The organism is Emticicia sp. BO119 (genome assembly GCF_013912375.1).
Classification (GTDB): domain Bacteria; phylum Bacteroidota; class Bacteroidia; order Cytophagales; family Spirosomataceae; genus Emticicia.
Genome location: NZ_JACETV010000001.1, coordinates 1,211,100 through 1,652,216, shown reverse-complemented (window position 1 = coordinate 1,652,216; position 441,117 = coordinate 1,211,100). Strand labels below are relative to the sequence as shown.

370 protein-coding genes, 1 other RNA gene and 1 riboswitch (1 of these 372 cut by a window edge) are annotated in these 441,117 nt (G+C 36.1%); of the genes, 215 read left to right on the top strand and 156 right to left on the bottom strand.

Annotated features, from left to right (window positions below):
• Window positions 1-188 precede the first annotated feature (188 nt).
• The 6 genes from H1R81_RS07095 to H1R81_RS07070 form a co-directional block, all read right to left on the bottom strand.
• Window positions 189-980 carry an alpha/beta hydrolase gene (locus H1R81_RS07095; protein ID WP_181839962.1) on the bottom strand — a complete coding sequence of 264 codons (792 nt, stop codon included), beginning with the start codon at window positions 978-980 and terminating at the stop codon, window positions 189-191.
• 226 nt (window positions 981-1,206) lie between these two features.
• A complete protein-coding gene (locus H1R81_RS07090) occupies window positions 1,207-1,794 on the bottom strand; it encodes a Crp/Fnr family transcriptional regulator (protein WP_181839961.1) in 588 nt (195 codons plus the stop codon).
• A 121-nt stretch (window positions 1,795-1,915) separates the two neighbouring features.
• The gene (gene sufB / locus H1R81_RS07085; protein WP_181839960.1) at window positions 1,916-3,385 is read right to left on the bottom strand and encodes a Fe-S cluster assembly protein SufB; all 1,470 of its coding nucleotides are present in this window, start codon (window positions 3,383-3,385) and stop codon (window positions 1,916-1,918) included.
• A gap of 192 nt (window positions 3,386-3,577) precedes the next feature.
• A complete protein-coding gene (locus H1R81_RS07080; protein ID WP_181839959.1) occupies window positions 3,578-4,066 on the bottom strand; it encodes a hypothetical protein in 489 nt (162 codons plus the stop codon).
• Window positions 4,067-4,088: 22 nt separating this feature from the next.
• Window positions 4,089-5,213, bottom strand: a complete 1,125-nt coding sequence (gene lpxB / locus H1R81_RS07075) for a lipid-A-disaccharide synthase (protein ID WP_181839958.1) — start codon at window positions 5,211-5,213, stop codon at window positions 4,089-4,091.
• Between the two features lie 96 nt (window positions 5,214-5,309).
• On the bottom strand, window positions 5,310-5,720 hold the full coding sequence (locus H1R81_RS07070; RefSeq protein WP_181839957.1) for a 6-carboxytetrahydropterin synthase: 411 nt from the start codon (window positions 5,718-5,720) through the stop codon (window positions 5,310-5,312).
• A 205-nt stretch (window positions 5,721-5,925) separates the two neighbouring features.
• Here H1R81_RS07070 and rfaD point away from each other — a divergent pair, with 205 nt between their 5' ends.
• From rfaD to H1R81_RS07040, 6 genes are all read left to right on the top strand, one after another.
• Window positions 5,926-6,891 (top strand): ADP-glyceromanno-heptose 6-epimerase, encoded by a 966-nt coding sequence (gene rfaD / locus H1R81_RS07065; protein WP_181839956.1) that lies wholly within the window; start codon window positions 5,926-5,928, stop codon window positions 6,889-6,891.
• 166 nt (window positions 6,892-7,057) lie between these two features.
• Window positions 7,058-8,845, top strand: coding sequence for a translation elongation factor 4 (lepA, locus tag H1R81_RS07060; RefSeq protein WP_181839955.1), 1,788 nt, complete (start codon window positions 7,058-7,060; stop codon window positions 8,843-8,845).
• A gap of 267 nt (window positions 8,846-9,112) precedes the next feature.
• Window positions 9,113-10,729 (top strand): pyruvate dehydrogenase complex dihydrolipoamide acetyltransferase, encoded by a 1,617-nt coding sequence (locus H1R81_RS07055; protein WP_181839954.1) that lies wholly within the window; start codon window positions 9,113-9,115, stop codon window positions 10,727-10,729.
• Window positions 10,730-11,287 (top strand): hypothetical protein, encoded by a 558-nt coding sequence (locus H1R81_RS07050; RefSeq protein ID WP_181839953.1) that lies wholly within the window; start codon window positions 10,730-10,732, stop codon window positions 11,285-11,287.
• Window position 11,288: 1 nt separating this feature from the next.
• On the top strand, window positions 11,289-11,825 hold the full coding sequence (gene hslV / locus H1R81_RS07045; protein ID WP_181839952.1) for an ATP-dependent protease subunit HslV: 537 nt from the start codon (window positions 11,289-11,291) through the stop codon (window positions 11,823-11,825).
• 165 nt (window positions 11,826-11,990) lie between these two features.
• Complete coding sequence (locus tag H1R81_RS07040) at window positions 11,991-13,019, top strand: phytanoyl-CoA dioxygenase family protein (RefSeq protein ID WP_181839951.1); 1,029 nt, start codon at window positions 11,991-11,993, stop codon at window positions 13,017-13,019.
• A 131-nt stretch (window positions 13,020-13,150) separates the two neighbouring features.
• On the opposite strand, the gene H1R81_RS07035 is transcribed toward H1R81_RS07040, so the two are convergent.
• From H1R81_RS07035 to H1R81_RS07025, 3 genes are all read right to left on the bottom strand, one after another.
• Window positions 13,151-13,540 carry an FdtA/QdtA family cupin domain-containing protein gene (locus H1R81_RS07035; RefSeq protein WP_181839950.1) on the bottom strand — a complete coding sequence of 130 codons (390 nt, stop codon included), beginning with the start codon at window positions 13,538-13,540 and terminating at the stop codon, window positions 13,151-13,153.
• Between the two features lie 121 nt (window positions 13,541-13,661).
• Entirely contained in the window at window positions 13,662-15,533 is a 1,872-nt protein-coding gene (locus H1R81_RS07030; RefSeq protein ID WP_181839949.1) for a hypothetical protein, read from the bottom strand.
• Between the two features lie 122 nt (window positions 15,534-15,655).
• Window positions 15,656-16,120: an Lrp/AsnC ligand binding domain-containing protein gene (locus H1R81_RS07025; protein WP_181839948.1), complete on the bottom strand. Its 465-nt coding sequence runs from the start codon at window positions 16,118-16,120 to the stop codon at window positions 15,656-15,658.
• Between the two features lie 580 nt (window positions 16,121-16,700).
• Here H1R81_RS07025 and H1R81_RS07020 point away from each other — a divergent pair.
• From H1R81_RS07020 to H1R81_RS07010, 3 genes are all read left to right on the top strand, one after another.
• Window positions 16,701-17,939 (top strand): DUF819 domain-containing protein, encoded by a 1,239-nt coding sequence (locus tag H1R81_RS07020; protein ID WP_181839947.1) that lies wholly within the window; start codon window positions 16,701-16,703, stop codon window positions 17,937-17,939.
• Window positions 17,940-17,992: 53 nt separating this feature from the next.
• Entirely contained in the window at window positions 17,993-19,465 is a 1,473-nt protein-coding gene (locus H1R81_RS07015) for a capsule assembly Wzi family protein (RefSeq protein WP_181839946.1), read from the top strand.
• A gap of 84 nt (window positions 19,466-19,549) precedes the next feature.
• Window positions 19,550-20,410, top strand: coding sequence for a DUF5694 domain-containing protein (locus tag H1R81_RS07010; protein ID WP_181839945.1), 861 nt, complete (start codon window positions 19,550-19,552; stop codon window positions 20,408-20,410).
• Here the strand turns inward: H1R81_RS07010 and H1R81_RS07005 are convergent.
• Both H1R81_RS07005 and H1R81_RS07000 read right to left on the bottom strand, forming a co-directional pair.
• On the bottom strand, window positions 20,399-21,118 hold the full coding sequence (locus tag H1R81_RS07005) for a 6-phosphogluconolactonase (RefSeq protein WP_181839944.1): 720 nt from the start codon (window positions 21,116-21,118) through the stop codon (window positions 20,399-20,401). The genes H1R81_RS07010 and H1R81_RS07005 overlap by 12 nt on opposite strands.
• 69 nt (window positions 21,119-21,187) lie before the next feature.
• On the bottom strand, window positions 21,188-22,072 hold the full coding sequence (locus H1R81_RS07000) for a 1-aminocyclopropane-1-carboxylate deaminase/D-cysteine desulfhydrase (RefSeq protein WP_181839943.1): 885 nt from the start codon (window positions 22,070-22,072) through the stop codon (window positions 21,188-21,190).
• A gap of 100 nt (window positions 22,073-22,172) precedes the next feature.
• Between H1R81_RS07000 and H1R81_RS06995 the strand changes: the two genes are divergently transcribed.
• From H1R81_RS06995 to H1R81_RS06980, 3 genes are all read left to right on the top strand, one after another.
• On the top strand, window positions 22,173-23,204 hold the full coding sequence (locus H1R81_RS06995; protein ID WP_181839942.1) for an RluA family pseudouridine synthase: 1,032 nt from the start codon (window positions 22,173-22,175) through the stop codon (window positions 23,202-23,204).
• Window positions 23,205-23,277: 73 nt separating this feature from the next.
• Window positions 23,278-23,730, top strand: a complete 453-nt coding sequence (locus tag H1R81_RS06990) for a GNAT family N-acetyltransferase (RefSeq protein WP_181839941.1) — start codon at window positions 23,278-23,280, stop codon at window positions 23,728-23,730.
• 448 nt (window positions 23,731-24,178) lie between these two features.
• Window positions 24,179-24,436: a hypothetical protein gene (locus H1R81_RS06980; RefSeq protein WP_181839939.1), complete on the top strand. Its 258-nt coding sequence runs from the start codon at window positions 24,179-24,181 to the stop codon at window positions 24,434-24,436.
• Window positions 24,437-25,190: 754 nt separating this feature from the next.
• Here H1R81_RS06980 and H1R81_RS06975 read toward each other — a convergent pair.
• Window positions 25,191-26,222, bottom strand: coding sequence for a hypothetical protein (locus tag H1R81_RS06975; RefSeq protein ID WP_181839938.1), 1,032 nt, complete (start codon window positions 26,220-26,222; stop codon window positions 25,191-25,193).
• A 395-nt stretch (window positions 26,223-26,617) separates the two neighbouring features.
• Between H1R81_RS06975 and H1R81_RS06970 the strand changes: the two genes are divergently transcribed.
• The gene (locus H1R81_RS06970; RefSeq protein WP_181839937.1) at window positions 26,618-27,157 is read left to right on the top strand and encodes a ferritin-like domain-containing protein; all 540 of its coding nucleotides are present in this window, start codon (window positions 26,618-26,620) and stop codon (window positions 27,155-27,157) included.
• 87 nt (window positions 27,158-27,244) lie between these two features.
• Here H1R81_RS06970 and H1R81_RS06965 read toward each other — a convergent pair whose 3' ends face one another.
• The 3 genes from H1R81_RS06965 to H1R81_RS06955 all read right to left on the bottom strand — a co-directional run bounded on the left by H1R81_RS06965 (window position 27,245) and on the right by H1R81_RS06955 (window position 29,875).
• Window positions 27,245-28,093 carry an SDR family oxidoreductase gene (locus tag H1R81_RS06965; RefSeq protein WP_181839936.1) on the bottom strand — a complete coding sequence of 283 codons (849 nt, stop codon included), beginning with the start codon at window positions 28,091-28,093 and terminating at the stop codon, window positions 27,245-27,247.
• Between the two features lie 78 nt (window positions 28,094-28,171).
• Window positions 28,172-29,341, bottom strand: coding sequence for an FAD-binding oxidoreductase (locus H1R81_RS06960; protein WP_220275176.1), 1,170 nt, complete (start codon window positions 29,339-29,341; stop codon window positions 28,172-28,174).
• Window positions 29,342-29,407: 66 nt separating this feature from the next.
• Window positions 29,408-29,875 carry a hypothetical protein gene (locus H1R81_RS06955; protein WP_181839934.1) on the bottom strand — a complete coding sequence of 156 codons (468 nt, stop codon included), beginning with the start codon at window positions 29,873-29,875 and terminating at the stop codon, window positions 29,408-29,410.
• Window positions 29,876-30,108: 233 nt separating this feature from the next.
• On the opposite strand from H1R81_RS06955, the gene H1R81_RS06950 reads away from it, so the two are divergent.
• The gene (locus H1R81_RS06950; protein WP_229251059.1) at window positions 30,109-30,606 is read left to right on the top strand and encodes a pyridoxamine 5'-phosphate oxidase family protein; all 498 of its coding nucleotides are present in this window, start codon (window positions 30,109-30,111) and stop codon (window positions 30,604-30,606) included.
• A gap of 70 nt (window positions 30,607-30,676) precedes the next feature.
• Here H1R81_RS06950 and H1R81_RS06945 read toward each other — a convergent pair whose 3' ends face one another.
• The 5 genes from H1R81_RS06945 to H1R81_RS06925 all read right to left on the bottom strand — a co-directional run bounded on the left by H1R81_RS06945 (window position 30,677) and on the right by H1R81_RS06925 (window position 36,111).
• Window positions 30,677-31,672, bottom strand: coding sequence for a polysaccharide deacetylase family protein (locus tag H1R81_RS06945; RefSeq protein WP_181839933.1), 996 nt, complete (start codon window positions 31,670-31,672; stop codon window positions 30,677-30,679).
• A 4-nt stretch (window positions 31,673-31,676) separates the two neighbouring features.
• On the bottom strand, window positions 31,677-32,435 hold the full coding sequence (locus tag H1R81_RS06940) for an NIPSNAP family protein (RefSeq protein ID WP_181839932.1): 759 nt from the start codon (window positions 32,433-32,435) through the stop codon (window positions 31,677-31,679).
• A 27-nt stretch (window positions 32,436-32,462) separates the two neighbouring features.
• Window positions 32,463-33,680 (bottom strand): serine hydrolase, encoded by a 1,218-nt coding sequence (locus tag H1R81_RS06935; RefSeq protein WP_181839931.1) that lies wholly within the window; start codon window positions 33,678-33,680, stop codon window positions 32,463-32,465.
• Window positions 33,681-33,747: 67 nt separating this feature from the next.
• On the bottom strand, window positions 33,748-35,070 hold the full coding sequence (locus H1R81_RS06930; protein ID WP_181839930.1) for a right-handed parallel beta-helix repeat-containing protein: 1,323 nt from the start codon (window positions 35,068-35,070) through the stop codon (window positions 33,748-33,750).
• 6 nt (window positions 35,071-35,076) lie between these two features.
• Complete coding sequence (locus H1R81_RS06925; protein ID WP_229251058.1) at window positions 35,077-36,111, bottom strand: DUF3500 domain-containing protein; 1,035 nt, start codon at window positions 36,109-36,111, stop codon at window positions 35,077-35,079.
• Between the two features lie 91 nt (window positions 36,112-36,202).
• Here H1R81_RS06925 and H1R81_RS06920 point away from each other — a divergent pair, with 91 nt between their 5' ends.
• Complete coding sequence (locus tag H1R81_RS06920) at window positions 36,203-36,559, top strand: MauE/DoxX family redox-associated membrane protein (protein WP_181839929.1); 357 nt, start codon at window positions 36,203-36,205, stop codon at window positions 36,557-36,559.
• Between the two features lie 5 nt (window positions 36,560-36,564).
• On the opposite strand, the gene treF is transcribed toward H1R81_RS06920, so the two are convergent.
• Both treF and H1R81_RS06910 read right to left on the bottom strand, forming a co-directional pair.
• Entirely contained in the window at window positions 36,565-38,073 is a 1,509-nt protein-coding gene (treF, locus tag H1R81_RS06915) for an alpha,alpha-trehalase TreF (protein ID WP_181839928.1), read from the bottom strand.
• Between the two features lie 17 nt (window positions 38,074-38,090).
• On the bottom strand, window positions 38,091-39,344 hold the full coding sequence (locus H1R81_RS06910; RefSeq protein WP_181839927.1) for a sugar MFS transporter: 1,254 nt from the start codon (window positions 39,342-39,344) through the stop codon (window positions 38,091-38,093).
• Between the two features lie 319 nt (window positions 39,345-39,663).
• Here H1R81_RS06910 and H1R81_RS06905 point away from each other — a divergent pair, with 319 nt between their 5' ends.
• Window positions 39,664-40,521, top strand: a complete 858-nt coding sequence (locus H1R81_RS06905; protein ID WP_181839926.1) for an AraC family transcriptional regulator — start codon at window positions 39,664-39,666, stop codon at window positions 40,519-40,521.
• Between the two features lie 15 nt (window positions 40,522-40,536).
• On the opposite strand, the gene H1R81_RS06900 is transcribed toward H1R81_RS06905, so the two are convergent.
• Entirely contained in the window at window positions 40,537-41,610 is a 1,074-nt protein-coding gene (locus tag H1R81_RS06900) for an asparaginase (protein WP_181839925.1), read from the bottom strand.
• 277 nt (window positions 41,611-41,887) lie between these two features.
• Here H1R81_RS06900 and H1R81_RS06895 point away from each other — a divergent pair, with 277 nt between their 5' ends.
• On the top strand, window positions 41,888-42,274 hold the full coding sequence (locus H1R81_RS06895; RefSeq protein WP_181839924.1) for a hypothetical protein: 387 nt from the start codon (window positions 41,888-41,890) through the stop codon (window positions 42,272-42,274).
• A gap of 2 nt (window positions 42,275-42,276) precedes the next feature.
• On the opposite strand, the gene H1R81_RS06890 is transcribed toward H1R81_RS06895, so the two are convergent.
• Window positions 42,277-42,600 (bottom strand): lipopolysaccharide assembly protein LapB, encoded by a 324-nt coding sequence (locus H1R81_RS06890; protein WP_181839923.1) that lies wholly within the window; start codon window positions 42,598-42,600, stop codon window positions 42,277-42,279.
• A gap of 189 nt (window positions 42,601-42,789) precedes the next feature.
• On the opposite strand from H1R81_RS06890, the gene H1R81_RS06885 reads away from it, so the two are divergent.
• The 11 genes from H1R81_RS06885 to H1R81_RS06835 all read left to right on the top strand — a co-directional run bounded on the left by H1R81_RS06885 (window position 42,790) and on the right by H1R81_RS06835 (window position 51,575).
• A complete protein-coding gene (locus H1R81_RS06885) occupies window positions 42,790-43,524 on the top strand; it encodes an electron transfer flavoprotein subunit beta/FixA family protein (protein ID WP_181839922.1) in 735 nt (244 codons plus the stop codon).
• Window positions 43,525-43,558: 34 nt separating this feature from the next.
• Entirely contained in the window at window positions 43,559-44,524 is a 966-nt protein-coding gene (locus H1R81_RS06880) for an electron transfer flavoprotein subunit alpha/FixB family protein (RefSeq protein ID WP_181839921.1), read from the top strand.
• A gap of 290 nt (window positions 44,525-44,814) precedes the next feature.
• Window positions 44,815-45,408, top strand: a complete 594-nt coding sequence (locus tag H1R81_RS06875) for a bifunctional nuclease family protein (protein ID WP_181840013.1) — start codon at window positions 44,815-44,817, stop codon at window positions 45,406-45,408.
• 235 nt (window positions 45,409-45,643) lie between these two features.
• The gene (locus tag H1R81_RS06870; RefSeq protein WP_181839920.1) at window positions 45,644-46,468 is read left to right on the top strand and encodes an FkbM family methyltransferase; all 825 of its coding nucleotides are present in this window, start codon (window positions 45,644-45,646) and stop codon (window positions 46,466-46,468) included.
• A gap of 90 nt (window positions 46,469-46,558) precedes the next feature.
• Complete coding sequence (locus H1R81_RS06865) at window positions 46,559-47,419, top strand: 1-acyl-sn-glycerol-3-phosphate acyltransferase (protein ID WP_181839919.1); 861 nt, start codon at window positions 46,559-46,561, stop codon at window positions 47,417-47,419.
• 80 nt (window positions 47,420-47,499) lie between these two features.
• On the top strand, window positions 47,500-48,375 hold the full coding sequence (locus H1R81_RS06860) for an ABC transporter permease (RefSeq protein WP_181839918.1): 876 nt from the start codon (window positions 47,500-47,502) through the stop codon (window positions 48,373-48,375).
• 134 nt (window positions 48,376-48,509) lie between these two features.
• Window positions 48,510-48,761 (top strand): DUF3098 domain-containing protein, encoded by a 252-nt coding sequence (locus H1R81_RS06855; RefSeq protein ID WP_181839917.1) that lies wholly within the window; start codon window positions 48,510-48,512, stop codon window positions 48,759-48,761.
• Window positions 48,762-48,863: 102 nt separating this feature from the next.
• Window positions 48,864-49,655, top strand: coding sequence for an undecaprenyl-diphosphate phosphatase (locus tag H1R81_RS06850; RefSeq protein WP_181839916.1), 792 nt, complete (start codon window positions 48,864-48,866; stop codon window positions 49,653-49,655).
• A 23-nt stretch (window positions 49,656-49,678) separates the two neighbouring features.
• Complete coding sequence (gene truB / locus H1R81_RS06845) at window positions 49,679-50,368, top strand: tRNA pseudouridine(55) synthase TruB (protein ID WP_181839915.1); 690 nt, start codon at window positions 49,679-49,681, stop codon at window positions 50,366-50,368.
• Window positions 50,369-50,418: 50 nt separating this feature from the next.
• Window positions 50,419-51,342 (top strand): bifunctional riboflavin kinase/FAD synthetase, encoded by a 924-nt coding sequence (locus H1R81_RS06840; protein WP_181839914.1) that lies wholly within the window; start codon window positions 50,419-50,421, stop codon window positions 51,340-51,342.
• Window positions 51,339-51,575: a CBU_0592 family membrane protein gene (locus H1R81_RS06835; RefSeq protein ID WP_181839913.1), complete on the top strand. Its 237-nt coding sequence runs from the start codon at window positions 51,339-51,341 to the stop codon at window positions 51,573-51,575. Before H1R81_RS06840 ends, H1R81_RS06835 begins: the two co-directional genes overlap by 4 nt.
• A gap of 2 nt (window positions 51,576-51,577) precedes the next feature.
• Here the strand turns inward: H1R81_RS06835 and pheA are convergent, their stop codons facing one another.
• The gene (gene pheA / locus H1R81_RS06830; protein WP_181839912.1) at window positions 51,578-52,651 is read right to left on the bottom strand and encodes a prephenate dehydratase; all 1,074 of its coding nucleotides are present in this window, start codon (window positions 52,649-52,651) and stop codon (window positions 51,578-51,580) included.
• A gap of 86 nt (window positions 52,652-52,737) precedes the next feature.
• Window positions 52,738-54,636 carry a DNA topoisomerase IV subunit B gene (locus tag H1R81_RS06825; RefSeq protein WP_181839911.1) on the bottom strand — a complete coding sequence of 633 codons (1,899 nt, stop codon included), beginning with the start codon at window positions 54,634-54,636 and terminating at the stop codon, window positions 52,738-52,740.
• A gap of 179 nt (window positions 54,637-54,815) precedes the next feature.
• On the opposite strand from H1R81_RS06825, the gene H1R81_RS06820 reads away from it, so the two are divergent.
• From H1R81_RS06820 to H1R81_RS06755, 14 genes are all read left to right on the top strand, one after another.
• Entirely contained in the window at window positions 54,816-57,302 is a 2,487-nt protein-coding gene (locus H1R81_RS06820; RefSeq protein WP_181839910.1) for an SLBB domain-containing protein, read from the top strand.
• A gap of 35 nt (window positions 57,303-57,337) precedes the next feature.
• Window positions 57,338-58,435, top strand: a complete 1,098-nt coding sequence (locus H1R81_RS06815) for a hypothetical protein (RefSeq protein ID WP_181839909.1) — start codon at window positions 57,338-57,340, stop codon at window positions 58,433-58,435.
• Window positions 58,436-58,471: 36 nt separating this feature from the next.
• Window positions 58,472-59,308: an ABC transporter permease gene (locus tag H1R81_RS06810; RefSeq protein WP_181839908.1), complete on the top strand. Its 837-nt coding sequence runs from the start codon at window positions 58,472-58,474 to the stop codon at window positions 59,306-59,308.
• Between the two features lie 25 nt (window positions 59,309-59,333).
• Complete coding sequence (locus H1R81_RS06805) at window positions 59,334-60,578, top strand: ABC transporter ATP-binding protein (protein ID WP_181839907.1); 1,245 nt, start codon at window positions 59,334-59,336, stop codon at window positions 60,576-60,578.
• Window positions 60,579-60,786: 208 nt separating this feature from the next.
• Window positions 60,787-61,863, top strand: coding sequence for a DegT/DnrJ/EryC1/StrS aminotransferase family protein (locus H1R81_RS06800; RefSeq protein ID WP_181839906.1), 1,077 nt, complete (start codon window positions 60,787-60,789; stop codon window positions 61,861-61,863).
• A gap of 26 nt (window positions 61,864-61,889) precedes the next feature.
• Window positions 61,890-62,879: a glycosyltransferase family 2 protein gene (locus tag H1R81_RS06795; RefSeq protein ID WP_220275174.1), complete on the top strand. Its 990-nt coding sequence runs from the start codon at window positions 61,890-61,892 to the stop codon at window positions 62,877-62,879.
• A complete protein-coding gene (locus H1R81_RS06790) occupies window positions 62,876-63,982 on the top strand; it encodes a glycosyltransferase family 4 protein (protein ID WP_181839905.1) in 1,107 nt (368 codons plus the stop codon). The genes H1R81_RS06795 and H1R81_RS06790 overlap by 4 nt, the downstream gene beginning before the upstream one ends.
• A gap of 14 nt (window positions 63,983-63,996) precedes the next feature.
• On the top strand, window positions 63,997-64,581 hold the full coding sequence (gene lpcA, locus H1R81_RS06785) for a D-sedoheptulose 7-phosphate isomerase (RefSeq protein ID WP_181839904.1): 585 nt from the start codon (window positions 63,997-63,999) through the stop codon (window positions 64,579-64,581).
• A 102-nt stretch (window positions 64,582-64,683) separates the two neighbouring features.
• Window positions 64,684-65,850: a glycosyltransferase family 4 protein gene (locus H1R81_RS06780; protein ID WP_255463040.1), complete on the top strand. Its 1,167-nt coding sequence runs from the start codon at window positions 64,684-64,686 to the stop codon at window positions 65,848-65,850.
• Between the two features lie 15 nt (window positions 65,851-65,865).
• Entirely contained in the window at window positions 65,866-66,846 is a 981-nt protein-coding gene (locus H1R81_RS06775; RefSeq protein WP_181839902.1) for a glycosyltransferase, read from the top strand.
• 6 nt (window positions 66,847-66,852) lie between these two features.
• The gene (locus H1R81_RS06770) at window positions 66,853-67,893 is read left to right on the top strand and encodes a glycosyltransferase family 9 protein (RefSeq protein ID WP_181839901.1); all 1,041 of its coding nucleotides are present in this window, start codon (window positions 66,853-66,855) and stop codon (window positions 67,891-67,893) included.
• Between the two features lie 32 nt (window positions 67,894-67,925).
• The gene (locus tag H1R81_RS06765) at window positions 67,926-68,798 is read left to right on the top strand and encodes a hypothetical protein (protein WP_181839900.1); all 873 of its coding nucleotides are present in this window, start codon (window positions 67,926-67,928) and stop codon (window positions 68,796-68,798) included.
• Window positions 68,799-68,856: 58 nt separating this feature from the next.
• On the top strand, window positions 68,857-69,279 hold the full coding sequence (locus H1R81_RS06760; RefSeq protein ID WP_181839899.1) for an STAS domain-containing protein: 423 nt from the start codon (window positions 68,857-68,859) through the stop codon (window positions 69,277-69,279).
• 95 nt (window positions 69,280-69,374) lie between these two features.
• On the top strand, window positions 69,375-70,286 hold the full coding sequence (locus H1R81_RS06755; protein ID WP_181839898.1) for a ribonuclease Z: 912 nt from the start codon (window positions 69,375-69,377) through the stop codon (window positions 70,284-70,286).
• Window positions 70,287-70,292: 6 nt separating this feature from the next.
• Here the strand turns inward: H1R81_RS06755 and H1R81_RS06750 are convergent, their stop codons facing one another.
• Window positions 70,293-70,823, bottom strand: coding sequence for a thioesterase family protein (locus H1R81_RS06750; RefSeq protein WP_181840011.1), 531 nt, complete (start codon window positions 70,821-70,823; stop codon window positions 70,293-70,295).
• Window positions 70,824-70,962: 139 nt separating this feature from the next.
• Between H1R81_RS06750 and H1R81_RS06745 the strand changes: the two genes are divergently transcribed.
• From H1R81_RS06745 to H1R81_RS06695, 11 genes are all read left to right on the top strand, one after another.
• The gene (locus H1R81_RS06745; RefSeq protein ID WP_181839897.1) at window positions 70,963-71,490 is read left to right on the top strand and encodes a class I SAM-dependent methyltransferase; all 528 of its coding nucleotides are present in this window, start codon (window positions 70,963-70,965) and stop codon (window positions 71,488-71,490) included.
• 24 nt (window positions 71,491-71,514) lie between these two features.
• Entirely contained in the window at window positions 71,515-72,507 is a 993-nt protein-coding gene (locus tag H1R81_RS06740) for a bestrophin family protein (protein ID WP_181839896.1), read from the top strand.
• Window positions 72,508-72,692: 185 nt separating this feature from the next.
• The gene (locus H1R81_RS06735; RefSeq protein ID WP_181839895.1) at window positions 72,693-74,783 is read left to right on the top strand and encodes a HEPN domain-containing protein; all 2,091 of its coding nucleotides are present in this window, start codon (window positions 72,693-72,695) and stop codon (window positions 74,781-74,783) included.
• Window positions 74,780-75,586, top strand: coding sequence for a uroporphyrinogen-III C-methyltransferase (cobA, locus tag H1R81_RS06730; RefSeq protein ID WP_229251057.1), 807 nt, complete (start codon window positions 74,780-74,782; stop codon window positions 75,584-75,586). Before H1R81_RS06735 ends, cobA begins: the two co-directional genes overlap by 4 nt.
• Window positions 75,587-75,605: 19 nt before the next feature.
• A complete protein-coding gene (locus tag H1R81_RS06725) occupies window positions 75,606-76,487 on the top strand; it encodes a sulfite exporter TauE/SafE family protein (protein ID WP_181839893.1) in 882 nt (293 codons plus the stop codon).
• A gap of 12 nt (window positions 76,488-76,499) precedes the next feature.
• Entirely contained in the window at window positions 76,500-77,201 is a 702-nt protein-coding gene (locus H1R81_RS06720; protein WP_181839892.1) for a phosphoadenylyl-sulfate reductase, read from the top strand.
• Window positions 77,202-77,231: 30 nt separating this feature from the next.
• A complete protein-coding gene (gene cysD, locus H1R81_RS06715) occupies window positions 77,232-78,176 on the top strand; it encodes a sulfate adenylyltransferase subunit CysD (protein WP_181839891.1) in 945 nt (314 codons plus the stop codon).
• A gap of 48 nt (window positions 78,177-78,224) precedes the next feature.
• Window positions 78,225-79,484, top strand: coding sequence for a sulfate adenylyltransferase subunit 1 (locus H1R81_RS06710; protein WP_181839890.1), 1,260 nt, complete (start codon window positions 78,225-78,227; stop codon window positions 79,482-79,484).
• 138 nt (window positions 79,485-79,622) lie between these two features.
• Complete coding sequence (locus H1R81_RS06705; RefSeq protein WP_181839889.1) at window positions 79,623-81,119, top strand: VCBS repeat-containing protein; 1,497 nt, start codon at window positions 79,623-79,625, stop codon at window positions 81,117-81,119.
• A 315-nt stretch (window positions 81,120-81,434) separates the two neighbouring features.
• Entirely contained in the window at window positions 81,435-83,276 is a 1,842-nt protein-coding gene (locus tag H1R81_RS06700) for a HAMP domain-containing sensor histidine kinase (RefSeq protein WP_181839888.1), read from the top strand.
• A 96-nt stretch (window positions 83,277-83,372) separates the two neighbouring features.
• On the top strand, window positions 83,373-83,771 hold the full coding sequence (locus tag H1R81_RS06695) for a response regulator (protein WP_181839887.1): 399 nt from the start codon (window positions 83,373-83,375) through the stop codon (window positions 83,769-83,771).
• A 56-nt stretch (window positions 83,772-83,827) separates the two neighbouring features.
• On the opposite strand, the gene H1R81_RS06690 is transcribed toward H1R81_RS06695, so the two are convergent.
• A complete protein-coding gene (locus H1R81_RS06690) occupies window positions 83,828-84,412 on the bottom strand; it encodes a hypothetical protein (protein ID WP_181839886.1) in 585 nt (194 codons plus the stop codon).
• A 266-nt stretch (window positions 84,413-84,678) separates the two neighbouring features.
• A complete protein-coding gene (locus H1R81_RS06685) occupies window positions 84,679-85,293 on the bottom strand; it encodes a glycosyl hydrolase 108 family protein (RefSeq protein ID WP_181839885.1) in 615 nt (204 codons plus the stop codon).
• 761 nt (window positions 85,294-86,054) lie between these two features.
• On the opposite strand from H1R81_RS06685, the gene gltB reads away from it, so the two are divergent.
• Together gltB and H1R81_RS06675 are read left to right on the top strand one after the other, a co-directional pair.
• Entirely contained in the window at window positions 86,055-90,620 is a 4,566-nt protein-coding gene (gene gltB, locus H1R81_RS06680) for a glutamate synthase large subunit (RefSeq protein WP_181839884.1), read from the top strand.
• A gap of 84 nt (window positions 90,621-90,704) precedes the next feature.
• Window positions 90,705-92,210: a glutamate synthase subunit beta gene (locus tag H1R81_RS06675; protein WP_181839883.1), complete on the top strand. Its 1,506-nt coding sequence runs from the start codon at window positions 90,705-90,707 to the stop codon at window positions 92,208-92,210.
• Window positions 92,211-92,287: 77 nt separating this feature from the next.
• On the opposite strand, the gene H1R81_RS06670 is transcribed toward H1R81_RS06675, so the two are convergent.
• Genes H1R81_RS06670 through H1R81_RS06660 form a run of 3 tightly spaced genes read right to left on the bottom strand, consistent with a single transcriptional unit; the run spans window position 92,288 to window position 94,910 of the window.
• A complete protein-coding gene (locus tag H1R81_RS06670) occupies window positions 92,288-93,232 on the bottom strand; it encodes a phosphoribosylaminoimidazolesuccinocarboxamide synthase (protein WP_181839882.1) in 945 nt (314 codons plus the stop codon).
• Window positions 93,233-93,266: 34 nt separating this feature from the next.
• Window positions 93,267-93,923 (bottom strand): tetratricopeptide repeat protein, encoded by a 657-nt coding sequence (locus tag H1R81_RS06665; RefSeq protein WP_181839881.1) that lies wholly within the window; start codon window positions 93,921-93,923, stop codon window positions 93,267-93,269.
• A 24-nt stretch (window positions 93,924-93,947) separates the two neighbouring features.
• A complete protein-coding gene (locus H1R81_RS06660) occupies window positions 93,948-94,910 on the bottom strand; it encodes a VWA domain-containing protein (RefSeq protein ID WP_181839880.1) in 963 nt (320 codons plus the stop codon).
• Window positions 94,911-94,993: 83 nt separating this feature from the next.
• Between H1R81_RS06660 and H1R81_RS06655 the strand changes: the two genes are divergently transcribed.
• Window positions 94,994-96,169, top strand: coding sequence for an SGNH/GDSL hydrolase family protein (locus H1R81_RS06655; protein ID WP_181839879.1), 1,176 nt, complete (start codon window positions 94,994-94,996; stop codon window positions 96,167-96,169).
• Here the strand turns inward: H1R81_RS06655 and H1R81_RS06650 are convergent, their stop codons facing one another.
• Together H1R81_RS06650 and H1R81_RS06645 are read right to left on the bottom strand one after the other, a co-directional pair.
• The gene (locus H1R81_RS06650) at window positions 96,170-97,222 is read right to left on the bottom strand and encodes an acyltransferase (RefSeq protein WP_181839878.1); all 1,053 of its coding nucleotides are present in this window, start codon (window positions 97,220-97,222) and stop codon (window positions 96,170-96,172) included.
• Complete coding sequence (locus tag H1R81_RS06645; RefSeq protein ID WP_181839877.1) at window positions 97,209-98,357, bottom strand: glycosyltransferase; 1,149 nt, start codon at window positions 98,355-98,357, stop codon at window positions 97,209-97,211. Before H1R81_RS06645 ends, H1R81_RS06650 begins: the two co-directional genes overlap by 14 nt.
• Window positions 98,358-98,486: 129 nt before the next feature.
• Here H1R81_RS06645 and H1R81_RS06640 point away from each other — a divergent pair, with 129 nt between their 5' ends.
• On the top strand, window positions 98,487-99,845 hold the full coding sequence (locus tag H1R81_RS06640; protein WP_181839876.1) for a hypothetical protein: 1,359 nt from the start codon (window positions 98,487-98,489) through the stop codon (window positions 99,843-99,845).
• A 27-nt stretch (window positions 99,846-99,872) separates the two neighbouring features.
• On the top strand, window positions 99,873-100,811 hold the full coding sequence (locus H1R81_RS06635) for a formylglycine-generating enzyme family protein (protein WP_181839875.1): 939 nt from the start codon (window positions 99,873-99,875) through the stop codon (window positions 100,809-100,811).
• Window positions 100,812-100,870: 59 nt separating this feature from the next.
• On the opposite strand, the gene H1R81_RS06630 is transcribed toward H1R81_RS06635, so the two are convergent.
• From H1R81_RS06630 to H1R81_RS06605, 6 genes are all read right to left on the bottom strand, one after another.
• On the bottom strand, window positions 100,871-102,724 hold the full coding sequence (locus H1R81_RS06630) for a LysM peptidoglycan-binding domain-containing protein (RefSeq protein ID WP_181839874.1): 1,854 nt from the start codon (window positions 102,722-102,724) through the stop codon (window positions 100,871-100,873).
• Window positions 102,725-103,071: 347 nt separating this feature from the next.
• A complete protein-coding gene (gene pgi, locus H1R81_RS06625) occupies window positions 103,072-104,715 on the bottom strand; it encodes a glucose-6-phosphate isomerase (protein ID WP_181839873.1) in 1,644 nt (547 codons plus the stop codon).
• A gap of 78 nt (window positions 104,716-104,793) precedes the next feature.
• Window positions 104,794-105,600 carry a glycoside hydrolase family 25 protein gene (locus tag H1R81_RS06620; protein ID WP_181839872.1) on the bottom strand — a complete coding sequence of 269 codons (807 nt, stop codon included), beginning with the start codon at window positions 105,598-105,600 and terminating at the stop codon, window positions 104,794-104,796.
• Between the two features lie 131 nt (window positions 105,601-105,731).
• Entirely contained in the window at window positions 105,732-106,367 is a 636-nt protein-coding gene (locus H1R81_RS06615; RefSeq protein ID WP_181839871.1) for a peroxiredoxin, read from the bottom strand.
• A gap of 198 nt (window positions 106,368-106,565) precedes the next feature.
• Complete coding sequence (locus tag H1R81_RS06610; RefSeq protein ID WP_181839870.1) at window positions 106,566-107,108, bottom strand: hypothetical protein; 543 nt, start codon at window positions 107,106-107,108, stop codon at window positions 106,566-106,568.
• Window positions 107,109-107,305: 197 nt separating this feature from the next.
• Window positions 107,306-109,033, bottom strand: a complete 1,728-nt coding sequence (locus H1R81_RS06605; protein WP_181839869.1) for a T9SS type A sorting domain-containing protein — start codon at window positions 109,031-109,033, stop codon at window positions 107,306-107,308.
• Window positions 109,034-109,323: 290 nt separating this feature from the next.
• Between H1R81_RS06605 and H1R81_RS06600 the strand changes: the two genes are divergently transcribed.
• Complete coding sequence (locus tag H1R81_RS06600; RefSeq protein ID WP_181839868.1) at window positions 109,324-111,987, top strand: carboxypeptidase-like regulatory domain-containing protein; 2,664 nt, start codon at window positions 109,324-109,326, stop codon at window positions 111,985-111,987.
• 44 nt (window positions 111,988-112,031) lie between these two features.
• The gene (locus H1R81_RS06595; RefSeq protein ID WP_181839867.1) at window positions 112,032-112,829 is read left to right on the top strand and encodes a sialate O-acetylesterase; all 798 of its coding nucleotides are present in this window, start codon (window positions 112,032-112,034) and stop codon (window positions 112,827-112,829) included.
• Here H1R81_RS06595 and H1R81_RS06590 read toward each other — a convergent pair.
• Window positions 112,822-113,631 carry a metallophosphoesterase gene (locus H1R81_RS06590; protein ID WP_181839866.1) on the bottom strand — a complete coding sequence of 270 codons (810 nt, stop codon included), beginning with the start codon at window positions 113,629-113,631 and terminating at the stop codon, window positions 112,822-112,824. The genes H1R81_RS06595 and H1R81_RS06590 overlap by 8 nt on opposite strands.
• A gap of 115 nt (window positions 113,632-113,746) precedes the next feature.
• Here H1R81_RS06590 and H1R81_RS06585 point away from each other — a divergent pair, with 115 nt between their 5' ends.
• The 9 genes from H1R81_RS06585 to H1R81_RS06545 all read left to right on the top strand — a co-directional run bounded on the left by H1R81_RS06585 (window position 113,747) and on the right by H1R81_RS06545 (window position 130,799).
• Window positions 113,747-114,316, top strand: coding sequence for a Crp/Fnr family transcriptional regulator (locus H1R81_RS06585; protein ID WP_181839865.1), 570 nt, complete (start codon window positions 113,747-113,749; stop codon window positions 114,314-114,316).
• A gap of 68 nt (window positions 114,317-114,384) precedes the next feature.
• Entirely contained in the window at window positions 114,385-115,308 is a 924-nt protein-coding gene (locus H1R81_RS06580) for an NAD-dependent epimerase/dehydratase family protein (protein ID WP_181839864.1), read from the top strand.
• A 276-nt stretch (window positions 115,309-115,584) separates the two neighbouring features.
• The gene (locus tag H1R81_RS06575) at window positions 115,585-115,923 is read left to right on the top strand and encodes a PadR family transcriptional regulator (RefSeq protein ID WP_181839863.1); all 339 of its coding nucleotides are present in this window, start codon (window positions 115,585-115,587) and stop codon (window positions 115,921-115,923) included.
• Between the two features lie 89 nt (window positions 115,924-116,012).
• Complete coding sequence (locus H1R81_RS06570; protein WP_181839862.1) at window positions 116,013-118,409, top strand: ABC transporter permease; 2,397 nt, start codon at window positions 116,013-116,015, stop codon at window positions 118,407-118,409.
• 82 nt (window positions 118,410-118,491) lie between these two features.
• Window positions 118,492-120,873 (top strand): ABC transporter permease, encoded by a 2,382-nt coding sequence (locus tag H1R81_RS06565; protein ID WP_181839861.1) that lies wholly within the window; start codon window positions 118,492-118,494, stop codon window positions 120,871-120,873.
• A 101-nt stretch (window positions 120,874-120,974) separates the two neighbouring features.
• Complete coding sequence (locus tag H1R81_RS06560; protein ID WP_181839860.1) at window positions 120,975-123,350, top strand: ABC transporter permease; 2,376 nt, start codon at window positions 120,975-120,977, stop codon at window positions 123,348-123,350.
• 89 nt (window positions 123,351-123,439) lie between these two features.
• Window positions 123,440-125,824: an ABC transporter permease gene (locus tag H1R81_RS06555; RefSeq protein ID WP_181839859.1), complete on the top strand. Its 2,385-nt coding sequence runs from the start codon at window positions 123,440-123,442 to the stop codon at window positions 125,822-125,824.
• Between the two features lie 92 nt (window positions 125,825-125,916).
• Window positions 125,917-128,304 carry an ABC transporter permease gene (locus H1R81_RS06550; RefSeq protein ID WP_181839858.1) on the top strand — a complete coding sequence of 796 codons (2,388 nt, stop codon included), beginning with the start codon at window positions 125,917-125,919 and terminating at the stop codon, window positions 128,302-128,304.
• Between the two features lie 92 nt (window positions 128,305-128,396).
• Window positions 128,397-130,799 (top strand): ABC transporter permease, encoded by a 2,403-nt coding sequence (locus tag H1R81_RS06545; protein ID WP_181839857.1) that lies wholly within the window; start codon window positions 128,397-128,399, stop codon window positions 130,797-130,799.
• A 74-nt stretch (window positions 130,800-130,873) separates the two neighbouring features.
• Here H1R81_RS06545 and H1R81_RS06540 read toward each other — a convergent pair whose 3' ends face one another.
• Window positions 130,874-132,166: a helix-turn-helix domain-containing protein gene (locus H1R81_RS06540; protein WP_181839856.1), complete on the bottom strand. Its 1,293-nt coding sequence runs from the start codon at window positions 132,164-132,166 to the stop codon at window positions 130,874-130,876.
• 183 nt (window positions 132,167-132,349) lie between these two features.
• On the opposite strand from H1R81_RS06540, the gene H1R81_RS06535 reads away from it, so the two are divergent.
• The 8 genes from H1R81_RS06535 (at window position 132,350) to H1R81_RS06500 (ending at window position 145,302) form a co-directional block, all read left to right on the top strand.
• Complete coding sequence (locus H1R81_RS06535) at window positions 132,350-132,979, top strand: ABC transporter ATP-binding protein (RefSeq protein ID WP_181839855.1); 630 nt, start codon at window positions 132,350-132,352, stop codon at window positions 132,977-132,979.
• Window positions 132,980-133,031: 52 nt separating this feature from the next.
• The gene (locus H1R81_RS06530; RefSeq protein WP_181839854.1) at window positions 133,032-134,261 is read left to right on the top strand and encodes an ABC transporter permease; all 1,230 of its coding nucleotides are present in this window, start codon (window positions 133,032-133,034) and stop codon (window positions 134,259-134,261) included.
• 101 nt (window positions 134,262-134,362) lie between these two features.
• Window positions 134,363-134,815, top strand: a complete 453-nt coding sequence (locus H1R81_RS06525) for a DUF3299 domain-containing protein (protein ID WP_181839853.1) — start codon at window positions 134,363-134,365, stop codon at window positions 134,813-134,815.
• A gap of 140 nt (window positions 134,816-134,955) precedes the next feature.
• Window positions 134,956-135,498: a hypothetical protein gene (locus H1R81_RS06520; protein WP_181839852.1), complete on the top strand. Its 543-nt coding sequence runs from the start codon at window positions 134,956-134,958 to the stop codon at window positions 135,496-135,498.
• Window positions 135,499-135,614: 116 nt separating this feature from the next.
• The gene (ruvA, locus tag H1R81_RS06515) at window positions 135,615-136,208 is read left to right on the top strand and encodes a Holliday junction branch migration protein RuvA (RefSeq protein ID WP_181839851.1); all 594 of its coding nucleotides are present in this window, start codon (window positions 135,615-135,617) and stop codon (window positions 136,206-136,208) included.
• A gap of 210 nt (window positions 136,209-136,418) precedes the next feature.
• A complete protein-coding gene (gene sprA / locus H1R81_RS06510) occupies window positions 136,419-143,714 on the top strand; it encodes a cell surface protein SprA (RefSeq protein WP_181839850.1) in 7,296 nt (2,431 codons plus the stop codon).
• A 69-nt stretch (window positions 143,715-143,783) separates the two neighbouring features.
• The gene (locus H1R81_RS06505; protein WP_181839849.1) at window positions 143,784-144,500 is read left to right on the top strand and encodes an SDR family NAD(P)-dependent oxidoreductase; all 717 of its coding nucleotides are present in this window, start codon (window positions 143,784-143,786) and stop codon (window positions 144,498-144,500) included.
• Window position 144,501: 1 nt separating this feature from the next.
• Window positions 144,502-145,302 carry a hypothetical protein gene (locus H1R81_RS06500; protein ID WP_181839848.1) on the top strand — a complete coding sequence of 267 codons (801 nt, stop codon included), beginning with the start codon at window positions 144,502-144,504 and terminating at the stop codon, window positions 145,300-145,302.
• 2 nt (window positions 145,303-145,304) lie between these two features.
• On the opposite strand, the gene H1R81_RS06495 is transcribed toward H1R81_RS06500, so the two are convergent.
• From H1R81_RS06495 to gcvH, 8 genes are all read right to left on the bottom strand, one after another.
• The gene (locus H1R81_RS06495; RefSeq protein ID WP_181839847.1) at window positions 145,305-145,991 is read right to left on the bottom strand and encodes a 2-C-methyl-D-erythritol 4-phosphate cytidylyltransferase; all 687 of its coding nucleotides are present in this window, start codon (window positions 145,989-145,991) and stop codon (window positions 145,305-145,307) included.
• A 78-nt stretch (window positions 145,992-146,069) separates the two neighbouring features.
• Window positions 146,070-147,122, bottom strand: a complete 1,053-nt coding sequence (gene queA, locus H1R81_RS06490) for a tRNA preQ1(34) S-adenosylmethionine ribosyltransferase-isomerase QueA (protein ID WP_181839846.1) — start codon at window positions 147,120-147,122, stop codon at window positions 146,070-146,072.
• 193 nt (window positions 147,123-147,315) lie between these two features.
• Complete coding sequence (locus H1R81_RS06485; RefSeq protein ID WP_181839845.1) at window positions 147,316-148,104, bottom strand: PhzF family phenazine biosynthesis protein; 789 nt, start codon at window positions 148,102-148,104, stop codon at window positions 147,316-147,318.
• 23 nt (window positions 148,105-148,127) lie between these two features.
• Complete coding sequence (gene gldF, locus H1R81_RS06480) at window positions 148,128-148,850, bottom strand: gliding motility-associated ABC transporter permease subunit GldF (RefSeq protein ID WP_181839844.1); 723 nt, start codon at window positions 148,848-148,850, stop codon at window positions 148,128-148,130.
• A 3-nt stretch (window positions 148,851-148,853) separates the two neighbouring features.
• Window positions 148,854-149,369: a DUF4199 domain-containing protein gene (locus tag H1R81_RS06475; protein ID WP_181839843.1), complete on the bottom strand. Its 516-nt coding sequence runs from the start codon at window positions 149,367-149,369 to the stop codon at window positions 148,854-148,856.
• A gap of 52 nt (window positions 149,370-149,421) precedes the next feature.
• Window positions 149,422-149,952, bottom strand: coding sequence for a DUF4199 domain-containing protein (locus tag H1R81_RS06470; protein ID WP_181839842.1), 531 nt, complete (start codon window positions 149,950-149,952; stop codon window positions 149,422-149,424).
• Window positions 149,953-149,971: 19 nt separating this feature from the next.
• Window positions 149,972-151,252, bottom strand: coding sequence for a dihydroorotase family protein (locus H1R81_RS06465; protein WP_181839841.1), 1,281 nt, complete (start codon window positions 151,250-151,252; stop codon window positions 149,972-149,974).
• An 82-nt stretch (window positions 151,253-151,334) separates the two neighbouring features.
• Window positions 151,335-151,712: a glycine cleavage system protein GcvH gene (gene gcvH / locus H1R81_RS06460; protein WP_181839840.1), complete on the bottom strand. Its 378-nt coding sequence runs from the start codon at window positions 151,710-151,712 to the stop codon at window positions 151,335-151,337.
• Between the two features lie 167 nt (window positions 151,713-151,879).
• Here gcvH and meaB point away from each other — a divergent pair, with 167 nt between their 5' ends.
• The 4 genes from meaB (at window position 151,880) to H1R81_RS06440 (ending at window position 157,229) form a co-directional block, all read left to right on the top strand.
• A complete protein-coding gene (gene meaB, locus H1R81_RS06455) occupies window positions 151,880-152,869 on the top strand; it encodes a methylmalonyl Co-A mutase-associated GTPase MeaB (RefSeq protein WP_181839839.1) in 990 nt (329 codons plus the stop codon).
• A gap of 165 nt (window positions 152,870-153,034) precedes the next feature.
• A complete protein-coding gene (locus H1R81_RS06450; protein WP_310588053.1) occupies window positions 153,035-155,311 on the top strand; it encodes an MMPL family transporter in 2,277 nt (758 codons plus the stop codon).
• Window positions 155,312-155,346: 35 nt separating this feature from the next.
• Entirely contained in the window at window positions 155,347-155,763 is a 417-nt protein-coding gene (gene ybeY / locus H1R81_RS06445) for an rRNA maturation RNase YbeY (protein ID WP_181839837.1), read from the top strand.
• Between the two features lie 161 nt (window positions 155,764-155,924).
• Window positions 155,925-157,229: a C1 family peptidase gene (locus H1R81_RS06440; protein WP_181839836.1), complete on the top strand. Its 1,305-nt coding sequence runs from the start codon at window positions 155,925-155,927 to the stop codon at window positions 157,227-157,229.
• Window positions 157,230-157,283: 54 nt separating this feature from the next.
• Here the strand turns inward: H1R81_RS06440 and H1R81_RS06435 are convergent, their stop codons facing one another.
• The gene (locus H1R81_RS06435; protein WP_310588052.1) at window positions 157,284-158,240 is read right to left on the bottom strand and encodes an NAD(P)-dependent oxidoreductase; all 957 of its coding nucleotides are present in this window, start codon (window positions 158,238-158,240) and stop codon (window positions 157,284-157,286) included.
• A 168-nt stretch (window positions 158,241-158,408) separates the two neighbouring features.
• On the opposite strand from H1R81_RS06435, the gene pdxA reads away from it, so the two are divergent.
• Window positions 158,409-159,485 carry a 4-hydroxythreonine-4-phosphate dehydrogenase PdxA gene (gene pdxA / locus H1R81_RS06430; RefSeq protein ID WP_181839834.1) on the top strand — a complete coding sequence of 359 codons (1,077 nt, stop codon included), beginning with the start codon at window positions 158,409-158,411 and terminating at the stop codon, window positions 159,483-159,485.
• A gap of 51 nt (window positions 159,486-159,536) precedes the next feature.
• On the opposite strand, the gene H1R81_RS06425 is transcribed toward pdxA, so the two are convergent.
• Window positions 159,537-160,370 (bottom strand): tyrosine-type recombinase/integrase, encoded by an 834-nt coding sequence (locus H1R81_RS06425; protein ID WP_181839833.1) that lies wholly within the window; start codon window positions 160,368-160,370, stop codon window positions 159,537-159,539.
• A 237-nt stretch (window positions 160,371-160,607) separates the two neighbouring features.
• Here H1R81_RS06425 and H1R81_RS06420 point away from each other — a divergent pair, with 237 nt between their 5' ends.
• Window positions 160,608-161,999, top strand: a complete 1,392-nt coding sequence (locus H1R81_RS06420; protein WP_181839832.1) for a sodium:solute symporter family protein — start codon at window positions 160,608-160,610, stop codon at window positions 161,997-161,999.
• Window positions 161,977-162,399, top strand: a complete 423-nt coding sequence (locus H1R81_RS06415) for a hypothetical protein (RefSeq protein WP_181839831.1) — start codon at window positions 161,977-161,979, stop codon at window positions 162,397-162,399. Before H1R81_RS06420 ends, H1R81_RS06415 begins: the two co-directional genes overlap by 23 nt.
• Here the strand turns inward: H1R81_RS06415 and H1R81_RS06410 are convergent.
• Window positions 162,394-163,617, bottom strand: a complete 1,224-nt coding sequence (locus tag H1R81_RS06410; RefSeq protein ID WP_181839830.1) for an NAD(P)/FAD-dependent oxidoreductase — start codon at window positions 163,615-163,617, stop codon at window positions 162,394-162,396. The two genes, H1R81_RS06415 and H1R81_RS06410, sit on opposite strands and share 6 nt — an antisense overlap.
• Before the next feature lie 138 nt (window positions 163,618-163,755).
• Window positions 163,756-164,649: a hypothetical protein gene (locus H1R81_RS06405; protein WP_181839829.1), complete on the bottom strand. Its 894-nt coding sequence runs from the start codon at window positions 164,647-164,649 to the stop codon at window positions 163,756-163,758.
• Window positions 164,650-164,755: 106 nt separating this feature from the next.
• Between H1R81_RS06405 and H1R81_RS06400 the strand changes: the two genes are divergently transcribed.
• A complete protein-coding gene (locus H1R81_RS06400; protein WP_181839828.1) occupies window positions 164,756-165,403 on the top strand; it encodes a response regulator transcription factor in 648 nt (215 codons plus the stop codon).
• Window positions 165,396-167,201 carry an ATP-binding protein gene (locus H1R81_RS06395; protein WP_181839827.1) on the top strand — a complete coding sequence of 602 codons (1,806 nt, stop codon included), beginning with the start codon at window positions 165,396-165,398 and terminating at the stop codon, window positions 167,199-167,201. The genes H1R81_RS06400 and H1R81_RS06395 overlap by 8 nt, the downstream gene beginning before the upstream one ends.
• Before the next feature lie 275 nt (window positions 167,202-167,476).
• Here H1R81_RS06395 and H1R81_RS06390 read toward each other — a convergent pair whose 3' ends face one another.
• Window positions 167,477-167,983 (bottom strand): hypothetical protein, encoded by a 507-nt coding sequence (locus H1R81_RS06390; RefSeq protein WP_181839826.1) that lies wholly within the window; start codon window positions 167,981-167,983, stop codon window positions 167,477-167,479.
• A 74-nt stretch (window positions 167,984-168,057) separates the two neighbouring features.
• On the opposite strand from H1R81_RS06390, the gene H1R81_RS06385 reads away from it, so the two are divergent.
• Together H1R81_RS06385 and ssrA are read left to right on the top strand one after the other, a co-directional pair.
• A complete protein-coding gene (locus H1R81_RS06385; protein ID WP_181839825.1) occupies window positions 168,058-170,169 on the top strand; it encodes a Tex family protein in 2,112 nt (703 codons plus the stop codon).
• Between the two features lie 96 nt (window positions 170,170-170,265).
• Window positions 170,266-170,640: a transfer-messenger RNA gene (gene ssrA, locus H1R81_RS06380) on the top strand.
• Window positions 170,641-170,666: 26 nt separating this feature from the next.
• Here the strand turns inward: ssrA and H1R81_RS06375 are convergent.
• Entirely contained in the window at window positions 170,667-171,095 is a 429-nt protein-coding gene (locus tag H1R81_RS06375; RefSeq protein WP_181839824.1) for an NUDIX domain-containing protein, read from the bottom strand.
• A gap of 737 nt (window positions 171,096-171,832) precedes the next feature.
• Here H1R81_RS06375 and H1R81_RS06370 point away from each other — a divergent pair.
• The 10 genes from H1R81_RS06370 to H1R81_RS06325 all read left to right on the top strand — a co-directional run bounded on the left by H1R81_RS06370 (window position 171,833) and on the right by H1R81_RS06325 (window position 184,214).
• Window positions 171,833-172,267, top strand: coding sequence for a DUF2059 domain-containing protein (locus H1R81_RS06370; RefSeq protein WP_181839823.1), 435 nt, complete (start codon window positions 171,833-171,835; stop codon window positions 172,265-172,267).
• A gap of 278 nt (window positions 172,268-172,545) precedes the next feature.
• A complete protein-coding gene (locus tag H1R81_RS06365) occupies window positions 172,546-173,874 on the top strand; it encodes a DEAD/DEAH box helicase (RefSeq protein ID WP_181839822.1) in 1,329 nt (442 codons plus the stop codon).
• Between the two features lie 113 nt (window positions 173,875-173,987).
• Window positions 173,988-174,506 (top strand): gluconate 2-dehydrogenase subunit 3 family protein, encoded by a 519-nt coding sequence (locus H1R81_RS06360; protein ID WP_181839821.1) that lies wholly within the window; start codon window positions 173,988-173,990, stop codon window positions 174,504-174,506.
• 219 nt (window positions 174,507-174,725) lie between these two features.
• Window positions 174,726-176,444, top strand: coding sequence for a GMC oxidoreductase (locus tag H1R81_RS06355; RefSeq protein WP_181839820.1), 1,719 nt, complete (start codon window positions 174,726-174,728; stop codon window positions 176,442-176,444).
• A 164-nt stretch (window positions 176,445-176,608) separates the two neighbouring features.
• On the top strand, window positions 176,609-176,998 hold the full coding sequence (locus H1R81_RS06350) for a DUF983 domain-containing protein (RefSeq protein ID WP_181839819.1): 390 nt from the start codon (window positions 176,609-176,611) through the stop codon (window positions 176,996-176,998).
• Between the two features lie 11 nt (window positions 176,999-177,009).
• Window positions 177,010-177,885, top strand: a complete 876-nt coding sequence (locus tag H1R81_RS06345) for a helix-turn-helix domain-containing protein (RefSeq protein ID WP_181839818.1) — start codon at window positions 177,010-177,012, stop codon at window positions 177,883-177,885.
• A 179-nt stretch (window positions 177,886-178,064) separates the two neighbouring features.
• Window positions 178,065-178,532 (top strand): GbsR/MarR family transcriptional regulator, encoded by a 468-nt coding sequence (locus tag H1R81_RS06340; RefSeq protein WP_181839817.1) that lies wholly within the window; start codon window positions 178,065-178,067, stop codon window positions 178,530-178,532.
• Between the two features lie 75 nt (window positions 178,533-178,607).
• Window positions 178,608-179,957, top strand: coding sequence for a TolC family protein (locus H1R81_RS06335; RefSeq protein ID WP_181839816.1), 1,350 nt, complete (start codon window positions 178,608-178,610; stop codon window positions 179,955-179,957).
• 52 nt (window positions 179,958-180,009) lie between these two features.
• Window positions 180,010-181,071, top strand: coding sequence for an efflux RND transporter periplasmic adaptor subunit (locus tag H1R81_RS06330; RefSeq protein WP_181839815.1), 1,062 nt, complete (start codon window positions 180,010-180,012; stop codon window positions 181,069-181,071).
• An 8-nt stretch (window positions 181,072-181,079) separates the two neighbouring features.
• On the top strand, window positions 181,080-184,214 hold the full coding sequence (locus tag H1R81_RS06325; protein WP_181839814.1) for an efflux RND transporter permease subunit: 3,135 nt from the start codon (window positions 181,080-181,082) through the stop codon (window positions 184,212-184,214).
• Window positions 184,215-184,265: 51 nt separating this feature from the next.
• Here H1R81_RS06325 and H1R81_RS06320 read toward each other — a convergent pair whose 3' ends face one another.
• The 12 genes from H1R81_RS06320 to H1R81_RS06265 form a co-directional block, all read right to left on the bottom strand.
• On the bottom strand, window positions 184,266-184,697 hold the full coding sequence (locus H1R81_RS06320; RefSeq protein WP_181839813.1) for a hypothetical protein: 432 nt from the start codon (window positions 184,695-184,697) through the stop codon (window positions 184,266-184,268).
• Between the two features lie 27 nt (window positions 184,698-184,724).
• Entirely contained in the window at window positions 184,725-186,239 is a 1,515-nt protein-coding gene (locus H1R81_RS06315) for a DUF1501 domain-containing protein (RefSeq protein WP_181839812.1), read from the bottom strand.
• Window position 186,240: 1 nt separating this feature from the next.
• Window positions 186,241-189,447: a DUF1553 domain-containing protein gene (locus tag H1R81_RS06310; RefSeq protein WP_181839811.1), complete on the bottom strand. Its 3,207-nt coding sequence runs from the start codon at window positions 189,445-189,447 to the stop codon at window positions 186,241-186,243.
• A 143-nt stretch (window positions 189,448-189,590) separates the two neighbouring features.
• Window positions 189,591-190,028 (bottom strand): DUF6526 family protein, encoded by a 438-nt coding sequence (locus tag H1R81_RS06305; RefSeq protein ID WP_181839810.1) that lies wholly within the window; start codon window positions 190,026-190,028, stop codon window positions 189,591-189,593.
• A gap of 110 nt (window positions 190,029-190,138) precedes the next feature.
• A complete protein-coding gene (locus H1R81_RS06300) occupies window positions 190,139-191,203 on the bottom strand; it encodes an endo-1,4-beta-xylanase (protein ID WP_181839809.1) in 1,065 nt (354 codons plus the stop codon).
• 26 nt (window positions 191,204-191,229) lie between these two features.
• The gene (locus H1R81_RS06295) at window positions 191,230-192,279 is read right to left on the bottom strand and encodes a glycoside hydrolase family 43 protein (protein WP_181839808.1); all 1,050 of its coding nucleotides are present in this window, start codon (window positions 192,277-192,279) and stop codon (window positions 191,230-191,232) included.
• A 102-nt stretch (window positions 192,280-192,381) separates the two neighbouring features.
• Complete coding sequence (locus tag H1R81_RS06290; protein ID WP_181839807.1) at window positions 192,382-193,185, bottom strand: SDR family NAD(P)-dependent oxidoreductase; 804 nt, start codon at window positions 193,183-193,185, stop codon at window positions 192,382-192,384.
• On the bottom strand, window positions 193,182-195,290 hold the full coding sequence (locus H1R81_RS06285; protein WP_181839806.1) for an alpha-glucuronidase family glycosyl hydrolase: 2,109 nt from the start codon (window positions 195,288-195,290) through the stop codon (window positions 193,182-193,184). The genes H1R81_RS06290 and H1R81_RS06285 overlap by 4 nt, the downstream gene beginning before the upstream one ends.
• Before the next feature lie 23 nt (window positions 195,291-195,313).
• Window positions 195,314-196,849 (bottom strand): PD40 domain-containing protein, encoded by a 1,536-nt coding sequence (locus H1R81_RS06280; protein ID WP_181839805.1) that lies wholly within the window; start codon window positions 196,847-196,849, stop codon window positions 195,314-195,316.
• 171 nt (window positions 196,850-197,020) lie between these two features.
• Window positions 197,021-198,577: a serine hydrolase gene (locus H1R81_RS06275; protein WP_181839804.1), complete on the bottom strand. Its 1,557-nt coding sequence runs from the start codon at window positions 198,575-198,577 to the stop codon at window positions 197,021-197,023.
• A 30-nt stretch (window positions 198,578-198,607) separates the two neighbouring features.
• The gene (gene uxuA, locus H1R81_RS06270; RefSeq protein WP_229251056.1) at window positions 198,608-199,810 is read right to left on the bottom strand and encodes a mannonate dehydratase; all 1,203 of its coding nucleotides are present in this window, start codon (window positions 199,808-199,810) and stop codon (window positions 198,608-198,610) included.
• A gap of 46 nt (window positions 199,811-199,856) precedes the next feature.
• Window positions 199,857-201,791: a sialate O-acetylesterase gene (locus H1R81_RS06265; RefSeq protein ID WP_181839803.1), complete on the bottom strand. Its 1,935-nt coding sequence runs from the start codon at window positions 201,789-201,791 to the stop codon at window positions 199,857-199,859.
• Between the two features lie 675 nt (window positions 201,792-202,466).
• Here H1R81_RS06265 and H1R81_RS06260 point away from each other — a divergent pair.
• Window positions 202,467-203,636, top strand: a complete 1,170-nt coding sequence (locus tag H1R81_RS06260; protein ID WP_181839802.1) for a LacI family DNA-binding transcriptional regulator — start codon at window positions 202,467-202,469, stop codon at window positions 203,634-203,636.
• Between the two features lie 8 nt (window positions 203,637-203,644).
• On the opposite strand, the gene H1R81_RS06255 is transcribed toward H1R81_RS06260, so the two are convergent.
• From H1R81_RS06255 to H1R81_RS06245, 3 genes are all read right to left on the bottom strand, one after another.
• A complete protein-coding gene (locus H1R81_RS06255) occupies window positions 203,645-204,517 on the bottom strand; it encodes an AraC family transcriptional regulator (RefSeq protein WP_181839801.1) in 873 nt (290 codons plus the stop codon).
• Between the two features lie 482 nt (window positions 204,518-204,999).
• Complete coding sequence (locus H1R81_RS06250; protein WP_181839800.1) at window positions 205,000-205,821, bottom strand: aldo/keto reductase; 822 nt, start codon at window positions 205,819-205,821, stop codon at window positions 205,000-205,002.
• Window positions 205,822-205,823: 2 nt separating this feature from the next.
• On the bottom strand, window positions 205,824-206,834 hold the full coding sequence (locus H1R81_RS06245; RefSeq protein ID WP_181839799.1) for a phytanoyl-CoA dioxygenase family protein: 1,011 nt from the start codon (window positions 206,832-206,834) through the stop codon (window positions 205,824-205,826).
• Between the two features lie 175 nt (window positions 206,835-207,009).
• Between H1R81_RS06245 and H1R81_RS06240 the strand changes: the two genes are divergently transcribed.
• The 3 genes from H1R81_RS06240 (at window position 207,010) to H1R81_RS06230 (ending at window position 212,994) form a co-directional block, all read left to right on the top strand.
• Complete coding sequence (locus H1R81_RS06240) at window positions 207,010-207,861, top strand: AraC family transcriptional regulator (protein ID WP_181839798.1); 852 nt, start codon at window positions 207,010-207,012, stop codon at window positions 207,859-207,861.
• Between the two features lie 66 nt (window positions 207,862-207,927).
• Window positions 207,928-210,933 (top strand): 3-coathanger stack domain-containing protein, encoded by a 3,006-nt coding sequence (locus H1R81_RS06235; RefSeq protein ID WP_181839797.1) that lies wholly within the window; start codon window positions 207,928-207,930, stop codon window positions 210,931-210,933.
• A 75-nt stretch (window positions 210,934-211,008) separates the two neighbouring features.
• Window positions 211,009-212,994, top strand: a complete 1,986-nt coding sequence (locus H1R81_RS06230) for a S9 family peptidase (protein ID WP_181839796.1) — start codon at window positions 211,009-211,011, stop codon at window positions 212,992-212,994.
• Window positions 212,995-213,060: 66 nt separating this feature from the next.
• On the opposite strand, the gene H1R81_RS06225 is transcribed toward H1R81_RS06230, so the two are convergent.
• Together H1R81_RS06225 and H1R81_RS06220 are read right to left on the bottom strand one after the other, a co-directional pair.
• Window positions 213,061-213,528: an SRPBCC family protein gene (locus H1R81_RS06225; protein ID WP_181839795.1), complete on the bottom strand. Its 468-nt coding sequence runs from the start codon at window positions 213,526-213,528 to the stop codon at window positions 213,061-213,063.
• Between the two features lie 141 nt (window positions 213,529-213,669).
• Window positions 213,670-214,683 carry a S1C family serine protease gene (locus tag H1R81_RS06220; protein WP_181839794.1) on the bottom strand — a complete coding sequence of 338 codons (1,014 nt, stop codon included), beginning with the start codon at window positions 214,681-214,683 and terminating at the stop codon, window positions 213,670-213,672.
• A 578-nt stretch (window positions 214,684-215,261) separates the two neighbouring features.
• Between H1R81_RS06220 and H1R81_RS06215 the strand changes: the two genes are divergently transcribed.
• The 13 genes from H1R81_RS06215 to H1R81_RS06155 all read left to right on the top strand — a co-directional run bounded on the left by H1R81_RS06215 (window position 215,262) and on the right by H1R81_RS06155 (window position 235,191).
• Window positions 215,262-218,396 carry a TonB-dependent receptor gene (locus H1R81_RS06215; RefSeq protein ID WP_181839793.1) on the top strand — a complete coding sequence of 1,045 codons (3,135 nt, stop codon included), beginning with the start codon at window positions 215,262-215,264 and terminating at the stop codon, window positions 218,394-218,396.
• Between the two features lie 54 nt (window positions 218,397-218,450).
• On the top strand, window positions 218,451-220,022 hold the full coding sequence (locus H1R81_RS06210) for a RagB/SusD family nutrient uptake outer membrane protein (protein ID WP_181839792.1): 1,572 nt from the start codon (window positions 218,451-218,453) through the stop codon (window positions 220,020-220,022).
• Window positions 220,023-220,040: 18 nt separating this feature from the next.
• Window positions 220,041-221,120: an IPT/TIG domain-containing protein gene (locus H1R81_RS06205; RefSeq protein ID WP_181839791.1), complete on the top strand. Its 1,080-nt coding sequence runs from the start codon at window positions 220,041-220,043 to the stop codon at window positions 221,118-221,120.
• 119 nt (window positions 221,121-221,239) lie between these two features.
• Window positions 221,240-222,358, top strand: a complete 1,119-nt coding sequence (locus H1R81_RS06200; protein ID WP_181839790.1) for a glycoside hydrolase family 26 protein — start codon at window positions 221,240-221,242, stop codon at window positions 222,356-222,358.
• A gap of 53 nt (window positions 222,359-222,411) precedes the next feature.
• Window positions 222,412-224,241: a sodium:solute symporter family protein gene (locus H1R81_RS06195; RefSeq protein ID WP_181839789.1), complete on the top strand. Its 1,830-nt coding sequence runs from the start codon at window positions 222,412-222,414 to the stop codon at window positions 224,239-224,241.
• Between the two features lie 52 nt (window positions 224,242-224,293).
• Window positions 224,294-225,490 (top strand): glycosidase, encoded by a 1,197-nt coding sequence (locus tag H1R81_RS06190; RefSeq protein WP_181839788.1) that lies wholly within the window; start codon window positions 224,294-224,296, stop codon window positions 225,488-225,490.
• Between the two features lie 96 nt (window positions 225,491-225,586).
• A complete protein-coding gene (locus tag H1R81_RS06185; RefSeq protein ID WP_181839787.1) occupies window positions 225,587-226,762 on the top strand; it encodes an AGE family epimerase/isomerase in 1,176 nt (391 codons plus the stop codon).
• 62 nt (window positions 226,763-226,824) lie between these two features.
• Entirely contained in the window at window positions 226,825-228,783 is a 1,959-nt protein-coding gene (locus H1R81_RS06180; protein ID WP_181839786.1) for a sialate O-acetylesterase, read from the top strand.
• A gap of 17 nt (window positions 228,784-228,800) precedes the next feature.
• A complete protein-coding gene (gene mgrA / locus H1R81_RS06175; protein WP_181839785.1) occupies window positions 228,801-229,793 on the top strand; it encodes an L-glyceraldehyde 3-phosphate reductase in 993 nt (330 codons plus the stop codon).
• 256 nt (window positions 229,794-230,049) lie between these two features.
• Complete coding sequence (locus tag H1R81_RS06170) at window positions 230,050-231,930, top strand: glycoside hydrolase family 44 protein (RefSeq protein ID WP_181839784.1); 1,881 nt, start codon at window positions 230,050-230,052, stop codon at window positions 231,928-231,930.
• Window positions 231,931-232,069: 139 nt separating this feature from the next.
• The gene (locus tag H1R81_RS06165; RefSeq protein ID WP_181839783.1) at window positions 232,070-232,477 is read left to right on the top strand and encodes a Dabb family protein; all 408 of its coding nucleotides are present in this window, start codon (window positions 232,070-232,072) and stop codon (window positions 232,475-232,477) included.
• A gap of 113 nt (window positions 232,478-232,590) precedes the next feature.
• Window positions 232,591-234,348: a glycoside hydrolase family 9 protein gene (locus H1R81_RS06160; RefSeq protein WP_181839782.1), complete on the top strand. Its 1,758-nt coding sequence runs from the start codon at window positions 232,591-232,593 to the stop codon at window positions 234,346-234,348.
• Window positions 234,349-234,417: 69 nt separating this feature from the next.
• Window positions 234,418-235,191, top strand: coding sequence for a cupin domain-containing protein (locus H1R81_RS06155; RefSeq protein ID WP_181839781.1), 774 nt, complete (start codon window positions 234,418-234,420; stop codon window positions 235,189-235,191).
• 31 nt (window positions 235,192-235,222) lie between these two features.
• Here H1R81_RS06155 and H1R81_RS06150 read toward each other — a convergent pair whose 3' ends face one another.
• From H1R81_RS06150 to hisG, 4 genes are read right to left on the bottom strand one after another with little or no spacing between them, the layout of a single operon-like run.
• Window positions 235,223-236,494 carry an amidohydrolase family protein gene (locus H1R81_RS06150; protein WP_181839780.1) on the bottom strand — a complete coding sequence of 424 codons (1,272 nt, stop codon included), beginning with the start codon at window positions 236,492-236,494 and terminating at the stop codon, window positions 235,223-235,225.
• A gap of 47 nt (window positions 236,495-236,541) precedes the next feature.
• Window positions 236,542-237,810 (bottom strand): histidinol dehydrogenase, encoded by a 1,269-nt coding sequence (gene hisD, locus H1R81_RS06145; protein WP_181839779.1) that lies wholly within the window; start codon window positions 237,808-237,810, stop codon window positions 236,542-236,544.
• Window positions 237,811-238,116, bottom strand: coding sequence for a phosphoribosylpyrophosphate synthetase (locus tag H1R81_RS06140; protein ID WP_181839778.1), 306 nt, complete (start codon window positions 238,114-238,116; stop codon window positions 237,811-237,813). It abuts the gene before it with no gap.
• A 17-nt stretch (window positions 238,117-238,133) separates the two neighbouring features.
• Window positions 238,134-239,003 (bottom strand): ATP phosphoribosyltransferase, encoded by an 870-nt coding sequence (gene hisG / locus H1R81_RS06135; RefSeq protein ID WP_181839777.1) that lies wholly within the window; start codon window positions 239,001-239,003, stop codon window positions 238,134-238,136.
• Between the two features lie 435 nt (window positions 239,004-239,438).
• Here hisG and H1R81_RS06130 point away from each other — a divergent pair, with 435 nt between their 5' ends.
• From H1R81_RS06130 to H1R81_RS06100, 8 genes are all read left to right on the top strand, one after another.
• The gene (locus H1R81_RS06130; RefSeq protein WP_181839776.1) at window positions 239,439-241,295 is read left to right on the top strand and encodes a CocE/NonD family hydrolase; all 1,857 of its coding nucleotides are present in this window, start codon (window positions 239,439-239,441) and stop codon (window positions 241,293-241,295) included.
• Window positions 241,296-241,724: 429 nt separating this feature from the next.
• Window positions 241,725-242,180 (top strand): hypothetical protein, encoded by a 456-nt coding sequence (locus tag H1R81_RS06125; protein WP_181839775.1) that lies wholly within the window; start codon window positions 241,725-241,727, stop codon window positions 242,178-242,180.
• 299 nt (window positions 242,181-242,479) lie between these two features.
• Window positions 242,480-242,803: a DUF6660 family protein gene (locus H1R81_RS27760; RefSeq protein WP_409013539.1), complete on the top strand. Its 324-nt coding sequence runs from the start codon at window positions 242,480-242,482 to the stop codon at window positions 242,801-242,803.
• A gap of 100 nt (window positions 242,804-242,903) precedes the next feature.
• A complete protein-coding gene (locus tag H1R81_RS06120) occupies window positions 242,904-245,066 on the top strand; it encodes a TonB-dependent receptor (RefSeq protein WP_181839774.1) in 2,163 nt (720 codons plus the stop codon).
• A gap of 36 nt (window positions 245,067-245,102) precedes the next feature.
• Window positions 245,103-247,214, top strand: a complete 2,112-nt coding sequence (locus H1R81_RS06115; RefSeq protein WP_229251055.1) for a heavy metal translocating P-type ATPase — start codon at window positions 245,103-245,105, stop codon at window positions 247,212-247,214.
• Window positions 247,215-247,392: 178 nt separating this feature from the next.
• The gene (locus H1R81_RS06110; RefSeq protein WP_181839773.1) at window positions 247,393-248,562 is read left to right on the top strand and encodes a Gfo/Idh/MocA family protein; all 1,170 of its coding nucleotides are present in this window, start codon (window positions 247,393-247,395) and stop codon (window positions 248,560-248,562) included.
• A gap of 249 nt (window positions 248,563-248,811) precedes the next feature.
• Complete coding sequence (locus H1R81_RS06105) at window positions 248,812-252,111, top strand: hypothetical protein (protein WP_181839772.1); 3,300 nt, start codon at window positions 248,812-248,814, stop codon at window positions 252,109-252,111.
• Window positions 252,112-252,156: 45 nt separating this feature from the next.
• Window positions 252,157-254,283: a PQQ-binding-like beta-propeller repeat protein gene (locus H1R81_RS06100; protein ID WP_181839771.1), complete on the top strand. Its 2,127-nt coding sequence runs from the start codon at window positions 252,157-252,159 to the stop codon at window positions 254,281-254,283.
• 56 nt (window positions 254,284-254,339) lie between these two features.
• On the opposite strand, the gene H1R81_RS06095 is transcribed toward H1R81_RS06100, so the two are convergent.
• The 4 genes from H1R81_RS06095 to H1R81_RS06080 form a co-directional block, all read right to left on the bottom strand.
• Complete coding sequence (locus H1R81_RS06095) at window positions 254,340-255,980, bottom strand: tail fiber domain-containing protein (RefSeq protein ID WP_181839770.1); 1,641 nt, start codon at window positions 255,978-255,980, stop codon at window positions 254,340-254,342.
• 227 nt (window positions 255,981-256,207) lie between these two features.
• On the bottom strand, window positions 256,208-257,332 hold the full coding sequence (locus tag H1R81_RS06090; RefSeq protein WP_181839769.1) for an NAD(P)/FAD-dependent oxidoreductase: 1,125 nt from the start codon (window positions 257,330-257,332) through the stop codon (window positions 256,208-256,210).
• Complete coding sequence (locus H1R81_RS06085) at window positions 257,319-257,816, bottom strand: aminotransferase class IV (protein WP_181839768.1); 498 nt, start codon at window positions 257,814-257,816, stop codon at window positions 257,319-257,321. The genes H1R81_RS06090 and H1R81_RS06085 overlap by 14 nt, the downstream gene beginning before the upstream one ends.
• A 55-nt stretch (window positions 257,817-257,871) precedes the next feature.
• A complete protein-coding gene (locus H1R81_RS06080; RefSeq protein ID WP_181839767.1) occupies window positions 257,872-258,945 on the bottom strand; it encodes an aminodeoxychorismate synthase component I in 1,074 nt (357 codons plus the stop codon).
• Between the two features lie 120 nt (window positions 258,946-259,065).
• Between H1R81_RS06080 and H1R81_RS06075 the strand changes: the two genes are divergently transcribed.
• The 4 genes from H1R81_RS06075 to H1R81_RS06060 all read left to right on the top strand — a co-directional run bounded on the left by H1R81_RS06075 (window position 259,066) and on the right by H1R81_RS06060 (window position 265,603).
• Window positions 259,066-262,137: an amidohydrolase family protein gene (locus H1R81_RS06075; protein WP_181839766.1), complete on the top strand. Its 3,072-nt coding sequence runs from the start codon at window positions 259,066-259,068 to the stop codon at window positions 262,135-262,137.
• Window positions 262,138-262,176: 39 nt separating this feature from the next.
• Window positions 262,177-263,481: an amidohydrolase family protein gene (locus tag H1R81_RS06070; protein ID WP_181839765.1), complete on the top strand. Its 1,305-nt coding sequence runs from the start codon at window positions 262,177-262,179 to the stop codon at window positions 263,479-263,481.
• Window positions 263,482-263,889: 408 nt separating this feature from the next.
• Entirely contained in the window at window positions 263,890-264,258 is a 369-nt protein-coding gene (locus H1R81_RS06065) for a glyoxalase superfamily protein (RefSeq protein WP_181839764.1), read from the top strand.
• Between the two features lie 25 nt (window positions 264,259-264,283).
• Window positions 264,284-265,603 carry a hypothetical protein gene (locus tag H1R81_RS06060; RefSeq protein ID WP_181839763.1) on the top strand — a complete coding sequence of 440 codons (1,320 nt, stop codon included), beginning with the start codon at window positions 264,284-264,286 and terminating at the stop codon, window positions 265,601-265,603.
• Between the two features lie 71 nt (window positions 265,604-265,674).
• Here H1R81_RS06060 and H1R81_RS06055 read toward each other — a convergent pair whose 3' ends face one another.
• Window positions 265,675-266,001: a DMT family protein gene (locus tag H1R81_RS06055; RefSeq protein ID WP_181839762.1), complete on the bottom strand. Its 327-nt coding sequence runs from the start codon at window positions 265,999-266,001 to the stop codon at window positions 265,675-265,677.
• Window positions 266,002-266,149: 148 nt separating this feature from the next.
• On the opposite strand from H1R81_RS06055, the gene H1R81_RS06050 reads away from it, so the two are divergent.
• The 3 genes from H1R81_RS06050 to H1R81_RS06040 all read left to right on the top strand — a co-directional run bounded on the left by H1R81_RS06050 (window position 266,150) and on the right by H1R81_RS06040 (window position 269,332).
• Entirely contained in the window at window positions 266,150-267,406 is a 1,257-nt protein-coding gene (locus H1R81_RS06050) for a prephenate dehydrogenase (protein ID WP_181839761.1), read from the top strand.
• 50 nt (window positions 267,407-267,456) lie between these two features.
• On the top strand, window positions 267,457-268,020 hold the full coding sequence (locus H1R81_RS06045; RefSeq protein WP_181839760.1) for a WcaF family extracellular polysaccharide biosynthesis acetyltransferase: 564 nt from the start codon (window positions 267,457-267,459) through the stop codon (window positions 268,018-268,020).
• 106 nt (window positions 268,021-268,126) lie between these two features.
• Window positions 268,127-269,332 carry a glycosyltransferase family 4 protein gene (locus H1R81_RS06040; RefSeq protein ID WP_181839759.1) on the top strand — a complete coding sequence of 402 codons (1,206 nt, stop codon included), beginning with the start codon at window positions 268,127-268,129 and terminating at the stop codon, window positions 269,330-269,332.
• Between the two features lie 86 nt (window positions 269,333-269,418).
• On the opposite strand, the gene guaA is transcribed toward H1R81_RS06040, so the two are convergent.
• The 12 genes from guaA to H1R81_RS05980 form a co-directional block, all read right to left on the bottom strand.
• On the bottom strand, window positions 269,419-270,948 hold the full coding sequence (gene guaA, locus H1R81_RS06035) for a glutamine-hydrolyzing GMP synthase (protein ID WP_181839758.1): 1,530 nt from the start codon (window positions 270,946-270,948) through the stop codon (window positions 269,419-269,421).
• Between the two features lie 65 nt (window positions 270,949-271,013).
• Window positions 271,014-272,603 carry a M1 family metallopeptidase gene (locus H1R81_RS06030; RefSeq protein WP_181839757.1) on the bottom strand — a complete coding sequence of 530 codons (1,590 nt, stop codon included), beginning with the start codon at window positions 272,601-272,603 and terminating at the stop codon, window positions 271,014-271,016.
• A gap of 112 nt (window positions 272,604-272,715) precedes the next feature.
• Window positions 272,716-273,177, bottom strand: a complete 462-nt coding sequence (locus tag H1R81_RS06025) for a hypothetical protein (RefSeq protein WP_181839756.1) — start codon at window positions 273,175-273,177, stop codon at window positions 272,716-272,718.
• A gap of 1 nt (window position 273,178) precedes the next feature.
• A complete protein-coding gene (locus H1R81_RS06020; RefSeq protein WP_181839755.1) occupies window positions 273,179-274,081 on the bottom strand; it encodes an aldo/keto reductase family oxidoreductase in 903 nt (300 codons plus the stop codon).
• A gap of 165 nt (window positions 274,082-274,246) precedes the next feature.
• Window positions 274,247-274,819: an alpha/beta hydrolase gene (locus tag H1R81_RS06015; protein WP_181839754.1), complete on the bottom strand. Its 573-nt coding sequence runs from the start codon at window positions 274,817-274,819 to the stop codon at window positions 274,247-274,249.
• Window positions 274,820-274,940: 121 nt separating this feature from the next.
• Window positions 274,941-275,582, bottom strand: coding sequence for a redoxin domain-containing protein (locus H1R81_RS06010; RefSeq protein ID WP_181839753.1), 642 nt, complete (start codon window positions 275,580-275,582; stop codon window positions 274,941-274,943).
• A 233-nt stretch (window positions 275,583-275,815) separates the two neighbouring features.
• Window positions 275,816-277,075, bottom strand: coding sequence for a YeiH family protein (locus H1R81_RS06005; protein WP_181839752.1), 1,260 nt, complete (start codon window positions 277,073-277,075; stop codon window positions 275,816-275,818).
• A gap of 61 nt (window positions 277,076-277,136) precedes the next feature.
• Window positions 277,137-278,558 (bottom strand): NAD(P)/FAD-dependent oxidoreductase, encoded by a 1,422-nt coding sequence (locus H1R81_RS06000; RefSeq protein ID WP_181839751.1) that lies wholly within the window; start codon window positions 278,556-278,558, stop codon window positions 277,137-277,139.
• Window positions 278,559-278,808: 250 nt separating this feature from the next.
• Window positions 278,809-280,095, bottom strand: coding sequence for an O-acetylhomoserine aminocarboxypropyltransferase/cysteine synthase family protein (locus H1R81_RS05995; RefSeq protein ID WP_181839750.1), 1,287 nt, complete (start codon window positions 280,093-280,095; stop codon window positions 278,809-278,811).
• 581 nt (window positions 280,096-280,676) lie between these two features.
• Entirely contained in the window at window positions 280,677-282,140 is a 1,464-nt protein-coding gene (locus H1R81_RS05990; RefSeq protein WP_181839749.1) for an MBOAT family protein, read from the bottom strand.
• A 63-nt stretch (window positions 282,141-282,203) separates the two neighbouring features.
• Window positions 282,204-282,914 carry a hypothetical protein gene (locus H1R81_RS05985; protein WP_181839748.1) on the bottom strand — a complete coding sequence of 237 codons (711 nt, stop codon included), beginning with the start codon at window positions 282,912-282,914 and terminating at the stop codon, window positions 282,204-282,206.
• A gap of 261 nt (window positions 282,915-283,175) precedes the next feature.
• Window positions 283,176-284,132, bottom strand: a complete 957-nt coding sequence (locus H1R81_RS05980) for a hypothetical protein (protein ID WP_181839747.1) — start codon at window positions 284,130-284,132, stop codon at window positions 283,176-283,178.
• Window positions 284,133-284,304: 172 nt separating this feature from the next.
• Between H1R81_RS05980 and H1R81_RS05975 the strand changes: the two genes are divergently transcribed.
• Window positions 284,305-285,525, top strand: coding sequence for an ABC transporter permease (locus tag H1R81_RS05975; RefSeq protein ID WP_181839746.1), 1,221 nt, complete (start codon window positions 284,305-284,307; stop codon window positions 285,523-285,525).
• On the opposite strand, the gene H1R81_RS05970 is transcribed toward H1R81_RS05975, so the two are convergent.
• The 7 genes from H1R81_RS05970 to rbfA all read right to left on the bottom strand — a co-directional run bounded on the left by H1R81_RS05970 (window position 285,526) and on the right by rbfA (window position 293,702).
• Window positions 285,526-285,948, bottom strand: coding sequence for a hypothetical protein (locus H1R81_RS05970; protein ID WP_181839745.1), 423 nt, complete (start codon window positions 285,946-285,948; stop codon window positions 285,526-285,528).
• A gap of 66 nt (window positions 285,949-286,014) precedes the next feature.
• Complete coding sequence (locus H1R81_RS05965) at window positions 286,015-287,211, bottom strand: nucleoside permease (RefSeq protein ID WP_181839744.1); 1,197 nt, start codon at window positions 287,209-287,211, stop codon at window positions 286,015-286,017.
• Window positions 287,212-287,272: 61 nt separating this feature from the next.
• Window positions 287,273-288,295, bottom strand: coding sequence for an SPASM domain-containing protein (locus tag H1R81_RS05960; protein ID WP_181839743.1), 1,023 nt, complete (start codon window positions 288,293-288,295; stop codon window positions 287,273-287,275).
• Window positions 288,296-288,338: 43 nt separating this feature from the next.
• Complete coding sequence (locus H1R81_RS05955; protein ID WP_181839742.1) at window positions 288,339-290,852, bottom strand: M1 family aminopeptidase; 2,514 nt, start codon at window positions 290,850-290,852, stop codon at window positions 288,339-288,341.
• Between the two features lie 159 nt (window positions 290,853-291,011).
• Window positions 291,012-292,055 (bottom strand): hypothetical protein, encoded by a 1,044-nt coding sequence (locus tag H1R81_RS05950; RefSeq protein ID WP_181839741.1) that lies wholly within the window; start codon window positions 292,053-292,055, stop codon window positions 291,012-291,014.
• A gap of 30 nt (window positions 292,056-292,085) precedes the next feature.
• Window positions 292,086-293,291 carry an FtsX-like permease family protein gene (locus tag H1R81_RS05945; protein ID WP_181839740.1) on the bottom strand — a complete coding sequence of 402 codons (1,206 nt, stop codon included), beginning with the start codon at window positions 293,289-293,291 and terminating at the stop codon, window positions 292,086-292,088.
• A gap of 33 nt (window positions 293,292-293,324) precedes the next feature.
• Complete coding sequence (gene rbfA / locus H1R81_RS05940) at window positions 293,325-293,702, bottom strand: 30S ribosome-binding factor RbfA (RefSeq protein WP_181839739.1); 378 nt, start codon at window positions 293,700-293,702, stop codon at window positions 293,325-293,327.
• Between the two features lie 161 nt (window positions 293,703-293,863).
• Between rbfA and H1R81_RS05935 the strand changes: the two genes are divergently transcribed.
• Window positions 293,864-295,273, top strand: a complete 1,410-nt coding sequence (locus H1R81_RS05935) for a hypothetical protein (RefSeq protein WP_229251054.1) — start codon at window positions 293,864-293,866, stop codon at window positions 295,271-295,273.
• 19 nt (window positions 295,274-295,292) lie between these two features.
• On the opposite strand, the gene rpiB is transcribed toward H1R81_RS05935, so the two are convergent.
• The gene (gene rpiB, locus H1R81_RS05930) at window positions 295,293-295,721 is read right to left on the bottom strand and encodes a ribose 5-phosphate isomerase B (protein WP_181839738.1); all 429 of its coding nucleotides are present in this window, start codon (window positions 295,719-295,721) and stop codon (window positions 295,293-295,295) included.
• A gap of 116 nt (window positions 295,722-295,837) precedes the next feature.
• Between rpiB and H1R81_RS05925 the strand changes: the two genes are divergently transcribed.
• Window positions 295,838-296,566 carry a TIGR00730 family Rossman fold protein gene (locus tag H1R81_RS05925; RefSeq protein WP_181839737.1) on the top strand — a complete coding sequence of 243 codons (729 nt, stop codon included), beginning with the start codon at window positions 295,838-295,840 and terminating at the stop codon, window positions 296,564-296,566.
• Window positions 296,567-296,642: 76 nt separating this feature from the next.
• Here H1R81_RS05925 and H1R81_RS05920 read toward each other — a convergent pair whose 3' ends face one another.
• The 7 genes from H1R81_RS05920 to H1R81_RS05890 form a co-directional block, all read right to left on the bottom strand.
• Window positions 296,643-297,065 carry a BrxA/BrxB family bacilliredoxin gene (locus H1R81_RS05920; RefSeq protein ID WP_116985402.1) on the bottom strand — a complete coding sequence of 141 codons (423 nt, stop codon included), beginning with the start codon at window positions 297,063-297,065 and terminating at the stop codon, window positions 296,643-296,645.
• Window positions 297,066-297,152: 87 nt separating this feature from the next.
• A complete protein-coding gene (locus tag H1R81_RS05915) occupies window positions 297,153-297,464 on the bottom strand; it encodes a DUF59 domain-containing protein (RefSeq protein ID WP_116985401.1) in 312 nt (103 codons plus the stop codon).
• 8 nt (window positions 297,465-297,472) lie between these two features.
• Window positions 297,473-297,901, bottom strand: coding sequence for a SufE family protein (locus tag H1R81_RS05910; protein WP_181839736.1), 429 nt, complete (start codon window positions 297,899-297,901; stop codon window positions 297,473-297,475).
• A 15-nt stretch (window positions 297,902-297,916) separates the two neighbouring features.
• Window positions 297,917-299,167: a cysteine desulfurase gene (locus tag H1R81_RS05905; RefSeq protein WP_229251053.1), complete on the bottom strand. Its 1,251-nt coding sequence runs from the start codon at window positions 299,165-299,167 to the stop codon at window positions 297,917-297,919.
• 56 nt (window positions 299,168-299,223) lie between these two features.
• Window positions 299,224-299,994 (bottom strand): O-methyltransferase, encoded by a 771-nt coding sequence (locus tag H1R81_RS05900; RefSeq protein ID WP_181839735.1) that lies wholly within the window; start codon window positions 299,992-299,994, stop codon window positions 299,224-299,226.
• Window positions 299,995-300,065: 71 nt separating this feature from the next.
• Complete coding sequence (locus H1R81_RS05895) at window positions 300,066-302,603, bottom strand: ATP-dependent Clp protease ATP-binding subunit (protein ID WP_181839734.1); 2,538 nt, start codon at window positions 302,601-302,603, stop codon at window positions 300,066-300,068.
• A 163-nt stretch (window positions 302,604-302,766) separates the two neighbouring features.
• The gene (locus H1R81_RS05890; RefSeq protein ID WP_181839733.1) at window positions 302,767-303,408 is read right to left on the bottom strand and encodes a WbqC family protein; all 642 of its coding nucleotides are present in this window, start codon (window positions 303,406-303,408) and stop codon (window positions 302,767-302,769) included.
• Between the two features lie 903 nt (window positions 303,409-304,311).
• On the opposite strand from H1R81_RS05890, the gene H1R81_RS05885 reads away from it, so the two are divergent.
• Window positions 304,312-306,765 carry an OmpA family protein gene (locus H1R81_RS05885; protein WP_181839732.1) on the top strand — a complete coding sequence of 818 codons (2,454 nt, stop codon included), beginning with the start codon at window positions 304,312-304,314 and terminating at the stop codon, window positions 306,763-306,765.
• A gap of 13 nt (window positions 306,766-306,778) precedes the next feature.
• Here H1R81_RS05885 and H1R81_RS05880 read toward each other — a convergent pair whose 3' ends face one another.
• The 3 genes from H1R81_RS05880 to truA all read right to left on the bottom strand — a co-directional run bounded on the left by H1R81_RS05880 (window position 306,779) and on the right by truA (window position 309,030).
• A complete protein-coding gene (locus tag H1R81_RS05880) occupies window positions 306,779-307,735 on the bottom strand; it encodes an L-threonylcarbamoyladenylate synthase (RefSeq protein ID WP_181839731.1) in 957 nt (318 codons plus the stop codon).
• On the bottom strand, window positions 307,735-308,205 hold the full coding sequence (locus H1R81_RS05875) for a GNAT family N-acetyltransferase (RefSeq protein ID WP_181839730.1): 471 nt from the start codon (window positions 308,203-308,205) through the stop codon (window positions 307,735-307,737). Before H1R81_RS05875 ends, H1R81_RS05880 begins: the two co-directional genes overlap by 1 nt.
• 93 nt (window positions 308,206-308,298) lie before the next feature.
• Complete coding sequence (gene truA, locus H1R81_RS05870) at window positions 308,299-309,030, bottom strand: tRNA pseudouridine(38-40) synthase TruA (protein WP_181839729.1); 732 nt, start codon at window positions 309,028-309,030, stop codon at window positions 308,299-308,301.
• Window positions 309,031-309,214: 184 nt separating this feature from the next.
• On the opposite strand from truA, the gene H1R81_RS05865 reads away from it, so the two are divergent.
• From H1R81_RS05865 to lepB, 5 genes are all read left to right on the top strand, one after another.
• Window positions 309,215-309,997 (top strand): ParA family protein, encoded by a 783-nt coding sequence (locus tag H1R81_RS05865; RefSeq protein ID WP_116985391.1) that lies wholly within the window; start codon window positions 309,215-309,217, stop codon window positions 309,995-309,997.
• Between the two features lie 66 nt (window positions 309,998-310,063).
• Window positions 310,064-310,990 carry a ParB/RepB/Spo0J family partition protein gene (locus H1R81_RS05860; RefSeq protein ID WP_181839728.1) on the top strand — a complete coding sequence of 309 codons (927 nt, stop codon included), beginning with the start codon at window positions 310,064-310,066 and terminating at the stop codon, window positions 310,988-310,990.
• A 100-nt stretch (window positions 310,991-311,090) separates the two neighbouring features.
• Complete coding sequence (locus tag H1R81_RS05855; RefSeq protein ID WP_181839727.1) at window positions 311,091-311,798, top strand: DUF5683 domain-containing protein; 708 nt, start codon at window positions 311,091-311,093, stop codon at window positions 311,796-311,798.
• A 25-nt stretch (window positions 311,799-311,823) separates the two neighbouring features.
• Window positions 311,824-312,543: a 4-hydroxy-tetrahydrodipicolinate reductase gene (dapB, locus tag H1R81_RS05850; RefSeq protein WP_181839726.1), complete on the top strand. Its 720-nt coding sequence runs from the start codon at window positions 311,824-311,826 to the stop codon at window positions 312,541-312,543.
• Between the two features lie 83 nt (window positions 312,544-312,626).
• Window positions 312,627-313,775 carry a signal peptidase I gene (gene lepB / locus H1R81_RS05845; RefSeq protein ID WP_181839725.1) on the top strand — a complete coding sequence of 383 codons (1,149 nt, stop codon included), beginning with the start codon at window positions 312,627-312,629 and terminating at the stop codon, window positions 313,773-313,775.
• A 72-nt stretch (window positions 313,776-313,847) separates the two neighbouring features.
• Here lepB and ung read toward each other — a convergent pair whose 3' ends face one another.
• A complete protein-coding gene (gene ung, locus H1R81_RS05840) occupies window positions 313,848-314,513 on the bottom strand; it encodes a uracil-DNA glycosylase (protein WP_181839724.1) in 666 nt (221 codons plus the stop codon).
• Between the two features lie 209 nt (window positions 314,514-314,722).
• Between ung and apaG the strand changes: the two genes are divergently transcribed.
• Together apaG and fumC are read left to right on the top strand one after the other, a co-directional pair.
• Window positions 314,723-315,115 carry a Co2+/Mg2+ efflux protein ApaG gene (apaG, locus tag H1R81_RS05835; protein WP_181839723.1) on the top strand — a complete coding sequence of 131 codons (393 nt, stop codon included), beginning with the start codon at window positions 314,723-314,725 and terminating at the stop codon, window positions 315,113-315,115.
• 258 nt (window positions 315,116-315,373) lie between these two features.
• Complete coding sequence (gene fumC / locus H1R81_RS05830; protein WP_181839722.1) at window positions 315,374-316,774, top strand: class II fumarate hydratase; 1,401 nt, start codon at window positions 315,374-315,376, stop codon at window positions 316,772-316,774.
• 68 nt (window positions 316,775-316,842) lie between these two features.
• Here fumC and H1R81_RS05825 read toward each other — a convergent pair whose 3' ends face one another.
• The 3 genes from H1R81_RS05825 to H1R81_RS05815 are packed head-to-tail and all read right to left on the bottom strand — an operon-like array spanning window position 316,843 to window position 321,809.
• Window positions 316,843-317,529, bottom strand: coding sequence for a hypothetical protein (locus H1R81_RS05825; RefSeq protein ID WP_181839721.1), 687 nt, complete (start codon window positions 317,527-317,529; stop codon window positions 316,843-316,845).
• A gap of 60 nt (window positions 317,530-317,589) precedes the next feature.
• Window positions 317,590-319,071 (bottom strand): DUF1501 domain-containing protein, encoded by a 1,482-nt coding sequence (locus H1R81_RS05820; RefSeq protein ID WP_181839720.1) that lies wholly within the window; start codon window positions 319,069-319,071, stop codon window positions 317,590-317,592.
• Window positions 319,068-321,809, bottom strand: coding sequence for a DUF1553 domain-containing protein (locus tag H1R81_RS05815; RefSeq protein ID WP_181839719.1), 2,742 nt, complete (start codon window positions 321,807-321,809; stop codon window positions 319,068-319,070). The genes H1R81_RS05820 and H1R81_RS05815 overlap by 4 nt, the downstream gene beginning before the upstream one ends.
• Before the next feature lie 168 nt (window positions 321,810-321,977).
• Between H1R81_RS05815 and H1R81_RS05810 the strand changes: the two genes are divergently transcribed.
• The 11 genes from H1R81_RS05810 (at window position 321,978) to H1R81_RS05760 (ending at window position 331,016) form a co-directional block, all read left to right on the top strand.
• Window positions 321,978-322,295, top strand: coding sequence for an MmcQ/YjbR family DNA-binding protein (locus H1R81_RS05810; RefSeq protein WP_181839718.1), 318 nt, complete (start codon window positions 321,978-321,980; stop codon window positions 322,293-322,295).
• Window positions 322,296-322,312: 17 nt separating this feature from the next.
• Complete coding sequence (locus H1R81_RS05805) at window positions 322,313-323,356, top strand: hypothetical protein (RefSeq protein WP_181839717.1); 1,044 nt, start codon at window positions 322,313-322,315, stop codon at window positions 323,354-323,356.
• Window positions 323,357-323,386: 30 nt separating this feature from the next.
• A complete protein-coding gene (locus H1R81_RS05800) occupies window positions 323,387-324,232 on the top strand; it encodes an HAD-IIA family hydrolase (RefSeq protein ID WP_181839716.1) in 846 nt (281 codons plus the stop codon).
• Between the two features lie 13 nt (window positions 324,233-324,245).
• Window positions 324,246-324,863 (top strand): M949_RS01915 family surface polysaccharide biosynthesis protein, encoded by a 618-nt coding sequence (locus tag H1R81_RS05795; RefSeq protein WP_181839715.1) that lies wholly within the window; start codon window positions 324,246-324,248, stop codon window positions 324,861-324,863.
• 2 nt (window positions 324,864-324,865) lie between these two features.
• On the top strand, window positions 324,866-325,210 hold the full coding sequence (locus tag H1R81_RS05790) for a tRNA-binding protein (RefSeq protein ID WP_181839714.1): 345 nt from the start codon (window positions 324,866-324,868) through the stop codon (window positions 325,208-325,210).
• A gap of 69 nt (window positions 325,211-325,279) precedes the next feature.
• Window positions 325,280-325,723: an HYC_CC_PP family protein gene (locus H1R81_RS05785; RefSeq protein WP_181839713.1), complete on the top strand. Its 444-nt coding sequence runs from the start codon at window positions 325,280-325,282 to the stop codon at window positions 325,721-325,723.
• Between the two features lie 102 nt (window positions 325,724-325,825).
• Entirely contained in the window at window positions 325,826-326,413 is a 588-nt protein-coding gene (locus H1R81_RS05780; RefSeq protein ID WP_181839712.1) for an AraC family transcriptional regulator, read from the top strand.
• A gap of 61 nt (window positions 326,414-326,474) precedes the next feature.
• Window positions 326,475-327,224 carry a heavy-metal-associated domain-containing protein gene (locus H1R81_RS05775; RefSeq protein WP_181839711.1) on the top strand — a complete coding sequence of 250 codons (750 nt, stop codon included), beginning with the start codon at window positions 326,475-326,477 and terminating at the stop codon, window positions 327,222-327,224.
• Between the two features lie 52 nt (window positions 327,225-327,276).
• The gene (locus tag H1R81_RS05770; protein WP_181839710.1) at window positions 327,277-329,532 is read left to right on the top strand and encodes a TonB-dependent receptor; all 2,256 of its coding nucleotides are present in this window, start codon (window positions 327,277-327,279) and stop codon (window positions 329,530-329,532) included.
• Between the two features lie 63 nt (window positions 329,533-329,595).
• Entirely contained in the window at window positions 329,596-330,636 is a 1,041-nt protein-coding gene (locus H1R81_RS05765) for a YncE family protein (RefSeq protein WP_181839709.1), read from the top strand.
• 29 nt (window positions 330,637-330,665) lie between these two features.
• Window positions 330,666-331,016, top strand: coding sequence for a heavy-metal-associated domain-containing protein (locus tag H1R81_RS05760; protein WP_181839708.1), 351 nt, complete (start codon window positions 330,666-330,668; stop codon window positions 331,014-331,016).
• Window positions 331,017-331,108: 92 nt separating this feature from the next.
• On the opposite strand, the gene sucC is transcribed toward H1R81_RS05760, so the two are convergent.
• Complete coding sequence (sucC, locus tag H1R81_RS05755; protein WP_181839707.1) at window positions 331,109-332,326, bottom strand: ADP-forming succinate--CoA ligase subunit beta; 1,218 nt, start codon at window positions 332,324-332,326, stop codon at window positions 331,109-331,111.
• A 175-nt stretch (window positions 332,327-332,501) separates the two neighbouring features.
• On the opposite strand from sucC, the gene H1R81_RS05750 reads away from it, so the two are divergent.
• The 8 genes from H1R81_RS05750 to H1R81_RS05715 all read left to right on the top strand — a co-directional run bounded on the left by H1R81_RS05750 (window position 332,502) and on the right by H1R81_RS05715 (window position 339,180).
• On the top strand, window positions 332,502-333,167 hold the full coding sequence (locus H1R81_RS05750; RefSeq protein ID WP_181839706.1) for an ABC transporter ATP-binding protein: 666 nt from the start codon (window positions 332,502-332,504) through the stop codon (window positions 333,165-333,167).
• Between the two features lie 207 nt (window positions 333,168-333,374).
• Window positions 333,375-334,658 (top strand): type IX secretion system plug protein domain-containing protein, encoded by a 1,284-nt coding sequence (locus H1R81_RS05745; protein ID WP_181839705.1) that lies wholly within the window; start codon window positions 333,375-333,377, stop codon window positions 334,656-334,658.
• 22 nt (window positions 334,659-334,680) lie between these two features.
• Window positions 334,681-335,322, top strand: coding sequence for an oxidoreductase (locus H1R81_RS05740; RefSeq protein ID WP_181839704.1), 642 nt, complete (start codon window positions 334,681-334,683; stop codon window positions 335,320-335,322).
• A 172-nt stretch (window positions 335,323-335,494) separates the two neighbouring features.
• Window positions 335,495-335,989, top strand: a complete 495-nt coding sequence (locus tag H1R81_RS05735) for a biopolymer transporter ExbD (RefSeq protein ID WP_181839703.1) — start codon at window positions 335,495-335,497, stop codon at window positions 335,987-335,989.
• A gap of 97 nt (window positions 335,990-336,086) precedes the next feature.
• Complete coding sequence (locus H1R81_RS05730; RefSeq protein ID WP_181839702.1) at window positions 336,087-336,572, top strand: biopolymer transporter ExbD; 486 nt, start codon at window positions 336,087-336,089, stop codon at window positions 336,570-336,572.
• A gap of 90 nt (window positions 336,573-336,662) precedes the next feature.
• Window positions 336,663-337,580: a serine hydrolase gene (locus H1R81_RS05725; RefSeq protein WP_181839701.1), complete on the top strand. Its 918-nt coding sequence runs from the start codon at window positions 336,663-336,665 to the stop codon at window positions 337,578-337,580.
• Window positions 337,581-337,585: 5 nt separating this feature from the next.
• Window positions 337,586-338,428, top strand: coding sequence for an MBL fold metallo-hydrolase (locus tag H1R81_RS05720; RefSeq protein WP_181839700.1), 843 nt, complete (start codon window positions 337,586-337,588; stop codon window positions 338,426-338,428).
• A gap of 23 nt (window positions 338,429-338,451) precedes the next feature.
• Complete coding sequence (locus tag H1R81_RS05715) at window positions 338,452-339,180, top strand: hypothetical protein (protein WP_181839699.1); 729 nt, start codon at window positions 338,452-338,454, stop codon at window positions 339,178-339,180.
• 47 nt (window positions 339,181-339,227) lie between these two features.
• On the opposite strand, the gene H1R81_RS05710 is transcribed toward H1R81_RS05715, so the two are convergent.
• Window positions 339,228-341,135, bottom strand: coding sequence for an ABC-F family ATP-binding cassette domain-containing protein (locus H1R81_RS05710; protein ID WP_181839698.1), 1,908 nt, complete (start codon window positions 341,133-341,135; stop codon window positions 339,228-339,230).
• Window positions 341,136-341,194: 59 nt separating this feature from the next.
• On the bottom strand, window positions 341,195-342,064 hold the full coding sequence (locus tag H1R81_RS05705) for a carbon-nitrogen hydrolase (RefSeq protein ID WP_181839697.1): 870 nt from the start codon (window positions 342,062-342,064) through the stop codon (window positions 341,195-341,197).
• Window positions 342,065-342,404: 340 nt separating this feature from the next.
• Between H1R81_RS05705 and H1R81_RS05700 the strand changes: the two genes are divergently transcribed.
• The gene (locus tag H1R81_RS05700) at window positions 342,405-344,150 is read left to right on the top strand and encodes a gliding motility-associated C-terminal domain-containing protein (RefSeq protein WP_181839696.1); all 1,746 of its coding nucleotides are present in this window, start codon (window positions 342,405-342,407) and stop codon (window positions 344,148-344,150) included.
• 2 nt (window positions 344,151-344,152) lie between these two features.
• On the opposite strand, the gene H1R81_RS05695 is transcribed toward H1R81_RS05700, so the two are convergent.
• Window positions 344,153-345,223: an Ldh family oxidoreductase gene (locus tag H1R81_RS05695; protein WP_181839695.1), complete on the bottom strand. Its 1,071-nt coding sequence runs from the start codon at window positions 345,221-345,223 to the stop codon at window positions 344,153-344,155.
• A 206-nt stretch (window positions 345,224-345,429) separates the two neighbouring features.
• Between H1R81_RS05695 and H1R81_RS05690 the strand changes: the two genes are divergently transcribed.
• The 4 genes from H1R81_RS05690 to H1R81_RS05675 are packed head-to-tail and all read left to right on the top strand — an operon-like array spanning window position 345,430 to window position 348,574.
• Window positions 345,430-347,037: a mucoidy inhibitor MuiA family protein gene (locus H1R81_RS05690; RefSeq protein WP_181839694.1), complete on the top strand. Its 1,608-nt coding sequence runs from the start codon at window positions 345,430-345,432 to the stop codon at window positions 347,035-347,037.
• Window positions 347,038-347,074: 37 nt separating this feature from the next.
• Window positions 347,075-347,866 (top strand): inositol monophosphatase family protein, encoded by a 792-nt coding sequence (locus tag H1R81_RS05685; protein ID WP_181839693.1) that lies wholly within the window; start codon window positions 347,075-347,077, stop codon window positions 347,864-347,866.
• 22 nt (window positions 347,867-347,888) lie between these two features.
• Window positions 347,889-348,413, top strand: coding sequence for a YfiT family bacillithiol transferase (locus tag H1R81_RS05680; protein ID WP_181839692.1), 525 nt, complete (start codon window positions 347,889-347,891; stop codon window positions 348,411-348,413).
• A complete protein-coding gene (locus H1R81_RS05675; protein ID WP_181839691.1) occupies window positions 348,410-348,574 on the top strand; it encodes a FeoB-associated Cys-rich membrane protein in 165 nt (54 codons plus the stop codon). Before H1R81_RS05680 ends, H1R81_RS05675 begins: the two co-directional genes overlap by 4 nt.
• Window positions 348,575-348,625: 51 nt before the next feature.
• Here H1R81_RS05675 and H1R81_RS05670 read toward each other — a convergent pair whose 3' ends face one another.
• The gene (locus H1R81_RS05670; RefSeq protein ID WP_181839690.1) at window positions 348,626-349,411 is read right to left on the bottom strand and encodes a queuosine precursor transporter; all 786 of its coding nucleotides are present in this window, start codon (window positions 349,409-349,411) and stop codon (window positions 348,626-348,628) included.
• Between the two features lie 183 nt (window positions 349,412-349,594).
• Window positions 349,595-350,479, bottom strand: a complete 885-nt coding sequence (locus tag H1R81_RS05665; protein WP_181839689.1) for a DUF2911 domain-containing protein — start codon at window positions 350,477-350,479, stop codon at window positions 349,595-349,597.
• A 67-nt stretch (window positions 350,480-350,546) separates the two neighbouring features.
• On the opposite strand from H1R81_RS05665, the gene H1R81_RS05660 reads away from it, so the two are divergent.
• Both H1R81_RS05660 and H1R81_RS05655 read left to right on the top strand, forming a co-directional pair.
• Window positions 350,547-351,107: an NUDIX hydrolase gene (locus H1R81_RS05660; RefSeq protein ID WP_181839688.1), complete on the top strand. Its 561-nt coding sequence runs from the start codon at window positions 350,547-350,549 to the stop codon at window positions 351,105-351,107.
• 7 nt (window positions 351,108-351,114) lie between these two features.
• Complete coding sequence (locus H1R81_RS05655; RefSeq protein WP_181839687.1) at window positions 351,115-351,987, top strand: glycosyltransferase family 2 protein; 873 nt, start codon at window positions 351,115-351,117, stop codon at window positions 351,985-351,987.
• Between the two features lie 354 nt (window positions 351,988-352,341).
• On the opposite strand, the gene H1R81_RS05650 is transcribed toward H1R81_RS05655, so the two are convergent.
• Together H1R81_RS05650 and mnmA are read right to left on the bottom strand one after the other, a co-directional pair.
• Entirely contained in the window at window positions 352,342-353,982 is a 1,641-nt protein-coding gene (locus H1R81_RS05650) for a S8 family serine peptidase (RefSeq protein WP_181839686.1), read from the bottom strand.
• A gap of 150 nt (window positions 353,983-354,132) precedes the next feature.
• Window positions 354,133-355,254 carry a tRNA 2-thiouridine(34) synthase MnmA gene (gene mnmA, locus H1R81_RS05645; protein WP_181839685.1) on the bottom strand — a complete coding sequence of 374 codons (1,122 nt, stop codon included), beginning with the start codon at window positions 355,252-355,254 and terminating at the stop codon, window positions 354,133-354,135.
• A 126-nt stretch (window positions 355,255-355,380) separates the two neighbouring features.
• Between mnmA and H1R81_RS05640 the strand changes: the two genes are divergently transcribed.
• The 5 genes from H1R81_RS05640 (at window position 355,381) to H1R81_RS05620 (ending at window position 359,478) form a co-directional block, all read left to right on the top strand.
• Window positions 355,381-355,983, top strand: coding sequence for an N-(5'-phosphoribosyl)anthranilate isomerase (locus H1R81_RS05640; protein ID WP_181839684.1), 603 nt, complete (start codon window positions 355,381-355,383; stop codon window positions 355,981-355,983).
• 295 nt (window positions 355,984-356,278) lie between these two features.
• Entirely contained in the window at window positions 356,279-356,500 is a 222-nt protein-coding gene (locus tag H1R81_RS05635; RefSeq protein ID WP_181839683.1) for a PspC domain-containing protein, read from the top strand.
• Window positions 356,501-356,593: 93 nt separating this feature from the next.
• On the top strand, window positions 356,594-357,067 hold the full coding sequence (locus tag H1R81_RS05630) for a PspC domain-containing protein (RefSeq protein WP_181839682.1): 474 nt from the start codon (window positions 356,594-356,596) through the stop codon (window positions 357,065-357,067).
• A 114-nt stretch (window positions 357,068-357,181) separates the two neighbouring features.
• Entirely contained in the window at window positions 357,182-358,186 is a 1,005-nt protein-coding gene (locus H1R81_RS05625) for a LiaI-LiaF-like domain-containing protein (protein ID WP_181839681.1), read from the top strand.
• Between the two features lie 83 nt (window positions 358,187-358,269).
• Window positions 358,270-359,478, top strand: a complete 1,209-nt coding sequence (locus H1R81_RS05620) for a DUF4105 domain-containing protein (protein WP_181839680.1) — start codon at window positions 358,270-358,272, stop codon at window positions 359,476-359,478.
• A gap of 70 nt (window positions 359,479-359,548) precedes the next feature.
• On the opposite strand, the gene H1R81_RS05615 is transcribed toward H1R81_RS05620, so the two are convergent.
• Together H1R81_RS05615 and H1R81_RS05610 are read right to left on the bottom strand one after the other, a co-directional pair.
• The gene (locus H1R81_RS05615; RefSeq protein ID WP_181839679.1) at window positions 359,549-362,350 is read right to left on the bottom strand and encodes a pitrilysin family protein; all 2,802 of its coding nucleotides are present in this window, start codon (window positions 362,348-362,350) and stop codon (window positions 359,549-359,551) included.
• 54 nt (window positions 362,351-362,404) lie between these two features.
• Window positions 362,405-363,568: an exo-beta-N-acetylmuramidase NamZ domain-containing protein gene (locus H1R81_RS05610; RefSeq protein ID WP_181839678.1), complete on the bottom strand. Its 1,164-nt coding sequence runs from the start codon at window positions 363,566-363,568 to the stop codon at window positions 362,405-362,407.
• A gap of 87 nt (window positions 363,569-363,655) precedes the next feature.
• Here H1R81_RS05610 and H1R81_RS05605 point away from each other — a divergent pair, with 87 nt between their 5' ends.
• Entirely contained in the window at window positions 363,656-364,258 is a 603-nt protein-coding gene (locus H1R81_RS05605; RefSeq protein ID WP_181839677.1) for a DUF502 domain-containing protein, read from the top strand.
• 91 nt (window positions 364,259-364,349) lie between these two features.
• A complete protein-coding gene (locus H1R81_RS05600) occupies window positions 364,350-364,937 on the top strand; it encodes a hypothetical protein (protein ID WP_181839676.1) in 588 nt (195 codons plus the stop codon).
• A 92-nt stretch (window positions 364,938-365,029) separates the two neighbouring features.
• On the opposite strand, the gene metX is transcribed toward H1R81_RS05600, so the two are convergent.
• The 9 genes from metX to H1R81_RS05555 all read right to left on the bottom strand — a co-directional run bounded on the left by metX (window position 365,030) and on the right by H1R81_RS05555 (window position 373,340).
• A complete protein-coding gene (metX, locus tag H1R81_RS05595) occupies window positions 365,030-366,073 on the bottom strand; it encodes a homoserine O-acetyltransferase (RefSeq protein WP_181839675.1) in 1,044 nt (347 codons plus the stop codon).
• 125 nt (window positions 366,074-366,198) lie between these two features.
• Window positions 366,199-366,316: riboswitch (SAM riboswitch) on the bottom strand.
• A 107-nt stretch (window positions 366,317-366,423) separates the two neighbouring features.
• Window positions 366,424-367,467: a CHC2 zinc finger domain-containing protein gene (locus tag H1R81_RS05590; protein ID WP_181839674.1), complete on the bottom strand. Its 1,044-nt coding sequence runs from the start codon at window positions 367,465-367,467 to the stop codon at window positions 366,424-366,426.
• Window positions 367,468-367,477: 10 nt separating this feature from the next.
• Window positions 367,478-368,230 carry an SDR family NAD(P)-dependent oxidoreductase gene (locus H1R81_RS05585; RefSeq protein WP_181839673.1) on the bottom strand — a complete coding sequence of 251 codons (753 nt, stop codon included), beginning with the start codon at window positions 368,228-368,230 and terminating at the stop codon, window positions 367,478-367,480.
• 71 nt (window positions 368,231-368,301) lie between these two features.
• The gene (locus H1R81_RS05580) at window positions 368,302-369,420 is read right to left on the bottom strand and encodes a mechanosensitive ion channel family protein (protein WP_181839672.1); all 1,119 of its coding nucleotides are present in this window, start codon (window positions 369,418-369,420) and stop codon (window positions 368,302-368,304) included.
• A 34-nt stretch (window positions 369,421-369,454) separates the two neighbouring features.
• On the bottom strand, window positions 369,455-370,447 hold the full coding sequence (locus H1R81_RS05575; RefSeq protein ID WP_181839671.1) for a YheT family hydrolase: 993 nt from the start codon (window positions 370,445-370,447) through the stop codon (window positions 369,455-369,457).
• A gap of 77 nt (window positions 370,448-370,524) precedes the next feature.
• Window positions 370,525-371,469 carry a magnesium/cobalt transporter CorA gene (corA, locus tag H1R81_RS05570; protein ID WP_181839670.1) on the bottom strand — a complete coding sequence of 315 codons (945 nt, stop codon included), beginning with the start codon at window positions 371,467-371,469 and terminating at the stop codon, window positions 370,525-370,527.
• A 14-nt stretch (window positions 371,470-371,483) separates the two neighbouring features.
• Window positions 371,484-372,050, bottom strand: a complete 567-nt coding sequence (gene purN, locus H1R81_RS05565; RefSeq protein WP_181839669.1) for a phosphoribosylglycinamide formyltransferase — start codon at window positions 372,048-372,050, stop codon at window positions 371,484-371,486.
• Between the two features lie 164 nt (window positions 372,051-372,214).
• Window positions 372,215-372,757: a hypothetical protein gene (locus H1R81_RS05560; protein ID WP_181839668.1), complete on the bottom strand. Its 543-nt coding sequence runs from the start codon at window positions 372,755-372,757 to the stop codon at window positions 372,215-372,217.
• 55 nt (window positions 372,758-372,812) lie between these two features.
• Window positions 372,813-373,340: an OmpA family protein gene (locus H1R81_RS05555; RefSeq protein WP_181839667.1), complete on the bottom strand. Its 528-nt coding sequence runs from the start codon at window positions 373,338-373,340 to the stop codon at window positions 372,813-372,815.
• A 228-nt stretch (window positions 373,341-373,568) separates the two neighbouring features.
• Here H1R81_RS05555 and H1R81_RS05550 point away from each other — a divergent pair, with 228 nt between their 5' ends.
• Both H1R81_RS05550 and rho read left to right on the top strand, forming a co-directional pair.
• Window positions 373,569-374,498, top strand: coding sequence for a homoserine kinase (locus H1R81_RS05550; RefSeq protein WP_181839666.1), 930 nt, complete (start codon window positions 373,569-373,571; stop codon window positions 374,496-374,498).
• Window positions 374,499-374,995: 497 nt separating this feature from the next.
• Entirely contained in the window at window positions 374,996-376,723 is a 1,728-nt protein-coding gene (gene rho / locus H1R81_RS05545; protein WP_181839665.1) for a transcription termination factor Rho, read from the top strand.
• Window positions 376,724-376,725: 2 nt separating this feature from the next.
• On the opposite strand, the gene H1R81_RS05540 is transcribed toward rho, so the two are convergent.
• Genes H1R81_RS05540 through H1R81_RS05530 form a run of 3 tightly spaced genes read right to left on the bottom strand, consistent with a single transcriptional unit; the run spans window position 376,726 to window position 379,303 of the window.
• Window positions 376,726-376,968, bottom strand: a complete 243-nt coding sequence (locus tag H1R81_RS05540; RefSeq protein WP_181839664.1) for a T9SS type A sorting domain-containing protein — start codon at window positions 376,966-376,968, stop codon at window positions 376,726-376,728.
• A 14-nt stretch (window positions 376,969-376,982) separates the two neighbouring features.
• The gene (locus H1R81_RS05535) at window positions 376,983-378,710 is read right to left on the bottom strand and encodes an alpha-amylase family glycosyl hydrolase (protein WP_181839663.1); all 1,728 of its coding nucleotides are present in this window, start codon (window positions 378,708-378,710) and stop codon (window positions 376,983-376,985) included.
• A 17-nt stretch (window positions 378,711-378,727) separates the two neighbouring features.
• The gene (locus H1R81_RS05530; protein ID WP_181839662.1) at window positions 378,728-379,303 is read right to left on the bottom strand and encodes a Maf family nucleotide pyrophosphatase; all 576 of its coding nucleotides are present in this window, start codon (window positions 379,301-379,303) and stop codon (window positions 378,728-378,730) included.
• Between the two features lie 1,145 nt (window positions 379,304-380,448).
• On the opposite strand from H1R81_RS05530, the gene H1R81_RS05525 reads away from it, so the two are divergent.
• The 14 genes from H1R81_RS05525 (at window position 380,449) to H1R81_RS27300 (ending at window position 395,172) form a co-directional block, all read left to right on the top strand.
• Complete coding sequence (locus tag H1R81_RS05525; protein ID WP_181839661.1) at window positions 380,449-382,755, top strand: DUF11 domain-containing protein; 2,307 nt, start codon at window positions 380,449-380,451, stop codon at window positions 382,753-382,755.
• A 207-nt stretch (window positions 382,756-382,962) separates the two neighbouring features.
• Window positions 382,963-384,801 carry a hypothetical protein gene (locus H1R81_RS05520; protein ID WP_181839660.1) on the top strand — a complete coding sequence of 613 codons (1,839 nt, stop codon included), beginning with the start codon at window positions 382,963-382,965 and terminating at the stop codon, window positions 384,799-384,801.
• Between the two features lie 100 nt (window positions 384,802-384,901).
• The gene (locus tag H1R81_RS05515; RefSeq protein ID WP_181839659.1) at window positions 384,902-385,360 is read left to right on the top strand and encodes a MarR family winged helix-turn-helix transcriptional regulator; all 459 of its coding nucleotides are present in this window, start codon (window positions 384,902-384,904) and stop codon (window positions 385,358-385,360) included.
• Between the two features lie 113 nt (window positions 385,361-385,473).
• A complete protein-coding gene (locus H1R81_RS05510; RefSeq protein WP_181839658.1) occupies window positions 385,474-386,094 on the top strand; it encodes a YceI family protein in 621 nt (206 codons plus the stop codon).
• A 165-nt stretch (window positions 386,095-386,259) separates the two neighbouring features.
• Entirely contained in the window at window positions 386,260-387,441 is a 1,182-nt protein-coding gene (locus H1R81_RS05505; protein ID WP_181839657.1) for a hypothetical protein, read from the top strand.
• Between the two features lie 139 nt (window positions 387,442-387,580).
• Window positions 387,581-388,483 carry an SDR family oxidoreductase gene (locus tag H1R81_RS05500; RefSeq protein ID WP_181839656.1) on the top strand — a complete coding sequence of 301 codons (903 nt, stop codon included), beginning with the start codon at window positions 387,581-387,583 and terminating at the stop codon, window positions 388,481-388,483.
• Between the two features lie 618 nt (window positions 388,484-389,101).
• The gene (locus H1R81_RS05495; protein WP_181839655.1) at window positions 389,102-389,266 is read left to right on the top strand and encodes a hypothetical protein; all 165 of its coding nucleotides are present in this window, start codon (window positions 389,102-389,104) and stop codon (window positions 389,264-389,266) included.
• A gap of 273 nt (window positions 389,267-389,539) precedes the next feature.
• Window positions 389,540-390,730, top strand: coding sequence for a S9 family peptidase (locus H1R81_RS05490; RefSeq protein WP_181839654.1), 1,191 nt, complete (start codon window positions 389,540-389,542; stop codon window positions 390,728-390,730).
• Between the two features lie 36 nt (window positions 390,731-390,766).
• Window positions 390,767-391,084, top strand: a complete 318-nt coding sequence (locus H1R81_RS05485) for a Dabb family protein (RefSeq protein ID WP_181839653.1) — start codon at window positions 390,767-390,769, stop codon at window positions 391,082-391,084.
• Window positions 391,085-391,144: 60 nt separating this feature from the next.
• The gene (locus H1R81_RS05480; RefSeq protein WP_181839652.1) at window positions 391,145-392,413 is read left to right on the top strand and encodes a WD40 repeat domain-containing protein; all 1,269 of its coding nucleotides are present in this window, start codon (window positions 391,145-391,147) and stop codon (window positions 392,411-392,413) included.
• 181 nt (window positions 392,414-392,594) lie between these two features.
• Entirely contained in the window at window positions 392,595-393,479 is an 885-nt protein-coding gene (locus H1R81_RS05475; RefSeq protein WP_409013543.1) for a hydroxypyruvate isomerase family protein, read from the top strand.
• 147 nt (window positions 393,480-393,626) lie between these two features.
• On the top strand, window positions 393,627-393,962 hold the full coding sequence (locus tag H1R81_RS05470) for a hypothetical protein (protein WP_181839650.1): 336 nt from the start codon (window positions 393,627-393,629) through the stop codon (window positions 393,960-393,962).
• Between the two features lie 59 nt (window positions 393,963-394,021).
• A complete protein-coding gene (locus tag H1R81_RS05465; RefSeq protein WP_181839649.1) occupies window positions 394,022-394,423 on the top strand; it encodes a VOC family protein in 402 nt (133 codons plus the stop codon).
• A gap of 362 nt (window positions 394,424-394,785) precedes the next feature.
• A complete protein-coding gene (locus H1R81_RS27300; RefSeq protein ID WP_220275173.1) occupies window positions 394,786-395,172 on the top strand; it encodes a phytanoyl-CoA dioxygenase family protein in 387 nt (128 codons plus the stop codon).
• Between the two features lie 7 nt (window positions 395,173-395,179).
• Here H1R81_RS27300 and H1R81_RS05455 read toward each other — a convergent pair whose 3' ends face one another.
• Window positions 395,180-395,968, bottom strand: a complete 789-nt coding sequence (locus tag H1R81_RS05455; protein ID WP_181839648.1) for an HAD family hydrolase — start codon at window positions 395,966-395,968, stop codon at window positions 395,180-395,182.
• Window positions 395,969-396,061: 93 nt separating this feature from the next.
• Between H1R81_RS05455 and H1R81_RS05450 the strand changes: the two genes are divergently transcribed.
• From H1R81_RS05450 to H1R81_RS05440, 3 genes are read left to right on the top strand one after another with little or no spacing between them, the layout of a single operon-like run.
• The gene (locus H1R81_RS05450) at window positions 396,062-396,487 is read left to right on the top strand and encodes a DUF1801 domain-containing protein (protein WP_181839647.1); all 426 of its coding nucleotides are present in this window, start codon (window positions 396,062-396,064) and stop codon (window positions 396,485-396,487) included.
• 3 nt (window positions 396,488-396,490) lie between these two features.
• Window positions 396,491-396,955, top strand: a complete 465-nt coding sequence (locus tag H1R81_RS05445; protein WP_181839646.1) for an N-acetyltransferase — start codon at window positions 396,491-396,493, stop codon at window positions 396,953-396,955.
• Window positions 396,955-397,401, top strand: coding sequence for a GNAT family N-acetyltransferase (locus tag H1R81_RS05440; protein WP_181839645.1), 447 nt, complete (start codon window positions 396,955-396,957; stop codon window positions 397,399-397,401). The genes H1R81_RS05445 and H1R81_RS05440 overlap by 1 nt, the downstream gene beginning before the upstream one ends.
• Window positions 397,402-397,567: 166 nt before the next feature.
• On the opposite strand, the gene H1R81_RS05435 is transcribed toward H1R81_RS05440, so the two are convergent.
• A complete protein-coding gene (locus H1R81_RS05435) occupies window positions 397,568-400,126 on the bottom strand; it encodes a zinc-dependent metalloprotease (RefSeq protein WP_181839644.1) in 2,559 nt (852 codons plus the stop codon).
• Window positions 400,127-401,068: 942 nt separating this feature from the next.
• Between H1R81_RS05435 and H1R81_RS05430 the strand changes: the two genes are divergently transcribed.
• The 6 genes from H1R81_RS05430 to H1R81_RS05405 all read left to right on the top strand — a co-directional run bounded on the left by H1R81_RS05430 (window position 401,069) and on the right by H1R81_RS05405 (window position 407,855).
• Window positions 401,069-401,584 carry an RNA polymerase sigma factor gene (locus tag H1R81_RS05430; RefSeq protein ID WP_181839643.1) on the top strand — a complete coding sequence of 172 codons (516 nt, stop codon included), beginning with the start codon at window positions 401,069-401,071 and terminating at the stop codon, window positions 401,582-401,584.
• 23 nt (window positions 401,585-401,607) lie between these two features.
• Window positions 401,608-402,393, top strand: a complete 786-nt coding sequence (locus H1R81_RS05425; protein ID WP_181839642.1) for a HEAT repeat domain-containing protein — start codon at window positions 401,608-401,610, stop codon at window positions 402,391-402,393.
• Window positions 402,394-402,608: 215 nt separating this feature from the next.
• On the top strand, window positions 402,609-405,011 hold the full coding sequence (locus H1R81_RS05420; RefSeq protein ID WP_181839641.1) for a TonB-dependent receptor domain-containing protein: 2,403 nt from the start codon (window positions 402,609-402,611) through the stop codon (window positions 405,009-405,011).
• A 121-nt stretch (window positions 405,012-405,132) separates the two neighbouring features.
• Complete coding sequence (locus H1R81_RS05415; RefSeq protein WP_181839640.1) at window positions 405,133-406,071, top strand: DUF4097 family beta strand repeat-containing protein; 939 nt, start codon at window positions 405,133-405,135, stop codon at window positions 406,069-406,071.
• A gap of 89 nt (window positions 406,072-406,160) precedes the next feature.
• Window positions 406,161-406,913: a hypothetical protein gene (locus tag H1R81_RS05410; RefSeq protein ID WP_181839639.1), complete on the top strand. Its 753-nt coding sequence runs from the start codon at window positions 406,161-406,163 to the stop codon at window positions 406,911-406,913.
• Window positions 406,914-406,934: 21 nt separating this feature from the next.
• Entirely contained in the window at window positions 406,935-407,855 is a 921-nt protein-coding gene (locus tag H1R81_RS05405) for an alpha/beta fold hydrolase (protein ID WP_220275172.1), read from the top strand.
• Window positions 407,856-407,922: 67 nt separating this feature from the next.
• Here H1R81_RS05405 and H1R81_RS05400 read toward each other — a convergent pair whose 3' ends face one another.
• From H1R81_RS05400 to H1R81_RS05370, 7 genes are all read right to left on the bottom strand, one after another.
• Window positions 407,923-408,165: a hypothetical protein gene (locus H1R81_RS05400; RefSeq protein ID WP_181839638.1), complete on the bottom strand. Its 243-nt coding sequence runs from the start codon at window positions 408,163-408,165 to the stop codon at window positions 407,923-407,925.
• A gap of 82 nt (window positions 408,166-408,247) precedes the next feature.
• Complete coding sequence (locus tag H1R81_RS05395; RefSeq protein WP_181839637.1) at window positions 408,248-408,817, bottom strand: MarC family protein; 570 nt, start codon at window positions 408,815-408,817, stop codon at window positions 408,248-408,250.
• Between the two features lie 98 nt (window positions 408,818-408,915).
• Entirely contained in the window at window positions 408,916-409,950 is a 1,035-nt protein-coding gene (locus H1R81_RS05390; RefSeq protein ID WP_181839636.1) for an aminotransferase class V-fold PLP-dependent enzyme, read from the bottom strand.
• A 102-nt stretch (window positions 409,951-410,052) separates the two neighbouring features.
• Complete coding sequence (gene cdaA, locus H1R81_RS05385; protein ID WP_229251052.1) at window positions 410,053-410,859, bottom strand: diadenylate cyclase CdaA; 807 nt, start codon at window positions 410,857-410,859, stop codon at window positions 410,053-410,055.
• A gap of 110 nt (window positions 410,860-410,969) precedes the next feature.
• Window positions 410,970-412,157: a sialidase family protein gene (locus H1R81_RS05380; protein WP_220275171.1), complete on the bottom strand. Its 1,188-nt coding sequence runs from the start codon at window positions 412,155-412,157 to the stop codon at window positions 410,970-410,972.
• 147 nt (window positions 412,158-412,304) lie between these two features.
• On the bottom strand, window positions 412,305-414,956 hold the full coding sequence (locus H1R81_RS05375; RefSeq protein WP_181839635.1) for a TonB-dependent receptor domain-containing protein: 2,652 nt from the start codon (window positions 414,954-414,956) through the stop codon (window positions 412,305-412,307).
• A gap of 232 nt (window positions 414,957-415,188) precedes the next feature.
• Complete coding sequence (locus H1R81_RS05370) at window positions 415,189-415,362, bottom strand: hypothetical protein (RefSeq protein WP_181839634.1); 174 nt, start codon at window positions 415,360-415,362, stop codon at window positions 415,189-415,191.
• A 187-nt stretch (window positions 415,363-415,549) separates the two neighbouring features.
• On the opposite strand from H1R81_RS05370, the gene H1R81_RS05365 reads away from it, so the two are divergent.
• Entirely contained in the window at window positions 415,550-416,260 is a 711-nt protein-coding gene (locus H1R81_RS05365) for a cytochrome b/b6 domain-containing protein (protein WP_181839633.1), read from the top strand.
• 11 nt (window positions 416,261-416,271) lie between these two features.
• A complete protein-coding gene (locus H1R81_RS05360) occupies window positions 416,272-417,042 on the top strand; it encodes a molybdopterin-dependent oxidoreductase (RefSeq protein ID WP_181839632.1) in 771 nt (256 codons plus the stop codon).
• Here the strand turns inward: H1R81_RS05360 and H1R81_RS05355 are convergent.
• Window positions 417,039-417,641: a 2OG-Fe(II) oxygenase gene (locus H1R81_RS05355; protein WP_181839631.1), complete on the bottom strand. Its 603-nt coding sequence runs from the start codon at window positions 417,639-417,641 to the stop codon at window positions 417,039-417,041. The genes H1R81_RS05360 and H1R81_RS05355 overlap by 4 nt on opposite strands.
• Window positions 417,642-417,804: 163 nt before the next feature.
• Between H1R81_RS05355 and H1R81_RS05350 the strand changes: the two genes are divergently transcribed.
• Complete coding sequence (locus H1R81_RS05350) at window positions 417,805-419,400, top strand: peptide chain release factor 3 (RefSeq protein ID WP_181839630.1); 1,596 nt, start codon at window positions 417,805-417,807, stop codon at window positions 419,398-419,400.
• Between the two features lie 46 nt (window positions 419,401-419,446).
• Here H1R81_RS05350 and H1R81_RS05345 read toward each other — a convergent pair whose 3' ends face one another.
• A complete protein-coding gene (locus tag H1R81_RS05345; RefSeq protein WP_409013542.1) occupies window positions 419,447-419,947 on the bottom strand; it encodes an NADH-quinone oxidoreductase subunit C in 501 nt (166 codons plus the stop codon).
• Between the two features lie 269 nt (window positions 419,948-420,216).
• Between H1R81_RS05345 and H1R81_RS05340 the strand changes: the two genes are divergently transcribed.
• Window positions 420,217-420,615 (top strand): hypothetical protein, encoded by a 399-nt coding sequence (locus H1R81_RS05340; protein WP_181839628.1) that lies wholly within the window; start codon window positions 420,217-420,219, stop codon window positions 420,613-420,615.
• A gap of 63 nt (window positions 420,616-420,678) precedes the next feature.
• On the opposite strand, the gene H1R81_RS05335 is transcribed toward H1R81_RS05340, so the two are convergent.
• The gene (locus tag H1R81_RS05335; RefSeq protein ID WP_181839627.1) at window positions 420,679-421,602 is read right to left on the bottom strand and encodes an aspartate carbamoyltransferase catalytic subunit; all 924 of its coding nucleotides are present in this window, start codon (window positions 421,600-421,602) and stop codon (window positions 420,679-420,681) included.
• A gap of 72 nt (window positions 421,603-421,674) precedes the next feature.
• Complete coding sequence (locus H1R81_RS05330; protein ID WP_181839626.1) at window positions 421,675-422,919, bottom strand: 3-phosphoshikimate 1-carboxyvinyltransferase; 1,245 nt, start codon at window positions 422,917-422,919, stop codon at window positions 421,675-421,677.
• Between the two features lie 254 nt (window positions 422,920-423,173).
• Between H1R81_RS05330 and H1R81_RS05325 the strand changes: the two genes are divergently transcribed.
• Window positions 423,174-424,133 carry an alpha/beta hydrolase gene (locus H1R81_RS05325; protein ID WP_181839625.1) on the top strand — a complete coding sequence of 320 codons (960 nt, stop codon included), beginning with the start codon at window positions 423,174-423,176 and terminating at the stop codon, window positions 424,131-424,133.
• A gap of 181 nt (window positions 424,134-424,314) precedes the next feature.
• On the opposite strand, the gene thrA is transcribed toward H1R81_RS05325, so the two are convergent.
• Window positions 424,315-426,774, bottom strand: a complete 2,460-nt coding sequence (gene thrA, locus H1R81_RS05320) for a bifunctional aspartate kinase/homoserine dehydrogenase I (protein WP_181839624.1) — start codon at window positions 426,772-426,774, stop codon at window positions 424,315-424,317.
• A 409-nt stretch (window positions 426,775-427,183) separates the two neighbouring features.
• On the opposite strand from thrA, the gene H1R81_RS05315 reads away from it, so the two are divergent.
• The gene (locus H1R81_RS05315; protein ID WP_181839623.1) at window positions 427,184-427,495 is read left to right on the top strand and encodes an autorepressor SdpR family transcription factor; all 312 of its coding nucleotides are present in this window, start codon (window positions 427,184-427,186) and stop codon (window positions 427,493-427,495) included.
• 43 nt (window positions 427,496-427,538) lie between these two features.
• Window positions 427,539-428,156: a hypothetical protein gene (locus tag H1R81_RS05310; protein WP_181839622.1), complete on the top strand. Its 618-nt coding sequence runs from the start codon at window positions 427,539-427,541 to the stop codon at window positions 428,154-428,156.
• On the opposite strand, the gene folP is transcribed toward H1R81_RS05310, so the two are convergent.
• Window positions 428,128-429,003 (bottom strand): dihydropteroate synthase, encoded by an 876-nt coding sequence (folP, locus tag H1R81_RS05305; RefSeq protein ID WP_229251051.1) that lies wholly within the window; start codon window positions 429,001-429,003, stop codon window positions 428,128-428,130. The genes H1R81_RS05310 and folP overlap by 29 nt on opposite strands.
• Before the next feature lie 89 nt (window positions 429,004-429,092).
• On the opposite strand from folP, the gene H1R81_RS05300 reads away from it, so the two are divergent.
• The 3 genes from H1R81_RS05300 to H1R81_RS05290 all read left to right on the top strand — a co-directional run bounded on the left by H1R81_RS05300 (window position 429,093) and on the right by H1R81_RS05290 (window position 431,415).
• Window positions 429,093-429,644, top strand: a complete 552-nt coding sequence (locus H1R81_RS05300; protein ID WP_181839621.1) for a DUF1599 domain-containing protein — start codon at window positions 429,093-429,095, stop codon at window positions 429,642-429,644.
• Between the two features lie 99 nt (window positions 429,645-429,743).
• The gene (locus H1R81_RS05295) at window positions 429,744-430,853 is read left to right on the top strand and encodes a BT_3928 family protein (protein ID WP_181839620.1); all 1,110 of its coding nucleotides are present in this window, start codon (window positions 429,744-429,746) and stop codon (window positions 430,851-430,853) included.
• A 37-nt stretch (window positions 430,854-430,890) separates the two neighbouring features.
• Window positions 430,891-431,415, top strand: coding sequence for a shikimate kinase (locus H1R81_RS05290; RefSeq protein WP_181839619.1), 525 nt, complete (start codon window positions 430,891-430,893; stop codon window positions 431,413-431,415).
• Window positions 431,416-431,504: 89 nt separating this feature from the next.
• Here the strand turns inward: H1R81_RS05290 and H1R81_RS05285 are convergent, their stop codons facing one another.
• Window positions 431,505-433,037, bottom strand: coding sequence for a hypothetical protein (locus H1R81_RS05285; protein ID WP_181839618.1), 1,533 nt, complete (start codon window positions 433,035-433,037; stop codon window positions 431,505-431,507).
• Between the two features lie 239 nt (window positions 433,038-433,276).
• The gene (locus H1R81_RS05280) at window positions 433,277-434,557 is read right to left on the bottom strand and encodes a hypothetical protein (protein ID WP_181839617.1); all 1,281 of its coding nucleotides are present in this window, start codon (window positions 434,555-434,557) and stop codon (window positions 433,277-433,279) included.
• A 331-nt stretch (window positions 434,558-434,888) separates the two neighbouring features.
• Here H1R81_RS05280 and proS point away from each other — a divergent pair, with 331 nt between their 5' ends.
• The gene (gene proS, locus H1R81_RS05275) at window positions 434,889-436,364 is read left to right on the top strand and encodes a proline--tRNA ligase (RefSeq protein ID WP_181839616.1); all 1,476 of its coding nucleotides are present in this window, start codon (window positions 434,889-434,891) and stop codon (window positions 436,362-436,364) included.
• 99 nt (window positions 436,365-436,463) lie between these two features.
• Here the strand turns inward: proS and H1R81_RS05270 are convergent, their stop codons facing one another.
• Window positions 436,464-436,850, bottom strand: a complete 387-nt coding sequence (locus tag H1R81_RS05270; protein WP_181839615.1) for a DUF1003 domain-containing protein — start codon at window positions 436,848-436,850, stop codon at window positions 436,464-436,466.
• Between the two features lie 346 nt (window positions 436,851-437,196).
• Between H1R81_RS05270 and H1R81_RS05265 the strand changes: the two genes are divergently transcribed.
• The 5 genes from H1R81_RS05265 to H1R81_RS05245 form a co-directional block, all read left to right on the top strand.
• The gene (locus tag H1R81_RS05265; protein ID WP_181839614.1) at window positions 437,197-437,616 is read left to right on the top strand and encodes a peptidylprolyl isomerase; all 420 of its coding nucleotides are present in this window, start codon (window positions 437,197-437,199) and stop codon (window positions 437,614-437,616) included.
• Between the two features lie 118 nt (window positions 437,617-437,734).
• On the top strand, window positions 437,735-438,367 hold the full coding sequence (locus H1R81_RS05260; protein WP_229251050.1) for a hypothetical protein: 633 nt from the start codon (window positions 437,735-437,737) through the stop codon (window positions 438,365-438,367).
• 478 nt (window positions 438,368-438,845) lie between these two features.
• On the top strand, window positions 438,846-439,394 hold the full coding sequence (locus tag H1R81_RS05255) for a hypothetical protein (RefSeq protein WP_181839613.1): 549 nt from the start codon (window positions 438,846-438,848) through the stop codon (window positions 439,392-439,394).
• Between the two features lie 12 nt (window positions 439,395-439,406).
• Entirely contained in the window at window positions 439,407-440,354 is a 948-nt protein-coding gene (locus tag H1R81_RS05250) for a hypothetical protein (RefSeq protein ID WP_181839612.1), read from the top strand.
• 215 nt (window positions 440,355-440,569) lie between these two features.
• Window positions 440,570-441,117, top strand: the 5' portion of a protein-coding gene (locus H1R81_RS05245) for a MerR family transcriptional regulator (RefSeq protein ID WP_181839611.1). It continues 226 nt past the right edge of the window; 548 of the gene's 774 nt are visible here — the first part of the coding sequence; its start codon is at window positions 440,570-440,572; the stop codon falls past the right edge of the window.

Genomic DNA, 441,117 nt, shown 5'->3' with positions numbered 1-441,117 from the left:
TCTACTTCCTGAACAATTTGAAGTTTTAGCGACAGGCTATAGTCTCGCTGTGACCGCCTTGAATAATTAGTCTTTTCTTCCATAACGACTCTTTTTTGTGTATCGCTATTTCAGGACGTGACAGGAATTTAAGTAAAAGAGGAGAAACCACCAGGGCCTCTCCTCTTTTACTTTTAGCTGACACCTGGCTATTGCTTTTTAATCCAATCCAGAATATAATCTGCATCTTCTTTCCAGGTTGGTTGACCTAATACGTAGTGATTTCTGCCTTTAAATTCTTTATAATCTAAAACTGACCCAGATTCTTTATAAGCTTTAAAGTTACGGATATTCAAGTGAGCAGGAATAATGGTGTCTTGATCGCCTGAGGTAATTAATAAAGGAGCATGAGGTTTAGCAAAATCAACTTTCGCAGCACTCGTTAACCCACCCCTGGCTACTGTTTTTGATTCAGGAATGGCATTTTTTTCATAGGCTTCTTTTTGCGCTTCCAATGGCATGCCGTTCACGAAGGCATATTGCCAGTCTTTAAACGACATTAAATAGGTCTTTTTCAAAGAGGTAAATAAACCTAAAACTTTCCATCCGGCTTTAAGAAATGAAAATTCATAAGGAATAATGCCTTGTGGTGCAACAGGGTGAATCGCTATTCCGGCTGCGCCTAAATCTCTGTTTATTAAAATCTGTGTAATTAAACCGCCTAAAGAGTGTCCGATGATAATTGGTTTTTCAGGAAAACTACTAACAATTTTTGCGTAGTGGTCAACCAATTCATCCAAAGTCAATGCTGCTAAGTCAGTATCGTTTGGTTGTCTGTTTCTCAGGTCTGCGGCAGTTGGGGCATCTTTGAAAGGCCACGCCGGAGCGATTGTGTTATAGCCTTTACTTTCAAAATATTTTTGCCATTCCTGCCATGAAGAATTGTGAACAAATGCTCCTGTGATAAATACGATGTTTTTGGTGGTGATTGAATTTTTCATTGTAGTATTGATTTAATGATTTAAAATTTCTGTTGTTGTTATCGTTAAGATTATGATACAAAGGTCATAGATGAGACTGACAATAATTTTAACCTAAGTTAAAATCGAATGTATCGACAGATTTTTTTTATAAATACAATACAGTTATGAAAGGGTTAATTTTTAACTATTAAGTGGCACGAAGTGATGCACTGAGTTACACGAAGTTAAAATTAGTTAGTGCCAGTTATTTACCGATAATTCTCTTACGAATACGGCTGAGCGATGGGCCTTGAATACCCAGATAAGAAGAAATCTGATATAATGGAATGGTATTGAAAATATCTGGGTGGTCTTCAATTAATTGCAGATAACGCTGTTCCGGGGTTTGAAATAAAAAACTTTCAGTACGATTCATGGATACATTAAAAGCCATTTCAGCAATCAGCCTTCCGAAGTGTTCCCACTTATGAGATTGTTGATATAGCTTATTCAAATCATCAATATGAATATAAAGAATCTTTGAATCGACCATTGACTGTGTAAAATAATTGCAGGGAGTTTGAGTAATAAAACTTTTGAATGAAACTACTACCTGATTTTTTGAGAAAAAGAAGACATTCTTTTCTTCACCTGTATTGTCATCAACATAATATGTTCTGAAAACGCCGTCAATAATAAACCCCAGATACTTGCAAACGTTTCGATACTCATTATAATACTCTCCTTTTTTATAGGAACGTCTTTGCCAATACTGGGCTGAAAGTGCAAAATCATCCTCATCAACTTTGGCTAAGGTATTTAATGCGTATGCGAGTATATCGAGGTCGGTCATTATAGTATTCAGGTTTTACCAAAACTAACGATTCTATCTATATATCGCAAACTTTCAAAAAGCTATCATAAAAAAAGACCACCTTTCAGCAGTCTTTTTATTAGTGATATATTACTAAAAATTATCCGACACTTCCTTCTAAGGAAATCTCCAATAATTTTTGTGCTTCTACGGCAAATTCCATTGGCAATTGGTTCAATACTTCTTTCACATACCCGTTTACAATTAATGCAACGGCTTTCTCGGTAGGAATACCTCTCTGGTTACAATAAAATAACTGGTCTTCACCAATTTTTGAAGTAGTTGCTTCATGTTCTACCGAGGCCGTTGAGTTATTTACTTCAATATAAGGGAATGTATGTGCGCCACATCTATCACCCAAAAGCAACGAATCGCATTGGGAGAAGTTACGGGCATTTTGTGCACGCTTGGAAATATCAACCAAGCCTCTATACGAGTTCTGGCTTTTACCTCCCGAAATACCTTTTGAAACGATACGGCTTTTAGTATTTTTACCAATATGAATCATTTTAGTTCCAGTATCTGCCTGCTGCATATTATTTGTAACTGCAACCGAATAAAATTCTCCGATTGAATTATCTCCGCGAAGAATAACAGATGGGTACTTCCAAGTAATAGCTGAACCTGTTTCTACCTGCGTCCATGATATTTTAGACCCTTCGCCAAAGCATAAACCACGTTTGGTTACAAAGTTATAAATACCCCCTTTCCCCTCTTTATCTCCAGGATACCAGTTTTGGACAGTTGAGTATTTTACTTCACTATCCTTATGGGCATAAATTTCTACCACCGCAGCGTGCAATTGGTTTTCATCACGTTGCGGAGCTGTACAGCCTTCCAGATAACTTACATAGGCACCTTCATCAGCTACAATCAATGTACGTTCAAACTGCCCTGTTCCTGCCGCGTTGATACGGAAGTAGGTTGACAACTCCATCGGACAACGAACGCCTTTTGGAATATAGCAGAATGATCCGTCAGAGAATACCGCTGCATTTAATGCCGAATAAAAATTATCTTTTACAGGAACAACCGAACCCAGATATTTTTTCACCAGATCAGGATGTTCCTGAATCGCATCTGACATTGAGCAGAAGATAATACCCAATTTCTTCAGATCAGCTTTAAACGTAGTAGCTACAGAAACCGAATCAATTACTGCATCCACAGCCACACCTGATAGAGGTTTTGGTGCAACACCTGATAATCTCTCCTGTTCTTTTAAAGAGATACCTAAACGCTCAAACGTCCGGCGCAATTCCGGGTCAATTTCATCAAGACTATTAACCACTTTTTTCTGCTTAGGTGCAGAATAATATTTTATACCTTGAAAATCGACAGGTTTATAATGAATATTTGCCCATTTGGGCTCGGTCATACCTTGCCATGTTCTGAAAGCATTCAGACGCCACTCCAGCATCCATTCAGGCTCATTTTTCTTTTCCGAAATAAGACGAATAACACTTTCGTCTAACCCTGCCGGAACTTCATCTGCCTCAATGTCTGTATAAAACCCGTATTTATATTCGGAGGTGGTTAATTCTTCTAATAATTCTAAGTCTTTACTCATGTATTTTTGCTTTATGCGCTTTTAGGTATAAAAGCGAAATATTAGACTCTTTGCGTAGTAACAAGTGAACACACCGTATAGCTGTTCCACCTAACTCTAACATTAGTTAAGGAATATTTGTTCGCAAATTTAGCCTTAATACCGATACGATTAGCTAATTTGTTAAATTAATTCTAAATCGATTGCTATGATTTATTGCGCAGGTTGAAATGTTGCCACAAACTGAAAAGTCTCTCCATTCAATGTTAAGGTTGTTTTTCCAGTAAAAATAGTATCATTCAGCTCAACAATATCAAAAATAGTATCATTTACTTCTCTACCCTGAAATACGATCTTATCAATTTTAAATTTAGTTTCATTTTCAAGGAATGTCCAGTTTGCTTTTAACAGAAGGTCTGGATCATTGGCACCACACTTAGTGGCCCCTTCTCTGAATTCGTAAGTATTATTCGGATAAAAAATTAAAATATTATCCGTTATACAAGCTGGCTGTGTTATTACTAAATCAATCTTAAGGCCTCCGGAATTAGTAGCTTCAGCTTTAGTATTTTTCCATGTTTTAGAAACTGTACCTGCCAAATATTCAGTTTTTGATTTCGCTGCAACTGGTTGTTTTTCTTTACAAGAGAACAGAATTAAACCAGTGAAAGTCAGGGTAATTAAGGTTTTGAAAAATCTCATTTTAAACAATTTTATTTACAAATCAATTATTTACTAAATTACTATTATTTAATATTTCTACAATTCGCTTGCCTGTTTTAGCAGATGCTCCTGTACTGCCAAGTATTTCTCTAACTTTTTGATAATCAGCTATTTGTTTTTTTCTTTCAATAGAATTATTTAATACTTTTTTAATTTCTTTAGCAATGTTTTCAGTCGTCAGTTCCCCTTGTAATAATTCTTTCACAACTTCTTTCTGGGCAATCAGATTTACCAAAGAAATGTACTCAATTTTTACAACCATGCTCGCTATACTATATGTAATCAGGCTCATTTTATAACAAACAACCTGAGGTACACCAAATAAAGCGGTTTCTAAAGTGGCAGTACCGCTCGTTACCATTGCTGCTTCGGAATGACTTAGTAAATCATAAGCCTGATCGAAAACCAATCGGATGTCATCAGTCAAAAAGCGTTCATAGAATTCTTTTGAAAGATTACCTACACCTGCAATAACGTACTGATAATCGGGAAATTGTTTTTTAGTAGCCACCATAAGTTTCAGCATTTGTTCAACTTCCTGCTTGCGGCTGCCGGGTAAAAGGGCAATTATTTTCTTTTCTCCAAGATTATTCTCATTTAAAAAATCCGGATTAGGCCGAAAAGCAGCAATGGCATCAAATAATGGATTACCAACAAATTCTACCTCATAATCATAATTTTTAAAGAAATCTACCTCAAACGGGAATATAACAAATAGCCTATCAATAGTTTGCTTCAGTTTTAAAGCTCTCCTCTGATTCCATGCCCATACTTTAGGCGAAATATAATAGAATAACTTATAACCTTGTGGTTTCGCCCATTTGGCAATCCGCATATTAAAACCAGAATAATCTATCAGAACAATGGCATCAGGTTGAAATTCTTCTATCTGGTTTTTGCAAAGCCTGAAAAAACCCAGAATTTTTGAGAGATTTTGAATTACCTCAAAAAAGCCCATAAATGCAAGGTCTTTGTAGTGTTTCAAAATTGTTGCCCCTGCTGTCGTCATATAATCACCACCCCATCCTTGTATCTGCGCTTCTGAATCTGCCTTTTTAATAGCAGTAATCAGATTTGAACCATGCAAATCTCCTGATCTTTCGCCTGCAATAATAAAATATTTCATGTAGAACAATTTAGTGATTGAGCGATTTGGTGACTGTGTGATCAAATTTTGAAGTAAGTTGAATTTTATAAAATTCAACCTATTCATTCTATAATCTTACTCACCAAAATACTCAACATAATGATTTGGTGTTTCTATTAGTTTCACACAATGCAATATACTATTGTATTTATTCTGAATAAGCGGAGCCAGGATCTTCCAGATTTCAACCGCGAAAACTTCGGTACTTGGAAATTTGCCTTTTAAAAATGCTACATCTTCGTTCAAGAAAGTATGGTCAACCTTATCTACTACTTCTTGTTTCATTAATTTACTAAGCGCTTTTAAATCCATTACAAAGCCCGTTTCAGGATCAATTTCACCCTTTACGGTTACAATCAACTCCCAATTATGCCCATGGATGTTTGAACACAATCCAAAAATATCTCTGTTTTTTTCTTCCGACCAGGTTGTATTCCATAATCTATGAGCAGCATTAAAACGCTCACGTCTTGTTATATAAATCATATACTTTTGTTGTTTTAGAACTCTTAACAATGAACCTCGCTATAAAAAGTTCACAAAATTACCATCAAAAAACTATTAACCTATTGTTAATTAACCTATTCCAAGTCACATTCTTTAAAAAGTACAATTTAATCAAAGTTAAATCTATGGATTTGCATTTCTGAATGTGCTAAATTTGCAATCTTTATAACACTACGAAAGGTTTATGATTATTGTAACGGGTGCCGCTGGTTTTATTGGAAGTTGTCTGATACAGCGTCTGAATCAAGACGGGTTTAATTTTATTATCGCAGTTGACGACTTCTCTAATTCTCTGAAAATGAAGAACTTAGAGGACAAAAAGATTCAAGAATTTGTGCACCGTGATATATTTTTTGAATGGTTAGATAAAAATCAGGCTGAAGTTGAGTTTTGTTTTCATATTGGAGCTCGTACTGATACCACAGAGTTTGATCAGAATATTTTTAATAAATTAAATCTTAATTACTCAAAGCAAATATGGAAAAAGTGCCATATTTATCAGATTCCATTAATTTATGCTTCGTCAGCCGCAACTTATGGAAACGGAGAGTTTGGTTATGATGATAACGAGTTGCAGATTCCACAACTGAAGCCATTGAATCCTTATGGAGAGTCAAAAAATGAGTTTGACAAATGGGCTTTACTTCAAAAAGATTCACCTTTCTTTTGGGCGGGATTAAAATTCTTTAATGTTTTTGGTCCAAATGAATATCATAAAGGTCGAATGGCCTCCGTTATTTTCCATGCCTATAATCAGATTAAGGCAACTGGAAGAATTAAATTATTCAAATCTCATCGTCCTGACTTCAATGATGGAGAACAGATGAGAGATTTCGTATATGTAAAAGATTTAATTGAAGTTTGTATTCATCTGATGCATTCTCGTCGTAATTCCGGCATATATAATTTAGGAACAGGTAAAGCCCGAACCTTTCTTGATTTAGCCAAGGCAACATTTACAGCGTTAAATCTTGAACCTCAGATAGATTTCATTGATACTCCTGAAGATATTCGTGATAAATATCAGTATTTTACTCAAGCCAATATGAGTAAACTCCGTCTGATTGGTTATAAAAAGCCCTTTACTTCATTAGAGGATTCTGTAAAGGATTATGTAAGCAATTATTTAGTTGGAGATAATTATCTTTAAAGTCTTCATTTTATCTTCCTTTTCTTACTATTTTTGCAAATAATTGATTTGTAAGAGAGACTTTCTGTTGAAACACCCGTTTTAAAGAGACATTTTGTTACGAAGAAAATATTAGATAGTTATCAAACCTATTTGACTATCTTAAATACTCGGAACTTAACATTAGATGAAAAATATTCGCAATTTCTGCATTATTGCACACATTGACCACGGCAAAAGTACACTTGCCGACCGCCTTCTACAATTTACAAATACTATTTCGGATCGAGAAATGCAAGCCCAGGTGCTTGACGATATGGATCTTGAAAGAGAACGAGGGATTACCATTAAAAGCCACGCCATTCAAATGAATTATAAATTTGAAGGGCAGGAATATATACTTAATCTGATTGACACCCCCGGTCACGTCGATTTCAGTTATGAGGTTTCACGTTCAATTGCCGCTTGCGAGGGTGCTTTATTGGTGGTTGATGCTTCGCAGGGAATTGAAGCACAAACTATCAGTAACCTGTTTCTGGCGCTCGACCATGATCTGGAAATCATTCCGGTTTTAAATAAAATTGACTTGCCAGGTGCTATGCCTGAAGAAGTTAAAGACCAGATCGTAGACCTGATCGGTTGTGACAGAGATTCTATTATACCTGCAAGTGCGAAAGAAGGCATTGGTATCAATGAAATTTTAGCTGCCATTATTCACCGGATTCAACCGCCAAAAGGCAATCCAAAGGCAGAACTACAAGCCCTAATTTTTGACTCGACATTTAATTCTTATCGTGGTATTGAGGTAATTTTCAGAGTGAAAAATGGGCGTATTTCTAAAGGAGATAAAGTAAAATTTGTTGCTACCGGCAAAGAGTATATTGCAGATGAAGTCGGGATTCTCCGACTAACAAAAGAACCTCGCGACTATGTAGATTGTGGAGATGTTGGGTATATCATATCTGGTATTAAAGTTGCCAAAGAGGTAAAGGTTGGTGATACCATTACTCATTCTGAAAATCCAACAAAAGAAGCTATCAAGGGCTTTGAAGAAGTCAAACCTATGGTATTTGCCGGAATTTATCCGGTTGATACCTCTGAGTTTGAGGATTTGAGAGAGGCAATGGAAAAATTGCAATTGAATGATGCAGCTTTAATCTGGGAGCCTGAAACATCAGCGGCATTAGGCTTTGGTTTCAGATGCGGATTCCTTGGTATGTTACATATGGAGATCGTGCAGGAGCGTCTGGAACGTGAATTTGACATGACCGTATTAACTACTGTTCCATCTGTGCGTTTTAATGTAATTGGGAAAAAGGGAGATATTCTTGAAGTTTCAGCGCCTTCAGAAATGCCTGACCCGAATTACATTGACTGGATTGAAGAACCCTTTATTAATGCACAGATTATTACTGCTTCAGATTACGTAGGCCCAATTATGGGGCTATGTATGGAAAAAAGAGGGATTCTTAAAAATCAGGTATATCTTACTTCTACTCGAGTGGAATTAACTTTTGAAATGCCACTTTCAGAAGTAGTATTTGATTTCTTCGACAAACTAAAAACTATATCAAGAGGCTATGCCTCATTAGATTATCATCTGGTTGGCTACCGAGAATCCAATCTGGTGAAGTTAGATATTCTTCTGAATGGTGACCCTGTTGATGCGCTTTCGGCCATTGTTCACCGTGATAAAGCTTATGACTGGGGTAAGAAACTTTGCGAAAAATTACGGGAACTCTTACCACGTCAACAATTCGAAATCGCTATTCAAGCAGCAATTGGTGCAAAAATCATTGCCCGTGAAACTGTAAAAGCTCTGCGTAAGGATGTAATCGCCAAGTGTTACGGAGGAGATATTTCACGTAAAAGGAAACTTCTTGAAAAACAGAAAAAGGGTAAAAAGAGAATGCGCCAGATCGGGTCAGTAGAGGTGCCACAAGAAGCATTTATGGCTGTATTGAAGATTAGCTAACAATAAAAGCCCTTCCTGATTTTGCTCAAGGAAGGGCTTTTGATTTGATCATATGAATGATATTAATAAAGTTTTTGGTGGAATATTACTGACATTCAGAGACTTTATTATAATTTTGGGCATTGAAGAAATTCATTGAAACCGATTCTAAGTAAAATCAATAAATTGCTGAAAAGCCAGGTAACTTTTTAATAACCAATGGTGTTCTATTAAAAGTTAAAACCTTTGCAGCAAAATCATTAATCCAAAACCAAGCAAATTTTTAAAATGGCAGAAGTAATCCGAATGCCCAAGATGAGCGACACCATGACCGAAGGTGTTATAGCAGCATGGCTTAAAAAAGTTGGAGATACTGTAAAATCAGGCGATATTTTAGCAGAAGTAGAAACAGATAAGGCCACAATGGATATGGAGTCTTATGCTGATGGTACTTTGCTCTATATTGGTGTAGAAAAAGGGCAAGCTGTTCCGGTTGATGCTATCATGGCTGTAATTGGTAACCCTGGTGAAGATTACCAAAGCCTTTTAAGTGGAGGTGGCTCAACACAACAACCTGCTGAAACTCCGAAGGAAACTGCTCCGGCTGCTCAACCAACCGCTCCCGCAGCTCCGGCAGTAGATACTTCAAATATCAAAGCTAAAACAGTACAAATGCCTCTTTTAAGTGATACCATGACCGAAGGGGTAATACATACATGGTTGAAAAAAGTAGGTGATAAAGTAAAATCGGGTGATATTCTGGCTGAAATTGAGACAGATAAAGCTACGATGGAACTGGAAGCCTACGAAGACGGTACTTTATTATATATTGGCGTAGAAGCCGGACAAGCCGCAAAGGTAAACGAAGTAATTGCAGTAATTGGTGAAGAAGGTGCAGACTACAAGGCATTACTAAATGCCGGAAGTGCTGCTACTACTCCTGCTCAACCGGAGGTAAAAGCAGAACAATCAGCATCTCCTGCTTCACCACAAACCACAAGTACACCAGAATCAGCTACTTCAAATGCGAACAATGGTCGTATCTTAGCCTCACCATTGGCAAAACGACTGGCAGAAGAAAAAGGCATTAATTTATCAGATGTAAATGGTTCAGGTGAAGGTGGCAGAATTGTCAAAAATGATGTTGATAGTTTTACACCAAAAGCTAAACCTACTGCTGTACAAAGCCAAACCCCTGTGGTTGCTGCTGCTCCTGCTGGTCAGGAAAGCTACGAAGATGTACCGCTTTCACAAATGCGTAAGACTATTGCTCGTCGCTTAGCTGAATCTAAATTCTCTGCTCCTGAGTTCTATCTGACGATGGAGTTTACGATGGATAAAGCCATCAAGGCAAGAGAGGCGATGAATGAAATTTCCCCAGTGAAGATTTCATTTAATGATATGGTGATTAAAGCTGTTTCAGCAGCCTTAACCAAACATCCAATGGTAAATGCTTCATGGTTGGGCGATAAGATTCGTAAAAACCATCATGTGCATATTGGTATGGCTGTAGCAGTTGAAGAAGGTCTGTTAGTACCTGTCATCCGTTTTGCTAATACCAAAACCCTTTCTCAGATTGCCGCAGAAACGAAAGATTTAGGCGGTAAAGCCAAAAACAAACAACTACAACCGAAAGACTGGGAGGGTAATACTTTTACCGTAAGTAACCTCGGTATGTTTGGTATTGAGCAATTTACCTCAATTATTAACCCACCGGAATCTTGTATTCTGGCCGTTGGTGCAATTAAAGAAACGGTTGGGGTGAAAGATGGTCAGTTCTTTGTAACCAATATAATGAAACTCACTCTTACCTGCGACCACCGTGTGGTTGATGGAGCAACAGGTGCTGCATTTATGGTTACTTTAAAACAATTACTTGAAGAACCGTACAAATTATTGGTATAAATGTTATTCAAAGCATATCAGTTAAAATCCCTAATAAATCCCTCATTGAAAATATGGGGGATTTATTGCTTTGTAGCAATTGCGATTCCGTTATATGCACAGGAAACCCCTCAGCAAAGACTTACAAAATTCTTTACCTGGGTGTGCAAAGCAGATCAATTACCTGATGAAAACGAATGCTTTGATGGAGAAGGGCCTGATATTACAAAAATCGACACTCAATGCCTGCAAAACTATCTTGCCGCTATTCAGAAAACCGGATTGTTTTCAGGTAGTTATATGAAGAATCTGAAAAGAGAATTTGCTGAAAAGCAAATGATTGTAGCAAAAAAGGATACAGCGGAAAGAATGGACTACGATAGATATTTGCTATCGCAAGACCCTCCTACCAAAGCAGAATTACTTTATGCACTCAAAAACAGTTCCTCTATTAAAATAGACAATACAAAGGCTAAAGTAACAATCAATCTCAAAAAGCCGTATGTACAAACACTGATTTACAATTTTGATTTAGAAGAAAATATCTGGAAGATTTCTTCCATAGAATCTAAAGAATAACATGGAAAAAATACACGCAACAACTGTCCTTGGAATCATTCATAATGGCAAAGTAGCTCTCGGAGCCGACGGACAAGCAACAATGGGTAACACTGTTGCCAAAAGCAATGTTAGAAAAGTAAGAAAACTCTATGGTGGTAAAATACTCGCGGGTTTTGCCGGTTCGACCGCTGACGCCTTCACATTAATCGAGCGATTTGAAGAGAAACTCAATTCATATGGGGGTAATATGAAACGTGCTGCCATTGAGTTAGCTAAAGACTGGCGTATGGATAGATACTTGCGTAAATTAGAAGCAATGCTGATAATTGCCAATGAAACAGAACTTCTGATTATATCAGGTACAGGTGATGTTTTAGAGCCGGATAATCAGATTGCGGCTATTGGGTCAGGCAGTATGTATGCGCAATCAGCTGCCATTGCCTTAAAGCGGCATGCTTCCAAATTAAGTGCACATGAAATGGTACAGGAAGGACTAAATATAGCGGCCGATATTTGTATCTATACCAACCATAATATAATTATTGAGACACTCTGAAATATTCTTTATTGATCTTACCCATAACACTTCTGCTGAATTCATTAGTTTTTTTTGTTTAATTCAAACAAAAAAGAAAATTATAAGAAATTTTGCCATTAAATAAATATTTTTATAGTTCCTGATTGCAAATTGTATATTTTTGATGTATCAAACAAATGCAAAATGTTTTCTGTAAAAGAATTGGCTAAAAAAGTTTACTTTCGCCTCAATGGTCCGAAAGAATTTGATCCTTCTACTCTTCCATGGATTGATCGCGAAAATGCAGATATTGCAGATTTTTTAAAAATTCATCCGCAAAAAGGACATTTACCTTATAATCTGGAAGAAAAACTGAATTTCTGGAAAGAAAACGGGTATGTTGTACTCGAACAAATTATTCCTCATGAGCTCATTGATTTATATTGGGCAGATGTATTAGAAATAATTAATAACCCATCTAAATTCAAGACATATATTCAGATTGACCGCGAGGAATTCAAACCTAATCTGATGAGACCAGCTTATGAATGGACCACAGAACAGATTCTTGGCAAGATGGTGAAGATTAATGATATACATAACCAGAGTTTGGCTGCAAAAAAATTATTCCTTTTTAAAGATATTATTGCTTTTCTTGAAAAAATTTTTGACAGCCGCATTGTAGGTATGCAAAGCCTGAGTTTCTTTTATGGAAGCCAGCAGCCTACTCACGCTGATTATCCTTGGGTAACCGCAAGAATTCCAAGTAACCTTGCAGCTTCCTGGATACCTGTGGAAGATGTGCATATTAATTCAGGGCCATTATATTATTATGCCGGATCTCATCTTAAAGTTAAAAAGTTCAACTTTGGTAATGGCATATATTATAGCAATCAATATTCAACCAAAACACCTCTTGACTATGCAAAATTCCTTGATAATCAATGCGAAGATTTAGGTCTGAAAAAACAGACATTGCTTATCAAGAAAGGAGATGTGCTTATATGGCATTCAGCACTGGTGCATGGTGGTTCAATTATAAATGATCCGAACCAAACACGCAAGTCTTTTGTATGCCATTATTCTTCAGAGCAAGCTCTACCTTATCATAGAGCTGCAATGGGTGTCGAGCCAAAGAAATTTCAGCTTAACAATGCCACGCTTTATGAAGATCCAAGAATACCTGAACAAGAAAATATTCTTAAAGAAAGAGGTGAGTCTTTCAAAGACTGATTATAAAAACAAGAAAACAATAAACCCCATTGGCAGCCTTGGCTATCATCGGGGTTTATTGTTTTTATATCCTCTACATTATTAAATCTATTACCGACAAATAATAAAAATTGCAATTTTTTTTCAGTGAATTATTGAATCGAGCTTAGTTTTTTTTCAGGGTATTTATCAAAAATGTAATCTTCTTTATCATAAAACTGATCAGATAATACAAGTAGGACTGCATTTTCAGAAAAATCATACATCTCATGCCAATCCTTTGGGTCAAGCAACAAACACATATCAGGAGCATCTAAATCATAAATCTGTTGTTCTTCTCCATCATCCACAAAAACTTTACAACTGCCACTTACACAAGTTAAAGCATTATTAGCCAAAATATGTCTATGCCCACCTCTTATTTGATTTTCAGCATCATAAATATAAAAAATTCTCTTGATGCCTTCAGGTAAGATTTTCTCAAAAACCGTTAGACTTCCTTTTTCTGATGAAAACGTTTGTAAATGAAATAGTTTTGCCATATGGCTAATCTTAGCTTAGTTGTAATAGTTAAAAATTGCGAGTCTACTGTAAAATAAAGGTTTTTTTTTATCATTTAAAAGCTATAAGCTCTAAATAGAATTAAAATTCCATTTTTCTTAATTAACAACCACAAGGAAATTTTATTTTCAAGGCTTTATTTTTATCAAGATGAACCCTCCATGATAGTGGTTTTGGAATAAAAACCACTTTTCCTGCTCCAGGAAAAACTGTGGTTTGTATGGGGGTTCCAATACTCTTAACAATTTGTTTATACATCTTTTCCGGAATCAAATCGACACATAAATTAATTCCGGCAAAGTCATTAAACTGAAAATATTTAATAAAATATTCGAGTTGTTCGTCCGAAAACTCATTGACAATTCTCGATGCATTCCGCCAGTCTTTTGAGTCTGCCTCTGCAAGAGCACCCAACCCAGTATCAACAAAACCTTTAATAGCAGAAAGGTGAATATGGCTATAATACCCTCCAACCACTTTTTTATGATGAAACCGCCTTAATGCATAAACATTACAGGTTTTATCGAATATAGGGCAAAGATTTTCTTTAAGACCAGTTCCATCACCACCAACAATACAAAAAGGAAAATCTAAAACCGCCTCACCTTTTTGACTTTCAACCAAAGACATATAATTGAAGAAACTCTTGTCTATCCGGTAAGTCTCTTTGCTATATAAAAATCGATAAACAACTGTTCCTTCAATCAAAAGAAATAGTATCAATAATCCAATTAGTATCTTATGCATTTTTATTCTATTCCACTCGAGCGGTAAAATAAAACAACAAAAAATAACCGGCAAAACTGAAGTAAATCTTGATGGTACACGATTGAAAGTTCCCCATGGAAAAATCTTAAGTGTTGGTACTTTATTCGGATGATAAAAAGTCGAAATAACAAGTAAAATCACTAAAGGCAGAAAGACAAGCCAATATTTTTTCCTGTTATAGAAATATCCGGTTATACCTAAACCTAAACAGAACCATCCTGGACTACCAGATCCGAGTCCCTCTGGCATATCTTTCAAAATATTTGTTAATGGATTCTCAGAAGCATTAAAAAATGGCATATATGGAAACAATATTCTCAATGGATGGCTCCATAAATGCGGCGACTGACCATTATTAAAATGTAACGATTGAGATTCCTGATAAATCTGCAAAACAACTGGCAGGTAAAAATACAATAAAATCAGAGGTGCCATTGCTAAAACAATATTTTGCCAGAATTTCCCTTTCGATTCATTTCGCCAAAGCCTCACATAATCCAACAATTGATACTCTTTCTTAAAATAACGGTTTATTATAACAGTTGTAACAACAGCAAGGCTTAAAACAAAACTCGTCAATGCAAACCCACATATATACCCTAAATTCATACCCAATGTGGCGATTAACAAAAAAGCTTTTAAAAACACCCATTTAATTGAAACTACCTCTCGCAGAATGAATCTTTTAGTTAAAATAAAATCTGAAAATATGCTGAGTATAGTCCAATGAATGGTACTATGATTAAAATGATGAGGATATTTATTTAGTGCATAGAAATTAAAAAATGTTACAACAAAGCCTGCAAAAAAAGCTTTATTCTGACCAAATTCTTTTTTTAGTAAAATATATGAACCTAAAAAAGATATAATGAGGCTCAGAACATAATAATAATTTAGCCAAGCGCCGTGTCCAAAGATTTTATAAAAGAAAGCAAACCAATAATTACTTTCAAGAGACCAGTCAGAAAAAGCCTGAGTTGTACCAAAAGGGTAAAACGTCTGATTTTGTTGCAGGGCAACTTGCGGAAAAATATCAAAATGAAGGTTTTCGGCCAAATAAAAACCTACATATTCCCATTCGTCAATATCCCCACCACCTGTTAACGGTAAACTGAAGTTTCTTATAAAGAAAAATCCATAAATAACAGGAAGTAAAATTGCAATAAATATAAAAAATCGATTTTGCCTTGATGTTCGAAAATCCATTCAATGTGTCTTTATCCTCAATGAAAATTAAAACACAAATGTATCAATTTTATAAGAACCGTTCTAATTTTATGAGTTGACTGCTTATATAAATAAAAGGTTGTAATGCGATTAAAAGTATTTTATAATAGAGGAATCGGCCTGATAGTCCTTTCTTCTAAAGAAATAAAAGTTTCAGTACGCTGAATACCTTGCACTTTCTGCACTTTGTCGTGTAGAACCTCACGCAAATGTGGTGTATCCCGACAAACAATCTTTGCAAAAATGCTATACATTCCAGTAGTATAGTTAATACTAACTACTTCAGGTATCTTTTCTAATTGGTCGGCTACCTCGTCATACAGTGAACTTTTATCTAAGTATATACCTATAAAAGCACTGATATCCCATCCTAATTTAATAGGGTCTACAATTAGTTGTGAACCTTTTACTATACCCATTTGTTCCATTTTGGTCATTCTTACATGAACAGTTCCTCCTGAAACAAATATTTTTTCACCAATTGCTGTATAAGGCATCTTTGCATCATGCATTAATAAAGATAAAATCTTCAAATCAGTTTTATCAATTTCTAAATTTTTATCCATTCAAAGTATATGTTTTTACAAATTTATCAAAAAAAACAACGAATATCTGAAAATAACTTAAATTTTTTAGAATTTTTATAAAAAATTTGCAATTAAGTAAAAATATATTGTACCTTTGTTATGTCAAAGCGAGAAAGAAATGGCTTCGACAGTGATAATGTAAGGTGATGAAATTGGCAGCCATGCCCTCCTGTCTCGGGGGTGGTGATAATAGGACAAACGCAGCATAAAGCCGGACAATTTTAGTCGACTGGGATTGACCACCAAAATTTGTACTGTGGCTAACTACACCGTGGGCGGTTCGAGTCCCCCTCTTACAGCGTGAAGTATGAAAGATTTATGAATAAATTTCTTTCATACTTTTTTTTTAAGTATGTTTGCTTAACAAAAACATTATTTGGTTTTTAGTTTGTTGATGAAGTGTAATTGCGACACGCAGTTCCGAATTGAGGATTGCGTGTTTTTTATTTAAGGTTTTTTCTCTATTTTTCGTATGTTTATGGCTATTCTATTGGCTCACAAAACTTTGCTTTAAATAAGAAAACTTTTATTTAGCAAAGAAAATCAAACTCTCATATTGATGACTCCAAACTCACCCCTATTTACAAATGATGCGCTTGTCTTGGGTATTCTACTTAGTATTTTAGCACTAATATTTTATTCAACCAAGACTAAGGCACTTGTGAAAATTTATAAGATTGTTCCACCAATTTTACTTTGCTTTTTTATTCCGGGATTATTTAGTTCATTTAATATAATATCCGCAGAGCATTCACAGTTAGATGAAACAGCATCGAGATTCTTATTACCAACCTGTTTGGTATTTTTTACTCTTGGAATTGACTTTCAGGCAATTAAACGATTAGGCCGTAAAGCACTTTTTGTATTTTTATTTGGAGCCTTGGGCGTCATGGTTGGTGGGCCATTGGCTTTGTTGGTTGGCAAATTGATAGACCCTGAATTTTTAAATAGAGATGGTGAAGAGGTTTGGAGAGGATTAGCTACTATTGCCGGTAGCTGGACAGGAGGGAATGCCAATCAACTGGCCTTAAAAGAAATATTTCAACCATCTCCCAACGTTTTTGCACAAACAAGTGTCATTGATGTACTATTTGCTGAATTGTGGTTGGGTATATTACTTTACTTTGCAGGGAAAGCACAGCAAATTGATAGAAGAATGAAAGCTGACTCTTCTGTTATAGAACAAATAAGAATAAAAGTAGAGAACAAAAATAAGCAACAGAAAAACCCTGATTATCAGGAATTGATAATTTTGATGGCTGTAGGTTTTGGTATTACTGGACTTTCACATTTTCTTGCAGATTTAATTGCTCCGTTTATCGAAAAGACCTATCCACTATTGAAGTCTTACAGCCTTGGATCAAAATCATTCTGGATTGTTACTATTGCGTCAACATCAGGGCTGATATTATCAACGACAAGAGCGAGAAAATTAGAGATGTGGGGAGCGACCAAATTTGGCACTTTATTTTTATATATCCTGATTGCAACTATAGGGATGCAATTACATATTTTTGATGCTTTTCAGAATCCTACCTTATTGATTGTAGGCCTGGTCTGGATTCTGACACATGCAATTTTTACAATATTAGCAGCAAGAATAGTAAGAGCTCCTCTCTTTTTTACAGCAGTAGGTTCACAGGCAAATGTAGGCGGGGTGGCTTCTGCTTCGGTAGTTGCTGCGGCTTTTCATCCTTCGTTGGCACCAATTGGTGTATTATTGGCCATTTTAGGTAATGCCATAGGAACTTATTGTGGATACGTAACTGGCCTGATTATGCAATGGGTTGCAAATTAGGCACTGTTTTTGTCTATTATAAATCATTACGATGTAGCCCAAAATATGCTGTAATGAAATTTTTTACCTCAATTAGCATTCTTCTGTTTACAACAGCTGTATTCGCACAGGAAAAACAGCTCAAAAACAAGTTCAACTATCAGTTTGAATTAGGAGGATACTTTTCGCTTACCAATAAACTACCATTCTGGCAAGCAAGTAATCAATATGGAAGTATTCCAAAAGAGCTTCCTTCCTTCATGTGTCGCCAAGTCTTAAAAACTAAAAAAGATACACTCAATAAATTTTTCAGATTAGATTATGGTGCAGAATTGGTAACGCTACTTGGGAGACAACCCCAATTAATTATCCCTGAAGGCTATATTTGCGCAAAAATTGGTGCTTTTCAGATTTATGCAGGGCGCAAAAAAGAAATATTTGGTCTGGTTGATACAACACTGAGTTCTGGTTCTATTTCGTGGTCTGGCAATGCACTCCCCCTACCAAAAATTCAGATTGCCATTCCTGATTATACTAAATTATTTTTTAAATGGCTAAGTTTCAAGGGCACTTTTGCACATGCATGGTTTGGTGAACAAGCTTTTGCCAAAGGCTATTATCTTCATCAAAAATCAATATTTCTGAGATTGGGTACACCTACCGCCAAAATAAAGTTATTTGGAGGTATCGTGCACAATGTTCAATGGGGAGGTACACCAAAAGTCAAATTGCCAGAAGGAGATGATAGGCTATTCAATGGTAAATTCCCTGAAGATTGGTTTGTTTATGGCAATGTTGTATTTCCTTTTAAAAAATTATGGCACATAACGCCAAAATATGAAGACTATAATAAGTTTGAATTGGGAAATCGGTTCGGTAATCATCTGGGTTCGTTAGATGCAGGAGCAGAAATAAATTTCAATAAAAGTAAATTGCTCCTTTACAAACAGTTTATCTTTGATGATGGCCAGCTTTTTGGTCTCACTAATACTGACGACGGCCTGTATGGAATAAGTTTTACTCCATATAAAGGTGCATTCAAAAAAGTTGTCTTTGAATATCTTTATACAAAGAATCAAGGTCACTATGTCTCTGCATTTGGTCGGCTTCTCGGCCTTCCAGACCGCCATCCTAACGAAGAAAATTTCTTATTTAACCATCAGCAATATCTTGATGGTTGGTCTTATAACCGCAATACAATCGGAACTCCATTCTTGACTCCAGAAGAAAATCTGAGATCAGAAAAGCAGGTAGATAATGGTTATATCTTTGTAAATAATAATCGGGTATGGGCTTGTTATTTGGGTTTAATGAATCAGATAGGCACAATTAGTTTTACTAACAGATTGTCGTTTAGCAAAAACTTTGGTTCTTATGATGTTGTCGGTAAACCAATTTCGCCGGTTACTCAAATATCCTATAGTGTAAATACTGTTATTCCACTTAGCAAATTGAAAGCTGACTTAAATGTAAATGTAGCCGTTGACCATGGAGACCTAATCAGAGATAATTTTGGTTCTTATGTTTCAATCATCAAAAAATGGTGAACCTCCTATATTCTACATTCTTAAAAGTATAAATTTCTTTCCGATTGGCTGTCTTTTGTGTAAGTTTATAGTAAAACCCTAAGCATGAAAAAAAATATTCTTCTTGTTTTCCTGTTGGCCTTTTCTTATCCTTCATTTTCACAAAGTGGGAAAATACAGATAGCTTTTCTTGGTGTTTTTCATATGGGTGAAACCCCTGATTATAAACAAGGTTCACTTACTGATTTGCTTTCCTCTGACAGGCAACATCAGATTTCAGAGGTTGTTGAGTCTTTGGCAAAGTTTAAACCAGATAAGATATTTGTAGAGAATACACCAGATACTCAGCCTTTCTGGGATAATGTCTATAAAAATTATCAGAATGGGGTTAAACCAACTGATCGTAATATTGAATATAACGAAATATACCAATTGGGTATAAAACTGGCAAAAAGATTGAACCACCCAACGGGAGTGACTTGCGTAAATTACGTTCAACCTGAGTTGGTGTCAGGATTAAAAGTGGCCCGAAATAAAATAGATACGCTGGCGAGTTTTTACGCGCATGAATTAGAAAGAAAACGACCCTCTTATGATGCCTATTTCAAGGCTAATCCTAGTGTAAATAAAGCGTTAAAAGATTATCTTGCCAGATATGAAACATGGAAAAACCTGAGCATTAAAGACCATCTGCTTCTATTAAATTCAGAAGAAAGTATTGCAACTCTGCATTATTTCAACATTACAGGTTGGATGGATACCAATACAAATGGTTATGGAGCAGAGTTTACCGCCAAGGAGTATTTTAGAAACACTAAAATACTCCAGAATATACTCCTTAGGGTAAATCCCGCAGACCAAAAGTTATTGGTCATTATTGGTGGAGGACACATACAGGTTTTAATAGATATGCTCAAAACACACCCATACTTTGAAGTAGTTGACGCCAAGACCTTATTGAAGTAACGAGGCAGCAGCTTTATCAATCCAGATGTGCCCGTTAATATGTTTTTTGAAAACAGTGGCCGGGAGATTAATATTTGGATCTTGAAGAACAATTTCTCTTAGAATTTCAGCTTTTTTATCCCCAGTGGCAATCATAACCGCTGTCTTGGCTTCTAAAAGGTGCTTTAACCCAATAGTAATTCCTTGCGTGAGGTCAGTACTTTGATTAAAATACTTCTGACCTGTATTTATTGTAATTTCTGCAAGCTTCGATACATGGCAATATAGGTCAAAGCTTGTGCCAGGCTCATTTAAACCGATATGTCCGTTCAACCCTACACCAACGATGATAAAATCTGCTCCTCCTTTCTCCAATATGAGTTTATCTACTCTCTCACACTCACTTTGCAGATCTTCTGTCATTGAATCAAAAAAAGTGTATTGTTCAGAATTTATATTAAGAGGTTTTAATAAGTTTTCTTCAACTATATATCGGCAACTCCCCTCGCTTGTCGCTGGCACGCCTACCCATTCATCTAAACCAATTACTGTAACCTTATCAAAATCTCCTGGATAAGCTAATTCAACAATTTTCTTATAAGTTTTGACAGGAGTATCACCTGATGTAAGAATAAGAGTTGCTGTGGGATTATCTCTTACCAAGTCTATTATAAAGTTTGCGGTATGATGAGCTAATTCCTGAGGATTTTCGAATACTTCTATTTGCATAAGTTAAAGGTTTTATAAATAATGATATGTTTGAATGGTTCTTACAAAAGTATTCAAATTTGTCCAGAATCACCGTAATCCACCAGTATGAATTAATACCACCGTGCTATTATTTTTTATTTCACTTCTCAGTAATTCATAAAAAGCAAAAAACATTTTCCCAGAATATACGTATTCAAGCCTTATAGAATGCTTTTCTTCAAAATCTGAAATAAACGAAAGAAGCTCTTTTGTTTTTTTTGCATATCCACCATGGTGCTTATCCCAGAAAATCTTAAAGTTTTTATCAAAAAGATTTTCTTTATTTTTTATTAATTCTATTATTTTATTTTCTAAATACTGTGCATTTTTTAAGACACAGATACCCATTATCTGAGGTCTGTTAGTTGTATTGATTAACCCTGCAATTGTGCCGCCAGAGCCAACAGGGCAAAAAATATAATCTGGTTCATAACCTAATTGACTTCTGATTTCATCATACATCTCGCCCACCCCCGCCAGCGACAAGGCATTTGTTCCGCCTTCAGGGAGAACGTAATGGTCATCTTTTGCGTAAATATCTAACAATCTGCTTTTGTCCCTGTATGCCTCTCTTGAAACAAAATGTAATTTCATACCACATCTGTCTGCAAATTGCAAAGTTATGCTTGATGAAGTATTTAATTCATCACCTCTGATAATTCCTCTTGTATCAAAGCCAAAATACTTTCCAATTGCAGCCACGGCATACAGATGATTAGAATGTGCCCCTCCAAAAGTAATCAGCTTTTTAAAATTCTTTCTTTCAGCCTCTAAAAGATTAAATTTCAATTTTCGCCATTTGTTTCCCGAAATCTGCGGATGTATTAAATCATCTCTTTTTATAAAAACTTTTAAGGCCATTTCTTCGAATACTGGCTCATGAATCGCCTCTAATGGAGAGGGTAGATTTAGTATTTTTTCAAAATCAAACATATCTTTGTACCTTGATTAAAGGCTCTCGACTATACTAAGCTATAATATAAATATATCAGGATGTTAATCCTTTTTTAGATTTGCACCAAAATTAATCAGAATGTCTGAATTACAAGAGAATATCGATAACGACGAAGAAGACGAACTTTACGAGCATCAACGGGTAGTGGTTGATAAAGGACAAGCCTTAATGAGATTGGACAAATATTTACCGCATTTTTCCAAAAACATTTCACGGAACCGAATTCAGAACGCTATAGAGGCCGAAACTATTAAAGTCAATGGCCTGCCTGCTAAAGCAAGTTATAAAGTAAAACCCTTTGATGTTATCACCTATTCTCTTCCTAAACCTCCGAGAAATACAGATCTTGTGCCTGAAAATATTCCACTCAATATTGTTTTTGAAGACGAAGATATTCTGATAATCAATAAGCCTGCCGGAATGGTTGTTCATCCAGCTTTTGGGAACTGGACAGGAACTTTGGTAAATGGATTAATTTATTATCTACAAAACTTACCAACCCATCGGAATGGAGAGATTCGCCCAGGTTTAGTTCATAGAATCGACAAGGATACCTCTGGTTTACTGGTAATTGCAAAGAATGACTATGCCATGACATTTCTTGCCAATCAGTTTTTTGAGCACTCAATTGAGCGCACTTACTATGCATTAGTATGGGGAGTCCCAAAAGAGTCAACAGGAACCGTTCATAATTTTATTGGCAGAAGCCTTAAAAACCGAAAAGTATCAGATGTATTTCCTGATGGTTCGCAAGGGAAAGAGGCCATCACTCATTTTAAAGTGCTTAAAGATTTACGCTATGTTTCGCTGATTCAATGCAATTTAGAAACAGGGCGAACACACCAGATAAGAATTCATATGAAACATTTGGGTCATCCACTATTTAATGATACTGAATATGGGGGTAACAAAATTCTGAGAGGGCAATTATTTAATAAATACAAACAATTTGTTGATAATTGTTTTGAAGCTATGCCAAGGCAGGCATTACATGCCAAGACACTTGGTTTTGTACACCCTCGAACTAAACAATGGTTACAATTTGATACAGAACTACCTGATGATTTCAAAACTGTACTGGCTAAATGGGAAAATTATATTACAGATTAACAAGAATTAGTAGAAAAACCTGAATGTGCAGTCCTAAACATTATCATTGAGTCTCATAAAAAAAACCTATAACATGAAAATCAAAATTAGAAAGATAACAAAAGAAGATATTCCGCAAGTTTTTAATTTAATTTATGAACTTGCCATCTATGAAAAAGCTCCTGAACAAGTCACCAATACCATTGAAATGATGCTAAAAGATGGATTTGGTAAAAATAAAATCTTTGGTTGTTTCGTGGCCGAAGCTGATAATAAAATCCAAGGTATTTCTGTGTATTATTACCGCTATTCTACCTGGAAAGGTAAAAGATTATATTTAGAGGATATCGTAGTAACTGAGGCAATGCGTGGCAATGGTCTTGGAAAATTACTATTCGACAGGACTATTCAAGAAGCAAAAAAAACAGACTGCACTGGCATGATGTGGCAGGTTTTAAACTGGAACGAGCCAGCCATTAATTTTTACCGAAAGAATTTTCCAACAAGGTTTGATGATGAATGGATCAACTGCCACTTAGATTTCTAAGGCTGATCTCCTTATCAGTTTTTCTCAAGCTGGCGTCTTTGCTTCCTGACCTTTCTTTTGTTGCTGTTTCCTACCAGATTCTCACCAACAAAATGTATCCGGGTTTTCCATATCTTTCGTGGAGAAAAAGTCTTTTCTCCATGCCTATGTTCCATCCACACTTTGCAAGATTTGATCGGGCACGGTCGGTAAATATAGCAACTCTGCATTAAAAAGAGCAAAAAAATTAAAGCAAGTATCTTTCTCATCAAGTATGAAAACGATTTTCAATTCAACTTATTTTCTACTTCTACTCTAAATATTGCTTTTTATCAAATAAAACAACTCATAATCTAATAGTTGCGTATTTTCCTCGTTTCAATCCACAAAATGGGGAAATTTGACCACAATTCAAGATTTAAAGTACAGGAACAATTTTTTTGAATGTTTTGGCATTAAATCTACAACCATGAAAAAATCAGAAAAAGAAGATCACCTCGACCACAATGAGGAGGAACAGGTAAAAGAAGAAAAGAACCTTAATTTCAAAAAAATGTTGATCTGGCTTTTCGGATTAGGAATCGTTTTTTCAATAATTGCTTGGATTGGTGGTTACATCACCGTTGGAGGACCTGGAGAAGCTGGTAAGGGAGGGCGATTTGGTGTAGTAACTCCTGAAGATTCAGCAGCGGTTGTAAAAGGTGATACATTAAAAGCTGAGCCTTAATTTTCAAAAACTTACAATAACCCATCATAAAGTAAAATAGAGTGAATCAGATGCACCGGAAAAAACAAAAATAAAGCTATGAACTTTATGACAAAACAGGTGTAAAAGCAAAAGAGGGAAAGGTTAAAATTGAAAATTAGACAAACAAAGATATTAATCGTGGATTCTATAGTGGTTGTGAAAGTCAAACAGGGGTATAGTATTTAATATACCCCTTGTTTTAAAGCAATCTAATAGTTCCGAATTTATATAGAGATATTTTACCATTAAGGTAAACAAGAACGCAACTCAAATACACACAACTTAAATTATTTATAATTCCATTTCAGAGTGGTTTTATAATAGTTGCTTAAATTCACACAACTAACAACATTAAAATCTCACAACTTATTAAAATTAACAAGTCATTAAAAATTTATAAGCTATTAAATTCACCAACTTTACATTGTCTGATAGTACACACAACACGTTTAAATTAACAGATTCCCATAGTTAATATGGATGCGTGAATGTCATAAATCTGATTTAATAACAATATTTTTTGACAAACTCACATAATCTGGATAGGCAAAATACAATTTATATTAAAAAATTTAAGATGCTTTATTAGAATTTACATGACTTTAGTTTTAGTTATTAAATCTTGCACAACTTACTTTATTAAATCTCTTGAGCTAATAGCTACAAAATCTGACAAAAGTGGAGGCATCAAAAGTGTCTCCTCTTTTGTGTCACTATTACTAAAACCAGTCTATCAGGCAGCCAACGGCTTTTTATTGTAAACTGGTTTTATGAGCATCTGAGGTTTAATAATATTATTAAACCTTTCATATGCAAATCCATCTTGCAAATAAATTGGCATTTCATTTAATAAATATTGATAAGCCTCCATGCCCAAAGCTTTTACAAGGTATGTTTCATGTACAAGATTAACGTTGTAAACAATGCCTGTTAATGAATTGTGAAAAGCATCAAATGCAATATTTGCATTTAGGTAACGCTCAATTTCTCTATTGCTTTCAGAATACTTCAAGCGACTTATTAAATCGAAAACTGTTGTTACAGGTAATTGAGACGTTATCTTTGCCCAATCCTGTTTTGAAAACTTTAGAATAGGGTCACCGTTTTTTTTATTTTTCAAGGCGGTGTCTTCATTACTCTGAATCTCTTCCCTTAACTTTTTCGCCTTCATCCCTCTTGTAGTTTTTAAAAACTGTGCTATATGTGATACTATATCTTCATCATCTTTCAGATAATCAACACTTGGTTGAATTGTCGCCTTCGGTAATCTATGTATTTTAAAGTCATTATAATTGCCAGAACTATAATACCCAAGAGAAGACGGATAGAACCCTCTCTCTATCCAATTAGCCATTCGCTTAGATAAAGTGCTCTCGTCGGCAGTATATATGCCTTGTGTACCCATTAAAGCCCGAATGGAATAAAATATACTGAAATAAGCCTGTGGGAAGGTCCAGTGTAAAGAATGGTTAAGAAATCGGGTATCAGAATTTTTTACTACATTTCTTAATGCGAACTCGGTGTTCCAGGCGTTCAGGAGCATAGTTTTGATATAGTCAACCCGATTATTGTTCATGAACGGCTTAAATTTCTTCCAGAAAAGTAATGAAGTTATCTGATTCATTTCATTTTCCATATCAATATTACGATGGATTGCCTCAAAATGATTCAAAAATACTTGCGCCGGAATAGAAGAGGCATCCATCATTGTTAGTTTACCTGAATGATAGGTTTTAAATACTGATTTTCTTTCTACATTTTTCATAATAAAACAGCATGGTTAAATAAATAAAACTTGTGGATAGTATAGGTATTTTTTTGAAAGATAATACCTTATAATATAACGAAAAAAGTGCCTGAAAAATTCTGTTTTACTCATAATTTTCCAAAATTTCAAAAACACAAATCACTGATAATCAACACCTTACAATTACTCAAAATCCAAATAATCTTCATAATCCTTCGGGTATAAAAAAATATTTTTTTTCTTTAGTAGTAACCAGTTTTTTACTACAAATGATTAAGGGTTTTAATCCATTGTGGAATATTATTATCTCTTGGTTATCGAATTAATAGTCTTGATAATGGAACAGTTTTTTTGCAATAACAACCATTAATAAGTACTTCTCTTATTTTCCATTTAATTAAATCCATATAATCATGAAAAATCCAAATCAAAATTTGAGCTCAAAATTTTCAGAAAATGATGGTGAAAAACTGAGAACACTATTTGTTGATGGTTTAAAAGATCTGTATTGGGCAGAAAATCATCTTGCGAAGGCATTACCTAAGATGTCTAAAGCAGCGACTTCAGAAGATCTTAAAATAGCATTTGAAACACATCATAATGAAACAGAAAAACATGTAAACCGACTTGAAAGAATTTTTGAAATTATTGGTGAAAAAATTCAGGCAAAAAAATGTCCTGCAATGGAAGGTTTATTACAAGAGGGTGATGAAATCGTTAACTCAACTGAAACCAGAAGTTTTGTGAGAGACTGTGGGCTAATAATGGCTGCACAAAAAGTTGAACACTACGAAATAGCTTCTTATGGCACATTACGTAATATTGCCCGCATTCTGGGTTATTTTGAGGTAGCAGAAATATTACAGACTACATTAGATGAAGAGGGGGAGGCAGATCATAAATTAACTGAATTGGCAGAGGCGCATATTAACGAAGAAGCGGCTCTTGAATAGAGTTATTATATTATTAAAAATTAGCAACAAAAAAGCCCTATAGTTACTCTGTAAGGCTTTTTTGTTCAGTTGAAATTAGCTAATAGTTTAGCCATTTACAGCTTCTCCACCATTTATATGTATTACTTGTCCACTGATATAACTGGCATCTTCAGAGGCTAAAAAAACATACGCAGGGGCTACTTCTGCTGGTTGGCCTGGTCTCTTCATGGGTGTATCTTTCCCAAATCTGCGTTGATGTTCCTTCGAAAAAGTCGAAACAATTAAAGGTGTCCAGATTGGGCCGGGAGCAACCGCATTCACTCGGATTTTCTTCTTAGCCAACATTCCTGCTAAGGTACGTGTAAAAGCAACTATGGCACCTTTTGAAGAGGAATAATCTAATAATAATGGATTACCCCGGTAGGCCACAACTGAGGCAGTATTAATAATTGCGCTATTTTTTTTCAGAAAGGGCAATGCGGCTTTTACCAAATAGAAATTTGAAAAAATGTTGGTTTCAAATGTCTGCTTCATCTGTTCAGTGGTAATATCTTCAATAGTTTCCTGTGGAAATTGAACGGCAGCATTATTGACTACTATATCAATTCTACCCCATTCATCTATAATTTGTTTTACTACACTATTGCAATTCTTTTCAAAACTGATATCGGTCTCAATTATTAAAGCCTTTTGCCCTTTTTCTTCAACCAATCTTTTTGTTTCCTCAGCATCTTCAGTATTTTTCTTGTAGACAATTGCAACATCAGCTCCTTCTCTGGCAAAGGCTACACATACTGCACGGCCTATTCCGCTATCACCGCCGGTAATAACGGCAATCTTATTAATTAATCTTTTAGATTGTCTGTCATAAGGTCTTTCAAAGACTGGCTTATCTTTCATGTCCTTCTCTTTAGAGGCCGCCATGTTAATCTCTTTTTCATGCTGTTCCATCATATTAAAGTTTATGTGACAATTGTGTTTTCTACATAATAATCATTAGTTTTAAAAACACTTCTAAAAAATAGTTCCTCCTTATCTATCAAATTTAAAAATCCCTTCTCCGATATGCTTTTTACCAATCAGAATATCTCTGATAATTTCAGCAGCTAACTGGCTGAAAACGATACCATTTCCACCAAAACCTAAAGCAAAATAAGTATTGGGGTGTTCTCTCACTTTACCAATATACGGCAATCCATCTTTTGTTTCCGCAAAAGTGCCCGCCCAGGCGAAGTCAATACGAAAATCAAAATCAGGAAATTTCTTCCCAAAGGCTTTTTTCAACTGATATGCTTTTTTTGCTATTAGTCTATCCCGCTTTTCGGGATTATAAAATGGTTCATCTTTCCCTCCGACTAATACACGATTGTCGTCAGTAGTCCGCATATATAAATAAGGTCGGGCTGTTTCCCAAATCAACGAATTCTGATACCAAATATTCTTTGTAGTAGAAGGTTCACTTACAATGGCAAAAGAAGAGTTCAAATCAACAATTTTCTTTGATAGATAGCCCTGAGATTCATAACCACAAGCAATTATTAATTTTCCGGCTTTAATTACTTCTCCAAAGCTGGTTTCAAGCTCAATTCCTCTTTTATGATGATTAATTTTTACTACATCTGTGTTATCAAAAACTTTCAGACCAGAATCAATTGAAGATTTCAATAATTCATGAGTAAAAAAATAGGCATCAATCTGCCCTCCCACTGCTGACAATAGTCCTGCAGGTGCTGAGAAAGGGAATAGTCGTTCAATATCATTACCTGATAATAATTCTAAATTAATACCGATATTTTTTCTTAACTGAAACTCTGTTTTTATTTCATCAACATCTTTTTTATTAGAAGCATAATAAAAACTCTTCTTCAAAGAAAAGCCTGCATCACTTTTTAAAGAATCTGTAATTTTATTTATTTTATCAATGGCATCTATGCATAACAGATAACTTTGATTTGCTTTTTTGGTACCAATCTGCTTTGAAAGTTTGCCTAATGGAGTATCTATTTCATATTGTAATAATGATGTACTGGCACAAGTACTACCTAAACCTATCTGACGCTTATCCAATAAGATGGCCGGTATGCCTTCTTTACTCAAATAATAGGCTACCAATGCACCGGAAATTCCGCCACCTATAATAGCGATATCAGTTGAATAAGATTGCCTGATGGAAGGATATGGTCGAATTATACCGCTTCTCATCAGCCAAAATGGTGATTCTGACCTTAAATCCATGTAGTTGTGTAATTAATAAATTCTTTAAAAACACTAATAAACAAAGGCTAAATCAAAAGCCTCCTGAGTTGTTTCAAAAGACTTACGAAGACTCGAAACTTGTTTTCCGAGAACTTTTAACAATTCCGGAAATGATAGTAGCTGAATAATATTCAATGCCGAAGCATACGCTTTTTCAGCAAATTTATCACCCAATTGGCATGATAATGCCACTGTACGTGGGTTTGTTGAAGCTGCGGCCATTGTAAAATAAAATTGCGATTGATGGATTTGTGTACGCTCTATTTTATTTTGTTTTATTTTTTCAAAACTTACCCCTTCAATTGAACGGTTAATACAATCTGTTAGGTTGTTAGTTTCATTAATTCTTACCTGAAAATACTTTTTTGAATTAGTATTTTTAATCATATCAACAGCTTTTTGGTAGCCTTTTACTCTCACTTCGTTTATTTCACAGAGTTGTTTTAAGCTTCTAATCGCATCTTCATTTAACTTTTCCATGGGTGTAAAAGGTTTTATTCCTGGAATAAAATTGGAAGGTTTTTTACAAATTATTTATAGAAAAAGTCATTCCACACTATGATTCTAAGCATACTTTTGATTGGTGAGTATTTTATTACTCAAAGCCATGTTGTTATTCTTACCCAGCAATGTCAGCCCTAATCGGTCTTCTTAAATTTTACACAATTGGAATACTTTTTTGACAATTATTGCATCTAAACAAATCTTGATTAATGATGAAAAATGGAAAGAAATCTCAGGAAGATATTCGTGAAATGGTAAAGGATATTCAGTTTGCCATAATATGTACGATCAATCAGAAAGGAAATGTTCATAGCCGTCCAATGGGTACTCAAGGAATAGACAGTGATGGAAATATCTGGTTTCTGACAGCAAAGGATTCTGAGAAAGTATCTGAAATAAAGAAGAATCCAAACGTTTGTGTATCTTATGCAGATCCTTCTGAAAACACTTATATTTGTATAATGGGTGAAGCCGAAGAAGTAAATGACCAGAGAAAAATTAATGAATGTTGGACCCCCATCGCCAAAGCATGGATTCCAAAGGGTAAAGATGATCCTAACCTGACTTTAATTAAGGTTAAATCAGAAGAAGCTGAGTATTGGGATAGTGATTCAAATAAGCTTGTTGTAGGAATTAAAATGTTAAGTACTTTGATGACCGGAAAGAAATATGAAAATGAAAATGCTTATGGCACCGTTAAATTCTGATACAAAAGTGAGCATTTAAAATGTTTTTTAAGGCTGAGTAAGAAATTCCTTAATCAGCCTTATTTTTTTGTTATTTAACTTTATCTCTTCTTTCTTTCAGCTCTCTCCATGTCGTAAGAATGTATCCATTATTCTGAATATATTTTTTAAGAGCGGGGTCTATCATTGCTAATAAATCCCCTCTTCTGTTATTACCCGAATCTGATATATGCTCAAAAACTTCTGTAGTAGCGGTGCAGTGCATAATTACCATTGTTACACCTGGCTGTAGGTCTTTAAATGATTCTATATATTTATCTGTTTTATACTTCTGCAATACCTCATCACTTACTTTCTGGTTTTTATATTGATTCCAGTCATAACTGATATTATGCAAATCGTCCAGTACAGGTAAACCCGCCTCCCATAATTGTTTACCTATAGCTTGAGCTTGTTCTAATTTGAGTCCGGCAGTACCGATTTCTTTCATTATCATATGGTCATGCCCTCCCGGAAACATTACTGGGATTTTCTGTTCCATACCTACTTTCAGGTATCTTTCTAAGTAATCAGCTCTGGCAAATAGCGTACCCATATGAGAATCCATGTGCGTGGGTTCAAATCCCATAGATCTTGCTCTATCCAACTGGCTTCTGATTTCTTTCTCAATATCATCAGCAGTTGCATGGGTAGCTGTACCTTGAACATTTCTCCACATAGCCCCTTCTTCATCAACCAAGTTTGGCACATTCGCTTTACCTGCCAATGGCCCCCAACGGTAATCTTTCCATTCAGAAGTCAGAGTCAAATGTAAGCCTGCGTCGGTTTTAGGATTGTTTTTGAAATAATGAACAAAGCCAGGCACCCATGGACAAGGCATCATTACACTCAGTGAAGTTGCAACCCCTTCTTCAATAGCCTTAATTGCACCAATGTTAGAATCATATGACATTCCCACATCATCGACATGCATGATAATTACTTTTGCTCCTTTCGGATAACCTAATTTCTCAGCATAGGTAAGATCCTGAGCAATTACCTGAAATGTGAGTAAAATGCCAGTTAATACAGTTAAAAAAGTTCGCATAGTATCAGATTTGTGAGTAGGCAGTTGGTTCTAAAAAAACTCGTATAATGCGAGACACTGTATTGGCATATTCTGGGAGCGAGGATACTCTTTTCCAGTCTGCATCAGCACTGAATGCTTTCCAGTTTGCATCTCTTTCTTCCATGTTCTTAAAAGTAAGCATATATGTCAGACAAGGCTGATGCTCGCCGGCAACTACCTCTCCAAAAAATACAGGATTCAGTTTAGTATTATAGAAAATTTTTATTTCTTCATCATTAAACATTTTTCTTTTTCTGCGAGCAGCGTCTTCTGAAAAACTTTCATAAGTCCTCATCTCAAAAAAACGTTGTTCTGCATTTGGTTTAATCATTTGAGATAAACCATCAAAAGCTATTAAAAGTGAGGTTTTATATCTTGAATAAGGTGCCTTATCTGGTAAAAGGCCATTGTAATCCACACTTGATTCATTAAATTTTTGGTCTGACTTTAGTTGTGAATTGATTATTGCATATTGCTCCATAGAGTTATAAGGAATAAAAACATAGAGTTTTGCAGGTTCAGATTTACCTATCTCTTTAAAGACCCCTACATTTTTCACACCTAATCTGTTTAGCACAGGAATCAAGGCATTCTTAAAATAGTTTTCAAGATTCGCAGCTGGTGAGCCAAAACGAAGCTCATATTCTCGAATTTCGTAAAATTCTTTTTTGGGTGTCGTATTCTGTCCAAAAAGACTAAAAGTCAAGGCAGTTAAAATAATGCTTAAAAAAGTTTTTTTCATTTTACTATTTATACAAAGGTTGACAATTTACTTATTAAATGCCTCAAATACTTTTTTTACAAGCCCATCAGTATTATTATTATTAATCCATCGGCTTACTATTACTAAATCATGATCTGGGTCAACAAATACCATATTGGTACCATTGCCAATATGACAGAATGCACTGACATTAGCACTTGGAAATAATTTTTTATCAGTATTCAGAAACCAGTTCATATATCCATAAGTAGGCTCAGAGGAAGTTGGTGTTAAAGCCTTTCTGATCCAATCTTCTGATAGTATCTGTTCCTCTTTCCATTTCCCTCTGTTTAGGGTCAGTAATCCAAAACGAGCCATATCATAAGCATTGATAAACATCCCACCTCCCCAATGCCCTCCTCCACTAACCGACTGAATAGCTTGTCCGTCAAGAACAATCCAGGAATTTCTATAACCAGTCCATCGCCAAGTGTTTGAGGCTCCTATTTTATCCATAAGGTTTTCTCTCAAAACCTGTGGTAAAGGTTTACGCCAAACACTCAATGCTGCCAAGGAAAGAACATTTACACGAACATCGTTGTATTCATACACTTCTCCTTGCTTGTGTCTCGGGCGGTTGAGCCATTGAGATGCATCTTTATCTGGCCTATCAGCCCAGTCTGGTTTTCCCCATAAGGTTCCCTCCCAATCACTGGTCTGTCTCAAAAGTGCATCCCAGGTAATGGTTTTATTATGAGGTGTATTGAATAATTGTAGGAGTTCAGGCTTTCCAAAATCATCCGCAGAACGATTAACCGGCTCTCCGTGTAATTCAATAGGCGGGACATAATTTGCTACCGTATCATTTACACTTTTAATCAATCCTCTATCTAAGGCTATCCCAACTACACTCGAAAGAAAACTTTTCGTAACGCTATGTGTCATATCACAACGTTCGGGTTCACCCCATTGAGCTATAATATAACCTTTATAGATAATCAGTCCTGTTGGCTCTCCTCTTTCTGTAAATGGACCTATACCTATACCAAAGGGTTCTTTTCCAAAACTCTGATAGTGAGATACCTCCATATTCCGAGGATTCCGGCTCTCATTAGCTATAGCAAAACTAATAGCTTCCTCAATCTTTGTTCCATTTAGCCCTAAGTCAAACGGCTTTTTTTGTTGCCATTCATTATACGTTGGAAAGTATTGTTCTATAGCCTTTTTTTGCGCATTAACTTGTATTTTAACCAAAAAAATAAAAGTCAGAATCAGATATTTCATTTTCTTTATGATAGTTAAAGGAAAGCAGAGAAAGGAATGAGCAATAAGTAAATTAAATAGTATCAATTTATTTTCTTCCATCTACTTTTTTCTTTCCCCATTCAATAGTGTTATTTTTATAGTAAACCTTATCGGGGCTTACTTCTTTATCAGAGAAGATATATTTTGCATTTGCTGCGATCTCAAAATAATTATTCAGCACCTTAATGCCTTTGAAGTGTATTCCTGACAAACGGACTCCGCAAGGAGTACCATTCACCACATTTTTTGCCTCCACATAGCATTTATTATTTCTCACTTCACAACCTATTATTTCGTTGTCTTCGTTATCGCCCCAGAAAGTAATACTTCCATAATTGTTTTTCAGACCATCATTCTGACTGATATTATCAATAATTTTATTGTTTCTGAATTTCAAAGGACAATTAAATTGCGCAAATAAATAGCCCGCCCCTTCATTGTCATGTGAATAACAATTCCGGATGACACAATTAGTAGATCCTCCGTCTATGTCGAAACCCCCTCCATCTTTTGTCAACCCTGCGTGATTATGATGCGATTCACAGTTCTGAATAGTTCCCTCTCTGCATGCCCATAACCAAATTCCAACAGGTCCGCCATTGATGCAACGGTTATCAGCTCCATTTTCATACGCTTCACATAATTCAATCAAAACATCATTTATTCCTGCCATCACGATTCCATTACCTGAATGATTATGAGTTTTGGCAGGAATACCTCTATTATTGAATACTTTATTAAATGCCAGATAAAAATTTTTATGGGGAATTGCCGGATATTTTGCTAAAGACCCAATGCCCGCTTCTCCATTCTCATGAGCAATTGTGTTGGTAATTCTTACATCTCTGTAACCAGATGTATCACTTTTATCACCCAGAATCAGAATACCGTACTTATGAAAGCCTTTTACTTCACAACTATCAATTTCAATATTATGAAGTGATTTGGATACGTAATCAGTATAAAACTCGATTCCATTTTGCTTATTTCTTCCTACGCCATCTCCAAAGAATGATAATCTTGAAACTCTGATACCTTCACAATTATACGCAAAAAGCCCACGCCGCTCATCTGACTGAATTATTGCCGGCTTAGTTCCGTAACTGCTGATAATGATTGGACTTCTTTCAGTTCCATTATCAAGACTATCTAATAGAATACTTCCTTTAAATATTACACCACCCTCAAAAAGCACTTTATCTCCCGCTTTAAAAGTTGTTAAATTTACTTTTTCGATGCTTCTCCAGGCAGTTTTTATACTCAAACCATCATTTTCATCGTTTCCGTTAGCATTAATATAATACACATTCTTTTTGCTCTCTTGTTGAGAAACAAACCAAAAAAGAATGAGATATATCCACAACTTCATTGGTATTTAATTCTTTGAATGTTCCTTTTCATAATGTTTTTTGAGAATGTCTTCACCAAAATCGTTGGTTAAATCTCTTGTTACAGTATGGATATGGTTTCCATTATTTTGTGTATTGTCGTATTCTATTAAAATTACATCGTTCTGAATCCGGTAATATTGTCCATTTCCTTCTCCATATTTTTTTCCACCAGCCCAAACAAATCTCAATTGATTTAAACCGGCTTTTTCTATTTTCTGCATTAATTCATTTGAGAACCCTAATGGATAATTTTTTACATATACGCTCAGTAAGCGTAAAAATAGTTTTTGCTGCATCGAGGTCATTTCAGCAAAGGTAATGCCCTCCTTCGCCAATGCTTCCACTTTGCGTTTATTTGTTGTAATAATTTCGCCTGGAGCAGTCTCTGAAATAATAACTTTCTGAAGTTGTTCATGAGTGAAAGAATTAAGTAATTCTGCTCCAAAATTTGCTTCATCTTTCAAAATCTGATAGCCTTTTTTTTCTCCGGTTGGTACGATACCCGGGTTGCTGCCAAAAAACAAGGGTGTGGCTGAAACAATTCTACCGGACTCGGAAGAGAAATTCAACGAAAGGTGATGCCCTTCAATACGCCAGCCCCAAAGTTTTTTCTCATCAGGAGTCCCGAAAATAGTAAAATAATATTTTACAGGGCTACGATAGTCACTCTCTGGTGGAGCCTTTTCCAATTCTTTCAGAATAATTTCTAATTGAATAATAGCAATCGCTTTCTCCTGACCTTGCTGACTTAAGGTCGCTTTCAAGAGGTTCATAGCGGCATCCTTTTGCTTATCATCCATTTCTCTCAACATTAATCCGTTCCGAGCCTTAGGTACAAAATACCAGTTAAAGCGTTCGTCGGTATCATAACTATAGCTAATTTTCTCCAATTGAGATTTGTCTAATAATTTCAGGAAGTCGGAAGCAGTGTTTACAATAAGTTTATTGCTGGTAGCATTTTGCGCAAATATACCATAAGAATAAACCCAGACCATACAAAAGGCAAACAGAGTTTTCATAGTAAAAGGCTAATAGATTGAATATTATACCAATTAAATCCTATTTATTATAAAAAACAAATTAATTTGCAGAGATAATACTATTTCATTCATGCCCATTATAAAAATCATCAGCCTTTACATAGCTGCAATTCTTTTTATTTTTGCTGGGATTTCACATTTTAGAAAAGAGCGTTTCTATATGAAAACCATGCCTGTTTATATCCCGTACCACAAAGCTATGGTTTTAATAAGTGGTATTGCAGAAATTGTGTTAGGTTTAGGTTTACTCATCCCCTTAACAAGGATTTATGCATCGTGGGGACTAATTCTACTGTTAATTGCTGTTTTCCCAGCCAATATTTATATGGCAACCTCAGGGAGATTTCACAGAATCCCTGCAATTTTGCTTTGGCTAAGATTGCCTCTTCAATTTGTACTTATCTGGTGGATTTATCAATATACCTAATACGTTTACTCAACCATCATTTTTAAAAGTACGCCGTTTGTCCAACCAAAACCATCCTGATTCGGGTATTCGCCTCCACCTGCTTCAATGTCCTTATCGTTCACATTGTACTTTTCGGTCATTTTCCCGGAATCCTTATATACCTTCAGATTCAATTTAAGCCATCTCGTTTTAATTTCATGCGCTAATTTTCCAAAACCGTAATTTTTTAAACCTTTATAAGCAATCCATTGCAAAGGGGCCCACCCATTTGGTGCGTCCCACTGTTGTCCTGTAAATGCAAGCGTAGTTACTAAACCCCCTGTTTTCAGAAATTTCTCTTCCAAGGTCTGTTTTATTTTATGAGCCTGTTCAGGTGTGGCTAAAGAAAAGAAAAGCGGATAAGTTGAGGCTAGCGTTTGATGCTCTTTTTGAGCATTCAATATGAAATCGTAATCGAAGTAAAAGCCCTTTTCTTTATTCCAACAGTATTTCTGTATAGCCTCTCTCCTGCTTTTAGCAAGTATTTTGTATTTTTTAGCTGTGACAGTACTTTTCTGTGAATCATATACTTCTGCAATGGTTTCCTCTAAGTAGACCAATAGACAATTCAAATCGATCGGAATAATATCCGTTGTATGGATACTATCAAATGCATCAGGATTTCTGAACCAGCGGCTACTAAAATCCCAACCCGATTCTGCAGCGGCTCTTAAATTCCTATATAGTTCTTCAGGTCTTTGTTTTGAGTTTTTTGCCAGCTCAAAATCTTCTTTAAATGCTTCCGGACGGGGAGTACAGTGGTTATCCCAGTAGCGATTAAGCACCTCACCATCCTTCATTTTCACCACTCTCTTTACGGCTTTTGTATCTCCTTTTATCAAACGTTTCCCCTCCATCCAGAATTCATATTCTTTCTCTAAATAGGGTAGATAATCAACCATCACTTTTCCACCTTTTACCTCACTTAATAGTCTGAGCATTAAGGCGTAGAAAGGAGGCTGTGAGCGGCCTATATAATATATACGATTAGCATTAGGAATATGCCCGATTTTGTAAATGAGATAAGAAAAATTATCAACCATTGCCTGAATCATATCTATCCTGTTTGACTCTTGAAGACCTAACATAGTAAAGTAGCTATCCCAATAATAAACCTCTCCGAATCGTCCACCAGGAACAATATACGGATTAGGCAAAGGTATTAACGATGATTTTTCATTATGTGGCTCACGAGTCAATATTGTCCATAATTCTTCAATATGTTCCTTCGCGGATTCCGTTTTATCAGTTTTATAAGAAGTTTCATGCCCTTGAGGCAGGTCAAAATTATTTAACACAAATCTTCGCAAATCAAATTCAGATAAGTTCTTCTGCTCTGCATATCTTGTTTTAATTTCCAGTAAACTCTCCTCATTATTTATGCCTTTAGGAGTACAATCAGGAAATGTTTTATTATCCGGAAATACATTTGCTAATTGTACGTCTTCAAATAGTTCTCCTAACTCGTGAATATATCTAATCGGTTGTTTCATTTTCTTTTTTTCTGCAATCAATGCCCGCCAGAGGTATTGAATTCAATATTTTTACCTGACTTTTTCTGAATACTATTTAATAGGAATAAACAAATGATTAAAATTCCCATAGGTATTAATGAGAAGTAAAATGCTTTGTCTCCCCCAATATTTTTGAAAAGATAACCTACTAACCGAGAGCCCAAAGTTCCCCCTATTGCAGAAAAGAAAGTAAGCAATGAAGCCATCGGGCTATGAAATATCTTTTCAGTAGCACTTAAGACGATTGAGTTTACTAATGGATATAAAGGGGCCAAAAAGAAGCCTATTAGTGGAAAAACATAAGCAATAATAGGTAAATCGCCTAAGGAGTTGATTTCCTTAACTTCTAAGCCATTGGTTTGAGGTAGAACCAGTATAACCATAAGAGCTGCCCCTATCAGGCAAACTAACAAGATAGTTAACCAATATATTTTTTTTATGAGAATAGAAGAAACAAACCTGCCCCCTGCAATTGATAGCATCAATATTACTGCCATAAATACACTCGTTCGCTCAGGTAAATGAAGCACTTTTTCATTGAAAGTTGGCAACCAGCTCATAATTCCCTGCTCTGTCATCACATACATAAAAGCTGCTATGGCAAACACTAAAACTAGCGGTCTTTTCAATAAGCTAATCATCTGTTTAAAATCATCACCTATATTACTACCCGGGACTTCATAATCAAGTGCATCAAAGTCAGAAAAAAGCAGGAAAACGAAAGATATTAATACTAATAATGCAACTACTAAATAAACTCTTAACCAGGCATTCGGGTCAATATCACTGTAGAACAAAGGAAAAGACACAAAAGCTACCGCAATACCAACCATAAAGAAACTTTCAATTGAACTCAGAATACTTTTATGTTCTTTATCGTTGCTGGCAAGCAATCCAACTAAGGAATAAACGGATACTTTAATAACTGCAAATGAAATACCTACACAAGCAAAAAGGATTCTTACTGCCGTGAATGAATTACCAAAGTACATAACCACACAGCCAATGAACACAGTACCTAAGGCAATTAACATACCTTTTTTATAGCCTAATCTTGGTAAGAAAGAACCCACAAAAAAAGAAACAAAAGCAATAGATAAATCTTTAAATGCTTCAAGCGAGCTGGCGGCTATTTCATCAACATGGTAGCTATTAATGGACTTCTGAATTAAAATGCCTACACTATTCAATAAAATAGCAAATACAAAATAATTAAGATACAAGGACAGTTTGATTTTCCAGTTTTTCATAAGTGTAAATAGGATAGGGATAAGTTCAATAACCAATTAGCTGATTTCGAATGATTGAATAGTTGTAAAATCACTAAATTATGTAAGATTTATGACATTTATGCACTAATTCAAGCAATTTCACTCAAAAAAAAACGAGCATTTTGCTCGCTTTTTTATTCATCATACGTTGACGTATTTTCTAAAACAAAACTAAATGTATTATTTAACGTGATACAAAATTCGGCATATCAAATGATAAAAAATATTCTTCCATTCATGAGTTTTAATACTATATTACTATTTTTATGAAAATTTTAATTATTCCCATCTTAATATAGTGAAAACACCCTTTGAAAAGATCCAACCTGACGAAGGAAGTTCCTTCAGACTGCTACATTTAAAGATTTCTTCAAATATTTTTCCGTGGAACTATCATTATCATCCTGAATACGAGATGGTTTATGTACATTATGGTACCGGACGCAGGCATGTCGGAAACCATCTCAGCTACTATGAAGACGGAGATTTGGTTCTGATAGGTTCTAACTTACCACATGCTGGATTTGGCTACGATGCATTAGACGAACATGAAGAAACAGTTATCCAATTCAAAGAGGATTTTTTAGGGGAAGAATTCTTCGATAGACCTGAAATGACTGCCGTTAAAGCACTTTTTGAACGATCTCAACATGGGATTCATTTTTTTGGGCAAACAAAAAAAATTGTTGGAAACAGACTGAAGAAAATGCTTCAGCTGACCCATTTTGGGAGAATGATTGAGTTATTGTCAATTTTTCAGATATTAGCTAATTCCGAAGATTACATTTTACTGAATGTAGCCGATACCCGCTATGATTTTAACCAAAAAGATCAGGCTCGTATCAAACGGATTTATGAATATGTTGAGCTCTCGTATCAAGCCCCGATTAATATTAAGCAGGTAGCTGATGTTGCACACTTGACAGTTCCGTCATTCTGCAATTATTTCAAAAAGGTAATGAATATGACATATACTGACTTTGTGAACGAATATCGAATCAATCAGGCTTGTAAGTTACTAATGACTGAAAAAAGTATCACAGATGTATGCTTTGAATGCGGTTTCTCAAATGTTTCATATTTCAGTAAAGTCTTTAAACAAGTAAAAGGTAAAAGCCCTATGCAATTTAAAAACTTGGTACTAAGGAAAAAGTAAAAATAATCAATCTATTTAAACCGACATCTCTCCACAAATATCTGTTTCAAGGTTAAACTTCACACGCTCGTATGAATCTTCTTTACCTAATAAAAACATCATTTTAGTAATGGCTGCTTCGGTTGTAATATCCGAGCCGCTTACTACTCCGATTTCAAGAAGTTTTCTGGAAGTTTGATACGTGCCTTGCAAAACTCTCCCTCCATCGCACTGCGAAACATTAAAAATAACAATTCCTTCATCAATAGCTTCCTTGAGCTCTTCTAAAAACCACCCCTCAGATGGGGCATTGCCAGCACCATAAGTTTCTAAAACTACTCCTTTTAATTCACTGGTATTAAATATATTATGAATCAAATTCTGTTTAATACCCGGAAAAAGTTTGAGTATCACCACATTATGATTCAGATTTTCGTGCAATTGTAAGGGAAGATCTGTTCGGTAAGCACGAATAAACGGGAAATTGTAGTCAATAGTCACCCCTACTTCAGCCAGATTCGGATAATTCTCAGATCTGAATGCATTAAACTGACTGCTCTCTTTTTTTTTCGCCCGGTTACCACGCAATAAGTAAGAGTTAAAATATATAGCTACTTCAGGTATAATTGGTCTGCCATTGATTTTAGCAGAAGCTATTTCTAAAGCAGTAATCAAATTTTCACGAGCATCTGTCCTTGCGATGCCAATGGGTAATTGTGCACCAGTTAGAATCACTGGTTTACTTAAATTCTCCAGGAGAAAACTTAAGGCTGAGGCCGTATAAGCCATCGTATCAGTACCATGAAGAATAACAAAGGCATCAAACTCTTCAAAATTATCATATACAATCTTAGCAATTTCCACCCAGTTTTTAGGATTCATATTTGATGAATCAATCGGTTTCTCAAGAGTCAGAATAGTAAGTTCAAATTCCAGCCGATGCAATTCTGGCACATTTGTTAGTATCTCATCGAAATTAAAAGGCACTAAACTCTTATTTTTTGAGTCATATACCATACCCAAAGTACCTCCGGTATAAATCATTAAGACAGAGGTGGCACGATTATTTTTACTTGATAAAGTAGTAATTTTTGAAGTTCTATAGGCCATAAAAAAGTTTTTTTAGCAAAAATACAAAGTTTGATTTGAGCTTAAATACTGATTTTTTTAAAATAATATGGCAAAGCTACCTAAATCACAAATGACTTTTTGTTGAAAAAACATTTTTTTGAGTAAAAATACTCAAAAACAAACCGATTTTTAAAATTTTGACAAATATAAAATATTACTATTCCAAGATTTTTTTTCACTTTTTTTGAATTTTATTTAGATTCTTACGTTATATTTGAAAAGCAACAAACGAAAACACAATAAAAAGGACGGAGATATGAACTTACAACCAACATTAAGGATAATAGCTGACGAAGTTGAGATAATCGATTGTTTAGTTGATAATAAAGAAATATTTAAAACATTTGATACCAATAAAACTGCCGCCTTTTTGGTAGGAGAAGATTTCCACTTGGTTTTTTATTTGTCAGACAATGAGCCCGGAAATCGCTTCGTAATGTATATTGTTGAAGATTTTTCAATTAATGAAGAGTGCATGGCTTTTATAGTGAAACAGATTGAGGAGCAAATACAACAAAACCATAATGTTTATATAATGAAGCAGGCTCGAAATAAAGTATTGGATATGCTTTATATGACAGATACTTTCAGAGCCTTGTTCGGAAAAACGAATGTGAAAGAGCAAGATGAATATTATTACTAAATTCACTCAAGTTCGTCCAAAAACATTCTATAAGCTCGTTTCAGCTCATCATAAGCTTTAATATTCTGCTTTTGATGAGCTATTTCTATTCCTTTTTTATACACTTCCTCTGCCTTCTCAAATTGCTCTTTTTCAAAATACAAAGCGGCTGCATGATAATAAGTTGGCACATAATCAGGATATTCAATCAGCAACCTTTCCAAATAAAAAAGTGCCTTTTCAGAATTACTATTCATGTACTCCATTGCCACTCCATAAATATTAAAAGGATCGTCTGGTTCTTCTTCTAAATATTGTAATAAAATTTTTAATCTTTCCTCTTGCATACTAATCCTCTTTAATTTAGATTTGCAATTGTTATGCATGCATAACAATTTTCAGTCTTATTTTTTGCTCTAAGGCAAATTTAGGCAATAAAACTCTTAAGTTCATTATACTAATAATGCTTTTTAGAAAACCCCTAAAAGCATCTATTCTATAAACAACTTCCCTTTAGGGGTAAGGGGCAAAATACTATGAAAATATTAGTCTGCATTTCGAGTGTACCTGACACTACTTCAAAAATCAGTTTTACTGACGGCGATACAAAGTTGAATAAAGCAGGAGTGCAATATATTATCGGACCTTACGATGATTATGCACTGGCAAGAGCCGTTGAATTAAAAGAACAATATGGTGCAAGTATTACAGTATTGAATGTTGGAGAGGCTGATGCTGAGCCACAAATACGCAAGGCTTTGGCTATCGGAGCAGATGATGCCATAAGGGTCGATACCGAGCCCACTGATTCATATTTTGTTGCCGAACAAATTGCCACAGTTGCGAAAGAAGGCAACTATGATCTCGTTCTGATGGGAAGAGAAACAAGTGATTACAATTCAGGTGTGGTACATGGCATTGTTGGAGAAATCTTAGGAATCCCTTCTTTTTCTCCGGTTATGCAGTTAGATATTGAAAATGGAGTAGCAAAAATGACACGTGAGATTGAAGGTGGTAAAGAAAAGTTAGAAGCTCCACTCCCTTTGGTTTTAGGCTGTCAGGAACCCATTGCTGAATGGAAAATCCCGAACATGCGTGGAATTATGACTGCACGTACTAAACCTTTAAAAGTAATTCCAGCCTCAGGGGAAGCCTTGACTTCAACTGATAAATACAGCTTACCTCCAGCCAAAGGTGCATGCCAGATGATCCCAGCTGATGAAGCCGAAAAGCTGATTGAGTTATTACATAAAGAGGCAAAAGTACTATAATTCACATTATTCATTTCAGAAAAGACATTTAATCATGGCTATATTAGTTTTTACAGAGATTGCAGATGGTGCAATTAAAAAATCTTCGCTCGAAGCCATTTACTATGGTGCACAAGTTGCCGAAAAATCAGGCACTTCAGTTACAGCTCTGGTAATTGGCAAAGCAGACTCTGCTGAGCTGGTCATTGCAGGTAATTATGGCGCAACCAAAGTTTTGCACGCCAACGATGCAAAGTTAGAGCTTCCTAATAGCATGGCTTATGCAAAAGTATTGGCCGAAGCAGCCAAGACAACCGGTGCTAAAGTAATTATTACAGCCAAATCATCATTGGCTGATGCTGTAACTGCCCGTGCAGCCGGATCACTAAAGGCTGCTGTAGTGGGCAATGTAGTAGAATTACCGGATCTATCTAATGGTTTCAAAGTTAAAAGAAGCATTTTTACGGGTAAGGCCTTTGTCGATGTAAATATACAAAATGATATAACGATATTGGCAGTCAAGAAGAATGTGGTAAATCCTGTTGAAACCAATACTTCAGCCACGGTTGAATCATTTACACCAGCGTTAGATGACAATCTATTTACAGCAAAAGTTACAGAGACCATAAAAGCAACAGGAACAGTTTCATTACCAGAGGCCGACCTCGTGGTATCAGGTGGGCGTGGTATGAAAGGACCAGAACACTGGCAACCTTTATTAGACTTAGCAGAAGCTTTAGGAGCAGCAACAGCCTGTTCTAAACCAGTATCAGATCTGGATTGGCGCCCCCATCATGAACATGTTGGGCAAACAGGGGTAAAAGTTTCCCCAAATCTATATATAGCTTGTGGAATTTCAGGTGCTATTCAGCACCTCGCTGGCGTAAACTCCTCTAAAGTTATAGTAGTGATTAATAAAGATGCGGATGCTCCATTTTTTAAAGCTGCAGATTACGGTATTGTAGGTGATGTTTTTGATGTATTACCTAAACTAACAAAAGCAGTAAAAGACCTGAAATAGGAATTTCAACAACAATTAATAGCCTCGGTGATTAATTTTTACCGAGGCTATTGTGTTTTTAGGCGATAGATATTATTATTCTCCTATACGATTTACAGATTTGCTAAAGAGGGTCATTTGGATAAAAGAAAAAGATTTTAATAATTTGAGATTATCTGAATCATATATTTTTTGCTTTCTATTGGAAACCAAAACAGATGTTTTAAAGTTAAACCTGTGAACATTTGTCCCGCTGGACTTTTTTATCGATTAGATTAAAGGACAAATTAAGAAATCCTTATATTTGCAACGTGGAAAAAATAAAACTCGAAATATTAGGTCTATCTCCCAGCCAATCACAAACAGGCTCATTTGCTCTTGTACTGGCTGAAGAATTTGGTAATCGAAGATTACCAATTATTATTGGCATGTTTGAAGCGCAGGCCATTGCCATAGAAATGGAACGTATAACTCCAAATCGTCCAATGACTCACGACTTGTTTAAATCATTTGCCCGTGCATTTGATTTTACAGTAGAAGAGATATTGATTTCTGATTTACGAGAGGGTATTTTCTATGCCAAAGTTGTTTGTACTGACGGTATCCGACAAAAATCAATTGACGCACGCCCTTCTGATGCTGTAGCCATAGGGCTCCGTTTTCAGGTTCCGATCTATACAACTAATCAGATTTTGTCAGATGCGGGCATTACCGCGCAAGAAGCCACAACTGCTGATGAGCCGCAAGAGTTAGTTTCGTCTTCAACACGCCCTCAAAAAGTCACAAAAGACTCATTAAAGGATCTGAATCTTGAGGAACTTAACAATCTATTAAATCAGGCGCTGGCCAATGAAGAGTATGAAAAGGCGGCGAAGATAAGAGACGAAATAAGCAAGAGAAATTAACTGATAGATATAAACATCAAATAAAAAGCCATTTGCGGGATCGCAAATGGCTTTTTATTTTCAAAACCATCCCCTATTTACTTTAAAATATTTCCAACCTAATCAAAAAAGTACTCAAAATATCAAAATTTTGCTATTTTGCCAATCTCTATTAAAATATCCAATATCTTTGCGTTAGCTCATATCCTGCACTTTCAAACTATTAATAATAAATCACTATAAATTCCTATTATTTATGTTTACTTATCTGAAAAAAAAATTTAAAAAACACAAGGCTCGGACAATTTTCAAAGAATACCCTTATAAAATTACAGAATATGAATTGCCTGAATTTGGTAAAGTGAGTTTCGCCCGATGGGAAAACCCATTAGAAGCAAGGAAGGATATCAGCCAAGGCCAGGTCGACTTCTACAAAAAAATATTAAAAAAAGGTGACTTTATTATTGACATAGGTGCACATATCGGAGATTCTACTATTCCCATGGCTCTGGCAGTTGGTAAAGAAGGTACAGTTTTAGGGTTCGATCCTAACCCTTTTATTTATAAAATTTTAGAAAAAAATGCCACCCTTAATAAAGAATTGACAAATATTATTCCTTTAAGGCTGGCCATAACCACGCATAATGGTGACTTCTTCTATAATTCTTCGGAGGCTTCTTACAATAATGGCGGAATTGCTGAAACCAAAGAAAATACGCATGGCAAATTCGGTCTGGAAGAAAAGGTAAAAGGTGTAAAATTAGAGGAGTTTCTGAATGAAAATTACCCTGATCTGATATCTAAATTATCACTGATAAAAATTGATACCGAAGGATATGATACAGAAATACTAAAATCAATATTACCTTTTGTAAAAAAACACAAACCAAATCTGATTTTCGAATGTTTTGTTAAGTTAAATAAGACAGAACGGAACATTTTGTTTGACCTGGTTGCAGATTTAGGTTATGATTTATACTTCGTTGAAGCGTTTGACATAAATACCAAAAGGCAGAAGATCATGAGAGAGAACATGAGTGATTGGAAAACTTTTGATATTCTGGCAACCCCAAAAAATTAATGTTGCTGTATAAAAGGGCTTATTGATATTTGAGTTTTTATTCCTATCTTTCATCTTCAATAAGCCCTGACAAACCATATAATACTAATAATGCTTCGAGTACTTCGTAACTTTTTGCCAATTCCCAATAATGACCCTAATCCTTTTTTTAGGTACATTTCTTATATTGATATTTTTGGATTTTTTGAACGTGACCCATTCGGTAATTGGCTAATTTTAAAACGATTGATTATCCTCATTGCCGGTTTCCCAACTTATTGGCGCATTGCTGTTGCAAATCAGCTAAAAGTTGAAGGAGCTGAGAAAATTGCTCGTTTGCCAAATCAGAATGTGTATTTTATATCAAATCATCAGACTTACTTTGCCGATGTGATCACGTTTTATCATATATTTTGCTCAGTCAAATGGGGATTTGGAAACAGAGTTATTCCAATAGCATTATTTGCTCCCAGAGCCAGAACATTTTATGTAGCTGCAAGTGAAACAATGAAAGAAGGATTAATTCCCCGAATTTTTAGCTTAGCAGGGGCTATTTTAGTTGAAAGGTCATGGAGAGCCAAAGGGGAAAATGTAAAAAGAGAGTTGGATTCTTCAGCCGGTTCTAATGTAGCAAAAGGATTAAAATTTGGTTGGGTAGTGAGTTTCCCACAAGGCACTACAAGTCCATATGCGCCAATAAGGAAAGGCACTGCACATATTATCAAAGATGCGAATCCAATTATCGTTCCAGTGGTAATTGATGGCTTCAGAAGAGCATTTAACAAAACCGGATTGGCCTATAAAAAGAGAAATACCGAGTTGAGAGTAAAATTCAAAGACCCTATTCATTTTGCACCTGAAGCTACTGTCGAGGAAATTACAGAGGTAATCAAAAATATCATTGAGCAGGATATGCCCGAAAGAATTGCCCGATGGAGAGGTGAAACTTCAGAATCTGTTAAAAATCATTAAATTGGTCTATATTTCTTCTACATTTTCTATCTTTGCCCAAAATTGCGAAGCCATAAAGATTTGTTTTAAAAAGATTCACAATGCCAAAACGAAAATTAGGTAGTTATCCGAGTCTCTTAATTATTATTAGTTTAACAACCGCGTTATTTCTGATTGCTTTTACAGGCTGGATAGCCCTGACCTCTAAACAATTAGTGAGCTATGTAAAACAGAATATTGAGATTCAGGTCTATTTAGATAAATCACTTACTCAAATTCAACAGGATTCTGTACGGAATATTATCGCAAAAAAAAGTTATATAGCCTACGCTGATAATGTGCCACAGATAAAATTTATTTCAAAAGAAAGCACAGCCAAAAGAGTGCTGAAAGATATTAATGAAGATTATAGCTCTGTTTTGGGTGAAAATCCTTACCGAGATGCTTTTAGTTTAAGGATCAGAGAAACATATCTGAGTGAGTTGAATTTAGAAACAATTAAATCTGATTTAGAACAAATATCAGGCGTTTTTGAAGCTGATTATGCCAAGGATTTTGTAGATAGCATCAACAAAAATGCTTACAAAGCATTTCTGATTATTGCATCTGTAATTGTAGTTCTATTAGTTGCTATTTTCTTATTGATTAACAATACTATCCGGTTAGCATTGTATTCGCAGAGATTGATTATCAGAAGTATGCAGTTGGTGGGTGCGACAGATTGGTTTATTCAAAAACCCTTTATTAGTCGTGGAATATGGCAAGGTCTATTTTCGGGTATTATCGCCATCGGGCTGTTTTTTGGTGTTCAGCAAATAGCAGTAAATAAAATTGAAGATTTATTAGTTTTGCAGGATTATATCAAGATTGCATTTTTATGTGGTGGAGTGCTTCTTTTAGGAATTCTGATCAGTGTTTTAAGTACCTTTCAATCTATGCATAGGTATTTAAGAACCCCTCTTGAAAATTTATATTGATCGTTTCTATATAATCTTATGAGTTTAAAATTTCACATTATCTGTTTTTAAATATTTCACTTCATGTAAAGTCTATCCCTTTTATATGAATATACAATAAAAATATTATCCTTGGGATAAGGAAATTTACGATTATGAAAAGTATCACCTCTAAAGCACAGGAAGTAAAAAGCACCGATAATGGTGTTAACAAAAGTGCTCTTCCATTTAGCCGCCAGAACTATCTGTTAATGTTAGTGGGTATCGGTCTTATTCTTGTTGGTTTTTTTATCATGACTTTAGATAAAGAAGAATTCGGTTTTGGCTTTTTGGGTATCACACTTGGCCCTGCTATTACTTTTATCGGCTTTTTGTTTGAATTTTACGCCATTTTCAGAAAGAAATAATGCTTTCTGAAAATAGTAAAATCTTTGTATCTCATAAACTGAGTAATCATCATTTCGTCTTAATTATATTCGCATTTCCTAAATATTTACTAAAACATTATAATGGATCTTATTCAGGCTATTATCCTTGCTATTATTGAAGGAATTACAGAGTACTTACCTATCAGTTCAACCGGACACATGATTATTGGCTCATCCCTGATGGGTATAAGTGAATTAGATTTTACTAAAGTATTTGAAGTAAATATTCAGTTCGGAGCAATTTTATCAGTACTCGTTCTTTACTGGAAAAAATTCTTACAATCATTCGAGTTCTATGCCAAACTATTAGCAGCTTTCATTCCTGCAGCTATTATTGGTTTTCTGTTGAACGATTTCATTGACAGTCTGCTTGAAAGTGTTGTAGTAGTTGCCATGTCTATGGTTCTGGGTGGCTTTGTCTTGATTTTTATTGATAAATACTTTGAAAATAAAGCTACAAAAGCAAACATTAGCTATGCTGATGCTTTAAAAATTGGATTGTTCCAATGTATTGCCATGATTCCTGGTGTCTCTCGTTCCGCTGCAAGTATTATTGGTGGTATGTTTCAGGGATTATCACGTAAGGATTCAGCCGAGTTTTCATTCTTTCTTGCTGTTCCAACTATGTTTGCGGCATCGGCATATAAATTACTTAAAAGCTATAAAGCAGGCACTCTTACTTTTTCATCTGACCAACTTCAACTTCTAATAGTTGGCAATGTAGTTGCATTTATCGTAGCTATGATTGCTATTAAGTTCTTCATCAGCTATTTACAAAAATATGGCTTTAAGGTTTTTGGTTATTATCGGATTATTGTCGGCTTAATCATTCTGGGCTTAATTGCTGCAGGTTATGAATTGAAGATTGTTTAAAGCCTTAAATTAACAAACCCCTTATGCAAACAGTCGTTGATGAACGAAATGAAGTGCTATTGATCGACAAACCTTTGAAATGGACTTCTTTTGATGTAGTAAATAAGGTTCGGTATGCAGGTAAATATAAAAAGGTAGGTCATGCGGGTACTTTAGACCCTTTAGCTACTGGGTTGCTCATTCTGTGTACCAACAAAAAAACCAAAGAAATTGACATATATCAAGCACAAGAAAAAGAATACATTGGTACCTTGGTTTTAGGGAAAACCACTCCATCAGTTGATTTGGAAACTGATTTTGATGCCGAATACCCTATCAATCATATTACTCAGGAAGCAATTAGTGCCGCAATAGTAAAATTAACAGGTATAATTGAGCAAATTCCTCCGGCGCATTCTGCCATTAAAGTTGATGGTAAAAGGGCTTACGAGTCGGCAAGAAAAGGGGAAGAGATTAAAATAAAATCAAGACAGGTTGAAATAAAAACGTTTGAAATAGATACTACCAGCTTTCCTGAGCTCTCATTCAGAATTGTATGTTCCAAAGGAACATATATCCGTAGCCTTGTGAGAGATTTTGGCAAATTACTTCAATCAGGAGCATATATGAGCTCATTACGCCGAACCCGAATCGGAGATTTCAAAATTGAAAATGCGCTTACCCTCGAACAATTTCTGGATAATATTCGTAATTTTGCGCCCAATCAATCATAATCGTTGTTTTAAGTTAACGACGCCGATTGTTTTACAAAATACCTTACACATTGAAAGTATATTATAATCTATCAGATTTTAAGCCGTTAGAAAATGCGGTAGTAACGAGCGGCACATTTGATGGAGTTCATTTAGGCCATCAGAAAATCCTGCAAATATTACAAGAAACAACTAAATTATCAGGGGGCGAGTCGGTAGTGCTTACATTTTGGCCTCACCCTCGAATGGTAGTCTCGCAAGACAGTCAAGGTCTTAAATTATTATCTACAATTGACGAAAAAATTGAACTCCTCGAAAAACAAGGTGTAAATCATCTTTTAATAGTTCCTTTCACACGAGAGTTTTCAGAGTTAAGCTCAAATGAATATGTGCAGAAGATTTTACTTAATACCATTGGCACTAAAAAACTGGTCATTGGCTATGATCACCATTTTGGTCGTAATCGTGAAGGTAATTTTCAATATTTAGAAGATAACTCTAACCGATTTGGTATTCAGATTGAAGAAATTTCTCGTCAGGAGATTGAAAATTTAGTCATTAGCTCGACTAAAATCCGCCAGTCATTATTAGAAGGAAATGTAAAATCTGCAAACGATCTGTTAGGTAGATACTACAGCTTTTCTGGTATTGTAGTAAAAGGGCGCCAGTTAGGAAGAACCATCGGTTTCCCGACTGCCAATGTGCAGGTTTCAGAATCTTATAAATTAATTCCGGCTAACGGCGTATATGCTGTAAAAGCATTAGTTAGAGGTCAATGGCTAACCGGCATTATGAACATTGGCAACCGTCCGACTGTTGATGGTGTAGGCCGAACACAGGAAGTACATATTCTTGATTTCAGCAATGATATTTATGGAGAAAATATAACTGTTGAACTGGTAGATTATATCAGACCCGAGCAAAAATTCAGTAGTATTGAAGAATTAAAGACCCAGATTTTACGAGATAAAGAGCGCGCAATCCAGATATTATGAAAATAGATTTAATTGAAATCATTGGATGGATTGGGGCCGTTCTGGTAACAGGTTCTTATTTCTTAAACATTCAGGGGAAATTAAATGCTAAAGATGCCCGCTATATCTGGGCAAATGCTATTGGTGGAATATGCTTTATCATTAATACATATTTCCACCATGCCTACCCGTCTATGGCCGTTAATGTTATTTGGGTATTGATTGCTGCTTCTGCAATACTCCGAAAGAAATAGTATCAGGCATTTTTTACATAGCTACCCAATTTCTTGATTGCATTCCGGTGTTTTTTAAAGACTTTCTCCACATTTTCATCTTTGTGGAATCCTTCCAATTCAATAAAAAACCAGAAATTAAAGTCCTCGCTACCTTTATAAGGGCGGCTTTCAATTTTGGTTAAGTTGATGCCTGCCTTTTTAAAATCCTGTAAGAAATTGGCAAGAACACCTGGTTTATCTGTATCTGGCAAACGTGCAATAATGGTGGTTTTGTCATTGCCGCTTTTCTGATTCTCAAAGCCTTTAGCAAGTATATAGAATCGTGTACGATTCTGACCGTTATCTTCTATATTATTAAACAAAATAGGTAAACTGAATAGCTTTGCTGCGATTTCGGAGCAAATGGCTGCGCTTTCAGGATCCTCAGCAGCCAATTTAGCAGCTTTTGATGTTGATTCTACTTGGATTTCTTCAGGGTGTGTCTGTTCAAAATATTTGTTCAGGAAACCCCTACATTGCCTGAACGCAATATCTTTTGAATAGATTCTTTTTACTTTTGATGGATTTTCGGCCTCTGTAGCCAAAGCAAAATGAACCGGGATTTTTAATTCAGCAGCAACATTTACATTCATTTCATTTAGTAAATCTACAGTCTCATAAACAATTCCCTCCTGGTTATTTTCAATAGGAATCACCCCAAATTTTGCTCTACCCGTATCTACAGCTTCAAATACCGATTTGATAGTTGGCAATGTCATATATTCGCTCATTGCACCAAAACGACTTTCTGCGGCCTGATGGGTAAAGCTTCCTTCTGGTCCTAAGTAAGCTACTCTCTCCGGGAGTTCGATATTACGGGCAGCAGCAAAAATCTCTAAATAAATGGCTTCAATCGCCTCTTTATTAAGAGGGCCATCATTTTGCGAATTCATTCGGTCTAAAATTTGCTTTTCACGTTCCGGCCTGTAGATAAGGGCTTTAGTAGAACGTTTAATTTCTCCGACTTTATGTACCAGCTTCATTCTTTTATTAAGCAATACTAATAACTGGTCATCAATTGCGTCAATGTCTTTTCTTACTTCCTCAAGTGTCACTGTCTGGATAGGTGTTTAAATTTAAAATAAATGTAAGGGGGTTATTAAATTCGGAATTACAATCATTAAAACGCAAGACTTTTCAATCAGGCAACTTCTTTCACTTCAATTATTTTCTCCAGAACCTCATCAATTTCATCTTTCTCAATTCTCAGGTTATCGATAATAAACCGTTGGCGTTCAGGTGTATTTTTTCCCATATAATAGCTCAGAATCTTTGCAATAGAAGATTCCTTTTCTAAAATAACGGGTTCTAACCTGATATCTTCACCTATAAAGCCTTCAAACTCATCAGGTGATATTTCTCCTAAACCTTTAAACCGTGTAATTTCTGGCTTGGGTGAAAGTTTTTTGATCGCTTTTTCTTTCTCCTCATCCGAATAACAATAAATTGTTTCCTTTTTATTTCTAACTCTGAATAATGGTGTTTCAAGAATATACAAATGTCCTTCACGAACCAGATCAGGGAAAAATTGTAAAAAGAAAGTCAACAAAAGAAGGCGAATGTGCATTCCATCAACATCTGCATCTGTAGCGACAATAATTTTGTTATAACGAAGTCCATCTAAACCATCTTCAATATTAAGTGCATGCTGCAAAAGGTTGAACTCTTCGTTTTCGTACACAATCTTTTTTGTTAGACCAAAACTGTTGAGGGGTTTTCCTCTTAGGCTAAAAACTGCTTGCAATTCAGGGTTACGCGCCTTTGTAATTGACCCACTTGCCGAATCTCCTTCAGTAATAAACATAACAGTATCAAAGCGTTTCTCATTTTTCTCTTCGTCCAGATGAAAACGACAGTCTCTTAATTTTCTATTATGCAAATTGGCTTTTTTGGCTCGTTCGTTTGCCAGTTTTTTAATTCCTGCCAGCTCTTTTCTTTCCCGCTCCGATTGCTCAATTCTTTTCTTCAGTGCTTCCTTGATAGCTGGGTTCATATGAAGAAAATTATCGAGTTTTTCCTTAAGAAAATCACCGATAAATACCCGGATAGTCGGAGAGTTAGGCTCTGGTGACATGGTCAATGAGCCTAGTTTAGTTTTGGTCTGAGACTCAAAAACAGGCTCCTGAACCCGAATCGAAATGGCTCCTATAATAGACTGGCGAATGTCCTCTGGAGCATAGTCTTTTCCAAAGTGCTCCCTTACAGTACGAACAATTGCTTCACGAAAAGCTGACAAATGTGTACCACCCTGAGTGGTATTTTGCCCGTTTACAAATGAATAATATTCTTCACCATATTGATTGCTGTGTGAAAGTGCTACTTCAATATCTTCTCCCTTCAGGTGAATAATCGGGTATCTTAATGAATCCTCATCAGTTTTTCGTCGTAACAGATCTAATAATCCATTTTGTGAGATATATTTCTGCTTATTAAAGACAATAGTCATTCCTGCGTTCAGGTAGCAGTAATTCCATATCATTGCTTCCACAAATTGCGGAATGTAATGATAATGTTTAAAAACAGTATCATCTGGAGTGAAGGTCACTAAAGTTCCATTTTTCTGGTCAGAATCAATAATCTGTGACTCTTTGATTAACTCACCCTTTGTAAATTCAGCCCACTTTGATTTTCCTTCTCTGAAAGCCTGGACACGAAAATGAGATGAAAGTGCATTTACTGCCTTCGTTCCTACTCCGTTCAAACCAACCGCCTTTTGAAAGGCTTTGCTGTCATATTTTGCTCCTGTGTTTATTTTTGAGACAACATCTACTAATTTCCCCAACGGAATCCCTCTGCCATAGTCTCTAACCTCTGCTATACCTTCTTCCAATTTTATTTCAATAGACCTGCCATATCCCATGGCATACTCATCAATACAATTATCTAAAACTTCTTTTAACAAAACATATATTCCATCATCGGCAGAAGAACCGTCCCCTAATTTTCCAATGTACATACCAGGACGCAATCTTATGTGTTCTTTCCAGTCAAGTGAACGAATACTATCTTCATTATAAGTTACTTCCTTATTTTCGGCCATTTTGAAAAAAAATTTTGATTTTATGGATTTTATATTTTTACTTTGTATTTCAAAGTTCTTTTTAACACATACTTAACATGAAAGAGCAAATAAATAAAAAAACTTCACTTACTTTGCAATGTTTTCATCTCTTGTTCATTAAATACTTAAACAGCAATTCGGCAAATAACGTTATAGATATGAAATTTAACAAAAATAATTTCTTCCAAAGTTTTCTCAAATTTACGCTTTTTACACTAATTATCAGCAATTCTTTTGCACAAAATACAGGTAATCAACCCGGGAATGCCCCAACAAATGCGCCTGTAACACCAGTAAATCCAAACGCAACTCCGGCAAATCCGAATACCCCTGCAGGGCGTACCCAGCAAACCCCGAATATGCCTTTACCAACACGTAATCGTGTAACAAATCCTAATGATCCAAACGCTATACGAAATCTGACACTCAATCCAGCAGACCAATTGGCAATGACCAGAGAAGATTCTTTAAGGGCCATTCGTGAGGAAGAAGAAGAACAGGATGTAGCCAAAGCAACTTTGAGAAGAAGAATTTTTGGTTTTAATCTTTTTAATACAATCAAATTTGATCCTACTCCGGCTATCAATATCGCTACACCAAGTAACTATGTTTTGGGTCCGAACGATCAATTAATTATTGATATTTACGGATATTCCCAAGCTACTTATAAAGTAATCATTTCTCCTGATGGTTATATTACTTTAGACAGGGTCGGGCTTATATATCTGGCTGGTTCTACAATGGAACAAGCACGTGAAAAGGTTCTTAATAAATTATCAAAGGTTTATATTGGATTGCTCCCTTATGCCGGCAACCCTCCTAATACACATTTAGTGGTTTCATTGGGTAATATCAGAAGTATTAAAGTAACAATTACGGGCGAGGTAATTGCACCAGGCACTTACACGCTCTCTTCATTATCAACAATTCTTAATGCCCTATATGTTTGCGGTGGCCCCAATGAGTTAGGTACTTATCGTAAAATTCAGGTAATCCGTAATAACAGGGTTGTAGCTACGCTTGATTTATATGAAGTATTGATGCGTGGCTATGCCAAAAATAATATAATTCTTCAGGATCAGGACATTGTTCAGGTTTCACCGTATGTGGCTCGTGTTGCAATCCAAGGAAATACAAAACGCAACGGATTGTTTGAATTGACCGAAAATGAAAAGTTACAGGATGCTATTGCTTATGCTGGTGGATTTAATCAGTATGCCTATAAACATCGGTTGAAAATCCATAGAAACACAAGCCGTGAGCGTAAAATTATTGACGTTAAAGAAGAAGAATTTCCTACTTTTAATGTTATATCAGGTGATTCTATCGTGACAGAAAGATTATTGGAGCGATATGAGAATATGGTTACTGTTGAGGGTGCAATTTTCCGCCCTGGTCAATATTCATTAGACAGTAACCCAACCTTATTGGAATTAATTAAATCGGCAGAAGGATTAAGAGGAGAAGCCCTGACTGGCCGGATCGCAATAGTCAGAACACGAGAGGATATGATTATTGAAAATATTTCTGTAAATCTTGATGATATAATGAAAGGGAAAGCTGCTGATATTCCGTTAAAACGTGAAGATATAGTAACGATCCCTTCAATATTTGACCTTACTGAACCAGCCTATGTCCGTATTCAAGGGGCTATTAATAACCCCGAAGGTGTTGCAGGAATTGAAATCCCATTTGTGAGAAATCTGACCATTGAAGACGTGTTGGTTAAAGTTGGTGGTTTGTCAGAATCCGCCTCATTATCGAGAGTTGAAGTAGTGCGTAGAAAAAGAAATGTTGACCCAACTTCTGCAAACGCTCAAATATCAGATACCTACGAATTCAATATACGCCCTGATTTAAGTGTTGAAAATGCAGGCAATAATTTCGTATTGTATCCGTTTGATGAAATCTTCATCAGAAAATCACCAAATTATGTAAAGCAGGCTTTTGTTCAGGTTGAAGGTGAAGTAATTTTCCCTGACAAATATGGTATCAAAAGCAAAGATGAAAAAGTTTCGGATATTGTTAGTCGTGCCGGAGGTTTAACCCCTTATTCATATCTTGAAGGTGCAACCTTAATCAGAGAAATCCAGCTAAGCGAAATTGAAATAGAGCAGCGAAGAAAAGCTATTACTGAAATAGCCAATAGCGTAAAAGGTAATCAGACTATCGAAGTAGAAGATGTAGATGCTACAAAAAAATCATCAATAGGCATAGATTTAAGAAAAATCCTTGAAAATCCAGGCTCAACTGAAGATATGATTTTACAGGATGGTGATATTATCCGGATTCCTAAAAGACTGGAAACCGTAAGGGTACAAGGAGAAGTTTTATACCCAACCACCGTTAAATATTTCGATAGGGATAATTTTATGAATTATGTCTCAAAGGCCGGTGGTTTCACGAAGCGGTCGCTGAAAAGTAAATCATATGTTTTATATGCTAATGGTTCAGTTGACAGAACAAGAAGATTTTTGTTTGTGAATATTTACCCTAAAGTAGCACCAGGCTCTGAAATCATCATCCCTCAAAAAACCGTTAATGCGCAACAACAAATTGCACAAGTTCAGAATTTGTTAGGTACTATTGGTGCAACTATTACTACCCTTATTGGTATTATTGGTATTTTACAAATCACAAAATAATAAGGCTGTAACACAACACTAATTAATATAAGAAAATGGCTGAAACACAAATCATACAAGAAGAGCAGATAAGTACAAAAGATTTATTTCAGAAAATAATAAATGTATTCAGGCTGATAGGCAGTGAGTGGAAACTTCTTTTGATAGGGATTGCGGTTGGTACTTTATTAAGTATCTTAATGGATATAAACAATTTCAAAGAGTCACAGTTTTACGGAGAAATCCAGTTTAATCTTGAGTCAGGCAATCCTAATCAAGGCGGAATGGGTGGGTTAGCAGGCTTTGCCAATGCTTTTGGTATGGGTGGCATGGGTGGTGCACAAACAAATGATCTGTTTAGTGGCGGTAACTTCGGTTTAGTGATTTCGTCAAAAGCACTCTATGAAAAAGCCTTAATGAAGGAAGTAATGGTTGGTAACAAAAAAACTTTGTTTATCAACTATTATAAAGATAGTAGTGATATAAAGACTAACGAGTGGGGAGGCGACCTTTTCCATGAACCAAATAAAGCAGCCATTAATTTTAGATTTGTACCAAAAAGTCCGGAAAAATTTGGTAAAGTTGAAAATGAATTGTTAGCTACTATTTATGAAAAACTTGTGAAACAAACCGAATTAAAACCTTTAGATAAAAATGGTTCAATCATGATTTTGTCGGCAACGACCAATAATGAAATGCTGACAAAAGTATGGCTTGAGACCTTACTAAAAAGTCTGGAAGAGTTTTATAAAGATGTTCGTACTAAAAAGACCTTGGAAGTTTATAATTTTCAGGTAGAAAGATTGAATGAATTGCAAGGAAAGCTAAACTCAACTGACCGCCAGTTGGCTATTACTACATTTCAGAATATGAATGCTGTTGATCCGACAGCTCCGATGCGTCAGCAACAATTGAACAGAAATAATACTTATATTTCTAATCAATACTACAATCAAATGGCAACGGTTGAAAACCTCCGAATGTTATTGATTCATCAGACCCCTTTATTTACCCTGCTCCAACCGGTTCGTTTACCATTATTGCGAAAAGACTATACTATAGGTGGTAGCACAAAATTAGGAGCTTTTTTAGGCTTTTTCCTATGCCTTGTCTTTATCATTGTACGTAAAACATATCAGGAACTGGTAAGTTAAGTTTAAAATTTATTTTTGTCTGAATAAGTATTGTGAATGAAAAAATCAGAAAACGAAATAGTAATTAAGGCAGGTAAATCAGCATTGCATTATTGGAGAGAAGTCTGGCGGCAAAGAGAATTATTCTGGATTTTAGGTAAGCGCGACGTAATGGTTCGCTATAAACAAACAGTCTTGGGTATAGCCTGGGCAGTTTTTCGTCCACTATTAACAACCCTGGTAATGACTTTTGCCTTTGGGAAAATCGCCAAAATGGAAGTAGATGCTACCTTACCATATATGTTAATAGTAATTCCGGGTGTAATTATATGGCTATTCTTTTCACAATGTCTTTCTCAAATCAGTAATAGTATTGTAGGTAATAGTAACCTTGTTTCTAAAGTATATTTTCCAAGAATTATTATACCATTCAGTTCGCTTTTAGTAGGACTTTTAGATGCTCTCATAGCTTTTGCCATGTTTTTTGTATTTTGTTTTTACTACCATTTTACACCAAACTGGCAAATTGTGTTTGCTCCATTGTTTATGCTTCTGGCCTATCTGGGTGCATTCGGTTTTGGTCTGATAGCCTCAGTTCTTAATGTAAAATACCGTGATATTGCCCAGATAATACCTTTTATTGTACAATTTGGTTTCTTCATTTCTCCAGTTGGCTATACCAGCGAGCTGAGAAAAGATGCCTGGTGGTATCCCTACTACAATCTTAATCCGGTAGTTGGCACTATTGATGGTCTTCGTTGGTCTTTATTAGGCGACTACTCCCCTTTTAATTGGCAAAGTTTAATACCAACCCTTGTATTTGTAACTATTTCAGTCATCTTTGCAATTTGGTTTTTCCGTAAAAACGAAAACTCTTTTGTCGATTATATATAATATTGTACCCTGAGTGGCATTTCGCATGAAAGCAATTTCTATAAAAAATATTTCCAAAAAGTACATACTTAGTCATAAGAAGAAAAAGTATCAGAACCTTAAAGAAACTCTGACAGGCTTTGTCCAGGAATTTCTTACCAGTAAAGATGAACAAGAAACCAGAGAGGTTTTCTGGGCATTGAGAAACGTAAGTTTTGATATAGAACAGGGCGATAGAGTTGGAATTGTGGGTTCTAATGGTGCCGGAAAATCAACCTTATTAAAGATTCTAAGTAGAATTACCGAACCCACTCACGGAGAGGTAAAAGTCAGAGGCCGAATGGCCAGTTTATTAGAGGTTGGTACAGGCTTTCACCCTGAGCTAACTGGCAGAGAAAATATCTTTTTGAATGGCGCGATATTAGGGATGCGTCAGGATGAAATCAGAAAGCAATTTGATGAAATAGTTGATTTTGCCGGAATTGAAAAATTTCTTGATACTCCTGTAAAAAGATATTCTTCAGGTATGTATGTACGCTTAGGATTTGCTATTGCTGCTCACTTGGAGCCTGAAATCTTGATTGTTGATGAAGTATTAGCCGTGGGGGATTCTGAATTTCAAAAAAAATGCCTTGGCAAAATGAAAGACGTATCGAATGGAGGTAGAACTGTTCTGTTTGTAAGTCATAATGCCACAGCGATCCAAGGTCTTTGCAATAAGGCTGCTTTTCTACAAAAGGGAAATTTGATAAAATACGGTGAGGTTGGTGCAGTTTTGCATGACTACATGACCAGTATCTCAAAATTTCAGCTTAGTCAGAATTGGGGAACCCCTGAAGATGCCCCTGGCAATGACTATGTGAGGGTTAAACACATAGAAGTATTACCAGAGCTAATTAATGGCAGCAAAAATATTGACGTTCGTACCCCATTGAAAATAAGCTTTGAATTCTGGAATATGCTTGAAAAAGCTGATCTTAATTTAAGTGTATTTTTATATAATATGACCGGTGAGTGTGTCTTTAACGTTGGAAGTCAATCAAAAACTTTCTCGAAGGGATTAATTAAGGGGTTGCTCGAAATTCCAGGTAATTTTCTGAACGATGGCTCTTATTATATTTCAGTAATGATAGTAAAAGATACATCTGACCCTGTTTTTTTTATGGAAGATGCAATCAGTTTTGATATAGCAGATTTCAGGGAAGGCACAAGTTGGTATGGTAAATGGCCGGGTGCAATACGGCCTGTAAATATTCCTGTAAAGACATGGAAGGTTGATGGTTTAGTGTAATAAGTACCATTTAATATTAAAATGATATAAATCATGCCAAAGGTTTCTGAAAATCATCGTCATTATTTTCAGATATTAACTACATTTGCAAATCACATTTTTTTGAACGTACTGAAAAATTATTATTAAACCTAAAGGATTTTAGGTGCCACATATGATTTAGATGCGTTCTTCAACTTCATCGGTCTAAAACATTTGTTTCAACATAGTGATAAACGTAACGAAATCATTTTTACCGCCTATTGAAGAATACCAGGATAAGATTAAGGGTATTTGGGAAAATACATGGTTAACTAATAACGGACCTTTGGTTCGCGAATTAGAGGATAAACTAAAAGATTATTTGGGAGTTAAAAATCTTTTGTATGTTACAAATGGCACAATTGCTTTGCAAATAGCCATTAAAGCCCTCAATCTGAAGGGCGAAATTATCACAACTCCTTTTTCATATTGCGCCACAACTACATCTATCCTGTGGGAGAATGTAAAACCTGTTTTTGTTGATATTGAGTCAGACACATATAATATAAACGCTAATCTGATTGAACAGGCAATTACTGAAAAAACTTCTGCTATTCTGGCAACTCATGTTTATGGGCGCCCTTGCGATGTAAAAAAGATTGAAAAAATAGCCCAAAAGCACAACCTGAAAGTAATTTATGATGGAGCGCATTGTTTTGGTGCTACATACTTTGGCAAATCGGTATTATCATTTGGTGATGTAACTACTTGTAGCTTTCATGCTACCAAGGTCTTTCATACTATTGAAGGTGGTTGTGTGATTTGTAAAGACGATGAATTATCAAAAATATTGGCTCATTATAGAAGTTTCGGTCATAAAAATGATGACTATTACATGATTGGGATTAATGCCAAAAATTCTGAGTTTCACGCTGCCATGGGTCTTTGCAACTTACCAAGAGTAGCTGACATAATAGAAAAAAGGAGAATTATTTCTGAAAAATATGACAAATTATTAGATTGGAATAAACTAAAACAACCTAGGCAGAATATTGAAGGATTTGTCTATAATTATGCTTATTATCCCGTCATGCTACCTTCGGAACAAAAATTAATAGAAGTAACACAAGCTCTTAAGACAGGAGATATTGTACCACGTCGCTATTTTTATCCTTCATTGAACCAACTTCCTTATCTGGATTTTTATAATCCCTGCCCGGTTTCTGAAAAAATGTCGGTAGCGGCATTATCTTTACCTTTATATTACGATTTAGACTTGAAAGACGTTGAAAGAATTGCCAGAATTGTCAATGCAACACTTTAATAAGTCTTTATTCACCTTAAATCAAATTGGCCACATTAGTGATTGATGTATCTGTTATTATAGTTAATTATCGTACGCCTGAGTTGATTGTTGATTGTTTGAGAACAATCATGCAATTTACTACACGTGTTAGTTACGAGATTATTATAGTAGATAATCAATCAAAAGGTGATGACGAAGGTTACGTAAAAAAGTATTTCCCTGAAGTCAGATGGATTCCGATGGGTTATAATGCCGGGTTTGGCAGAGCCAATAATCTGGGCATGAAAAATGCTAAAGGCAGGTACTTTCTATTGCTCAACTCTGACACCAAGTTATTTGAAGATGTAATTGACAAGTGTGTGGAGCATTTAGACAAGCGAATTGATGCTATTGCCGGAGGGGCCTATCAATACTATCCAGACCTGACACCAAGGGCATTTTATCATACTTTTAGTTTCAGAAAAGATTTCTGGATAACTCCTCCTTCATTCAGAAAGTACTTAGACAAACTAATTCCTTACACCAAATATGAAGACCCAGAGCAAGTTGATTATATTGCAGCGGCTTTTCTGATGGTGAGAAGAGAGGGATTTGAAAAGACAGGAGGTTTTGATGAGGAGTTTTTCTTATATGGAGAAGACACGGAATGGGGTTTTAGGTTGAGTAAATTGGGTAAGCTATTAGTGTTTAAAGACTGCAAGATTATTCATGAAGAATGGGGAAGTAAGCCTGAACGCTATGAAGAAGCTCAGAATTACACTTATTTTAATAGATTCGATAAGCAGATTCAATTATCAAACCTGGTGTGGATACGTAAACAGTTTGGTGCATCAGCATATTTTTTACTAATGCTGCATTATTGGCTATGGGTCCCTACTTTTTTTCTGATGAAGATTGTATCGAATACGCTGAAACTCAGAAATCCGTTTAATGAATTGAACAATCAAAAGAGATTTGCTGGTACTATTGGTATTTTTTCACGGTTTTTCTGGAGAATTATACTAAGAAAACCTACTTTCTATAAACTTAAATGAATCAGAAAACCATTCTATTTATTACCCCTACAGGAGGTCGAACAGGTTCAGAAATGCTTATCTGGTATCTCCTTAAACACTTGTCGGGTAAAATCAGGTCTGTTATTTATAGTTGCCAGAATGGAGAACTTTTTGCAAATGATTCAACTGCTGATTTAACCTTTGTTAACAAAACCAAAAGAGGGTTCCTGTATAAAATTTATGAGGGTGTCTATTATCAACTGCTTAAACGAACACCAGAAGAATCGCGGGTTCTAAAAATTCAAAAAAAAGTCAAGGCGGATAAATGGTATCTGAACACACTTACAATGCCTCGCTTTGCCCGATTAGCCAAAAGTCTTAAGATACCCTACCATTTGCACGTACATGAATTGGTAAGCGTATATGACGAAATAGTCTATGATGATTTCAGGTTTCAATTTGATAATGCAGAAAAAATCATTTGCTGTTCAGCTATTGTTGAGCAAAGAATCAGACAAATGGGTTATGCAAATACTGTGTTACTACATTCATTTATAGATACGAAAAAGATTCATGTCCAACAAAATCCACTGGATTTAAGACAGAAACTGAATATTCCCAAAGACGCTTATATCTGGTTAATGTCTGGCTCAATGAATTTGCGTAAAGGTTATGATTTAGCCTTAGATTTATTAGCAGGCCTGCCCCGGAATACCTATTTACTGTGGCTGGGAAATATAAAAAAAACGGGAGTACTCCATTATCTGGAACAAAGGACGAAAAAGGAAAAATTGAACTTTATACAAATTGGTGAGAAGTCAAGCGAATACTACGATTACCTTAATTTAGCAGATGGATTCGTTTTATTGGCAAGAGAAGACCCCTTCCCTTTGGTTATGATAGAAGCTGCCTTTTTACAAAAACCCATTGCAGGTTTCGACTCTGGCGGCATTGCTGAATTTTCGGTCAAAGGAATGGGTACCGTGGTAAAAAGTTTTAATCCTAAAGATTTGGCAGAAGCAATGATTAAAATTCAGAATGAAGAGACTGAAATTAGCAAAGAAGTATTAAAAAACCGTGCTTTAGATTTTGATATAAAAAATCAGATTAATAAGTGGGTAAAATTTTTTAATGAAAATTAACAGGATTAATTAAAATGGATAATCTGACTAATATTTTAAGCGAATTAAAAGAAGCACAAAAAGTGCTTGATAATTTTATTTCATCGGAAGAAAACATTAAAAATATAGAAGCTGCCGCTATCTTGATGGCTGATTCGCTAAGAGAGGGTAAGAAAATCATTTCATGTGGGAATGGAGGTTCACATTGTGATGCCATGCACTTCGCTGAAGAATTGTCAGGCCGTTATAGAGAAAATCGCAGGTCATTAGCAGCAATAGCCATTTCAGACGCAAGTCATATCTCTTGTGTTGGGAATGATTATGGTTTTGACTTTATTTTTTCGAGGTTTATTGAGGGGTTAGGAAACGAAGGTGATGTTCTTTTGGGACTTAGCACCAGTGGTAACTCAAAGAATATCATCAATGCTGTGAAAGCCGCCAGAGAGAAGGGCATGAAAATAGTAATATTTTCAGGTAAAGATGGTGGTAAATTAAAAGGCACCGCCGATGTAGAAATAATCGTACCTCATTTTGGATATGCCGACCGTATTCAGGAAATTCATATCAAAGTCATTCATATTCTCATGCTTTTAATTGAGAAAATGGTTATAAATAATTGAATATCTTGAACTTTGATTTATCTGATTAAGTGATTACGATGAAAAAATCAACCATATAAAGCACGTAAATCAAAGTTCAGAATAAATTACTCAATTCTATTTATGAAAATTCTTTTCATAAGTCATGATGCTAACCGTGCCGGGGCGCAGATTTTTTTGTTAAATATTATGCAATATTTTCAAAAAAAACAGATGCCTATGCACTTGCTATTATTAGGCGAGGGGGCTTTAGAAAATGATTTTGCTAAGATTTGTCCCATTTCAAAATATCCTCAGGCAATTTCAAATACCCCTATAAATTTCCCCAATAAAGTTCTAAATAAATTTGGATTAAAGGACAATAATCCTATCCAAAAGGCAAGAGAAGACTTAAAAATTAAATTATTAAGCCAGAATTTTGACTGCATTTATACCAATACAATAGCAACGGCTTGGGTAATGCCGGAATTGCTTTCTTATTTGAAAATTCCTGTCATTACACATATACATGAGTTAGAATTTTCAATTCAACTATACTCTTCTGCTGAAAACAGAGATTTCTTATTCAGCCACACTACCAAACTCATTGCTTGCTCTCAAGCAGTAGCTGATAACATTATTCAGAACCATCATCTCTCTGAAGATAAAGTGGAAGTAATTCATTCCTTTGTAAATAATGAAGAGGTTTTGAATCGAGCAGCCGTTACCAATCATATAGAAATTAGAAAAAAATACCAGATTCCTGAAAATGCCTTTGTAATTGGTGGTTGTGGTAATGCAGAATGGAGAAAAGGTTTAGATATTTTTGCATTATTAGCCAAGAACTTGCTTCATAATTTGGATGTTGATATTCATTTCGCTTGGGTAGGTGTCAGAAAAGAAGGTGATTATTATGAACAGGTGCTATTTGATGTAAAAAAAATGGGTATTGAAAATAAAGTCACTCTCATTGAGCCAACACCGGAAGCCATAGAATTAATCACGTGTTTCGATATATTTGTTATTGTATCGCGTGAAGACCCTTTCCCGTTAGTAATGTTGGAATCTGCTTTATTAGAAAGAACTATTTTTGGATTTGAAAAGACAGGTGGGTGCTCAGAGTTTATCGAACAAGATGCTGGTCAGCTTTTCCCCTACCTCGATATTCCGGCTATGTCAAAAGCAGTTTCTGAGTACAAACAAAATCCGAAAACTCATTTGGGAAAAAGAGCTAAAGATAAAGTCCTTACCCAATATAGTTTCGAGAATTCTATACTGAAAATTGAAAAATTATTAGAAAATCTCTCTTAAAAGACTTCATCTCGCATGACACTTGCATTTACACTTTGTTCAGTCAATTACCTTGCGCAGGCACACACCTTGGGCGATTCACTTAAACTTCATAATCCACATATCAAATTTATAATTGGTTTAGTAGACAAGCTGGAAACTAAAGATATTGACAAGAATAAGCTGCCGGAATACCCTCTTTTAGAACTCGACAAAATCAATATTGTCGATTTGTCAGAAATGTGTGAGCGATACGATATTACTGAATTAAATACAGCTGTGAAGCCGTATTACATTGATTACTTCTTAAAAAATCACTCTGAAGTTGATAATATTATTTATTTTGATCCAGATATAATTGTATTTGACAAACTCAATCACTTAGAAGAAAACTTGGAGAAATTCAATATTATTGTTACACCTCATCTTATAACTCCCTACAATGATGATAAGTGGCAAAATGAAGAAGATGTTGTAAATACTGGTATTTTTAACTTTGGATTTGTGGCAATGCGACGTTCTGAGACTACTCAAAGAATGGTAATGTGGTGGTGTGATAAACTTGAAAAAGAATGCCTGATTGATTTATGTCATGGGCTTTTTGTTGACCAGCATTGGGCTGAATTCTTTCCTGTTTACTTCGATAAGGTTTTAATAAACAAACATTTGGGCTATAATGTAGCATACTGGAATTTACATGAAAGACTTTGTACTCAAATTGATGGTAAATGGCTTATCAATAAATCTATTCCTCTACAGTTTTTTCATTACAGTGGTTATCTTATAGCTAAACCCAATGAGGTATCAAAATACCAGAATCGAATTAATTTTGAAGAACGCAAGGATATAGTTCCATTATTTGAATTATATAAAAATGAGCTATTAAAAAACAACGAATTGTACTGGAAACATTTTAGATGTGATTATATCAAACCTCCTAAAATAAAACGATATTTGCGGGTAAGAAAATATTTAAAAATGCCCTTAGAAAAATTAGCTCAAATAATTGAGTCTTAATATTATATGCAAAAATTTATTGAGCTCTGGCAACATCGGTATCATAAATATACTCATTTACTTAAAGTTTACCTGCATTTTTTAAAAGTCTATTTCAGAATCTTATTTTTAAAAATCAGATTCTCAAGGAAAAAGAAAATTGTTGCAATTGTCCTTACCCAGCAATTTGGGGATATTGTAGCAGGTGAACCAATAACCAGACAAATCAGAAAATTACACCCTGAAGCTTATATTCTTTGGATAGTTAAGCCGGTATTTAGAGAATTATTAATAAATAATCCTAATTTAAACGGTATCATAGAGGAATTTTGTGCTAATCAAAGACGCTTGTTAATTAATTCAGACATTTTCGATCTGCTGTATAATCTACAATTCCGTAATAACAGTTATTGCTCTATCTGTAATACTTATGTAGAGAATCCAGTAGCTGAAGCAAAAGGTATAACAATTAATAATTATTATTTTCAAGGAAATCTACTAACAGTTCAGCAAAAAATTGGTGGAATACCAGTTGAAGACTTAGCCCCAAACTTATTTATTGCAGACGAACATTGTGCAAAAGTTGATTCATTACAATTACCTAAGAATTTCATGGTAATTCATTGCCAGTCTGCGCAAAACAGTAGAAACTGGGATAGCCCGAAATGGGAGAAATTAATCAATTATATGATTGGTAAAACTGATTACAGTATTGTTGAAGTAGGTTTAAGAAGTGATTTAACTATCAATAGCAATCAATATGTTAATCTTTGTGGAAAACTGAATCTGTTGGAAACCGGAGAAGTTATCAAAAGAGCAATATTATTTATTGGCATTGACAGTGGTCCTGCTCATCTTGCTAATGCAGTGGGTACTTTCGGTATTATCATGATCGGCAAGTTAGCAGACTTTATAAATCATATTCCTTATTCTGGAAAATATAAGTCTGGAGAAAATGCCTTAATTTTGCGAAATACTGAAGGACCAAGTTCTGAAATTCCTGTTGAAAAAGTAATTGAAGCTATTTGGCACCATAAACTATTACCTTTTACTCAAAATTTAAGTTAATTGTCATACAATGGCTTTTAACATTTTTCTGTATGCTATTTTTTACACTTTGTCATATCAATCAATTACCAGAAGCTCACGGGCTTGCCGACTCTATACAATTATATCACCCCAATGCTGATTTTTTTATTGGTCTGATTGATAAAAAGGAAAGAATACCAAGCAACTTTAAAGTTAGGTATCCCGTAATAGAAGTACATACTTTAGAAATAAGCTATTTTGCAGAAATGGCGAAACAATATACGTCGAATGAGCTCTTGGCCAATTGCAAGCCATTTTTTGCGAAATATTTTTTAAAACAATCTGATAAAGTTGTTTATTTTGATTGCACAAGCCAATTACGGGGTTCTGTCGATTTTATTAAAGAAAACCTGAATAATTATACAATTATTATAGTACCTCAATTGATTCATGCAGGAGTTCACCCTGACGAAAAACAGGTGTTAAATACAGGTATTTTTCACTCAGGTTTTTTAGCGTTAAGAAAATCAGAAGAAGTATTTAGTTTCCTTGACTGGTGGGGAAACAATACGGCCAATAAAGGTTATACTGACTTGTGCAAGGGTATGAATACCGATCAGTTATGGTTAGAACACGTACCAAACTTTTACCAAAATGTACTCATTGAAAAACATGAGGGCTTAAATATTGGGGCATGGAATTTGCCTGAAAGAGTAATTGACAAAACAAATAACACCGTTAATTCGAAAGAAATTATCTCGGTCAATTTTAAAGGAATGAAATATTGGCCTGATTACAAAAAGGAAATCAAAAAATATCCGATTAGACCGACTTTGCCTTTTTATGGTCTTCCTAACCCCAAAAGCAAAAAAATCAGCAAACAATTTGCCTCGAATATCAGAAAAATCAATAGCTTTATCGACAAATTAGTTGATATGATTTGATTCAATTGATTGAAAGTAAAATTTTCACTTAACTTTGCAAAATACATTAGTTTATTTTATGAATTACAAAATTGATAAGACAGAGCAATACGCACTTATCTCATTAGACGAAACAACCTTTGGAGTTGAGATTGCTCCCCCTTTTGAAAAATTAGTCGTTCAGCTTTATCGAGAAGGCTACACAAATATGGTAGTTGATTTTACGAAAGTTACTGATGTTGATAGTGATGGGCTTTCTTTGATAAGAAAAGTCACACGCGTATGCAGAGCGGAACAAGGACTTTTTGTAATTTGTACAAAAGAAGATGATGTAATTGATGAAATTGATTCAGCCAAGATACCTGAGTTGGTGATACTTCCTACAGTTGATGAAGGAATTGACGCAGTGTTTATGAATGATCTTGAGAATGATTTTCGTGAGGAAAATGATGATGAATTTGATTTAGGAGAGGAAAATGGTTTTCAGGAAGAGAAATACTAAAACCTGAACCACTCAGCTTCTTACTGTTCAATTATATCTCAATCAACCCAGATTTAATATATCGCTAAAAAATACCCCTTAAGGGGCAAGGGGTTATGAATTTTGAACTCTTAATACTTGGTACAGGCTCGGCAACCCCAGTACTCGAACACAATCCATCGGCCTATCTCTTAACTTTTGAAAATGAACATTTTTTAATTGATTGTGGCGAAGGTACACAATTCCGTTTATTAGAACACAAGGTTCGTACTTATCGTATCAGGCATATTTTTATCAGCCATCTACACGGAGATCATTATTTTGGTTTAATTGGACTTCTTTCAAGCTGGAATCTGAATCAGAGAAAAGATGATCTTACAATTTATGGACCTAAGGAGTTAGCCGAAATTCTGACAACCCAATTCAAATATTCGCACACATTTCTGCATTTCAAGATTAATTTTGTAGCTACTGATACTTCTGGAATTAATATTATTCTTGAAACCCCTTCATTAACTGTTGAAACAATTCCTTTGATTCATCGTATAGATTGTTGTGGCTTTTTATTCAGAACCAAGCCATCTAAAAGAAAATTGTTAGCTGAAAAACTACCCGCAAACTTTCCGATTCCTTATATCAAAAAACTAAAAGAAGGCTATGATATTGAAGACCCGTTAACAGGCGTTATCTATAAAAACGAAGATTATACAATTGCCGGAATAGCGCCTAAATCATTTGCCTATTGCTCCGATACAGCTTATAATGAATCGATTATCCCACAACTGCAAAATGTCGATACAATTTTTCATGAAGCAACTTTTCTCGAGGCTGAGTTAAAAAGAGCCATTCAGACCAACCACTCTACAGCAAGCCAGGCAGCTACTATTGCCCAAAAATCAAATGCAAAACAGTTGATTATAGGGCATTACTCGTCCCGCTATAAAACCTTAGAGACTCATTTATCAGAAGCAAAAGCCGTTTTTGATAATACAGAATTAGCCCAGGAAGGGCTTACTTTCAAATTGTAGGCCTATTTACAAAGAAGCTTGTTTAAGTAGTAATTCTTGTTTTACCGATTTAATGCGCTCATTAAAACTGATTTCTTTAAAATTTACGTCTTTTTCACAAGTAGCTGAAAGGTATTGCATAATATCCTTTTGATGAGGTACTCTCCTACCTGTTTCTACACTTACATATTTACTGGTAGTCCACATAAAATTCTTTAGTTCACTCATATTTTCGTCAGTCATAAAATATTCGGTAATCAAAGTGTCGGCATCAAAATAAATGACTCTTGAAAAGATTTTCACCCATTCGCTTACAACCGCTGGGCGAATATATGCTATCTGATGCTGATAGACAACCCAGCTTGTTTTATAGTTTTTGAACACTTCTGAAAACTTGAAACCATAAAGTTTGGCAACCTGATCTTCGCGGGCATTAAAATAATAGTCAAAATATTTTGAGTTGTTCAGATGCTGCAAAGGATCGCAATCCTGAAAACGTATAATGGCTTTAGATTCTGTAACTTTGGGTAGCTCTTTCTCGTTGATTTTTTCAAACATACAATCAATAATAATTTTTCTCAAAAATATGAATAGTTTTTATTTCCCTCAAAATTTACACCATAACAAATGTTTTTCTGAAATTTCTCTATCTTGCATTCCTTGTTTAACTCGTTCAGTAATTTCATTCTAAATCGATATGGATTTAAAAGATGCCATACAATTCATTACACATGATGATTTTTCAACAAAAAATAAAAAAATCTGGGTAGACTTAGGTTGCGGGTCAGGTACTTTTACTCTGGCATTAGCAAGTATTTTAGATAAATCAAGTACTATATTCGCAATTGACTATAATAGCACAGCCATAAATAAAATTCCTGAAAGCTTTCATCAGGTAAACATAAAAAAACTAACTCTTGATTTTGTTAATACCCATTTGCCTCTTAATCATATTGAAGGAGTTTTAATGGCAAACTCGTTACATTTTGTAAAAGATAAGGAAACTTTCCTTGAAAGACTTAAAGTCCACCTGAATACTCACGCCTTTTTTTTAATTATCGAGTATGACACTAATTCTTCGAATATCTGGGTACCTTACCCTATCGACTTTCAATCATTGAAAGCTTTATTTTTAAAATCAGGCTATAGAAGTATCATAAAATTAAATTCAAGACCTTCAGTTTATGGTAACAGGCAAATGTATGCCGCTTTAATTCAAGCTTAAAATAGTATCAAAAATTTAAAGAATATGAATGTAGGAAGAATTTATCCCCTCAAAGAATTTCTTTACTGGACTCGAAGAGAAATTTACACAATCGCAGCTATAACTATAATATCCACTATTATATATGAGTATTTGGGGCAAAAGTGGATTGCAATACCTTGGGTTCCTATTGCTTTGGTTGGGACTGCTGCTGCATTTATTGTTGGTTTTAAAAATACCCAAACTTATAACAGGTCATGGGAAGCAAGACAAATCTGGGGTGCTATTGTCAATAGTAGTAGAGGTTGGGGTATTCTTGTAAAAGATTTTGTAAAGAATGATTCTACAGAAAATATTCATCAACAATTACTTTATAGACATATATCGTGGTTGACAGCTCTACGTTATCAACTGAGGGAAAGTCGTAACTGGGAAAATACTAACAAAGTTTATAATAGAGAATACGCAAGATATTTTGTAATCCCTGAAAAGGTTAATAATATGGAGGATGAGTTGAACAAGCTTTTATCTCAGGAAGAATGTGCTTATGTATTGAGTAAAAAGAATCGTGCCACGCATATTATTAGTCTGCAATCTAAACATTTGAGAGAATTAAAAGAAAAAGGATTAATTGAGCCTTTAAATTATATTGAATTAGAAAATATGCTGGTAAACCTCTATGAACAACAGGGTAAATGTGAGCGTATCAAAAACTTCCCGTATCCGAGACAATTCGCATCTATAAATCTGTTTTTTGTACGTTTATTTATGATACTTGTTCCCTTCGGAATGCTTAGAGAATTTGAAAAATTAGGTGAACATTTGGTTTGGCTTACCATTCCTTTTGGTATTGTTGTTTCATGGGTTTTTATGGCAATGGAGAAAGTTGGTGAAAGTACTGAGAATCCATTTGAAGGTGGGGCTAACGATATTCCAATAACCTCTATGAGTAGAACCATTGAAATTGATTTAAGAGAAATGCTTGATGAAAAAGAACTTCCACTTCCTGTTCAACCTATACATAATATATTAATGTAATAACATGAAACTAATTCCAAAACGAATAAGTTAGTAAATAAAATTAGGTTTTGGTAATTTACTTCGCTTAGTAAAACCACAATCTCCTAATTATCAACTATTTGTAAAAAATTTAAACTTTTTATCCATATAGTCTATAATTATTATAGGATTTATGTATATTTGCAATTTAAAATCAGATTATCATGCAAAGTTTTCGTACAGAATTAGAAAATCCACTTGTTGAAAAAGACATTATTGATTTAGAGCGTAAAATCAGGCTCTTCCGTGAAGGAAAAATTCATGAAGAAAAATTCCGTAGCCTACGTTTGGCAAGAGGGGTTTACGGTCAGCGTCAGCAAGGTGTGCAAATGGTAAGAATCAAATTACCATATGGTAAAATGACTTTGAATCAATGGAAACGGATTGCTGATATTTCTGACGAATATGCAACTGGTAATCTACATCTTACAACACGTCAGGATATACAGATTCACTTTGTGAGCCTTGACAAAACCCCTGAACTTTGGTCGAAATTAGAAAAGGATAAAATTACACTTCGTGAGGCTTGTGGTAATACTGTAAGAAACATTACAGGCTCCCCTACAGCTGGTATAGACCCTAAAGAACCCTTCGATATTACACCTTATACTCACTCGGCATTTGAGTATTTTCTGAGAAATCCTGTCTGTCAGGAAATGGGGCGTAAGTTCAAAATCGCCTTCTCAAACACTGACGATGATACCGCTATAACTTTTATTCATGACTTAGGTTTTATTCCGAAAATTCAGGATGGCAAAAGAGGTTTCAAGGTAATGTTAGGTGGTGGTTTGGGGGCCCAACCTCAATTAGCTTATTTAGCTTATGAGTTTTTGGAAGAAGATTTAATCATTCCATTTATTGAGGCAGTTATCAGAGTCTTTGACCGTTATGGTGAAAGAAATTCGCGCCATAAAGCACGTATGAAGTTCCTGATAGCAAAAATAGGTTTTGAGGAGTTTATGAGATTGGTTGAGATTGAAAAAACCGCTCTGAAAGTTAAAGCTTATAAGGTGGATACAGAAAAACCTGAATTTCAATACAATTTTACAACTCCTAAACTGCAAGAAATACAAGAAAATATAACTGAAGAATATAAAGACTGGTATAAAACCAATGTCTTTGCACAAAAGCAGGCAGGTTATTTTGGTGTATTTGTAAGAATCCCATTGGGTGATATTTCAAGTGAAGTATCACGAAGTTTGATAGAGAAATTAAGACCTTACATAGCTGATGATATAAGAGTAACCGTGAATCAGGGATTGCTATTCAGATTTGTTCAAGTCAAAGACTTACCTTATCTCTTTAGTGTCTTAAGCGAACATAATTTAGCTGCTCCGGGCGCAAACAGTATTGCAAATATTACGGCTTGTCCTGGTACTGATACTTGTAATCTTGCGATTTCTGATAGTACTAAAATCACACTTGAATTTGAAAAAGTATTGCGTGAAGATTTCCCTGAATTAGTAGAGGAAACCAATATGCAGATAAAAATATCTGGGTGTATGAATGCCTGTGGTCAGCACAGTATGGCACATATAGGTTTTCACGGAAGCTCATTAAAATCAGCCGGAAAGGTTCTGCCTGCTTTGCAAGTATTGTTAGGTGGTGGTATTACAGGAAATGGTGAAGGTAGAATTGCTGATAAAGTAATTAAAGTTCCGAGTAAAAGAGGACCTCAGGTTTTGAGAATCGTTTTAAATGATTACGAGAAAAACGGTTTGGACGGTGAGTATTTTAACGATTATTATGATCGTCAGGGAGAAAAATACTTTTATGCATTATTAAAGCCATTAGCTGATTTAACTACACTCATTGATACAGATTTTGTTGACTGGGGTCGTGACGAATTATTCCAGACTGAAATTGGTGTGGGTGAGTGTGCCAGTGTAATTATTGACCTGGTTGCTACCCTTTTTTACGAATCTGAAGAAAAAATTGCATGGGCTAAAGACGCATTCAATGAAAATAGGTGGGCAGACGCTATTTACTACGCGTATCAGTCACAAGTAAATACTGCTAAAGCACTTTTATTAGATAGAAATATTAATAGTAGTACACAACATGGTGTTATTTCTGAATTTGATAAAAACTATGGCGAAGAATTTGGTATCAATTTCAAAGAGCAAGTCTTACAAATCAATCAGAATGAGCCAAGTCAGGTTTTTGCTATTGACTATATTTCTGAATCAGAAAACTTCTTAAAAGAATCTATCAGTTGGAGAGAGGCGAATAAAACTGTTACAGTTGAAGCATGACAAATAATTTTGAAATAAAGTCTGGCAGCTCTCATCCTATGCCGAAACTTACTGTTGTAGGTGCGGGGTTGGGTGATCCTGAGTTGATTACTCTTAAGGCGATTAATATTTTACGTCAGGCTGATGTGGTGTTATATGATGCTCTGATTAATGAAGATTTATTGGAATATTGCCACCCTGTTTGCGAACGTATTTATGTGGGCAAGCGTGGCTATGAAAAGAGTGTCAGTCAGGATAGTATTAACTTTTTAATTGTAGAGAAAGCTTTTGAAAAAGGCCATGTGGTGCGTCTCAAGGGCGGAGACCCATTTATTTTTGGTCGTGGCAATGAAGAGATAGCTTATGCTAAATCCCGAGGTATTGAAACCGCTTACATACCAGGTGTATCAAGCATCCTTTCAGGTGGTTTTTATGAAATTCCGCTTACTGCACGCGGCGTTGCAGATAGTTTCTGGGTAATTACAGGCACTAAATCAGACCAATCTTTATCAAAAGATATCAGACTTGCGGCACACTCTAATGCAACAGTTGTGATTTTAATGGGTATGAAAAAGTTATCGCAGATTGCTCAGATTTTCAGAGAAGAGGGATTCCCATACACTCCAGCTGCTATTATTCAACAAGCTTCAACAGCAGAGCAGAAAATTGGTATCGGAGAGGTGAAAGATCTTGAAACAATTGCCAAGAATCATTTATTAAGTAATCCGGCTATTATCATGATTGGTGAAGTGGTGAAACAAAACAGCGTTCAGCACCTTTGCTATCTTGGTCAGCAATACTCTGGAAAAAATAAAACAAACTAAGACAAGAAACTTAAGGTAAATGGAAAGAATCGCAAACGCTCTAAGTGCCAGAATTGGACTGAAATATATTGCTATTGCAATACTTGCCTTAAAGGTTTTATTGATCGGTGTATTGGCTTATCGTATTTTTGCCAGTATCCACTCATTCCAATGGGGTGTTAATAACCTCTTCTTTTATTATGTAGGGGTTGGTTTTTTAGCACAATTGGTAGATGGTGCCTTAGGAATGGCCTACGGAGCTACTTGTACTTCCATGCTTTTAGGTGTAGGTGTACCTCCCGCTTATGCAACTGCAAGCGTACATACAGCCGAGGTATTTACAACAGGGGTATCTGGTCTTTCGCACTTATATTTTGGAAACATCGATAAAAAACTTTTTTTCAGAATTGTTATTACAGGTGTAATCGGTTCGATGATTGGGGCTTACTTAATTTCTGAGGTGATTGATGGTAAAGTTATCCGCCCATATATCTCTTTATATTTAGTAGGGCTTGGTATCATTATAATCATTAAAGCTTTTAAAAAGCGACCAAGTACACCAACCAATAAAAATTTAGGAATTTTAGGTTTAGTTGGTGGTTTCTTTGATTCAATTGGTGGTGGTGGTTGGGGGCCATTGGTAACCTCCAATCTGATTAATAAAGGTAATGCCCCTAAGGAAGCAATCGGAACCGTAAATACTGCCGAGTTCTTTGTAGCATTTTTCAGCACCGGTATTTTTATGCTTTTTATCGATATCCAGGCATGGCAACCCATTGCAGGGCTTATTCTGGGAGGTGTTCTTGCAGCACCACTTGGGGCATTTTTAGTGAAACTATTTCCACCAAAGACAATTATGCTAATTGTAGGAACCTTAGTTGTAGGTTTAAGCATCTACAATATAATTAAGGTTTGGTTTTAATTCATAGTTAAGATGGTCAATACAGATATTTTAGAAAAACTTTCATTAGACGAAGGACTCAACTTTATAGCTAATCAATTTCCGGGTAAAGTAGTATTTTCTACGTCTTTCGGACAAGAAGACCAGGTTATTACTCACGCTATTTTTAAAAATACAATTAGCCAGGCTCCATTGAATATCAAAGTATTTACATTAGATACCGGAAGGCTTTTTCAGGATACTTACGAACTAATGGACAGAACAAGGGCTCGCTATAAACAGCCTATAGAAACCTATTTCCCGAATACTGATAAGGTACAGAAATTAGTAACAGAAAAGGGCTTTAATAGTTTCTATGAATCGATTGAAAATAGGAAAGAATGTTGTGGTATCAGAAAAATTGAGCCGTTAAAAAGGGCTTTATCAGGTGCAGAAGTATGGATAACAGGTTTAAGAGCCGAGCAGTCAGAGAATAGAAATGATATGAAAATATGGGAATGGGATGGTGGAAACAATGTATGGAAATTCAATCCATTGATTCACTGGACGTATGACCAGATACTTGAATATATTTCTGCCAATAGAGTTCCGGATAATCCTCTTCATAAAAAAGGCTTTGTGAGTATTGGTTGTTTACCTTGTACCCGAGCCATTGAACCTGGTGAACACCCAAGAGCTGGTCGTTGGTGGTGGGAAGAATCAAAAAAAGAATGTGGTTTGCATCAAGTTTCGTAAATTGCGCCTTGATGAGTAAAAATAATAAATATGAGTAATTTTTTAAACAATTCTGAAATCGTTAACTCTTCTTCCGACATCAACGGGATTTTCCCAAGAGAATTGGAAGACGAAGCGATTTATATTCTAAGAGAAGTTGCCTCTCAGTTCGAAAAACCTGCAATTCTTTTCTCAGGTGGCAAAGATTCGATTACTGTTGTAAGACTGGCAGAGAAAGCGTTTTACCCAGGAAAAATCCCTTTTAAGCTTCTCCATGTAGACACAGGGCATAATTTCCCAGAGACAATCGAATACCGTGATTGGCTGGTAAATAAGTTAGGTTTAGAATTACACGTTCGCTACGTAGAAGATTCTATCAAACAAGGCAAGGTGAAGGAAGAATCAGGTAAGTATGCAAGCCGTAATGCAGCTCAGACTGTAACCTTGCTTGACGCCATTGAAGAATTTAAATTTGATGCTTGTATAGGTGGTGCTCGTCGTGATGAAGAGAAGGCACGTGCCAAGGAAAGAATTTTCTCTGTAAGAGATGATTTTGGGCAATGGAACGCAAAAAAACAAAGACCAGAGTTGTTTGATATGCTTAATGGGAGGATTGAAATAGGTGAAAACGTGAGAGTTTTTCCGATTTCAAACTGGACAGAGTTAGATGTCTGGAATTATATAAAGGAAGAAAAATTGCGTATTCCAAGTATTTATTTTACGCATGATCGTATGGTTTTTGACCGTGACGGATTAATCTGGGCGGATTCTGAATTCATTAATAAATCGGAAGACGAAATTCCTTATTCTACCAAAGTACGGTTCCGTACTGTAGGAGATATGACCTGCACAGCAGCAGTAGCCTCAGAGGCTGATAATTTAGATGATGTGATTTCAGAAATATTATCGGCAAAAATATCTGAGAGAGGTGCAAGAATTGATGACAAACGCTCAGAGGCGGCTATGGAAAAGCGTAAGCAGGCAGGATACTTTTAATGAGTGAATAATGGCGAATTAGCAAACAGTTTTTTGATTTAATTTACAATGGATATATTAAGAATAGCAACAGCAGGTTCGGTAGATGATGGTAAAAGTACCCTTATCGGACGCCTTCTTTATGAGACGAATTCCATTACTGGTGATAAAATTGAAGCATTAGAAGCAGCTTCAAAACGTAAAGGTCTTAATTTTTTAGATTTATCTCTTTTAACAGATGGCTTAATTGCCGAACGTGAACAGGGTATTACGATAGACGTGGCTCACATTTATTTTAGTACACCAAAGCGTAAATACATTATCGCAGACACACCGGGGCATTTTGAGTACACACGAAACATGGTTACGGGGGCTTCAAACACCTCCGTTTCTATTATTCTGATTGATGCGCGTAATGGGGTAGTTGAACAAACCAAACGCCATTTCTATATTTCTTCCATGCTCCGCATTAAGAATATTATTGTGGCTGTAAACAAAATGGATTTAGTCAATTATAGCAAGGAACGGTTTGAGGAAATTAAAACTGAATTTTCAAAATTAGCTGAACACGTAAGTTTTACTGGGCAAACGATTCAATTTATCCCGATTTCTTCATTATATGGCGAAAATTTAGTTAAGAAATCGTCTGAAACTCCTTGGTTTGAGGGCAATTCTTTGCTGGAAACACTTGAAAATCTTGATAATCAGGTGAATCCAATTTCTCATTTACCTGCTCGTTTCCCTGTACAGGTTGTAGTACGACCTAAAACTGAAGAGTTTCACGATTATCGCGGCTATGGAGGGAAAATTGCGAGTGGTAGTTTCGTGGTTGGCGATTTAGTAGAAGCTTTGCCAAGTGGCCAAATAAGCAAGATAAAAAGTATTGAAAAATTCGGCAAGAATTTAGAAATTGCTCATGCTCGTGAGTCAGTTGTAATTACCCTTGAAGATGATATTGACATCAGCAGAGGTAATATGATTGTAAAGGTTGGCCAACAACCGGAAGCAAAGAAAGAATTAGAAGCTAAAATATGTTGGTTAGATAGTCATTCTTTGAGAGTTGGCAAAACTTATTTGCTACAACATGGTATTAATCGCGTGAAAGCAAAGGTTAATAGCATAAATTCAATGGTTGATATTAAAAATATGACCTTAGATACTGAGCCATCTCATGATGGAGGAATAAAATTAAATGAAATCGGCTGGGTTTCTATCAAAACTTCAAGCCCGATTTACGCAGATAAATACAATGAAAACTCAACAAATGGCGCATTCATCTTGATTGATGAAATATCAAACAGTACAGTTGGTGTAGGATTTGTGGAATAGTTCCAATTACAAAATATTCATCAACCAAACTTGAAGACTTTGATTAGTTTAGGGTTCGGTAAAAACGGACAGCAATTTTTGCTGTCTTTTTTTTTTGAAAAATTTTCTGTTATTTGGAGCTATCAAATTATTCAACTTATGACTTATAAGCTCCTTATTGCTTTTGCCTTCCTCTCAATTTCAATTAATGCGTGTACTAATAAGACAGAAGATAAAGCTGATCTTGTTTTAGCACAAAAACATTGTGGTAGTTGTCATTTATTCCCTACTCCAGACCTTTTAGATAAGAATAATTGGGGAAAAGTGCTTCCTAAAATGGCACTCCTAATGGGAGTGGGAAGTGAAATAAAAAAGTTGAATAAAATTGACCCCATTGAACAAAATAGTATTCCTGACAGACCCTCAGTTACAGAAGAAGAATGGAGAAGAATCAAGGATTATTATGTTTCAAAATCTCCCTACAGTCTCCATTTTCCATTAAGTAGTATAACTCAGTCAGAAAGCAACCTATTTAAAGGTAAAACTCATATGCCTTACTCTAAAAAAATGCCAAACATTACCTGCGTAAAAATTGACACTTTAAATCGTTTTGCTTATGCATGTGATGAAATCAATCAGGAAATATGGGTATTGGATAAAGAAAGCAACGTTATTAGACAAGTTCCTAATAAAGCTGCAGTAAGTGATATTCATTTAATATCGAAGCACAAAGTTTTGTTGACCTACATTGGTAATTCTATTGACCCTTCACTAAGACCCCATGGATATATTAAAACTACCGATTTGCTGAATACAGATAAAAGTGAGATTCTGTTATCAAATCTATATAGACCCACACAAACAATCCCTATTAATTTAGATAAAAATCCGGATGAAGAATTTGTGATCAATGAATTTGGTACATTAACCGGTTCATTAGCTGTCTGGAAACAGACCGGTAATACTTTAGAAAAACACATAATTGACAATAGTCCCGGAGCAATAAAAACCATTCCTCTCGATTTTGATAAAGATGGTAAGTTAGACTTAATTACCCTTTACGGACAAGGTAATGAGCGAATAGTATGGTATAAAAACCTCGGTAATTTAAAGTTTTCACCAAATATACTGTTACGCTTCCCACCAGTTTATGGTTCTTCAAGCTTTGAATTAGTTGATATTAATAAAGATGGGTTGTTAGATATTCTTTATACCGCTGGTGATAATTCTGATTATTCGATTGAATTGAAGCATTATCATGGAGTATATATTTTTACTAATCAGGGTAGAAATATATTTAAACAAACCTATTTTTATCAGATGAATGGCGCTTATAAAGCAGTAGCAAAAGACTTCGATTTAGATGGTGATCTTGACATTGCTTCAATCGGTTTTTTTGTGGATTACTTTGAAAAAACGCCGAAAGACTTTGTGTTTTTTGAAAACAATAACGGAGAATTCACACCAAAAGTATTGAATATCAGAAAATATGGCAGATGGTTAGTGATGGACACTGGAGATATTGATGGTGATGGCGATGAAGACATAATTTTAGGTAATCATCCTATTGGCCTTACCCCCGGAACACTTTTGAAAGAATGGATTAAGGCAAAAGGCGCTCTTCTTCTAATAAACCAAAGTGTCGAAAGCAAATAGATTATTTCAAAATTTTGCATATAATATCTTTGATTTCATACCAAATAAGATTTTTTTAAGTATTTACGTATATATAGTATTTCTAAAATAAAAATCAATATATTTGGGCATACAACAAAGCTACGTGATGCAAAATAGAATTATTATCATAGGTCTGTGATAATAAGAATTGTTTTCTACCAGACATATTACACGTTTATTCAGAACATTAATATGTTATCCCAAAAAATAAAAATAACTATACTCTTTTTACATGCTTGTTGATTTTGCAAATTACTTATTTGAGTGATTAATTCTATTTTTGTTGACCAACTAATGAAATATAAAAGGGCAAATTTATTACCTAATATCGGAACTTGGGAACTGGATCTTAAAACTGGAATTTTAGATTGGGATTACGTTACCAAATCTATTCATGAAGTTTCAGAAAACTATTTCCCAGACCTTGAGTCTGCAGTTAACTTTTATGCTGGGTCAGAACATCGTGAGAGAATAATTACTTTGGTTAAAAAATTAATTTCTACAGGAGAATCCTTTGTTGAACAATTTGAAATCTTCACAAACAAAAACAATGTCAAATGGGTTGAAAGCAGTGCGCAGGCAGATTTTGAAGATGGCAAGTGCATATTAATTTATGGAACATTTCAGGATATAACTGCTCAAAAAACATTATTAGAAACACTTTATTTAAATGAAGAAAAATTCCAGAAGGCCTTTGAATTTGCCCCTATAGGTATGGCCCTTGTTTCCCCCAGCGGACAATGGATAAAAGTGAATAAACAAGTATGCAAAATTACAGGCTATAGTGAAGAAGAGTTAATGACTCTAACTTTTCAGGATTTAACTTACACTGATGATTTAGACAAAGATTTGGCTCTGGTGAAACAAATGCTCAATAAAGAAATTGAGAATTATGAGATGGAAAAACGATATTTTCATAAAAAAGGACATATAGTCTGGGTTCATCTAACAGTTTCTTTGGTACGTAATAATGAGGGGTTGCCTTTATATTTTATATCTCAAATCAATGATATTACACAGCAAAAAAATGCATCGGAAGAATTACAAAGAGAAAGACAAAGACTTTTTCAAACCATAGAAGGCACTAATATCGGAACCTGGGAATGGAATATACAAGAAGACATTATGATATATAATGAACGATGGGCCGGTATTGTAGGATATACATTAGAGGAACTTAAACCTATAAACAAAAAAACCTGGAATAATTTAGTACATCCTGATGATTCAGAAATTTCTGATAAAGCTTTAGAAAAATGCTTCTTAAGGGAAAGTGAGTATTATGAATGTGAATATCGAATGAAACATAAATCTGGAGATTGGATATGGGTACAAGATAAAGGCAAGGTAATAGAGTGGTCAGTAGAAAAAAAGCCTTTGATCATGTTAGGTACTCACGCCGATATAACAGAAAGGAAAAACAGTGAACAGGAATTAAAAAACACCTTAGATATTGTAAGTGAGCAAAATAAAAGACTCATTAATTTTACTCATATTACATCCCATAATCTAAGATCCCATACTGGTAATTTCCAGATGCTACTTGGCTTACTATTAGAAGAAACAGATGAAATAAAGAAAAAAGAGTTAACTGAATTTTTATTAACTATTGCAAACGATTTACAAGAGACAATACACTATTTAAATGAAGTGTTACAGATTCAGACAAATCTGAATCAGCAAGTAAAAAAAATCAACCTTTTTAATGAAACCGAAAAAGTATTACTAAATATAAAAGGCAGTATAGATGAAACTTCCGCCATCGTACATATTGACATTCCGCAAAATCTAACTGTAAATTATAGCCCAGAATACATCGAAAGTGTACTGCTGAATCTTTTAACCAATGCCATTAAATATCGCCATCCTGATAGAAATCCTGTTATAAATATTGATACAAAAAATACTGAAAAATATATAATTCTTAAAATCGAAGATAATGGCATGGGAATTGATTTAGGTTTACATGGCCAAAAGCTCTTTGGTATGTATAAGACATTTCATTCAAATAAAGATGCAAGAGGACTTGGCCTATTTATTATTAAGAATCAGATTGAAGCAATGGGTGGAAAAATTGAAGTTGAAAGTGAGGTTGATAAAGGAAGTACCTTTAAGGTTTATATTAAAAATCAATAACTTATTTGCTTGAAAATTAATTCTTCTGAGTACGAAAGAAATCCGACTAAATAAACAATTATTAACCCATAGACTTTTGGTTTGAGGGCTTATGCGATGAGGAAAATAAATAACGCTTGGATTATCGATGACGATAAGATATTAACCTATGTTTTACAGAGGATTATGGGTTCGGTCGATTCTATTGAAAATATAGAAATCTTTCAGAATGGCAAAGAGGCTATTAACCAATTATCAATAGTTCAGAAAGATCCTGAATCACTTCCTGATATAATTCTATTAGATCTCAATATGCCAATTATGGATGGATGGCAGTTTTTAGATGAATTTGAAAAAATCAATCTTGATAAAAAAATCAATTTATATATAGTAAGTTCTTCTATTGATGTTCAAGATCATAATAAGGCAAAAAACTACAAGACAGTATCAGATTTTCTTATTAAACCGATAGGAAAAAAGCAAATAGAGCAAATGTTAGAGTCTTATCAGCATTAATAATAAAGGTCTTTTGATACCAATAAAATAATAATATTCTATTCTAATAGCTAACACTATTTAGCTTTTGGTAAAACTATATAATCTTCTATTACATTCTCCTCTTCGGCCTCTTGCAGTTCTGGTTTTTTCTCTATATAAAATGATTTTGCTCTTTTAAACCAGCCTTTGTTCTTTTTTGCATCCTTTCGAGTTCTGTAATATCTTAAACGGTAGTCAACATACGGATTTACAATATCTTCGGCTTTCATAAATGAATTAGCCAATTCAACATCATCTAATGATATGACTCCATTTTCTTCAGCCCCGATTATCTTTTCAAAAGCCTTTATGTTACGCTTGTCTCTGCCTTCACCGGCATTAATCAAGTGGTCAATAAAAACCTCTGCAACAGTCTGCTCTTTAAAATTATTGCCATAATATCTATTCCAGTAATAATGCCTGTGAATATATAATGCCTCTTCTTTGGTAAACATTTTATCACCCCAAATGGGTTTATGAATCCCATAGCCATCACCTTCAAAACGAAGTAACTTTGGTGCATATTTGTTAAACGAAGCACCATTATTAATAAAAATAACGCTGATAAAAGACAGGCAAGTAATTGCCAATAAAGCAAAAATTACTTTTTTGGGGTTCATGGTAATGTTTAAATTAATTCAACTAAATAGCTACTGATTTTCCAACAAAAATTATACCGTTTAATCAGAAAATGAAGCTCAATTATGTAGAGAATAATACTATAGCCTAATATTTGGGTAAGTAATTTTTAACCTGACTTTTTTAGAACGAGAATAATAAGTCAAAATTGTTTAGATTGTCAACTATCTATTAATAAATATCCCCTCAAAAATCATACTAATTTTGAGGGGATTCTTTAAAAATGATTAATCAGTAATTGAAGATGTCAGTCGACCTTTGAAGCAAGTTCATCAGTTGGTTCCTCCAATTCTTCTTCAGGAGATTTACCAATTAATATGTCGGGCAAAATCAGAAAATCTGCCAGCATATTTTTGTCTTCATCGAATATGCCAAAAGCTCTTGCTCTGATCATCCAGCCTGGGTATTTTTTTGCATTCTTTCTCGACCCATAAAAATGTAAGCGATAATTAACATAAGGGTTAACGATATACTCACACTGAACGAACGAATTGGCGACTTGCACATCTTCTTTTGAGAGTTTACCATCTTGTTCAACACCGATGATCGCCTCAAAAGCCCGAATGTTTACACTGTTTCTGCCTTCACCAGCATTTATAATCTGATCTATTAAGGCTTCAGCGACCTCTTGACTTTTAAATAAGTTTCCGTGGTATTTATTCCAATAGTATTTTCTATGGATTTTAAACGCCTCGGCTTTCGTGAAGTTTCTTTTACCCCAGATTTCCTGATTAATTCCGTATCCTTTGCCTTCAAATTTGATTAGTTTTGTGAAGTATTTTTCAAAGGATGCTGCTTGAGAAGTAACAGACATAAAGCTGACCAGAACCCCGGTCAGAAACATGCGTTGCAGTTGTTTCATGTATTATTTCGATATGTGGAGCGCAAAGGTAAAAAATAATATGCTGATTATCAAGCACTTATTAATTTCTTTATTAAATGGTGAGCAAAACTACCTCAATTCATAATGAATTTCGTCTCATTTTTATTGGTTATAAGTAAAAGACATTTCATTAGAATATTTTAGTTAAACCTTTCTAAATACTACTTAATTCTCAAAAAAAAACACAAGTAAAAAAAATAAAGGGGATATTCTTACGCGAAAATGAGCTAAAATAACATTGATAAATTTTTTAAATTTTTATAATTCAGGTTATTCTTCTAACAAACATTAATCAAGAACTGAATTCGTCTATTTAATTGCGTATAGCTTATCTAAACTTTACAAAACCAATTTTTATCATACAATATATATTAATGGTCTCATAAAATTATTTTTTTGTAAAGTCCATTAAATGGCGCAAAAATCACTCAAAACAATGCTTTTATAGCGAAAATTCGCTATCTTCGTTTAGCTAATTTAAGGAGGGCTCAATTGGGCCTCACCTGCTTTTGCATTATTTTTATAACAACTATTGCAAAAACAAGTATTTTAAACTAAATAAATAAAATTTGGTTTCAAAGTTGTTATGCCAAATAATTTTGGTATTATATTGCATATCAATTGCTGTATATACTATTTATATATAACAAATCAGAAGATTATTAGGAAATAAGCTTCACGTTTAAATTACAAATTATCTAATCAGAGTACAATTTAAAACCCTATAAATTTATCGCACGATGACTGAAACAGAACAAGTAATAGAGCAAGGTCTATATCGTTCGGAATTCGAGCATGATGCCTGCGGTATTGGCTTTAGAGCTCATCTGAAAGGCAGAAGATCACACGGTATTGTTGCCGATGCAATAAAAATGCTTGAACGCATGGATCACCGTGGTGCATGTGGTTGTGACCCTAACACTGGTGATGGGGCTGGTATTTTATTGCAGATACCTCACGAATTCTTTTTAGACGAATGCAATAAACTGGGCTTCCAATTACCCTCAAGTGGTGAGTATGGCGTAGGAATGATTTTCTTTCCAATGAATGAAACAGAAAGAGAAGAATGTAGAGAGATACTTAACAGAAAGATCGAAAGAATTGGATTAGAATTATTAGGTTATAGGGTAGTACCAACAAAAGGCGATTGCTTAGGAGAAGGGTCTGGCTCAGTTGAACCGCATGTTGAACAGGTATTCATAAAACGTCCCTCTGATATTATCGAAGAAATTGATTTTGAAAGAAAATTATATATTCTTCGTCAATATGCTTCGCGTATCATTCGAGAATCGGTTGCAGGGGCAAAAGAACACTTCTATTTTTCTTCGCTTTCATGCCGGACTATTTCTTATAAAGGGCAACTAACTACTGAGCAATTAAAATATTATTTTCCAGATTTATGGAATGAATCGGTTACATCTGCCTTTGCCGTTATTCACTCTCGCTTCTCAACTAATACTTTCCCTTCATGGAAATTGGCTCAACCATTCCGTTTTATTGCACACAATGGTGAGATAAACACAGTAAAAGGAAATGTAAACTGGATAAGGGCAGGAGAAAAATCATTTGTGTCCGAGTTTTTCACAAAAGAAGAGATGGATATGGTTCTTCCAATTTGTGATGCAGGTAATTCTGACTCCGCCCAATTAGACAATGTAATTGAATTACTTTATCTTTCAGGCCGTTCGTTACCTCATGTAATGATGATGCTCGTACCGGAAGCATGGGATGGCAATGAGCATATGGATCCTGTGCGCAAAGCATTTTATGAGTACCATGCAGCTATCATGGAACCTTGGGATGGCCCTGCCTCTATTTCATTTACAGATGGCAAAATGGTAGGTGCAACCCTTGATAGAAATGGACTTCGCCCTTCTCGGTATTGGGTTTTAGATGATGATACGGTTGTAATGGCATCTGAGGCAGGAGTATTAGATATAGATCAAGCTAAAGTTGTTTCAAAAGGGCGTCTTCAACCTGGCAAAATGTTTATTGTAGACATGGAGCAAGGAAGAATTATTCCTGACGAAGAAGTAAAGGCGGATATTTGCTCAAGACAGCCTTATCAGGAATGGCTTGATGAAAACAAAATAAAAACTGCCGAGCTTCCAAAATCCATTCGTCCTTATCAGAATTACAGTGAAGAAACCTTACTGAAAAGACAAATTACTTTTGGTTTTACTTCAGAAGATTTACGGATGATTCTCGCCCCTATGGCTCAAACAGGCCAGGAAGCAGTTGGTTCAATGGGAGTTGATACGCCTTTAGCCATCCTATCAGACCAAAGTCAACATCTTTCATATTATTTCAAGCAACTATTTGCCCAGGTAACTAATCCTCCAATTGACTCAATAAGAGAACGTGCTATTATGTCGTTGATTTCGTTTGTTGGTTCAAACGAGAATATTCTTACAGAATCACCTATTCATTGTCGGTTAGTTGAATTAGAGCAACCAGTTCTAACGGTGGAAGAGTTTGACAAATTAAGATTTGTTGATTATAAAGGATTTCAGGCAAAAACAATCAATACCTACTTCAATGCTAAAACTAAAGATATTGGTAAGTCATTAGAGTTTGCCTTAGATAGAATCTGCCGTTATGCTGAAGATGCTATTGAAGATGGCTTTGAAATTCTAATCTTATCAGACAGAGCTATTGATTCAGACCACGCCCCTATCCCATCTTTGTTAGCCACCGCAGCAATCCATCATCACCTTATTAAAAAAGGAGTAAGAGGAAAAGCAGGTATCGTAGTAGAGGCCGGTGATATTTGGGAAACACATCACTTTGCGACATTGATTGGGTATGGCTGTTCTGCCATTTGCCCTTATATGGCTTTTGAGACTATTTCATGGATGAATAAAAAAGGCCTGATAGATGGTGTATATGAAGATTATACTTTGTATAAAAACTATATAAAAGCTGTAAATAAGGAGTTATTGAAGATATTCTCCAAAATGGGTATTTCAACCTTGCAATCGTATCAAGGTGCTCAAATTTTTGAATGTATTGGATTAAACAGACAGGTAATTGACAAATACTTTAAAGGAACAATATCACGAATTGGCGGTATGGGGGTTGCTGAAATCGCCAAAGAGGCAATTGTCCGGCATAAAGTTGCGTTTCCAGATGTTCCACAAGTTTCTATCAAAAGATTAGAGGTCGGTGGTGTTTACCAGTGGAAACAACGCGGCGAACGCCACATGTTTAATCCTCAAAGTATTCATTTATTGCAACAAGCAGGCAGGGTTGGTGAAAAAGACTTAGAAAAGGGATATACTATTTTCAAACAATACTCAAAGCTGATCAACGATCAAAGTATTGATGCCTTAACTATAAGAGGTTTGCTAAGATTCAAAAAAGGAAATCCGATCCCCATAGAAGAAGTTGAACCTATTGAAAGTATCTTTAAACGCTTCGCAACAGGAGCTATGTCTTTCGGCTCAATTTCATGGGAAGCGCATACCACTTTGGCCATAGCTATGAATCGTATTGGTGGAAGATCAAATTCTGGTGAAGGCGGCGAAGACGAGATCCGTTACGAATTAGATAAAAACGGAGATAACCTGAGTTCAAGCATTAAGCAAGTGGCTTCAGGTAGGTTTGGCGTAACAAGCCACTATTTGACCAACGCAAAAGAATTACAAATTAAAATGGCACAGGGAGCTAAACCTGGTGAAGGTGGGCAACTACCAGGCCATAAAGTTGATGAGTGGATCGGGCGTGTGCGTCATAGTACACCTGGAGTAGGGCTCATTTCTCCTCCTCCTCACCACGACATTTACTCAATTGAGGACTTAGCACAGTTAATATATGATTTAAAGAACTCTAATCGTGACGCTCGTATCTCAGTAAAATTAGTTTCTGAAGCTGGAGTTGGAACAATTGCCACTGGTGTGGCTAAGGCTCATTCTGATGTGATTCTTATTGCCGGTCATGATGGTGGTACTGGAGCTTCTCCCCTATCTTCTATCAGACACGCAGGCCTACCTTGGGAACTTGGTTTAGCTGAGACACACCAGACTTTGGTCAAAAATAAATTGCGTGGAAGAGTAGTTGTACAGGCAGATGGACAAATTCGAACTGGCCGGGACCTTGTAATTGCTGCTCTGCTTGGTGCTGAAGAATTTGGTGTAGCAACAGCCGCTTTAGTATCAGTGGGCTGTATAATGATGCGTAAATGCCATCTGAATACCTGCCCGGTAGGTGTTGCCACACAAAATAAAGAATTACGTGCAATGTTTAGTGGTAAACCTGAACATGTAGTGAATATGTTTACATATCTTGCCAGTGAAATGCGTGAAATTATGGCTGAATTAGGCTTTCGTACTGTCAATGAAATGATTGGCCAGGTACAATTCTTGGAAAAACGCGACGATTTATCTCATTGGAAATATAAGAAAATTGATTTAAGTGGTATTCTTTACAAAGAGCCTACTTCTCTTGATGTTGCCCAATACAAGCAGGAAGAGCAGGATCACGGTATAGATAAGGTTCTTGATTGGCAAATGATACAAGATGCTCAACCGGCTATTAACGATAAACAGAAAGTTAGTGCCGAGTACACCGTTAATAACCTGAATCGAAGTATTGGAACAATGACCTCTAATGAGATTTCAAAGAAACATAATGGAGAAGGGTTACCTTACGGCACAATACATTTCAAATATCGTGGTACTTCCGGTCAGTCATTTGGTGCCTTTTCAACTAAAGGTTTAAAGCTTGAATTAGAAGGAGACTCGAACGATTACTTTGGTAAAGGCCTTTGTGGGGCAGAGTTAGTTGTTTATCCTGACAGAAAAGCGAAGTTTAAGGCAGAAGAGAACATGGTTATAGGCAACGTTGCGTTTTATGGTGCTACATCAGGTGAAGCTTATATAAGAGGTATGGCAGGGGAGCGTTTCTGTGTAAGAAATTCGGGTGCAAAAGTGGTAGTTGAGGGTATTGGTGACCATGGCTGTGAATATATGACAGGTGGATTAGCCATTATCTTGGGTAAAACAGGCCGGAATTTTGCAGCGGGTATGAGCGGCGGCATTGCCTTTGTTTATGACAGCGATGGCGACTTTGAGTCTAAATGCAACAAAGAAATGGTTGGTTTGGAAAAAACTGACCATGAAGATGCAGAAATGCTCAAAGCGTTTATTGAAAAACATCAAAATGAAACAAATAGTAGTGTTGCACAAGCTATCTTAGCAAACTTCGAAACAGAAGTTGCTAAATTCATAAAAGTAATGCCAACGGATTATAAACGTGTGCTTCTTGAAAGAAAAAAGAAAGCAGAACTTGAAAAAGTTTTGGCGTAAATCTATCAGATAAGATGAAACTTAGCATTTCATCTTGTCTGAAACTTAAACATCCTAAGATATACACAAAATCATAATAAAGAAATGGGGAAACCAACAGGTTTTTTAGAGTTTGAACGTCATCCGTCTTTAAAACGTGATGTACTCGAAAGAAAAAAAGATTTTAAGGAGGTAGAAACCAACTATGATTCTAATCAGACAAGAGAACAAGCTGCACGTTGTATGGATTGTGGGGTTCCGTTTTGTCATAATGGTTGTCCTCTTGGAAACATTATCCCTGAATTCAATGATGCAGTTTGGGAAGAAAACTGGGAGTATGCTTATGAAATTTTGAGTTCTACTAACAATTTCCCTGAATTCACAGGAAGAATATGTCCGGCTCCGTGTGAAGCTTCTTGTGTATTAGGTATTAACAAACCGCCGGTAGCTATTGAATATATTGAGAAATCGATTATTGAAAAAGCCTATGAAAATGGTTGGGTAAAACCAGTTATTCCTAATAAAAGAACTGGCAAAAAAGTGGCTGTAGTTGGCTCCGGACCGGCTGGGTTGGCGGCGGCTTCACAATTAAACAAAGCAGGACATTGGGTTACAGTATATGAAAGAGCCGATGAAGTAGGCGGATTATTAAGATATGGTATCCCCGACTTTAAATTGGATAAATCTGTGGTAAAACGGAGGGTAACTGTAATGGAACAGGAAGGCATCGTTTTTAAAACCAATGCCAATGTAGGAGTAAATGTAAAAGCAGGTGAACTAATACGTGATTTTGATGCCATAGTATTAGCCGGAGGTTCAACAATTCCAAGAATGATTGATATCAAAGGCAAGGAACTAAAAGGTATTTATCCTGCTATGGAGTTTCTGAGCCAACAAAACAAACGAGTTTCTGGTATTGAGCGCATCACAGATCATAAAGGTGATAAATATACTAATGGTGAATTGATGGCCACTGGTAAAAATGTAATGGTTATTGGTGGCGGAGATACAGGATCTGATTGCGTAGGCACTTCTAATCGGCATGGTGCAAAGAGCATCGTACAAGTAGAAGTAATGCCTGAACCAAGCATTGACGATAAAAAGCAACCCTATTACAAATTCAGAGCAGAATCTACTCCCTGGCCTAACTGGCCTCTGACCAAACGTACTTCTACTTCTCATGAAGAAGGATGTGAACGTTTGTTCAGCGTAAATGTAAAAGAATATGTTGGAGATGAAGACGGAAATTTAAAAGGTATCGTAATTTCAGAAGTGGCAATGTTTAATGGAGCAAGAGTTGAAATGAATGAGAGAGAAATTCCTTGTGAGTTAGCGTTGATTGCAGCAGGTTTTGTGCACCCTCAACAGAATTTATTAGAACAATTAGAAATAGAGGTTGATGAAAGAAAAAATGTTAAGGCAATAGAATATCAAACTAACAAATCTAAAGTATTCGCTGCCGGAGATATGAGAAGAGGCCAATCTTTAGTTGTATGGGCTATTTCAGAAGGACGTGAATGCGCCAGAAAAGTTGATGAATATTTGATGGGAGAATCATTATTAGAGGCCAAATCTATATCTATGATTTCTCCGGCTTATATTGGTATTTGATTTTATCTTCTAAACTAACAAATTGAGCCGCTTCTAAGAAGTGGCTCAATTTGTTTAGTTTAGAAATTTATGAATTATCAATTCAGATAATTTTTTATATTATTCTCGATTCGTTGAAGGATGTCATCGCTTGTAGAAGGTTCAAAAGTCTCTCCGGTTACTTTTTCATATAATTCAATATAACGTTTTGAAATTTCTTCTACTTTTTCATCAGTCATTTCTGGTACTACCTGCCCTTCTTTTCCTTGAAAATTATTGGAAATTAACCATTCTCTGACAAATTCTTTAGAAAGTTGTTTCTGGGGTAGTCCATTTGCAAGATTTTCTTCGTATCCATCAGCATAAAAATATCTTGATGAATCGGGTGTATGAATTTCATCGATTAAATAAATAATTCCTTCTTTTTCACCAAATTCATACTTTGTATCAGCTAAAATTAGACCTTTTTCAGCAGCCATCTTTGTACCTTTATCAAAAAGTGCTAAAGCGTATTTTTCGAGTTGAGCATATTTTTCTTCTGAAACCAACCCTCTGCTAATTATTTCTTCACGGGATATATCTTCATCGTGACCTTCATGTGCCTTCGTTGATGGAGTGATTATTGGAGTTGGGAATTTCTGATTTTCCACCATTCCTTCAGGCAATGAAACACCACATAAAGATCTTAGACCACTTTTATAAGTGCGCCAGCTATGCCCTACCAGATATCCCCGTACGACCATTTCAACTGGAAAAGTCTCACATTTTATACCTATAGATACATTTGGGTCAGGAGTAGATATAAGCCAATTGGGTACGATATTTTTTGTGGCATAAAGAAATTTTGAGGCAATCTGATTTAATACCTGGCCTTTTGATGGTATTGGCCGCGGTAAAATCACATCAAAAGCCGAGATTCTATCAGAAGCAATCATTACTACTTTATCATCAAAATCATATACATCACGAACTTTCCCCCGGTAGAACCCTGTCTGACCATTGAAATTGAAGTGTGTTTCTTTTACTACAGAATTTTTTGTCATACTATTTTATATAATTATTTATATCTGCTGAAGCTTACCAGTCTTTTGAGTTTTTATTGTTTTTTTCATTCTTTCCCTTGTGTTTTTGTGTGTATTGCAATTCATTGGTTTTCATAGCTTCCAATATTTGTAAAGCTTTTTCTCTACTCATTTTTTCAGGGATAGTCGACTCTAACTCATCCTTTTTTTCCACAGATTGTTGAGTTTCCGTATTTTGATTTTCATTTATCTGGGCTGGCGGTGGAGGTTCAGGATTATTATCAGGTAATTGCTTCTTCAATAATTCGTAGTTATATCTGGCTGTTATATTATCCGGATTTTTCTGTAAGGCTTCTTTAAATAATTGCAAGGCTGTCAAACTATCTTTCTGCATGGCATTAATTACTCCAATCTGCAAAAGTGCCCCGGTAAATATCTGCTCATCGGTTACTCTTAGTAATCTTTTATACTCTATTAATGCCCTTGCTGTATCTTGTGTATAAAAATATGAATGTGCCATATTCAGTCTTGCCTCAGGTTCTAAATTAAAAGAAATATTTGCTAAATTCTGATACTTATCTCTTGCTATTGTATAATTCTTTTTCATAAATGCTTCCCCTGCTTCAATTTTTAGTCGGTTCCGTTCCGAAACATTCGTTAAAGAACGAATATTCAGAAAAACGAGTATAATGTAAAAGAACCAAGTATTCATAATAAATTAATTTTAACAGGCGAGTCAGAGTTTAATCGTTCTGATTGTTATTAAAACATCTATAATCATCAAAATAAAACCCAGAAAAACAAAATAGAAATATTTATTATTCGCTACTGTCATCTTTCGTGTATCAATCCAATTATTTTCCAATTGCGATACTTCTTTTAGCATGGCAGATACATCGTTTATCTGGTTAGATAATTGAAGATATTTACCATTCAATACTTTGGACAACTGTTTAAGATAGTCAGCATCTAACTTTGAAATTATCTCAACTCCATCTTTATCTTGCTTAAAACTACTACCTTCTCTGATTTTTCCTCCTGTCGGAGTACCTACGCCAAGAGCTAAAAAATTGACTCTGTTGATTCTCAAATCCTGAATAACCTCAGGTTCCAATTGTCCAAAATCCTCACCATCACTAACCATAATAATTACTTTTACTTTTCGGTTTGGAACATTGGCAGAATTGAACTTTGTTTGTATCAGCTTAAGAGCTGAATTTAAGTCAGTCCCTGATTCTATAAATAAATCACTGGATAATTTCTGGACAAATAGTTTTAATGCATCTTTATCATATGTGAGAGGTATATGAACATACGCGTTTGATGAAAAAACCACAATACCTACCCTATCCGACTTCAAAACGTTCAGGTTCTTAATAATTTCAAATTTCACTTTTTCTAACCTTGTTGGTTCAATATCTATTGCATCCATTGAGCGGGATACATCAAATGCAAAATAGATATCTTTGCCGCTTGCCTGGGCTTCTATTTCACTTACCCCAAAACTCGGACCCAACAATCCAATAATAAAAAGTCCCAGATAGGCTGTTCTGATGAAAAACTTGATAACTACTGATCTGGCTGTAGTACCTAAACGCTTGGCAATTATGTAAGTACGTACAAAATAGATGATATATACTAAAAGAAATATGCCAATAAAAACGTATTCAACGATAGTGAGAGGTTTTATCCAATTCATACTTTATCACAATATTTCATTAGTTTCCCTCGGCAAAATTTTTATCTTTGCGAAAAGTACACAAAATTGCAAAAATTATTTCAATGTCTAAGTTGATTAAAAAAGTTTTTCCTCTCATTATTACTTTTATTATTAGTATTTCAATAGCACTTCTCATTGGAGAATTTGCTATAAGACTTTTTTATCCTCAGGTTACTTCCCCTGTCCAGTTTTTTTATGATGAGAAATTAGGCGGTATGGTACCAGTACCCAATCAAACGGGGTTTAAAAATTATCCAGGCGTGTATTATTATGAATACAAGAATAATGATATTGGTATGCGTGATAACCGTAAGGTGTCAGATTACAAGAAATATCCTTATAAAATTCTATGTCTTGGCGATTCATTTACTTACGGTTGGGGTGTAAATGATAATGAAACATTTGCCAGAATTTTGGAAAAAAAAATAAATAAAGATTCCGTTGCAGTACTTAATGCCGGAGTGTCAGGGGCAGGAACGGACTATGCATTAAGGTTTTTTCAGGTACGAGGTAAAGAATTGTCTCCAAATACTGTCATTTATTTTTATTTTGATAATGATATCAACGACAATAAGGCCAATGCTTACTTTCATATTGAAAATGATACTATCAAGCTCAATGAACAAAATTCTTATGCAACTATTAATGCACTGAAAAAAAATAAATTAGTTCAAAACAAAATTTACAACTGGCTTTCGTCTAATTCGCAGTTGTTTGGTCTTATACGTTATAATGTCGGTTTAATGTGGAATAAAAAGGTGAGTGAAGCAAACAAAGCCAGCGAGACAAATTCAGAATCAAAGACAAACTCCAAACTACCTGATAATCGCGGAATAGATACTACCAGAAATACTGCAAAACAAGAAAAAACTGATCCAGCCAAACAAAAATCTCAATTATTGCCTGAAGATCCATTATATCATACGTATAAATACCTTTCAGCTTTAGAAATTGCTACCAAAAAACAAGGAGTTAATTTTTTCGTATTTTATATACCGGCACACACCTCTTTAGAAGAATATCAGAAATCAGGGACAATTGGCGTTGAAAACGCTTTGAACAACTACTGTCGACAGAACCAGATCAAATTCTTTTCATTTAGTAATGAAATTGAAAAAGTAAAAAATCCTATCGAAAGTCTCTATCTGCCTGTTGATTATCATTGGAATAAGAAAGGGCACTCGCTTGCAGGGAACTATTTATATCAGACACTGAAACAAGAGAATATTATTCCTTAATCAGAACTTTGCTTTTAAGGCTCTTTGCTCAATCAATTTCCATGAAGCGTATGCTATAAGGCTTACAATGATAGCCATTACAAATAAATCTACAATGCTACCAAATAAACTGTAACTTAACATAGTATTGATAACAGGAAGATGATAGATATAAATACCATATGAAATATCATTTTCATGTAATAGATTCTTACTTAAATTAATATAAGAAAATGCAAATGATAAACTCAACAAAGAGAGAAGCGTATTCGCAATAATTCCGAAGATTGAAATGTCGTAAGGGTCAATATAAAACTCTAACCAGGAATGAAATATTAGTACATACGCTGCATAAATTACAAGCCATATAAATACTTTTTCTTTCAGATACTTTTCTAACCAATTAAAGTTCTTGTAGATAGCTATCCCTGTTAGAAAGAAATACAAATAATAGAACACTGTATTTCCTAAAAATTTAGACAACAAATCATGGCTTAGTATCCAGGTATTCGTATTAATAAAAAACTTAATAAAAACTGCTAATAAAAATAACAAAGCAATAATAATATTATTATGAGCGAGTTTTTTGGGTAAATTGATAAAATATAAAAGTATTGGTAATATCAGATAGAATTGTAATTCTACTGCAACACTCCATAAACTTCCGTTAGGATGCCCTGCTCCCCACGCTTTCAAAGACGGTGTGACATAAAACTGAAGAAATGTAATTTGCGCTACAAACCATATCAACAGATCTTTAAAGATTATTGGCTTTACAAAGAAAATAAGCAATAGTGCTGTCAGAATTGTGCAAATCCATAGAGCTGGATAAATTCTTAATGCACGGTTTCTGAAATATTTTTTTAGATCAAATTTATTCCTCTCTAAAGAGTGGCTGATTAAGAATCCACTTATTGTAAAGAAAACAGGAACACCCGGAAAATGAAACAGTACTGTCAAAAAACCGTACATGTCATCAAAAATTCTGAAATGAACAGCTCCATGCCAAATCAACACCTGAAAAGCAGCTATAAGTCGAATCAAATCAAAGTTATTTGTTCTATTTATGTTCATATAATACTTTTTTAAACCCTGCATACATCTCCTGTCCAACTCGTTCAGGGGAATATTTTCTGATTATTTCTTTAGAAATTTTCCCTAAAACTTCGATTTTTTCTGGTTCCTGAACAAATCTTTCCATTACTGTAGCCAACTCATCAGTATCGTAAGGATTAAAAGTATAACCATTTTTACCATTTACTACTAAATCATGAGAAGACCCACATTTATTGGAGACTATTACAGGCATTCCTCCAACCATCGCTTCATTTACTACCAGTCCCCAAGGTTCAGAATAGCTCGGTAGTACAAAAACATCTCCTAAAGCCATAAATCTGGGCACATTATACCAAGCCTGCCCTTCAATAAATTTCACACCATCTATTTGATTATCAGCAACGTATTTCTTTAAGTTCTCGCTTTCCACCCCATCGCCTAAGATGATTAATCCCCAATTTTCTGCCTTAAGTTTGGAAAAAGCAATAATTAGATTATTTACATTTTTAATGGCCATTAATCTTCCGGTATAAATAAAATTATAAGGCCTTAATCCGTAATTCTTTTTCTCAGTCTCTCTTATCCGATAAGCCTCCTGATATATTGCCGAAATTTTCTGATTGTCCACTGCATTATTTTCTAATAATATCTGGCTTTGTTTTACACCAAATTTCAGCATATATTCAGCAGCTTTAGACCCATAGCAGAAAAAACCGTGCGCTCTGTTTACCACAAAACGTTTAACGGCTTCCTTCCACCAGATATTGGGTTTATCATCTTCTGTCGAATCAACAGAAATAATGACTTTAATCCCCTTAAGACGGCAGTAAAAAATTACGCTGTTCATAGCAGCTTCATAATAGCCTGACACATTCACTACATCAGGTTTAAATTTCCGAACCCAATACAACATTTTCTTGGCTCTTGTCGTATTAGGAATGTTCTCGTAGTAATCATCTACTAATACCTGATAATTATATTGATGAATACTCCTGTCAACTGGACCTAAATTGGCACGGGTTATTTCATTTAAAGAAGTTTGAAGAACTAATAATTCATCTTTTTTATGCTCATTGACTATTTTCTGAAGTTCTGAATAAATTTTGCCTTTATAATGTGACCAAAGGTATTGATGAATGATAAGTATCCTCATTCGCTTCTTTTTTTATCTTTAAATATCAATGGCCCAAAATTACGAAATTTTCAGCCTTTTAATAGAAAATCTCACGATAATAAATGGCAATTAGGTACAGGGAAAGTATATTTGTAAAAAAAAATAAAGATGATAATCTACATAGACTTATTACTCAATAAATTATTAAAATATCGTCAAAGTCTGGGTCTTAGTTTTTTCTTTTTTGGCGCTCCGATTATATATTTCTTGAGAGACGGTCTTAAATTGGCACCAAACAGTACAGCTTTTACTGCCGCATTAACTATTGGCAGTTTACTTTTAGCAGTTCCGTTTACAATCAAGAAAGTTTACCAGACCAATACTTTAGGGTATTTGCTATGCATAGCTTATTCTGTCATAGCTATTTTTTATCTGGCAGTATATGCACCAAACAGGGGTTGGTTTACCAATACCACAGTTGAAGCTGTGTATCAGGCACTGATACTATTATCAATGTTTATTTTTGCAGGTACTTCCATTAATTCTATAAAGAACACTTTTCTTTTATTTTCTCTGGTTATTTGTGTAATTGGCGGTTTGAGTTTACTATATTATATATTTAGAAATCCTCTCTATGTAATTGGTATGCGTGCTTCAATCAGTTTTAGCGGAGATGATCAGGTTTCATCTATGGGTAATCCTCATATTTACGCCAAAAGTGCCTATTGCGGAGTCGTAGCAGGAATCATTCTGCTCAAAGATGAAAAAAGATTATTGTGGCGCCTATTTTACGTTGGGAGTATTCTGATACTATTATTAGTAGTTGCACTATGCCAGGCAATGGCTATTATTTTGATAACTGGTGTATTTTTCTTTTTTTATTATATCACAAGTATCAATGCCCATAATATTTATAAAGTATTAAAATGGACATTCGGTTGGCAAGGATTAATCCTATTTTTTATGGCATGCGGAGGCATTTATTACCTTTGGGAACATACCCGATTCGATGAATATTTTATTAATGTGTCTAATATTATTACAGAAAGAATAGAACGGATTGTAACATCATTAACAGATACCAAAACCGCAACTTCTGTAAAATTAGCTGGTGATGATTCTGCATCAACACGGGTAACAAACATTACCAATTTATTTAAGAGTATAGATGAAAGAATAGATGACGGAGACTGGTTGACTGTAATATTTGGAAATGGCTATCATCATAAATATATAGACTCCCCGATTTTTCAAACTCTTAATGACTTAGGTATCATCGGTTTTGTTGTGTTTACCACCCTTCATATTATATTGTTGATATGGGTATTTAAAGAAATTTTTAATCCCACTTGTAATTTTACACTCTTTACTGCCTATGTATTTTTGGTAACCGTAATACAGAATTTTACAATGGGTATGCCCTATGATTATCAGCGGTGGACAGCCATTATATTTGTTGCCCGTTTTGCCTTAAATTATAAGCAGGTTCATATTGCCAAACTCCTGGAAACGAAATTAGTCACTTGAAATAATCATTAAAAACCTATATTTAAAATGAAGTATATCTTTGTATTATTCTTTTTACTTCTATTATCTTGTAAAAAAGACATTGATTCATATCAGTTTTCAAAGAATATTACAATTTATCAATCAGAACCTGACAAAAAGCCCTCAATTAATAATCCACCAGAGAATCTCTCTCTTGATATGGTTTATGTACCCGGTGGTTTTACCCGAATAGGATCTGACGATGGAGTAGAATGGGAAAAGCCCGTTTTCTGGGTCAAGGTAAACCCTTTTCTAATAGATGCTTATGAGGTAACAGTGGCCGACTTTAGAAAATTCGTTTCAGCTACTAAGTATATTACAGAAGCAGAAAAATTTGGTGATGGTGGTATTCTGAATGAGGCGACCAAACAGTGGGTGTTAGAAAAAGGAGCAAATTGGGAATTTCCATACGGTAAAAACTCCCTAAAAGCGCCAGACAATTACCCAGTTACACAAGTATCATGGAATGATGCCAAAGCTTATGCAAAATGGGCTGGAAAAAGACTTCCTTACGAAATTGAATGGGAACATGCTGCACGAAATGGAATAAACTCAAAACTATTATACCCATTTGGTAACGAATTAGTCGCTGACGGAAAATATCTTGCAAATACATGGAACGGCACTTTTCCGAATTTTGACAAGACACTCGATGGTTTTCATTTTGCCGCACCTGTGGCATCATTCGCTAAATCGCCATTAGGTATTTATGATATGTGTGGAAATGTTTGGGAATGGTGTGAAGACTGGAAAACTAACTATTCAGATTTAGCTAAAGGGACTGAAACAGAATTGATTGAGAAAAAGGAAAAGGTGCAAAGAGGAGGTTCATTTTTGTGTGAGCCATCGTGGTGTCATGGATATAGAGTATCTGGCAGGTCTTTTACAACCCCAGAAACAAGCCTTATGCATGTAGGTTTTCGCTGTGTAAAGGATATTCAATAAAAAATTAGCCCCCGCCAGTGGCAGAGGCTAATCTGAGCTATTGAGTGAATCTATACTATTTACAAATGTTTGATTTTCAGTACTACGCCAATCTTCACAATATTACTGGACAGATTGTTTAATTTCCACAAATCTTCCAAACTCACATTATAGTTTACTGAAATCCTGAACAAGGTTTCATCTTTCCTGACTGAATGGTACAAAAAATTTCCTTGCTCCGTGGTTTTATCTTTTGATGGATTAGTAATTTGCTGAGCTATGAGAGGTGTGGTGTTAACTTCAGTTTCGGCCTTTCTCAAGACTGTAGACAAAGAATCTTTAGTATTAACACTTTTGGACAAAGTTAAGTTCTTTGTTTCTTCTTTCCTAATTTCTTGTGTCAAAGGTAAAGAATTTAATTCTTTTTCTTCAAATGTTAATCCCAACTCGCCTCTACTATTTTTCACTTCTGCTTCTTTACTCACCTGCACTTTACTCTTATCAACTAAAACGATTGTGTCAGTCTTCACAGGTTCTTTAGAAAAGACCTTTCCATTATCATTAAGTTCAGCATCGCTTTCAGTTCTTACAATCTCATCTATTGCCTCCAACTCATCTGGCATATTTATATATTCAACTGGTTTATTTTTAGGTCTGGTAGTCTGCAACCAGATAACCCTTCCTCTTTGTAAACGCTGAACTGTTTCAAATCTGTTATATTTGAGCAAACTTTCTAATTTAACACCATAAATGTAAGAAATACTCCATAATGTCTCTCCATCTCTCACAATATGAAACGGAACACTCGCTTTCGTACGCTTTTCCTCTAAATAATACACTTGACCTATCTGTAACAAGTCATTTTCTTTAATATCATTATATTCTACAAACTTTTTAAGCGGTATTTCTGCTTTATAAGCTAAGTTAACGGCATTATCACACATTTCAGCTCGTATCCCGTTCAGATTATTAATCTTGTAGAATACACCTCCTTTGTTTTTTGATTGCTTAGTCTCCTTTTTTAATAAAGGAAACCCCATATCTTTTGAAGGCACACCAGATTTTGCCGATAATTCCGTTAAGACGCGTATCTCACTAAATCGGCTTGTCGGTATTACAACTAATACCTGGCATTCAGTATCAGGTACATTTTTGGCAATTAACCAAGGATTAAATTCTTTTAATACTGTAAGATCAACTTTTAATTCTGCCGATATACGATTAAGACTTTTTCCCTTGCTATACGGGTACTCATATACGACTTTATGTATTTGTGGTTTAAAAGCCGGAAACTCCTGTTCTATAATAAGCTTATAAGCTAAAAATTGCAGTAATGCAATATACGCTGGACTATCTAAGGCAATATACTCATTTTCAGCATTTGACGAATTAACCCATCTCCTGTTTACCTCTAATTGATTTATTATTTTTTTGTGGGCAATTAACGAGTACAAAGTGGCTCCCCAATTATTATATAAAATGTTATTTCTTTTCAAACATAATGCTGCTCCTTTGGTGGCAACAATCAGGTGTTTTCGTTCGTCAATCTGTGAATTTACCAACAAGTCAACCTCTTCTGCTTTCTGTCTGTCTAAACACCAGAAAGTTTCCGATTCTGGTGTACCATTTTTTTCAATTGAAAATTGATATTTATCATAATTGACTAAAAACTTAAAATCATCCGGAACACCCTGACTCCTAAGAATTGGTTCAACAATAGGAAAGAACAATGTAGCTTTTTCTAATTTATTTAAAAGCACCTGCCGATTTGAAAGAATGTCTTTCATTTCATTCAGAATGAGGTACTTTGTCACATCATTCAACTGAAAAGTAACATTCGCAAATTTAACTTCATTTGGAACTACTGGGTTGTATGGGTTTATATCTCCTGCAAATGAATTATTGTTTAGCCAACAACCCAGTAGTAAATTCAAGTAAACAATATTTCTAAAAGCACGTAAGTCCATTTTTAGATTCACTGTTACTGTAAATGGGAGACACATGAGTATCCCCCATAACAGTTGATAACTTTACGTTGGGTTTGAGTTTGAACTTGCGTTCTCGCTATGGCCTACCTTTGTGTGCGGTTTAACCATTTTTTAAATTTAATTAGGAAAGCTTATTTTAAAATTCTGATGCTAAAGTAAAATACGCATTTGATATTTCCAAATGTAAACGCTATTTTTTTTTATAATTTCTATTAAAATTATTTTTTCAAAAAATAATGAAAACTATAAGAAAAAATATAACCTACTGAAAATCAATAGGTTATGTAAAATTTTTATTTTCTCCACTTTTTATATTGGTTAATAAGGCCATTTGTTGAAGTGTCATGCGAAACAACTATTGTATCATCTTGCAACTCAGGATATATTTTATTTGCTAATTGTTTACCAAGTTCAACACCCCATTGATCAAAACTAAAAATGTTCCAGATTACCCCTTGAGTAAAAATTTTGTGTTCATACATAGCGATCAGACTTCCTAATGTCTTAGGTGTAATTTTCTTTACAAGAATTGAGTTGGTAGGTCTGTTACCTAAGAAAACTTTATAAGGAGCAATTTTGTCAATTTCTTCTTGTGACTTTTCAGCTAATTCTTTTACCACATCATCTAAGGTTTTACCATTCATCAAAGCCTCTGTTTGAGCAAAGAAGTTTGATAACAGCATCTTATGATGTTCTCCTAAAGGATTATGTGATATAGCTGGAGCGATGAAATCAGCAGGAATCAATTTCGTTCCCTGATGAATTAATTGATAAAAAGCATGTTGCCCATTCGTTCCTGGCTCTCCCCATATGATTGGGCCTGTCTGATAATCAACCTTACCTCCTTTTCTATCTACATATTTACCGTTTGATTCCATGTCGCCTTGTTGGAAATAGGCAGCAAAACGATGCATATATTGGTCATATGGTAAAATGGCGTGAGATTCTGCTCCATGAAAATTATTGTACCAAATACCTAACAGAGCCAGAATAACCGGAATATTTTTTTCGAAAGGTGTGCTTTTGAAATGCTTATCCATTTCAAAAGCACCACTAAGTAAAGCTTCAAAATTATCAAACCCAATATAACAAGCTATTGATAGGCCAATGGCAGACCACAAGGAATACCTTCCTCCTACCCAATCCCAAAAACCAAACATATTGGCCGGATCAATTCCAAATTTTTCAACCTCTTTTTGATTAGTAGAGATTGCTACAAAATGTTTCTTTACAAATTCCTCATCCTGAGCAGTCCTTAAAAACCAACTACGTGCCGAATGAGCATTCGCCATTGTCTCCTGAGTCGTAAATGTTTTTGAAGCTACCATGAAGAGGGTAGTTTCTGGCGAAAGTTTTTTCAAAGTTTCAGCAATATGAGTACCATCAACATTAGAAACAAAATGCACTTTGAGTTTTTTTGCATAAGGTTTCAGGGCTTCAGTTGCCATCACAGGGCCTAAATCAGATCCTCCGATACCAATATTAACAATATCAGTAATTGGTTTATTTGAATAACCTTTCCAAAATCCTGAATTTACTTTTTCAGAAAAATCTTTCATTTTCGCCAGTACCTCATTTACTTCAGGCATTACATCATTACCATCAACTAAAATGGGCATATTACTTCTATTCCGTAATGCAACGTGAAGTACAGCGCGGTTTTCTGTCTGGTTAATTTTCACTCCTGCATACATCTGATTAATAGCCTCAGAAAGATTACATTCATGTGCAAGTTCAATCAGATAGGCCATCGTTCGACCATTGATATTATTCTTTGAATAATCAACTAAAATATCATTAAATTTCAGAGAATATTTTTTAAAGCGGTTTTTATCTTCAGCAAAGAAATCTCTAATTTGCTTTTTGCTGATGGTTTTATAATGATTTTTAAGTTTTTTAAATGCAGAGGTTTGAGTAAAATTTGTAGTAGGTAGCATAGTATTTTTACCTCCACTCCCTTGTAGAGGTCTTTATTTGATTAGTATATTTTCCTTTTAGGGATTAGGAATAAAATGTTATTTGATACAAATATCGTCTAAATGACTTTTAGAAGCTACAAAAACATTAAAATCTACATCGCCGCTGATACCATCAAGCCGCCCATTAGTACTATGTTGCCAGAGAATCAGATTTGAATTATCAAATCCCTCCAGTTTTCTACTTTCATAATCTGATATCCAGAGCGGATAATTATCAAAATTGCCTTTTATGTATTGACGATAGATATGCTTATTTGTATAAATAATGGGGTCGACACCATAATGGCTTTTCAGATGTTCAATAAATGTAGTTACATTAGCAACAAGTTTTTGCCTGACTTTTTTATTAAGCCCCTGAACTTCAAAATCAACTACAGGCACAAAATCCCCTCCATCAAGTGATACTGTATTAATAAAATTTCTGGCTTGCAAAACTGGATCAGACCAGGGTACATAAAAATGATACGCCCCTCTGATTAATCCTACTTTTTTTGCTTCTCTCCAATTGTTCTGAAAATCCTGATCTTTTAAGTCAGTTCCTTCTGTTGCTTTTATGAAGCAAAAAGTAACACCAACATTATCGTTACTGTTTTTTACCTTATGCCAGTCGATTTTCTTGTTGTGGTGCGACACATCGATACCATGAATTGTATAACGCAAAGGTACCTTTATACCAAAACTATCTACATAAGTCCACTTCTGTCCATCACTTACATAAACCGGATAAAGAATAATAAGCAAAATAACAATTAAAGCATATAAAGTCTTTAAATTGATTATTCGCTTTACTAATGGCTTTTGCTGATTGGCAGTATTTGTCAGGTTCTTTTTCTTTTTTCTCATTGACGCAATAGCGAAATCTTTTCGATTATTCTAATGCTAATCTGAAGGCAAATATTGTGCAAAAATAATCAAAAAATAAAAACCGGAAGTTTTTGCTCCCGGTTTTCTCTATAAAATCTAATGATGCAAGATTATTTATTTGGCTGTGGTGTGTATCTCAGATATGGCTTCACTACGTTTACACCTTTAGGGAACTTATTAATCGCATCTTCTGTAGAAACAGCAGGTACAACAATAGTATCATCACCATCTTTCCAATCTGCCGGAGTAGCAACCTGATAATTGGCAGTTAATTGCAAAGAATCAATTACTCTGAGAATCTCCTGGAAATTACGTCCGGTAGATGCTGGGTAAGTCAAAGTAAGCTTAATTTTTTTATCAGGTCCAATTACAAATACTGATCTTACAGTTGTTTTTTCAGAAGCATTCGGATGAATCATATCATATAAAGTAGCTACCTGGCGGTCTCCATCAGCAATGATAGGAAAGTTTACCTCAACACCATTTACTTCCTGAATATCCGGTACCCATTTATTATGCGAATCTAAATCATCAACAGAAACAGCAATCACTTTTACATTTCTTTTTTCAAATTCACCTTTTAATAACGCAGTTTTACCTAATTCGGTCGTACAAACAGGAGTAAAATCAGCTGGATGCGAAAATAACAATCCCCATGAATCTCCAAGCCATTCATGAAAATGGATAGTACCCTGGGTAGTTTCTGCTGTAAAGTCAGGTGCGATATCTCCTAATCTAAGTGACATAAAGTTTATGATTTAAATGATGAATAATATTTAAAACCTATATTAATCTACTGATTTAGTAGATAATAATATTATAATGATTCTCTTTTTGTTTTAGTTCCATATCGGAATAAAAATAGCCGCGAAAATTACAGAAATAAATCAATATTTCACAAAAAAAGAGACTTCACATGAAGTCTCAAGTAATACGTTTAAGATTTATTGAATTTGGGCCAAAGGTATTTTATCCTTATAATTCCAGAATGCTGAAACATTGACGATTTTCCATTGGCCATTTACTTTTTCCATCAGGCGAACCTCCTTGCTTTGCAGAAAGTACTTTTGATTGCGGTCGCTATTGTATTGATCCCATGTCAGATGTGCAGCGTTATTCCCATAGAATTTATAGCGTATATTTTCACGTTTTACTATGGGGTGACTATTACCTGCTTCTTCCTTTTCATTAGGATTCTCTTTAATAAACTTGCCCAAGTTCTTGTTAATGTTTTCCCAGCCTACACTGGCATCAAAAGTTCCATCGGCGTTACTCCAGGCCTGATATGCGTAGTCAGAGTGCGCAAATTGGTTTTGCCAACAATTATAATCTCTCTTGAAAAAACAATCAGTTTCGGATTGAATTACAGCCATAATTTCTTTTTTTTCTTTTTCGAGGTCATAGAAACCACTTTGAGAAGAATTGGCTGTCTGGCAGGCATAAGCAATTGCTGAAAGCAGCATAAGCGATAACAAATTCGTTTTCATAATTAGAAAAATTTTAAGAGTCTAAAAAATTTTATCCGCGAAAACTTACCAATACTGTATCACCATTCAATTATATGCTTAAATGTAAATTAACTATATGACAATTCAAAGTTTTATTTGATTTATTTTAATAATTATCAGACTTAATTCAATAATCATACATTAAGCCTTCGGTTAAGTGCTTATACTCAAATTAATCATTTTATCACAACAATTTTCTTCTCTAAAATACCTTCCTGCACGTAGATTCTGATAAAATATATTCCGTTTGGAATCAATCTTGGCAGGTAAAAACTTTTGGTTGATTCATTAATATTGTTTTCCTGAGTTAAAACCCTACCAATCGAATCTATCATTTCAAATCTCCAATCTGAAGCTAAGTCACCATTCAGTTTAATAGTAATACCGGCTTCGGCAGGATTTGGAGAAATAGTTACACTTATTCTTTCATCGGCATTCAGTTCCAATCCTGTAATTGTTGTTCCACCACCCGGATCAATAACAATATTTTTTTTACCCACTACTTTATCAGATAATTCATTCAGATAGCATTCCAGATTTGTATATCCTTCAACACCTGTAAATTTCTTTGATAACTGAAGGCCATTGTGATCCTGGACATTTGGATTCAGCCCATTTGCAGTTTCCCAATCATTTGGCATACCATCATTATCACTATCAATAGGGACACTTTGAGAAGTATCCGTCTGAAAAGCATCATTATAATAATCTGTACCATTAATGGGATTAGAATCGATTACATTATTTTTTAAGGGATTCATCAATCTTCTATCCATTGGATCTCTCGGAAAAGCTCCTACATTTTCGATTGCATAATTAACCAGCTGGTTAGAAACAGTATAAGCTATAGAAGGAAAATTATGCCGTGCACTTAAACGGGTAGCAATCCCCAAATCTGTATTCGGGGCACTTGTATTAAAATCATTACAGCAATAAAACAGCTGATAATCACTTAATGTCGGGTATAGATTCATGGTGTTTCCACTGGCAAATAAATGATTATTTGCATTACCCAATAAATCGGCTGATGCCAGTGGTCCTGTGTAACTGTTTCGCGCCACCGTTCTGTTATCAACAAAATTAAGATTCAGATGAAAATCACGACAGCCATCACCACCTGTTGTACAAGGGTTATACCATGTTTGTATCTGCTGATCCCAAAAGAGATTGTTTGAGACCTCAAAATTCAATGTCTTATTATGACAAAAAGGAGATTCACAAGAAAACTCAGGCATTCGTCCTCCGATCCTATTCCAGACATTATGATGAATACTGATATTGTCTTGTTCATGACCTGCTTCACTGTAATTCAGTAACATACCACCTAAAGAATAATGTTCTCCCAAAGTCTCTGCCAATTGGCAGTTCTGAACAGTAATATTATGAGAGTTAGATATCTGCACAGCTTCATCTATGGCATTCGCAAATGAACAATGATCGACAATGACGTTTGAAGCTCCGTCTAAACGTAGGGCATCATCCAGTACATAACCCTGATTAGGAAGATTGGTACCTAATTTTGGTCTTGAACGTAAATGTCGGATAATTATATTTTTGGAATTTGTATTGGTTTCATAGATTTCATCTAAAACGATTCCTCGAACAATTATGCCGCCAGGTGAGGTCTGACCTGCAATGTACACATCTCCCTGAAATACTTCCGCTGCACAGGGTATTACACCACTTACTTTGAACAATATATATTTCTTACCTACAACCTGCAAAGCAGCTGCTAACGACCCCGTACCACTACAATTAAGGTTGGTAACATAAATGACCTGCCCACCCCGGCCACCAGTAGTTGAAGCACCAAATCCCTCTGCCCCAGGGAATGCCGGAATTGTTTGGCCAGATAAATTACAAAAGATTAAGTTGAAGAGCAATAGTAAAATAATAAGTCTCATATCAGTTTTGGCTTGTAGCAAATTTTAAAGAAAGCAGTTGTTGTGTTCCAATCAATTTTCGATCCAATAAATTATTTTTTTTTAAAGCTTTTTCTTATTCAATAAATCTTTCAATATTCCACAAAACTCATACTAAATTGATTTAAATGCTTGGAAATTAACGCCAAAAAGTAGTAAAAAAACGTCTTTGTCAAGAAAGAAACCAAATACTTATCCTGAAAATCAGGATTTCTATATATTTGTAATATATTCTTGAAAAATTAGATATTTCAAAGACTCCGTTTAAAATTATGAAATGGCAATTAACATGCTTTCTTGTGATTCTGTCTCAGATTTTCTATACTGAATCTCATGCGCAGGATAATAGCTGGACTGTAAAAGGAAAAGTTTTGGAAGTTAGTAGAACTCCACTTGAATTTGTTAATGTTTATGTTAACAATACTTCTATTGGTACAACCACTAAAGTAGATGGTAGCTTTATTTTAAGAATTCCTAAAAGTATTCAAAAGATCGAATTAGTAGTTTCATTTATAGGTTATAATACGGTAAAAAAAGTGCTCGCACCTTATGAAATGAATAAAACCATTATCTTTCTAATGGAAACCTCAAATATGCTTAAAGAGGTTATGATTACCGCCAAAAGAGATAAAGACTGGAAAAAGAAATGGAGAATATTTAAAGAAGGATTATTAGGAGATTCTCAATTTACTTCTAATTGCGAAATATTAAATCCCGAATCAATCAGATTAGAGTATGATAAAGACAAAAATGTTTTAGCTACTGCTGATGAACCTATTTTTATTCAGAATAATGGATTAGGCTATAAAATTATGTTTCAGATGGAAACATTTATCTCAAATGGCAAATTGACCTTTTTTGCAGGAGATAAATTTTTTGAAAAACTAAAGTCAAAAGATGAAAGACAGGAAAATAAATGGAAAAAATTCAGAAAAAGAGCCTATCATGATTCTTTCAGAAATTTCTTAGTATCACTTAGTCAGAATAAATTAGAGGAAAATGGTTTTGAGATATTTCAGGAGTCTAATATAAAAGACGTGTACCTGGGTAGAACGACAGTGGCAAAAGACTTAAAAGATGGCACTATTTTCAAATGTAGGGCAGATTCAATTTGTAAATACGATAGTCTTACTAAAAGATATATACTTGGTTCCGATAAACCATTGATAATTTTCCTGCTTAATCATTTTAATCCACGACCTGTTTTTTCTGACTATCCTTATAAATTTTCACAGATTGTTATGACAAATGGCTCTATAGAATTTACTCATAACGGTTGGGTGACCAAACCAAACGGAATGATTTTAAGAGATTATTGGGGGAACGAAGGTTTTTCAAACCTTTTACCTGATGATTTTGAAGGTGAAGACTCCATTTTAGAAAAATCAACTCCTGAAAATTTAGCAAGTATATATGCCGAAAATGAGCAGAAATTCTGGTTTATCAATGGAAAAGTAACTGATGCAGATGGTATTCCTGTTGAATCAGCCGAAGTATTCGTAAATCATACAGAAAATGGTGTATCAACTAATAAAGAAGGAAGATTCACATTAAAAGTTCCTTCTGCCCTGCAACAACTTGAATTATTGACATATCATCCTAAATTTTACGTTTCGAAGGAAGCTATCAATGCGAAAGAAAACTCAGTTATTCATGAAATCAATCTAAAACCTGATAATTTTTCACTTTTAGGCGAAAAAAATAAAGACTACCAGAAAAACTGGAAAATCTTTTCCAGGACTTTATTAGGTGACCCAACAGAATTAGTCGGCAAAACACAGTTTACAGAAAGCTGCATTATTTCAAACCCCGAAGTAGTTAGTTTTAATTATGATGAATCAAAAAAATTAACCGCAAAAGCGGATAAACCTCTTTTTATTCTAAACAATGCTTTGGGGTATATAATGACTTACAAATTGAATCAGTTTGAAACTGATGGAAAAGAGAGTGTGGTTAAAGGAGATAAGTTCTTTAAGAAACTCACTCCTGTTAATGAAAAACAAGATTTACTCTGGAAAAAGAACCAGCAAAAAATTTATCAGGAAAGCTTAAAATATTTTCTGATTTCATTAAGCCAGAACAGATTAGAGGAGAATGGGTTTAAGGTATTTAAAATGAGAAAAATACTTGACTTATATGATGCGACTGTGACCGTGAAATCACAATTGGAGGATAGCTCCTTAGTAATTGGCAAAGCCAAGGAATTGTGCAAATTTGATGAGGAAACAAATCACTTTTATTTATATTCAGAATACCCTTTATTAGTATTCTTAACCAAAAGGACAGAAGCAGTAAGGCTTACTTTTAGGGATTATCCCTATAAACGTTCACAAATTGTTTTACCTAATTTTTATCTCGAATTTGCCGCAGACGGAACAGTCACAAACTATCAGAATGCAGAGATGAGAGATTTTTGGGGCAAAGAAGGCATTTCGAGTAGTTTACCTAATGACTTCTGGCTTGATCTTGAGAACCTAAATAGAACTAATTTCGAAGATATTGAAGTACTAAATCCAAAAAAATTAAGCCTTGATAGTACCAATCGGCTCTCTATTGCTGGTATTCAATTCAATCGTGCACAGATTGAGGTGCCCGATGAAAAAGTTTATGGAAGTGTTCTTACCGATTTTAATGTAAGAATCAATGAAATAGATATGAATCTTACAATCTTTGATTTGTTAAAAAGGATACCAGGATTAATTGCGAATCCTGAATTTGTTGGATTTCGTAGTTCAACAAGTTTAAAAGGAGGAGTTAGACCAGCAGCAATTTCTATAGATGGTAACTTTACTGATGACCCAAACCTGACTCTCGCTTTATTGAGTAGTATAAACGTAAGAGATATTGCTTCACTTGGTGCAATTAAATACGGCAATGCTGCTATTTACGGGGCAAGAGGTGGAAACGGAATAATTGTGATTACTACAAAGAAATAAAATTAAATAGTTGATGACACCCCAATACAAGTGAATTTATTACCATGAAAGGAATTATTCTGGCACTCTTCGTTATTTCAGGATTATATGCCTGTCATCCAGGTAAGCAGATAAGTAATAGTAAGGTATCTAATAAAGAAATATGGGTTTTCCTGATGGCAGGACAATCTAATATGGCTGGAAGAGGTTTATTAGAGACACACGATACAATTACTAATGATAGAATACTTACAATTGACAAAAACTTCCAGATTATTAAAGCCAGAGAGCCTATACACTTCTATGAGCCTAATCTTAAGGGTTTAGATTGTGGATTATCTTTTGCGCAAAATTTATTGAAAGGAATTGACAATTCTATTACTATTCTGATTATTCCGACAGCTGTCGGTGGAAGTTCAAGCAGGCAATGGCTTGGAGATTCTGTGCACAGAGGCGTGAAATTAATGACTAATTTTCGTGAGAAAATGGAATTCGCAAAAAAGCAAGGTATAGTAAAAGGAATCTTATGGCATCAGGGAGAAAGTGATGCAAATGCCAAAGCTATTCCTCTTTACAATGATAATCTAAAAAAAATATTTAGTATTTTCAGACAATATGCCAATAATGATACACTTCCGATACTGATAGGTGAATTGGGTAATTATTCTAAATCACCTTCAGAGTGGAATGCAATTAATGAGATCATCAGACAGTATGTAAAATCTGACCCTAATTGTTATTTGATTAACACAGGCGATTTAAAGCACAAAGGTGATTTTATTCATTTCAATTCAGACGGACAGCGCTTGCTTGGTCAGAGATTTGCCGAAACATACTTAAAATCAATGAGCAAAGCTAAATAGTTGCTTCATTGATTTTTTCTATTGGGTTCATTAAATAGGTTAATATATCATTATTTCTCTTAAGTTCAACAATCCTGAAACCTCTGTAAGCGGTACCCCAGCTTCCGCCTATATGCGAATCAAACAAATAGGGAATCCCATCTTTTATTTTTACACCTTCCTGGTCGTGGTCATGCCCGTTAAATACTCCTCTTACATTCTTATATTGTTTCATTAATTCCTGAAACTCTACGCAATCCACCCCATTCTCTGTCCATTTCACCGGTGTGATATGCACAAAGATGAATACGTTCTTTTTATTTTTATGCTCTTCCAATTTGTTTCTGAACCAACTGACATTCGGGCAAAGGTATTCACCTTTGATATTAGAAGTTGTACCAAATAAAAAAGCATTATCTTTCATCACCACGTCATAATCAAGCGGCATTTTCCAGGTTTGTTCCCAAATTTCCGGTGTTACTCTATCATGATTTCCCTGAGTAACATAATAAGGCATTTCAAGTTTATCTAAGGCTTGTTTTGAAGCCCGTAAAAATGAAGGATTATCATGAATTACATCCCCATTGAAAATACACAAATCTAATTTCCCCTTTTTATGTTGAAGATTGATCTGGTTGACTGCTGTATCGAAATACTGTTGAAATGCCGTTTTATCTTGTCCGTAATGTCCATCAGAAGCAACTACAAATCTGAGTCTGTTTCGCTTGGCAAATGATTCTGCGCTTAAGGCTGGAATAATACTTCCGTCTGCTAACAGGATAGTAGCTAAAGAGACATTTTTCAGAAAATCTCTGCGTTGCATAGGTTATAGGTGTTTAGTTTTTCAATTTTCAAAACTACATAAAATATTATTCTTAATTTGGGGAGAGATATTAAGATTGGATAAAAAATTTAAATATCATATTTCCCGAAAAATAATGACCGAACTTGAAAAATACATTAATTCTTATTTTGGCGTTGAGCAAGAAGACCTAATGCTTATTAGCTCCTTATTCATACACCAAACTTTAAAGAAAGGGGATTTTTATCTGAGAACTGGCCGGCATTGTGAAAAACTGAGTTTTATCAAATCCGGTATGCTTCGTATTTACATAACTACTGAAGACAGAGAAGTAACGCAATGGATTTCGACACAGGGTTATTTTATTACCGATCTTTCAAGTCTGGTTTTTGATAGTCCTGCCAGATGGACAATACAAGCCTTGACAGATGTCGAACTATATACAATCAGAAAAGATGATTATAACCAGATTGGTAATAAAATTTCGAAATGGCATTTACTTGAAAAACTTTTCATCGCCAAATGTTTTACTATGTTAGAAGATCGGATTTTCAGTCATTTATCTATGACTGCAGAAGAAAGGTATAATTTCTTTTTTAAGCAAAACAGAGAATTATTCAATCAGGTGCCTCTACAATATATAGCTTCAATGTTGGGTATGACTCCAGAAACTTTTAGTAGAATAAGGCGAAAGGCAATTTCTTGATTTTTGTCAAGAGCATGAATTTGTTTGTTGCTGAACTTTGTGTCATCAAAAAACAAAAACAGACAATTATGCAAACAATATTAGGAACTAACGGTGCAATAGGGATCGAACTTGCGAAAGCCTTAAAAAAATACACAAATGAGATTCGTTTGGTAAGCAGAAATCCAAAAAAAATTAATGCTACGGATACAATTCATCCGGCAGATTTAACCAATAAAGAAGAAGTTTTCAAAGCTATTAAAGGCTCTGAAATTGTTTACCTCACAGTTGGTTTTGAATACAAGCTAAGTGTTTGGCAAAAACAATGGCCTGAACTGATGCAGAATGTAATAGATGCCTGTATTGAAAATAATAGCAAGCTGGTATTCTTCGATAATGTATATATGATTGGAGGCGATAATGTTAAGCACATTACTGAAGAATCTCCTTTTAGCCCTACAAGCAAGAAAGGTGAAATACGTGCAGTTTTAGATAGAATGATTTTAAACGCCATTAAGGAAAGAAAACTTCAAGCTATTATAACCAGAGCGGCTGATTTTTATGGTGCAGTAAAAGACAGAAGCATATTAATGGAACTCGTTCATAAAAATTTGTCAGAAGGTAAAAAAGCACAATGGTTTTTCAATGCCAGGGTGAAGCACACTTTTACTTATACCCCTGATGCCGGAAAAGCAACCGCTATGCTCGGAAATACACCCGAAGCCTATAATCAAATCTGGAATCTACCAACAGACCATAATTCTTTAACTGGTGAAGAATGGATTCAACTATTTGCCAAAGAAATGGGCAAAAGTGGGAAATATCAGTTATTCCCTACCTTTTTGGTAAAATTGGCTGGCTTTTTTGTCCCGTTTCTCAAAGAAATTTATGAAATGCGATACCAATATGACAGAGAATACTTTTTTGATAGCAGTAAGTTTGAAAAGTATTTTAACTTTAAACCAACATCTTATCAGCAAGGGGTAAAGGAAATATTAAAAGCTGAAAGTTGAGAAAATAGACTCCAGAAAGACGCCTAATGAACAGCCCTCCAAAGGCTGTTTTTTATTTATAAAACATGTACGGTATCGGACAAGCCAACTGTACGATTTCGGACACTAAAATTTAAAAAAAACATCAAAATCACTCTGTTTTTATTCAGTTTTGGGCTTGGCATATCATTTGTTCAACTGATACAGACATGGAGCCGGTTTAAATTTGTTTCTTTCCTTCCACATAACTTATTTCGTCAGTTAATTTTATTTAAACCTGATTCATATAAAACCATTATGCGAAGAACCTATTTAGGGGAATTTGAAGAAATTGTTTTACTGACGGTCGCCATATTAGGCGATGGTGCTTATGGAGTAGCTATTACAGAAGAAATCGAACAACAAACGGGGCGTTCACTTAGTATTAGTGCCGTTCATGCAGCTTTAAACCGCTTAGAAGAAAAGAATATGTTAAGTTCTCATATGGGAGAGGCTACTGCCGAACGAGGTGGACGACGTAAACGATTGTTTTCAGTAACAACTTTAGGCAATCGCACCCTCGACGAGATTCGACTTTTACGCAACCGGATGTGGGATTCCATTCCACCGCAAAGTTTAGCTACTATAAGCATATAACACCACTGAATTTGCCTGAAGGCTTTATTCTATAGCTATTACTAAACATTACCCTTATAACCCATACTAATCTTTTCCCTCTCAAAATTATGATACGCAATTACCTCACCATCACCCTTAGAAACCTGTTCAAAAACCGGGTTTCTTCTCTCATAAATATAGGCGGCTTAGCTGTTGGTATGGCTGTGGCTGTACTCATGTTGATTTGGGTTCAGAACGAATTAAGTTTTGATACTTATCATATAAAATCAGATAGAATTCGACAAATTATTACGCATAATAAAGTAAACAAGGAAGAAACATGGATTTGGTCAACCACACCTATGTTGTTAGCTGAACAGTTGAAACAACTACCTGAAGCAGAGGAAGTTACACGTACTGTCAGACCTTTCTGGAATGGTGCTCCTATGAAAATTGGAAATAAGTTATCCATTGAAAAGAAAGTGGCCTGTGTTGATAATAACTGGTTTAATGTATTTGATTATGATTTGATTGATGGGGATTTTACAGAGTTTGGCAAAAATCTGAGAAGCATCGCGATGACTGAATCAAAGGCGATTCAATTATTTGGAGACATTAAGGTAAGTGGAAAAATCATCAAAATTGATACACTTGATTATATGGTAAGAGCTGTTTTTAAAGACAACCCTACTAATTCGAGTTTTCAGTATGATTTTCTAATGCCAATGGCGGCTTATTTATCGAATCCTAAAACCTTTGAAAATGATAGCAATTGGGGCAACTTTAATTATGAAACTTTTGTATTGGTCAAGCCTAATGTCAATCTTTCAAAATTAGACCAGAAGATTACCAGAATTCTGCAATTAGCAAGAAAAGACCCCAAAACAGGAAAGATTGAAGACAATGTAACACTTTTAACTGAACCAATTACAGCCATTCATATGGATGGTGTGGACCGTTCTAATGACATACCAAAGGGTGATGCAAAAACTACTTATATCTTCTTAGCACTTGCTTTTATTATTTTGTTTACTGCATGTATCAACTATGTAAATTTAGCGACTGCAAGAGCAAGCCTGAGAGCCAAAGAAGTAAGTGTTAAAAAGATTATCGGGGCTGAATATTCACAGCTTTTTATCCAGTTTATGGTGGAGTCGGTTTTGATGTGTATGGTAGCATTGGGTATAGCCTTATGTTTAGTTTACAGTTTATTACCTTTTTTCAATGAGTTAGCTGATAAACATTTTACTCTTAACCTGACTGATACCACACTTTGGCTTGTGCTTTTAGGTACTACTTTTTTAGCCATACTTTTAACTGGAATTTATCCCGCCATCCTACTTTCCTCCTTTCAGCCAATCCGGGCTTTAAGAGGTTTTAACATTTTGAAATCAAACAATAGTTCATTCCGAAAAACTTTGGTAGTTGTTCAGTTTGTGGTTTCATCTGTTTTTCTGATTGCTACACTGGTGGTATTTCAACAGATAAAATTTATTCAAAATGTAAAATTAGGCTATGAAAAAGCCAATATGTTTGAGTTTTCGATTCCATGGAATATTAAATCTAAAATTGATATTAATACAATAAAAAGCCGTTTACTGACAGAATCAAGCATTGAATCCATAACTACTGCCAGCCAGAATATAGTGGATATCAAAAGTACGCATAGCGGTAGTTTAGACTGGGATGGTCGCCCTGAAGACTTTCAGCCCACAGTCTCTCAATTATCAGTTGAACATAATTATCAGAAAGTTTTTGGATTAAAAATGGCCGCAGGGCACTGGTTTGGAGAAAACAATTTAGCCGATAAAGAAAATGTTGTGCTTAATGAGACAGCAGTAAAAAAATTCGGAATAAAGAAGCCTGTAGGCAAGCGTTTTCACCTTCATGGCCGTAAGGGTATAATTTTAGGCGTTGTCAGAGACTTCCATTTTAAAAGTATGCACGAACAAATAGGCCCTCTGGTAATTTTTAGCGAGGATAACTGGCGGGGTGGAGTATATGTAAAGCCAGTAAAAGGGAAAGAAAAGGAGGCAATTACCTCAACTGAAAAACTATGGGCCGAATTTATTCCAAGCCGCCCATTAGAGTATCATTTTTTAAATGATACTTATGACAGGCTTTACAATACCGAGCAACGCATTGCCACATTATTCAATGCCTTTGCTATAGTTGCCATCTTTGTTTCCTGCTTGGGTTTATTTGGTTTAGCTGCTTTTGCGGCAGAACAACGTACCAAAGAAATTGGTGTCCGCAAGGTTTTAGGAGCCTCTGTAACAAGTATTACCGTCTTGCTTTCAAGTGACTTTTTAAAACTGGTTGGCATTGCCTTTATTGTGGCGTGTCCCCTCTCCTACTATTTTATGAATAAATGGTTGCAGGACTTTGCTTACCATATTAACATCGAATGGTGGTTTTATGCAATTATTGGTGTGTTAATAATTGCAGTGGCGGTTGCTACAGTCGGCTATCAATCTATCAAAGCCGCATTAACAAATCCTGTAAAATCTTTAAAAGCGGAGTAATCACGCTCAGCTCCAAAAGGGGAGTTTAGGAAAAATCTATCTATAATTTAAAACAAGTCCCCCTTTAGGGGTTAGGAGCTTTATGATAATAAACTATTTCAAAATCGCATTAAGAAACCTTTTGAAGTATAAAGGTTATTCAACCATTAATATTCTTGGTTTAGCAACCGGAATGGCTGTAGCCATACTAATTGGGTTATGGGTTTATGATGAATTGTCATTTAACAAATATCATAAAAACTATAACCGTATTGCACAGGTAATGCAAAACCTGACAAATAATGGTGGCGTAAGTACTCAAACGCAAGTCCCTTATCCATTAGCGGAAGAACTCCGTAAAAATTATGGAGCCGATTTCAAACACATTATCCTTTCATCTCAGAACGGCTTTCATACGTTAACGAAAGGTGAAACCATTGTTAACAAAACAGGGACTTTCTTTGAACCAGGCATTGTTGACTTGCTAAGCTTAAATATCATAAAAGGCAATAAAAATGGGCTCAATGAGCCAAATTCTGTTATTTTATCAGAATCATTATCAAAAGTCTTTTTCGGAGAGGCAGACCCGATTGACAAAATCATAAAAATTGATAATGATATGAATGTAAAAGTAACGGCAGTTTATGAAGATTTACCTAAGAATACCTCTTTTGGTGAAGTTGCCTTTATGGCTCCCTGGGAATTATTATATACTAATGCCGGATTGAAATCCATGACAGACCCCTGGAGACCCAACGCCTTTGAGATTTATACACAATTGAATGATAATGCTGATATTGACAAAGTTTCTTTCAAAATAAGAGATGCTAAATTGAAGAAAGTAAATCCGACTTTGGCTAAAAAGAAGCCTGAACTCTTTTTGTTACCTATGAGTCGCTGGCACTTGTATTCTGAATATAAAAATGGAGTAAATACTGGTGGACGTATTCAATATGTATGGCTATTTGGCATCATCAGCATTTTTGTATTGCTATTGGCCTGTATAAATTTCATGAATCTGAGTACCGCCCGTAGTGAAAAACGTGCCAAAGAAGTAGGTATCAGAAAAGCCATTGGTTCTGTCAGGGTTCAGCTAATTTTACAGTTCTTTAGTGAATCCTTATTAGTTGTGATTCTATCATTTACATTGTCTTTGATATTTGTGCAATTGAGCTTGCCGGCATTTAATGAAATTGCTGACAAAAAAATGAATATTTTATGGACAAGCACACCATTCTGGCTGGCTTGTTTAGGATTCTGCGTACTGACAGGTTTTATTGCAGGTAGCTATCCCGCCTTTTATTTATCTTCATTTCAGCCAATTAAAGTCTTAAAAGGTACTTTTAGCGTAGGCCGTTTTGCCTCTATCCCGCGTAAGGTATTGGTAGTAATGCAGTTTTCTGTTTCAGTTACTTTAATCATTGGAACTATTGTTATATTTAAACAGATTCAGTTTGCTAAAAACCGCCCCTTAGGCTATGAAACCAACGGTCTGGTTTCTTTTTATATTGGCACGAATGAGATTCATAAGCATTTTGATGCAATAAAGCGCGATTTAGTAGAATCGGGTGCTATTATAGAAATGGCTGAAAGTAGTAGTCCAACCACAAATGTATGGGGCACTTCGAGCGGATTTGACTGGAGAGGTAAAGATCCTAATATGCCTGTTGATATTGCAATGTGTGGTATATCTTATGACTATGCCAAAACTATAGGCTTGCAATTTAAAGAAGGTCGTAATTTTTCCAGAGATTTTGCATCTGATTCGTCAGGATTAGTACTTAATGAGGCTGCAGTAAAGTTTATGGGACTACAAAATCCTGTTGGCGAAACAATCAAATGGTTTGACAGACCTTATAAGGTAATTGGCGTAGCTAAAAATATAGTCATCCAGTCGCCGTATGAACCTGTGAAACCGGTGGTTTATTTCGCTTTAGGTGAAGCAGGTTCGGTTGTACTTGCCAAAATAAATTCGGCGTCAAGTGCCAAAGAGGCCATTGATAGATTAGAAGCTACCTTTAAGGAATACAATCCTACCCAACCATTTGAATATCAATTTGTTGACGAGGATTACAACAAGAAATTTGCCAACGAAGAACGTATCGGCAAGTTAGCTACCTTCTTTGCCATCTTAGCAATTTTCATCAGTTGTTTAGGTCTATTTGGTTTAGCTTCTTTTGTGGCTGAACAACGCACAAAAGAAATTGGCGTAAGAAAAGTATTAGGGGCTTCAGTGTTTAATTTATGGCGGTTATTATCTAAAGACTTTATAGTATTAGTTCTGATTTCTCTTTTCATTGCCTCTCCTATAGCCTATTATTTCATGAGCCAATGGATTGAGAAATATACTTACCGAACCGATATTTCGTGGTGGATTTTTGCAGCAGCCAGTTTAGGAGCTTTATTAATAACCCTCTTAACTGTAAGTTTTCAGGCTATCAAAGCTGCGCTAATGAATCCGGTAAAGTCATTAAAAACGGAGTAGTTGGAAAATGGAATAAGGAGAAAGGAAAAAGCAATAAAAATCTTTTTCTTTAAGACTCATCTCCTTGTCCCTTTCTGCTTTCTCCCTTACCCCTTTCCTATATGCTTAAAAACTATTTTAAAATCGCACTCAGAAGTCTTTTAAAAAACAGACTTTATAGTATTCTTAATGTAGCAGGATTGAGCGTAGGCTTTGCCGCTGCTTTGATTATCAGTTTCTGGGTAATAAGTGAACTGGAGTTTAATACCTATAATCAAAATTATGATCGATTAGGATTAATACAGAAAAACTTAATATATAACGGAAGCGTTAACACTACAGAATCTAACTCTATTCTGCTTGGTGCAACACTACGAAATGAATACGGACAATATTTTGATGAAGTGGTGGTATCTTCATTTGGGGGTGAACAATCCTTAAAATATAAAGAAGCCTCGGCCATAAAAAGGGGTTATTTTATGGAGAAAGGTGGACACAAAATTCTTGACTTACAAATAATTAAAGGCTCACCGACTTTTCCACTAGACCCAACTTCTATTCTGATAAGTGAAAAAACCGCCTCCGCCCTATTTGGAACAGAAAACCCGGTCAGCAAAATAATCAACTTGAGTTCTAAGGCCAATTTGAAAGTTGTCGGGGTTTATAAAAACTTCCCATTGAATTCAACCTTCAGGAATGTCGATTTCTACGCTGATTTTGAAGCATTTGCCAATATGGAAGAATGGGTAAGAAACTCAAAGACCAGATGGGAGGAACAGTCATTCCCGATTTACATAAAATTAGCTCGCAATACCGATTTTGACGTAGTTTCAAAAACCATTGCAAAGATTTTATTGCCACACACAGATGATAAATCTCAACCAGAAGTATTTATTCATCCGATGTCGAAATGGAGACTTTACCCAGCCTTTGAAAATGGCAAAGCGGTAGGCTCAGGTCTTAATAATATACTGATTTTTGCAGGTATTGGTATTCTGATTCTCTTGTTGGCTATCATTAATTTTGTAAACTTGGTTACAGCCAGAGCTAGCATAAAAGCTAAGGAGATCGGCGTACGAAAGGCCATAGGCTCAAGTCGTAAAGGCATACTACAAATGATTTATGCAGAGGTTGCCTTATTAGTATTTATTGCAGGTATTATAAGCTTATTTTTAGTGCAATTATTTGCAGGCTGGTTTAATACATTGACTGCAATAAAAATTGAATTTAACCTTATAGACACAACTTTTATATTGAAATTTTTCTCTGCTCTTGCAATTATTACATTGTTGGCAGGTATTTACCCTGCTCTCTATTTATCATCTTTCAATCCTATAAAAATATTAAAAGGTTTACGAATTGGCTCTGGTAAAGAAGTTTTGTTAAGGAAAACATTAGTGGTTTTTCAATTTACTATTTCGGTAATGATGCTTGTTTCCATGTTGGTTATAAGTCAACAACTCAAATATGGCATGAATCGCCCGATGGGTTACGATAAAAACCGCCTGATACAAATACAGAAAAACACTCCGGGTTTGAGAGGGCATTTCTGGGCTATGCGTGAACAGTTATTAGCCTCAGGGGCAGTTAAAGAAATGGCAGAAATGAATACACCACTGGCAGAAAACTGGCACAATCAATCTGGAATCAGTTGGCGTGGAAAACCTGAAAATAGTTCAGACAGCTTTGGTGAAGTAATAGTAACACCTGAGTTTGGTAAAACTGTAAACTGGAAAATTTCACAAGGGAGAGACTTTGATCGAAAATTCAAAACAGATACCGCGAGTGTAATTCTGAATAAATCAGCTGCCGAATTGATTGGTTTTAAGAATCCATTGAATGAGTATATCGAATTCAGCGGAAACAGATATGCAATAGTTGGTATTGCCAAGGATATCATTTTTGACTCTCCTTATGATAATGCCAAGCCAACAATCTTCTTTATGAGACTGGCCAATGCTCCATTTATTACTTTAAAATTAACCGAAAATCTATCGGTTAACGAAGCTGTAAGCCGCATTGAAAAAATAGTTAAAAGGTTTGATCCTGAAGCCACTCTTAATATCAAATTTGCAGATTATGAACTTGAATCAAAATTCTGGAGGGAAAAACGTTCATTAGAAATGATAAGTATTTTTAGCTTCACAGCCATTTTTATTTGTTGTCTTGGCCTGTTTGGACTTGCTACTTTTACTGCCGAGCGCAGAACCAAAGAAATTGGTATCAGAAAGGTTTTAGGGGCATCAGTTATTGGCATTACTGGTTTATTATCCAAAGATTTCCTAAAACTCGTTTTAATCGGAATCGTTATAGCTGGTCCAATTGCCTATTATTTTATGAATCAATGGCTGCAAGGCTTTGTCTATCGGATTGATATTGAATGGTGGATATTTGCAGCAGCCGGAGGTCTGTCCATACTGATAGCTTTTATAACCGTTGGCTATCAAAGTATAAAGGCAGCTTTAATGAATCCTGTGAAAAGTTTGAAAACGGAGTAATGAGCCCCATCCCTTGGCCAATAATGGGAAATTTGTGGGGTCAACTATAAATATCTTTTAACTTAAATCTCCCTTTAGGGGTTAGGGGTATGCTTAAAAACTATTTTAAAATCGCATGGCGAAATATTGTTAAGAATCCGTCTTTTATTCTTATCAACGTGGGAGGTCTCACAGTGGGTATCACTTCGTGTCTATTGATGATTATGTTCATCAGGCATGAGCTATCTTATGACCAGTTTCATAGCAAAAAAGACCGCATTGTGCGGGTAATTATGGAGTATAGCTTTGGTGAAAGCGAGCCGACGAAAGGCAATTTTACAAGCACCAAAGTATTACCTTCGTTTAAAAGAAACTTTGCCGAAATAGAAAGTGGGGTGCGAATAGCGGATGTAAACAGAGTAGTTAATTATGGCGAACACCTCTTTAATGAAGAGGGCTTTGTCTTTGCCGATTCTACTTTTTTCAGCGTTTTTGATTTTAAATTATTGCAAGGCAATGCCAGACAGGTTTTAGACAAACCGAAGCAAATAGTAATTACTGCCTCAATGGCAAAGAAATACTTTGGTAATTCAGACCCTGTGGGCAAGACATTGCTAATCAGTAGTGACAGAGAACCCTATCTGGTAACCGGAGTTTCTGTAGACCCGCCCGCTAACTCACAAATAAAATATACATTCGTGGCTTCTCTTTCTTCCTTAGGTCCAGCTCAGGAAGAAACCTATTTCGATGCAAATGATTATACTTATCTACTATTAAAAGATGCCTCTTCTATACCTACCCTCCAAGCCAAAATCAAACCTTTCATGGCTAAGGAAATGGCTAAACAAATTGGTACTTATATTAATTATCAATTAGAACCTTTAACGAGCGTACATCTTTATTCGCCGTATAGTGGTTTTGAAGCCAATAGTGACATCAAATATATTTATATGGTGAGTGGAGTTGCTATATTAGTTTTGCTGATAGCCTGTTTTACTTTTATCAATCTCAGCACTGCCAAGTCTGTGGAACGCTCGAAAGAAGTAGGAATACGCAAAGTAGTAGGGGCAGTTAAAAGACAACTCTTCTGGCAATTTATTAGTGAATCTTCAATCATAACTTTTATTTCATGTTTACTTAGTGTTGCTTTAGTTAGCGCTACTTTGCCTTATTTCAATCAATTAAGCAATAAATCACTGGCTTTTTCTGAAATAAGCTCTCCTGTTATTCTTCTGTCGCTTTTAAGCATTTTATTAATTATTTCACTTCTGGCCGGAAGTTATCCTGCGCTGGTTTTATCTAATTTTAAACCTATCAAAGTATTAAAAGGGGCATTTAAAAACACAACAACGGGTAGTGGTCTCAAGCAATGGCTCATCGTATTCCAGTTTTTCATTTCCATATTTATGATTGCCTGTACCATTGTTATTAATAGTCAACTGCAATTCATTCAAAACAAAAATATGGGGTATAACCGTGAACAGGTGATTGTTGCTGCGATTGACAGCAAGATTGTTGAGAAAATTGATGCCATGAAAAATGAGTTGAAAGAGAACCCTAATATAATTCATATAAGCCAGACCAATTATACTCCTGTAAGTATTCCGGGGGGACATACGATGTTCAGAGGAGACCAGACGGCTGAAAAAGCTATGAATACCCGAGGGAACAAAATAGATGAAGAATATGTAAAAGTAAATGGACTGAAATTGATTGCAGGTGAAGACCTAAACCATCAGGATCTACTTGATGCCTCTCGTGAAAAAGAACCATATTTCCATTTCCTTATCAATGAATCTGCAGCCAGACAATTGGGTTGGAAACCTCAGGAAGCTATAGGTAAAAAGATATTTTTAGGTGATTGGCGTCCCGGAGAGGTAAAAGGTGTATTGAGAGACTTTAATTTTGCTTCCTTACACAATACCATTGAACCATTGGTACTTTATCCAGCGAACTTTGGAAGAACGTTGCTCATCAAATCAAATGCCAATGATATGCAGCAAACTTTAAATCATATTGCCCAAAAATGGAAAATCGTAGCTCCTCATCGTCCATTAGAATATCACTTTTTGGATGATGATTTTCAGAATATGTATGAAGCAGAAAAAAGAATTGGAAAAGTTTTCTCGGTTTTCTCAGCAATTACCATTCTTCTGGCTTGTTTAGGGTTGTTTGGGCTTTCATCTTATGTTATCCGACAACGCATAAAAGAAATAGGAATCCGTAAAATATTAGGCGCATCGATCCAGCAAATAGTTTATACACTTTCAGGTTCGTTTATCAAGTTAGTTTTCATTTCATTCATCATCACGATTCCTCTTGTTTGGTATTTAATGGATATCTGGCTAAAAGATTTCGCCTATCGCATTGAAATAGAATGGTGGATGCCCTGCATTGCAGGAATTTTAGCTATTGTCATCGCTTTTCTAACCATAAGCTATCAATCCATCAAAGCAGCATTAATGAATCCTGTGAAATCATTAAAAACTGATTAGATATAGAAAAGAATACGAAGAATGGAGAAAGTAAAAACCTTGCTACCTTAACCTTGTTCCTTTCTCCATTTTCCATTAACCATTACAAAATCATGATAAGCAATTACTTTAAAATCGCGTTCCGAAACCTTTTGAAACACAAAGGATATTCTTTCATTAATATTTTTGGGTTGGCTACCGGAATGGCTGTGGCTATACTAATTGGCTTATGGGTTTATGATGAATTGAGTTTTAATCAATATCATAAAAACTATAAAAGCATTGCAAAAGTGATGCGTAGCATCAACTTGAATGGTGAGACCTTCAATACCGATTATGTACCTTATGTTTTAAGTGATGAATTGAAAGCAAATTACGGCAGTCAATTCAAAAACCTGGTGGCTGTCTTGCCTTTGGCAGAATACGTATTAGCAAGCGGTGAGGTAAAACTTTCAAGAAAAGGTCAGTTTACAGAAACTCAAGCACCTCAAATGTTTTCTTTGAAAATGTTGAAAGGTTCGTGGGATGGCTTAAAAGACCCACATTCAATCTTATTAGCTGAATCAACAGCCAAGTCCCTCTTTGGTGAGAAAGACCCAATCAATCGGTTGGTAAAAATCAATAATAAAATGGATGTGAAGGTAACAGGTGTTTATGAAGATTTACCATTAAATACCCAACTGACCGAAACCAAGTTTTTTGCCCCTTTCGATTTATACATTGCTCATAATGAATGGATAATGGAACAAGGCTGGACTAATAACTTCGTCAATATCTACACCCAGATTCAAACAAAAGGAGAGATTGACGCTAATGCTTTTGAAACTATTTCGACAAGAGTAAAAGATGCACAAAGCAGACATGAGTCTGGTGCATACAAATCGAATGTATTTTTGCACCCTATGGAAAAATGGCATTTGTATTCAGATTTTAAAAACGGAACAATAGAAAAAGGACCGATGAGATTCGTGTGGTTGGTGGGTAGTATAGGCATTTTTATCTTATTGTTGGCCTGCATCAATTTTATGAATCTGAGTACGGCTCGTAGTGAAAAACGGGCAAAAGAAGTGGGTGTCAGAAAAGCCATAGGTTCATTAAGAAGCCAATTAATTATTCAGTTTTTCAGTGAATCATTCCTAATCGTAATTTTTGCTTTTTTAATAGCACTGTTACTAGCAAGCATGGCTTTACCATTCTTCAATACTATTGCTACCAAACAAATATATATGCCCTGGAATAATCTTTGGTTCTGGCTGGGTTGTAGTTTGTTTATTAGTTTTACGAGTATTATTGCCGGAAGCTATCCTGCTTTTTATCTTTCTTCTTTCCAAACAATTAAGGTCTTAAAAGGCACTTTGCATATCGGGAATTTTGTTTCGTCTCCTCGAAAATTTCTGGTTGTTTTTCAATTTATTGTTTCTATCACACTGATTCTGAATACAATTGTTATTTATCAGCAAATAATTTACTCCAAGAACAGACCCGTTGGTTATACTCCAAACGGGCTTCTGGTAATTGAGAAAAAGACGGAAGATTATAAAGGAAAATACGATTTACTAAGAACTGAACTGAAAAATACCAGAGCAGTGGTAGAAATATCAGAATCTGAGTATAAAGTAACTGAAAACAGGTCAAGTGTAGGTGGATTTTCGTGGAAAGGCAAGAATCCATCAATGCAAGAACAATTCAGTACTTTATGTATTACCCCGGAGTATGGTAAAACCATCGGCTGGCAAATGAAAGAAGGAAGGGATTTTTCAAGAGATTTTAACAGTGATTCGTCTGGTATCATCATTAATGAAGCTGCGGTTAAATATATGGGATTAGAAAATCCTATAGGGCAATTAGTTGAATGGAAGAGAAGAAATAAATTCTTTACAATTATCGGAGTAACCAAAGACATGATAACAAGCTCACCTTATGAAGCTACCATCCCCACTATTTTCACTCTTGAAAAATATCACTATTTCATCAATTTGAGATTGAATCCTGCAATTGCTGCAGCTGAGGCTTTACCTAAAATTGAAGCAGTATTTAAAAAACTTGTTCCATCAGTTCCATTTGAATATGAATTTGCCGATTTGGCCTATAATCAGAAATTTGCCAATGAAGAACGTATAGGGCGATTAGCATTTTTCTTCACCATCTTTGCTATTTTTATTTCATGCCTTGGGCTTTTTGGCTTAGCTTCTTTTATGGCCGAGCAACGCACCAAAGAAATTGGCATCAGAAAAATATTAGGTGCAACTATTCTGGATTTATGGGGTCTATTATCAAAAGATTTTATGATTCTGATATTCCTCTCATTTATCATTTCAACCCCAATTGCTTACTATTTTATGAATAATTGGGTGCAGAAATATAACTATAGAATCGAAATTTCCTGGTGGGTTTTTGTTGCAGCAGGCTTTGGTACATTATTAATAACCTTAATCACAGTCAGCCATCAATCCATCAAAGCAGCATCAATGAATCCTGTGAAATCATTAAAAACTGATTAGATAGAGAACGAAATACGGAGAATGGAGAAAGTAAAAACCTTGCTACCTAAACCTTATTCCTTTCTCCATTTTCTATTAACCTTTACAAAATCATGATAAGCAATTACTTTAAAATCGCATTCCGAAACCTTTTGAAACACAAAGGATATTCTTTTATTAACATTTTTGGGCTGGCCACAGGCATGACTGTTGCCATGCTTATTGGCCTCTGGATGTTTGACGAGTTGTCATACGACAAATATCATAAAAACTATGACCGTATTGCACAGGTAATGCAGCATCAAACCGCTAACGGACAAGTATATTCACAAAACTCTATCCCTTTTCCTTTAGCGAAAGAATTACGAACACAATATGGTGGTAATTTTAAGTACTTGGCCAATTCGTCATGGGTAGGTGACCATATTCTGACAATGGGAGACACAAAACTATCCAGAACAGGTGTTTATATGGATATTGATGCCCCCAGGATATTTTCATTAGAAATGATAAATGGTACTCATGATGGGCTGAAAGATCCAAACTCTATTTTATTATCTGAATCAACTACCAAAGCTTTTTTTGGGGATTCGGATCCTTTAAATAAAACACTTAGAATAGATAGTAAATTAGATGTGAAAGTAACTGGTGTATTTAAGGATTTACCCTATAATACACGCTTTAAAAATCTTACTTTTATCGCTCCATGGGAGTTATATGTGAGTTCGGAAGATTGGGTTAGAAGAGCGCGTGATGAAAACCAATGGGGTAATAATTCCTTTCAGCTATTTGCCCAGATTGCGGATAACACTGATTTTGCTTCTGTTGATAAAAGTATTCTCAATGCAAAATTGAACAGAGTTCCGGAGGATGAGAAGAAATTTAAAGCAGAAATTTATCTGAATCCAATGGCCGACTGGCATCTCAGGTCTAACTGGGAAAACGGGGTTAAATCAGGAGGATTAATTGAGTACGTTTGGCTGTTTGGTGTCGTAGGTATTTTTGTTTTGTTATTGGCTTGTATTAATTTCATGAATCTAAGTACTGCGAGATCTGAAAAAAGAGCCAAAGAAGTGGGAATCCGGAAAGCAATTGGTTCATTGCGTACTCAATTGATAAGTCAATTCTTTAGCGAGTCGTTACTGATTGTATTCTTTGCTTTTATTCTCTCAATAATTTTGGTGTTAATCAGTTTACCCTGGTTTAATACAATTGCAGATAAAAAAATAAGTTTACTTTGGAGTAATCCGTATTTCTGGGTTTTAAATCTACTATTCATTCTCGTTACAGGTTTTATTGCCGGAAGTTATCCTGCCCTCTATTTATCATCTTTCCAACCCGTGAAAGTATTGAAAGGAACTTTTAAAGTTGGACGTTTTGCTTCAATCCCCCGTAAGGTTCTGGTGGTTCTACAATTTACAGTTTCAGTCACTTTAATCATCGGCACTATTATCATCTATTCACAAATACAGTTTACTAAGAATCGTCCGATAGGTTATAATAGAAGTAACTTAATGATGATCCAAAAGAAATCTCCTGATTTTTATGGCAAATTTGATGTATTGCAGAGAGAATTAAAAAATTCAGGGGCAGTTATAGAAATGGCTGAATCTTCAAGTCCATTAACAGGTGTATGGTCAAATAACGGTGGGTTTTACTGGGAAGGGAAAGACCCTAACCTTACGCCCGATTTTGCTACAATATGGGTAACTCATAATTTTGGAAAAACAGTAGGCTGGCAATTTAAAGAAGGGCGAGACTTATCTAAAAATTTTTCTACTGATTCTTCTTCAATAGTTTTAAATGAAGCTGCCATCCGATTTATGGGTATAAAAGATCCTATCGGAAAAATAATCAAGTGGGGTACTGATGAGAAAGACCCCAATTTTAAAATTATCGGTATAATAAAAGATATGGTGATGGAATCTCCTTTTGAACCCGTAAAACAAACAATCTATTTTTTGAGCGACGGCAATTCAAACTGGATAAATCTTAAATTAAATCCTAAGAAAAGCGCAAGTGAGTCAATTGCGGTTATTGAGAAAATATTCAAGAAAATTATCCCAGCTGCCCCATTTGATTACAAATTTGCAGATAGCGAATTTGCGGCTAAGTTCGCTACTGAAGAGCGAATTGGTACTTTAGCAGCTATTTTTGCCTCATTAGCCATATTTATTTCGTGTCTCGGGTTATTTGGGTTAGCATCTTTCATGGCAGAACAACGAACTAAAGAAATTGGTGTAAGAAAAGTATTAGGAGCATCCGTATTTAATTTATGGCAATTATTATCAAAGGATTTTGTACTATTGGTTTGTATTTCTTTAGTGATTGCTACTCCGGTTGCCTATTACTTCATGAATAATTGGTTGCAAAAATATACATACAAAACTGATATATCCTGGTGGATTTTCGTTGTTGCAAGTATAGGTGCAATATTGATTACACTTATAACAGTTAGTTATCAGGCTATAAAAGCTGCATTGGTCAATCCTGTAAGAAGCTTAAAGACGGAATAAGAGAGCTGCCAAAACCTAAAGGAGAGTTTAAGAAATGAAATTTTACATTTTTCTTAAATTCTTCTTTAAGGGTGTTAGGTTTTGTTTTTTATATACTCTTTCGGGCTTTGCCTGAAATATTTTTTAAAGACTTTTGCAAAATAGGCTGGGTCTGAAAAACCAATGGCATACGCAACTTCCGAAATATTTCTTTCTTCAGCTTGTAGCATTGAAGCAGCTGCTTCCATTTTTAAAGTTGTTATAAAGGCATTAGGCGTAATATCGAGTTCTTCTTTAAAGATTCTTTGTAATTGACGTATGCTGATACCTAACTCCGAAGCTAAGTCAGCTGGAGTAATATCATTATCCAATTGCTGTAAGATAAACCGCCTGGTATTTTTAACAAATGCTTTCTCTGAGTTTATCTCTTGTTTTTTTTGTTTGTCTTCTTCAGAAAAAATCAAACCCAGTTTTCTATCAACCTCAACTGACTTAGGCTGTATGTGCCTTAAGTTAGTATTTGATATTGAAAGATATACAATTGCAGGAATAAAGATTAGAATAATTATTAGTGATAATATCCACCAATAATGCCCATACTTTTCATTCAGTTTTTTCCACCATGATAAATGGCCAACTAATTTAGCTTTTGTCCATTTATCCGGATAACCAAAATCCGTATTTCCGGTAATACTTTCATAGCTATAATGTGGAATCGGGTCACCTTCAGACAGCGGTTTAATATCCAGAAATTCATCTGCATCATTAAAACATATATCCATTTTAAAGAATTCCCCTTCAATAGGCACAACCCCTAATGAAGCCCAGGGTAATCTGAATTCTATAATATATTGATTATCAATATCTCTACCATTATTCAGACTTCCCTCATGTGTTGTTTTTACGTCAATCACAAAATTAGCAGTTATTGTATCTTTAGGTACTAACGCTTCATCAACTTGTACTAAAAACCTATCACCTCCTCTGAATACAGTTATATTGCTATTTAAATCAATAATAATCTGATAATCAGAGGCGTCCATTATCTGTCTACTATTATTTTTGGCGTCAATGTATAATTCAATGGCATCGTTAAAAGTCAGGCGTGGGCTTCCACTTTTATCTAATGCCAGATCTGTTAGATGTCTATCCGTAATCTGAAACAACCCATATAAATTTTGTTCATCAAAACCTAAAATATACCTGGCCTGATTGACTGAATATACATTTTTGGCCTTAGATTGAAAAAGCTTTGCCTTTTGCATATCCCAGTCATCAGCCAAGCCATCAATGTCAGGTGTATTATTCAGATAATAAATAGAAGTCTGGGCTTGCAATAGAGTAACAAGCAGCAATAAAATAAAAGAAATAATCAGTTTTTTTTTCAAGAACAGAATTAGAAATTAGGCTTAAGAAATTTAGTGACAAGTAAAATATTTTTTCACAAATTCTATTCTTTTTTTTCTAAAAACCTTCCAGGTTTGTAGATTTGAAATAAAAATTTCAAATCTACAACAAAACATTTATGCAATATAGTTGCAAATGCTTATCTTTGACCAAAAATACCCTGAATGCTTACTGTTTCAAATCTCGCATTTTCATATAAATCCCAAAGAAAATTCAGTTTTCCATCCTTTTCCTGTGCTCAAGGTGATGCCCTTCTGATATTAGGAAATTCAGGCACCGGAAAGACTACCCTTCTACACCTTCTGGCATTATTGCTTCAACCTGAAAGCGGTTCGATTCAGATAAACAATCAGGAGTTTGCAAAATTACAGCCTAAAGCAGCAACAAAAATGCGTGCTTCGCATTTAGGTATCATCTATCAGAAATCTCATTTTGTGAGCTCATTAAGCGTATTAGAGAACCTGATTTTAGCTAATTACCTGGCAGAAAAGCCTCTATCAAAAGAACAGGCTGTACGATTAGCCAAGAGCCTGGGTTTTTATGAACTATTAGACAAAAAGACAACACTTTTAAGTGGTGGGGAGCAACAGAGAGTAAGCATTGCTCGAGCTCTAATGAATAATCCTGACGTAATTCTTGCTGATGAACCAACATCGAATCTTGATGATGAAAATTGTGATAAAGTAATTAACCTTCTTGAAAACCAATCTAAAAGTATTGGTGCGGCATTGGTAATAGTTACACATGACCAGCGTCTGAAAGATAAATTTAGTAATAAAATTATACTGAGTTAAATTAATTGATGGACAAACTCCATCTACAAAACCTTATACGAATACTCAAAAAATGCTACTTAAAATAAGTTGGAAAAATATACTTGACAAAAAACTTAACAGTTTTTTGTGTATCTTATTAATGACGCTTGGCATTGCAATAATTTCTTTATTATTACTTCTGGGCAAACAGTTACAAGATAAATTTACTAAAAACATTAGTGGAATTGATATGGTAATTGGTGCGAAGGGCAGTCCATTACAATTAATTTTGTCAAGTGTTTACCAGATAGACAACCCTACAGGAAATGTATATCTGAGTGATATACAGGAAATTGCACAAAATCCTTTGGTAAAAGAAATGATTCCATTATCAATGGGAGATAATTACCTGGGCTATCGGATTGTTGGTACGAATAAAAAATATTTAGAACATTTTAAAGCAAATATTGAAACGGGTATACTCTTCAAAAAAGACTTAGATGTGATTTTGGGTGCCCAGGTAGCATTAAATACAGACTTAAAGATAGGCGATTCTTTTGCAAGTGCTCACGGATTAGATGCAGCAGGCGAGGTACATGACCACACTAAATATAAAGTTGTAGGTATATTAGCGTTTAACAATTCGGTTATTGATAATCTTGTACTGACGAGCCTGAGTAGTATCTGGAATATTCATGAGCATAATGAAGAAATGGAAAATTCAGAGGATAAAGTGGCCGAACATCCTGAGAATGAAGAAGATGTAGATATGGATAAGCGTGAAATAACAAGTGCTCTGATAAAATTTCGCTCTCCAATGGGCTTAATGAGTATGCCTCGTAATATAAATCAGAATTCGAAACTACAAGCAGCTTTACCTTCTATTGAAGTAAATCGGCTATTTGAATTATTAGGCATTGGTGTTGACGGGCTGCAAATATTAGCCGCAGTTATTATGCTTATATCGGGTATAAGTGTTTTTGTATCTTTGTATAATTCACTAAAAGAACGAAAATATGAGATGGCCTTGATGCTTTCAATGGGTGCAAGCCGAACTCGTTTGTTCTTAATGCTGTTATTAGAGGGAGTCTTATTAGCCTTATTTGGTTTTATGGCTGGAATAGTTTTAAGCCGCATTGGTATCATTCTGATTTCAAATCAGATCAGCAAAAAATTCCATTTTGATGTTAGTCAGATGAGCATCCAGACAGGAGAAATTTATCTTTTTGCGGGCGCATTAGCTATCGGAATTTTAGCCGCTGCCTTACCATCAATTAATATTTATAAATTGAATATTTCGAGAACACTTGCTGAAGAATAATTTATCTCGTAATTTTAAACAATAATTTCATCATTACTCGGTTTAAACGAGGGAAACATCTATAAACTAAACGTTCCTTTTCTTGGAAAAGGGTATGAAAAATGAAAAATCTATCAAAATATTTAATCATTAACCTTGCATTTTTAGGAGCTATTTCTTTCGGTTTTGTTGAAGAACCAACCAAAATTACATGGGAGACTTTGAGAGATGTAACCTTTAAAAAGAAATGGAGTGCAGAAGAATCAATGTTTATTTTATATCCCACCTTTGGCCCAAAAGTCGCCGGATTACAGGGTAAAGATGTAGTTCTTACCGGTTATATGATTCCAGTGGATGTCGATGCCAATATGTATGTACTATCGGCCAATCCATATAGTTCATGTTTTTTTTGTGGACAAGCCGGACCTGAATCAGTTGTACAGGTAAAATTTAAGAAAACAACCAAGCGTTTTAATACTGATGACCGTATAACTGTAAAAGGCACATTGAAACTTAACGCTGACGATATTAATGAACTAAATTATATTTTATCTAATGCAGATTTAGTCCAATAATTTTTGGGTGACAAAAAACCATTTTTTGCGTCTGAAATAAAATTCAGACGCTTTTTTATTGAATAAATGGGGGCTGTTATTCGTTAGATTGTCGTTATATTTGTTTTAATATCCTTTCCCAATCACATAAAATTTGAATCATGAAAAAATTACTGTTTTTGGTTATTCCTATTCTCCTTGTTTCCTCAACCACTACTCTCCATGCTCAATATGACTATAACTGGGCTGTAGGTTTTCGGATTGGTGAACCCGTAGGGCTTAATCTAAGAAAATATTTTCAGAATGGTGATCGGGCCTTTGATGTTAACATAGGTACTTATGGACTATTGTATAACAACAATCGTAGATATAATAATGGTGAATACAAAACAGCGGGGTTGATGATTCAGGGTATTTATTTATATCATCATTCACTTTTCGGTAAAGACTGGGGGCACGTCTACTATGGCTTTGGTGGGCAAATCAATTCAAGAAAACATTTTCCTGATGCGTGGCGAAATGAAAGTATCAAATCAGTAAGTAAAATTTCTTTAGGGCCGACTGGTACTGCTGGATTGGAATTTAAGTTACCTAATAATATGGGGTTCTTTTTGGATGGCGGCGTTTATCTTGAAGCACTCCCCTCTCCTTTTTTCTTAAATGGGCAAGTTAGTGGCGGAATACGCCTTAATATCATAAAATAATACAGCCCTAAAAACTGTAAATTGCTAAAAAGTCATATATTTTTTCTTTCTTTACGGTTCAAACGTTTTTCTAATCCTTAAAATCAAGTGCAGAAATTCAAAATCTGTAAAACAACATGATTGCTTATCTTGATGGTAAACTTGCCTATAAAGACCCAACCTATGTAATTATTGATGTCTCTGGTGTAGGTTATCAGGTAAAAATTTCCCTGCAAACTTATGCAGCTCTTCATAATACCGGTGAGAGATGTAAATTACATACATTGTTAATAATTCGAGAAGATTCTCATACCCTTTTTGGATTTTTTGAAGGTGCAGAGAAAGAATTATTTGAAGATTTAATCAGTGTTTCGGGCATTGGTCCAAGCACGGCAATGATTATGCTTTCATCCTTATCATCGGCCGAAATTAAACATGCTATTATCTCAGAAGATGTCCGAACGATACAAAGTATTAAAGGTATAGGTTTGAAAACTGCCCAAAGAGCAATTATCGAATTAAAAGATAAACTTAAAAAAGAATCTTTATTAGGAGGCGTCACACCAAACATTTTTGCTCCTGCAAATTCTGCCTTACGTAATGAAGCACTTACTGCTTTAGTTACATTAGGTATTGCAAGAGCAGTAGCAGAGAAAAGTATTGATATGATAATTAAGCGTGAAGGAAATGAAATTACGCTTGAACAATTGATCAAGCTGGCATTGAGATAAATTGTAATTAATTAAGATACATAAACATATTAATTGATTTTAATTGCAAAAAACAAAGATTTGCTTTCGTTAAAAATTATTAGATAATCATTCTCATATGCTTATCGAACCATTAAATAAAAAGCCTGCAATTTTTCGTATTTCTTACAGACTATTGGCAAGATTTTAGTCGTTAAGTGTAAAGTACCTATTGATACTCCCTAAAAATTTATGTTCGGACAGCTATTCGTAAAAAATTATTTACTATTTTTTATCTTAATTTTCAGCTTTGGATTGCTAAGTGAGAATGCGGACGCTCAATTATTAGGCAAAAAAAGAAATACGACAACTAAAGCTGATACTACCCGTACCGATTCTTTAGCAGTTCCGGAAAAAGATACTATAATTACCCGTACAGGCAGTCAGCCTGCCTATCGCTGGCAGGATCGTTATCTGAATCGTTATGCGCAGGCGGTTCCCCAGTCACCATTTTATTTAAAAGACCCTAATAATATCACTACAGATTTTAGTCTTTCTCCGGGCTCTACAGATATATCAATTTCGGAAAAGGCCGGAAAAGGAATTGATTATAAAATTCCTCAAGCTTTAACATTTAATGAATATTCAAGTATTCAGAATGCCTATGTAAGAAAAAGTATATTGAGAGAATATGAAGAATTAGCAGACGGGAAAAGCGCAACTACTGAAAAAGGTCTAAGGCCTTTACTACAGAAAAATCCGATTGTGGACAGAATTTTTGGGGGTAACATGATTGACAAACTAAAGCCTAACGGCTTCGTAACGCTTGATTTCAAGCTTATTCATCAATTTATCGATAACCCTGTACTCCCTATTATTCAGCGACGTCAGACTCTTTTTAATTTCGACGAACAAATCAATATTAATTTCAACGGCCAGATTGGTGAGAAATTAGGAATGCTGACAAATCTGGATACCAAAGCCGCATTTAATTTTGAGAACCAACTTAAACTGAACTTTAAAAACCAACCAGAAGATATTCTTCAAAAAGTTGAAGCAGGCAACATCACTATGCCTGTTAAAAGTCAGTTAATTCCTGGTGTTCAAAATCTTTTTGGTATAAAAGCTGGCTTTAAATTTGGCAAATTAGACGTTACTCAGGTAGTAGCTCAACAACGGTCCAAGACAGAGTCAATTATCCTTAACGGAGGTACTCAAAACCGCATTTTTGAAATCAGAGCAGATAATTATGAAGAAAACCGACATTTCTTTTTAGCACAGTTTTTCAGAAGTAATTATGAGAGAGCATTACGTAATTTGCCATTAGTACTTTCTAATGTAAAAATTACAAGACTGGAAGTATATGTCACAAACCGAACCAATACAGTTGAAACCATGCGTAATGTGATTGCGTTTACTGATTTGGGTGACAAGAAAACGAATGGAACTTACGATTTTGTAGATAATAAGCAAAATAGTGACCTCTATAACAAACTTACTAATAATCCTAATTTCAGAAGGCTTGATGATACACTATCAGCGCCTGCATTAAATGCACTTAACCTAAAAAAAGGTATCGACTATGAGATTTTAAGAGGAGCAAAACGCTTGACCGAACGAGAATATAAATTTAGCCCTGAATTAGGATACATTTCATTGGTTACCCCACTTCGTAATGATGAAATTCTGGCTGTAGCATACGAATACACCTATAATGGGCAAAACTACAAAGTGGGAGAATTAACAGAAGATTATTCGATACGATCTGAGAATGAAGCTGTTATGCTGAAATTACTAAAGTCTTCAACTATCCGTAATCGTACTTCCGCGCCAATGTGGGATCTGATGATGAAAAACATCTATTCTTTGGGTGTTCCAGGGGTTGGCAAACAAGGCTTTCAGCTAAGAATTATTTATAAAGATGACCGCACCGGAATTGATAACCCTAACTTGCAGGAAGGCAAAACTTTAAAAGATGTTCCACTGGTAAGGGTAATGAATCTCGATAATCTCAATCCTAATAATGATCCTCAACCCGGTGGCGATGGTAATTTTGACTTTGTTGAAGACATTACCATAGATTCAAAAATGGGCAAGCTGATTTTCCCGGTACTTGAGCCATTTGGCTCTCATCTATCATCAAAGTTTGCCGTTGATGAACAGGTTTTAAAAGATAAATATGTTTTTAGTGAACTATACCGAACCACTTTAGCAGACGCCCAACAGGTAACTACAAAAAACAAGTTCTTTATCAGGGGTAGTCTACAGGCCAGTAATTCTTCAGAAATCATGCTTCCTTTGGGAGCATCAGGTCAATCAGTTAGAATTTTTGCAGGTGGTGTTCAATTACAGGAAGGAGCCGATTATACTATCGAGCCACAAATGGGTAGAATAAAGATTATTAATCAAAGCGTGCTGAACTCAGCCCGTCAGATTAGAATCGAATGGGAACGTCCCGATTTGTTCAATACTCAGATTAGAATGATGCTGGGTACAAGATTAGATTATAACTTAAGCAAAGACATTCATATTGGAGCAACTGCAATGACCTTGCGTGAAAGCACTCCAGCATTTATGACCCGCATTGCTATCGGTCAGGAACCAGTCAATAACACTATCGTAGGGCTTGATATTAACTACCGAAAAGATGCCAGATTCCTAACAAGATTTTTAGATGCATTACCATTGATTCAGACCAAAGAAATGTCTTCTATTCAGTTTACAGCTGAATACGCCAAACTCTTTCCGGCTGTAAACAATAAGCGTATCAATGGCAATGCCATGATTGATGATTTTGAAGCTACACGAAATATAAATGACCTTACCCGTCAACCCAATAGATGGCGTCCAGGAAGCGCCCCTGAAGCATTTCATGGCAACTCTATTGGTTTTGATTATAACTATAAACGAGCAAAGATTTCTGTTTATAATATCGATCAAACCACCTATTTAGAAAGTGGGTTTGGGGGTGCCGGAAACGTTTTACCACCGGCAGTTCAAGAGGCTGCTAACAATAACCTATACGAAAGAGCTTTTAGTCCGCAACAGATTTTCCCAGGACGTTCTATCCCAACTTTTAGCCAAGGAGTACCTGTTAATGTATTAGATGTATCATACTTTCCTTCCGAAAGAGGAATGTATAACTATAATCCTGCACTTACTAATGATGGTTATTTGTCAAATCCGAAACAAAACTTTGGATCAATTATGCGGGGAATTACCGCTGATAATGACTTTGATAATGCTAATACTGAATATCTTACCTTCTGGATGCTCGATCCCTTTAAAGATGTTGTAAGGGATGGCTCGCCAAACGGCAACAAAGCGAATGTGTCAGGTGGTAAGCTAAAATTCCATTTAGGTGATATATCTGAAGATTTTATTCCGGATGGAAGAAATAGTTTTGAAAATGGACTACCTGCAAATGATAAGGTATCTGACCTTTCAAAACCTGACCAGACTAAATGGGGCTTTGTTCCTAAAATACAGTTTATGACTGATGCATTCGATAACCAAGAAGGTTCAAGAGCAAAACAGGACGTAGGTTTAGACGGGCTAAGTAATGAACAGGAAAGAACATTTGATCATATTGCAAAATATTTGAATGCTCTTAATATTAGCCCTACTGCTAAAGAGAAGATTGTAAATGACCCCTCTGGTGATGATTTTAAATTCTTTACTGACCCTACATTTACCGCCAATCAATCATTACTTGAGCGTTATAAAAATTATTTAGGCGTAGAGAATAACTCTCCTCAAAGTAATACAACTTCCACAACAAGCCCAACATTAGCTAACTCCGTAACTCCTGATAAAGAAGATATTAATGCCGATAATACGATTAATGATGTTGAAAATTATTATGAATATGAAATAGATCTGGCACCAAACAGATTAGGAGTTGGTAGTGGTTTTATAGTTGATCAGGTTACCGTTCCTAATACTAATGCAACATGGTATCTTTTCCGTGTCCCTGTGAAGCAGTTTACTCGCAAATTTGGAGATATTAATGGTTTCAAATCCATTCGTTTTATGCGAATGGTCTTAACTGAATTTCAGGAACCTGTTGTTTTGCGTTTTGCGTCTCTTCAGTTAGAATCTAACCAATATCGTATTTATGATAAAAGCCTTACTCATACTGGCTTAACCGAAATTCCTGAACCTTATGACGCCAAATTTAAAATGGGAGTTGTAAGTATTGAAGAAAATGGATGTGCCAATGACGGAGAAACCTGTAATATTAAAGATGGTAAGACTCCTTATAAAGTACCCCCCGGGTTTATAAGAGATCAGGATATTACCCAACAACAGTTCAATGTTAGATTCAATGAGCAGTCAATGTCATTGGCCGTAACGAACCTTCGGGATGGCGATTCAAGAGGTGTTTTCCGTAATACAAGAGTCGATATGCTTAATTATAAAAGATTAAGACTCTTTATCCATGCAGAAAATGATGCAGGTGATGAAAAAACAGTGGGTGGTGCATTTATAAGAATAGGAACGGATCTGAGCCAGCATTATTATGAAATCGAAATTCCACAATTAAAAATTACACCCAACGGCTCTATAGATGAAAATGTAATCTGGCCAAAAGAGAATTTTATTGATGTAGCTCTACAAGATTTAGTAGCATTGAAAGGCGACCGGAACCGAAGAGCAATCAATATAACAGAACCTTATTCAGGAACTACAACAGGCACAATTGAAGATGGTACAGACGAAAATTCCTACAAGATAACAGTTGTTGGAAATCCAGACTTAAGTGCGGTTATGACAATTATGGTGGGATTAAGGAATCCTAAATCTGCTGACGAACAGCCAAATACTTATACAATATGGGTTGACGAACTAAGGGCATATGGGTTTGATCAGACTTCTGGCGATGCAGGGCTTTTAGCCGCTAATATTAAATTAGCAGATATTGCCACAGTTTCAATAAATGCAAACCTAAAAACCTTTGGCTTTGGTGGTGTACAGGATAAAATTTCTGAACGTGCACGCGAAACAGGTAAAGGCATTGGTATTGCCTCTAACATTGAATTAGATAAATTCTTCCCTGAAAACTGGGGTCTCAAAATACCTTTCTTTATTAATTTTGACCAACAAACGGTCACTCCGCATTTCAACCCACTTGATCCTGATATGCCATTAGAAAATGCACTCAATAATATTGATGACCCTATTAAAAGAGAAGCATATAGAAGAATGGTAATTGACAATAGTGTGAGAAAGGGATTTAACTTTTCTAATGTCCGCAAAGTAAAGACAAAAGAAGGCGCATTGCCTCATTTTTATGATGTAGAAAATTTCTCTTTTACCTATGCCCAAAATAATGTAAACAGAAGTAATATATTAATTGATGACTATTCTCTGAATCAATATAAGGGTGGTTTTACATATCAGTACCAACCAAAACAAATAAATTGGGAGCCCTTTAAAAATAACAAAAGCCTTGAACGGCCATTCTTATACTGGCTGAAAGATTTCAATTTATCTCCAATACCAACCGTTTTGGCATTCAGAACTGATTTTGACAGGAGCTTTGCCAGAACTTTACTAAGAAATGCTGATTTTACAACTGACGGGGCTGTTCCATACTTCGAGAAATACTTCTTAATGAACCGCTTCTATGATTTACAGTGGAATCTGACAAAGAGTATTCTTTTTAATTATTCTGCCACAATGAATGCCGTCATTGATGAGCCTTATGGAGACATAAATACGCAAGAGAAAGCTGATTCACTACGACATAACCTATTCAGGTTTGGCCGGGCAAAGAATTTTAATCAGGATATGCGTTTCACCTATAGGCTGCCACTTGACAAATTCTTCTTGTTAGATTGGGTAACAGCAGATGCCAAATACAATAATAATTTTAATTATCAGGCAATTGCTTATAATATAGCTGATGAAAATGGTGTACCATTTGGAAATACTATCGGAAATAGAAGAGAATCTGGAGTAAGAGGGAAAATAGATTTTGTAAAATTATACAATAAAGTTAAGTACCTCAAATTTGCAAATAGCCCTAATGCTGAACGAAAAAGATTTACCAGAAACCCGGGTGATGACGAAGACATTGTAGTTCCGCCAAGTAATGTAGCCAAAGCATTTACCAGATTACTGATGGCTGTAAGAGGAATTGACTATGATTATTCCATACTTGAGACCTCAATTCTTCCCGGCTTTAACCCAGCACCAAGATTTCTCGGTCTGGCAGATTCTTACTTTACTAAAGAAAGTGTTGGATTTGTGATGGGAAATCAATACAGAGAAGGTCGGGAGTTTATTGATAAAGCTGAAGAAAAAGGGTGGTTATCTAAAACAACCCTGTTGACACAGCCGTTTACCCAGACAGTTCAGCGCAAATTCAGCTATCGAACAACGATCGAGCCGTTTAAAGATTTCAGAATGCAGATTAGTGGCAATTTCAGTAAAGGAGAAAGTTATCAGGAGTATTTTGTCTTTGACTCACTAACGCGGAAATTTGAACGAAAGAGTCCGGTTAAGGGTGGTAATTTTGGTATGTCTTTCTGGGGTTTCAGAACATTCTTTAAATCGATGGATGTTGAGGACAACTACAAATATGAAGTTTTTGAACAGATGAAAGCTAACCGGGCGAAATTCATTGAAATACTAAATGCCAGGCAAGCTTCTTCCACCGGAGAAAAAGGTGCCTATGATCAAAATTCGCAAGACGTCCTTATCCCATCATTTATTGCTGCTTACAGTGGGCGTAAAGCAGAAGACCTCAACCTTGATAGATTCCCTTTCTCTAAACATAAGCTTACAATGCCAATGCCTAACTGGAGAATTGATTATGGTGGCTTGGCAAACTTAGCACCCTTTAACAAAATATTCAGTTCAATTTCGATTAGCCATAGTTACACAGCAAATTATAATGTTGGTAGCTATACATCTTCACTTGAATATAATGGCAATAATGGTTCCAGAATAATTGACTGGGCTGTAGCAGGGTATCCGTTAGCCAGTCTTGTAAATAAAGATGTAAGTACAACCAACGGGCGTCTTTATCTTCCTGCGCTTGTCATGACAACAATCTCTCTCGAAGAGAAATTTGCGCCTTTTATCGGAGTTCAATTTACTACTAAAAGCAAAATATCCGGACGGTTTGATTATAACAGAGAACGTAGAGCAGTGTTAAACCTCTCAAACGCACAAGTAGCAGAATATAGCAGCGATGATTTTGTATTCAATTTCGGATTCAAAAAAAGTGGAGTAAAACTACCCCTAAGAGGCAGAGATGGTAAAGTCATTACACTAAAAAATGACTTGAACTTGCAATTCTCATTTACCATTCGTGATGTAAAAGCAATTCAGAGACGTTTAGATGGAGACCCTCAGCCAACACAGGGTAACTATAATTTGCAATGGGGACCAAGAATTACCTATCAGGTAAATAAGAGGGTATTATTAAATTTCTATGTCGAACACATGAATAATACCCCTTTTGTGACTAATTTCTCGTTTCCAAGAAAGACAACCACCGGAGGTATAAATGTCAGATTCAGTTTGTCAGATCAGTAATATCTGAAATATATCTTATATTAGGGCTATTGCTTTCTTGCATTAGCCCTTGTTTTTATCTGTCATTTTATGAAAATCATTATCATTGGTGCAACCACAGGCATCGGAAAAGCCTTAGCTGAATTATATATAAATCAAGGTCATGAAGTAACAATTACAGGCGGAAGAATATCGCTCCTTGAAGAAATACGTAATACCTATCCTGAGAGAAAAATTCACATCTCTTTAATGGATGTAGCTGAAATTGATAATGCAAGGCTGACTATGGAATATTTAGCCGATAAGCACGGAGGTTTCGATAGGGTTGTTATTAATGCCGGTGTAGGTTTTGTTAAGGCAAGCTTTGAAGAAGAAATAAAAACTATTGATATTAATGTAAGAGGTTTTACAGCGATCGCTCAATGGTCATATCATTATTTTAAAAATAAAGGAAGTGGCCATATCATTGGTATTTCATCATTAGCTGCCTTGAAGGGAAGCCCTTATGCTCCTGAATATCATGCCTCAAAAGCTTTTATATCAAACTATATAGAAGGGCTCAGACTTCGATCAGAAAAATACAGACACCATATTTCAATAACAGATATTCGACCAGGATTTGTTGATACTCCGATGACCAGACAAAACAAAGGTATGTTTTGGGTTGCAAGCCCTCAGAAAGCGGCTACTCAGATTGCAAGGGCAATAGAAACGAAAAAAAAAGTTGCGTACATTACGAAAAGGTATTTTTTATTAGCAATTTTGATGAAATTATTACCAACATGGCTATTCGTAAAAATCTTCTGAAATGAAAGGCAGTTTCTATCTACTTATTTTTTCTGTTGTAATGTCCTCATGTAAAAAAAATGAAGATTTTGCCGCTTGCCAGTTAGAGAAATTTATTCAGGAAAATCCGATAAACAGAAGTTTTCATTATGACAATATTACATTAAAAAATGGTAGAATAGAAAAATTGCTTAGTTTTGATATTAACGTCAATAAAGATACACTAAACAAAGCAATTATATTTTTTGAGTACAATTCAAAAGGCCAGGTTAAAGCCGTACGAGACGAAGCAAACCCAACAAGGATTAAACGATTTGATGCCAGTTTTGATAATAGTGGCAATGCGACTAAAATTATTCAAACAACCAATGGAAATATTGAAGATGAAATAGCTGTACAATATAATGCTAAAAACCTTCCAACAGAGATTACAAGTAGATATTTATTAGGGATCAATCGAAATATCGAATACGATAATAAAGGAAATCCTCAACTTATTTTCAGATCAGATTTAGGTAGTACTCCAAGTATAACAGAACATACTTTTGACGAAATGCATAATTTCTTTTCAGGCATACCGGAAATAAAATTTTATTGGATTGTTCGTCCGCTTAATACCTTTGTACCATTTGGCGACCATAATATAGTATCATCTAAAGTTTATTTATTCGATAAAACAGAATTTAAAGAATCTGTCAGCCAAAGAACTAAAAGAGAATTAGTTTATAATCAAAATGGATTCCCTGAAACAATAAAAATAATACGTGAAGATTTGTCAAGCACAATTTCCAATCTTTCAACATTCTCTTATCAATGCCGGTAAACCTATCGGCTTTTTAATAAAGCCTCTGCTATAAGAAGGTCTTCTGGAGTAGTAATTTTAATATTCTCATAAGAGCCTTCTATAAGATTTATCGAAAACCCTGCAAACTCCAATACACTGGCGCAGTCAGTGAAAAAAGGTTGTTCAATTGTCTCAAAAGCTTTAGTAATAATTTCAGACTGAAAAGTCTGCGGAGTCTGCATCAAACGAAACTTCTTCCTTTCAACAGCTTTATTCTCCCCCATCTCTCCTATTTCTCTAATAGAATCCTTTAATTGAACACAAGTAACAGCATTACCCGATTCATTTGCTACATTGAATGATTTTTCAATTATTTCAATACTAATTAAGGGCCTTACACCATCGTGGATCGCCACTATGCTATCTGGTGCTACACTCTTAAGCCCGTTTTTCACAGACTGAAACCGGCTCTTGCCACCTTTCACAATTTTTACAGTTGAGACTATTGAAGAAGCACTGGAATATTGTTGAGTAATTTCATACCAATATTCAATATCTTTTTCAGGTAAAACCAGTATTATCTTGATCCCTGCAATCTTAGCAAACTGCTCAATTGTATGAAGCAAGATAGGTTTTCCGTTTAGAAGAAGAAATTGTTTAGGTACTTCACTACCCATTCGGTTTCCACTTCCACCTGCAACTAAAACTGCGAACTTTTGTTTTTCCATGAAATTATTATATAAATAAAACCGAGAAATGAAAACTATATTCACTTCCCGGTTCTATTACAAAGCTGATAGTATGTCTTAAAGAATTAACATCACATCACCATAAGTAAAAAATTTGTACTTTTCCTTAATAGCTTCGCTATAAGCATTCATAATTAGTTCATACCCGCCAAAGGCGCAGGCCATCATAATCAGAATCGACTCTGGTAAATGGAAATTCGTTAATAGAGCATTCGTAATTTTGAAATCGTAAGGAGGAAAAATAAACTTATCTGTCCAACCGTTGTCAATCGGTTTCAAGTGATTGCTCGCCGATACCGATGATTCAAGGGCTTTTAAAACAGTTGTTCCGATTGCACAAATTTTACCCTCTTTATCAATTGATCGGTTCACAATATCACAGGTTTTTTCAGGAATAAAAAAATTCTCAGAATCTGTTTTGTGTTTAGTTAAATCTTCAACATCAACCTGTCTGAAAGTTCCAATACCGATATGCAACGTAACCGGGCAAAAATTTACTCCATTAATTTCCATACGGCGTTGTACATTTCTGGTAAAGTGCATACCAGCAGTTGGTGCGGCTACGGCTCCCTCCTTATCGGCAAAAATAGTCTGGTATCTTTCTCTGTCCTGATCCGTAACTTTTCTTTTAATTACATCAATTGGTAAAGGAGTCTCGCCCAATTCATGAATGGCTTTCATCATCTCTTCATGCGAACCATCAAATAAAAAACGAATGGTACGCCCGCGTGAAGTTGTATTATCAATTACCTCTGCTACCAAATCACTATCTCCAAAATATAATTTATTACCTACTCTGATTTTTCTTGCTGGGTCAACCAACACATCCCATAAACGCATTTCACGGTTAAGTTCTCGTAACAAAAAAACCTCGATTTTAGCTCCTGTTTTTTCTTTAGAGCCATATAATCGAGCCGGAAAAACTTTGGTGTCGTTTACGACTAAGGTATCGTTTTCACCAAAATAATCAACGATATCCTTAAACATTTTATGCTCAATTTTTTTGGTTTTTCTGTTTACCACCATCATACGAGCTCCGTCACGTTGGTCAGGAGGGTACATGGCTACGAGACTATGCGGTAGATCAAATTTAAATTCTGAAAGTTTCATTTTATAGACTCCCCAATTCCACTCAAAGCGGAAAATTTTTTGTTGAATTTCTTCATGATCGGGGATATAATTTTTCCTTCATGGAGAAATAGAGGTAAAAAAATATTAATTACCTCGAATTTTTTAGGTCGCAAAGGTAATAAATCGGTATAGGGGGTGTCAAGTGTTTTAGAAGAAATGTTTAAAAAAGGTATTAAACTATAATCTTTCCCTTCATATATAATTTACCTTGTCCGCCAATTAATACCCTGTCTCCAGCCAATCGGCAATGTAAACTACCTTTTCTTGCAGAAATCTGTTCGGCTTCAAAAACTTTCTTTCCAAATTTATCAGCCCAGTATGGAATTAATTTAGTATAAGCTGAACCTGTTACAGGATCCTCATTGATCCCTGAGGCAGGAGCAAAAAAACGGCAGACAAAATCAAGTTTTTTTGATTTAGCTTTTGATGTTATGATTATTCCACGGGTTTTCACTGATCTTAAAACACCAAAATCAGGTGAAATGTTTTCAATGTCACTCTGAGAACTATAAACTAATAGATAGTCTTCGCCTGCCTTATAAATTTCATTCGGTTTCTTTCCTATTCCTTCAATAAGCCCCGAAGGAGCTTCAATTGGCGTTACAGTTTGAACAGGGAAATCTAATTCTAACAATTTACCCTCCTTTCTCACTTTTAAGATTCCACTTTGAGAATCAAAAGTGATTATATCTGAAGGATATTTCAACAGATTAAAAACCACATATGCAGTAGCTAAGGTTGCGTGTCCACAGAGTGCTACCTCTATAGTTGGAGTAAACCATCTGATATGAAACCCATTATCGACAGAAACAAAAAAAGCGGTTTCAGATAGATTATTTTCTAAAGCAATTTTTTGCATAAGTGCTTCCGGCAACCATTGCTTCAATGGAATTACTGCTGCGGGATTGCCTCCAAAAAGCTTGTCTGTAAAGGCATCAACCTGATATATAGGTAATTGCATAATAAACAGTAATATTCCTTAGTTTAATTTTTCTTTAGAGAAACCCTTATTTTAGTCAGATACAACATTAGTATTATCACGCTGAGAAAATAAACTATCGTTCGCGAGTCAATCAATCCTCGGCCAATAGATTCATAATGATAACTCAACCCTATATAATCAATCAGAAACTGGGTTGGACCATTAAATAACAGAGCTAACTGATGTAGCCCATCGTATAAAATAAAGCAACTCACTGCACCTATAATAAAAGCCACCACCTGGTTATCGGTAAGAGATGAAGCCCACAACCCAATACTTGCAAAAACACCCCCTAAAAAGAAGAGCCCAACATATGAACCTATAATAGCTGAAGTATCAACGTTTCCCTTAGGATTACCCAATTCGATTACAGAATAATAATATACGAAAGTTGGCAAAATGGCAACCATAATTAGCACAAATGCTGCTAAAAACTTACCTGTTATAATTTGCCAGTCAGAAAGTGGTTTAGTAAAAAGTAGTTCAATAGTCCCTGACTTAAACTCTTCTGAAAATAAACGCATGGTTATAGACGGAATAAGGAAAATAAAGATATATGGTGCCAGTTGAAAAAAAATATTCAAATCAGCATACCCATAATCTAATACATTTCCTTCAAATACCCAGGTAAATAATCCGGCTAATACCAGAAAAACTCCAATTACAATATAAGCAACTAATGAATTAAGGAAACTATTTAATTCTTTTCTGAAAATAGTAAGCATTTATTAAAAATTCATTTCGGGTTTATCCTTCTTTAAAACTGCTGATACTATTAACGAGAAAATAAACCCAAAAAATACATATCCTAATACACCAAAAATAAATATCATGCCTGGGCTCGTAAATTTACTAACCATTTCCATTGCCTGTTCAATTTGCTCTTGTGTCATTCCTCTTGATTCTAACTGCTCTCTTTGCAGATCAGCCATCTGTTGCATGATAGTTGTATCAATAAACATAATATAAGCGAAAGAGAAAATTGAAGCAACTAATCCTGTTACAGCACTCATTAAGGTTCCGACGCCTAAACCTTCTCCAAAACCTATAAAATTATTATTAAGAGTTTTAAATTCCTTTAATGCCAAAATAATTCCAACTAACAAAAACAAGAATGATATGTAAGAGGTAGCAGAATTCTTGAATAAGCCTGTCATAAATGAAACAACACTATAAATAATAACCACAACTGAAGTGATGATTCCCCATTTAAGTGCGATACGAGCGGTTGACGGTTTTTCCATATTGTTGATAAGATTAAGGTGATAAAAAAAGGAAAATAAATTTATTGAAAATTTATGAAACTGTATATGTATGTCTTCTAAAAATCAATGAAATAATACTTGCAGCTATAATACACAACTGCTTTTTACCTAACTCATCTAAAAACACATATCCGGCAGTAGGCACCTGTTTGGCCTGTTTCAATAGACTTGAAAAGTCCTCTAATCCAAAATTTTTAATATGGCTATCTTTTATCTTCATAATTGCTTCTACATTTTCTTTTACCCAAAGCAGAATGGCTTCATCGCCAGCAAACTTTAAAAAAATATAATAAAAAGTCGCGGTAATAAAAGCAGCAAAGAGATTAGTCAGAAATCCGACTGAAAAACCTTCTGTAAAAGTCAGAATCCCTCTATTGGTTGCCCGATAGGTCCATATTGCTATTAATATGAACAAAACATTAATTCCAAATGCAGGTAGTTTGTATCGTCCGAATGGACTTTTATGGATCCCATAAAACTGAATTAACGCAACAATAATACATATCAATGCAGCAATTGATCCATAATAAAGTGAGTGCTTGACAATTCTGTTTTTTAACATAACCTATTATTTCAAATAACTAAGCGAATTGATTTTTGTTTATTATCCCAATAACTTTACCTCTAAGCTTACGACCAACAAATGGTGTATTTTTAGCTTTTGAACGGATGTCCTTTTCCATAAATGTCCATTCCAGGTCTGGGTTAAAAATGGTAATATTCGCAATTTCCCCTTCTTTAATAGTTTCTTCTGATAGACGTAGGAGTTTAGCCGGATTAATCGTCAATTTGTCAACTAAAGCTTCAACTGATAACTTACTATAGGTATTGGCAACTCCGAATGAAGTTTCTAAGCCAATTATTCCGAAATCAGCCATATCAAATTCCAGATTTTTCGACTCTTCATCTTGCGGATTATGGTCTGAAACTATCACATCAATTGTTCCGTCCGCCAATCCTTCTTGCAATGCCTCTATATCATTTATTTCTCTGAAAGGAGGATTTACCTTCAGATTCGTATCAAATTCTTTTAAATCTGCATCTGTAAAGGCCAATTGATGCGCAGCAATATCACAACTCACCGGGAGCCCTCTTACTTTAGCTTCACGAATCAATTCGACCGCTCGTTTGGTCGAGATAGTAGAAAAATGTAAAACCGCATTTTTACCTGTTTCTGAAACCTGGCTGAAAGCATATTCCAAAAGTTTTAAATCCCGCATTACAATTAACTCTTCTGCCGTTGATGGTATCCCTTTCATCCCCAACAGGGTACTTTCAATACCCTCATGCATTTGGCCAAATAGGGTAAGCGTGGTTTCTTCTGGCCGATTCATCAGGAAACCGTTAATAGGATATAAGTATTGTAACGTTTTAAGTAAAATATCCGCATTCCATAAAGGATGCTCTCCATCTGTAAAAGCTATTGCACCTGCATTGTGCAAATCAAGCATTTCTGTAAAATCCTTTCCCTCACAATTTTTAGTAATTGCAGCAGCCGGAAGAATATCTACTACTTGAGTTTTAGAGAACCCTTTATAATAAGCGATTGACTCTTTGGTTTGTACCGTTGGCCTTGTATTTGGTAAAGTAACAATTTTTGTAAATCCGCCTGCTGCCGCTGCCCGACATAGCGAAGTTAAATCCTCTTTAGATTCATACCCAGGATCTTTCGGTGAAACCCGCATATCTATCCAACCTGTTGAGACATGTAGATTTGCTCCTTCAATAACTTTAACACCTTCATCTTCAATTTTATCAGCTATTTTGCTGATTTTCCCCTCAATTATTAATATATCTTTTATCTGACCATTAAAGTCAGATTTCCTGTCAATTATCTTTACAGATTTAAGCAAAGTTTTCATTTTCTAAAAAATTCAAAAAAAATGCCCTTAATAGGGCATCTCCATTTAAAATATCTTCGATTCAATTATCATAGCCATATTTTCAGATAATATTTTGATATGCGGCAGAATCTAACAAAGTATCTATATCACTTGGTGTTGAGACTTCTAATTTTATTAACCAGCCTTCACCATAAGGATCCGAATTTAACAGTTCGGGATTGTTATTCAACGCAGGATTCACTTCTAATACTTTTCCTGCAACAGGTAAAAACAAATCTGAAACTGTTTTCACAGCTTCTACTGTTCCGAAAATATCATTCGCTCCAAGTGTTTGCCCTGCTGTTTCTATCTCAACAAAAACAATATCACCCAGTTCGCCTTGTGCAAAATCAGTAATACCTACCAAAGCAATATTATCACTTTCTAACTTAATCCACTCATGTTCGTTGGTATAGCGTAAATCTGAAGGAAAATTCATTTTATTGTGAAGGGGTTTATTATTTCGAGCGCAAGTTAGTAGATTTGTTGGAAACTTGAAAAATTCCTAATAAAAAAATAAAATAAGAGGTTTGAGTAAATAAATTTTATGCGTACAATCTTAATATTTCTTCACAAACACCATTATATTTAAACACAAAAAATATTATGCACAAAAGGCTTTCATTAGATGAATACAGAGATGGAATTTTAGCAGGCAATCGGGTTATTCTCAGCCGTGCTATCACTCTTATTGAAAGCCATTTGCCCCAGGATAAAACCTTAGCACAAAATCTTGTTGAACAACTTTTACCAAATACTGGAAATTCTATAAGAATAGGCATAACAGGAGTGCCTGGCGTTGGCAAAAGTACTTTTATTGAGGCTTTTGGAAAAAGTATTACAGCAGAGAATAGGAAAATTGCTGTTTTAGCTATTGATCCCACAAGCCAGATTACAAAAGGAAGTATTATGGGAGATAAAACCCGAATGGAAGAATTAGCCCATAACCCATTGGCTTATATCAGACCAACGCCGGCCGGGGATAGTTTAGGTGGTGTGGCCAACAAAACCCGTGAAACCATCTTACTTTGTGAAGCGGCAGGATTTGAAATCATTATTGTAGAAACAGTTGGGGTTGGGCAATCAGAAACTCTTGTAAAGAGTATGGTAGACTTCTTCTTACTTCTCATGCTTGCTGGTGCAGGTGATGAATTACAAGGAATTAAAAGAGGAATTATTGAAATGGCTGATGCTATCGCTATTACTAAAGCCGATGGAAACAATTTACAAGCTTCAAAAAATGCAAGATTGGAATATTTGCATGCGCTTCATCTCTACCCCTCAGGTATCAATAACTGGCAAACCCCGGTAATGACTTGCTCCGCGATTAATAACAAAGGAATTAATGAAATCTGGGAAACTATACAGAGTTACATAAAAAAAATGAAGTTAAGTGGATTCTTGGAGCAGAATCGACAACAACAAAATATAGAGTGGCTTTATACATTTATAAGGCAGACATTAGAAAACGATTTTTTCAATAATTCGGTTGTTATAGAAAAATTTGCAGGTATAAAAGAAAAAATTTCATCTGGTAAAATGCTCCCTATTCATGGGGCAAAAGAACTACTAAAGTATGCTAAGAGTGCAGATTAGTCGACTATTTAGGCAGAATTAAACATTTCTTCACAGCTTTTCATTAAAAAAGGCTAATTTTGAACCTTCATTCCTACTAACGGCTAAACCCTAAATATGTTCTGGTATAATATTTCGAAGATTATTTTAAAGAATCGTAGAAGCTGGCTTGTGTTTTTAACCCTTATGACAGCCTTGATGGCTTATATGGCATCACAGATTCAGATGTCTTATGAACTGGCAAGGATTCTTCCTCAAACCGATGACAACTATAAATTATACGAAGATTTCAAAAAACGCTTTGGTGAAGACGGCAATGTAATGGTAATTGCTATTGAATCTGATAAAATATACCATTTACCTGTTTTTAATCAATGGTATGAATTAGCCAAATCAGTCAAAGCTATTGAAGGAATCAAAAATGTTGTTTCTAATACTAACTTGTTTGAAATAGTAAGAAACGATAGCTTAATGCGATTTGATTTTAAACCTTTAGTACCTCAAAAACCCAAAAGTCAGACTGAGCTTGATTCAATCAGGAAAAAAATCGAGACCTTCCCGTTTTACAGAGGATTCGTATATAGTAAAGAAAGTAATGCACACTTGATGGCAATTACCTTCGATCAGACGAAACTCAATAGCAAAGGTAGAATTACTATAACCAGAGAAATTGAAACTGAAGCAAAAACATTCGGACAAAAAAATGGCATTGAAATGCACTTTTCTGGTATGCCATTCATCAGAACAAATTTTATTTCTAAGGTAACAGACGAAATGATTAAGTTCATGTTTCTGGCTTTTTTAGTTACAATAGGCATTCTTTATCTTTTCTTTCGCTCTGTCCGTACCGCATTATTTACTGCGCTTTTAGTAATGATTTCTGTTGTGTGGTCGGTCGGAATTATTGTTTTATTAGGATTCAAAATTACTATTCTTTTAGGGCTTATTCCACCATTAATCATTGTTATCGGTATCCCTAATACTATTTTCCTGGTCAATAAATATCAGGAAGAATTTCTGAAGCATAGCGACAAAATGCGCGCATTGTCAGTAGCAATCGAAAAAATCGGCAAAACTACCTTTCTGGCAAATGTTACCACTTCTATTGGCTTCTTTGTATTTTACTTTACAGGTAGTCCATTACTATTAGAATTTGGCTTGGTCTCTGCTATATGTATTATGGCTACCTGGGCAGTATCACTGATATTAATTTCTATTCTGCTAAGCTATAGTGCCCCCCCAAGTGCAAAAAACGTTCGTCATCTTGAGAATAAACACATTACTGCTTTCTTAAAATTTGTAAATTCACTTGTACATACACGCCGCACGGCCTTATATATTTTTATCGGAATACTGGTGGTAATTTCAGCTTTTGGTATGTCAAGACTTAGGGCAATTGGTTATATAGTAGATGATTTGCCACAAAACGACCCTATCTATGCTGATCTTAAATTCATTGAAAAACATTTTCATGGCGTTGTACCATTTGAGGTAGAGATTGATACAAAACGAGAAAATGGTGTATTAAATCCTCAGATTCTGAATAAAATCAAGGTAATGCAACGTGAATTTGCTAAGTATGAAGAGTTCACTAATCCTATCTCAGTTGTTGAGGCTATAAAGTTTGTTTATCAAGGTTATAGAGGCGGAAATGAAAAGTATTATCAGCTCCCAGGGGCATTAGAATTGCAAAAATTGGCTAATTATGCCGGAAGTGTAAGAGGGAAACAAAACCTTTTTACCTCATTTATTGACAGTACCAACCAATACACACGTATTAGTTTTCAATGTGCCGACGCAGGAACTGTCCGTATCAAGGAGTTAGTAGATTCATTACAGCCTAAAATAGATAGCATTTTTAACTATGATCTTGAAGCAAAACAATGGCTACCAAAAGAAAACCAGATTGAGGCAAAAGTAACCGGAAATGGAGTTGTGTTTATGAAAGGCAATAATTACCTATTAAAAAATCTGGTTGAGAGTACGGCTTTAGCAATTGTACTCGTATGTGTAGTGATGGCTACCCAGTTTTTTGATGTTCGTATGATACTTATCTCGACTCTCCCAAGTATTATCCCACTAATAATCACAGCTGGTGTAATGGGATATTTAGGCATTCCTCTGAAACCAACTACTACTTTAGTTTTTAGTATTGCATTTGGAATATCCTCCGACGGAACTATTTATTTCCTTACTAAATATAAAGATGAAATTATTAACCGGAACTTAACGGTCTCTCAGGCTATTACTGAAACAATAATGTACACCGGGTTTAGTATGATTTATACAGGTATTATTCTCTTCTTTGGCTTTGGGATTTTCGTAGCTTCTAATTTTAAGGGCACCGTCTTCTTAGGAACTTTGGTTTCCATTACTCTATTAATGGGAATGATTTCAAATCTTGTATTATTACCAGCTTTCCTGATGACCCTGGATAAACGTAAGCCATTGATAAAGAGTTAATGTCTGAAATGGACGGAATGCCAATATACACTGATATGATAAACTTTCACATAGAAAATATAGCTATTAAAATTCAGCATAAGTTAAAACTAAAAAACTGGCTAAAAAGTATAATTACAAGCGAGGGGTTTAGTTTGGGAGAGATAAACTATATATTTTGCTCGGATGACTACCTCTTAAAAATTAATATTGAATACCTTGATCATGATTACTTTACTGACATTATCACGTTTGATAATTCACTTGAAGAATCTTTGATTGAAGGCGACATCTTTATAAGTATTGACCGGGTGAAAGAGAATGCCCTAACATATGAAGTAAGTTTTGAGCATGAATTAAAACGTGTACTGGCTCACGGTATTCTACATCTCTGTGGATTCTTTGATAAAACTCCTGAAGAAGAAAAGCTCATGCGCTCAAAAGAAAATCATTATTTACAGCAATTTAGTTAAATTATCATCTAATAAATAAGGGTAAAATATGCTACATTTTACCCTTATTTATTCCATTAAATTTTAATTTCTAAAATATTCGCATTTCATTACAATCTCTTATTTTTGAAGAAATTTTAACCCCTATTATTCATTAAGATTTAACCTCTACTCTAAACAAAATGGAAAACAGAATCGGCGGCTACCGTGCCGGAGCAATCCCTGCAGATATAAAAAGAAAAAAGGCGGGTAAATTCGATAAACTACCATCAAAAGTTGATTTGAGAGACCACCTCACTGAAGTAGAAATGCAAGTAGGCAACAGTTGCGTTGCCAATGCTTTTGCAGGCGCCTATGAATACCTCGCCAAAAGAACTTTAGGTGAATCAGGAGATGTAAGTCGTTTATACATCTATTACAACGCACGTTATATGGATGATTCACAAGACAAAGACTGCGGCTCAATTATGTATAATGCAATTGAGGGTTTAAAAGAATATGGAGCTTGCTCGGAAGATCTTTGGCCTAATGACAAAACCATGATTTTATATGAACCTGATCAATCTGCTTATGACCACGGAGCTAACTTTAAAATTGTCGATGCTGAGTACATAGAGTTAAATCTTGACTTGTGGAAAAATACTCTTGCAGAAGGCTATCCTATTGCCTTCTGTCTGAATACGTTTGATTCTTTTGATGAGGCGAATAAAAATAAAGGGCGAGTACCTATGCCACGCAAATCAGATAATGTAAGAACAACTCATGGCTGGCATGCGATGCTTTGTGTCGGTTATTCTGATCCTGACAGAATGTTCATTGTTCGTAATTCATGGGGAAAAAATTGGGGGGATAAGGGCTATTGTTATATTCCATATGATTATGTAATTCATAAAGAATATAATGGCAACGATTCATGGATTATTCAATCAGTAGAAAATCTTGATTTTAGTGACGGAGTCTGGGATGAAAGTGATGAGTCAAACTTTGCAGTTGATGGAATGATGTACATTAACGAATTCTGGATTAATGTGGAAGATACAGAAAAGTTTTCCACAAAGCTTGAGAAGTTATGTATGAAATACGTTGAGAGTGAAGAGGATTTTTACTTCGATTATTATTCAGAAGTAGATGATGAAACTGAAATCGAATATACCTATATCACCAATTTTGAGATTCTTACCGAAGACCCTGATGGATTTGTAGAGGAACTTGATAAGCTTTGCACTAAAAATGCTATAGATGAAGATTATAGCTTCACTTATGGTGATGAACCTGAAGAAGAAGAATATGATGATAACGAGGAGGAAGAAGAAGAGGAATATGAAGAGGAGGAGGACGATGAAGAAGAGGATGACGAGGAAGAAGAGGATGACGAAGAAGAGGGATATGAAGAGGATGACGAGGAAGAATATGAAGAGGATGACGAGGAGGAATATGAAGAGGATGACGAGGAGGAAGAAACTCCTAAGAAAAAGAAACGTAAATAATCTCCATGTATAAAAAACAGACACCAATAAGGTTATTGGTGTCTGTTTTCAATATCAATTAAAAATAGCTTGAATCTTATCTATCAGAATCTCATTTATTCTGATATAAGATTCATGAGTCCAGCCGGCAACATGAGGGCTAAAAATTACCTTGTCAGATTTTAACAATTGCTCAAATGTATCTTTCTGAACAGAGGTAAGTTGGTTTAATTTTTCATTTTCCAATACATCAAGGCATGCGCCCCTTATTTTACCTGTGTTTAACCCTTCCAAAAGTGCGTCTAAAACCACAATCTCTCCACGAGATGCATTTGCTATATAGATATTATTAGCAAATGAATTCAAAAACTCACGATTAGCTAATTGATAAGTTTCATTCGTAAGCGGAACGTGAAAGCTTAGAATATCAGCTTTATCAAAAATCTCTTGCATAGTTGATTCAGTAGCATATCCGTCTGAAAATTCTACTTTGTATTTATCATAAGCTAAAATTTTACAGCCAAATGCTGCCAATCTTTTTGCTGTTTCAGAACCATTATTACCATATCCAATTATACCTACGGTTTTCCCAAAAATTTCGTAACCCCTGTTTTCTTCACGCAACCATTTTCCCTCTCTTACCTGGTGGTCAGCAATTAGCAGATTATTCATCAAAGCTAAGAGCATTCCTATTATATGCTCTGCTACTGCAACCCGATTTCCTTCATTAGCGGCAAAAACTCTGATACCTTTACCTTCTGCGGTAACCTTATCTATCAAATCTAAGCCAGCTCCTGCCCTACCAATAAATTTTAGATTGCTCGCATTTTTCAATAATCCCTCATCAACTTTAGTCTTACTTCTGATAAGCATTCCCTTATAATCTCCAAGAATATCAATTATTTCCTGTCTCTTTATTTCTGGCCGATAATCAGGAAAATAACCTATCTTTTCGAGCATTGGCAACAGACTCAAATGCATTTCATCTACTATTAAAACAGAACTTTGATTGGAGGGTTTAATTGTATCCACAGTATTTTTTTTATCGTATGATTGTAAGTAAATTGCAACAAAATTACGTTTACAGGTAAAAATGTCAAACATATTTTTAATAATAAACGTTGTTAGATATGCGCTTGGTTCAGTCGCATTTATCTTCCACAATTAAAGCCAGATTTGAAATAATTAAATTAATAAAAAGTGAGCGAACAACATAAACCTGTAATAGGCATTAGTATCGGAGACATAAATGGTATAGGTCCGGAGGTAATACTAAAAGCGGTTGGGGGTAATCGATTAAACAAAATCTGCACCCCTGTTATCTATGGTTCTGGAAAAGTCATTAATAGATATCGTCAACAATTAGAACTAAAGGACTGGCAGTTTTTCACAATTCAGAAAATTGAGCAAATAAACCATAAACAGGTGAACGTCATTAACTGCATTAATGACCAGAACCTGGAAGTACAACCAGGGAAAACTACCCCGGAGGCAGGAAAATTAGCTTTTGAAGCATTAAAAAGATCGGTAGCTGATTTGAAAGCAGGAAAAATTGACGCTTTGGTAACCGCCCCTGTAAGTAAGCACAATATTCAGAGTGAAGAGTTCCAATTTCCTGGACATACCGAATTTCTTGCCAAGGAATTTGAAACTGATGATGCGTTGATGTTTATGGTTAGTGAACAACTTAAAGTAGGTGTAGTAACTGGGCATTTGCCGTTAGATCAGGTAAAAAGAAAGATTAATAAAGAACTTATTATAAAAAAAATAGAGCAGATACATACCTCTCTCAAAAGAGATTTTAGTATTCAGAAACCCCGAATTGCAGTTTTAGGGCTAAATCCACACGCAGGAGAAAACGGCCTTTTAGGTAATGAAGAAAAAGAAATTATTCAACCGGCCTTGGCCGAAATCAAGAAAAAAGGAACTTTAGTTTTTGGACCATTCCCTGCTGATGGTTTTTTTGGAACAGCCTCTTGGAAACAATACGATGCAGTTTTAGCTATGTATCACGACCAGGGATTAATGCCATTTAAAATGTTGGCCTTTGAAAATGGCGTAAACTTTACAGCAGCACTTCCAAAGGTCCGTACTTCTCCTGATCATGGAACAGCCTATGATATAGCAGGCAAAAATCAAGCAGATGAGACCTCAATGATTCAGGCCATATATACAGCAATTGATGTCGCTAAAAATAGAACACAACTCGAAGAATTAGAATTAAATTCTTTGAAAAAGAAAAATATCGTTCTGAAAGAAGCAAGTATGGAAGATTGAAACCAGAAAGCAATGCCAACAAAACCAACTGATTTTGTTGGCATTGCTTTCTCAAAATTCTAAGTCTTCAAATGGACTTCTGATATTTGCCAAATCAATTTGAGCTATCTGATAATACATCGAAGTAGTTTGTAGATACTTATGCCCCAGAATTTCTTTTAACAAATGAATATCAATTCCTCGCTCCAGACAATGCACGGCATAGCTGTGTCTTAAGGTATGTACTGTTGCATTTTTTTCAATTTTAGCTTTTACTAATGCTTGCTGGAATACCAGTTGCACACTTCTGGGACTATAAGGTTTACCCTTTTCACCAACAAATAACAACTCCTTGGGCTTATGTTTATCAAAATAGGCCATCAGAATCGGAATTAATTTGTTGGGTATCTTTAGTTTTCTGCCTTTATCCGTTTTAGATGGTGGAACCATGATAAGTTTTGTTTCCATATCTAAGTCATTTACTTTCATAATCAGAATATCACTCAACTTTAAGCCCATTGCATAAATAGTTGCCATTAACGCCTTATGCTTAGGATTATCGAGCGCACCAATGATACTTTCCACCTCATTTTCGGTTAAAATTTCTGGCAATGTATCCTCTTTCATCTCACCCGAGGCTTTAATACCAAGCTTGCGCTTGAAAATCACCTCAAAAAAAAGTTTTATCGCTTTGCCTGCCTGTTTAGAGGCATCCGTAGAACCACCTTTTTTTTCACTTAATTCAATTAAATAATTTGAAATCAATTCCTCCGTAATTTTGCTTTGAGGCAAATCACGGAAATGGTTATAGAAAACGAAAATGGCATTACGGTAAGCAGCAATAGTTTGGGAGTTATATTTCCCTTTTTTTAATATTTCTGTAAATCGCTCAATAAGATGGGTCACAGTTGCGCATTATTTAAGTAAAAATAGGATTTAACGAATATTTGCTAATTTGGACTTAAATTAAAAAATAAAGTCACAAATTTTATATTAAAAAAACATTTACGTTCCTTTTAGCAATGAAATTTATTCAATAAATACAAAATACTTTAAAAAAAGTAACCAGTAGAGAATAAAAAAAGAAAAATTACTATTTTCAAACCTTTAAATTATTAAAATTCAACATACCAAAATCATTGTATGCTTCTGATATTTATTATTCTGTATTTATTTGGTACTGTGCTTGTAGGATGGTTTGCATCAAAATTCGTAAAAACAACAAATGATTTTGCTATTGCAGGCAGAAAAATGCCCACTTATGTAGTAGCATCTGGGCTTTTTGCAACCTGGTTTGGCTCTGAAACTGTAATGGGGGCATCATCTGAATTTATTGAAAACGGTTTGATCGGAGTAATTGAAGACCCTTTTGGTGCATCTCTGTGCTTATTATTAATTGGTCTTTTCTTTGCTCGCCCTTTATATAAATTAAATATACTTACTTTCAGCGATTATTTCCGTATCCGGTTTAATAAAAATGTAGAATGGATTTCGGCGCTTTTTCTGATACCTTCCTATTTTAGCTGGATTGCCGCGCAATTAGTTGCCTTAGCGATAGTCTTACAGGCAGTGGCAGGAATCCCATTTATATACGGTGTTCTGTTTTGCGCAACCATTGTCGTTTTCTATACCTATATAGGAGGAATGTGGTCTGTTGCGATTACAGATACAATTCAGACAGCTATCATTATTATTGGTCTGTTAATTTTGATGATAGAGTTGGTGACAGAACTTGGCGGATGGGAACAGATAATATCAAAAACTCAACCCGATTTTTTCAGGTTTACTCCAAAAGAAAAATCGTTGGTAAGTTGGATCACCTACTTTGGGGCCTGGATTACTATAGGCTGGGGTTCAATTCCACAACAAGATGTATTCCAGCGGGTATTATCGGCTAAATCTGTAAAAGTAGCCGTTCGAGGGGCATATTGGTCTGCTTTTATGTATATTTCTATTGCTTGCATGCCATTAGTTATTGCACTTTGCGGATCGTTGCTTTACCCGGATATAAAAGAGGGGGATTCACAAATGACCATTCCTAATTTGGTATTGCGTCATTCTGGGTTAGGTATGCAGATTCTTTTTTTTGGGGCCCTATTATCAGCAATATTAAGTACATGTAGTGGGGCAATCTTGGCCCCTGCAACTGTGGTAGGAGAAAACCTATTAAGGCCGTTGTATGGCGAGAAAATTTCAGATAAACGATTACTCCAAATCATGAGATTTTCAGTAATCGGTATCACTATTATCAGTGTTAGTTTATCTCTTTATAAATCAGAAATTTATGAATTAGTCGGTGAATCTTCTTCATTAAGTTTAGTAGCGCTGTTTACTCCATTGGTGGCAGGCCTATATTGGAAAAGAGCAACGGCTTTAGGTGCGATTCTTTCTATGATTGCTGGTACTGGGGTTTGGCTAATAACAGAATTTTATCCGACAGAAATTCCAGGGTTAATATGGGGTTTAACAGCAAGTATTATTGGTATGATTATAGGCTCGTTAATTAAAAAAGATGATAAAGTTCATATCGGCTGATGATTTTATAAATCATCAACTTCCGCACTTACAGCAACTCATGCAAAGACTTCGTATCTTGATTCTGAATGCTCACCCAAAGATGAGAGAGCATCTTGAAATCAATACCCCAATGTATAAAGTGAAACAGGATGTTTGCTATTTTGGCAAAGTAAGTGCCATCAAAGGACTTGAAGTCTGTTTTTTAAGAGGTTTTCAGTTATCAAATGTGCAAGGTATTTTAGACCCAAAAGGTAGAAAATTTATATACGGGATAACCCTTATTGATTTGAATGATTTGAAAAGTAAAGAATCTGTTTTTCTGGAAATATTAAATGAAGCCTTGATTTTAGATGAAATTAACGAAAAATCAATATTCTCAGAAATTCTACAGGCTGGTAGAAAAAAGAAGAAATCATAGATTTTGGGAAGCTATCCACGCGCCTGTCCATGCAGCCTGGAAATTAAATCCTCCAGTAACGGCATCAATATTTAATACCTCTCCTGCTAAATATAAATTTGGGTATTTTTTCAGAGAAAATGCCTCAAAATCTATCTCTGATAAATCTACTCCTCCGGCGGTTACAAATTCCTCTTTAAAGGTACTTTTTCCGTTCACTCTGAATCGACAAGTGGTCAGTTGTTCTACCAGTTTGATAATATGCTTTTTCCCGGTTTCTGCCCATTTCTGATACTCTCCTATGCCTGCCGCCATACAAAGATTTTTCCAAAGCCGGATAGAAAGGCCAAATTCAGGATTAGCCAATACATTTTTCTTAGGTTGATTTACAATTTGTTGATGCAAGTGCTGTCTTACTTTCTCAATATCTGTTTTACCTAACCAATTGATAATCACTTCAAATTCGTAATTTAACCCATTCAATTCTCTGGCGGCCCAGGCCGATAGCTTTAAAATTGCAGGGCCAGACAACCCCCAGTGAGTAATCAGTATTGCTCCGTTAGAAGAAAAATCATTGAGTGATTTGGTTTTCGCATCACTTAATTGACAAACCACATTTTCAACACTTATTCCCATTAAATCCTGAATCCTCTCATCCTTAATATTAAAAGTAAACAAGGATGGAACGGGTGAAACAAGATTTATACCAAGGTTTCCCAAAAGTTTCCAGACGGCTGTATCACTGCCAGTAGCAATCATGAGTTTTTTGGTCTGGTAATGCCCATCACCTATTGTATTTAATTGCCAGCGGTCTCCTTCATTTTCAATACTTTCTACCCGCGTATTTTTTATGATTTCAATTCGGTTTTTATAGCAGGTCTCAATAAAACAATCAATAATACTTTGGGAAGAATTACTGACAGGAAACATTCGTCCATCAGCCTCTTTTTTGATTCTCACCCCTCTACTTTCAAACCACTCAATAGTATGGGTTGGATTGAATTTCTGAAAAGGTTGTAGTAATTCCTGATTACCACGCGGATAATAATTAATTAAAGTAGCAGGTTCAAAACAGGCGTGTGTAACATTACACCGCCCACCTCCTGATACTTTCACTTTCTGTAAAACCTCTCTTCCTCTTTCTATAATAGCAATTTTCAGGCTTCTGTTCTTTTCAGCAGCATTAATCGCCGTAAAGAAACCTGCTGCTCCACCACCAATAATAATGAGGTCGTACATAGATAAATTGGTTTATATAAAAATCGCCTCAGATTATGCACGAGCATTCTCTAAGGCGACGCAAAGCAAGCGTTTTGAAGGCTAATTTCAAAATGTATTATCCAATATCAAAACATATTTGTTTACTTCAATTTAAATTTATTCCTCATAAGTAATAAAAATTGTATATGGTTGCCCTCGAAGATCAGACGGAACACCATCAAAGATAAAAAAATTATAAGGGCTATTTTGGCTCGAAAGCCGGAATTCGTAGCTATAGGAATTAACAGTTGAGCTAGGCTGATACAAAACTTCCGAATACTTAACCTGTGCAGTAAATGAGAGTATTTTTTCGATAGGAATACTCAGTGAACCTGAAGTAAAATTGTCATCATCGAGTGTACCGGTCAATTTAATGACCTTTATTTTAGGTGCGTTAGAGCCTAATTGTGTATAGCCATTTAATTGCGTATTCCCATCACCAGTAAACTGGGCTACATTTCCAAATGAAGAATGATAAATATTAAGTACGTTAGAACTTAGTGTAGCTGCATTTGAATTTCTGCCATAAAGAGTCCAATGTTTATCTGCTACTCCAAAATTCTCGAAATTCAATCTCCCTCCATCACCATCATTATTTTCCTGAATCAGTATATGTGGTACAGTATCAGTACTGTTTGTCAGAATATGTAAACGACCTTCAGGGAGTTTTACTCCTATTCCGGCCCTTTGGGAATCAGTGTTCCATACAATACCAGGTATATTTGGATTATGAGTAAAATTAAGTGTATTATCGGTGTCGTTATAAAACAAACCACCTCTTAATGATGCATTTTGATAAAAACGAAACCCGGAAGTGTTGTTAGTTCCTGTTTTGATTAAATCAATATTATTTATACTTCGTGAGGTTTGAATAGATGATGCATTTGACGGACTGATAGTAATAGACTGGGCAGATGCCTCTTGTATAGCAAATAATACTTTTAATAAAGCACTAATGAGTACAAGACGAAAGAAAATTCGACTAAAAGAGTTGATTTTTAATGATTCCATTGGCTTTTTTTTTAACAAATTTCTTAACTCTTTTTTTATCAGAACATACTGTAAATGAGTAATTTTTACTTATTTTGAGGTAAAGCACAATTTTGCCACTACTTTTATGAAGAAAACGAACATAGTTTTACTCGACGATCATGAGATTTTTTTGAAAGGATTAGAAAATCTTCTTAGCAATCAAGGAGGCTTGAATCTTGTTGGCGTTTTTACAGAGGGTCATGAATTATTAAAAGCTATTCACGACCTAACTATAGATTTATTCTTGCTGGACCTGCAGTTAGCTGACATGACAGCTGAACACTTAATTACCTCTATTAAGGATATTAAACCCTGCACACCTATTTTATATCTTACAATGCTGAGAGGTGTACGGATTAAACGACGTATTGAAAAACTTGGGGCAAATGGATATATACTCAAGGACGCTTCAGTAAAAAAGCTTTTAGAAGCAATAGAAGTAGTATCTGGTGGTAAAGATTTTTACTATGATGAAGAATCTGAAGAAGAAGAAAAACTAAATACGGTTACATTTCCAGTAAATAAAATTCAAGAAATTTTGAGCAAAAGAGAGCTTGAGATTTTAAAATTGGTTTGCGCTGAGTACAGTTCAGCAGAAATAGGTGAAAAGTTATTTCTGAGCACCGGAACAGTCGATACTCATCGAAGAAATATCCTGGTAAAATTAGGGGTGAATAATACAGTTGGGCTTGTAAAATTTGCTATTCAAAATTCATTAATTAACGATGAATAAATACTTCTTAAGTTTTGTTTTGCTCTTTATTAATTGGCCTTGCTTTGGCCAGTTGAGTAGAAAGGATGTTGATAATTGGATCGAACAGCAAGCCTATACAAATCCCGAAAACAAAGACTCACTTTTGATTTGGTCATCTATTCTTCTGAAAACTTCAATTGCCCTTAAATATCCGAGAGCAGAAGCTTACTCAATTCGCATGAAAGGGTTATTTCATGATTTTAATAATAACCCGACAGAAGCCACCAAATATTATCTGATTTTTCTTGAAAAAAGTAAATCATCAGGAAATATTTCAGATGAGATGTCTGCTACATCTGATTTAATCTACATTTATTTTCTTACAAATCAATTACAAAAGGCTAAGCCTCTGCTTTTAGGTTTTACGAATAAAACCAATAAAGCGGAATTGAATCAAAAAAAACTGGCAGTTTTTTATAATAATTTAGGAATAATTTATCGAAAGGAAGGAAAAGAAGACTCTGCCATTATAGCCTATCGTAAATGCTTGAAAATCAGAGAAAATTTAAATGATGCAAAAGGTCTAACAAATTTAAAAATAAACCTTAGTTCGCTGTTGATAAATAAGAAAAGGTATGCCCAAGCACTTAAATTAACTGAAGAGAATATTCTATATCTATATAAAAATAAGAGCGATACAGACCTATGGTATAATCTGATCAATAAAGCAGGGGCGCTTGAGGGATTGAAAAGATACAATGAGTCTCATAAGTATTTAGAAAATGCTATGACCCTGGCAAAACAACTTCAATCAAAGGAATTCGAAAAACTAACCTACGAACAATTTTCCCACGCCTATGCTAATCAGAAAAAATTTGAAGAGGCATTTGAATATCTTAAGAAAAGTAATTTGCTAAAAGAGGAGTTGCTAACAACTGAAACCAATAAAAAAATTGCTGAATTGAGAGAATCGTTTAATGCTAATGAGCGAGAAAAGCAAAATCAACTGCTAAGTGTACAAATAGAAGTGCAGAAAAATAAGCAAAATGCTTATCTTATCGGAATTATCGCATTGCTTCTACTAAGCTCAGTAATTGTTTATACCTATTATAAAAACAAAAGTAAAAATATACTGATTTCTGCTCAAAATCAAAAGCTAAAAGACTTAAATACAGAGAAAAACCATTTGATTTCAATTGTTTCTCATGACTTAAGTACTCCCTTCTCAACTATCAAGTTGTGGGTAAATTCTCTTGATAAAACAAGCACAGTTAAAGAATTAGAAATTATTAAAATTAATATCCTTAAAACAGTATCACACGGTTTACAGACCATAAAAAAAATACTGGATATTGATAAAAATGAGTTAAAAGAAATTGATTTTGTGCAAATAGATCTTGCCGACTTAACAAGAGAGCTTGTAACACTTTATGAACCTATTTTAAAACAAAAAAAGATTAATTTTAAAGTAAGAGTGGGTCATGAATCTGAGACTATTTTATCTGATAAGAACATGCTTTTTCGGCTACTCGGAAATCTCATTTCAAACGCAATAAAATTCTCAAATAGTAATTCTGAAATATCTCTTACTACTAAAGAAACGAGCCAGACATTTTCGTTCGCCATTGAAGATTCTGGTATTGGAATTGAAAAAAGTCAGCTTAAAAACTTATTTAACCGATATTCAATTACATCGTCCAAACCTACACAAGATGAAGACTCAACAGGGCTGGGGTTAAGTATCGTAAAAAGACTTACTGATGAATTAGGAGGAGAAATAAATGTTGAATCGGAGACTGGAAAAGGCACAAAATTTACTGTTAAATTTAACAAATAGAAAGAATTATGGTAAAAAAGGGCAATCTGAAACCTGACTTTAATAGTTACGTTTCCAACTGCCCTTGTCAGATGTTGACTTGATATTAATTGAGCTTGTTTGATTTTTTTATTTTATGCCAAGAATGGACAGTTTTTAAGCCAAGTTAGACCATTTATTGATTACAAAGCAGGGCAAAGAACAAAAAAATGCGAACGCCACACCAGCATAATATGGATAAAAAAAGCCATTTGTAGGCAAAAGAAATAAGTTTAAACTGGTCCAAAATTTACTTTTTATGGCTTCACATATTTCTCTTCAAAATAAATTCTCTTTTCACGAAGTAATTTCAATAGTGGAGCAATTTCTTTTATATCATCACCAAACTCAAAAGTTACTTTATGTCTGGAATCGTTTTTCGTTATTTCAACCCATTCAGCACCGCCATCTGCACAATCAGGACAACCTATTACTTCATCTAATTTTTTGAATGCATCAAAATCAACATTTTTGTTTACTTCGCTAATATAGTCAGTCGTTAATTTCTCTGTATAAGTTTTCGGATCACCACCTTCTGTTCCTCGTCCACTATTCTGATAAACTGTAAACGCAACTTCGTCATTTGCCAAAACCATTTCTTTCTTACATGGGCCAAGACACATACCGAAACTCGTACCATATTTAACTACTATTCCATCTAAACTTTTCAAATTCTGTTGATCATCAGGCACTTGTGATTCTTGTTCACAGGCCATAAAAGAAAATGTGGAAAGAATGATTGCTACAAACAATTGAATTTTCATTTTAATAATAGATTTTTGTGATTGAATTTCAATTTTATACTTAGGATTCACATTAGATTAAAAAGGTTGGAAACATGACATCTAAACAAGTACAAATTATAGTCCAGACAGTAAGTGCTGCAGAAAAATACATTATTAATACCATAACTTTATTAGAAGAAGGGGCTACTGTACCATTTATTGCCCGATACAGAAAAGAAATGACAGGCAGTATGGACGAGGTGCAGATTGCCTCTGTAAAAGACCTGCACAGCAAGTTTTTAGAGGCTGATAAACGAAGGGAAGCTATCATTAAATCAATAGAAGAGCAGGGCAAAATGACGCAGGAACTGTTGAATAAGTTACAAAATGCCTTATATCTGAATGAATTAGAAGATTTATACTTACCCTACAAACAGAAACGTAAAACTCGGGCAAGCATTGCTATTGAAAAAGGGTTGGAATCTTTGGCTAAAATTATATTTGCACAGAAAGACAGAAACATTGAAGCCATTGCCGAAAAATACCTCACTGATAAAGTAGAAAGTGTGGAAGATGCGCTACAAGGGGCAAGAGATATTATGGCTGAATGGATTAATGAAGACATTCAGGCAAGAAATGCCGTGAGGAAGATTTTTGAAAGAGAATCAATTGTGACGGCTAAAGTGAAAAAGGGTAAAAAAGAAGAAGGTGCTAAATATCAGGATTATTTTGAGTTTTCAGAACCAGTATCAAGAATACCCTCGCATCGTTTATTAGCTATCAGGCGTGGTGAAGAAGAAGGTATTCTTTCAGTAGATATATCTATTGAAGCAGAACGAGGCACAGACGCATTAGATCGGATTTATTTAAAAGGTTTACCTGAAGCCAAAGGTCACGTTGCCGATGCGATTACAGACTCATATAATCGTTTGTTAAAACCCAGTATCGAGACCGAATTTTCAAATCTTTCCAAACAAAAGGCTGATGGCGAGGCTATTAAAATTTTTGCTGGTAATCTTCGCCAATTATTATTGGCTTCGCCTTTAGGACAAAAGAGAGTATTGGCTATTGACCCCGGCTTTAGAACAGGTTGCAAGACTGTTTGTCTGAATGAACATGGTGATTTATTGCATGATACAGTACTTTACCCAATCGATAAAAATATGGAAGCTGAGGGGGTAATCAAAAAACTGGTCTATGACTATAAGATTCAGGCAATTGCTATCGGGAATGGCACTGCTAGTCGTGAAACTGAAAGTTTCGTAAAATCATTGAAATTAGATAAAATACAAATTCATGTAGTTTCAGAGCAAGGAGCCTCCATTTATTCGGCATCAGAAATTGCCCGGGAAGAGTTTCCGAAAAAAGATGTAACTGTACGTGGAGCCATTTCTATTGGACGTAGATTAATGGACCCCTTAGCTGAACTGGTAAAAATTGACCCTAAATCTATCGGAGTTGGGCAATATCAGCACGACGTAGAACAGAAAATGCTGAAAGAAACTCTTGATTCAGTTGTGGAAAGTTGTGTAAACTTAGTAGGAGTTGAACTAAATACAGCCAGTAAACATCTTCTAAGTTATGTTTCAGGACTTGGCCCTTCATTGGCCCAGAATATTGTAGATTACAGAGCAAAGAACGGAGCATTTAGTTCAAGAGATGAATTGAAAAAAGTACCTCGCTTAGGTGCGAAAGCTTTTGAGCAAAGTGCAGGTTTCCTGCGTATTAATGGTGCAAAGAATCCTTTAGATAACTCGGCAGTACATCCTGAAACTTATGGAGTTGTTGAAAAAATGGCGAAAGATATTGGATTAAAGGTTTCTGATTTAATTAACAATGCACAGCTCAAATCGAAAATCAACCTGAATAATTATGTTACTGCCACAGTTGGGCTTCCAACCTTGAATGATATTTTATCAGAGTTGCAAAAGCCTGGTCGTGACCCACGTGAAGCATTGGAAGAATTTGAATTTGCAGCTGATGTACATAAAATAGAGGATTTGAAAGAGGGTATGATATTACCTGGTATTGTAACCAATATTACAGCCTTTGGCTGTTTCGTTGATATTGGGGTTCATCAGGATGGCTTGATACACGTATCACAAATGGCAAATAGATTCATTAAAGACCCGAATGAAGTGGTAAAAGTTCATCAGAAAGTACAGGTGAAAGTTACAGAGGTAGATATTCCCAGAAAACGTATTGCATTAAGCATGAAGTTTTAAAGATTGAGTGAATTAGTGATTAGTAGAACTCCATATTTTTTTCTTTAGAGCGAACTTTTAATAAAAGATATTTGTCATACAATGACAAACAATCATGGGGACGACCGGTTTTGACGGCGTGAGTGGTTGCGAGTAAAAGCATGTCGGGAGCTGGTAGAACCTCCTGTTAAAAATTCTTCCGAAAAATAACTGGCAATACTTCGTATGCCATGGCTGCTTAATTCCGGAGTGAATTAACCTTTTAGCCACATTCCGCCCTGATTAACCTCTGCTGTTGGGGAGTTCGGAGTGTCGACCCGGAGAGGCGATTAAGTGCGGGGAACTTGCTCTTAATTAGTATTTAGGTTTCTAAGGAAAAGTTTCGGTATGTCGGACACCAATCTTTTCCCGAAAATCAAGACCGAATAAACATGTAGAAGGCTCGACAAGTGCCATGTTCGGACCAGAGTTCGACTCTCTGCGTCTCCACAAAAGCGTAAATATCTATAATAATGATATTACGCTTTTTTTAATATATAATTACAATAGAGTTCGGAATTAGCAAAGTCGTCAATTATTCTTCCTAGTATGTTGGCAAATTTATAGTTAAATCTTTCTTTTAAATTAATACTGGTTAAACGCTGTCCTTCATTCAGTATCAACTCTTCTGGCAGGTAATCAATCTTAGCAAAAAATACATATTTCCAATTCGGTCTATCTTCACTATCGCTATAATACTCCCTAAATTTATAATAACTAATTAAATCAATTCCAATTTCTTCTTTCACTTCTCTTACTAAGGCATATTCTGGACTTTCTCCTTCTTCAATTATTCCTCCAAACAAATCCCAGTGATTAGGAAACGAAATAGTTGGTTTATCATCCCTCAGATAAATGAGTAACCTATTATTTTTATCGAACAACAAACCGGTAGCTACAAAAAACATTCTTTAGTTGTATTATCTGGTAGTTTAACTGAAAATTAATTAGAATCTGAATGAAAATTTAAAATTTCCTTTTTTTTCGATTATATAGAAATTAAAAATTAATAAATTTTTGAATATACTGAGTTAAATATTAGAAATATAAATTAAAAATCATGTAATTTATGTGTTAAACCTATTATTAAATAAATTTCATGTTAGAATTACTTTTTTTAAGCTGTCTATCTTTCTGCTTTGGTATCATCGTAGGTATTTGTATTATGGTTTACCATAGAGAAACGCCTAATAAAATTGTTCAGAAACCTTCTGAGATTAATCTTCTTGAATTTATTAGTCCAAACTGAATAAGGCATACTTCCTTCTTACAAGTACCTAATAAAATTAATTAAGAATATCAGTCTTATTTGAAAACAATTATTTGAGCTTATAAGCAAAAACCTTCAACACCACCATGAGATGTAGCAAGTGCATCTCATAAATTCCTATTACCAATAAATGCTTACTTAATTCAGATTTCTTGAAATAAGTTTTCCATATCTTTCAAAATTTGAAATTGAGCCAAATAAGTTATTATTAGATGATATTTATTAATTGATAATTTCTATCACATCTAATGCAATAGAATTAATTCAGGAAATTTTATTTTTGGTGTAGAAAATAATCAGGCTACTCTTTGCAATAGCTTAAAAAAACTTTAACATTACGTAAAATTAAAATCTGTGTCTAACGAAAGCAAAAAAATGAAATCTTTATTAATCTGCTTATTTTTGCTCATATCATTTGTGGGCTATAGCCAATTAGATAGTCCTAAAATTAAGGACATCAAACGTCTTTTGATAGTAAGTGGGGCTGCAAATGCTGCAAAAGCAGGAGTTGAATCAATGGCTAATTCAATGAAAGCCCAGTCAGACCAAAATAATTTACCTGAAGGATTTTGGGACGAATTCATTAAAGCAATAAATTACGATGAACTCGCCGCAATGTATATTCCTATTTATGATAAACATTACTCGCATCAGGAAATTATTGATATGATAAAGTTTTATGAAAGCCCAACAGGAAAAAAAATGGTTGAAAAAACACCATTGATTGTTGCTGAATCAATGGAAGCCGGAAGAGAATGGGGAGGAAAACTGGGTGAAAAAGTATATGAAAAAATGACTAAAAAGAACTGAATTGCCTGAATGTAATAAATTTCCTAAAAACCTATTATAGTTTTACTAACTACAAAATCCACTTTTACAGGGATTCTGTAGTTTTTTTTCTCAAAATAAAATTTTCAGTTGTCCCAAACTCTTTTGGATAGTATTATAAGCATTGATAAAATAAAATTTCGTGATTAAACAGAAGTGGCTTCCCTTATAATTCTTGAAACTTCTTAAACCTTCAGCTTGTTAGCTTATCTCAAGGGCATCAATATACAAAATAGCCCTAAATATAATTTTATTTTCAAATGACTTTCGAAGAATTAAATCTCAATAAACAATTATTAAATGCCTTAGACGATTTAGGCTATACCACACCTACTACTATCCAGAAAAAAGCTTTTTCAGTAGTAATGTCAGGGAAAGATGTATGCGGTATAGCTCAGACCGGTACTGGAAAAACCTTTGCCTACCTCCTGCCCAGTTTAAGACAATATCAGTTCTCGAAAGAAAAAAATCCTCAGTTGTTAATTATCGTACCCACAAGAGAATTAGTAGCGCAAGTAATGGAATCAGTTCAGCAATTAAGCAAGTATATGAATCTGCAAGTGGTAGGTGTATATGGTGGAGTAAATATCAAACAACAAGTTGTTGAGTTAAACAATGGCTGTGATGTACTGATAGCGACACCAGGTCGATTAATAAATTTATTGACGACAAATATCGTAAAAACTAAATCTATTAAAAAACTTGTGATTGATGAGGTCGATGAGATGTTAAATTTAGGTTTTCGTCCGCAATTGATAAATATTCTGGATTTACTGCCTCCTAAGAGACAGAACTTATTATTCTCAGCGACTCTGACAGAAGAGGTGGAAGAAATTATTGATACCTATTTTAATCAGCCTGTAAAAATTGAAGCAGCTCCAGCGGGAACCCCTCTCGACAATATTTCTCAGACAGCCTATGAGGTACCTAACTTTTATACAAAAGTTAATCTTTTAGAGTTATTATTGGCTAAACCTGCTGAAACAAGCAAGGTTCTGGTTTTTGCAGCCACCAAACAACTTGCTGACCAATTGTACGATGAATTGGAAATGGAATTTTCTTCTCAATTAGGGGTTATTCACTCTAATAAATCGCAGAATAATCGTTTTAATACCATAAATAATTTTCAGAATGGTACTTATCGAATCTTAATCGCTACTGATATTGTGGCGAGAGGATTAGATATTTCAGAAGTTTCGCATGTGATTAATTTTGATATGCCAGAAGTACCTGAAAATTATATTCACCGTATTGGTAGAACAGGTCGGCAAGATAAAAAAGGGATTGCCATCAGTTTTTTCACTGAAAAAGATGCAGAAGCTAAAGAAGCGATTGAGAAACTGATGAACTATCAGATACCTACATTGCCTTTGCCTGAACAGCTTGAAATATCTGATGAATTGACTGAAGACGAAATGCCTAAAGTAAATATGAAAGAGCCTATTTTGAAAAGACCCAAAAAAGAAGAAGTAGGACCTGCCTTTCATGAAAAATCAGAGAAAAACAAAAAAGTGAACGTAAGACGAGATTATGAAGCAGAAAAGAAAAAGAAGTATGGAAAATCTTATGAAAAACGCTCGAGAAAATAAGTATTTCTTACTATTATGATAATTCATCAAAATTATCATAATAAAGCATCGGCATTTTAAGTTTTAATATTTAAGTTTGTATGGTTTTACGACTATTAAATATTAAAATAATTATGCAAAGGCGCAATGCAATTAAAAATTTATCAGTAGCATTCGGGAGTTTGGTAGCTTTACCTTCATGGGCGACAAACTGGACACCGGATTCTATCGGTAAAATCTCCAACCTATCCTACAATGATGAAGAACTATTAGGCGAAATCGTCGAAACCATCATTCCAGAGAACGCTACTCCGGGAGCAAAATCTTTGAAAATTCATCAATTTGCCATGCGAATGATTAACGATTGCTATGGCGAATCTCAGCAAAAGACTTTCAAAGATGGCCTAAAAAAGACTGAAGAATTGGCACAACAAACTTATCAGAAATCTTTTTTAGCGTTAGATGCCACTCAAAAGAAAGCTCTGATCAACAAAATGCTTGACTCTTCAGATAGCACTTCGAAGCAATTTGCTAATATGATTAAACGCTTGACCATTCAGGGATACACTAACTCTGAATTCTACATGACTAATGTCCTGAAGTTTAACATGGCTCCAGGTTTTTATCATGGTTGCGTGCCTGTAAAAGCTTAGAGTATATTTAAATTTTGTTTTTCTGACCGAAAAGTACAGATTTTTTTAGTAGACGAGGCGTATTTTGCAGATGTAGCCAGCAGCTACATCGAAAAAATACAACAAAGTATGGTAAAAAAAGATGACTTTAGAGGTCGAAAAATAAACTTTAAACATACTCTTAATTCCGATTTCGGAAGCACTCATCTATTTAATTACAATACTCTATTTAAAGCTATTATGTCATTTTTAAATATAGATTCTGTCAAAGAACGGACCTTTGACGCAATTGTGATTGGCTCCGGTATAAGCGGAGGCTGGTCGGCCAAAGAATTAACAGGTAAAGGGCTTCGTACCCTTGTTTTAGAACGTGGTCGTGATGTACGACACGTAACTGACTACCCAACTACCATGATGCAACCGTGGGAATTTGAGCATCTTGGACAAATCCCGAAGGCTCTGAGAGATGCCAATCCAATCGCCAGCCGTTGTTATGCATTCAACGAAGACGCTGCACACTTTTTCGTAAAAGATAATGAACACCCTTATATACAAGACAAACCATTCGACTGGATACGTGGGTATCAGGTAGGTGGAAAATCATTGATGTGGGCCAGAGGTACACAGCGCTGGTCGGATTATGATTTTACAGGTCCTGCACGTGATGGTTTTGCTATAGACTGGCCTATCCGCTATGCAGATATTGCCCCTTGGTATAGCTATGTAGAAAGATTTGCCGGAATCTCAGGTAATAAAGATGGCTTGCCACAATTGCCTGATGGTGAGTTTTTGCCACCACACGAGCAATCTTGTGTCGAAAAACATTTTACCAATGAAATGGCCAAGCATTATAAAGGAGCTCGTCCCGTTATCATTGGTCGATGTGCCCATTTGACTAAACCTCAGCCAATTCATACGCAACAAGGCCGTGGGCAATGTCAGAATCGCTCGCTTTGTCAGAGGGGTTGTCCTTATGGAGGGTATTTCAGTAGTAACTCCTCTACCCTACCCTGGGCAGCTAAAACAGGTAAATTGACCTTGAAACCTGATTCAGTTGTCCATTCTATCATCTTTGATGAAAAGAAAAACAAAGCAACTGGGGTGAGAGTGATTGACGCACATACCAAACAAATGACTGAGTACTATGCAAGAGTCATTTTTGTAAATGCAGCAACAATTAATACCAACCTGATTTTATTGAACTCAATTTCCAGCCGTTTCCCGAATGGATTAGGCAATGATAGTGGTTTATTGGGTAAATATATTGCCTTCCATAACTTCCGTACTACTATTTCGGCAGAATATGAAGGATTGCTTGATAGCAAAACAGAGGGTATTCGTCCGAATGGCAGTTATATTCCGCGTTTCCGTAACTTGGCCAAACAAGAAACAGATTTCTTACGTGGTTATGCAGCCGGATTCAGTGGTAGCCGTATGAATTATACCGACAACAATGGGATTGGAGAAGAATTGAAAACCAGTCTATTTGATAGAAAATATGGTAACTGGCGTGTAGGCTCACATATGATGGGCGAAACGATTCCGAAGGAAAGCAATTTTGTCACATTAGATAAAGACCAGAAAGATCCCTGGGGTATTCCGTTAATCAGAACATCGGTTGCTTATGACGATAACGATGAAAAAATGATTAAGGACTTCCACGAGCAAATGACTGAAATGTTGACTTTGTCTGGTTTTAAGAACATTCAGACACATGATAATCCAAAGAAGGCTCCAGGTCTTGATATTCATGAAATGGGAGGAGTTCGTATGGGGAATGACCCGAAAACATCTTTGCTTAATAAGTGGAATGCCATGCATCATTGCAAAAACGTATTCGTAACCGATGGAGCTTGTATGACTTCAAACTCAACACAAAACCCATCCCTTACTTTCATGGCTATCACTGCTCGTGCGGCAGATTATGCGGTGAAAGAATTTAAGAAAGGGAATTTGTAATTAGTTATAAAATAAAGATCCCGTCAGGTGCAATAGGTATATTGTTTTTGACGGGATTTTTCTTAAAAATACCTCAATCAGTAATTAGTACCATAGATTCTATATTTGCTACCAGAGTTTAAAGTCGCCGGGCTATACTTTTGTATCATTAAACAAATACAATCATGAACAAAGTTGAAGCCGCTATAAAGATGAAATGCCCTCGTTGCCAGGAGGGTGATATATTCGAAACCAAAAATCCATTTGTATTAGGCAAAATGACAGCCATGCACAAACATTGTCCCGAGTGTCATCTAAAATATGAAAAAGAAGTTGGTTTTTTCTATGGTTCTATGTTTATTAGCTATGCGTTCAATGTGGCACTTTTTGCGATTGCCACAGTAGCTTATTATCTTTATTTCGAGAATCTGATAGATTGGAGAATATATTTAGGAGGCTATTTATTATTGACAGTTATCTTGTTTCCTGTATTTTTCCGTTTCTCACGGTCATTATGGTTGCAGTTTTTTAATGACTATAAACCTAAATATAAACATGAACATGCTGTTCATTAATATAGTTGTCTATGAGTCCAGCAAATTATATTCCGATAGTCGATATAAGTAATCTGACAGATTTCAGAGATGATGATATATTGGTGAGTCGTTTTGCTGAATATCTGAAAGTGCACCAGAATCTCCGCAAGGCTCATAGACATACTTTTTACCATTTGTTATTATTTACCAAAGGAGGCGGAAGCCATACCATCGATTTTAGCAGCTTTCCGGTGCAACCTTACCAGATTTATTTTATGGTTCCAGGCCAGGTTCATAGCTGGAATTTTGATGGAGAAGTTGATGGATATGTTATAAACTTCTCTACCTCCTTTTTTCAATCTTTTCTGCTAAGACCTGATTATCTCGAAACTTTCTCATTTTTCAATGGCATCGCTGAGAATGGAGTTATTAATCTACCGGAAGAATTAGAAGGAAAGATTACCCGGATTTTTGAAGAGATTATGCAACACTCTACCCAAAATAATACTTTCCGTTGGGATATTGTAAGGGTATTGCTCCTTCAGGCATTTTTAGAAATTGATAAATATACGCATACCAACAAGCCCTCAACTATACCTTTCTTCAATTATACCTTACTCAAAAATTTCCAGAAACTGGTTGAGAAGCATTATATCAGCTTGAAACGACCTATGGATTATGCTGAATTGCTGTATATCACTCCTAATCATTTGAATGCTTTATGTAAAGAACATCTGGGTAGTACAGCAGGTGAAGTAATCCGTAACAGGGTTTTATTAGAAGCCAAAAGAATGTTAGTGAATCAAAATCTAAGCATTTCTGAAATTTCATACGACTTAAATTTTAGTGATAACTCCTATTTCACTAAGTTTTTCAAGAAATATGAGCATATTACCCCTGAAGACTTTCGCAAGAAGAGTATTTAAGTAAGCTAAATCTCCTCCATTTTAATCAGCTCCTATCTTATCTTTCTTATTCTTATTACTGAAAATTGTACTATTACCAGAAATTCTCTGATAAAATAAACTATTTTTAAAAATATTTAGTTCTCTTATTGCAGAACCAAAAAAACTATTTACATTTGCATCGTTATTAAATGACAACAATGGACAGTATAAAATTAAACGATAAACAATTAGCCCTGATCGAAAAACTCGGTTTGATTTTCGAAAATGGTTTACAACCGGCTTCAGCGAGAATAGCAGCTTTATTGTTAGTATCAGATAAATTGGAATTGACCTTCGATGAAATCCGTGAGCTATTGAATTTAAGTAAAAGTGCTACCAGCAATGCCTTGAATTTATTACTTTCAATGGAAAGAATCGAATACATTACGAAGCCAGGAGATAGAAAACGTTATTTTAAAAGTAATTTATCAGACTGGAAAGAAAATATGAAGACTAAGTTCCTTGAATTTGACAAAGTGCATAAAACTATGCGTGAAGTGCTTGAACAGAGACCTCATTCAACCAAAGACTTTAATCAAGGGCTTGAAGAGTTTATCAACTTTATGGAATTTATGAACAGAGAAATTCCGGTTCTTTTTAAGAAATGGGAACTATCTAAAAAGTAATTTTTTTTTGCATTAATTGGTTCTTTTAATTCAGAACTAAAAAAATTAAATTAAATCTCAATATAGTACAAAATAATGAAAAAAGTAAAAGCATTACCGATAGCAATACTCCTGATGATGGTATCGGTTATCACACAAGCACAAGAATCGAAACCTATCTTATTTAGCTTAAAAGAGAGTATTGCTTATAGTTTAAAGAACAATCCGAGCAGTACAATCTATAAAAATGAGGTATTGATTGCAAAAGAGAAAAAGACCGAAGCTTTAGCGGGTTATTTACCCCAAGTAAATGGAACAGGAACTTTTGATGACAACCTGAAACGTCAGGTATCGGTAATTCCGGCAGGGGCTTTCAGCAAGGAAGAAATCAGGATTCAGTTTGGTAATCAATATAATACCAACTTAACAGCTCAGGTAGACCAGGTTCTATTCGACAGAAGTATTACAGTAGCGAAAGAAGCGAATAAAGTAAATACACTAATTGCTGATTTGAAGTTATTGCAAAACAATGAAAACATTGTTTACAACACAATTACAGCTTATTACCAGATACTTACTTATAATGAGCAAGAAAAGCTATTGGTAGAGAACGAAAAAAAATATGACGAGTTGCTGAGAATCTTACAATTGCAATACGAAAAGGGTGTAGCTAAAAAGATAGACTACGACCGTATGAAAGTAAGCCAGAACAATATCAAGTCTCAACTGTCGCTTCTAAAAACTAATAGAGAATTGGCTTTGAATAAGTTGAAATATGCCATGGGCATGGAGTTAACACATAACATTGCTATCAATGATTCATTAGATTATTCAATGCAAGTGAGTATGCCTGTTGGCAATCAGCTTGACACTAAAAATCTTCTTGATTTCAAGATTCAATCAAATAATATTGCTTTACAACAATTAGATGTAGAACGTAGAAAATTTGCCTTCTACCCTACTCTGGCAGGTTACGCCAGGTACGGAGCTCAAACGTTTGGTAACGAATTCGGGAAATCATTTGGCAATTGGTTTGATTACTCTTCTATAGGTTTGAAACTGAACATACCGATTTTTGATGGTAATAGAAAGAAAAGCCAGTTATCGCAAAGCAAGTTAACGTTATTGAATGCGCAGGAAAACCTAAAGTTGAGCGAGCGAAACTACGAATTGCAATACCAGAATGCCAATACAGCTTTGTTCCGCTCATTTACAAGCATGAACGATAACAAACAAAACCTTGATCTGGCGGCTGATATATTGAAAAATACCAGTTTACAGTATCAGAAAGGTACTGCTTCGTTGACCGATTTTCTTAATTCAGATTACTCATATAAAGAAGCACAAAGCAATTACATTTCATCATTATTAAATTTTTTAACAGCAAGAGTTGACTTAGAGAAATCGCAAGGGAATCTGTCAACTTATGTCAATCAATTAAAATAAGTAATTACATCATTTAAATCATGGGCTACAAAGCTTTTTAATATACAAAAAAATGAAAACAAGAATCATCACAATAGCTATTATTATCGGCGTAATTGGTGCCATATCTTTCAAACTGGTAGCCAATAAAAAGAAAATTGACGAGAGTAAAAAAGTAGTTGACCGTAGTCAGGTAGCCATTTATGTATCTACAACGAAAGTGGCCTTGCTTCCAATTAGCGGTAACCTGAACTTACCTGCGGTTTTAGAGCCTAAAGAAAAGGCCGTTGTAACAGCAAGTACCCAAGGAAGAATTGAAACATTGAACATTGAATTAGGAACAAGAGTAGCCAAAGGCCAGGTGATTGGTACTGTTGATACGAAAGTAAAACAAATCAGTCTGCAATCGACTGAGTTAACTATTAACAAAGCAAAAACAGATTACGAGCGTAATAAAGAATTGTTAGCCGGAAATGCGATTAATGAGACTGCAGTTACTGATGCCAAATTCAATTATGAAAATAATAAGATTCAGGCAGAACAATTGAAACAACAAATCGCTGATGGCAAAATTATTTCACCTATCAGCGGTGTGATAACTGACAAAAAATTAACTGCCGGGGAATATGCGAATATCGGAACGCCTATTGCTTCTATTGTAGATGTGAATCAGCTAAAAACAGTGGTGTTTGTAAATGAAAAAGATGTATATGAATTGAAATTGGGCCAATCAGCAAGCATTACAGCAGATGTATATCCGACTAAAACTTTCAGCGGACGCATCATTTATATCAGCCCACAAGGTGACGACAACCATAATTATAAAGTAGATATTTTATTAGCTAATGGTAATGCAGCATTGAAAGCAGGTACCTATGTGAAAGTTGAATTTAACCTGAACAAAAATGCCAATGCTTTACAGATTCCTAAAAAGGCTTTAGGCGATGGCATGAAAAATCCTTACGTATTTGTAGCAGAAGGAGGCAAAGCAGTACAACGTAAAATTGTATTAGGTCGTGAAGTAGGCGAAAACGTAGAGGTTCTGAGTGGTTTGAACGAAGGAGAACAAATCATTACTGAAGGTATCATCAATATTGTAGATGGTAGTAATATTCAAATCGCACCTAATAAATAATCAGAGCCATGTCAATAACAGAATTATCAATCAAACGACCATTACTGATTACAGTAATTTTCGTTACTCTTATACTCTTCGGTTTTATCAGTTATAAAACATTGAACTATAACTTATTACCGAAATTTGAAACGAATGTGATTATGGTGCAGACTACTTATAGAGGAGCGGCCTCTGATGAAGTAGAAAGCAGTGTAACCAAACCATTGGAAGAAGCAGTATCGTCTATCGAAGGCGTTGATATGATTTCTTCTTCATCGCAGGAAGGTCTTTCTTTGATCACCGTAACGTTAAAATCGGGTTTTAATGTAATCAATGCACAACAGGATGCTGAGCGTAAAGTAAATCAGATTAAATCAAGACTTCCAGAAGATATTAACGACCCGGTTGTATCAAGATTGAGTCTTGATGATATGCCGATTATCAAATTGAGTGCTACCTCAAAAATACCTCAGACAGAATTATACGACTTTATTGATTTGCAGGTAAAACCTTTGTTAACTAACGTAGCAGGCGTTGCGCAGGTGAATATTATTGGTGGTAACGAGCGTGAGATTGAAGTGTATCTGGATAATGATAAGTTACAGACTTATAATATTTCGTCAGCGATGGTAAATCAAATCATTGCAAGTAGTGGGGTGTCATATCCGGCAGGTAGTATTAAAACTGACCAATCGCGTTTCTCTTTGCGTTTAGATGCCAAATTAAAAAAGGTTGAAGACATCAGAAATCTGATTATCCGTGAGAATGCCAATGGAAGCCGCATCTTGTTGAAAGATGTTGCTACTGTAACTGACTCACAAACAGAGGCAAGTACGTTGAACCGTATTAACGGTAAACCAGCGATTGGTATCCAGATTATGAAACAAACGGATGCCAATGCGGTAAAAGTAAGTGCAGGTGCGAAAGCGGCTTTAACTAAAATCAAAGCAAGTTATCCGTCAAAAGATTTCAATTATGAAATTGCTTCTGACCAATCAATCTATACATTGGCCTCTGCAGATGCTGTAATGCATGACTTATATCTGGCTATATTTATTGTAGGTATTGTCATGGTACTTTTCTTACATAGCATCAGAAGTTCGTTGTTTGTATTAGTGGCGATTCCATCGGCTATGATACCAACCTTTATTTTGATGTGGGTATTTGGTTTCTCTCTAAACCTGATGACTTTGATGGCTTTATCACTGGTTGTAGGTATTCTGGTCGATGATAGTATTGTAGTATTGGAGAATATTTACCGACACCTGGAGATGGGTAAAAACAAACGTGAAGCGGCTTTAGCAGGTAGAGATGAGATTGGTTTTACGGCGATGGCGATTACCCTTGTGGACGTTGTGGTATTCTTACCTTTAGCCTTAGCCGGTGGTTTGATTGGTAATATCCTGAAAGAATTCTCATTGGTAATTGTATTCTCTACTCTGATGAGTTTGTTCGTATCATTTACCTTAACACCGCTGTTAGCGTCAAGATGGGGTAAGTTAGAGATTTTGAAGAAAAACACGCTTTGGGGGAAACTAAATTTAGGTTTTGAGAGTATTATAGATAGAATCAGAGATACTTATATCAGCGTTCTGAAATGGTCTTTAGGTCATAAACGTTATGTGTTTATCGGTATCATTCTATTGTTTGTAGCTACTTTTACTTTGCTTTCTAAAGGTTTTGTAGGGGCTTCATTCATTGGTAATGCCGACCGTGGCGAGTTATCAATCCAGTTAGACTTAGCTCCTGAAACACCGTTGGTTCAAACCAATCAGGCTGTTGCAAAGGTTGAAAAGATGCTAATGGAAAGACCGGAAGTAACGAATGTCTTTTCAAATGTGGGTACTCAAGCTTCAGTTATCGGTAATTCATCAAATAGTAACCTTGCTGAGATTACAGTTACTTTAGTTGATAAGCATGATCGTAAAATTTCGACAGATGAGTTTGGCCAGATCATGCGCGATACGATTTCAAGAATCCCTGGTTTGAGTGTGAATATCCAACCGATTTCTGCAACCGGTAATGCGCAAGCTCCGATTACGATTGCAGTGAAAGGTACGGTAATGGAAGACGTGGTGAAAGCAGCTGCCATTGTGAAGCAGATAGTGATTAAAACTCCGGGTACAGACTACGTGAAATATAGTACGAAGAACCCTAAAACTGAAATAGCCATTAATCTGGATAGAGACAAAATGTCGAAATTGGGTGTTGGTATTCCGGATGTAGGTTCTGCCGTGCAGTTGGCGTTTCAGGGGAATAATAATACGAAGTATAAAGATAAAGGTGAGGAATACGGTATCAATATCATATTTGATAAGTCGGATAAACAGAATATTGAAAACGTAAGAAACCTGACTATCAGAAATAACCGTGGTGCGATTGTAAAACTGACTGACTTTGCGAGTATTAGTGAAATGGTAGGTCAGTCGATTTTGGAAAGAACCGACCGTTTGAGTTCAATCAAGATTAACTCTGCGGCTGTAGGACGTCCATCAGGCACCATTACTGACGACATTAAAAAAGAACTGGCAAAAACAAAATTACCTGAGGGTGTGATTATCGACTACTTAGGTGATGCCAAAAATCAGGGAGATGCCTTCGGAAGTTTAGGTTTGGCAATGGGTATCGGTATCTTATTAGTATATCTTATTATGATTGCCCTTTACGAAAGTGTGGTTTATCCATTTGTGGTACTTTTCTCGATACCTGTAGCCATGATTGGAGCCATCTTAGCTCTGGCTTTAACGATGAACTCGTTCACGATCTTTGCTATTCTGGGTTTAATTATGCTCTTAGGTCTGGTGTGTAAGAATGCAATCTTGATTGTAGACTTTACCAATCACCTAAAAAGCGAGGGTCTATCTGTAAAAGAGGCTTTAGTTGAAGCGGGTAAAGAACGTTTACGTCCAATTCTAATGACTACACTTGCCATGATATTTGGTATGTTGCCTATTGCTTTGGCTTCGGGCGCGGGTGCTGAAACTAAAAACGGTATGGCCTGGGTAATTATCGGTGGTCTGACAAGTTCAATGATATTAACCTTAATTCTTGTTCCTGCCGTATATATGGTAATTGAAGGATGGAGAGTAAAAGTAAACAAGTTGTTCAATATAGGCGGCAAGAAAAAAGCCAAAGCCAGAATTGAGGTTGAAACGGTTTAAATGATGTCAAATAATAGTTGAATGAATAAAGCGTGTGATTTTCACACGCTTTTATTTTTTCTCCTCTTCCACCCTCTTCATCCTCGAAAATGGGAACCCATTACAACCTTTTCTTGGGTTAGCTCTATCAGCAATTTTTACCGCTTCTGCCTCGGCCTCTGTTTTCGCATTATAAGCACTCAAACAGAAACCCCATAAGAATGGCTGCATGTTCTCAAAAGTCATATAATCTATTCGTGTATAAAGCTCACCATCTGCCGGATTGTTTTTATCATTTCTGGCGATGAAGTATTGCTCTTTTTCATTCCATTTGATTATATGATACGTGGCATTTGGTTTTTGCATCCAAAGCGTATCATTGATAGTATAAGCAATTTTATAATCATCCATGAAATTACCTTTTAGCATTTCAGGATCTTTGGTTTGGGCATATAGCTTTACGAATGATAACACGAGAATAGCAATCAGTACGATTTTTTTCATAATATATTTTTTGTAATCGAATCTTGATCAGGCTAAAATATCCCTTACCACTTTTCCATGAACATCAGTCAACCGGAATCTTCTCCCCTGAAATTTAAAGTTTAATTTTTCGTGGTCAACACCCATTAAATGCATTAAAGTAGCCTGAAAATCATGCACATGAACCGGGTCTTTAATAATATTATAGCTAAAATCATCTGTCTCTCCATAATTAAATCCTGCTTTCACCCCTGCTCCTGCCATCCACATCGTAAAACATCTCGGATGGTGGTCTCTTCCATAATCATCTTTTGTTAATTTACCTTGTGAATAAACTGTGCGACCAAACTCACCTCCCCATATGACTAAAGTCTCTTCTAAAAGACCTCTTCTCTTCAAATCCAGTATTAATGCCGCCGTTGCCTGATCTACCTGCTTGCATTGATTGGCAATACTTTTGGGTAAACCTCCATGCTGATCCCATCCCTGATGATACAATTGAACAAATTTCACATCTTTTTCTACGAGTTTACGAGCTAAAAGGCAATTAGCTGCATAAGTACCTGTATCTCTGCTATCCGGCCCATATAAATCAAAAACCTCATCCGTCTCATTTGAAATATCCATTACCTCAGGCACAGAAGTCTGCATTCGGTAAGCCATTTCATATTGGGCAATCCGGTTATCCACCTCCGGGTCGCCGTAGGCTTCATTTTGTAATTGATTCAGCTTTGCGAGGTAATCCAGCATTTCCTTTCTGTCCTTTCCATCATACCCCTCGGGATTGTTGAGAAACAAAACAGGGTCTTTTCCTGAGCGGAATTGTACCCCCTGATGCTTGGATGGCAAAAATCCGTTGCCCCACAAACGGGCATATAAAGGTTGGTCTCTTGGGGCATTCTTAGATACCAGAACTATGAAAGTTGGCAGGTTATTATTATCAGAACCCAAGCCATAGCTTACCCATGAACCGATAGAAGGTCGACCAGGCAACTGATTTCCAGTTTGAAAAAAAGTGATTGCCGGATCATGGTTGATCGCTTCTGAATAAATAGATTTAATGACACAGAGCTCATCAACAATGCTGGCTGTATGTGGCAATAAATCGCTTACCCATGTACAGCTTTTACCATATTGATTGAACTTGAATATAGAAGGTACCATTGGCAAAACACTTTGACTGCCGCTCATTCCTGTTAGTCTTTGACCTTTCCGAACAGAATCAGGGAGGTTTAAACCAGCGAGTTCAACCAATTTAGGTTTATAATCAAAGGTCTCAAACTGAGAAGGGCCACCACTCATAAAGAGATAAATTACACGCTTGGCCTTGGGTGCAAAGTGTGGTAATGCTTTAAAAATTTCTTCCTCAAAATTCTGAGTATTTTCAATCAAAGGTTTACCACTTTGACCAAAGATTGCCTTAGAACCTAACAATGAACCCATAGCTAAAGTACCCAAACCCAATGAAGTTTTAGTCAGAAAAGTACGTCTGTCTAATTGCTTATTGAGTTGACTAAACTCAGGTGTGTTTAATCTGAACTCTTCGTTATGGTGGTCTGTCATTCTATCGCTTGGTTAATGTTGCATCAGAATTTAATATAGTACTGGCTACTACTGTATTGGCAGCTACTAATGATTGATCTAAATCCAGAGAAACTGTGTACTGCCCTGCGTTTAGCCAACCCTTTGCTTTTTCTGGTATATTTTTAAACTTAATTTGCTCTTTCTGTTGTAATTGTAACAATAAATTTACCTCTTTGGTTGATGGTTTTCTTCCAGTCAGTTTTCTATAAGCTTGTATTATTGCCTCTTGTTTATTACTTGTCCGACACATTTGCTCACCTATCACCTTCGCAGCTTCCATAAATGTCGGGTCGTTTAATGTTACCAGAGCTTGCAAAGGGGTATTGGTTTTTTGTCGGCGTACAACGCAAAAGCTACGGGAGGTAGCATCGAAAGTTGATAAAGTCGGGTTAGGAACTGATCTTTTGGCAACAATATACAAGCTTCTTCTATAAACCGCTTCTCCTGAATCTTGCTTATAGTTGTCACTATTAATTTGCCATAACCCTTCCGGTTGATAAGGCTTGATACTTGGCCCACCTATTTGAGTGGTGATTAACCCACTTGCTACTAAAGCATTATCCCGTATCATTTCTGCTGTCATTCTAAAAACCGGGCCATGCGCTAATAAGCGGTTTTCCGGGTCTTTTTCTCTTTGCTCCTTCGTAGATTTTGAATCCTGCCGATAAGTTGCCGACATCACAATCATCTTATTGAGTTTTTTTATATCCCATCCTGACTCTCTGAAATCAACCGCCAACCAGTCTAATAATTGCGGATGGCTTGGTAATTCGCCCTGATTACCAAAATCTTCGGTTGTTTTTACTAAACCAACTCCAAAGAAATTCTGCCATAATCGATTGACAGCTACCCTTGCCGTAAGTGGATTATCTTCATGAGTAAGCCATTGCGCGAGCCCATAACGGTTTTTGGGTAAATTATCAGGAAATTTCAAAATAAATTCAGGTGTACCAGGAAAGACCTCTTCGCCTAAAGCATCATAATTACCTCGTTTCAAAATATAAGCTTTTTTTCGTTTAGGCATTTCCTGCATTACCATTATTTCTTTTATCTTTTCCATCGAATCAGCCAATGCTATCCTAAGCTGTTTCAAATCATTTCTGGCTTTAAATACATCAGGAGCAATAGCCGACAAATAATACTCTTTTAACTCGGTTCTATTAGACAAATCCAGGACATTATCCCATTTGGTTTTATTTGCCAATATTTTTAATTCGAAAGAAGTTAGTACTCTGTCATAAACCACAATATCATCTACTTTCCCATGTGTAAAACCAAAGCCTCGCCACCAGGCACCTATTTGTAAACCAGGTTGAACAGAAGCCCTTAAAAGAATATCCTTGGTTAGTTGATCCATTGTAGTTTCCATCAATAATTCACGGCCATTCTGATACAAACGGAAGCCATTGGCTTTAGAAGAACCATCATAGGTTATGGTTAACTGTATCCAGCTTTCGCGGGGAACAGGCTCTTTGGAAATACGTGTAATGGCATTTGAAGGAGCTGTATGTGCCATGTTAATTTCAAGTCTATCATTTTTCAGATATAAATGAAAACCTCTGAAATTATAAAGACGCTCTGCTTGACTTTTGTGAATAATCACCCCCTCCTTTAAATCTTTAGGAATATAAATCCAAAGACCAATAGTAAATGGCTCTGATTTTCTGAATACGCCTACCCCATTCAAATCAAGATAATTATCACCATCCATAACCATTGCCTTGCCTTTATCTCTTTTCTCGAAAACCGCCTTGTCACCATCTGCCCCTGACTCCCGCTTCATAGTTCCGGCTTGCTTTCGATTGAGCACATTTTTCAACGTACCATCATCAAAAGTATATTGAGCCAATAAACCTGCTTGAGGGATTTTTTCTTTAGTGAGGTTTAGATGGGTTCCAGTTTTAATCCAGTTTTCAAAATCATTATTTACAGATCCTTTGGCCTTATCAACCTCGCTCTCTTGTTTTTTTATCTGATTATTGATAAAATTAATTACTTTTTCCTGCTCTTTAGTTGGCAATAATAAGGTTGGTGTAGGGAGAGCACCATCCCATGAAATTTGTCCGGCTTCTTTTACATTATTGAAAAAACTGAAAAGTTCGTAATAATTTTTCTGAGAAATCGGATCATACTTGTGGTCGTGACATTTGGCACAACCAACCGAAAGCCCTAAAAAAGCATCTCCAAAAGTATTGGTACGGTCAACTACATATTCAGTCTGAAACTCTTCTTCTATAATACCTCCCTCCAGATTCTGTTGATGGTTGCGATTAAACGCCGTGGCAATAATCATATCTCTGGTTGGTTTAGGCATTAAGTCTCCTGCTAATTGCTGGTGTATGAACTGCTCGTAAGACATATTTCTGTTAAAAGCATTTATCACCCAATCGCGATAGGGCGACATATCTCTCAGCCTATCGACTGTATAACCATGGGAATCAGCAAATCGGGCCAGGTCTAACCAGTCAACAGCCATTTTTTCACCATAGTGTGGAGAAGCCAATAATCTGTCTATCTGTTTTTCGTAGGCATCGGGGCTATTGTCTTTCAGAAAAGCGTCAATTTCCCGAATGGTTGCCGGAAGACCTGTAAGATCCAGAGATACCCTTCGTAATAATATTTCTTTATCTGCTTCTTTTGAAGGTTTCAATTTTTCTTCTTCAAGTTTTGCCAGAATAAAATTATCGATTGGATTCTTCAGCCATTCTTTATTATCAACATCTGGTAAATCCTTTTTCTCAGGTTTTAAAAATGCCCAGTGCTTCTGATATTTCGCACCGTCCTTTATCCATTTTACAAGTATAGCCTTTTCTTTAGCATTCAATTTCAGGTGAGAATCTGGTGTGGGCATCATATAATCTTTATCAGTTGATAAGATTCTATAAAAGACCTCACTATTTTTCAGGCTACCTGGGTCAATAGCTACTTTATCAGGATTTTCAGCAAGGTTAGCATAGGCAAATTCAGCAAAGTCAAGCCTTAATCCGGCTTTTTGCTTAGCTTTGTCAGGCCCGTGACAGACAAAGCATTTATCAGAAAGAATTGGTTTTACATGAAGATTATAGTCCAGTTTGTCTGGCAGTTCATCATAAGCCAAAGAGACCTCATCAGGCAAATCAGGCTTGCATGAAAATAACAACAGATTAGCTGATAGAATTAATATCCAAGAAATGTGGGATAACCTCATAATAATTAGAGTGTTCTTCTACACAAATATAAAGTTTAGCAGATAAAATTTCTACCTAAAATGCAGAAAGGCTTGGAGCATCAGAAAAAATTTTATCTGCAAACTACAATCCATTGATACAATCAAACACTGCCCTTTTTTGATTAGACCCTCATATAGTCCGGCTGCCATTTCTTTACTAATTTTTTAAGTTCATTCGGCGAAAGTTTTTTATCAATAGCTAACTGAATTAAATCAGGAAGTTCTTCATCAGAAGCAAATCTTAATGCAAGCAATTGTTGAAGAGAAAGTTGATTTTCTATCAATTCAAGTCGCCGATGTGTTAAGACATAGTAACGGAATCTCATTTCTAATCTTACAGTTCTGTCTTGATTCATTAAGGCATAATGCTGACGAAGCATAAATGAAAGCCACATTAAAAGAAAAACGTTTACGCTTAAAACTATCCATAAAAGTTGTTGTTCTTTGTATTGTACACTGAAATAAATACACAAACCCAATACCAGACCTCCAACCGGATAAAATATAAAGTGATGTGGGGTATAATATCTTACATGATTTTTGTAATTCTGATCCTCCATATGTAGCCTGTTAAATTAAATATTTCTAAAGTTCTGCATCAAAGGTAAAAAAAAGAGTATTTACTCAAATACGAATTGAATAAATACTCTTTTAATTGAGTAAAATACTATTAGAATTTAATTACCTCAAAATAAGCTGGCTTTGGTTTAAATTCAGTATCAAATAATAAAGGATAGTCTTTTCTGCCCGGAAAAGGGAAAGTGTCCAACCAGGTTGATTTATCAGATAAATTCCAGAAGGTAACTCCAGTTAAATGCTCTTTGTGTTTACGAAAAACCTCAAATAGCATTTTGTAATGCTCCGTTTGTTTTTGCTGAACCTCAGGCGGAAAGGCAGTAATATCGGTCGGTTTTTTCTCCCTTCTTTGATGCTCTTTTGCATAAACCGAAACATCCAATTCTGTAATTTGTACCTGCAATCCTAACGAAGCAAATTTACTGATTGATTCATCTAATTCTTGTGCCGTTGGTTCATAAACCGACCAGTGCCCTTGTAAACCTACACCATGAATAGGCACACCTTTGTCTTTTAGTTTTTTTACCAATTGATAAATTCGTTCTCGTTTAGAGGCATTTTCAGTATTATAATCATTATAAAATAATAAAGCATTCGGATCCGCAGCATGAGCATATTCAAAAGCTTTTTCAATATACTCTTCTCCTATAATGTCATAAAACTTTGTCTTTCTATATATTTCATCGCTATTATCAGGAACGGCCTCGTTCACTACATCCCACGCATAGAGCTTACCTTTATATCGTCCCACTACATCCATAATATGCTGTTTCAAACGATCCAATAATTCTTCTTTACTAACTGGACGGTCCCCTTTTGTAAAAAACCAGTTTGGCGTCTGATTATGCCAACAAAGCGTATGTCCGCGCATTTTCAAGCCATTTTTCTGCGCAAACTCTACAATTTTATCAGCTGGTCCCCAATTGTAACGATTTTCTTCCGGATGGATTGGCCCCATTTTCATTACGTTTTCTGGAGTCATGCTATTAAAATGCTGTAAAATCAGTGCTGACTCCGAACCAGCATCCATCATTCTTGGGTTGACCGCGACACCTATCAGAAAGTAATCTTTATAATAGTCTTTCAGACCCTTTTCTTGCGCTTGCAAGAAAAAAGTTGAAAGTATTAGAAGCAAAATAATAGAGTATAATTTTTTCATAAAACAATGTTTTAAATAAAGACAAGTTACTTATAGGCATTCACAGTTATAATGGTACCATCTGCATTGTAATGTAATTCTGTTACCTTGATATTTCTTAAATGAGTTTGACCTGATAGTTGCACATCGTGATAGAATAAATACCACTTGCCTTTAAACTCTACAATAGAATGATGGTTAGTCCAACCTTGCACCGGATTCAATACGACTCCTTTATACATAAATGGTCCGTAAGGATTATCGCCGATAGCGTAAGCAATCTCGTGTGTATCTCCTGTAGAATAAGAGAAATAATACTTCCCATTGTACTTATGTACCCAGGCTGCCTCAAAAAAACGCTTGTCATTATTGCCTTCCAGAAAAAGTTTGCCATTCTCATCAATAATCTTTACGTCTTTAGGTGTTTCGGCAAAACTTAACATATTATTATTCATCTTAGCTATTTTGGGTAAGAATGCGTCTTTTTCTTTCGTTCTTAATTTGCCATTAGCATCATAAGAACCAGTAGCCCATTTTTGTAGCTGTCCACCCCAGATACCTCCGTAGTACATATAGTAACTACCGTCAGTATCTTTAAAGATACATGGATCTATACTGAAACTACCTTCAATCGGTGTTTTTTCTGCTTTAAAAGGTCCTTCAGGTTTTTTACTGGTGGCTACTCCAATCCTGAAAATATCCTGCTTGTCTTTAACAGGAAAGTACAGATAGTATGTCCCATTTTTATAGGCGGCATCAGGTGCCCACAATTGTCTGCCAGCCCATGGAATATCCTTTATATCTAAAGCCACTCCATGATCCGTGATTTTTCCGGTTGGGCTATCCATAGAAAATACGTGATAATCCTTCATATCGAAATGACTTCCATTATCATCCTGCTTTACACCTGATTCGATATCATGCGAGGGATAGATATATATTTTACCATTGAATACATGTGCCGACGGGTCTGCTGTATAAATATGACTTACTAACGGTTCTGAAACTGGTTGTTTTTTTGTTTGGGCATGGTTTGCTGTTGCTCCGAATACAGCTAAAGTAATTATAAGAAGCTTTTTTTGAGTAAAGCAATTCATTTTTTTATAGGTTATAATGATACAATTATTGAGTAAATGAGAACCCTCGTGATTATTTACTAAAGTAATCAGTATTTGATTTTCGATTCTATTTTATTAATACTAAAACCCGACTGAGTTGCCCCCGTCTACAGGTAGCGATGCACCGGTAATATATCTGGCGGCTTCAGAGGCTAAAAATACTGCCGCCCATCCAATATCATCCGGTTTTCCGAATTTTCCCATTGGGGTTCGGTTTAATGCCTTATTCATACGGTCAGGATCACTACTCATAGCGGTTTGCATCATAGCCGTTTCAATGAACCCGGGAGCGATTGCATTGACCCGAACATTAAATTTTGAAAATTCAGAAGCAAGAACTTTTACCATTCCTTCAACACCAGACTTTGAGGCTGCATAAGCTACTACACGGTCGATTCCATAATAAGCTGCCATTGATGAAATCATTAAAATACAACCACTCTGACGCTGAATCATTCGTCGGGCACACGAACGGGTCAAAGCAAATACTGCATTGAGGTTGGTATGTACAATTCTCTGAAAATCCTCATCTGAGACCTCCAGTGCAGGTTTTTTCATGTTAATTCCTGCATTATTTACCAGAATATCAATTGGGCCTATATGACTTTCTATATATTCAACCAAGTCTTCAAGAGAACTTAATTCTGTCACATCATTCACTACATATTGTGCAGATTTACCTAATAATTCAATGGATTCTTTCAATGCGTGTTCACGGCGACCTGTGATGATTACTTTTGCACCAGCCATAATCATACATCGCGCAATATCGAATCCGATACCGCTTCCTCCTCCTGTTATAAGAGCTAATTTACCTTCTAAAGAAAACACATTTTTGATTTGAGGATCGGTCTGCAAGCCGTTCAGTTTTTGTTCTGCAATCATCTTAAATGGTATATTTCTACTAATTTTTTCACTTCATCTAATGTCCGTGTAGGTGGTACTAATGGGCTCGGGATGAGCATTTTTGAATAAGTATTAAAATACAGAACACAGGCATCCCGCCACCACAAAGCCTCTTTTTTCTGTATTTTCAAACGTCCCTCTACATTTTCAAATGTTTCTTTATCAATCTCAGATTTCATGCTTTCCCATGCTACCTGCATTTTTTTTACCTGCTCTACTCCATCATAATACCTGACACATAGTTCTTCCCATAGAGTCCGACCCGTACTTAATTTCTTTGTCCACGGCACATGGTGAAACCAGAGCAGATAATCTAAAGAACATTCATCAGCATTCCCCCATTGTCTTTGCACTTCTGGTTTATATAAACTCAAGGCATTGCTCACTTTACCTGTTCTATCAAATCCAAGGCCTACTGAATCTGCTCTATGATAATAAACAGATGTCCAGTCTGGTCTTCCGCTTTTTGCCAGCCAGGGCTCAGGGCCATAATGGTGCCCCTCTCCCATCATATGAGCCGTTCCTAACGGATACGTATAGCTCACATAAATTGGTAAGGACTGCATCATCATTGTTCTTATTTTGTCTTGTGCAATTTTATTTTTTGTCATTGTCATAGCTATCCATTCTATAGCAATTTGTTCAGACGACAAGGTGTAGTCCCAGGCTAATCTACCAAAGGCATACCAATTGGCCTGGTTAAAAGGATGTCCTGTCCAGTTTGCATCAGAACCAGTATTGGCCACACCTGCCATGAGCGAGTTCTGGTGAGATTCCAGACTTCCATCAATCACCTTAGCTACAGTTGAGCCTTTACCCTTTGCATAGGTATCACTGTCAAGACACTCTTTAAACATAGGTGCTAAATAGGTCAGGTGTGTCGACTGCCCAAGATACTCTTGTGTAATCTGAAATTCCATGCCCAAGGTTGTTTTAGGGAATGCCCCGAACATGGGGTGAAATGGCTCGCGAGGCATGAAATCAATGGGACCATTTTTTACCTGTACAATTACCTTTGGGTCGAAAGTCCCATCTAATGGCTTAAACTGGTCATAGGCTTCTTTGAAGCGGTCTCCATTCGGATCTGCCTTATAAACAAATGCCCGCCAGATTACAACCCCTTTATATGGACGCATGGCCTCGGACAGCATATTTGCACCATCTGCATGCGTTCTGCCATAATCCTGTGGACCAGGTTCACCTTCCGAATTGGCTTTGACCAGAAAGCCACCAAAATCAGGAACATACTTATGAATCTCTTTCGTTTTATCATTCCACCATTTCCGCACATTCGAGTCAAGTGGGTCAGAAGTATCCAGACCGCCTAAAGTTCGGGGAGACCTGAAATTGACTGAAATAAATACCCTGATTCCATAAGGTCGGAGGACATCGGCTACAGCTCCGATTTTTTCCAGGTATTCAGCTGTCAGAAATCTTGAACTGGCATTAACATTGTTTATAGATGCGGCATTGATACCAATTGAGGCATTTGCTCTTGCATATTGTATATATCTTGGGTCTATTCTGAATGGCAGTTCCGTCCATTTCCACATAGACGAACCTGCATACCCTCTTTCTACTGTTCCATTGGCATTGTCCCAATGGTTAAGCATCCGGATTTTCACTTTCGGATTACTTGTAAAAGCAAGATTGCTCAGACTCTTTCCGGTCTGTATATTTCTTAACAATTCAAATGCACCATATAATACGCCAGAAGGTGTTTTTGCACTTATCAAAATATTACCTTTCTGCGCGGTTATGGCAAAGCCATCATCCATTAAACTTTGCACATTCGCACCATCTGCACTAATCTCTAAAACTACTCCTCCTGTTTTACCAGATGCATTTTTTGAGATACTCACTTTTTTACCTAATAGCCCTTCAAAACCCATCTGCAATTCATTAGCTGCCGTTGCTATAATGGGAGAATCGCTATTTATTGAAATATATTTTATTAATGAAGCATAGCCATCTCTTTGTCTGGCATCTTTCAATAAATCATATTTAAGCCACAAACGAGAACCATCATCTGCTGCTGCATTAAACATTATGAATGTTAGTAATATTACGAGCTTTTTCAACATAAGTCTTTAATTTAATTTCTTAATCATTTGGCTATAGCTTCTGCTCTTTCAGAATTACTCACAAAAGCAATTCGCTTACTGTCTGGCGACCACGACGGGACATTGATAGTCCCCTGTCCTCCATACATATAGGCAATTACTTTAGGAGCACCTCCATTCACAGGCATTAAACGAAGCATGACTCTTTTGAATGAAGGATGTAAATCTGAGTTCATTTCAGAGGGGAAGGAAATAATAACCATCCATTTCCCGTCAGGCGAGATATGCGGAAACCAGTTATTATACTCATCAAAGGTTAATTGCTCTTTTTCTGAACCATCAGGTTTCATGCGCCATATTTGCATCGTACCCGTAACATTTGAATTATAATAGATGTATTTGCCATCGGGCGAAAACTCAGGCCCATCTGATACTCCTGTAGGATTATTGGTCAAAGCTATTTCAGGACCTCCGGTAACGGCCATCTTATAGATATTGAATGCTTTGGTTTCCCGTTGACCAACATAGACCACTTCCTTACCATTAGGATTCCAGCCATGCAAGTAGGAAGGTGTTTTTTCTGTTAATAATCTCGGCGTTCCACCCTCCAGTGGCAAGATATAAACAGTAGAGCCTCCACCGGGTAGCCCATCTCTGTGAGAGCTAATCCCTAACATTTTACCATCAAATGAAATCACATGATCGTTATTATTCCGTTTGATTGCATCAGTATTTAGTAACTCTGGCGTTCCGCCTTCTATCGGAATTTTGTATAAAGAACCGTTTTCATTGAATAGTAATTTTTTGCCATCGGGCATCCAGTTAGGAGCTTCAAATCTGCCTTTAGCCGTATGAATCACTTTTCTTTTGCCATCAAATACATTCATCACTTCCAAACGACAACCTAACCATCCTTCTTTGGAGGTTGAGTAATTTTCAGGCACTGGTCGGTCAATTCTTACGTTGCAGATATTAGCCTGTTCATATAAATCAGCATTATGCGCACAAATAAAGATCCCTACATAAACTGCATCAGGTATTTCGTTAGCCTCGTACATCCCTAAAACCTGCAAAGGCTCACCAGGGTTAGCAATGCGCATGATGAACTTCTTCCCTACTCTTTCTAACTGCATTATCTGATTCGCCTTCTTCTGAGATATGAGTTCATCCTCGGGGTCGCGCATAAAAGCCCCTCTTAATTTCCGCCATTGCAGGGCTATCATCCCATCACCATGCACGGCTGCTGATACATGAGCGGCATCCTCGTTTAGATTCTCTCTCACCATCCAGCCAATTTTCCTATGACCGTCAGTACCTTTACCTATCAGTTGAAAATTACCGGTAAGGATAAAATCTCCGGTTAGCTTTTTATAGGCAAATTGAAATTCGTCTCTATTAAACCAGATATTATAGCCCGAACCTTTCATAGTATAAGTTTGCGTGGCCTCATCAAAAACTGTAGAACCGGCATTCTTAGGTTTACCAATGTCAGTACTATTCTGAAATATTCCAACTGGTGTCTCCTGTGAGAACCCAATCCTGACTATCAGAATGGAAAAGAGTAGTAAAAAGATTTTCATAGTTTTTTATAATAGGTTGAATTAATTTATTGAGTGAATGAGCGAATTAGTGATTGAGTGATTGAAGAAGGAGAATAGCAGAATTAATGCTTCTATGCTAAGTAAAACTGACTTTAATTATAAAAATCAGTAACCAAATTTTAATCACTCAATCACTAATTCGCTAAATCACTAAATTCTTATTACTCCCACCAGATTGTCTCTCTTTTCTGGACTATTCTTTGTATTTTCTGAAACGCTATTGATGAAGGCAATCGTTACTTTGTTTCCATCAAATACACAACTGAGTTTATCACCATGAATCGCTTCTACAAACTTTTCATTGAGTTGCAAAGTATTGTCATTTATCCATACAGCTGTTCCGGCTATTTTAGAGGGCATATGTGTCCGGTTCGGGACTTGAAATAAGTTTCTGGCCGGAGAATCATTAACAAGCCAGTTTTGCCAGCCAAATTTGATTTTATCTACCCCTTTGCTTGAAGTCAATTTTAATAGGCAATAGTCTTTATCAAAATAAAAACTCAGGTCTTTGATACCATACGAATTAGTTTCTGCCTGAAAAACTTTATTCATGTATTGATTAGCCAAAGATGAAGTTGATGCCCCTTTAGGCGTGGCTAATGACAGGATTTTAATATCATTTTTGAGTGAGTCTAATTCATCTGCGTTTTCTGCCAAAGCAGTATTACTCATGGCAGGAAGCAAAGTCTGATAGGCTACATTCATCGTTTTTTGTAAATCCCAGCTTTCGGAAGTCATAACCAAAACAGCATCTTGTTCGGGCATAACCATACAAAACTGCCCGAAAGCACCATCTCCTCTGTAAAAGCCCGGTTTACATCTCCAGAATTGATAGCCATAACCCTGCGACCAGTCACTATCTCCTTTATTAGAGCTTGTTTGTTTTTTAGTAGCTTCTTCAATCCATGATTCAGGCAATAATTGCTTCCCATTCCATTTGCCTTTTTGTAAATAGAACTGCCCAAATTTCGCAATGTCTTCTGTTTTTACACGTAACCCGAAACCTGCAGTATTTAATCCTTGTGGTGAGGTCTCCCAATCATAGCCCTCTATGCCTAATGGTTCGAAAAGCCTTGGAGCCAAATATTTCTCTAAATTCTGTCCGGTTACTTTATGAACAATGGCACCTAACATATAAGTGGCACCGGTATTATATAAAAAATGAGTACTTGGTTCGTGTAATACCGGTTGTTCTAAAAATGTTTTAACCCACGATTGATTAATCATTTCACGTAATTTAGGCATGGTGTCTACATCATGCCCTGTGTTCATAGTTAGCAGATGTTTAATTTTCATCGCTTTCAGATTATCACTTACCGAAACAGGGAGGTCTTCTGGAAAAAAGGAAATAACTTTGTCGTCAACAGTAATTTTTCCTTCATCAACTAAAAAACCAATGGCAGTACTTGTAAAACTTTTTGATAACGAATACAATGTATGTTTATAATGGGCATCAAAAGGCTTCCACCACCCCTCCGCGACCACATTTCCATGACGAACCAACATAAAGCTATGCCATTCTAAACCTGATTCTTTAATTGCTACAAGAAAATTCCTGATACCAGTTGAGGAAACACCCTGAGACTCAGGTGTTTTACGGGTTAAGGCATACTTTAAATCAGAAGCCTGAGCAAAATCCTGAGGCAAAGCAGCCAGTAGTGAAACTGCTCCCACTTGTTTGATGAAAGTTCTTCTTGAGGAGGTCATAGGTTATTTTTGATTGAAAATTTGAATGAATTATTCCAATATTTCTGCTTTTTCAATGGCCATTTCAAGTCCTCTTAATTCTGCGAGTCCTTTTAAACGACCGATTGCTGAATAACCTGGATAGGTCTTTTTGTGCAAATCATCTAAAATCTGATGCCCATGATCAGGGCGCATCGGAATATTCCAATCGGTTCTTCCTTCTGCTTTTCTTTTACGCGCTTCGGAAACTATGGCTTTTATTACTTCAAACATATCCACATCACCAGTCAGATGGGCCGCTTCATGGAAATTAAGTGGATTTTCCTCTCTTTTTGTAGTTCTTAAATGAAGGAAGTGAATACGGTCTCCAAATCTTTCAATCATACCTGACAAGTCATTATCGCCTCTTATTCCTAAAGATCCTGTACAAAAAGTAATCCCATTGTTTCTTATATCGCAGGCCGCCATTAATTGCTTTAAATCATTTTCAGTACTTACTACCCGAGGTAAACCTAATAATGGTTTAGGGGGATCATCAGGATGAACACAAAGATTAATGCCAACTTCCTGTGCAACCGGAGCTACCTGTTGAATAAAGTAATAAAGATTTTCTCTCAGTTCTTTATCACCTATATTCTTATAATTATTTAATAAATCCTGAAAAGTATTCAAATCAAAAGCTTCCTCTGATCCGGGTAGTCCTAATAAGACAGTATTAGTTAATGAAGCAATTTCTGCTTCCGACATCTGATTCATTTTATTCAATGCCTTTATCTGTACTTCATTTGTATAATCCTTAGAAGCATTTGGGCGTTTGAGAATATACAAATCAAAAATGGCAAAGTCTTCCCATACAAATCTGAGTGCCTTCCCTCCATCTTTCATGTCATAATTCAAATTCGTTCTTGACCAGTCTAATACAGGCATAAAATTATAGCAAACCGTTTTAATACCACATTGCGCTAAGTTCCGTAAAGAAGTTTTGTAGTTCTCAATTAACCGGTTCCTTTCCGGCAAGCCTTTTTTAATGGCTTCATGTACTGGTAAACTCTCGACTACTAACCAATGCAAGGGTATAAATATATCATTACCGGCTTCAACCAGTTTTTTCCTTTCTTCTATGGCTTCAACTGACCATACTTCACCAACCGGAATCTGATGTAAGGCTGTTACAATACCCGTGCAACCAGCCTGACGAATATCCATTAATGAAACAGGGTCGTTAGGTCCGAACCATCGCATTGTATGAATCATAACTACTCTTTTTGTATTATATAAAATTAGGTTAATAAATATTTGATTATTTGCTATCAGTTCTGAAAGGTGATGCTGGTAGCCCTTCTTGGTTATATAAATTAGCCGAATCCGGATTATCGGCCCATGCATATCTTACTACTACCGGATTAGGAACTGTATCATTCCAGACTTCAACTTTATTATCCGTTATTTCAGCTTTGGCCCACACGAACTTCTTATCAGCTCCGGCAATGGCAAAATGCTTCAACTCGCTTCCACCTTTTGCCATCAGTCCGCTTCCGATATTAGAAAAGCTAAGAATAATTCTATTCTTTTTGATTTTCATAGATTGATAAGTTGGGCCTGAAAACACGACATTTTTATCCTGATAAGCTACTTTTTCGGCTGCTAAAGCTAATCTTTTGCCTACGTCTTCTTTATTCAGTGGGTGAATGTCATTCCATTCCCCAATATCAGTGATAACTGCCATGCCTGTAGCAGGCACATCAAGTGTTTGTAATTGTGCCTCCCTTAATTCAGCCCAAAGGCTTTCAGAAGGCTGGGGTTTAGATTTCAGAAAATTGGCTAATTGAACGTAAAGAAACGGGAAATTGCCCTGATTCCATTTCTGACGCCAATCTTGTATCATAGTAGAAAAAAGCGGATGATAATCGCCCGGATAAGGAACATTTGCTTCTCCCTGATACCAGATTACCCCCTTAATTGTGTAATTAATCAGAGGAGAAATCATACTATTATAAAGCCCTAACGGTTTATATTGAAAGAATGTCGGAGCTGGAAGTGGTTCAGAGGCTGCGCCTAATTTGTATTGCCAGGTTCCTTTTAAATCTATTGTTTCATCTCCTACTTTGATTTCATAAGGCTTATCTTTTATAAATCCACCGCTTCCAGAGACATTTATTATACGCACTACCATGATATTTTTGCCAGGCTTTAATAAATCTTTAGGAATTTCATATCTTCTTGGCGGATACTGATAACCTATTGTTCCTACAAATTTACCATTCACATACACCGAATCACTATCTACTATTCTTCCTAAAAACAATTTCGCGGTTTTTCCTGTCATCGATTCCGGCACTTCTATTTCTTTTCTGAACCATACTACTCCATTTGTACTTTTAAGCCCTGCATTTTCCCAGAAATCAGGTATGATCATGGTTTTCCAGACTGAGGCATCATAGTCAATCTCAAACCACTTCTTAGGTCCATTCATACCCAAATCATTTTTTCGGAGTTTTGCGTACCACTGGCTGGAAGTTGCCGCTTCCTTTTTTCGAACCTGACCTATATAAGAACTATCTTTCATTTGCTCCACAATACTCATATACTTTGGAAATGGCTTTAGTCCTTCCTCACTTATCCAGGATTCGACAGGAGTTCCGCCTACACTTGCATTAATCAAACCAATGGGAACATGGTATTTTTCAAAAAGGTCTTTGGCGAAAAAATAACCGGTTGCAGTAAATCTTAAGATGTTTTCAGGAGTAGCGGCCTCCCATTTGCCTGCGGGTAAATCATCAAGCGGCTTATAGAAATTATATAGAGTCGGAATAAAAAAATGGCGAATCAAGGGGTTATTAGTTTTAGCTATTATATCCGCATACTTCTCCTTTACACGTTCCATAGGCAAAACCATATTCGACTGACCTGAGCACACCCATACTTCGCCAATAAGAATATCCTTTATTTTAAGATAATTTTCACCAGATATATCCATCTCATACGGTCCTCCGGCTTTAGGTGTGGGGAGCAGAATCAACCATTTTCCATTAGTATTTGCCGTAGTGTTATATACCTGATTATTAAATTGAAGTGTAATAGCTTCTCCTTTTTTTGCCCAACCCCATACCTTTATATGGGTATTTTGTTGTAATACCATACCATTACTGATTAATCGAGGCAATTTTATTTCCCCAAAAGATTGATGAGTAATGAGTACTAAACCTAAAAAAATAAATCTCGCAGCAAATTTCATAGCCAATTAAATATTTATCATGCAATTTAAAAAAAATGAGGGTGGCAAATACAACCACCCGACATTTAAAATAAAACAAAATGTATGATTTTAAGAATAGGGTAAGTAGTAGTAGTTACTTTAATTATTGTTATTTAATATCTTTTTATTTGCATTTATCATTTCTTAAAATCACTCATTTTTTATATTTTTGGATGTTTTGTTTGACTTGGTTTTCAGAGCAAGACAACAATTGTCCATTAAGATAAATTGTTAGTCAGTTGTGTTGCAGCACAACTGACTTTTTTGTTTTATAGGTATTGTTTCATCATAGTTCCTGAATTCACAGGTGCGAATAATAGAGTTTGCAAAAAATTCAATTGACAAAGTGCTTCCACAAAAAATACAATTATAACAGATATTGTTATTACTCTATATATTTATTTATCAACTATCTTTTATACAACTTGAATTGAATATTACTTTATTTTTTGCATTAAACAAAGATTTTACTGTCTATTTTCAACAAATTAGCGATAAAATCTATCGGTTTCGTTTTCGGAAACGATTGCGATAGTTTTACAAAACTTGTAAAATTCATAAATTTTTATAATATTAGTTCCAGTTAAGCACAAATACTGAATAGCCAGTTAAAGAGTTGATTCAACCCTGAATATTAAAAAAATATAATTTTCAATGACACCATGTATCAAATGCGGGAATGTGGAGAGCATTGTTCGTTCCGGCTTTATCAGAGGAAAACAACGAATGTTTTGCAAAGCATGTAACCTGTATTTTACAGTTACACCACATAATCATCCTGCACCTAAAAAACCTCACCAAACCACCATTATCGATATTGCCAAAGTATTGGGCATATCACCTTCTACGGTATCAAGAGCATTGAACAATAGCACTGAAATCAATGAAAATACCCGAAAGGAAATTTTACGAGTAGCTAACGAACTAGACTACCGGCCAAATTTTCTGGCACAAAGTCTGAACAGAGGTGAAACACATACGATTGGTGTGATTATACCTGATATACAAAGACCGTTTTTTGCCGGGGTGTTGGCTGGCATACAAAAGGTAGCTACTGAAGCAGGTTACCGGGTAATGATTTGCCAATCGAACGAATCGCATCATACAGAGACATTGAATGTACAGGCATTGGTAACAAGCAGGGTTGATGGGCTTCTGATAAGTCATTCCAAAGAAACCACTTCCTTTGAGCATGTAAAACTTCAGTTAAAAAAAGGATTACCAATTGTCCATTTCGACAGGGTTTGTAATGAGGTAGAAACGGCTAAGGTAATCCAGGAAGATTTTTTTGGTGGATTTGCACTTACTGAACATATGCTATTACAAGGATACAAACGAATAGCAGTGTTTGCTGGCCCCACAGACTTATTAATTAGCAAAGCAAGAATTGATGGTTATAAAGCTGCTCATGAAAAATACGGTATAGCAATTGATGAAGCGTTGGTATATCATGGCAGTTTTAGTAGAGACGAATCGGTTAAAGCATTAAACTACTGGCTTGGATTACCCCAAAAACCAGATGGCATCTTTACAATCCACTATGCAAATGGTATCGAAATGATAATGGCATTGAAAGAAAAAAACATTTCAATCCCAGAAGAAATCGGAATTGTAGCCTTCGGTGACGAGTTAATCGCCTCATTGATAGAACCTTCTCTCACAGTTTTTCATCAGTTCCCGTTTAAGATTGGTGAAACTGCAGCAAATATTCTTATTGAGAATATCATTAATCCAGATTCCTTTATACCTTATACGACAGTAATTCAGGGAGAATTAATTATTAGAAAATCCTCTCTGAAAACCAACAATCAGACAACCATCTGAATCGTTCTTTAAACATAAGTCTTTGTTCCAGCATAATTTTCCCTGAATTCTTTTGGAGTACAAGCATACTTTTTCTTGAATATCCGGTTAAAGTACGATAAATTATTGAATCCACATTTAAATGAAACTTCAGCTATAGTATAGGTTGTATCAATCAGGAAACGTGTTGTATGACCTAAACGAATATCGTTAAGACTATCTATAAAGGTTTTGCCTGTTCGCTTTTTTATAAACCTGCTAAAGCTCACTTCGGCCATATTTACAATTTTTGAAATGTCAGCCAACGAAATATCTTTATCATAATTGGTCCTCATATAATCAAAGGCCTTTTCAATTCTTCGGCTATTAAAATTTACATTTTCATCTACAAAGCTACTGCTTGTGAGCAATCGGGTATTATTAGAAACAGACAAATCATGAAGAATGGAAATTAACTCCATTACTGAATCAAAACCACTTTTCTGACTTAATGAAGCCAATCGCGGGCGAATTTGCAGAATAGTTTCATTCGAAAAAGAGATTGCCCTTGCCGAGCGTTCGAGCAGAGACCTGATGAAGCTCAACTGATTTCTTTGAAGAAATTTTTCATCAAATAAATCCTTATGAAACTGGATAGTTATCTCATGAATATCTTTTTTTTGAGATTCGCAGCCTGACCAACTGTGCGGAATATTAGAACCAACCAACACAAGTTCTAATTCCTCTATAATCTCGATATTATCGCCTACTATCCGCTTGGCACCTTTAGCATTTTCTATAAAGTTCAACTCAAATTCTTCGTGAAAATGAATCGGAAAATCGAATTCACTTTTGTGCCTGTCAAAAACCATGAAACAATCATTTGGCGTCAGAGGGGTTATTTCATGATAAATATTACTCATTTTTATAATAGGATAATTTTAAAGTTCAGGTAAATACAAAATTATCCTTTTGCCTCTAATAAATTCATAGATTGTTAAATTTTAATATTTATTATAATTATTTATTGATAATAAGATGCTTTGAACCAATATTCAAATCCTGTTCTATATTCCTTTTAAGAAGGAGTTAATATTACCAGTATTTGTACTCAAAACGTTTTAAGAAAGGCAATGCCATTTGATAAACACATATTCATATCTAAAAAAGAAATATCAATTTTTGTTGATATAAAATGCTCTTTTCTTAAAGCGGATTAACGCATTTGGTTTTTTGAAGACATAATTACACCTACTCTTCTGGTCCTTGTAAGATGGGGAATAGCTTAATCCATAATTTGAATAAAGAAACCTTTGCCCGTAAACACTGACACACTAATAATGCTGCCGACTCAGAGAAAGATCACATTAATAATTAAGTTCATCTGACAGAACCCAATGAAATCTTATAATAATTCCATTGGGTCATCGACTATTCTTAGGTTTTCATTAAAATTATTGATATAGCCCATATCCTGTTCATTGATTTCAAAATCAAAAACATCAAAATTTTCTTTAAGCCTCTCTAAATTCGATGATTTTGGAATGGTAGAAACCCCTAATTGCAAAGCCCACCTGAGAATAATCTGCGCAGGAGTTTTCTCATATTTCTCTGCCACACTCAATAGCTTTGGGTCTGTCATACGCTGGCCTCTTACCAAAGGAGAATATGCCTGCAACTGAATTTTTCTTTCCTGACAATATTTCAATAAGTCCTCCAGATATAGATACGGACTAAATTCTACCTGATTTACCATTGGCACTTCTGTTGCCTCAAGATTTAGTTCTTCTAAAAAAGGAATCAGGTAATTGGCTACGCCTATGGCTCTTACCCTACCCTCATGGTATAATCGTTCAAGTGCTTTCCAGGTAAACTTTCGGGTAAACTTAATTGGCCAATGAACAAGGTATAAGTCAACATAATCCAGGCCAAGCTTCCCTAAACTTACATCAAAGGCTTTGAGTGTTTTTTCATAGCCCTGGTCACCATTATTGACTTTTGTGGTGATGAAAAGATCGTTCCTTTTCATACCACTTTGTCTTACAGCATTACCAATTTCCGTTTCATTCCGATACATACTTGCGGTATCTATCAATCGATAACCTGTTTCCAAGGCCCATAAAACTGCTTGTTCGGCCTCTTGTTTATACATATCATAAACGCCAAGCCCCAGCAATGGCATTTGTACACCATTGCTGAGACCAGTCATAAGTTGTTGATTTTGCATAATCACCAGTTTTTCAATCCTAAAAGTTTTTCGCCTAATTCATTTAACTCCGCTACTCCATATTTTGTTTGTTCCCAATTTCTTGGGTCTCCCGGAAACGCATATCCTTCCGGAGCAATACGGTTTTTCCAGGAATTAATGCGCCATTGACGAAGCCCCTCATTCTCTTCTTCAGCTGGCATCATAGATATATATTGAGCAATACGTACTTTATCTTCTGAACGATTGGGTCTGATACCATGTGGCTGACTGCTATTGAAAATCATTAAATCACCAGCCTCTAATTTTACCTTTACGAACTTATCCTCAAATCCTTTTGTATCGGGTTTGAAATGGTTTCTATCTTCTGGTTGGGTTAGTTTCCATGTATCGTATGTACGGAATAATTCTGGAATACATTGGAAACCACCCATATTTTCATCGGTCTGGTCTGCCAATGCTAAAACTCCCTGCACATTTTGCGGTTTGGTTTCAGGATCGTAATCCCAGTGAATGAAACCCTTGAACTCATCTTGTGGGCGTAGCGGGAAATTCAGATTGGCTCTATCTATTGTTACCCATAGTTTTTCTGTACCCCATATATCTACAAAGGCATCATACACTCTTTGCATTTGTCGGTTATTCCAAAGGTGCTGGTTATTATATACTTCTACCATGCCGCTTCCGGTCAGTTCTTTCATCTGCATTTCGGCACGGGGAGCAGTGTACCATGTTTCTTTATTATCAGGGTCTTTTTCTTCAAATTCCCAGATAAATTTTGCGGTTTCCAACGCCTGTTCTCTCGGTACAGCATTTTTAATAATAATATAGCCATTATGAATCCAGAAATTCCAGTCTTCTTCACTTAAAACCCTTAATGGTTTTCCATTAGACCGGTCACTTAACTTGATTGCACTACTGGTTGCAGTTGATGGATTACCCGGAATATCCTTATGAGCATTATTTTGTACCGGTGCGTTTACTGCCATAGTCGGAACCATCGTAGGCACCATTGTTTGTTGTTCAAGTTCCATAATTCGTTATATTTTGAATTGAAATAATGATACAAATTTACAGGTATCGTAGTTCAATTTTCTACTCCAATAATTGCCATTTTTTGAACAATATTGATATTTTATTTCTACATTTATCTGAATATTGAAAATAACAGGCAAATTATAGGCAAAATGAAACTCACCTTTCTAAAAGATGAAGCTAAGATTTGAAGAATTTACCCCTGATTCAGATAGTTCGTTCAGGCTAATTATTAATCCCAGACTGAATGATGTGTTTTACTGGCATTTTCATCCTGAGTTCGAGTTGGTTTATATTGAAGGAGCTAATGGTACTCGTCATGTTGGAGAACATATTTCAAGATTTGAGGGAAGTGACCTGGTTTTCATCGGTTCTTATATCCCTCATCTTAATTTTGATTATGGAGTAAAAACTGAGTGTGAAAAAGTAGTGGTACAGATAAGACAGGATTTCTTGGGAAATGCGTTTGCAAATATTCCTGAGCTTTCAGCGGTCTATCAACTTTTTGAGAAATCTAAGCACGGGATTGCCTTTGGCAGGGAGACAAAATTACTATTGAAGGAAAGACTCAAAAATCTGAAAAATTTAGGTCATTTCGAGCAGTTTTTAGAGATTTTAAGTCTATTTCAGGTGTTGGCACAAAGCAATGAAATAGCTTTGCTTCATCCAAAGCCAGTTGAAAACCAACATAACCAGAAAGAGCAGGAACGTATCACACGTATTTATAATTTTATTGACCAGCATTATCAGCAAAAGATTGAGGTCGATGAAGTAGCCAATCTGACAAACCTCAGCAAATCCGCCTTCTGTCGTTATTTTAAAAAGATTACCAGGTTGACTTTTGTTGAATTTCTGAATCATTATCGTATCAATCAGGCACAAAAACTTTTGCTCCTGAATAAAAACGTAACTGAAGCTTGTTTTGAATCTGGATTTGAAAGTTTATCTTATTTTAACCGTACTTTCAGGAAAGTAACAGGCGAAAATCCCTTAAGTTTTAAGAAGAAATTTTTGAGCGATAAATAATATTTACTTAACACTCAATCAATTCAGTTTTTATCTATCTTTGCTGCTGTTGACTAAAACAAGTATATGAAGAAAAAACTACCGCTTTTATTTCTAACTATCGCTATTGTATTTCCTGCTTTTTCTCAAAGAATTTTCAAAGATATTGCTCAGGGCACAGATAATGCCTGGATTTTCAACTCAGGCTCATTCTCATCTGATGATACTTTATATTTCAACGCTGATACCGTCAATGGGTATGGGTATAGTTATAAGTATTACCGGACGAAGGGAACTTCTGGCACAACTATAGATTTGAAATACGATGACCTCCTTAGAAATGTAAATATGTGGAGTACTACCGCTTATCACAAATATAAAGGCGCAATATATGGGAATAATAATGGACAGATTTTCCGTATAAAAAATGACTCTGTTAAATTCGTCATGAATTTAAGCGATAGTTATCGGCTTGGTTTTTTCGACTTGAACAATCAGCTATTTTTTCTTTCTTATAATAGCTCCACCCAGATACTTGAATTACGTAGAATAAATCCGGACATTACTACCAACTTAATTAAGTCTATTTATTTACCTGATCCCTTATCTCAATACGGTCAAAATACCGGATTTACCCTTGGTAATAAGTTTTACTATCCATTAAATATAAATGGCTTGTATTTGATGTCTACGGATGGGACTCCCGAAGGAACAACGTTGTTTCAAAACAATAGATTTGTTGATTTGAGTTATCTTTCATTGGGGAGTTATGCTTATTTTCAAAAATCTGAAGGCGGCCCTTTCTGGTATCGGTATAAATTATGGAAATCGAAGGGTGATAGCTTATCAACACAAAAAGTTATCAATTCCATCGATGGAGATGAGACCTATGGTGTATATAGCATATTTAAGTTCAGGAATAATCTATATATGCTCGCTTATGTGAATAACCAGAGTAGAATAAGCAGGTTAGATACCAATTCATCGACAGTCACGCATGTTTCAAATGCGTTTAATATGTATGGAAATATGTTAACAGCCAAGAATAAAATCTATTATGCGTCGAGAGAAAATGATATTGTAAATATTTATGAAAATGATGGGGATATAAGCTCTGAAAGAATTATCGCTTCGATTCCGGCAATAGATGCCGGTCCTACATTTATTATGGCAGGAGAAACAAAAGTTTATTTCGGGCAGCAAAAAAATAATGGCGGTGTACCTGAGGGAGATGCAGTTTATTGGGTTTATGATGGTTTTACAGTTAAAAAAATAACTGATTTGAAACCTGATATTATTCTCGGGTCTATAAGCAATGTAGTAAACGTAGCAGGAGATATATTCTATTTTAGTGCCTCTGACTCTCAGCATGGATATGAGCTCTGGAAAACAGACGGGACAGCAATCGGGACATATCTTTTACGGGACATCAATACGAAATCTGCCTCATCGTTTGCAAGACCTCTTTTTAGTGTAGGAAACTATGCTTACTTTATGGCCGATGATATATCTCACGGATACGAAATCTGGCGAACTGATGGGGTTAATACCTTTTTGTACGCAGATTTGAATTATGTAAATGGCAATACTCATGTACCGAGTTCCACGTATAGGTCGCATCAGAAGTTTGGTAATTCATATGTTGCTGATATTAATTATACCCATTATCAGTTTACGCCTGATGGAAATATGAAAGACTTAAGTTTTGCACCTTTTTATTACTTTTCTATTCCACATGAATATAAAAACTTACTGTATTTTATGGGAACTGATGGGAATCTGTGGAATACTGATTGTACAATCGCCGGTACAAAAAAAGCAGTCCATTTAGATTCAACCGGAAATGGCACAGGAAACTGGGGTGCAAATGATTTGATAAAAGTTGATACCTTATTGTACTTTACATCTAATAGTGGCTCAGTTCTATGGAAAACCAATGGCAAGAAAAATGGCACAACCAAATTATTCACGTTTTTGAGTGGAAACACAACTAATGTTCAGCATAGTTATTTATATCCATTCGCCACTGAAAAAATCTTTTACTTCCTGAGATTAATTGAACCTTACACATCAAAATATGAACTATGGGCCAGTAACGGAACTGCCTCTGGTACTTTGAAACTTCCGACAGATAACTTTTTTTCAGTATTGGGTACACTCAATAATAAAATTTACTTTACGAATAATAACTCCCTATGGCAAAGTGATGGAACCATTGCCGGCACGTTCCAAATTGATGAGAGGTCTTTTAGCGGCTGTATAAAACTAAGGGATAAGTTATATTTATCACTAATCAATGATTTTACCGTTGAATACTACGAATTAGATAAGAATAATACTATCCATTACTTAAATTCCATTACCTCTCCATCAAATTCAGGTCCTATAGGTTTCAGTGGTTTTTCAAAATTGGATGAAAGATTTATACTAAATTCAATCACAGATTTTAATCCTCAAGAAGAGCATTTTTATATAACAGACGGTAATGCAGAAAATATAAAGAAGGCCTTTTTACTGAAAAAAGCCTTTCCAAATATTGGTGGTTATAACTTCTTATTTCATAATAAAAAAATATACTTTTCCGCAGTAGATACTTTAAAAGGACAGGAATTATGGGTGCTGGATTTTGATTGCCCTGATGGCTATACCGTCCGGGACAATATCACAAAAGATTCCACGATTGTTTATGGTAAAAATATATGGGGACAGAGCATCATAAGCAACAACAAAACTATTACTTATGATGCCAAGAATGGAATTATACTTCAACCAGGTTTTGAGGTTCAGAAAGGAACAGTTTTCAAAACCAAAATGATTGGCTGTACAAATACCTATACCACTAACGCTATTGAGGATTCAAGTCCATCCAAAAATGAACCTCTGGTAAAGATAAATAATTCTAAAAGATATCCGCAATTAATTGATTTTCTGAATTATTACCCGAATAAATCATTAAAAGATACTTATGAACAGGCCGAGCGTAACAAATTAGTGCCTATTACCTCGCAGATTGTCACAGGAAATGACGTTTACAGACTTGATTTGAAAATTGGTTCAAGCATTCTATCAGGATTCTTGCCTAAAAAAAATTAGAGGTTGAAGAGTTTACGATTTGAAAAGATTGTATTTTTATCACTTTAATTCAAATCCTAAACATCACCTTATTATATGAAAAAACTTGCGCCTTTTCTGGCTGTCTTCTTGTTTTCTTTCACGATTGGTTATGCTCAATCAACAACTACTAAAAGAAATTTAAAGCCTTCTGACATTTTTCGTTTACAGAATTTATCAGACCCACAGATTTCGCCAGATGGCAACTGGGTATCCTATACTCTTTCTTCGGTTGACTCGGCAAAAAACAAGCGCAATGCTGATATCTGGATGGTTTCGTGGGATGGCAAAGAATCAGTTCAGTTGACGCATAGCCCTGATGGTGAATCGCAGGGAAGATGGAGTCCTGACGGGAAATATGTTTCATTTGTGTCGTCAAGAAATGGGTTAACAAGTAGCCAGATTTGGTTGATGGATAGAAGAGGCGGCGAAGCAAAGCAATTAACCGATTTAAAAAAAGGCAATTTGATGGATTATGCATGGTCGCCTGACAGCAAGAAAATTGTTCTCGTTATTCAGACTCCAGCAGACACCTCAAAAAATAAAACGCCAAAACCAATTGTTTTAGATAGATTTCAATTTAAACAAGATGTGGAGGGCTATCTGACAAAAAAACCAATACACTTATATCTTTTTGACATTGCAACGAAGAAATTAGACACCTTGACCAAAGGCAATTTCGATGAAACAAACCCAAAATGGTCTCCTGATGGAAATCAGATAGCATTTATAAGCAATCGTACAGAAGACCCCGACAGAAATGAAAATTCGGACATCTGGCTGATTGATGCAAAGCCAAATGCCGCAATGAAACAACTGACAACCTGGACAGGTAGAGATGGCACAATGGATTGGAGTCCTGATGGGAAACAAATTGCTTACCTGAGAAGTACGTCTCCAGAAAACTATATCATGTATGATCAATCTATCTTGTGTGTTATCTCAAAAGACGGTGGTGAGCCAAAGTTATTGAGCACAGCATTAGACAGACCTGTTACTACACCAAGATGGTCTAAAGATGGAAGTACTATTTATGCCTTGGTGGCTGATGACCGTATCAGATATGTTGCCCGGTTCAATATTTCAGATGGTAAACTGAACAAGGTAAATACTGGCAACAAGAGCTTCACTACAATAGAAAGACACCCTTCCGGAAACTTACTGGTTACCATGAGTGAACCCCTGACACCATTAGAAATCTATGCTTTAGAAAGTGGCAATCTAAGAAGATTAACCAAACATCAGCAAGATTTTGTATCAAAATTATCTTTAGCTAATGTTGAAGGTTTTATTTCGAAAAGTAAAGATGGGACAATGGTTTCAAATATTCTCTATCGCCCTTCTAATACAAATAAAACAGAAAAATTGCCAACTATATTTATGATACATGGGGGGCCTGTGGCGCAAGACGAATTTAGTTTTGACTTGACACGTCAAATGTTAGCCGGGGCAGGTTATAATGTGGTAGCAGTCAATTATAGAGGCTCCTCTGGCAGAGGTCTGGATTTTTGCAAAGCTATCTGGGCTGATTGGGGGAATAAAGAAGTAATAGATATTTTAGGGGCAGCAGATTATGTAGTACAAAATGGGATAGCCGATGCTGATAAACTGGGTATTGGTGGCTGGAGTTACGGAGGAATTCTCACTGACTACACTATTGCTACAGATACCCGTTTTAAAGCCGCATCAAGTGGGGCGGGTGTAGCAATGATTTCTTCATTATATGGAGTCGACCAATATATACTGCAATATGAGAACGAATTGGGTTCTCCCTGGAAAAATTTCGATAAATATGTAGCACTCTCTTATCCATTCTTAAAAGCAGACCGCATTAAAACTCCAACACAATTTATGGTTGGCGAGAGTGATTTTAACGTACCATCGGTTGGAAGCGAGCAGATGTATCAGGCTTTCAGGTCATTGGGTATCCCTACAGAATTGATTATTTATCCGGGACAGTTTCATGGTATTACCAATCCTGGTTTTCAGAAGGATCGCTTTGAAAGGTACATTGCCTGGTTTAATAAATATCTGAAGAATTAAGACCAGTATTTAGAAGTAGCAAAGGTTTTCAGGTTTTCTTTGAATACCTTTGCTATACCTATACACTCAGTTTTCTTTATACTCGCCAAAAAGTTCTATGAGCTTTTGTTTTCTGAACTCAAAAATATCTTCAAGTTGCTTTTGAACTAAAAGTGAATTAACCCACCTACCTATGAAGCCTAAAGGAAGTTTGTAATGAACAATATCTTCCATTAAAACCCCATTTTCAATAGCAACTAATCTATGTTGATGATGCCAGAATGAATAAGGGCCAAATCGTTGTTCGTCCACAAAATAATCTGGTTTATGCACATGGGTAATTTCTGTACACCATTTTAATGGGATATTCAAAATTGGTTTAACTATGTAAGTAATAATTTGCCCTGCATACATTTTATCACCATGATGCAAGGAGGTCATTTCAAAACCCATATACTCTGGCGTAATAATTTTAAGATTTGCAGGAGTAGATAAAAAATCCCAGGCATATTGTAAAGTTAATGGCAGTTTTTGAGTATTATGTAAGGTATGCATTTAAGGTTTTTATTTGTGAAACTCACATACTTACCTGATTGTTTTGATAAAAACCTGTAAAGTTTTTTCACCGCCGGAATGAACACAACAAGTTCAATGGAATACTATTATAATTCTATAAATTCTTATCAATACTTTCTTTCATTTCAACTCTCCGGCAAGCACCTTAACATCTTTTCTGGTGCCACCACGTAAAATACTAACTATAACACGCCGGTTAATTAGTTCATCATTAAGAATCTTATGTAAATCGTCAACAGAAGACACTGGTCTTTCATTTAGTCCTACAATAATATCACCTCTTCTTAATTCATCATTATTTGCATTGGCATCAGCAATTATTTCGCTTATATAAACACCTGTTCGTGTAGACAATTTGTTATAACCTATCATTCTTTCGCTCAGATTCACTATTTGTCCGGCAATTCCTAACTGCGCTCTTTTTACTCTTCCTTCCAGAATTAGTTTTCCGGCCACATACTTAGTCAGATTAGCCGAAACAGCAAAACAAATGCCCTGCGCAGCGGCTATAACTGCGGTATTTACACCAATTATTTCACCCCGGGAATTAACAAGGGGCCCTCCTGAATTTCCAGGATTAAGTGAAGCATCGGTTTGTATAACGTCATCAATCATTCTTCCAGTCTCGCTTCTCAGAGTTCTGCCCAACGCGCTAACTACCCCGGCTGTAACCGTATATTGAAAACCCAGGGGATTGCCAATAGCAACGGCTATCTGCCCAACTTTCAGTTTATCAGAATCGCTGAATCTTAAAGGTTTTAAAGAATCAGCATAAATTTTTAATACGGCTATATCAGTATAGGGGTCCGTACCTATGATGGTTGCCTCAAAAAGTCTTCCATCCATCAATCCTACCTCTACCTTATCCGAATTACTTACAACGTGGTTATTGGTAATTACAAACCCATCACTTGAAATGATGAAACCCGACCCACCTGCCTCCTGCGGTTGTCTGATTCGTTGACTTGGCCCCTGAGCAGTCTTTTTAAGCACTCTGATCTGAACTACAGAATTACTGGCTTTTTCTACTACCTCAATTATAGTATTAGAATAAGCATCTAAGATTTCATCGTCGTGCGATGATTGCTGCAATGTGTTGTCTTCCACTGATGAAGACGCCAAAAAAGATAACATTTTTTCTCCTTTTTAAATGAGTAGTATGTCAAGAAATTTGCCAAAGCATTTAATCTGTCAAAATGGCGGATAACAACCTGAAAAAATATTTTTCCATAATCCAATAACAATTTCAATTAACCTGTAAGAATATTACAATGACTTTTTGACACACTATGATACATTAAAACAATCTCAGGCAAAACGCTGATTACCCTTTTTGATTATAGATTCTGTGTAAAGCCTAACGTCAGATACTTATGCATAAAACTTTGAAATTCAGAGAATTGCAAAGTTAAAATTGTCTTTTTGGTAACCAGAAATCTTCGCATAACCAACAGCAAGATGTCTATACAAGTTATAATAGTATTATACTATTATATACTACCGTAAATAATTTTTTTCAGAAATATCAATGGAATTTTATATTTTATTAAATTCTATAAATATTTTGTATAATAATACTAATAAGAAAAAATATCTGTCATTTCGACAATTATTTAATTTATGTCATAAATTGTTAAAATAGTACTATACTTTATGTGCAAATTTTTATCAACTTTGTACAAATTTTTCTCTTTAACTATCCTTAATTTTTTATGAAGCAAAACTTTATTAAAACACTTCTGTTTGGCTTTATTTCGATGGTGAGCGTCTCACTCATGGCACAACAAAGAACCATTACAGGCAAAGTAACAGACGACAAGGGCGAAGCCTTACCTGGCGTCTCAATAGTGGCAAAAGGCGTTAATCAGGGTACTGCAACTAATGCTGACGGTAATTACTCTATTACCGTTACCAACACAACACAATCCTTGATTTTTTCATTTGTAGGTATGCTTACAAAAGAAATACCTATTGGTAATCAGACAAAAATTGATGTAAGTATGACCCTGGAAGATCAGACTTTAGAAGAAGTAGTGGTAGTGGGTTATGGAACTTCCAAGCGGGCAGATATTAGCTCCTCTATCACCTCTATAAAAGCTAAAGAATTAAAAGACATGCCAGTAGCAGGTATCGACCAGATGTTGCAAGGAAAAGCCGCAGGGGTTACCGTAACAAGTAATAGCGGTCAACCAGGCGGCGGGGTTTCAGTAAAAGTACGCGGAGTCACCTCTATCAATAGTAACGACCCTCTTTTTGTGATAGATGGTGTACCTTTTGTAAGTGGTAATACATCAGACAACAGAGGATTTGATGGATTAGGTGGCTCAAACGGCCAGACTGGAAATAGCGTCATGGCTATGCTAAACCCAAATGACATTGAGTCTATTGATGTTTTGAAAGACGCATCGGCACAAGCCATCTATGGTTCGCAGGCAGCCAATGGTGTGATTTTAATTACAACCAAAAAAGGAAAACAAGGTGAAGGGAAAATTAACTATGAAATGTATTATGGGGTTTCAGAAGTAGCTCGAAAGTTAGATTTGATGAATCTTCGTGAATTTGCACAATACCAAAACGAAGTGCTTCCGATCATCGGCAACCCTGTTTCTGATGAATTCAAAGATCTTTCAGTATTAGGAAAAGGTACAGACTGGCAGGAAGCCATGTTCAGACACGGCAATGTACAGAATCACCAGTTGAGTTTTTCTGGCGGTAAAGAAAAAACAACGTATTACCTGTCTTTAAATTATTATGATAATACCGGTATTCTTTTAGGTTCAGATTTTAAGCGTTTCTCGACTCGCTTTAGCCTTGATAACCAGTTAAAAAGCTGGGCAAAGGTAGGTATAAGTGCCAACGCAACCAGAAGTATCCAGAATGTCAGTCTGGCTGACGCCGCTGAAAGTACCATTTGGTGGGGTGCAGTAACAAGTCCTTTAACTCCCGTAAAAAATCTTGATGGAACTTGGGGAGGAGGGCAAACCGTTGGTGGTGTTCGTTATAGCAATGCAAACCTGGTAGGTAATAGTCAGTTCAGAGGTAATACAAAAACTACCACTAATGTCTTTGGCAGTTTATATGCTGAATTTCAGTTATATAAAGACCTGTCACTACGAAATGAGTTGTCTTATTCATTAGGACAGGATAATAATATCGCATTTCAAAAAACCGGTAATGTTGGTGGTGATACCTTCAGAAGTAAACTGATTGACTCCCGGTCTGATAGCTATTATTATTCAATCACAAATTATTTGAATTACAATAAATATTTTAATAAACATGGCATTCAGGCTACTGTAGGTCATCAGGCACAATCTTCATACTGGCAGGCAATTTCAGGTACGAAAGTAGATTTGCAAGCAAATATTTTTGATTTAAATACAGGAAGCGCTGATCAGACAACCTGGGGTTTAAGTGGTGGCAAGGGGCAATGGGCTATGGAATCTTATTTTGCCAGAGCTAATTATACATTTGATGATAAATATTCGGTTTCAGCAAGTTTCAGAGCTGACGGTTCATCAAACTTTGGTCCGAATAACAGATGGGGCTACTTTCCTGGAGTATCTGCCGGCTGGACAATCTCAAACGAGAAATTCATGAAAGAAAAGCTGAGCAGTGTCTATCTGAAATTGAGAGTTGGTTATGGTTCTGTAGGTAATCAGAATTTCCCTGGCGGCGCACCAAATCCTGCTTACGTAGGCGCCGTACAATTCTTCTCAGGCCCTGTTGGCTTTGGCACGTCTAACATGATTAACGGTATTCCGAATCCGAATCTGAAATGGGAATCTGTTAAAACTACCAATGCTGGTATAGATTTAGGATTATTAAATGGCCGGATAGATGCAACAATTGACGTATATAAGAAGGTTACTTCAGACATGATAATCTTCCTTACAGGACCAAACCTGATTGGCGTTGGTGACCAATGGGACGATCTTAAGGCACCTTTAGGTAATGCAGGTCAGATGACTAATACAGGTATAGATATTGGTATCACTTCAACCAATATTAAAACAAATGATTTAACCTGGAAAACAAATTTGGTTTTCACAAGATTTAAGAATACCTATGATAAAGCTGCCAGTGCTGCCTCCGCTTTAGACGGTAAAGTATATTATAACAACTATCTTATAACACATACAACTCCGGGTCGTCCTGTTGGCTCATTCTGGGGATTAGTAACTGATGGTTTGTTCCGTACCCAGGCAGACTTAGACAATAGCCTTCCTCAATTTGGCTATATAATCGATCCGACACAAACCTATCTTGGTGATATTAGATTCAAAGATATAAACGGAGACGGTAAAATTGATGCAGGAGACATGACTTTCATTGGCAGCCCTCTTCCTGACTTCACTTATGGTCTGACCAATAATGTAAATTATAAAAACTTTGACTTCACACTGTTCCTGCAAGGTAGCCAGGGAGCCAAGGCGTTTAACTTTCTGCGGTGGCAATTAGAAGGAATGAACAGCCCTTGGTCTAACCAGATGAGAACAGTTATGGATCGTTACACTCCAGAAAATACTGATGGAAGTCTGCCAAGATTTACCAATACAAATAAAAATAATATTGCCATGTCTGACAGATATGTGGAAGATGCTTCTTACATGAGAATCCAGAATATTACGCTCGGTTATCGCGTACCAAGAAAAATCCTGAATAAAATAAAAGGTGCTAATTTCAGAATTTATGGTTCAATCCAGAACCTGAAAACATTTACCAATTATTCTGGCTATGATCCTGAAATTGGTGCATTTAACAATAGTATTAAGTTGATGAATGTTGATACAGGCCACTACCCTAACCCTCGTACTTTTACGGTAGGTGCAAATGTTGAATTTTAAGCAGAGAAGCATATTTAAACTTTGAAGCTCTGCTTCATAAATCAAAATTTTACAATGAAAATATTAAAAATATCGGCCCTTGTTTTGCCTTTGCTAATATCGGCCTCGTGCAGTAAAGATTTTATTGACAGACCTTCGCTTTCGGGAACAACAACAGGAAACTATTATAATAATGCGGCTGAAGTAAGAGCCGCAACAAGTACACTTTATAGTGGCTTGCCCTGGCGCAATTATGAAAGTAGAGCCCAGGATGCCATAGGAGATGTAATGTCTGGCAATATGTTTTCTTATACTGATGTAGAGTATCTGAACTTCTCACTCTCATCGGCTTCAGAGCGTGTAGGTGCCGCTTGGGGCGCATTTTATAAAATTATCGGTTACGCTAATGTAATGATTAAAACCTTTGAAGAGAAAAAGGCAAATGGCGGTGGTGCAGAGTATCTTGACCCTGCCATTGCTGAATGTCATTTCATCAGAGGCACGATATATTTCTACATCGCCCGAACATGGGGCGATGCACCGATTATTACCGACCCAGGTGAAACCGCCTTATCTGGCAATTTTAATATTCCAAGATATTTCCAGAAAGATGTACTCCGATTTGCCTTAGAAGAACTTCAGTTAGCAGAGGCTAAATTGCCTGAATCCGATGATCCTGGTCGATTGACTAAATATTCAGCTAAAGGTATGATGGCAAAATTGTATTTATACAATAAAGATTATACCAATGCAAAAGCCAAAGCTCAGGAAGTAATTAATTCTGGCAAGTATAGTCTTGTAAGTGATTACAATGGTATGTTTACTAAGGCCAGTTTGAACAATAATACAGAGTCTCTTTTCTCGATTCAACATCAGTTTGCTGTAGATCCTTGGGGAACTGGAAATATCAAAAATCCAGACAGGGGGCCAAGCAATCTGAGAACTGCTGAAGCTGATGCCTGGGAAATGTACATGCCATCTTTAGACTTATTAAATGAATATGAGTTTGGTGATTTACGCAGAAAATGGTCAGTAATGGAGCATGGCTGGACTAATCCAAACTGGAAACCACAGCGTGCCAATCAACCTAAATACAATGAATTTATGGCCAATGGCTATAAATACGACACGATACAACCTATTGATGATGGCGGTGCTAAAAATGCAGTTAGAGCTAATATAGCAAAATACTTTGCAGGTCCTGGTAAAAGCTATGGCGGAGAGCCGGTTTTAGGACAAAATTCAGGTAATAACGTAGTGTTACTTCGTTATGCTGATGTACTTTTGATTTACGCAGAAGCAACTTTAGGCACAAATTCCTCAACTACAGACGCCTCGGCCTTACAAGCTTTAAACGCTGTAAGAGCAAGGGCTGGACTGCCGGCCAGAACATCGTTTACACTTGACCAGATATTGCACGAACGTCGGGTTGAATTTGCTTTTGAGGGAGATTACTGGTATGATATTCAGCGTCAGGGATATGCCAGGGCAAAAGCTATTATTGAAAAACAAAACAGAGGTTCATTTGACGGCGGCCCTAATTATATTACGACATTCACAGAAGACAGAATGTTTGTACCGGTTCCGGCAGGAGAAATTATTCAAGACCCTGAGTTAGCAAAACCGGCTGTACCCTATTACAAATAATTATTAATAAGAATATCAATGAAAAAATATCCAATTAAAAATATATTTTCGCTCCTATCCTTTGCATTGATCTTTGGTTTCACTGTAAGTTCATGTACTGAGGATACAGACGGCAGGCCACAGATTGGACCTGGCACGCCTGAATCAGCAGGAATAAAACCTGATTCAGCAGCAGGTGGTACTGTAATTACCTTAACAGGCACCGGTTTAGGTGATATGCGCTCGATCGTTTTTGAGAAAAACAATGTTCCCGCGGGGTTTCAAACAACATTAAATACGAGCGAAGCCATTATTTTTCGTGTACCAGAAGACGCCTCAGGCGGCAACCAGAATATTATTTTCACTAATAGTGCAGGTGCTAAACTAAGTGTTCCTTTTAAAGTATTGGCTTTCCCTTCAGTAGCCAGTGTATCTAACTATAACTTTACAAAGGATACTGAAATTACAATAGATGGTAATAATCTTGACGACGTAACTTCTGTTACGCTGACAGGAACTACCGATAAAGCAACTATTGTGTCAAAAACTAAAAAACAGCTAATCGTTAAGATGCCTGCTTCAAGCATAAATAGTGCAACTTTAGATATAGTAAATGGAACTGGATTATTTAAAACTACTCAGGAATTTGTCAATCTTGATAAAGCACTTCAAATCTTTACTGATGGTTATGGAGAAGGCTTTGCAGACGGTTCCTGGGGAGATGCTGGTGCCATTTCAACTACTCAGTTCAAAACTGGTACTAAAGGGGTCGGTAAAAATTATCAGAAAGGCAATTGGCACTTAATTAACTTCACTAACTGGTGGCCAACAGTGCCTTATTCAGCCGATTACAAATATCTTTCAGTATGGATTAAAGGCGCATCAGAAGACTATTCACTATATATTACCACCGACGCAAGTAAAGCCGGATTCGGAAACTACGTAGATGCAAATAAGTTAAATGTAAAAGCGGGCGTATGGAATTACTTCAAAGTGAAATTAGCTGATATTGATTTCTGGTCAGCAGGTAAGAGCCTGCAACAATTAGGTTTCAGAATTCAAGGCCCTGACAAGCAGGATGAAGTCTTCTATTTTGATGATGTGATTCTTGTTAAGTAAATTCACCCTGAACTTTGGTTTAACTGATTTAAGTAATTAAATCAGTTAAACCAAAGTTCAGGACAACATCAAACCAGTACGAACACAGGGTAGCTAAAAAATACATCTATTTCAAACCTATGAAAACCTACACTCTTTTTCTACTGTCAATACTCATACCTTCTTTAGGTTTCGGCCAAATTGATAAAAAAGCCACTAAGGAAACTAAAAATCTTTATAATAATTTAAAAGCGATTCAAAAGCAGGGAGTGATGTTCGGTCATCAGGATGGTTTGGCTTATGGGCTGAATCCTGATGGTACCAGATGGATTGGGCAAGAGGGTCGATCTGATGTAAAGACTGTATCAGGAGAATACCCGGCAGTTTTAGGTTGGGATTTAGGTAAAATTGAATTTGATAGTATCAGAAATCTTGACAAAGTACCTTTTGCAAATATGAAGCATTATATCGAACAGACCTATGACCGTGGTGGTGTAAATACGATAAGCTGGCACTTAAATAATCCTGTCGACCCTAAGAAAACAAGCTGGGATAAAGCAGATTCAACCATAAAATATATCTTCAATAATAATGAATATCTGAAAAGATACGAAGGCTGGTTGGATAATATAGCAGACTTCATAAAAAGTCTTAAAGGTTCGAAAGGTGAGCTCATACCAGTTATTTTCCGTCCATTTCATGAGCATACAGGTTCCTGGTTCTGGTGGGGTGCAGGGCATTGCACACCAGAAGAATACAAAAGAATGTGGCGTTTTACAATTGACTACCTGATTAAAAAGAAAAACGTACATAACATATTGATTGGCTACTCGACAGATAGATTTAACACTAAAGAACACTATCTCGAAAGATACCCGGGTAACGACTATGTTGACATAATTGGCTTTGACCTTTACCACAGAGATGCCCCTGCGAGCAATGAAAAATTCAGAAAAGACTTTCGGCGTATGATAACCACTTTAGAAGAAATTGCTACCGAAAACAATAAACTCTGTGCAGTAACAGAAATGGGCTTAGAACAGATTACAGAGGCTGACTGGTGGTCTAATATTGTGTTACCAGCAGTGCAGGATACTAAACTTTCTTACTTTCTGGTTTGGAGAAATGGTTATGACAGACACTATTATGCTCCGTATGAAGGGCAAAAGAGTGCTTCTGACTTTCTAAAAATGATACAATCTGGTAAAGTTTTGTTAGAAAAAGGAGCTAACAAAAAACACCTCTACAGGCAAAAGTAATCGTCTCAACAAACAATAAAAATACCACACCAGGTTAAAAACGCATTCATTTTATGAAAATACATCTATTAGATGGCCTTGTTATTCTTGCCTATCTTCTAATTGTTTCCTCAATAGGGTTTATTATGAGGAAGCGGGCTAAGAAAAGTAAAAATGAATATTTGTTAGGTGGTAATTCATTACCTTGGTGGATGTTGGGTATCTCGAACGCATCAGGTATGTTTGATATCTCCGGCACACTCTGGATGGTTTCCATTATGTTTATTTATGGTGTAAAGAGCATCTGGCTACCCTGGTTATGGCCGGTATTCAATCAGGTTTTTATGTTTGTCTATTTATCAGTCTGGTTACGCCGTTCCAATGCTTCTACCGGAGCAGAATGGATGCTGACAAGGTTTGGGTCAGGGCCGGATGCCATGCGCTCACATAAAATAATTATTGCTTTTGCATTGCTAAGTTGTTTAGGCTTTATGGCATATGGATTTATCGGGTTAGGAAAATTTATCGAAATCTTTATACCCATTGAGGCAATTCAGCCCTTTTTACCTTTTATCGTTCCTGCGTCTTTTACCGCACATTTTTATGGTATTATATTCACTCTTTTTGCTGTTCTCTACTCTATTATGGGTGGTATGTCAAGCATTGTATGGGCAGATGTAGTTCAGTATTTCTTAATGGCCTTGGGCTCGGTAAGTATAGCCATTATTGCAATGATCGAACTCGGTGACCATAGCCTACCAGTACCCGACGGATGGTTTGATCTGTCTTTTGGGTGGAATTTAGGCATCGATTGGTCTAATATGATACCTGAAGTGAATGCAAAAATAAAGGAAGATAACTTTAATCCTTTTGGAGTGTTCTTCTCATTAATGACCGCCAAGGGCATTCTGGCAAGCTTGGCTGGCCCTGCCCCAAATTACGATATGCAGAAAATTCTCTCAACAAAATCGCCAAGAGAAGCTGCTTTAATGAATATGTTTGTTAATGTTATTTTACTCCCGACCCGTTATCTGATGATCATAAGTTTTACGGTTTTAGGGCTCATTTATTTTAAAGACCTGAATATCCAGACTGGGGCTGGCAGTTTAGATTTTGAACGCATCCTCCCTGCCTCTATTCTTAAATTTGCTCCAGCAGGGTTAATGGGTTTGTTTTTAGTTGAATTAATGGCCGCATTTATGGGCACCTTCGCCGGAACGCTCAACGCTGCACAGGCATATATTGTGAACGATATTTATCTGAAATCTATCAAACCAAAAGCCAGTAACAACGAGATTAATCAGATGAATTATCTCTCAGGGATAGTAGTGGTAGTCATAAGCATCGTAATCGGAATTTTCTCAAAAGATATAAACAGCATTTTACAATGGATTGTCGGTGCCTTGTACGGGGGGTATATTGCAGCCAATGTATTAAAATGGCATTGGTGGCGGTTTAATGGTAACGGATTTTTCTGGGGTATGTTTGTAGGCATTATTTCTGCAATGGTACTTCCATCAGTATTTCCTGCTACTCTCCCACTCTATTATTTTCCTGTAATTCTATTGCTATCTTTTATTGGCTGTGTGGTTGGCTCTCTACTTACGCCAGTAACTGACATCAATGTTCTAAAAAGCTTTTACACGAATGTTCGTCCCTGGGGTTTCTGGAAGCCCGTTTACAAAGAAGTAATAAAAGACAACCCCTCATTTAAGCCCAATAAAGGCTTTGGAAAAGACATGTTTAATGTGCTTATTGGTACAATAGCTCAGACAGCAATTACTGCTTTACCAGTTTTTATTGTGCTTTTAAAACCCTGGCAGGGTCTTGTTTCCACAGCCGTATTATTGATATGTATAGTAATTTTGCATAAAACCTGGTATCAGCAATTGCCTGCTAAATAAAATTTGTACAAACCTATTCATAAGCTTACCTAAAACAAAACAGATTAAAAAAATGACCTATTTTGAAAAAAGACTTTCGCTGCTACAAGATGCTCACCAAAGGCTTGTAGAGCAGAAGAATGAAAAGCCCGAATTGAGTAACGGGATTTATGACCGTTATCTGTATCCGGTTCTGACGGCTGCTCATACGCCTGTTTTCTGGCGTTATGACTTAAACAAAAACACGAATCCCTACCTTTTAGAAAGATTCGGAATTAATGCTACTTTTAATGCAGGGGCAATTAAATGGCAGGGAAAATATATTTTAGCCGCAAGAGTAGAAGGCTTAGATCGTAAATCTTTTTTTGCTATCGCCGAAAGCCCCAACGGAATTGATAATTTCAGATTCTGGGATTATCCGATTGCAATGCCGGAAACTGAAATACCAGACGGAAATATATATGATATTAGACTGGTAGCGCATGAAGATGGCTGGATATATGGTTTATTCTGTACCGAACGTAAAGACCCTGATGCTGGTATTGGAGATGAATCATCGGCGATAGCACAGTGTGGTATTGCCCGAACTACAGACTTGATAAACTGGCAACGCCTGCCCGATTTAAAAACACCATCGCCGCAGCAAAGAAATGTAGTATTGCACCCTGAGTTTGTAAATGGCAAATATGCCCTCTATACTCGCCCGCAGGACGGCTTTACTGAGGCTGGTAGTGGTGGTGGAATTGGTTTGGGTTTCACTGAAAAAATGGAAAATGCAATAATTGACAAAGAATACATTATTGCTGAAAAACGTTACCACACGGTTTATGAAGTAAAAAACGGGCAAGGGCCTGCACCCTTAAAAACCTCTTACGGCTGGCTGCATTTAGCACATGGTGTTAGAAATACTGCCGCCGGATTACGCTATGTATTATATCTGTTTATGACAGACCTTACTGACTTGACTAAGGTAATTTATAAACCTGCCGGTTATTTTATAGCACCAGAGGGTTCAGAAAGGATTGGCGACGTATCCAATGTAGTGTTCTCTAACGGCTGGATTCTTGATGATGACGGAAAAGTATTTATTTATTATGCTTCTTCAGATACTCGTTTGCACGTAGCAACAAGCACTATTGAAAAATTAATCGACTATTGTGTTAATACGCCAGAAGATGGTTTTAGCTCGGCTACATCAGTTAAAAATCTTCATGGTATTATAGAAAAAAATTTAAGCTTTGCACCGACAAAAAGCCTGATTAATGCCTAAATTATGAATTTCAATTAACTTTGTCTTTCTCCACCAACCTTATAACTTGATAAATTATATACATAAAGGCAATATACCTGTTAAGTTTCTTCAATAATGGATTTAAAAACATTTCGCAGCGAAGTTGAAACAGAATTAAATAATATCCTTAATTTCTGGATAACCAATGCCATAGATAAGGAGCATGGCGGTTTTTATGGTAAAATTACTGCTGACGACAAGATTGTCAAAGATGCAGAAAAGGGGCTGGTTTTAAATAGTCGGATTCTCTGGACTTTCTCGGCAGCTTATCTGTATCAGCCCATACCTATTTACAGAGAAGTAGCTAAGCGAGCGTATGATTATCTCCTCGAGCATTTCTGGGACAAGAAAAATAGTGGAGGCTATTGGTCGGTCGATTATCAGGGAAATCCTAAAGAAATCCATAAACAAATCTATGGACAGGGTTTTATGTTATATGGATTTTCAGAATATTATCGGGCTTTTCATGACAGACAGGCGTTAGATAAGGCTATTGAACTGTTTCAGATTCTTGAACACGTAGCATTTGATCCAAAACACGGGGGATATTATGAAGTAACTACTGCTGATTGGAAAATTATTCAGGATAACGTGATTACACAGGGTAAGCAAGATCAGAAAAAATCAATGAATACACATCTGCATATCATTGAGCCTTTTACTAATCTTTATAGAGTCTGGAAAAACGAACATTTAGCTAAACAAATTAAAGGTTTATTAGGAAACTTTATTGAGCATATTGTTGACAGAAATACTTTTACCCAACATTTGTTTTTTGATGATGACTGGACTGTAAAATCAGATATTGTTTCTTTCGGGCATGATATTGAATCTTCATGGTTATTAGTTGAAGCAGCTGAGGTATTAGGCGATAAAAAGCGATTAGAACAAATAAGGAGATTAGCTGTCCAGATCGCCAGGGCATCAGAAAAAGGTTTGGATACCGATGGGGGCATGTTTAATGAACAGGACAACCATCACCTGAATAAAGAAAAACATTGGTGGGTACAAGCCGAAGCAATGGTGGGTTTTCTGAATGCTTACGAAATTTCAAAACAGAAAGAATTTTTAGACCATTCAGTGGCAAGTTGGAATTTCATTAAAAAATCATTGATTACGACAAGTGGTGAATGGTATTGGGGCATAGATGAAAATAATAAACCTATGCTACGACACGATAAAGCAGGTTTTTGGAAATGCCCTTATCACAATGCCCGTGCCTGTATGGAAGTTATCAGAAGATTATCTTAAGAGTCTGTATAAAATGTGATAATTTTAAACGAATTATTCAACCTTCTTTAAATGACCTTACTATGAAACGATGTTTATCGGTTCTGTTGTTATTGGCTTTGCAATCAGCAGCATTCGCACAATTAAAATTTGCCCGTCTGTTTTCAGACCATGTTGTACTTCAACGTCAAAAAACCATTCCTGTATGGGGCTGGGCTTCTGCCAGCGAAAATGTAAAAGTAACTTTAAATAATCAATCCCAATCAGCCAAAGCTGATGCTTCGGGTAAGTGGATGGTTAGCTTTTCACCAATGGAAGCCGGTGGACCCTATCAATTGACAGCTTCCGCAAAATCAGGCAATCTGACAGTCAATGATATTTTGATTGGTGAAGTATGGCTATGCTCAGGACAATCGAATATGGAATGGCGGGTAGCACAAGCAAATAATTATATTGAAGAAAAGAAAGATGCCGATTATCCGAAAATCAGACATTTTTATGTGGATCACGAAGTAATGATGACTCCACAGGCCGATTTAAAGTCGGGAGAGTGGAAAATCTGTTCCCCTGAAACCGTTGGTAATTTCACAGCGGTCGGCTTCTTTTTTGCCCGGGAATTATATAAGAAACTCAATATTCCTATTGGTTTACTTCATTCTTCATGGGGAGGTTCACAAATAGAAGGGTGGATTAGCCGGGAGGCGATGCTGACAAACGATGAATTGAAAACCTATGCACAGAGCTTGCCGGATAACTGGGCTGATGCGGATAAGATACATGATGCAAAAACAAGAAAGAACCTTTTGGGGATTGAAAGCATCAATCCAACTGTTGATGATGAAAGGAAGTACCTCGAGCCAAACTATGATTTTTCCAAATGGCTGAGTGCCGGAAATCCATTAGGACAATGGGATTGGAAAGGAGTATGGATGTTTCGTGGAAATGGTTATATGGCACGTACCATTGATATGCCTGGTGATATGACCGTTAAAGAAACAACTTTAGGTTTGGGCATACAGGATAACCAGAACCAGATTTATATAAATGGAAATCTGGTATATGAAGGAATAGAAAAAGGTGTACGCAAAATCACTATCCCCGCCAATACCTGGAAGGCCGGTAGCAATCAATTAATAATAAAATTTGGCGGTATGGTGAATCCATCCTGGTATGGTTTAGGTCTGATGGGTAGTGCTGATGATTTGTATGTAAGTGCAGGAACAGACAAAATCAGCTTAGCAAATAGCTGGAAAATCATGCCATCTTTTGCGGATAAACATGAATATGTACATTCAAGTAATAACCTGGGCACAACCATCTACAATTCCATGATTGCTCCATTAGTGCCTTTTGCCATCAAAGGTGCACTCTGGTATCAGGGAGAAAGTAATGCTGGAAGAGCCTATCAATATAGAAAGAGCTTCCCTCTGATGATAAACGACTGGCGAAAACAATGGAAGGATGATTTCTCCTTCTATTTCGTTCAGTTGTCGAGCTATGGCGATTACCAGACCAGTAATCAGGGTAGTAACTGGGGAGAATTAAGAGAAGCACAAACCATGACCTTGAGCCTACCCAAAACGGGTATGGCTGTAACCACTGATGTCGGAAACCCTAAAGATATTCACCCGACCAATAAGCAGGATGTAGGGCATCGATTAGCCTTAAATGCCTTAAAATTTGACTATAATCAAGATGTACTTCATTCGGGACCAATGTATGAATCTGCAAAATTTGAAGATGGCAAAGCCACACTTTCTTTTAAATATGTTGGCAAAGGTCTAATAGCAAAAGATAAGTTCGGGTATCTCAAAGGTTTTGAAATTGCCGGAGAAGATAAAGTATTTTATTACGCCAAAGCAGAGATAATAGGCGATAAAGTGGTTGTTTACCACCCTAAATCAATGAAACCTATTGCAGTAAGATATGCCTGGGCGGATGCACCTGATGATGCAAACTTATTTAATGCAGACGGTTTACCTGCCAGTCCATTCCGCACTGATGACTGGAAAGGTTTGACTGTTGGAAAAAAATTTGAATAGTTTTAACAAAAGATAGTATGAGCTATTTAGCAAATCCTACCCGGTATGAACAAATGACTTACCGTAGATGCGGTAAGAGCGGTATTAAATTACCTGTAATCTCTTTAGGTCTCTGGCACAATTTCGGAGGTGTTGATGTCTTTGAAAACTACCGGGATATTTTACGCACGGCTTTTGATAACGGCATTACCCATTTTGATTTGGCCAATAATTATGGGCCACCGCCGGGTTCAGCAGAAGAAAATTTCGGACTACTTCTAAAAAAAGACTTTGCTCAATATCGTGACGAATTAATTATTTCATCTAAGGCAGGTTACTTAATGTGGCCAGGACCTTATGGTGAATGGGGTTCAAAAAAATATCTCGTAGCCAGCCTCGACCAAAGTCTGAAACGTATGGGTTTAGAGTATGTTGATATATTCTACCACCATCGCCCTGACCCAGACACCCCTTTGGAAGAAACGATGTCGGCACTGGATTTGATCGTACGGCAAGGCAAAGCTTTATACGTAGGTATCTCAAATTATCAGGCTGCAGATGCGGCTAAAGCAATTGAAATACTAAATCAATTAGGTACTCCGTGTCTGATACATCAGCCTAAATATTCCATGTTCGAGCGTTGGGTTGAGGGTGGTTTATTAAATGTTTTAGGAGAAAATGGCGTAGGTTGTATCCCCTTTTCCCCTTTAGCACAAGGATTATTGACGGATAAATATCTGAAAGGTATCCCTGCAGATTCGAGAGCAGCTAAATCACACGGACATTTGCAGGAGAATCAGATAGGTGAGAGTGTTATTGCAAAAATTGAACAATTAAACAATCTGGCAATAGAGCGTAGCCAGACATTGGCACAAATGGCTTTAGCCTGGTTATTAAAAGATTATAGAGTTACATCGGTATTGATTGGTGCAAGTCGTGTTTCGCAATTAGAAGATTCGTTGAGGTGCTTGCACAATCTGGATTTCTCGCATGATGAACTCCAGCAAATAGAAAATATTCTAAAAGGTTAATAAGAATAAGAAACTGTTTGAGTTAAATTTTGAAAATAAAAAGAGCGGTCCGCCGACGCGGTGATTTTTGATTCAAGACAAGATTTAAAAACCGGAGTTTAGCAGCGCTAAATGAGGATTTTTAAAGCGCAGTATTGAACAAAAATCGACTTTTTTCATTCAATAAGGTTAACTCAAGCAGTTTCTAAATGTCGGGTCTGGTCATGCTATACTTTTTTTAACATGATTTATTCATAAATGATCTCCATTTCTTGTCATGAAAAACTTATCCATACTACTCATACTGGTTAGTCTCAGCATTTCTGCACAGGTTTCCATCAAAATTGACCCTACCAAAGAAGTAAAACCCATTTCGCCATACCTTTATGGTAGAAACAATTCTTTTTCTTCATCCAGCCCGAACGAACAATTATCAGCAGAAGAATTAACCCGTTTGCGTGATGCAGGCGTAACATTCTTTCGGGAAAGTGGCGGAAATAATAGTACTAAATACAACTGGCGCAGAAAACTTTCAAGCCATCCTGACTGGTATAATAATGTATATACCAATAACTGGGATAATGTCGCAAAGAATTTACAAAAGAATTTTCCGATAGCTCAGGGTATGTGGGCTTTTCAGTTGATAGGTATGGCGGCTAAAACAAATGCTTACAATTTCAATGACTGGAGCTACAACAAATCAACCTGGTGGGAAGGCGTCAATCAGAACTTAGCCGGAAATGGCATATTAAATCCTATCGGCACAAAAGCAAAAACCGATGGAGACCCTGATCTATATCTGGAAAAATGGCCAGCCGACTCCACAACTGGTATCCTCGACCATTGGTTTGGGGTAAAGGGCACAGGCCTTGATAAAAGCAAAATTATTTACTGGAATATGGATAATGAGGCAGAAATATGGAATGGTACACACGATGATGTAGTACCCAAACCTATACCTGCCGAAGAATTTTTGCAGAAATACTTTGCAGTTGCTAAAAAAGCTCGAGAAAAATACCCTGAAATTAAACTGGTTGGTCCTGTTACCGCCAATGAATGGCAATGGTATAACTGGCCTGTAGCAATTAATCACCAAGGCAAAAATTACCCATGGTTAGAATATTTCATCAAAAGAGTAGCAGAAGAGCAAAAAGCCACAGGCACAAAATTGCTTGATGTTCTGGATATCCATTTTTACCCTACCACCACGATAAATGAAGAAATCGTTCAATTACACAGGGTTTTCTTCGATAGAAACTACGTTTATCCGGGCGCAAATGGAGTAAAAAATGTAAATGGAACATGGGACAATAGCCAGAACAAAGAATACATTTTCGGACGAATAAATGATTGGTTGTTGAGATATTTTGGTGCAAATCATGGCATAACTTTAGGCTTGACTGAAATGGGAATTGAAGGAGACAATGCCAATATAACAGCCGTTTGGTATGCCTCAACCATGGGCGAATTTATGAAAAATGGTGTGGAAATATTCTCTCCCTGGCACTGGAAACCGGGTATGTGGGAAACGCTTCATTTGTTCAGTAACTATAATGAATCAATCTCTATCAAAGGTGAATCTTCTAATGAAACATTGGTTTCAGCTTACCCAAGCATTAATTCAACACAGGATTCCCTTACAGTAGTGTTAGTAAACAGGTCAGCTACTACCAATCAGAGTATCAATTTAAATTTTGATAATTTTATACTGAATAGTCTGCAGGCGAGAGCGTTGAGTCTGAAGTCTTTGCCGAATTCAGAAACTTTCTTTTCTCATACCAAAAATGCTTTATCTGAAAGTAATTTGACAATTACTGACAATAAACTTAATACTTCTCTCCCACCTTTGTCTGTAGTATCCATTCAATTCACAGGAAAAGTCGGCCAGGCCACTATTTTAGGTAATAATTCAGAGGAAGTTATGTCTGTCAAGGTATTTCCTAATCCATCAGCTAATAAAATAACTATTCAGTGGGAGGGTGAAATATTCGAAAAAATTGAATTGATTGATGTTCAAGGGAAAAAGATTTATGAACAATCTATTCAGAAAGACAGTAAAACCATTGAATTAAATCATAATTTATCTGAAAAAGTTTACTTTGCAAGGCTGATAAGTAGCGAAAAAGCAATAGTAAAGAAAATAGTGATTCAGAAGTAACCAATTTTAATCTACTAATTTTATAGAATAATTTTAATCAATACTTTTCAAATAATTGTCAATTTGACAATTATTTACTTTATTCGCACCTGTTTTGATTGAATTCATCAAAGCTGTAATTATTAAATTATGCGAACCAATGAACGGAATATCACGTAGAAATTTTGTAAAAAATTCGGCTCTCGCAGCCGGAACTATAGGAGTTGTAAACATCGCTGAAGCTAAAACATTCAAAGAATTATTTGTGCATCATGTCTATTTTTACTTGAAAAACCCTGATAGTGAAACCGATAAAGCTAAATTGTTAGAAGGTTTAGAGAAACTGTCTAAAGTACCAACTATCCGAATGGTACATATAGGTGTTCCTGCGACCACCACCCGTAGTGTAATTGTGAGAGATTATTCGGTTTCATGGTTGTGTTTCTTTGATAATCTGGATGAAGAAGAAATTTATCAGAAACACCCTATTCATTTGAAATTTGTGGAAGATTACGCTCATTTATGGGAAAAAGTGAACGTGTATGATTCTATTGGGCCAAAGAGATAATTCCTGCTAATGTAAATCGCAATAAGCAAAATTAAACTTTGTTCCACAAACCAAAGCCACACTTTCTGATAATAAAAAGCAAGTGTGGCTTTATTTTTAAAAATAATACAAATATGACCCGTCTTTTCAACCTCAAACAACTCTTGCTATTCCTGATAGCACTTGTTTGCGTTCAAATTGCTTTTGCGCAAACCGAGAACATTAAACTCAATCAGATAGGCTTTTATCCAGAAGCTCCTAAAATAGCCGTCTGGACAGGAGACCTGCAAAATGATTTTGTGATTCTTGCTCAAAATAAAAAGCAGGTGGTCTTCAAAGGAAAGCTCTCTGAACAGAGAACAAATAATATCTCTCAAAAAACCACACAGATCGCTGATTTCTCCGCTTTCAAAAAACCCGGTAAATATTATATATCTATTTCTGACAAAGCCCTTTCATACTCTTTTGAAATAAAAAATGATATTTACAGAGAAGCGGCAAAAGCTTCGTTAAAAGGATTTTATTACCAAAGAGCCTCAACCAGTTTACCAGAAAAATATGCAGGTAAATGGCATAGAAGTGCCGGGCATCCTGATGATAAAATTTTAATTCATCCTTCAGCGGTAAGTAAGGCTCGTCCTGAAAATACAATTATTTCATCGCCAAAGGGTTGGTACGATGCAGGTGATTATAATAAATACATTGTCAATTCTGGTATCACAATGGCAACTTTGTTTTCATTATACCAAGATCACCCTGATTATTTCAAAACTTTTAAAATCAATATTCCTGAAAGCAATAATAAGATACCTGATTTATTAGATGAATCACTCTGGAATTTGAGATGGATGCTGACTATGCAAGACCCTGATGATGGTGGGGTATATCATAAATTAACTAATCCCTCTTTTGATGGTATGGTTATGCCTGCAATGGCAACTAAACCAAGATATGCTGTACAAAAAAGCATTACTGCCACGCTTGATTTTGCAGCAGTAATGGCACAAGCAAACAGAATTTTCAAGTCCTACGAAAAACAATTACCCGGATTAGCAGATTCCTGCCTCATCGCAGCAAAGAAAGCATGGGAATGGGCAAAGGCAAATCCGAATACTTTATATCTGCAAAATGAAAATAATAAGCAATTTGACCCGGATATTGTAACCGGAGAATATGGAGATAGAAACACTCAGGACGAATGGATTTGGGCAGCTATAGAACTCTGGATAAGTACCGGAGATAACGGCTATTCTTTACCCATAAATCTTTTTCCTGATAAAAATCTGCAATTACCCACATGGAATCAGGTAAGAATGCTCGGATATTATAGTTTAATTAGTTCTGAGAAAATCCTGACTCAACGAGGTAAGCAGGCATTACCTGCCTTGAAAAAAATGATTATACACTTTGCAGATGATTTGCTCGCAGGGGTTGAGCAACAGGCTTTTAATACAGTTATGGGTAAAACTGCCCGAGACTATATGTGGGGCAGTAGTTCTCATGCTGCCAATCAGGGAGTTGCACTTTTGCAGGCTTATAAAATTACATCAGATAAAAAATATCTTGAAGGGGCATTAGGCAATTTAGATTACTTATTAGGAAGAAATGCTGTAGGGTATTCATTCCTGACAGGCTTTGGCTCTAAACAAGTGATGCACCCACACCACCGCCCATCAGAAGCAGATGGAATTGTTGACCCTATTCCGGGTTTACTTTCCGGAGGGCCCAATCCAGGGCAACAAGATAAATGTGCCACTTATACTTCCAAAATTGCAGATGAATCATTTACCGACGATGTTTGCTCTTATGCTTCCAATGAAATTGCCATTAACTGGAACGCGCCAATGGTATATTTAGCAGCAGCAATTGAGGCGTTACAAAAGAAATTTTGATATTTGTTATAATTAAAGAGAATATTGATTAAAAACTTATCCAAATAATTGCTATAAACAATCAACCCTATGAAACTATCTTTATTTCTCACTTTTTTTTGCTACCCGATCTTCTGTGTCGGGCAAGAGACTTTTAAACCAATTGAAGCCAAAATATATCATTGGGCAGATGCCGCTGTGAACAAAAAAGAGAATATGGAGCAACGGTCTTTATTGGAAGGTAGTTCGGTAGCATTTAAACATATTAAAATTCACGCCACTACTGTTTATCCACATCAGACACCCCACCAAAGCCATAGGCATGATGAGGAAGAAATGATTATCATAAAGGAAGGTGAACTTACTGTTACAATTGAGGGGAAAACACAGACCCTGGGAGCTGGCAGTGTGGCCTTGATGATGTCAGGAGAAGAACACGGTTTTGAAAATAAAAGTAATAGCAATGTAACTTATTATGTCATGCGCTATGATTCAAGAGAGCCTAAAAACCTTGAACGTGGAAATCAGGCAGGTGGTTCTTTTATGATCAACTGGAAAGATATTCCCTTTCAAGCCCATGATAAGGGTGGTATAAGAAAGTTTTTTGATAAACCAACTGCCATGTCCAGACGTTTCGAAATGCACGTCACAACCTTAAAAGAAGGTATGGAAAGCCACCCCCCACATACACACAAAGCCGCAGAAATTTTATTGCCGATTGATAATATTGCAGAAGAACACATTGCAGGAAACTGGATAATGGCTGATATTGGAGATATAATCTTCTTAGAGTCGAATGTACCTCATGCCATCCGTAATATTGGTAAGGGTACTGTTACTTATTTTGCCTTTCAGTTTGAATAAAAGATAGAGAAGACACCCGCTTTCATAATTCTTACTGATTTTTATAAACCTTACCGTCTTTCATTACGAAAGTCAGTTTCTTTTCTAATAATGTAATATCTTGTTGTGGGTCTCCGTCAATAGCAATAATATCTGCCCATTTACCTGTTGCAATCGAACCCGCTTTATCTTTAATACCTATTAAATCGGCGGCATTAATCGTTGCTGCCTGGATTGCTTGTACGGGAGTAAGACCATATTTTACCATATAAAAGAATTGCTTGGCATTATCGCCATGAGGATATACGCCTGAATCAGTTCCGAAAGCTACTTTTACACCTGCCTTTACTGCTTTTTGGAAATTCTCTCTCTGGGTTCTGCCTACCAGTTTTTCTTTATCGATTATTTTTTGTGGGACACCCATTTTTGAATATTCCGATAAGATATAATCATCATTATAAATATCAGCAACCAGATATGTTCCTTTTTCTTTCATTAGGCGAATACCCTCATCATTAACAAAACTGCCATGCTCAATAGAAGCTACTCCTGCTTTCACTGCCATGTTAATCCCCTCCGCCCCGTGCGCATGAGCTGCCACTTTTTTGCCCCACAACTTTGCTTCTTCAACAATGACATTCATTTCTTCCTGTGAATACTGCGGTGCACCTACCGACTCTTCTTCGGTCAATACTCCGGCAGTAGCCCCAAACTTGATTAAATCAGCTCCATATTTAATATTCTTACGAACCATCTTTCTTACACCATCCACCCCATCTGCTACACCTGATTCCTGTTGAAAATGCACATAAGGGGAGAAACCTGTTAAATCTCCATGACTTCCGGTTGCTCCGATGAAAAACCCGGCTACATATAGTCTTGGTCCAACTACTTTTCCTGAATTAATGGCATTCCGTAAAGCTATATCAATATACTCACTTGCACCTACATCACGACAGGTAGTAAACCCCGCCTCTAAAGTACGCCTGGCATAAATATGGGCGGTTATGGCTACATCAATGGGAGATTTGCGGAATAAATCTTCCATATAATTCTCCGGCTGGAAAGTAATATGGGTATGACAGTCTATCAGACCTGGTAAAACTGTTTTCTTGCTTAGATCTATGACCTGTGCATTAGCTGGAATTTTCACGTTGCCTCCTATCTCAGTTATCAGGTTGTCTTTGACAAGAATTATCTGATTATCTAAGAAGATTCCTTTTTCGCTATCAAACAATCTACCTGCTTTAATTGCAATGGTGTTTTCTTGCGCAAAAACATCAGAAGCGAAAAAACTAATCAATAGAAAAAGGTACTTCTTCATAAGTTAGCAGATATAAATAGTGATAAATTTATTAATAAAGTTACTATTCAGGATAAACTTTCAACTCTGAGACTCACAGCATATTTATGAGCATCTAACGACTCAGCCTCAGCCATGAGTTCAACTGTCTTGCTGATATTTTTAATGCCTTCTTCTGATATTTCCTGAAAGGTAATCTTTTTGACGAAACTATCTAAAGAAACACCACTGTAAGCACGGGCATAGCCATTGGTTGGCAGGGTATGGTTTGTACCTGAAGCATAATCGCCGCAAGACTCAGGCGTATAATTACCTAAAAATACTGACCCAGCATTTACTATTTTTTCTGCAACCTCCGAATAATTCTCGACAGACAGGATTAAGTGTTCTGGTGCGTAATCATTTAATAAATCTATACACTCTTTCTCACTTTCCAGAAGAATCATCTTCGAATTTTCTATAGCCTGTTCCGCTAAATCTTTTCTTGGTAAGCGATTCAATTGTCCTGATACAGCCAAATTAACCGCAGAAACTAACTTTTTACTGGTAGTAACCAATAACACCTGACTATCTGCACCATGCTCTGCCTGCGAAAGTAAATCAGCAGCCACAAAAGATGGTACAGCCGTATCGTCTGCCATCACTGCTACCTCCGATGGGCCTGCAGGCATATCTATTGCCACACCCTCTTTGCTCAATAGTTGCTTGGCAGCAGTTACGTATTGATTACCCGGCCCAAATATTTTATATACCTGTGGAATAGTTTCTGTTCCATAAGCCATTGCTGCAATGGCTTGCGCGCCCCCTATTCTGAAAATACGGGTGACACCCACCAGTTTAGCAGCGTAGTAAATGGCAGGGTGATTGCTCGGTGAACACAAGACTACTTCCTGGCAGCCCGCAATTTGCGCCGGAATGCCCAACATTAATACAGTTGAAAAAAGTGGTGCAGTGCCCCCTGGTATATAAAAACCTACTTTCTGAATCCCGACACTTTTTCTCCAGCACTTAATACCTGGCATAGTTTCTATTATCTGCGGCTCTTGTTTCTGTGCAACATGAAAGGTATAGATATTGTTGTAAGCTTGTTTGATAGCAATTCTAAGGTCTTCTGAAAGTTGTTGCTCGGCTGCGTCAATCTCATATTGAGACACCTGAATACTTTTTAATTCAACCTTGTCAAATTTCAAAGCAAATGCTTTCAGAGCCTGGTCACCCTCATTTTTAACTTTATTTAAAATAGGTTGTACTTTTTGCTCTATATCTGCCATTTCCTGCACTGGTCGTGCAAGCAATTGTTTCCACTCGGCGCGTGGAGGGAAAGAAACTATTTTCATCTAACGAATAATTTTCAGTTTTTCAACCAATTGTGCTGATACCCCCTCGGCATAGATTCCATATGCATTTACTAAAACCCCTTTTACATTTGTTACAGGCGAAGATATTGCATAAACAACTACTTCGTCATCAGGGTTGGTTTCTCCTTCAAACCGAAATACTTCATCAATCTGAAACTCATCAGGCTGTAAGCTTGTATCGTTTGTATGGCAATACAAAACTTCATTTTTCAGATTAAAATTATGATCATAACCTTTGCTGACTAAGGCATTAATCGCCTCTGAAGAAGTATCATAAGTAGTCATGGTTGGCTTTTTTGGTATTAATAAATCATTTTCTCTATCGGAATCACTAAAATGCCCTCTGCCCCTGCTGCGCGAATTGCTTCGATGTTTTCCCAGAACTGGTTTTCTTCAAGTACCGAATGAACCGAACTCCAGCCTGACATAGCCAAAGGAACAATGGTCGGACTCTTCATACCAGGTATCATATTGATAATGTCATTAAGTTTTTCGTTAGGGGCATTTAGCAAGATATATTTATAATTCTGAGCAGTTTGTACAGCTCTTATTCTGAATAACAATTTATTAAGCGTTTCGTGCTTTTCTTTATCCAGTTTTTTATTTGCAATCAGAATAGCCTCAGATCGGAATATTGCCTCTACTTCTTTCAATCCATTACTAAGTAGCGTACTACCCGAGCTTACAATATCGCAAACCCCTTCTGCAAGACCAATACTTGGAGCAATTTCAACAGAGCCACTGATTTCATGTATTTCAGCTCTGACACCTTTGGTCTTTAGAAAATTACCTAAAATCCGTGGATAAGACGTGGCAATATTTTTGCCATTAAAATCTTCTATCCCTGTATATTCCACTCCTCGGGGAATAGCAATAGACAAACGGCACTTTGAAAAACCTAAACGATAGGCTATATCTGCCTTACGATTTGACTCAACAAACACATTCTCACCTACAATTCCTATATCGGCCACCCCATCCTCTACATAGCCTGGAATATCATCATCTCTTAAAAAAAGAAACTCTGCCGGAAAATTCGAAGACGACGTTTTCAGTTTACCTGTTCCACTTTCGAACTTAATACCGCATTCTTTAAAAAGTCTAAATGAATCTTCACTTAATCTTCCTGATTTCTGGAGAGCTATACGTAAAATTGAATCTTTATTTGACATTTATTTATGTTTTCATTGAAAAGTCTGCAAAAATACGTTATGGAACGGTTTTTGCAAAAAGATTACTTAGTATAAAAAAAAAGTAACATTTTTAATATAAAATTAACTTGAAATTTTTTGCTTTATACAGTAACTTTACCTCGTCGTAAGAGTTTCCAAAACTATCCTAACATTTAAAGTAACCACTAATAATCTATGAGACAACCGGTACATCTTAGTTACCGTTCATCACGTGCGGTGACTCACACTAAAACCAAAAAGGTAATTTCAGTTATAATTATTGCATCAATTTGTTTGTTAGCGATTTTTTTCTGATTTTATGTGAGTAACTAAAGAGCACATAATTGAAAAATTGTGTGCTCTTTTTGCATATAACACCCGCTTTCCTCTAACTTAGCACCCTGTTTCATATCCTCATTTCTAAACTAACACTTCATGAAAAAAATTATTTTTTTCGTACTGGCTTCTTTCGCGGCTATAGCACAGAACGACTTTGTCAAACAAAATTATACTAAATACGAGTACAAAATACCTATGCGAGATGGTATTAAACTGCATACAGCTGTTTATGTACCAAATAATGCTTCAGAAACAGTTACGTATCCCATAATGATGCAAAGAACTTGTTATAGCGTTGCTCCCTATGGTGAAGACAAGTATCCTTCAAAAATAGGCCCCTCCTCTTTCTTAATGAAAGATAAGTATATTTTCGTTTACCAGGATGTGAGAGGGCGATGGATGTCGGAAGGTACCTGGACAAACATGACTCCTAATAATCCAGGCAATGATGCCGCTACGACTGTTGATGAAAGTTCTGACACTTATGATACAATAGAATGGCTATTAAAAAATGTAAAATATAATACTGGCAAAGTAGGTCAGTGGGGTATCTCCTACCCTGGCTTTTATACTGTAGCAGGGGCTGTTGATGCCCATCCTGCACTAAAAGCATCCTCACCGCAGGCTCCCGTAAGTGACTTCTTCTTTGATGATTTCCACCATAATGGTGCTTTTATTCAGGCGTATCTTTTTACCTTCCCTGTATTTGGTATTCAACACTCTGGCCCGACAACTCAGGCGTGGTATGGTAGCCAAATGATAAATACAAGTAATATGCGAGATGGTTACCAGTTTCAATTAGATTTAGGTCCTTTAAAAAATGTACAGAAGTATTACAAGGATAATTTTTACTGGCAGGAAACTGTAGAACATCCCAATTATGATTCATTCTGGCAAAAAAGAAGCATACTCCCCCATCTGAAAAATATAAATCATGCTATTATGACTGTAGGTGGGTGGTTCGATGCAGAAGACTTGTATGGCCCACTGAATGTTTATAAGAAAATCGAAAAAAACAATCCTGGTACTTACAATACTTTAGTAATGGGACCATTCGGGCATGGTCGCTGGTCAGCAGAAACCGGACATACCTTACATAGCAATGTATATTTTGGTGATAGTATTGCCACCTATTATCAGAAAAACATCGAAGCACAGTTTTTTACACATTTTCTGAAAGGTCCTGGAGACGGTAAAACCGGTCTGCCAGATGCCTATTTATTTGATACTGGCAATAAAGAATGGAAACAATTTGATAAATGGCCTTCTGATGCCGCCCAAAAACTTACTTTTTATCTGAATACTACTGGTAAACTTGAGCAGATAAAACCAGCTAAAGTTGGTGCAAGCACTTATATAAGTGACCCGATGAAACCAGTCCCTTATAGTGAGGATTTAACCGCCATGACAGGATTTACTCCTTTTAATTATATGTCAGAAGACCAGCGATTTGCAGCCAAACGTCCTGATGTACTGGTTTTTGAAACGGATATTCTGACAGAAGATATAACTTTAGGTGGAGAGATTTTTGCCAAACTAAAAGTAAGCACTACAGGAAGCGATGCCGACTGGGTTGTGAAATTAATAGATGTGTATCCAGCAAACGAGCCTAATCACCCCTATATGCCTGATAAAAAAATGATGATGGCCAATTATCATCAGATGGTCCGTAGCGAAGTATTAAGAGGTCGATTCAGAAACAGTTTTGAAAAACCAGAAGCAACTGTACCCAATAAGGTGACAGACATTAATTTCCAATTGCAGGATGTATTACATACATTTAAAAAAGGCCATAAAATACAGGTACAGGTACAAAGTACATGGTTCCCTTTAATTGATCGCAATCCTCAGAAATTTGTACCAAATATTTTTAAAGCAAATGAGTCCGATTTTATCAAAGCAACACACAAAGTTTATTCAGACTCAAGAATTGAATTTCAGGTTCTGAAATAATCATATGAGAAAATAAAATATTTTTTCTCATTTATGCTACCGTTCGATAACTTTTGGCACAGGTTTTGATGATACCTTATTACCTATACGAAAAGATTTGAGAAACAGGCATAGGCATTAAACTTTTAACGACAATATGATCTCTTTATATTAAAAATTTTATTACTCCAATCGACATTCTTCATTTGTCGACGGGTAAGATTCATCGTGTATTAAACAAAAAAATCGCCGCACATTGTGGCGTTTTTTTTTATTATACAGGTTCAGTTTATAAGATAATTACGGTTTGCCTGTAATTCTATAATAGACTGCTGATAACATTAAATCATTTAATTTTCTAATACCTTTACTTCTGGCAACTGTCAGAAATCAATTCTAACATTTTCAGATAAAATTTGTTAATCATTCAAATCAAACTAAAATGACACAATGATTGAAAATAATAATGCGTTAGCTGGTAAATTACCGAAAACGCCATATCCGGAATTGAAGAAACTGCAACCTTTAGTAGGAACATGGAAAATTACGGGTGATGATTTAGAAGCAATATCAGATTATGAATGGATGGAAGGGGGATTCTTTTTAGTTCATCATTTTGACCTTACTCAAGGAAACGAACATCATAAGGGAGTAGAATATATTGGTTTCGATGAAAATACACAAACATTGCGTTCGCGGCTGATGGATATAGACGGAAGCAATTTCTCCTATACCTATGAAATAGAAGGTCATACAATGTGGTATTGGTTTGGCGATAGAGGTTCAGGCAATTATAGTAAATCAACCTTTAGTGAAGACTTTACCTCCTATGAAGGAAAGTGGCAATGGCCAACGCCTGATGGTTCTCTGGGTGGCTTTAGTTTTAAAGCAAAAAAAATCAACTAATTGTTTCTAAAATACTGTCTTATGATAAGACAGTGAACCTGTTTAAACTTTTCTTTTTTTAGAAGCCTATCCCGAAAATTTACTGTTTGAGCGTCAGCGAGTTTAAATTTCCTTGATTTTTTTGTTACTTTTTGTATCAAGACAAAAAGTAAGGCTAAGAACAAGCATCAATTGTATAGTTTTTATATAAGTTTAAACAGCCTCAGTATTTTAGAATATATTCTTCATATAATTATTCAACAAAAATAAATATTTTTGTTGCACTCCTGTTGCATGGGTTTCTTACATACATTTGTTGTATGAATCAGCTTGCCAACATATTTTTAAGCTTTTATCTACTCTTTTTAGTGTGTATGCCCTGCCATGACACAAATGAAACTGTAGAGGAAAAGATACAAACAATTGTTAGTAGCCAGACTGATTCACAGGCATGCCAGGGTACCGGGTCAGATTTCTGCTCTCCCCTTTGTAGTTGTGCCTGCTGTGGTACGCTTATGATTTCACCATATTCAACCCAAATTTCTGTTTTTCAGGCGGTTCAGGGCAAAGCAACTTTCCCAAGGGAGACCAAAGCTACTGCAAATTTCATTTCCTTACTATGGCAGCCGCCGCAATTAGTTTAATACGACTTAGTTAAATATCAACCTACTATAACAGGCTTGATAAACAGTGCTTATTTTTTGGTAAGCCTTAATCCTTATTGTATTAAATTAATTATCGCAAATGAACAGAATCATAATATTAACCATACTTCTTATTCGCTCACACTTATCTTTTGGTCAGAATCAACCAAATATTGTTATAAAAGATAGCAAAACGAAAGAACCTTTAATTGGAGCAACTGTCGCAATAAAAGGTTTAAAAATTGGCAGTACAGCTGATATTGAAGGGAAAGTTAACCTTAAAGCAGTACCTGAAGGCGAACAAATAGTTGTCATTTCATTTATAGGTTATAAAACCTCAGAACTAAAGATCACTTTTCCGTTAATATCTGACTTAGAAATACATTTGGAAAGCAATGAAGAGGAACTGGAAGAAGTTGTAGTTTCAACCACGCGTATCAGCAGGAATATTGAAAGCATTCCTACTCGCATTGAAGCCATTTCATTAGAAGAAATTGATGAGAAAGCCAATATGAGACCCAACAATGTATCAATGATTCTGCACGAAAGTACAGGAATACAAGTACAGCAGACAAGCTATACTTCAGCCAATCAAAGTATAAGAATACAGGGACTTGACGGCAAATATACCCAGATTCTTAAAGATGGTTTTCCGACTTTCGGAGGCTTTTCAAGCGGATTAAGTCTATTGGATATTCCACCTTTAGACCTTCGGCAGGTAGAAATAATTAAAGGTTCTGCCTCTACCTTGTACGGAGGTGGTGCAATTGCTGGAGTAGTAAATTTCATCTCAAAAGAACCTAAGGAAAAACGTGAGTTTTCAGCAATTATTAATCAGACAAGTACAGGCGGAGGAACAAATTTCAGTGCTTTTTCTGCCAAAAGAAATGATAAAGTTGGCTATTCCATCTTGGTTTCGGGTACTGTTCAGAAACTGTATGACGTTGACAAAGATGATTTTACTGAGATTCCCAAAAGCCAGGATTTGAATATTAACCCTCGCCTGTTTGTTTATTTCAATGATAAAACCAAATTGATATTCGGTAATTCGACTACCTTTCAGAATCGTTTCGGTGGTGATGTACTGGTGATTAATGGGAAAGCCGATAGTCAGCATACCTATTTTGAAAAGAATCAATCAGCTCGGAATATTTCTACACTGCAAATGAGCAGACAGATTTCAGAAAGCAAACAAGTAGTTTTAAAACAAAGTTTAAGCTTTTTCAACAGGCAGATTAAAATCCCTCATTACAGTTTCAGAGGCTTACAAACCAATGCTTATACCGATCTTTCGTACATCATGCAGCAAGCGAGACACGCTATTGTACTTGGTGGAAATCTGATTTTTGATAATTTCAAAGAAAAAGATAGCATGAAACCACGAACTGAAAGCAATTTTATCGCAGGAGCATATGCACAGGATAATTGGGACATAACGGATAAATTTCTTTTGGAAGGTGGATTCAGGCTTGATTATGCCAGACGGCATGGAATTTTTGCTTTGCCTCGTATTTCGGCATTATATAAAATTTCCGGGCATTGGAGCAGCCGTTTAAGTGGTGGATTAGGATATAAACTACCAACCATCTTTACAGAGGCTACAGAAACATTGGCTTTTCAGAATGTTTTAGCAATAGATAGTAAAGCCAATGCTGAAAAATCTTATGGTAGTACCATAGATTTTAATTACCAGAATGCAGTTGGAGAAAATTTTAGTTTCACGGCCAATCAATTGTTTTTTGTAACGCAAATAAACCAGCCTCTGGTACTAAGAACAAATACAGATAACGAGTTCTATTTTGAAAATGCTGCCAAACCAGTTTTATCAAAAGGATTTGAGACTAACCTCAGATTTACATTTGCCAATTGGGTAAAGTTTTTTGTAGGATATACTTTCACTGATGCAAAAGCTACATATAAAAGCACAAACCAAACAGTTACTTTGTTACCTAAAAATAAAGTTAATTTAGCACTGCTTGCTGAGAAACATCAGAATTTTAAAATTGGTTTAGAAGGATATTATTCCGACAGACAAGTACTTAATAATGGCCGTTTGACTCAACCCTATTGGGAATTTGGATTATTCTTAGAGAAAACCTTCGGTAAATTCAGCATATTTGCCAATGCCGAGAACTTTACAGATACACGGCAAAATCGTTTTGAAAAAGTAGTGTTTGATGCCCATAACTCCCCCAAGTTCAATGAGGTTTATACCCATACAGAGGGGCGCTCATTCAATGGAGGAATTAAGATAAAATTGTAATTGTTAATTAAACAAAGGTTTCTAAAATACAAGTATATGAAACACGAGCATGACAATAAACACCCGCATGTGCACCTTACGGGTATTAAAACAGACCCCGATCATGTGCATACATATGATGAGCAAGGAAGAATGACTTGTTGTTCTTTAGAAGAGAAGATTTATACCCAAGCCAATGCCAAAGAACTGTTAATTCCAGACCAAAATACAAAAGCGAAGCATACACAAGACCATAAACACAACCATGAGGATCATGAACACCATCATAATCATGAACCTGGTGGCAATGCAGGCTGGAAACAATACTTACCAGCCATTTTTAGCCTTGCGATGCTTTTAATTGGAATTGCTTTAGACAATTATTTCATTAATGGTTTTTTCAATAGTTATTTGCGGTTGGCCTGGTATCTGGCAGCTTATTATCCTGTTGGTTTTCCGGTAATAAAAGAGGCGTGGGAAGCTATTAAACGAAAAGAGTTTTTTACTGAATTTACCTTGATGGTTCTGGCTACTATTGGTGCCTTTGCCATTGGAGAGTATCCTGAAGGTGTAGCCGTTATGCTATTTTATGCCGTTGGTGAGTTGTTTCAGAGTGCTGCTGTCAACAGAGCCAAGAACAATATTAAAGCTTTATTAGATATTCGTCCTTCATCTGCGTATGTTCTGAGAAACAATATTTATCAGGAAGCAAAACCTGAAGAGGTGAAAATCGGAGAAACGATTCAGATAAAAGTCGGTGAAAAAATACCTCTTGATGGCGAAATGTTAAGCGAGAAGAGTAGTTTTAATACATCTGCCTTAACTGGCGAAAGTAGGCCTAAAACCATAGAAAAAGGCGAACAGGTACTTGCGGGAATGCTGAATTTAGAGAAAGTAATTGAATTAAAAGTAACAAAGATATTCGCAGATAGTTCTCTTGCACGTATTCTTGATATGGTACAGAATGCAACTGCCAGAAAAGCCAGAACCGAGTTACTTATACGCAAATTTGCAAGAATATATACACCCATTGTGTTTTTCTTGGCAGTAGCGGTAATTTTTGCTCCTGCACTTATCGTTGAGAATTACATTTTCAGTGAATGGTTGTACAGAGGGCTTATTTTCTTGGTTATATCTTGCCCCTGTGCTTTGGTTATCTCTATTCCTTTGGGCTACTTTGGGGGCATCGGGGCAGCATCACGTAATGGTATTTTGTTTAAAGGTTCTAATTACCTTGATCTGATGACCAAAGTAAATACAGTAGTTATGGACAAAACTGGAACCTTAACCAAAGGCGTGTTTAAAGTACAGGATATTGTTACGGACAAGTTTGACAAAAATGAATTCATTAAACTGGTTGCAGCCCTGGAAAGTAAATCTACTCACCCGATTGCTAAAGCCATTGCTGAATATCCTTCTGATAAAAATACCCTTTCAGTTGAAAAAATTGAAGAGATTTCCGGACATGGACTAAAAGGAATAGTGGATGGTGAGGAGGTATTGGCAGGTAATCTTAAATTATTGCAAAAATTTAAGATTGACTATGGTAAAGCCCTGGAAAATATTGTTGAGACGATTGTAGTAGTTGCCATTGGTGGAAAATATGCCGGCTATATCACAATTGCTGATGAAATAAAGGAAGATGCAGAAGAGGCTATCAGACAATTGCACCAGAATGGGGTACTTCAAACAGTTATGTTGAGTGGTGATAAAAATTCTATTACGCAAAAAGTAGCAAAAACCATCGGGATTGATACGGCTTTCGGAGATTTATTACCTGAGCATAAAGTTCAGAAATTGGAAGAGTTGCGAAAAGACCCCACTAAAATAACTGCTTTTGTAGGCGATGGTATTAACGATGCTCCTGTATTGGCTTTGAGCGATGTAGGTATTGCCATGGGTGCTATGGGTAGCGACGCAGCCATTGAAACTGCTGATGTAGTGATTCAGACAGACCAACCTTCAAAAATTGGCACAGCTATCAGAATTGGTAAAGCAACCAGAAATATAGTTATCCAGAATATCATATTAGCCTTCACTGTAAAGATAATAGTATTAATTTTAGGTGCTGGAGGCCTGGCTACTATGTGGGAGGCAGTTTTTGCCGATGTAGGAGTGGCATTATTAGCAATACTAAACGCTATCAGAATCCAAAAAATGACCTTCTGATAACCACTGAAGTCATAAATTTATAGAAGTAGTTCAAAATTGAACTACTTCTTTTTTTATCGTATTGACAATTAAATTAAAAACTGATATAAATTGTACTCCATACTCTACTAAGATTTTATATAAAATTGTACATTTAAACCCTCTTATTGCACTCAACCTATAAAACTTAAAAATTATGCAGGAGACCCTATCCAGACAAAAGTTTCTGCAATATTCAGCCTCGGCAGCAGCTACCCTTCTACTCTCTTCATTAGAAAGTTTTGCCTCTGAGAAACCTGATAAAAAGCTGCGGGTGGCAGTAATTGGTTGCGGTAGTGTAAGCAATCGTTATTTGCCGCAATTGTTATCTTCACCTTTAATAGAAGTTGTCAGTCTATGTGACATAAAATCTGAAAGAGCCATTGAGCAGAACGAACAATATAAAGTTAACGCAAAGACTTATGGCAATATAGACCAGATGTTGGCAGGAGTGCCATTTGATATGATGGTGACTCTCACTGATATGCAGGTGCACGGCGAATTGAATAAAAAAGCCTTACTGGCAGGCAAACATGTATGGAGTGAAAAACCAATGGCCAATACTTATGCAGAAGGTAAAGCCTTGCTTGAAATAGCCAAACGTAAAAAATTACGAATCTGGGGAGCTCCAGCCGTTGTAAATAGTCCTCAGTTCGCTTTTATGAGTAAAACAATTCAGGAAGGAAAACTGGGTCGGATTGCTTCAGCACACGGACAATACGGCCATACAGGGCCAACCTGGAGTGCCTTCTTTTATGAAAAAGGCGGCGGCAGCATGCCCGATTTGGGTGTGTATAATATGGCAACCCTCACTGGTCTATTGGGTCCAGCAAAAAGTGTAATGGCGATGACAAGCATCGTAACCCCCGAAAGAACGGTTGATGATAAAGGAAAAATAAAAGTTGAAGCCGAAGACAATGCTCATATATTGCTGGAACATGATAAAGGTACTATCTCTCATATCATGTGCGGTTTTAATTATTTCGACCCTCATGGACACGAGGCAGGTGCCCAAAGCTTACATTCAATTCAGATATTCGGCGACTACGGCAATATGCGTTTGATTGGCTACGACTGGGAAACCAATGGAGTAATATTAGATACCTCATGGACTGAACCTCCTGTATTAACATCAACCGATAAAGGGGGCTACGAATGGCAGGAAGGTGCAAGGGTGGTTGGTGAAAGTCTGATGAAAGGCATTGAACCCCGGATTAATGTGGAACATGCGTTGCATGTATTAGAGATTATAGAAGCAGCACGGAAATCTTCTGCAATCGGAATGAAAGTCAAATTAACCAGTACCTTTAAATGGCCGATGGTTTAGAGATTTATATCTTGAATTTTGATATAGCTGATTAAAAGATTTTACTGCTTTAATGATTAGTTTGATCTTACTGAGAACATTAATTATGAAATTTGTTTTCTCTTAACAGCGTTGAATTAATAATCACCGAACTCTGGTCAATCAGTTAAATCTTTATTCAGACAGAATCGCTCATCACTCAATATTTCATTGCTTATTTAGTTAATTATGAGAAAGTAAATTACTTTTGGATAAAAATGTTGCCTGCTTATGAAACACATACTTTTGTTTATATTTTCATTTTTTACTGTTACAGCTTTTGCACAAAGTTTATCTGAAGATCAGGTTAAACAATATCTTGATGCATTACAAAAGGAAGATATTATTTCAGAGTTTGGCAAGGATGGATTCCTGAAAGCAATCTCAAAAGATAATCCTGCTATTAAACAACGTCTTTCAGGAATCCCCTTTGCAGGGTTAAACAAACTACCTGACTCATTGTTCCGGTCAAGAGCAGCTGTTTTAGGATTTGTAGGTATTTTTGAACTTATCCGCAATGTTGGATCCGCAGCTGACGACTTGATACAACTTCGTGAAATGTCAGAGAAAATATTAGGTGAAACCATGTTTTTTAAACCTGATATTGAAGGTGAAGTAAATGCAAAGAATCCCCTTTCATTTTTAGGATTAGAGCAGAACCTGAAAACATCAAAAGAAAAATATCAACTTCTTGCCAATAAACTACGAGCCATTAAATTAATTGATACAAGAGTTTATAACGAATTACTTAAATGGCTTGAAAAAGACCGGATAAAGCTCATAAACGATTTTGGCTTCTTCATCTACGCCGCCAGGCAAACCTGGTTCTATGACAATTACACTTCGCAGAAAACAATTCAATTCAAATTTATTGATAGTTTACAAGCGGTTAAGATGCTATCAGAAGAAAAGGCTGGAATACTTAAACAATCCTATAAACCTTATGAATTAAAAAGTAAGGTAGATATACTTTCACTCTGTAACAATGTTGTTGTTATTCCTGAAGAACAAGGAAATTTCACAAGAGAAGAAATTTATCAGAATCTGTTTAATGAAGTTAAAAAGAAATTACTACCTGAGTTTGGGTTTACTGATTTCTCAGTCAAAGAAATAGCAAAAAGCAATAATGGTCGGTCATTTGATAGTCCTATGGGTTTACCTTTCAAAAACCCGATAAATAAAGACAAAAAATCCTATCGTTTGCAGTACGTCATTAATGGTCTTGATTATGCACAAAAGGCAGACACAGATTTTTCATGGTTAAAAACCCTTCAGAAAAGCATTCCACCTGATGTACATATTGATACAAATATTATCAAATCGTACGCGGTAGTTCTTTCCCCATTAATCGGGATCAATATAAGGGATTTTCAGTCAATCAACGATTACCTTACCGATAAAAAGTCAGATAAACGACTAATAGTAGTTGCCAATGAGATAAATCCTCTGCTACCTGTTCGAGACGCCAGAAAAGCATTGATATTGGTCGATAGTACTCAAAGTTTACTTTTCAAATCAAAAATGCAGGATAATGCGTTCTTAGCAAGTCTGTTAGGCGCAGAAAAATGTGATTTCTCCGATAGATTCAGCAGAGAAAAACTTACAACGATTTTAAATGATTTTCAGGAAAATGACATCTTACCTGTTGATAAAAAAGAGTCTGTTGATAAAGCAATTGTCGATTTCAGATTTGAGTTCCAGAATAGAAATAATGTTAAAAGAAGTCTTTTGTTGAGTTTCCCGTCTATTATTGCTAAAATAAATTTTAGTCCAGATACAGAGGTAGAAAAGATAAATTCTTTTAAAGCATTTATCGCAGAACTCTCTCGTATTTCGCATGAGCAATTCAAACCCGAAAAAATTTCTGATAACTTCGATAGCGAAATAATAAAAAGTATTGATAAAGACAGAAATCTGATAATGAGTTTCAGGTTTAAAGATAAGAAGTATGAGTATAAACAAGAGATACCAAAGGGAAATCGGGAAGCATTTATTGGTCGTCCGGGTGCTGAAAGTTACCTGAATGTAGATGCTGTAAGCCTCAACGAATATCAATTAATTGAATTAGTTAATGCGTCATTAGAAGAAAATAAGATTGATGGTACTTTCTACAAAATTAATGGAAACATAGGCACTTTTTCGCTCAATAATCAAAGCAATTATATATTCCTCTCCAGGAAGCAATATGAGTACATTGATAAAAACCACAACGAGATATTCAATGATCCTCTCACTGAAAACGCCTACCACTCTTATCAATCCCAGATTGAGGCATTCAGTACAGAAGATTTCGCCAATGCCTTGCAAAGAGAAAATATGCTGACAGAGGAGGCCCGGAAATCGCTTGATCTGAAGAAAAGCAAAGAACCGTCTGATGTTTTGAAGGCAAGTTCGCAGGCAGTCCTGATTGATATGAATGAACTGGCTGATAAAAATCCTACAGAATTATATACTTATGTTCTCAACAAGTTTGGCGCAGAATTATTACCCGATACCAAATTCAGCGAAATCAGCTATAAGGTAGGTAAAGCCCCTTCAGATTCCGAAGATTATACCGAGTATCTGGTATCTTTAAAAATTAACGGCAAGCCTTATGAGCAAACCTTGTATGCGTCATTATCAAAATTAGTTCAGAATGCGCTTGATTCTCTCAAAAAAGAAAAATCTCAATACTTTCCCGGTATTGGTGAAAATCAGTTTAAAATTATTAACGATTACTTAACTGATATCAATTCTCCACATCGACTGGTCATTGTTTGTGATTATAGAAGCCCGATACTCTCATTTGTTTTATTTGATAGCACCCAGGCCTATCTGGTGTCAGAAACGCTTCCTAACAACTACGTTGACTTTAGTATGTATAATCGCGAGTTCAGTAGTGATAGTCTTCAGAACACCCTTTTTGAATTAGGTAGGATTGGTTTAATTGAGCCAATGAACGAAGCGAAAAAAGAAGATTTCATTCTTAAATTCCGTCGATTTCAGGGTTCAGGAAAATCACTATTAGAGGCCTTGCCTAAAGTAATTGTAAAAAGCAATATGTGGGAATTAGACAATTATAAAGATGTCTATAAATCATTAGTCGACTCCCTTAAGACCATTTCAAAGGGGCATTTTAATCCAATGAAAGTTGAAGACAATTTTCAGAAAATGCTAAAAAAGGGAGACAACAAAGACAGAACATTCAAATATAGTTTTGAATTGAATAATAAAAAATATAGTGAAAGTCAGTTTATCAAAGGAGTACCTAAAACAAAAAATAAAGAACTTGATTCTGACTATGACTATTTTGAGTTTGATACAGCCAGGTTAATTGAATTAGTCAATAAAGCACTGACTGAACATAACTCCGATTATGTTTTTTATGAATTATCCGGTAATAATGATGATGAGCTATCTGGTCCTGAATTCATCTTTCTATCTGCCAGACAATACCGTTGGATAAAAGCCAAATATCCAGATATTTTTGATAATTATGAAGATACCCGCATGTATGATTCTGATAAAATCCATGATGAAAACAAGAATTAGCCTTTTGTAATATTCAATCTATACCTAACACTTAACTTAAAACCTATGAAAAAAAGTATCTACGCAGCATTGTTGTCGCTGGGTATTTTCCTGATTGCTACAGCTTTGCAAAAAGGCGATCAGTTCGCTAACGAAGATTATACTGAATGGAACGAATACTTAGGCGGGCCAGATAGAAATCATTACACCACTTTAGATCAGATTAAGCCAGAAAATGTTCACAACCTGAAAGTAGCCTGGACTTACTCCACACCAGACTCCGGTCAAATGCAGGTAAACCCAATAATTGTTGATGGGGTACTGTATGGAGTTACTGCCTCAGTACAGGCGTTTGCTTTAGATGCAGCAACCGGCAAAGAAATTTGGCGATTCGGAGATAAATTGAAAAGTTTTGCCAGTACCAGCCGTGGAGTTGCTTATTGGAGCGATGGGAATGATAAAAGAATCCTGCATACCATTGGTGAATATCTCTATGCCATTGATGCGACTACAGGTAAATCAATTACTACTTTCGGAGATAATGGCAGAGTAGATTTACACACAGGACTTCCCGAAATTGCCCAAAAGAAATTTATTATTTCTAATACGCCGGGCACCATTTTCGAAGATTTGATAGTAATGCCTGTGCGGCTCTCAGAGGGTGCCGATGCAGCTCCGGGTGACATCAGGGCATTTAATATAAAGACAGGAAAATTAGCGTGGACTTTCCATACTATACCGTACCCAAGCGAACCTGGTTATTCAACCTGGCCCACCCAGGCATACAAGAATACTGAAGTAGGTGCAGCAAACAATTGGGCAGGAATGTCTGTCGACAGAAAACGCGGCATTATCTATGTTCCGACAGGCTCAGCAGGTTATGATTTTTATGGTGGAAAAAGAACTGGAAAAAACTTATATGCCAATTGCCTTTTAGCCTTAGATGCCAGAACAGGTAAACTGCTATGGCATTTCCAGACTACCCACCATGACATCTGGGACCGAGACTTACCCGCACCTCCAAACCTTATTACTGTAAAACATAATGGCCGGATGATTGATGCTGTAGCCCAAACAAGTAAGCAAGGATATGTGTATTTATTTGATAGGGTAACCGGAAAACCATTATTTCCTATTCAGGAAATTCCTGCTCCTAAATCAGATTTACCAGGAGAGGTTGCCTGGCCTACGCAACCTATTCCGACTAAACCTGCCCCATTTGCACGTCAGGCGCATACATTAACAGAAAATGACATTAGTCCGTATGCCCAAGACCGCGATTCATTAATAGCTAAGTTCAAAACCTATCGGCGAGACAGATTTGCGGCTCCAAGCAAAGAAGGTACCGTTATTCTACCTGGTTTTGATGGAGGGGCTGAATGGGGAGGGGCAGCAGCAGACCCAAAGGAAGGCATCCTATATGTAAATAGTAATGAAATGGCCTGGATACTAACCATGAAAGACACCCCTAAAAGAGACGCTTTGGCAGGTTTAAGCACTGGAGAGCGTATTTATGCTACTTCTTGCACCAATTGTCATGGAGCCAACCGAAAAGGAAATACCAGAAGTGGGTATCCATCTTTAGTTGAAATTGAAAAACGCCGTGATAGAGCTTTTGTTGTACAAATTATTAGCAATGGGAAAGGCATGATGCCAGGTTTTACAACACTAAGTGCGTCAGAAAAACAGGCGGTTGTATCTTTTTTATTCGGTGAAGAGAAGAAAGAAGTTAGTTCTTCTGGCAATACTGGCTTTAAAAATCCCTATCTGCCATATGTAAGTACAGGTTATAATAAATTCCTCGACAGTAAGGGATTCCCTGCTATTTCTCCACCTTGGGGAACTTTAAATGCCATTGATCTGAACACAGGTGAGTATCTCTGGAAAATACCGTTTGGAGAATATGAATCCCTAAAACAAAAGGGTATCCCAACTACCGGTTCTGAAAACTATGGTGGACCTGTCGTAACCGCCAATGGTTTATTGTTTATTGCAGCCACAAAAGATGAGAAATTCAGAGTATTCAATAAGAAAACAGGAACTCTGATCTGGGAAACCCGGCTTCCGGCGGCAGCTTTTGCTACTCCGTCAACCTATCAGGTTAATGGCAAACAATATATAGTATTAGCTTGTGGAGGAACTAAATTAGGCGCAAAAAAAGGTAATCAATATGTTGCATTTGCGCTACCTTAAAAAACAGCGAGAGCCTTTCTGTTAGTAAGAGGCTCTCCCATTTTCAGGATATAGTTTTATTTTTCTGATTCTGAGCTTGCTTTTATTGCGTTTGTACTGGTGGCAAGGGTGTTTTTTATTTCTTTTACTTCTGCAATCAGACTTTGGTTTTCTTTCATCAATTTTTCAATCATGGCTTGTTGCTCTTGTAAAGCTTTAATCATGGGTGCCATCAGGTCATTATATCTAATGGAATAATACCCATTTTCATCTTTTTTTAGCAAGCCCATATTTTCTTCTTTGAAGTCAGCTAAGGTCTTCTCCAAATCCTGAGCAATTAAACCCATTTCAGTTGTTTTATACTTATCATTTTTACGCACGTACTGAACCGGCTTCAGCGATTTAATAAAGTCAATTCCTAAAGGCAGAGGCTGAATCTGCTCCTTCCATCTTTTATCAGAAGTAACATCCCATGCTACTTGTATTCCGGCATAGGTAATTGAAGTATTTCCTAAACGTATCTGATTACTCAATGAAGCATTAGGTACATTCGCTCCTACACCAATGGTAATATTATTAGACCCTGTTGATACATTTCCTCCACCAATCAATACATTATTTTCACCTGATGTAAGATTTTGTCCCGAACTGTTACCGATAGCGATATTATAGTTCCCGGTTGTGATATTATTACCTGCATAACTACCTAATGCTGTATTTGAATTACCACTCGTAAGGTTTTGTAAGGCTGTATATCCGATTCCTGTATTAGCAGATCCCTGAGTCAGAAACAAAAGTGTTTGTGACCCAACAGCAACATTAAATATACCATAATTTGTAGCAGCACTATTTGCACCTCTCAACGCCTGATAACCAAGCGCTGTATTATGCCCTTCATTTGCAATTGCACTGCTATACGCGTAGGCCATAGCTCCTGAGCCAACTGCAGTATTATAACTTTGTGCTTTGCCAGAATACATAGCGTTTGCACCAATCGCTACATTACTCTGACCAATCGTATTATTATACATGGCTTGGTATCCATCAGCTACGTTGTTGCTTCCTGAAGTATTATAGTACATGGCATAAGCCCCTGAAGCAACATTTGCCGCCCCTCCTAAAGTAAAATATAGAGCCCTGTTTCCGACAGCTGTATTATAATAGCTACCTGTACTACTATATAAGCTTCTATTACCAATGGCAGTATTATAATTCCCCCCATTATTCTGATACAAAGCATAGGCTCCTACCCCTACATTTTCAATTCCATTGGTATTAGCGTACATCACATATCTTCCTACACCAACATTATCTGCACCTGTTGTGGCCGAATACAATGAATACTCTCCAACACCAACTGCTCCGTTAGCTGTTGTTACATTAAATAAACTATTGTAGCCTAATCCTGTATTTCCCAGTCCGGTTGTATTATTTGTAATGGCCTGGCTACCCAAAGCCGTATTCCGGCTACCAGAAGTATTAGCAAACAGAGCAGACAGACCAATAGCAACATTCTGGCTGCCGATGGTAGATTTCAAGGATTGAGGGCCTAAAGAAACGTTTGTATCATTATTGCCCGGGTTTCCGTTTTTGCCTCTTACTCCTTTGGGGGTAATGGTTACAGAACCATCGGTTGCTTCCTGAACATAGACCTGAGCATTCACTTTAAAACAAGTCAGAAAACAAAAAAGCGCGAAGAAAGATAGAAGATTTTTCATACAATTGCTGTTTTTAGAATTGACGGATTTATTGTAGACTAAAATTACCGATCAAATCAGCATACACAACAAAAAATGAATGAAAACTGAACAATTTTTTACTTAATGGTAAAACAAACGCAATGCAAACATACTACTCATTAAATGTATCCGACATTCGGAAGATCATCTTTTTAAAGATTTTCAAACAATAAACCCCATTCACAATTATTCTGCTGTCCATGTTTTTAGTGGGATTTTCTTATATGCTTTACAATTTTCTCTGAACTCAGATTAATATCTCTTAAAATGCCTGTAAGTGGCAGGTTAAACCCTATAAAATAAAGACCTTTATAGAGGTCATCATCAAACCACATGGCTTTAGGATAGCCTCTTTCGTTGAGTAATGGTGAAACATTATTAATAAACTCTTCTAAACGAGCATGATACCCTGTGGCCATAATTATGGTATCAACAGAGAGTTTCTCTCCATTGACAAATATAGCCGCATGGTCTGTCAATTGCTCAATATCCGGCATTATTCTGATATTTCCTGCCTTGATTTGCGCCAGTGTGCCTACATCAATTACGGCAACTTTGCCAAGTGTACGTAATTGTTCTGATGGAGCTAAAGGTGAGATAGGAATATTTGTTCCTCTTACAGCTTTTAATAACAGTTTCTTAAATAGTCTTGCAATAAAATCATACACTTTATTGCCAAAGCGAATAAAAAATATAGCCAGACTTTGCGTTGAGTGTCCTTTAAATTCTCTTTTAACGATATTTACTGGGTTTCGGATCGAAACAAACGAATTTGCACCATACTCATACAAGTCGAGAGCAATCTCTGCACCTGAGTTGCCATAGCCAACTACCAGTACATTTTTATCTTTATATGGTTTTCCATTCTTATATTTTTCAGAATGGACTATTCCTCCATTAAAACTTTCCTGCCCTTTAATCACAGGTATTTTAGGTATCCGATTATATCCTGTGGCTATTATAACGTTTTTTGCTTCATAAATTTTATCTTGTGTTTGCACAATCCAAACAACTCCGTCTTTTTTAACTGAAACAACTTTCTGATTAAAAACAGGCTTTATATCGAACTCCTGCACATATTTGTCAAGATATGCAATATATTGGTGTTTAGAAATAAATGTCGGATAGTCTTTAGGAAATGGCAAATAAGGCAATTCAGAATATTTTTTATCTGTGTGCAAATGCAATCTATCGTAATGGTTTCTCCAGGCAATTCCAACATTGTCTGATTTTTCTAATACCTCAAAAGGTATTCCTGATTTTCTGAGTCTACCGGCAATAGAAAGACCAGATGGGCCTGCCCCAATAATTAGATTCTCAATATTTACCATGAATTATCAGATGATTAGGATAAAAAATAAAATCATAGACGATATTCAAATCCCGCATAGCATTAATTAACGACAATTTCTTAAAATGCCTTAAGTCCTCAACCTGAATGGGAGCCTCTTTTAAAATTTTATTATCTAACAAATATTGTCTCTTAGTTCCATTAAGTAGTGGAGTATCAGGCGTGAGCCAATTATTCCCATCAAATAAAGCAATATTAGAAAATGAAGAATCCGTTAAATATCCATTATGTGTGATAATTACCTCGTTGGCATGAGGATGTTCTGCAAGAGCAAGATGAAACTGTCTTCTATCTTCAAATTTATAAGGATAAACAATGCTTGTATCCTCTACAATCTCGATAATTTCAGGATGATTAAATCGATACTCATAAAACTCGATTTTTTCTATATCAGTTGTATATCTTACCCTGCATCTGTACAAACCCTCATCTATCCAGTCTGGAATTTGAATTAGCCTTTCCAAAGATATCGTTTTATCAATAGCTAACAAATCTTTTCGACTTTGCTCCATCCGCCGGTTATGATAGGCAAGATTGTGCAGTTTTCTGTTTTGCAACAGTATGGTCTCGAACAATAGGGACATATATTTTCTGAATCATTTCCTTATACTCTTTTTCGGCAATACTATGCGAAGTTATTCCTCCGCCACTCTTAAAACTTAAATCACCACCCGCTTTCTGTTCTATAAAACGAATCATCACTCCGGTATCTAAAGTTTTACCATCAAATACACCAAATATACCCGTATAAAAATCTCTTTTGCCTATTTTTATACTATCCGCTAAATAAGTTTCCTTTTCTGCGCTATAAATAATTTCAATTGTTTTATTCTTCGGTGCGCCTGAAATTGAACCTGCCGGAAGCATCCCGAAAATGATTTCACCTAAGTGCTGCCGCCAGTCACTTCTCAATAATCCACTTACCTGAGAACTCAATTGTAATAACTGGTTTCCATCATGAGTTTCTATTTTATCAATATATCTGAATTTTTCGACCCATACTTTTTCCGCTACACTACTCAAATCATTACGAATCAAATCTACAATAGTGGTGTGCTCATAAAACTCTTTCCGGTCGTTCAGCAGAGTGGTTTCGGCATTAGGTATTGAGGCATCAATTGTACCTTTCATTGGGAACGATGAAATTTTGCCTGTTTCATCAATCTGCACAAAAATCTCTGGCGAAAAACAGACAAAATGGTCTTTCCACCAGAGTTTGTATTTTGCCTGACTTCGCTTGAAAACTTCCGGCAAACTAATATTCAAACTGATAGGCGTTTCGCAGGTTAAGTTAGTCAAAAAACTATTTCCCTGAAAAATATTCTTCTGCACATAATCAAACCCTTTTTTGTATTGCAAAAAATCTATTGGGTATTTTTCCAGTTTTACCTCTTCCTTCCCCTCAAAATCATCTGTTTCAACAATTACATTTGTCTTCCCGTTTACCCAAAATTTAAGCTCTTTACTATTGATTCTGTCAAGCGGTTCTACCACACAATTTTCACCTTGAAAGTCAATTATAAATAGAAATGGGGTACTTTTAGTAGAAAAATTGTTAAATTTTGAGATTGCACTCTGTCTATTGATTTTCACTTTTAAAAGCGTTTTTATAACATTTAGACGATTCTGACTGCAAAAGTATTAATAGTTTTGTTTATTAAGGCAAATTTATCAAATTCGCAATATCATTAACCAAACATCACAAACCTATCCATGAAGAAAATCCTTCTCAGTTTTTTCATCTTATTCATCAACATTCAAGCATTTTCACAGGTTACCTTCCCTCGCAATGGCGTTTATGACGAACGTCCGGGGCAGTATGCATTCAAAAATGCAACCATCGTAGTTGATGCACAAACTGTAGTTGACAACGCCATGATTTATATCAGAAACGGGGTTATCGAATCAGTTGGCAAAGATCTTAAAGTTCCAGGCGGAACAGTAGTTTATGACCTTAAAGGTAAAAGAATTTATCCGGGTCTGATTGACATTTATTCAGATTATGGCATGCCTGAAATCGTTCGTCCACAAGGTGGAGGCCGCGGTGGTTTTGGCGGTGGTCAAATGGAAAGCAACAAAAAAGGTGCTTATGACTGGAATCAGGCAGTAAAACCTGAGGTAGAGGCTGGTAAAGAATTTAAAGCCAATGCGCAAAAAGCTGAAGAAATGAGAAAAATCGGCTTTGGAGCAGCAAGTGTTCATATTGCCGATGGTATTGTACGTGGTTCGGGTGCTTTAGTTGCTTTAGGTGATGGTAAAGAACATGATTTATTAATTAAAGAGAAATCGTCTGCACACTATTCATTAAGCAAAGGAACTTCTACACAAACATATCCGGTATCTATGATGGGTTCGGTAGCATTGCTTCGCCAGACTTATTATGATGCAGAATGGTACAAAAAAGGTGGCAACAAAGAAGAAAGAAACCTTTCGTTAGAGGCCTTCAACGAAATCCAGGGCTTACCACAAATCTATGAAGCTACCGATAAATTAGCAGTTTTGAGAGGTGATAAAATCGGCAAAGAATTTGGTGTTCAGTACATTTTTAAGGGAGCTGGAGACGAATACCAACGTCTGGACGAAATCAAAGTATTAGGTAATCCATTGATCCTTCCATTGAATTTCCCTACTGCATATGATGTAGAAGACCCATTTGATGCATCGCAGGTTTCTTTAACAGAAATGAAACACTGGGAAATGGCTCCATATAATGCCGGATATGTTTCTAAAGCAGGTATAAGCTTTGCTATAACCACTAATGGTTTAAGAAATAAAGCTGATTTCTGGACAAACCTGAGAAAAGCTATTGAAAATGGGCTACCAGAAAGCAAAGCGCTTGAAGCCTTAACAAGTGCTCCAGCTAAATTATTAAAAGTTGATAATATGTTAGGAAGTTTGAAAAAAGGCATGGTTGCCAACTTCATTATCACCTCTGATAATCTTTTCAGTAAAGACAATGTGATTTATGAAAACTGGATTCAGGGTAAAAGATATATCATCAGCGATATGAATGTAACTGATGTGAGAGGTGTATATGACTTGACAGTGGGTGATAAAACAGGTTTAAAACTGAATATATCAGGTAAAATTGATAAACCCGAATATCAGGTTTTGGCAAATGATACAGTAAAGATTGCCACTAAAGTTACCCGATTATCAGACTTATTTACTATTACTACCAAACTGGAAAGAAGAGACCCGAATGATACGCGTTTGAGTGGCTATTATGATGGTAAAAATATTAAAGGTGAAGGTGTATTGCCCGATGGCAGACAAGTAAAATGGTCGGCTATTTATAAAGAAGCGGCCAAAGAAACTACGAAGAAAGACACGACCAAAGCAAAGACTACTGAGGTTGGTAAAGTATTGTTCCCGTTCACGGCTTATGGTAGCGAGACCAAACCTCAACAGGAAACCATGTTGATTAAAAACGCAACGGTTTGGACAAACGAAAAAGAAGGAATTGTTCAAAATACTGATGTGTTGCTACAAAATGGTAAAATTGCACAGGTTGGTAAAAACCTGACTGCTCCTGCGGGTGCTAAAACTATCGACGGTACAGGCAAGCACTTAACCAATGGTATTTTTGATGAGCACTCACATATTGCTTTATTTTCAATAAACGAAGTACAAAGTGTATCAGCTGAGGTCCGTCAGGAAGATGTGGTAAACTCAGAAGATATTAATATTTATCGCCAGTTGGCAGGTGGTGTTACATCTTCTCAGTTATTGCACGGTTCGGCTGACTGTATTGGTGGTCAATCAGCTTTGATTAAATTGAAATGGGGTGAAAATCCTAATAACTTGTTAATTAAAGGTGCAGATGGTTTCATCAAGTTTGCCTTGGGTGAAAACGTAAAACAAGGGAATAGCGCACAAGCAACTACCCGTTTCCCTGCTACTCGTATGGGTGTTGAGCAGGTTTATATGGATGCTTTCCAGAGAGCAACGGAGTACGAAAAAGCATGGAAAGCCTATAATGGATTAGCCAATAAAAATGGGGTTACCCCACCTAAAAAAGACCTTGAATTGGACGCTTTGGTTGAAATCATGAACAAAAAACGTTTCATTACGTGTCACTCTTATGTACAGTCTGAGATTAACATGATGATGAAAGTAGCTGAAACTTTCAACTTTAATATCAATACTTTTACCCACATTCTGGAAGGTTACAAACTGGCTGACAAAATGAAAAATCATGGAGTATCAGCATCAACTTTCTCGGACTGGTGGGCTTACAAAATGGAAGTAAAAGAAGCGATTCCTTATAATGCAGCTATCTTAACTAAAATGGGTGTTAATACAGCTATCAATTCTGATGATGCTGAAATGGCTCGTCGTTTGAATCAGGAGGCTGCTAAAACTGTATTGTACGGTGGTGTTTCAGAAGAAGATGCCTGGAAAATGGTAACCTTGAACCCTGCTAAAATGCTTCACCTTGATAATCGTTTGGGAAGTATCAAAGTAGGTAAAGATGCAGACGTGGTTCTTTGGAACAACAATCCACTTTCTATTTATGCTCGTCCTGAAAAAACTATCGTTGATGGTACTGTTTATTTTGATGTTGAGAAAGACGACCAGATGCACATGAGCGTAGCAAAAGAACGTAACAGATTAATGTTAAAAATGTTGGCTGAAAAATCGGCAGGTAATCCAACCCAGAGAGCAATGCCACGCCGCAACTTACAAATCCATTGTGATACTATCATGGAAATGGGTGTAACCGAAAACCGTGGAGAATCAAGTGAAGTGATGATGGATTCAAACTCGTCAGACAAAAAATAAGCATTAATTAACGAATTTAAAGTTCAAATAAGATTCCAGATGAAAAAATATATAACAGCTCTTGGGTTAGCATTACTAAGTTTTGGGACAAAAGCCCAGAATCAGGCACCTGCCCAACCACAAACCAGACCAATCGCCTTAGTTGGGGGAACTATTCACGTAGGCGATGGTAAAATTATTCAGAACGGTACCATAGTTTTTGATAAAGGCATTATTACTGGTATAGGTGACGCTTCCCTTAACTATGATAAAACTGCCACTGAAGTCATTAACGTTGCAGGAAAATCGGTTTATCCGGGTATTATTGCGCCATCAGCTTTAGCAGGTTTGGTTGAGATTGCCTCAGTAAGAGCTACTTTAGATAATCAGGAAACCGGACAATTCAATCCTCATGTAAGAGCATTGATTGCACATAATACAGACTCTGAAGTTATCCCTACTCTTCGGGGCAACGGTATCCTTATCGGGCAAAGCACACCTGAAGGTGGCATTATTTCAGGTACTTCAGCAATCATGGAATATGATGGATGGAACTGGGAAGACGCAGCTCTGAAAAAAGACGATGGCGTCTGGTTAAATTATCCTGCATTAGTTAGTCGCCAGTTTAGTTTTGAAGAAATGAAATTTGCGATTAAAAAAAATGAGAAATATTTAGAACAGAAAAATCAGTTAGCTCAACTTTTTTCAGAGGCTTTGGCATATTCTGAGATCAGCAATCCAAATCCAAAAAATGCACAATTAGAAGCATTAAAAGGTTTGTACGATGGCTCAAAACAATTATTTATCCGTGTAAATAGCGGGAAAGAAATCATTGAAGCTGTAAAGCTGGCAAAACAATACAAAATCTCAAAAATTGTAGTAGTGGGTGGTGAAGAAGCTGAGTTAGCGATAGATTTCCTGAAAGAAAACAATATCCCTGTAATTGTAAACGGTACTCACAGATTGCCCAATACTGCTGATGATGATGTGTGGAATCCATACAAATTGCCAAATGTATTAATGAAAGCAGGATTAACCGTTGGTATGTATTATACAGAAGAATTCTGGCGTACGCGTAACCTGCCTTTTGTGGCCGGAACAGCCGCTGCTTTTGGTATGGCACAAGAAGATGCCTTGAAAATGATTACGCTGAATAATGCCAAAATCTTAGGAATCGACAAACAGGTAGGCTCATTGGAAATTGGTAAACTGGCAACCATCGTTGTATCAGCCGGAGATATACTGGATATGCGTACCAGCAAAGTAGAACACGCGTTCATCAGAGGCAAGAAAATTGACCTGGATGATAAACAAAAGAGATTATATAAAAAGTATGTTGGTAAATATGGTTTAACAGACAAATGATAGCTGTCAAACATTCAAAAAAGGATTGTGAAGAAATTTACAATCCTTTTTTGTTTCAATAGGCTTTCAGAGACTACATAAATGCGCCTTAATCACTATCAAACAGTTCAATTATATCAAAAATTTCCATAGATTCTTTGAAAACAGAATCCAAAACCAGAAATTTAGGAGATACCAGGTTCTCTGTTAAAATCTATACAATAACCATTATCACAAAGGAAAGCAATAGGAAGAGCGGCAAGTGCAACCAAGTTGATATGGCAACAACTGACTATAGTTCCCGCCACTAAAAGTGGGCATGGAAAAGGTTGCCAATATGGTGGGAACCTTTTTAATAAACAATAGCTAAAGCTATACTAAATTTAGGAAAACCTTAATTTTGGACTATGCTTTAAGACCTTTAAAACATTGAACACTATCATCCCTATTTTCAGGATTTTCGATATTGATAAAGCCAGAGAATTTTACATCGACTGGCTTGGTTTTAAGATTGATTGGGAGCATCGCTTCGGAGAGAACTCTCCATTGTACATGTCTATTTCAAAAGATGAAATAATAATTCATCTTTCAGAACATTATGGTGATGCTACCCCTGGTTCTAAAGTAATGATTCATTTTAAAGGTTTAAAAGAATATTGTCAAATATTACAATCTATAGATTACCGCTACTATAAACCGTGTATTGAGGAATCTGGCTGGGGTTCTTTTATCATGGAATTAATTGATCCATTTGGTAATCGATTGATGTTTAATGAAGATAAATCAGAGCAACGCTAAGCATTTTATTAACTTATAGTAAACAATGAAAAAATCAACCTTTTTATGTTCCTTTATTTTTACTATCATAATAACTTCGTTGCTGTTAAACGCTTGCTCAAATCTCAGAAAGGAAGAATCTTTTAACCCGAAGTTTAAACTGATTCCTGCTGAAAAAATCACTTTTAACTCTTTTGTTGACTGCAATATGGCAGAGGTATGGGTAGGTGATACATTTCGAATCTTCCCTGGAAAATACGGCGAGGATCCACTTTGGGGATATGCCAAAGACCTGAAATATGCTGATGGCCAAAATGCTGAAGCAGTATTTAAAAGTGAAAAAGAAAATTTCCATTCGCCAGTTATGCCAGCCAATGCTCCAGTAAGCCAGGAGGGTTTGCATGGAGCGGTCTGGTTTGAAACAGTTTATCAATCTCCTAAAGATGTGTCAGGTAAAACTTTATATGCAGTATATCATAATGAAAATTATCCCCAGACACTTCCTTATTGTGCAAAAACCGGACAGGGGTATAAAAACGGAGAAAAATGGCCTCAAGGTCTGACAGGAGAAACAAGTCCGGCCGCTGTTTGCAGAATTGGTATTATGAAGTCGGTTGATGGAGGCAAAAAATGGGAAAACAAAGGAATATTTATTGAAGACCTCAATCCAAGAATGATTCTGAAGCCGCATAATACGTCGAATACTTTTGCAGGAGGTGTAGGTGACCCTTCGGCAGTTGCCAGTGGCGATTACCTTTATTTGTTTTATGGCGAATATGGTTATCCGGGAGACTATCAGGAAGCAAGCTATAATCCTAAAACTGAATGGGAAGGGCAATGTATCAGCATCGCACGCATTGCATTAACTGATTTGGACAATCCGGTCGGGAAAGCTAAAAGATGGGATGGCAAAGGTTTTAATGCACCGTATAACGGTGTTGGCAAGCCTGTTTCATCTTTGCAGATTCCTATGGAACATGGTGGTGGCGCAGCCTCCTCTCCTACCAATGGCTTTCATTGGGGGCCATCAGTCAGTTGGAATACTTATCTGAATTGTTGGGTAATGATGATGGCAAAATCAGAAGGTAAATCATGGAAAGGTGATAAAGTCTACATTTCTTTCAACAAAAATGTGGACTTAACTCAAGGAAATAATTCACAGGAATGGACAAAACCACAATTAGTTTTTGAGAAACCGGGATATATTTTATGGTATCCATCGTTACAGCCTTTAAATACGGATGAAGATATCAAGGCTAAAAATACCTGCCTCAAACTCGGAAAAAAAGCAAGATTCTTCGTAAAGCGTATCAAACCTGGAGATGATTCTTATGCCTCTGAACATACGATAGAGTTTGATAAATAAATACTCATCAAACTCTACAATCATATTCATAACACAAATTCCGTGGGTTTGTTAACATAAAAATATTCGGTTTACTTCCGGAAGACTACCCATACAGCAAGGAATATCAGGCCAAATCCCAATAAATAGTTCCATTTAAGCGGTTCTTTCAGATACAGAATTGCAAACACCACAAAGACAACAAGTGTTACAGCCTCCTGAATAGTTTTTAGTTGAAATGCATTAAACTGGCCGATACCTATCCTGTTTGCCGGAACCATAAAGACATATTCGAAAAGTGCAATTCCCCAACTTATCGCAATAGCTTTCCACATCGGCAAATCAGGACTTTTCAGGTGTCCATACCAGGCAAAGGTCATAAATGTATTTGAAATGAGTAACAACAGGATTGTTCGCATTGGCAAAATTTAAAAATTGAGTTCTTATTAATTTAGATTTGTTGTTAATTTGTACCATAATCTATGCAAAAACGAAAATTTTGTACGGAATGGATAAAATCGTGCAAAATTATTATATATTTCTAAGTCGCCTAATTAAAAGTAAGAAATGAAGATAGGAATTATTGGTTTGGGAGATATGGGAAAAATGTTTGCCCGATTATGGGCCAAAGCAGGTTTTCAGGTGTATGGCTGTGATCTCCCCCAGAATTATGAAACCTTACAGAATGAGCTAAGTCCATTTAGCATTGAAATATTAAAAGACGGAATAGCAGTTTCTCGGCTCTGTGATTTTATTCTGTATTCAGTTGAAGCCGAAAATATTGAAAAAGTGGTAGCACAATGCGGTGGTTCTACCAAGTTCGGTGCTATAGTCGCTGGTCAGACTTCAGTTAAGACACCCGAAATAGCAGCTTTTGAAAAACACCTTCCAAAAGACACACAAATTGTTACCTGTCACGCGCTTTATGGGCCGGGTGTTAATCCCGAAAATCAAACCTTAATCGTTATCAACCACAGGGCAAGCAATCAGGCTTTTGACGAGGCAATAAAGATATTCAACAAGATTGGTTCAATTATCCATGAATTAAAAGATTATCATGAGCACGATAAAATGATGGCTGATATTCAGGCCATCACTCATGTCGGATTCGAAAGTATTGGAACAGCCTGTATGCATCGGAAAGTATATCCCTGGGAAAATCCTTTACACCCAAATGGCTTGGATAATGTAAAATTTCTTATGACCTTACGGATATACAGCTATAAATTTCATGTGTATTCAGGCTTGGCATTGCTGAACCCCTATGCCAAGAAAGATGTAAGAAAATATGCAAACTGTGAAACAGAACTGTTTGAGATGATGATAGAGGAGGACGAAAAAAAATTCCGTAAACGGGTTTATGCCGCCAGAGACCATGTTTTTAAAGACAAAGACGATACTCTGATGCTTGATGATAAAATTATGAGTGAGTTTAGTCTGAGCCTTGATACAGGCCATAAACCCAATTCGCATTTAAGTTTGCTCGCTATGGTCGAAACCTGGCATAGACTCGGCACGAACCCCTATAAAAATCTTGTATGCCAGACTCCCCCTTTCAAATTAAGAGTCGGAATGGCCGAATACCTTTTTATGAATGAGAATCTGTTGGAAGAGACGATCAAAACAGCCTTATTTGACAAAAGTATCAGGGGCGAAGATTTAGCTTTTCATACGGCCGTTCACGAGTGGGCAAATATTGTAGAAATGGGCGATAAAGAAAGCTATAAGAAGCATTTTGAATCTACCAAAGAATACCTCGCTCCTCGCCTTGAGGAGGGTAGATATAAAAGCGGGTTATTAATAAATAAATTGCGTAGTGTATAAAATTATCTTCAGTAAAATCATTTGTTACTTTTAAAAAATTACGCTTCTCAATGAACAAAACGGATTTATCAAAATTCAATAATGACTGGTATAAACAATCATCGCTAACAAAAGGCTTTGTAATAACAGTATTATGGTTCATCGCCAATCGAATATTTATAAATTCTTATTTGTTGATCCCCATATCAGTAAAAAAAACAATCTTGAAATTTTTTGGGGCAAAAATTGGCAACGCTTTAACCATAAAACCATTGGTAAATATAAAAGCTCCCTGGAACTTAGAAATCGGAGACAACGTTTGGATTGGAGAAGGCGTTTGGATTGATAATATTGGAAAGGTGAGAATTGGCAATAATGTGTGCATTTCTCAGGGAGCAATGCTATTATCTGGCAATCATGATTATAAAAAGGAAGCTTTTGATCTCATCGTTAAAGATATTATTCTTGAAGAAGGTGTATGGATCGGTGCCAAGTCTATCGTTTGTACAGGTGTAACCTGTTTCTCTCATGCTGTTCTGTCTGTAAATTCAGTTGCCACACACAATCTTGATGCTTACCAGATATACCAAGGCAATCCTGCAAAGGCCTTACGAGAAAGAATTATCGCCATTTGATAAAAAAATCGGTAAAAAGAAAAGCGCTTTTTTCTTTAAACAAAAAAAAAAGTGTTTATTTTGTAAAATAAGAATACCCCAAAAGTATTTTCTAAATTAAAATCTAATGTTTCCCACATTTGAATCACTAATACCTGATAAAAACATCCAGATTCTTATTTCGGCCGTTATCGCACTTTTCATTAATCTGCGCTCAATACCTGTCATTATTAATATAAGTGGTCTTCGTGGATTGATGGATAATCCGGTCAAAAGAAGTTCACACAGCACTCCTACTCCCACATTCGGTGGTGTTGCTATTTTTGCTGGTATATTAATTGGCTATATGATATGGAATTTTGGTGATGAAGGAATTTTGCTCCACAAGGTTTTTGCCGGAATGACCATCCTTTTCTTCTTAGGGATCAAAGATGATTTATATGCTTTATCTCCAACAAAAAAAATAGGCATTCAGATTATTGCTTCAGCAATCGTCGTGGTAGGTTGTGATTTACGAATTTCTGACTTGTTTGGTATTTTCGGTATAGGTGAGATTCCTTATTTACTAAGTATCGGGCTTACCATTTTTATATTTGTGGCCATGATTAATGCTTTCAATCTGATTGATGGTATTGATGGCCTGGCGGGAGGAATCGGAATGATTGCAAGCGGTGGTTTCGGCCTTTGGTTTTTAGTAAATCATCACTATTCGCTTGCTTGCTTAGCACTTTGCTTATCTGGCTCGCTATTAGGCTTTCTAAGATTTAATTTCTCTCAGAATAATAAAATATTCATGGGCGATACCGGTTCATTAATTATTGGATATATTATTACTGTTTTAGCTGTAAAATTCATCCATTTTAATGTATTGCATGCATGGGATCCTTCAAGTTCTTTTGTAAGTGCACCAATCATTGCTATAGTTATTTTAATAGTCCCGATTTTCGATACTATCAGAGTATTCTCAGTACGCATTCTAAGGGGCAAATCGCCGTTTAAAGCTGATCGGTTACATATGCATCATTTGCTAATTGACAACAATCTATCACATATGCAGGCGTCGTTCACACTGTATGCCGTTACAATCTTATTAACTGTTTTGACTTATTCTGCAAGACTATACTTTAGCAATACAGAACTTTGCTTCTTTATTCTGTTTCTTTTGGTTTGTTACTTTTTAGTAGCTAATTGGTTAGAAGTAAAACGATTACGGGTCAAAAGAGCAAAAGAGGAATTAGTTTCCTCGTCAGAAACAAAAGCAGTAGATGCTAAATCAACTGATAAAGTAGCAAATGCAGATAAACTACAATTAAGAGAAATCAGTGCCAATTAATCGCGCTCAAGAATCCTTCAGGCTTATATAGTATAAAGGCTCTTTCAATGATGAAAGAGCCTTTATACTATATAAGCCTCAATATTTTACTCCCATTCAATGGTAGCTGGTGGTTTTGAACTGATGTCATACACGACCCGGTTAACACCTTTTACCCGGTTAATAATTTCGTTCGATACATCGGCTAAAAATTCATAAGGTAAATGAGCCCAGTCGGCAGTCATTCCATCTACGCTTGTTACTGCACGCAAGGCGACAACTTTCTCATAAGTACGTTCATCACCCATTACTCCTACACTTTGTATAGGCAATAAAATTGCACCAGCCTGCCAGACTTTATCATACAAGCCGCTATCTTTCAAAGCATTGATAAAAATGGCATCTACCTCTTGTAAAATATGTACTTTCTCTTCTGTAATATCCCCCAGAATACGTATGGCTAAACCTGGGCCCGGAAAAGGATGGCGACCAAGGATATTCTGCGGAATATCTAAGGACTTACCCACCTCACGCACACCATCTTTAAATAAAAGTCTTAAAGGCTCAACTACCTGCAATTTCATAAAGTCTGGCAAGCCCCCCACGTTGTGGTGAGATTTAATAGTAACCGATGGGCCTTTTACTGAAACAGATTCAATAACATCCGGATAAATAGTGCCTTGTCCTAACCATGCTGCACCTTCAACTTTATGTGCTTCTGCATCAAAAACATCGATGAACGTTTTACCAATAGCTTTTCGTTTGGCCTCAGGGTCTGTTAAACCTTCAAGGGCTTTATAGAATTGTTCTTTTGCATTAACACCGATTACATTTAAGCCTAAACCTTTGTAAGATTCTAATACTTCTTCAAATTCATTTTTTCTTAGAAGGCCATTATCAACAAAAATGCAATAGAGATTTTTTCCGATAGCATAATGAATTAAAGTTGCCGCAACTGAGGAATCAACTCCGCCAGATAAGCCCATAATTACTTTGTCATCTCCCAATTTTTCCTTTAATTCTTTAATGGTCGCTTCTGCAAATGAATCAGGTGTCCAGTTTTGTGAACATGCACAGATATCAACAACAAAATTTTTCAGAATAGCTTTACCTTGTAGTGTATGTGTAACCTCTGGGTGGAACTGGATACCATAACGTGGTTGGTCACGCAATTTAAAAGCTGCTACTTTTACTGTATCGGTAGAAGCAATAATATCAGCACCTGTTGGAGGACTGGCAATGGTATCGCTGTGAGACATCCAGACCTGCGTATTATCTGCTACCTCATTAAATAAAGAATACCGATTATCAATTTTATTCAGAATAGTGCGGCCATATTCTCGGATAGATGACGGCATAACTTCTCCTCCGCCTGTTTGCGCCATCATTTGGGCACCGTAACAAATACCTAAAATTGGAATTTCTTCAGGAAAATTTTGCCAATTCACAATAGGAGCATCTTCTTCACGTACTGAACAGGGGCTTCCCGATAGGATAATGCCCTTTATTTCTGAAGTAATCGTTGGAATTTTATTGAAAGGGTGTATCTCACAATACACATTTAGCTCTCTGACTCTTCGGGCAATCAATTGTGTAAATTGTGAGCCGAAATCAAGAATAAGGATTTGTTCTGTCATGATAGGTTTCTAAAATGCAAAATTAGCAGATTAGCCACTACCTGCAAAACGTTTTTAAAAAACTATTACTCATAAATTACTTTTTTGAGATAAAAACTCTTCGGATCAATTATTGGGGTGGTTTTACTTTTTATCTTAATTGCTTCAGAAGCAATCATTTTGCGCTCTATTTTATTGTCTATCTGAATATCAACTGGCAAAGATGTAGGATAATTGAGTGAAGAAATCAGATACTCATCATCACTGATTCTTTTTACATCAATCTCTAATTTATTAATAGTACGTAAATAAAAATCAAATAGTGGCCTTAGATTTTGCTTTGATTCTTTACTAAAAAATGCCTCCACATTATTTGTATTCACTAAATTATCATAGGTAAATTCTGGACTTGTGGCAAATTTTCTCAATGCAGGAAAGAAAATATCATCTCCAATAATATACCTCAGTGTGTGCATAAAAAAAGCACCTTTCCCATAAATATCGGCATGATAAACTGTGTCTGCATTCATGTGCTCGCCTAAAACCACTGGTATTTTATTTTGGGTAGCTCTACCTGTTCTTTCCATTCTTTTCTGGTAAGCTTCTTCTCCTTCATGCTCGCGGGTGTACATTGCATCACCAAAAGAACATATTCCTTCTTGTATCCACATATCAGCCCAGTCGATACCAGTTACCTTATTACCCCACCACTCATGCCCGAATTCATGGTGCATCAGCCAGTCAAACTCCTTACCTCCTACCAAGGTATATCTGAATTTATTACCGTAAGCATTCATAGTCTGGTGTTCCATTCCTAAATGCGGTGTCTCACAAATGGCAATTTTTTCGTTAACCCAAGGATACTCTCCAAAATATTTTTCTTGTGTTCGTACAATTCTTTCAAAAATGTCCAGATGTTTTTCTGCTTTATCTATATGCTCTTTTAATACATAAAATTGCATAGGCAGCGTATGCCCATCAATTGTAGTATAATTTCTGGAAACTACTCTGAATTTGCCTATATTGAAAAGAATGCTATAATTGTTAATAGTGTAATTAGTTTTCCAGTGGAAGATACTCTTATCCTTTTTTGTAATCTCACTTTGTAAAAGACCTGGTCCTGCCACTACCAAACCCTTCGGAACAGTAATTATCAAATCAGCACCCTCATTTGCTTCATCACTTGGATGGTCTTTACATGGAAAATACATTCTCGCTCCCTCACTCTGACAAGTAATAGCTATCCAGGGAGTACCTGTAGTATCAACAGACCAGGTAAAACCACCATTCCACGGGGGTCGAGTGGCTATAATGGGCTTACCACTATACTGAATTTTCACTTTAGCTTTTCCGGGTGCTAAAGTTGATGCCAATTTGATTCTTATCAATTCGTTTTCAAACTTAAAGGGTTCTTCTTCTCCATTCACCCATACTTTAGCAATAGTGAAACTTTCTACCAAATCAAAAAGCAATACATCAGTACTTTTATTGGTTATCAAATCTATTTCTGTATAACCCTCGATACTCTGAGAACCTGGTTTTACTTCTAAAGCCAAAGTATAATGGCGAATATCCATTAATGCCTGCTCTGGCTTTAATAAGCCTCCTGATTTGTTTTTTTGGGCATAAATAGCAGTACTAAGCGTAAGACAAAGAAAAAAGTAGAAGGGTTTCATAGTTTAGTGAAAGAAGCGTTTGAGTGTCTTATAACAAATGTAAAGAAATCAAATAAAAATCCATTACAAAAGCTACTTTTGCAATGGATTTTTATTTGTGGAGTTATTCAATTCAGCTAACTAAAAAAGATATCATTTCATGGGGTAAAGGATAGTTTTTAAGCTGTCTTCGTATTAAAATTATTTCTCCCAAATGAAATGATAAATGTGAGGATAACTCTTGAAATAATCTGATCCGGTTACTAATACTCTCTATTTCATTAACTTTTTGAGTCAATTCGCTTTTTATTTCTTGAATTTGATTATTAAATAAAGCAATTACTTCATTTAGTATATTCTGATGTGCTATCTGCTTATCACAAGACCAGCTATCAAACTCATTGATAAGATTTGTATTCTCTCCTTTTAATAATTTGATCTGATAAGTTTGCCAGATAACTAAATGATTTAGTATTTGCCAGATACTTTTAGGTGTATTGTCTAACGTTTCACTTGCCAGACTGATATTTAGTTGGTCAAATACTTTAAAAGTATCAAATGCTCCATCAAAGGCTTTGCTTAGGTCAAGGTTCATTTCACTCGTGCGATATATCAATATTTCTTACCGGACATACCACATTATAAATTTCATACCAATCCTGATGGCTTAATTTAACCTCTGTTGCGCTTGCTGCATTTCTGATTCGGCTTTCAGAAATTGAACCGATAATAGGTAAAGTACCTAATTTCATTAACCATGCTACTGCCGTTTGCTCAATATTAGCGTCGTATTTAGCTCCTATTTTTTCTAATTTTGCTCTTACATTGACCGCTTTTTCATCTTCGCCACTCAGAATCCTACCTCCTGCTAAGGGTGCCCATGCTAAAGGCTTACTGAAATTCTGTTTGATAAAATCAATCCGTCCATCTTCAATAGCTGATGTATTCATTAGGTTTAATTCGATATGATTTGTCACGATCGGAATTGTCAAATAAGAGGCCAGTAATTGATGCTGGAAGACTGAAAAGTTAGCTACACCTATATGATTAACCTTGCCTGAATTAACCACTTGAGACAAAGCCATCGCTGTTTGTTCGGGGTCTGCTAAGAAATCACTTTGATGTAGCAGAAAAATATCAAGGTAATCGGTTTTGAGTCTTTTTAATGAATTATCTACGCTTTTTATGATATGTTCGCTTGAAGTATCATAGTAATCAAACATGTCATCATTAGAGCGTCTGATACCACATTTGCTAAAAAGTACTATATCTTCACGCTTAAAAGACTTACTTTTAATAATTTTGCCAAAATGTTCTTCTATGGTATAATTACCATACACATCTGCGTGATCAAAGGTATTAACATCTAACTCTAAGCAAAGATTTATGAGTTTTTCAATCTTTGTGGTTGTAGACTGCCCCTCGTTGTTCCATCTCCAGAAACCATAAATTGCCTCTGATACTTTCGGGCCCGAATCACTTAGGTAAACTTTTTTCATTAAGATATATTTATTATACTGCCACAAAAATAGACAAATTTTATAAAATTCCTTGAATCGAAAAAAAATGTAACAATACCTCTCATCTAATGTCAATAGATAAAAAGTACCCTGATAAACTTCTAAATTTTATACTAAATTTCTACAGAAATTCTATTCCACATATCATAATCGTGAATTATTATTTAAAACTTCTAAAAATTGGTTTAGTATAATTTTACCTTCTTCCCATTCTCCAATACCAGAATTTGCATTTATATGGCCTTTATCGCCTACATTTAAAAAAGTGCTACCCCAGCCTTTTGCAAAATATTCCGACCGTTTTATCGTAGCATAAATATCGTTTGTACTTGAAACCACAACGCTTTCAAATGGAAGTGTTGTATAAGGAATCGGGTTAAAGCCTTCGGCAAAGCTTAATCTTTCAGAATATTCAACGTCCGCAGGGGCAACCAAAAAAGCTCCAATTATTAAAGGAGAAAAATAATTTTTAGCCCAATGAGCAACCGTTATACACCCCATACTATGTGCTACCAAAACAGTCGGTTTCTTCAGACTTTCAATGTAGTGTTGTAGTTTTTCAATCCAAAGCCTACATACAGGCAAGTCCCAGTTATCTTGCTCGACCCGTGTAAACAAATAAGGATATTGTTTCTCCCAAAGTGTCTGCCAATGTTTTGGTCCTGAACTTGCAAGTCCAGGAATTGTCAGAAAATTGATATTTGCAGAGAGTTTCATAATAAAATCTATTGTATGGATGAATGATTAATTTTAAACCATATTATTAGTAGAAGAACATTGATTTATTATTTGTACCTATCCCATTTCTGAATCATACAAGCACTAAGTTACTGAATTTTTAAGCTGCATAATTATAATTAGCAGTATAAGGAACTCGATTGGCTGCGGCAAATACAGCCCCTAAAACCTTTGTGGCTGAAAAAGTATGCAGGAAATCTTCATCTATCGTATGATAAATAATATGACCATACTGATTTAATACATAAGTTGCTGGAATAGGTACCTCTTCTGAAATACCTGTTACTTTATTCCAAACAGGTATTTCTTTCGAAAACAGACCAAATTTCTCCGAAATTTCATTTTGGGGGTCAGCAATTACATTGAATGGAATTCTAAAATACTGTACCATCTCTCCCATATCACTATATGAAGCCTGAACAATCACTAACAAATTACCACCTAATGCAATAATTTCCTGATAAGCCTCACTCAATAGGTTCAAATGCTTTAAACCATAATTATTCCACCCGCCCGATAAGAAGCTAATTACTAAGGGCTTATTATCAATAATTGTCTTAATAGACGCAGATGTATAATTGAATCGATAAGAAACCTTTTGCCATATACCCATTTCCTTTTTGAAGCTAATATCTGGTACTTTTGAGCCAGTTAGCAAAGGAAATAACTTAGTATTATTCCTTTTTATTGGAATTTCAGTATCCCAGAAAGCATCATCATATTTTCCCTTATTTTTAATCATTTCAGTAAAATAATTATGGTTTTATTGTCGTGAATTCTACTTATGGCACAAATATAGACTATTAATCTATATAATCTATTATATTAGTAGATTATTTTAAAATCCCTTTTCAAAGTTTATCAACTTTTAATGCTATTGCTTCATAAAGTGAGTCAATATTTTACCTACCACAACAGAAGAAAAAATGCGACAGTTTGAAAAATCAAAATACGGCAATTTTAATGAAACCATAATTATTTGAATAAAAAATAAGCAATAACTAAAGTTATAAAAATATTAAAGGTCTGTGCAATCAGAAAAGCATATAATGGTTTTTTACTGTCTTTATTAAATAAATCTGCGAAATTAGTTTCTAATCCTATGCTTGTAAAAGCTAAAGCAAACCATAAGCCTTGAAAATTCTTCAAACTATCCTTTACGTTACTAACAGTATCAGCCGATAAAACAAAAGAGAATAACAATGACGCACCTACAAAACCTAAAACAAATTTAGGAAAGCGTTCCCAGATGACTAACATCGAGGGCTTTGTATCTTTGTCTTTTGCTAAAGGATTATTTGTGTAAGTCCAATAAATTGAAATAGCAAAAGCGGCAACCCCCAATAATACATTTTGGGAGAATTTAACAATAGTACTTATTTTCAGAGCTACCTCTCCTACTAATGAACCAGAGGCTACAACTGCTCCTGTAGTATCAATTGTGCCTCCTAACCATGCACCTGTCACTTCTTGCGAAAGCCCCATTACTTTTGCAATATAAGGCATAAATATCATCATAGGAATTGCCGTTATTAATACTAATGAAATGACATAAGATAATTTCTTGGAGTCACCTTTAATAGCTCCAGAGGTAGCAATTGCAGCCGATACTCCACAAATTGAAACCGCACTCGAAAGCATGATACCCATTTCTTCATCAATACCCAGTTTCTTTGAAATCCAGAAAGCAAAATACCATACAGAAATAACTACTACCAGAGCCTGGATTAATCCTAATGAACCTGACTTAAGAATATCAGAAAAAATTACACTTGTGCCCAATAATACTAAGCCTATTTTTACGAATAGCTCAGTAGACAATGCCGATTTAAGCCAGGCAGGAAGCTTAATGCTATTGCCAATCAATAAGCCAATAGCTAAGCTAAAGATAACAGCTTCAAGATTTAAGCTTTTGATGGTCTTATTCCCGGTTATTATTAAAGCCAGTATTGTTAACATATACACAATCGGTAGGCCTGTCAAAAATGGTTTAATATGATTACCTAAAAGAGTTGCTCCTATCACCGAGACAACCATAACTGCTACTAACTGAATAATAATTTTCTGCAGATTGTCTATTGATAACACTTTCGTAAATAATTCGGTAGAATTGCTCCATCCAAAAGATGGAATTGGTAATAAAAATCCTGAAATAGCCAATAAAACGATGGAAAAACCTAAGATAACGACAGTCCAATCTTCTGTTAAAGTAATTTTTTTAGTAGAGGTAGACATAATTTAAAGTGATTAGAGTAGTTTTAAAGGGTAATATTAATAATTCTTTCTTAAATTGTCTTTAAAATAAATCTTTTAAAACTCTTTGTGCTGCATGGTATCCGCACATGCCATGTACTCCTCCACCCGGAGGGGTTGAGGAAGAACAAATATAAAGACCTTTGGTTGATGTCCGGTAAGGTGACCACCGCAAAGCAGGACGTGTAAATAGTTGTCTTACATCCATAACTCCTCCATTAATATCTCCCCCTACATAATTCGGATTATACTCTTCCAACTGGTTACTATTCATAGTATGCCTTGCTAATATTCGTTCTCTGAATCCTGGTGCAAATCTCTCGATTTGTTTTTCAATTGCAAAAGTCATGTCTTTGGTTGAATTGGCCGGAACATGGCAGTATCCCCATAAGGTATGCTTTCCAATTGGTGCGCGGGTTGAATCAAAAAGACTTTGCTGTGCCAATAATACAAAGGGTGTTTCAGGATGATGCCCCCTCCAAACCTGTTGCTCGCTCAAAGCTATCTCTTTAAAACTTCCACCTAAATGGACTGTCCCGGCCAGCAGGTTTTCTTTTGCTTTAAAAGGAACTGCTTCTGCCAGTGCCCAGTCTATCTTAAAAACCCCCATACCATACCTATATTTTTGTAATTGCCATTCATAAAAAGAAGAAAAAGTATGCCCGGCTATTTGCAAGAGTTGTTTCGGGGTTATATCAAATAATATTGCCCTTGAAGATGGTAATTGTTGCAAAGATTTTACATAAAAATTAGTTTCAATTTTACCCCCAATAGCTTGAAAGTAAGCCGCTAACGCATTAGCTATTTGTTGTGACCCGCCTTTTGGAATCGGCCAGCCAAAAGTATGGCCTGCAGCTAACAACACCAAGCCTATTGCAGAAGTAGTAAAACTATTTAATGGCAGTATTGAATGAGCCGACATTCCAGCCCATAAACCTTTGGTGGCTTCAGTTGAAAAAAGTTTTGCCAAAATACTGGCGGGTAGAAGCGCTTTAAGACCAAAATTAGTATATGCAAAAAAATTCTGTGGGACACTTAAAGGGGCTAAAATATCACTTGCCAATAAGGGCAATTGCTTTGTTAATGGCCCAATCAGTTTCAGATATATCGCTTTGTCATTCCCTAATCCTGATGCCGTTTCTTCTATCGACTTATTGAGCAAAGCTATTGAACCATTGTCAAAGGGATGTGCCGCCGCCACCGTCGGCTGTATAAATTCCAGCCCGTATTTATCCAAGTGTAAGGTTCTGAAAAATGGTGAAGCTAATGCCAGAGGATGAATCGCAGAACAAATATCATGTATAAAACCCGGCAGGGTCAATTCAGCAGATCTTAGTCCGCCCCCAATAGTCTCTTTAGCTTCAATCAATAAGACAGAGACCCCAGCTTGTTGCAAAGCAATGGCAGCAGATAGCCCATTTGGCCCTGACCCAACTATTATTGCATCAAAATCTGTTTTTACCATTGACAAATAACTCAAATCATACTCTTTATTTTATATTTATTCTACTATTATCAATTGAAACTTATTTGCTAAAAAATGGTTTATAATTATTCTACTTAAAGGCAGATTATTCAATACTAATATCAATTCAGACCTACTTATTTAACTGATTATTTGGGATTTTTCTTTACAATGTGTTTGACTTTTGTTGAAGCAGTTATTTAGCATTTCCACTCACAATTTTTAGCTATGAGTGGAAATATCTTTTCATTTAAAGATTTGCCAATGCATTTTCAATATCAGCCTTTATATCGTCAATATGTTCGATACCAACTGAAATACGTAATAGAGTTGGTTCAACTCCTGCTGATACTTGTTCTTCATCAGATAATTGCGAGTGCGTAGTGGAAGCCGGATGGATAATCAAAGTTTTAGAGTCTCCGACATTGGCCAGGTGACTAATCAATTTAAGACTATCTACAAATTTAGAAGCCTTTGCTTTATCTCCTTTCAATTTGAAAGATAATACACCACCGAAACCACGATTCAGGTATTTTTTAGCCAGGTCATGATACTGGTTTTCAGGTAGGCCTAAATAGTTTACACTTTCAACTGCCTCATGTGCTTCCAGCCATTGAGCTAATTTCAAAGCATTTTCAGCAATTCTTTCTACTCTAAGTGTCAGTGTTTCTAAACCCTGTAATAATAGGAAGGAATTAAAAGGAGATTGAGCAGGTCCCCAGTCTCTTAATCCTTCCACTCGTGCTCTGATAATAAACTGAATATTTCCGAATGGCCCACCAATACCAAAAACATCATTTAGTATCAATCCATGATAGCTTGGCGACGGTTCAGTAAATTGTGAGAATTTACCATTACCCCAATTGTAGTTTCCTGCATCTACAATTACTCCACCCATTGTTGTTCCATGACCGCCAATCCATTTAGTAGCCGATTGCACTATTACATTTGCTCCATATTTAATCGGTTGAACAATAGCACCTGCTGCACCAAAAGTATTGTCAACAATCAATGGCAAATCATATTTTTGTCCTAGTTTTGCAAAAGCTTCAAAGTCAGGAACACTAAACCCAGGATTCCCGATTGATTCCAGATAGATAAATTTCGTTTTTTCATCGATCAGCTTTTCAAAACTTTCAATGCTATCTCCGTTAGCAAAGCGAGCCTCTACTCCTATATTTTTAAAAGAATTTTTGAATTGATTATATGATCCTCCATAAAGAAATGATGTGGTCACAAAATTATCACCAACTTTAGTAATATTGTTGATGGCAATAAACTGAGCAGCGTGACCAGACCCAACTGCCAATGCCGCAACTCCTCCCTCTAAAGCTGCTATACGCTTTTCAAACACGTCGCTGGTAGGATTCATTATTCTTGTGTAAATATTACCAAACTCTTTCAGCGCAAATAAATTGGCACCGTGCTCTGCATTATTGAAAGTATAGGACGTTGTCTGATAAATAGGTACTGCTCTTGCATTGGTAGCAGGATCAACCACCTGACCGGCGTGTAATTGAAGGGTCTCGAATTGCATAATTTTAGAATGGTTTTGTAAATATTTATTGAAAATCTAAATTTAAGGATAATTGGATCGGATATTAGAATCTATCTTCTAAGTTTTAAAAAGTAAGATAACTTTACAAACATATTTTCTAATAAATCTTATCAGTGCTTAAAATTGACAATATTATTGTTGTTGTGTGTGGTGTCGAACAACTAAGAAGAGTTTATGAAACTCCTTGTCTTCAAGTTAACACACACAACCATCTTTGTACGCTATAGCTCAAAGCTACTTTTTATTATATGTGTTACAAATTACATCATATTAAATCTACCAAACAAATAGATTAAAAAATCATTTCAAACAACTACTCATAGTTTGATTAACATGTAGTTGATCGAGTATTTTACTAGCTAAATTAAATACGTAATTAGATTACAGAAAAAATTCATACCTGACAGATATCAAATAGCCAATTACTCAAGAAACATTGTGTTCGTTATGGACACAACGTTTCTTGAGTATTAAAAACGGGACATAATCAAAACTTAACATAATTGTCAGAAATGGATCCCTTGAATATAGGTTATATATCTACCGAAAGAGCAACTCCATTAAAACTGAAAATAAATAAATTGTGCAGGAGAATCAAAGACACCAAATACAAAAAACAACATAACAAAAATATAGTAGAGTCCCCAACGTACCCAAATAGGTTTCGAAGAAATCACATCCCGAATACACTTGTCGCGTTGTATATAATGGATTATCTCCATAAAGATAATTAAGGTAATAGCAGTAAAAAACTCCTTCGCTCCTTTATCCAAAAAGACATTCTGAGAGATGTAATCTATATGCAGAAATTCTGACAGAGATGGCAAACCTGTAAAAAGATGAGTAACCAAATGCCATGTCCAGCCTAATTCAAGATAACTCCCTCTGAAAAATATCCATGCAAAAGCCACAAGAACAAAAGTAATTGAAACCTGAACTAATTTATATAAGATAGGGAATTTGGTTATACCTGTAATTTTATTGATAAAATTTCGGGGCTTAGCTAAAATAATAGCAGCCACCAAATAAATTCCATGCAAAGCTCCCCAGATTATATAATTCCAGTTAGCTCCATGCCATAAACCACTCATTGTAAAAACAAAAAATAAATTAAAATAACGTCTATAAGTACTCACTCTGTTTCCTCCCAAAGGTATATACAGATAATCTCGGAACCACGTTGATAATGAAATATGCCAACGCCGCCAGAACTCTGATATACTTTTTGAGAAATATGGTCTATCAAAGTTTTTCATAAGCTTAAAACCCATTACCTGCGCTGACCCGATAGCAATATCTGAATAACCTGAAAAATCACAATAAATCTGAAAAGAGAAGAAGATTGTAGCAACTATAACAGGAATACCCTGATAATCTAATGGATGGTCATAAACTTTATCAACGAAAAGTGCCAGACGGTCGGCGATTACTACTTTTTTGAACAACCCCCAGGCAATTAGCTTTAGACCACCTGTTACTCTGTCATAATCAAAAGTATGTTTTTCATAAAACTGATGTAATACATTTTGCGGACGTTCGATAGGCCCAGCCACTAACTGCGGATAAAACATGACATACAATGAATAAATACCAAAATGTCTCTCTGCTTTCTGATTCCCCCTATACACTTCTATTGTATAACTCATGGCCTGAAATGTATGGAATGATAATCCAATAGGTAGTAGAATTTTGAGCATAGGTAGACTTGCCAATCCGGCCTCCCCTACTACTAAGGTGAAGAAGTTATAATATTTAAAAATTGCCAATACTCCTATATTTGCGATCAAACTCATCACTAAATACCATTTTCGTTTTGTTCCTTGTGATTGCTCAATCAGTATTCCGGCAAAATAATCTATTACAATTGTAAAGCCCAGAATCAGGATATATTCGGGCTTAAAAAACATATAAAAATAGCAGCTTGATGCTAACAACCACCACCAGCGATGCTTATGCTGTAGCAGGAAGTAAACTAAAGTTACTATCGGAAAAAAAATGGCAAACTCAATTGAATTAAATATCATATCAAATAAACGTAAATAAGCTGTTTTTTCTAATGGCTTTCAAAATTAAGGCCATTATTTTTATCAATTTGTTTTTTGCTTTTTTTTGTATAATTCTATTATTCTCTGCGTATTTATGTCACGTGTTGCTGGCTTTAGATGATAAAAAGAATCAAAAAAACTGGTATCCTTTCTTATAAAATCTTTTGCACAACCCAGTATTTCACATTTTAACTGTTTCTTTAACTGGGTTTCAACTGACTCAACTGCAATCTTACCATAATTATACGTTGATTCTGCTAAAGGTGTAAAAACAAAATATACCTTAGCTCCTTTTTTTTGAGCTTCTTCCACGAAATAATTCAAGTCTTTTAACTGTTCAGCATAATCAATGGGTGCTCTGGGAAAAAGGAAAAAATCTATACTCTTGGGCATATTATTTACATGGCTAACAATATCACCCTTCTTTGAAAACGCATTTCTGAAATAAACTGAAGTCTTATCACTTACAGAAGCATTAACTGCCTCATTTTTACTAAAAATATTCCAGAATAATTTTTTCACATTCGAAAGTTTATGTTTCATCTGATGCCCAATAAAATCAATAAGGGTAGTATCTTTTTGAATATAAATAGCACCTGCTGGATAATAATCAACTGCTTCATAAATAACCTGAGGAGTACTGTATTTTTCAATATCATATTCTGTACTAATAAATACGATATCACCCTTACGAACCTCTTTTAGAGCATCATTAGTTAAAAAATAGGTTCCTAAAGGAGCAATGAATGACATGTTAACAACAGGTACACCAAAGAATTTTTCGAGCCTGTCACTATTGATTCCAAAAGAACCACTTGACCCGCCCACCCACAAAACTTTCGGCGAATCTGTCATTTCTGCAATTTTGTGTTTATCATTCAGCATTCCACCCAGGTAGGCATAAGAAAAACTTTGAGCTATGAAGACTTTATTAAACAGCCAAACTGAAACAACTATGATTGTTCCTAATAAAAATATTTTATAAAAAAATTTCTTAATGCCTGTCATTTATTATTAATGAGCGGTTTTTAATAAATCAATCAGTTTTTGTGTACGGATATCACGACCTTTAGCATTAAGGTGGTATACCATGTCCTGACACAAGCTATCAGCAAAAACAAAGTCCTTTAATTTCCCTAAAATCGGGAATCGAGCTTCACTCTTAAATTCCTTATCAAGTTTATTGATAATAGTCTGGTCGTGCTTATAACTTGATTTTGCGTAAGATGGATATGAGTAATATACCATCACCCCCTTTTTTTGCATTCTTTCATAAAAAGCATTCATATCGGCAATTGCCAGATGCATACTTACTTTATCATTGATAACAGCAGGAGGGATACTTTTCAATGATGGATTATTCAGATGGCTGATCAAATCACCATACTGATTAATGGCCCTTCTGAAGAAAATGCTCGTGTTGTCTTCTACTGTTGGGGGTACTTCCTCCTTACTGCTTAATCGTTCAAGTATCAATCTCAGATTTGAAATCCTAACAATTACATTTTCTCTGATATATTGTGTGATACTCTTATAATCGAACCATTCGTAAGCCTTCGGAAAAATCTTTGCCATTTGTATTTTTTCTCCGACATCCCCCTCTGTTTCTATAATATACTCAAAGCCCATAATTACAGTATCACCTGCTTTCATTTCGCCCTGAATTTGTCGAAGCATAAAATCGGTACCATAGTCATAGTGCATAGCCATATTTACAACAGGCTTATGAAGACTTTTTTCGATCATTTCGCTGTTGATGCCATAAGCAAAATTTGAACCTGCTATCAAGACTATTTTTGGAGAAGGTAAAGATTGAAGCCGTTTGTATTTTTCAATAATACTGGCGGTATAGGATATTTCTAAATTTCTCTCTGTATATGGATTAAACTGGTACAATAATTCAACGGTTCCTAAACTGATTAAACCTAAAAGAAAGATTTTAAATAAAAATACTTTAATTTTATAATACATGAACGATACAGTTGAGGCCATTTTGCAGCCTTACTCAATTGAAGGATTAAAATCTAAAAAACTTTTAATGTTAAAAGTAATTACTATCGTTTTAAACAAAATTAATAGCTTTGTAAAATCTTTCGTTATCAAACGATAATCAGTATTAGCTCAGGCTTGCTCAAGAAAACCTATGAATTTATCCCGCTTTATCTCCAAACGCATACATAAAACAAAATCAGAATCTTTCACTTCTACTGTAATTAAGGTTGGAGTAGCGAGTATTACAATAGGACTAGTTGTCATGATTATCTCCTTTGCCATATTGGTTGGGTACAAAAAAGCCATCAAAGATAAACTTTTCAGCCTTAGCTCTCATATACAAGTCAGCAAAATTACACTGAATCAGTCGTATGAAGAAACACCAATGCCAATAAAAACAAATTTTTATAATAATTACCTTCAAAACTCTCAAATTCGACATGTACAGGCTGTCGGTAATAAAGCCGGAATGCTAAAGTCGAGTGAAGAATTGGCTGGGATTATTATCAAAGGTGTTGGCAGAGATTACGATTGGCCAACATTTTCAAAGAATCTTGTAGAGGGAAAGATAATAAATTTTGCAGATACTACTTTTTCAAATGAAGTAATTATTAGCAAAAAAATTGCAATAAGGCTGAAAATAAAATTATTAGACGAAGTTCTGATATACTTTATTCAAACTCCACCAAGAGTCAGAAAAGTAAAAGTAATCGGTATCTATGAGACCGGATTAGAAGAGTTTGACAAAAACTTTATCTTAGGGGATCTGTCATTGGTGCAAAAAATGAATGGGTGGGACGATAATACCTGTGGACATTACGAGATATTCTTGAAGAACTTCGGCAAATTAAACGAAGCAGCTAAAGATGTTACCAATGAAATCAATCAGGACATGAAAGTTACTAAAATCACTGAAATGTTTCCTGCTATTTTTGATTGGTTGAACCTATTAGATAAAAATATCCTGATTGTATTGGGATTGATTTTATTGGTTGCCTGTTTTAATATGATTTCAGTATTGTTAGTAATGATGATGGAAAGGACTCCAATGATTGGTATGTTGAAAGCTTTGGGTTCTGATAATGTTCAGATTCGTAAAATTTTCGTTTTTAATGGTCTTAATATTATTCTTAAAGGAATATTATATGGAAATTTAATTGGAATTGGCTTAGGGTCTATTCAATATTATTTTAAAGTAATACCACTTGATCCCGAAAATTACTATATAAGTTACGTACCAATCGAATGGGATTGGTTAATTATAGCGTTACTTAATATTGCCACTATTTTGCTCATATTGGCTGTTATCACTATTCCGACTTTAGTAGTTTCTAAAATGAGAGTGGTAGAAGCTTTGAAATTTAAGGAATAATTATTGGTAGAAATACTGTTTTCTTTTCAATATAAGAGTATCACTGGTTTTTACATTTACCATTATTATTTCGCGACATTGGTTCGATAAAATCAGATATTCTATTGTTCTGTATCCGTGAGTATTTGGTCCACCATTATCAAAGAATACTTTTAGCGTATCAATCTTTTCATTTTGCCACCTGCTTGCAAACACTTCTTCATTAAAAATCTGTGTCAGATATGTATTTTCTAAAGTGGTGGTTGTGTTATCGCTATAAAATCTCCAGATAAATTTTTTGTCATTGCTGAATACCTTCCATTTGCCAATAAAATTTTTACTCTTGTCGTCCGGTAATTTACAATTCATATCATCTAATGAATTAAGCGTTGTACAAGAAGAACAAATAATCAAAGCAGTAAATAATATTAAAATAAATTTCATAATGCTTAAAAAATAATTTCCTTATGAGTCCAAAGTCTCATAAGGAAATTCAAGACAATATTAAGGTCAAGCTTTGGCAGTTCTTGTATTATCCTTAAAAATCAAAATAAAAAACACTAATACTACTGCGGCAATCCCTGCAGGAACAAGCCAAATGGATGTCCAATTCTTTACCCCATCAACCGTGTATATATCTGTTATAATTCCTGCTAATTTAGAACCGATCCCCATTCCTAAGCCATAAGTAGCAAGTGTAATAAGCCCTTGTGCCTGAGCTTTTATTTTTACCCCTGCTTTATTATCAGTATAAATCTGTCCGGTTACGAAAAAGAAATCGAAGCATACTCCATGCAAAACAATGGCAAGATAGAGCAACCACTCACTTGTAGCGGCATCTCCATAGCCAAAACAGGCAAAACGAATTATCCAGGCAATCAAGCCGATAGCTAACATCCATTTTACGCCGAATCTTTGGAAAGCGAATGGAATCAGGAGCATGAATATTACCTCTGAAGCTTGCCCCAATGACATTTTATTCTCGACATTCGTCATTCCTGAGTCTGTTAAAGACGGGTTTGCCATTGCATAATAAAATGACAAAGGAATACAGATAAGCACTGATGATATAAAGAAAATAGCGAATGACCTGTCTTTGAAAAGTAAAAATGCATCTGCCCCAAGAATCTGTCCAAATGAAGTTTTCTCTGCTGCTACTTTAGGAGGAGTATCGGGTAAAAACCAACTGAAAAGTCCTTGAACTATTGCGGCTCCCATCGCAATCGTAAAAATAGTTACTTCACCACCCACATTCATAAACCCAATAATATTGGTTACAACAATCCATGAAATAGTTCCCATTACGCGAATACTCGGAAAATCCTTCTCAGGACTTGCAATATGACGCATCGAAATAGACGTGGTTAAAGAAATAGTTGGAGCAAAAGTTATACAATAAGCTAAAATATACCAAAAAAACTGACTTGGGTCTGATATCTTCGTTAAAAAGAAAAGAATAATTGCACCAATGAAATTTAAAACACTTAATACTTTTTGCGCTGAAAAATAGCGATCAGCAATCATTCCAACAAAAAAAGGAGAAATAATCATTGCAATTGAGAAAGCTGTATAGGCATTTCCTACCTGGTCGCCACTGGCCTTCAGAGAATCAAACATGTATTTACTCATTTGACCATACCACGCTCCCCAGCAGAAAAATTGGAGGAACATCATGGTCATCAGCTTCACTCTGACGTTGGTATTCATAGAGGTTGGGTTGGTTAAAAATTAAAGTAATCGGCAAATCTATAAAATGAATATTGAAATATCAACCCCATACCTTAGTTCCCTCTGTGCAATTTTTACACATTTCAATTTCGGCACGGGAGCGTACAAGAGATTGACGAAAATTAGTATAAAGTTGGCTATGCCAAAGGGTTTGAAAGCTGTCATTTTTCAGGTCTCCTAAGCGATGCTCACCGTCTTTATCAAAACAGCAAGGTACTACCATTCCGTCCCAGGTTATTACGCAAGAGTGCCACATTTTCCAGCAATGGTCAAGCAATTTGTTCTTGATTTTATAAGTACCATCAGTCTGTTGAGCATAACGGGCATATTTATCTATAGTTGGAATCAAGTCAGAACCATTTTCATAGCCATAAATCTGGGCAGTTTTAAAAGCTATTTCATCTACACCAATTTCCTTTGTCAATTTTTTAGCTTCTTCCATTTGGTGCTCATTAGGTTTCACTACTAGAAACTGGAAAATGACATGAGGAGTAGCCGATTTCAACACTCTCTTCCATTTAACTATATTTTTAGCTCCTTCAATTACTTTTGATAGATTCCCCCCTACTCTATATTGCTCATATATATCTTGAGTCGTACCATCAATCGAAATAACGATTCGGTCTAATCCAGACTCTACAGTACGTTTGGCATTGGCATCGCTCAAATAATGAGCATTCGTTGAAGTAGCAGTATAAATGCCTTTTTGCGAAGCAAATTTTACTAATTCCAAAAATTTTGGATGTAGATATGGTTCACCTTGAAAATAGAAAGTAAGATACAGTAAAGTCTTCGAAAGCTCGTCTATTGTTTGTTTAAAGAGTTGTTCATCCAACATACCTGTTGGTCGTGTAAAACTTCTTAAACCACTCGGACATTCAGGACAGCGTAAATTGCAAGAAGTAGTAGGCTCAACAGATATGGCAATAGGTAAGCCCCGATGAACAGGTTTTCCTGTCATTTTCGACTCCACATAGCTCGAAACATTCTTTATAGCATTCCATGCACGGGCTGGGGTTACTTTAGAGAAAAAATTCAGACCATCTTTCAGATTTCTGTTCATTTTTGAGAGCTGTGTAACAGGATAAAAAAACGATGATTTTTGATTACAAATCTTTGTATTGCTGATAGACTTTCTGTAAACGCTGGTCTTTTTCTGTGGCAATTACTTCTTTTATTATATCTTTCGCTTCTTTCAAATCACTTAGTAAAGCCAAAGTCTGTAACCCTGCAAATCTGACATACCATTGGGTATCTTTAGTAGCAATTTTCTTTAATAAAGGTAGACTTTTAGCTTGAATTTCAGGTGATGATTTCACCAAGTAAGTACCAAAAATACCTAAAACCTGATACAGGTCTCCTCCACTCATCTTACTTAAGTGTTTTATATACCAATTAAATCTTTCCGGGGCAGATTCTTCAGAAAAATAATTAGCCACTGCAGAAAAAATGGCAGTATTATATGAATTCTCATATTTCTTTACTAATTCTGCAGCATCAGTTGGACGGCTCCCAAGTATAGCTTCAAGTGCAGCGGCTTGTACAGTATAAGAAGTGTCATTTAGTGCTGCACGAAAAAGTTTATCATTCTGTGAATTCTGAAAACCTTTCATAGCAATAATGGCATCAGCCCTTACATAAGAACGTTCATCATTTTGAACACGGCTCTGCAATGCTCTTTCAACCTCCAAGAAATCATCACCATCGTAATCATACAATTTCTGAACAGCCAATTGCCTGACCCGCCAAAATTTGTCTCTTGTGGCGTCAATTAAAACCTTGCGAATATCCTTATCCAAAGCAGGACTGACCACCATACTATCACCTTCGGGCACATAAGTAAGAATTTCAAGGGCGTTCAAACGAGCTGGAACTCTCTCTGCATGATAATATTGATAGATATAGTCTTCTTTGTTTTTCTGGAATAATACTCTACCTACTAAGGTATTTTCAGGGTCAAGATATACCATCTGTGGCGATGTCTGTAGATTCCACTCAAAAGTATTGGTAAATTTATCAACTAAAATTTCATGTACAGATTTCTGATTATTAGACCAGATTTCAACTTGCAATGGTAATCGGTAAAGAGTTGAATAAGTAGTATCCTGAATCTGATTAATTACTAACTTAAGTTTACCGTTGGTGTATTCTTGAATAACTTGTAAATCCGGATTTCCCGACTTCATGAACCACTGGTCGAAAAACCAATGCAAATCTTCTCCTGTTACCAACTCAAAAGCTAATCTTAATTGATCAATCTCACCTGTTTTAAAAGCATTTTGAGTAAGATATAATTTTAAGGAAGCAAAGAATGCTTCATCTCCTACCTGTTTTCTTAATAAGTGTAATATTCTTCCTCCTTTGGCGTAAGAATGAGAATCAAACATATCTTCCTTATCATTATAATGGTAGCGTATAAGAGGTTCCTGCTTTTCCTGTACCTCGCTAAAATACTGATTGAAAGCAATATAAGCCACCAAGTCAGCTTCATCCTGCCCATACTTGTGAGCAGTCCAAAGATATTCGGAATAATTGGCAAATGATTCATTTAAAGGTAGGTTAGCCCATGATTCAGCAGTTACCAAATCTCCAAACCAATGGTGAAACAATTCATGCGCAATTACACCATCATCATTATCATCAGCCAATTGGTGATTATCTTTCTGAACAAAATCACCATGCACCGTTGCCGTTGTGTTTTCCATTGCTCCTGATACATATTCCCTTACAGCAATCTGAGAATATTTATCCCACTGGTATCCTACACCTAATAAATTCTCAAAATAGCTAATCATTTCAGGAGTACGCCCGAAGATATTCATGGCATATTTTTCAAACTTCGGCTCTACATAATAACTTACCTCAAATTTTTTGTAGTTGGGGTCTACTACCTTCCTAAAATCACCAACTGCTATCATGGTAAGATATGGTGCCGCCGGCTTATCTTGTCGCCAATAGTCAGTTCTTGTACCATCACTGTTTACTTTAGATGAAATCAATTTTCCATTAGAAAGGGTCAAGTATTTCGCATCAACTGATCGTTTATCTAAGGTAATGAAAATTTCAAGAGTAGTTTTCTGATTAGGAGAATCAATAGTTGGAAACCAACATGAATTGGCTTCTGTCTCTCCCTGAGTCCATATCTGTCTCGGTTTTTCTGGGTCTGAGCCATCAGCATTGATAAAATATAAACCTTTATCGGCCGTTATAGCTTCGCTCCCACCGGCGGGTAATTCATTTGGTTTAGCTATATATACTATCTGTACTTGCGCTGAATCTTTTCTGGTGAGAGTTTTACCTAAATCTATTTTCAGTAAACGTTGATTATAGTCAAACTTTAATTCCTTATTTTTCATTCTTACCATCTGTACATCAAAGCCTTTGGCATCTAATTCAAGTACACTTTGAGGATAAAAATGTGGTTTAAAAGTTATGGTAGCCACACTATACATTTGCTGCTTATCCCAATTTGGTCTTAATTCTAATTTAGTATGAATCAGATCATTCTTCTTTGTTCGCTCAGGATTATATTTTCCTTGCGATGGTGTAATATTAGGAGGTTCCTGCGCCCAAGCAGCAAAAACAAAACATATAAATATTAGCGAACTTAATAAACGCATGTGGCGAAAAAATTACAGAATGAGCAGTTGAATGTGTTAGTGACTAAATAAAAAATATAATTACCATTTACAATTCTATTCCTGCCCGCTCACATCTTTAAAATGTCAAAAATATTAACAAATATATAAAATTACTCGGTTATACATTTCAGCATTTGTTTACTCCGCTTTCTTTTTCTGATTTTGTTTTTTCAGATCAATGTAATAGTGCTCTCTCACTTTATGCAAAATATATTCATCTTCGGTTTGTTCAACCTTGTAATCTCTTTTAAATTTAAAATCATCCAGGCTGGCATACCCACCTTTGATCGTTAAGGTCAGAATATTGCTTGATTCATCAAACGACCAGGTTGATTCCTCTGTATCAATATCAAGAAAATCAATACCAGCACAGAATTCAAGAGTTGGGTCCATCTGATAATCATATTCTAACTTCCCATTTCCTGCAAAAGTCAGTATTAAAGTATTGATTCTGAATTTGGATTTATCGTATGAAGTAAATTTGATGGTATTCTTTATGATTTTATTAGTCAGCAAAATCCAGCGCTTTGAATCTGACAATAAAATTTTAGTATGTGTTATACTCTCAGCTAATTTTACTGCCTCTATTTCTTCTTTTCTTAATTCTTTTGCATCTACAAAAGATATTTTTGCTTCTTCTTTTACTTCTTTAACCAAAACAGGACTAATAATTTCAGCAGATTTACCATAGGTCTCTTTAACCAGAGATTTTGTAATTTCACTTTGGGTAACCGGGTTTTTCAGACTCTCGGCAACTTGTTCAGAAATTCTTTTTAATACATACCCATCATTAATTGGTTCAATTGTATAATATCTTTTAAAATTAAAATCATCAAGGCTTTTATACCCCCCTTTTAAGCTCAAAGTCAATACAGTGGTAGCATTATTATACTCCCAGGATGACACCTTAGTATCAATATCTAAAAACTCAGTTCTACCACTGGCTTGTGTATGCTGATTAGTTTCGTAATCATACTCAATTTGTCCATTCCTTCCAAAGCGCATCACGAAAGTATCTGCTTTTAGCTTCGAAGGGCTATATGATGCTAAATAAATGTCATTTTTTTCGATTCGATTTGTGAGGAGTATCCATTTTTTTGACTGCAGGTTCAGACTGGCAGTTTGTCCGAAACTCTGCGTAACAACTAAGGTTAGGGAAGTAAGTTTAAAAAGAAGGTTCATTTGTATTTTTGTCAACTTTGAAAAATCTTATCAATATTCACTCGAAGCACGCCTGGCGGGGAAGTAAGATACTAAAAGCGTAATAATTACAACAGCTACTGCGGTAATCAAAAAATCCATAGGGTTAATTTTTACCGGATAAGCATCAACTACTGCACTATCCATACCCATTCCTAACCAACCATATCTTTCTTGGGTCAGGCAAAATACAAACCCTAATATAAGACCAACAATTGTCCCAATAAAAGAAATAATTGCCCCTTCACTAAAGAATATTCTTCTTATTAACGAATCATCAGCTCCCATCGCATATAAAGTCCTCACTTCGTCTTTTTTATCTATTACCAGCATAGTCAGTGAGAAGAAAATATTGAACGAGGCTACACCAATAATAAAAACTAAGGCTATAAAAATAAACAATTTTTCGATTTTAATCGCTCTGAATAAGTTCGCATTTTGTTGATCCTGATTTTGTACTAAAAACATATCTCCGAAAATAACTTTTATTTCGCCCTGAATTTTGTCAGCATCTGCCATAGGTTTAAGCTGCACTTCTAAAGAAGTGCGCTTGTCATTATATTCGGTCAGCTCTTTTGCAACTGAAAGCGGCACATAAACAAAATCATCATGAAACTGTTCTAAAGCATATACACCTGAAATATTAATTACTTTTTTATTGATGTTATTTTCAGGTATAAGCGAAAGTTTTTTCTGATTTTTAGGATACCAGATCTCTAATGGTTCAAGAATATTATCAATTGAGATATTAAGAGCACCGTAAACGTTGCCACCTATAAATGCATAATCAATGCTGTCTTTATTCAATACAAAACTTCCCTCAACCAATGAACCTTTCAAACGACTATTTTTTTGAAAAGTACTATCTACTCCCTTTAATGTAACTACCATTTTCCCATCTTCGTACATAACTAAGGCATTATCCTGAATTACTTCTGTAATATAGTCTACACCTTCAATCTTCTTGAGTTTAACTAATTTATCTTTTTCAATATTAAACGTTTTTCCCTTAACCGCTGATATTTTAATATCAGGGTCAAATGATTTAAAAATACTCCGATTCAGATCTTCAAGACCATTAAATACTGATAAAACTGCCACTGTTGCCATAGTCCCGATTCCTATACCCAACATCGACATAAAAGAAATAAAGTTGATAAAACTCTTTTTCTTTCGTGATAAAAAATAACGTCTGGCTATTAAAAATGATAAATTCAAAGTGCAGAAGTTTTATTTTCTATGGCGTAAATATTATTCTTCATTTTCCTCATCAGAAACCGGTGGGATAACTATATTAGCAAACAGATTCTCTATTTTTTGTGCATATTCTGCTGTATCGTCAATATAAAACTGTAATTCAGGGACAATTCTTAATTGATGTCTTACCCGGCTTGCCAAGTGGTTTCTGATGGTTTTGGAATGCTCGCGTATTGTTTCCAATAGCCCTTCTTTATCTTTTGTCAGCAAAAAGCTAAGATAAACTCTCGCTATTGCCAAATCTGGAGTAGTTTTTACATCAGTAATTGTAACAAATGCCTTATCAAATGCCTGTTTCATTTCTCTCTGAAAAATCTCTCCCAAATCTTTCTGAATCTGCTTTGCTACTTGTCTTTGTCTTTTCGATTCCATTATGTTCAAATTCACTAAATATTATACAAATATCCGTACTATTTCTGGTTATTGGTTAAGAAAATATCTAAAAATTGTGTTTTGCTCTGTAAATCCATTTTTTTCAACTTTCCTGGATGAATTTTTCATAACTTTGCAAAAAATACATAAACCATAGAGCCTTGTTAACATTTTTCCGATTCAATACTCTTTTCCATATCTTATCTTTATTATTGCTGGTAATTCTTTTGAAATTACCGTTTTTAGGAGATAAGCTCCCTATTTTATTACCTGAATTAGAATGGATGTTAGTAGGAGAAAAAATCCGAAACGGGAGTTTTCTTTATAAAGAACTCTGGACTAACGTTGGCCCATTATCTGCCCTTATCTATTGGTTGATAGATTTATCCTTTGGGAGGGTTCAGTTTGCATATGAGTTTATCGCTATTCTGATTATTTATTTCCAAGCCTTGTATTTTACTTTTACCTGCAATACGCGCCAGACATTCCTTGAAAAAAATTATGCTCCAGGTCTTGTCTATGTACTATTAATGAGTTTGTCTTTCGATATGAGCAAACTATCACCAGTTTTATTAGCCACTACTTTCCTTTTGTTTGCTTTTAACAAGATTGTCAAACAAATGGAACGAAGAGAAGGAGTTTCTGATGAGGTTTTTGAAATTGGTCTTTATATAGGCGTAGCAGTATTGTTTCACCAACCATCAATGGTTTTCATTCTATGGAGCACTGCCTGCCTCTTGTTTTTTACAAATGCTAATTTAAGACAACACTTCTTAGCATTGCTTGGCTTCGCAATTCCATTGTTTTTAGTAACCCTCTATTTTTATTTTAACAATAGCATTGAAGAATTCAAGTATAATTGGTTTAACGGTATATTTAAAATCAAACAATATAGTTTAGAGGACTTCAAAAGTGCCTTATTGGCAATTACTGCTCCAACAATACTTGCCTTTTTGGGATTTCTCCGACAGTCGCAAGCATCTCGTTATAATAGTTATCAGCAACGTACACAGCAAATTATGCTATTATGGGCTGTAATAGCCTTGTTGGCTTTATTTCTATCACCCAATGTGGCACCTATGCAATTCATCATTTTTGTACCATGTTTTGCTTTTTTTGTCACAGGTTTCTTTTTGCACTTCAGGGGTGCATTTTTCCCTGAACTTACGTTTATCATTATATTTATAGGAATTGTTCTGATGCAATACCAAGGTGTAACCCCTGTATTCGGTAAAGGCTTTGAGCAACTTTCAGATATGAGAATAAAGCCTAAACCATTACCCGAATTAATGAAGGGGCAAAAGATGCTGGTAATTGGCGAAAGAATTGATGAGTATAAATTAGGGAAATCGGCTACTTGCTATCTTAACTGGGATTTATCGAAGATTGACCTTGAAAACCCTGATAATTACGAGAGCATTATTAATATTTTCGATAATTTCAAAAAAGATCCACCCACAATAATCATTGATAAACAGAATGTAGTTCCTAAAATCTTTCAAAGAATTCCGGCATTAGCTGTTGATTACAGAACTACCAATATCAAAGGAATTTATCAAAGGAAGAATTGATTCTTCCTTTGATAATCTATCAGCAAGAAATTTTATCTGCTCTGCGGGCATGTCTTCCACCTTCAAAGGTGGTTTTCAAAAATGTCTTAACACAGTCCAATGCTAATTCTAAATCAATAAATCTGGCAGGTAAACAAATGACATTTGCATTATTATGCTGACGAATCAATTCTGCTACTTCTAAGTTCCAGGCTAAACCTGCTCTAATTCCCTGATGATGGTTGGCCGTCATACAAACACCATTACCACTTCCACATATTAACACGCCAAACTCGTACTCTCCTTTTTCAACAGCGCTTGCCAATGGGTGAGTTGTGTCGGGATAATCCATTGATTCTGGTGTATAAGGCCCAAAATCAGCCGTCTCAAAATTCTGACTCTGAAGCCATTTCAGAATTACTTTTTTGTATTCAAAACCTGCATGGTCTCCTGCTATTGCAACTTTCATTGATATATATTTGTTGGTTCAAACTTTTTTTTGCAAATATACGTTTTCTAAATCCGATTCTTCTGTAATTGTTAAAGAAGAATCATTATTTTGTAAGACAAAATTCTATTATTATTATGAGCGAAAAGGAAATTGAATCAAATGAAGAGTTGCTGATACGTGAAGCATTTGTTGAAAAAGGCTGGAATGAAATACATAGCCAGGATTCCTGGCAGATTCTAAAAACTGTTGCCGAATTTGTAGATGGTTTTGATAGGTTAGCAAAAATCGGGCCTTCAGTAACAATATATGGTTCAGCAAGAACCAAACCAGACCATAAATACTATCAAATGTCTGTTGATATTGCAGCTCGATTAGTAAAAAATGGATATGGGGTAATTACAGGAGGTGGTCCTGGCATTATGGAAGCCGGTAACAAAGGTGCCAGTAAAAATGGTGGTAAGTCAATCGGTTTAAATATAAAATTACCATTCGAGCAGGTTCCTAACCAATATGTAGATCCTGATAAAAGTATTAACTTTGATTATTTCTTTGCCCGCAAAGTGTGTTTCATGAAATATTCGCAGGGATTCATAATAATGCCTGGTGGTTTTGGAACGTTAGATGAATTATTTGAAGCGTTAACATTAATACAAACCAAGAAAATTGCACGTTTCCCGATTGTAATGGTTGGAACAGAATACTGGAAAGGATTATTAGATTGGCTTCAGAATACTATGTGCGAAAATGCAAATAATATTAATCCGGAAGATTTAAAATTAATTAAATTAGTTGATACAGCAGAAGATGCAGTTAGAGTAATTGATGAATTCTATGCTAAGTATCTATTGAAGCCAAACTTCTAATAGTTCTTTGGTTTCTCAGAAATACAAAAGTCTCCCAATATCACTAAAGGGAGACTTTTCATTTATTATCTTTTGCTTATGCCTCTGCACAGATTTCGTCAAATGCAGCTACTAAATGCGTAGCAATCATTTCTGCCGAACGACCTTCAATGTGGTGTCTTTCGATGAAATGCGCTATCTCTCCGTCTTTAAAAATAGCAATAGCCGGAGATGATGGAGGGAATGGAATGTACGAGCGTAATTGTTGAGTTGCTTCGGTATCAACACCTGCAAAAACTGTTACAAGGTGCTCCGGCTTTGCTTCAGAACGTTGCAAAGCTAATCTTACACCCGGACGGCAAGTTCCTGCAGCACAACCACATACTGAATTGATTACTACTAATGCAGTACCTTTCTGATTTTCGATGAAATTATCGACATCTGACGGAGTCAATAATTCTTGAAAGCCAACATTAACTAATTCGGCCTTCATAGGTGCTACTAAATGAGGAGGATACATAATATTATTTTTGTTGAAAAATACTTAAAAAAGCTAAGCTGGCATAAGTAGAATTACTGTCTTTTGCAGCTTAGATATATTGTTTTGTTACATAAAACCCAATTCCAATTTGGCTACTTCTGACATCATTTCGGTTGAATAAGGTGGGTCAAAAGTCAATTCTACGCTAACATCACTTACTCCTTCAATTTCTTTTACCTTCTGCTCTATTTCAACTGGGATAGATTCAGCTGATGGGCAAGAGGGTGATGTAAGTGTCATTAATAAGTAAACATTATTTACCGGAAAAATCTTAATATCATATATCAAACCCAATTCATATACATCAACCGGAATCTCAGGGTCATATACGGTTTTAAGTGCTTCAATCACTTTATCTTTTAGTTCTTGTTCGTTCATTTGGGAAGTTATTTATTTTCTTCTATTGTCTGAAATGCCAATGCGTAGGCTTTCATCTGTTTCACCATTGAAGCTAAACCATTTGAACGCGTTTGCGCCAAGTGGCTACTCAAGCCTACCTGATTAATAAAATACAAGTCTGCTTTTAGTATTTCTTGAGGAGTATGCCCGGAAAGTACTTTTAATAACATACTTACGAGACCTCTGACAATAATAGCCTCACTATCTGCTTCAAATATCAATTTTTTATCTTTCATATAAGCATTCAACCATACGATTGATTGACAGCCTTTAATGATATTCTCTTCTGTTTTATATTTGTCGGCTAATTTTGGTAGTTTCTTTCCCAAATCAATGATGTACTCATATTTCCCTTCCCAATCATCAAAAAGTTCAAACTCTTCTATGAGTTCATCTTGTATTTCGTTTATCGTCATGCTTTTCTGAATCAATTAAAGTACCATTTTCTTTACCTTTTCAATTCCCTTCACAAGTTTATCTATCTCATCTTTAGTATTGTAAACAGCAAACGAGGCTCTTGAAGTTCCTGGTATTCCAAATCGTTTCATCAATGGTTGAGTACAGTGATGGCCTGTACGGACAGCTATTCCTTGCTGGTCAAGTATCACACCAACATCTTGTGGATGAATACCTTCCAAAACAAACGAAATCACTGAAACTTTATCTTTCGCCTGACCAATAATTTTAAGACCTTCAATCTTTGACAATTGTTCGGTAGCATAAGCTAACAACTCGTTTTCGTAAGCTGCCACGTTTTCCTTACCTAATTCTTGAAGATATTCAATAGCTGTTTTAACAGCTATTACATCGGCAATATTAGGAGTACCCGCTTCAAATTTATAAGGAAGTTCGTTATAAGTAGTTTTCTCAAACGTAACTTCTTTAATCATTTCTCCACCTCCGCGGTATGGCGGCATAGCTTCCAGTATTTCTTTCTTGCCATACAAAGCTCCCATTCCCGTTGGTCCATAAAGCTTATGTGCCGAAAATACGTAGAAATCAGTATCCAAATCCTGTACATCAATATTTAAGTGTGATGTGGCCTGAGCACCATCGATTAACACCTTCGCTCCTACTTCATGTGCTTTTTCAATAATGTACTTAACCGGATTGATTGTGCCCAAGGCATTAGACACATGCACAACTGATACAAATTTAGTTCTTTCCGACAATAGTTTTTCATACTCATCCAGAATCAATTCACCCTTATCATTAATCGGAATCACTTTCAAAACACAGCCATTTTGCTCGCATAACATCTGCCAAGGTACGATATTCGAGTGATGCTCTAAAGTACTAATGATGATTTCATCACCCGCTTTCAGAAATGCACGGCCATAAGACTGAGCTACGAGGTTAATACCATCAGTTGTACCATATGTAAAAATTATTTCCTCAGGGTATTTAGCATTCAAAAATTTCTGAATGGTTTTTCTGCTTGCTTCAAAAGCCGTAGTAGCTTTTTCTGCTAAATGGTGTATTCCTCTGTGTATATTGGCATTATAATGACCATAATAGTTTGCCAAGGCATTCAGTACAGGCAAGGGTTTTTGTGTGGTAGCTGCATTATCAAAATACACCAGATCTTTGCCATTTATCTTTTCGTCAAGAATTGGAAAATCTGCCCTTATTTTTTCTATATCTAACATCTTAACTTTATCTTTTCTATTTTCAACTAACATCGAAAAAAACGTTTTAGTTTACTTTGTCTACTAAATACGTATAGTAGGTTAATAAATTAAAACCTGAGAACAAAATGCTGCTTTTGTTGCTTCTTTCTAAAAAACACAATTCCTATCCAGAAAATATCAATAGAAATGCTCACCTGTGGTTGATTTATGATATGCTCCCATGCTTTTTTCATTTCTTCAGACCAATATATATCATCAAAAACAAAACAGGTATCTTCATGAATTTTAGATAAACACTTCTCGAAATAATTGACAGTAGGCTCATAACGATGATTGGCATCAAAGAAAGCGAAGTCTATTTTACCGATTTTCTCAAGTTGTATTCCTAAGGTATTATATAAATCGCCAACGATAATTTCAACATTATGAAGTCCTAATTTTCCAAAATTCTCCATTGCTATTTGAGCAGTATTCGGACAGCCCTCAAAAGTATAAACTTTTCCATTTGTATTGGCATTTGCAAGGTAAGCTGTTGTAACTCCTAATGAAGTACCTAAATCAAGAATTGTTTCATAATTATAATATTTGATAATCCGATAAAACAATTGAGCAATTCTGGCGGGTTTCTGAGAGTTTTTAGCAATGTCTTTTATCTTTCTTTGGCTCGACCGATTAAGTTTTGAACCTGCACCGAAATCTGTGATTTCAATCTCTTGTTCATTTCTTAACAAATTATCTCTTAAAGTTTCAATTTCTGAAAAACTCCTTCCAGACCCTGAGCCTTTCAGAACTTTGAGATAAAACTCAAATAAAAAAGGCGAGTGTAGACTATGCTCATTTTTTGCAAGAATGAGGTATTTCAGGTAATCAAGAATCATAAGTGCAAAAATAACAAAAGCACCGCTAAAAGCCGTGCCTTTGTTGTTTATTTACCAAGAAACTCAAATTTTTACGATTCTTCAATTTCGGCCTGCTTCTTAATTGTTGCAAAGCTAAGCGATTCTCCTTCGCCACTATAATCCACCTGAATGGTATCACCTTCTTTCATTTCACCTTTCAGAATCTCTTCTGCCAATGGATCTTCCACGTATTTCTGAATAGCACGATTCAAAGGTCTTGCACCATATTGCTGGTCATATCCTTTATCGGATAAGAAATCTTTGGCTTTTTCTGTCAATTCAATCTGATAACCAATATTGGCGATACGAGAAGTCAGGCGTTTCAAAGCAATGTCGATAATCTTATGAATGTCTTCTCGACTCAACGAATTAAAGACAATTACGTCGTCCAGACGATTCAGGAACTCTGGTGAAAATGTTTTTCTCAGTGCATTCTGAATTGTACTTTTCACCATTTCGTCCTGATTTTCGGTACGTGCCTTGGTGGCGAATCCAATACCAGAACCAAAATCTTTCAAGTCACGGACACCGATGTTTGAAGTCATGATGATGATAGTATTACGGAAGTCAACTTTGCGACCTAAACTATCAGTCAGGACACCATCATCTAATACTTGTAACAGGATATTGTACACATCAGGGTGAGCTTTTTCAATTTCATCCAACAATACCACTGAATATGGTTTTCTACGGATTTTCTCGGTCAACTGACCGCCTTCTTCATAACCTACATATCCCGGAGGTGCTCCTACCAGACGAGAGATACTGAATTTCTCCATATACTCGCTCATGTCAATTCTTACCAAAGCATCTTCTTTATCGAATAAGTACTCTGCTAAAGTCTTAGCTAATTCGGTTTTACCAACACCTGTAGGGCCTAAGAAAATAAATGAACCAATAGGCTTTTTAGGATCTTTCAAACCTACACGTGTGCGTTGAATTGATTTTACTAATTTTTCAACTGCAGGGTCTTGTCCGATGATTCTTCCACGTAAAGCATCTCCCATTTTCAGGATTTTCTCACCCTCGTTCATATTCACACGCTTCACAGGGATTCCAGTCATCATAGCTACAACGTCTGCTACATTGTCTTCGGTTACATTATAGCGTTTGGTTTTAGCTTCTTCTTCCCAGGCAGCTTTCGCGCGGTCAAGTTGTTCTAAAAGTTTCTTTTCACGGTCTCGTAGTTGAGCTGCCTCTTCGTAGCGCTGGCTCTTCACGACCTGATTTTTCTCCTTCTTAATCAACTCTACCTGTTCTTCAAGAAAGACGATATCCGGTGGAACTGAAATATTATTAATATGTACGCGAGCACCCACTTCGTCTAATACATCAATTGCTTTATCTGGTAGATAGCGGTCGGTAATATATCTTTCAGATAATTTTACTGCTGCTTCCAGCGCCTCTGGTGTATAATTAACGTGGTGATGATCTTCATATTTATCTTTAATATTGTTCAGAATTTCAATGGTTTCTTCAATCGAAGTAGCTTCGACCATTACCATCTGAAAACGGCGAGCCAATGCCCCATCTTTTTCTATATACTGCCGATACTCATCAAGAGTAGTAGCTCCAATACATTGGATGTCTCCACGAGCTAATGCAGGTTTGAACATATTGGAAGCATCTAAAGAGCCACTTGCTCCACCTGCACCAACAATAGTATGAATCTCGTCAATGAATAGTATTACATCTGGAGATTTTTCCAGTTCATTCATCACTGCTTTCATTCGCTCTTCAAACTGTCCACGGTATTTGGTACCAGCTACCAAAGATGCTAAATCAAGCGTAACTACTCTTTTTCCGAATAAAATTCTGGAAACTTTCTTCTGTACAATGCGTAAGGCAAGACCTTCAGCAATTGCTGTTTTTCCAACACCGGGTTCGCCGATTAATATCGGGTTATTTTTCTTACGTCTTGATAGAATCTGAGCCACACGCTCAATTTCTTTCTCACGGCCAACAATCGGGTCTAATTTGCCTACTTCGGCCAATTTTGTCAGGTCACGTCCAAAATTATCTAAGACAGGTGTTTTAGATTTTTCAGGGTTCTTAGGGTCATTTCTTTGCTGAGAATATCCACTACCACTACCGAAAATTCTTTCATCATCATCATCAGTTTCAGGACGCTCCATTACCGGTTTCTGACCGGTTAATTGATAATCAAGCATCTCTTTGGTTTGTTCGTAATTCAAGTGGAATTTCTGTAAAATTTGTCCACCGAGGTTATCTCCATCGCGCAAAATCGCTAACAGTAAATGCTCGGTACCTATCAGTTGTGATTTGAAGATTTTAGCCTCCAAATGCGTAATCTTTAAAACTTTTTCAGATTGGCGTGTTAACGGAATGTTTGCCAAATTTTTAATATTATTGGTAGCAGTTCCTTTAGTAGCTTGTTCAATTGTAATTCTCAACTCCTCAAGCGATACACCAGCCCCTTTCAAAAGATTTAAAGCAATACCTTCTCCATCGCGAATCATCCCCAGAATCAAGTGTTCGGTTCCGATGTAATCATGTCCAAGCCTAAGTGCTTCTTCACGGGCAAGGGTGATGATGTCTTTAACTTTTTGTGAAAATTTAGGCTCCATTTAATTTAAGTAGATTGTAAGGGGAAAAATGATTAATCATTCTGCTTTGTCAATTTCCCATTATTTCAAAATTTTACAATGGTTTTATTGCTTTTTTGCCTTAATGATTACTTTAAGCAAAACATTTGCATTTGCAATATAACGATTTATTAACAAACTCTGTTCATTTTATAGAAGATTTCTTTAAAATTCCTAATGACTGATTTCCCCTACAAAAAAGCAAGTCGATAATACTCAGGTTCGGCACAAATTCATTGCCAAAGTTTTGCTGATATGATTCCTGATATGAATAAATACCTGTTTCAGTCTCTTTTTTGGGACTTATAGCCCCTCTTGCATCAAAAACACCTGTTTCCGGATCTTTTTCATAATTTTCGCTCAGACTTATTGTCTTGTTTATTCTTAATAGTCTCAGACAAATTGTCAGTATCTCAAAATTCAGGTCCCACAAAAAATGGGGCTTTTTTTGCAACACCTGTTGAAAATAGTCTCCAAAAAACTCAAAAAAAGGCGACTTTCCATATGCTGCCTTAATAGTTCTCCAATGAATTTCAGGCCATCTTTGCTGATAATCGATTTGAATATCCTTTATCAGAATCTTTCTGTTGCCGTCAAGTATTGGTACAACGAGCATTTCTACTTTATTTGCCCCTAATATATAGCACCTATTCCGATAGCTTTGTTTTACGTAATGTTCGTTATTTTCGAGTACAATCTCATCAAACTGAAGCAATGTTGAGAAAAAACTGGTACAGGGTAAGTACTGTAAATCTATTAAAACTTTGCTTTTTGCCTGTTCTTGCATTTTTATAAAGAACTTGTTTAATTTTTTTAATTTAACCGCTATTAATTCAGATCCTTATTTGCAGGAATTTCAATTGTCAAGGCTGCTCTGAGATAGATTATTCAGATTCAATTCTCGGCATCCTGATGTTTATTCAACTCTTGTTTATTGTATAATGGTTCATTCTGACGATTCCTGAACCAGAATGTCTGAGAAATAATTTCCTCTATTATTACAATCCTGAGCAATTAGGTTAATGATTTATTAATCACCCCCAATTAAAAAGGTTCCCACCATATTGGTAACCTTTTTAGGTAACGTTTTAGTAGTTGATACTGCAAAACCATACCTATTTTAATCAAAAAGGTTCTATTATATTAGTAACCTTTTCAGGCTCATACAGACTTCTAACAAACCGGGTTACGGCCTCAAGGTTTTTGCCTGTGCAAGTAATAATTGTATGGCTGCTCCTAAAATCCGGATATAACTATCAGCCGTTTAGTAGCTCCATTTTCATCACCGTATTAATAATAACTGTATTGATTGCTGTCCAAGACTCTGATAGCTTAAATTTCGAATTTAAGTACATATTTTCAAAGCCTTCGAAGTGTTTTTTGGCAAAATCGAACTATTGGGAGAGGTGGTTAAATTCTCTTGCGCTGACTTAGTTTTGACATAACAGAATTTAAAGCGATGAATAAAATTCAGTAATTTAATCTTTTATCGATTTTTAAAATCAAAATAATCACTCGTATTTTTTAACATTCAGGTAAACTTTATAGTCTGAAATTAGTGTAGCACCCTTGTAATAATTTGTAGTAAAAGAACATAATTTCATAAAAACTTACAATTCATTTGAGATTCTTCGTTGTATTATTTTAAAAAATAAGAAATTTGCAGAGTATATCTCTTTTTCAATATCCTATGAGAAGTTTCGTAATACTGATTGCTTTTACAATCTTCAATGTTTATTCAGCTTTTGCAAATCCTGATTTGGCTAAACAACCAGACTCTACCTATACCTTCGGAGCCTTCGATAAAACCTCAGGTAAGAGGTTAGCCGCCACTTTCAAGATATATTACAAAAACTCTGATCCATTAGTAATTCAGGGGACTCTTCAAAGCGATGTACAATTCAAGCCTGCAACAAAAGGGCAATATGAGGTCGAAATCAGTATGCCTAATTATGTTTCTAAAAGAATTCCCTTAAATCTTGAAAATCTTGGTGCAGGAAAAACCAATTTTAAAGAATTATTGGAAGTTGCTTCTGATGAATTTACTATACTTGTTACAGATGCGAAAGACAAGCAAATAATTATGTCGGCAAAAGTAAAAGTATATGATGATGCCAAAAAGGAAGTAGAAGCCAAGGTAAATCCTAAAACAGGTGAATGGAAGGTTATGATGGATATTTCAAAAAATTATCATATTGAAATAGAAGCTCCGGGCTATCAGGGAGTAAGTTCGGAAGTTGAAGGGGTTGACATAACCAAAACTGTAAAAACACCCAGCAAATTTATTAGTGTAAGTTTACAGAAAAATAATTCTCAGGTGGCTTCATTTATTGCTACCGATGCCAATACTCATGAACCCCTTGTGGCTAATTATAAAGTTCTTCGACCTGAAGAGACCACACTGACCGGACAATCGAATAAGAATGAACCTTACAGGGTTGAATTTAATCCAAAGAAGAAATTTACAGTTGAGGTAAGCGCAGAGGGATATAAAACCGTCACAGAACTTATTTCTTTTGATCAAACTATGATTGAGCGGGGAATTCCAAGCGCTCTATTAAAAAAAATCGAATTACAAAGAGACACCTATAATTTCCTGTTCAAAATTATTGATGCGCAAACCAAAGCAAACATTATCAGCACACGAATGCGTATTATTAACTTGAATAATAAACAATCTATTGCTGGTAAAATTGAGAAAGAGGGTTTTTCAGCCAATTTATCGCCTGATACAGAATACTCAATCGAAGTAGAATCTGAGGGGTACGAACAAGCCAATCAGAACATAAACCTTAAAGATCTGATAGCCAGAAATCAGTTTGTACAAGAAATATTGCTCAACAAGAAATCAATTGAACAATACCGACTGATTGTGGTGGATGAAGAAAATGATAAAAACGTTCCGGGAGCAAATCTGAGGGTTTTTAATGCGAGAAACGAGCCGATAACTATTGCCACTACTAATATTCAATCAGAATGGCTCGCTGACCTGAAAATAGGCGAACAATACAATGCCGAAGTAAAAACGCAGGGTTATCTGGCATACAGAGCTCCTATACTTAAAAGTAATAAGACGGTTTATCTGAAAATCAGAAAAGTACCTGCTAATGATATTTATTTCATGGTAGTAGATTTTTACACTAAAAATATATTACCCTCAGATTATAAATTAAGAACCGGTACCGCCCTTGTTGAGGGTAGTGTGAACCCAGAAAAAACAAGATTTAAAGCTACTTTGACACCTGATAAAAGCTATGAGATTGAGGTGTTATCACAGGGATACCCTGCCTATAAGGAAATGGTTAATCTGACCAAGGTTGTTAATAATGTGATTACCTTTGAATTAAAAAAGACAGGCTATGACTTTATCTTTAATCCCATTGATTCAAAAACGAAAGAACCTATTCCTAATGTAAAAATCGGCCTAAACGACTCAAATAATCAAACTGTAGCAGTTACTGCAAATGTTGCTAAAATGGTTTCACCTCAAAGTTTCGGAAAAAAATACTCACTGAATGCACAGGTTGCCAATTACAAGGTTTACACAGAGAATATAGATTTGATGAATATGGCTGTTGCGAATTTCAGACATGATATTGTAATGGAGAAAATTGAAGTGACACAAGCCCCTCCACCAATTGTAGAAAAACCAAAAACAGAAGAAAAGTTAATAGCAAAAAAAGAAGAGGAGGCACCTGTTGCGTCAGTGGTAGCACCGGTTGAGCCGGAAAAGAAAGAACCAGTAATGGCAAAAGTTTCTGCTATTGCTGATGATTATTTTAAGGGGATTGAAGTTGGAAAACCAATCAAATTAGAAAATGTGTATTTCGATCAGAGCCAGCCAATTATTAAACCTCAATCTTATTCAGAATTAGACAGACTGGTTAATTTATTAAAACATCATCCTAAAATGAGTATTGAGGTTATTGGCCATACAGATAATGTAGGAGACCCCAGGATGAATTTATATCTGTCTGAATTAAGAGCAAAAGCCGTCTCTAATTATCTCTTTAATAAAGGAATTTCGCCTGATCGTCTGACACATAAGGGTAAAGGGCAGGAACAACCTGTTTCGGCCAATGACACCGAAGAAAACCGTCAGAAAAATCGAAGGGTTGAATTTGTTGTTACCGAATACAATTAACAGTTTCTTAAAACTATTCCTTTACAGTTGCCCTGCGGATTCTATCATTAATAGCTCTGCCTAACTCTTTTTCGGGTAGTAATTCGGTATAAATTATATCTACATCCATCGCATCCAAATATCTCATGTAAGCAAATAGATGCCTGGCTGCCTCTCTGAAATCTCCGTTAGGAGAAAGTAATAATTGATTTTCAACAGGTATAAAAGGATTGTACTGCTTGAAACCTAAATAGGCTATTTTCTTTTTTTCAGGTTCAATAACCTGATTTTTATTTAGAAGAATCAATGGCTTTTTTGGTGCATAATGACTTTTTAGCATTCCAGGAGCTAAAGGATTAGAAGAAGAATGCTCAATCACATTTACTTTCCCTACGATAGTCTCTATGGCTTCAATAGATAAACCGCCTTTTCGATATATAATAGCCTCATTATCTACAAAACCGACAATAGTTGATTCGATACCTACCTGGCAGTCGCCCCCATCAAGAATATATTTTATTTTATCTCCTAATTGATTATTGACATGGATAGCATTGGTAGGTGATATGTAACCAAAAGGATTGGCACTTGGCGCTGCCAAAGGAAATTCCAATTGACTTAACAATTCAAGTGTAAGAGGGTGATTTGGGATTCTGATAGCCACGTTTTCCAAACCGGAGGTTACAAGATCGGGGATAATATCTTTTCTTGGCAACAAGAGTGTTAATGGCCCGGGCATGAATTTTTCTGCCAGCGTGTAAACCCTCTCATCAATTTCACTGATATAGTTCTGAAAACGCTTTATACTGTTCGTATGAATAATGAGAGGATCGAAAGATGGTCGATTCTTTACCTCAAAGATTCTGGCAACAGTATCATTATTTAAGGCATTTCCTGCCAGGCCATAAACCGTTTCTGTCGGAATACCTATTACTTCCCCATCGTTTAAAAGTCTGATGGCTTTTTCAATATCTTTCCCTATATGTGCCATTACACTAAATCTTTTTCAAAATAAGCTACATCCTCTTCAGGATTATAATTGTAAGAAGTGGTTTCAGTAAATTTTAGTGATTTATACAAATGATTGGCTGATTCTAAGCGTCTTAGTGTATCTAATTTCATTTTTTTGTAACCCTTTTTCTGCGCTTCTTCAATAATGATATACACCAGTTTTTTACCAAACCCCAAACCCTGAAACTCAGGTTTAACATAAAGTCTTTTCATTTCGCAAATTCCATCTTCTAATTTCCATAATGCCACGCATCCTGCACTTTTGCCATTGGCTTTTGCTAAAAAAATTGCCCCTTCAGGCTCTGCATATTTGGCTGGAAGTTTAGCTAACTCTTCTTCAAAATTCTGAAAACAAAGGCTTACGCCTAAAAATTTTTCATATTCCCGAAACAAGGCTTTTATTTCATCTAAATCGTCAACAGTAGCAATTTTTTGAATAGTAATGTTCATATTTTTAGTATTTGCGAATCTATTTACAAGACAAGAGTACATATCATTAGTGGAAGCGTTTGCTTGAGGCTTTCATTGGCTGGCATATATGCCTCAGGGGTAGCCAACTTCAACTAAAGTTAACCCCTCAGCAGGAACTGCACGTCCGGCTTTCTGACGATTTTTTGAAAGAATTATACTTTCAAAGTCAGATAAACTCAATTTTCCTGTGCCGACCTCAAGTATAGTTCCCACTATCGCTCTTACCATTCCCCTCAAGAATCTGTCAGCTTTAATATGAAACAACAGGAATTGGTCTTGTTGTTCCCAATAAGCATATTCTATCTTGCAGTTAAATGTCATCACATCTGTATGTACTTTACTAAAACACTGAAAATCAATATGCTTTTTTAATATTTCTCCTGCCTTATTCATCTGCTCGATGTCTAACGGTGTCCGATAAAAGTAAGAAAAATCTTGCCAGAAAGGTGTTTTATGCTGTGAAATCCGATAAAGGTATTGTCGAAAAATAGCATCGAATCTTGAATGGAATGCATCAGAAACTATCCTTAATTGATGAATGGCGATATCTCCGGGCAAAATACCATTTAGAGCATAGACCATCTTATCAATATTATGAATAGGCTGATCAGTATCAAAATGAGCAAACTGCCGATAAGCATGCACACCAGCATCAGTTCTGCTGCTTCCGATAATCTGCATTTCTCTCCTGAGCACTGTTGATAAAGCCTTTTCGATATGCCCTTGCACGCTTGGCGCATTATTCTGTACCTGCCATCCATGGAAAGCAGTACCCTTATATGAACACTCTATTAAATAACGCATAGGCAAAGATAATACGCAGATCAGATAGTAAACAAATCTGGTCTGATTAAAAGGCCGTGTTATCCTAATATTCCACAATCTTATCCACATCGTGGAACATTTTTTCCACGTCGTGGAACATTTAATTGTTTCTTAACATTAAATGTTTGATATTTGACGCAGTAATTTTCTCTAACCACAAGCAATGGGAAAAATAATAGCAATTGCCAACCAGAAGGGAGGCGTAGGTAAAACAACCACTACCATAAATTTAGCAGCAAGTTTGGCTGCACTCGAATTTCGTACACTCATCATTGATGCTGATCCTCAAGCTAATGCTACTTCCGGGCTGGGCTTTAATCCTAAAGAAGTAGAAAACAGCATTTATGAATGTATGGTCGATGATATTCGTCCACGTGATATTATTATCGAAACAGACTTCCCAAACCTTGATTTGTTGCCATCTCATATTGACCTCGTAGGAGCAGAAATTGAAATGATCAACCTTCCGAAGCGTGAAGAAAAGATGAAAGAATCATTGATGGATGTGAAAGATATGTATGATTTCATTATCATCGACTGTTCACCATCTTTGGGTTTGATTGTTATTAATAGTCTTACTGCTGCAGATTCAGTTATTGTTCCGGTTCAATGTGAATACTTCGCGCTTGAAGGTTTGGGTAAATTGTTGAATACCATTAAAATCATTCAGCAGCGATTGAACCCTGCTCTAACAATTGAGGGTATTTTATTAACCATGTATGATTTACGCGTGAGGCTGTCAAATCAAGTGGTGCATGAAGTAACCACTCACTTCAGGAATATGGTATTCCAGACCCTGATACCAAGAAATATCCGATTATCTGAATCACCGAGTTATGGAGTCCCGGCTTTAGCACAGGATGCCGACAGTAAGGGGGCAATCAGTTACCTGAACCTTGCAAGAGAGATTCTGATAAAAAACGGAAAATTAGTATCTGAAAACTGATACAATCATTTAAAGAGTTAAATAAATGTACATGGGCGATAAAACCCATTTAACATTAATAATGATATGGAATCTAAAATTGTCAACACAAAGAAGAGTATGACCGGACTCGGTAGAGGATTAGGGGCGTTGTTGTCAGACTCTGGTAATACCTCTACCGAAACACCTGCTATTCCTCGTAGATTAGAAGCAATCAGCTCTATGCACGAGGTACTGATAGAGTCAGTTGAAACGAATCCTTACCAGCCCCGTACGCATTTTGATCAGGAGGCTCTGCAGGAGTTGGCTGAATCAATTAAAGTATTAGGTATCATTCAGCCAATTACAGTTAAAGAATCGAGTCCGGGCAGATACACACTAATTTCAGGAGAACGTCGTTTGCAAGCCTCGAAATTAGCTGGTCTAACAAAGATTCCGGCTTATATCCGTACGGCCGATGACCAGCAAATGCTCGAAATGGCATTAATCGAAAACATTCAGCGTGAAAACCTGAATGCCATCGAAATTGCTTTGAGTTATCATCGCCTGCTAAGTGAGTTTCAACTAAAACAGGAGGAATTAGGTGACAGAGTAGGTAAAAACCGTACAACTGTCAACAATTACCTCCGGCTATTGAAACTCCCTGATGTGATACAGGCGGCTGTGCGTGATAATGAAATTTCGATGGGCCATGCGCGCGCTTTAATCAATATTGATAATCACGAAACTCAGATCAAGCTTTTCAGTAAGGTGGTTGAAGAGAACTGGTCGGTACGTAAAATTGAAGATGAAGTCCGCAGATTAGCATTATTAATTCAGGAAGATACAAAAGGTAAACGCCAGACCTCAATAAAACAGGAAATTTCGTCGTTACAATTCAGATTACAAGGCTATTTCGGCACTAAGGTATTAGTAAAAGCCGATGAAAAGCATAAAGGCGAAATCAAGATACCTTTCTCGTCAAAAGATGAATTAGACAGAATTCTGAACTCAATCAAAGTTAATCAGGAGTAATTAAGATAGCATCAAACGAGCTTAAAAATTGTTAAACAATTGTAAAAAGAATAATAAGAACCTAATTTTGTCTTTTTGTAAGCAATTAAATTTTCGGAATATGGTTCGGACGCTGTTTTTTCTTTTATTGATTTCAACTATTTCTTTTGCTCAAAAAACAGATACTCTAAGTAATATTCCGGCCAAAGCAGATTCGATCAAAAAAATTGTTGTCGATTCTACTCAAAAAAATAGTCTTGTCAATAAAATTTTCAAATCAGATACTACGAAAAAAGAAAACTTTCTTGGTAGAGTTTTTAAAGTAGATTCTGCCAAAAAGGCAAACCCTGCCAGAAAAGCGCTGATACGTTCTTTGATACTCCCTGGCTGGGGGCAAGCTACCAACAAAGAATACTGGGTAATTCCGATAGTTTATGGAGCCGCCGCTGGTGGAGTTTTTTCTTTTTATGTAAACAATTACAGATACAAGTATTATAAAAGCAAATTAGCTGAAATAATAATTGATGGCAATAAGGAAGTGATGGTGAGGTCTTTTACCGGAATAGGAACAAAGCAATCTGAAAAAGAATTAGGACCTTTTACACAGTCACAAATTGAACCTGTTGTGAATACATTCAGACGGTACAGAGATTTAACAGTCATTGTATTTGCAGTGGGTTGGGCGCTTCAGGCCGTGCAGGCTAATGTATCGGCTCACTTAAAAACATTTGACATGAGTGAAGATATTTCACTCAGAATTGAACCAGGAATTCAATCAACTAATTATGGCAATGCTTTTGGAGTAAGCGTTGTCCTGAAGTTTAAATGAATTAAAACACCTTTATTGTAAGAATATGCGAATTGCCTTATTAGGATATGGAAAAATGGGTAAAGTAATTGAACAGATTGCTTTACAGAGAGGCCATGAAATTTCTGCCAGAATAGATATCAGTAATCGTACTGACTTATTAACAGTAAATCCTGAAAATACAGATGTAGTCATTGAATTCAGCTCACCTGAATCAGCTTACGGTAACCTTAAATTCTGTATGGAATTTGGTTTACCTACCGTATCAGGTACAACCGGATGGCTACAACATAAATCTGAAATAGAGAAGTTGTGTAAAGAAAATAAGGGAGCGTTTTTCTATGCCTCAAATTATAGTATTGGTGTAAATCTGTTCTTCGAATTAAACAAATCATTAGCAAAATTAATGAGTCCTTATACCGAAGAATACAAAGTATCGACCAACGAGATTCATCACACTGAAAAAAGAGATTCACCAAGCGGAACAGCTATTACATTAGCTCAGGGTATTATTGAGAATTTAAGCAACAAGATTAAATGGGTCAATAATCAGATTGCTGCCGACAATGAAGTGGCAATATGGTCGTCGCGAGAGGGTAAAGTGCCCGGCACGCACGAAGTGAAGTATATTTCGGAGGTTGACCAGATTGAGATTAAGCATATTGCACATAGCCGAAATGGTTTTGCTTTAGGCGCTGTAATAGCCGCTGAGTGGATACAAGGGAAGACCGGAATTTTTGGCATGAACGATATGTTAGGATTTTGAATTAAATTTTAATTGAACAATAACAATATATTAGTTACTATAATCATTAAATTAAAAAATCTCCGGTTATGGAGTAATTATATATGGCAGAAGTTGAAACAAGAAAAACAGAAGAGAAACCTGTAAAAAAGAAATCAGCAACGAGAGAGTGGTTCGATTCGGTGTTGTTTGCAGTAGTTGCGGCTACATTGATTCGCTGGCTTTTTTTAGAAGCCTATACTATTCCCACTGGTTCGATGGAAAAAAGTCTCTTAATCAATGATTTCCTTTTTGTAAGTAAATTGCATTATGGTACCCGGACCCCAAAAACAATTCTACAGGTTCCTTTAACGCATCAGAAAATATGGTTTACTGATATTCCTTCTTACGTAGACTGGATTCAGTTACCTCAATATAGATTGCCTGGTTTTACACATGTAAAAAATGGCGATGTTGTTGTGTTTAATTATCCGGGGTGTCCTGAGAGACCTGACGAATTTGGTGGATATGACAAATATCCGGTTGACCTGAGAACCAACTATATCAAACGTTGTATTGGAATTCCGGGTGATGTAGTAGAAGTACGGGCCGGACAAGTATATATTAACAATAAAATTTTCCCGAATCCTCCTGGTATGCAAATGGAATACGCCATTGAAGCCAATACCCAGGTCAACGAAAAAGTATTTCAAAAATATGATATTTCAGAGTTTGAACAAGATCTTAGAATCACAGATAAAACTATTTATTATGTAAAGGCTACTGAAAAAGCAGTTAAGGATATGAAAACCCTTGATTTCGTGAAGACAATTACTCCTATGGTAATGGCAAAAGGTGACACCAACGATATCAGATATAACACATTCCCATATAATTCTCGTCTGTTTCCGTTTAACAGAGATAATTTTGGCCCGATTACGATCCCTAAAAAAGGAGTTACTATTACTTTGGACGAAAGAAATCTTGCGCTTTATAAAGGGGTAATTACTACTTTTGATGGCAATAAAGATGCTAAATATGTAAATGGTCAGATCATTTTAGATGGTAAACCAATTACTTCTTATACTTTTAAACAAGACTATTACTTTATGATGGGCGATAACCGTCATGGCTCCGATGATTCTCGTTTCTGGGGTTTTGTACCGGAAGATCATATAGTAGGCAAAGCAGTATTCATCTGGATGTCAATTGATAAAGATGGAACTTTCCTCAATAAAATCCGATGGAGCCGCTTGTTTAGTATTATCAGATAAAATAATGTCATATCAATAAAAAAGTCCATTTCCATTTTGAAATGGACTTTTTTATTGGCTAAGTTTTAAGGATTACCAGTCAATCGGTTCCAGTCCTCTACTCTTCAGATAATTATTTGCCTGACTAAAATGTTTGTTACCAAACCAACCACCATAATTAGCAGCCATAGGCGAAGGGTGCTTGGCTCGCAAAACAAAATGCTTCCTATCATCTATTATTTTACCTTTTACCTGAGCATATTTTCCCCATAGTAAAAAAACAATACTATCTTTTTCGTCGTTCAGACATTCGATAACAGCATCGGTGAATTGTTCCCAACCTTTACCCTGATGAGACCCGGCCTGCCCTGCCCTGACGGTTAAGGTTGCATTCAATAATAGTACTCCTTGCTTTGCCCATCTTTCCAGATTCCCAGTCTTAGGGATTGGCTTTCCTAAATCGTCATGAATCTCTTTAAAAATATTAATTAATGAAGGCGGTGATGGAATACCATCATTAACCGAGAAGCACAATCCGTTGGCTTGTCCAGCCCCGTGATAAGGATCTTGTCCTAAAATAACTACTCTTGTGTCCTCAAAACTACATTTATCAAAAGCATTAAAAATTAATTTACCCGGCGGATAGCACACGCCATTTTTATATTCGTTTCTTACGAATTCAATCAGGCTCTTAAAATACTCCTTCTGAAATTCCTGGTTTAGTTTTGCTTTCCAGCTTTCTGCAATTCTGACATCCATACTAATAAAGTTAAAGTCGATTTAGTAGAAATTTTACCAAAAATAGGACTTTCACCCCACATTTGCCCCGCTTAAGAACTTTTTTCAAAAAAAAATCACAATTATTACTTCAATTATAATATTAATTTGTTAATTTACAGTGCGATTTCCCAAATTGTTAAAAAATACACAGGCATTACATCTTGCCTAAGATGAATCTACTATAAATTATGACCACAATTACGGCATCAACTGAGGGCGTAAGGGTTAGTGTGCTAACTGAATATCAACCAGAATATTCGAGCCCTTATCAGTCACACTTTGTTTTTAGCTACAGAATCCGAATTGAAAACCACAGCGACAACACCGTGCAATTACAAAGACGAAAATGGATAATTTTCGACTCAAATGCGACTGTTCGTGAAATAGAAGGCGAAGGTGTTGTTGGGCTTACTCCTATTTTAGAACCAGGCGAAAGTCATGAGTATATCTCAGGCTGTAGCCTTAAATCTTCTATAGGTAAAATGACAGGTTCTTATGTCATGGAACGTTTGGTTGATGGGAAAAAATTCAGAGTCAAGATTCCTGAATTCGGTTTAATTGCACCATTCAGGTTAAACTAAATTTTTCACATTTATAAAGAGTGAATTATTTCAGTAAGACACTGAAAACATCTCTTTTATTGTTCTATTTTCTAAGTTTAGTGATAAACTTTAACTACCAAAGTATTAGCTTACAGCATACTCTCAAGCATGACGTTAAGTCATGCTTTTTTTATAATTAATTGCGAATAAAAAGCAAAAAAAACTAACAGCCTGTCTTTTTCTGATTTACTTTTGCAGCAAATTTCTTTCAAATACATTATCTAATTCATAAAAACTATGCAATACAGAATAGAAAAAGATACGATGGGTGAGGTTCAGGTACCTGCTAATGTTTATTGGGGTGCACAAACACAACGTTCTATTGAAAACTTTAAAATTGCTCAGGATATTAATAAAATGCCTAAGGAAATCATCAAAGCTTTTGCTTACCTGAAACATGGCGCAGCTTTGACGAATCATGAATTAGGTGTATTACCTAAAGAAAAAGCAGATTTGATTGGTACAGTTTGTCAGGAAATTCTTGAAGGTAAATTAGATGACCAGTTCCCGCTAGTTGTATGGCAAACGGGTTCGGGCACACAATCGAATATGAACTGTAATGAAGTAATTGCGTATCGTGGGCACGTATTGCAAGGTGGTGAATTAGGAGATAAAGCCAAATTTTTACATCCGAATGATGATGTAAACAAATCGCAATCGTCAAATGATACCTTCCCGACAGCGATGCACATTGCTGCCTATAAAATGCTGATTGAGACGACTATACCGGGTATTGAAAAACTACGTGATACACTTGCCGAGAAATCAGAGACATTTATGAATGTAGTGAAAATTGGCAGAACTCACTTTATGGATGCGACACCGTTAACTGTAGGGCAAGAGTTTTCCGGCTACGTTTCTCAATTAAACCACGGCTTAAAAGCCATTAAGAATACTCTGGCTCACCTTTCAGAATTAGCTTTGGGTGGTACTGCGGTTGGTACAGGTATCAATACACCAGCAGGCTATTCTGAATCAGTAGCTAAGAATATTGCTAATCTGACTGGTATTCCATTCGTTACAGCAGAAAATAAATTTGAAGCACTGGCAGCACACGATGCCATTGTAGAAGCACATGGTGCTTTGAAAACAGTTGCGGTAAGCCTGATGAAAATAGCCAATGACGTGAGAATGTTGTCATCTGGCCCTCGTGCCGGTATCGGAGAAATCTTTATTCCTGATAACGAACCGGGTTCATCTATCATGCCGGGTAAAGTTAATCCTACCCAATGTGAGGCATTAACCATGATTGCAGCCCAGGTAATGGGTAATGATGTAGCGATCAACGTAGGTGGTGCCATGGGGCATTTTGAGTTGAATGTATTTAAACCGGTAATGATTTACAACTTCTTACATTCAGCTCGTTTGATTGGAGAAGGTTGTGTGTCATTTAATGATAAATGTGCAGTTGGAATCGAGCCATTGAAAGAAAATATCAAAAAACACGTTGACAACTCTTTGATGCTGGTAACCGCTTTAAATACCAAAATTGGATATTATAAAGCAGCAGAAATTGCTCAGACAGCTCATAAAAATGGTAGTACTTTAAAAGAAACTGCTATTAAATTAGGTTATCTGACATCAGAAGAATTTGATGAATGGGTAAAACCTGAGGATATGGTGGGTAGTTTGAAATAAATTCAAGTCTAAATCATATAAAAAGCCTGTCTCAATACTATTGTAGACAGGCTTTTAATTTTATGGAATTATTCATTAAAGCTTTTTTGGAATGTTACAGGATACTTTATTTCACCCGTTTGATTGTCATGAGTAGCCAAAACCCTTTTTTTACCTTGCTCTGATACTTTCTCGATAATTCCATTCTCATCAATATTGTATTTTAATTTATTATGCGAAATGTAGAAATAATTCTTACTTTTAAGTGGTTTTTCTTCAAGCTCTAATGAAATCACGTACTCTATATCCACAGACATATTAGCTGTCAATTTTGAATCTACCCTACTTAAATTTACAGGCTCATTAAAAGCAATTAGTGTTTGACTCAATTTCGTTTTTGTTTGATTGGAAAAAATAAACATAAAAATTCTACTTTCCAGATTATATTTCTCCATTACGAACAAAACCGTGTATTTTGCTTTAATAACTTTTCCTAAATATTCATACCAGAAAATATTTCCTAAATCCTTTAATTTTCTCTCGCTTGTAGCATTAAATATATATGCTTTGGCAAATTTTAAATCAATTATTCTTTTACCCGGGTCGCCAGTACTGAAATCTTTCTGATAAATACTATAAAGTTCATCCGACGTTTTAGGTAGTTTAATTATTGGGAAGTGCGAAAAAAATATTTCCGTTTTTGCATTCTTATTATTTTGGCTAAATGCGAATATAGATGTACTCAACATGAAAAAAATAATAAAATCTCTTTTCATTTTCGACACTTGCCTTTAGTAAAATTAATTATTTAGTCCTTAGCAATTTTTCAATTTTCCTTACGCCAAAACCTCATTTATCACCTTTCCGGCCACATCGGTCAACCTGAAATTTCTACCCTGAAATGGGAACACCAGTTTTTCATGATTAAAGCCCATCAAGTGTAAAATAGTGGCCTGTAAATCGTGGATATGAGTCTTACCTTTTACCCCATAATAACCTATCTCATCGGTTTCTCCATGCGAATAGCCTTTTTTCAGGCCTGCACCTGCCATAAACATGGTGAAGGCGTCTACATGGTGGTCTCTGCCTTTAAACGGGGTATTATTATCTCCTGCCCTATTTTCCATCATTGGGGTTCTGCCAAATTCTCCACCCCATACAATTAATGTATCTTCTAATAAGCCTCTTTGTTTAAGGTCTAAAATCAAAGCAGAGATAGGTTTATCTACATATTCTACATTCCTCCGTAAGCCAATATCTACGCCACTCCCAGCATCTGTACCATGATTATCCCAACGACGGTCGAATAATTGCACAACTCTTACCCCTTTTTCCAGCAATTTTCTGGCTAATAGACAGTTATTGGCAAAACTGGCTTTGCCGGGTTGGGTACCATACATTTCGTGTATGTAAGCTGGTTCTCCTGAAATATCCATCGTGCCAGGTACTTCTGCCTGCATCCGATAGGCTAATTCATATTGTGAAATGCGAGTCAGAATCTCCGGGTCACCGATTTCCTGATAGGTTAATTCATTGATTTTATTAATGGTCTCAATGGACTTTTTCCTTAAACTGCTGTCAATATCACCTGGATTATTGATATACAAAACCGGATCACCTTTTGAACGACATTGAACGCCTTGGTAAACCGATGGCAAAAATCCGTTTCCCCATAAATATTTTCCCGCGCTTGGTTCAGACCCGGAAACCAATACAACATACCCAGGCAGGTTTTGATTTTCTGAGCCTAAACCATAGGTAATCCATGAACCAAGACTTGGCCTGCCTACTCTTGATGCACCCGTGTGCATAAATAATTGTGCGGGAGCATGGTTAAACTCATCGGTGTGCATCGCCTTCAGAAAAGTCAGATCATCAGACAACTTAGGTAAATAATTGAAATAATCCGAAAACCAGTTGCCTGACTGCCCGTATTGCTGAAAGGTTGATTGCGGGCCAAGCATTTTAGGGACACCTTTAATAAAAGCAAATCTTTTCCCCTCTAATAATGAGGGTGGACAAAGCTGGCCATCCAGTTTTGCCAACTCGGGTTTATAATCAAATAGTTCCAATTGAGAAGGAGCGCCTTCCATGTGCATGAAAATAATCCTTTTAGCCTTTGGACTGAAATGCGCAGGTTTTACGGCTAAGGGATTTTCGTCAATTGGTGGCTTAGATGATTCTCCTAAACAGCCTCCTAAGATGGATGAAATCGCCAGACCACCTAAACCAGAAGTACATTGTTTCAGAAAATGCCTTCGGGTATTAAATTTTGCTTCGTCAAAAAAAGCTTCTTCAGCTACTGATATTCTTTTCATTTTGTCAGAAATTCATCTAAGTTCATCATGGCATTCGCAGTGAGTGTCAAAGCCCCTAATTCTGGTTCACCTTTTTCTTTTTTACTTAAATCAAGCAAAGCCTCCTGATACAACTGATAGAGAAGTTTCGTCTTGTCATCAGATGGTGCTTTTTGGAAAAGATATTCATACCCAACTTTCAACTTCTCTTCTATTCTTTTGCTCGGCACCTGTTTCATTTTCAAGGCAATATTCTGAGCAGCTGCATAATAAACTGTATCATTAAGAGTCGTTAAAGCTTGTAAAGGTGTATTTGTTCGGATACGCCGTGATGTACAAACATTTCTTTGAGGGCTATCAAACGTAATCATTGAAGGATAAGGATTCGTCCGGCGCCAATAGGTATAAACTGCCCTTCTGAAAAGGTTTTTCTTAGGCTCATTTCTCCAGCTATCATCTGTCGGGTTTGGTGGCCGAACACTTGGCCCATACATTTCTTCATTTAACAACTGGCTTACAAATAGTGCCTGATCTCTGATTTGTTCTGAGGATAACCTTACCCGAGGTCCTCTTGCTAAAAATAGATTACGAGGATCTTTTTCTAATAACTCTTTACTCACAATTTCTGATTGTCGGTAAGTTGCTGACATCACCATCAATTTCAACAGTTTCTTTACACTCCAGTTCTGCTCTTCCATGAACTTTACTGCCAGCCAATCCAATAGTTCAGGATGAGTAGGTTTTGCTCCCATCGTTCCGAAATCCTCTAAAGACTCTACGATACCATTTCCAAATAATTGCTCCCAAAAACGATTGACCATTACGCGCGCGGTTAATGGATTATCCTTACTCACCAACCATTCTGCAAAGCCTAAACGATTAGCAGGGAAATTCTTCATACCCGGCAATGAACCCGGTACAGCAGGTTTTACTTCATCTCCGTGCGCCGTCCAGTTTCCTCTGATAAAAACATGAGTTTTTCGAGCCCTGTTTGGATTCATTTCTATAAGAACCGGTATCCCAATACTCTCTACTTTTGCTAATCTATCTAAAGAGTCCCTGAATGACTTCGGATAGCTGTTCTTCAATGGGTTTTTAGATTGAAAATCTATCCAGTCTAAATGAATCAGGTCTGTCCAGAAATTCTTCCCTTTTTTATATACCAGATATACATCGTGTAATCCTTTAGTGGGTTTTACACTCCCCGTTGAAGTAGTATAACGACTCCATCTTGACCAACCTGCATTGACGGTCTCTTCACTACATTTGGTCTCAACTCTACTAATCAACTCTCCTTCTGAGCTCCCCAAACGCATTTCTATAAATAGATTTTCTGCTCCACTTTGATAGCCGTAAGTAACTTGCGAGACACCAGTCAAATCCACATCTTCATATACGGTATAAGCTCCGTCAGTAGTCTGCATAATGGTTTTCTGGTTATTCCACAATTCAATATGCCTACTGGCACTATCAAATTCTTCGGCCTCTATGCGGTAGATGCCCATTTTTTTCAGATAATCCTGCCTTTGCTTGTCTAAGGGGATATTTGGCGAAATTGGCGCAGCATCCTTTTCAACATTCTTCAACCAGGTTAATAATTTTCTTACCTCCTGTTCTTTTTCGACAGCATAGGTTTTTAGCAAAGGTTTATCATTATATAAATCTCTGTCTTGTGTATTATTGAAGAATGCAAAAGACTGGTAAAATTCTTTATGACGAAAAGGATCATAAGGATGACTATGGCATTGCACACAGGCCATCGTTGTTCCTTGCCAAACCTCCCATGTGGTTGAAACTCTATCTAATAGAGCCATATTTCTGAACTCTTCATCATTGGTTCCTCCTTCATCATTGGCCATCGTATTTCGATGAAAAGCTGTGGCAATCAACCTGTTTTCAATTTCTTTAGCCGTGATACTGTTTGATTTTGGCAGTAAATCGCCTGCAAGTTGCTGAATTGTAAACTGGTCGAAAGGCATATCTTCATTGAATGCCCTGATTACCCAATCGCGGTATTGCCAGATACTTCGATCCAGGTCTTTTTCATACCCTTTTGAGTCAGCATAGCGGGCAAGGTCAAGCCACATGGTTGCCCAACGCTCCCCGAAATGCGAAGACTTTAAAAGTCGATCAACTTGTTTTTCGTAAGCATTAGGGCTATTGTCTTTCAGAAATGCCTGAGTTTCTTCAATGCTTGGTGGCAAGCCAATTAAGTCTAAACTTAATCTTCTCAACAAAGCCGTTTTATCAGTTTCTGGAGAATGTTTTAATCCTTCCTGATTCAATTTATCCAATACAAATTTATCAATATCATTTGCCACCCATTTATCGCTAACCTTTGGCGGACTTATTGATTTATCAGGTTTGATATAAGACCAATGGTCTTCCCAATTAGCTCCCTCATTAATCCATCTTTCTATTTTACTGATTTCATCATTACTTAATGGCTCAGCTTCCAATGGCATACGTTCTTCAACATCATGTGATTTCAGGCGTTTCATTAATTCCGAGCCACTTGCATCATGAGGAATAATGGCAAATTTGCCTGATTTGGCTTTAGCAAGGGCTTCTTCTCTGAAAAGCAGGCTGAAACCTCCGCTTTTTTTTACACCTCCGTGACAAACAATACATTTTTTATTGAAAATAGGGCGTATTTCAGCATTATAGCTTATCTTCTCCCTTTTGAAAAGGTAAATAGAAGATACAGCTATGCTGAATGCTATAATCAAACCTACCCAGGTTAATCTCTGAAAACTCATTATGCTCATCTTAATAAAAATGCTCCCGAATATCATCAAAAAATGGTACTCACACAAGTTTTTTTATGATTATACACCAAAGCACTAAAAAACTACTATCCTGTATCTCTTTTAAATAGCAAACTCTTATCCTATCTTTGGGTATCTTAAAAATATTCGTTTCGGACTATGGTAGATGAAGCAACACTTAGAGAAATGGCGCTTTCGTTTCCTGATACAACTGAGCAACCGCATTTTGAAAAAACATCGTTCCGGGCAAAGAAAAAAATCTTTGCTACTTATTCTACGTTTGACAAACGTGTGTGTTTGAAACTCTCTGAAATTGATCAATCTGTTTTTTGTTCATTTAATAAAGCTATTGTGTATCCTGTGCCTAACAAATGGGGGAAACAAGGTTGGACATTATTTGAATTGATGAGTTTAGAGAAAGAGTTTTTACAAGATGCTTTACAAACAGCCTATAAAGAAGTAACCAAGAAAAAATAGATGTTTTGCCTTAAAATATGAGACTTATAGACTATCCGACCATTATAAAATTAGCCTGGGCTAACTTCGACAATTCTAAAACCATTGAAAAAATTGAAGACATCAGTGCCAAGGTTTCAACTAATCACGTTTTCAGGGTAAAGTTTGATAATGACGATATAATCATTGCTAAATTATCTTATTTTGGCACATACGAGCATTTCAAAGAAGACCATCAGATTATACATGCCCTGGCCAATAATTTATTGTATCCGTTTGAAAACGTGCTCGCTAAATCGTTGGTTAAAGATAACGAAGTATATACCTATCGTTTTCAGCAAGGGGCTATTGATGCGTGGGTGGTTTTTTATAATCCTATCAGAAATCTGCATCGTCTTCCTCGACGTTTGGACGAAGATCATATCAGAAAATTAGGAACTGAAGTCGCCAGATTTCATAAAGCCTGTGCAAGAGTAAGCACAGTTTTGCCAAAAGCCTCTAAAACTTTACGTTCGGACATACAAGATTTATTGAATATTTTGGATACAGAAGTAGGACAATTTGAACATCGTATGCATATTGATGACCTGAAAGAACAATGTGAGATATTTTTAGAGAACCGACAGAGATTAGTAGCTAAAAATGTGGAAACAATGCCTGTGTTTATGGACTGGAACATTGGAAATTTTTCGGTCACCAAGAATTTAGAACTTTATTCGAGATGGGATTACGACTGGTTCCGAATCAGTTACCGCGTAATGGATTTTTATTTTTTCAGCCGGGTTGTTTCTGATGCTGGCGACAGAACGGTATTCAGTTATTATATTGGACCATTAATGGAAGACCGATTCATTCTATTTTTGAAGGAATACCATAAGGTATATCCGTTGACTGAAAATGAAGTGCGATTTATGAAAGAAGCCTATCGCTTTTTTATTTTGAATTATGTAATAAAATATGGCCGCTACTTTTTCCATCGGACCTATGCAATCAAACTACAGCGTGAGGCTTATGATATATATTTCCCATCTATTGAAAAAGAGTTTGACGCCGAAAAAATACTGAATGCTTTAAACATATAACAAAATTAACCAAACCGCCTTTTAATATACATGCAGATTCATGATTTCAAATCAGTAGTTGCCAACTATAAAGTCATATTTTTTGATGCCTATGGCGTACTTAAAAACTATAATGGATTGATTCCCGGCGTTGAAAAGACATTCCAGTATCTGAGAGAAACCAATAAAGAATTTTATATTCTGACCAATGATGCTTCAAGGAAACCCCGACAATTAGCGGACTCTTATCACAACCTTGGTATCAGTGATATTGTCCAAGACAATATTATTTCGTCAGGTATGTTAGCAATGGATTATCTAAAACAAAAAGTTAAAAGCGGGAAAGTGGTATTTTTAGGAACTGATGACTCTGCTTATTATATAGAAACTTTAGGGCTGGAAGCTGTTCCGATTAGCGAACTTGATATCAATGACCTGACAGGTATTCAGGCTCTGGCATTTTTAGATGATGAGGGATTCGACTGGAAAACGGACCTGAATAAAACGATAAACCTGCTTCGGAGAAAGAATATTCCGGTGATAGTGGCTAATACCGATGCCACTTATCCGGTATCAAAAAAAGAAATTGCCATTGCGATGGGCGGATTATCAGAAATGATTGAGGCTATCGTGGGCAAGCAATTTGTTGGATTTGGAAAGCCAGATTCGCAAATGTTTATTTTTGCCTATGAACATATTAAAACTGCAAATATTGAAAAAAAAGATATATTAATGGTTGGTGATACCCTCCATACTGATATTCTTGGTGGAAATAAATTCGGGCTCGATACCGTTTTGGTATTAACAGGCAATACACAATCAGAAGATGCTGAAGTGCGAATCAGGAGTTCGGGTATTATTCCGACTTACATTTGTGAAGCAGCAACTATTGAATAATTATTTATATTTAATGAGATTACCCATCGTTGTTCAAACAAGCATCTATTCTATTTTATTTACAGCTATAGGCATCAACACCTTTGCGCAAAAGATTTCAGTCCAGAATATTCCGGCTGAAACCATGAAAAAATTCAATATCCTTGGTGTTGAAGTAGTAAAGACTATTCAGTTCAAAGATAAAAACGGGCTGAACTATCTCATAGCTACTACTGAAGAAAATACCAAAGACGATTATACAACCAGAAAATTGTGGGTAGAACATTTTGTAGAGGGTAGATCAGCAGAGCTAAAAATGTTGAGGGAAATCACCGATTTTGAAAGAGATTGTCCGGTAGATAATCAATTGAGTCTATTTACAGACTCTTTTACAGTTGGTGATCTGGACAATAATGGTTACGCCGAAATTATTTTTCTTTATAAAACAGGTTGCAAAGGCGATGTAAGCCCTTCTGGGTTAAAATTAATGGTTTTAGAAAATGGACATAAAGCAGCCATAAGAGGGAAAATGGTAATTGAGGAATTTAAGACTCCGAAAGAAATGGCCCCTGATTCAGCCTTTAAGAACCTTCCTAAAATAATACAGGATAAAGCAATTGCCTTGTGGAGTAAATTTGAAAATGAGTATTAATTATGGAAAAAGAGATCATCAGTTGGCAGGATTTTGAAAAAGTAGAATTAAGAGCCGGAACCATCATTCAGGTAGATGATTTTCCAAAGGCTCGCAAGCCTGCTTATAAATTATTGATTGATCTCGGGCCGGAAATAGGCATCAAACGCTCATCGGCACAGATTACAACTTTTTATACCAAAGAAGAATTAGTAGGCAAGCAGGTGATTTGTGTAACCAACTTCCTACCACGGCAAATCGCCGACTTTATGTCAGAGGTACTTACCACAGGTTTTATTTTAGATGGTGGCTCAGTAATATTGGCAGAGTCTGAAAGAAAAGTCCCTGACGGGAGCCGTTTGGCTTAAATATTGCAAGTTTAACTTGGAAGTCTCATTCCGATTACATACATTTGTACGTAATTCACTCATACAATAATGAAAAAAGCATTATTCAGATTGTTCAACGTTATGATGGCAGTAATTGTACTGCTTAGTAGCACAGGCTTTGGCTTTGTTGAACATTCATGTATTGTGAAAGGGAAAAGTACTTCTCTCCACAAAAAAGGTGATTTATGTTGTACTACAAAAGACGCAAGGCATTTCCCGCTCAATCACAAGAATGCTACTATTAAAAAATCTTCTTGTTGTACTGAAGAAGAAAAATACGAAAATGTTGAATACTCTTCTTCTGCCTCTCAACTTGTTGCCAAATTCACACAAAGTACATTAGACTGGTTTAAGGCTACTATTCATGAAATGGTAAAAACTATTATTGAAACCATTTTTGATAGCCAGAGCTCATCTTTAGCCAATAGTGCCTCTCCACCTGAACCCGATGGACGAGATATTATTACCGCCAATCAATCTTTCTTAATCTGATATTGTTAAATAATTGAATTTCCGCAAATCATTTGATTTGGGGTTTTTGTGTTTATACTGCCTTTCCCGCGGTTAAATCTCTCACTATTTAACAAAATATCGATGCAATTATTAATAAAAAATATGGTTTGCAACCGTTGTGTGCGTGTTGTAAAAGAGGAGCTTGAAAAGATTGGCTTTAGTGTATCAAAAGTTGAATTGGGTATTGCTACGATTCATTTAACAGGTGATGCTATTCAATATGATCTTATACAAAATGCTCTGAATAAAGAAGGTTTTGAGCTGATAGAAGACCATAAGACTTCTATTATAGAGCGCATCAAGCATTTAATTATTAATGAAATTCACCATAACAAAGGTGAAAAACCTGCTTCACAAAATTTTTCTGATTTTCTTGTCAGGAAAATTGGTTATGAGTACTCCTACTTAAGCAATCTTTTTTCCTCACTTGAAAAAACAACCATTGAAAAATACATTATCGCTCAAAAGATTGAGCGTACAAAAGCATTATTGCTCAACGGCGAGTTAAGTCTTTCTGAAATTGCATGGTCATTAGATTATAGTAGCGTAGCGCATCTATCAAATCAATTCAAGCAGGTCGAAGGTATTTCTCCAACTGAATTCAAACGAAATAACCAGAATACCCGTCTTTCAATTGATGCTGTCAAAAATCATGTAAGTCTCGTATAAAATTCTGTAACGTACGGGTGGTGCTACTCTCCTACCTTTGTCTTATTAAATATTAAGAACAATGACACATACATATGAAGTTACAGGCATGACCTGCGAGGCATGCGAATACAAGATACAGCATGTATTAGGAAATATTGAAGGTGTAAAATCAGTTACACCTGATAAATCTCATAATACAGCAACGATCGAAATGGAAAAACATATTCCTGTTACAAAATTTCAGGAAGCATTAAAACCATATCCCAAATACAGTATTACTGAAAAAGTTATTACACCAGTATATGCAACTACTTTTGTAGAAGAATTGCCCAAAAGCTGGTTTGCCACCTACAAGCCATTATTATTGATTTTTGCATTCATTTCCGTAACATCAGTTCTGACTTCTTTTCATGCCAATATTTATGGGTTAGAGCATTTTATGGGCATGCAATTCATGAATCACTTCATGGCTGGCTTCTTTCTGGTCTTTTCTTTCTTTAAGTTTTTAGATTTAAAAGGCTTTGCAGAAAGTTATGCCATGTATGATTTATTGGCCATGAAAATTCCTGTATATGGTTTTGTCTATCCTTTTATTGAGTTAGCTTTAGGGATAGCATATCTGATAAATTTTGAGCCGCAAGCAACTAATATTGCGACTATTGTCGTAATGGGTTTTAGTTCTATTGGTGTTATTCAAAGTGTGCTTGATAAGAAAAAAATACGTTGTGCGTGTTTAGGGGCTGTTTTTAACCTACCTATGAGCACTGTTACTATTATTGAAGATTTATTGATGGTTGGGATGGCCGCATTTATGCTGTTCGTTTACTGACACCCAATAATCAGAAGCAGCAAAGAATGACGCTTTCAAAAAATCTCAGCAAATGAAAAGTTTAAAAGAATATATAAAGGAAATTATCTGCTTTGCACTGGTTTTGTTCACAACTTCAGTTTTTGCTCAAAACGTAACCGGAATAGTGCTTGACAATTCTAATGCTAAAGAAGAAGCTATCGTTGGCGCAACGGTGCATTGGTTAGGTACAAAAGTGGCCACACAAACAGATATTGAGGGTAAGTTTTCGATTCCCCGCACTAAATCCAATCAATTAATTATCAGTTTTGTCGGTTACAAATCTGATACATTAAATATCAATAATGAAACAGACTTGAAAGTGTATCTGAAATCTGAAAATCAGTTGCAGGAAGTGGTTGTAAGAAGTGGTTCAACTGCTATAGACAGGTTATCGCCACATCAGACCGAGATTATCACTTCCAAAGCCTTAGCAAAAGCTGCCTGTTGTAATCTTTCTGAAAGTTTTGAGACCAATGCTTCAGTATCAGTCAGTTATTCAGATGCCGTAACAGGTGCGAAACAGATTCAATTATTAGGCCTGGCCGGCACTTATGTGCAGATGAATGTTGAAAATGTACCTTCTCTGAGAGGTTTAGCTACAACTTTCGGGTTAAATTATATTCCTGGAACATGGGTACAATCAATTGATGTGGGTAAGGGAGCAGGCTCAATTATCAATGGTTATGAATCAATGACCGGGCAACTCAATGTAGAGTTACAAAAACCTGATATTTCTGAAAGAGTTTATCTGAATACCTATGTAAATAGCTTAGGTCGTGGAGAAGTAAATCTGAATCTGGCTAAAATACTAAAATCTGAAAACGGTAAACCTAAATGGTCGGTAGGATTATTGACTCATGGATCAACTTTACAAAGTAGCATTGATAAAAACCATGACAATTTTTATGATTTACCAAAATACACCCAAGCGAACTTCATCAATCGTTGGAAATACGAATCTGATAAAATGATGGCACAGTTTGGGATTAAGTTTTTGCATGAAAATCGTTTAGGCGGGCAGATAATCAAGAATCCTCTGGCTCTGGATGATATTATCTATCGTTTTACTAACAATACAAACAGAATTGAGCTTTTTTCTAAAACAGCTAAATTATTTCAGAACAAACCTTATAAAGGCTTAGGATTAATCCTGAATGGTGTTATTCATGATTCAAAGTCAAAGTTTGGTTTCAGACCTTATGATGGAAGACAAAATACGATTTATGGTAATCTGATTTATCAGGATATTATCGGCAATACTAATCATACCTATAAAACAGGTATTAGTTTCTTATACGATGATTATCGTGAACGATTTGCCGATACTCTCATGACCAGAACAGAGGTTGTTCCGGGAGCATTTTTTGAATATACTTATAAATATTTAGATAAAATTACCGCTGTTGCAGGAGCGAGAACCGATTACCATAATCTCTATGGTGCGATTTTCACGCCACGTCTTCATTTTTTATATAATTTCAATCCTGATAATGCATTGCGACTTTCAGCCGGTAAAGGATTCAGAACACCAAACCCGTTTGCAGAGTATTTCGGTAATCTTGTCAGTTCAAGAACGGTGAGATTTTTGGATAGAATCAAACCTGAGATTACCTGGAACTTTGGCATTAGCTATACAAAACATTTTGGTAAATCAAGTTTGATTATTGATATGTATCGAACCAATTTTGTTAATCAGCTAATTGCAGATACCGAACATCCACAATTTCTGTATTTCTATAATTCAACCAGTAGCTGGAATTCAAAACTAAACTATGCCAATTCAGCGCAGATTGAGTTGAATTTATCGCCCATCAATCGCCTGGAGTTTAAAGTTGCCTACAGATATACAGATGTTTGGAATACACTTGGCAAGCCTTATAATCAGAGTATAACAATCAGAAAAATGTTTATACCAAGAGATCGTGTATTATTTAATGTGGGATATGCCTTACCTTATGATAAATGGAAGTGGGATTTCACCGTTCAGTATAACGGTACTCGTCGTGTACCTAATCTATCACCGAACTATCAGCACACAAGCTATGAAAGTATGCCTATTAAATATGCTCCTGCATTTATTAATATTAATGCCCAGGTTTCTCGTTCGTTCCGTCGGTGGGATTTATACCTTGGCGGTGAGAACCTGAATAATTTCAGACAAAAAGATCCTATTGTTACACCCGAAACTCCATTCGGAACAAGATTTGACGCCGGCAGTGCGTGGGGGCCGGTAATAGGTAGAATTATTTATTTTGGAACAAGGTACAAGTTAGGGGGTGTAATTTAATACTTTTCCCATACCATAGAAAAGGTATTAAGCGTTAAAAATGAAAAAGTAATAAATTATAGAATGAATATTTATCAGGCATTTTCATATTCTTTAATACTGCTGGTTTTTTCTTGTAAACCCAAGGAGGAAATAAAATCAGAAAATATTGATTTCCCAGCAGCTTATGTAGTAAATGGTGGTAGTAATACAGTTTCAATTATTGATTTAAATGAAAGGGTTGTTAAGAAAATCATTCAATTAACAGACTTAGGCAGATTCCCTCACCATATCCAGCTTTCGCCTGACAGCAAAAAGCTTTCAGTTGCTTTACCTGAGTTTGATTTCACCTTAAGCCATGATTTATTACATCAGGCAACAGACAAAAAAGGAGGAATTGCAGTGATAGATGCACTCAATGGGAAAAGCTTATTAAAAATACCCTTAGAGAAAATCAATTTCAATGCAGTATTCTCACCAGATAATACGGAAATATGGACTGCATCTGCCAATCATTCTGGTGAGATGTACGTTTATGATGCTAATACCGGTATTCAGAAAGCAGTCATTCCCTTAGGGGCAGATCCGTCTGAAGTGGTTTTTACAAAAAATGGCGATTATGCCATTGTTGCGTTGGCCGAAAGTAGTTTTATTGTAGCAGTAAATACAAAATTAAAGAAAGTCGAGAAGTTCATTAAAGTCGCCCCATTTCCAACAAACGTGTGGTCGGTTAGTGATGGAAGAATTTATGTAGAAAACAAGAATCTTAATACAATAGACATAGTTGATCCGGAAACCTTGAACGCATCGGAAGACGATTACATTAATTTAGATTTTAAGCCCGGGCAAATCGCTTACAATAAAAGTCTGAATGAGCTCTGGGTTTGTCAGGCGGGGAATAATAAAGTAGCCTATTTTGAAAGAAAAGCTAATAAATGGGTACTGAAGTCGAGTTTTATTACCAATGATGATGCCCATGCGTTAGCCTTTTCAAAAGATGAAAAAATAGCCTACGTAGTGAATCAAAAAGGCAATACTGTATCGGTAATTAATACTGCCACCCATGAAAAAATAACTGATATTCCTGTGGGTGTAAATCCTAACGGAATTGTTTTAAGAGAATAATCGTTTTAAATAACTAAACAATACACAAAATGAAAAACATCGTATTTATTCTGTTTTTTGCAACTATTTTCAGCGGATTCACGAAAGAAGATCCACCTAAAACGGCAGAAGTAAAACTGAAAACTTCAGCTATCTGCGGTATGTGCAAAAAGCGTATTGAAAGAGACTTAGGTGTGACTAAAGGCATTGTAGGTTCAAACCTGAATTTAGATGATAAAGTGGTTACAGTTACCTATAACCCTAAGAAGACCAGTCCTGAGAAGATTAAAAACGCCATCTCAAAAATCGGTTATGATGCTGATGAAGTAGTGGCAGATCAAAAAGCACATGATGCTTTACCAAGTTGTTGCCAGAAGACAGCTGCTGCACACAAGGACTAAAAAAATTGAGTGAGTTAGTGAATGAGTGATTAAATTAATAATAAAATCACTCATTCACCGATTCACTCAATCTCTTAAACATATAAAAGCTCTTACGCTTCTTTCAAAACTTTCTCAACCAATTCAGCAGCTTCTTTTAATAAAATTGCAGAATAAACTTTTAAGCCAGAGTCATTGATGATTTTGGCGCCTTCGGCAGCGTTGGTTCCTTGTAGACGAACAATAATAGGCACCGGGATTTCTCCAATGGCTTTATAGGCCTCTACCACTCCTGTTGCCACACGGTCGCAACGAACGATACCACCAAAGATATTAATCAGAATTGCTTTTACGTTCGGGTCTTTCAGAATGATTCTGAAGCCTGCCTCTACTGTTTTAGCGTTTGCACCACCGCCAACGTCAAGAAAGTTAGCCGGCTCACCACCAGACAATTTAATAATGTCCATAGTGGCCATAGCCAAACCCGCACCATTTACCATACAACCTACATTACCATCCAATTTTACATAGTTCAGATCACTTTCAGACGCTTCAACTTCTAATGGATCTTCTTCAGCTTTATCTCGCATTGGTGACAAATCAGGGTGGCGATATAATGCATTATCATCCAGATTCACTTTCGCATCAACTGCCAAGATTTTGTTATCTGACGTTTTTAAAACCGGATTGATTTCAAACATTGATGAGTCAGACTCAACATACGCTTTGTATAAGGAACCTACAAATTTCACCATTTCTTTATTGGCTTCACCTGTCAAACCTAATTTATCAGCGATTTTACGAGCCTGGAATGCCTGTAAACCCACACGAGGGTCAATCCATTCTTTAATGATTTTTTCAGGGTGATGTTCTGCTACTTCTTCAATGTCCATACCTCCTTCGGTTGAGGCCATGATTACATTGCAGGCTTTTGTACGGTCGAGCAAAATGCCCATATAATATTCTTTAGGTTCGCTATCACCCGGATAATACGCATCTTCTGCTACAAGTACTTTGTTAACAGTTTTGCCCGCGTCTCCGGTTTGAATCGTAACCAAAACATTTCCTAATAGGTTAGAAGAAATACGCTCTACATCTTCAGCAGACTTAGCTAATTGCACACCACGTTGTTCGGTACCTACAATTTTACCTTTTCCACGTCCACCTGCATGTATTTGTGATTTAACCACCGCAAACTTTGAATTAGTCATTTCAGAAATTTGCTTGTAAGCAGCAACAGCCTGCTCAGGGGTTTCGGCAACTATCCCACGTTGGATTCGTACACCATAACGGCTTAGTATTTCTTTACCTTGATACTCGTGAACGTTCATGTAAAGTGATTTTAGAGGTTATAAAATTTGCGCTAATTTAGTGAACAATTATTAATTATCAATCAAATATCACTTACTTTGCTAAATGATGGTTAACGATTTTTCAAATAGTTAGAGGAATATTGAAATTCATAGAAAAGGTTAGAAGATTCTAAGGAATCACTAAAAAAATGATATGTTACAAGCAAAAAATATACGCAAAAGCTACGGAAATCTGCAAGTATTAAGAGGTATTGATCTCACAATAAATCAGGGTGAAATTGTATCCATTGTAGGGGCATCTGGTGCGGGAAAAACTACACTTCTACATATATTAGGGACACTTGACAAAGCTGATTCGGGAGAAGTATTATTGGGTAGTGTAAATTATAGTTCGTTGAAAGACAAAGAATTAGCTCGCTTTCGCAACGAAAAAATCAGCTTTATTTTTCAGTTTCACAACCTGATGCCAGAATTTACAGCTTTAGAAAATGTGTGCATTCCGGCATGGATTCAGCAGAGCCGCACCAATGGAAAAGATAAAGAAGCAGTGGAAAAACGCGCCACTGAATTATTAACTTTATTAGGTTTAGGTGAAAGAACAAAGCATTTTCCTTCCGAATTATCGGGGGGCGAACAACAACGTGTGGCTGTGGCCAGAGCTTTGATTAATTCTCCGGCAGTTGTCTTTGCCGATGAACCAAGTGGTAATCTTGACTCCAAAAACGCTGAGGAATTACATCATTTATTTTTTGAATTGAGAAAGAAATTGAATCAGACTTTTGTCATTATTACCCATAATGAGCATCTGGCCGATATGTCGGATAGAAAATTGGTAATGCAGGATGGGCAGATATTGTAAGATAAATGACCTATCCTGAACTGTGAGTTACCTGATTAAAGGATTTCGCTGATTAACTAATTATTGAGATATAATTGAACAATTCACGCAACCATTATCTCCTATACTATCACTTCATTAAAGATAATAGACAATAATTTATCATTAAAATCATTTAATCAGGTAAATCATAGTTCCAAGACAATTCAAAAACAGTTCAAGACTGATATGAAGAAAATCCTTTTAATTATTTTTCTATTCCCTTTACATTGGCTTTCTGCTCAAACCACCAAGCAGCTTCGGTTTGAAGATGCCACTTATGAGCCAAATATAAAATCTGTACAGTTGTATCCATTACTCGGGAATGCATCTGACCCTGCCAAAAGTCTGAATCCACCCGTTGTTCAATTGAATGATAATAATAATTTGTGGCTTGAATTTGATGAATTAAATGCTGCTTACCAGCAATTTCACGTGAAAATTCTGCATTGTGGTATGGATTGGAAGCAATCAGTGCTTTCAGAAATTGAATATATGCCCGAATACAACGACCTCATTATTAATGATTATCAGGTTTCACAAAATACCAAAGTACCTTTTTATCATTACAAGATTGAATTGCCAAAAATGTTGCTTTCTGGCAATTATTTGGTTGTAGTCTGGAGAGATCGCCGTCGAGATGATATTATTCTTTCCCATAGGTTTATGGTGTATGAAAATGGTGTTAGTTCAATGGCAACGGTACGTCAGGCACAGAATCCTGCCAAATATAAAACCCATCAGCAGATTGACTTACAAGTAAACTATGGGGCGTATAGAGTTATGTCTCCGCGTGATGAATTTAAAATTATCATACGACAGAACTACCGTTGGGATAAAGTTGTAAAAAACTTAAAGCCATTTAGTATCAATAATTCGACCAATCAATTAGATTTTCGTTTTTTTGATGATGAAAATGTCTTTCCCGGAGCAAACGAGTACCGTTTCTTTGATTCGCGAAGTACATATAACCGAGGGCTTTTTATCGATAAAATTCTAAGAGGGAAGGAAGATGATATGTGGGTTTCTCCACAAAGAGACAGGAGCGAAACCGCTTATATTGAGTCAAATGATTTTGATGGAATGTATGTCATTGATAATCGTGAAGGGAATAAGGCTGAGACCGAAGCCGATTATATTTTTATGACTTTTGGCCTGAAAAGTGAAGAGTTGAACCCTGATGAAAAAGTATATGTAAATGGCAGTTTTAATAACTGGCATCTTGATAAACTCAATGAAATGGCTTATGATAATAATTTTGGGGGTTACACGGCTACGATTCAACTGAAACAAGGGGTGTATAATTACGATTTTGTATTAATGAAAGATAATAAACCAGATGAGGTAGCTTTTGAAGGAAATTTTGCTGAAACAGAAAATACTTACGAAATATTTATATACCATAAACCAGTAACTGCCCGTTCAGAAAAACTGATAAGTTATAGAGTTGTCGATTTCAATAAACGGAGATAATCTTTATTCTAATATTCATGCTATGAAGACTGCATTAATAGTTGGTGCCAGCGGATTGATTGGCCTACAGCTTACGCAAAAAATATTGAATTATGCTACATATTCAGTAGTGAAGGTTTTAGTTCGGAAACCTCTGGATTTTCAACACCCCAAACTTGAACAGATTATCATAGATTTTAATAATTTCGATAAGTCATTGGTTGTGGCAGATGATATATTCTGTTGTCTGGGCACTACAATGAAGCAAGCGGGTTCAAAAGAAGCATTCTATAAAGTTGATTTTACCTACCCGCTTGAAATAGCTAAAGCTGCTTTGCAAAACAGGGCCAAGCAATATCTTATTGTTACGGCTATGGGGGCAGATGAGAAGTCAGTATTTTATTATAATCGGGTAAAGGGTGAAATCGAAAAAGCCCTCAGTGATTTACATTTCCCTGCCTTAATTATCTTCCGTCCCTCACTACTTTTAGGCGAGCGTACAGAATCACGTTCTGGTGAAGGTTTTGCTACTATTCTTATGAAAACTTTTGATTTCCTGATTCCAGATAAATATAAACCGATTAAGGGAGAGACTGTTGCTAATGCTATGCTTGACCTGGCTCAAAAAGGGATTAAAGGAAAAGAAATTTTAGTGTCTGAAAAAATGCAGGCATTTGCTTCTTAATTATAATCTCGAAGTTTTACAAATTCTATAATGCTGCAAACGGGCGGCAACCGTCGCTCGGTTGGCACCGCAATAAAAAATTTTCCCAAATTTATTTGTTAAGTAAAATTTTATTTAGATATTTAGACATATTTCTAAATATTAATTTTAGTTCAAATAAACTCTTACAAAAATGACTAAAATTTATTCTAATAATGATACGCCTCGCATAGATATGACACCTATGGTTGATTTAGGGTTTCTGCTTATCATTTCATTTATGATTAGCAGTTATCTTGCTAAACCAAACATGATGAAACTGAATATGCCTTCGAATAGAAGTTCAGGTCACGAGGTTATTGGTTGTTTCCTCCATAATCCGTTTTTGCATCTGGTTCTTGGAAAAGACAATAGAGTTTTTTGGTATGATAATGAAGCAAAATTAAACTCTGAAAATTTTAAAGAAATAAGCTATGGTTTGGCATTGAGGAAATTAATTCTTCAAAGGAGAAAGGAAGCACCAGATGAATACCGATTTAAAGTTATTGTTTATGCTACTGACGCGTCAAATTATAAGAATTTAGTGGATGCATTAGATGAAATGACAATTACAAAACAAGATAGATATGTATTAGCTGATATTCCATCTAATGTACAGCAAGTATATGAGGACAAGCTAAAGTTTTAATTGTTAATCTCAAAAATAAAATCTATTTAAGCAATTAATATATTATTTAGACACATATCTAAATATCAACTTTCGTTCAATTTAAACTCTTACAAAAATGGCAGAAATTACTACAAACTCCCGTGTAGCACGGGTAGACATGACCCCTATGGTTGATTTGGGCTTCTTGTTGATTACTTTCTTCATGTTTACGACCGTCTTTAGTAAACCATTTATCATGAAGCTGAATATGCCTGATAAGAATGGCAAGCCGCCAATCATGAAAGAAAGTAATACACTAACGCTTATTCTCGGAAAGGATGATAAAATTTTCTGGCATCAGAAAAACGCTGATGCACTTAATATAAGTCTACTTAGCGAAATAAATTACGGTCTGGAGCTACGAAAACTGATATTTCAAAAAAGAAAAGAAGCAAAAATAATCGAAAACTTTACAGTTATCATCAAACCCTCAGATGACTCAAATTATAAAAATATGGTAGATGCACTTGATGAAATGAAAATAACGAATCAAGATATATACATGCTGGCCGATATTACACCAAAGGAAAAACAGGTGTATGAAGCCAAGATAAAACCTTAAATATGTTTGTGACTAAAAAAAGAATATCCATACAACTGTATTACCAAAGCCACGGAAAATTTCCTATATTCGTGGCTTTACTATACCCCTATGAAAAAAAAACTACACTTCATTAGCTTATTAATTATTCTCAGTACTCCTTCTTTTACTTTTTCTCAGAATTTAAAAGAAGACCTGAAACTCAAAACTAAACTTCAGGAGGTTCTAAAAGGTTTTAACGGAGATGTGGGTATTTATGTCCGTAATCTGAAAACCAATAAATTTGTAGCTATCAATGCCGATACGGTTTTTCCCACTGCCAGTATGATTAAAATACCAATTATGATTGGTACGTTTGATAAAATAAGGCAGGGAGCATTAAAGTATGAACAAGAATTAGTTTACAGAGATTCTTTACACTATGATGATGGCATTGTAGGTTCTCTGAAAGACAGTACCAGAATTCCTCTAAGCTATGTAATGATGCTTATGTGTACCGTCAGTGATAACACTGGTAGCCTTTGGTTACAGGCTTTATCTGGTGGTGGCACGCGAATCAACACCATATTAGATTCTCTTGGGTTTCAGAATACAAGAATGAATTCAAGAACACCTGGCAGAGAGGTAAATCGAACTAAATATGGCTGGGGGCAAACCTCTCCGAGAGAAATGGCGAATTTGTTAACTATGATAAGACAGGGGAAAATTATTTCACGAGCTTATTCGGATCGAATGTATCGTAACCTTGGCCGGCAGTTCTGGGACCAGGAAGGACTTTCTCAAATACCTGAAAATGTGAAAGTAGCTACTAAAAATGGAGCGGTCAATCGTTCTCGTTCTGAAACAGTATTAGTGCATGCGCCTCGTGGCGAATATGTGTATAGTATAATAACTAAAAACCAGAAAGATGAATCCTGGGTGCGGGAAAATGAAGGTTATGAATTGTTACGCAAGGTAAGTGCTTTATTATGGCATCATTTTGAACCAAAATCTGACTGGAAACCTGTTGAAGGATACGAAAAACTTTAAAGACTATGATTCAAGCTTTTCAGAAAGACCAGCAACTATTAAATGACATCAGAAGTTCTATTCATCAGACCGAAGGTTTCAGAGTCTGGTGGTTAGGTCAAAGCGGATTTTTAATTCAATACAATGGCAAACACTTGCTTTTTGACCCATATCTCTCAGATGCGTTGACAAAAAAATATGCCAATACCGATAAACCGCACATACGCATAAGCGAGTTGGTGATAGCCCCCAATGAATTAGATATGATTGATGTGGTGACCTCATCACACAATCATACCGACCATTTAGATGCTGACACCCTGCTACCGATTTTCGACAGAAATCCTACTATTATAATGGTAATTCCAGAAGCTAACCGGAAATTTGTGGCAGAGAGACTTAAATGTAATGAAGATTTTCTTGTATGCCTGAATGATAATGAGCATATTGAAGTTTACCCTTTCAAGCTTTATGGAGTTCCGGCGGCACACAATGAAATGGAAAGAGATGAAGCTGGGAAATTGAAATATATGGGTTTTATAGCCGAATTTGGCTCATACAAAGTTTATCATTCAGGTGATACTCTATGGTATGAAGGTATGGTAGAAATCTTAAAGCCATTTAAAGTAGACATTGCTTTTTTACCAATCAACGGCAATAAACCTGAACGCAAAGTAGCAGGAAATCTAAATTTTGAAGAAGCGGCGAGGTTAGGCAAAGAGATTGAAGCAAAATTGGTTATCCCCCATCATTATCACTTATTTGAGTTTAATACAGAAGACCCGGAAAACTTTGTAGCCCAGGCAGATGAGTACGGCACGCCTTATAGAGTTTTACGATTAGGGGAAAGAATTGAAATTATTAAATAAATATTACCTCACAATTATAAAGAATGAAAAAAATCCTTATTCTTTTAACTTTAGGCTTTGGCACTTTATCTTGTACCAAAGAGTCATCTAAATCAGAGAATGAAATCCCTGACTCATCAGCTACTATTTCGATTGCTCATGTCAGTAAATCTGATTTAGGAAATACTATCTGGGTAAATGCACGTTATTTGGAGACACTCGAGCAAACGAAATCCCCCTTGAAAGCGAAAATATATGCCGATACAGTGATGGTATCATTTAACACGACTGCTGATACAGCTAATATGGTCTGGAATTTCCACGAAGGCTCGGCATTTAGAGTGAAAAAAGGCGATAGACTTGAGCTGTTTAATATCTATGAAGAGAAACCGACGCCAGAATATTCTGGAAATGTTGATGAATCAACTTTAAAATTAGAAAACACAAGTTTTAAAAAGGTTAATACGGTTGGTTTTATAGAGAAAAAATTCTGGATAGGGAAATACAATTCCAATGGAAAAACAATCGAGCTACGATCAGATAATCAACTCCTTGGCATGGAGGGATATGAAACCTATAGAGTCTGGGCAGATTATATAACAACTCAAACAAATATTGATTTAATAGATTTTGGCAAAAAGGATAGCGACAAAACAAAGACCTACGGCTACAAATTTGCAGGTGATGAAATTGTATTTTATGATTTTATCTGGGAGGATGATGGAATAATGGGTAAAGCTGGCAAAGAGGTTTTCAGATGGAAGAAGCAATAAAATTTAAAAGCCCCATTTCTCCTGATCAGAAAAATGGGGCTTTATTTTTAGGCAATTTCCATCATTTTATTTTCCCAAACCTCATTCATTTTTATTAATTCGGCCTTGGTTTGTTCGTAATCGCTATTTGTTTTTTGCAAAGTAGCACTATCTCCAAAAATTGTCGGGTCAGCCAGCTTCTCCTCTAAAAGCGCCTTTTTATTTTCTAAATCAGTGATTTTTGCTTCAACCTCTCCAATCTCACGCTCCAGTTTCTTAATCTCATTTTGATTTTTGGTATTAACCGCTACTAATGGAGCAGGTTTTTCTTCTTTCTTTACAGGTGCAGGGGGTGGTATTGGTGCGGCCTGCTTATTATTTTTGTTTTCCTCAACCCAGGTTTCATATTCATCATAAGTACCTGGATATTCTTTAATCTGATAATCTTCAATATACCAGATTTTATTAGCAACCTGACTCACAAAGTGACGGTCATGGGAAACAACCACATAAGTGCCTTCATATTGGTCTAAAGCCTGAATCAGTATATTTACCGATTGCATATCTAAGTGGTTGGTAGGCTCATCTAATAACAGGAAGTTCGCTTCTGAAATCAATACTTTTGCCAATGCCACACGAGATTTCTCACCTCCTGACAGAACCTTTATTTTTTTAAATACATCCTCTCCCTGAAACAAGAAACAGCCTAAAACCAGACGCAACTCCTGTTCAGTTTTGGCAGAATCAGCATACTTCAACTCTTCCAGTAAGGTTTCGTCCATATGTAAAGACTCTAACTGGTGCTGCGCAAAGAAAGAGAAGTTTACATTATGTCCTAATTTTCGGTTTCCGTTTATATTTTCAGTTCCGGCAATAATTCTTAATAAGGTAGATTTTCCCTTACCATTAGCACCAATCAATGCAATCTTATCCCCTCTCTCAATATTAATAGTCGAATCTTTCAGAATCACCTTATCACCATAAGCCTTATTCACATGCTCCAGAGCCATTACATTCCGTCCAGGATTCACACTGAATTTAAATTTAAAGTGCACACGTGCATTCGCATCAATCACATCATCAATCAAATCCAGCTTATTCAAAGCCTTCACACGGGATTGTACCTGACGAGATTTAGAAGCCTTAGCTTTAAAACGCTCAATAAAACGCTCGGTCTGACGAATCTGTGCCTGTTGGTTTTCAAAAGCACTCTTCTGAATCTCACTTCTTAGCGCTTTCTCCTCTACAAAGAAAGAATAATTTCCCGGATATGACCAGAGCTTATTCTGTGTTACCTCAACAGTTGTGTTACAAACATTATCCAGGAACTCACGGTCGTGAGATACTACAACCACCGCGTTTTCATAGTTCACAATATATTTTTCAACCCATTGGATGGACGGTAAGTCCAAGTGGTTGGTAGGCTCGTCGAGTAGCAGTAGCGATGGTTTTTGCAAAAGCAATTTAGCCAACATTACACGCATACGCCACCCACCTGAAAACTCTTTCAACGGTTTGTGTAATTCTTCAGTCTTAAAGCCAAGTCCTTCTAATATCTCTTCGGCTTTTGATTGAATGGTGTAGCCGCCCAGATGGTCAAATTCCTCTTGCAGATGCCCTAATTTATCAACCAGTTCGTCACGATAATTTACCTCCATTTCATGAAGTACCTTATCGATTTCTATTTGCAGGAAGTTTTCACGCTCGAAGGCCTGCATAGCAACAGCCAGAATAGAGTCCTGTGTCTGGTATGATAATAAATCCTGATTCAAAAAACCGATAGTGGTATCACCAGATTTTGAGATACTTCCGCCATCAGGTTGGTATTCTCCAACAATCAGTCTCAACAGGGTTGATTTCCCCATCCCGTTCAGACCAATCAGCCCGACTCTATCTTTGGGTTTAATCTGTAAGCTTGCTCCATCAAAGATGGCTCTTCCACCAAAATAAAAGGATAAATTATTAATTGTAAGCATTTAAAAATTCTATTAAACCACCGGTAACCCGATGTAATTTTCTTTGGATATGTTTTTAGTTATTCGTCAATATATCTTTTCAGAATCGGGCCGTAGCTATCAATTCTTCTATCCCTTAAATAAGGCCATGTTGTACGATATTTTTCCGTAAGGTTTAGGTCAATTTCCTGCACATGTACTTCTTCTTTATCATGAGATGCCAGATAAAGCAAGCTTCCGAATGGATTAGCCACAAAACTACCACCCCAGAATTTCTGGTCAGCCTCCTGCCCTACTCTGTTGACTGATACAACGTGCACGCCATTGGCTACTGCATGACTTTTTTGAATCGTCTGCCATGCATTATATTGTTCAATATTTGCTTCCTCCTGTTCCTCATTGGTATCCCAACCGATAGCAGTCGGGAAAAACAGAATCTCCGCCCCCATCAAAGAAGTAATACGTGAAGCCTCAGGGTACCATTGATCCCAACAAATAAGGACACCTATTTTTGCAAATTTTGTATCAAAAACCTTATAGCCTAAATCACCTGGTGTAAAATAGAATTTCTCATAATAACCCGGGTCGTCAGGAATATGCATCTTACGATACTTACCCATATAAGTCCCGTCAGCATCAATCACTGCGGTAGTATTATGGTATAATCCGGCAGCACGTTTTTCAAATAATGAGGCGATAATCACCACATTGTTTTCTTTGGCTACCTCTGACAAAGTCATCGTAGTAGGTCCGGGAATCGATTCAGCTAATTTAAAATTGTCATGGTCTTCTACATCACAAAAGTAGAGCGAAGTAAATAATTCTTGCAGACAAACAATATTTGCTCCACTTTCAGCTGCTTTCTTAATTCCGGCAATGGCTTTATTCGTATTTTCAGTCACATCAGCCGAACAAGACATCTGAACTAAGCCAACCTTAACTTTTTTCATGTATTACGAGTTCTGTGAACTGCAAAATTACGAAAAAATATCAGATATTTTCAGAACATTTCTTACTGTGCCTTACCTCTGTATGCAATTTATTTAATCAAATAATCAACTATTGGATGGGCATAATGAATCTGGTTACAATTAGGGTACGTTAAAAATACTTTGAAAGGAGCTTTTATATTTCATTAAACTATTATTTTTATAAAAAACTCGTGAGAGCCAACGCTTTACAACCATTTTTCGTCTATATCAATACCAACCCTTGCATCTGAACACTTCCCCACTTTTACATAGAAAACTGCTGTGTGAATTATAAATTTCACTCAAACAGATATATGTTATGAGAAAAGGATTACCCCGATTATTCTTTGCTCTGTTTTATGCGTTGTGTGGCCATGCCCAAATGACCGATTTATCTAATATCGGCTTTGAAATGGGTAATACCAATGGCTGGGTTTTGTCTTATGGCAGCGTCTATGATTCTGGTCAGAAGTTTTACTATGGTGTTGAAAACCCTGGCACAAGAGGTAAAGAGCATTACGTAACAAGCCTCAATGATGGTAATGATCCTAAAATTACAGCCGAACCCATACCAATGGTAGCTCCTGGTAGCACTCACTCTATCAGAATAGGCAATACAGACACAGGCGATCGATTTGCCAGAATCAGAACGTCTTTCGTTGTTACTCCAGATAATACTTTATTTCAATACAAATTTGCGGTTGTGCTTGAAAACGATGTATCAGGCCATCTGGCCTTTCAGAAACCGGGTTTTACTATTATAATCCGCAACCAAACGGGACAGGAATTAACGTGTAATACTTTTGACGTACAACTATTGCAAGATGGTACCGCTGATGGTTTTAAGTCGCAGGGTGTATATCAATATAGACCCTGGACAACCGGAGCAGTAGATTTAAGAGATTATGTCGGGCAAATCATTTCAATAGAAGTAACAGCACATGGCTGCACTAAAAATTCTCATGAAGGCTACGCCTATTTTGATGCCCAATGCCTGAAATCAGAAATAAAAACTACCTCTATTTGTCCCGAACCTGATGGTGATCTCACTTTGAAAGCACCCGATGGCTTTAAAAAATATACCTGGAGCACCGGAGAAACCACACCAACTATTAAGGTAAAAGCAAAATTAGGTGACCCATACTATGTAAAAGTAGTCCCGATTGGTAGTTTGAGTGATGACTGTGAACTTAGGTTAGATTACACCATTAAATATCAGGACGGTAAAAGTGAATTACATATCTCGATTTGTGACGGACAGAAATTTACGGTCGAAGATCAGGATTACACAGCACCAGGCCAGTTCATAAAGAACATCAATCGCTTTGGCATTTGCGATAGTGTTGTTACGCTTAATCTGACCGTAAATCCTTTAAACTATTATACACAGGATAAAACCATTTGTCAGGGACAGGTATTGAAAGTAGGTTCTATGAGTTATACCACACCCGGAATTTATGTAACAAAAGTAGAGTATCCTAACCCTATATGTGATAGTGTTATCACTACCTATCTGACGGTCAGAAACTTTGATTTACCCATACAAGTGCATGATCTCAGTTTAATGCTGGGTGATAGTATTGAACTTAGCGCACTGGCAAGCCCGGCAGGAAATTATTTGTATGAGTGGTTACCTGATGATAATAGTGTTTATTGCGCCAATTGTGCCGAAACCTGGGTAAAACCAACTGACAATACCACCTATAAGGTTATAGTGAATGATGACCTGTGCAAAAAAGAAGAATCTTTTAATATTAAAGTCAATACTTGTAGTACCACTTATGCCCCACAGGCATTTTCTCCAAATGGGGATAGCATAAACGATGTATTCTTTATTTATGGAGCAAAGTGCGTGCGGCAGATAAAAGAACTAAGTATCTTCGACCGATGGGGAAATAATATATTTATCAAAGAAAATATCCCACCCTCGAACGCAGAGTATGGTTGGAATGGCACTTATCATGGACAAATTGCGCCGCCAGGAATCTATACATATAAAATATTAATAGAGTTAAGTGACGGAGCAATTGTGAAAAATCAAGGTGCAGTTACATTGTTAAAATAATATCAGAATTTTACGTTAAATCTTTCTCCTAAACCTTTTAAATCTTCAATCACTTTTTCATTTAATGGGATTCCATCCGCTCTTCTGATTTTTTCCAATTCTCTCTCAGGATCGCCTGGAATCAATACAGGACTACCACTGATATGCTTAGCTTCTCTGAAACGTTTAATCCAAGTATCCATACTTTCCTTAAACTCTTCCTTCGGTCGGAAACCATCAATACGCATCGCTCCTAAGAAATGTCCTGTGCCTTTACCAACCTGTTCGGCTGCCACGCCATGAAAACCTGCCGTAGCAAATGGCGGCACCCAAGGGCCAAAATTAGCTCCTGATAATACGCCGGAAAAAATATCCACTACAGCTCCTAATCCATAGCCTTTATGGCTACCATGTTCACGGTCTCCGCCTAAAGGCAAAAGCCCTCCCCCATTTTTAATGGCATTAGAATCGTCGGTTGACCCACCGTTGGCATCCTGTACCCAACCGATCGGGGCAGGTAGCCCTTTACGTTGCAGGATTTCCAATTTACCATATGCTACGGCTGTAGTAGCAAAATCGGCCACAAATGGTGGTTGCTTTCCGGCTGGCACAGAAACAGCAATAGGGTTGGTTCCCAACATTTTTTCTGTGGCAAAGGTCGGTACTACTAATGGCGCCGCATTGGTCATTGCCCAGCCAATCATATCTTCTTGCAGAGCCAACATTGAATGATAACCTGCTATACCAAAGTGATTGGAATTCTGAACTGAAATCCAGCCTGAACCATATCGTTTGGCCTTTTTCATGGCTACCTTCATAGCAAACGGTGCAACAACCAGTCCTAATCCCTTATCTCCATCAATCACTGCCGTTGAGGGGGTTTCATGAATAATTCTGATTTGTGGTGTTGGATTCAAACGGCCATTATCGTATAATCTCACATATCCTGCTAAACGAGCTGTTCCATGAGAATCTACACCTCTTAAATCGGCGGAAACCAATACATCAGCAGCAAGTCTGGCATCTTTGGTAGAACAGCCAAAAGCTTTAAATATTCTTTCGGTAAAACTTCTTAATCTTTTTTCCTTAATCATTTTTTCGATTGCTAACAATCACCGAACTCACTCGATGAAAATATATTGTATCAATTTTATTTTTTCAGCAAAGGAAAATAAAAAACGGCAAACCCAATATTTTTTCTTAAAATTGTCTTCAAGATTAGCTAAATTTCAGGCAATTAAAATCGTTAATGTGTTAAGCTAAACACATTCAACCACCTTTCTTTCTAAACCTATTTGTTATGAAAAAATCTTTTTTCACAGGCTCTCTGTTCATTACCTTGCTATTGGGTATGCGAATCTTTGTTTTCTCTCAGAATCAGATTCGTGTAGATGCTGACAATCAACATATTACAGTTTTTCTGAATCGTGCACAAATTGATGCAAAAGTAAGTGCTAAAGTTCAGACAGGGACTACCAAGGTCATTATCAGCAATGTAGCCTCAACCATAGATGCCAATAGTATTCAGGTAGGTGGTAAAGGTGATGTAGTGATTATGGGTGTGAAATTCAAGCATAATTATTTAGGAAATAAAAAGCGAAATGTATTGGAGGATTCTATCAGGATTACCAGAACCGAGGTAGAAACCATTGATATGCTGATAAAAGTGGCTGATAACGAGCGGAATATGTTGATGGCAAATGCCAGTATCAAAAACGAAAAAGATGGAGTAACTCCGGAAGATTTAAAAGAAATGCTTGATTTCTTCCGCACTAAACTCACTGAAATAGGCACCCGCCAGATGCAATTGTCTCGACAATCAAAAGAAGCCAATGATAAATTAGCTCGTTTGCAACGGCAGCTTACTTCACAAGGAGGGAATCTCAATCAACCTGCCGGAGAAATAGAATTAACCGTATCATCTAAAGCCAATGCTACCCTTGACATTAATCTGAGTTATGTGGCTAATGCCGCCGGTTGGTCACCTGTTTATGACATAAGAGCCAAAGATACAAAAGGAGACATAGCTCTGGCTTATCGTGCCAATGTATATCAAAGTACTGGTATCGACTGGAAAAACGTAAGACTCACGTTATCAACATCAAATCCATCAGAGGGTGGTACAAAACCAGAATTATACACACAGTATGTGAGTGTTTATGAGCCAGTGGCTAACGCTAAAGCTATGCGTATGGTGTCTCCTCCTCCAAGTGTTAACGAAGTGGCTGCTGTCGTTGCAGATTCAGAGAAAGAAGCTGGTTTTGCCACAACTGCCGATTTTGTCAGCACTATTCAAACCACTTTAGCGGTAAACTTTGACATTTCAATGCCTTATACAGTTATTTCAGGAGGAAACCCAGAAATGGTTGATATTCAGAATTTTAATCTGCCTGCTACTTACAAATATTATGCTGTTCCAAAATATGACAGAGATGCCTTTCTGACTGCCATTATCACCAATTGGGAAAAATACAATTTGCTTCCGGGTAATGCAAATATTTATTTTGAAGGCACATTCGTAGGTACTTCAACCATTGCTAATAATGATACTAAAGACTCTTTATTGATTTCGTTGGGTCGTGATAAAAAAATCATTACCAAACGTGAAACAATTGAAGCGTTTAAAACACGCAGAAATATTGGTTCGAATGTCAGAGAATCTTTTGGGTTTAGAATCACGCTAAGAAATACCAAGAGCGAACCAATCAATATTGTGATTGAAGATCAGGTGCCTATCTCACAAGATAGTAGAATTGAAGTTGAAACGGAAGAGTTACAAGGCGCTGACTATAACAAAGAAACCGGGAAGCTCATCTGGAATCTGACTTTGCAACCGCTCGATAACAAAGAAATTATTCTAAAATATAACGTTAAATATCCGAAAGGGAAAAATATACAGGGTTTGTAAAATATTATTCGAGCTGGAAGCTCATGCTAAATAAAATATGAATTTAGAAAAAATCTGTCAGGAAGTAATTCTGGTAGCACAGGAAGCAGGACAATTTATTGCCACAGAGGCAAAGAAATTCAGTACCACATCAGTTGAATATAAAGCGGTAAATAACGTAGTATCATATGTTGATAAAGAAACAGAGAAACTGATTGTCGGTAAACTGGAACAGATTCTGCCGGATGCCGGATTTATTACAGAAGAAGGAACGGCTGACACCAAAGACATAGAGGGATTAAACTGGATTATTGACCCACTGGATGGTACAGCTAATTTCGTCCATAATCTGCCTAATTATTCAGTAAGTCTGGCTTTAGCAAGAGGCAAAGATGTACTGGTAGGTGTAGTTTATAATGTCTGTACACAAGAGACTTTCTCGGCAACCAAAGGTGGCGGGGCTTTTAAAAATGGTAAAAAAATAAGTGTGTCGCCTAACAAGCATCTTGGTGAAAGTCTATTAGCAACAGGATTTCCTTACTATAAATTTGAGAATCAGGACAGATACCTCAAAATATTAGAATCTCTTATGCAGAAGACACATGGTTTGAGGCGGATGGGTTCGGCCGCTATTGATTTAGCCTACGTAGCCTGTGGGTATTTTGATGGTTTTTACGAATACAATCTCAATGCCTGGGATATGGCGGCCGGTATATTATTAATTACTGAAGCAGGTGGGACTGCGACCGATTTCGGAGGCACGAACGAACATCTTTTCAGAGGTGATGTAGTGGCAGGATCGGCAGTTCATGAAGAACTATTGGCTGAAATACAGCGTTACTGGTATTGAAACACCTTTTAAATAACCGCTCATGACACTTGAACAACTGAAATATCCGATTGGAGACTTTGTTTATGGAAAAAAATATACCTTGCGTGATACTAAAGCACACATTAAGGTTTTAGAAAAACTTCCCCAACGGCTCAAAGCTTTAACTGCTAAATTGACCGATGAAGAATTAAATACTCCTTATCGCCCGGATGGCTGGACTGTCAGACAGGTAGTGCATCATATCGCTGATAGCCATATTAATATGTTTACACGCATTCGATTTGCTCTGACTGAACAAAATCCGCCAATAAAAGGTTATGATGAAGCAGCATGGGCACAATTGCCTGACCATCAAATGCCAATTAAGCCCTCATTGCAAATTGTTGAAGGCGTACATAAGCGAATGGTATTTTTATTTAAAGGTCTTGATAAACAGTCATTAAAAAAGACCTATTATCATGGTGGTTATCAGAAGTCTTTTGAAATTCAGGAGGTTATTGCTTTGTATGCCTGGCATTCAGAGCATCATTATCAGCATATTTTACAAGCATTAGGAAGAAGATGATAGAAAATATTGTTATTGGTGTCGTATTTTTAGGCGCTTTGGCTTATTTAGGAAATACAGTCAGAAAACAGTTCGCAGTCAACAATAATGCCGGATGCGCAAAAGGCTGTGGTACCTGTCAGGTGGATATTTCAAAAATCCCAACGATAAAAGAGCAGTAAATACTTCTCTTTTATCGTTAAAATATAACTACTTTTAGCATCCTGGGATACTTACATCGGGGTAAATGTGGCTTCATCAATAATTTTATGCGCGTGCTCTTTTCCTAAATACTTATCAATCAGGTTATGTGCTAAGTATATCACTGGTGTTAAAACCACCGCTACAACAAATTTATAGATATAGTTATTAGTACCCGTCGTGAATACCTCTGTTAATGTCCAGTTATTAAATACATAAAAAGCAATAAATACAACAACAAAACTATCTATTAACTGCGACACAATGGTTGAACCCGTAGCCCTCAGCCAGATCATTTTATTATTGGTATATTTCCTCAACCAATGAAAGACGGTTGCATCTAAAACCTGTCCTACAAGAAAGGCCGAAATTGAACCCAGAATTATTCCAAGACCTTGTCTGAAAATAATCTTATATGCATCATTGATGTTCAACGCGTTACCAGATAAATCTTTATTATTGTGGTTTACCCAGAATTCAGCGGGTGTAACAATCGTTGAAATATAAATAATGATAAAAGCATAGGCAATTAATATGGCCGTCAGGTAAGATATCTTTCTTACACCGCTTTTACCAAAGTATTCATTGATAATGTCAGAAGTAATAAAAACAAAAGGCCAGTTTAATACCCCGGCGGACATGTTAAAATCAAATTTCTGACCAAACAGAGGTAATTGTAAAGGAGCAATACCTAAAGTCTGCTCAACCGAGAAAATTTTTGAGCCAATGATTTCTGCTACGATGGCATTGGTCAAAAAAATACCACACAGAATTATATAAAGTGTTTGTTTTTTAGAATTGATTGAGTCAGTAGTCATGGATAGTATTTAATAATAATCTGTCACCAAGCAGTGATTGTTTAAAGTTAAGTTTAAATCTTCTTTTCTCAAATATTTTATGATTTTAATAATTACGGAAGTACAATATTATAACTCATATTAAAGCAAAATCCCAAATGGTATAGACTCCATTCGGGATTTTGCTTTAAGTAAGTACTATAATCAGGCCTTTTTCTTTTTCTTGACCGGAGTGGTAACACTTGGGGCCTCTGTTGGAATTTTCGCCTTCAAATCTGTAATACCTTTTTCGATGCTATCTTTAAAAAACGGATAAACGCCGTCGCCATCACCTAAAGTCTGTGCTTTTAATGCAAAACCTAAAGCCTCAGATGGTTTTCCTAATTTATCAAGAATCTGTGCTTTAATCCAGTTATTACGGAAGTTTTCACGCAAGGTTAATGACTTGTCAACCAAAGTCAAGGCTTTACTCAAATCCATTCCTTTATTTAGCATATACTCAGCCGCTTGCTGGAAAGCACCTGCGGCATCATTATTTTTTTGTACCAATGCAGTTTCCATAGCAGTCACGTTATCAACCCCAATTGCCAGGGAAACTTTTGTTTTCTCCCATGAAATGTTCAAAGTAGCTGCATCATCTTTTACATCAGAAAAATCTATTGTAAACGATTCAACTGTCGGTACTGTTTGATTAGGCGCTGTTACTCTCAATACATCGCTTGATTGACTGTAGCTCTGTTCGGTCACATTAAGGTCTTTGCTAAAAATAACAGTCCAGTTGGTTGCATTCGGAATTGACATAATCGCATATTTACCTGCTTTAAGAGTTTTTCCTTGTATAGTAATATCACCTGATGTTTCAAATTTTGTGGAGGCGTTCGCTCCTGTACGATATACTTTATCAAAAGGAATTAGTTTGCCGAAAATCTCCCTACCTCTCAACATAGGGCGAGAATAATCAACTGAGATTTTTGTAGTTCCAACCACCTGAGAAACAGAAGCAGCCGGGCTTGGGGCAGGAGCTACCTGAGCAAAAGCATAAGTTGCTGACAATAAACAACTTACAATAAGACATGTAATTTTTTTCATTTAATTGTGATATTTCGTTGATTTAATAAACTAATTTTCGTTGCAAATTAATAATAATTGTTGAAGTATGCACCGAAAAAAAATACTTGAATTATTGAGTAAGCATAGTGGGTATAACCGAAATGAAGAGCAAATGACCCGGAATACAATTGAATTTATCAGAGCCCACGAGAATTGTTTTGATAGAGAATTATTAATTGGACATGTTACCGGATCGGCATGGGTGTTAGATAATTCAGGAAAATTTGTTTTATTAATGCATCACAGAAAACTAAACAGGTGGTTTCAACCTGGTGGCCATTGCGACGGAGATAGTGATGTATTGGCAGTTGCTTTAAAAGAGGCTATAGAAGAAACAGGGGCAAAAGATATTAAAGCGGTCAATGAGGCAATATTTGATGTGGATATTCATCAAATACCAGAGAGAAAAGGTATTCCGGCTCATTTGCATTATGATATACGTTTTCTGTTTACAGCAGATAAAGACTCTCCTTTATTAATTAATGAAGAATCGAATGATCTGGCATGGGTTGAATTAAGCAAAGTTAAAGAATTAAATAGTGAAGACTCAATAATGAGAATGGTTGATAAAACGTATCAAATAAAGAAATGGTTAGAAAAATCCTAAAATCCTTATGAAAGTCACAGGCTTTACTATAGTACGAAACGCTATTAAATATGATTATCCGGCTATTGAGGCCATTACATCAATATTACCTTTGTGTGATGAAGTTGTTGTAGCTGTGGGTCAATCTGAAGATAATACCTTAGCCTTAATCCAATCAATTGATTCAGACAAAATACGTATTATAGAAACCATTTGGGACGACTCATTGAAAACGGGGGGTAGAGTCCTGGCGGTTGAAACTGATAAAGCTCTTGCAGCCATTAGTTCTGATACCACCTGGGCATTTTATATTCAGTGTGATGAAGTAGTTCATGAAAAATACCATGATACTATCAGAAAAGCGATGAGTCAATATGAATATGATCTGACAGTAGAAGGATTACTTTTTAAATATACTCATTTCTATGGTTCGTATAACTACTTAGCTGATTCAAGAAAGTGGTACAGGAATGAAATAAGAATTATAAGGCATACAAAACAAGTTGTTTCGTACCGTGATGCACAGGGTTTCAGGAAGTCAGATAATAGTAAATTATATGTAAAACCGATAGATGCTTATATTTATCATTACGGTTGGGTGAAGCCTCCTAAAAAAATGGCAGAGAAAATACGTGGTTTCATTGCTTTATGGCATTCACCAGAAGAAATAGACAAGATTCAACCAGAAAATACCGATTTCGATTATTCAAAAATTGATTCTTTGAGAATCTTTACAGGAACTCACCCGAAGGTCATGAAAAACCGGATTGAAAATGCAAAATGGAACTTTCAATTTGATGTGGCTGAAAAAAAATATAGTCTTAAAAATAAAATTCTATTTTTTATAGAAAATCTTACAGGCTGGAGAGTTGGCGAGTACAAAAATTATAAAATCATGTAAATATTGAGTTGTAAAGTGTGAATAGATTCTCTATAGCCTGACTCACTTTACATTTCTTAGAATAATTACATTTTCATACTCCTAAAGACTCTTTTCAAGAAAGAATACTATGTAGACCCTTAAGATTTAGATGAAAAATTTCTATCAAACTAAAAAATCAAATTAACACATCTAAAAAAAAATGTAATAAATTTATGATTCGAAACTGTAACTTTTCTATAGAATCACCACAATTGAGTGATTACTGATTAAAGTCGGTTAGCTCTATATTCAAAACCAGTATATTTGTGCAGCATTGAGTTATGTGCACAGTGAAACCATCAATTTTTTTAATGTGTTTCTGATCAATTAACTTTAGTTTCTTGCCACTTTGGTTGTAAAGTTCAGAGTCTCAGAAGTTACTTTGAGTATATAATTAGTCTGCAAATAATCAATTTTCGCCGGAATAGTAATATACTTGTCTGTTGTTGTCAAAGACCAAATTACTTTCCCTGTCATATCTATTAATTTATACTCAAAATTCTGCCCGGCATCATCTTTAAGTACCCATACCTTCATGGCCTCTGTCTGACCATTTGATGGATTAGGGAATACTACTACATCTTTACCTTGTTTCTTCAAGCTGGCAATTAGTTGTTCGAGTTCTGCTATTTCGTAGGCTTTATCAAAATCTGGAATCCCATACCCTACTCTATCGTCAGGATTTTCATATTGACTTGCCGACCGGATCAGATATTGTCTGACCTGCATATTAGTTAATTCTGGAAATGCCTGCCAGAAACTGGCTGCAAAACCGGCCAGTAAGGGGGAAGCAAAAGAGGTTCCATTTGAATACCCTAACGAATTGGATGGAGTTCCAACCAGTGTCTGATAACCTTGCGCTGCCAAATCAGGCTTGGTTCTTCCATCAATTGAAGGCCCATAAGAACTAAATGAAGCCACACTTCTGTTACCGGCAACCGCTCCCACTGCAATTATTGAATCGGCATCTGCCGGAGTACCAATGTATTTCCATGATCCACTTCCTTCATTCCCAGCTGATGCAACTACTAATATTCCTGCCTGAGCTGCCCAGTCAGCCGCTCTTGTAGCCAGGGCACGATCGCCATTCATATCCGAATATTTATAATCCTGTGCCGGATTATCAAAAGTAGAGTAGCCTAAAGAAGTATTAATCACATCAACCCCTACGCTATCAGCCATTTCGGCTCCAAAAAGCCAGTTAGCTTCTTCTCGTCTGGTTTCAGAAAAGACATCTTCTGTTCGTAATAATAAATAACTCGCTTTATAAGCTGTACCAACTATCTTTCCACTTTCATAGGCAGCCATACATGATAGCACGTTAGTACCATGAGAGTGATCATTATAAACATTCAACTCCCTGTCAACAAAATCGTAAGTACCAATTACTCTCTTATCTGTAAATAAATCTTTAAAAAAACTGAGTTGGTCTGCATTCTGAAAACCCGAATCCAACACTCCTATTAACATCCCCTCTCCTTTAAAACCTCTCTGGTGCATTTTATCTGCCCCTAACATAGCCAGTTGGGTTTGTGAAAAACCATTATCTGTAACCTCTTCCGAATCAAATTTACTCCTTGGTTTCGCTGATTCAGCTACTTCACCAGTGCGAGCATTTCTGATATCGCCTTTTCCTTCCAATCCTTTTACAAAAGAGAGTTTCAGCACCTGATTTAAAATTGCCGGACTTGCATCAATTAGAGCAGCGTTTAACCAACGCGATTTATACAATATCCTTGCACCTGTCTTACTGACTTCACTCAGGTAGGCAGTATTTGGAGGTAAATCACGCTCCGTAATAGCTATATTTTGTTTGATACGTCTCTGAATAGAACGGTCAGAAAGAAATTGCTTTGGATTTGAGATAGAATAATCTGAACTGGCCTTGTCCTTAAAGACTACTAAATATTGGTTCTGCGCAATCACAGAAAATTGAAGCAAAAGCAATAAAAATACGAGTAAATTCTTCTTCATAGATTATCCGGTAAATACTTCAAATATAACGGATTAAGCGTATATTTGTTATTATGACATAAAAAAGTGTTTCACTTTTTTGGTAAATGAAACACTTTCTTTATTGAATCAACTAATTATGCCTATTGAGGAATAAGCTATCTTAAATAATTATTGAAAATTCTCAACTGATTGTCTAAAACTTTTTAATATCCAGCCACCCCCAACTACATCGTCACCCTCATAGAAAACAGCAGCCTGACCTGGTGCGATTCCGGTTACGGGTTCATGAAAAACGACTTTCATTTTTTGGCCTTCCTGTATAATCTGGGCAGGTGATCCCTCATGTTTATAGCGTACTTTGGTTATCGTTTCCAAAGGTCGGTCAATAAGGCTTTCATATTTTTGCATCACTAATTTTCCTACCATCATACCATCTCTTTCCAGATCTTTTTCTTCACCCAAAACTACTTCATTCGTATCTTTTCTTATTTCAGTTACAAAGACAGGTTTACCTAAAGCAATTCCTAAACCTTTTCTCTGGCCTATTGTATAGAATGGGTAGCCTTCGTGCTGGCCAACTACCTTTCCATCCTGCATTACAAAATTTCCGCCTCTTACCCTGTCTTCAAGGCCGTCTACCCTGCGTTTCAAAAAGCCCCTGTAATCATTATCAGGTACAAAACATATTTCGTAGGATTCAGACTTATTAACCAAATCATAAAATCCCTTTTCAGTAGCCATTGCTCTTATTTCTGTCTTTTTCAGATGCCCCAGGGGTAGTTGTGTTCTGGCAAGACTTTCCTGAGACACCCCCCAAAGCACATAGCTTTGATCTTTCCAGGTATCAACACCTTTTGAAATAATATATCTGCTATTCTCTTTTCTTATGTTTGCGTAGTGACCTGTGGCGATAAACTCACAATCTAACTTATCGGCTCTGCGTAGAAGTGCGTCCCATTTTATGTGCGTATTACATAATACACACGGGTTTGGGGTTCTGCCCTCCAGATATTCTCCAGTAAAATGGTCTATTACGTAATCACCAAACTCATTTCTTATATCTAAAATATAATGCGGAAAACCAAGATTTACGGCTATATTTCGGGCATCGTTAATAGAATCAAGGCTACAGCAACCTGTTTCTTTTTTGTTGCCTCCAGAGGATGCATAATCCCATGTTTTCATGGTCATTCCTATCACTTCGTATCCTTGTTCATGAAGAAGAACAGCTGCCAGAGAGCTGTCAATACCGCCACTCATGGCGACTAAAATTCGTCCGTGTTTGCTCATGTGTATAACTGTCGCAGATTCAAAGTCTGCCGTTTTAGTGAAATAATATGCAAAATTAGTCAACAGAATTTGATTCTGAATAGTTCTGAACTAATTTTGAGGCTCGATTTACAATAATATTTCAGTATGGCACTACAAACACTTGTTAAAGTAGGTAATATCACCAATTTATCTGATGCACGCTATTGTGCAGGTATGGGCGTTGAATTAGTTGGTTTTGTGATGGATAAATTCTCTAATGATTTTATGCCTGCTGAAAAACTGAAAGAAATCAAATCATGGCTGGCAGGCGTACAGATTGTCGGAGAAACCCAATCATCCGATTATGAAGAAATAGCTGCCCATCTGCAAACTTATGAGGTAGATATACTACAAATATCTGACCCTGCCTTATTGCCCAAAATAACATCGCTCGGCAAACCCATTATTCTTAAACTGGAGAGTGATAGTGCTTATATAGAAGACTACCTGAAACTCTACAACTCTTTTGTTAGTTATTTCCTTATTGAAGGAGATGAACTTACAGACTTCGTTCTTTATCATCTGAAAGAATATGCGTTCGATAATCCTGTTATTTTAGGATTTGGTATTACTGCCGATAACATTGAAAAGATTTTAAGTGAAACCCAAATTAAAGGTATTGCTCTCAAAGGTTCTCACGAACTTCGTCCGGGTTATAAAGACTATGATGAATTGAGTGAAATCTTTGAGCTACTCGAGGTTGATTAACAATTGATTTTACCAAGATTTTCCATTGAAACTACTATGGTAATAATCAAGAACTTATTTTTTTGATATTGTGGCTTATCTTCGCTGACAAGAAATTTGATTAAAACACTTCTAAAAAGTGATTTTCGAACTTTTAAATTAGTAAATCGTCCTACAATTTATCCCTTTGACATTGAAAATTTCCATTCATGTAGTTTGCTATACATAGTACCGTCTTTTGCCTATATCTTTGTTTCATCAATCACAAAGAAGTGGTTGAAATAAGAAGAAAACAAAACCTAAAAATATTAAGAAAATGGAAAAGCGCTTATATAGAATCAAAAACAGCAAAATGTTAGGTGGTGTAGCTGCCGGATTTGCAGAGTATTTCAATATAGATGTAACTTTGGTTAGGGTATTATTTGTAGTAGCGTTCTTTGCTCCTATTCCGGCTATTATCCCTTATATCATTTTGTGGGCAATAATGCCAACAAAAGAGTCAATGATGCCTACCAACAATATCGTAATTAACCCATAAACGGGTAAAAGATGAGGCGATTGGTAGTGGCTCGAATTACTCAAAACATATCAACGAGGCAAACAAAATGTTTGCCTCACAAATACAAAAAAAATGGAAAAGAGACTTTATCGTATTAGAGATAACCAGAAACTGGGTGGAGTGGCACAAGGTTTAGCCGAATATTTTGACATAGATGTAACACTTATTCGCGTACTTTTTGTATTATTATTTTTTACTCCGTTTCCTTCAGGTTTAACCTATATTATCTTGTGGATAGTATTACCTGTCAAAGATTCATACGGCTATACCGATGTACCAATAAACGAAACTATTAATTCTGAAACCTCAAATTTTACAACTATGAGCAGTCGCAATCAAAACAACAATTTGGTTGGAGGAGCCATCCTCATCATTTTAGGTATTATTTTCTCTTTTAAAACTTTCTTTCATATTAACCTCTGGAGATACATCGGTCAGATGTGGCCTTTAGTATTGGTTGGTTTGGGTGTTTGGCTGATTGTGAGAGAGCGCAAAGATGATAATTTCCCTAATTATCCGAAAAACGATACAGATACAAATCTTTGATAACCCCACTTCCCTACCCTTTCTCGTTCAGGTTTACCCAAAAATGGGAAAGGGTTTTTATTACCTGTACATATTGAAAACAGTGTAATAAGGGAGTCCTAAACTCTTAAAAAAATGGAAAAAAGAAGTAGTAATATTTTCTGGGGTGCTATACTTATTGTGGTTGGCTTCCTGTTTTTAGGCACAAATCTTGATTGGTTTGATTTACACTGGACATTTGGGGGTATCGCCCGCTTCTGGCCGCTTCTCTTAATCCTGGCTGGTGTATTTGCCTTTCTCAACCGTAGACGTACCATTTACAATGCCACATCTGCTTTACTGATTGCCTTCGCGATACCTTTAGGAATCTTTACCTGTGTTGACGACGGTGTAAGTGATTGGAGAGATGGCCATGACTGGCACGTTGATTTTGACGACGATGACGACGATGATGATGATTACAATCATCGCTCAGTAAATCCTGACAGCTCGAGCAGTGATGGCTATAAGAATTATTATTCGGTACCACTTACTGATGGAATCACCGAAACCAAATTAAAAATTGGCGGTGGTGCGGCCGAGTTTGATTTGGAAGAATCGCCTACAAATCTTTTTGAAGCTTCAACACATCTTCAATACCGGAGTGGATATGTATTGACTGAAGACCAGTCAAATGGCATAAAAACAATTGAATTTGAACAAAAAGGTAAAAAAGGAAACTTCCATTTTGACAGTGACCATAACTTTGATAACGATGTGATTATTAAATTGAATAAAACGCCTGTCTGGGATATTGATATGGGCATAGGCGCCGGGGAAGTTGACTTTGATTTCAGTGATTATAAAGTCAAAAAGCTGAACATGAATTCTGGAGCGGCTGACATTGATATAAAATTAGGTGATAAAGTAGATAATGTTGATGTTGACATTAATTCAGGTGTTACGAGTGTAAAATTAAGTGTACCAGAGTCTGTTGGTTGTGAATTGAAAATGGACGGTGCTCTGAACTCGAAAGACCTTGATGGTTTTGAAAAAGTAAGAGGAGGTGTATGGCAGACACCCGGATATGATAAAGCCTCTAAAAAAATCAAAGTCGATGCTGACGCTGGTCTATCATCTATCAAGATTGTCCGTTATTAACATCATTTAACATAACGAAATAAGCACACAGGTTTTGAAACCTGTGTGCTTTTATTTTACCTTTGTAGAAAACACTGTCCTGCATGAAAAGATACGCTCTGCTAATATTCTTTGCCTTTATTTCTGTTTGTTCTACTGCTCAAAAGCTTTCACCTTATGCAACTATAAGTTTATTGACTATAGCGCCTGGTGATGAGCTATATTCCACTTTTGGCCACAGTGGTATCAGAATAAAAGACCCAATGCAGGGTATAGATTTAGTATATAATTATGGTGCATTTGATTTCAGGACTAAAGGCTTTTACCTGAAATTTTTGAGAGGCACCCTTCCTTATAAGATAAGTCTGAATTATTTTGAGAGTGAACTTTACGGGGAAGGTGGGTATCCCGGGTGGAATCAGGAGGGGAGGCTTGTGGAGGAACAAATTTTAAACTTATCGAGTAAGCAAAAACAAGAAGTAAGTGATTTTCTTGCTAAAAACTACTTACCGGAAAACAGAGAATATGCCTATAAATTCTTTTATGATAACTGTTCAAGCCGCTTAAGAGATGTATTGAAAACAGTCGGTGGTGATAGCCTGAGATTTCAGAACAATATACACGCTGATAGTAGTTATCGTCAATGGATTGATGTTTATGCCCGAAAAAACAATAAACTATGGGCAGATTTCGGAATGGATCTCGCAATAGGGCAACCTTCAGATTGTATAACAGGAGCTGATAGTGCTATGTTTTTACCAGATAATCTACGTGATGCGTTTGACAATGCAAAAATTAAAAGAAACGGTGTATGGCAACCATTGGTCACTCAAAAAACAGTATTGAATCCTGAAGTTTTGAATGATGTTGTGAAAGAAAAAGAGTTGATTACCCCCAATATTCTCTTCTGGAGTTTTTTTGTTTTAACAGGTTGGCTTACCTTCTATCAATTGAAGAAAAATTATACAAACTTTTTATTTGACAAAACATTGTTTACGATAACAGGTATTGTTGGTTGGTTGATTGTTTTCCTATGGTTCTTTACTAATCACGGTGTTACAGAATACAACCTGAACATTATCTGGGCATATCCCCTATTATTTCCTATTGCATTGCTTATTAAAAAAGACACTTCACGTGCATGGCTGGCCAAACATTTTCTGGCTTATGGAATTATTCAGATATTATTCCTTTTGAGCTGGGCATTTCTTCCACAGGAAATTAATTATTCTTTGATACCGGTTGTTTTGATTTTAGCAATGAGGTCGTTCTTTGTCTGGTGGAGATTAAGAAATAAACTGAGTACGTTTTAGTTATTACTGTTCACATAAACAAAAAGCCAAATCTTGAAGATTTGGCTTTTTGTTTATGTGAATCTTTATACTATTTCTTTTCGGGCAATAGTACAAATTTGGCAAAATTATCACTGAGGAATTGATTTGCAGCTTTTTTGACGCTTTCTATGCTTATTTTATCAATCATATCTTTACTATAACGATTGATGAAATTTAAATCTTCACCATCAAAATATTGGTCTGACAGGTAGGAGTTCCAAAAACTATTTTCCTTTACCTGTAATTCAACAGAGCGTTTTTCTTCGGCTTTTACTTTATCAACATCTACAGATTCTGGCCCATTGACTTTAATTTTCTGAATTTCTTCTAAAGCAATTTTGGCTAATTTCCCGGCATTTGCTGGTGAGCAACCAAAAGCAATTGTAAGATTGTATGTCGGGTTGGGTAATTTATTATAAGAAGCACGAATGTTAGGTGAATATACACCTGCGGCCTCTTCTCGCAACTTTTCTGTTAATTTAATATCTAATACTTCTGCCAGGGCATCAAGATTTAACCTTTCTTCTTCTGTGTAATTAAAGTTTCCGTTAAATTGCAAATTTACAGATGCTTTATCTTCCAGACCTTTATAAACTGTTTTCTCTACCATCCCTTTTACTTTATCAATATGCAGGTCTTTAAAGGTTTCAACACGCTTGGTTGAAGGAAGCCCGCCAATATATTTCTCTAATAGAGGTTTGATTTTTTCAACTTCAAAATTACCGACAAATACAAAAGTAAAATCACTCATATCACTGAACCGGTCTTTATAGATTTCATAGGCGCGGTCAAGGTTTACTCTGTCTATATCTTCCGGTTTAGTAGGCATACGACGAAAATTCTTCTGATATAATGTAGTGGTTATCGTATCGCTGAAAACTTTCTCTGGCGTAAGGGTTTTAAGAGAATTTGCAATTAATTCTTTTTGATTTTTCAAGAAGCTCTTTACTACCTCGTCATCTCTTCTTGGCTGTACTACATAAGCATACATCAATTGCAAGGCTGTTTCTAAGTCTGCTGGTGTAGTATTACCTGAAATACCCTCATTCAATTCATCAATGTAAGTAAATACACTTGCCACTTTACCTGCCAGAAATTTATCTAACTGCACATCTGACAATTTACCTACACCTCCTTGTGAAACTGCTGTAGCTGCCAATTCTGCCGAATAATAGTCAGCATCACTGTAAAGTGAAGTACCACCTTTACTTACACCAGAAAACAAAATCTGGTCGTTTTTGAAATTGGTTGGTTTTAACGCCACTTTTACACCATTACCAAAAGTGAGTTCAGTGACACCAATTTCATCAATTTTGTTTTCAGAAACTACTTTTGTTCCTGTTGGAATTTGTTCAAGAATTGAAGTGGCAACTGATTCGTCTTCATACGGTTTTAAATCTGCACTTTTATAATTGATTAGCTCCAAAATCCTGGCTTCTGATGGTAATTTATCTTTGTCTTTTTCAGAACCTATAACCATACCAATGCGGTTGTCTTCTTTAATAACTTTGTTGGCAATTGCATTAACCTCTGCTAAAGTTATACCTTCAAGATATTTCTTTACAAATTCATATCTGAAATCGGCATCTGTATAGGCCGTACCTTGCAGATAATTCTGAATCAACCCATTTACAAATGCTCCTGACTTGGTTTTATCTTTTTCTTTATAACCTTTCTCCACACTCACCATATAATCCTTTTTGGCACGTTCTAATTCGCCTTTGGTGAAACCAAATTTTCTCAATCGTTCCTGTTCGTCCATTACAGCTTTAATAGCGGTTTCTAAACCGTCTGCATTTTTTGGAATAGTAACCACCTGAAACGCATCCAATCCTGCTAAGAAAGGGCTATAACTCATAATAGCAAAAACAAAAGGTGGATTCGGTTTTTTTGTAATTTCCTGCATGCGGGTACCAATCATCTGATTAAAAAGATTTTCAGCTATATCCAGACGATAATCTGCCTGTGTTTTGGTTTTTTCACGAGGCAATTTTGTAATTAATTGAAAACTTGTCTGTGGAATTTCTTTATCAACTAATAGAGAAGCTTGCGTACCTTTAGCCGTACCAATTTCATATTTTATACGTTTAGGCCCATTCTTGTTTTCAGGAATACTACTGAATTTCTCTTTAATTAAAGCTTCTACCTGCGCCGGGTCAAAATCACCTACGGCGACCACCGCCATTAAATCCGGACGATACCAGTCTTTATAGAATTTAATGATTTGGTCTGGTTTAAACGAAGTAAGTATGTCTACTTTTCCGATCGGGATACGCTCGGCATATCTTGAGTTATTTAATAAAAGTGGAATCAGTTTTTGCTGAATACGTCCTTGTGCATTTTTAAATCTTGCTCTTTCTTCTTCTAACACAATCCCCCTTTCATTATTAATTTCTGTTGTATCTAAAGTAGCATAGTGCGACCAGTCGGCCAGAATCTGAAAGGCGCGCTCAAACAGTTTCGCTGAATCGGTTGGTACTTGTAATTGGTAAATAGTTTCATCAAAACTTGTAGAGGCATTCAAATCGGCCCCGAATTTCATCCCTGATTTTTGTAGAAAATCGACTAATTGATTTTTAGGAAATTCTTTTGTACCGTTAAAATTCATGTGTTCCATGAAGTGCGCAAGCCCTAATTGCTGGTCTGTTTCAAGAATTGAACCGGCATTAACTACCAGACGAAGCTCCATTCGGTTTTTAGGCTCAGTGTTCTTCAGTATGTAATACTTGATTCCATTTTTCAATATTCCCATCTTTACAGCTGGGTTATTCGGAATCGGAATATTAAGATTCTGTGCGAATGTCTGCGAAGTCACGAGCAAAAGCAGCAGTAGATTTTTTATCTTTTTCATAAATTGAGAGTAAATTAAAATTTAGTTTCGAATTATATTAAAGGTCTGTTAATTTCAAGAATAAAGCAAATAGGGTTCAATACTTTTCTCCCATTTTTTTGCAAGAGTAAGGTTTTTTATTTGCTCTGCAAAAACATTTAATGGTAATTCAAAGAGGCTTTCACTATTATGATAACCCATAAGTAAATCCAGATGTTTTCTGCCTGTCGGGTTAACGTTTGTAGGATAGGGTTTCCAATCAAAAGACTCAGGATGCTGGTCTTTTATTAATTTTATTAACATTAAGCCATTGTACACTGCATCGAAATTTTCTATATCTCTTACATAAAACCTGATTCCTTTACAAAGCTCACCCACATACTTACTTTCATCCGGAACAAAAGTAATAGGTTCCATTTCAAGCGTTGCATTAAATAACTTATCCATCAGTAATTTATTGTCTAACCAGGGGGCGCCAATGATTGCGAATGGCATTTCTGTGCCTCTGCCCTCGCAAATATTGGTTGCTTCTAAAAGGCCCAAGCCAGGGTATAATAAAGACGATTGAAAATTTTTTATGGCTGGTGAAGTAGGAACAAAACTAACTCCCCAATCTGGTTGATACATATTCCGTTGCCAGTTCATATTTTGAATTACTTCAATTGTAGCATTAATCTCTCTTGTCTTATTAAAAAAATGAGCTAATTCACCCATAGTACAGCAATGTCTTAATGGGATATTCCAGCGGCCAATAAATGATGAGCAATGTGCTTCATCAAGCATCGGGCCTTCTGTCCTGTCAAAATTACCTGAAATAGGGTTAGGCCTATCGGTTATTATTAAAGGTTTATTAAAATTAGCACAGGCTTCCATTACAAAAGAAAGCGTCCATAAATAAGTATAGAATCTGCAACCAATATCCGGAACATCAAATAGTACTACGTCTATATCCTTTAAATCATGTTCATTTGCAGTTAATTTATCGCCATACAAACTGATAATCGGCAGTTTTGTCAGAGTGTCAATTCCATCATATATTTTGGCTCCATCTTCACCCTTTGTATCCAGACCATGTTCAGGCGAGAACAACTTAATGAGATTAAATCCCTTTTCTATCAATGCTTTTCTTGAAGGATATAAATAATTGGTTGTAGCAGCGTGGTTAGTTACCAAGCCTATTTTTTTAGTTTTCCAGTCAGGATTCTGTCTCAACAGCACATCAATACCAAATTGAATCATATTTTAGTTGGTTTACAAACTTTTAGATTGACATTAGCGTTTGTCTAAATAGCTACGTCTTAACTCTATTACAAATACCTTTTCTTTATGCCTGGCAGATATATACTTAGTCGGTTGTTTTCCTATTTTATACGTGGTTTACTTTTTGTAGCACCCATTGGTTTCACCTTATTTATTTTATTAGGTGCATTTGATTTTGTAGATAACCTTATCCGAATCAGGATTCCTACAGAAGACCCAAATCGTGATCTGTTCATACCGGGTCTTGGGAGTGCTATTGTTGTTGGGGGAACAATACTTATTGGTTTTATTTTTTCTGTACTGCTGCCTCAAACTATTCAGAATATCATCGAAAATGCCATTAGCCATTTACCCTTAGTACGGATTTTTTATTTTGCGTTTAAAGATTTAATTTCAGCTTTTGTCGGCGATAAACGAAAATTTAATCAAGGAGCCATTGTGCTGATTAATAAAGAAACACAAGTTTATAAAATTGGGTTTATTACACAAAATGATTTGAGTAATTTGGGCGTTAGTGATTTAGTGGCTGTCTATTTTCCTCATAGTTATGCTTTTTCTGGCAATCTGGTTCTTGTTCCGAAAGAAAATGTACAGATGCTCGATTTACCAAGTGCCGAAATTATGAAACTGATAGTTTCGGGAGGGGTTTCCGTAAATGATAAGCCATAAAAGTATTTTATTAGGGCGAAATCCGAAATCTATTCATATTCCATAGTTTTTCACGGAATATTATTCCGTGCTACGAAACCACATACATCTCATGATTCAACAGAAATATTACCTGCTATTATTCTTTATAGGCTTAACATTTAGTTGTTTTTCACAAGATGTGCATCAGAGGGAAGCGCAATCTGTAGAAGATTTGCTATATAAAAAAGACCCCACCAAGGCAAGGAGTATGTTTAGTAAAGACAGGTATCTGGTTCTGGAAAAAGTGAGAAGTGGCAGGCGGACAAAGTTTTATAAAGGTGATGTATTCAGATTTAAGACCAAAGATGATATGATTTATGAAGATAATCTCTATGATATTACTGACTCATCATTTGTGATCACTTCATTAAATGAGGTTATGAACCGGTATGAGTATGTCGAAATCAAAATTAAAGATGTAAAGCGCATCTATAAACATCCTAAGAGACCCATTCGCTTTGGTATAGCAAATTTCTCACCCTTTGCCTATATTCTGATAGAGTGGGTCGCATGGAATGTTGATCCCATTACTAATCCGAAATTGGCCTTAGCAGCAGGCCTGACAGCGGCTTCTCCCCTTTTTACTGTTTTGCAGAATGTGTTAAGAAGTAAAAAACTGACTGAAAACTATCGATTGAGAGTATTTCAGAGCTTTTAAGGTTATTTTTCCTGAGTTTTGGTTTAGCTGAGTGAAGTCAGATGCTTTGTTTGATTATTATGACTAATTTATCAGGCAAATCGTTCTTACGATTACTCAATCACTACATTAGTCTCACTTAAATCCTTACTCCAGTTTCTGATAGTATCTGTCATGGCTTCAAATTCTATTAAGAAACCATCGTGTCCATAAAGCGATTCAATTAACGCATATTTTGCTTCAGGTATATAATTAGCAATAAACGCTTGCTCTTCTGGTGGGAACAGCACATCAGATGAGATACCAATCACTAATGTTTTTGCCTTAATAGAAGTCAATACTTCTTCCACCCTTCCTCTGTTTCTGCCGATATCGTGCGAATCAAACATCTTTGAGAGTGTCCAATAAGAAAAAGCGTTAAACCGTTTGCCTAATTTTTCTCCCTGATAATTCTGATAGGTATTGGCACGAAAAAAATCAACTTGACCCTCATCCCTGGATTGAGTCCGGTTATAAGTAGCATAATTTCTGTATGACAACAAAGCAATCGACCGAGCCACTTTCATTCCATTCATTCCGGCTTTAGGATTCCGAGCCATCCATGTAGGGTCTGCTGCAATTGCCATTCGCTGAGATTCATTAAAAGCAATACCCCAAGGTGAGTGAATGGCATTGGTCGAAAACAAAATCAGGTTTTCAATCAGATCAGGATGCATGATAGCCCATTCAATGGCTTGTTGCCCGCCTAAAGAGCCCCCCAATAGTGTATTAATTTTATAAATCCCTAAATGCTGACGTAGTAGATCTAAAGACCTTACCACATCTCTGATACTTACAAACGGAAAATCATGATAGTAAGGCTCTCCTGTAACCGGATTTTTGCTCAAAGCATTAGTTGAGCCATAATGAGACCCGAGTATGTTAGCACAAACAATGAAGTGTTCTGCTGGATTGTACAAACGTTTTTCGCCGATTAATCCATTCCACCAATCCGTTGGGTTTGCATTACCTGTAAAAGCATGGCATACCCATACCACATTATCCATTGCGGCATTTAACTGTCCAAATGTTGTATAAGCAAGCTGAAACTCGGGCAGCCACTGACCTGATTCTAACTTGAATGGCTCATCGTAACGAAATATCTGTTGGTTTTCCATTGTTAAGAGTAAATACAAAATCTCAAACTTAGCTTCGATGCACACCTAAAACCAGTATGCAACAAAACTCTTACCCCTCGGTAATACTGCAAACAAAACCAATTTTAAAACGATTGTCTATGATTGGTTTATAAGCCCGAATGGTTCTGACCCTTTCGGTAGGTTTTGGCACCTTATCGCAAGTAGCGGGACAGGTTGCCCGAGGTTCACAGAGCCTATTCTCTCCTCTCGTCTGTATAAATCAATCCGATTGCTACTGAAAGCAGCTTAAAGAATTGATGGTGCAAATATGGAACTTGAATTTGTAGAAAGCAAGATTTTAAATTCCTTTTTTATTGAAGTGCAGGTTTTTATTTTTTTTGAAAGAACTCATTAATATCCTTAATTCCGTCCGGAAGGTATTTTCTATCAACTGTAATTCCGTTCAGGTATAATTCTTCCATCAGATCTATTGTACCTTTTTTTCCGGCGTCATCATTATCAAACCATATCCAGACTTTGAATTTTTTAAAATATTTCACCCACTCTTTCTTAAAGGTTTTGGCACTACCCAGACTTACTGCACTCAATCCTTGACGGAACAAAGTCATGCAATCAAAGGCACCCTCTGTCACATAAACTTCAGAATTACCCGGTAGTTTTTTAAGCAAGTCTATATTAAAGATAGTTCGCGGAATTCCAGTCATAAACTGATATTTGTTTGTTCCTTCTGATGGCTCACCAATAGTTCTGCCTTGCAAATAGACGATTCGGTCATTCTGATAATAAGGAATGATAATCGGGTGTTTGAAGAAAACTAAATTACCTCTTTCATTGACTATTCCACTGGCAATCAGGTCTTCTGTTTTGTACTTTTCTTTCAGATAATCATTTGCCAGACCATAATTCTTTAATACAAATAATTTAAAATGACGAATAGTCCAGTCATCAATCCCTCTGCCACGTAGATATTCAGCGGCCTTTCTTGCAGATTCAGTCGCTGGTAAGTTCAAACAGAATTTTTGAAAGTCTTCATAGATTTCACTGAACTTTGTCTGGAATACAAATCGTTTTTCCTGTACGGGTTTTCGGGTATATATGCTCTTTATATCTATTTTTCTTGTTTTGATAGAACCATACCCTTCGTAATACGGGATATATTTAATAGCCAGTTCATCGAGAGCAGTTTTAAAATCTATCTGACATACATCGGCATAAAGATTAATTACATCACCGCGTTTGCCGCAACCAAAACAATGGAACTCGTTTTGTGGGGGTGGATAAAATACCAGAGATGGGGTATCTTCTGCATGAAAGGGACAAAGCATCCGTCGGGTTTGAATCACATCAAATCCTAAGTCTCTGGCAACCTGCCGAATGTCTATTTCTTTAACCTTTTGGAGTATCTCGTCCATCTTACCCTATCTATTTCCTATGAATTATTGTAGGGGCCGACTGGGCTCCTGCATACAAAACAATATCAGCAATTGTTACTCTTGCAGGAGTGTTAACCGCATACAGAATAGCATCTGCCACATCTTCCGGCTGAAGAGGATCAAAGCCTTCGTACACTTTTTCCGCTCTTTTCTTATCCCCCTTAAATCTAACCAACGAGAATTCGGTTTCTACAGCTCCAGGTGCAATATTGGTAATTTTTATACCATGTTGAGTTAAATCCAGTCTCATCCCTTCGCTAAGTGCTTCAACAGCTGCTTTTGAAGCACAATAGACTGCTCCGTTAGCATAAGTGTATTTTCCTGCAACTGAACTTAGATTTACAATATGCCCTTTCTCCCGCTCTACCATCCCCTGAATCACCGCTTTTGAAACATATAATAATCCTTGCACATTCCCGTCAATCATTGCATCCCAATCATCTGTATTTCCATCCTGAATTGCCGATAATCCATGTGCATTGCCAGCATTATTTACTAAAATATCAATGCCCTTCCATTCATCAGATAACGAATTAATAGCATTAAACACCTCAACTTTGTTACTTACATCAAACTTTAGCGTAGTAACGGCTACTTTTTTCTCGAAAAGTTCTTGCAAACTGTCTAATCTCTCTTGTCTGCGGCCACATAAGATTAAATTGATACCATTGTCAGCAAAGGCAGTAGCTGTAGCTTTACCGATACCCGAAGTTGCGCCTGTGATGAGTGCTATGCGAGACATATTTTGTTACAAAGGTTTAGTTTAATAATTGATTAAAGACGCTTTAAAAGAAAAATAATATTTCTCCTTACTCAATAATCGTTGTCTATATTTTTATCATCAGTTAAACCAAAAAGCGTAGTAGTGGGTTGTGCCAACTCCACTTGTTTTTTTTCAAGTATATTAAGAATAGCTAAATTTACTTCTTCTCTTATATTTTTGCTTTCCCAATAGTCTGCTGTGGTTACCATAAAAACAACCAGAATATTAATTGAATAATCACCAATTGCATCTAATTTTGCCCGTCCACCTGTACTGATTGATTCATGATTATCAATTATCGTTTGTACTTCTTCTATTATCTCTTTAATCTGTTGTATTGAGGCTTCTAATTTAAGGCGAATAAAAAATTTATGCCTGCGCTCCATGCGCTGTGAAATATTATTGAGCGATTGCGAGACAAGCATCTGATTCGGAACAACTATCAGACTTCCATCAACATGTCGGATGCGTGTACTCCTGAACCCTACTTTCTCTACTGTCCCAACCATTGTACCTAATTCTATAGCATCTCCAACAATGAATGGTTGCTCAGTAAAAAGTGTGAATGAAGCAAAGAGGTTTTCCAGCGTAGCTCTTGCTGCTAATGCTAAAGCCACCCCACCTATACCTAAACCTGTAATCAGGCTGATAACATCTTGCTTAAAAACAAAACCTAAAATGAGGAAAAATGAAGAGAAGGCTATTATCACTATAATAATATCACGAAAAAAAGGCACCAGTTGTCTATCTTTATTTGACTCTGATACTTCTGCTTTCTGTAGATAAACCAGTCCGAAGAATCGAACCAACCTGATAATCAGCCATGTGACACCTGCAACAAAAAGCATATCTAAAGTGCGGTCAATGAAATCAGAAAACCGCATTTTCCCAAATGGTATGATTCGCCATTTTCGTGGAAAAATGATTTCATTAAGTGCCATATAAATGATTAACAAAGCCAGAAGAAATTCAACGGGACTCCTTAGAAGATTAACAAAATCAGCCAGAGGAACACTTTTCGTTTCCTTTTTCATCATCCGGTACACTATCTGGCTTACGAGTACCGAAAGGATTCGTTTAAATAAAAACCCAATAATAATTATACCTAAAAACCAAAGCCAGCTTTCGGCGGTATTATATAAAAAAGTGGTTCTGAGAAAATTATCCATTACAAACGTGAATTATAAGCCCAATAATCCGGCTCTACTGTAAATTTTGGATATCGTTCTGCACAAAATCCAATACTCTTTTTTCCACCCAGGTTTCGTTCGAATTGGGTAGCATAAACCCTACATGCCCTCCGAAATGGAGTAATTGCAGATATACATTAGGATTATATTCAGCTTCTCCAAGATCTAAACATTCTGGTGAGAGAAAGGGGTCATTCTTTGCCTGAATGATCAGCGTAGGTTTAATAATATTTTTAAGATAAGGTTTTGCCCCGGCTTTTTTATAAAAATCATGCGCATCTTTAAACCCATACAATTTAGCTGTATAGCGATTATCAAACTCTTCGAAGTTCTTTATTCTTTCATAACCATCATGATTCAGCAACGGGTTATTAGGGTGCAGAACAGCCTTTTGCTTTATTTTTTTTCCTAATTTATTAATAAAACGTGTCATATAGAAACGTCTTCCAGGTTTATATAACTCAAAAACTGAAGTAAATAAATCAAGTGGTACCGAAACGGCTAAACCACATTTTACCTGTTCAGGTACTCTATCAGGCTGATCGCCTAATAGCCTTAGGGTCATACTACCTCCCATACTAAAACCAACCAGTACCACCTCATCATAGTTATACTTCTGGATAGCATATTCAACCACAAATCTAATATCTTCAACATCGCCATGATGATAGAAACGAGGAAGGCGATTCATTTCTCCGCTACAACTCCTGCAATTCCATCCCAACCCATCATAACCATTATCATTAAATTTCTTGATCATTCCTGTTACATAATGTCGGGTAGAATCTCCTTCAAGGCCATGTGTTACAATAACCAATTTTTTACATGGCTTAATTCCTGCAAAAGACCAGTCTAAATCAAGAAAATCACTATCTTCCAGTTCTACTCTTTCTCTTTGATAACTGACATGGATTTTTCTGAAAAGACTTGGATAAATGGTTTGAATATGGGCGTTAAACTGCCATTTAGGAGGGCGGTAATCTGTATTAACTGGTAAAACTGGCATAACACTATTTGTAATTAAGTTGTTAGGCGAGGCTGATCAACAATCAGCTACGTTATGTTACATAAACAACATTTTTTTCAAATCCATTTCTTTCTTTTAAAGAAAAAAAGAAATATTGATGATGAAAAAATCATTAATATAATGGCTATCCAGAAACCATAAGGATGGTTGGAAGAAGGAATAACCTGATAATTCATACCAAAAATCCCTGCTATTAGAGTTGGAGGCAGGAATATAATTGTTACAACCGTAAAAATCTTGATAATTTCGTTTTGCTCAAGGTTAATTAGCCCCATAAATGTATCCTGCAAATACTCTAAACGCTCAAAATTAAAGGTTGTATATTCGAGTAATGAAGTAATATCTTTTAATACAATACGAAGTCTTTCTTTACGGTCTTCAGGGAAGTACGCACTTCTTAGAATCTGGGATAGTACCCTTTGCTTATCTATAATACTCTCCCGAATTAACATGGTATTCTCCTGGAGATTGTTTATCTTCAGGAGTGACGCCTGCTTTGGTTTCTTTTCTATACTCAGTGCTTTACTTATTGTCTTAACGTCTTTCGACATATTCTCCAACAAATCTGCATCTGATTCAATACGCGTTTCCAGCAGAAGCAAAAGAATATCAACCCCATCTTTAAACACTTCCTCACCTAATTTGATTTTCTTAACAGTATCAGCAAAGGTGCGGGAGTCACCCTGTCTGTAGGTAAATAGCGCGTTATCACGAATCATAAATGATACCGGATAAAAATGATACCCGTCTTTATCTGCCTTCAAAAAATTGGAGTTGGCATTAATGGTATTGTTCTGCTCAAAATAACGGGCGCTACTCTCAATCTCTACAATTTCTTGTGGCGTCTGAAAACTGATATCACATTTGGTCTCAATCCATTCTTCTTCTTCCTGAGAAGCAGATTGCAAATCGACCCACATCAAATTCTTTAGATGTCCTATTTCTCGCACATCAGTTTCCTTTTTAATCTGCTTGCCTTCTTTGTAATAAAAACGTACCATAAGTCGAAGTACTTTTAGCCCATAATCAATTTTTCTATTACTTCCGGAAAATGCCTATGTTCCAAAACCTGCACCTTAGCCGCGATATCATCAGGTGTGTCTCCTTCCGAAATTTCGCACTTTGCCTGAAAAACCACCTCACCCTCATCATAATTTTCATTCACATAATGAATAGAGATTCCAGACTCAGATTCTTTATTCTCATACACAGCTTCATGGACAAAATGGCCCCACATACCTTTGCCACCATATTTAGGCAAGAGGGCCGGATGAATATTAATTATTTTATCTGGATAAGCTTTTATCAGATTTGAAGGAATCAGCCACAAAAAACCAGCCAAAATCACCCAATCAATTTCTTGTTTTTTCAGAATTTCTACAATCCTATCAGTTTTGGTAAAAGATTTTTTGTCGAAAATGAGAATAGGCACTCCCAATCTTCTACCTCTTTCAATTACTCCTGCCTCTGGATTATTTGTCAATAATAAATCTACCCGAATTAATTCGTTATTTTCAAAATAATTAATAATTTTCTCAGCATTACTACCCGATCCTGAGGCTAAAATGGCAATACGTTTCATTTGAGCAATAAAGATTTCCAGAAAAAATAATCAATTGTTTTCGCTAAACCTGCTAAGGTTAAACAGGATACAAGATGCGAATCACGGAATTTTTTTTTAAAGTTTTAAACTTTTAGTTCATAAAAAAGCCTCTGAATTGTTCCAGAGGCTTTCGTTGTTACATCTTATAGTTTACCTTTATAAAGTTCGTCCTGCCATTTTTTCAGTTCGTCCCACTTTCCGTCACGGGCAAGGGCGGCCTGGTCAGCCCAGGTTGTAGGATCATGAATCTGGAATCGGCTACCTGCTTTATCCAGTATTTCTTTCATTCTACTAACCGAAGTGTCTGCCAATTGTGCAAATGTATAAATACCGGCTTTATTGAAAAGTTCTTCAATTTTTGGACCTATACCCTCTACAATTTTAAGGTCATCTTTCACCAGTGGAACTATGGGTATCGAGGGAATCCCGGATGCTGAAACTACACCTGTTGTTACCGGGATAATACTTGGTTCAACAGAAACTGATATTCTTGTTTTCCTGCAAGCGTCTAATTCACTCTCCAGAAATTTTATTCTGTCCTGAAGTTCTGTATTATGTAACTCCAGACTTTTTATCTTTTTATTCAGCAACCACCAAAGTAAAAGAGCTAATAATAATAAAGGTAAAAGCCAGAAAAGGAATATATCCCAGGGGAAATTATTGAATAGACATTTTAAATTTTCCATTGTTTAAATAGCATTTAATCGGTTAAAAATAATTAAAATTGCACAAGCACCCGGCTTAATTTTTCAGCCTTATAGTTGCCCGACGATTTTTTGCTTTACCTTCATCTGTGGTATTAGAAGCAATAGGCTCTTTTTCACCTTTTCCTTCAATAGCCATCTGACCAGCTCTTATACCTTCTTTTGCCAATAAATCCTTTACTTTTCCTGCCCTTATTTCCGACAATTTCTGATTTGAATCCTCAGCCCCATCACTATCTGTATGTCCGGTTATCAACAATTGCTTTTCAGAATTCCTGTTCAAATATTTTTTTGCAGTTACAAGAAATGTGTCTACCTCGGGTGTATGTAAAATACCTGCTTGCCCTGACACAAAATATACATCAAGGGGTTTGAAGAGAATCTGCTCCTCAGCTGTCATTTGTGCGCTATCAACAGCAGGGCTGGCAATACTGTCTGTATTCAGATTATGATCTAATGAGGCTTCTGTCCCGCTGTAACAATAAGGTTTACGATGGCAATTCCAGAACCAGCTATATGCCAAAGACCATAACAGAATCAGTAACAAAATAAGGAATCTGTTCATTTTGATTTTTAAGTTTAGGTAAATACTTAATCAACAGTTTTGGGACAGGAAATGTAGTAAAAAGTAACTTAACCACAATCATCTGCATAAGTTTTCTTTACAAATTTAATAGAAACCAATTTTTGAGTTTAAATTTTGATCTTCATTCAAATCACAAAATAAATAATTTCTTAAAATCCCTCAAAAAGAGTAATTTTGAGGCAAACCAAAATCCTATTTTTATTTTTAATGGAATCAATCAAAGTTTTTGCTCCGGCTACTGTTGCTAATGTTGCTTGTGGTTTCGATATATTCGGTTTTGCAGTAGATGCTCCTGGTGATGAAGTGATAGTAAAAAAGAGAAACGACAAGCAGGTGATTATTACAAAAATTAGTGGAGATGAGGGCAAACTAACCTTTGATGCCAATAAAAATGCGGTAACTGTACCAATTTTGGCTTTTCTTAAAAAAAATGGCATCGAGCAGGGTTTCGATGTAGAGTTACATAAAAAAATGCCTTTAGGAAGTGGCCTTGGGAGTAGTTCTGCCAGCTCAGTTGCAGGAGTGTTTGCTGTAAATGAAATTTTAGGTAAACCTTTTACAACAAAATCGCTGCTTCCTTTCTCAATGGAAGGTGAACGTATAGCCTGTGGTTCTGCTCATGCCGATAATGTAGCTCCTGCTCTGATGGGGGGGTTTGTTGTTATAAGAAGCTATAATCCATTAGATATATTTAATGTACCCACTCCACCGGAGCTGTATGTAACTATAGTTCACCCGGATATAGAAGTAAACACAAAAGATGCCCGATACATATTGCGTAATGAGGTATCAATGAAAAACACCATTGCCCAAATGGGAAATGTAGCTGGTATGATAGCCGGACTGATGCAATCTGATTATGATTTAATAGCTCGCTCAATGGTGGATTTTATTATTGAACCCGTGCGTGCCATTCTTATTCCAGAATTCTGGGAAGTAAAACATGCCGCTTTAGAAGCTGGTGCTTTAGGATGTAGTATATCAGGGGCAGGTCCATCGGTATTCGCTTTTAGCAGAGGAATTGAAACTGCTGAAAAGGTAGGTATGGCAATGAAAACAGCTTTTGAAAAGGCCAGTATTCATTGTAATGGGTATGTTTCAGGGATCAACTGTCAAGGTCCGAAAGTAATTGGTTAAAATTAATCGATTGATTTGAACTTTATTGTATCAGCTAAGTGTTATCACTTAGTCAGGTGATAAAATAGAGTCTGCCGTTATTTGTCCTTTTGAATTCTACGTTCAATTATTGAAGTTTATGTAAAAAAATATTGTCAAAATATATTGACAAATAAAAATAAACGTTTTATAATTGCATTCAAATCCGAGTAAAAAACTTCAATAGGCTTTCTGTAGCAAGAAATCACCCTCTTTGAATCAGTCCAATTATTTCTGAAATTACAATCCATAAATAGCTTGCTAATTTCTATTCCCAGGAGTTTTCCTATAAACGTAAATTTAGTATAAGGTATAATTTAAAAGCTCCAGTTAAAGTAAAATACTTATAACCAATAGTTTTCGCATACTGCTTGTAATTTGCTTTCAACTGTTCACTAACTTATAATGTCCTTTTCTTATTTTCAGCATCGATAATAACCGCTAACCGTCGTATAAAAACGTATCGTTAATTCTCACGTATGTATACATCAGAAGAACTGAATCTGAAACTTCTATCAGAGTTAAGAAAAATTTGTATTGAACTGGGCATCAAAGATGTCCGCAATGGCTCGAAGAACGAGCTCATTGAAAAGATTTTGGAAACACAATCCAACAAATCAACTTTTAATATGCCAAAAGAAGTAGCCGATGTATCGGCTGCAAATTTTGAAGTTCCGTTGTTTAACAGTAGTAAATCTCCTAAAAATCGGACAAGATTGACGAAACAAGGTGATTCCACAACGACTGAAGGAAGCCAACCGTCAAAAGAACCTTTAAAAAAGGTAGGAACGAAAAAACCTGTAGAAAAACAAGAATCACAAGATATTTTCACCGAATTCTCCCCTGTTTCTCCAATAGATACCGCTACTACTCAATCCGATATTTCTTTTGACCCCGATTTAGACCCTATCTTAAGCTTAGAAGAAGCCGAAGATTTTGATTTGTCTCAGATCGATGCAGAAATGAGCGAATTTGAGGGTTTAACTGATGATATTGTACCCGATGTTGTTGAACCAAAAGAAGATAAAAGATTTGTAGACGACTACACAAAAGTTATCAAAAAACAGTTTAACAACCTGATTAAAGAGTTTGACGGGCTAATCGAAAATGAAGGTGTGCTCGAAATAATGCAGGAAGGCGGTTATGGCTTTCTTCGCTCTGCTGATTATAATTATTTAGCCAGTCCTGACGACATTTATGTATCTCCATCACAGATAAAACTTTTCGGTCTTAAAACAGGAGACACCGTTAAGGGAGCAATTCGGCCACCAAAAGAAGGAGAAAAATATTTCGCGCTTCTGAAGGTACTATCTGTCAATGGTAAAACTACTGAAGAAATACGTGACCGGATTCCTTTTGAATATCTTACGCCTTTATTCCCGGAAGAACATATTAAATTAAGTAGCAAACCTGATATTTACTCTACACGTGTATTAGATTTATTTGCTCCAATAGGTAAAGGTCAACGGGGTATGATAGTAGCTCAGCCTAAAACAGGTAAGACTGTATTACTGAAAGAAATTGCCAATGCTATTACACGTAACCACCCTGAAATATATCTGATTATCTTACTGATTGACGAACGCCCAGAAGAGGTTACAGATATGCAGCGTAGTGTTCGTGCCGAAGTAATATCTTCAACTTTTGATGAAACTGCTGACAGACACGTAAAAGTTTCAGGCTTAGTTTTAGAAAAAGCCAAGCGTCTGGTTGAGTGCGGTCATGATGTGGTAATTCTCTTAGACTCCATTACACGTCTGGCTCGTGCTTATAATACCGTAATTCCTTCATCAGGCAAAATCCTTTCGGGTGGTGTTGATGCCAATGCATTGCATAAACCTAAACGTTTCTTCGGAGCCGCCCGTAATGTAGAAAATGGTGGTTCATTAACTATTATTGCCACTGCCCTGATAGACACTGGGTCAAAAATGGATGAGGTGATTTTCGAAGAGTTTAAAGGTACTGGCAATATGGAGTTACAGCTTGATCGTAAGTTATCGAACAAACGCGTATATCCTGCTATTGATATTCTGGCATCGGGTACTCGTAGAGAAGACTTGTTAATGGACAAAGATACTTTGCAAAAGGTATGGTTGCTTCGTAAATATATGGCTGATATGAATCCTATGGAAACTATGGAGTTCTTATTAGACAAAATGAAAGGTACTCGTAACAATGAGGAGTTTTTAATGACAATGAACAGATAAAATCAGGCATTTTTGATGATTTTCTTTGAGCGGATAACATCGTCCTGATTCACTATCACAAAATAAATACCCACGGGCAGCCCTGCAAGATCAAAATCATGCAGGGCTTTTGTATGCACTTCTTCCTGCAAAATTTTACCAGCAAGGTTGGATAACTGATAATGTGTTTCTATACCCGGAGGCACTTTCACATATACCTTTTCGTCAGGCTCATTATAGAATATTACTAATTCGTCTTTTCTCATTATTTTCTGATTTCTTAAAATTTCTCAATTGGTTTAGAAGTAAACAAATGATATTCGCCTGCTTTCAAAGCAATTTTTATGTTTTTTTCAGAGCTCTCAAAAACCACTTCTTCAAAAAAATCGTACCAGATACCTTCCTCCAAATTACTTTTTAGTATTACTTCCTTGAGGTTAAAATTGACAATAACTCTGATATTAATTGTTGGATGATTAATATTAATTTTCTTTACCAGGCTTTCTGACACTTCTACAAATTCACCTTCATTGAATGCAACGATATTTTTACGTAAATGAATCATTTGTCTATAAACATCGAATAAGGATTGTCTTTGGGGTTCTTTCAGATATTCCCACTTAATTGGCTTTATGCCAGTTCGCCCGTTATAATCAATGTTTATATCATAACCAAACTCACCAAACTGCCAGAAAAGTTTAGGCCCGGGATAAGAAAAAAAAACTACTGTAGCTGCCCTCGTTCTGGCCAATGCAAGTCCAATATCTTTAAATTTTTCATTTGCATCAAATACAAGCCTTTCTTCATCATGGCTCTCCATATAACCTACCAGATTTGCCTCTTTCCAGCCTCTTTTCTTATAATTAAGCCAAGATATACTATCATTTTTACCATTCAACAGATTTCGGAACTGGTAATTCAAATGGCCCCAAAGTAAAAACCCATAATCAGCCAATTCGGTCTCTTCATCATTCGCTGCGAGATGTTCTAATATCAGGTAGCAGTTTTTATTATATTCTCTTATTTTTTTATACATCCGTTTCAGCAATTTTACCCGACTTGCATCATAGCTTGACCATTTCAGTACATCAGGATAAGATTGAACCTGAGTAAACCCTTTAGTTAAATCAAATCTGAAACCATCTATCATATATTCACTTAACCAGAACTTACAAACCTTATCAAAAAAAGCTTGTGTATATTTACTTTCGTGGTTGAAATCAAAAAAAACTGAATACGGATGGGTTGCCTTTTCATTAAAAAAAGGATGCTCTCCATCTGCACTTTTATGGCCTTTGTAGGCTTTATAATAAGAGAATTTCTTATCAGCATGATTAAAAACAACATCTAAAATTACTGCTATCCCATTCTCATGGCATTTATCGATCAGATATTTCAAATCATTTTTTGTGCCGTAAGCTTTATCGGCAGCAAAGTAGAAAGTTGGATTGTATCCCCATGAATCGTTTCCGGTAAATTCCTGTACTGGTAATAATTCAATGGCATTAATACCCAATATTTTAAAATAAGGAATAAAATTGACAATATCCCGGTACTTACGAGATTCAACAAAATCTCTTATAAGCAATTCATAAATAATTAAATCTTCTTTAGGTGGAGGAATAAAATTTTCAACTCTCCATTGATAAGGGTCTTGACAAGTCTGTAAAATCGAAACACTTCCTTTGAATGGGTTCTCGAAAGGGTATTTTTTTAATTCAGGATATATGTTTGAAGAAATCTGTTTATCAAATTGAGGGTCAAGAATTTTCTCTGCATACGGGTCTGCTATTACAATTTTTCTATCAATCAAAAACTGATAAGCATATTCACGCTTTGGCTGTAGATTATTGATAATAATAATAAAAGTTTCTCCATCGGTTTGCTTTTTCATAGCAAATTCATCTAAAATCTGCCAGTTATTAAACTCCCCTATTACATGAACTGATTTCTTATATGGAGCTATGAAAGTTAATTTTACACTATGTTCGTTTAAATATTCGATCATGTTTTCAGACAAATACCTTAATAAAGCATATACTTTTTTAATGCCTCATATACTTTATGTATAGGTAAGCCCATCACTGTATAAAAAGACCCCTCTATTCTTGTAATACCGATCATACCTATAAAATCCTGAACGCCATAACTCCCTGCCTTATCGAAAGGATGACATTTCTGAATATAATATTCAATTTCCCATTCACTTAATGTTTTGAAAGTCACATAAGTAGTATCAGCTAATGATAGTGATTCTTCTTTTGTCATGATACATACTCCAGTAATTACCCTATGAACGCTATTACTCAAGAGTTTTAACATACGTCTGGCATCATCAATATCCTTTGGTTTATTGATAATTTCATCATTAATTATCACAACAGTATCTGCACAGAGAATAATCTCATCTTCTAAGGTTTCCTTAAAACAAGCTGCTTTGTTTCCTGCCAAAAAAACAGGTACCTCCTCTGCAGGCATCTCATTCGGAAAGGTTTCATCAGTTGGTATAACTTTTACTGAAAAATTAAACCCAGCATTATACATGATTTCTCTTCGGCGTGGAGAATTGGAGGCTAAAACAAGTGGCTTGGATAATTGCATTACAGAATTTTTAAAACTGCGAAGTAAATAAATCTGGCTTAGAATTACGAACATTCACAGGATTTTAATCAAATCAATTTACGTATATAAGCCTTGCTATATATAAATTGCTATTATTTATATATGGATATATACCTGGTTTATAAGGCAGGTTTTACCTACAAAATTCATACTAAAGTTAAAAATATTGATTATCAAAAAATTATCCTGTAGCCGTTAGATAATTTTTCAAAAAAAATATGCGATAGTATAATTACTAAACGGCACAAAAAATACAAATAGTCCTATTTTTAATAGATAAAATACTATTATGCAAAAAAATTGGCACAATTATTTCTTATTATTTAAGTAGATAAAAAAATTCTCTTAAATCTACAAACTATACAAAGAAGAGAATAACTATAAAGAACAATTTTTTGCGTAATATTTTAAATAACCTTTGTTGTAATCAATTAAAACCAATTTGCTGTAGGATGCACCCAAAAATAACAAATCACTTTCCGTATTATTTATCTTCATAAAGATATTTAATTATCAAATCAACAGCTTAGGCTAAGAAGGAATTTGCTATCCGATTATTTAGTATCCTTTTAACAATAAGCAAATTGATGAACCTGAAATAACTTTTGCTGAACCGATGTACATAAAAAACAAAATATCTCCTTTTCTATTTCTTATCCAGACTAAGAACCATCTATTATTTGCGTGAGAAGTCACTAAGGGGTTTACTATGTTTTTTTGTATTAATTAAAAACTTTTGCTGACTGATGCCAGTATTTACAAATACATTTCCTGCCTTATTTTTATTAAGCAAGAATAAAGCCGTTTGTTTTAGGATGTCTTTAAGAGATAACCTTTGTTTATACTTTGCATCTTTAACTATCAAGAACTTTTGCTGAACAGAAATAATTGCTGTTTGATACGTATAATGATTGATGCTTTTCTTTTGAGTTTTATTTTAAATAAGAAATTATAACAGCTAAATTCCATTGGAGTAGCTCTATCATTATTTAGTATCAGAATATAAAACTTTTGCTCGATTTTCTAAAGTAATTTTTGCTGTAAACGCCGGAATATGATACAGGCAAATGCCTCTCTTCCGGCTTATTAAATCTTTTGCTAAACAATTTTAAAAACTTTTGCACATGGTAACAATTAAAACTACATGCAGGCTACTTTTGCTCGTATTTTTGTCTTTCTACTCCGGTATTGCTTTCAGCCAGCAAACAATTGAGAACAACAGAATTTGTCTCGACCCCATCGCAGGCACAGGGGCGTATGTAGGCACACCTTTAGGAGGAGGTATATGTGTGCTTTGTAGTATTTCAAACGCCGGAAATGTTGTAGATGGTAATTTGGGTAATTATGCGACGGTCACTCTACTTGCCCAGGCAGTAAGCGGTTACAATCTGATGATTGTAAAAGATTCTCTTCAATATTATCCGGCGGGTAACGAAGCAGGATTTATAATTGCTCCGGATGCAGGCTTGTTGAATGCCGCAGTTTTAAGTAATTTGAGTATTGAAACTTATCGTAATGGTGTACTACAGGAAACCGCAACCCTTAGTGGTTCACCAACACTAAATCTGGCTGTTTTACAGGGTACATCAAATGGTAAGCAAATCTTAAGTTTTACCACAACTGCTGATTTTGATGAGGTAAGATTAGTTGGTACCGGAACAGTTTCTGCACTTACAACTCTTCGTATTTATGAGGCTTTTGAAGGGCCCGCCAGTTGTGCCCATGATTGTATAAACGCTCTCACAGGGAGTGAAGTAAGTAGTGTTACGACTGATACTCCAGGCATACTTTGTATCGCCACAAGTATTACAAATTCCGGGAACACAAATAACGCCGATACTACGGATTTTGCTACCATAAATATTCCTTTAGGATTAGCATGTAGCCGTTATATTCAGGTAAATGCCTCTTCTACATATCCGGCAGGTTCTTTTGCTGGTTTTCTTATCAAAGAGAACACGAGCATTTTAGGGTTAAACTTGTTGGGAGGTGTAACTATATCTACTTATAATGGAGGTGTTTTACAAGAGACGGTTGCGGGAACTTCACTTTTATCGGCGGTTGCACTACCAGGAACAACACCTACTTATCAGGTTGGGTTTAAAACAACATTGCCTTATAATCAGATAAGAATAACCGTTGGTGGAGTTGCTTCTTTATTAACTAGTATTAATGTTTATTATGCGTATGTAAAATTAGATTCTGATAATGATGGAGTACCAGATTGTATGGATAAATGCAGTACTGGTGATGATTTGTTGGATACTGACGGAGACGGAATACCAGATGGCTGTGATTCAAATGCAATTGATTTGTCGCTCTCTAAAACTGTCAATAATTCAACACCTTCAAAAGGCGGAACTGTCGTATTTACGATCACTGCTACGCGTGATAATACAACCCAGAATGCTACTGGAGTAAAAGTAACTGATATTTTGCCAACTGGTTTAACCTATGTATCTCATAGTGCTGGTACTGGTACATTTTACACGCCCGGAACGGGAATCTGGACAATCGGCAGTGCTTTAGGAGGTACGACCAATAATATATCCTTAACTATTACCGCTACTGCCGACTCGTCAGGAGTTGTATCGAATGTTGCTCAGATTACTGCATCAAATGAGACTGATACTGACAATGCTTCTACACAAGATCACATTGCCAGCGCCTGCGTTACGGTTCCGATTGATATTTGTCAGGGGAAAACTATTACGCTCATTGCTCCTACAGCAGGTTCTTATCAATGGTATAGAAATGATACGCTTATTGTTGGTGCTACCAACGATACGTTGATTGTAGCAACAAGTGGCGATTATACAGTTAACTTTACCTCTACGAGTGGTTGTCTTTCAGGAAACTGTTGCCCGGTAATTATAAATGTAAATGCCTTACCAGCAATAAGCGCAGGTTCTAATATCACAGCCTGTGCAGGAACTACCAGTAACCTTACAGCCACAGGTACGGGGACTTTACTATGGAATACCGGGGCAACCACATCGACCATCAGCGTTTCTCCTACTTTAACTACCAACTATACCGTCACGATTACGGATGCACTCGGGTGCGTCAATTCAGATACTGTTACAGTTACGGCTAATCCTGCGCCTTTATCCGCTAATGCTGTTGCTATCTGCGATAATAACAGCACAACAGGAGATTCATCTGATGATACATTCACAATTACTTTAAACCCTTCAGGGGGTAGTGGTGGCAATTATACAGTTTCGCTCAATGGCTCTGTGGTCGGGACATTTGCCTATGGAACGACAAGTGTACCAATCCCCGCAGGGTTAATAACCAGTGGTAGTAAAACCTTAATTATAACCGATAGTAATACTTGTGAATTGAGCACAGTAGTTAATCCTCCGGCAGCGTGTTCAAGCTGCCCGCCAAAGGTCTGCGTGCCAATCACTATTGTCAAATCAGAGTAACTTAAAAAGTAAACCTTCAGTACAAACAAAACCAGTCGCGGATACCAGATAGTTCTGATATCCGCTTTTTTGTGTTCTGCATTTAAACAATCTACCCTTATATCTGCTTTTAACTATACTGAATCCAACAATTACACAACTGTTAACTTCCTTGTTAACAAGGTACAATAATGTTGCAGGTTTATAAAAAAATCGTATCTTTTCAGCATGAAGAAATGTGCCTTTATATTTTTACTGCTCTCGCATTTTACTTTCGGACAAACCCCTGACTATGAAAAATTTGACAGTGATAAATCTGCCAAAGACAGCGTTATGTACACTAAACTAAAAACAAGTATGGGTAAAAGTAAGATTGGGCGACAGATATATGGCTTTTTGTTCAGAGATGTATATAATACGAATATTCTCAAGAATGAAATTGACAAATTGGAGGCTAATCCTTTTGCACAATATGAAGGCAAGGTAATTGGCAGAATCATCGTTAAACAATTAGATATTTTCGGCCCGAGTGTCAATGACACGACCAGGAGAGGTAACCGCTTTGAGCGCTTTGCCAGCAAAAACTTTCATACCAATACCCGGGAGAAGGTAATCAGAAAATCTTTTCTCTTATTTAAGGAGTGGGATAAACTCAATCCACAGACATTAAAAGATACCGAGCGTTTGCTGAGAGCGAACCCAATCATTCATGACGCCCGGATATTGGTAAAAGAGCGAAGGGGAAGCCCATGGATGGTCGACATAACTGTTATCATACAAGACGTATGGTCAATAAACTTTGACGTGGCGGCAAGTAGCCCAAAAGACTTTAAAATTGGGATTGAAGACCGTAATTTTCAGGGAAACGGACATTCATTTCTTAATAAAATTACCTGGAAAAAAGATGACCCTTATCAGGACTTTGGGGCAAGAAGTGTCTATACGATTCCATATATCGGTAAGACTTTTATTACAGGACAAATCAGTGCTATAAGAGAACGAGATTTAACTCAATTTTCGGTAAGGGCTTTCAGACCATTCCTGACTGTTGATACCAAAGATGCAGGGGCTATTGAATTAGGCTATTATAAAATCCGTGAGTACAAAAGGTTGAACCTCTTTGAGAAAGAACTCGTCTACCAAACAGGCTATTATTATTCAGACTTATGGTATGGGCACGCTTTTAAATTAAAAGGTTCCAGAGCCAGTCAGCGGCTTATTGTGGCGGGACGACGTTCGAGTTATGAATACAGAACCCGACCAGAAGTAAGAGCTGATACAAACAAAATATACTGGAACCGAACCACTATATTGGGCAGCATAGGCTATTCAACCCGCTATTATAAAAGAGATATTTTAATTTATGGATTTGGTAGAACTGAGGATGTACCCACTGGTAGTCTGATTTCTTTGACTTTTGGTAGGGAACAAACTGAATTTGGTGCAAGAAATTATGCTGGTCTTCAATATGCTAATGGCACATACCTCTCGCACGAAAAAGGCTACCTTTACTTTTTAGCCAATGCAGGCACATATCTTAAAAAGAAAGAGGCTCAACAAGGTATTTTGAGCCTACAAAGCTATTATTTCAGCCCCTTAATGAAATTAGGTAAAGCTCAGACCCGAAATTTTGTTAATTTAGGTTTTACCTATGGCATTAACCGTGACCCCATTGATTATCTTAACATTAGTGGGTCAGATGGTATTGTTGGGGTAAATAACAGCTCATTGATTGGTGATAAACGTTTAACTTTAGGTTTTGAATCTGTTTTGTTTTCAAAGAAAAGCATTGTTGGATTTAGAGTAGCCTATTTTACATTTGCCAATTTTGGTTTGGTTAGTTTACGAAATATTCCTCTGTTTAGTAGTACACTCTATCAGGGCTATGGAATTGGGCTAAGAATCAGAAATGAAAATCTTACTTTTAAAACATTTCAGATCCGGATTGGATACTATCCGAATCTCCCGAATACTAACTCAAACTTCCGTTTTGGTTTTGATAGTATCCAGCCGCTTCGCTTACGTGATTTCGATATTTCTGCACCAAGCATAATTCCTCTCCGATAATTTTTTTAATCAATGGAACTAAGTGTCATTGACATTTGTATTATATGTAACAACATACATTGTTAGTGTATAATAAACTACTACAGTTATTTAAAATAATATGTCCATAGAAAAAGACATAAAACAGCAAAAACCCTTTAAGAGTCCATATCAGAAACTGGTAGTAAATATATTATTTACCAATAACTGGATGAACAGCGACCACATGAATATTCTGAAGCCGTTTGATCTCACGGCGCAGCAATATAATGTATTACGAATCTTGCGAGGTCAATATCCGAACCCTATTACTGTGAACGGAATCATAGAACGGATGTTGGATAAGATGTCAAATGCTTCTCGTCTTGTTGATAAATTATTGACAAAAGATTTAGCCTCACGATGCGATAACAAAGATGATAGAAGGGCTTGCGATGTAAGAATTACGCAAAAAGGCCTGGATGTGTTGAAAGAAATTGATGTATTACAGGAGAATTGGGAAACATCCTTTTCTAATTTGACACCGACTGAAGCAGAAACCCTTAGCGATTTACTCGATAAGCTCAGAGGCAGTAATTAATCAACTTTTTCAAAGGTAAAGTTTGTATAGTTTATTACTCTACTTAATCTATTGATTATAAAGATTTTATTTTTCACTTTTTTTAACTTGCTTAAACCAAAGTATCAAAACCAATGAACATTTTTAGAAGTTTATTTACAGTAGCAATCGCAGGATTTTTAAGTTTTTCAGCAATGGCTGATAAAGGCAAAAAAGCCCCGCAAACCTTGAAAGTAAATACCCAAACCAGTACTTTCAGCTGGATAGGTAAGAAAATTACAGGTGAGCATAACGGTACAATTAATATTCAGGCTGGTAATATTATAGTAGATGGAGACAAATTAACAGGCGGTGACTTCATAATTGATATTAATAGTATCAGAGTATTAGATGTTAAAGATGAGGGATACAATGCTAAATTGGTAAGTCACCTGAAAGCTCCTGATTTCTTTGATGCAGCAAAATATCCGACTGCTTCATTTAAAATTACAAAAGCTACTCCTAAAGGTGGGACAAGCTACGATATTGCAGGAAACCTCACAATCAATGGTGTTACACAACCTATTTCGTTCCCTGCTACAGTAAGTATCAACAAAAATGGTTCAGCAAGTGCTTCTGCTAAATTTGAAGTAGACAGGACTAAATTTGGCAGCAAATATGCTTCTAAATCTTTCTTCGATACGATTGGTGATAAAGCCATTTACGACAACTTTATTGTAGAGGTAAAATTAGTCGCAGCCAAAATTGGCGTTTAAAAATATAGGAATCGTTAAGATTTCTTAAAAGGCCACTGATGATAACTCATCAGTGGCCTTTTTATTTAGTTTTACGGCTAAATTACAACAACTCAAAAGTTATCTATTTTCAACATTAATAAAATTCAGCTAATCCTAATTTCTATCATCTGTTCAATTTCAATTATGAGAAGTCCTTCAATTATTTTTTTACTGCTCTTACAATTAGAATTATCGGCTCAGCAGTTGCTCCAGATTAATCATGGTATTGATACATTAAATATCGAAAATAAAGGCATTCTGAAAAAATGGCAAAAATATATAACTTATGATAATGAATTTTTAAACCGAGAAAAATACGCTGACTTTAATGAATATTGGGCAAAAGAAGCTATTCAAAAAAATAAATACCCGGATTTGCTTAATTATAACGGAGCTTTATCTCCATCATTATTAGAACTTGGTCTTAATAATAAGGTGATATCCATTTCAAAACGTAATAACTACTATATTATCAAAAGTATATTTTATTATACCGAGACCGATGCATCTTTTGTACCTGTGGCTATTACAAATTATCCATTAAAGAAAGAAAACGGGGGATATTATTTTTATAATATATTAGATATAAATACTCACAACTGGAAAGAAAAAAGAGTAGGCCAAATCCTTTATCATTATAGTTCAGCTCATAAATTCAATAGTAGAAATGCAAAAAAAACGAATAAAGCCTACTTTATATTAACTTCACTTTTTGGCGTACCATTCGAAAAATTGGATTATTATATTTATGAAAGCTGTGATAATTTATATAACACTATAGGCTTTGATTATAAAATAGGCATGGGTGGTAAAAATAATAAATGTGGCTATTTTGATGCAAGAAATAATATTATACATACGGGTGGCTATGAAAATCCCGAATTCCACGAGCACGAACTCATTCATATTATTAATAATTCTTTTACTAATGCGCATGACTGGTTTCTGGCTGGAATTTCGGGCTATTGGGGTGGGCATTTTGAAAAAGACCTGAAATACCATATTGAAAGAGTGTATAACTACTACAAAAATGATACAACGGTTAATCTTAATAATATTCTTGATTATGAGCAATTAGATGATTTTACGAATCCGGTTTACGTTTTCGGTGGTATATTCTGTCATCTGGCCCTGGAAAAGAACGGAATAGAAGGACTGAAAAGATTATTTAGCTATGGGAAAAGTGAAGAGGATTTTTATCTTGCAATTCAAAAAGAACTCAGTATCAATCGAACTGAAATACATAGAATAATGCTAAACTTACTACAGAAGTATAGTTCAGAAGGGCTTCCAACAATTTCCTACAAGAATTTATCTATAAAATGAATTATATGTGGATAACATCAATTAACAGAAAATCGGTGATTTCATAAAAGAAAATACTCATAATAAATTTATTGTTGGATTAATAGTGTATTTTGCCGTAAATAATACAATTATCCTCAACAATTAAAACCCGACAAAAATGACTTATAATGAACCTATGCTAAGAGATGGTGCCCTTGAGGGGAAAACCTTTGTGGTAACTGGAGGTGGTACCGGGCTTGGCAGATCTATGACAAAATATTTTCTTCAGTTAGGGGCAAATATTGTAATAACAAGCAGAAAGCTACAGGTATTAGAAGAAACTGCCCATGAGCTAACCCAGGAAACTGGCGGTAAAATATTGCCAATTGCTTGTGATGTACGCGATTTTGGTGCTATTGAAGCTATGAAAGATAAAACCATTGCAGAATTTGGGAAAGTTGATGGCTTGCTAAATAATGCTGCTGGGAATTTCATATCCCCAACCGAACGGCTCTCTCATCGCGCCATCGATACTGTAGTCGATATAGTATTAAAAGGTAGCTATTATTGCACATTAGCTTTTGGCAAACATTGGATTGAACAAAAACAAAAAGCTACTGTACTAAGTATTGTTACTACTTACTCCTGGACTGGCTCTGCCTTTGTGGTACCATCAGCTATGGCAAAATCTGGAGTACTGGCAATGACCCGAAGCCTTGCAGTTGAATGGGCCAAATATGGTATCAGATTCAACGCCATTGCTCCGGGGCCCTTCCCGACCAAAGGAGCTTGGGACAGGTTATTTCCGGTCGATGCATTTCCTGAACACATGCGTGAAAGATTTTCTGATTTTGGTAATGTGCCTCTCAAACGTGTTGGTGAGCACCAGGAATTAGCCAATCTGGCTGCTTATCTGATGTCAGACTTCTCTTCATTTGTTAATGGCGAAGTAGTAACCATAGATGGTGGAGAATGGCTGAATGGTGCAGGAGAATTTAATCATCTGAATGCAATACCAAATGAAATGTGGGACGTAATACAGGCTGTAATTAAGAGTAATACGAAGGCGAAAAAGGAATAATTATTAAACTTTCGTTCTCTTGAAAAATTCTTTCATTTTCTGGCAAAGGTGGCTTTTTTATAGTAGCCTTCTTATAGCTTTAATTGGGGTAATCTTTGCTTTTAAAAGTGACTTAACTCTCTTTAAATATTATGATCAGGCCCTTGCCAGGGTTTTTTGGCAAACATTTGAAATTCCGAACGAAATAAAGAAATTCCGTCTATTTGTAGCCGGGCCTTTAGGTGGTACAATTGCCTGTTGCTATATCCTTGTTGCTTATCTGGCTTGGTACCCCTTTCAAAAAAAAGAAAAATGGGCACGAAACGCTATTATTGTTGCTTTTACTATTTGGTGTATAATTGACTCATATATTTGCTTAAAATTTGACGTTTATTTCCAGATTTATATAATTAATTTTCTATCTCTACTGCAAAAAGCATTGCCAATAATTTTTACCTGGAAAAATTTTAAGGAATGAATCGTCCAAAAAAATCTACCTATACGTGCGGAGAATTAACCCCAAGACAATAAAAGGTGTATCTTAAAATGATTTTTTGACAGTCGGGAATACTTTTTTTTATAGTTAGTTCTATAAATAGCATTCATTTTTGGTTGATTTTCACATATCTGCTTAAAACTATGGCAACTATACAAAACAGGCAAAGAGACATTAAGAATGTTTTTCGGCCGGATAGCAAGAATAAAGCATCAAGAGATACCTCATCGGGTAACAGAGATGAGCGACCTGATTCGAGAGATATAAAAGATGAGGTTGAAAAACCAAAATCAAAATTAAAATATTAACAATCGAAAGATTAAACGAAAGATTCTTCTATATGTGATGGAACACCACCTCTTCTCATTCGAGTGTTTCATCACATTTTTTATTGACTGGCTGCGTCACAAACAATTCTATGGTTTTATCAAAAGATTATTCTCTTCTTTACGTTATAAACAAGGTACCCATCTTGCTTATCAGTTTCAATCTGAAACACCCCTATTCTTCCAAAAAAGAACTTTCGCAAGGGCAGTAATCCAATAAATTTAATAACTTTGTCATTACAATCACCGAACACTATGAAAATCAGATATTTCAGGTATTTAATATTTTCAATAACACTTTCAGTTTTTTTAGGGTCGTGCGATAAAACTACAACCGAACCTAATCCACAACCAGTTGTCTTAGTTAGTGCCGCTTTAGTACATGATTACACTAAAGAACAGTTCTTGGCATCGCTCGGTTCTCAGGCATCAGACTATGCATTATTTATTCGTGGGGGTGTAAAACAATATAAAATTATCTATAAAACAAAAAACACTGATGGCACCGAAATTCAGGCCTCCGGTGCTTTGGTGGTTCCGGTTATTTCAAATCTTACGACACCCTTACCGTTAGCCAGCTATCAGCATGGCACTATTTTTTCGGATAATGATGCCCCCTCTTATTATGACTCTGCCGGAGAAGGTACAATAGCTTCAGTTTTAGCTACTTTTGGATACATTGTGGCTGCTCCCGATTATATTGGATATGGAAGCACTAATAAATTACCCCATACGTACGAACATCGAGAAGGATTAGCCACAGCAAGTTTAGATTTATTAAGAGCTGTTAAAGAGTTTATTAAACAAGAGAATATTAAATGGAATAACAACGTGTATTTAGGTGGTTATTCAGAAGGCGGCTTTGCAACTTTAGCCTTGCAAAAGAAGATCGAAGAGGAAGCACCCACTGAGTTCAACTTAAAAGCCTCAAGCTGTGGCGCAGGTGCTTATAATAAAACCCTGAGTTTCAAGACACTTGCAAGCGTAGATTCAGACGGAGACCCAACTCATAATGCTTCTTATATATGGGTATTACTAACCTATGACAGCATCTATAAGTTGAACCGTGCCATGAGTAGTTATTTCATTGAGCCTTATGCAAGTCAGATTCAGAAAGATAAGCAAAATGCACGAATCACTGTAAGCTTCAATAAAATCATTTCAGATGCCATTAAACAGGGTCTTGCAAATGGATCAGATGCTGCCTTGATAAATGCTGTAAAAGATAATGACATTTTTGACTGGAAACCTAAGACTCCTACAATGCTTACGCATGGTACAGCTGATACCTATGTGCCCTATTTTAATACTCAGACAGCCTACGATGCAATGGTAAAAAGAGGGGCGACTAATGTAAAATTAAACACTGTCAACAACGGTACACATAGTTCTTCAGTTGAAAAGTATTTATTAGATACTATTACCTTTTTTGCTACTAATCAATAATTCATATTTTATCATCAATTAAACCATATTCCTGACATGGCTAACTTAAAAAAAGGATTTGTTCACACTGTATTCTTCTGGTTAAAAGACAAAAACAATGATGCCGACCACAAATCTTTACATGAAGGCTTATTAGAATTATCAAAAATTGATTTAATCCAGACAGCCTATGTAGGTACTCCGGCTAATACCAATCGAGCCGTAATCGATTATTCTTACCAATTCTCAATTACTTTCATCTTTGATACGCCCCAACAACAAGCCGATTACCAGACTCACCCGGATCACTTAGCTTTCGTAGCCAATTGTTCTCATCTTTGGGAAAGAGTTCAGGTTTATGATGCTGAGAGCTAAAAACAGGTTTTGACAGACTGCTTTTTAGATATTCGCATTTTAAACCAGGTTATACTAAACATGAAAAATTATTTCGTCCCATTATTTTTATTCGTTAGTATTACTTCTTACTCACAAAATTTATCTTTTGAAGCTAAAGGGATTATTGCTATTTCTGATGCCGATATGGCAGCCTCTGCCTTTGCTGATGGGAAGTTGTACAAAGAAAAGGGAGCAAAAGATGCTTTTACAACTTTTAAGTTACCTTTACAGAAGTCATACGATGATTCCAAAAGTGTCATAGTATCAAACTCATCAGCCAACCATACCAAAGCAATGGTGGTTTCAAATACACATCATCTGGCTTATGTAGTTGATACCAGAGGAATGGTAGCTGACAATGTTTCTGAGTTAAAAAATCTCAGCGAGGATTTACCCGCAGGTGGGTTTATAACCGTAATTGATATAGCGAATATTGCCCATCCTAAAGTATTATATAAATTTCCTACTGGTAAAAACCCTATTGGTATAGATATAAGCCCAAAAGGCGAATATCTGGTTTTATGTACAGAAGAGGAAGGCAAGGAATTGCAAGTCCTTGAATTAGACCCTACTGGAAAACCCATTCGCATTATACATAGACCACAGAATTTGCCTGCAGGAAAGATTTCAGATGTAAGCTGGCATCCCAACGATAATTATATCGCTTTTACTTTTGAAGAAACAAAAGAAATAGGCTTATTAAAAACTACTCGCGACGGACCAACCAACAAAATTATCCGCCTTGAACTGCAAGGCAAACCAATAAAAATCGGCACTTCGCCAGGTTCTGGACAATTTACATCAGACGGAAAGTTCTATATTGTTTCTGATTTGAAGCGCAACGAGGAAGGAGCAGATGGTGAAATATTTGTTATCAGATTCAGCTTGGATGGTAGTTCAGAGCACTTCCCCTTGAGCAGAATAAAAGTGGGCCAAAATCCCGAAGGATTTGCCATTAGTCCTGATGGCAGATTGATTGCCGTTGCCAATATAAAAAAAACCTATCTCCCTTGGGAGAATACAGGTTTAAATAATAAAGCATCTTTAAGTTTACTTAAATTGACCCCAGATGGTAGTCTGAATAGTCTTGGAGAATACGAATTTGAGGGAATTTTACCGAAAAGTCTTTCGTTCGACCAGAGTGGGAAAAATTTAGCTGTATCTGTCTATGATTATTTTAACTATGGCAAACACTTTGGTGGAATTGAATTCTGGAAGGTAACACAAGGTGATAACCCAGGTTTACAGAAGCAGGAAATTAAGCTTTTTCTGCCAAGAGGATGTCATTCAATAAGGATAATTAAATAAAAAAATTGCTTTTTAATATAAAGATTGATTGTTACCTAATCAATCTTTGTTTTTTTAGTCGAAAGATTCAGAGAGAATCTATTAATTTTAACCGGTTTAATTACCCATCAAACTCATCCTATTCAACACTTATACTATGGAACGTAGAAATTTTCTTAAAAGCTCTTTCTCAATGGCTGGAATGGCAGGAGTATCAGCTGTCCCTTTTGCTGATAAACTTAATGTATTTCAGGTCAAAAATAATTTCAAAATCAAATATGCTCCTCATTTTGGAATGTTTAAAAATTCGGCTGGAGAAGATCTGATAGACCAGTTAAAGTTCATGGCTGATAATGGTTTTACAGCAATGGAAGACAATGGTATGATGAGTCGCACACCTGAAATGCAGACTAAAATTGGCGAGACTATGGCCAAATTGGGAATGGATATGGGGGTATTCGTTGTTGATAAAGGAGGAAACGGGGCAAATACCTTAGCCGCAGGAAAGAAAGAGTATATTGAAATATTTCTGAGCGGCTGTAAACGTGCAGTTGAAGTAGCCAAACGTTGCAATGCCAGATTTGTCACTGTCGTTCCTGGAGATTTTGAGCGTAATCTCCCGATTGGTGTTCAGACTGGGAACGTAATTGATGCCCTAAGACGTGGTGCAGAGATTCTTGAGCCTCATGGAATTGTAATGGTACTTGAGCCTCTGAGCGACACCCCTAATTTATTTTTAAGAACCTCTGATCAGACTTACGAAATATGCCGTGGGGTAAATAGCCCATCATGCAAGATACTGTTTGATATTTACCATATGCAAAAGAATGAAGGTCATATTATTCTGCATATAGACTGGTCCTGGAATGAAATAGGCTACTTTCAGATTGGTGATAATCCTGGTAGAAAAGAACCTACTACTGGCGAAATAAATTATAAAAACATATTCAAACATGTGTATAAGAAAGGAATGACCGAAAATAGAACTTTTATATGGGGAATGGAACATGGTAATTCAAAACCAGGCAAAGAGGGCGAACAGGCTTTAATAAAGGCTTATCAGGAATCTGATAGTTTTGAGGTGTAAAATACTTTAATCTTGAACTTTGATTTAACTGATTTTTGGATTACACTGACTTAAAAAAATCTATATTCAATTATTGAACAAATTAGTTAAATAAAATCAAGTCAATCATTATATCAGTTAAATCAAAGTTCGAGACATTCTGAAATTATGAATTCTTCTGATTGCATCTGCTATAAACCTCCGTTCTCGCATCTTAATTATGATACGGTTGAATTAGGTATTGATGAAACAAACGGAAGATTTGCAGAGGTTAGTATTCAAACTTGTAAGCATTGCCAGAACAGATGGTTGAATTACTTTATTGAAATAGAAGGATTTTCGAGCAACATCAGGTGGTTCAAGGCAATTATAGATAACGCATTGTTAGAAAGCTTGACTCCTGAAAATTCTCTTGAGCTTATCGAAAAAGCAGCCTGGTATTTTTATGGAGGTTCGTATTATGGGTCAGGCGTTTCTGTGGGTAGAGGTAAAATAATTGTTTAATCAATCTTTAGACACAGGTTTTCAAACAATATTTTTCATAATTTAACCAATTCTTCATTATGACCGATAGAGCTATTAAAACTCCCATTCGGATTGAAGGTATTACAGCTATTTTATCTGTAAAGGATATGAAAGCAACAAGAGAATTTTACGTTGATCTTTTAGGGTTTAAGGAGGAAGATTGGGGGACGGATGAATTTACAAGTTTCAGGCATACCGGAGGTAGTTTTTATGCTTGTCAGGGATACCAAGGCAACCCTGGTACATGGATTTGGGTAGGCTTTGACGGAGATATTTTTGCTTTGTATGAAGAATTAAAGGTTGCAAATGTATCTTTTCAGCTCCCCCCTACCAATTATTCATGGGCGTTAGAAATGGCAATCTATGACCCTGACGGACACGTGTTAAGATTTGGTAAAGAACCGGATGAGACTAAGCCTTATGTTGATTTGGAAGGGTGAAGAGATTTAGTGATTAAAATGATGAATAATTCAATCAAAGATAAAATAAAAACCGATGGTTTTGAGTAGTAAACGAAGTTTTTAATGACCCCGAAATAGAGGCTTTATTACAAATCATTGAAAATTCTAATACCACAAAACCTACTTTCCGTAAAACCAATGATTTATTCGCCATCAGGCAATTTCTGAAGGAAGTACCGGAAATATTAGTCATTATTTTTAATAAGCAATTTAAATTCCTTATTAATTCTGTTTTTGGCGAAAAGTACTTTGCAGTAAAATCTATTTATTTTGATAAACCAGAAGACTCTAATTGGTTTGTAGCTTATCATCAGGACCTCACAATTTCAGTTGATAAAAAAATGGAGATTGATGGCTTTGGACCTTGGACAGTTAAACATCAGCAATTTGCCGTTCAGCCACCTCTATCAATTTTAGAAGATAATTTCACCATCAGAATTCATCTTGATGATACCGACGAAGGAAATGGAGCATTAAAAGTAATTCCAAAATCTCATCAAAAAGGTATATACCGGCCTGAAACGATTGACTGGAGTATTGAAACCGAATGTATTTGCTCAGTAAAGAAAGGGGGCATCATGTTTATGAAACCTCTCCTACTCCATGCATCTAATAGAACAACTAATCAAAGAAAAAGACGAGTTGTTCATATTGAATTCAGCAGAATTACGTTGCCTGAAAGCTTGCAATGGTCAGAAGCATTGAGAAATGATTTGATTTCTGACTGAAGGTAAGCTACACCAACCCCAATTCTTTAATAGTCTCCAATACTCCATTCTCATTATTTGTATATTTGGTTAAATAACTGGCAGCCTCAATAATTTTAGGGTGTGCGTTTTTCATGGCATAGCTGTATTTACCTGTGGTCATCATTTCCATATCATTCAGGTAATCACCAAATACCATTGTTTCTTCATAAGCAATGCCAAATTTTTCCTGCATTTTTTTAACAGCGGTTCCTTTGTTAGCGCCCCAATCGCTAATGTCTAACCAGAGTTTTCCTGCCACTGCCACTTTGTATTCTTTTTCAAACTGTTTATAATGTAGATAGCTATTGGTTTCGGAATTATTGAAATCGCATATAGTTACTTTCAATACTGTATCTTGCACTTTTGTTAAATCTTCAACTATCTCTAACCTCTTAAAATATTTCCTTGCCTCATTCAGAAAACGCTCATCAATATTCTCCACATAGGCCGAATTCTTCGCACTTACAATCACATAAGCTTCTTCTATCTTACGACCAATTTCTATAAATTTAATGGCTGATACACTATCAAGTGAATCAATATGTACCTGCTCATCGCGATAAATAACATAAGATCCATTATCTGCCAGAAAAATCAGATTATCTTTTATTCGTTCAAATCTATCGAGAAGGTTATAATATTGTCTTCCGCTGGCAATGGCAAATTTTATTCCTTTATTAGCTAATTTCGTCTCTAATTCCCAGAACTGCTCATTCAGTTGTCCCTGATTATCCAGAAGCGTCCCATCCATATCACAAACTATTAGTTTAATCATACTAAAACGGTATTTATTTACGAGGCAAAGATACTGATTAAGTGATCTATTTTTTCTTATCTTTGTCTAAATCTTAACCAAATACCCACTATTATGGCAAAGACTAAAACTCACGAAACTACAGTGAATGTCAGTGATTTTCTGAATCTGATCGATGATGAAAAAAGAAGAACGGATGGTTACCATTTGCTTGAAATTATGCAGAACCAGACAGGACTGGAGGGTAAAATGTGGGGGCCAAGTATTATTGGCTTTGGTTCATATCACTATAAATATGCAAGCGGCCATGAGGGGGATGCTCCTTTGGTTGGTTTTTCTCCAAGAAAAGATGCTATTAGCTTATACACTGCTTTAGAGCCTGATAAAAGAGAAGTTTTCCTGCAAAAATTGGGCAAACACAAATCAGGTAAAGGGTGTATCTATATTAAAAAATTAGCCGATGTAAACCTTGAGGTGGTGAAAGAAATGATTGATGAATCTGTTAGATTCAGCCGTTTACAAGATATTTCTTCTAAGTGATTTATGTTCAGTTTAGTTATAAAACCTATCGGAGAAGAGGACACTCCCTCCTATGATTTATTATTATCAGCCGATCCGTCAGAATTGGCAATTCAAGTATATTTACCTTATTCAACAATTTATCAGGCTTATATAGAAGAGAGATTAATTGGTCAGTATGTATTTTTTCCCGTTGATAATCATGAAGCCGAAATCAAAAATATTGCTGTAGATGAAGCTTATCAAGGTCAGGGAATAGGAAAATTACTTTTGCAGGATGCAATCCAAAGAGCTATTAGTTCCGGCTACAAAATACTATCAATAGGTACTTCTAATGCCAGCATCGGACAATTATACCTCTATCAGAAGCAAGGCTTTGAATTGTCAGGCATCAAAATGAATTTCTTTATTGATAATTATTCTGAACCCCTCTACGAAAACGGGATTCAGTGTAAACATATGATTATGCTGACCAAAGAACTTTATTAATGACCACTAATTATATTATCACCCAAGTAAAACCCGAAGAACACGATACACTCTTAGATATTTGGGAATCTTCGGTAAGGGCTACACATCATTTTCTTAGAGAGGATAATATCTTGTTTTTTAAACAGACAATCCATGAACATAAGTATTTTGAAATGGTTGAATTGGCTTGTGTGCGAGACGATAATAACCAGATTTTAGGCTTCTTAGGCACGAATGATAATAACCTTGAAATGCTCTTTGTCCATGCGGATAGTCTTGGCAAAGGTATTGGTAAAGTACTTTTGAATCATGCAATAAATGAAGTGAAGATAACCAAAGTTGATGTAAACGAACAGAATGAACAGGCTGTTGGTTTCTATCTGCATCACGGGTTTAAAATGACAAGCCGTTCTGAATCAGATGGTACTGGTAAGCCTTTTCCTATTTTGCACATGGAGTTATAGACCTAATTTTTTTGTACCTAATCTTTCTTATTTGCGCATTTAATAGTTAGCTTTTATATCGTACTTACTAATGGAAACAAAAGTTTGCATTGAAAACAAATCGTTTCCTAAACTACAAAAAAAGCGGAGAGATACCCCTCCGCCTCAATCAACTTCTATATGCTAATTATTTAGGATCCAATCCCTTTTCAATACGTTTTAACACATCTTGTAAATGGTATTTGCTCATTTTATCGGTAGTTAAAGGCAAAGCAGCTTTGATTTCCGTTTTCAATGATTCCAGATGTGCTCTGGTAATAGATGGCAAGTCGGTTTTCTTCAAATCAACTACACGGGTATCGTATCCATAAGTTACTCCCGGAGGAATCGATAACACGGTTGTTGTAGTTGGAGTCAACAAAGTGATTAATTTTTCAGTAAACACTTTTTGAAGGTTACGACGGTACACATCAATTGGTTTTTTTGTTTTTAACTCACCCCAGATACCGCTGCGAAGGTCGGTCATCAAATCGTCGAGATTATAGTTAGCAGGGTTGGTAGCACCTGTTTCCATCAATCTTACGGCACGGTCACCAGCCAATAGGTTATTCAGGGTGGTTTCCTGAATTGATTTCACAGCCTCAACTCCAGTTTCGATATTGATTTTGTTCAATACGTTCTGGTCAAGCAACCAGGTTGGTGTAGCAAATACCTGACGATTCAGGAATGCCACCGCTTCTTTCTGAGTAGCTTTTGGTACAGCAGTAAATACACCGCCTTCCATGTCGTACGTTTTCGGATCATCATATACACCACCTACGTTTTTGGTTACATGGCCGATATAACGACGGAACTGGAATGCTACGTTATTATATAGTTCAGCTAATTCTTTGTAGAATTCACCATCTTCCTTGCTCCATTCTGTCAGATTTGGTAATATTCTTTGCAAGTTTTTGATACCATATTCAGAAGCCTTCATCGCATTATCGCTTAAATCTTCTGTCTGATAGCGTGGGTCATAAGGACTGATTTCAGTACCGAAACGTTTACGTGGGTCTTTGTATGCTTCTTTTGTCCAGGCATTTAACGTTTTCTTTTCTTCTTTTGCATCTTTTGCATCAGGGAAATAAGAGTACCCCCATTTAATAGCCCAAACATCATAATCACCGATACGAGGGAAGAAATCAGTGATACCATCTTCCGGTTGTGCAACGTAGTTAAATCGGGCATAGTCCATGATAGATGAGGTATGTCCATTCTGAGCCACCCAGTCTTTGTCACGAAGTTTCTCTACAGGAGTTGCCGAACTTGCGCCCATATTATGGCGTAAACCCAGCGTATGTCCTACCTCGTGAGACGACACGAAACGAATTAACTCACCCATTAATTCATCGCTGAAATTTTTACTTCTTGAACGCGGGTCAGCAGCGGCTGTCTGAATCAGATACCAGTTGCGTAATAAACGCATAACATTGTGATACCAACCAATATGGCTTTCAAGAATTTCACCACTACGAGGATCATGAACATTTGGTCCATAGGCATTCTGAATATCGGCTGCAAAATAACGGATTGCCGAAAAACGTGCATCCTCTAAGCTAAGGCTATCGCTTTCGTTCATGTATTCGCCACGAATTGCATTTTTCCACCCTGCTTTTTCAAAGGCCACCTGCCAGTCGTCAACCCCTGCTTTCAGGTATTTCTGCCATTTTTTAGGTGTAGCAGGATCAATGTAATAAACAATTGGTTTTTTAGGCTCAATTGCTTCGCCGCGTTTCTGGCGTTCAGCATCTTCTTTGCTTTTTGGTTCTAATTTCCATCTTACAGCAAATACATCCTGGTCAGATTTCTGAGATTCTTCTCCGAATACTGAATACTGATTGGCAAAATAACCAACACGCTGGTCGAAGAAACGTTTGCGCATGGGCACTTTAGGAAGTAATATCATCGAAGTATTAAACTCCATTGTTACAACCCCTGCATCACGCGAAGCTGGCAGGTATTGCCCGATTTGAGGAACCGGTGACAGAGTAACCATTGGAGGTGCAACACTAAACGTTTTCACGGTACGTATCTCAGTATTGATAGGATACGAACGGATATGATGAATATACGATCGGTCGGCTTGTAAAGCGGTTATTTTCAGGAATTGTTTATTGACAGGGTCAAGCGAGAACACTTGGTTATCTCCTTTGAAGAAATCTGTCACTTCAATTACCGAAAGCGTATCCTTTTTCAAAGCTTTGATATCGAAAGCACCAATAATGGGGTCAGCACTTGAGTTTCTTACCGCCTGAAATATTGGCTTGGTACTATCGGCAGAGGTCATAACGATAGAGATTGAACGTAAGAAAAGCTTGTTGTCTGGTCCTTTCTCCCATCTGATCATCTGGCGGTTTACTTCTTCACCTCCGAAGATCCCACCACCTGCGGCAGTTTTGGAGTAACGGGTCACTGTCATAATATCGCGACCAATTAAACTATCAGCAATTTCAAAGAAATACTTCTCATCAATTTTATGGACAGTAATTAATCCTTTGCTGGTTTTTGCTTTGTCAGTGATTACATCTTTGTAAGGTTTAGGACCAGTTTTGGGTGTTTCTGCAGGTTTTGCCGGAGTAGTTGGCGGAGGGGTAGTTTTTGCAGGTTCTTCAGGTTTTTTCTTGTCGTCCTTCTTTTGAGCAACCCCAGTCAGAGTTATCCCCAAAAGAATGCAGGGAACAAGTGCAAGGCGTAATAATTTCATAATTAAAATTTAATAGTTTGATGAAAAAAAACTTCGTAAAAGTAAATTAATCGAAAGAATATTTGATAGAATGTTGATGAATTAATTTGTAATTGAGACCAAACTACAAATTTCTACTTTAAAATGATTCTATATATCCCCTAATTTGGGGGATTGTATATGATGTAATCAGAACTTAGATTAAATGATCTGCCACCCGGTGTCTGATTTTGTTGATCAGGAATGATTCAGAAACTGTCTGAAATAACCAAATTGAGTTAAAAAAAGTGGTTTGACTGCGAATTTTTTTAATCATTGCTATCTTGGTTCAAAAAGGTTCCCACCATATTGGTAACCTTTTCTGGCAACCTTTTAGTTTTCTGTTTTCATACACTACACAACTACCTGTTGATAAGTAGAGTCAGGCACTATTGTAATCAGGCTTCTGACTCACATCACAGTAGTCGGTTCTTTCATGATTGCACCCAACACAACCTGTCCGACGGCTATTAATTGCAGGCCTACTCTTCCTATTCAAGTATAAAATCTGCGATGCCTCTACCATTTACATTACGCTTGCAGTTCTTTCTTTTCACTTCCTTCATGTTCTGCAGTGGTATGTTAAGGTTATCAAAATCCTGGTATTCCTGACTGATCATCACGTAATTTCGAATATAACAGGATGTTTTCAAAGGGATTTGGGCGTTTTTAGATGAAATTGAACTATTGAGGTTTGAATGAGTAATTGCGATATATACCTGATTGACTATAGAAGTATTTTTAAAGACAATTATAAACCCGCAATGTAATAACAGGCACTTATAATCGTCTATGCTTTAAACAATAAAAATCTGGTTCAAAAATGATTTTAAAAAAAAAGAATAGTTTTTTTTAAAATATTTGTAACCTTTTATTTGTCTTCAAGTAATCATTCTCAGAAACCTAAAAACGAAAAAGCTATATATGACTGATGAGGCAGCTATGCAATCTGTAGCCGGTGGCGACTTGGATAAGGCTGCGATTTTGTACGAACGCTACAAACGCCCATTATACAATTTTTATTTAAGATTTGGTTTAGAGCGAGACTCAAGTCAGGATTTAACACAACAGGTTTTCTATCGTATCATTCATTATAGAAGCAGTTTCAGAGAAGGATACGAATTCAGAACATGGATTTACAGGATAGCCCGAAATATATATCATGACTATCTGAAAGAACATACACACAATCATAAAGATTTACATGAAAACATTGAAGTAGCAGAAGAAGAAAATTATGATGATGAGCAATACCTTTTAATTCAGAAAGCCCTGAAAAAACTACCACAGGAATATCAGGAGGTACTAACCATGAGTAGGTATGATGAACTGAAATACGAAGAAATAGCCGATATTCTGAACATTTCGGTTTCATTAGTAAAAGTAAGGGTACATCGTGGTTTGAAACAGTTAAAAGAAGAATATTTAAAACTCAATTAATAAAATACAGGAGGATCGTGGTTATGGAACAATTATTTGCAGATTATTTAGAAGATAAGTTAAATACCAGGCAAAAACAGGAATTAGAAACTTTGCTTGCCAATGACGAAGCATTAAGAGATGAGTTTGAAGATTTAAAGGCTTTTTATGCCGATATGCACAAACCCACCGAGCTTGATCCGACCGCTACTTTAGACTTAGGCTTCTACATGATGCTTGAAAAAGAAAAGGGTGCTGAACAAAAAAAGAAAGAAAAAGAACAAAAAGGGGCAATGAGAGTAAGTTGGGTCAACTCACCGATACTTAAATATGCAGCAGGAATCATAATACTATTGGGTATTTTCTGGGTTGGAAGGAAAACCGCAGACAAAGATTTGAATGACATAAGTGATATACCTTCTCTGAGAGAAGAAATGAAAGAAACCAGACAAATGCTGTCAATGCTTAAAAATGAATCAGCCTCAGAAAGAATTCAGGCAGTTAATTATAGCTACGATATAAGTAAACCCGATGACAAGGTATTAGAAGCACTAATAAAAACCCTTAATACTGATACTAATATTAATGTAAGAACGGCGGCGGCGGAGGCGTTATCGCATTTTGGTTCTGAAAAGATAGCAAGAGATGCCTTGATTCAGACCCTTCTGACTCAAAAAGAGCCGACCTTACAGATTACTGTAATAGATATTTTAGCTGGTCTTGGAGACAAAAGAGCCGTAAAACCCATGCAGAAATTATTACAAAGCACAGATACAGAAGATTTTGTTAAACGCAAAGCTATGGAAAGCGTGAAGGTTTTGAGTTTGTAACTGATAGGCTTGATAGGCCTTAAAATATCATCTGGAAACAATATTCCATCGACTCATCACAAATGAGTTTTCCACCAACTAAGATTCAAATAGTTTTGGATAGAGTTTCAAACATTAAAGCAGATTTTAGTATATAATTTTTTTACTAAAACCTGCAACGTTTCGGAATCAACCGGAGACTCTTAAAAGGACTATTAACATTTTAAACAAAAATTATGAAAAAGCTATTACTAATTGCATTGCTCTTTGGAGTAAACGGAATCTTATTGGCTCAAAAAAGCAAAATTACCGGATTTGTACTTGATTCGACAGCTAACAAACCTGTTGAGTTTGCGACAGTCTCACTCTTAAAAGACAGCAAACCAATTGAAGGCACAACAGCCGACGAAAGAGGGAAATTTACTTTAACCAAAGCTGTTCAGGGGCTTTATCAAATCAAAATCACATTTGTTGGCTTTAAAGATAAAATCATTGATAACGTAAGGGTATCAGACGAAGACCTTGATTTAGGGGTAATCAGAATTTCTCAGACTGTTCAGCAATTACAGGAGGTAACGATAGTTGAGCAAAAAGCCCTTTTTGAAGAGAAACCCGATCGGTTGGTATACAATGCAGATAAGGACATTACTATTAAAGGTGGAAATGCCGGAGATGTGCTAAGAAAAATTCCTGCTATTTCGGTAGACCTTGATGGAAACGTAGAATTAAGAGGGAGTTCAAATATTAAAGTCCTGATCAATAATAAGCCTTCAAACCTGATGGCCCGCAGCATTGCTGATGTTCTGAAACAGATCCCTGCGGATGATATCAAACAGATTGAGGTTATTACGTCCCCCTCAGCTAAATATGATGCCGAAGGTACAGCTGGTATTATCAATATTATTACAAAGAAGAATAGCTTACAGGGAATTAATGGCAATGCTGATTTGTCGCTTGGCCGCTGGAATGACAGGTTAAACGGTTCTTTGAATTATCGCAGCAAATCTATCGGGCTATCAGCCAGAGGCGGTTTTAATCGTTGGCGCAATCAGGGTGGCAACGAAACCAATCGGCTCACAAATGTAGAGGGTATATCAAGTGCATTATTACAGACTACTGATTTCAGAGGAAATGGAGAAAACGGTTATGGAACAATTACAGCTGATTGGGATATAGATTCTCTGAATCGTATGAGTGCGAGTCTTAATCTGTACGATGGTAAAAATGGTATGTTTTTCGATTACCTGAACGACTATTCGACACAAGGCATTACGAATCAGTTCTTTACCCGTAACCTCTACCGTATTTATGACTGGGATGGTAACACGCTAAATCTTGATTATACAAAAACATTCAAAAAACCGAAAAGAGAATTTAATATTCTTACAATGTTCTCTAAAGAAGGTGAAGATAGTTTCTATACGCTTGACCAATCAAACGAAAGCAAAGTAGTTAATTATAGAGAAAAAAGCACCAATTATAGTGCAAATTATGAAGGAACAGTACAGGTAGATTTCACCAATCCTTTAGATAGTATAAGTACAATGGAAGTAGGTGTCAAGTCAATATTCAGAAATGTTAAGAGCGATTATCAGGTTTCTAATGCCATTGATGGTTCTTCTAACTTTGTTGATGTTCCGGCTTTGGCTAATGTATTTGAATATGCGCAACAAGTAGCCAGTACTTATCTTACCTACTCACGGACTTCAAAAAATAAATGGGGAATCAATGCTGGAGTAAGATACGAGCATACTTTTATTCAGGCAGAGTTTTTAGCCGGTAAAGTTCCGTTCACTAACGATTACGGCAATCTGATACCAAATGTGAGTATTTCAAGAAATTTACCTAAAAATCAGAAACTGAAACTTAGCTATACCCAACGTATTCAACGACCTATGCTTTGGTTTCTTAACCCATATGTAAATGCCAGTGAGCCTTTAATGACTTATTCGGGCAACCCATATCTGAAACCTGAATTGACTCACAGTGCAGAAATCAATTATAATGTATATATCAAGGAGTCATCAATTAATACTTCGCTTTTCATGCGTCAGACAAACAACGCAATCGAACGTATCAGAACGTTTGATTCAGAAGGAGTAGCGGCTATTAATTTCCAGAATATAGCCCAGAATATTTCTTATGGATTGTCTATAAGTGGGAATACCAAAATAAAAAAGAAATTTACAGCCAATGGTGCCATCAATTTATATTACAATATCCTTAACAGCCCTGCTTTGCAGGCATCCAACGAGAACTGGATGTATAGAATTAACATGAATTCAAGCTATGATTTCGGTAAAGGTTTTAAAGCACAATTCTTTGGTTTCTTCAATTCGCCACGCGTGATGTTGCAAGGCAAAATAAGTGGATTTGCTTATTATAATATTGCGTTCCAGAAAGAAATACTGAAGAAAAAAGCCACTGTTGGTTTAGGTTTCGACAATTTCCTTGCACCTTATTTTACACAAAGAATTGATTTTTCGGGCCCGACTTTTACCCAAACCGGTAAATCAAGATATTATAACCAGGGATGGAGAGTAAGTTTCTCATACCAATTCGGAAAAATGACCAGCCAACCGCAACGTCAGAAGAAAAGTATCAGTAATGATGATAAAAAAGGTGGAGACGGGAACTAAGGCTTAATGCCGGAAAGGCTTTCCCGGAATGTTTCTGAAACAGGCATCATTTTCATAAAACAACGACATGAACCAGTAAACACTTAATTTAAAATATAATACATAAACCAATAAAAAAATCATGAAAAAAGTATTTGTTGTCGTTTTAGTCTGCATGGCCTATGCAACATCTTTCGGGCAAACCAAACCATATAAAGTGGCTTTTAGCGGACAAGGGAAAAAAGTACAGGTAGTAATTCAGCAAGCCTCGGTTAACATACAGGGTGTTGATGGTAATGAAGTTACTATCGAACAAACCGGAGAAAACCGTAAAGAGCTTCCGAAAGAAGCTGAAGGGCTACGCTTAGTTACAGGTGGCGTGGTTGATAATACCGGAGTAGGTGCAAGTGCCGAAGTTGAAGGTAATATTCTTAAGATATTGATTCCTAAGAACCGCTACACCGGTGTACTAACCATTAAAGTTCCTAAATCTCTTGATTTAACAGTGATAGAAAGCCAGAACTGGAACGAACAAAAGATCATTATCAGCGATATTGCAGGTGAAATTGAATTAAAAACTAATAATTCACGAGCTTACCTGAACGATATAACTGGTCCATTAGTAGCCAACACAGGACATGGGAAGATTTTTGTTACTTACTCAAAACTTTCACAAAGTTCACCAAGCTCGATCAGTGCCTCTGGCGCCATTGATATAACTCTTCCAAATGATGCCAAGGCGAATCTTAAGGTTCGTAGCTATTACGGTGATTTGTTTACTGATTGGGATATTACGGCGATAAAGAAAGAAAACAAAAGCGTAGCAAGTTCCGGAACAAAAACCATTGCCGGTCAGGGTGAATCATCAAGTGATGTAGCTTTAACAACTAAAGCAAAAGTATTCAGAGAGAGAGGTGCCGATGATTCAGACGAAAGAGACATCTTTAAAAGAGATCAGTTTGTTTATGTTGCCTCATCAGGTAAAGGTGGCGATGCTTTTGAAGGCACTATTAATGGCGGTGGTGTAGTAATGGATCTTAAATCAAGCAACGGGAATATTTATATCAGAAAGAAAAAATAAGGAAATGTACCCCACTCCTTATTTATTAAGGAGTGGGGGCATTCAGAGCTATTATTTTCTTAAACCCCGCCTCTATTACAAACCTGATTATGAAAAAACTATTCACATTACTACTCTTTTGTATTGGGTGGCAAACAACCTATAGTCAGATGAGGTTTGCTACGGCTCTTAAGAGTACCACCAGGCAAGCAATCATCCTGATAGAGCGAAATAACATCAACATTCAGGGCTATGAAGGTAACGAGATAAGAATTGAAATTAATGAGCCTATTAATCCACCAAAACAGGCTGATGGCCTTAAACGTGTGATAATTAAAGGTCTGGAAGATAATACCCAATTAGGCATAAATGTTTTGCAAGAAGACACCACTTTAGTAATACGTGAGGTTTGCAACTGTTATAACGGCACATATACCCTTTACTTACCCAACAAACTCAACTTGATGGTTTATGAAAACTTTCCACAACATGGACAGAGATGGGCGGTAAAAGATATGACTGGCAGTTTTGAAGCAAGTACCGAATTTGGGAATATTTATCTTCAGAATGTTACAGGCAATATTAAAGCCTATAGTCGTCATGGTTCTGTAAATGCTTATCTGGTTCAGGGCAATAATATTTATCTTTCAAGTCTTTATGGTAAGGTATTGTTAGAAGTGCCTGCCACAATAAAAGCCGACTTAAAAATCAGGGTTTCAGAATGGAACGATGTGTTTACTGATTTTCAATTACCAGTCTATGAAAACAGACAGAATATTCTTACTGCCTCTCTTAATGGTGGCGGTTTACCCATAGAACTGAAATCAGAGCATGGGAATATTTATCTCAGAAAAAAGAAATAAGCTAATACTAAATTAAAAGTGATGAAGCCATTATTTAAGGGTTATAGTGTTGTGATAGTGTTGTCTTTAAGCCTGATAGTAAGTTTTGCTTATTCACAATCAATGAGTAAAACAGATGAAATAAGCTTTGAAGAGAATGTGAGTATTGGTGATTTTAAGCTCTTTGTTAGTGTTAAAGGTTCATCTAATGCAAAATATTCCGTTATTTTTGAGTCAGGTGGTGGCGGAACTTCAAAGGATTGGGAGAAGGTCAGAAACCTTCTGCCTTCCTCAATCAGAACGGTGACGTATGACAGAGCCGGAAGTGGTAAAAGTGGGAAGGGCCCTTTACCCAGAACTATGAGACAAGAAGTATTTGAATTACATGAATTGTTAAAAAAAATATATTTAAAAGGCCCGTATATTTTAGTTGGCCAATCACTTGGAGGGCTGTTGACACGCCTATATACCGAACAATATGGTAATGATGTCATTGGTCTCGTTCTGGTCGACCCCACTCATGAAAGTAGTATGTTGGGAAGTATGAGGTATAATGGGTGGGTTCGGCTTAGAGAAAAAGCAGAAGGTAAAACTATCCCGAAACCACAGATAGAAAAACCAGTGGCAATGGGCTATGACTCAACAGCCGATTATCTGGCAGAAGAGTTTCAGGCTCTTTACCTTTCGAGGATAAAGAAACCACAAGCACTGGGAAATCGTCCTTTAATTATTCTGGGTGCTGGTTTAGCAAAACAGCCACCAGGAACGCCAGATGAGCAATGGCAGGCTATCAGAAAAGAAAAAGAAGAACAGAAACGAGGGTTAACATCTTTATCGAGTAACTCGAAGTTTATACTTGACCCTCAGAGTGGGCATAATATTCAGTATGATAACCCCGCAATTGTTGCCAATGCTATTGAAAGCATTATCAAAGCAATTGATTTAAAGCAGAAAATAGAGTAAAGGCAGAAATGGCGATTGTATAAATTATATAATAAATGAATATGTTAGTTAGTAATTGCTTTGCAAATTAATTATCAATTGATGCAACATAAAGATAATGCCAAGTGTCTTTTATGTAGAATAACACAAATAAACTATAGACGATATTCATAAAAGCCCTTTTTAATAAAGGCTTATCAATTGCGGGGCTAATGCTATTAAAGTATCGAAAAATGCCATCGGTCTCGTACTGGTCGACCCCACTCAGGAAAAGTGTTTCGGTTTTATGATGCGTAATGGGTGGGTTCGGCTTCCGAAAAAGAATTATCAAGATTTTAAGGTTTACGCAACGATTTTAATCATACAATTTAGTTTAGGGAGCATAAGGCGAGACACTGTCTTGCCTTTATCTTTTATCCCAGATTGGTTTTAATCAGCTTGATAGAAATCGCTATCAGAATCATGCCAAATACTTTTCTGAGAATATCGGCTCCTGTTTGCCCCAGTTTCTTCTCAATCCACACGGATGTTCGTAAGACCACATAAACTATTAAAAGATTCAGAAGTATTCCAACTATAATATTCTCTTGCTGAAATGCCGCTTTTAAAGAAATGATTGTAGTCATTGTGCCAGCTCCGGCAATAATCGGGAAAGCCAGTGGCACAATAGAAGTGGCCTTGCTTGAAGACGTTTCATGTTTAAAGATATTTCTACCTAATATCATTTCAAGCCCTATCAGAAAGATAATTAATGCCCCGGCCACGGCAAAAGATTCTACATCTACCCCAAATAGGTTAAGAATACCCACCCCTAAAAACAAATAGACAATCATTAACGAGCCTGCTACTAAAGTAGCCTGTTCTGCATGAATACCTCCTGCCTTTTTACGTAAATCAATAATAACCGGAATAGAACCAAGTATATCAATGATAGAAAAAAGGATAATAGTAACGGAAATAATTTCCTTAAAACTAAAGTTCATTTATAAATATAGTGATTTATCAATAATTTCTTTCGTGCCTCAGTGGACCAAGATGAGGATTATTTAGTACAAACTGGTTGATTGATTCGCAATTGTTTTCAGACCAGACAGGTTTTCAGTGCCTCGAACTCCCAATCCTCAATAGCCGGGAAATTGGCTATCCTGAAAGTGGTATCTTTCCAGTTTCCATATCCATTGCCTAAAGTAATTTCGGCTTCTCTGGTCTTTTGCTTTACCAGCTTTATCGCATCACCTACCCCTCCAACCGCAATTACCGTATCTGACCTAACAGCCTCATTATCAATCAACAATTGCCAGACTGTTTCCCGTTCAATGAATTGACAAAAGTCAAGATTCCTTGCTTTTATTTTTTTACTGATTAATTCAATATTTTCAACCTGTTCCATTACCCTTTTGAGTAAGTATATAGCAAGCACGTTTGGTGTATAATGTGTCTGAAATTTTTCAAAGTTTTGGTGGATAAACAAAAAACTGTTATAGTGCTTCCGCTCTCCTATTATCTCAGCTTGTCTGATAGCCTTTGGTGAGCAAATCATTATGCCCAATCCAGCGGGTAAACCCAGACATTTTTGCACAGATGCCAGCCATATATCTCCTTTTGTCCAATCAAGAGCAATTCCACCGATTGAAGAAGTAACATCAAATGCAATAAGTGCTTCATCCGACGGAATGTGATTTAGGTTTACCTGAGTACCATTAGAGGTCTCATTTTGGGTAACGCAAAGCACATCATACTTGGATGTATCTGTTTCTAAGACCGGAATACTTGCCTCAAAGTCAAATGGAATATCAAACGTGTTATCTCCGACAATTTTCTGGCTGTATTCAAACCATTTCTGCCCGAAAGCGCCATTGTAAATATGCAAACTGCCTTTTGCGCTAAACGATTGAGCGATTACCTCCCAGCACTCAGTAGCTGACGAGGTGAAATAAACGTTGTAGTTGTCTGGTATATTTAGTTTTTGTTTAAACAGGTCGATAGAGCTCTTAAGCATATCCATAAAAGCCGGACTTCTATGGTTCTGACTAAGAATCCCCTCTTCTACTGCATCTTGCAAATAACCGGCTATCTGTGGGTAAATTTTAGATGGCCCTGGATAAAAGGTAATCATTGATATTCAGAATATATTGCTTCTTTGAAATTATTAATTGCTAAATTGTGAATTACGGTTGAAGAATCAGTGAATTAATAATTCAGTGTCCGTGTTTCACGATTATTGAATTTCGTTGAAAAAATACCTTCTTAGTTCTCTCTCTAATTCAACAGCTGATACAATTTTAATATTTCCGTCGATAGCTAAAGAAATTTTTCCGTTTTCTTCTGAAATACAGATAGCTACTGCATCTGTAGCTTCTGAAATCCCCAAAGCGGCACGATGCCGGAAGCCATAATTAGAAGGCAGATCATCACCACTTGCAATTGGTAATATGCAATGGGCAGCCCTGATCCGGCCTTTATTAATTATTACTGCGCCATCGTTTAACAGACTATACTGACTAAAGAGAGTAATCAACATTTTTTTTGATAAAATTGCATCAACAATATCACCTGACTCAACAAATTTACTTAAATCATCTTCTTTCTGAAGCACAATAATTCCACCAGTAAACTCACTTGACATAGTTTTAGAGGCTTCAGCTACAATTTTTATAGGTGTAGCACTTTCTTTTTCTAACTGATTTCCTAATAATTTAGCAAGAAATTTATTATTCGTAAGAGAAGTAGATTTGCCTACAAGGAGCAAAAAACGCCGGATTTCCTGCTGGAAAAGCACAATGAGTGCAATGGCCCCCACACCCATAAAATATTCGAGAATACGGGTAAGTAACTCCAGCCCGATAGCCTTTACAATCAGATAAAACAGATAAATGAGTAAATAACCCATAAACACCCGGCTTGCTACACTTCCTTTTACCAATTTATAAATATAATATAATAGAAAAGCTACTAATACAACATCTAATACATCTGTCCACTTTATTTCTAAAAAGCTAATCTGCATGGTTGGAATCTTTAACATGTGATTTGCGAAAGTACAAAAAAAACAAAGAAGCCACACCTTTCAGCATGGCTTTTCGCGATAAATTCTTTATTAAACAGGCAATCCTTCATTTCTGATATCCTTGTTTTCTAATCCTTTGTGTTAGTGATAAAATTTCTGAAATTCTCAATTCTGTGAAAAGTAAGAAAATTAGCATCATGAAAATTATTTGCCCCACCAGTAGCATCGTCAAAAGCAGTTCTTGAAACAAAAACAATATTATCATTCTCAAATAACCAGTCAACGTACTGAAAACCATGCCTGGTAATATCTTCATTAAATAATAATTGTTTATGAAACTGCCATATTTTCAGGTCTGACGAACTGACCAATACCAATTGGTTTCTTATACTTGCCGGAGTTCTTGTTTTATAGGTAGTATCTACTGCGTTAATTAAAGCCCAGTATCTATCTGTTAGTTTATCATACCTGATACTGAATTTCTTACTTGCTCCCGGCATTTGTATAAATCCGGTTTCCCTATCAAAAGTTGCCTTCCTGCCATCTTTGCTAATATTTACAAAAGCTGCATATTCTGCATGGCCTGCCGGCACATCTACCCGTAAAATATCAAACATTTTTCCATCCTTGCCTACCACCGCGTTTCCTTCCAGCCAGGCATTGAACTTCCCATCGAGATAGGTAGAATCATACCGCAGAAAATTTGTTTGTCTCCAGTTATCTTTATTCAGAAAGTCGGAATTTACTGGTGCTGAGAGCATCATCGCACTATATCGTCTTCCCCATCGAGTAGTAGGTGCGGTGGCATACTCAACTGCCCTCCAGATTCTGGAATTATGGATAATAACAGGCACGGGGGCTGTATGATATTCGCCCTCAAGTATCAATCCGGTTGTTTTACTGTAAGGAAGTGTCCAGGTATGCCCATTGTCAGTCGACTTCCTGATTATGAAATTACCGTGGTGCTTATTAGTGCCCATAATATACAATGCTCCGTTTTGAAAAAACAGATTAGACCAGAACTGACCGTCGATACTGGCAATTTGTTGCCATGTCTTACCCATATTATCAGAAGAGAAAATTCTGGTTTGTGCAGAAGCAAACTCTTTTGATTTAGGTCCGAATTCATCATGAGATGCAATATAAGTTCCATCGGGTAAAATACAAATAGAAGGTGAGCCGATATATTTACCAGTTTCTTTAGATAGATAATTGATAACTATTCCGGGAGGTGTGAGGGCATTCTGACTAAACATTGAATGATGTGCGAATAATACTGCAAAGAAAATCATAATACATGTCTGTCTTTTTTTCATTGTGGTTATATGGGTTTGCCAATTAAATTATCAAATAATTTACGAATCTGCTTAAGAGTTAACTAAAAATAAATAAAAATGCCATCTGAAACAAAATCTCAGACGGCATTTTTTATTTAAACATCTGCCAATCAAGGTACTAATCCATTATCTCGGACGACCACCGCCCCCACTTGCTGGCGCTTGTTGTTGTCCTTGTCCGGCAGCTCCATCGGTTTCACCTGCTTTCAAATCATCATTATTTACTTTCTTCCGGTTTCTGAATAGGCTACCCCCTCCGTTAAAATCCATTTTACCAAATGAATAATTAATAGAAAAACGGAAACCTCTATTATACACATGGCGCACTGAATTAGATGTAAAGGTAGGGTCTTGAGCAAAACCTTTAATTGTCATATATTTTGTAAACGGATTGTCCAGTCCAAAATTGAAACTACCTTTTTTATTCTTGAAATCTTTTTTCACGCCAATGTTATAATTTCTCCATCCGCCTTGATAGCCTTGTAACTGAACCTGACGGCTTCCGATAAATCCGAACGCCTGAGCTCCCCAACCTTTAGTAAAGGTATAAGAAGCATTAAAGTTAAAGTTTGAGTTCCATCCTTTATTTTCGATACCTACCACTGTATTTTTGTAAGTATTATCGCTCTGAATTACCGGAATAACTATTGAGCCATTCAGCATATTATAAGTAAAGTTGGCTCCTCCACCCAATCTGAAACTCTTGGTTGGCTGTATATTCACAAACAGATTGGCTCCGTAATAGTTAGTTTTACCAATATTATCAAAAGTTGTGGTAACCACGCCTTTCTCATCAACTGATCTCACAGAAGTAATATTATTGTTAGTCATTCTTCTGAAAACCGAAAGATTGATTGAATTGGCTTTAAAATAAGTATTATAATTTAATTCAAAGTTATGGCTCAACTCAGGTCTCAAAAGTGGGTTACCATAAGAAATGTTCAAAGGGTCAGCATAATTAACAAATGGATTCAGGAAATCCATATTTGGACGCTGGATTCTTTGCCCATAGCTGAATCTGACCTTATGATTCTTAGGAAAATCTTTAGATACTGTAAATGTCGGTACAATGTTTTCATAAGGTGCAATCGAAGTCGGTTTATCAGAGTTCTGGAATTTGGCGGTAATATGTGTGTTTTCATATCGAACACCTGCCTTAATACCCCATTTTTTTGGTAAAGATATTGTAAGTGAAGTGTAAGCCGAAGCTACATTCTGTTCATAATTAAAATTATTGGTTCTTCCCGGTACAATCACATAATCGTTGGCTTGTTCATTAAACTGGAAAAAATCATACGAACTACTTACATCGCGAATTACTACTTTAGCACCGGTCTCAAAAATATGCTTCTTGAATGGCAAATTATAGTCGGCCTGGAAAGTTGTTTCAGCATTTTTACCATCATTATTACTTTTATTGAAAGGCAGGCTGTTCTGGTCTGTTGTAAAGTCTGTATTACGAAGGTTTCTGCCGTGTTGAATCAAAAACTGGAAGTCATGCCCCTGATCTTTAAAAGTTCTGGTATAGTTAAAATCAAAATCAATACTTCTGTTGCTACGCAATTGATTGATATAACGGGTATATTCCTGCAAAACAATATTATCTGCACCAGTTAACAGGGAGGTCTGATTGCCTTTTGTATTGAAATTTCCAACACCAAGGCGTCCTGTAAGGCTCAATGAGTTTTTAGAATTAATGTCGTAATCAACACTTAGCTGCGTATTACCAAACAAGCGTCTTACTCTGCTGGCGTCTGTTTGTGCCAATGTAGTATTTGTACCTCTTACTGAGCTTCCACGTGTGGTAGCTCCATCACTTGGGGTGTTATAACCCGAATTACCTCCAAAATTCAAAGATGTACCCACTTTCTTCTTACGTAGATTAAGATTGCCAAAAGCATTAGCTCCACGCAAACCTGCCCCTGCATTAACAAACCCCGTTAAACCCTGAAGGGTATTCTTTTTAGTAATAATATTAATGATACCAGCAGTTCCTTCTGCATCATATTTGGCCGATGGAGAAGTAATTACCTCAACCGATTTAATCATATCAGAAGGAATCTGTTTAATTGCGTCGGCAATATTTGAGGCCAGAATACTTGAGGGTTTGTTATTAATCAAAACCTTGATATTGCTACTACCACGCATCTGTACGTTTCCATCCATATCAACTGTGAGCATAGGCACTTTTCTAAGTACATCCTCGGCTGTTCCACCCCGGCTTGTAATATCTTTTTCGGCATTATATACAAGGCGGTCAACCTTATCTTCAATCAAGGCTGCCTGCCCTACCACAGTTACCTCATTTAATATTTTGGTATCGGTAGCCATTAGCAGATTGCCGATATTAACGTCTGCCTTATTGGAATTAACTTCAACTTTGGTCAAAGTAGCATTTTTATATCCGATAAAAGAAGCTACTACCTTATAAGTTCCTTTGGCTAAGTTCTTAACTGTAAAAGCACCATTCATATCAGTCATTGAGCCATCAACCACTTTATTGTTTTTGTCATATACAGCTATAGAGGCAAACTCAACTGGTTTATTAGTAGTTGAGTCTATTAATTTGCCACTGATTTTAGCATTACCTCTTGGAATTTCGTCTTCCGGAGCCTGCTGCTGTTGCTGATTCATTCCAGGAAATCCGTTACCAGAGCGACCACCGCTTGAACGACCTCCACCACCAAAGCCACCGCCTCCACCTCCACCAGGAAATTGCGCAAAAGTTGTGGTGATTAATCCTAAAGAAAGGACTGCGAGTAAAATTCTTTTTTTCATTTTCGTAAATAAATGTTAAACTGTATCTGTGGTTGTAATAGCTAAAAAATCTTGATTTTGTACAAAATTACCATTCAATCCTGCATTAAATACACGAGTTATCATTAAAAGATTTATAAAAATTACGATTACCTTAAAATAGTAGATGAAAGGTTCAGATAAGTAGATAAGTTTCAATCAAAAAAAAGACGTTATTATGAAACATCCTCTATATACGTAGGACAATTGATATTTATAAGTGGTATTTCCTCCTGACTGGATTCAGAAAAAATTTCTTGTGCATTGTAAAACTTTCAGGGTGCATCTGATCGAATAACACTTTCCATTCCTCAAATCTTTCAGGTTCGGCTTTAGCGAATTTTTCTTTACTTATTTTCTTGCTGACAAGGTATTCCTCAAAAGTCATGATTTCCTGTTTTTGTACAAATTTATTAAAATTTTCTAAATAGCCATAAGCTATCTGTCCTATTGGCTCTGCAATATACTTTTAAACCCTCACATATAGTCTCATTTAAAGTTGATTCAATCTCAAATTTGTTATTAAACGTAAATAGTGTAAATTGTTATTTGTTTCTTCTATACACTTATTGCAGATGAAAGAAATCGAAAAAAAGCACCCTTTAGCGATACGCTGGTTTCATTGGGTAAACTTCCCCATATTATTAATTATGATTTGGAGTGGTATGCTTATTTACTGGGCAAATGGTGTTTATAAAATTCAGATAGGAGATGTTATTATCATAAAGTTTTTTCCGGAATGGTTTTATAAAATGCTTAAACTCCCATACAGACTCGCCGAAGGTATGGCAACGCATTTTGTTTTTATGTGGATTTTCTTTCTGAATGGATTCTTTTATGTGGTCTACACATTGATTTCAGGCGAATGGCGTTATTTAATTCCGACAAGAAAATCTTTCAAGGAAGCGTGGCAGGTACTTTTGCATGATTTACATATCAGCCCATACCACCCTCCTCAAAGCAAATATAATGGTGCGCAGAAAATAGCTTACTCCGCTATTATTCTCATGGGTTTTGGCTCGTTAGTTACAGGCTTGGCAATTTATAAACCAGTACAAGTACATTGGTTAACATGGTTAATGGGAGGCTATTCATTTGCCAGAGCTCTACATTTTATCCTGACAATCGGTTACGTTTTATTTTTTCTGATTCATATTATTCAGGTTATCAGGGCAGGTTGGAGTAATTTTCAGTCAATGATTACAGGTTTTGAAGTAAAGAAAAACATTACTCCACCGATTGAAGAAAAACCGGAAGAAACACCCTCTCCTATTATTGAAGCTTAACAAACACTGCCATGAAGAATAATATAGAACAATGGTCTGATAAAAAGATACAACGTAGAACATTCTTTTCTTTTGCTGGTTTTATTCTGGCAGGCATAAGCGGTTGGTTCTCCTGGAAATGGTACAGGAATTTACCCAAAACCAATCACAAGTTAGACCAGACAACCAGAAATGTATTAGGTTTTAACGAAAAAGTAAAAGACAAGTTCTTCAGCAATAATAATATGACCAGAACTTATCCGAAAACAAGTGCAGCGAAAAGACCAAGATTAAATGGATTTGTCGGAATACAGGACAATATTGATGTAGAAAAATGGCAACTTGAAGTAATAAGTCCTTCCGGGAAGCCTTCTACATACTTTCAGATGCAAGACATAAAATCACTGCCAAAAGAAGAAATAGTTTTCGATTTTAAGTGTATTGAAGGCTGGGATCAGGTAGTCCATTACGGAGGTGTCAGATTTTCAGATTTTCTGAAAAAATACAATCTGGGTAAGAAAGAAGGCAGCAATGAATGGTATAAATATGTAGGTCTGGAAACCCCTGATGCCAAATATTATGTGGGATTGGATATAGAAAGTGTTTTACATCCGCAAACCTTGTTGTGTTTTGAAGTGAACAACCAACCGCTACCTAAATTTCATGGTGCACCTCTACGTCTGATTATTCCTGTAAAATATGGAATAAAGAACCTGAAACGTATAGGTAAGATGTATTTTTCGGATACTCCACCCCGTGATTACTGGCATGAGCTGGGATATGATTATGATGTAACGCTCTAGTCAATATTACGAAGCCAGCCTGTCAGACTTCTGCGCTCGCGGTTAGCGGGTAGTACTTCATGTTCAATTTTGTCACTTTCAAAAACTATGAGTCTTCCACCAAGTGGTAGAACAGTTTCTTCTTTATCCGGTAAATATAATACTAATTCACCCCCATTGACTGCCTGCCAGCCCTGATTCAAGTAACAGATAAATGACAGCTTACGTCCTGAGTCATTTCTGAATTTATCTAAATGACGTTTATAGAATGTACCAACAGGATAAGAAGCATAATGGATTTCGTACGAACGCAGCCCCAAATAACAAGTATAATTCACATAGCTCATAAAATACTCTAATCTTTCTAAAAACTTAGTTTCAGCCTCATTAGCATCACCTCGTTCTAACCAAAGAATTTCGTCTCCACGAATATTTTTCATTACTTCATGATCTTTGCTAATACCTGCCTGCTTAAACTCATGTGCCTGATAATGAGATACCAAACTCTCGTTCAGTTTACCTATTTCATCTTCTGACAGAAAACCATCCAAAATACCATATCCTCTTTCAACTATTTGAGAAATTATTGATTCAAATGAAACTTGCCATGTTTCTTCCATATTTTATATGTATTTTTGCACCCGTTTTATGCGCTCCAAGATATTTAGTGATTGAGCGAATGAGTGATTGTGTGATTAAACTCTCACTAAGCTTCTTTAAAACTTATATTATAAAATATAAATCGTTTAAGTTGAGCCTGTGTGTTCACAAAATTAGATAAAAATGTCATTTCTTCAAGAGTTACACAAACGTCGTACTTTCGCTATTATTGCTCACCCCGATGCCGGGAAAACCACACTGACTGAAAAACTACTCCTTTTCGGAGGGGCGATTCAGACCGCCGGAGCGGTGAAATCAAATAAAATCAAGAAATCGACCACTTCTGATTTCATGGAAATCGAAAAGCAGAGAGGTATCTCCGTAGCTACTTCAGTAATGACCTTTGAATACAGAGACCTTAAAATTAATATCCTTGATACGCCTGGTCACAAAGACTTTGCAGAAGATACCTACAGAACTCTTACAGCTGTTGACAGTGTAATTCTGGTAATTGACTGCGTGAAGGGCGTTGAGGAACAAACTGAGCGATTAATGGAGGTTTGTCGTATGCGTAATACACCGGTAATTATCTTTGTCAATAAGCTTGATCGTGAGGGGCAAAACCCTTTTGATTTGCTTGATGAATTAGAGCAGAAACTGAATATCAAGGTTCGTCCGATTACCTGGCCTGTGAATGGGGGTTCTGAATTCAAAGGGGTTTATCACCTTCTTGAAAAGAAAATGAATCACTTTGCCGTTAATAAAACGCGTCTGGAAGATGACATTGAGGTTATCGCTTTAGATTCGGATGTACTTGATAAAAAAGTAGGCGAAAAAGATGCTAATCAGTTACGTGAAGATGTAGAATTGATTGAGGGAGTTTATAGTGATTTTAATCAGGAAGATTATCTGGCAGGAAATCTGGCTCCGGTTTTCTTCGGTAGTGCTGTCAGTAATTTCGGTGTGATGGAATTGCTCAATACTTTTTGCGATGTTTCACCGATTCCGGTGCACCGTATGACCGATAAACGAATGGTTGAGCCTGAAGAAAAGAAATTCAGCGGTTTTGTATTTAAAATCCATGCCAATATTGACCCAAGACACCGTGATAGAATTGCCTTCTTAAGAATCTGTAGCGGACAATTTGAGCGTGGCAAGTTTTATAAACATGTGCGTTTAAGTAAAGAAATGCGTTTTTCAAGCCCATTTGCGTTTTTAGCAGATAGAAAAGATGTAGTTGAAGACGCCTATCCGGGCGACGTAATTGGCTTATATGATACTGGTACTTTCAAAATTGGTGATACTTTGACCGAGGGTGAAGAATTACAGTTTACAGGCATACCAAGCTTCTCGCCTGAGATATTCAAAGAGGTAATTAACAATGATCCGATGAAGTCTAAACAACTGGAAAAAGGGGTTCAACAATTGACCGATGAAGGGGTAGCTCAGTTGTTTACCATTCAACCAGGTAACAGAAAGATTATCGGCACCGTTGGTGAACTTCAATTTGAGGTAATTCAGTATCGATTATTGAATGAATATGGCGCCAGTTGCCGGTTTGAAGCTCGCCCTTACTCAAAAGCTTGCTGGATAACAGCCGAAGATAAAACCAAATTAGCTGAATTTATCCGGTTAAAAAGTAACTTCATTGCTTATGATAAAGATCAGAATCCGGTATTTCTGGCAGAGACTGACTGGATTTTACGAATGAATATTCAGAATAATCCTGATATTCAATTCCATACTACTTCAGAATTTAAAACAGCACTGGCGTATTAATCTGAATAAAAAGAAGCCCTTTCTCAGTTAGAGAAAGGGCTTCTTTTTAATATTTCACTTTAATGCCATGATATTGCTCCTGCTCTTTATAATCTTTTCTTAGCGGGTGTCCTTCCCAATCGGCAGGTAATAAGATTCTTCTTAAATCAGGGTGGCCAACAAATTCAATACCTACCAGATCATATGCTTCACGCTCGTGCCAATCGGCTGTTCGCCAGATGGGTGTAACAGATGGAACTTTTGGCAAAGGCTCACCTTCCAGGTTTCTTGGCACTTCAACTTTCAGTACAAAATTATGTCCATACGGAATTGAGGTCAGGTGGTAAATCACCTCTAAAGTTCCAATCTCAATTCCATTATCGATGGCTGTTATACATGCCAGATAGTCAAAGTACAATTTAGGTTGCACATGTAAAAACTGGCATATTTCTAATATTTTGTCAGTTGGCACTGTTATAGATGGTTGCGGCGAACTTTTATCTTCTTTAAGAATAACATTATCACCGAACATACTTATAATCAATAGTCTTATCAGGTCAAAATCCAACATAAAATTGAGTGATTGAGCCTACACGGCCCGGTGTTGATTGATTTTCGAAAAGTTGCGAATAATATTCGACATATCAATCGCTTTATTCTTTAAGAAATCTATCATTTATTGAAATAAATCGTGTCGACAGTAAAGGTAAAACATATTCTGTTATCTTTGAAAACAAATAAGTTTATTTAAGCTTTAAACCTTTTTGGCTCAATTCATTCTAAGAATCACAACGTTGTAGAAATATTCACAATTAGTACAATCAATCTTATTAAAACATGAAAAAAATCCTTTTAGTGTGTACGCTTGTAGGTGGATTGGTTTCTGGAGCATTAGCTCAGAACACTAAAGCAACTCGTGGCGAGGGAATGGAAAGAACTCCGGAACAACGTGCCGAAATGAGAACCAAACATATGCAGGAATCACTTGCATTAAGCAATGATCAATATCAGAAAGTATTAGCACTGAACCTTGAGCAAGAGAAAAAAAGAGATGAGTTCAGGAAAGAACAGAAGGAAAAGATGGCAGCAAACCGGGAACAAATGAAAGCAAACCGTGATGCTTTAATGAAAAATTATGAAAGTGTGCTGACACCAGAACAAATGACCAAATTCAAAGAAGATAATAAGAAAAGAAGAGCCGAAATGAGAGATAAAATGAGGGGCAGAAGAAAATAGTTTTAGTTTCAGATAAAATCAAAAGGCGCAGAAAATTGTGCCTTTTGATTTTGCGTAAGTATTTTAGTTCTGTTGCGACAAAAGATAAAGCACAGCCATACGCACCGCTACGCCATTTTCAACCTGATCAAGAATAATAGAATGATGAGAATCCGCCGCATCGCTTGATAGTTCAACCCCTCTGTTTATTGGCCCCGGGTGCATTAACACTATTTCCTTATCCAGTTCATCAAGCATCTGTTTATTGATACCAAAATACAGGGAATACTCTCTTAATGACGGAAAATATTTGATTTGCTGACGTTCCAACTGGATTCTTAATACATTTGCTACATCACACCATTTAAGAGTATCTTTCACACTATGCGATATCTTCACACCAATTTCTCTTATGTATTTAGGCAAAAGCGTATTAGGACCACAGATAGTAATTTCTGCGCCTAATTTTTGTAGACAAAATATATTGGACAGGGCCACTCTTGAATGAAGAATATCTCCGATTATAGCAATTTTTTTTCCCGACAAATCTCCCAATTTTTCCTGCATCGAAAATGAATCTAATAAGGCTTGTGTCGGGTGTTCGTGAGTACCATCTCCGGCATTCACAATATTAGCTTTGATTTTCTTTGACAGATAATGGGGAGCTCCGGGACTTGCATGACGCATCACAATCATATCTACTTTCATTGCCAGAATATTATTGACAGTATCAAGCAGGGTCTCTCCTTTTTTTACCGAACTTCCGGACGCAGAGAAATTGACTACATCGGCCGAAAGCCTCTTCTCAGCCAGTTCGAATGATAGTCGTGTACGGGTAGAATTCTCAAAAAAAACATTGGCAATCGTTACATCTCTCAGGGTAGGCACTTTTTTAATCGGACGATTAATGACCTCTTTAAATTCTTTGGCAGTTTCTAAAATAAGTTGAATATCGTTTGTTGTAAGGTCTTTAATACCGAGAAGATGTTTGGTACTCAATGATTGCATCTTAATTAGAGAAGTATGTTTGGCAAAATTAAAAAAAAAGCCCCAATACACAAAAGGGGCTAATAAAAATCATCAGGCTGGTTGTTCGATTGAAACAACTTTCTTTATATCGTCCCAGAAACTCGGGTAAGATTTCACTACTACGTGTGGCTCTTCGATCGTTACATCTGCAAGCATAGCTAATGGTGCGAAGGCCATAGCCATACGGTGGTCATCGTAAGTAGCAATGGTTATATCACTACTACCAGATATAAATCCTGACCCCGATACTTTATATTCAGTATTAGTTACAATCTCTGTCATGCTACCCCCAAACTTTTTAAGTTCGTTCTGTAAGGCTGTTATCCGGTCAGTTTCTTTTATTTTAAGGCTTTCAATCCCTGTAAAGGTAGCTTCTATACCCTTGGCCACACAAGTAACTGCTACTGTCTGCGCTAAATCCGGGCAATTAGTAAAATCCCATGCAAGCTTTTGTTGTGATGGAATTTTCGTTAATAAAACTCCATCTTTAGTAAATGTGCTTTTTACACCTAACTGAGCCATTATTTCTACTATTGCACTATCTCCCTGAAGAGAATTTTCTTTTAATCCTAATAATTCAACTTTAGTATCTTCAAAAGTAGCTAAAGCTACTATACTATACCAATAACTTGCTCCTGACCAATCGGATTCTACCTGATAACGGGTCGGGGCATAATCCTGTGGTGCAACACTAATTAGTTTCTTGTTCCAGTCTGCTTCTACTTCTACGCCAAAGGCTTTCATCTGGGCAAGAGTCATTTTAATATAAGGTATCGAGCCTAAATCGCCTGTTAAATGAATTGTCAGCCCCTTAGGTAAGGTTGGGGCAATCATCACTAAAGCCGAGATATACTGACTACTCACATCTCCTCTTATAGTTATTTCATTATTTTTCTGTTCACTCAATCCATTTATTTGCAAGGGTGGATACCCCTCTTTTTGCCTGTAATCAATCTCTGCTCCGATCGACTTCAGGGCTTCTACCAATATTCCAATAGGTCGTTCACACATACGGGCAGTACCTGTCATGCTCTTGCGTTGGTTAGTGGCCGCGAAATAGGCTGTTAAAAATCGCATGGTTGTTCCCGCATCGATAACATCAGCAACTGGTTCAGTTGACTGAAGCAACCGAATCATGGTCTGGGTATCGCGGGCTGAAGAAAGATTTTGCAAGTCTCCTTTAAAGCCTGATAAAGCATTAAGGATTAATGCCCTGTTACTTTCTGATTTTGAAGAGGCTAACTGAATTTTTACGTCAAATACCTGCGAATTTTTGTAGAGAATTACTTTTTCCAAAATATGAGTAGTGGTTTGTCGTCTAATCTGATTTGAAGTGCAAAATTAGGGTTTTCTCCTAAATGTCAGAAGTATAATTTAAAAATATCTCTAATTTCTCATTAAACCCTGATTTATCAATTTTGCAACACATTATGAGGAATATTTTCCCCATAAAAACATAATTTTCTATTTTTACGTTTTAGTTAATATTTGGAATACATTTTTGAACACAACTTATAAGAATCACAGCACACATCTAAATAATTAAAATCATGAAAAGTATCATATATGGATTCCTTATAACTTTCTCTCTGATTACTCTTAGTTCATGCGAGGTAATAGAAGACCTGAAACCATCGAAAGATGATAAAACTCAGACTGATACCACTACTACTGGTACTAATAATCCGACAACTCCAACAACCCCGACTAATCCGAATAACCCTCCCCAATCAGATTATATTGAAGCAACTGCACAAGATCTGATGCACCAGGCTTACGGACCGGACGACCTGCAAAAGTTTGATATTCATATACCAGCCAAAAGGTCTCCTACTAAAACAAAAGTTGTTATAATTCTCCATGGAGGATCATGGAAAGAGTTAGATAAAGGTTTCATGAAAAACTATGTAAGCCAGATTAAAGATAAGGGAGACAACTGGGTAATTGTAAACGCCAACTACCGCCTTACATTCCAGAATGGTATTAAATATGATCAGCAAATACAGGATTTAGGTACACTTATCAATAAGATTCTCTCGATGCGGCAGCAGTATAGTTTCTCTGATAAAATTTACTTTATCGGGGCAAGCGCAGGAGGACATTTAGCCTTGGCTTATTCTTATACAGTAGATAAATCGAAATATGTGAAAGGTATTTCTGTGATTGCTGCCCCAATAGACCTTACCTCAGATAAAATACGTGTAGGGGAATTCGGACAGGACATTGAAAATTTAATAGGCCAGCCCTATAGTACTAATCCTGACGCGTTTAAAAGGGCCAGTCCACGCTATCAGGTAACTAAAGTTTCTCCTCCAACTATTATGTTTTATGGTGGTAAAGATGACTTTATCCCGTCTGATCAGGGAGAATTTTTAAGACAGCAACTCCAAGCCAATGCTGTTATCAATTCTTACAACTTCTATCCTGAGCAAGGACACGAATGGATGTTATTAAGCGAAACCATTGATAAAACTCTGGTCTTCTTTGGTGACGATAATACACGAAATTAACTATCGATATATATAAATACAAGAAAGCCTCCCTGGTTGAATCCAGGAGGCTTTTTTATTGAGGAATATCCAGACCTTTGATTTAACTGATTTGATGATTACACCGAAATCAGGATTTTGAAATGATTTCATAAAAGCTTGTTACCTGAAACTAAACAATCAGGAAAATCGGAGTTCAAGACTACACCAAATAGCTACTAATGCTCATGATATCTGCAAAAACACCAGAGGCCGTTACTTCTGCTCCTGCACCGGGTCCTTTTATAACCAGTGGATTGTGTTTATAACGCTCGGTTGTAAAAGAAACAATATTTTCTGAACCTGCCAGATTAAAGAATGGATGCGTACGTCCAACGGTTTTCAGCTCAATAGTCACCTTTTCTTCATCTAAAGTTGCTATGTATCTTAGTACTTCATCTTTTGCTTCTGCTTCTGCCAGGAGTTTTTCAAATCTGCTGTTATCTTTTTCTAACTCCACAAAAAACTCATCAACCGTTTTTGCTTGCAGACAAGCGTCATTCAACAGATTAATGATTTTCACATCATCAGGCTCTAATTTCAAACCACATTCTCTTGATAAAATCAATATTTTCCGTGCAACATCTTGTCCACTTAAATCATCTCTTGGATCAGGCTCGGTATAACCCTTGGCTTTGGCTTCACGAACCACATCCACAAACCTGTCACCTGACTTGAAATTATTGAAGATATATGCCAATGTACCGGATAATACCGCCTCAATTTTATGAATCTTATCGCCGCTGGTTATCAGGCCTTGTAAAGTATTGATAATTGGCAGACCAGCCCCTACGTTCGTTTCGTACAGAAATTTTACTCCATGCTTTTGGGCTGCTTTCTGCAACATAAAATACTGTTCGAACTTACCTGAATTGGCTACCTTATTAGGAGTTACAATTGAAACGCTGGCACTTAGCAATGAATAATAGTATTGTACAATATTTTTGTCAGCGGTGCAATCCACAAATACACTATAAGGTAGGTTTAAATCCTGTACATCAGATATAAATGAACCAATATTTGCAATTTCACCATTTTCTAATAATTCCTCTTTCCAGTTTTCAAGGCTAATTCCAGTTTCATCTAAAAGCATTTTTCTGGTATTGGTAATACCTACCAACCTGATATTAAGATTCTTGCGTGATTTCAGATAATCTCTTTGCTCACGAATCTGGCGTAAAAGCGTACTACCTATTAACCCGGTAGCACCCACTAAAAACAGATTGAGAGTAAGACCATCAACCTGAAAGAATGTTTCATGTATGGCGTTCAGGGCTTTGCCAATATCTTTTTTGTAGATAACTACAGATATATTGAGCTCTGACGAGCCTTGAGCTGTAGCAACAACGTTAATACCGTTTTTACCGAGTACAGAGAATAATTTACCTGAAATACCTGAACTCGACTTCATGCCCTCTCCTACTACTGCCAACACCGATAAGTTTTGTTCTATAGTTATATTATCGAGTAGTCCTTGTGCTATTTCAGTGGCAAACCCTTCTTCTAATATTTCTTTTACACCATAAGCAGATTTTGGATCTACTGCGAAACAGATGGAATGTTCTGATGATGCCTGAGAAATAAGAATAACACTGATTTTATTTTTTGCCAGAATGGAAAACAATTTGGCAGAGATACCTGCTACTCCAATCATTCCGCCTCCTTGCAGGTTTACCAAAGCAATATCGTCAATAGACGAAATTCCGGTAATTGAATACTCTTTGGTTTCAGCAGTTTTACTTATAAAAGTTCCCGTATGCTTATGATCAAAGGTATTCAGAATCTTGATTGGGATATTCTTATAAAAAGCGGGTGTCAGGCTTGGGGGATAGATTACTTTTGCTCCGAAGTGCGATAATTCCATTGCCTCTGCATAAGTAATGGTTGGTATTGTAAAAGCATTTTTTACCTTACGAGGGTCTGCTGTCATCATTCCGTTTACGTCAGTCCATATCTCGATAATCGCTGCGTTCAGGGCTGCACCAAAAATAGAACCAGAGTAATCGGAGCCACCCCGACCAAGGGTTGTTGTTACTCCGTCAATTGTAGAACCTATAAATCCGGTAATACATTGCAGTTTATTAGTCTGGGCAAAATGCTTGCGGATCAGTTCATTTGTTAATTCAAAATTCACATCTGCATATCCAAATACATCGTTGGTTTTTATTACCTTACGTGAATCTAAAAATTCCGCATCAATGCCCCTGTTCTTAAGTGTTTCTGTGATGATTGTAGTTGATAACCTTTCTCCAAAGCTAACTATCAAATCAAGGGTACGTAAAGATAACTCTTTAATCAGGAAAACACCCCTTAACAAGTCTTCAAGTTCATTGAATAAGCCTTTAACCTTAGCAATTGCTCCGCTTTGATTTTTTATATCTATAAGACCTCTCACCGCATTAAAATGGCGTTCTTCTAATGTGCGGAGCTGTTCCAGATACTCAAGGTCTGAGGCAGATGCCATTTTTCCTACTTCAATCAGACGGTTGGTTACCCCACCCATCGCAGAATATACTACTGCAATTTTAAGGCCCTCATCAAGGTTTTCTTTGATAATCTGAATAACCTGATTTATACTTTCTACTGTTCCTACAGAAGTACCTCCAAATTTTAAAACTTTCATTATCTTAAATCATTGAGTAATTAATGATGAACGGCGAATGATAAACAAATAATTGCAGTATGGTTTTTAGTATCGTTAAAAATTATTTTTTTCAGATATTCACTAATTCGCAACCCGTTAAACCGCTTTTATTCCCAAACCATCATTGCTTGTATTCTTAAAAAAATACCCCACTTCTGTTAAGAATGGGGTTGTATATTGATGAAGTGTCTGCAAATATAATGATTTATATACGATTTCAAGGTATTAAGCTATAAAATTGTGTTTTTCAAAGAATTGTCTCGGCTATCTAACTTCCATTTAGAAGATTATCTAAATATTTAAGCAATAAAATTTGAATATTCCAGAATTTATTCATTAATTCGTACCTTAACATTTGTTCAATAAACTTATTTGTCATTTAATACCAATGAATAATTTATTTAAAGCATTAAACGACTCTACTCGCCGTGAAATTTTAGAGATGCTTAAAGACGGCGATATGACTGCTGGCGACATTGCTGAACGCTTCGACATGACCAAACCAAGTATTTCTCATCACCTCGACTTACTGAAACAGGCTGATCTGGTAGCCTCTGTAAAAAAGGGACAGTTTATTTATTATTCTTTGAATATGACTGTGATGGACGAAATTCTTGCCTGGTTTATTCAGTTTAAACCCGCCCCGACCGAAAAACCAAGAATCCGTCTGCAAGTAAATCCCCGTACAATTACCGATTGAAAACGATACTGTAGCGTACACAACTATCTAATTGCAGACTGTCATGAAACGCAAATTGTTATTCGAAATCCTGATTATTGGCATCGCATTAGCCCCCTTTATTTATTTGCTATTCAGTTGGAATCCTGAAATGCTTGCGGGGCAAACCAGAGTTATACTATTATATTGTTTTGCTACGATGCTTTTCTATTTTTTGCCATTAATTATGCAATATTTAGATAGCAAGAAACCCAATGCAGATTTTTTAATACGAAGTGACAAACGCATCAGGCTCATCTGGTCGTCTTATCTTGCGGCCTTAGGTTTTATTCTCTTTTACTATATCCTGCACTATTCAGAGGGTGAAAGCATTCCACCGCGTTATCTTGGTGTGGCTCTATCATTATTTTTATTTGCCAGTGGCAACTTTCAATCTAATCTCCATCCAAGCAGTGCGTTTGCTGGTAATGGCTGGTTCTCAAGAGATTACGAAGAAAAAAATTACCGTCAATTACAGCGATTTACTGCTCGCTTGTTTTTCTGGGTAGGTATCGCTGGCACAGTTTTCTTCTTGTCTTTTACCGAGAGCCGGTTGGTTTCCTGGGGGCTGGTATTTATTGGTGCGGTTATTTTCTACGGTATTGTTATACGTCTTATCCGAAATGTGGTTGCAAGTAGGTAGCTTCAAATAATTTTATTGCTTCAACAGCCTCTTTTACATCATGAACTCTTAATATGTGTGCGCCGTTGATCAAGGCTATCATATGAAGGGCAGTAGTTCCATTCAATGCAGCACCGGCATCTATATTAAGTGTCTTATAAATCATTGATTTCCTTGAAATACCTATGAGTAACGGTAAGTCAAAAATCTCAAAAGCCGATAAACTCCGCATCATTTCAAAACCTTGTTTTGGCCCTTTGGCAAAGCCAAACCCTGGATCAATAATGATGTCTTTTACCCCTAATTTCCTTAATTCGAAAACTTTACTTTGCAATTCACTAATAACATCAATCGTTACATTTCTGTACTGATTAAGGCTGGTCATTGTTTCAGGGTTCCCCCGGCTGTGCATTAATATATAAGGTACTTCGAGGTCTGCAACAGTCTGAAACATTTCCACGTCTAAATTTCCGCCCGAAATATCGTTAATAATAGCTGCACCTGCTAAAATAGCTGCTTTAGCAACCTCACTACGAAAAGTATCAATAGAGATAATGGGATTATCGAAATGTTTAATAATTGCCTCAATTATGGGCAAAACCCTATCTTTTTCTTGACTTACACTGATTTCTCTGGCATTCGGACGGGTTGAGTACCCACCAATATCAATAAAACTGGCTCCATCATTTATCATTTTTGCAACCGTATCAATAACTAACTGAGAGTCAGGTTCATAACGGCTTCCTGCAAAAAAAGAATCAGGGGTGATATTAAGTACACCCATTACTTTAGGTTCAGATAAATCAAATAGGTGTCCACCAGGAAGCTTCATCTGATAGCTTTTTGTATGGTTAAACTCAAATGACATTTGTTTATAGTGCCGAAGTTTTATAGTTTTGCAATAATAGACTATTATATTCAGAAATCCTTAAATTTATCCTTTTTTGGAGTGCGGGCATGAACCAGACCGAAATCGAATACCGAAATATTATAAAAATTTGTCAGGAGCTTTTCGAGAAAAAAAACAAAGATTATGGGACTTCCTGGCGGATACTCCGGCTTCCAAGTATTACGGATCAGATTTTTATAAAAGCCCAACGTATCAGAACAATTCAGAATAACGGATTCAGTAAGGTTGATGAGGGGGAAGTACCAGAATTTATAGGTATTATCAATTATTGTGTTATGGCACTTATACAGCAAAAACTGATTGATAACACCAAAATCGAAATTCCGTTTGAGGAATTGCATGAATTGTACAATCAGGAAATTGGTGAGGTAATGGAATTGCTTTTCAACAAAAATCACGATTACGGTGAAGCATGGCGCGATATGCGGGTAAGTTCAATGACCGATATTATTCTGATGAAACTATTCAGAATAAAACAGATAGAAGATAACCAGGGCAAGACAATTGTTTCGGAGGGCATTAAAGCCGGGTATCAGGATATTATTAACTATGCCGTTTTTTGCTTAATCAAACTTGGACAAGCGCAGAGTCAGCAATAGATTTCCTTTATGTTTAACAAGTGATTAACAATTGGCTTTACTCCTGCACATTATATTTGCCTGATTGTTACTGATACTGAAACTATACCTTATTCATTTATGAAACTCATTTCCCAAATCGCACGCATCATTGTAGGTGTTATATTCATTTTTTCCGGTTTTGTTAAGGTAGTTGATCCAGTTGGCACAGGTATCAAACTGGAAGAATATTTTGAGGTTTTCTCTCAGGATATTCCAGACTTAGAGAGCTTCTTTATGTTTTTTGCTCATAATTCTCTGGTACTATCGCTTATTTTTTGTGCTTTAGAAGTCATTTTAGGGGTGGCTACACTTCTCTCCTACCGAATGAAAATTACATCTTGGCTACTTTTAGGAATTATTGTATTTTTCACTTTTCTGACTTTCTACTCTGCTTATTTCAATAAAGTAACAGACTGTGGTTGTTTTGGTGATTTCTTAAAACTAAAACCCTGGACATCGTTCAATAAAGATATATTCCTTACAGTTCTTATACTCATCATCTTCATATTCAGAAATACATACAAGGATTCAAATTTACATGCAGTAATGGCAATCGCAACGCTGATATCCTTCGGAATAGGTATCTATGCTATTCTTTATTTACCTCCTATTGATTTTTTACCATACGCCATAGGCAAAAGTATTCCTGACCAGATGAAACCAACAGGCATTAAACCCATATTTGAATATACTTTTCTGAATAAGAAAACTGGGAAGGAAGAAAAATCAAATGAGTTCCTGATGGACACCACCACTTATAAATATGTATCTTCTATTACCTTGAATGATGATAAAGTAAAGCCTAAAATTACCGACTATTTTGTGAATGATTCACAAGGAAATGTCTATACTGATTCAACATTTACAGGCAATAAACTATTATTTATTTTTAAGAAAATCAAAGATGTTGATAAAGATGAGATTTCTGAAATTAAAGCTTTAGGAAAAAGTGTTGAAGGTACTAATATTGAACCAATGATTCTGACTTCGGCCATACAAAGCGAATTTGAGGAGTTTCGTGTAGCAAATAATTTAACAACTCCCTATTTTACTGCCGATGCTACAGTTTTAAAAACAATGGCGCGAACAAATCCATGTGTGATTTTGTTACAAAATGGAGTGGTAAAAGGAAAATGGGGAAATCATAGTATTCCTGATAAGGCTACAATTGCAGATAAATTAAAATAAATACAGATACTCATTATATTACGCCCAAACAGACAGAATGACGACGAATATTTTTTTAGTTGGTATGCCTTCTTCAGGTAAAAGCACTTTGGGAAGGCAATTAGCCAGGAGTTTAGGATATGAATTTGTTGACTTAGATGCCAGAATTGAAATTGCGGAAGGAAAGAAAATTTCAGAGATATTTGCCCTAAATGGTGAAGAGTATTTTCGGAAAGTGGAGAATCAGCAGTTAAAAAAAATACAAAAAGATATGCGTTTGGTAGTGGCCACAGGAGGTGGAGTACCTTGTTTTCTGGATGGGCTTGACTACATAAAGGCGAATGGAATAAGTATTTTTCTTGATGTAAAACCTGCACGTTTATTAGAAAGGATGCAATTATCCAAGAAAAATGAAAGACCATTGTATGACCTCGAAAATAAAGATTTATTAAGTACACTTTCCGACAAATACAACGAACGTCTTCCTTTCTACACAAAAGCTGATATTACCATTGAAGGTGATACAGAACCCAATGCTATATTATGGATATTAGAGGCTGAATTTGCTAAAAAGATTCAATAAAACAGAAATGACAACTCCAAAGGGGTTGTCATTTCGCTTTCAATCTATTTGTATTTCATTAGTTATTGCAAATCTTTGTAAGACTATTATCAGAAAAAAGTCCCTATCGAAACCACAAAACTTGTACCTTTAGTTGTCAGATTAGCCGAACCATAGTTTTGAGGATTACTCAACTGATATGGTGTATATGCTCCTTTAAACTGATTAAATACGCCAGCTAAATCAATAAAGAATTTTGATGACCGATACCCGAATCCACCTGTAAATAAAGTTTGAGCACGATTAAGTTTATCAACTTTTTGTTTGTAAGTATCAGGCATATACTTTGCCCCGGCTCTTACCCTTATATTCTGAATACGATATTCTGCTCCAACTTTAATATTCACAACGTCATTATAAGCACTTTTGATAGCCCTCTTCTGGTCAGAGCTCCATGAATTGTCCTCAGGGTCTTTAATTCCCATACTGCTATAGCCGACATATTCAGCATCAGCGGTAATAAAACCTGCCTTATTCGGAAAGAAAAAAGTCGCTCCGCCACTTGCTTTCAATGGAGTAGTCAATGAGTAAGAAAATACATTTTCATCAGTGGCAATATTGGTTGTGGCCGAAGTTGGAATAATTCCGTTTCCTGCTTTGGGGTCAATTATCACGTGTGAGTTATAAATTTCGCTCACACTAATCCATGAAGGGGTAGTTAAACTGGCACCAATACTGATATTTTCGGTTGCTTTAAAAATAGTTCCTAAAGAGAAATTAACTCCGCTACCACGCACATATAAGTCTTCTCCGTATTCAAATCCATTGAAAACCACCCCAGTAGGGAAACGTTCATTATGTGTAGTTACATTTTCATAGTTCAGCCGAACAAAGCCGATACCTAAACCAATGTAGGTTTTATCATCAAAATTTATCCCGTAACCTAAATTCCATTGACTTGTTGATCCTGTAGATGAAATATCACCGATTTGATCCACTGGCAATTTCGTTTCTAATTTACGATAAGGAGCCCCACCTCCTGACACCGGATCTATCAGATAAGCCTGATAATACATAGCAGTAGCGGTAGCGGCAGTTCCTGAGTTTGGGTCATATTCGTCATCAAGCACACCAGAATCTGCACCTCTTTGTGTTGCTCTTTCAGCAAAAAAATCTGCCATTGAACTACGCTGATTTGTTCCTGAATATCTGAAATCAGACAAATAACTATTTTGTCTTGAATAAGTGATTGCAAAAGCTGACCGTTTTTTACGAGTACCAATACCGCCGTTACTAAATATGAGTCCTAATTGACCAATATTCGGACTGGTTGTGCTTCTACTAAATTGGGAACCTGCATAAACCGATGAAGTATTAACAGAGTTAAGTACAGGTGTAATACTGAGTTCAGACCGATTATAAAAACCTAAACCGGCAGGGTTTGTGTAGTTGTTAGTAGCATCAGCACCTAAAGAAACATATCCGCCACCTAAACCCTGCATACGGGCAGAGCCGGAAATTTTCGTTTCAGAGAATCTGAAGGCATCTTCACCATAAAAATGCCCGCCTAAACTCAATTGCGCCTTAGCTCCGATTCCTCCCATCAATAGAGAAGTTGTAATCAGAATGCGTGAGATTTTCATTTTTTTAAAAAACTTTATGATTGAAGAATTGAAACCTGGATAAAATCCGAGTAGTTGTTTTATCATTCTTCCTGATTAAGGGTACATTTATCAAAGTAAATTTCTCAATAGAAAACCTCGCCAAACAGTTATGATTCAGCGAGGTTTCTGAATATTTTAACAGTATAATAACGCGTTATTACGTTTACTCTTACCGAGCTTAACAAACCTTCTGCACTAATTGTTTGAAAAGTGTAATACTATCTTGGTCCGCGGCTACTACCACCGCTACTGCTACCTCCACGAGAGCCACCACTACTTGAGCTGCTGCTGCTACTGCTTGAACTACGGCTTGGGCTGCTCCAGTTTGAGTTAGATGATGAAGAACCTCTCGACCAGCTATCAGAACCTCTTGAGTTACCACTACCATTTGACCAGCTATTTCCTGATGAACGAGAAGAGCTGTTTGAAGGTCGGCTATAATCATAAGATCTCGTTGAATTTCCACTATCATAACCGCCATTTCTGCGTGGACGTGCATAGTAGGCATCATTACCTGAACTTGAACGAGAATTATTACGGGTATTATTGAACGACGAATTATCTAAACCGTTTCTTCTTGGTGTTGCATAGTATCCGTCATTACCAGAATAACTTCTTCCTGTATTTGAACCCGAATAAGTTCTTGCATTTCCATCTGCACGACGACCACCGTCATTAGTTCTGATAGCAGTATTATTAAAGCGGTCATTATAAAATGCCGAACCTCTGCCGCCATCACGCGGGCCATAAGTACGAGTTTTAGCTAAGCCACCCACACCCGAAGTAACATTGTAGGCATAACCAGGGTATCCGTAATAGCCACCATAGCCGTAACCATAGTAGTCATAAGGGCTATAAAATGAATTATAGTATGAATATGGGCTATAAAAAGGGCTGTAAAACGGGCTATACCATGAACTATAATAAGGGCTATACATACCACCACCCCAGAATGGGTCATAGAAACGATTGCCAAAACCACCATAGCCAAGGCCACCGTAGCCTAATCCATAACCTAAACTTAAGCCAAGACTAAAGCCACTGCCATATCCACCATATCCTCCGAATGAATTGTATCCAAATGGTGAGTAGTAGCCAAAACGGCTGAATGGGCTTGCCCAACCCATCGGTTGGCTCCAAGCGTAATCGTTCCAGCCTGATTGATAACCATCAGAGAATCCTGAAGTGTACCCGGGATCAGATGAATAACTGCGTTGTACTTTACGAGAGTTTACATAGTTCTCATCGTAGTATTCGTCAGTTCCTTCGGTCTGAACAGGCGTTTCTTCTCTTTGGTAACGAAGGTTATCTGTATAGTCAGGATTTTGATAAGAAGTTGAAGGTTGTGAAGATGTTCTGTAAGTTACCTGAGGGGCATCTTTCGATGAGCCGTAAAGATCATCGTAATCACCTTTCGTAGCAACTTGTTTTTGACTACAACCCCAAGTACCCAAAAGCACCGCGACCGACAGATACCTGAAAGATTTGAAAGTGTTCATTTTATCTTTAAGAATTAATTGTGAACTAAAAATAAACTTCATCTATGTAAATGATGCTTGAGCGAGGGAAAAGGTTGTATGTACTAATAAAAAAATAACAAAATTTTCACAAACGTTCTTTTGCACATCACATTTATTTGTTCAGACTACCGGCTACCTAAAAGTAACCTAATTATCTATGACAAACTTAATATAAAAACTTATCTTTGCAAGCCAATCTATATGAAAGTTTAATTAAAATCAGTAAAGATTGTGCTTTTCATAGATATTAACGAAAATCTTATCTATTAGATTCATTGCATTAATAAAAGTTTAATTTTTTTCAATAATTATGAGTAAAGGGCTTCCAAAACGTAGTGAGAATTATTCGGAATGGTATAACGAATTAGTTAAACGAGCTGATCTGGCTGAAAATTCAGCGGTAAGAGGATGTATGGTTATCAAACCTTACGGGTTTTCAATCTGGGAAAAAATGCAACGTGCTTTAGACGATATGTTTAAAGAAACGGGGCATACCAATGCCTATTTCCCACTTTTTGTACCCAAAAGTTTGTTTGAAGCAGAGGAAAAAAATGCCGAAGGATTTGCCAAAGAATGCGCTGTAGTGACGCATTATCGCCTCAAAAACAATCCTGATAAACCCGGCTCCCTGATGGTTGACCCTGAAGCTAAACTGGAAGAAGAATTAGTAGTTAGACCAACGAGCGAAGCTATTATATGGAGTACTTATAAAAACTGGATACAATCGTACAGAGACTTGCCTATTCTGATTAATCAATGGGCAAACGTGGTTCGTTGGGAAATGCGCACCCGTATGTTTCTGCGTACAGCAGAATTTTTATGGCAGGAAGGCCACACGGCTCATGCTTCAAGTGAAGAGGCAATGGCAGAAACCAAACAAATGCTTGATGTTTATGCCACTTTTGCTGAAGAATTTATGGCTGTACCAGTAGTGAAAGGCTTTAAATCAGCTAATGAACGGTTTGCCGGTGCAGAAGAAACCATGTGTATTGAAGCTATGATGCAAGATGGAAAAGCTTTACAGGCAGGTACTTCTCATTTTCTGGGTCAAAACTTTGCTAAAGCATTTGATGTAAAATTCCAGTCAAAAGAAGGGAAACTTGACCACGTATGGGGAACATCATGGGGTGTTAGTACTCGTTTAATGGGTGCATTAATTATGGCACACTCGGACGATAATGGATTGGTATTGCCTCCAAAATTAGCTCCGATTCATGTAGTAATTGTTCCTATTTACAAAGGAGATGAAGACCTGTCTGCTATTAAGGATACAATGATGCCAATTGTAAAAGAATTGAAATCGTTTGGCATTACTGTAAAATTTGATGATAGCGATGCACAACGTCCTGGCTGGAAATTTGCTGAGTACGAACTGAAAGGGGTTCCAGTGCGTATGGCAATAGGCATGAGAGATTTGCAAAACGGAGTAATTGAAGTAGCCCGTAGAGACACGCTGACCAAAGAAACACGTTCTCTCGATGGAATTGCTTCTTATGTGAAGGATTTATTGAATGAAATTCAGACAAGTATCTATCAGAAAGCTCTTGATTTTAGAAAAGAAAACTCTTTTGAAGTAAATACCTGGGACGAATTTAAGGAACAAATTGAGAATGGAGGTTTCTTACATTGCCATTGGGACGGCACTTCTGAAACAGAAGAAAAAATCAAGGAATTAACAAAAGCAACTATTCGTTGTATCCCGTTAGATGTCAAAGAAGAAGAAGGTACTTGCATTTTAACGGGCAAGCCATCTAAGAAACGTGTAATTTTTGCCCGAGCATATTAAATATAACGAAAGGCGGATATCCGGTTCGCCTTTCGTGCTTTTTTGAGTATGGTCCTCAGAATACCTCTACCCTTCTTTTACAGATAAACAAATAGAATCTTACTTTGCCTTTGTTAACTCTTCATGATATTTGATCAACAAATCTATCTTCCTGTGCAGGCTTCTGATCTCTTCTTCTGCTTTCTGATTAATCCTTAAATCTTCTTTGGCTCTTTCCCGATCTTTCTCCTCCTGACGATTCTGACTCATCATAATTAACGGAGCTTGCAAAGCAGCTACGCAAGAAAGAATAAGATTCAGGAGAATAAATGGATAAGGGTCAAACCCTTTATTACTTAGCCAGTAGATATTAAATGAAATCCAGACTAATAAAAATCCCATAAAAGACAGAATAAAAGTCCAGCTACCACCAAAATCTGCAATTTTGTCAGCCATTCTATCGCCAAAACTCAGGGCTTTCTCATCTTCAATTAATTTCTTCTTCATTCAATGTTTAGATTTTACCCCTAAATTATTAATTTTTTCTAAATAATTTCAAGCAGTAAATTCGTATTACTAAACTAAAAATGAGAGCTATTAATAATCATAATCGATTTCTGATCAGGAGATAAAAATTACAAAAAATCAGGTTAAAAGATATTGCCTGGCCAAGTGAACGCACAAAAACATAATAACCTATAAACCAGCATTTTACAAAAAATATACCTGACAAAAATTGCTTTTTTTAAACATAAACTCCTAAAAACAAAAACAATTGCAGAACTTTGTAAATTAAATAAGTATAAACATTTAATCATTTTAATACTTTACTTTATACCAAAAAAATATAATTATGGTAAAATCAGGCGATACAGTACAAGTACATTATAAAGGAACTTTAAGTGACGGAACAGTTTTTGATAGTTCAGAAGGGCGTCAACCATTGCAATTTACAGTCGGTAGCGGAATGGTTATTCCGGGGTTTGATTCAGGAGTAACGGGTATGGAAATCGGTGACAAGAAAACCGTTTTTATTCCTGCTGATGATGCGTATGGACCGATAAAAGAAGATATGATTTTCACTTTTAACCGTCTGGATATTCCAGATAATATTCCATTAGAAATAGGTGGTACATTAAACATGCACAACGGCCAGCAGGCAATACCTGTGATTGTGAGAGAAATATCAGCTACCAAAGTAAAATTAGATGCTAACCATGAATTAGCCGGTAAGGATTTGATTTTTGAGATTGAATTGGTTGGTGTAAAATAAGATTTCGGAGTATTCGGAGTAGTTGTCTTTGTCAAAAAATAAGGATAATTACTCCAAAAACTATGATTGCAAACAGCTATATCAAAACTGTATTTTAACAAAATAACCATTAGTAAAAATGCGAATGAGCATTGGTTTTCTTAAAGAAACATTCATCAATTTACTGAAGGAATATATTAACTCATCTGATATGGTCAATTCTTATTGGCATGAAATTGAAAAAGCATATACAAATAAAGACCGTCATTATCATACAATGAATCATCTTGAAAATATGCTTAGCGAACTGACAGAAGTGAGAAGCCAAATAAACGACTGGAATACTATCTTGTTTTCACTCTTTTATCATGACATTATTTACAATGTCCTTAAAAGCACCAACGAAGAACAGAGCGCCGAATTAGCACAAAAAAGATTGCAGGCTATTGCATTACCGGCTAAAATGATTGACAGTTGCTATCAACAGATTATTGCTACACAAAAACATATTTTTAGCCAGGATTCTGACACCAACTTTTTTACTGATGCAGACCTTTCTATTTTAGGGAAAGACTGGTTTCTCTACGAACAGTATAGTCAAAGAATAAGAAAAGAATATAGTATCTATTCTGATATGGTTTATAAGCCAGCCAGAAAAAAAGTATTAAATCAGTTTCTGGAGATGAAAAGAATATTTAAAACAGATTATTTTTTCGACAAATATGAATCGAAAGCAAGGCAGAATTTACTCAAAGAAATAACACTTCTTTAATTAATCTTAGATTTGTCTACATTCTGGGCTTTTCATTCCACTCCTTTCAATTTTGTAATACTTTCATACCCCTTTTATTATAGTTAAGGTGCAACCCCAACCTGATTTTTACTCGTCATATAAGCAATCTTTCCGGTCATTAAACCCCGTATTAAATCAGTAAATTATAACCAAACCCTGATAAGAAGTTTGACGAGATTCTGCTATTAAAAAAAATCATACAGTTTTCAGAATTCGTAGATCAGAATCAGGCCCGATAACTTGCAGGTATAATCCAGGAAAACACATCTTAGAAGTAATTGGGTAAAAACTACTATAAAAGCGCATTAAATTTCTTATTTCATATTCGTTAGTTTTGAAAGACTGTCTTCTTGAGGCAGTCTTTTCTGATAGTTCAAATGAATGTTCAATTTATTTTTTGTTAAGTGGCTGATTTTGAAGATATTTGCTTAAGATTATCTTTAATCATTACTATTGAGTGAAAAATATCTCCCTAAAAATTATTATCCTGCTACTCCTTGGCAAGAGTTTGCACGCTCAGGATAAGACCGCCTTTGGTCTGTCGGCAATCTATAACTTTCCATTGCAGACAGTCGGAGCAGGTTTCAGAATCCAAATGCCTGTTGCTAATAGATTTGCTCTGGTTCCTCAAATTAAGTATATGCCTTCTTTTAATAATATTCATGAAGCCTATGGAGGGATAAATCTGCATTATTTCCTGATAAACAATACTTTTTCTTTAGGAACCCGAAGGGTTGTTAACCCTAAGCGTCCGGTTATATATTTAGCAGCCGGAGTAGAATATAACAGATGGATAAACTTCAAAAGAACAGCGCAGTCTGAGGCCAAACAGAATAACGTATTACCAGAAGCAGGATTAGGGTTATCAGGAGGATGGAATTTCATTAGAATATTTGCCGAAGGAAAATACAATATCCTTTGGAACGAAAGTTATGGAGAAGTGGGTGTATTGTTTTTCCCCTTCAATAACCGGTTACAACGCAAAAACAATTGCCCTAAACCCTAAGAACTTTTACTTATGAAAAAGATAAATCTCCTACTATTCTCTTTTATTTTATTTGCCATTGCCTGCTCAAAAGACAGGTCAATTTTACTTGACGAGCAGACAGAACCTACGCCTGTCGATATAAAAGATAATTTTATTGCCATTAGTAGTACTACGTTTAACAAGTTTGGTACACAACCTGAAAAGAAAACAATCAAGAATGATAATGATTTACCTTTTGTGTGTAAACAAGGTTCAAGAATATGGCTTTACACAAGAGATCTGAAACTACCTGACGGTGGTGCTATTACTTATCCATTTGACATAGAAGTTTTAGAATTGTTTACACCAAAGGATATGATTTTACATCAGATGCCAACGGTTTCAAATGGAAGGCTTTTAACCACGGCAGGCGAGCTTTTAATTAAAGCCTATAAAGATGGAAAGGAGTTATCTCTTAATCGTATAAACAGTACTACTATAAATGTTCCGGCTAAAAGCGGAAGAGTAGATGGATTTATGGGTCTATTCTATGGTGAGGAAACAAAAGCAGGGTTTGTTAATTGGATTCAGGCAGACTCATCAAGAAATGGCACAGGAAATGGGGGGGGTACTATTTACGGCGAGAAGGATATGTACCTTATATTCCCAAGCCGTATTGGCTGGATTAACTGTGATAAATTTTATGACTTTACTGAAGCTAAAACTACTATTTCTTTTAGTTCAGAAACCCCCTCAATTGAAAAAATACTTATTTTTCTCTATTTCCCTGATTTAAAATCGGTCATGCAGGTATATGGCGGAGTATCAGGGCAGGTTCCTGTAGGAAGAAATGTAAAAATTGTAGCTTATGCAGTAACAGAAAAGGAAGAATATTATTCGTTTCTGCAAGATATGATAGTTCAGGATAAGCAAAAAGTGGAGCTAAAACTTACACCTACTACCAAAGATGCTTTATTGAAGTATCTGGATACTTTATAAGCTATGCAGCATTCTATTAAAAGTAGTTCCTGCTAAATTGTTGCTATTATTTCATTGCTGTTTGGTGATTTTAAATACACTCACAAACCAAAAGGAATGTAAACTCCTTGCATATTACTTCTCTTCGGAATTTTTCTGATTTTTTTTCAGAAAACGCTTGACTCTTACCTTACGTCATAGACTATGTTTGCATTGTTAATCAATAAAGAAAGCAAATGAATGCTTATTCAGTGCAAAAAATGGCGAAAATGGCAGGTGTAAGTGTACGTACCTTACATCTCTATGACCAGATGGGGCTGCTGAAACCGTCTATCCGAACCGAGGCCAGGTATCGATTGTATGGCGAAAAGGAATTATTAAGATTACAACAGATTCTGTTTTATAAGGAACTGGATTTCCAGCTGAAAGAAATTCAGGCTATTCTTGATAATCCGGATTTTGACTTAGTTGAAGCGCTGCTAAGTCATAAGGAATCCTTGCGGGCCCGGCAAGACAGAATAAGCATGCTCATAGAAACGATTGATAAAACAGTTAATCATTTAAAAACAGGAAAGATTATGTTAAAACCAGAAGAATTATATGAAGGTCTGGCTAAGGAAACAGCTGAGACCTACAGAGCAGAAGCCTCAAAGAAATATGGCGAAGAAGTAGTAGAACATTCCGAAAAGGCATTGGGTAAGTTGACCAAAGCTCAGTTTGAGGCTTTAAAAACAGAATTAAAAGAAAATGCCAGTGCCATATTTGCTTTGAAAAATGGTGATCC

Bases quoted from the DNA above. Each gene is read 5' to 3' on its own strand.
- H1R81_RS07095 (WP_181839962.1), bottom strand. From the start codon at position 980: ATGAAAAATTCAATCACCACCAAAAACATCGTATTTATCACAGGAGCA.
- H1R81_RS07090 (WP_181839961.1), bottom strand. From the start codon at position 1,794: ATGACCGACCTCGATATACTCGCATACGCATTAAATACCTTAGCCAAA.
- sufB (WP_181839960.1), bottom strand. From the start codon at position 3,385: ATGAGTAAAGACTTAGAATTATTAGAAGAATTAACCACCTCCGAATAT.
- H1R81_RS07080 (WP_181839959.1), bottom strand. From the start codon at position 4,066: ATGAGATTTTTCAAAACCTTAATTACCCTGACTTTCACTGGTTTAATT.
- lpxB (WP_181839958.1), bottom strand. From the start codon at position 5,213: ATGAAATATTTTATTATTGCAGGCGAAAGATCAGGAGATTTGCATGGT.
- H1R81_RS07070 (WP_181839957.1), bottom strand. From the start codon at position 5,720: ATGATTTATATAACAAGACGTGAGCGTTTTAATGCTGCTCATAGATTA.
- rfaD (WP_181839956.1), top strand. From the start codon at position 5,926: ATGATTATTGTAACGGGTGCCGCTGGTTTTATTGGAAGTTGTCTGATA.
- lepA (WP_181839955.1), top strand. From the start codon at position 7,058: ATGAAAAATATTCGCAATTTCTGCATTATTGCACACATTGACCACGGC.
- H1R81_RS07055 (WP_181839954.1), top strand. From the start codon at position 9,113: ATGGCAGAAGTAATCCGAATGCCCAAGATGAGCGACACCATGACCGAA.
- H1R81_RS07050 (WP_181839953.1), top strand. From the start codon at position 10,730: ATGTTATTCAAAGCATATCAGTTAAAATCCCTAATAAATCCCTCATTG.
- hslV (WP_181839952.1), top strand. From the start codon at position 11,289: ATGGAAAAAATACACGCAACAACTGTCCTTGGAATCATTCATAATGGC.
- H1R81_RS07040 (WP_181839951.1), top strand. From the start codon at position 11,991: ATGTTTTCTGTAAAAGAATTGGCTAAAAAAGTTTACTTTCGCCTCAAT.
- H1R81_RS07035 (WP_181839950.1), bottom strand. From the start codon at position 13,540: ATGGCAAAACTATTTCATTTACAAACGTTTTCATCAGAAAAAGGAAGT.
- H1R81_RS07030 (WP_181839949.1), bottom strand. From the start codon at position 15,533: ATGGATTTTCGAACATCAAGGCAAAATCGATTTTTTATATTTATTGCA.
- H1R81_RS07025 (WP_181839948.1), bottom strand. From the start codon at position 16,120: ATGGATAAAAATTTAGAAATTGATAAAACTGATTTGAAGATTTTATCT.
- H1R81_RS07020 (WP_181839947.1), top strand. From the start codon at position 16,701: ATGACTCCAAACTCACCCCTATTTACAAATGATGCGCTTGTCTTGGGT.
- H1R81_RS07015 (WP_181839946.1), top strand. From the start codon at position 17,993: ATGAAATTTTTTACCTCAATTAGCATTCTTCTGTTTACAACAGCTGTA.
- H1R81_RS07010 (WP_181839945.1), top strand. From the start codon at position 19,550: ATGAAAAAAAATATTCTTCTTGTTTTCCTGTTGGCCTTTTCTTATCCT.
- H1R81_RS07005 (WP_181839944.1), bottom strand. From the start codon at position 21,118: ATGCAAATAGAAGTATTCGAAAATCCTCAGGAATTAGCTCATCATACC.
- H1R81_RS07000 (WP_181839943.1), bottom strand. From the start codon at position 22,072: ATGTTTGATTTTGAAAAAATACTAAATCTACCCTCTCCATTAGAGGCG.
- H1R81_RS06995 (WP_181839942.1), top strand. From the start codon at position 22,173: ATGTCTGAATTACAAGAGAATATCGATAACGACGAAGAAGACGAACTT.
- H1R81_RS06990 (WP_181839941.1), top strand. From the start codon at position 23,278: ATGAAAATCAAAATTAGAAAGATAACAAAAGAAGATATTCCGCAAGTT.
- H1R81_RS06980 (WP_181839939.1), top strand. From the start codon at position 24,179: ATGAAAAAATCAGAAAAAGAAGATCACCTCGACCACAATGAGGAGGAA.
- H1R81_RS06975 (WP_181839938.1), bottom strand. From the start codon at position 26,222: ATGAAAAATGTAGAAAGAAAATCAGTATTTAAAACCTATCATTCAGGT.
- H1R81_RS06970 (WP_181839937.1), top strand. From the start codon at position 26,618: ATGAAAAATCCAAATCAAAATTTGAGCTCAAAATTTTCAGAAAATGAT.
- H1R81_RS06965 (WP_181839936.1), bottom strand. From the start codon at position 28,093: ATGATGGAACAGCATGAAAAAGAGATTAACATGGCGGCCTCTAAAGAG.
- H1R81_RS06960 (WP_220275176.1), bottom strand. From the start codon at position 29,341: ATGAGAAGCGGTATAATTCGACCATATCCTTCCATCAGGCAATCTTAT.
- H1R81_RS06955 (WP_181839934.1), bottom strand. From the start codon at position 29,875: ATGGAAAAGTTAAATGAAGATGCGATTAGAAGCTTAAAACAACTCTGT.
- H1R81_RS06950 (WP_229251059.1), top strand. From the start codon at position 30,109: ATGATGAAAAATGGAAAGAAATCTCAGGAAGATATTCGTGAAATGGTA.
- H1R81_RS06945 (WP_181839933.1), bottom strand. From the start codon at position 31,672: ATGCGAACTTTTTTAACTGTATTAACTGGCATTTTACTCACATTTCAG.
- H1R81_RS06940 (WP_181839932.1), bottom strand. From the start codon at position 32,435: ATGAAAAAAACTTTTTTAAGCATTATTTTAACTGCCTTGACTTTTAGT.
- H1R81_RS06935 (WP_181839931.1), bottom strand. From the start codon at position 33,680: ATGAAATATCTGATTCTGACTTTTATTTTTTTGGTTAAAATACAAGTT.
- H1R81_RS06930 (WP_181839930.1), bottom strand. From the start codon at position 35,070: ATGAAGTTGTGGATATATCTCATTCTTTTTTGGTTTGTTTCTCAACAA.
- H1R81_RS06925 (WP_229251058.1), bottom strand. From the start codon at position 36,111: ATGAAAACTCTGTTTGCCTTTTGTATGGTCTGGGTTTATTCTTATGGT.
- H1R81_RS06920 (WP_181839929.1), top strand. From the start codon at position 36,203: ATGCCCATTATAAAAATCATCAGCCTTTACATAGCTGCAATTCTTTTT.
- treF (WP_181839928.1), bottom strand. From the start codon at position 38,073: ATGAAACAACCGATTAGATATATTCACGAGTTAGGAGAACTATTTGAA.
- H1R81_RS06910 (WP_181839927.1), bottom strand. From the start codon at position 39,344: ATGAAAAACTGGAAAATCAAACTGTCCTTGTATCTTAATTATTTTGTA.
- H1R81_RS06900 (WP_181839925.1), bottom strand. From the start codon at position 41,610: ATGGCCTATAGAACTTCAAAAATTACTACTTTATCAAGTAAAAATAAT.
- H1R81_RS06895 (WP_181839924.1), top strand. From the start codon at position 41,888: ATGAACTTACAACCAACATTAAGGATAATAGCTGACGAAGTTGAGATA.
- H1R81_RS06890 (WP_181839923.1), bottom strand. From the start codon at position 42,600: ATGCAAGAGGAAAGATTAAAAATTTTATTACAATATTTAGAAGAAGAA.
- H1R81_RS06885 (WP_181839922.1), top strand. From the start codon at position 42,790: ATGAAAATATTAGTCTGCATTTCGAGTGTACCTGACACTACTTCAAAA.
- H1R81_RS06880 (WP_181839921.1), top strand. From the start codon at position 43,559: ATGGCTATATTAGTTTTTACAGAGATTGCAGATGGTGCAATTAAAAAA.
- H1R81_RS06870 (WP_181839920.1), top strand. From the start codon at position 45,644: ATGTTTACTTATCTGAAAAAAAAATTTAAAAAACACAAGGCTCGGACA.
- H1R81_RS06865 (WP_181839919.1), top strand. From the start codon at position 46,559: ATGCTTCGAGTACTTCGTAACTTTTTGCCAATTCCCAATAATGACCCT.
- H1R81_RS06860 (WP_181839918.1), top strand. From the start codon at position 47,500: ATGCCAAAACGAAAATTAGGTAGTTATCCGAGTCTCTTAATTATTATT.
- H1R81_RS06855 (WP_181839917.1), top strand. From the start codon at position 48,510: ATGAAAAGTATCACCTCTAAAGCACAGGAAGTAAAAAGCACCGATAAT.
- H1R81_RS06850 (WP_181839916.1), top strand. From the start codon at position 48,864: ATGGATCTTATTCAGGCTATTATCCTTGCTATTATTGAAGGAATTACA.
- truB (WP_181839915.1), top strand. From the start codon at position 49,679: ATGCAAACAGTCGTTGATGAACGAAATGAAGTGCTATTGATCGACAAA.
- H1R81_RS06835 (WP_181839913.1), top strand. From the start codon at position 51,339: ATGAAAATAGATTTAATTGAAATCATTGGATGGATTGGGGCCGTTCTG.
- H1R81_RS06825 (WP_181839911.1), bottom strand. From the start codon at position 54,636: ATGGCCGAAAATAAGGAAGTAACTTATAATGAAGATAGTATTCGTTCA.
- H1R81_RS06820 (WP_181839910.1), top strand. From the start codon at position 54,816: ATGAAATTTAACAAAAATAATTTCTTCCAAAGTTTTCTCAAATTTACG.
- H1R81_RS06815 (WP_181839909.1), top strand. From the start codon at position 57,338: ATGGCTGAAACACAAATCATACAAGAAGAGCAGATAAGTACAAAAGAT.
- H1R81_RS06810 (WP_181839908.1), top strand. From the start codon at position 58,472: ATGAAAAAATCAGAAAACGAAATAGTAATTAAGGCAGGTAAATCAGCA.
- H1R81_RS06805 (WP_181839907.1), top strand. From the start codon at position 59,334: ATGAAAGCAATTTCTATAAAAAATATTTCCAAAAAGTACATACTTAGT.
- H1R81_RS06790 (WP_181839905.1), top strand. From the start codon at position 62,876: ATGAATCAGAAAACCATTCTATTTATTACCCCTACAGGAGGTCGAACA.
- lpcA (WP_181839904.1), top strand. From the start codon at position 63,997: ATGGATAATCTGACTAATATTTTAAGCGAATTAAAAGAAGCACAAAAA.
- H1R81_RS06780 (WP_255463040.1), top strand. From the start codon at position 64,684: ATGAAAATTCTTTTCATAAGTCATGATGCTAACCGTGCCGGGGCGCAG.
- H1R81_RS06775 (WP_181839902.1), top strand. From the start codon at position 65,866: ATGACACTTGCATTTACACTTTGTTCAGTCAATTACCTTGCGCAGGCA.
- H1R81_RS06770 (WP_181839901.1), top strand. From the start codon at position 66,853: ATGCAAAAATTTATTGAGCTCTGGCAACATCGGTATCATAAATATACT.
- H1R81_RS06765 (WP_181839900.1), top strand. From the start codon at position 67,926: ATGCTATTTTTTACACTTTGTCATATCAATCAATTACCAGAAGCTCAC.
- H1R81_RS06760 (WP_181839899.1), top strand. From the start codon at position 68,857: ATGAATTACAAAATTGATAAGACAGAGCAATACGCACTTATCTCATTA.
- H1R81_RS06755 (WP_181839898.1), top strand. From the start codon at position 69,375: ATGAATTTTGAACTCTTAATACTTGGTACAGGCTCGGCAACCCCAGTA.
- H1R81_RS06750 (WP_181840011.1), bottom strand. From the start codon at position 70,823: ATGTTTGAAAAAATCAACGAGAAAGAGCTACCCAAAGTTACAGAATCT.
- H1R81_RS06745 (WP_181839897.1), top strand. From the start codon at position 70,963: ATGGATTTAAAAGATGCCATACAATTCATTACACATGATGATTTTTCA.
- H1R81_RS06740 (WP_181839896.1), top strand. From the start codon at position 71,515: ATGAATGTAGGAAGAATTTATCCCCTCAAAGAATTTCTTTACTGGACT.
- H1R81_RS06735 (WP_181839895.1), top strand. From the start codon at position 72,693: ATGCAAAGTTTTCGTACAGAATTAGAAAATCCACTTGTTGAAAAAGAC.
- cobA (WP_229251057.1), top strand. From the start codon at position 74,780: ATGACAAATAATTTTGAAATAAAGTCTGGCAGCTCTCATCCTATGCCG.
- H1R81_RS06725 (WP_181839893.1), top strand. From the start codon at position 75,606: ATGGAAAGAATCGCAAACGCTCTAAGTGCCAGAATTGGACTGAAATAT.
- H1R81_RS06720 (WP_181839892.1), top strand. From the start codon at position 76,500: ATGGTCAATACAGATATTTTAGAAAAACTTTCATTAGACGAAGGACTC.
- cysD (WP_181839891.1), top strand. From the start codon at position 77,232: ATGAGTAATTTTTTAAACAATTCTGAAATCGTTAACTCTTCTTCCGAC.
- H1R81_RS06710 (WP_181839890.1), top strand. From the start codon at position 78,225: ATGGATATATTAAGAATAGCAACAGCAGGTTCGGTAGATGATGGTAAA.
- H1R81_RS06705 (WP_181839889.1), top strand. From the start codon at position 79,623: ATGACTTATAAGCTCCTTATTGCTTTTGCCTTCCTCTCAATTTCAATT.
- H1R81_RS06700 (WP_181839888.1), top strand. From the start codon at position 81,435: ATGAAATATAAAAGGGCAAATTTATTACCTAATATCGGAACTTGGGAA.
- H1R81_RS06695 (WP_181839887.1), top strand. From the start codon at position 83,373: ATGAGGAAAATAAATAACGCTTGGATTATCGATGACGATAAGATATTA.
- H1R81_RS06690 (WP_181839886.1), bottom strand. From the start codon at position 84,412: ATGAACCCCAAAAAAGTAATTTTTGCTTTATTGGCAATTACTTGCCTG.
- H1R81_RS06685 (WP_181839885.1), bottom strand. From the start codon at position 85,293: ATGAAACAACTGCAACGCATGTTTCTGACCGGGGTTCTGGTCAGCTTT.
- gltB (WP_181839884.1), top strand. From the start codon at position 86,055: ATGACTGAAACAGAACAAGTAATAGAGCAAGGTCTATATCGTTCGGAA.
- H1R81_RS06675 (WP_181839883.1), top strand. From the start codon at position 90,705: ATGGGGAAACCAACAGGTTTTTTAGAGTTTGAACGTCATCCGTCTTTA.
- H1R81_RS06670 (WP_181839882.1), bottom strand. From the start codon at position 93,232: ATGACAAAAAATTCTGTAGTAAAAGAAACACACTTCAATTTCAATGGT.
- H1R81_RS06665 (WP_181839881.1), bottom strand. From the start codon at position 93,923: ATGAATACTTGGTTCTTTTACATTATACTCGTTTTTCTGAATATTCGT.
- H1R81_RS06660 (WP_181839880.1), bottom strand. From the start codon at position 94,910: ATGAATTGGATAAAACCTCTCACTATCGTTGAATACGTTTTTATTGGC.
- H1R81_RS06655 (WP_181839879.1), top strand. From the start codon at position 94,994: ATGTCTAAGTTGATTAAAAAAGTTTTTCCTCTCATTATTACTTTTATT.
- H1R81_RS06650 (WP_181839878.1), bottom strand. From the start codon at position 97,222: ATGAACATAAATAGAACAAATAACTTTGATTTGATTCGACTTATAGCT.
- H1R81_RS06645 (WP_181839877.1), bottom strand. From the start codon at position 98,357: ATGAGGATACTTATCATTCATCAATACCTTTGGTCACATTATAAAGGC.
- H1R81_RS06640 (WP_181839876.1), top strand. From the start codon at position 98,487: ATGATAATCTACATAGACTTATTACTCAATAAATTATTAAAATATCGT.
- H1R81_RS06635 (WP_181839875.1), top strand. From the start codon at position 99,873: ATGAAGTATATCTTTGTATTATTCTTTTTACTTCTATTATCTTGTAAA.
- pgi (WP_181839873.1), bottom strand. From the start codon at position 104,715: ATGCTACCTACTACAAATTTTACTCAAACCTCTGCATTTAAAAAACTT.
- H1R81_RS06620 (WP_181839872.1), bottom strand. From the start codon at position 105,600: ATGAGAAAAAAGAAAAAGAACCTGACAAATACTGCCAATCAGCAAAAG.
- H1R81_RS06615 (WP_181839871.1), bottom strand. From the start codon at position 106,367: ATGTCACTTAGATTAGGAGATATCGCACCTGACTTTACAGCAGAAACT.
- H1R81_RS06610 (WP_181839870.1), bottom strand. From the start codon at position 107,108: ATGAAAACGAATTTGTTATCGCTTATGCTGCTTTCAGCAATTGCTTAT.
- H1R81_RS06605 (WP_181839869.1), bottom strand. From the start codon at position 109,033: ATGAGACTTATTATTTTACTATTGCTCTTCAACTTAATCTTTTGTAAT.
- H1R81_RS06600 (WP_181839868.1), top strand. From the start codon at position 109,324: ATGAAATGGCAATTAACATGCTTTCTTGTGATTCTGTCTCAGATTTTC.
- H1R81_RS06595 (WP_181839867.1), top strand. From the start codon at position 112,032: ATGAAAGGAATTATTCTGGCACTCTTCGTTATTTCAGGATTATATGCC.
- H1R81_RS06590 (WP_181839866.1), bottom strand. From the start codon at position 113,631: ATGCAACGCAGAGATTTTCTGAAAAATGTCTCTTTAGCTACTATCCTG.
- H1R81_RS06585 (WP_181839865.1), top strand. From the start codon at position 113,747: ATGACCGAACTTGAAAAATACATTAATTCTTATTTTGGCGTTGAGCAA.
- H1R81_RS06580 (WP_181839864.1), top strand. From the start codon at position 114,385: ATGCAAACAATATTAGGAACTAACGGTGCAATAGGGATCGAACTTGCG.
- H1R81_RS06575 (WP_181839863.1), top strand. From the start codon at position 115,585: ATGCGAAGAACCTATTTAGGGGAATTTGAAGAAATTGTTTTACTGACG.
- H1R81_RS06570 (WP_181839862.1), top strand. From the start codon at position 116,013: ATGATACGCAATTACCTCACCATCACCCTTAGAAACCTGTTCAAAAAC.
- H1R81_RS06565 (WP_181839861.1), top strand. From the start codon at position 118,492: ATGATAATAAACTATTTCAAAATCGCATTAAGAAACCTTTTGAAGTAT.
- H1R81_RS06560 (WP_181839860.1), top strand. From the start codon at position 120,975: ATGCTTAAAAACTATTTTAAAATCGCACTCAGAAGTCTTTTAAAAAAC.
- H1R81_RS06555 (WP_181839859.1), top strand. From the start codon at position 123,440: ATGCTTAAAAACTATTTTAAAATCGCATGGCGAAATATTGTTAAGAAT.
- H1R81_RS06550 (WP_181839858.1), top strand. From the start codon at position 125,917: ATGATAAGCAATTACTTTAAAATCGCGTTCCGAAACCTTTTGAAACAC.
- H1R81_RS06545 (WP_181839857.1), top strand. From the start codon at position 128,397: ATGATAAGCAATTACTTTAAAATCGCATTCCGAAACCTTTTGAAACAC.
- H1R81_RS06535 (WP_181839855.1), top strand. From the start codon at position 132,350: ATGCTTACTGTTTCAAATCTCGCATTTTCATATAAATCCCAAAGAAAA.
- H1R81_RS06530 (WP_181839854.1), top strand. From the start codon at position 133,032: ATGCTACTTAAAATAAGTTGGAAAAATATACTTGACAAAAAACTTAAC.
- H1R81_RS06525 (WP_181839853.1), top strand. From the start codon at position 134,363: ATGAAAAATCTATCAAAATATTTAATCATTAACCTTGCATTTTTAGGA.
- H1R81_RS06520 (WP_181839852.1), top strand. From the start codon at position 134,956: ATGAAAAAATTACTGTTTTTGGTTATTCCTATTCTCCTTGTTTCCTCA.
- ruvA (WP_181839851.1), top strand. From the start codon at position 135,615: ATGATTGCTTATCTTGATGGTAAACTTGCCTATAAAGACCCAACCTAT.
- sprA (WP_181839850.1), top strand. From the start codon at position 136,419: ATGTTCGGACAGCTATTCGTAAAAAATTATTTACTATTTTTTATCTTA.
- H1R81_RS06505 (WP_181839849.1), top strand. From the start codon at position 143,784: ATGAAAATCATTATCATTGGTGCAACCACAGGCATCGGAAAAGCCTTA.
- H1R81_RS06500 (WP_181839848.1), top strand. From the start codon at position 144,502: ATGAAAGGCAGTTTCTATCTACTTATTTTTTCTGTTGTAATGTCCTCA.
- H1R81_RS06495 (WP_181839847.1), bottom strand. From the start codon at position 145,991: ATGGAAAAACAAAAGTTCGCAGTTTTAGTTGCAGGTGGAAGTGGAAAC.
- queA (WP_181839846.1), bottom strand. From the start codon at position 147,122: ATGAAACTTTCAGAATTTAAATTTGATCTACCGCATAGTCTCGTAGCC.
- H1R81_RS06485 (WP_181839845.1), bottom strand. From the start codon at position 148,104: ATGCAATTACCTATATATCAGGTTGATGCCTTTACAGACAAGCTTTTT.
- gldF (WP_181839844.1), bottom strand. From the start codon at position 148,850: ATGCTTACTATTTTCAGAAAAGAATTAAATAGTTTCCTTAATTCATTA.
- H1R81_RS06475 (WP_181839843.1), bottom strand. From the start codon at position 149,369: ATGGAAAAACCGTCAACCGCTCGTATCGCACTTAAATGGGGAATCATC.
- H1R81_RS06470 (WP_181839842.1), bottom strand. From the start codon at position 149,952: ATGTTAAAAAACAGAATTGTCAAGCACTCACTTTATTATGGATCAATT.
- H1R81_RS06465 (WP_181839841.1), bottom strand. From the start codon at position 151,252: ATGAAAACTTTGCTTAAATCTGTAAAGATAATTGACAGGAAATCTGAC.
- gcvH (WP_181839840.1), bottom strand. From the start codon at position 151,712: ATGAATTTTCCTTCAGATTTACGCTATACCAACGAACATGAGTGGATT.
- meaB (WP_181839839.1), top strand. From the start codon at position 151,880: ATGCACAAAAGGCTTTCATTAGATGAATACAGAGATGGAATTTTAGCA.
- H1R81_RS06450 (WP_310588053.1), top strand. From the start codon at position 153,035: ATGACAGCCTTGATGGCTTATATGGCATCACAGATTCAGATGTCTTAT.
- ybeY (WP_181839837.1), top strand. From the start codon at position 155,347: ATGATAAACTTTCACATAGAAAATATAGCTATTAAAATTCAGCATAAG.
- H1R81_RS06440 (WP_181839836.1), top strand. From the start codon at position 155,925: ATGGAAAACAGAATCGGCGGCTACCGTGCCGGAGCAATCCCTGCAGAT.
- H1R81_RS06420 (WP_181839832.1), top strand. From the start codon at position 160,608: ATGCTTCTGATATTTATTATTCTGTATTTATTTGGTACTGTGCTTGTA.
- H1R81_RS06415 (WP_181839831.1), top strand. From the start codon at position 161,977: ATGATAAAGTTCATATCGGCTGATGATTTTATAAATCATCAACTTCCG.
- H1R81_RS06410 (WP_181839830.1), bottom strand. From the start codon at position 163,617: ATGTACGACCTCATTATTATTGGTGGTGGAGCAGCAGGTTTCTTTACG.
- H1R81_RS06405 (WP_181839829.1), bottom strand. From the start codon at position 164,649: ATGGAATCATTAAAAATCAACTCTTTTAGTCGAATTTTCTTTCGTCTT.
- H1R81_RS06400 (WP_181839828.1), top strand. From the start codon at position 164,756: ATGAAGAAAACGAACATAGTTTTACTCGACGATCATGAGATTTTTTTG.
- H1R81_RS06395 (WP_181839827.1), top strand. From the start codon at position 165,396: ATGAATAAATACTTCTTAAGTTTTGTTTTGCTCTTTATTAATTGGCCT.
- H1R81_RS06390 (WP_181839826.1), bottom strand. From the start codon at position 167,983: ATGAAAATTCAATTGTTTGTAGCAATCATTCTTTCCACATTTTCTTTT.
- H1R81_RS06385 (WP_181839825.1), top strand. From the start codon at position 168,058: ATGACATCTAAACAAGTACAAATTATAGTCCAGACAGTAAGTGCTGCA.
- H1R81_RS06375 (WP_181839824.1), bottom strand. From the start codon at position 171,095: ATGTTTTTTGTAGCTACCGGTTTGTTGTTCGATAAAAATAATAGGTTA.
- H1R81_RS06370 (WP_181839823.1), top strand. From the start codon at position 171,833: ATGAAATCTTTATTAATCTGCTTATTTTTGCTCATATCATTTGTGGGC.
- H1R81_RS06365 (WP_181839822.1), top strand. From the start codon at position 172,546: ATGACTTTCGAAGAATTAAATCTCAATAAACAATTATTAAATGCCTTA.
- H1R81_RS06360 (WP_181839821.1), top strand. From the start codon at position 173,988: ATGCAAAGGCGCAATGCAATTAAAAATTTATCAGTAGCATTCGGGAGT.
- H1R81_RS06355 (WP_181839820.1), top strand. From the start codon at position 174,726: ATGTCATTTTTAAATATAGATTCTGTCAAAGAACGGACCTTTGACGCA.
- H1R81_RS06350 (WP_181839819.1), top strand. From the start codon at position 176,609: ATGAACAAAGTTGAAGCCGCTATAAAGATGAAATGCCCTCGTTGCCAG.
- H1R81_RS06345 (WP_181839818.1), top strand. From the start codon at position 177,010: ATGAGTCCAGCAAATTATATTCCGATAGTCGATATAAGTAATCTGACA.
- H1R81_RS06340 (WP_181839817.1), top strand. From the start codon at position 178,065: ATGGACAGTATAAAATTAAACGATAAACAATTAGCCCTGATCGAAAAA.
- H1R81_RS06335 (WP_181839816.1), top strand. From the start codon at position 178,608: ATGAAAAAAGTAAAAGCATTACCGATAGCAATACTCCTGATGATGGTA.
- H1R81_RS06330 (WP_181839815.1), top strand. From the start codon at position 180,010: ATGAAAACAAGAATCATCACAATAGCTATTATTATCGGCGTAATTGGT.
- H1R81_RS06325 (WP_181839814.1), top strand. From the start codon at position 181,080: ATGTCAATAACAGAATTATCAATCAAACGACCATTACTGATTACAGTA.
- H1R81_RS06320 (WP_181839813.1), bottom strand. From the start codon at position 184,697: ATGAAAAAAATCGTACTGATTGCTATTCTCGTGTTATCATTCGTAAAG.
- H1R81_RS06315 (WP_181839812.1), bottom strand. From the start codon at position 186,239: ATGACAGACCACCATAACGAAGAGTTCAGATTAAACACACCTGAGTTT.
- H1R81_RS06310 (WP_181839811.1), bottom strand. From the start codon at position 189,447: ATGAGGTTATCCCACATTTCTTGGATATTAATTCTATCAGCTAATCTG.
- H1R81_RS06305 (WP_181839810.1), bottom strand. From the start codon at position 190,028: ATGGAGGATCAGAATTACAAAAATCATGTAAGATATTATACCCCACAT.
- H1R81_RS06300 (WP_181839809.1), bottom strand. From the start codon at position 191,203: ATGAAAAAATTATACTCTATTATTTTGCTTCTAATACTTTCAACTTTT.
- H1R81_RS06295 (WP_181839808.1), bottom strand. From the start codon at position 192,279: ATGAATTGCTTTACTCAAAAAAAGCTTCTTATAATTACTTTAGCTGTA.
- H1R81_RS06290 (WP_181839807.1), bottom strand. From the start codon at position 193,185: ATGATTGCAGAACAAAAACTGAACGGCTTGCAGACCGATCCTCAAATC.
- H1R81_RS06285 (WP_181839806.1), bottom strand. From the start codon at position 195,290: ATGTTGAAAAAGCTCGTAATATTACTAACATTCATAATGTTTAATGCA.
- H1R81_RS06280 (WP_181839805.1), bottom strand. From the start codon at position 196,849: ATGAAAATCTTTTTACTACTCTTTTCCATTCTGATAGTCAGGATTGGG.
- H1R81_RS06275 (WP_181839804.1), bottom strand. From the start codon at position 198,577: ATGACCTCCTCAAGAAGAACTTTCATCAAACAAGTGGGAGCAGTTTCA.
- uxuA (WP_229251056.1), bottom strand. From the start codon at position 199,810: ATGATTCATACAATGCGATGGTTCGGACCTAACGACCCTGTTTCATTA.
- H1R81_RS06265 (WP_181839803.1), bottom strand. From the start codon at position 201,791: ATGAAATTTGCTGCGAGATTTATTTTTTTAGGTTTAGTACTCATTACT.
- H1R81_RS06260 (WP_181839802.1), top strand. From the start codon at position 202,467: ATGACACCATGTATCAAATGCGGGAATGTGGAGAGCATTGTTCGTTCC.
- H1R81_RS06255 (WP_181839801.1), bottom strand. From the start codon at position 204,517: ATGAGTAATATTTATCATGAAATAACCCCTCTGACGCCAAATGATTGT.
- H1R81_RS06250 (WP_181839800.1), bottom strand. From the start codon at position 205,821: ATGCAAAATCAACAACTTATGACTGGTCTCAGCAATGGTGTACAAATG.
- H1R81_RS06245 (WP_181839799.1), bottom strand. From the start codon at position 206,834: ATGGAACTTGAACAACAAACAATGGTGCCTACGATGGTTCCGACTATG.
- H1R81_RS06240 (WP_181839798.1), top strand. From the start codon at position 207,010: ATGAAGCTAAGATTTGAAGAATTTACCCCTGATTCAGATAGTTCGTTC.
- H1R81_RS06235 (WP_181839797.1), top strand. From the start codon at position 207,928: ATGAAGAAAAAACTACCGCTTTTATTTCTAACTATCGCTATTGTATTT.
- H1R81_RS06230 (WP_181839796.1), top strand. From the start codon at position 211,009: ATGAAAAAACTTGCGCCTTTTCTGGCTGTCTTCTTGTTTTCTTTCACG.
- H1R81_RS06225 (WP_181839795.1), bottom strand. From the start codon at position 213,528: ATGCATACCTTACATAATACTCAAAAACTGCCATTAACTTTACAATAT.
- H1R81_RS06220 (WP_181839794.1), bottom strand. From the start codon at position 214,683: ATGTTATCTTTTTTGGCGTCTTCATCAGTGGAAGACAACACATTGCAG.
- H1R81_RS06215 (WP_181839793.1), top strand. From the start codon at position 215,262: ATGAAGCAAAACTTTATTAAAACACTTCTGTTTGGCTTTATTTCGATG.
- H1R81_RS06210 (WP_181839792.1), top strand. From the start codon at position 218,451: ATGAAAATATTAAAAATATCGGCCCTTGTTTTGCCTTTGCTAATATCG.
- H1R81_RS06205 (WP_181839791.1), top strand. From the start codon at position 220,041: ATGAAAAAATATCCAATTAAAAATATATTTTCGCTCCTATCCTTTGCA.
- H1R81_RS06200 (WP_181839790.1), top strand. From the start codon at position 221,240: ATGAAAACCTACACTCTTTTTCTACTGTCAATACTCATACCTTCTTTA.
- H1R81_RS06195 (WP_181839789.1), top strand. From the start codon at position 222,412: ATGAAAATACATCTATTAGATGGCCTTGTTATTCTTGCCTATCTTCTA.
- H1R81_RS06190 (WP_181839788.1), top strand. From the start codon at position 224,294: ATGACCTATTTTGAAAAAAGACTTTCGCTGCTACAAGATGCTCACCAA.
- H1R81_RS06185 (WP_181839787.1), top strand. From the start codon at position 225,587: ATGGATTTAAAAACATTTCGCAGCGAAGTTGAAACAGAATTAAATAAT.
- H1R81_RS06180 (WP_181839786.1), top strand. From the start codon at position 226,825: ATGAAACGATGTTTATCGGTTCTGTTGTTATTGGCTTTGCAATCAGCA.
- mgrA (WP_181839785.1), top strand. From the start codon at position 228,801: ATGAGCTATTTAGCAAATCCTACCCGGTATGAACAAATGACTTACCGT.
- H1R81_RS06170 (WP_181839784.1), top strand. From the start codon at position 230,050: ATGAAAAACTTATCCATACTACTCATACTGGTTAGTCTCAGCATTTCT.
- H1R81_RS06165 (WP_181839783.1), top strand. From the start codon at position 232,070: ATGAACGGAATATCACGTAGAAATTTTGTAAAAAATTCGGCTCTCGCA.
- H1R81_RS06160 (WP_181839782.1), top strand. From the start codon at position 232,591: ATGACCCGTCTTTTCAACCTCAAACAACTCTTGCTATTCCTGATAGCA.
- H1R81_RS06155 (WP_181839781.1), top strand. From the start codon at position 234,418: ATGAAACTATCTTTATTTCTCACTTTTTTTTGCTACCCGATCTTCTGT.
- H1R81_RS06150 (WP_181839780.1), bottom strand. From the start codon at position 236,494: ATGAAGAAGTACCTTTTTCTATTGATTAGTTTTTTCGCTTCTGATGTT.
- hisD (WP_181839779.1), bottom strand. From the start codon at position 237,810: ATGAAAATAGTTTCTTTCCCTCCACGCGCCGAGTGGAAACAATTGCTT.
- H1R81_RS06140 (WP_181839778.1), bottom strand. From the start codon at position 238,116: ATGACTACTTATGATACTTCTTCAGAGGCGATTAATGCCTTAGTCAGC.
- hisG (WP_181839777.1), bottom strand. From the start codon at position 239,003: ATGTCAAATAAAGATTCAATTTTACGTATAGCTCTCCAGAAATCAGGA.
- H1R81_RS06130 (WP_181839776.1), top strand. From the start codon at position 239,439: ATGAAAAAAATTATTTTTTTCGTACTGGCTTCTTTCGCGGCTATAGCA.
- H1R81_RS06125 (WP_181839775.1), top strand. From the start codon at position 241,725: ATGATTGAAAATAATAATGCGTTAGCTGGTAAATTACCGAAAACGCCA.
- H1R81_RS27760 (WP_409013539.1), top strand. From the start codon at position 242,480: ATGAATCAGCTTGCCAACATATTTTTAAGCTTTTATCTACTCTTTTTA.
- H1R81_RS06120 (WP_181839774.1), top strand. From the start codon at position 242,904: ATGAACAGAATCATAATATTAACCATACTTCTTATTCGCTCACACTTA.
- H1R81_RS06115 (WP_229251055.1), top strand. From the start codon at position 245,103: ATGAAACACGAGCATGACAATAAACACCCGCATGTGCACCTTACGGGT.
- H1R81_RS06110 (WP_181839773.1), top strand. From the start codon at position 247,393: ATGCAGGAGACCCTATCCAGACAAAAGTTTCTGCAATATTCAGCCTCG.
- H1R81_RS06105 (WP_181839772.1), top strand. From the start codon at position 248,812: ATGAAACACATACTTTTGTTTATATTTTCATTTTTTACTGTTACAGCT.
- H1R81_RS06100 (WP_181839771.1), top strand. From the start codon at position 252,157: ATGAAAAAAAGTATCTACGCAGCATTGTTGTCGCTGGGTATTTTCCTG.
- H1R81_RS06095 (WP_181839770.1), bottom strand. From the start codon at position 255,980: ATGAAAAATCTTCTATCTTTCTTCGCGCTTTTTTGTTTTCTGACTTGT.
- H1R81_RS06090 (WP_181839769.1), bottom strand. From the start codon at position 257,332: ATGGTAAATATTGAGAATCTAATTATTGGGGCAGGCCCATCTGGTCTT.
- H1R81_RS06075 (WP_181839766.1), top strand. From the start codon at position 259,066: ATGAAGAAAATCCTTCTCAGTTTTTTCATCTTATTCATCAACATTCAA.
- H1R81_RS06070 (WP_181839765.1), top strand. From the start codon at position 262,177: ATGAAAAAATATATAACAGCTCTTGGGTTAGCATTACTAAGTTTTGGG.
- H1R81_RS06060 (WP_181839763.1), top strand. From the start codon at position 264,284: ATGAAAAAATCAACCTTTTTATGTTCCTTTATTTTTACTATCATAATA.
- H1R81_RS06055 (WP_181839762.1), bottom strand. From the start codon at position 266,001: ATGCGAACAATCCTGTTGTTACTCATTTCAAATACATTTATGACCTTT.
- H1R81_RS06050 (WP_181839761.1), top strand. From the start codon at position 266,150: ATGAAGATAGGAATTATTGGTTTGGGAGATATGGGAAAAATGTTTGCC.
- H1R81_RS06045 (WP_181839760.1), top strand. From the start codon at position 267,457: ATGAACAAAACGGATTTATCAAAATTCAATAATGACTGGTATAAACAA.
- H1R81_RS06040 (WP_181839759.1), top strand. From the start codon at position 268,127: ATGTTTCCCACATTTGAATCACTAATACCTGATAAAAACATCCAGATT.
- guaA (WP_181839758.1), bottom strand. From the start codon at position 270,948: ATGACAGAACAAATCCTTATTCTTGATTTCGGCTCACAATTTACACAA.
- H1R81_RS06030 (WP_181839757.1), bottom strand. From the start codon at position 272,603: ATGAAACCCTTCTACTTTTTTCTTTGTCTTACGCTTAGTACTGCTATT.
- H1R81_RS06025 (WP_181839756.1), bottom strand. From the start codon at position 273,177: ATGAACCTTGACCTAAGCAAAGCCTTTGATGGAGCATTTGATACTTTT.
- H1R81_RS06020 (WP_181839755.1), bottom strand. From the start codon at position 274,081: ATGAAAAAAGTTTACCTAAGTGATTCGGGCCCGAAAGTATCAGAGGCA.
- H1R81_RS06015 (WP_181839754.1), bottom strand. From the start codon at position 274,819: ATGAAACTCTCTGCAAATATCAATTTTCTGACAATTCCTGGACTTGCA.
- H1R81_RS06010 (WP_181839753.1), bottom strand. From the start codon at position 275,582: ATGATTAAAAATAAGGGAAAATATGATGATGCTTTCTGGGATACTGAA.
- H1R81_RS06005 (WP_181839752.1), bottom strand. From the start codon at position 277,075: ATGTCTACCTCTACTAAAAAAATTACTTTAACAGAAGATTGGACTGTC.
- H1R81_RS06000 (WP_181839751.1), bottom strand. From the start codon at position 278,558: ATGGTAAAAACAGATTTTGATGCAATAATAGTTGGGTCAGGGCCAAAT.
- H1R81_RS05995 (WP_181839750.1), bottom strand. From the start codon at position 280,095: ATGCAATTCGAGACCCTTCAATTACACGCCGGTCAGGTGGTTGATCCT.
- H1R81_RS05990 (WP_181839749.1), bottom strand. From the start codon at position 282,140: ATGATATTTAATTCAATTGAGTTTGCCATTTTTTTTCCGATAGTAACT.
- H1R81_RS05985 (WP_181839748.1), bottom strand. From the start codon at position 282,914: ATGTCATTCATTGCTCCTTTAGGAACCTATTTTTTAACTAATGATGCT.
- H1R81_RS05980 (WP_181839747.1), bottom strand. From the start codon at position 284,132: ATGTATTATAAAATTAAAGTATTTTTATTTAAAATCTTTCTTTTAGGT.
- H1R81_RS05975 (WP_181839746.1), top strand. From the start codon at position 284,305: ATGAATTTATCCCGCTTTATCTCCAAACGCATACATAAAACAAAATCA.
- H1R81_RS05970 (WP_181839745.1), bottom strand. From the start codon at position 285,948: ATGAAATTTATTTTAATATTATTTACTGCTTTGATTATTTGTTCTTCT.
- H1R81_RS05965 (WP_181839744.1), bottom strand. From the start codon at position 287,211: ATGAATACCAACGTCAGAGTGAAGCTGATGACCATGATGTTCCTCCAA.
- H1R81_RS05960 (WP_181839743.1), bottom strand. From the start codon at position 288,295: ATGAACAGAAATCTGAAAGATGGTCTGAATTTTTTCTCTAAAGTAACC.
- H1R81_RS05955 (WP_181839742.1), bottom strand. From the start codon at position 290,852: ATGCGTTTATTAAGTTCGCTAATATTTATATGTTTTGTTTTTGCTGCT.
- H1R81_RS05950 (WP_181839741.1), bottom strand. From the start codon at position 292,055: ATGAACCTTCTTTTTAAACTTACTTCCCTAACCTTAGTTGTTACGCAG.
- rbfA (WP_181839739.1), bottom strand. From the start codon at position 293,702: ATGGAATCGAAAAGACAAAGACAAGTAGCAAAGCAGATTCAGAAAGAT.
- rpiB (WP_181839738.1), bottom strand. From the start codon at position 295,721: ATGAAAGTTGCAATAGCAGGAGACCATGCAGGTTTTGAATACAAAAAA.
- H1R81_RS05925 (WP_181839737.1), top strand. From the start codon at position 295,838: ATGAGCGAAAAGGAAATTGAATCAAATGAAGAGTTGCTGATACGTGAA.
- H1R81_RS05920 (WP_116985402.1), bottom strand. From the start codon at position 297,065: ATGTATCCTCCTCATTTAGTAGCACCTATGAAGGCCGAATTAGTTAAT.
- H1R81_RS05915 (WP_116985401.1), bottom strand. From the start codon at position 297,464: ATGAACGAACAAGAACTAAAAGATAAAGTGATTGAAGCACTTAAAACC.
- H1R81_RS05910 (WP_181839736.1), bottom strand. From the start codon at position 297,901: ATGACGATAAACGAAATACAAGATGAACTCATAGAAGAGTTTGAACTT.
- H1R81_RS05905 (WP_229251053.1), bottom strand. From the start codon at position 299,167: ATGTTAGTTGAAAATAGAAAAGATAAAGTTAAGATGTTAGATATAGAA.
- H1R81_RS05900 (WP_181839735.1), bottom strand. From the start codon at position 299,994: ATGATTCTTGATTACCTGAAATACCTCATTCTTGCAAAAAATGAGCAT.
- H1R81_RS05895 (WP_181839734.1), bottom strand. From the start codon at position 302,603: ATGGAGCCTAAATTTTCACAAAAAGTTAAAGACATCATCACCCTTGCC.
- H1R81_RS05890 (WP_181839733.1), bottom strand. From the start codon at position 303,408: ATGCAAGAACAGGCAAAAAGCAAAGTTTTAATAGATTTACAGTACTTA.
- H1R81_RS05885 (WP_181839732.1), top strand. From the start codon at position 304,312: ATGAGAAGTTTCGTAATACTGATTGCTTTTACAATCTTCAATGTTTAT.
- H1R81_RS05880 (WP_181839731.1), bottom strand. From the start codon at position 307,735: ATGGCACATATAGGGAAAGATATTGAAAAAGCCATCAGACTTTTAAAC.
- H1R81_RS05875 (WP_181839730.1), bottom strand. From the start codon at position 308,205: ATGAACATTACTATTCAAAAAATTGCTACTGTTGACGATTTAGATGAA.
- truA (WP_181839729.1), bottom strand. From the start codon at position 309,030: ATGCGTTATTTAATAGAGTGTTCATATAAGGGTACTGCTTTCCATGGA.
- H1R81_RS05865 (WP_116985391.1), top strand. From the start codon at position 309,215: ATGGGAAAAATAATAGCAATTGCCAACCAGAAGGGAGGCGTAGGTAAA.
- H1R81_RS05860 (WP_181839728.1), top strand. From the start codon at position 310,064: ATGGAATCTAAAATTGTCAACACAAAGAAGAGTATGACCGGACTCGGT.
- H1R81_RS05855 (WP_181839727.1), top strand. From the start codon at position 311,091: ATGGTTCGGACGCTGTTTTTTCTTTTATTGATTTCAACTATTTCTTTT.
- dapB (WP_181839726.1), top strand. From the start codon at position 311,824: ATGCGAATTGCCTTATTAGGATATGGAAAAATGGGTAAAGTAATTGAA.
- lepB (WP_181839725.1), top strand. From the start codon at position 312,627: ATGGCAGAAGTTGAAACAAGAAAAACAGAAGAGAAACCTGTAAAAAAG.
- ung (WP_181839724.1), bottom strand. From the start codon at position 314,513: ATGGATGTCAGAATTGCAGAAAGCTGGAAAGCAAAACTAAACCAGGAA.
- apaG (WP_181839723.1), top strand. From the start codon at position 314,723: ATGACCACAATTACGGCATCAACTGAGGGCGTAAGGGTTAGTGTGCTA.
- fumC (WP_181839722.1), top strand. From the start codon at position 315,374: ATGCAATACAGAATAGAAAAAGATACGATGGGTGAGGTTCAGGTACCT.
- H1R81_RS05825 (WP_181839721.1), bottom strand. From the start codon at position 317,529: ATGAAAAGAGATTTTATTATTTTTTTCATGTTGAGTACATCTATATTC.
- H1R81_RS05820 (WP_181839720.1), bottom strand. From the start codon at position 319,071: ATGAAAAGAATATCAGTAGCTGAAGAAGCTTTTTTTGACGAAGCAAAA.
- H1R81_RS05815 (WP_181839719.1), bottom strand. From the start codon at position 321,809: ATGAGTTTTCAGAGATTAACCTGGGTAGGTTTGATTATAGCATTCAGC.
- H1R81_RS05810 (WP_181839718.1), top strand. From the start codon at position 321,978: ATGGTAGATGAAGCAACACTTAGAGAAATGGCGCTTTCGTTTCCTGAT.
- H1R81_RS05805 (WP_181839717.1), top strand. From the start codon at position 322,313: ATGAGACTTATAGACTATCCGACCATTATAAAATTAGCCTGGGCTAAC.
- H1R81_RS05800 (WP_181839716.1), top strand. From the start codon at position 323,387: ATGCAGATTCATGATTTCAAATCAGTAGTTGCCAACTATAAAGTCATA.
- H1R81_RS05795 (WP_181839715.1), top strand. From the start codon at position 324,246: ATGAGATTACCCATCGTTGTTCAAACAAGCATCTATTCTATTTTATTT.
- H1R81_RS05790 (WP_181839714.1), top strand. From the start codon at position 324,866: ATGGAAAAAGAGATCATCAGTTGGCAGGATTTTGAAAAAGTAGAATTA.
- H1R81_RS05785 (WP_181839713.1), top strand. From the start codon at position 325,280: ATGAAAAAAGCATTATTCAGATTGTTCAACGTTATGATGGCAGTAATT.
- H1R81_RS05780 (WP_181839712.1), top strand. From the start codon at position 325,826: ATGCAATTATTAATAAAAAATATGGTTTGCAACCGTTGTGTGCGTGTT.
- H1R81_RS05775 (WP_181839711.1), top strand. From the start codon at position 326,475: ATGACACATACATATGAAGTTACAGGCATGACCTGCGAGGCATGCGAA.
- H1R81_RS05770 (WP_181839710.1), top strand. From the start codon at position 327,277: ATGAAAAGTTTAAAAGAATATATAAAGGAAATTATCTGCTTTGCACTG.
- H1R81_RS05765 (WP_181839709.1), top strand. From the start codon at position 329,596: ATGAATATTTATCAGGCATTTTCATATTCTTTAATACTGCTGGTTTTT.
- H1R81_RS05760 (WP_181839708.1), top strand. From the start codon at position 330,666: ATGAAAAACATCGTATTTATTCTGTTTTTTGCAACTATTTTCAGCGGA.
- sucC (WP_181839707.1), bottom strand. From the start codon at position 332,326: ATGAACGTTCACGAGTATCAAGGTAAAGAAATACTAAGCCGTTATGGT.
- H1R81_RS05750 (WP_181839706.1), top strand. From the start codon at position 332,502: ATGTTACAAGCAAAAAATATACGCAAAAGCTACGGAAATCTGCAAGTA.
- H1R81_RS05745 (WP_181839705.1), top strand. From the start codon at position 333,375: ATGAAGAAAATCCTTTTAATTATTTTTCTATTCCCTTTACATTGGCTT.
- H1R81_RS05740 (WP_181839704.1), top strand. From the start codon at position 334,681: ATGAAGACTGCATTAATAGTTGGTGCCAGCGGATTGATTGGCCTACAG.
- H1R81_RS05735 (WP_181839703.1), top strand. From the start codon at position 335,495: ATGACTAAAATTTATTCTAATAATGATACGCCTCGCATAGATATGACA.
- H1R81_RS05730 (WP_181839702.1), top strand. From the start codon at position 336,087: ATGGCAGAAATTACTACAAACTCCCGTGTAGCACGGGTAGACATGACC.
- H1R81_RS05725 (WP_181839701.1), top strand. From the start codon at position 336,663: ATGAAAAAAAAACTACACTTCATTAGCTTATTAATTATTCTCAGTACT.
- H1R81_RS05720 (WP_181839700.1), top strand. From the start codon at position 337,586: ATGATTCAAGCTTTTCAGAAAGACCAGCAACTATTAAATGACATCAGA.
- H1R81_RS05715 (WP_181839699.1), top strand. From the start codon at position 338,452: ATGAAAAAAATCCTTATTCTTTTAACTTTAGGCTTTGGCACTTTATCT.
- H1R81_RS05710 (WP_181839698.1), bottom strand. From the start codon at position 341,135: ATGCTTACAATTAATAATTTATCCTTTTATTTTGGTGGAAGAGCCATC.
- H1R81_RS05705 (WP_181839697.1), bottom strand. From the start codon at position 342,064: ATGAAAAAAGTTAAGGTTGGCTTAGTTCAGATGTCTTGTTCGGCTGAT.
- H1R81_RS05700 (WP_181839696.1), top strand. From the start codon at position 342,405: ATGAGAAAAGGATTACCCCGATTATTCTTTGCTCTGTTTTATGCGTTG.
- H1R81_RS05695 (WP_181839695.1), bottom strand. From the start codon at position 345,223: ATGATTAAGGAAAAAAGATTAAGAAGTTTTACCGAAAGAATATTTAAA.
- H1R81_RS05690 (WP_181839694.1), top strand. From the start codon at position 345,430: ATGAAAAAATCTTTTTTCACAGGCTCTCTGTTCATTACCTTGCTATTG.
- H1R81_RS05685 (WP_181839693.1), top strand. From the start codon at position 347,075: ATGAATTTAGAAAAAATCTGTCAGGAAGTAATTCTGGTAGCACAGGAA.
- H1R81_RS05680 (WP_181839692.1), top strand. From the start codon at position 347,889: ATGACACTTGAACAACTGAAATATCCGATTGGAGACTTTGTTTATGGA.
- H1R81_RS05675 (WP_181839691.1), top strand. From the start codon at position 348,410: ATGATAGAAAATATTGTTATTGGTGTCGTATTTTTAGGCGCTTTGGCT.
- H1R81_RS05670 (WP_181839690.1), bottom strand. From the start codon at position 349,411: ATGACTACTGACTCAATCAATTCTAAAAAACAAACACTTTATATAATT.
- H1R81_RS05665 (WP_181839689.1), bottom strand. From the start codon at position 350,479: ATGAAAAAAATTACATGTCTTATTGTAAGTTGTTTATTGTCAGCAACT.
- H1R81_RS05660 (WP_181839688.1), top strand. From the start codon at position 350,547: ATGCACCGAAAAAAAATACTTGAATTATTGAGTAAGCATAGTGGGTAT.
- H1R81_RS05655 (WP_181839687.1), top strand. From the start codon at position 351,115: ATGAAAGTCACAGGCTTTACTATAGTACGAAACGCTATTAAATATGAT.
- H1R81_RS05650 (WP_181839686.1), bottom strand. From the start codon at position 353,982: ATGAAGAAGAATTTACTCGTATTTTTATTGCTTTTGCTTCAATTTTCT.
- mnmA (WP_181839685.1), bottom strand. From the start codon at position 355,254: ATGAGCAAACACGGACGAATTTTAGTCGCCATGAGTGGCGGTATTGAC.
- H1R81_RS05640 (WP_181839684.1), top strand. From the start codon at position 355,381: ATGGCACTACAAACACTTGTTAAAGTAGGTAATATCACCAATTTATCT.
- H1R81_RS05635 (WP_181839683.1), top strand. From the start codon at position 356,279: ATGGAAAAGCGCTTATATAGAATCAAAAACAGCAAAATGTTAGGTGGT.
- H1R81_RS05630 (WP_181839682.1), top strand. From the start codon at position 356,594: ATGGAAAAGAGACTTTATCGTATTAGAGATAACCAGAAACTGGGTGGA.
- H1R81_RS05625 (WP_181839681.1), top strand. From the start codon at position 357,182: ATGGAAAAAAGAAGTAGTAATATTTTCTGGGGTGCTATACTTATTGTG.
- H1R81_RS05620 (WP_181839680.1), top strand. From the start codon at position 358,270: ATGAAAAGATACGCTCTGCTAATATTCTTTGCCTTTATTTCTGTTTGT.
- H1R81_RS05615 (WP_181839679.1), bottom strand. From the start codon at position 362,350: ATGAAAAAGATAAAAAATCTACTGCTGCTTTTGCTCGTGACTTCGCAG.
- H1R81_RS05610 (WP_181839678.1), bottom strand. From the start codon at position 363,568: ATGATTCAATTTGGTATTGATGTGCTGTTGAGACAGAATCCTGACTGG.
- H1R81_RS05605 (WP_181839677.1), top strand. From the start codon at position 363,656: ATGCCTGGCAGATATATACTTAGTCGGTTGTTTTCCTATTTTATACGT.
- H1R81_RS05600 (WP_181839676.1), top strand. From the start codon at position 364,350: ATGATTCAACAGAAATATTACCTGCTATTATTCTTTATAGGCTTAACA.
- metX (WP_181839675.1), bottom strand. From the start codon at position 366,073: ATGGAAAACCAACAGATATTTCGTTACGATGAGCCATTCAAGTTAGAA.
- H1R81_RS05590 (WP_181839674.1), bottom strand. From the start codon at position 367,467: ATGGACGAGATACTCCAAAAGGTTAAAGAAATAGACATTCGGCAGGTT.
- H1R81_RS05585 (WP_181839673.1), bottom strand. From the start codon at position 368,230: ATGTCTCGCATAGCACTCATCACAGGCGCAACTTCGGGTATCGGTAAA.
- H1R81_RS05580 (WP_181839672.1), bottom strand. From the start codon at position 369,420: ATGGATAATTTTCTCAGAACCACTTTTTTATATAATACCGCCGAAAGC.
- H1R81_RS05575 (WP_181839671.1), bottom strand. From the start codon at position 370,447: ATGCCAGTTTTACCAGTTAATACAGATTACCGCCCTCCTAAATGGCAG.
- corA (WP_181839670.1), bottom strand. From the start codon at position 371,469: ATGGTACGTTTTTATTACAAAGAAGGCAAGCAGATTAAAAAGGAAACT.
- purN (WP_181839669.1), bottom strand. From the start codon at position 372,050: ATGAAACGTATTGCCATTTTAGCCTCAGGATCGGGTAGTAATGCTGAG.
- H1R81_RS05560 (WP_181839668.1), bottom strand. From the start codon at position 372,757: ATGGAAAATTTAAAATGTCTATTCAATAATTTCCCCTGGGATATATTC.
- H1R81_RS05555 (WP_181839667.1), bottom strand. From the start codon at position 373,340: ATGAACAGATTCCTTATTTTGTTACTGATTCTGTTATGGTCTTTGGCA.
- H1R81_RS05550 (WP_181839666.1), top strand. From the start codon at position 373,569: ATGGAATCAATCAAAGTTTTTGCTCCGGCTACTGTTGCTAATGTTGCT.
- rho (WP_181839665.1), top strand. From the start codon at position 374,996: ATGTATACATCAGAAGAACTGAATCTGAAACTTCTATCAGAGTTAAGA.
- H1R81_RS05540 (WP_181839664.1), bottom strand. From the start codon at position 376,968: ATGAGAAAAGACGAATTAGTAATATTCTATAATGAGCCTGACGAAAAG.
- H1R81_RS05535 (WP_181839663.1), bottom strand. From the start codon at position 378,710: ATGATCGAATATTTAAACGAACATAGTGTAAAATTAACTTTCATAGCT.
- H1R81_RS05530 (WP_181839662.1), bottom strand. From the start codon at position 379,303: ATGCAATTATCCAAGCCACTTGTTTTAGCCTCCAATTCTCCACGCCGA.
- H1R81_RS05525 (WP_181839661.1), top strand. From the start codon at position 380,449: ATGGTAACAATTAAAACTACATGCAGGCTACTTTTGCTCGTATTTTTG.
- H1R81_RS05520 (WP_181839660.1), top strand. From the start codon at position 382,963: ATGAAGAAATGTGCCTTTATATTTTTACTGCTCTCGCATTTTACTTTC.
- H1R81_RS05515 (WP_181839659.1), top strand. From the start codon at position 384,902: ATGTCCATAGAAAAAGACATAAAACAGCAAAAACCCTTTAAGAGTCCA.
- H1R81_RS05510 (WP_181839658.1), top strand. From the start codon at position 385,474: ATGAACATTTTTAGAAGTTTATTTACAGTAGCAATCGCAGGATTTTTA.
- H1R81_RS05505 (WP_181839657.1), top strand. From the start codon at position 386,260: ATGAGAAGTCCTTCAATTATTTTTTTACTGCTCTTACAATTAGAATTA.
- H1R81_RS05500 (WP_181839656.1), top strand. From the start codon at position 387,581: ATGACTTATAATGAACCTATGCTAAGAGATGGTGCCCTTGAGGGGAAA.
- H1R81_RS05495 (WP_181839655.1), top strand. From the start codon at position 389,102: ATGGCAACTATACAAAACAGGCAAAGAGACATTAAGAATGTTTTTCGG.
- H1R81_RS05490 (WP_181839654.1), top strand. From the start codon at position 389,540: ATGAAAATCAGATATTTCAGGTATTTAATATTTTCAATAACACTTTCA.
- H1R81_RS05485 (WP_181839653.1), top strand. From the start codon at position 390,767: ATGGCTAACTTAAAAAAAGGATTTGTTCACACTGTATTCTTCTGGTTA.
- H1R81_RS05480 (WP_181839652.1), top strand. From the start codon at position 391,145: ATGAAAAATTATTTCGTCCCATTATTTTTATTCGTTAGTATTACTTCT.
- H1R81_RS05475 (WP_409013543.1), top strand. From the start codon at position 392,595: ATGGCAGGAGTATCAGCTGTCCCTTTTGCTGATAAACTTAATGTATTT.
- H1R81_RS05470 (WP_181839650.1), top strand. From the start codon at position 393,627: ATGAATTCTTCTGATTGCATCTGCTATAAACCTCCGTTCTCGCATCTT.
- H1R81_RS05465 (WP_181839649.1), top strand. From the start codon at position 394,022: ATGACCGATAGAGCTATTAAAACTCCCATTCGGATTGAAGGTATTACA.
- H1R81_RS27300 (WP_220275173.1), top strand. From the start codon at position 394,786: ATGGAGATTGATGGCTTTGGACCTTGGACAGTTAAACATCAGCAATTT.
- H1R81_RS05455 (WP_181839648.1), bottom strand. From the start codon at position 395,968: ATGATTAAACTAATAGTTTGTGATATGGATGGGACGCTTCTGGATAAT.
- H1R81_RS05450 (WP_181839647.1), top strand. From the start codon at position 396,062: ATGGCAAAGACTAAAACTCACGAAACTACAGTGAATGTCAGTGATTTT.
- H1R81_RS05445 (WP_181839646.1), top strand. From the start codon at position 396,491: ATGTTCAGTTTAGTTATAAAACCTATCGGAGAAGAGGACACTCCCTCC.
- H1R81_RS05440 (WP_181839645.1), top strand. From the start codon at position 396,955: ATGACCACTAATTATATTATCACCCAAGTAAAACCCGAAGAACACGAT.
- H1R81_RS05435 (WP_181839644.1), bottom strand. From the start codon at position 400,126: ATGAAATTATTACGCCTTGCACTTGTTCCCTGCATTCTTTTGGGGATA.
- H1R81_RS05430 (WP_181839643.1), top strand. From the start codon at position 401,069: ATGACTGATGAGGCAGCTATGCAATCTGTAGCCGGTGGCGACTTGGAT.
- H1R81_RS05425 (WP_181839642.1), top strand. From the start codon at position 401,608: ATGGAACAATTATTTGCAGATTATTTAGAAGATAAGTTAAATACCAGG.
- H1R81_RS05420 (WP_181839641.1), top strand. From the start codon at position 402,609: ATGAAAAAGCTATTACTAATTGCATTGCTCTTTGGAGTAAACGGAATC.
- H1R81_RS05415 (WP_181839640.1), top strand. From the start codon at position 405,133: ATGAAAAAAGTATTTGTTGTCGTTTTAGTCTGCATGGCCTATGCAACA.
- H1R81_RS05410 (WP_181839639.1), top strand. From the start codon at position 406,161: ATGAAAAAACTATTCACATTACTACTCTTTTGTATTGGGTGGCAAACA.
- H1R81_RS05405 (WP_220275172.1), top strand. From the start codon at position 406,935: ATGAAGCCATTATTTAAGGGTTATAGTGTTGTGATAGTGTTGTCTTTA.
- H1R81_RS05395 (WP_181839637.1), bottom strand. From the start codon at position 408,817: ATGAACTTTAGTTTTAAGGAAATTATTTCCGTTACTATTATCCTTTTT.
- H1R81_RS05390 (WP_181839636.1), bottom strand. From the start codon at position 409,950: ATGATTACCTTTTATCCAGGGCCATCTAAAATTTACCCACAGATAGCC.
- cdaA (WP_229251052.1), bottom strand. From the start codon at position 410,859: ATGTTAAAGATTCCAACCATGCAGATTAGCTTTTTAGAAATAAAGTGG.
- H1R81_RS05380 (WP_220275171.1), bottom strand. From the start codon at position 412,157: ATGAAAAAAAGACAGACATGTATTATGATTTTCTTTGCAGTATTATTC.
- H1R81_RS05375 (WP_181839635.1), bottom strand. From the start codon at position 414,956: ATGAAAAAAAGAATTTTACTCGCAGTCCTTTCTTTAGGATTAATCACC.
- H1R81_RS05370 (WP_181839634.1), bottom strand. From the start codon at position 415,362: ATGACTTTTGAGGAATACCTTGTCAGCAAGAAAATAAGTAAAGAAAAA.
- H1R81_RS05365 (WP_181839633.1), top strand. From the start codon at position 415,550: ATGAAAGAAATCGAAAAAAAGCACCCTTTAGCGATACGCTGGTTTCAT.
- H1R81_RS05360 (WP_181839632.1), top strand. From the start codon at position 416,272: ATGAAGAATAATATAGAACAATGGTCTGATAAAAAGATACAACGTAGA.
- H1R81_RS05355 (WP_181839631.1), bottom strand. From the start codon at position 417,641: ATGGAAGAAACATGGCAAGTTTCATTTGAATCAATAATTTCTCAAATA.
- H1R81_RS05350 (WP_181839630.1), top strand. From the start codon at position 417,805: ATGTCATTTCTTCAAGAGTTACACAAACGTCGTACTTTCGCTATTATT.
- H1R81_RS05340 (WP_181839628.1), top strand. From the start codon at position 420,217: ATGAAAAAAATCCTTTTAGTGTGTACGCTTGTAGGTGGATTGGTTTCT.
- H1R81_RS05335 (WP_181839627.1), bottom strand. From the start codon at position 421,602: ATGCAATCATTGAGTACCAAACATCTTCTCGGTATTAAAGACCTTACA.
- H1R81_RS05325 (WP_181839625.1), top strand. From the start codon at position 423,174: ATGAAAAGTATCATATATGGATTCCTTATAACTTTCTCTCTGATTACT.
- thrA (WP_181839624.1), bottom strand. From the start codon at position 426,774: ATGAAAGTTTTAAAATTTGGAGGTACTTCTGTAGGAACAGTAGAAAGT.
- H1R81_RS05315 (WP_181839623.1), top strand. From the start codon at position 427,184: ATGAATAATTTATTTAAAGCATTAAACGACTCTACTCGCCGTGAAATT.
- H1R81_RS05310 (WP_181839622.1), top strand. From the start codon at position 427,539: ATGAAACGCAAATTGTTATTCGAAATCCTGATTATTGGCATCGCATTA.
- folP (WP_229251051.1), bottom strand. From the start codon at position 429,003: ATGTCATTTGAGTTTAACCATACAAAAAGCTATCAGATGAAGCTTCCT.
- H1R81_RS05300 (WP_181839621.1), top strand. From the start codon at position 429,093: ATGAACCAGACCGAAATCGAATACCGAAATATTATAAAAATTTGTCAG.
- H1R81_RS05295 (WP_181839620.1), top strand. From the start codon at position 429,744: ATGAAACTCATTTCCCAAATCGCACGCATCATTGTAGGTGTTATATTC.
- H1R81_RS05290 (WP_181839619.1), top strand. From the start codon at position 430,891: ATGACGACGAATATTTTTTTAGTTGGTATGCCTTCTTCAGGTAAAAGC.
- H1R81_RS05285 (WP_181839618.1), bottom strand. From the start codon at position 433,037: ATGAAAATCTCACGCATTCTGATTACAACTTCTCTATTGATGGGAGGA.
- H1R81_RS05280 (WP_181839617.1), bottom strand. From the start codon at position 434,557: ATGAACACTTTCAAATCTTTCAGGTATCTGTCGGTCGCGGTGCTTTTG.
- proS (WP_181839616.1), top strand. From the start codon at position 434,889: ATGAGTAAAGGGCTTCCAAAACGTAGTGAGAATTATTCGGAATGGTAT.
- H1R81_RS05270 (WP_181839615.1), bottom strand. From the start codon at position 436,850: ATGAAGAAGAAATTAATTGAAGATGAGAAAGCCCTGAGTTTTGGCGAT.
- H1R81_RS05265 (WP_181839614.1), top strand. From the start codon at position 437,197: ATGGTAAAATCAGGCGATACAGTACAAGTACATTATAAAGGAACTTTA.
- H1R81_RS05260 (WP_229251050.1), top strand. From the start codon at position 437,735: ATGCGAATGAGCATTGGTTTTCTTAAAGAAACATTCATCAATTTACTG.
- H1R81_RS05250 (WP_181839612.1), top strand. From the start codon at position 439,407: ATGAAAAAGATAAATCTCCTACTATTCTCTTTTATTTTATTTGCCATT.